At 59.8% G+C, this 451,408-nt stretch carries 414 protein-coding genes, 15 tRNA genes, 2 other RNA genes, 5 pseudogenes and 1 riboswitch (2 of these 437 only partly in view); of the genes and pseudogenes, 254 read left to right on the top strand and 182 right to left on the bottom strand.

The window, feature by feature from the left end:
* Both ACMGGW_RS16305 and eutC read left to right on the top strand, forming a co-directional pair.
* On the top strand, positions 1-436 hold the 3' portion of the coding sequence (locus ACMGGW_RS16305) for an ethanolamine ammonia-lyase subunit EutB (RefSeq protein WP_197781061.1). Its footprint begins 950 nt before the window's first position; the window shows 436 of its 1,386 coding nt (coding positions 951-1,386); the start codon falls outside the window, past its left edge; it ends in the stop codon at positions 434-436.
* Positions 433-1,224, top strand: a complete 792-nt coding sequence (eutC, locus tag ACMGGW_RS16300; protein WP_043140316.1) for an ethanolamine ammonia-lyase subunit EutC — start codon at positions 433-435, stop codon at positions 1,222-1,224. Before ACMGGW_RS16305 ends, eutC begins: the two co-directional genes overlap by 4 nt.
* On the opposite strand, the gene ACMGGW_RS16295 is transcribed toward eutC, so the two are convergent.
* Positions 1,203-2,105, bottom strand: a complete 903-nt coding sequence (locus ACMGGW_RS16295) for a LysR family transcriptional regulator (RefSeq protein WP_060433800.1) — start codon at positions 2,103-2,105, stop codon at positions 1,203-1,205. The two genes, eutC and ACMGGW_RS16295, sit on opposite strands and share 22 nt — an antisense overlap.
* Before the next feature lie 450 nt (positions 2,106-2,555).
* Between ACMGGW_RS16295 and budA the strand changes: the two genes are divergently transcribed.
* The 3 genes from budA (at position 2,556) to ACMGGW_RS16280 (ending at position 6,783) form a co-directional block, all read left to right on the top strand.
* Positions 2,556-3,335, top strand: a complete 780-nt coding sequence (gene budA / locus ACMGGW_RS16290; RefSeq protein WP_049205414.1) for an acetolactate decarboxylase — start codon at positions 2,556-2,558, stop codon at positions 3,333-3,335.
* Between the two features lie 32 nt (positions 3,336-3,367).
* Positions 3,368-5,053 (top strand): acetolactate synthase AlsS, encoded by a 1,686-nt coding sequence (gene alsS, locus ACMGGW_RS16285; protein WP_167324494.1) that lies wholly within the window; start codon positions 3,368-3,370, stop codon positions 5,051-5,053.
* Between the two features lie 143 nt (positions 5,054-5,196).
* Positions 5,197-6,783 (top strand): ABC transporter substrate-binding protein, encoded by a 1,587-nt coding sequence (locus ACMGGW_RS16280; protein WP_016926798.1) that lies wholly within the window; start codon positions 5,197-5,199, stop codon positions 6,781-6,783.
* A 28-nt stretch (positions 6,784-6,811) separates the two neighbouring features.
* On the opposite strand, the gene ACMGGW_RS16275 is transcribed toward ACMGGW_RS16280, so the two are convergent.
* The 9 genes from ACMGGW_RS16275 to ACMGGW_RS16235 all read right to left on the bottom strand — a co-directional run bounded on the left by ACMGGW_RS16275 (position 6,812) and on the right by ACMGGW_RS16235 (position 11,734).
* Positions 6,812-7,618: an ABC transporter ATP-binding protein gene (locus tag ACMGGW_RS16275; RefSeq protein ID WP_004936408.1), complete on the bottom strand. Its 807-nt coding sequence runs from the start codon at positions 7,616-7,618 to the stop codon at positions 6,812-6,814.
* 17 nt (positions 7,619-7,635) lie between these two features.
* Complete coding sequence (gene fepG, locus ACMGGW_RS16270; protein ID WP_167324493.1) at positions 7,636-8,673, bottom strand: iron-enterobactin ABC transporter permease; 1,038 nt, start codon at positions 8,671-8,673, stop codon at positions 7,636-7,638.
* On the bottom strand, positions 8,673-9,728 hold the full coding sequence (gene fepD, locus ACMGGW_RS16265) for a Fe(3+)-siderophore ABC transporter permease (RefSeq protein ID WP_025303766.1): 1,056 nt from the start codon (positions 9,726-9,728) through the stop codon (positions 8,673-8,675). The genes fepG and fepD overlap by 1 nt, the downstream gene beginning before the upstream one ends.
* Before the next feature lie 214 nt (positions 9,729-9,942).
* Positions 9,943-10,950: a Fe2+-enterobactin ABC transporter substrate-binding protein gene (gene fepB / locus ACMGGW_RS16260; RefSeq protein ID WP_025303765.1), complete on the bottom strand. Its 1,008-nt coding sequence runs from the start codon at positions 10,948-10,950 to the stop codon at positions 9,943-9,945.
* Positions 10,951-11,157: 207 nt separating this feature from the next.
* Positions 11,158-11,282: non-coding RNA, RtT sRNA (locus ACMGGW_RS16255), on the bottom strand.
* A gap of 75 nt (positions 11,283-11,357) precedes the next feature.
* Positions 11,358-11,433 (bottom strand) — tRNA-Lys (locus ACMGGW_RS16250).
* Between the two features lie 7 nt (positions 11,434-11,440).
* A tRNA-Val gene (locus ACMGGW_RS16245) sits at positions 11,441-11,516 on the bottom strand.
* A gap of 38 nt (positions 11,517-11,554) precedes the next feature.
* Positions 11,555-11,630, bottom strand: a tRNA-Val gene (locus tag ACMGGW_RS16240).
* 28 nt (positions 11,631-11,658) lie between these two features.
* Positions 11,659-11,734: transfer RNA gene (locus tag ACMGGW_RS16235), tRNA-Val, on the bottom strand.
* A gap of 294 nt (positions 11,735-12,028) precedes the next feature.
* On the opposite strand from ACMGGW_RS16235, the gene gltX reads away from it, so the two are divergent.
* Positions 12,029-13,444 carry a glutamate--tRNA ligase gene (gene gltX / locus ACMGGW_RS16230; protein WP_025303764.1) on the top strand — a complete coding sequence of 472 codons (1,416 nt, stop codon included), beginning with the start codon at positions 12,029-12,031 and terminating at the stop codon, positions 13,442-13,444.
* Positions 13,445-13,511: 67 nt separating this feature from the next.
* On the opposite strand, the gene ACMGGW_RS16225 is transcribed toward gltX, so the two are convergent.
* On the bottom strand, positions 13,512-14,297 hold the full coding sequence (locus ACMGGW_RS16225; RefSeq protein WP_025303763.1) for a formate/nitrite transporter family protein: 786 nt from the start codon (positions 14,295-14,297) through the stop codon (positions 13,512-13,514).
* A gap of 308 nt (positions 14,298-14,605) precedes the next feature.
* Between ACMGGW_RS16225 and ACMGGW_RS16220 the strand changes: the two genes are divergently transcribed.
* Positions 14,606-14,681, top strand: a tRNA-Ala gene (locus ACMGGW_RS16220).
* A 60-nt stretch (positions 14,682-14,741) separates the two neighbouring features.
* Positions 14,742-14,817, top strand: a tRNA-Ala gene (locus ACMGGW_RS16215).
* Positions 14,818-14,935: 118 nt separating this feature from the next.
* Here the strand turns inward: ACMGGW_RS16215 and ACMGGW_RS16210 are convergent.
* Entirely contained in the window at positions 14,936-16,123 is a 1,188-nt protein-coding gene (locus ACMGGW_RS16210) for a NupC/NupG family nucleoside CNT transporter (RefSeq protein ID WP_004936373.1), read from the bottom strand.
* Positions 16,124-16,500: 377 nt separating this feature from the next.
* Between ACMGGW_RS16210 and ACMGGW_RS16205 the strand changes: the two genes are divergently transcribed.
* Positions 16,501-17,736, top strand: a complete 1,236-nt coding sequence (locus tag ACMGGW_RS16205; RefSeq protein WP_197832401.1) for an Nramp family divalent metal transporter — start codon at positions 16,501-16,503, stop codon at positions 17,734-17,736.
* Positions 17,737-17,777: 41 nt separating this feature from the next.
* Here ACMGGW_RS16205 and ACMGGW_RS16200 read toward each other — a convergent pair whose 3' ends face one another.
* The gene (locus ACMGGW_RS16200) at positions 17,778-18,188 is read right to left on the bottom strand and encodes a DUF2502 domain-containing protein (RefSeq protein WP_025303761.1); all 411 of its coding nucleotides are present in this window, start codon (positions 18,186-18,188) and stop codon (positions 17,778-17,780) included.
* Between the two features lie 223 nt (positions 18,189-18,411).
* A complete protein-coding gene (gene mgrA / locus ACMGGW_RS16195; protein ID WP_025303760.1) occupies positions 18,412-19,401 on the bottom strand; it encodes an L-glyceraldehyde 3-phosphate reductase in 990 nt (329 codons plus the stop codon).
* 188 nt (positions 19,402-19,589) lie between these two features.
* Here mgrA and ACMGGW_RS16190 point away from each other — a divergent pair, with 188 nt between their 5' ends.
* The gene (locus ACMGGW_RS16190) at positions 19,590-21,251 is read left to right on the top strand and encodes an alpha-keto acid decarboxylase family protein (RefSeq protein WP_197832400.1); all 1,662 of its coding nucleotides are present in this window, start codon (positions 19,590-19,592) and stop codon (positions 21,249-21,251) included.
* On the opposite strand, the gene ACMGGW_RS16185 is transcribed toward ACMGGW_RS16190, so the two are convergent.
* Entirely contained in the window at positions 21,248-22,117 is an 870-nt protein-coding gene (locus ACMGGW_RS16185; protein WP_099816969.1) for a LysR family transcriptional regulator, read from the bottom strand. The two genes, ACMGGW_RS16190 and ACMGGW_RS16185, sit on opposite strands and share 4 nt — an antisense overlap.
* Before the next feature lie 96 nt (positions 22,118-22,213).
* Here ACMGGW_RS16185 and ACMGGW_RS16180 point away from each other — a divergent pair, with 96 nt between their 5' ends.
* Both ACMGGW_RS16180 and ACMGGW_RS16175 read left to right on the top strand, forming a co-directional pair.
* Complete coding sequence (locus ACMGGW_RS16180; protein ID WP_025303757.1) at positions 22,214-22,666, top strand: multidrug/biocide efflux PACE transporter; 453 nt, start codon at positions 22,214-22,216, stop codon at positions 22,664-22,666.
* Between the two features lie 66 nt (positions 22,667-22,732).
* The gene (locus ACMGGW_RS16175; RefSeq protein ID WP_025303756.1) at positions 22,733-23,425 is read left to right on the top strand and encodes an aspartate/glutamate racemase family protein; all 693 of its coding nucleotides are present in this window, start codon (positions 22,733-22,735) and stop codon (positions 23,423-23,425) included.
* On the opposite strand, the gene ACMGGW_RS16170 is transcribed toward ACMGGW_RS16175, so the two are convergent.
* Positions 23,422-24,669 carry an ion channel protein gene (locus ACMGGW_RS16170; protein WP_025303755.1) on the bottom strand — a complete coding sequence of 416 codons (1,248 nt, stop codon included), beginning with the start codon at positions 24,667-24,669 and terminating at the stop codon, positions 23,422-23,424. The genes ACMGGW_RS16175 and ACMGGW_RS16170 overlap by 4 nt on opposite strands.
* Before the next feature lie 309 nt (positions 24,670-24,978).
* On the opposite strand from ACMGGW_RS16170, the gene glk reads away from it, so the two are divergent.
* Complete coding sequence (gene glk, locus ACMGGW_RS16165) at positions 24,979-25,941, top strand: glucokinase (RefSeq protein WP_142591483.1); 963 nt, start codon at positions 24,979-24,981, stop codon at positions 25,939-25,941.
* A 69-nt stretch (positions 25,942-26,010) separates the two neighbouring features.
* Here the strand turns inward: glk and ACMGGW_RS16160 are convergent, their stop codons facing one another.
* On the bottom strand, positions 26,011-27,240 hold the full coding sequence (locus ACMGGW_RS16160) for an OFA family MFS transporter (RefSeq protein ID WP_060433775.1): 1,230 nt from the start codon (positions 27,238-27,240) through the stop codon (positions 26,011-26,013).
* 397 nt (positions 27,241-27,637) lie between these two features.
* Here ACMGGW_RS16160 and ACMGGW_RS16155 point away from each other — a divergent pair, with 397 nt between their 5' ends.
* On the top strand, positions 27,638-27,970 hold the full coding sequence (locus tag ACMGGW_RS16155) for a DUF2502 domain-containing protein (RefSeq protein ID WP_025303752.1): 333 nt from the start codon (positions 27,638-27,640) through the stop codon (positions 27,968-27,970).
* Positions 27,971-27,974: 4 nt separating this feature from the next.
* Here ACMGGW_RS16155 and ACMGGW_RS16150 read toward each other — a convergent pair whose 3' ends face one another.
* From ACMGGW_RS16150 to ACMGGW_RS16140, 3 genes are all read right to left on the bottom strand, one after another.
* Positions 27,975-28,709, bottom strand: a complete 735-nt coding sequence (locus ACMGGW_RS16150; protein ID WP_025303751.1) for a LytR/AlgR family response regulator transcription factor — start codon at positions 28,707-28,709, stop codon at positions 27,975-27,977.
* The gene (locus ACMGGW_RS16145) at positions 28,706-30,397 is read right to left on the bottom strand and encodes a sensor histidine kinase (protein WP_025303750.1); all 1,692 of its coding nucleotides are present in this window, start codon (positions 30,395-30,397) and stop codon (positions 28,706-28,708) included. The genes ACMGGW_RS16150 and ACMGGW_RS16145 overlap by 4 nt, the downstream gene beginning before the upstream one ends.
* Before the next feature lie 99 nt (positions 30,398-30,496).
* Positions 30,497-31,741, bottom strand: a complete 1,245-nt coding sequence (locus ACMGGW_RS16140) for a DUF1479 domain-containing protein (RefSeq protein WP_049203742.1) — start codon at positions 31,739-31,741, stop codon at positions 30,497-30,499.
* A 168-nt stretch (positions 31,742-31,909) separates the two neighbouring features.
* On the opposite strand from ACMGGW_RS16140, the gene ACMGGW_RS16135 reads away from it, so the two are divergent.
* From ACMGGW_RS16135 to ACMGGW_RS16125, 3 genes are all read left to right on the top strand, one after another.
* Entirely contained in the window at positions 31,910-32,449 is a 540-nt protein-coding gene (locus tag ACMGGW_RS16135; protein WP_197832399.1) for a GNAT family N-acetyltransferase, read from the top strand.
* Positions 32,450-32,568: 119 nt separating this feature from the next.
* The gene (alaC, locus tag ACMGGW_RS16130) at positions 32,569-33,798 is read left to right on the top strand and encodes an alanine transaminase (RefSeq protein WP_016926818.1); all 1,230 of its coding nucleotides are present in this window, start codon (positions 32,569-32,571) and stop codon (positions 33,796-33,798) included.
* A gap of 110 nt (positions 33,799-33,908) precedes the next feature.
* Positions 33,909-34,433, top strand: coding sequence for a cytochrome b (locus ACMGGW_RS16125; protein WP_049203738.1), 525 nt, complete (start codon positions 33,909-33,911; stop codon positions 34,431-34,433).
* Positions 34,434-34,499: 66 nt separating this feature from the next.
* On the opposite strand, the gene ypdK is transcribed toward ACMGGW_RS16125, so the two are convergent.
* The 3 genes from ypdK to ACMGGW_RS16110 all read right to left on the bottom strand — a co-directional run bounded on the left by ypdK (position 34,500) and on the right by ACMGGW_RS16110 (position 36,101).
* On the bottom strand, positions 34,500-34,574 hold the full coding sequence (ypdK, locus tag ACMGGW_RS16120) for a membrane protein YpdK (RefSeq protein WP_099782600.1): 75 nt from the start codon (positions 34,572-34,574) through the stop codon (positions 34,500-34,502).
* Positions 34,575-35,130: 556 nt separating this feature from the next.
* A complete protein-coding gene (locus tag ACMGGW_RS16115; RefSeq protein ID WP_043140242.1) occupies positions 35,131-35,568 on the bottom strand; it encodes an antitoxin HicB in 438 nt (145 codons plus the stop codon).
* Positions 35,569-35,651: 83 nt separating this feature from the next.
* Positions 35,652-36,101, bottom strand: coding sequence for a DUF805 domain-containing protein (locus tag ACMGGW_RS16110; protein ID WP_025303745.1), 450 nt, complete (start codon positions 36,099-36,101; stop codon positions 35,652-35,654).
* Positions 36,102-36,384: 283 nt separating this feature from the next.
* Between ACMGGW_RS16110 and mltB the strand changes: the two genes are divergently transcribed.
* On the top strand, positions 36,385-37,473 hold the full coding sequence (gene mltB, locus ACMGGW_RS16105) for a lytic murein transglycosylase B (RefSeq protein WP_049203736.1): 1,089 nt from the start codon (positions 36,385-36,387) through the stop codon (positions 37,471-37,473).
* 58 nt (positions 37,474-37,531) lie between these two features.
* Here mltB and ACMGGW_RS16100 read toward each other — a convergent pair whose 3' ends face one another.
* Entirely contained in the window at positions 37,532-38,683 is a 1,152-nt protein-coding gene (locus ACMGGW_RS16100) for a porin (protein ID WP_025303743.1), read from the bottom strand.
* A gap of 396 nt (positions 38,684-39,079) precedes the next feature.
* On the opposite strand from ACMGGW_RS16100, the gene ACMGGW_RS16095 reads away from it, so the two are divergent.
* From ACMGGW_RS16095 to ACMGGW_RS16085, 3 genes are read left to right on the top strand one after another with little or no spacing between them, the layout of a single operon-like run.
* Complete coding sequence (locus ACMGGW_RS16095) at positions 39,080-39,370, top strand: hypothetical protein (RefSeq protein ID WP_049200124.1); 291 nt, start codon at positions 39,080-39,082, stop codon at positions 39,368-39,370.
* 46 nt (positions 39,371-39,416) lie between these two features.
* The gene (locus ACMGGW_RS16090) at positions 39,417-40,340 is read left to right on the top strand and encodes a DMT family transporter (protein WP_197832398.1); all 924 of its coding nucleotides are present in this window, start codon (positions 39,417-39,419) and stop codon (positions 40,338-40,340) included.
* 3 nt (positions 40,341-40,343) lie between these two features.
* Entirely contained in the window at positions 40,344-40,646 is a 303-nt protein-coding gene (locus tag ACMGGW_RS16085; RefSeq protein ID WP_141967486.1) for a hypothetical protein, read from the top strand.
* 11 nt (positions 40,647-40,657) lie between these two features.
* Here ACMGGW_RS16085 and dsdC read toward each other — a convergent pair whose 3' ends face one another.
* From dsdC to ACMGGW_RS16070, 3 genes are all read right to left on the bottom strand, one after another.
* A complete protein-coding gene (gene dsdC, locus ACMGGW_RS16080) occupies positions 40,658-41,587 on the bottom strand; it encodes a DNA-binding transcriptional regulator DsdC (RefSeq protein ID WP_025303739.1) in 930 nt (309 codons plus the stop codon).
* Positions 41,588-42,028: 441 nt separating this feature from the next.
* Entirely contained in the window at positions 42,029-42,280 is a 252-nt protein-coding gene (locus ACMGGW_RS16075; RefSeq protein WP_025303738.1) for a CsbD family protein, read from the bottom strand.
* Between the two features lie 134 nt (positions 42,281-42,414).
* Positions 42,415-43,911, bottom strand: a complete 1,497-nt coding sequence (locus ACMGGW_RS16070) for a helix-turn-helix transcriptional regulator (protein WP_025303737.1) — start codon at positions 43,909-43,911, stop codon at positions 42,415-42,417.
* 228 nt (positions 43,912-44,139) lie between these two features.
* On the opposite strand from ACMGGW_RS16070, the gene ACMGGW_RS16065 reads away from it, so the two are divergent.
* The 4 genes from ACMGGW_RS16065 (at position 44,140) to ACMGGW_RS16050 (ending at position 48,111) form a co-directional block, all read left to right on the top strand.
* A complete protein-coding gene (locus ACMGGW_RS16065; protein ID WP_043140216.1) occupies positions 44,140-45,111 on the top strand; it encodes a TIGR04086 family membrane protein in 972 nt (323 codons plus the stop codon).
* Position 45,112: 1 nt separating this feature from the next.
* A complete protein-coding gene (locus ACMGGW_RS16060; RefSeq protein WP_025303735.1) occupies positions 45,113-45,334 on the top strand; it encodes a hypothetical protein in 222 nt (73 codons plus the stop codon).
* 681 nt (positions 45,335-46,015) lie between these two features.
* Positions 46,016-46,816 carry a helix-turn-helix domain-containing protein gene (locus tag ACMGGW_RS16055; RefSeq protein WP_025303734.1) on the top strand — a complete coding sequence of 267 codons (801 nt, stop codon included), beginning with the start codon at positions 46,016-46,018 and terminating at the stop codon, positions 46,814-46,816.
* 20 nt (positions 46,817-46,836) lie between these two features.
* Positions 46,837-48,111 (top strand): lactonase family protein, encoded by a 1,275-nt coding sequence (locus tag ACMGGW_RS16050; RefSeq protein WP_346424138.1) that lies wholly within the window; start codon positions 46,837-46,839, stop codon positions 48,109-48,111.
* Between the two features lie 93 nt (positions 48,112-48,204).
* Here ACMGGW_RS16050 and ACMGGW_RS16045 read toward each other — a convergent pair.
* Both ACMGGW_RS16045 and ACMGGW_RS16040 read right to left on the bottom strand, forming a co-directional pair.
* A tRNA-Arg gene (locus tag ACMGGW_RS16045) sits at positions 48,205-48,279 on the bottom strand.
* A gap of 129 nt (positions 48,280-48,408) precedes the next feature.
* Complete coding sequence (locus tag ACMGGW_RS16040) at positions 48,409-49,335, bottom strand: formate/nitrite transporter family protein (RefSeq protein ID WP_049294898.1); 927 nt, start codon at positions 49,333-49,335, stop codon at positions 48,409-48,411.
* A 229-nt stretch (positions 49,336-49,564) separates the two neighbouring features.
* Between ACMGGW_RS16040 and ccmA the strand changes: the two genes are divergently transcribed.
* From ccmA to mlaA, 10 genes are all read left to right on the top strand, one after another.
* Positions 49,565-50,197 (top strand): cytochrome c biogenesis heme-transporting ATPase CcmA, encoded by a 633-nt coding sequence (ccmA, locus tag ACMGGW_RS16035; protein ID WP_015378626.1) that lies wholly within the window; start codon positions 49,565-49,567, stop codon positions 50,195-50,197.
* Positions 50,197-50,856: a heme exporter protein CcmB gene (gene ccmB / locus ACMGGW_RS16030; RefSeq protein WP_025303731.1), complete on the top strand. Its 660-nt coding sequence runs from the start codon at positions 50,197-50,199 to the stop codon at positions 50,854-50,856. The genes ccmA and ccmB overlap by 1 nt, the downstream gene beginning before the upstream one ends.
* A 120-nt stretch (positions 50,857-50,976) precedes the next feature.
* Positions 50,977-51,714 (top strand): heme ABC transporter permease, encoded by a 738-nt coding sequence (locus ACMGGW_RS16025; RefSeq protein ID WP_025303730.1) that lies wholly within the window; start codon positions 50,977-50,979, stop codon positions 51,712-51,714.
* Complete coding sequence (gene ccmD / locus ACMGGW_RS16020; protein ID WP_025303729.1) at positions 51,711-51,947, top strand: heme exporter protein CcmD; 237 nt, start codon at positions 51,711-51,713, stop codon at positions 51,945-51,947. The genes ACMGGW_RS16025 and ccmD overlap by 4 nt, the downstream gene beginning before the upstream one ends.
* Positions 51,944-52,438, top strand: coding sequence for a cytochrome c maturation protein CcmE (gene ccmE, locus ACMGGW_RS16015; RefSeq protein WP_004936264.1), 495 nt, complete (start codon positions 51,944-51,946; stop codon positions 52,436-52,438). The genes ccmD and ccmE overlap by 4 nt, the downstream gene beginning before the upstream one ends.
* A complete protein-coding gene (locus ACMGGW_RS16010) occupies positions 52,435-54,405 on the top strand; it encodes a heme lyase CcmF/NrfE family subunit (protein ID WP_025303728.1) in 1,971 nt (656 codons plus the stop codon). Before ccmE ends, ACMGGW_RS16010 begins: the two co-directional genes overlap by 4 nt.
* Positions 54,402-54,953: a DsbE family thiol:disulfide interchange protein gene (locus tag ACMGGW_RS16005; RefSeq protein ID WP_015378623.1), complete on the top strand. Its 552-nt coding sequence runs from the start codon at positions 54,402-54,404 to the stop codon at positions 54,951-54,953. The genes ACMGGW_RS16010 and ACMGGW_RS16005 overlap by 4 nt, the downstream gene beginning before the upstream one ends.
* Positions 54,950-55,417: a cytochrome c-type biogenesis protein CcmH gene (locus tag ACMGGW_RS16000; protein WP_197759450.1), complete on the top strand. Its 468-nt coding sequence runs from the start codon at positions 54,950-54,952 to the stop codon at positions 55,415-55,417. The genes ACMGGW_RS16005 and ACMGGW_RS16000 overlap by 4 nt, the downstream gene beginning before the upstream one ends.
* Positions 55,417-56,631, top strand: coding sequence for a c-type cytochrome biogenesis protein CcmI (gene ccmI / locus ACMGGW_RS15995; protein ID WP_043140192.1), 1,215 nt, complete (start codon positions 55,417-55,419; stop codon positions 56,629-56,631). The genes ACMGGW_RS16000 and ccmI overlap by 1 nt, the downstream gene beginning before the upstream one ends.
* A 28-nt stretch (positions 56,632-56,659) precedes the next feature.
* Positions 56,660-57,418: a phospholipid-binding lipoprotein MlaA gene (gene mlaA / locus ACMGGW_RS15990; RefSeq protein WP_148123628.1), complete on the top strand. Its 759-nt coding sequence runs from the start codon at positions 56,660-56,662 to the stop codon at positions 57,416-57,418.
* A 116-nt stretch (positions 57,419-57,534) separates the two neighbouring features.
* Here mlaA and fadL read toward each other — a convergent pair whose 3' ends face one another.
* Positions 57,535-58,875 (bottom strand): long-chain fatty acid transporter FadL, encoded by a 1,341-nt coding sequence (fadL, locus tag ACMGGW_RS15985; protein WP_197832397.1) that lies wholly within the window; start codon positions 58,873-58,875, stop codon positions 57,535-57,537.
* Positions 58,876-59,280: 405 nt separating this feature from the next.
* Between fadL and ACMGGW_RS15980 the strand changes: the two genes are divergently transcribed.
* The 4 genes from ACMGGW_RS15980 to sixA all read left to right on the top strand — a co-directional run bounded on the left by ACMGGW_RS15980 (position 59,281) and on the right by sixA (position 64,119).
* Positions 59,281-59,577 carry a YfcZ/YiiS family protein gene (locus ACMGGW_RS15980; RefSeq protein WP_072145088.1) on the top strand — a complete coding sequence of 99 codons (297 nt, stop codon included), beginning with the start codon at positions 59,281-59,283 and terminating at the stop codon, positions 59,575-59,577.
* 195 nt (positions 59,578-59,772) lie between these two features.
* Entirely contained in the window at positions 59,773-61,083 is a 1,311-nt protein-coding gene (gene fadI, locus ACMGGW_RS15975) for an acetyl-CoA C-acyltransferase FadI (protein ID WP_141998597.1), read from the top strand.
* Positions 61,083-63,248 carry a fatty acid oxidation complex subunit alpha FadJ gene (fadJ, locus tag ACMGGW_RS15970; protein ID WP_025303721.1) on the top strand — a complete coding sequence of 722 codons (2,166 nt, stop codon included), beginning with the start codon at positions 61,083-61,085 and terminating at the stop codon, positions 63,246-63,248. The genes fadI and fadJ overlap by 1 nt, the downstream gene beginning before the upstream one ends.
* A 388-nt stretch (positions 63,249-63,636) precedes the next feature.
* Positions 63,637-64,119 carry a phosphohistidine phosphatase SixA gene (gene sixA / locus ACMGGW_RS15965; protein ID WP_004936230.1) on the top strand — a complete coding sequence of 161 codons (483 nt, stop codon included), beginning with the start codon at positions 63,637-63,639 and terminating at the stop codon, positions 64,117-64,119.
* A gap of 69 nt (positions 64,120-64,188) precedes the next feature.
* Here the strand turns inward: sixA and smrB are convergent, their stop codons facing one another.
* Positions 64,189-64,719 carry an endonuclease SmrB gene (gene smrB, locus ACMGGW_RS15960; protein WP_025303720.1) on the bottom strand — a complete coding sequence of 177 codons (531 nt, stop codon included), beginning with the start codon at positions 64,717-64,719 and terminating at the stop codon, positions 64,189-64,191.
* A 170-nt stretch (positions 64,720-64,889) separates the two neighbouring features.
* Here smrB and prmB point away from each other — a divergent pair, with 170 nt between their 5' ends.
* From prmB to ACMGGW_RS15930, 6 genes are all read left to right on the top strand, one after another.
* A complete protein-coding gene (prmB, locus tag ACMGGW_RS15955) occupies positions 64,890-65,822 on the top strand; it encodes a 50S ribosomal protein L3 N(5)-glutamine methyltransferase (RefSeq protein ID WP_025160157.1) in 933 nt (310 codons plus the stop codon).
* A 65-nt stretch (positions 65,823-65,887) separates the two neighbouring features.
* On the top strand, positions 65,888-66,973 hold the full coding sequence (aroC, locus tag ACMGGW_RS15950; RefSeq protein ID WP_004936219.1) for a chorismate synthase: 1,086 nt from the start codon (positions 65,888-65,890) through the stop codon (positions 66,971-66,973).
* A gap of 5 nt (positions 66,974-66,978) precedes the next feature.
* The gene (mepA, locus tag ACMGGW_RS15945; protein ID WP_025303719.1) at positions 66,979-67,806 is read left to right on the top strand and encodes a penicillin-insensitive murein endopeptidase; all 828 of its coding nucleotides are present in this window, start codon (positions 66,979-66,981) and stop codon (positions 67,804-67,806) included.
* Positions 67,807-67,809: 3 nt separating this feature from the next.
* Positions 67,810-68,616 (top strand): sulfite exporter TauE/SafE family protein, encoded by an 807-nt coding sequence (locus ACMGGW_RS15940; RefSeq protein WP_025303718.1) that lies wholly within the window; start codon positions 67,810-67,812, stop codon positions 68,614-68,616.
* A gap of 80 nt (positions 68,617-68,696) precedes the next feature.
* Complete coding sequence (locus ACMGGW_RS15935; protein WP_043140178.1) at positions 68,697-69,254, top strand: elongation factor P hydroxylase; 558 nt, start codon at positions 68,697-68,699, stop codon at positions 69,252-69,254.
* A gap of 32 nt (positions 69,255-69,286) precedes the next feature.
* Positions 69,287-69,568 (top strand): YfcL family protein, encoded by a 282-nt coding sequence (locus ACMGGW_RS15930; RefSeq protein WP_016926855.1) that lies wholly within the window; start codon positions 69,287-69,289, stop codon positions 69,566-69,568.
* A gap of 41 nt (positions 69,569-69,609) precedes the next feature.
* Here the strand turns inward: ACMGGW_RS15930 and mnmC are convergent, their stop codons facing one another.
* Positions 69,610-71,631, bottom strand: coding sequence for a bifunctional tRNA (5-methylaminomethyl-2-thiouridine)(34)-methyltransferase MnmD/FAD-dependent 5-carboxymethylaminomethyl-2-thiouridine(34) oxidoreductase MnmC (gene mnmC, locus ACMGGW_RS15925; protein ID WP_025303716.1), 2,022 nt, complete (start codon positions 71,629-71,631; stop codon positions 69,610-69,612).
* 170 nt (positions 71,632-71,801) lie between these two features.
* Here mnmC and fabB point away from each other — a divergent pair, with 170 nt between their 5' ends.
* Both fabB and ACMGGW_RS15915 read left to right on the top strand, forming a co-directional pair.
* Positions 71,802-73,022, top strand: a complete 1,221-nt coding sequence (gene fabB / locus ACMGGW_RS15920; RefSeq protein WP_016926857.1) for a beta-ketoacyl-ACP synthase I — start codon at positions 71,802-71,804, stop codon at positions 73,020-73,022.
* A 212-nt stretch (positions 73,023-73,234) separates the two neighbouring features.
* Positions 73,235-73,456: a hypothetical protein gene (locus ACMGGW_RS15915; protein WP_004936201.1), complete on the top strand. Its 222-nt coding sequence runs from the start codon at positions 73,235-73,237 to the stop codon at positions 73,454-73,456.
* Positions 73,457-73,507: 51 nt separating this feature from the next.
* On the opposite strand, the gene apbE is transcribed toward ACMGGW_RS15915, so the two are convergent.
* Positions 73,508-74,539 (bottom strand): FAD:protein FMN transferase ApbE, encoded by a 1,032-nt coding sequence (gene apbE / locus ACMGGW_RS15910; RefSeq protein WP_151428821.1) that lies wholly within the window; start codon positions 74,537-74,539, stop codon positions 73,508-73,510.
* A gap of 154 nt (positions 74,540-74,693) precedes the next feature.
* Here apbE and ACMGGW_RS15905 point away from each other — a divergent pair, with 154 nt between their 5' ends.
* The gene (locus tag ACMGGW_RS15905) at positions 74,694-75,806 is read left to right on the top strand and encodes an SLC13 family permease (RefSeq protein WP_049203718.1); all 1,113 of its coding nucleotides are present in this window, start codon (positions 74,694-74,696) and stop codon (positions 75,804-75,806) included.
* Here the strand turns inward: ACMGGW_RS15905 and pepT are convergent.
* Positions 75,803-77,050 carry a peptidase T gene (gene pepT, locus ACMGGW_RS15900; RefSeq protein WP_197832395.1) on the bottom strand — a complete coding sequence of 416 codons (1,248 nt, stop codon included), beginning with the start codon at positions 77,048-77,050 and terminating at the stop codon, positions 75,803-75,805. The genes ACMGGW_RS15905 and pepT overlap by 4 nt on opposite strands.
* 217 nt (positions 77,051-77,267) lie before the next feature.
* Between pepT and ACMGGW_RS15895 the strand changes: the two genes are divergently transcribed.
* The gene (locus ACMGGW_RS15895; RefSeq protein ID WP_197832394.1) at positions 77,268-78,164 is read left to right on the top strand and encodes an endonuclease/exonuclease/phosphatase family protein; all 897 of its coding nucleotides are present in this window, start codon (positions 77,268-77,270) and stop codon (positions 78,162-78,164) included.
* Between the two features lie 27 nt (positions 78,165-78,191).
* On the opposite strand, the gene ACMGGW_RS15890 is transcribed toward ACMGGW_RS15895, so the two are convergent.
* Positions 78,192-79,625, bottom strand: a complete 1,434-nt coding sequence (locus tag ACMGGW_RS15890; RefSeq protein ID WP_193389590.1) for a PLP-dependent aminotransferase family protein — start codon at positions 79,623-79,625, stop codon at positions 78,192-78,194.
* Positions 79,626-79,718: 93 nt separating this feature from the next.
* Here ACMGGW_RS15890 and ACMGGW_RS15885 point away from each other — a divergent pair, with 93 nt between their 5' ends.
* Positions 79,719-80,174, top strand: coding sequence for a rhodanese-like domain-containing protein (locus ACMGGW_RS15885; RefSeq protein WP_043140156.1), 456 nt, complete (start codon positions 79,719-79,721; stop codon positions 80,172-80,174).
* A gap of 4 nt (positions 80,175-80,178) precedes the next feature.
* On the opposite strand, the gene flk is transcribed toward ACMGGW_RS15885, so the two are convergent.
* Positions 80,179-81,207, bottom strand: coding sequence for a flagella biosynthesis regulator Flk (gene flk / locus ACMGGW_RS15880; protein ID WP_060447957.1), 1,029 nt, complete (start codon positions 81,205-81,207; stop codon positions 80,179-80,181).
* Positions 81,208-81,412: 205 nt separating this feature from the next.
* On the opposite strand from flk, the gene ACMGGW_RS15875 reads away from it, so the two are divergent.
* Genes ACMGGW_RS15875 through ACMGGW_RS15860 form a run of 4 tightly spaced genes read left to right on the top strand, consistent with a single transcriptional unit; the run spans position 81,413 to position 85,067 of the window.
* A complete protein-coding gene (locus tag ACMGGW_RS15875; protein ID WP_025303708.1) occupies positions 81,413-81,775 on the top strand; it encodes a hypothetical protein in 363 nt (120 codons plus the stop codon).
* 49 nt (positions 81,776-81,824) lie between these two features.
* The gene (locus tag ACMGGW_RS15870; protein WP_197832393.1) at positions 81,825-83,861 is read left to right on the top strand and encodes a protein-disulfide reductase DsbD family protein; all 2,037 of its coding nucleotides are present in this window, start codon (positions 81,825-81,827) and stop codon (positions 83,859-83,861) included.
* A complete protein-coding gene (locus ACMGGW_RS15865) occupies positions 83,858-84,574 on the top strand; it encodes a DsbA family protein (RefSeq protein WP_025303706.1) in 717 nt (238 codons plus the stop codon). Before ACMGGW_RS15870 ends, ACMGGW_RS15865 begins: the two co-directional genes overlap by 4 nt.
* Complete coding sequence (locus ACMGGW_RS15860) at positions 84,567-85,067, top strand: redoxin domain-containing protein (protein ID WP_197832392.1); 501 nt, start codon at positions 84,567-84,569, stop codon at positions 85,065-85,067. Before ACMGGW_RS15865 ends, ACMGGW_RS15860 begins: the two co-directional genes overlap by 8 nt.
* On the opposite strand, the gene ACMGGW_RS15855 is transcribed toward ACMGGW_RS15860, so the two are convergent.
* Positions 85,064-86,530 carry a PLP-dependent aminotransferase family protein gene (locus ACMGGW_RS15855; protein WP_089181156.1) on the bottom strand — a complete coding sequence of 489 codons (1,467 nt, stop codon included), beginning with the start codon at positions 86,528-86,530 and terminating at the stop codon, positions 85,064-85,066. The genes ACMGGW_RS15860 and ACMGGW_RS15855 overlap by 4 nt on opposite strands.
* Before the next feature lie 172 nt (positions 86,531-86,702).
* Between ACMGGW_RS15855 and ACMGGW_RS15850 the strand changes: the two genes are divergently transcribed.
* Complete coding sequence (locus ACMGGW_RS15850; RefSeq protein ID WP_043140143.1) at positions 86,703-87,698, top strand: DMT family transporter; 996 nt, start codon at positions 86,703-86,705, stop codon at positions 87,696-87,698.
* A 156-nt stretch (positions 87,699-87,854) separates the two neighbouring features.
* The gene (locus tag ACMGGW_RS15845) at positions 87,855-88,487 is read left to right on the top strand and encodes a CatB-related O-acetyltransferase (RefSeq protein ID WP_197832391.1); all 633 of its coding nucleotides are present in this window, start codon (positions 87,855-87,857) and stop codon (positions 88,485-88,487) included.
* 112 nt (positions 88,488-88,599) lie between these two features.
* Here the strand turns inward: ACMGGW_RS15845 and ACMGGW_RS15840 are convergent, their stop codons facing one another.
* The 4 genes from ACMGGW_RS15840 to ACMGGW_RS15825 form a co-directional block, all read right to left on the bottom strand.
* Positions 88,600-89,397, bottom strand: coding sequence for a hypothetical protein (locus ACMGGW_RS15840; protein WP_127146845.1), 798 nt, complete (start codon positions 89,395-89,397; stop codon positions 88,600-88,602).
* A gap of 515 nt (positions 89,398-89,912) precedes the next feature.
* Complete coding sequence (locus ACMGGW_RS15835) at positions 89,913-91,430, bottom strand: tripartite tricarboxylate transporter permease (RefSeq protein ID WP_043140139.1); 1,518 nt, start codon at positions 91,428-91,430, stop codon at positions 89,913-89,915.
* An 11-nt stretch (positions 91,431-91,441) separates the two neighbouring features.
* Positions 91,442-91,873: a tripartite tricarboxylate transporter TctB family protein gene (locus tag ACMGGW_RS15830; RefSeq protein ID WP_025303701.1), complete on the bottom strand. Its 432-nt coding sequence runs from the start codon at positions 91,871-91,873 to the stop codon at positions 91,442-91,444.
* A gap of 15 nt (positions 91,874-91,888) precedes the next feature.
* Positions 91,889-92,869: a Bug family tripartite tricarboxylate transporter substrate binding protein gene (locus ACMGGW_RS15825; protein ID WP_025303700.1), complete on the bottom strand. Its 981-nt coding sequence runs from the start codon at positions 92,867-92,869 to the stop codon at positions 91,889-91,891.
* 275 nt (positions 92,870-93,144) lie between these two features.
* On the opposite strand from ACMGGW_RS15825, the gene ACMGGW_RS15820 reads away from it, so the two are divergent.
* The 3 genes from ACMGGW_RS15820 (at position 93,145) to ACMGGW_RS15810 (ending at position 95,721) form a co-directional block, all read left to right on the top strand.
* Positions 93,145-93,474 carry a hypothetical protein gene (locus ACMGGW_RS15820; RefSeq protein WP_025303699.1) on the top strand — a complete coding sequence of 110 codons (330 nt, stop codon included), beginning with the start codon at positions 93,145-93,147 and terminating at the stop codon, positions 93,472-93,474.
* A gap of 167 nt (positions 93,475-93,641) precedes the next feature.
* Positions 93,642-94,316, top strand: a complete 675-nt coding sequence (gene tctD, locus ACMGGW_RS15815; protein ID WP_025303698.1) for a transcriptional regulator TctD — start codon at positions 93,642-93,644, stop codon at positions 94,314-94,316.
* Complete coding sequence (locus tag ACMGGW_RS15810) at positions 94,303-95,721, top strand: sensor histidine kinase (RefSeq protein WP_043140131.1); 1,419 nt, start codon at positions 94,303-94,305, stop codon at positions 95,719-95,721. The genes tctD and ACMGGW_RS15810 overlap by 14 nt, the downstream gene beginning before the upstream one ends.
* Here ACMGGW_RS15810 and ACMGGW_RS15805 read toward each other — a convergent pair.
* Entirely contained in the window at positions 95,718-96,638 is a 921-nt protein-coding gene (locus tag ACMGGW_RS15805) for a DMT family transporter (RefSeq protein WP_019453750.1), read from the bottom strand. The genes ACMGGW_RS15810 and ACMGGW_RS15805 overlap by 4 nt on opposite strands.
* 117 nt (positions 96,639-96,755) lie before the next feature.
* Between ACMGGW_RS15805 and ACMGGW_RS15800 the strand changes: the two genes are divergently transcribed.
* The 15 genes from ACMGGW_RS15800 (at position 96,756) to hisP (ending at position 111,052) form a co-directional block, all read left to right on the top strand.
* Entirely contained in the window at positions 96,756-97,529 is a 774-nt protein-coding gene (locus ACMGGW_RS15800; protein WP_025303695.1) for an AraC family transcriptional regulator, read from the top strand.
* A gap of 53 nt (positions 97,530-97,582) precedes the next feature.
* Positions 97,583-98,704 carry a 4-phosphoerythronate dehydrogenase PdxB gene (pdxB, locus tag ACMGGW_RS15795; RefSeq protein WP_043140127.1) on the top strand — a complete coding sequence of 374 codons (1,122 nt, stop codon included), beginning with the start codon at positions 97,583-97,585 and terminating at the stop codon, positions 98,702-98,704.
* A gap of 110 nt (positions 98,705-98,814) precedes the next feature.
* Entirely contained in the window at positions 98,815-99,825 is a 1,011-nt protein-coding gene (locus ACMGGW_RS15790; protein ID WP_197832390.1) for an aspartate-semialdehyde dehydrogenase, read from the top strand.
* Positions 99,825-100,646 carry a tRNA pseudouridine(38-40) synthase TruA gene (gene truA, locus ACMGGW_RS15785; RefSeq protein ID WP_025303692.1) on the top strand — a complete coding sequence of 274 codons (822 nt, stop codon included), beginning with the start codon at positions 99,825-99,827 and terminating at the stop codon, positions 100,644-100,646. The genes ACMGGW_RS15790 and truA overlap by 1 nt, the downstream gene beginning before the upstream one ends.
* 78 nt (positions 100,647-100,724) lie before the next feature.
* Positions 100,725-101,387, top strand: coding sequence for a DedA family protein (locus tag ACMGGW_RS15780; RefSeq protein ID WP_004936130.1), 663 nt, complete (start codon positions 100,725-100,727; stop codon positions 101,385-101,387).
* Between the two features lie 232 nt (positions 101,388-101,619).
* Positions 101,620-102,528, top strand: a complete 909-nt coding sequence (gene accD / locus ACMGGW_RS15775) for an acetyl-CoA carboxylase, carboxyltransferase subunit beta (protein WP_025303691.1) — start codon at positions 101,620-101,622, stop codon at positions 102,526-102,528.
* Positions 102,529-102,719: 191 nt separating this feature from the next.
* On the top strand, positions 102,720-103,985 hold the full coding sequence (folC, locus tag ACMGGW_RS15770) for a bifunctional tetrahydrofolate synthase/dihydrofolate synthase (RefSeq protein WP_060433725.1): 1,266 nt from the start codon (positions 102,720-102,722) through the stop codon (positions 103,983-103,985).
* Positions 103,986-104,723, top strand: a complete 738-nt coding sequence (gene dedD / locus ACMGGW_RS15765) for a cell division protein DedD (protein WP_089196117.1) — start codon at positions 103,986-103,988, stop codon at positions 104,721-104,723. It begins immediately after the preceding gene.
* Between the two features lie 234 nt (positions 104,724-104,957).
* Complete coding sequence (cvpA, locus tag ACMGGW_RS15760; RefSeq protein WP_004936119.1) at positions 104,958-105,458, top strand: colicin V production protein; 501 nt, start codon at positions 104,958-104,960, stop codon at positions 105,456-105,458.
* A gap of 21 nt (positions 105,459-105,479) precedes the next feature.
* Entirely contained in the window at positions 105,480-106,997 is a 1,518-nt protein-coding gene (gene purF / locus ACMGGW_RS15755) for an amidophosphoribosyltransferase (protein ID WP_025303688.1), read from the top strand.
* Between the two features lie 131 nt (positions 106,998-107,128).
* Positions 107,129-107,701, top strand: coding sequence for a UbiX family flavin prenyltransferase (locus ACMGGW_RS15750; protein ID WP_019453741.1), 573 nt, complete (start codon positions 107,129-107,131; stop codon positions 107,699-107,701).
* Between the two features lie 303 nt (positions 107,702-108,004).
* Positions 108,005-108,787 carry a histidine ABC transporter substrate-binding protein HisJ gene (hisJ, locus tag ACMGGW_RS15745; protein WP_004936109.1) on the top strand — a complete coding sequence of 261 codons (783 nt, stop codon included), beginning with the start codon at positions 108,005-108,007 and terminating at the stop codon, positions 108,785-108,787.
* Positions 108,788-108,869: 82 nt separating this feature from the next.
* Positions 108,870-109,556, top strand: a complete 687-nt coding sequence (locus tag ACMGGW_RS15740; protein WP_025303686.1) for a histidine ABC transporter permease HisQ — start codon at positions 108,870-108,872, stop codon at positions 109,554-109,556.
* A complete protein-coding gene (locus tag ACMGGW_RS15735; RefSeq protein ID WP_025303685.1) occupies positions 109,553-110,257 on the top strand; it encodes an ABC transporter permease in 705 nt (234 codons plus the stop codon). The genes ACMGGW_RS15740 and ACMGGW_RS15735 overlap by 4 nt, the downstream gene beginning before the upstream one ends.
* 21 nt (positions 110,258-110,278) lie before the next feature.
* Entirely contained in the window at positions 110,279-111,052 is a 774-nt protein-coding gene (gene hisP / locus ACMGGW_RS15730; protein WP_004936098.1) for a histidine ABC transporter ATP-binding protein HisP, read from the top strand.
* A gap of 7 nt (positions 111,053-111,059) precedes the next feature.
* Here the strand turns inward: hisP and ACMGGW_RS15725 are convergent, their stop codons facing one another.
* The 3 genes from ACMGGW_RS15725 to yfcG form a co-directional block, all read right to left on the bottom strand.
* Positions 111,060-111,974 carry a TIGR01777 family oxidoreductase gene (locus ACMGGW_RS15725; RefSeq protein ID WP_025303683.1) on the bottom strand — a complete coding sequence of 305 codons (915 nt, stop codon included), beginning with the start codon at positions 111,972-111,974 and terminating at the stop codon, positions 111,060-111,062.
* Positions 111,975-111,990: 16 nt separating this feature from the next.
* Positions 111,991-112,362 carry a dihydroneopterin triphosphate 2'-epimerase gene (gene folX, locus ACMGGW_RS15720; RefSeq protein ID WP_025303682.1) on the bottom strand — a complete coding sequence of 124 codons (372 nt, stop codon included), beginning with the start codon at positions 112,360-112,362 and terminating at the stop codon, positions 111,991-111,993.
* A gap of 111 nt (positions 112,363-112,473) precedes the next feature.
* Complete coding sequence (yfcG, locus tag ACMGGW_RS15715) at positions 112,474-113,103, bottom strand: GSH-dependent disulfide bond oxidoreductase (protein ID WP_167324476.1); 630 nt, start codon at positions 113,101-113,103, stop codon at positions 112,474-112,476.
* 233 nt (positions 113,104-113,336) lie between these two features.
* Between yfcG and yfcE the strand changes: the two genes are divergently transcribed.
* Together yfcE and yfcD are read left to right on the top strand one after the other, a co-directional pair.
* The gene (gene yfcE, locus ACMGGW_RS15710; RefSeq protein WP_025303680.1) at positions 113,337-113,888 is read left to right on the top strand and encodes a phosphodiesterase; all 552 of its coding nucleotides are present in this window, start codon (positions 113,337-113,339) and stop codon (positions 113,886-113,888) included.
* 99 nt (positions 113,889-113,987) lie between these two features.
* Complete coding sequence (gene yfcD / locus ACMGGW_RS15705; RefSeq protein WP_025303679.1) at positions 113,988-114,533, top strand: NUDIX hydrolase YfcD; 546 nt, start codon at positions 113,988-113,990, stop codon at positions 114,531-114,533.
* 54 nt (positions 114,534-114,587) lie between these two features.
* Here the strand turns inward: yfcD and ACMGGW_RS15700 are convergent, their stop codons facing one another.
* Positions 114,588-115,607, bottom strand: coding sequence for a LacI family DNA-binding transcriptional regulator (locus ACMGGW_RS15700; protein WP_025303678.1), 1,020 nt, complete (start codon positions 115,605-115,607; stop codon positions 114,588-114,590).
* Positions 115,608-115,917: 310 nt separating this feature from the next.
* Here ACMGGW_RS15700 and ACMGGW_RS15695 point away from each other — a divergent pair, with 310 nt between their 5' ends.
* The 5 genes from ACMGGW_RS15695 (at position 115,918) to ACMGGW_RS15675 (ending at position 119,955) form a co-directional block, all read left to right on the top strand.
* Complete coding sequence (locus tag ACMGGW_RS15695; protein WP_049207320.1) at positions 115,918-116,361, top strand: PTS sugar transporter subunit IIA; 444 nt, start codon at positions 115,918-115,920, stop codon at positions 116,359-116,361.
* A 92-nt stretch (positions 116,362-116,453) separates the two neighbouring features.
* On the top strand, positions 116,454-116,735 hold the full coding sequence (locus ACMGGW_RS15690) for a PTS sugar transporter subunit IIB (protein WP_025303676.1): 282 nt from the start codon (positions 116,454-116,456) through the stop codon (positions 116,733-116,735).
* 23 nt (positions 116,736-116,758) lie between these two features.
* Complete coding sequence (locus ACMGGW_RS15685) at positions 116,759-118,138, top strand: PTS ascorbate transporter subunit IIC (protein ID WP_043140091.1); 1,380 nt, start codon at positions 116,759-116,761, stop codon at positions 118,136-118,138.
* A gap of 13 nt (positions 118,139-118,151) precedes the next feature.
* Complete coding sequence (locus tag ACMGGW_RS15680; RefSeq protein WP_099816994.1) at positions 118,152-119,003, top strand: transketolase; 852 nt, start codon at positions 118,152-118,154, stop codon at positions 119,001-119,003.
* A complete protein-coding gene (locus tag ACMGGW_RS15675; RefSeq protein WP_043140084.1) occupies positions 118,996-119,955 on the top strand; it encodes a transketolase family protein in 960 nt (319 codons plus the stop codon). The genes ACMGGW_RS15680 and ACMGGW_RS15675 overlap by 8 nt, the downstream gene beginning before the upstream one ends.
* 63 nt (positions 119,956-120,018) lie before the next feature.
* Here ACMGGW_RS15675 and pta read toward each other — a convergent pair whose 3' ends face one another.
* Positions 120,019-122,181, bottom strand: a complete 2,163-nt coding sequence (gene pta / locus ACMGGW_RS15670) for a phosphate acetyltransferase (RefSeq protein ID WP_043140081.1) — start codon at positions 122,179-122,181, stop codon at positions 120,019-120,021.
* Positions 122,182-122,255: 74 nt separating this feature from the next.
* Positions 122,256-123,458 carry an acetate kinase gene (ackA, locus tag ACMGGW_RS15665; RefSeq protein ID WP_025303669.1) on the bottom strand — a complete coding sequence of 401 codons (1,203 nt, stop codon included), beginning with the start codon at positions 123,456-123,458 and terminating at the stop codon, positions 122,256-122,258.
* A 358-nt stretch (positions 123,459-123,816) separates the two neighbouring features.
* Here ackA and yfbV point away from each other — a divergent pair, with 358 nt between their 5' ends.
* The 4 genes from yfbV (at position 123,817) to ACMGGW_RS15645 (ending at position 127,514) form a co-directional block, all read left to right on the top strand.
* Positions 123,817-124,272: a terminus macrodomain insulation protein YfbV gene (gene yfbV / locus ACMGGW_RS15660; RefSeq protein ID WP_004936061.1), complete on the top strand. Its 456-nt coding sequence runs from the start codon at positions 123,817-123,819 to the stop codon at positions 124,270-124,272.
* Between the two features lie 143 nt (positions 124,273-124,415).
* On the top strand, positions 124,416-124,910 hold the full coding sequence (locus ACMGGW_RS15655) for a YfbU family protein (RefSeq protein ID WP_016926898.1): 495 nt from the start codon (positions 124,416-124,418) through the stop codon (positions 124,908-124,910).
* A gap of 17 nt (positions 124,911-124,927) precedes the next feature.
* Positions 124,928-125,584, top strand: a complete 657-nt coding sequence (locus tag ACMGGW_RS15650) for a sugar phosphatase (RefSeq protein ID WP_049207312.1) — start codon at positions 124,928-124,930, stop codon at positions 125,582-125,584.
* A 79-nt stretch (positions 125,585-125,663) separates the two neighbouring features.
* Complete coding sequence (locus ACMGGW_RS15645) at positions 125,664-127,514, top strand: SLC13 family permease (RefSeq protein ID WP_072008257.1); 1,851 nt, start codon at positions 125,664-125,666, stop codon at positions 127,512-127,514.
* 27 nt (positions 127,515-127,541) lie between these two features.
* On the opposite strand, the gene yfbR is transcribed toward ACMGGW_RS15645, so the two are convergent.
* Both yfbR and ACMGGW_RS15635 read right to left on the bottom strand, forming a co-directional pair.
* On the bottom strand, positions 127,542-128,141 hold the full coding sequence (yfbR, locus tag ACMGGW_RS15640) for a 5'-deoxynucleotidase (RefSeq protein ID WP_025303666.1): 600 nt from the start codon (positions 128,139-128,141) through the stop codon (positions 127,542-127,544).
* Between the two features lie 107 nt (positions 128,142-128,248).
* Positions 128,249-129,463 carry a pyridoxal phosphate-dependent aminotransferase gene (locus ACMGGW_RS15635; protein WP_025303665.1) on the bottom strand — a complete coding sequence of 405 codons (1,215 nt, stop codon included), beginning with the start codon at positions 129,461-129,463 and terminating at the stop codon, positions 128,249-128,251.
* Between the two features lie 856 nt (positions 129,464-130,319).
* On the opposite strand from ACMGGW_RS15635, the gene lrhA reads away from it, so the two are divergent.
* The 14 genes from lrhA (at position 130,320) to nuoN (ending at position 147,040) form a co-directional block, all read left to right on the top strand.
* Positions 130,320-131,264: a transcriptional regulator LrhA gene (lrhA, locus tag ACMGGW_RS15630; RefSeq protein ID WP_025303664.1), complete on the top strand. Its 945-nt coding sequence runs from the start codon at positions 130,320-130,322 to the stop codon at positions 131,262-131,264.
* 708 nt (positions 131,265-131,972) lie between these two features.
* Entirely contained in the window at positions 131,973-132,410 is a 438-nt protein-coding gene (gene nuoA, locus ACMGGW_RS15625; RefSeq protein ID WP_025303663.1) for an NADH-quinone oxidoreductase subunit NuoA, read from the top strand.
* A 15-nt stretch (positions 132,411-132,425) separates the two neighbouring features.
* On the top strand, positions 132,426-133,100 hold the full coding sequence (locus ACMGGW_RS15620) for a NuoB/complex I 20 kDa subunit family protein (protein WP_004936039.1): 675 nt from the start codon (positions 132,426-132,428) through the stop codon (positions 133,098-133,100).
* A gap of 96 nt (positions 133,101-133,196) precedes the next feature.
* On the top strand, positions 133,197-134,993 hold the full coding sequence (gene nuoC, locus ACMGGW_RS15615) for an NADH-quinone oxidoreductase subunit C/D (protein WP_025303662.1): 1,797 nt from the start codon (positions 133,197-133,199) through the stop codon (positions 134,991-134,993).
* Between the two features lie 2 nt (positions 134,994-134,995).
* Positions 134,996-135,547, top strand: a complete 552-nt coding sequence (nuoE, locus tag ACMGGW_RS15610) for an NADH-quinone oxidoreductase subunit NuoE (RefSeq protein WP_004936034.1) — start codon at positions 134,996-134,998, stop codon at positions 135,545-135,547.
* Positions 135,544-136,890: an NADH-quinone oxidoreductase subunit NuoF gene (gene nuoF, locus ACMGGW_RS15605; RefSeq protein WP_015378579.1), complete on the top strand. Its 1,347-nt coding sequence runs from the start codon at positions 135,544-135,546 to the stop codon at positions 136,888-136,890. The genes nuoE and nuoF overlap by 4 nt, the downstream gene beginning before the upstream one ends.
* 77 nt (positions 136,891-136,967) lie before the next feature.
* Positions 136,968-139,706 carry an NADH-quinone oxidoreductase subunit NuoG gene (nuoG, locus tag ACMGGW_RS15600; RefSeq protein WP_060447996.1) on the top strand — a complete coding sequence of 913 codons (2,739 nt, stop codon included), beginning with the start codon at positions 136,968-136,970 and terminating at the stop codon, positions 139,704-139,706.
* On the top strand, positions 139,703-140,680 hold the full coding sequence (gene nuoH / locus ACMGGW_RS15595) for an NADH-quinone oxidoreductase subunit NuoH (protein WP_025303661.1): 978 nt from the start codon (positions 139,703-139,705) through the stop codon (positions 140,678-140,680). Before nuoG ends, nuoH begins: the two co-directional genes overlap by 4 nt.
* Positions 140,681-140,694: 14 nt before the next feature.
* Positions 140,695-141,237, top strand: a complete 543-nt coding sequence (nuoI, locus tag ACMGGW_RS15590) for an NADH-quinone oxidoreductase subunit NuoI (protein ID WP_025160170.1) — start codon at positions 140,695-140,697, stop codon at positions 141,235-141,237.
* Between the two features lie 13 nt (positions 141,238-141,250).
* On the top strand, positions 141,251-141,808 hold the full coding sequence (gene nuoJ, locus ACMGGW_RS15585) for an NADH-quinone oxidoreductase subunit J (protein ID WP_019453717.1): 558 nt from the start codon (positions 141,251-141,253) through the stop codon (positions 141,806-141,808).
* Positions 141,805-142,107 (top strand): NADH-quinone oxidoreductase subunit NuoK, encoded by a 303-nt coding sequence (nuoK, locus tag ACMGGW_RS15580; protein WP_004936014.1) that lies wholly within the window; start codon positions 141,805-141,807, stop codon positions 142,105-142,107. The genes nuoJ and nuoK overlap by 4 nt, the downstream gene beginning before the upstream one ends.
* Complete coding sequence (gene nuoL / locus ACMGGW_RS15575) at positions 142,104-143,951, top strand: NADH-quinone oxidoreductase subunit L (protein WP_015378577.1); 1,848 nt, start codon at positions 142,104-142,106, stop codon at positions 143,949-143,951. Before nuoK ends, nuoL begins: the two co-directional genes overlap by 4 nt.
* A 95-nt stretch (positions 143,952-144,046) precedes the next feature.
* The gene (nuoM, locus tag ACMGGW_RS15570) at positions 144,047-145,576 is read left to right on the top strand and encodes an NADH-quinone oxidoreductase subunit M (protein ID WP_025303660.1); all 1,530 of its coding nucleotides are present in this window, start codon (positions 144,047-144,049) and stop codon (positions 145,574-145,576) included.
* A 6-nt stretch (positions 145,577-145,582) separates the two neighbouring features.
* Positions 145,583-147,040, top strand: coding sequence for an NADH-quinone oxidoreductase subunit NuoN (gene nuoN / locus ACMGGW_RS15565; RefSeq protein ID WP_025303659.1), 1,458 nt, complete (start codon positions 145,583-145,585; stop codon positions 147,038-147,040).
* Between the two features lie 59 nt (positions 147,041-147,099).
* Here nuoN and ACMGGW_RS15560 read toward each other — a convergent pair whose 3' ends face one another.
* Positions 147,100-147,975, bottom strand: coding sequence for a LysR family transcriptional regulator (locus tag ACMGGW_RS15560; protein WP_025303658.1), 876 nt, complete (start codon positions 147,973-147,975; stop codon positions 147,100-147,102).
* Between the two features lie 288 nt (positions 147,976-148,263).
* Here ACMGGW_RS15560 and ACMGGW_RS15555 point away from each other — a divergent pair, with 288 nt between their 5' ends.
* The 10 genes from ACMGGW_RS15555 (at position 148,264) to menE (ending at position 158,639) form a co-directional block, all read left to right on the top strand.
* Positions 148,264-149,499 carry an MFS transporter gene (locus ACMGGW_RS15555; protein WP_025303657.1) on the top strand — a complete coding sequence of 412 codons (1,236 nt, stop codon included), beginning with the start codon at positions 148,264-148,266 and terminating at the stop codon, positions 149,497-149,499.
* A gap of 130 nt (positions 149,500-149,629) precedes the next feature.
* Positions 149,630-150,139, top strand: a complete 510-nt coding sequence (locus ACMGGW_RS15550) for a DUF1097 domain-containing protein (protein ID WP_025303656.1) — start codon at positions 149,630-149,632, stop codon at positions 150,137-150,139.
* A 239-nt stretch (positions 150,140-150,378) separates the two neighbouring features.
* A complete protein-coding gene (gene idnO / locus ACMGGW_RS15545; protein ID WP_025303655.1) occupies positions 150,379-151,143 on the top strand; it encodes a gluconate 5-dehydrogenase in 765 nt (254 codons plus the stop codon).
* Positions 151,144-151,165: 22 nt separating this feature from the next.
* Entirely contained in the window at positions 151,166-152,197 is a 1,032-nt protein-coding gene (gene idnD, locus ACMGGW_RS15540; protein WP_099817464.1) for an L-idonate 5-dehydrogenase, read from the top strand.
* A gap of 81 nt (positions 152,198-152,278) precedes the next feature.
* On the top strand, positions 152,279-152,590 hold the full coding sequence (gene elaB / locus ACMGGW_RS15535) for a stress response protein ElaB (protein WP_025303653.1): 312 nt from the start codon (positions 152,279-152,281) through the stop codon (positions 152,588-152,590).
* Between the two features lie 380 nt (positions 152,591-152,970).
* A complete protein-coding gene (gene menD, locus ACMGGW_RS15530) occupies positions 152,971-154,647 on the top strand; it encodes a 2-succinyl-5-enolpyruvyl-6-hydroxy-3-cyclohexene-1-carboxylic-acid synthase (protein ID WP_197832387.1) in 1,677 nt (558 codons plus the stop codon).
* Entirely contained in the window at positions 154,644-155,414 is a 771-nt protein-coding gene (menH, locus tag ACMGGW_RS15525) for a 2-succinyl-6-hydroxy-2,4-cyclohexadiene-1-carboxylate synthase (protein ID WP_197832386.1), read from the top strand. Before menD ends, menH begins: the two co-directional genes overlap by 4 nt.
* Before the next feature lie 11 nt (positions 155,415-155,425).
* Complete coding sequence (menB, locus tag ACMGGW_RS15520; protein ID WP_043136531.1) at positions 155,426-156,283, top strand: 1,4-dihydroxy-2-naphthoyl-CoA synthase; 858 nt, start codon at positions 155,426-155,428, stop codon at positions 156,281-156,283.
* Entirely contained in the window at positions 156,283-157,266 is a 984-nt protein-coding gene (menC, locus tag ACMGGW_RS15515) for an o-succinylbenzoate synthase (RefSeq protein ID WP_197832385.1), read from the top strand. The genes menB and menC overlap by 1 nt, the downstream gene beginning before the upstream one ends.
* Positions 157,254-158,639 (top strand): o-succinylbenzoate--CoA ligase, encoded by a 1,386-nt coding sequence (menE, locus tag ACMGGW_RS15510; protein WP_197832384.1) that lies wholly within the window; start codon positions 157,254-157,256, stop codon positions 158,637-158,639. The genes menC and menE overlap by 13 nt, the downstream gene beginning before the upstream one ends.
* Positions 158,640-158,682: 43 nt before the next feature.
* Here the strand turns inward: menE and katA are convergent, their stop codons facing one another.
* Positions 158,683-160,119, bottom strand: coding sequence for a catalase KatA (gene katA, locus ACMGGW_RS15505; RefSeq protein ID WP_033651930.1), 1,437 nt, complete (start codon positions 160,117-160,119; stop codon positions 158,683-158,685).
* Positions 160,120-160,457: 338 nt separating this feature from the next.
* On the opposite strand from katA, the gene ACMGGW_RS15500 reads away from it, so the two are divergent.
* Entirely contained in the window at positions 160,458-160,997 is a 540-nt protein-coding gene (locus ACMGGW_RS15500; RefSeq protein ID WP_038876374.1) for a YfaZ family outer membrane protein, read from the top strand.
* A 61-nt stretch (positions 160,998-161,058) separates the two neighbouring features.
* Here the strand turns inward: ACMGGW_RS15500 and tyrP are convergent, their stop codons facing one another.
* Positions 161,059-162,267, bottom strand: coding sequence for a tyrosine transporter TyrP (gene tyrP / locus ACMGGW_RS15495; RefSeq protein WP_004935940.1), 1,209 nt, complete (start codon positions 162,265-162,267; stop codon positions 161,059-161,061).
* Positions 162,268-162,512: 245 nt separating this feature from the next.
* On the opposite strand from tyrP, the gene ACMGGW_RS15490 reads away from it, so the two are divergent.
* A complete protein-coding gene (locus ACMGGW_RS15490; RefSeq protein ID WP_148123612.1) occupies positions 162,513-163,709 on the top strand; it encodes a nicotinamide mononucleotide deamidase-related protein YfaY in 1,197 nt (398 codons plus the stop codon).
* A gap of 3 nt (positions 163,710-163,712) precedes the next feature.
* Here ACMGGW_RS15490 and ACMGGW_RS15485 read toward each other — a convergent pair whose 3' ends face one another.
* Positions 163,713-164,921: an FAD-dependent oxidoreductase gene (locus ACMGGW_RS15485; protein WP_239532916.1), complete on the bottom strand. Its 1,209-nt coding sequence runs from the start codon at positions 164,919-164,921 to the stop codon at positions 163,713-163,715.
* A 116-nt stretch (positions 164,922-165,037) separates the two neighbouring features.
* Between ACMGGW_RS15485 and ACMGGW_RS15480 the strand changes: the two genes are divergently transcribed.
* Both ACMGGW_RS15480 and ACMGGW_RS15475 read left to right on the top strand, forming a co-directional pair.
* Positions 165,038-165,859 (top strand): AraC family transcriptional regulator, encoded by an 822-nt coding sequence (locus ACMGGW_RS15480; protein ID WP_197825185.1) that lies wholly within the window; start codon positions 165,038-165,040, stop codon positions 165,857-165,859.
* Between the two features lie 230 nt (positions 165,860-166,089).
* Positions 166,090-166,242 carry a Hok/Gef family protein gene (locus ACMGGW_RS15475; RefSeq protein ID WP_004935921.1) on the top strand — a complete coding sequence of 51 codons (153 nt, stop codon included), beginning with the start codon at positions 166,090-166,092 and terminating at the stop codon, positions 166,240-166,242.
* Between the two features lie 59 nt (positions 166,243-166,301).
* On the opposite strand, the gene yfaE is transcribed toward ACMGGW_RS15475, so the two are convergent.
* From yfaE to ubiG, 4 genes are all read right to left on the bottom strand, one after another.
* Complete coding sequence (gene yfaE / locus ACMGGW_RS15470) at positions 166,302-166,562, bottom strand: class I ribonucleotide reductase maintenance protein YfaE (protein WP_025303642.1); 261 nt, start codon at positions 166,560-166,562, stop codon at positions 166,302-166,304.
* 3 nt (positions 166,563-166,565) lie between these two features.
* On the bottom strand, positions 166,566-167,696 hold the full coding sequence (gene nrdB / locus ACMGGW_RS15465) for a class Ia ribonucleoside-diphosphate reductase subunit beta (protein ID WP_019453694.1): 1,131 nt from the start codon (positions 167,694-167,696) through the stop codon (positions 166,566-166,568).
* 67 nt (positions 167,697-167,763) lie between these two features.
* The gene (gene nrdA, locus ACMGGW_RS15460) at positions 167,764-170,052 is read right to left on the bottom strand and encodes a class 1a ribonucleoside-diphosphate reductase subunit alpha (RefSeq protein ID WP_025303641.1); all 2,289 of its coding nucleotides are present in this window, start codon (positions 170,050-170,052) and stop codon (positions 167,764-167,766) included.
* Between the two features lie 438 nt (positions 170,053-170,490).
* Complete coding sequence (gene ubiG, locus ACMGGW_RS15455) at positions 170,491-171,216, bottom strand: bifunctional 2-polyprenyl-6-hydroxyphenol methylase/3-demethylubiquinol 3-O-methyltransferase UbiG (RefSeq protein WP_025303640.1); 726 nt, start codon at positions 171,214-171,216, stop codon at positions 170,491-170,493.
* Positions 171,217-171,428: 212 nt separating this feature from the next.
* Between ubiG and gyrA the strand changes: the two genes are divergently transcribed.
* Together gyrA and rcsC are read left to right on the top strand one after the other, a co-directional pair.
* Complete coding sequence (gyrA, locus tag ACMGGW_RS15450) at positions 171,429-174,071, top strand: DNA topoisomerase (ATP-hydrolyzing) subunit A (RefSeq protein ID WP_025303639.1); 2,643 nt, start codon at positions 171,429-171,431, stop codon at positions 174,069-174,071.
* A gap of 167 nt (positions 174,072-174,238) precedes the next feature.
* Positions 174,239-177,100, top strand: a complete 2,862-nt coding sequence (rcsC, locus tag ACMGGW_RS15445; protein ID WP_197832383.1) for a two-component system sensor histidine kinase RcsC — start codon at positions 174,239-174,241, stop codon at positions 177,098-177,100.
* A 61-nt stretch (positions 177,101-177,161) separates the two neighbouring features.
* Here the strand turns inward: rcsC and rcsB are convergent, their stop codons facing one another.
* From rcsB to ACMGGW_RS15425, 4 genes are read right to left on the bottom strand one after another with little or no spacing between them, the layout of a single operon-like run.
* On the bottom strand, positions 177,162-177,812 hold the full coding sequence (gene rcsB, locus ACMGGW_RS15440) for a response regulator transcription factor RcsB (protein WP_004935900.1): 651 nt from the start codon (positions 177,810-177,812) through the stop codon (positions 177,162-177,164).
* Positions 177,805-180,507, bottom strand: a complete 2,703-nt coding sequence (gene rcsD / locus ACMGGW_RS15435; RefSeq protein WP_164063925.1) for a phosphotransferase RcsD — start codon at positions 180,505-180,507, stop codon at positions 177,805-177,807. The genes rcsB and rcsD overlap by 8 nt, the downstream gene beginning before the upstream one ends.
* A gap of 20 nt (positions 180,508-180,527) precedes the next feature.
* Complete coding sequence (locus ACMGGW_RS15430) at positions 180,528-181,682, bottom strand: MFS transporter (protein WP_049294881.1); 1,155 nt, start codon at positions 181,680-181,682, stop codon at positions 180,528-180,530.
* Positions 181,683-181,736: 54 nt separating this feature from the next.
* Positions 181,737-182,144 carry a DUF4186 domain-containing protein gene (locus tag ACMGGW_RS15425; protein ID WP_062826730.1) on the bottom strand — a complete coding sequence of 136 codons (408 nt, stop codon included), beginning with the start codon at positions 182,142-182,144 and terminating at the stop codon, positions 181,737-181,739.
* A 702-nt stretch (positions 182,145-182,846) separates the two neighbouring features.
* On the opposite strand from ACMGGW_RS15425, the gene ompC reads away from it, so the two are divergent.
* Both ompC and ACMGGW_RS15415 read left to right on the top strand, forming a co-directional pair.
* Entirely contained in the window at positions 182,847-183,977 is a 1,131-nt protein-coding gene (ompC, locus tag ACMGGW_RS15420) for a porin OmpC (RefSeq protein ID WP_025303634.1), read from the top strand.
* 158 nt (positions 183,978-184,135) lie between these two features.
* On the top strand, positions 184,136-184,552 hold the full coding sequence (locus tag ACMGGW_RS15415) for a VOC family protein (RefSeq protein ID WP_025303633.1): 417 nt from the start codon (positions 184,136-184,138) through the stop codon (positions 184,550-184,552).
* Here the strand turns inward: ACMGGW_RS15415 and ACMGGW_RS15410 are convergent.
* Complete coding sequence (locus tag ACMGGW_RS15410; RefSeq protein ID WP_049203662.1) at positions 184,546-185,124, bottom strand: TetR/AcrR family transcriptional regulator; 579 nt, start codon at positions 185,122-185,124, stop codon at positions 184,546-184,548. The two genes, ACMGGW_RS15415 and ACMGGW_RS15410, sit on opposite strands and share 7 nt — an antisense overlap.
* A 107-nt stretch (positions 185,125-185,231) precedes the next feature.
* Here ACMGGW_RS15410 and ACMGGW_RS15405 point away from each other — a divergent pair, with 107 nt between their 5' ends.
* The 4 genes from ACMGGW_RS15405 (at position 185,232) to ACMGGW_RS15390 (ending at position 186,483) form a co-directional block, all read left to right on the top strand.
* Positions 185,232-185,699: a DUF1348 family protein gene (locus ACMGGW_RS15405; RefSeq protein ID WP_164063929.1), complete on the top strand. Its 468-nt coding sequence runs from the start codon at positions 185,232-185,234 to the stop codon at positions 185,697-185,699.
* Between the two features lie 127 nt (positions 185,700-185,826).
* On the top strand, positions 185,827-186,156 hold the full coding sequence (osmE, locus tag ACMGGW_RS15400) for an osmotically-inducible lipoprotein OsmE (protein ID WP_025303630.1): 330 nt from the start codon (positions 185,827-185,829) through the stop codon (positions 186,154-186,156).
* Between the two features lie 157 nt (positions 186,157-186,313).
* Positions 186,314-186,401, top strand: a tRNA-Ser gene (locus tag ACMGGW_RS15395).
* 6 nt (positions 186,402-186,407) lie between these two features.
* Positions 186,408-186,483: transfer RNA gene (locus ACMGGW_RS15390), tRNA-Thr, on the top strand.
* Between the two features lie 225 nt (positions 186,484-186,708).
* Here ACMGGW_RS15390 and ACMGGW_RS15385 read toward each other — a convergent pair.
* Positions 186,709-186,951 (bottom strand): DinI family protein, encoded by a 243-nt coding sequence (locus ACMGGW_RS15385; RefSeq protein ID WP_025303629.1) that lies wholly within the window; start codon positions 186,949-186,951, stop codon positions 186,709-186,711.
* Between the two features lie 871 nt (positions 186,952-187,822).
* Here ACMGGW_RS15385 and ACMGGW_RS15380 point away from each other — a divergent pair.
* Entirely contained in the window at positions 187,823-188,476 is a 654-nt protein-coding gene (locus tag ACMGGW_RS15380; RefSeq protein ID WP_025303628.1) for a helix-turn-helix domain-containing protein, read from the top strand.
* On the top strand, positions 188,477-188,965 hold the full coding sequence (locus ACMGGW_RS15375; protein WP_141998566.1) for a hypothetical protein: 489 nt from the start codon (positions 188,477-188,479) through the stop codon (positions 188,963-188,965).
* Here ACMGGW_RS15375 and ACMGGW_RS15370 read toward each other — a convergent pair.
* The 4 genes from ACMGGW_RS15370 to ttrS all read right to left on the bottom strand — a co-directional run bounded on the left by ACMGGW_RS15370 (position 188,958) and on the right by ttrS (position 193,002).
* Entirely contained in the window at positions 188,958-189,689 is a 732-nt protein-coding gene (locus tag ACMGGW_RS15370) for a metallophosphoesterase family protein (protein ID WP_043136485.1), read from the bottom strand. The two genes, ACMGGW_RS15375 and ACMGGW_RS15370, sit on opposite strands and share 8 nt — an antisense overlap.
* Positions 189,690-189,706: 17 nt before the next feature.
* Complete coding sequence (locus ACMGGW_RS15365) at positions 189,707-190,369, bottom strand: VUT family protein (protein WP_025303625.1); 663 nt, start codon at positions 190,367-190,369, stop codon at positions 189,707-189,709.
* Between the two features lie 340 nt (positions 190,370-190,709).
* Positions 190,710-191,309 carry a tetrathionate respiration response regulator TtrR gene (gene ttrR / locus ACMGGW_RS15360; protein ID WP_141998564.1) on the bottom strand — a complete coding sequence of 200 codons (600 nt, stop codon included), beginning with the start codon at positions 191,307-191,309 and terminating at the stop codon, positions 190,710-190,712.
* On the bottom strand, positions 191,281-193,002 hold the full coding sequence (gene ttrS, locus ACMGGW_RS15355; protein ID WP_337660845.1) for a tetrathionate respiration histidine kinase TtrS: 1,722 nt from the start codon (positions 193,000-193,002) through the stop codon (positions 191,281-191,283). Before ttrS ends, ttrR begins: the two co-directional genes overlap by 29 nt.
* 228 nt (positions 193,003-193,230) lie before the next feature.
* Between ttrS and ttrB the strand changes: the two genes are divergently transcribed.
* The 3 genes from ttrB to ttrA are packed head-to-tail and all read left to right on the top strand — an operon-like array spanning position 193,231 to position 198,054.
* Complete coding sequence (ttrB, locus tag ACMGGW_RS15350) at positions 193,231-193,968, top strand: tetrathionate reductase subunit TtrB (protein ID WP_049208488.1); 738 nt, start codon at positions 193,231-193,233, stop codon at positions 193,966-193,968.
* Positions 193,965-194,990 carry a tetrathionate reductase subunit TtrC gene (gene ttrC, locus ACMGGW_RS15345; RefSeq protein WP_197832382.1) on the top strand — a complete coding sequence of 342 codons (1,026 nt, stop codon included), beginning with the start codon at positions 193,965-193,967 and terminating at the stop codon, positions 194,988-194,990. The genes ttrB and ttrC overlap by 4 nt, the downstream gene beginning before the upstream one ends.
* Positions 194,983-198,054 carry a tetrathionate reductase subunit TtrA gene (ttrA, locus tag ACMGGW_RS15340; RefSeq protein ID WP_197833475.1) on the top strand — a complete coding sequence of 1,024 codons (3,072 nt, stop codon included), beginning with the start codon at positions 194,983-194,985 and terminating at the stop codon, positions 198,052-198,054. Before ttrC ends, ttrA begins: the two co-directional genes overlap by 8 nt.
* 38 nt (positions 198,055-198,092) lie before the next feature.
* Here the strand turns inward: ttrA and ACMGGW_RS15335 are convergent, their stop codons facing one another.
* Entirely contained in the window at positions 198,093-199,001 is a 909-nt protein-coding gene (locus ACMGGW_RS15335; RefSeq protein WP_043136460.1) for a LysR family transcriptional regulator, read from the bottom strand.
* Positions 199,002-199,126: 125 nt separating this feature from the next.
* On the opposite strand from ACMGGW_RS15335, the gene ACMGGW_RS15330 reads away from it, so the two are divergent.
* Genes ACMGGW_RS15330 through ACMGGW_RS15310 form a run of 5 tightly spaced genes read left to right on the top strand, consistent with a single transcriptional unit; the run spans position 199,127 to position 204,126 of the window.
* Complete coding sequence (locus tag ACMGGW_RS15330; protein WP_197770535.1) at positions 199,127-200,476, top strand: MFS transporter; 1,350 nt, start codon at positions 199,127-199,129, stop codon at positions 200,474-200,476.
* Between the two features lie 18 nt (positions 200,477-200,494).
* The gene (gtdA, locus tag ACMGGW_RS15325) at positions 200,495-201,532 is read left to right on the top strand and encodes a gentisate 1,2-dioxygenase (RefSeq protein WP_420279520.1); all 1,038 of its coding nucleotides are present in this window, start codon (positions 200,495-200,497) and stop codon (positions 201,530-201,532) included.
* A 15-nt stretch (positions 201,533-201,547) separates the two neighbouring features.
* Entirely contained in the window at positions 201,548-202,249 is a 702-nt protein-coding gene (locus ACMGGW_RS15320) for a fumarylacetoacetate hydrolase family protein (protein ID WP_025303616.1), read from the top strand.
* Between the two features lie 19 nt (positions 202,250-202,268).
* Complete coding sequence (gene maiA / locus ACMGGW_RS15315) at positions 202,269-202,913, top strand: maleylacetoacetate isomerase (RefSeq protein ID WP_142591668.1); 645 nt, start codon at positions 202,269-202,271, stop codon at positions 202,911-202,913.
* 19 nt (positions 202,914-202,932) lie between these two features.
* Positions 202,933-204,126, top strand: coding sequence for a 3-hydroxybenzoate 6-monooxygenase (locus ACMGGW_RS15310; RefSeq protein ID WP_197759340.1), 1,194 nt, complete (start codon positions 202,933-202,935; stop codon positions 204,124-204,126).
* A 112-nt stretch (positions 204,127-204,238) separates the two neighbouring features.
* Here the strand turns inward: ACMGGW_RS15310 and ACMGGW_RS15305 are convergent.
* The 4 genes from ACMGGW_RS15305 to ACMGGW_RS15290 all read right to left on the bottom strand — a co-directional run bounded on the left by ACMGGW_RS15305 (position 204,239) and on the right by ACMGGW_RS15290 (position 206,576).
* A non-coding RNA gene (locus ACMGGW_RS15305) (RtT sRNA) lies at positions 204,239-204,368 on the bottom strand.
* 34 nt (positions 204,369-204,402) lie between these two features.
* Positions 204,403-204,479, bottom strand: a tRNA-Pro gene (locus tag ACMGGW_RS15300).
* Positions 204,480-204,557: 78 nt separating this feature from the next.
* The gene (gene yejM / locus ACMGGW_RS15295; RefSeq protein WP_025303564.1) at positions 204,558-206,339 is read right to left on the bottom strand and encodes an LPS biosynthesis-modulating metalloenzyme YejM; all 1,782 of its coding nucleotides are present in this window, start codon (positions 206,337-206,339) and stop codon (positions 204,558-204,560) included.
* A 9-nt stretch (positions 206,340-206,348) separates the two neighbouring features.
* Complete coding sequence (locus ACMGGW_RS15290) at positions 206,349-206,576, bottom strand: YejL family protein (protein WP_004935782.1); 228 nt, start codon at positions 206,574-206,576, stop codon at positions 206,349-206,351.
* 210 nt (positions 206,577-206,786) lie between these two features.
* Between ACMGGW_RS15290 and yejK the strand changes: the two genes are divergently transcribed.
* On the top strand, positions 206,787-207,794 hold the full coding sequence (yejK, locus tag ACMGGW_RS15285) for a nucleoid-associated protein YejK (RefSeq protein WP_025303563.1): 1,008 nt from the start codon (positions 206,787-206,789) through the stop codon (positions 207,792-207,794).
* Between the two features lie 84 nt (positions 207,795-207,878).
* Here the strand turns inward: yejK and rplY are convergent, their stop codons facing one another.
* Together rplY and ACMGGW_RS15275 are read right to left on the bottom strand one after the other, a co-directional pair.
* Positions 207,879-208,163: a 50S ribosomal protein L25 gene (gene rplY / locus ACMGGW_RS15280; protein ID WP_019453645.1), complete on the bottom strand. Its 285-nt coding sequence runs from the start codon at positions 208,161-208,163 to the stop codon at positions 207,879-207,881.
* 162 nt (positions 208,164-208,325) lie between these two features.
* Positions 208,326-210,083 (bottom strand): DEAD/DEAH box helicase, encoded by a 1,758-nt coding sequence (locus ACMGGW_RS15275; protein ID WP_099817470.1) that lies wholly within the window; start codon positions 210,081-210,083, stop codon positions 208,326-208,328.
* Between the two features lie 318 nt (positions 210,084-210,401).
* On the opposite strand from ACMGGW_RS15275, the gene rsuA reads away from it, so the two are divergent.
* The 3 genes from rsuA (at position 210,402) to ACMGGW_RS15260 (ending at position 213,292) form a co-directional block, all read left to right on the top strand.
* Positions 210,402-211,115, top strand: a complete 714-nt coding sequence (gene rsuA, locus ACMGGW_RS15270) for a 16S rRNA pseudouridine(516) synthase RsuA (protein ID WP_025303560.1) — start codon at positions 210,402-210,404, stop codon at positions 211,113-211,115.
* Between the two features lie 41 nt (positions 211,116-211,156).
* Positions 211,157-212,353 (top strand): Bcr/CflA family multidrug efflux MFS transporter, encoded by a 1,197-nt coding sequence (locus ACMGGW_RS15265; RefSeq protein ID WP_025303559.1) that lies wholly within the window; start codon positions 211,157-211,159, stop codon positions 212,351-212,353.
* Positions 212,354-212,947: 594 nt separating this feature from the next.
* A complete protein-coding gene (locus ACMGGW_RS15260) occupies positions 212,948-213,292 on the top strand; it encodes a YejG family protein (protein ID WP_004935763.1) in 345 nt (114 codons plus the stop codon).
* An 8-nt stretch (positions 213,293-213,300) separates the two neighbouring features.
* On the opposite strand, the gene yejF is transcribed toward ACMGGW_RS15260, so the two are convergent.
* From yejF to ACMGGW_RS15220, 8 genes and pseudogenes are all read right to left on the bottom strand, one after another.
* On the bottom strand, positions 213,301-214,911 hold the full coding sequence (yejF, locus tag ACMGGW_RS15255; RefSeq protein ID WP_197832380.1) for a microcin C ABC transporter ATP-binding protein YejF: 1,611 nt from the start codon (positions 214,909-214,911) through the stop codon (positions 213,301-213,303).
* Position 214,912: 1 nt separating this feature from the next.
* Positions 214,913-215,938 (bottom strand): ABC transporter permease, encoded by a 1,026-nt coding sequence (locus ACMGGW_RS15250; protein WP_025303557.1) that lies wholly within the window; start codon positions 215,936-215,938, stop codon positions 214,913-214,915.
* Positions 215,935-217,025: pseudogene (locus ACMGGW_RS15245) on the bottom strand (microcin C ABC transporter permease YejB). Before ACMGGW_RS15245 ends, ACMGGW_RS15250 begins: the two are co-directional and overlap by 4 nt.
* Positions 217,026-217,034: 9 nt before the next feature.
* Positions 217,035-218,843 carry an ABC transporter substrate-binding protein gene (locus ACMGGW_RS15240; RefSeq protein WP_197832378.1) on the bottom strand — a complete coding sequence of 603 codons (1,809 nt, stop codon included), beginning with the start codon at positions 218,841-218,843 and terminating at the stop codon, positions 217,035-217,037.
* An 89-nt stretch (positions 218,844-218,932) separates the two neighbouring features.
* Positions 218,933-220,519 (bottom strand): cyclic di-GMP phosphodiesterase, encoded by a 1,587-nt coding sequence (locus ACMGGW_RS15235; RefSeq protein WP_089196094.1) that lies wholly within the window; start codon positions 220,517-220,519, stop codon positions 218,933-218,935.
* Between the two features lie 412 nt (positions 220,520-220,931).
* Positions 220,932-221,507: a bifunctional murein DD-endopeptidase/murein LD-carboxypeptidase gene (gene mepS / locus ACMGGW_RS15230; RefSeq protein WP_025303553.1), complete on the bottom strand. Its 576-nt coding sequence runs from the start codon at positions 221,505-221,507 to the stop codon at positions 220,932-220,934.
* Positions 221,508-221,917: 410 nt separating this feature from the next.
* Positions 221,918-222,628 carry a phosphatase PAP2 family protein gene (locus tag ACMGGW_RS15225; RefSeq protein WP_025303552.1) on the bottom strand — a complete coding sequence of 237 codons (711 nt, stop codon included), beginning with the start codon at positions 222,626-222,628 and terminating at the stop codon, positions 221,918-221,920.
* 78 nt (positions 222,629-222,706) lie between these two features.
* Positions 222,707-223,681 carry a CobW family GTP-binding protein gene (locus ACMGGW_RS15220; protein WP_025303551.1) on the bottom strand — a complete coding sequence of 325 codons (975 nt, stop codon included), beginning with the start codon at positions 223,679-223,681 and terminating at the stop codon, positions 222,707-222,709.
* A gap of 318 nt (positions 223,682-223,999) precedes the next feature.
* On the opposite strand from ACMGGW_RS15220, the gene ACMGGW_RS15215 reads away from it, so the two are divergent.
* The gene (locus ACMGGW_RS15215; RefSeq protein WP_004935734.1) at positions 224,000-224,308 is read left to right on the top strand and encodes a type 1 fimbrial protein; all 309 of its coding nucleotides are present in this window, start codon (positions 224,000-224,002) and stop codon (positions 224,306-224,308) included.
* 61 nt (positions 224,309-224,369) lie between these two features.
* On the opposite strand, the gene ACMGGW_RS15210 is transcribed toward ACMGGW_RS15215, so the two are convergent.
* Positions 224,370-225,842: a fructuronate reductase gene (locus ACMGGW_RS15210; RefSeq protein ID WP_197832377.1), complete on the bottom strand. Its 1,473-nt coding sequence runs from the start codon at positions 225,840-225,842 to the stop codon at positions 224,370-224,372.
* Between the two features lie 293 nt (positions 225,843-226,135).
* Here ACMGGW_RS15210 and uxuA point away from each other — a divergent pair, with 293 nt between their 5' ends.
* Entirely contained in the window at positions 226,136-227,326 is a 1,191-nt protein-coding gene (uxuA, locus tag ACMGGW_RS15205) for a mannonate dehydratase (protein ID WP_197832376.1), read from the top strand.
* Between the two features lie 43 nt (positions 227,327-227,369).
* Here the strand turns inward: uxuA and yeiP are convergent, their stop codons facing one another.
* Positions 227,370-227,942 (bottom strand): elongation factor P-like protein YeiP, encoded by a 573-nt coding sequence (gene yeiP, locus ACMGGW_RS15200; RefSeq protein ID WP_004935725.1) that lies wholly within the window; start codon positions 227,940-227,942, stop codon positions 227,370-227,372.
* Between the two features lie 126 nt (positions 227,943-228,068).
* A complete protein-coding gene (gene mtr, locus ACMGGW_RS15195; RefSeq protein ID WP_089181135.1) occupies positions 228,069-229,313 on the bottom strand; it encodes a tryptophan permease in 1,245 nt (414 codons plus the stop codon).
* A 271-nt stretch (positions 229,314-229,584) separates the two neighbouring features.
* Between mtr and ACMGGW_RS15190 the strand changes: the two genes are divergently transcribed.
* A complete protein-coding gene (locus tag ACMGGW_RS15190) occupies positions 229,585-229,839 on the top strand; it encodes a YkgJ family cysteine cluster protein (protein WP_019453627.1) in 255 nt (84 codons plus the stop codon).
* Here the strand turns inward: ACMGGW_RS15190 and ACMGGW_RS15185 are convergent.
* From ACMGGW_RS15185 to ACMGGW_RS15170, 4 genes are all read right to left on the bottom strand, one after another.
* The gene (locus tag ACMGGW_RS15185) at positions 229,836-231,011 is read right to left on the bottom strand and encodes a sugar efflux transporter (RefSeq protein WP_043136428.1); all 1,176 of its coding nucleotides are present in this window, start codon (positions 231,009-231,011) and stop codon (positions 229,836-229,838) included. The genes ACMGGW_RS15190 and ACMGGW_RS15185 overlap by 4 nt on opposite strands.
* Positions 231,012-231,164: 153 nt before the next feature.
* Positions 231,165-233,639, bottom strand: a complete 2,475-nt coding sequence (torA, locus tag ACMGGW_RS15180) for a trimethylamine-N-oxide reductase TorA (RefSeq protein WP_025303546.1) — start codon at positions 233,637-233,639, stop codon at positions 231,165-231,167.
* A 12-nt stretch (positions 233,640-233,651) separates the two neighbouring features.
* Complete coding sequence (locus ACMGGW_RS15175; RefSeq protein WP_025303545.1) at positions 233,652-234,812, bottom strand: NapC/NirT family cytochrome c; 1,161 nt, start codon at positions 234,810-234,812, stop codon at positions 233,652-233,654.
* Positions 234,813-235,027: 215 nt separating this feature from the next.
* Positions 235,028-235,450, bottom strand: coding sequence for a nucleotide triphosphate diphosphatase NUDT15 (locus ACMGGW_RS15170; protein WP_043136420.1), 423 nt, complete (start codon positions 235,448-235,450; stop codon positions 235,028-235,030).
* Between the two features lie 247 nt (positions 235,451-235,697).
* Between ACMGGW_RS15170 and fruB the strand changes: the two genes are divergently transcribed.
* From fruB to ACMGGW_RS15150, 4 genes are all read left to right on the top strand, one after another.
* A complete protein-coding gene (gene fruB, locus ACMGGW_RS15165; protein WP_025303543.1) occupies positions 235,698-236,831 on the top strand; it encodes a fused PTS fructose transporter subunit IIA/HPr protein in 1,134 nt (377 codons plus the stop codon).
* Positions 236,828-237,769, top strand: coding sequence for a 1-phosphofructokinase (gene fruK, locus ACMGGW_RS15160; protein ID WP_043136417.1), 942 nt, complete (start codon positions 236,828-236,830; stop codon positions 237,767-237,769). The genes fruB and fruK overlap by 4 nt, the downstream gene beginning before the upstream one ends.
* A gap of 11 nt (positions 237,770-237,780) precedes the next feature.
* Positions 237,781-239,466, top strand: coding sequence for a PTS fructose transporter subunit IIBC (fruA, locus tag ACMGGW_RS15155; RefSeq protein WP_060433639.1), 1,686 nt, complete (start codon positions 237,781-237,783; stop codon positions 239,464-239,466).
* A gap of 160 nt (positions 239,467-239,626) precedes the next feature.
* The gene (locus ACMGGW_RS15150) at positions 239,627-240,220 is read left to right on the top strand and encodes a DJ-1/PfpI family protein (RefSeq protein ID WP_025303540.1); all 594 of its coding nucleotides are present in this window, start codon (positions 239,627-239,629) and stop codon (positions 240,218-240,220) included.
* A 19-nt stretch (positions 240,221-240,239) separates the two neighbouring features.
* Here ACMGGW_RS15150 and nfo read toward each other — a convergent pair whose 3' ends face one another.
* Together nfo and ACMGGW_RS15140 are read right to left on the bottom strand one after the other, a co-directional pair.
* Complete coding sequence (gene nfo / locus ACMGGW_RS15145) at positions 240,240-241,079, bottom strand: deoxyribonuclease IV (RefSeq protein ID WP_025303539.1); 840 nt, start codon at positions 241,077-241,079, stop codon at positions 240,240-240,242.
* A gap of 98 nt (positions 241,080-241,177) precedes the next feature.
* Positions 241,178-242,251 (bottom strand): YeiH family protein, encoded by a 1,074-nt coding sequence (locus tag ACMGGW_RS15140; protein ID WP_025303538.1) that lies wholly within the window; start codon positions 242,249-242,251, stop codon positions 241,178-241,180.
* Positions 242,252-242,444: 193 nt separating this feature from the next.
* Between ACMGGW_RS15140 and ACMGGW_RS15135 the strand changes: the two genes are divergently transcribed.
* From ACMGGW_RS15135 to ACMGGW_RS15125, 3 genes are all read left to right on the top strand, one after another.
* A complete protein-coding gene (locus tag ACMGGW_RS15135; RefSeq protein ID WP_025303537.1) occupies positions 242,445-242,642 on the top strand; it encodes a hypothetical protein in 198 nt (65 codons plus the stop codon).
* A gap of 95 nt (positions 242,643-242,737) precedes the next feature.
* Positions 242,738-243,604, top strand: coding sequence for a DNA-binding transcriptional regulator YeiE (yieE, locus tag ACMGGW_RS15130; protein ID WP_025303536.1), 867 nt, complete (start codon positions 242,738-242,740; stop codon positions 243,602-243,604).
* A gap of 218 nt (positions 243,605-243,822) precedes the next feature.
* On the top strand, positions 243,823-245,301 hold the full coding sequence (locus tag ACMGGW_RS15125; protein WP_025303535.1) for an amino acid permease: 1,479 nt from the start codon (positions 243,823-243,825) through the stop codon (positions 245,299-245,301).
* 45 nt (positions 245,302-245,346) lie between these two features.
* Here ACMGGW_RS15125 and ACMGGW_RS15120 read toward each other — a convergent pair whose 3' ends face one another.
* Positions 245,347-246,447, bottom strand: coding sequence for a GGDEF domain-containing protein (locus tag ACMGGW_RS15120; RefSeq protein WP_049208517.1), 1,101 nt, complete (start codon positions 246,445-246,447; stop codon positions 245,347-245,349).
* A 364-nt stretch (positions 246,448-246,811) separates the two neighbouring features.
* Between ACMGGW_RS15120 and ACMGGW_RS15115 the strand changes: the two genes are divergently transcribed.
* Positions 246,812-247,894 carry a FecCD family ABC transporter permease gene (locus ACMGGW_RS15115; RefSeq protein WP_049205273.1) on the top strand — a complete coding sequence of 361 codons (1,083 nt, stop codon included), beginning with the start codon at positions 246,812-246,814 and terminating at the stop codon, positions 247,892-247,894.
* Positions 247,891-248,679 (top strand): ABC transporter ATP-binding protein, encoded by a 789-nt coding sequence (locus ACMGGW_RS15110; protein ID WP_004935663.1) that lies wholly within the window; start codon positions 247,891-247,893, stop codon positions 248,677-248,679. Before ACMGGW_RS15115 ends, ACMGGW_RS15110 begins: the two co-directional genes overlap by 4 nt.
* Before the next feature lie 33 nt (positions 248,680-248,712).
* On the opposite strand, the gene ACMGGW_RS15105 is transcribed toward ACMGGW_RS15110, so the two are convergent.
* The 5 genes from ACMGGW_RS15105 to puuR form a co-directional block, all read right to left on the bottom strand.
* Entirely contained in the window at positions 248,713-249,642 is a 930-nt protein-coding gene (locus ACMGGW_RS15105) for a siderophore ABC transporter substrate-binding protein (RefSeq protein ID WP_420279519.1), read from the bottom strand.
* A 78-nt stretch (positions 249,643-249,720) separates the two neighbouring features.
* Entirely contained in the window at positions 249,721-251,709 is a 1,989-nt protein-coding gene (locus ACMGGW_RS15100; RefSeq protein WP_049205277.1) for a ligand-gated channel protein, read from the bottom strand.
* A gap of 244 nt (positions 251,710-251,953) precedes the next feature.
* A complete protein-coding gene (locus ACMGGW_RS15095) occupies positions 251,954-252,949 on the bottom strand; it encodes an ABC transporter permease (RefSeq protein WP_016926998.1) in 996 nt (331 codons plus the stop codon).
* Positions 252,946-254,457 (bottom strand): sugar ABC transporter ATP-binding protein, encoded by a 1,512-nt coding sequence (locus ACMGGW_RS15090; RefSeq protein ID WP_197832523.1) that lies wholly within the window; start codon positions 254,455-254,457, stop codon positions 252,946-252,948. The genes ACMGGW_RS15095 and ACMGGW_RS15090 overlap by 4 nt, the downstream gene beginning before the upstream one ends.
* A gap of 155 nt (positions 254,458-254,612) precedes the next feature.
* A complete protein-coding gene (gene puuR, locus ACMGGW_RS15085; RefSeq protein WP_025303528.1) occupies positions 254,613-255,170 on the bottom strand; it encodes an HTH-type transcriptional regulator PuuR in 558 nt (185 codons plus the stop codon).
* 395 nt (positions 255,171-255,565) lie between these two features.
* Here puuR and ACMGGW_RS15080 point away from each other — a divergent pair, with 395 nt between their 5' ends.
* Together ACMGGW_RS15080 and ACMGGW_RS15075 are read left to right on the top strand one after the other, a co-directional pair.
* The gene (locus tag ACMGGW_RS15080; protein WP_025303527.1) at positions 255,566-256,984 is read left to right on the top strand and encodes a glutamine synthetase family protein; all 1,419 of its coding nucleotides are present in this window, start codon (positions 255,566-255,568) and stop codon (positions 256,982-256,984) included.
* Positions 256,985-257,519: 535 nt separating this feature from the next.
* On the top strand, positions 257,520-258,887 hold the full coding sequence (locus tag ACMGGW_RS15075; protein WP_025303526.1) for an APC family permease: 1,368 nt from the start codon (positions 257,520-257,522) through the stop codon (positions 258,885-258,887).
* 70 nt (positions 258,888-258,957) lie between these two features.
* Here the strand turns inward: ACMGGW_RS15075 and sbcB are convergent, their stop codons facing one another.
* The 3 genes from sbcB to ACMGGW_RS15060 form a co-directional block, all read right to left on the bottom strand.
* Positions 258,958-260,385 (bottom strand): exodeoxyribonuclease I, encoded by a 1,428-nt coding sequence (gene sbcB, locus ACMGGW_RS15070; RefSeq protein ID WP_025303525.1) that lies wholly within the window; start codon positions 260,383-260,385, stop codon positions 258,958-258,960.
* Between the two features lie 90 nt (positions 260,386-260,475).
* Entirely contained in the window at positions 260,476-260,664 is a 189-nt protein-coding gene (locus ACMGGW_RS15065; protein ID WP_025303524.1) for a DNA polymerase III subunit theta, read from the bottom strand.
* A 54-nt stretch (positions 260,665-260,718) separates the two neighbouring features.
* A complete protein-coding gene (locus ACMGGW_RS15060; protein WP_025303523.1) occupies positions 260,719-260,925 on the bottom strand; it encodes a hypothetical protein in 207 nt (68 codons plus the stop codon).
* A gap of 258 nt (positions 260,926-261,183) precedes the next feature.
* Between ACMGGW_RS15060 and ACMGGW_RS15055 the strand changes: the two genes are divergently transcribed.
* Positions 261,184-262,293 (top strand): SDR family oxidoreductase, encoded by a 1,110-nt coding sequence (locus ACMGGW_RS15055; protein ID WP_025303522.1) that lies wholly within the window; start codon positions 261,184-261,186, stop codon positions 262,291-262,293.
* Between the two features lie 34 nt (positions 262,294-262,327).
* Here ACMGGW_RS15055 and ACMGGW_RS15050 read toward each other — a convergent pair whose 3' ends face one another.
* Positions 262,328-263,074 (bottom strand): S24 family peptidase, encoded by a 747-nt coding sequence (locus ACMGGW_RS15050; RefSeq protein WP_033643785.1) that lies wholly within the window; start codon positions 263,072-263,074, stop codon positions 262,328-262,330.
* A gap of 176 nt (positions 263,075-263,250) precedes the next feature.
* Here ACMGGW_RS15050 and ACMGGW_RS15045 point away from each other — a divergent pair, with 176 nt between their 5' ends.
* From ACMGGW_RS15045 to araD, 10 genes are all read left to right on the top strand, one after another.
* Entirely contained in the window at positions 263,251-264,018 is a 768-nt protein-coding gene (locus ACMGGW_RS15045) for an N-acetylmuramoyl-L-alanine amidase (protein ID WP_025303521.1), read from the top strand.
* Positions 264,019-264,112: 94 nt separating this feature from the next.
* On the top strand, positions 264,113-265,180 hold the full coding sequence (locus ACMGGW_RS15040; protein ID WP_089181126.1) for an FUSC family protein: 1,068 nt from the start codon (positions 264,113-264,115) through the stop codon (positions 265,178-265,180).
* A 160-nt stretch (positions 265,181-265,340) separates the two neighbouring features.
* A complete protein-coding gene (gene tmaR, locus ACMGGW_RS15035) occupies positions 265,341-265,658 on the top strand; it encodes a PTS system regulator TmaR (protein WP_004935612.1) in 318 nt (105 codons plus the stop codon).
* Positions 265,659-266,012: 354 nt separating this feature from the next.
* The gene (locus ACMGGW_RS15030; protein ID WP_016927009.1) at positions 266,013-267,080 is read left to right on the top strand and encodes an erythritol/L-threitol dehydrogenase; all 1,068 of its coding nucleotides are present in this window, start codon (positions 266,013-266,015) and stop codon (positions 267,078-267,080) included.
* A gap of 135 nt (positions 267,081-267,215) precedes the next feature.
* Entirely contained in the window at positions 267,216-268,133 is a 918-nt protein-coding gene (locus tag ACMGGW_RS15025; RefSeq protein ID WP_015378502.1) for an ABC transporter substrate-binding protein, read from the top strand.
* A gap of 54 nt (positions 268,134-268,187) precedes the next feature.
* Positions 268,188-269,678: a sugar ABC transporter ATP-binding protein gene (locus tag ACMGGW_RS15020; RefSeq protein ID WP_049209281.1), complete on the top strand. Its 1,491-nt coding sequence runs from the start codon at positions 268,188-268,190 to the stop codon at positions 269,676-269,678.
* Entirely contained in the window at positions 269,675-270,664 is a 990-nt protein-coding gene (locus ACMGGW_RS15015; protein WP_038877882.1) for an ABC transporter permease, read from the top strand. The genes ACMGGW_RS15020 and ACMGGW_RS15015 overlap by 4 nt, the downstream gene beginning before the upstream one ends.
* A gap of 8 nt (positions 270,665-270,672) precedes the next feature.
* Positions 270,673-272,160, top strand: a complete 1,488-nt coding sequence (locus ACMGGW_RS15010) for an FGGY-family carbohydrate kinase (RefSeq protein WP_197832524.1) — start codon at positions 270,673-270,675, stop codon at positions 272,158-272,160.
* Entirely contained in the window at positions 272,147-273,016 is an 870-nt protein-coding gene (locus ACMGGW_RS15005; protein WP_060447920.1) for an L-ribulose-5-phosphate 3-epimerase, read from the top strand. Before ACMGGW_RS15010 ends, ACMGGW_RS15005 begins: the two co-directional genes overlap by 14 nt.
* The gene (gene araD / locus ACMGGW_RS15000; RefSeq protein WP_049209277.1) at positions 273,010-273,702 is read left to right on the top strand and encodes an L-ribulose-5-phosphate 4-epimerase; all 693 of its coding nucleotides are present in this window, start codon (positions 273,010-273,012) and stop codon (positions 273,700-273,702) included. Before ACMGGW_RS15005 ends, araD begins: the two co-directional genes overlap by 7 nt.
* Positions 273,703-273,708: 6 nt before the next feature.
* Here araD and ACMGGW_RS14995 read toward each other — a convergent pair whose 3' ends face one another.
* From ACMGGW_RS14995 to ACMGGW_RS14985, 3 genes are all read right to left on the bottom strand, one after another.
* Positions 273,709-274,713: a LacI family DNA-binding transcriptional regulator gene (locus ACMGGW_RS14995; protein ID WP_043136352.1), complete on the bottom strand. Its 1,005-nt coding sequence runs from the start codon at positions 274,711-274,713 to the stop codon at positions 273,709-273,711.
* A gap of 410 nt (positions 274,714-275,123) precedes the next feature.
* A complete protein-coding gene (locus ACMGGW_RS14990) occupies positions 275,124-275,981 on the bottom strand; it encodes a DUF4365 domain-containing protein (RefSeq protein ID WP_197832525.1) in 858 nt (285 codons plus the stop codon).
* 378 nt (positions 275,982-276,359) lie between these two features.
* Positions 276,360-277,253 (bottom strand): LysR family transcriptional regulator, encoded by an 894-nt coding sequence (locus tag ACMGGW_RS14985; protein WP_197832526.1) that lies wholly within the window; start codon positions 277,251-277,253, stop codon positions 276,360-276,362.
* A gap of 107 nt (positions 277,254-277,360) precedes the next feature.
* Here ACMGGW_RS14985 and ACMGGW_RS14980 point away from each other — a divergent pair, with 107 nt between their 5' ends.
* Positions 277,361-278,668 carry a serine hydrolase domain-containing protein gene (locus ACMGGW_RS14980; RefSeq protein ID WP_197832527.1) on the top strand — a complete coding sequence of 436 codons (1,308 nt, stop codon included), beginning with the start codon at positions 277,361-277,363 and terminating at the stop codon, positions 278,666-278,668.
* A gap of 209 nt (positions 278,669-278,877) precedes the next feature.
* Positions 278,878-279,099, top strand: coding sequence for a DUF6434 domain-containing protein (locus ACMGGW_RS14975; RefSeq protein WP_049209284.1), 222 nt, complete (start codon positions 278,878-278,880; stop codon positions 279,097-279,099).
* Between the two features lie 296 nt (positions 279,100-279,395).
* Here the strand turns inward: ACMGGW_RS14975 and ACMGGW_RS14970 are convergent, their stop codons facing one another.
* From ACMGGW_RS14970 to ACMGGW_RS14920, 11 genes are all read right to left on the bottom strand, one after another.
* Positions 279,396-280,154: an ankyrin repeat domain-containing protein gene (locus ACMGGW_RS14970; protein ID WP_060447915.1), complete on the bottom strand. Its 759-nt coding sequence runs from the start codon at positions 280,152-280,154 to the stop codon at positions 279,396-279,398.
* Positions 280,151-280,702: a hypothetical protein gene (locus tag ACMGGW_RS14965; protein WP_264383653.1), complete on the bottom strand. Its 552-nt coding sequence runs from the start codon at positions 280,700-280,702 to the stop codon at positions 280,151-280,153. Before ACMGGW_RS14965 ends, ACMGGW_RS14970 begins: the two co-directional genes overlap by 4 nt.
* Entirely contained in the window at positions 280,699-281,652 is a 954-nt protein-coding gene (locus ACMGGW_RS14960; protein WP_264383652.1) for a hypothetical protein, read from the bottom strand. Before ACMGGW_RS14960 ends, ACMGGW_RS14965 begins: the two co-directional genes overlap by 4 nt.
* A gap of 305 nt (positions 281,653-281,957) precedes the next feature.
* Positions 281,958-282,707 (bottom strand): glycosyltransferase family 2 protein, encoded by a 750-nt coding sequence (locus ACMGGW_RS14955; protein ID WP_043143064.1) that lies wholly within the window; start codon positions 282,705-282,707, stop codon positions 281,958-281,960.
* A 103-nt stretch (positions 282,708-282,810) separates the two neighbouring features.
* Complete coding sequence (gene lptG, locus ACMGGW_RS14950; protein WP_197832528.1) at positions 282,811-283,890, bottom strand: LPS export ABC transporter permease LptG; 1,080 nt, start codon at positions 283,888-283,890, stop codon at positions 282,811-282,813.
* A complete protein-coding gene (gene lptF, locus ACMGGW_RS14945; RefSeq protein WP_089181118.1) occupies positions 283,887-284,957 on the bottom strand; it encodes an LPS export ABC transporter permease LptF in 1,071 nt (356 codons plus the stop codon). Before lptF ends, lptG begins: the two co-directional genes overlap by 4 nt.
* Before the next feature lie 28 nt (positions 284,958-284,985).
* Positions 284,986-285,552, bottom strand: a complete 567-nt coding sequence (locus ACMGGW_RS14940; RefSeq protein WP_197832529.1) for a YtfJ family protein — start codon at positions 285,550-285,552, stop codon at positions 284,986-284,988.
* A 20-nt stretch (positions 285,553-285,572) separates the two neighbouring features.
* The gene (locus tag ACMGGW_RS14935) at positions 285,573-286,442 is read right to left on the bottom strand and encodes a hypothetical protein (RefSeq protein ID WP_197819200.1); all 870 of its coding nucleotides are present in this window, start codon (positions 286,440-286,442) and stop codon (positions 285,573-285,575) included.
* Positions 286,439-287,776, bottom strand: coding sequence for a lipopolysaccharide biosynthesis protein (locus tag ACMGGW_RS14930; protein ID WP_004935553.1), 1,338 nt, complete (start codon positions 287,774-287,776; stop codon positions 286,439-286,441). The genes ACMGGW_RS14935 and ACMGGW_RS14930 overlap by 4 nt, the downstream gene beginning before the upstream one ends.
* A gap of 72 nt (positions 287,777-287,848) precedes the next feature.
* Positions 287,849-288,643 carry a hypothetical protein gene (locus tag ACMGGW_RS14925; RefSeq protein WP_148123586.1) on the bottom strand — a complete coding sequence of 265 codons (795 nt, stop codon included), beginning with the start codon at positions 288,641-288,643 and terminating at the stop codon, positions 287,849-287,851.
* A 30-nt stretch (positions 288,644-288,673) separates the two neighbouring features.
* Positions 288,674-289,399, bottom strand: coding sequence for a lipoprotein (locus tag ACMGGW_RS14920; protein WP_038629668.1), 726 nt, complete (start codon positions 289,397-289,399; stop codon positions 288,674-288,676).
* 371 nt (positions 289,400-289,770) lie between these two features.
* Between ACMGGW_RS14920 and ACMGGW_RS14915 the strand changes: the two genes are divergently transcribed.
* Positions 289,771-290,502 (top strand): ATP-binding protein, encoded by a 732-nt coding sequence (locus tag ACMGGW_RS14915; protein WP_025303502.1) that lies wholly within the window; start codon positions 289,771-289,773, stop codon positions 290,500-290,502.
* Positions 290,503-290,570: 68 nt separating this feature from the next.
* On the opposite strand, the gene spt is transcribed toward ACMGGW_RS14915, so the two are convergent.
* The 4 genes from spt to ACMGGW_RS14895 are packed head-to-tail and all read right to left on the bottom strand — an operon-like array spanning position 290,571 to position 294,672.
* A complete protein-coding gene (gene spt / locus ACMGGW_RS14910; RefSeq protein WP_164067456.1) occupies positions 290,571-291,743 on the bottom strand; it encodes a serine palmitoyltransferase in 1,173 nt (390 codons plus the stop codon).
* A complete protein-coding gene (locus tag ACMGGW_RS14905) occupies positions 291,730-291,990 on the bottom strand; it encodes an acyl carrier protein (RefSeq protein ID WP_015378483.1) in 261 nt (86 codons plus the stop codon). The genes spt and ACMGGW_RS14905 overlap by 14 nt, the downstream gene beginning before the upstream one ends.
* Positions 291,991-292,021: 31 nt before the next feature.
* Entirely contained in the window at positions 292,022-292,936 is a 915-nt protein-coding gene (locus ACMGGW_RS14900) for an NAD-dependent epimerase/dehydratase family protein (RefSeq protein WP_043143080.1), read from the bottom strand.
* Entirely contained in the window at positions 292,933-294,672 is a 1,740-nt protein-coding gene (locus ACMGGW_RS14895; protein WP_038629655.1) for a fatty acyl-AMP ligase, read from the bottom strand. Before ACMGGW_RS14895 ends, ACMGGW_RS14900 begins: the two co-directional genes overlap by 4 nt.
* A 738-nt stretch (positions 294,673-295,410) precedes the next feature.
* Here ACMGGW_RS14895 and ACMGGW_RS14890 point away from each other — a divergent pair.
* From ACMGGW_RS14890 to ACMGGW_RS14880, 3 genes are all read left to right on the top strand, one after another.
* The gene (locus ACMGGW_RS14890) at positions 295,411-296,535 is read left to right on the top strand and encodes a hypothetical protein (RefSeq protein WP_043143083.1); all 1,125 of its coding nucleotides are present in this window, start codon (positions 295,411-295,413) and stop codon (positions 296,533-296,535) included.
* Positions 296,536-296,754: 219 nt separating this feature from the next.
* Positions 296,755-297,120: a diacylglycerol kinase gene (locus ACMGGW_RS14885; protein ID WP_004935528.1), complete on the top strand. Its 366-nt coding sequence runs from the start codon at positions 296,755-296,757 to the stop codon at positions 297,118-297,120.
* 103 nt (positions 297,121-297,223) lie between these two features.
* A complete protein-coding gene (locus ACMGGW_RS14880) occupies positions 297,224-298,123 on the top strand; it encodes a LysR family transcriptional regulator (protein ID WP_025303496.1) in 900 nt (299 codons plus the stop codon).
* On the opposite strand, the gene ACMGGW_RS14875 is transcribed toward ACMGGW_RS14880, so the two are convergent.
* Both ACMGGW_RS14875 and ACMGGW_RS14870 read right to left on the bottom strand, forming a co-directional pair.
* On the bottom strand, positions 298,098-298,904 hold the full coding sequence (locus ACMGGW_RS14875; RefSeq protein ID WP_127146097.1) for a substrate-binding domain-containing protein: 807 nt from the start codon (positions 298,902-298,904) through the stop codon (positions 298,098-298,100). The genes ACMGGW_RS14880 and ACMGGW_RS14875 overlap by 26 nt on opposite strands.
* Before the next feature lie 26 nt (positions 298,905-298,930).
* Positions 298,931-300,226 (bottom strand): MFS transporter, encoded by a 1,296-nt coding sequence (locus tag ACMGGW_RS14870; RefSeq protein ID WP_043143090.1) that lies wholly within the window; start codon positions 300,224-300,226, stop codon positions 298,931-298,933.
* Positions 300,227-300,664: 438 nt separating this feature from the next.
* On the opposite strand from ACMGGW_RS14870, the gene ACMGGW_RS14865 reads away from it, so the two are divergent.
* The 3 genes from ACMGGW_RS14865 to ACMGGW_RS14855 all read left to right on the top strand — a co-directional run bounded on the left by ACMGGW_RS14865 (position 300,665) and on the right by ACMGGW_RS14855 (position 302,957).
* Complete coding sequence (locus tag ACMGGW_RS14865; protein ID WP_025303493.1) at positions 300,665-301,018, top strand: type II toxin-antitoxin system RelE/ParE family toxin; 354 nt, start codon at positions 300,665-300,667, stop codon at positions 301,016-301,018.
* 4 nt (positions 301,019-301,022) lie between these two features.
* Positions 301,023-301,325 (top strand): XRE family transcriptional regulator, encoded by a 303-nt coding sequence (locus tag ACMGGW_RS14860; protein ID WP_016927038.1) that lies wholly within the window; start codon positions 301,023-301,025, stop codon positions 301,323-301,325.
* Between the two features lie 423 nt (positions 301,326-301,748).
* Positions 301,749-302,957, top strand: a complete 1,209-nt coding sequence (locus ACMGGW_RS14855) for a DUF4432 family protein (RefSeq protein WP_197832530.1) — start codon at positions 301,749-301,751, stop codon at positions 302,955-302,957.
* 390 nt (positions 302,958-303,347) lie between these two features.
* Here the strand turns inward: ACMGGW_RS14855 and ACMGGW_RS14850 are convergent, their stop codons facing one another.
* Complete coding sequence (locus ACMGGW_RS14850) at positions 303,348-304,202, bottom strand: hypothetical protein (RefSeq protein ID WP_197832531.1); 855 nt, start codon at positions 304,200-304,202, stop codon at positions 303,348-303,350.
* Positions 304,203-305,903, bottom strand: coding sequence for a zinc ribbon domain-containing protein (locus ACMGGW_RS14845; RefSeq protein ID WP_197832532.1), 1,701 nt, complete (start codon positions 305,901-305,903; stop codon positions 304,203-304,205).
* A gap of 77 nt (positions 305,904-305,980) precedes the next feature.
* On the opposite strand from ACMGGW_RS14845, the gene ACMGGW_RS14840 reads away from it, so the two are divergent.
* On the top strand, positions 305,981-307,117 hold the full coding sequence (locus ACMGGW_RS14840) for an N-6 DNA methylase (RefSeq protein WP_197832533.1): 1,137 nt from the start codon (positions 305,981-305,983) through the stop codon (positions 307,115-307,117).
* A 49-nt stretch (positions 307,118-307,166) separates the two neighbouring features.
* Here the strand turns inward: ACMGGW_RS14840 and ACMGGW_RS14835 are convergent, their stop codons facing one another.
* From ACMGGW_RS14835 to ACMGGW_RS14825, 3 genes are read right to left on the bottom strand one after another with little or no spacing between them, the layout of a single operon-like run.
* The gene (locus ACMGGW_RS14835; RefSeq protein ID WP_197832534.1) at positions 307,167-308,081 is read right to left on the bottom strand and encodes a hypothetical protein; all 915 of its coding nucleotides are present in this window, start codon (positions 308,079-308,081) and stop codon (positions 307,167-307,169) included.
* The gene (locus tag ACMGGW_RS14830) at positions 308,078-310,081 is read right to left on the bottom strand and encodes a hypothetical protein (RefSeq protein WP_197832535.1); all 2,004 of its coding nucleotides are present in this window, start codon (positions 310,079-310,081) and stop codon (positions 308,078-308,080) included. Before ACMGGW_RS14830 ends, ACMGGW_RS14835 begins: the two co-directional genes overlap by 4 nt.
* Before the next feature lie 2 nt (positions 310,082-310,083).
* Positions 310,084-310,989, bottom strand: coding sequence for a hypothetical protein (locus tag ACMGGW_RS14825; protein ID WP_124988805.1), 906 nt, complete (start codon positions 310,987-310,989; stop codon positions 310,084-310,086).
* A 470-nt stretch (positions 310,990-311,459) separates the two neighbouring features.
* Here ACMGGW_RS14825 and ACMGGW_RS14820 point away from each other — a divergent pair.
* A pseudogene (locus tag ACMGGW_RS14820) lies at positions 311,460-312,245 on the top strand (ArdC family protein); the annotation flags it as partial.
* 8 nt (positions 312,246-312,253) lie between these two features.
* Here ACMGGW_RS14820 and ACMGGW_RS14815 read toward each other — a convergent pair.
* From ACMGGW_RS14815 to ACMGGW_RS14805, 3 genes and pseudogenes are all read right to left on the bottom strand, one after another.
* Positions 312,254-313,431 (bottom strand): IS3 family transposase gene (locus ACMGGW_RS14815; RefSeq protein ID WP_197832536.1). Its coding sequence is split into 2 segments (ribosomal slippage): positions 312,254-313,173 and positions 313,173-313,431, totalling 1,179 coding nucleotides; the frame shifts between segments, so codons are not numbered across the junction.
* A 72-nt stretch (positions 313,432-313,503) separates the two neighbouring features.
* Positions 313,504-314,193 (bottom strand): annotated as a pseudogene (locus ACMGGW_RS14810) (tyrosine-type recombinase/integrase); the annotation flags it as partial.
* Between the two features lie 161 nt (positions 314,194-314,354).
* Positions 314,355-314,430, bottom strand: a tRNA-Asn gene (locus ACMGGW_RS14805).
* A gap of 456 nt (positions 314,431-314,886) precedes the next feature.
* On the opposite strand from ACMGGW_RS14805, the gene ACMGGW_RS14800 reads away from it, so the two are divergent.
* The 5 genes from ACMGGW_RS14800 (at position 314,887) to ACMGGW_RS14780 (ending at position 319,927) form a co-directional block, all read left to right on the top strand.
* Complete coding sequence (locus ACMGGW_RS14800) at positions 314,887-316,005, top strand: branched-chain amino acid ABC transporter substrate-binding protein (RefSeq protein WP_016927040.1); 1,119 nt, start codon at positions 314,887-314,889, stop codon at positions 316,003-316,005.
* A gap of 125 nt (positions 316,006-316,130) precedes the next feature.
* Positions 316,131-317,045, top strand: coding sequence for an ABC transporter permease subunit (locus ACMGGW_RS14795; protein ID WP_004928592.1), 915 nt, complete (start codon positions 316,131-316,133; stop codon positions 317,043-317,045).
* A gap of 10 nt (positions 317,046-317,055) precedes the next feature.
* Positions 317,056-318,342, top strand: coding sequence for a high-affinity branched-chain amino acid ABC transporter permease LivM (livM, locus tag ACMGGW_RS14790; RefSeq protein ID WP_049209259.1), 1,287 nt, complete (start codon positions 317,056-317,058; stop codon positions 318,340-318,342).
* Positions 318,339-319,214, top strand: a complete 876-nt coding sequence (locus ACMGGW_RS14785; RefSeq protein ID WP_025303490.1) for an ABC transporter ATP-binding protein — start codon at positions 318,339-318,341, stop codon at positions 319,212-319,214. Before livM ends, ACMGGW_RS14785 begins: the two co-directional genes overlap by 4 nt.
* Positions 319,211-319,927: an ABC transporter ATP-binding protein gene (locus ACMGGW_RS14780; RefSeq protein WP_025303489.1), complete on the top strand. Its 717-nt coding sequence runs from the start codon at positions 319,211-319,213 to the stop codon at positions 319,925-319,927. The genes ACMGGW_RS14785 and ACMGGW_RS14780 overlap by 4 nt, the downstream gene beginning before the upstream one ends.
* Before the next feature lie 30 nt (positions 319,928-319,957).
* On the opposite strand, the gene ACMGGW_RS14775 is transcribed toward ACMGGW_RS14780, so the two are convergent.
* Positions 319,958-320,380: a winged helix-turn-helix transcriptional regulator gene (locus ACMGGW_RS14775; RefSeq protein WP_049209257.1), complete on the bottom strand. Its 423-nt coding sequence runs from the start codon at positions 320,378-320,380 to the stop codon at positions 319,958-319,960.
* An 86-nt stretch (positions 320,381-320,466) separates the two neighbouring features.
* On the opposite strand from ACMGGW_RS14775, the gene ACMGGW_RS14770 reads away from it, so the two are divergent.
* The gene (locus ACMGGW_RS14770; RefSeq protein ID WP_060447905.1) at positions 320,467-321,414 is read left to right on the top strand and encodes an aromatic alcohol reductase; all 948 of its coding nucleotides are present in this window, start codon (positions 320,467-320,469) and stop codon (positions 321,412-321,414) included.
* A gap of 17 nt (positions 321,415-321,431) precedes the next feature.
* Here ACMGGW_RS14770 and ACMGGW_RS14765 read toward each other — a convergent pair whose 3' ends face one another.
* A complete protein-coding gene (locus tag ACMGGW_RS14765; protein ID WP_025303486.1) occupies positions 321,432-322,118 on the bottom strand; it encodes an aspartyl/asparaginyl beta-hydroxylase domain-containing protein in 687 nt (228 codons plus the stop codon).
* 268 nt (positions 322,119-322,386) lie between these two features.
* Between ACMGGW_RS14765 and ACMGGW_RS14760 the strand changes: the two genes are divergently transcribed.
* From ACMGGW_RS14760 to ACMGGW_RS14735, 6 genes are all read left to right on the top strand, one after another.
* Positions 322,387-323,577, top strand: coding sequence for a sugar transporter (locus ACMGGW_RS14760; protein WP_025303485.1), 1,191 nt, complete (start codon positions 322,387-322,389; stop codon positions 323,575-323,577).
* A 174-nt stretch (positions 323,578-323,751) separates the two neighbouring features.
* The gene (locus ACMGGW_RS14755) at positions 323,752-325,146 is read left to right on the top strand and encodes an MFS transporter (protein ID WP_187181963.1); all 1,395 of its coding nucleotides are present in this window, start codon (positions 323,752-323,754) and stop codon (positions 325,144-325,146) included.
* Between the two features lie 142 nt (positions 325,147-325,288).
* Positions 325,289-326,119 carry an alpha/beta fold hydrolase gene (locus tag ACMGGW_RS14750; RefSeq protein WP_043143107.1) on the top strand — a complete coding sequence of 277 codons (831 nt, stop codon included), beginning with the start codon at positions 325,289-325,291 and terminating at the stop codon, positions 326,117-326,119.
* A 9-nt stretch (positions 326,120-326,128) separates the two neighbouring features.
* The gene (locus ACMGGW_RS14745; protein WP_043143109.1) at positions 326,129-326,554 is read left to right on the top strand and encodes a DoxX family protein; all 426 of its coding nucleotides are present in this window, start codon (positions 326,129-326,131) and stop codon (positions 326,552-326,554) included.
* A complete protein-coding gene (locus ACMGGW_RS14740) occupies positions 326,547-328,157 on the top strand; it encodes an MFS transporter (protein ID WP_197832537.1) in 1,611 nt (536 codons plus the stop codon). The genes ACMGGW_RS14745 and ACMGGW_RS14740 overlap by 8 nt, the downstream gene beginning before the upstream one ends.
* A gap of 96 nt (positions 328,158-328,253) precedes the next feature.
* A complete protein-coding gene (locus ACMGGW_RS14735) occupies positions 328,254-329,306 on the top strand; it encodes an NAD(P)H-dependent flavin oxidoreductase (RefSeq protein WP_043143113.1) in 1,053 nt (350 codons plus the stop codon).
* 107 nt (positions 329,307-329,413) lie between these two features.
* Here ACMGGW_RS14735 and ACMGGW_RS14730 read toward each other — a convergent pair whose 3' ends face one another.
* The 5 genes from ACMGGW_RS14730 to ACMGGW_RS14710 form a co-directional block, all read right to left on the bottom strand.
* Positions 329,414-330,796, bottom strand: coding sequence for a serralysin family metalloprotease (locus ACMGGW_RS14730; protein WP_151429222.1), 1,383 nt, complete (start codon positions 330,794-330,796; stop codon positions 329,414-329,416).
* Between the two features lie 502 nt (positions 330,797-331,298).
* Positions 331,299-332,588 (bottom strand): alginate export family protein, encoded by a 1,290-nt coding sequence (locus ACMGGW_RS14725; RefSeq protein WP_089181108.1) that lies wholly within the window; start codon positions 332,586-332,588, stop codon positions 331,299-331,301.
* Between the two features lie 41 nt (positions 332,589-332,629).
* Complete coding sequence (locus tag ACMGGW_RS14720) at positions 332,630-333,427, bottom strand: glyoxalase (RefSeq protein ID WP_197832539.1); 798 nt, start codon at positions 333,425-333,427, stop codon at positions 332,630-332,632.
* Positions 333,428-334,057: 630 nt separating this feature from the next.
* The gene (gene katG, locus ACMGGW_RS14715; RefSeq protein ID WP_049203308.1) at positions 334,058-336,253 is read right to left on the bottom strand and encodes a catalase/peroxidase HPI; all 2,196 of its coding nucleotides are present in this window, start codon (positions 336,251-336,253) and stop codon (positions 334,058-334,060) included.
* Positions 336,254-336,512: 259 nt separating this feature from the next.
* Positions 336,513-337,937, bottom strand: coding sequence for a coniferyl aldehyde dehydrogenase (locus tag ACMGGW_RS14710; protein ID WP_239536978.1), 1,425 nt, complete (start codon positions 337,935-337,937; stop codon positions 336,513-336,515).
* A 204-nt stretch (positions 337,938-338,141) separates the two neighbouring features.
* Here ACMGGW_RS14710 and ACMGGW_RS14705 point away from each other — a divergent pair, with 204 nt between their 5' ends.
* Positions 338,142-338,972, top strand: coding sequence for an alpha/beta fold hydrolase (locus tag ACMGGW_RS14705; RefSeq protein ID WP_025303474.1), 831 nt, complete (start codon positions 338,142-338,144; stop codon positions 338,970-338,972).
* A gap of 67 nt (positions 338,973-339,039) precedes the next feature.
* Positions 339,040-339,984, top strand: a complete 945-nt coding sequence (locus tag ACMGGW_RS14700; RefSeq protein ID WP_197832540.1) for an NAD-dependent epimerase/dehydratase family protein — start codon at positions 339,040-339,042, stop codon at positions 339,982-339,984.
* Positions 339,985-340,104: 120 nt separating this feature from the next.
* On the opposite strand, the gene ACMGGW_RS14695 is transcribed toward ACMGGW_RS14700, so the two are convergent.
* Positions 340,105-341,157, bottom strand: a complete 1,053-nt coding sequence (locus ACMGGW_RS14695) for a porin (protein WP_197832541.1) — start codon at positions 341,155-341,157, stop codon at positions 340,105-340,107.
* Between the two features lie 54 nt (positions 341,158-341,211).
* Entirely contained in the window at positions 341,212-342,054 is an 843-nt protein-coding gene (gene amiA / locus ACMGGW_RS14690) for an N-acetylmuramoyl-L-alanine amidase AmiA (protein ID WP_049209241.1), read from the bottom strand.
* 334 nt (positions 342,055-342,388) lie between these two features.
* On the opposite strand from amiA, the gene ACMGGW_RS14685 reads away from it, so the two are divergent.
* From ACMGGW_RS14685 to ACMGGW_RS14655, 7 genes are all read left to right on the top strand, one after another.
* Complete coding sequence (locus tag ACMGGW_RS14685; RefSeq protein WP_197832542.1) at positions 342,389-343,759, top strand: MFS transporter; 1,371 nt, start codon at positions 342,389-342,391, stop codon at positions 343,757-343,759.
* Positions 343,760-343,775: 16 nt separating this feature from the next.
* The gene (locus tag ACMGGW_RS14680; protein WP_025303469.1) at positions 343,776-344,174 is read left to right on the top strand and encodes a hypothetical protein; all 399 of its coding nucleotides are present in this window, start codon (positions 343,776-343,778) and stop codon (positions 344,172-344,174) included.
* Positions 344,175-344,220: 46 nt separating this feature from the next.
* Positions 344,221-345,297, top strand: coding sequence for an ABC transporter substrate-binding protein (locus tag ACMGGW_RS14675; RefSeq protein WP_025303468.1), 1,077 nt, complete (start codon positions 344,221-344,223; stop codon positions 345,295-345,297).
* A gap of 42 nt (positions 345,298-345,339) precedes the next feature.
* Complete coding sequence (locus ACMGGW_RS14670; protein WP_049209236.1) at positions 345,340-346,350, top strand: FecCD family ABC transporter permease; 1,011 nt, start codon at positions 345,340-345,342, stop codon at positions 346,348-346,350.
* Positions 346,337-347,104, top strand: a complete 768-nt coding sequence (locus tag ACMGGW_RS14665) for an ABC transporter ATP-binding protein (RefSeq protein WP_197832543.1) — start codon at positions 346,337-346,339, stop codon at positions 347,102-347,104. Before ACMGGW_RS14670 ends, ACMGGW_RS14665 begins: the two co-directional genes overlap by 14 nt.
* A gap of 102 nt (positions 347,105-347,206) precedes the next feature.
* Positions 347,207-348,082, top strand: a complete 876-nt coding sequence (gene hchA, locus ACMGGW_RS14660; RefSeq protein WP_197832544.1) for a glyoxalase III HchA — start codon at positions 347,207-347,209, stop codon at positions 348,080-348,082.
* Positions 348,079-348,807 carry a PA1136 family autoinducer-binding transcriptional regulator gene (locus tag ACMGGW_RS14655; protein WP_089181100.1) on the top strand — a complete coding sequence of 243 codons (729 nt, stop codon included), beginning with the start codon at positions 348,079-348,081 and terminating at the stop codon, positions 348,805-348,807. Before hchA ends, ACMGGW_RS14655 begins: the two co-directional genes overlap by 4 nt.
* On the opposite strand, the gene ACMGGW_RS14650 is transcribed toward ACMGGW_RS14655, so the two are convergent.
* Positions 348,804-349,694: a LysR substrate-binding domain-containing protein gene (locus tag ACMGGW_RS14650; RefSeq protein WP_089181099.1), complete on the bottom strand. Its 891-nt coding sequence runs from the start codon at positions 349,692-349,694 to the stop codon at positions 348,804-348,806. The genes ACMGGW_RS14655 and ACMGGW_RS14650 overlap by 4 nt on opposite strands.
* 129 nt (positions 349,695-349,823) lie before the next feature.
* Here ACMGGW_RS14650 and ACMGGW_RS14645 point away from each other — a divergent pair, with 129 nt between their 5' ends.
* Both ACMGGW_RS14645 and ACMGGW_RS14640 read left to right on the top strand, forming a co-directional pair.
* A complete protein-coding gene (locus ACMGGW_RS14645; RefSeq protein ID WP_049203295.1) occupies positions 349,824-350,396 on the top strand; it encodes a hypothetical protein in 573 nt (190 codons plus the stop codon).
* A gap of 249 nt (positions 350,397-350,645) precedes the next feature.
* Positions 350,646-351,383 (top strand): annotated as a pseudogene (locus tag ACMGGW_RS14640) (SDR family oxidoreductase).
* A gap of 87 nt (positions 351,384-351,470) precedes the next feature.
* On the opposite strand, the gene ACMGGW_RS14635 reads toward ACMGGW_RS14640, so the two are convergent.
* Positions 351,471-352,391 carry an AraC family transcriptional regulator N-terminal domain-containing protein gene (locus ACMGGW_RS14635; protein ID WP_197832545.1) on the bottom strand — a complete coding sequence of 307 codons (921 nt, stop codon included), beginning with the start codon at positions 352,389-352,391 and terminating at the stop codon, positions 351,471-351,473.
* Between the two features lie 105 nt (positions 352,392-352,496).
* On the opposite strand from ACMGGW_RS14635, the gene ACMGGW_RS14630 reads away from it, so the two are divergent.
* Positions 352,497-353,330: an oxidoreductase gene (locus ACMGGW_RS14630; protein WP_197832562.1), complete on the top strand. Its 834-nt coding sequence runs from the start codon at positions 352,497-352,499 to the stop codon at positions 353,328-353,330.
* A gap of 97 nt (positions 353,331-353,427) precedes the next feature.
* Here ACMGGW_RS14630 and ACMGGW_RS14625 read toward each other — a convergent pair.
* The 3 genes from ACMGGW_RS14625 to dpiA all read right to left on the bottom strand — a co-directional run bounded on the left by ACMGGW_RS14625 (position 353,428) and on the right by dpiA (position 357,496).
* Positions 353,428-353,503 (bottom strand) — tRNA-Asn (locus ACMGGW_RS14625).
* A gap of 114 nt (positions 353,504-353,617) precedes the next feature.
* On the bottom strand, positions 353,618-356,707 hold the full coding sequence (locus tag ACMGGW_RS14620; protein WP_197832546.1) for a beta-galactosidase: 3,090 nt from the start codon (positions 356,705-356,707) through the stop codon (positions 353,618-353,620).
* A gap of 102 nt (positions 356,708-356,809) precedes the next feature.
* A complete protein-coding gene (dpiA, locus tag ACMGGW_RS14615) occupies positions 356,810-357,496 on the bottom strand; it encodes a two-component response regulator DpiA (protein WP_089196040.1) in 687 nt (228 codons plus the stop codon).
* 313 nt (positions 357,497-357,809) lie between these two features.
* On the opposite strand from dpiA, the gene citC reads away from it, so the two are divergent.
* The 13 genes from citC (at position 357,810) to dhbA (ending at position 369,626) form a co-directional block, all read left to right on the top strand.
* Complete coding sequence (citC, locus tag ACMGGW_RS14610) at positions 357,810-358,880, top strand: [citrate (pro-3S)-lyase] ligase (RefSeq protein WP_004940809.1); 1,071 nt, start codon at positions 357,810-357,812, stop codon at positions 358,878-358,880.
* Positions 358,880-359,188 (top strand): citrate lyase acyl carrier protein, encoded by a 309-nt coding sequence (citD, locus tag ACMGGW_RS14605; RefSeq protein ID WP_004940811.1) that lies wholly within the window; start codon positions 358,880-358,882, stop codon positions 359,186-359,188. The genes citC and citD overlap by 1 nt, the downstream gene beginning before the upstream one ends.
* Positions 359,172-360,092 (top strand): citrate (pro-3S)-lyase subunit beta, encoded by a 921-nt coding sequence (citE, locus tag ACMGGW_RS14600; protein WP_016927085.1) that lies wholly within the window; start codon positions 359,172-359,174, stop codon positions 360,090-360,092. Before citD ends, citE begins: the two co-directional genes overlap by 17 nt.
* Complete coding sequence (gene citF, locus ACMGGW_RS14595; protein ID WP_028130661.1) at positions 360,092-361,597, top strand: citrate lyase subunit alpha; 1,506 nt, start codon at positions 360,092-360,094, stop codon at positions 361,595-361,597. Before citE ends, citF begins: the two co-directional genes overlap by 1 nt.
* Positions 361,598-361,600: 3 nt before the next feature.
* Positions 361,601-362,149 (top strand): citrate lyase holo-[acyl-carrier protein] synthase, encoded by a 549-nt coding sequence (gene citX / locus ACMGGW_RS14590; RefSeq protein ID WP_049204979.1) that lies wholly within the window; start codon positions 361,601-361,603, stop codon positions 362,147-362,149.
* On the top strand, positions 362,130-363,014 hold the full coding sequence (citG, locus tag ACMGGW_RS14585) for a triphosphoribosyl-dephospho-CoA synthase CitG (RefSeq protein ID WP_060433535.1): 885 nt from the start codon (positions 362,130-362,132) through the stop codon (positions 363,012-363,014). The genes citX and citG overlap by 20 nt, the downstream gene beginning before the upstream one ends.
* Before the next feature lie 25 nt (positions 363,015-363,039).
* Entirely contained in the window at positions 363,040-364,503 is a 1,464-nt protein-coding gene (locus ACMGGW_RS14580; protein ID WP_004940821.1) for an anion permease, read from the top strand.
* A 146-nt stretch (positions 364,504-364,649) separates the two neighbouring features.
* Positions 364,650-365,879: a bifunctional glucose-1-phosphatase/inositol phosphatase gene (agp, locus tag ACMGGW_RS14575; protein ID WP_099817420.1), complete on the top strand. Its 1,230-nt coding sequence runs from the start codon at positions 364,650-364,652 to the stop codon at positions 365,877-365,879.
* Between the two features lie 119 nt (positions 365,880-365,998).
* Positions 365,999-366,289 (top strand): nucleotidyltransferase family protein, encoded by a 291-nt coding sequence (locus ACMGGW_RS14570; RefSeq protein ID WP_049204986.1) that lies wholly within the window; start codon positions 365,999-366,001, stop codon positions 366,287-366,289.
* Positions 366,286-366,657: a DUF86 domain-containing protein gene (locus ACMGGW_RS14565; RefSeq protein WP_043143151.1), complete on the top strand. Its 372-nt coding sequence runs from the start codon at positions 366,286-366,288 to the stop codon at positions 366,655-366,657. Before ACMGGW_RS14570 ends, ACMGGW_RS14565 begins: the two co-directional genes overlap by 4 nt.
* 7 nt (positions 366,658-366,664) lie before the next feature.
* Positions 366,665-367,384 carry a 4'-phosphopantetheinyl transferase family protein gene (locus ACMGGW_RS14560; protein ID WP_313246235.1) on the top strand — a complete coding sequence of 240 codons (720 nt, stop codon included), beginning with the start codon at positions 366,665-366,667 and terminating at the stop codon, positions 367,382-367,384.
* Positions 367,385-367,574: 190 nt separating this feature from the next.
* Entirely contained in the window at positions 367,575-368,765 is a 1,191-nt protein-coding gene (locus ACMGGW_RS14555) for an isochorismate synthase (protein ID WP_197832549.1), read from the top strand.
* Between the two features lie 102 nt (positions 368,766-368,867).
* Positions 368,868-369,626: a 2,3-dihydro-2,3-dihydroxybenzoate dehydrogenase gene (dhbA, locus tag ACMGGW_RS14550; RefSeq protein ID WP_025303452.1), complete on the top strand. Its 759-nt coding sequence runs from the start codon at positions 368,868-368,870 to the stop codon at positions 369,624-369,626.
* A 1-nt stretch (position 369,627) separates the two neighbouring features.
* Here the strand turns inward: dhbA and rarD are convergent, their stop codons facing one another.
* Entirely contained in the window at positions 369,628-370,506 is an 879-nt protein-coding gene (rarD, locus tag ACMGGW_RS14545) for an EamA family transporter RarD (RefSeq protein WP_060447888.1), read from the bottom strand.
* 139 nt (positions 370,507-370,645) lie between these two features.
* Here rarD and alkB point away from each other — a divergent pair, with 139 nt between their 5' ends.
* Positions 370,646-371,293: a DNA oxidative demethylase AlkB gene (gene alkB / locus ACMGGW_RS14540; RefSeq protein ID WP_089194933.1), complete on the top strand. Its 648-nt coding sequence runs from the start codon at positions 370,646-370,648 to the stop codon at positions 371,291-371,293.
* Here the strand turns inward: alkB and ACMGGW_RS14535 are convergent.
* Positions 371,276-372,211, bottom strand: a complete 936-nt coding sequence (locus ACMGGW_RS14535) for a LysR family transcriptional regulator (RefSeq protein ID WP_142590235.1) — start codon at positions 372,209-372,211, stop codon at positions 371,276-371,278. The two genes, alkB and ACMGGW_RS14535, sit on opposite strands and share 18 nt — an antisense overlap.
* An 85-nt stretch (positions 372,212-372,296) precedes the next feature.
* On the opposite strand from ACMGGW_RS14535, the gene ACMGGW_RS14530 reads away from it, so the two are divergent.
* Positions 372,297-372,926 (top strand): alanyl-tRNA editing protein, encoded by a 630-nt coding sequence (locus tag ACMGGW_RS14530; RefSeq protein WP_197832563.1) that lies wholly within the window; start codon positions 372,297-372,299, stop codon positions 372,924-372,926.
* Positions 372,927-372,941: 15 nt separating this feature from the next.
* Here ACMGGW_RS14530 and ACMGGW_RS14525 read toward each other — a convergent pair whose 3' ends face one another.
* Positions 372,942-373,184 (bottom strand): hypothetical protein, encoded by a 243-nt coding sequence (locus ACMGGW_RS14525; RefSeq protein ID WP_025303447.1) that lies wholly within the window; start codon positions 373,182-373,184, stop codon positions 372,942-372,944.
* Positions 373,185-373,425: 241 nt separating this feature from the next.
* Here ACMGGW_RS14525 and ACMGGW_RS14520 point away from each other — a divergent pair, with 241 nt between their 5' ends.
* The 8 genes and pseudogenes from ACMGGW_RS14520 to ACMGGW_RS14485 all read left to right on the top strand — a co-directional run bounded on the left by ACMGGW_RS14520 (position 373,426) and on the right by ACMGGW_RS14485 (position 383,039).
* Positions 373,426-374,985: a TIGR04028 family ABC transporter substrate-binding protein gene (locus tag ACMGGW_RS14520; protein WP_342102338.1), complete on the top strand. Its 1,560-nt coding sequence runs from the start codon at positions 373,426-373,428 to the stop codon at positions 374,983-374,985.
* Between the two features lie 9 nt (positions 374,986-374,994).
* Entirely contained in the window at positions 374,995-375,939 is a 945-nt protein-coding gene (locus ACMGGW_RS14515) for an ABC transporter permease (RefSeq protein WP_127146064.1), read from the top strand.
* Entirely contained in the window at positions 375,936-376,826 is an 891-nt protein-coding gene (locus tag ACMGGW_RS14510) for an ABC transporter permease (protein WP_089196033.1), read from the top strand. The genes ACMGGW_RS14515 and ACMGGW_RS14510 overlap by 4 nt, the downstream gene beginning before the upstream one ends.
* Positions 376,823-378,481 (top strand): dipeptide ABC transporter ATP-binding protein, encoded by a 1,659-nt coding sequence (locus ACMGGW_RS14505; RefSeq protein WP_197832551.1) that lies wholly within the window; start codon positions 376,823-376,825, stop codon positions 378,479-378,481. Before ACMGGW_RS14510 ends, ACMGGW_RS14505 begins: the two co-directional genes overlap by 4 nt.
* Positions 378,478-379,520: pseudogene (locus tag ACMGGW_RS14500) on the top strand (putative FMN-dependent luciferase-like monooxygenase). The gene ACMGGW_RS14505 and the pseudogene ACMGGW_RS14500 overlap by 4 nt, the downstream one beginning before the upstream one ends.
* Positions 379,517-380,638 (top strand): alkylhydroperoxidase domain protein, encoded by a 1,122-nt coding sequence (locus ACMGGW_RS14495; protein WP_197833486.1) that lies wholly within the window; start codon positions 379,517-379,519, stop codon positions 380,636-380,638. Before ACMGGW_RS14500 ends, ACMGGW_RS14495 begins: the two are co-directional and overlap by 4 nt.
* Positions 380,639-380,929: 291 nt before the next feature.
* Positions 380,930-381,838 carry a sugar glycosyltransferase gene (locus tag ACMGGW_RS14490; RefSeq protein WP_025303440.1) on the top strand — a complete coding sequence of 303 codons (909 nt, stop codon included), beginning with the start codon at positions 380,930-380,932 and terminating at the stop codon, positions 381,836-381,838.
* Complete coding sequence (locus ACMGGW_RS14485) at positions 381,816-383,039, top strand: O-antigen ligase family protein (protein WP_060447885.1); 1,224 nt, start codon at positions 381,816-381,818, stop codon at positions 383,037-383,039. Before ACMGGW_RS14490 ends, ACMGGW_RS14485 begins: the two co-directional genes overlap by 23 nt.
* Here ACMGGW_RS14485 and ACMGGW_RS14480 read toward each other — a convergent pair.
* The 9 genes from ACMGGW_RS14480 to ACMGGW_RS14440 form a co-directional block, all read right to left on the bottom strand.
* Positions 382,978-384,078, bottom strand: coding sequence for a glycosyltransferase family 9 protein (locus tag ACMGGW_RS14480; RefSeq protein WP_197832553.1), 1,101 nt, complete (start codon positions 384,076-384,078; stop codon positions 382,978-382,980). The genes ACMGGW_RS14485 and ACMGGW_RS14480 overlap by 62 nt on opposite strands.
* A gap of 144 nt (positions 384,079-384,222) precedes the next feature.
* Positions 384,223-385,416, bottom strand: a complete 1,194-nt coding sequence (locus ACMGGW_RS14475; protein ID WP_025303437.1) for an ABC transporter substrate-binding protein — start codon at positions 385,414-385,416, stop codon at positions 384,223-384,225.
* 29 nt (positions 385,417-385,445) lie between these two features.
* A complete protein-coding gene (locus tag ACMGGW_RS14470) occupies positions 385,446-386,474 on the bottom strand; it encodes a CobW family GTP-binding protein (RefSeq protein WP_164067420.1) in 1,029 nt (342 codons plus the stop codon).
* Positions 386,471-386,728: a hypothetical protein gene (locus tag ACMGGW_RS14465; protein ID WP_225735623.1), complete on the bottom strand. Its 258-nt coding sequence runs from the start codon at positions 386,726-386,728 to the stop codon at positions 386,471-386,473. The genes ACMGGW_RS14470 and ACMGGW_RS14465 overlap by 4 nt, the downstream gene beginning before the upstream one ends.
* Before the next feature lie 68 nt (positions 386,729-386,796).
* Entirely contained in the window at positions 386,797-387,543 is a 747-nt protein-coding gene (locus ACMGGW_RS14460; protein WP_025303434.1) for an SDR family NAD(P)-dependent oxidoreductase, read from the bottom strand.
* A 14-nt stretch (positions 387,544-387,557) separates the two neighbouring features.
* Positions 387,558-388,337, bottom strand: a complete 780-nt coding sequence (locus tag ACMGGW_RS14455; protein ID WP_089181685.1) for an SDR family NAD(P)-dependent oxidoreductase — start codon at positions 388,335-388,337, stop codon at positions 387,558-387,560.
* A gap of 42 nt (positions 388,338-388,379) precedes the next feature.
* Positions 388,380-389,720, bottom strand: coding sequence for an MFS transporter (locus ACMGGW_RS14450; protein ID WP_060447883.1), 1,341 nt, complete (start codon positions 389,718-389,720; stop codon positions 388,380-388,382).
* 35 nt (positions 389,721-389,755) lie between these two features.
* Entirely contained in the window at positions 389,756-390,637 is an 882-nt protein-coding gene (locus ACMGGW_RS14445; protein ID WP_025303429.1) for a polysaccharide deacetylase family protein, read from the bottom strand.
* Positions 390,638-390,702: 65 nt separating this feature from the next.
* Complete coding sequence (locus ACMGGW_RS14440) at positions 390,703-392,070, bottom strand: amidase (RefSeq protein WP_089181073.1); 1,368 nt, start codon at positions 392,068-392,070, stop codon at positions 390,703-390,705.
* A 346-nt stretch (positions 392,071-392,416) separates the two neighbouring features.
* On the opposite strand from ACMGGW_RS14440, the gene ACMGGW_RS14435 reads away from it, so the two are divergent.
* The gene (locus ACMGGW_RS14435; protein ID WP_025303427.1) at positions 392,417-393,427 is read left to right on the top strand and encodes a GntR family transcriptional regulator; all 1,011 of its coding nucleotides are present in this window, start codon (positions 392,417-392,419) and stop codon (positions 393,425-393,427) included.
* Positions 393,428-393,506: 79 nt separating this feature from the next.
* Here the strand turns inward: ACMGGW_RS14435 and ACMGGW_RS14430 are convergent, their stop codons facing one another.
* Positions 393,507-395,420, bottom strand: a complete 1,914-nt coding sequence (locus tag ACMGGW_RS14430) for an aliphatic sulfonate ABC transporter substrate-binding protein (RefSeq protein WP_197832554.1) — start codon at positions 395,418-395,420, stop codon at positions 393,507-393,509.
* A 277-nt stretch (positions 395,421-395,697) separates the two neighbouring features.
* Between ACMGGW_RS14430 and ssuD the strand changes: the two genes are divergently transcribed.
* From ssuD to ACMGGW_RS14390, 8 genes are all read left to right on the top strand, one after another.
* On the top strand, positions 395,698-396,870 hold the full coding sequence (gene ssuD, locus ACMGGW_RS14425) for an FMNH2-dependent alkanesulfonate monooxygenase (RefSeq protein WP_043143175.1): 1,173 nt from the start codon (positions 395,698-395,700) through the stop codon (positions 396,868-396,870).
* Entirely contained in the window at positions 396,870-398,249 is a 1,380-nt protein-coding gene (locus ACMGGW_RS14420) for an FAD-dependent oxidoreductase (RefSeq protein ID WP_197832555.1), read from the top strand. The genes ssuD and ACMGGW_RS14420 overlap by 1 nt, the downstream gene beginning before the upstream one ends.
* A gap of 84 nt (positions 398,250-398,333) precedes the next feature.
* On the top strand, positions 398,334-399,740 hold the full coding sequence (locus ACMGGW_RS14415) for an LLM class flavin-dependent oxidoreductase (RefSeq protein WP_025303423.1): 1,407 nt from the start codon (positions 398,334-398,336) through the stop codon (positions 399,738-399,740).
* 7 nt (positions 399,741-399,747) lie between these two features.
* A complete protein-coding gene (locus ACMGGW_RS14410; protein WP_197832556.1) occupies positions 399,748-400,767 on the top strand; it encodes an ATP-binding cassette domain-containing protein in 1,020 nt (339 codons plus the stop codon).
* Positions 400,764-401,468 (top strand): methionine ABC transporter permease, encoded by a 705-nt coding sequence (locus ACMGGW_RS14405; RefSeq protein ID WP_016927110.1) that lies wholly within the window; start codon positions 400,764-400,766, stop codon positions 401,466-401,468. Before ACMGGW_RS14410 ends, ACMGGW_RS14405 begins: the two co-directional genes overlap by 4 nt.
* Positions 401,469-401,470: 2 nt before the next feature.
* Positions 401,471-402,346, top strand: coding sequence for a MetQ/NlpA family ABC transporter substrate-binding protein (locus tag ACMGGW_RS14400; RefSeq protein ID WP_197832557.1), 876 nt, complete (start codon positions 401,471-401,473; stop codon positions 402,344-402,346).
* Between the two features lie 183 nt (positions 402,347-402,529).
* The gene (locus ACMGGW_RS14395; RefSeq protein ID WP_016927112.1) at positions 402,530-403,963 is read left to right on the top strand and encodes an MFS transporter; all 1,434 of its coding nucleotides are present in this window, start codon (positions 402,530-402,532) and stop codon (positions 403,961-403,963) included.
* Between the two features lie 17 nt (positions 403,964-403,980).
* Positions 403,981-405,198 carry an acyl-CoA dehydrogenase family protein gene (locus tag ACMGGW_RS14390; protein WP_015378415.1) on the top strand — a complete coding sequence of 406 codons (1,218 nt, stop codon included), beginning with the start codon at positions 403,981-403,983 and terminating at the stop codon, positions 405,196-405,198.
* An 8-nt stretch (positions 405,199-405,206) separates the two neighbouring features.
* On the opposite strand, the gene ACMGGW_RS14385 is transcribed toward ACMGGW_RS14390, so the two are convergent.
* Positions 405,207-405,842 (bottom strand): flavodoxin family protein, encoded by a 636-nt coding sequence (locus ACMGGW_RS14385; RefSeq protein WP_015378414.1) that lies wholly within the window; start codon positions 405,840-405,842, stop codon positions 405,207-405,209.
* A gap of 115 nt (positions 405,843-405,957) precedes the next feature.
* On the opposite strand from ACMGGW_RS14385, the gene ACMGGW_RS14380 reads away from it, so the two are divergent.
* The 3 genes from ACMGGW_RS14380 (at position 405,958) to ACMGGW_RS14370 (ending at position 407,937) form a co-directional block, all read left to right on the top strand.
* The gene (locus tag ACMGGW_RS14380; RefSeq protein ID WP_043143182.1) at positions 405,958-406,854 is read left to right on the top strand and encodes a LysR substrate-binding domain-containing protein; all 897 of its coding nucleotides are present in this window, start codon (positions 405,958-405,960) and stop codon (positions 406,852-406,854) included.
* A 69-nt stretch (positions 406,855-406,923) separates the two neighbouring features.
* On the top strand, positions 406,924-407,511 hold the full coding sequence (locus ACMGGW_RS14375) for a nitroreductase family protein (RefSeq protein WP_043143183.1): 588 nt from the start codon (positions 406,924-406,926) through the stop codon (positions 407,509-407,511).
* Positions 407,512-407,643: 132 nt separating this feature from the next.
* Positions 407,644-407,937: a DUF2623 family protein gene (locus ACMGGW_RS14370; RefSeq protein WP_147823978.1), complete on the top strand. Its 294-nt coding sequence runs from the start codon at positions 407,644-407,646 to the stop codon at positions 407,935-407,937.
* A gap of 13 nt (positions 407,938-407,950) precedes the next feature.
* Here the strand turns inward: ACMGGW_RS14370 and ACMGGW_RS14365 are convergent, their stop codons facing one another.
* The gene (locus tag ACMGGW_RS14365) at positions 407,951-408,520 is read right to left on the bottom strand and encodes a helix-turn-helix domain-containing protein (protein WP_148123571.1); all 570 of its coding nucleotides are present in this window, start codon (positions 408,518-408,520) and stop codon (positions 407,951-407,953) included.
* Between the two features lie 38 nt (positions 408,521-408,558).
* On the opposite strand from ACMGGW_RS14365, the gene ACMGGW_RS14360 reads away from it, so the two are divergent.
* Positions 408,559-409,077 (top strand): GNAT family N-acetyltransferase, encoded by a 519-nt coding sequence (locus ACMGGW_RS14360; RefSeq protein WP_148123570.1) that lies wholly within the window; start codon positions 408,559-408,561, stop codon positions 409,075-409,077.
* A 23-nt stretch (positions 409,078-409,100) separates the two neighbouring features.
* A complete protein-coding gene (locus tag ACMGGW_RS14355; RefSeq protein WP_148123875.1) occupies positions 409,101-409,541 on the top strand; it encodes a DMT family transporter in 441 nt (146 codons plus the stop codon).
* Positions 409,542-409,598: 57 nt separating this feature from the next.
* Here ACMGGW_RS14355 and ACMGGW_RS14350 read toward each other — a convergent pair.
* Positions 409,599-409,674, bottom strand: a tRNA-Asn gene (locus ACMGGW_RS14350).
* Between the two features lie 62 nt (positions 409,675-409,736).
* Between ACMGGW_RS14350 and ACMGGW_RS14345 the strand changes: the two genes are divergently transcribed.
* Entirely contained in the window at positions 409,737-409,961 is a 225-nt protein-coding gene (locus tag ACMGGW_RS14345; protein WP_164067409.1) for a hypothetical protein, read from the top strand.
* Positions 409,962-410,012: 51 nt separating this feature from the next.
* Entirely contained in the window at positions 410,013-410,936 is a 924-nt protein-coding gene (gene nac, locus ACMGGW_RS14340; protein ID WP_043139985.1) for a nitrogen assimilation transcriptional regulator NAC, read from the top strand.
* 36 nt (positions 410,937-410,972) lie between these two features.
* Here the strand turns inward: nac and ACMGGW_RS14335 are convergent, their stop codons facing one another.
* Together ACMGGW_RS14335 and opgB are read right to left on the bottom strand one after the other, a co-directional pair.
* Positions 410,973-412,436, bottom strand: coding sequence for an AMP nucleosidase (locus ACMGGW_RS14335; protein ID WP_127146046.1), 1,464 nt, complete (start codon positions 412,434-412,436; stop codon positions 410,973-410,975).
* Positions 412,437-412,575: 139 nt separating this feature from the next.
* Positions 412,576-414,879, bottom strand: a complete 2,304-nt coding sequence (opgB, locus tag ACMGGW_RS14330; RefSeq protein ID WP_049205537.1) for a phosphatidylglycerol--membrane-oligosaccharide glycerophosphotransferase — start codon at positions 414,877-414,879, stop codon at positions 412,576-412,578.
* A gap of 283 nt (positions 414,880-415,162) precedes the next feature.
* On the opposite strand from opgB, the gene ACMGGW_RS14325 reads away from it, so the two are divergent.
* On the top strand, positions 415,163-415,903 hold the full coding sequence (locus tag ACMGGW_RS14325; protein ID WP_033651824.1) for a transporter substrate-binding domain-containing protein: 741 nt from the start codon (positions 415,163-415,165) through the stop codon (positions 415,901-415,903).
* On the opposite strand, the gene ACMGGW_RS14320 is transcribed toward ACMGGW_RS14325, so the two are convergent.
* The 4 genes from ACMGGW_RS14320 to ACMGGW_RS14305 are packed head-to-tail and all read right to left on the bottom strand — an operon-like array spanning position 415,904 to position 419,059.
* Positions 415,904-416,839 carry an ABC transporter substrate-binding protein gene (locus tag ACMGGW_RS14320; RefSeq protein WP_197832307.1) on the bottom strand — a complete coding sequence of 312 codons (936 nt, stop codon included), beginning with the start codon at positions 416,837-416,839 and terminating at the stop codon, positions 415,904-415,906. It lies immediately after the preceding gene.
* Positions 416,840-416,874: 35 nt separating this feature from the next.
* On the bottom strand, positions 416,875-417,642 hold the full coding sequence (locus tag ACMGGW_RS14315) for an ABC transporter permease (RefSeq protein ID WP_049209462.1): 768 nt from the start codon (positions 417,640-417,642) through the stop codon (positions 416,875-416,877).
* Entirely contained in the window at positions 417,639-418,379 is a 741-nt protein-coding gene (locus ACMGGW_RS14310; protein WP_025303401.1) for an ABC transporter ATP-binding protein, read from the bottom strand. The genes ACMGGW_RS14315 and ACMGGW_RS14310 overlap by 4 nt, the downstream gene beginning before the upstream one ends.
* Positions 418,376-419,059, bottom strand: coding sequence for a TenA family protein (locus ACMGGW_RS14305; RefSeq protein WP_043140011.1), 684 nt, complete (start codon positions 419,057-419,059; stop codon positions 418,376-418,378). The genes ACMGGW_RS14310 and ACMGGW_RS14305 overlap by 4 nt, the downstream gene beginning before the upstream one ends.
* A 62-nt stretch (positions 419,060-419,121) precedes the next feature.
* Positions 419,122-419,224: riboswitch (TPP riboswitch) on the bottom strand.
* A 149-nt stretch (positions 419,225-419,373) separates the two neighbouring features.
* Between ACMGGW_RS14305 and ACMGGW_RS14300 the strand changes: the two genes are divergently transcribed.
* The 4 genes from ACMGGW_RS14300 to gap all read left to right on the top strand — a co-directional run bounded on the left by ACMGGW_RS14300 (position 419,374) and on the right by gap (position 423,333).
* The gene (locus ACMGGW_RS14300; RefSeq protein WP_025303399.1) at positions 419,374-420,396 is read left to right on the top strand and encodes an LLM class flavin-dependent oxidoreductase; all 1,023 of its coding nucleotides are present in this window, start codon (positions 419,374-419,376) and stop codon (positions 420,394-420,396) included.
* Between the two features lie 13 nt (positions 420,397-420,409).
* Positions 420,410-421,144, top strand: coding sequence for an SDR family NAD(P)-dependent oxidoreductase (locus ACMGGW_RS14295; RefSeq protein ID WP_164099733.1), 735 nt, complete (start codon positions 420,410-420,412; stop codon positions 421,142-421,144).
* A gap of 126 nt (positions 421,145-421,270) precedes the next feature.
* Positions 421,271-422,245, top strand: coding sequence for a GlxA family transcriptional regulator (locus tag ACMGGW_RS14290; protein ID WP_197832306.1), 975 nt, complete (start codon positions 421,271-421,273; stop codon positions 422,243-422,245).
* Between the two features lie 77 nt (positions 422,246-422,322).
* Positions 422,323-423,333 carry a type I glyceraldehyde-3-phosphate dehydrogenase gene (gene gap, locus ACMGGW_RS14285; protein WP_025303396.1) on the top strand — a complete coding sequence of 337 codons (1,011 nt, stop codon included), beginning with the start codon at positions 422,323-422,325 and terminating at the stop codon, positions 423,331-423,333.
* Between the two features lie 54 nt (positions 423,334-423,387).
* Here the strand turns inward: gap and ACMGGW_RS14280 are convergent.
* Together ACMGGW_RS14280 and mtfA are read right to left on the bottom strand one after the other, a co-directional pair.
* Positions 423,388-423,463 (bottom strand) — tRNA-Asn (locus tag ACMGGW_RS14280).
* 99 nt (positions 423,464-423,562) lie between these two features.
* Positions 423,563-424,363, bottom strand: coding sequence for a DgsA anti-repressor MtfA (mtfA, locus tag ACMGGW_RS14275; protein WP_025303395.1), 801 nt, complete (start codon positions 424,361-424,363; stop codon positions 423,563-423,565).
* A 92-nt stretch (positions 424,364-424,455) separates the two neighbouring features.
* Here mtfA and ACMGGW_RS14270 point away from each other — a divergent pair.
* From ACMGGW_RS14270 to ACMGGW_RS14255, 4 genes are all read left to right on the top strand, one after another.
* Positions 424,456-424,545: transfer RNA gene (locus tag ACMGGW_RS14270), tRNA-Ser, on the top strand.
* Positions 424,546-425,015: 470 nt separating this feature from the next.
* A complete protein-coding gene (locus ACMGGW_RS14265) occupies positions 425,016-426,503 on the top strand; it encodes a UbiD family decarboxylase (protein WP_049203987.1) in 1,488 nt (495 codons plus the stop codon).
* Positions 426,493-426,963 carry a MarR family transcriptional regulator gene (locus ACMGGW_RS14260; RefSeq protein WP_197832305.1) on the top strand — a complete coding sequence of 157 codons (471 nt, stop codon included), beginning with the start codon at positions 426,493-426,495 and terminating at the stop codon, positions 426,961-426,963. Before ACMGGW_RS14265 ends, ACMGGW_RS14260 begins: the two co-directional genes overlap by 11 nt.
* Positions 426,964-427,118: 155 nt before the next feature.
* Complete coding sequence (locus tag ACMGGW_RS14255) at positions 427,119-427,751, top strand: helix-turn-helix domain-containing protein (protein ID WP_025303392.1); 633 nt, start codon at positions 427,119-427,121, stop codon at positions 427,749-427,751.
* Between the two features lie 194 nt (positions 427,752-427,945).
* On the opposite strand, the gene ACMGGW_RS14250 is transcribed toward ACMGGW_RS14255, so the two are convergent.
* Positions 427,946-428,995, bottom strand: a complete 1,050-nt coding sequence (locus ACMGGW_RS14250) for a hypothetical protein (protein ID WP_197832304.1) — start codon at positions 428,993-428,995, stop codon at positions 427,946-427,948.
* A gap of 35 nt (positions 428,996-429,030) precedes the next feature.
* Entirely contained in the window at positions 429,031-429,363 is a 333-nt protein-coding gene (locus ACMGGW_RS14245) for an NIPSNAP family protein (protein ID WP_060447869.1), read from the bottom strand.
* Positions 429,364-429,546: 183 nt separating this feature from the next.
* On the opposite strand from ACMGGW_RS14245, the gene ACMGGW_RS14240 reads away from it, so the two are divergent.
* The 3 genes from ACMGGW_RS14240 to ACMGGW_RS14230 all read left to right on the top strand — a co-directional run bounded on the left by ACMGGW_RS14240 (position 429,547) and on the right by ACMGGW_RS14230 (position 431,769).
* Complete coding sequence (locus ACMGGW_RS14240) at positions 429,547-429,747, top strand: hypothetical protein (RefSeq protein WP_016927170.1); 201 nt, start codon at positions 429,547-429,549, stop codon at positions 429,745-429,747.
* A gap of 76 nt (positions 429,748-429,823) precedes the next feature.
* Positions 429,824-430,222 carry a type II secretion system pilot lipoprotein GspS gene (gene gspS / locus ACMGGW_RS14235; protein ID WP_025303389.1) on the top strand — a complete coding sequence of 133 codons (399 nt, stop codon included), beginning with the start codon at positions 429,824-429,826 and terminating at the stop codon, positions 430,220-430,222.
* 113 nt (positions 430,223-430,335) lie between these two features.
* A complete protein-coding gene (locus ACMGGW_RS14230; RefSeq protein WP_025303388.1) occupies positions 430,336-431,769 on the top strand; it encodes an EmmdR/YeeO family multidrug/toxin efflux MATE transporter in 1,434 nt (477 codons plus the stop codon).
* A 30-nt stretch (positions 431,770-431,799) separates the two neighbouring features.
* Here ACMGGW_RS14230 and ACMGGW_RS14225 read toward each other — a convergent pair whose 3' ends face one another.
* The 3 genes from ACMGGW_RS14225 to pqqU all read right to left on the bottom strand — a co-directional run bounded on the left by ACMGGW_RS14225 (position 431,800) and on the right by pqqU (position 437,047).
* Positions 431,800-431,979, bottom strand: coding sequence for a hypothetical protein (locus tag ACMGGW_RS14225; RefSeq protein WP_019453466.1), 180 nt, complete (start codon positions 431,977-431,979; stop codon positions 431,800-431,802).
* Positions 431,980-432,388: 409 nt separating this feature from the next.
* On the bottom strand, positions 432,389-434,761 hold the full coding sequence (locus ACMGGW_RS14220; protein ID WP_025303386.1) for a glucose/quinate/shikimate family membrane-bound PQQ-dependent dehydrogenase: 2,373 nt from the start codon (positions 434,759-434,761) through the stop codon (positions 432,389-432,391).
* 147 nt (positions 434,762-434,908) lie between these two features.
* The gene (gene pqqU, locus ACMGGW_RS14215) at positions 434,909-437,047 is read right to left on the bottom strand and encodes a TonB-dependent receptor PqqU (RefSeq protein WP_025303385.1); all 2,139 of its coding nucleotides are present in this window, start codon (positions 437,045-437,047) and stop codon (positions 434,909-434,911) included.
* 305 nt (positions 437,048-437,352) lie between these two features.
* Between pqqU and ACMGGW_RS14210 the strand changes: the two genes are divergently transcribed.
* Positions 437,353-438,342, top strand: coding sequence for an aldo/keto reductase (locus ACMGGW_RS14210; protein WP_164063029.1), 990 nt, complete (start codon positions 437,353-437,355; stop codon positions 438,340-438,342).
* On the opposite strand, the gene ACMGGW_RS14205 is transcribed toward ACMGGW_RS14210, so the two are convergent.
* Positions 438,339-439,232 carry a LysR family transcriptional regulator gene (locus ACMGGW_RS14205; RefSeq protein WP_043140030.1) on the bottom strand — a complete coding sequence of 298 codons (894 nt, stop codon included), beginning with the start codon at positions 439,230-439,232 and terminating at the stop codon, positions 438,339-438,341. The two genes, ACMGGW_RS14210 and ACMGGW_RS14205, sit on opposite strands and share 4 nt — an antisense overlap.
* Before the next feature lie 172 nt (positions 439,233-439,404).
* On the opposite strand from ACMGGW_RS14205, the gene ACMGGW_RS14200 reads away from it, so the two are divergent.
* On the top strand, positions 439,405-439,800 hold the full coding sequence (locus ACMGGW_RS14200) for a cupin domain-containing protein (RefSeq protein WP_089181061.1): 396 nt from the start codon (positions 439,405-439,407) through the stop codon (positions 439,798-439,800).
* Positions 439,801-439,806: 6 nt separating this feature from the next.
* Here the strand turns inward: ACMGGW_RS14200 and ACMGGW_RS14195 are convergent, their stop codons facing one another.
* From ACMGGW_RS14195 to gabD, 3 genes are all read right to left on the bottom strand, one after another.
* On the bottom strand, positions 439,807-440,175 hold the full coding sequence (locus tag ACMGGW_RS14195; RefSeq protein WP_197832309.1) for a glyoxalase superfamily protein: 369 nt from the start codon (positions 440,173-440,175) through the stop codon (positions 439,807-439,809).
* A gap of 22 nt (positions 440,176-440,197) precedes the next feature.
* On the bottom strand, positions 440,198-440,611 hold the full coding sequence (locus ACMGGW_RS14190) for a GyrI-like domain-containing protein (protein WP_025303380.1): 414 nt from the start codon (positions 440,609-440,611) through the stop codon (positions 440,198-440,200).
* 98 nt (positions 440,612-440,709) lie between these two features.
* Positions 440,710-442,185, bottom strand: coding sequence for an NADP-dependent succinate-semialdehyde dehydrogenase (gene gabD / locus ACMGGW_RS14185; RefSeq protein WP_420279518.1), 1,476 nt, complete (start codon positions 442,183-442,185; stop codon positions 440,710-440,712).
* 214 nt (positions 442,186-442,399) lie between these two features.
* Between gabD and ACMGGW_RS14180 the strand changes: the two genes are divergently transcribed.
* Entirely contained in the window at positions 442,400-442,615 is a 216-nt protein-coding gene (locus tag ACMGGW_RS14180; RefSeq protein ID WP_004935234.1) for a glycogen synthase, read from the top strand.
* A gap of 37 nt (positions 442,616-442,652) precedes the next feature.
* On the opposite strand, the gene ACMGGW_RS14175 is transcribed toward ACMGGW_RS14180, so the two are convergent.
* Both ACMGGW_RS14175 and ACMGGW_RS14170 read right to left on the bottom strand, forming a co-directional pair.
* Positions 442,653-443,567: a pyridoxamine 5'-phosphate oxidase family protein gene (locus tag ACMGGW_RS14175; protein WP_025303378.1), complete on the bottom strand. Its 915-nt coding sequence runs from the start codon at positions 443,565-443,567 to the stop codon at positions 442,653-442,655.
* 4 nt (positions 443,568-443,571) lie between these two features.
* On the bottom strand, positions 443,572-444,189 hold the full coding sequence (locus ACMGGW_RS14170; protein ID WP_025303377.1) for a glutathione S-transferase family protein: 618 nt from the start codon (positions 444,187-444,189) through the stop codon (positions 443,572-443,574).
* A gap of 98 nt (positions 444,190-444,287) precedes the next feature.
* Between ACMGGW_RS14170 and ACMGGW_RS14165 the strand changes: the two genes are divergently transcribed.
* The 5 genes from ACMGGW_RS14165 to ACMGGW_RS14145 all read left to right on the top strand — a co-directional run bounded on the left by ACMGGW_RS14165 (position 444,288) and on the right by ACMGGW_RS14145 (position 449,181).
* Positions 444,288-445,199 carry a LysR family transcriptional regulator gene (locus ACMGGW_RS14165; RefSeq protein WP_197832302.1) on the top strand — a complete coding sequence of 304 codons (912 nt, stop codon included), beginning with the start codon at positions 444,288-444,290 and terminating at the stop codon, positions 445,197-445,199.
* Positions 445,200-445,346: 147 nt separating this feature from the next.
* Positions 445,347-446,144 (top strand): alpha/beta hydrolase, encoded by a 798-nt coding sequence (locus tag ACMGGW_RS14160; protein WP_049209452.1) that lies wholly within the window; start codon positions 445,347-445,349, stop codon positions 446,142-446,144.
* A gap of 1 nt (position 446,145) precedes the next feature.
* Positions 446,146-446,517 (top strand): RidA family protein, encoded by a 372-nt coding sequence (locus ACMGGW_RS14155; protein ID WP_025303374.1) that lies wholly within the window; start codon positions 446,146-446,148, stop codon positions 446,515-446,517.
* A gap of 58 nt (positions 446,518-446,575) precedes the next feature.
* Complete coding sequence (locus tag ACMGGW_RS14150) at positions 446,576-447,763, top strand: aromatic amino acid transaminase (protein WP_049209451.1); 1,188 nt, start codon at positions 446,576-446,578, stop codon at positions 447,761-447,763.
* Between the two features lie 20 nt (positions 447,764-447,783).
* The gene (locus ACMGGW_RS14145; protein ID WP_025303372.1) at positions 447,784-449,181 is read left to right on the top strand and encodes an amino acid permease; all 1,398 of its coding nucleotides are present in this window, start codon (positions 447,784-447,786) and stop codon (positions 449,179-449,181) included.
* 50 nt (positions 449,182-449,231) lie between these two features.
* Here the strand turns inward: ACMGGW_RS14145 and paaY are convergent, their stop codons facing one another.
* The 3 genes from paaY to paaK form a co-directional block, all read right to left on the bottom strand.
* The gene (gene paaY, locus ACMGGW_RS14140; RefSeq protein WP_021505794.1) at positions 449,232-449,828 is read right to left on the bottom strand and encodes a phenylacetic acid degradation protein PaaY; all 597 of its coding nucleotides are present in this window, start codon (positions 449,826-449,828) and stop codon (positions 449,232-449,234) included.
* A gap of 12 nt (positions 449,829-449,840) precedes the next feature.
* Positions 449,841-450,779 carry a phenylacetic acid degradation operon negative regulatory protein PaaX gene (gene paaX / locus ACMGGW_RS14135; protein ID WP_025303371.1) on the bottom strand — a complete coding sequence of 313 codons (939 nt, stop codon included), beginning with the start codon at positions 450,777-450,779 and terminating at the stop codon, positions 449,841-449,843.
* Positions 450,780-450,858: 79 nt separating this feature from the next.
* A protein-coding gene (paaK, locus tag ACMGGW_RS14130; protein ID WP_016927188.1) for a phenylacetate--CoA ligase PaaK crosses the window boundary here: on the bottom strand, positions 450,859-451,408 show its 3' portion. It continues 758 nt past the right edge of the window; 550 of the gene's 1,308 nt are visible here — the last part of the coding sequence; the start codon falls outside the window, past its right edge; its stop codon occupies positions 450,859-450,861.

Genomic DNA, 451,408 nt, shown 5'->3' with positions numbered 1-451,408 from the left:
TTTCTCACCGCTGCTGATCAACACCGTGGTGGGGTTTATCGGCCCCGAATACCTGTATGACGGCAAACAAATTATCCGCGCCGGGCTGGAGGACCACTTCTGCGGCAAGCTGCTCGGCCTGCCGCTGGGTTGCGACGTCTGCTACACCAACCATGCCGAAGCCGATCAGGACGACATGGACACGCTGCTGACGCTATTGGCCGCCGCCGGGTTGACGTTCCTGATCGGCGTACCGGGCGCGGATGACATCATGCTCAACTACCAAAGCACCTCGTTCCACGACGCGCTCTATATCCGAGAGCTGCTGGGGCTGAAGCACGCGCCGGAGTTCGCCGCCTGGCTGGCGGCGATGAACATCACCGACGAACGCGGGCGGCTGCGCGACGCCGCCGCCAATCACCCGCTGTTGCTGGCGCTGCAGGGAGAACGGACATGAGCAAACCGGTTCACGTCAACAGTTGGGATGCGCTGCGCGCCTTTACCGACGCGCGCATCGCGCTGGGGCGCACCGGCGCCAGTCTGCCGACCGACGAGCTGCTGCGCTTCGGCCTGGCCCATGCCCAGGCGCGCGACGCGGTGCATCAGCCTTTCGACAGCGAGCGGCTGGCGGCGGATCTGCACGATGCCGGTTGGCCCACGCTGGCGGTGCACAGCCAGGCTGGCGACCGCGCCGCCTACCTGCGCCGTCCGGATCTGGGGCGGCGATTGGCGCCGGATAGCCGCAGCCTGCTGCTTGGTTTACCGCCGCGCCGCGTCGATCTGCTGCTGGCGGTGGCGGACGGCCTCTCCTCCAAGGCGGTGCACCGCCAGGCGCTGCCGTTGCTGCAAGCGCTGCGGCCCTATCTCGATACGCTGGGGCTGACCGTGGCACCGGTGGTGCTGGCGCATCAGGCGCGGGTGGCGCTGGGGGATGAGATCGGTGAATGCCTGCAGGCTCGGGCGGTGGCGATGCTGATCGGCGAACGGCCGGGGCTGTCGTCGCCGGACAGTCTGGGCATCTATTTGACCTGGGGACCGAGCGCGCGCAGAACGGACGCCGAGCGCAACTGTATTTCCAACGTACGGCCCGAGGGGCTGGATTACCCGCAGGCGGCGTTCCGCCTGGCCTGGCTGCTGGAGCAGGCGTTCCAGCGGCGGCTGAGCGGCATCGAGCTGAAGGACGAGAGCGACAACCCGGCCCTGCATGGACGAGTGACGCCGCTTTACCCCCAGCTGGGCGGCTGACCGATGGTTTGCTGCAGCAGGGCGGTGAAGGCCGCCAGCCGGGCGGACACCTTCGCCATCGGGCGCAGCAGATAGATGCCTTGCTGCTCATGGCGCGGATCTTCCAGCATCTGCACTAGCTGCCCGTGCTGCACGTCCGGCCCCACTACCCAGTTGGGCAGAAAGGCGATGCCGAGCCCGAGCAGCGCGGCCTGACGCTGCGCGGTGAAGTCGTCGCAGCGCAGCGCCATGGTGCAGCGGCTCATCAGCGCCGCGTCGAGGATTTGCGCCCAGCAGGCCGGCTGCTGCTTGTGGTAGCGGGCGATCAGCCGATGCTGTGGCAGCGCTTCCAGATCGGCCGGCAGGCCATAGCGGGCGACGTAGGCGGGGCTGGCGCACATTACCCAGCGTTGGGTGGCGATGCGGCTGGCGTACAGCGCGCTGTCCTTCTGCTCGCCGATGCGGATGGCGGCGTCGAGCCGTTCCTGCGTCGGATCGGTCAGGCGTTCGGTCAGATCGAGGTCGACCCACAGCTGCGGGTAGCGTTCCGCCAGCGTCGGCAGCAGCGGCAGCACATAGGTTTTGCCGAACGTTGGCAGGCAGCTGATGCGCAGCGTGCCCTGCGGCGTTTCGTTCAGCGCGCTCAGCTCGGCGCGAAGGCCGGTAATGTCCGTCATCAGCGCGGTGGCGCGCGTCAGCAGCAGCTCGCCGGCGTCGGTCAGCAGCAGGCCACGGGTGGAGCGCACGAACAGTGCGGCGCCGAGCGCGCTTTCCAAGGCGTCGATGTGGCGCACCAGCGAGGAGGGCACCATGCCCAGCCGGCGCGCGGCGGCGGAAAAGCTGCCCAGGCGGGCCACGTCGAGAAAAATTGGCAGATGTTCTACATAGCGGGCGTCATTCATTTTTGCATTATATGCAAAAGCGTTTCTTATGAATACCCGCTTCTCTGCCGGCGGCGCGGCGGCTACTCTGGCTGCGGGTTGACGACGGGCTTCAACGCCGCCTTATCCCGGCCGTATAGAGAGAAAACGCATAAACCTCGCGGCGCTTAGCACTAAATAACAGATGTTTTTCCCAGGCTGCGCGAGCCGCCTGCGGAGTTGATAGTCGCTCCAACACCAGATTAACCGTTCAATTTGATATCCGATCCAGCATTAATGATTAGTGAGCCTTTACTTTCACTCATCATGCTGTTGACTCTGGATATCGGCCGGCCAGCCGTGCCGGTTTTTTTGTCGCCTCAGGCTGAATCGTTCCAACTGATGAACGCGCCTGAGAGGCATCTTGGCCCGCCGTCGGTGGGTCTTTTGAACGCGCGGAACCGCGATCCCGCGCTGGTGGAGGAGTTAGTCATGAACGAAAAACACGGGTGTTCCTGTGCGCGCCATTTGGCGCAGGGTTTTGCCAGGCAGTCGATCAACGCCGGGGAGGGCGAAATCTATCAAATCTCGCTGATGAGCGCGCTCATCGACGGGGTCTACGAGGGCGAAACCACCATTGCCGAGTTGCTCAAACACGGCAACTTCGGCCTCGGCACCTTCAATCATCTGGACGGTGAACTGATCGCTTTCGATCGGGAAATACACCAGCTGCGCGCCGACGGCAGCGCCCGGCCGGCCGGCCTGCAACAGAAAACCCCCTTCGCCGTCGTCACCTTTTTCCAGCCCAGCGTCAGCCAGCAATTCGACCGGCCGATCACCAAGGCACAGCTGCACCAGTGCATCGACGAACAGGTCGCCTCGCCGAACCTGTTCTGCGCGGTGCGGGTGGACGGTGAGTTCAGCCATGTCGAAACCCGCACCGTACCGCGTCAGGAACGGCCTTACCGCCCAATGCTGGAAGCGATAGAAGAGCAGCCGACCTTCTCGTTCCATCAGCGGCGCGGCACGCTGGTCGGCTTCCGCTCGCCGGATTACATGCAGGGCATCGGCGTGGCCGGCTATCACGAACACTTCGTTACCGACGACCGCAGCGGCGGCGGCCACGTACTGGACTACCAGCTCGATCATGGCCGTTTGCAGTTCGGCGTCATCACGCGTCTCAATCTTCAGTTGCCGCATGATGCGGATTTCTTGCGCGCCAACCTCTGCCCAGAGGATTTGGACCGCGCGATTCGTTCCGCCGAGGGCTAACCCCGGCGATTGTTTTCTTAGGAGGTGGAACCATGGCACAGGAAAAAACAGGCAATGACTGGCAATGCGGCGCCGATTTGGTGGTGAAAAACCTGGAGGCGCAGGGCGTCAAACACGTTTTCGGCATTCCGGGCGCCAAGATCGACCGAGTGTTCGACTCGCTGGAGGACGCGCCATCGATCGAAACGGTGGTGGTGCGGCATGAGGCCAACGCGGCCTTTATGGCGGCGGCGGTCGGCCGCCTGACCGGCAAGGCCGGGGTGGCGCTGGTCACCTCCGGGCCGGGCAGCTCCAACCTGATCACCGGGCTGGCTACCGCCACCTCGGAAGGGGACGCGGTGGTGGCCTTCGGCGGGGCGGTGAAGCGCGCCGACAGCCTGAAGCAGACGCACCAGAGCATGGATACCGTCAGCATGTTCCGGCCGGTCACCAAGTATTGCGCCGAAGTGCATGCCGGTTCGGCGATTTCCGAGGTGATCGCCAACGCCTTCCGCCGCGCCGAGTTCGGCCGGCCGGGGGCATCGTTCGTCAGCCTGCCGATGGATATCGTCAATGAACCGGTCAGCGCGCCGGTACTGGCGGGCTGCCGCTTGCCGCGCATGGGGGCCGCCGCGGCAGACGACATTCAGGCGGCGGTGAAACTGATCCGCCAGGCCAAATGCCCGGTGCTGCTGCTGGGCTTGCAGGCCAGCCGGCCGGAGAACAGCGAGGCGGTGCGCCATCTGCTGTACCGCACCCATATGCCGGTGGTCGGCACCTATCAGGCGGCGGGGGTGATCGACGTCAACCACTTCGCCCGTTTCGCCGGCCGCGTCGGCCTGTTCAACAACCAGCCGGCCGATCAGCTGCTGCAGAAGGCCGATCTGGTGGTGAGCGTCGGTTATGATCCGATCGAATACGATCCCTGCATGTGGAACAGCCACGGGCGGCTGAAGCTGGTGCATATCGACGTGCTGCCGGCGGATATCGATACCTGCTATCGGCCGGACGTCGAGCTGGTGGGCAACATCAGCGCTACGCTGAACATGATGACCGAAGCGTTCACTGAGGCGGTCTGCGTGCCGCCAGAAGTGGAGCTGATCCTCACCGATCTTGGCCGCCAGCGTACTGAACTGGCGGAGCGCGCCGCGCGCCGCGGCGGCATGCCGATCCACCCGCTGCGCATCGTCAAGGAGCTGCAGGACATCGTCAGCGACGACGTGACGCTGTGTGTGGACATGGGCAGTTTCCACATCTGGATCGCCCGTTATCTTTACAGCTTCCGTGCCCGTCAGCTGTTGATCTCCAACGGCCAGCAAACCATGGGGGTGGCATTGCCGTGGGCCATCGGTGCGGCGCTGGTGCGCCCCGGCGACAAGGTGGTGTCTATATCCGGTGACGGCGGCTTCATGCAGTCGAGCATGGAGCTGGAGACCGCGGTGCGGCTGAAAAACAACATCGTGCACGTGATCTGGGTCGATAACGCCTACAACATGGTGGAAATGCAGGAAGTGAACAAATACCAGCGCAAGTCCGGCGTGGAGTTCGGGCCGATTGACTTCAAGGCCTACGCGGAATCCTGCGGCGCGGTCGGTTTCGCCGTGCAGTCGGTGGAAGATCTGCGGCCGATGCTGCGCAAGGCGATGGCGATCCAGGGGCCGGTAGTGGTGGCCATCCCGGTCGACTATGCCGACAACTATAAGCTGATGGCGCAGATGAACTTCAGCCAGATGATTTAATTTCATCATCCTCGCGCCGTTTCACCGGGGCAGGCCGCTTGCGCGCCTGCCCGTTTTTATGCGCGGAATTTGTCCTTTACTTCGCTAACTGCATGATTTATTGCTATCCGTTGGGCTGTTTTTTCACCACTGGGGATAGCGCAATGAAAAGAAAAGCAATAACGATCGGGCTGCTGGCGTTGGCGATTGCCGGCGGCGCGCGAGCCAATACGCTGGTCTACTGTTCCGAAGGATCGCCGGAAGGCTTCAACCCGCAGCTGTTCACCTCCGGCACCACGGTGGACGCCAGTTCGGCGGCGATCTACAACCGGCTGGTGGATTTCAAACCCGGCACCGTCGAGCTGCAACCCAGCCTGGCGGAGAGCTGGGAAGTGAGCGAAGACGGCAAGCGCTATACCTTCCACCTGCGCAAGGGCGTGGCATTCCAGAGCAATAAATATTTCACGCCCACCCGCGATTTCAACGCCGATGACGTCATCTTCTCGTTTATGCGCCAGAAGGACGCCAACAACCCGTATCACAAGGTCTCCAACGGCGCCTACACCAACTTCGAGTCGATGGAGTTCGGCACGCTGATTGACCGGATCGTCAAGGTGGATGACCACACCGTGCGCTTTGAGCTCTCCCGCGCCGAGGCGCCGTTCGTCGCCGATCTGGGCATGTATTTCGCCACCCTATTATCGGCGGAATATGCCGACGCGATGCTGAAGGCCGGCACGCCGCAGCGGGTGGACAACGATCCGATCGGCACCGGGCCGTTCCAGCTGGTGCAGTACCAGAAAGACGCGAAAATCCTCTACAAGGCGTTCGACCGCTACTGGGAAGGTAAGCCGAAGATCGATCGGCTGGTGTTTTCGATCACGCCGGATGCGACGGTGCGTTACGCCAAGCTGCAAAAGAACGAGTGCCAGGTGATGCCGTTCCCTAATCCGGCGGATCTGGCGCGCATGCGGCAGGACGGCAACCTTCAGGTAATGGAAAAATCCGGCTTGAATATCGGCTTCCTGGCGTTCAACACCCAGAAGAAACCGTTGGATAACGTTAAGGTGCGCCAGGCGTTGGCGCTGGCGGTCAACAAGCCGGCGATCATCGACGCGGTGTTCCACGGCGCCGGCCAGCCGGCCAAAAATCTGCTGCCGCCGACCCAGTGGGGCAGCAACGCGCAGCTTGAAGACTACCCGTATTCGCCGGAGCGGGCGAAGCAGCTGTTGCAGGAGGCCGGGTTGGGGCAGGGCTTCGATATCGATCTATGGGCGATGCCGGTGCAGCGGCCCTATAACCCCAACGCCAAGCGTATGGCGGAGATGATCCAGGCCGACTGGGCTAAAATCGGCGTGCGCGCCAAAATCGTCACCTTCGAGTGGGGCGAATATTTGCAGCGGATTAAAAACGGCGAACACCAGACCGCGCTGATGGGCTGGACCACCGCCAACGGCGATCCAGACAACTTCTTCGGCCCGCTGTTCACCTGCGCTTCGCTCGGCGGCTCCAACTCGGCGAAATGGTGCTACAAGCCGTTCGACCAGCTGATCCTGCAGGCGCGTGAAGAGAACGATCATGCCAAGCGGGTGGCGATGTACCAGCAGGCGCAGGTGATGATGCACGATCAGATGCCGGCGCTGATGATCGCGCACTCGACCATCTTCGAACCGGTGCGCAAGGAAGTGAAAGGCTACGAAATAGACCCGTTCGGCAAACACATCTTCAAGCAGGTGTCGCTGGAGAAATAAGGCACAGGCCGGGTTAACCCGGCCTTTTTCATGCCTGCGGCGCGTCGCAGTGGTAGCGGCCGCGCGGGATCACCAGCGGCGTGTGGGACAGTGGATCGTCGATGATCATGCATGGCATGCCGAACACCCGTTCCACCAGCTCGGCGGTAATGATCTCCGCCGGTTTCCCCTCAGCCACGATCTTGCCGTCGCGCATGGCGATGATGTGATCGGCATAGCGGCAGGCGTGGTTGAGATCGTGCAGCACCGCGATGAGGGTTTGGCCGCGCTCGCGGTTGAGCTGGCGGAACAGATCCAGCAGCTCTATTTGGTGCGCGATGTCGAGGTAGGTGGTCGGTTCATCCAGCAGCAGCAGCGGCGTTTGCTGCGCCAACGCCATCGCCACCCAGACGCGCTGTCGCTGTCCGCCGGACAGCTCGTCGACGCTGCGATCCGCCAGCTGGCTGACGTTGGTGGCCGCCATGGCGGCTTCCACCGCCTGTTTGTCGGCCTGCGTCCACTGTTTCAGCAGGCTCTGGTGCGGATAGCGGCCGCGCGACACCAGGTCCGCCACGGTAATGCTGTCCGGTGCGATCGAGGTTTGCGGCAGCAGCCCAAGCTCGCGCGCCAGCGCCTTGGTGGCGAAGCTGCTGATGTTTTTGCCGTCCAGCATCACCTCGCCGGCGCTGGGTTTCAGCAGGCGGCACAGGGCGCGCAGCAGCGTCGATTTGCCACAGGCGTTCGGCCCGACGATCACCGTGAAGGCGCCATCGGGGATCGCCACGCTCAAATCGTCAGCGATGATTTTATTGTCGTAGCCCAGCTTCAGGTGCGAGGCGTGCAGGCGGTGGCTCATGGCATTATCACTCTTCATTATCTGCGGGCCTCACGGATGAGCAGCCAAATCAGGTACAGGCCGCCGATGCAGACGGTCACAACCCCGACCGGCAGTTGGATCGGCGCGAAAAGATGTTGGGACACCACGTCGGCGCTGAGCAGCAGCGCTGCGCCCATCAGCGCCGATGACGTCAGGGTGACCGAGGATTGTCCGGCCAGGCGGCGGGCGATCTGCGGCGCCGCCAGCGCGATAAAGGAAATCGGCCCGGCGGTGGCGGTGACGGCGGCGGTGAGGGTAACGCCGAACAGCATCAGCCACAGCCGGCTGCCTTCGGCGTTCACGCCCAGCGCGCGCGCCGTGTCGTCGCCCATTTCCAATAGCTGCAGCCGTTTGCCCATCAGCAGCGCGGCCGCGGCCGCCAGCAGGATGAACGCCGTGGCGGGCTGGGCTTTCTGCCAGGTCATGCCGTTGAGCGAACCGGCCTGCCACATGGCGGCGTCCATGGCGCGCTCCAGCGAAGCGGTGATGATCAGCCAGGTATTGGTGGAGACTAGCACCGCGCTGATGGCGATACCGACGATGATCAGCCGGAAGCCGGCGATGCCTTGCCGCCAGGCCAGCAGGTAGATGGCCAGCGCGGCGAGAATGCCGCCGGCCAGCGCGCCGCCGGCGATGTAGTAATAGCCGCCGTTGAACAGGGTGATGGCGATCAGCGCGCCGGTGTAAGCCCCCATGTTAAAGCCAATCACGTCCGGGCTGCCGAGCGGGTTGCGGATAATCGACTGGAAGATGGCGCCGCTCATGCCGAGCGCGGCGCCTAACAGCAGCGCCATGGCGATGCGCGGCAAGCGCCATTGGGTGACCACGGTGACCAGGTTTTTCGGCGCCTCGCCGGTCAGCGCGGCAAAAACCTGCTCCAGCGAAAGTTGCAGCGTGCCGTAGCACAGGGCGGCGACGGCCATCGCCAGACACAGCGCCAACAGTGAAAGGTTGACCAGCAGCAGGCGCAGCGGCAGGCGCCCGTTGATGACGCCGTCCGGGCGGCCGATATGCAACGTGTGCGGCAGACTCATCACAGACCCCCCAGCGTTTTCTTGCGGCGCACCAGCCAGATCAGCACCGGCGCGCCGATGAAGGCCGCCACGATGGAAACCCGCAGTTCACCGGCCGCCAGCAAGCGGCCGACCACGTCGGCGCACAGCAGTAAAATCGGCGCCAGCAGCATGGAGTAGGGCAGGATCCAGCGCTGGTCGGGGCCGACCCACCAGCGGGCGATATGCGGCACCATCAGGCCGATGAAACTGATTGGGCCGACGGTGGCGGTCGCCGCGCCGCACAGCAGCGTGATGGCGATCACCGCGACAATCTGAGTCAGTACTACGCGCGCGCCGAGCGCGATAGCCAAATCCTCCCCCATACCGATGGTATTCAGCGGCCGGGCGATGAGCAGCGTCAGCAGGCAGCCGAGCAAAATGGCGGGGGCGGTGACCGGCAGCGTGGACAGCGTGCGGATATCCAGCGTGCCGGCCTGCCAGAAGCGCAGTTGGTCAAAGGTTTGCGGATCGATCAGCGACAGCCCGGTGGTGATGCCGAGCAACACCGCGCCGATCGCCACGCCGGCCAGCGTCAGCCGCACCGGGTTGATGCGCCCGCCCGCCAGCGTGCCGATCAGGTAGACTAGCAGGGTGGTGAGGGCAGCGCCGACGAAGGCATAGGCCATATAGCTTTCAGTGGTGGCGGCGCCGAAAAACATGATGCCGATGACCACGGCGAAGCTGGCGCCGGCGTTGATGCCGAGCACGCCGGGATCGGCCAGCGGATTGCGCGTCAACGCCTGAATCAGCGCGCCGGCGGCGCCGAGCGCCATGCCGGCTAAAATGCCCGCCAGCGTACGGGGCACCCGGGCGTTGAGAATGATGGTGCTGTCGGAACCGCTCGCGGCGCCCTGCAGGCTGAGCCAGACGGTATGGAAGGGGATGGCCTTGGAACCCAGCATCAGGCTGGCAATGATGCACAGCAGCAACAGCACCAAACCGATACCGAACCCGGCGATGCGTTTGAAGCCACTGGCGTAAGCTGCGTGCGGTGCGGACGAAAGCGTCCGCTCAGTCGGAGTGGGTACGTTCACACCGGTAACTCCTGTATGATTTTTATTCTCATTGTTATTTGCGTTCATGCGGGCGCTAATAGTAGCACGAGTTTACGCCCGCATGCACCCGCCGGTTGGTGGCAAAGGTGCGTTGACGATGTTAATAACTATTGATATTTCAATTGATTGAATGTGAACGGTCGCCCCGCTTGTTGAAAGCGTCGGCAGGAGCCTGACCTGCCGACGGCGTGGCTCAGGGCTTTTTGAACAGCCGTTCGATTTGGTTCAGCATGTTGGTGGCACTGTAATAATCGAGGCGGAAGGTGTCGTTGCCGACGGCGTAGACGTGCCGCTGTTCCACCGGCTCCAGATGTTTAAGGAACGGGTTGGTCAGCACCTCTTGCACTTTGCGCTCATTGGTGGCGAACAGGATCAGGGTTTTGCCGTTCAGGCCTTCGGCCATTTTTTCGCCGGAGATCTGGATGATGTCATGGCGTTTACCCATGCTGGCGTTGCCTTTGGCGCTTTCCGGCGGGGTGGCCAATTGGAAGCCAAGCTGGGTCAGCAGCTTGCCCTGGGCGGAGCCCGGTGTCCACAGCATGGCCTCGCGGCCGTTGTCGGCATACACCAGCGGCGTGGTCGGCTGTGGCGGCAGGGTGATCGCCTGCTTCACTTGCTCCACACGCTGTTCGAAACGATCTTCCGCCTGTTTGGCGCCGGCTTCGTGACCGGTGATCTCACCGAGCTCGCTGGCCAGCTGTTGCCAGCTTTTGTCGCCATAATCGAGTACTAACGTCGGCGCAATGGCGGACAGCTGATCGTACAGCTTCAGCGCTGAATCCCCGCCGGTGGCGGCGACGACGATCAAATCCGGCGCGGCGGCGGCGACGGCTTCGGCATTGGGCTCCACCTGATACAGCCGTTCGACGTGGCGCTGTTTGGCCACCTCGCTCCACTGGGTAAAGAAGCCTTGTTTATCGGCCACCAGGGGATTTGGGCTGGTGGCGGCGCTGGCGACCACCGGGGCGTCGATCGCCAGCAGCGTACCGGTGATGGTGACGCTGGTGGACACGATGCGCAGCGGCGGTTTTTCCAGCGTGAATTTCCCTTTGGCGCTGTCGATGGTGCGCGGCCAACTGCTGTCGGCAGCAGGGGCGGACGGTTTTTGCTCGTCGCTCTTGTCGTCCGGGCCGCAGCCGCTGAGCAACAGGCTGGAAGTGGCGATAAATACAATGAACAGCTGGCGTAAGGATAGGGTCATGAGCGGGCTCTTTCTTTCCTTGAACTAAGGCGTATCAATCCGGCGGCGGATTGGCTGCGTGGTGGATGCCCGCTAATTTACCATTCAAGCCGGCAAAATGATAACCATTCGTATCTCAGCGCGTGGTGAATAAAGAAAGAATACGAAGAAAAGGGAAGTGGGTGAGACAGAAACGGAAAAAGCGCCAAAAGGCGCTTTTTTCTGAATTGGTGGGTCGTGCAGGATTGATTCGGCCTGTGGCCTCACCCTACGGGCAACGCTGCGCGTTGTCGTATCGCTGCGCGATGCTCGAACCTGAACGCAGGATCTCACCCGCACGACTCAGTGGGCCATGTCAGTAAGAAGATAAAGGCAGAGTCAGGTGGCGCAGAAACGAAAAAAGCGCCAAAAGGCGCTTTTTTCTGAATTGGTGGGTCGTGCAGGATTCGAACCTGCGACCAATTGATTAAAAGTCAACTGCTCTACCAACTGAGCTAACGACCCGCAGAAGTGGTGGGTGATGACGGGCTCGAACCGCCGACCCCCTCCGTGTAAAGGAGATGCTCTACCAACTGAGCTAATCACCCACTTCAGGACTTCCAGGTACTGCTAAACGAGAGAATGATGGTGGGTGATGACGGGCTCGAACCGCCGACCCCCTCCGTGTAAAGGAGATGCTCTACCAACTGAGCTAATCACCCTCATTCGTTCTCATTTTTCTCAACAAGATGGTGGGCGATGACGGGCTCGAACCGCCGACCCCCTCCGTGTAAAGGAGATGCTCTACCAACTGAGCTAATCGCCCCGTCTTGTTGGAGTCGCATTATAGGGATAGTTCAAAGTGAGTCAACGCTTTTTAAAATGATTTCAATCGTTCGCCGCAAATTTAGGCAGGGCGCGATAATTATCGCCAGCAGCGCTGATTCTTTGCGCAACGCTATGCGAAACTCGCCGCAAAACGCGCGAAATCGACCGGCGCAATATCGTGTCGGCGTTGAGGAATTAGCGCGTGGTGATACAATGTCGTCCACTCTTTTTTCAATTCCGAGCAATCGTCGGCCATCGCCGACACGCGTTGCGTAATAAGGCAGTGAACCCAATGAAAATCAAAACCCGTTTTGCACCGAGCCCGACCGGCTATCTCCACGTCGGCGGCGCGCGTACCGCACTTTACTCCTGGTTGTTCAGCCGCCATGCGGGCGGTGAGTTCGTTCTGCGTATCGAAGATACCGATCTGGAACGTTCGACCCAGGACGCGATCGACGCAATTATGGATGGCATGAACTGGTTGAACCTGGATTGGGATGAAGGCCCGTATTTCCAGACCAAGCGTTTCGATCGCTACAACGCGGTCATCGACGAGATGCTGGAGCAGGGCACGGCCTATAAATGCTATTGCTCCAAGGAACGTCTGGAAGCGCTGCGCGAGAAGCAGATGGAAAACGGCGAGAAGCCGCGTTACGACGGCCACTGCCGCGACAGCCAGTGCAGCCACACCGACGACGAGCCGCACGTGGTGCGTTTCCGCAATCCGCAGGAAGGGTCGGTGATCTTCGACGACAAAATTCGCGGCCCGATCGAATTCAGCAACCAGGAGCTGGACGATCTGATCATCCGCCGCACCGACGGTTCGCCAACCTATAACTTCTGCGTCGTCGTCGATGACTGGGATATGGAAATCACCCATGTGATCCGCGGTGAAGACCACATCAACAACACCCCACGCCAGATCAACATTCTCAAAGCGCTGGGTGCGCCGGTGCCGGAATATGCGCACGTGTCGATGATCCTCGGCGACGACGGTAAAAAATTGTCCAAGCGCCACGGCGCCGTGGGTGTTATGCAATACCGCGACGACGGCTATCTGCCGCAGGCGCTGCTGAACTACCTGGTGCGCCTGGGTTGGTCCCATGGCGATCAGGAGATCTTCTCCATCGATGAGATGAAAGAGTTCTTCACGCTGGAAGCGATCAACAAATCCGCCAGCGCCTTCAACACCGAGAAGCTGCAGTGGCTGAACCACCACTACATCAACCATATGCCGGCGGAAGAAGTGGCGGTGCATCTGGCATGGCACGTTGAGCAACTGGGCATTGAAACCCGCAACGGTCCGGAACTGAAAGACCTTGTCAAGCTGCTGGGCGAGCGTTGCAAGACGCTGAAAGAGATGGCGGAGTCTTGCCGTTACTTCTACGAAGACTTCAGCGAGTTCGACGCCGACGCCGCCAAGAAGCACCTGCGCCCGGTCGCGCGTCAGCCGCTGGAAGCGGTGCGTGCCAAGCTGGCCGCCATCACCGTCTGGACGCCGGAAAATGTGCACGACGCCATTCAGGGCACGGCGGATGAGCTGGGTGTCGGCATGGGCAAAGTCGGCATGCCGCTGCGCGTCGCGGTGACCGGCGCCGGCCAGTCGCCGGGCATGGACGTGACCGTGCATGCGATCGGCCAGAAGCGCTCGCTGCAGCGTATCGATATGGCGCTGGCTTACATCGCCGAGCGTGAAGCCCAGGCCTGATTAGGCTGATACGCCGTAAATGAAAAAGCCCCGTGGAGCGATCCCGGGGCTTTTTTATTGCTTGCTGTCAGGCTTGTTCGCCGGCCGGCAAACCCGGACGGTAGGCGATGAAATACATCAGCCCGACAAAGCCGGCGCCGCCCAGCGCATTGCCGAGAAATACCGCGACGAAATTAGGCAGATACTGTTCCCAACCCATGCCGCCGGCAAAGATGGCCGCCGGGATGATGAACATATTCGCCACCACGTGCTGGAAGCCGATGGCGACAAAAGCCATGACAGGGAACCACATGCCGATCACTTTGCCCGGCACATCTTTGCTGGCGAAGGCTAACCACACCGCCAGGCACACCAGCCAGTTGCAGCCGACGCCGGAAATGAAGGCGTGCAGGAAGTCCGCATCCACTTTGGCCTGCGCGATCGCCAGCGTCTTATGCAAGAACGCGCCTTCGGTCAGGCCCAGCAAATGGCCGAAGAAGTACGCGACGGCCACGCTGCCGGCCAGGTTGGCCAGAGTGACCCAAAACCAGTTGCGCAGCACGGCGATGGCGGGGATTTCGCGGGCAAACCAGGCCATCGGCAAGGTCATCATGTTGCCGGTCAGCAGTTCGCCGCCGGCCAGAATGGTCAGGATCAAACCGATAGGGAAGACCGCGGCGCCCAACAGGGCGCCGAAAGAGCCCCATTCAGCCGGCAGAGTGCCGATGACGTGAATATCCAGCAGGAAGCCGGTGGCGATAAAGGCGCCGGCGAGAAAGCCCAGAATCAACAGATTAGCGAGAGGGGCGCTGCTTTTGTTTACCCCGGCCTGAACGGCGAGGGCGGCGATTTCTTTTGGTGAATGCAAAGACATGACGGACTCGGTTTATAGTAATAAAGTTTATGGCGCGGGCAGTCTATGCCGCTCGGGAGCCCGACTCAAGCGCATTTCGCTAACATTCCGTTAATTAAAAATCAACGTGATATGCAGGGTCTTTTGCTATTTTGAGATGTAGCGCGCAAAATGGATGAACTCTGCACAAACTGATGATTTTTTGGCGCCAAACATGCTGATTTGGCGGCTTTTTCAACGCTTGATTCAGTAATTCAATTTAGCCGTTGACAGCTTTGAATGGGTTTCATATTATGCGCCCCGTTCACAGCACAAAGTGATTGTGGAACGGGGCTATAGCTCAGCTGGGAGAGCGCTTGCATGGCATGCAAGAGGTCGACGGTTCGATCCCGTCTAGCTCCACCAACCTTCTCCTCAGAGAGGTTGGGGAATACCGTAAAGCCGGTCAACGCGTACCACTTTTGTGGGGCTATAGCTCAGCTGGGAGAGCGCTTGCATGGCATGCAAGAGGTCGACGGTTCGATCCCGTCTAGCTCCACCACCATTTAAAAAGCCGACCCTAGGGTCGGCTTTTTGCTTTTCGTCATTTATCCTTCGCCGAATGCCAAGCAATAAAAAAGGCGCCCGCAGGCGCCTTGTTATCGTCGTCGGTTCGAGGCTTAGCCCAGCACCAGACCCGCGATGGAAGCGGACAGGATGCTGACCAGCGTAGAGCCGTACACCAGCTTCAGACCAAAGCGCGACACCACGTTGCCCTGGTGTTCGTTCAGGCCCTTGATCGCACCGGCCACGATGCCGATGGAAGAGAAGTTGGCGAAGGACACCAGGAACACCGACAGGATCCCCAGGCTGCGCGGCGACAGCTCGGCAGAGACTTTCTGCAGCTCCATCATGGCCACGAATTCGTTGGAAACCAGCTTGGTCGCCATGATGCTGCCGACCTGCAGGGCTTCGTGTTTTGGAATGCCCATGATCCAGGCGAACGGATAGAAGAAGTAACCGAGGATTTCCTGGAAGCTCAGGCCGAAGATAGCGCTGAATACGCCATTGAGCGCGGCGATCAGGGCGATGAAGCCAATCAGCATCGCGGCGACGATAATCGCTACTTTGAAGCCGGCCAGGATGTATTCACCCAGCATTTCGAAGAAGCTCTGGCCTTCGTGCAGATTGCCCAGATGCAGCTCTTCTTCTTTATTGGTGTCGTACGGGTTGACCAGCGACAGCACGATAAAGGTGCTGAACATGTTCAATACCAGTGCCGCCACCACGAACTTGGCGTCCAGCATGGTCATGTAGGCGCCGACGATAGACATGGACACCGTAGACATCGCGGTTGCCGCCATGGTGTACATGCGCTTTTCCGACATCTTGCCCAGGATATCCTTGTAGGCGATGAAGTTTTCGGATTGGCCCAGGATCAGCGAGCTGACGGCGTTGAACGACTCCAGCTTGCCCATGCCGTTCACTTTCGACAGCACGGTACCGATAATGCGGATGATGAAAGGCAGCACTTTGATGTACTGCAGAATACCGATCAGCGCCGAAATGAAGACGATCGGGCACAGCACCTTCAGGAAGAAGAACGCCAGGCCTTTGTCGCCCATGCCGCCGAACACGAAATCAGTCCCTTGTCCCGCAAACCCGAGCAGTTTGTCAAACAGCGCGGCGAATCCTTTTACGAAGCCCAAACCCGCTTCCGAATGCAGGAAAAAGTAGGCCAGCAGTACTTCGATAACCAGTAATTGAATAACATAGCGAATGCGGATGCTTTTACGATCGCGGCACACCAACAGGGCCAGGATCGCCACCACTACTATCGCCAACGCAAAGTGCGCAATATGGGACATGTTTGCTCCAAATTTGAGGCAGGCTGAATTTCGGCTGTCATTTTATGTAACGCTACGTTTAAAAACGAGACTTCTATTGCAAATATGGAAAATCATAGCGGGAATTCTCCTAAAGTGTTGCGCAAAAGCATAAAAAATCAAGATGTTAACGCAGAGATAGGAAATTCGTATTCTTGTGCTAACCTGTCTTTCAGGGGTATTGCAGCTAAAATCCCATCCCAAAAGCACGGAAATCGGCATGCTTGGTGTCGGACCCTTCGATAAAACCATTAATGTTGGCTATTACAGAGATAATTTTTACCGCTCTAAATGCGCTTGATAATTATTATCATTTATATAGAGTGGAGATAAACGTAATTTCAGTAAGGGTTCAACATATGCTGAACAGTCGCGTGGTTGAAACCACCCCCGGTCGCTCTGCCAGAAAAATCAAACTCTCGCTGATGGGGCCCGCCTTCATCGCCGCTATCGGCTATATCGATCCCGGTAACTTCGCCACCAACATCCAGGCCGGCGCCTCGTTCGGCTACAGCCTGCTGTGGGTGGTGGTCTGGGCCAACGTGATGGCGATGCTGATCCAACTGTTGTCCGCCAAGCTGGGCATCGCCACCGGGAAAAACCTGGCCGAGCATATTCGCGATCGCTTTCCGCGGCCGGCGGTGTGGGCCTATTGGGTGCAGGCGGAGATCATCGCCATGGCGACCGATCTGGCCGAGTTTATCGGCGCGGCGATCGGCTTCAAGCTGCTGCTCGGGATTTCCCTGTTGCAGGGCGCGGTGCTGACCGGCATCGCCACCTTTTTAATTCTGATGCTGCAAAAACGCGGGCAAAAGCCGCTGGAACGGGTGATTGGCGGCCTGCTGCTGTTCGTCGCCGCCGCTTACATCGTCGAGCTGGCATTCTCTCAGCCGCAGTTTGCGCCGTTGCTGAAGGGGATGGCGCTGCCCGATCTGCCTAACGGCGATGCGGTATTTCTGGCCGCCGGGGTATTGGGTGCCACCATCATGCCGCACGTGATCTATCTGCATTCGTCGCTTACCCAAGTCGGCGGTGAGCATGACAAGGCGGAGCGCTATGCCGCCACCAAAGTCGACGTCGCCGTCGCCATGACCATCGCCGGTTTCGTCAACCTGGCGATGATGGCCACTGCCGCCGCCGCGTTTCATTTCAGCGGCCACAGCGGCATCGCCGATCTCGACGTGGCTTACCTGACGCTGCAGCCGCTGCTCGGGCAAGCCGCCGCCATCGTGTTTGGCCTGAGCCTGGTGGCCGCCGGTCTCTCCTCTACCGTGGTGGGCACGCTGGCGGGGCAGGTGGTGATGCAGGGGTTTGTGCATTTCCATATCCCGCTGTGGCTGCGTCGCGCGGTGACCATGCTGCCGTCGTTTATCGTTATCATGCTGGGAATGGACGCCACGCGCATTCTGGTGCTGAGCCAGGTGCTGCTCAGCTTCGGCATTGCGCTGGCGCTGGTGCCGCTGCTGGCTTTCACCGGTAATCGGGCGCTGATGGGGGAAATGGTCAACGGCCCGCTGGTGCAAAACCTGGGCAAGCTGATCGTACTGGTGGTGGTGGGATTGAACGGCTACCTGCTGATCGGCAGCGTGCTGTAGGCAAAAAAAACGCGGGCCGGCATTACGCCGGCCCGTCGTCGTTAATCGCGGTCGTCATCGCCGTGGCGGCGCCAGCGATCGCGGTCATGATCGTGGTGGTGCTTTTTCTCTTTCTTCCAATGGTGCTTATCGTAATGCTTGTCGTATTTACGATAGCGTCCTTCATGATAGTAATAGTGTTTGCGCCAGTAGTCGCGGTCGCGCCAGCGATAGCCGTCCCAGTAGTAACCGCGACGGCTGCGGTCGCCGAGATAGCGCCCCTGATGGCCTTGCCACCAGTCGCGATCGCGCCAGTCGTAACCGTCCCAGTAACGGCCGCGATTGTCCTGATCGCCGATGCGCAGTGAAACGCCCGGCATCAGATCGATGCTGATCCCTTCGGCGTGTGCTTGCTGTGCGGCGGGCAGTACCGTCGCCGCCAAGATGGCGGCCAAGAGCAGAGGTTTAAACATGGCTTCTCCTTCCCGCTTGCGCGGCTTGGCCGTTTGTCACTTTATGAAGCGCGTTCATCAGTTTAAAAAAGCGGCCTTATCGTTATTTTGCTGCAATATCGGCATCATAGCGCCAGCGCATAGGGTTGAATCTGAGAGCCACTCTGAAAACGGTGCGGGAGTTCAAGATTTGAGATTTTTCTGGAGTCTCGCCGCTCGATTGAGCGGCGGAATTTGTAAGCGATTACAATAAGATTTTCTCGATCTGCGCGAGCTCTTCTTCACTGAAGTGACGATTGGCCAGCATGCCCACCGCGTCTTCTATCTGCGCATTCTTACTGGCGCCGATCAGCACCGAGGTAACGCGATCGCCGCGCAGCACCCAGGCCAGCGCCATCTGCGACAGCTTCTGCCCGCGTTGCCGCGCCAGCGCATCGAGGCGGCGCACCTTGTCCAGCCGCTCGTCGGTCAACTGCTCCGGCTGCAGGAAGCGGCTGCCGCTGGCGGCGCGGGAATCTTGCGGGACGCCGTGCAGGTAGCGGTCGGTCAGCAGGCCGCCCGCCAGCGGCGAGAAGGCGATCGCGCCGACGCCATGCTCCGCCAGCGTATCCAGCAATTCCGCCTCCGGCGTGCGTTCCAACATCGAATACTTGGGCTGGTGGATCACGCACGGCGTACCGAGCCGCTGCAGAATGTCGAACGCCTGCCGCGCGCGCTCGGCCGGGTAGTTGGACAGGCCGACATACAGCGCTTTGCCCTGGCGCACCAACAAATCCAGCGCCGCCATGGTTTCTTCCAGCGGCGTGTCCGGATCCGGCCGGTGGTGGTAAAAGATATCCACATACTCCAATCCCATGCGCTTCAGGCTCTGATCGAGGCTGGCGACCAGGTACTTTTTCGAGCCCCAATCGCCGTAGGGGCCGGGCCACATGGTGTAACCGGCTTTGGATGAGACGATCAGCTCATCGCGCCAGGCCCGCAGATCGGCGTTGAGAATGCGGCCAAAGTTCTCCTCGGCGGCGCCGGGCGGCGGGCCGTAGTTATTGGCCAGATCGAAATGGGTAATGCCGCGATCGAAGGCGCAGCGGATCAGGCCGCGGGCGTTGTCATACAGCGTGGCGTCGCCGAAGTTGTGCCACAGCCCGAGCGAGACGGCGGGCAGCTTCAGCCCGCTGCGGCCACAGCGCCGGTATTCCATATCTTGATAACGCGTAGGGGAGGCTTGGTAGGACATAGTTATCCTTGTCGGCGAGAGGTGAAGTGCTTTGAGTGTATACGTTTCCACACCACGCTGCCGGGGGAGCGATCACAGCGCCGGCATGTAACGCCAGGTTGCCGTTCGATGCCGGAGCGTTTGTTCGAAATTTGAACGGCATCTTCGATAATTAAGATAATCGCTCCAGCTGCAGACAGGTGATGATCATGACTCAGACCTATACGGTGGCCGATTATCTTCTCGATCGTCTGGCCCAAATCGGCATCCGTCATTTCTTCGGCGTGCCGGGGGATTACAACCTGCAATTTCTTGATCATGTTCTCGCTCATCCGCAAATCACCTGGGTAGGCTGCGCCAACGAATTGAACGCCGCCTACGCCGCCGATGGCTACGCGCGCTGCAAACCGGCGGCCGCGCTGCTCACCACGTTTGGCGTCGGCGAGCTAAGCGCGTTGAACGGGGTGGCCGGCAGCTACGCCGAATACCTGCCGGTGATCCACGTGGTCGGCACCCCGGCGCAGCGCGCCCAGCGCGCCGGTGATTTGTTGCATCATTCGCTGGGGGATGGCGACTTCACCCACTTCGCCCGGATCGCCAAAGAGGTGACCGTCGCGCAGGCCAATCTGACCGCCGATAACGCCGCGATGGAGATAGACCGCCTGATCGGCGTCGCCTTGCTGGAACATCGCCCGGTTTATCTGATGTTGCCCAGCGACGTCGCGCAGGCGCCGCTGCCGAGTAAACCGGCGCCGCTGATGCTGCGCCAGGCCAAACTGTCGCAGAGCGCATTGCAGGCATTTATCGCCGCGGCGCGCGAAAAGCTGCTGTCGGCGCGGCGGGTGTCATTGTTGGCGGATTTCCTGGCCGATCGCTTCGGCGCCGAAGGGGTGCTGGACGAGTGGCTGCAGGAGGTCGACATTCCGCACGCTACGCTGCTGCTCGGCAAGGGCGTGCTGGATGAGAACCGCGCCGGTTTTGTCGGTACCTACTGCGGTGGCGCCAGCGATCCGGCGGTGAAACAGCTTATCGAAAACGCCGATGTGGTGATCAACGTCGGGGTGCGTTTGACCGACACCATTACCGCCGGTTTCACGCATCATCTGCCGGTGGAAAAATGCATCGATATTCAGCCGTTCGAAGCCTGGGTTGGGCGGCGGTGTTTTAGCCGCATCCCGATGCGCGAGGCGGTACAGGCGCTGCATCGCCTGAGTCTGTCGCTGGCGTCGCGTTGGCCGTTGCCGCCGATCGTCCGCCCGGCCCTGCCGGAAGGCAATGGGGAAGGGTTGGATCAGCACGCCTTCTGGCGGCAGATACAGGATTTCCTGCTGCCGGGGGATATCGTGCTGGCCGATCAGGGCACCGCCTGTTTCGGCGCGGCGGCGCTGACATTGCCGCGCGGCTGCCGGCTGATCGTGCAGTCGCTCTGGGGATCGATCGGCTATACCCTGCCGGCGACGTTCGGCGTGCAGACCGCCGAACCGCAGCGCCGGGCAGTATTGCTGATCGGCGACGGCGCCGCGCAGCTGACCGTGCAGGAACTGGGATCGATGCTGCGCGACGGGCTTAAACCGGTGATCTTCGTGCTGAACAATCAGGGGTATACCGTTGAACGCGCGATCCACGGGCCGGAGCAACGTTATAACGACATCGCGCGCTGGAACTGGACGCAGCTGCCGTCGGCGTTGGCCGGTGAGCGGCCCGTGAAGGCGTTGCGGGTCAGCGATCCGGACGGATTGCGTCAGGCGCTGCGCGAGGTAGCGGACGACGAACGGCTGGCCTTCATCGAAGTGATGCTGCCGAAGATGGACATTCCGGAACTTCTCGATACCGTCTCCCGCGCCATTCAGGCGCGCAACGCCGCCGCTTAGGGCAGGGTATCGCCCAGTAGGCGCTCCAGCATCCAGAACCCCGCCGGGCCCGGCGGGGTCAGTTTGGACCATACCGCATCCACCGAAATCAGTTTTGGCCAGCCGCGCGGCCGCAGCTGGGTGAGCCTGCCGTGGCCGTATTGCTGCACCAGCCAGTGCGGCAACACCGCCCAACCGAATCCTTGTTCCGCCATTTCCAGCAACAGCAGATAGCTGGGCGCCGACCAGACCAGGCCACCCTGTCTGGCCGCCTCGGCGCCGGTGTAGGTATTGAGGATCAGTTGGCGGGTGCTGGACAATTGCTCTGGCGTCGGCGCGGCGACCTGCGCCAGCGGATGCTGATGGGCGACGAACAGCCCCATTTCGGTCTGCTCAGGCAGCCGGGAGAAGGCGATATCCGGCGGATAACGTTTTTGCACTTCTACCATGCCCAAATGCGCGCGGCCGCTTTGCAGCAGATCGATAACGTCGTCTTCCTCGGCGATCATCCATTCCAGTTCAATCTCCGGGTAGCGCTGTTCGAACAGCTGCATCAACCGATCGTGATGCTTGGGCTGGTAGGTATCGGAAAACACCATGCTCAGGCGCGGTTCAACCTCGCCCGCCAGCTGAATGCTCAGGGCGTCGAGCCGTTCGCTGGCCGCGAGGATCGCCTGTACGTGCCCCAGCACTTTGCGGCCGGCGGCGGTGAGCACCGGCTGGCGCGCGCTGCGATCGAACAGCGTCAATGCCAGGTCGGCCTCCAGATTGGCGATGGCGGTACTGACGGTGGATTGGCTTTTACGCAGCTTGCGCGCGGCGGCGGAAAATGAGCCGAGGGCGGCGGCTTCTACGAACGCCTGTAACGCTTCCGGTGAATAGTGCATATATCTACTTTATCGATGGAACCTATTTTTAATCTACCCAAAAAAGCGATGATAATCACCTGGCTTTCGCAACAACTGTTGAAAAAAAGGTGATGTATGCAACTGCAAAACAAGTCTCTCATTGAACGTATCGTCCACGCCGTCGGTTTCGAGGCCATCGCCGTGATGGTTTGCGCCCCGCTGGGCGCGTGGCTGCTGAACCGCTCAATGGTGCAGGTCGGTGCGTTGGCGGTGATGCTCTCCACCGTCGCGATGCTGTGGAACATGGTTTACAACACGGTGTTCGACCGTCTGTGGCCGGCCAGCCGGGTGGTGCGTAACCTGAAGGTGCGTGCGCTGCACGCCGTCGGCTTTGAAGCCGGTTTTATCCTGATCGGCGTGCCGATCGCCGCCTGGATGCTGAGTATCTCCTGGGCGCAGGCGTTTATGCTGGAAATCGGTTTCTTCCTGTTCTTCCTGCCGTACACCATGGCCTATAACTGGCTGTACGACACGCTGCGCCAGCGCTGGTTCGAAGCGCGCCAGCCGATCAATTCCGGCGTCAAATAAGGCGTCGTCAGCCCGGCGATTCTCAGGTAAGGTCAGAGGATCGTCGGAAATGCTGAGGAACGAAGGATGAAAGTGTTGGGTCTGCTGGGCGGCATGAGTTGGGAATCCACCATTCCGTATTACCGCACCATCAACGAGCAGGTAAAGGCGCGCCTCGGCGGGCTGCATTCGGCCAAAATCGTGCTCTACAGCGTCGATTTTCAGGAAATTGAACGCTTGCAGCATCAGGGCGATTGGGATGGTGCCGGCCGGCTGCTGGCCGAGGCCGCCGTGGCTTTGCGCGCCGCCGGCGCCGAAGCCATCGTGATCTGCACCAACACCATGCACAAGGTGGCGGAGGCGGTCGAGCAGGCCAGCGGCCTGCCGCTGATTCACATCGCCGACGCCACGGCGCTGCAGGTGCGGGAAAAAAACATTCGCCGCGTCGGGCTGCTGGGCACGCGTTTTACCATGGAGCAGACCTTCTACCGCGGCCGCCTGCAGGAATTGCACGGCATTGATGTGGTGACGCCGGTCAGCGCCGATCGTGACATCGTGCACCGCATCATCTATGACGAGCTGTGCCTCGGTAACATTCGCGACGCCTCGCGCGATGAGTATCGCCGGATCATCAGCGACCTGGAGCAACAGGGCGCGCAGGGGATTATTTTCGGCTGCACCGAGATAGGGTTGCTGGTGAGCGAGCGGGATGCGTCGGTGCCGGTGTTCGACACCACCGCGATCCACGCCCGCGCCGCCGCGGCGTTCGCGCTGGACTAATCGTCGTGCGGCGGTTGCCGGCGGTTCACCAGCATCAGCGGTTTGCCTGCCAGCGTCAGCCAGGCGGGCAGCATCACGATGCATAAGACGGGCAGCAGGTGCAGATCCGGCACCACCGCCACCGCCATGAACAGGCTGAGCCAGCCGTCGCGCGTGACCACCAGCACCAGCCCCATAATGGCGCAGGAGACGGTGATCGCCGCCGGCACCGCCGGAACGTGCTGGTGCAGCATCAGCCCCAGCGCCACCCCGACGAACACCGCCGGGAAGATGCGCCCGCCGCGAAAGCCGCTGGCGGCGGCGATCACCAGCGCCGCCAGCTTGGTCAGGGTAACGGTCAACAGCGCCGGCACCGAATAGTTGCCGTCTGCCGCGAGGCGCTTCATTTCATCCAGCCCTTTGAACAGGGTAATCTCTCCGCCCACCAGCGCCAGCAGGCCCAGCACAAAGCCACCCAGTCCTAACATCAACACCGGATTCTTCATCGAATGGAACAGGCGGTGAACGTGTGGGAAGCACCACAGCGCCACCATGCCGAGCGCGATGGCGATCAGCGCTACGATGGCGCCGCTGAAGATGTCCGGCAGTCGCGTTACGTCGTAGGCGTCGAGCTGCAGGGCGAAATTGGGTACGAAGAACATCTGGGTGGTGACCGCGCCGGCGGCGGCGGCCACCAGCGGGGCGAACAGCCGATCCCACAGCGGCGTTTCGTTATTGCCCGCCAGGGTTTGCGAGAAGATCAGTGCGGCGGCGACCGGCGTGCCGAACATCGCGCCGATGGTGCCCGCGGCCGCCAGGATGATCCAGTCCATGCGCGGCACCTTCGGCAGCAGGCGCGCCCCCGCCGCCGCCACCAGCGCGATATTGATGGCGGTGATCGGGTTTTCCGGCCCCAGGCTGACGCCGCCGGCCAGGCCGACGATCAGCGCCAATCCCAGCCCCGGCAGGGCGGAGAGCGGCAGCGGCATGCCGATCAGCGATTCCGTCGCCGGATCCGGCCCGGCGTGGCCCGGCATGTAGCGCACGATCAGGCCGACCGCCACGCCGGTCAGCGTCAGCATGCCGAGCGGCCACCAGGGTGCCTGGGCATCCAGGCTCAGCGCGTCGGGCAGCGTCACCCACAGCCATTGCTGCAGCGTAGCGGCGACTTTCATCATCAATAGCAGCACCAGACTGGAGGCGGAACCGATAATCAGCGCAGGCAAAGCAAAGGCCAACATGGCATTGGCGCGCGGATGCAGCATGGATAATCCCTTGTCGATGCCTCCATGCAGGGCAGGGAGAGCGGGTGGTTGGCAGTGGCCACAGCTTGCCAGACTATCGGCGAGCAGGCACGCATTGATATTGCCCGGCGTCGATGACGGTTAACAGTCGCGGCGGCGCGTTTTTTGCCGCAATTTGTTTCAAATCGCGGCATCACGGGCAAGCTGAAACGTTTTTTGTGATCCGGATCGCTATTGGGGCGCAGATCCGAGGCGGGTGATTGTTGTTTTCGCAGCAGGATTTTACAGTGTGGGCAGCTTTTTATTTTTCATTTTGCGGAGACGAAATCAATGACCTATGCCCTCGTGGGTGATGTTGGCGGCACCAATGCCCGCCTGGCGTTGTGCACTGTTGCGACGGGTGAGATTACCCAGGCGAAAACCTATTCCGGCCTGGAGTTCGACAGCCTGGAGGCGGTGATCCGCCACTACCTGAAAGCGTGCGATATCGAGGTGCAGGATGCCTGTATCGCGATCGCCTGCCCGGTGACGGAAGACTGGGTGGCGATGACCAACCACAGCTGGGCGTTCTCTATCAAAGAAATGAAGGCCAGCCTGGGGCTGAGTCATCTGGAAGTGATCAACGATTTCACCGCCGTCTCGATGGCGATCCCGATGCTCTCGCCGGACGACGTGCTGCAGTTTGGCGGCGGCGATGCGCAGCCGGGCAAACCGATCGCGGTGTACGGTGCCGGCACCGGGCTGGGCGTTGCCCACCTGGTGCAGGTCGATCGCCGCTGGGTCAGCCTGCCGGGCGAGGGCGGCCATGTCGATTTCGCGCCGAACAGCGAAGAAGAAGACATTATTCTGGAGGTGCTGCGTGGTGAAGTGGGGCACGTTTCCGCCGAGCGCGTGCTGTCCGGGCCGGGCCTGGTCAACCTGTATCGCGCCATCGTCAAGGCGGACAACCGCCTGCCGGAAAAATGGGAGCCGAAAGACATCACCGAGCGGGCGCTGGCTGACAGCTGCATCGATTGCCGCCGCGCGCTGTCGCTGTTTTGCGTGATCATGGGGCGCTTCGGCGGCAACCTGGCGCTGAATCTGGGCACCTTTGGCGGCGTGTACATTGCCGGCGGCATCGTGCCGCGCTTTATGGAATTCTTCAAGGCCTCGGGCTTCCGCGCCGCTTTCGAAGACAAGGGGCGCTTCCGCGACTATGTGCGAGACATTCCGGTGTTCATGATAACCCATGGCCAACCGGGCCTGCTGGGGGCCGGCGCGCATCTGCGCCAGACGCTGGGCATGCAGCTGTAAGCAACGCGGCGGCACGATAAAAAAGGGGCGCAACCCACAGGTTGCGCCCCTTGTCGTTTTCGTGGGGTATCAGGCTTTGGCCAGCTCCGCCGTTTGGGCGGTTTCTGCCGTTTCCGCTGCCACCGCCTTCGGCGCTTTGATGAACAGCGTAATCAGCAGAGAAGCGGCGGACAGGACGCCAATCACCATAAAGGTGGCGTGGAAGCCGCCGAAGTATTTGGCGACGAACGAACCGGCCAGCGCGCCCAGGCCGAAACCCTGGTAGATGATGCCGTAGTTTTTGCTGTGGTTTTTCAGGCCGAAGAAGTCGCCGACAATTGCCGGGAACACGGTGATGTTGCCGCCGAAGCAGAAGGCCACCGCGCCGACGCAGATGAAGAACAGCGTGTGGTTCAGGGTCATGAAGCTCAGGGCGACAATCGCCAGCACGGTAACCAGCATGGTGAAGCTGATGACGCGCATGCGGCCCACTTTATCGGACAGCGTACCCAGGATGATGCGGCCGGCGGTGTTGAAGATGGCGACGGCGGACACGGTGTTGGCGGCAGTGGCCAAATCCATCCCGGCCAGCTGAACGCCCATGTCTTTCACGATGCCAATCAGATACAGACCGCTCATGCAGGCAGCGAAGAAGATGGTGAACAGCAGGTAGGCTTCTTTGGTGGCCAGCATCTGACGCACGCTGTAGTCGTTACCCAGACCGTTGGCGCCTGGCTGTGCGGCGTTGGTCGCCAGCACCGGCTCTTTCAGCAGCAGGGAGCCGACGACGATCAGGCCCATCACGATGGCACCCCAGTAGAAGAAGGCACCGGAAACGCCGACGTCGGCGATCAGGGCGGCGTTGACGTATTTGAACAGCAGGCTACCGCTGCCGAAGGCGCCGACGGAGATGCCGGAAATCAGGCCTTTGTTGGCGGGGAACCACTTAATCAGGTTGGACAGAGTGGAGATGTAGGCGATACCGACCGCAAAGCCCACCACCACGCCGGCCAGCAGGTAAATCATGTCAAGCGAGCTGACGTGGGCGCTGGCGATGAGACCCAGGCCGACCAGGATGCCGGAACACAGCGTCAGATTGCGGATGCCGAAGCGTTCTTGCAGCTTGCCGGCGAACAGCGTGGCGAAGGCCAGGAAGAAGCTGGTGATGGAGAAGGTGGTGGCAACGTCCGCCAGCCCCCAGTGGAACTTGTCGACCAGCGGCTGGTTGAACAGGCTCCAGGTGTAGATGGTGCCCAGACCCATCTGGCAGATGATGGTGCCGAGAACGATTAAGCTGCGATTTGCCGGTTTGGTGTTCATGGCCGGTCTCCTTCCTGTGTGTGCGTTGCCGGGCGTGAGCCGCTGGCTGAAATTTGCGGGGTGAATCTGTGTTCCCGCGGTATGGGCTTATTATATGGCCGGCACCCCCGGCGGGCGGCGGATCGGGAATGAGTTGCACGACGGAAGGAATGAAATGCATGTTATGCGGCGTGAGTTGCCGTTTTTGCGCCGAAAAGTGCGTGAAATGCCGGGGGTGACACGTGATCTACATCAAAGATATCAACGATTTATTGTTAATCGGCGGTGAACGATTGTGGTGAGATTGTGAAGGATGCGTCTGAAAGGCGTAAATCGGCATTGCGCCTATAGAGCGGCGATGAGCGCGGGACTATGTTATCTGCGATCGGACGAGGTCCGCTCTGCAGGAGTCCATGAAATGAAAAAAACGCTGTTGTTACTGGCCGCGCTGCTGGCGCTGCCGCTGGCGAGCCAGGCCGACGTGTCCATCGGCGTGAACGTGCCGGGCCTGTCGTTGCATATCGGCGATCGCGACAATCGCGGCCACTACTGGGACGGCTATCGCTGGCGCGATCCGCGTTGGTGGGCCGATCATCACCGGTATGAACGCCCGCGCGGGTACTATTACGGCCCGCCGCCACGGGTGATTTACTACGGGCCACCGCGGCGCGACTGGCGAGATCGGCCGCATTACCGCATGCCGCCACCGCCGCCGCCCGGCTATTACTACCGTCCGGGCCCGCGCTGGTAAGCGCTTACAGGCGCATCAGCTTGCGGAACTCTTTCACCTTGCTGCGGCTGACCGGCACTTCAAACTCGAGATCGCTCAGCCGCAGAATGTAGGTATTGTTGAACCAGGGGACGATCTCGCGGATCTTCGCCAGGTTAACGCAGTAAGAGCGATGGCAGCGGAAGAAATGTTCTTCCGGGAGCCGGCCGTAAAACTCGGTGATGTTCATCGGCATCACGAACTCTTCCCGGCGGGTATAGACCCGCGTCACCTTTTCATCGGCGGCGGCGTAATAGATGTCGTTGATGTCGGTAACGATGATCCGCTCGTCTTTGATCAGGTTGATGCTGTGGCTGCCGCGGCTCGGCGCGCTGGCCGGCTCCGTCGCGCCGGCGGGGCGATGATGCAGCGCCTCCAGCTTTTGCAGCATGGTGACGATGCGCGCCTCGTGATAGGGCTTGAGGATATAGTCGAACGCTTCGATCTCGAACGCTTCCACCGCGTGCTCTTTATAGGCGGTGATGAACACGATCGACGGGCGATGCGCGAATTTACTGATGTTTTGCGCCAGCAACACGCCGTCCAGCGACGGGATGTTGATATCGAGGAAAATGGCGTCGACCTGGTGAGTCTGCAGGTATTTGAGGACGTCGAGGCCATCCTCGAAGGTGGCGACGATATCGATATTGCTGTGTTTCTTGATCAGGTAGCTGAGTTCTTCCTGCGCGAGGAATTCGTCTTCCACGATGATGGCTTTCATGAGGCCTCCCCGACCGGCGGCGCGCTCGGCTCCTGATGCAGCTTGCCGCCGTTTTTGCTGATGTAGAACGCGATTTCGGTGCCCGGCTCCAGGCGGCGGATATGCAATCCCTCGCCGTACAGCAGCGACACGCGGTGATGCACGTTAAGCAGGCCGATATTGTGGCCCGGCATTTCGTTGCGCGCCACCCGGTCGATGGTTTCCTGGTTGATGCCGTGGCCGGTATCCTTCACCGAAATCTTCACCCGGTCGCCCTGATCTTTCACCGCGATCACCACCACCCCTTTCCCCTTGCAGGGTTGGATGCCGTGCACGATGGCGTTCTCCACCAGCGGTTGGATCAGCAGGCTCGGAATACGCACCGAGACGTCGTCGTCGATGTCGTAAATTACCGTCAGCTTGGCGCCGAAACGCGCCTGTTCGATGGCGATGTAATCCTGGATCTGATGCAGCTCCTTGCGGATATCGATCAGTTCATCGTTCAGCTCCAGGTTGTAGCGCAGGTAGCGCGACAGGTTGATGATCAGCTGGCGCGCGGTGTCCGGATTCAGGCGAATGGAGGAAGAGATGGCGTTCAGCGCGTTGAACAGGAAGTGCGGGTTAATCTTGCTCTGCAGTGCGCGCATTTCGGCTTTATCCGCCATCTGGCGCAGGTGTTCGATGCGCGAAACCTCCATCTGCGTGGAGATGATCTGCGACAGCCCGACCGCCATCACCTTCAGTGTGTTGGTGATCTGGTGGGCGTGGCAGTAGTAGATTTTCAGCGCGCCGGTCACTTCGCCTTTTTCCCACAGCGGTACCACCAGCTGCGAATGGATCTGCGGCGCGGCCGGGTTTTCCAGGTTGTTCTTGATGATGATTTTGCCGTGGCGAATGCTTTCGCGGGTGACGCGGCTCAGCCCTTCGCGGCCGATCGGGTAGGCTTCACGCCCTACGCCGACGTAGGCCAGCACCTGGTGGGTATCGGTGATCGCCACCGCGTCGGCGCGGATGTCCTGGCGAATGATATCGCAGATGGTGGCCAGCGATTCGCTGTTGATGTTGCGGAAATAGGGCAGCGTCTTGTGGGCAATATCCAGCGCCAGTTTGGCCTGGCGCGCGGCGATCACTTCTTTCTCATCCTCGACGCTCTGTACCAGCAGCACGATCAGGCCGATGCACACCGTACCGAGGATCATCGGCAGGGCGATCTGCGACACGATGTCCAGCCCAAGCTCGGTCGGCTTGGCCCATAGCACGATCAGCAGCATGGTGAGGGATTCGCACAGCATGCCGCCGACGATGCCGGCACGCCAGCGCTGCTCTTTTTTCACCTTGAGGTTGATGTAACCGGCGCTGATGCCGGCGATGATGCTGGTGATAAGACAAGGCACCGAGGTGATGCCGCCGATGTCGATCAGATAACGGTGCACGCCGGCGATGATGCCGGTGACGATCCCCACCCAGGGGCCGAACAGGATGCCGCCGGCCATGATGGCGATGACGCGCACGTTAACCAGCGATCCTTCGACGTTGATGCCGGAGTAGGTGCTGAACAGCGCGAACAGCGAGAAGATCGCCGTGACGATGCCGAGCTCGAGCGGCGTATGGTCTTCTTTTTGCAGCAGTTGGCGGAACAGCCGGGTGCGGGTCAGGAAAAACAGACAGATCAACATCAGCGCGGCGCGATCAAACACCGCCAACAGCATTTCAAAAAAAGGGTGCACGACGGGTTCTCGCTGCGGCTTACGGATGGCGGCAGTATACCACAGCGAAAGGGGCCCGTGGCGTGCGCCACGGGCGGGGGATCAGCCCATGCCGAGCTGCGCTTTGCCCAGTGGCGTCAGCAGGTCGACGGTGGCGCGGCCGTCGAAATCCACCTCGAAGTCGTCAGGGGCGAAGTCTGGCGGCGTTCTGCCGTCGATAAAGCTCGGCAGCTGGCGCTGCAGATAGGCGTCGTTTTTCTCGCAGCCCGGCGCGGCAGCGATGTACATCACGTTGCTGTCGAACTCGCCGTTATGCTCGTTCTCCACCGCGTGGATCACATCGCAGTGCCAAAAGACCGTGTCGCCCGGCTCCAGATCGGGAATGGGGGAAATCCCACTTAATAAAAGGGGATGCCACTTTTCCGAGATCGACAGCGCGCGGCCCGGTGCCGCATCGCACAGATCGTCGTCGGCGACGTCGTCCTGCAGCGCGCGCAGCAACACATAGGCCATGGCGTTGGCGATCGGCACCAGGTTCAGCGTGCCGGCGTTGGTGCGCTGCGGCGTCAGCGCCGTCCAACCCTGGAAGGTGCGGAACATCGAGCAGACCGCCGGGGAGGCTATTTCGCGCACCTCGGTGCGGCCGTCGGCGGCGAAGGGATCGTACTGCTGCCAGTCGCCGGAGAAAACGTGGCGATATACATAGCGGAAGTTTTCGTCCAGCCAGCGCTCAATGGTGCCGCTGTCGACGTGCGGTGACAGGCCCAGCGACGAGGAGTTCGGCGGGCGGCGGCGGGTGCGATCGGCGTAGGTGGCGACGCGGGTCGGATCGAAATGCTGTTTGCCGTTGCTCTCGGTGGCCCACAGGCTGTTGAGGAACACCTGCACCGCATGCATGCGCGCATCCTGCCGCGCTTCAACCTGCGGTTTTGACCAATAGATGCCGTAAATCTGCGGCTTGCTGGCGGCCAACTTGCCGAAATAGTTGTCTTCGGCGGCGTTTTTCAACCGTTCGACGAAGTTGTTGCGCTCAAGGTAGTCGCCGATTTCCCGGTTCCAGCCTTCGGCCTTGGCGCGGGGGAACACGCCGCGAATGGCGCAGGCGCCGCGCTGTTTGATCAGCGCTATTTGCTGCTCGCTGACGCGCTGCTGCAGGATATCTTCTGCGTCGATCTGCGGCACCGGATTATGGCCGGCGGCCAGCTCGCGGCGGATCTGTTCGACCTGGCCGCGGATGTTCTCTTCCAGCGCTAGAAAGACGTCGCGGTAGTTCGGCAATGCCTGGCGCAGCTGGCGCTTGACGTTAACGATCGTCTGCGGAATATCGTCGATGACTAAAGAGGCCATGGTGTTCTCCTGGTGCCGCGTGGATAACGGCGGCGGGCAGTTGTAGGGAATCGGGCAAGACGTTAAGGTTTTGTGGTTTTAACGTGAATGATTATCGGCAACCAATCGGGGAAAATAAAGAGATATCTTTCATTCGTAAGTTCCTCTTTTTCGTTTTTCGGAGATTTTATGAAGCTGGTCACTGAACGTCTGCACTTACAGTCGATAACCGCCGAGGATTGGCCGCTGTTTCTGCGCCTGTACCAAGATCCCGAGGTGATCCGTTACATCTCCGATCCGCGCAGCGAAGCGGAGATCCGCGCACGGTTCGAAGAGCGGCTGCCGGCCTGGGACAAACACGGCGAGCAGTGGTTGTGTCTGGTGATGCGTGAGAAGCACAGCGGAGAGGCGGTGGGCATTACCGGCTTTCGCCCGCACTGGGCGCCGTATCGGCAGGCGGAAGTGGGATACGGGAGTTTGCCTTCCGGGCAGGGCAAGGGCTATGGCAAGGAGTCGCTACGGGCAGTGCTGGATTTTGCGGTGAACGCCTGCGGTTTTCACAAATTGACCGCCACCGTGACCGCGGGCAATCTCGCCTCGCGTGGCCTGCTGGAGTCGTGCGGTTTTCAGCTGGAAGGCACGCTGCGCGACAACTACCGTCTGGCGGATCAGTGGTGCGACGACTGGCTGTTCGGGCTGTTGGCGACGGAGTTTCAGGGCGGCAAATAAAAATATCGCGCCAGGTATCGACAAGCTCGTCGGCGCTGCGCTATGTTCGATATTCGGTCAGTTCGCTGGCCAGCGTCGCTCGGACGGTCCGGGCGCTAACGTCTATCGAGGAATCCCCTATGGCTGATAACAGTCCACAGCGCCGTTTCACGCGCATTGAACGCCTTCCCCCTTACGTATTCAACATCACCGCCGAACTGAAGATGGCCGCACGCCGTCGCGGTGAGGATATTATCGATTTCAGCATGGGGAACCCCGACGGCCCGACGCCGCCGCACATCGTGGAAAAACTGTGCGCCGTCGCCCAGCGCGACGATACCCACGGTTACTCTACCTCGCGCGGCATTCCACGCCTGCGCCGCGCCATTTCGCGCTGGTATGCCGATCGTTATCAGGTGGATATCGATCCGGAAAGCGAAGCCATCGTCACTATCGGTTCGAAAGAGGGGCTGGCGCACCTGATGCTGGCGACCCTCGATCATGGCGATACGGTACTGGTGCCGAACCCCAGCTACCCGATCCACATTTACGGCGCGGTGATCGCCGGCGCCCAGGTGCGCTCGGTGCCGCTGGTGGACGGTGTGGATTTCTTCGGTGAGCTGGAGCGCGCCATTCGGGAAACCATTCCGCGCCCGAAAATGATGATCCTCGGCTTCCCGTCCAACCCGACCGCGCAGTGCGTGGAGCTGGATTTCTTCGAGCGGGTGGTGGCGCTGGCCAAACAGTACAACGTGCTGGTGATCCACGATCTGGCCTATGCCGATATCGTTTATGACGGCTGGAAAGCGCCGTCGATCATGCAGGTGCCGGGGGCGAAAGACATCGCGGTGGAGTTCTTCACCCTGTCGAAAAGCTATAACATGGCCGGCTGGCGCATCGGGTTCATGGTCGGCAATCCCGAACTGGTCAGCGCGCTGGCGCGCATCAAGAGCTATCACGACTACGGGACCTTTACGCCGCTGCAGGTGGCGGCCATCGCCGCGCTGGAAGGCGATCAGCAGTGCGTGCGCGATATCGCCGAGCAGTATCGGCAGCGCCGCAACGTGTTGGTGAAGGGGCTGCATGAGGCGGGCTGGATGGTGGAAAACCCGAAGGCGTCGATGTACGTGTGGGCGAAAATTCCCGAGCCTTATGCCCACCTCGGTTCGCTGGAATTTGCCAAACGCCTGCTGGCGGAAGCCAAGGTCTGCGTCTCGCCGGGCATCGGCTTCGGCGACTACGGCGATACCCACGTGCGTTTCGCGCTGATCGAGAACCAGGACCGAATCCGCCAGGCGGTGCGCGGTATCAAGGCGATGTTCCGCGCGGACGGGCTGCTGAAGCCGGGCAAAGCCGGCAGCGCCAAATAATCCTGTCAGGCCGGGCGTTCGCCCGGCCTTATTTTTTCCGTCCCAAGGTTTTCTTCATTATTTCCCCATTATGCTCAACTACGCTGAATTTTATTTTTTGGATAGAGTGTATGAGCAACCGCTACGCGCGATCGCAAATCGTTTTACATTGGCTGACTTTGCTGATGGTGATCCTCACCTATGCGGCGATGTTGCTGAAGGATTCGGTGCCGGAGGCGTGGGCGCCGCTGGTCAAAACTCTGCACTTTAACTTTGGGGTATCGGTTTTTGCCCTGATGCTGATTCGGTTGGCCATGCGCGCTTTCCACGCTGCGCCGCCGACCACGCCGCCGCTGGAGGAATGGCAGGAAGTGGGTGCCAAGATCTTCCATTGGCTGCTGTACGTGGTCTTCCTGATGTTGCCGCTGCTGGGCGTGTTAACCCTGGCCTACGGCGGGAAATCGTGGACTTTACTGGGGTGGCCGGTACCGCAATGGGTGACACCGGATCCGGTGATGCGCAGGCTGGTCAAAACGGTTCATGAGACGCTGGCGAATATCGGCTACTTTATCATTGGCGCACATGCGTTGGCGGCGCTGTTTCATCACTACCTGCGTAAGGACGACACCTTGCGCCGCATGATGCCGGGCAAATGATCGTTAACAGAAACGACAAAGGGACGCTTGCGCGTCCCTTTGGCTGTGTTCCTGGTCTGGCTACCGTCAGGCAACCATCAACATGAAGGTGCCAACCCAGGCAACCAGCATGAATGACACGCCCATCAAAAAATATTTCACTGAACAACTCCTGTCTGGAGTCCTCGCCAGCAATGATCCCGATTGTTGTGCTGAGTATTTTATGGGCAGCCTGCTTGTCGGGCGGATTCTTCCAAGCGAAAGAACAACGTCCTCGAGCGCGGGCTGTCCGGTTGTCGCGCCTCATGCTCCGTGAGGTAAAATCCGAACCGCGACAGGATCGGCGCTAATGTACTCTCAATACTGGTCTGATTTCAATACTGTGTTTTTGATCACAATTTTCGGCTGTTTTTTGCACAGCGCGGACTGTTTTATAACGCTTTTTATGGGCAAGCGACAGGAAGTAGCCTGCCGCTGCGGGGTTTTAAAATCGGGGTATTCAATGTGGTGCAGGCGCTCAGGCGACGGCGTTGATGCCGGTCGCCAGAATGCCCCAAAAAACGAGACAAGACAGCAGAATAACGGCCCAAATATGACGGCGACTCCACTCCATTTTTAGCCTTCGTTGTTGCGACAAGTGATTAGGTAACGATCACATCGGCGCGAATGGAGGAAAATTTAGCCCCTGCGGATAATATTTTGCTTACCTGTTGCTAACCTATTGGCAAACTTCGTTTATTGTCACGCGCACTTCGTAGCCCAGCAGATACAACGCCTGCTCCAGCGCTTCAACCTTCGAGGCGTAGCCGATATCCAGCAACCGCTCCATTTGCCCGCCGTTGAATCCCAGCTTGCGCGCCAGCGCCGCTTTGCCGGTGTTTTTGCGTAGCATGGCATTGTGCAGTTCGATCTTCAGCGCCACCAGCGCCGGCAGGTGTACTTTCAAGTCATCGGTTTGCGCAGGAGAAGGGGCGGGCAGAGGCAGACCTTCATCCATCGCGGCGGCGATGGCGGCCAGCAGGCTTTCCTGCGCTTCCAGCTCGATGTCTTCGCGTTTATAGCAGGCAGATTGCCACTCGGGGAAGTCGTGGAAACCGATCTGCCAGGCGTCGCTGTCGCTATCGAAGGTGTAATGGGCGGGGTAGTGGCTGTACATGGCAATCCCTGATTGAAACCTGAATGAGGCGCTATTGTGACGGCGCGGCCGGCGGATAGCCATAGCCTTGAGCGGAATGGCGCTCAATCGGCATGTTCACGCGGCTTGCGACGCCCGTCGGGCGGCAACAGCAGGGCGCAGATCATGACGGCCAGACTGAACAGCGGCAGCCAGCGCGCCACCGGGCCGGGGGAGTAGTTGTTGAGCACCGAGCAAACGTAGCATGTGACGGCCAGCACCCAACCGGGCAGGCCGATATCATTAAGGCGAAACGCGGTTTTGGCCATAAACCACGCCACCAGGCCAAAACAGAACAGCGCCCACACCATGATGCACAGCAGATACAGCAGCACCGAGACGAATTCCTCGGTGTCGCCGTGCGCATGGGCGCGAAAATGGTTTTTATCCAGATAGGTCGACAGAAACGACAGCAGCACGATGCCAACGGCGAAGATCGCCAGCGAGAAAACAAAGGGTTTGCGCGAGATGCGCCCGCGGTAAAGGTCTTTGGTGAGTTGTCCGAGAGATTCCATCACAGTCCGTTGTCGTCATCATTGGCCGCCCGGCGGAGGCCGGATGGCAAGCAGCCGGGCATTCTAGCGGGGTAAACGGGGGCGTCAAGGTGATAATTTTTCTCATTTAGTCGCGGTTGAGATTCCACGCGGCCGCACAGGGCGTCCTTTCACCGAGCAAAACGTCACAATTTGGCACGTTTGGCTACCTGACGCGGTCATTGGCGGCATAATCCTGTTTGTTCGCGTTGAACAATGCATTAACATAACTCCCACTTATCTCTTGCATGGCTATGGATATCCGATGCGTCACCTGGTTGCGCTTTTACCGCTGATTACCTTGCTTGCTGCCTGTAGCAGCACGCCGAAACCCAGTACCACTGCTACGCCGCAGAGCACCCCGGTAAAGGGCGGCTTTTTGCTGAGCCCGGCGCACAGCGGCGCGCCGCTGGGAGGGGATTTCGCCAATAACCCGAATACCGCGCGCTTTATCGATAAGATGGTGCAGGAACACGGGTTTGACCGGCAGCAGCTGCACGACGTGCTGGCGCAGGCTCGGCGATTGGACTCGGTGCTGCGGCTGATGGACAGACAGGCGCCGACGCCGTCTACTCAGGGGCCAACCGGACCGAACGGTTCCTGGCTGCGCTACCGCAACAAGTTCATCACCCCGGATAACGTGCAAAACGGCGTGGTGTTCTGGAATCAATATCAGGATGCGCTGCAGCGCGCCTGGCAGGTGTACGGCGTGCCGCCGGAGATCATCGTGGGGATTATTGGCGTGGAGACCCGCTGGGGCCGCGTAATGGGTAAAACCCGCATTATCGACGCGCTGGCGACGCTGGCCTTCAACTACCCGCGCCGCGCCGATTACTTCGCCGGTGAGTTGGAAACCTTCCTGCTGATGTCGCGCACCGAAGGTGACGATCCGCTCGAGCTGCGCGGCTCCTTCGCCGGCGCGATGGGCTATGGGCAGTTCATGCCTTCTTCCTTCAAAAGCTACGCGGTTGACTTCAACGGCGATGGGCATATCAACCTGTGGGATCCGGTCGATGCCATCGGCAGCGTGGCCAATTACTTCAAGGCGCACGGCTGGTCCAAGGGCGAGCCGGTCGCCATTCAGGCCAACGGCCAGGCGCCGGGGTTGGAAAACGGCTTCAAGACCCGCTACTCGGTCGCCGCACTGGCTGAAGCCGGCCTGAGCCCGCAGGGTTCGCTCGGCGATAATCAGGAAGCCAGCCTGCTGCGGCTGGACGTCGGCACCGGCTACCAGTATTGGTACGGTCTGCCGAACTTCTACACTATCACCCGCTATAACCACAGCACCCATTACGCCATGGCGGTATGGCAACTGGGCGAAGCGGTAGGGCGCTCGGCGCGCGGCGGCTTCTGACCGCTGCTTCAAACAACGAAAAAGGCCGCTTGCGCGGCCTTTTTTACGTTCTGAGCAATCAGAAATCGTAGCGCAGACGGACCACGGTCATATCGCCGAGGTTGTCGGTGCTCGATGTCAGCACGTGCTCTACGTCAACGCGGAAACCGTAGTCAAACTGTACGGTAACCCCGAGGCCGTTGTCGATGCGCTGGTAGTTGCGGCCGCTGATGTATTCCAGGCGGTCGCCCATGAAGTACGGCATCACCGATTTCACCGCGTACTGGCCCACCGGCACGGTATAACCGGCCAGGTATTCGATACCCCACGCATCGCCGGCGAAGTAATTGTTGACGTCGGCTTTCTTGGTGGTCAGGAAGTCGTTGTAGTAACCGCCGCCGAAGGTGAGCGTCCAGTTGTCCGGTTTCCAGCTGATGGCGGTACCGAAAATGTTCTGGTCATAACTCTTGCTGCCGCTGGTGGACGGGTTGCGCATTTCGGCGCGGGTGTAGTTCCAGGCGGTACCCCAGGTCAGATCCTGTGTAATGTGGTAATCCACACCCAGTGAGCCGCCGCCTTTGCGCTTATAACGCAGGCCGTTGCCCGGCAGGTAGTCGCTGTCGCTGAACAGGTACGAGGCGTAAACGTCCGCATCGCCGAAGCGGTTCTTGTACTTCAGCATTTTGCGTGAACGGTAAGAGCCGTCGTAGTCGCCGTTGATGCCGTTGCCCGGTGCCTGGGCCAGCATGTCGTAGTCCCAGATATCGGTCTTGGCGCCAACCACGTCATAGTAAACGCTGTTTTGCTGACCGAAGGTCATCTGGCCCCAGGTGTTGCTTTTCAGGCCGGTATACAGCATACGGCGGCTGGTGTTTCTCGCGCCGTCGGCATAGTGGTGATCCCAGTCAAACAGCGCCGGAATGTTCACACCCAGCTCGTAGTAGCTGATCCAGCTGATATCGTCGAACAGGTAGTAGTCCGCTGCGAAACGGAAACGGGTGCCGCCATCGAAGCCGTTACGCTTATACGAGCCCTTGTCACCGTCGCCCGTCATGTTGTTGAACTGCGGACGGATGCTGCCGCCAACGGTAAAGTTCAGGCGGCTGAGCGGATCGCCGGCCTGTGGATCTTGCTTCAGCAGAGTGATTTCTGCCTGAGCGGCGAACGACGCGCTGCCGATCGCCAGACCCAGCGCCACCGCTTGAGTCACTACGCGCAATTTCATTGCCATGTGTTATCCCTGTTTTATGTATGACCGCCCCATCAGCGCCGCCATGCCGATGTTTTGCGCAGAACGCTGCGTTTTCACGCATTTTGACGGTTTTTTTGGTGTTTTAGCGGCGGGCGGCATTTGTAACATAAACGGTGAGATAAATAATTACTTTTCTTGCTAATTATTGGCCGGTTTTTGACCATTTCGTGCGGTGAAAAGCGCCATTATTTATGTCTCTCGATTCGGATGAATTCATCTAACGCCAAGGTTTATATTTTTCATTTGTCAGTCATCGGCGTCAGCCTGTAATTTTAGTCGTGCAAGAGATAATTAATTTCAGCCTGTCACCGCCGTATTAACGTTTGCCTTCTTCTGCGTAATCGGTCGGCAGGAATAAGCGATTGGGAGGTCGCCATGAGAAATCTGTTAATGTTGTTGGTGGGGCTGTTTTCATTACCGGCGATGGCGGCGGAGTCGCACGTTTGCCATTCTCAAGCTTATGATTATGCAGAGGTTAGCAAGCTCAGGTTATCTGACGATACCCTGTTTACCTGCCGCGGCGTGGGGCGCCTGACGATCCCGGAATTGGCGCGTAAAGGATGGCGGGTGATTCATTTAGCGCAGCAAACTGAATATACAGACTCCGTCGACAGCGATGGTGAGGTTATTAAACTTTATCAGGAAATCGTGGTGTATAAAGAATAATTCTACGGTGGCCTGTGATTATTTCAACGGTGGCGAGAATTCTATTATGAATGCAAGAGTCGGTATTGACGGCAGGGCCGCCGCCGCCATGGTGCTGCTTTGCGCCATCTGGGGGATGCAGCAGGTGGCGATCAAGGCCGCCGAGCAGGATGTGTCGGCGGTGCTGCAAATTGCCATTCGCTCGGGCCTCGCCGCGCTGGGGGTATACCTGTTGGCGCGTTGCCGCGGCGAGTGTTTCACCTGGGATCGCGCCACGCTGAGCGCCGGTTTGAGCGTAGGGGCATTGTTCGCGCTGGAGTTCTTTTTTGTCTCCGAAGGGCTGCGCTACACCAGCGCCTCGCATATGGCGGTGTTTTTGTACACCGCGCCGCTATTTTCCGCCCTCGGTCTGCATTTTCTCCTTCCTCAGGAGCGTCTGTCGCCGGTGCAGTGGCTGGGCATGCTCATCGCCTTTGGCGGCGTGGTGCTGGCCATATCGGGCATGGCTGACGGAAGTGGCGGAGCCGATCGGCTGAAAGGCGATTTCTATGGCCTGCTGGCGGGGATCGCCTGGGGCGGTTCTACCCTGGTGATCCGTACCACGCGTCTGGCGGAGTGCCCGGCCAAACAGACGCTGCTATTCCAGTTGATGGGCGCCAGTGTACTGCTGTCGCTGTTGGCGATAGCGACGGACAATTTGCACGTCGTCCTGAGCCCGGTGGCCTGGAGCAGCCTGCTGTTCCAAACGGTGATCGTGTCGTTTTTCAGCTACCTGATCTGGTTTTCACTGCTGCGCCGTTATCAGGCTTCCTCGCTGGGCATTCTCACCTTTATGACGCCGGTATTCGGCATCCTGGCGGGGGTCGTCATTCTCGGCGAACCGCTGCAAATTGAGTTTGTATTGGGTGCTGTACTGATCGTGCTGGGGTTAATCGTGGTGAGTTGTTCATATCTTATTTATTTTGACCGAAGGGTGGCACCAAAAATATAAATTATGGATGTTGATGTACAGAACTACCAAATAAGCTGCGAAAGCCAATTCATTATTCAGTTGCAAATATCCCGCTATGCCTGGGGCGTGCCGCTGATTACGCTCAGCGATAACGGTGATTTTACCGTGATAAGAAGCCGAGGCTGGTCGAGGTTGGCGAATGGGATGCAATTGGAGGTTTATTATTTTGCCAATAACTCCCTGCTGGCTTGGGATAAAAGCCGCAAATACATCTCTTATTCAAAGGCTGGCCGGCTCTACGCCTGCGCGCTGCATTTTTCTTATTCCCCCAAAGTAGAGCGCTAACCCTCTGGCCATCAGACCAGAGGGGAGATTTTCATGATCCACTGCTTAAACGCGAGGATCTTGGGCCACTGCCGTTCGGAAATGGTCGAGGTAAAATAGCAGTGCTCACAGGGCACGGTCATGTTGGTGAACGGAATGATCAGTTCGCCGCTTTTTATCCAGTCCTGCACCAGATTAAGCCGCCCCATGGCGACGCCAAGGTGCCGTGTGGCGGCCAGTACCGCGAGATCGGAACGGTCGAACTCCATGCTTTTACTGTCGGTATCCAGCCCCAACGCAAAGTGTTGTGACCAGGTTTGCCACTCATCTTCGCCGGAGTTGTAGCGATCGTGCAGCAGCGTACAGTGAGCCAGGTTTTCCGGCGCATCGTACAGGTTATGTGCAGCGGCGTACTGCGGCGTGCAAATCGGCACCATCGATTCCTGCATAAAGGCCTCGTCCAGATGCCGCCCCGAGGGCAGTTTGCCGAAGTACATCGCCAGGTCCACGCCGCGGTTGGCCAGGTTGATGATTTCCTGCCCGGTCAAAATGTTGAGGTGAATGGTGGGGTGCTGGGCGATAAAGTCGCCGATGCGCGGCAGCAGCAGACATTGCACCAGAGACGGGTGTGAGTAGAGGGTCAATGTTCCCGTCAACTCGCGATTTTTAATGTCCAGAATTTCCTGATTCAAGGTGTTGAAGGAACTGTCCAGCGCCCATTGCATGCGCTCGCCCTCCGGCGTCAGGGTAATTCTGCGATGAAAGCGCTGAAACAGCAGAAAGCCCAATTCCTTTTCGAGCAAATTAATGCGGTGGCTTACGGCGCTGGGGGTGATCGACAATTCTTGCGCCGCCAGCGCAAAAGATAAATGGCGGGCGACGCATTCAAAAGTATGCAGCCGGGAAAATTGATAGCTGGTCAGCGGGGTCGCCCGCTGTGAATGTTTTTTACTGGGGAACATGCTATTTCTCCGTGCACACAATCTGGCAATATTAACATTTAATGGCGCGGAGGATAAACCCAGCCTGATTGATCTATTCGGTTTTTATGCCGAGGGATTTCGATATGTTGAAGAGAATTGCATAACAACCGGAAATAACAGACGGTGGGGGCGATGATAATCAGCAATAGGACGAATATAATAAAAAGAGGTGCCGTTAAGCAGCGAGTAAAGGCGGTGTACCGCAGCCTGAACGATAAAAGCTCATATTCCCTGCGGGATATAACGGTTTCGCCATAATCATCCGTCGCATGGCGACGTTGAGTACGCGTTAAGCCCGGATGCCAACGAGATGGAGGTAGCAATCGATAACGCTGAGCCCCGCCTGGCCAGAGAACCGTGCCCAGTGGTTACCCACCGGGCACAACATTCAGGGAAAAGCAGGTTGATCGTCGGCGCTAATCAACGGCGACGCAGCAGCAGGCCGGCCAACAAACCTGCGCCGGCAACGAGTGCCAACGCGGCGAGGGGGTTTTTCTTCATCATACTGCCGGCGCAGCTCAGGGCGTCGCCGTATTTTTCTTGCAGCGCGCCCACTGCCTGGCGCGTGACGCCTTCGGCCTGCCAACGTTCGTTACCGCTGACGTCGCCTGCGATTTCCTGCGCTTTGCCCGCCACTTTGTCCATCATGCCATTGGCTTTTTCGCTGTTCATTATGATGTGCTCCTAAGGTTCGATCCGTTTGGCGTTCGCACAGAGCGAAAGCCTGCATTTGCACCGCCATGTTATGCACTTCACTCTGCGCTCATAAGGGGCGTTTGCATCGGTGCGGGTAGTGCATTTGCAGGCTACTTGCCATTCCTGGAGGCCGCTCCGCCGGTAAACAGCCCGCGCTCTCTGGCCCAGACGATGGCTTCGCTGCGGCTGTGCACGCCGAGTTTGGAATAGACCGTCGCGACATGATTGCGGATGGTGTTGAGCGCCAGATTGAGACGCGCCGCGATTTTCTTGTCCGGCAGCCCCTCGCAAATCAATTCCAGCACATCGCGCTCGCGCGGCGTGAGGTCGCTGGTGGTGAATCCAGCCTGGTCGGGCCGGTTGATGCTTTTTACGTTGGCCAGTTTTTCGATCAAAGTTTGGCTGAACCACGAGGCATCCTGCATCACTTCTTCGATGGCATTCACCAGCTCCAGCTCCGATCGTTTACGCTCAGTAATGTCCATGAGCACCAACAGGTAGCAGGGCGCATTATGGATACTGACGGCATCCGCCGAGGCCACGCAGTCGATTAGCTCGCTCCCTTTCTTTCGCACCTGGATATCCAGCCCTTCGACGTTGCCGCTTTTTTCCAGTGCGGCAAACAAACGGCGGTTCGCCTCGGGATCGTCAATAAACTGGATCTCATCGACCGTTTTGCCGATCAACGCTTCGGCGTCGTACTCGGTGGTGCGGGTGAACGCTTCGTTGACGTCCAGCACGCGCCTCTCGTCTGCGGTACACACCAACGTCGGCACCGGGCTCAGGCGAAATGCCTTGGCGAACCGCTCTTCACTTTCTCGCAGCGCCGATTCCGCCAGGCGCCGGGGTTCGAGATCGGTAAACGTGAACAGCATGCAGTCGTCTTCATTGATATCCAGCGGTTGACCGGCAACCACCACCAGCTTGCTTCCTCCGCCGGGCAGTTTCAGCTCGGCCTCCATCTGCGGAATGGTGGCGCCTTCCCCCAGGCGCTGAACCGCCAGCTCTTTGTGCTCTGCCTGTTCCAAGACGTCGAGTTCATAAACCGAACGCCCCATGACCTGTTCACGCTGGTAACCGGTCATATCGAGGAACCCCTGGTTGACCTTGACGTAACGCAGGTCGCTTAGCCGACAAATGACCGCCGGCGCCGGATTGGCGTTGAAGGTTTTTTCAAAGCGCTGTTCGGCGCTGGCCCACTCCGTTGCGTCGCTCAGGATCAGCGCCAGCAGCTCCGGCTGCCCCTGCGCATCGGTGATGATCAGGCTCCGCAGGCGGTGCACCCAGAAGCTCTCAGGATCGTCGACCTGCCGAACCTCCACCACCACATCGGTGAAGGTTTCGCCATCGGCAACCCGGCTCAGCGGGTACTGTTCCAGCGCCAGCGGGTGGTTGTTGCGATAACGCAGTGCAAAACGCGCCGCGTACTCGCCGGCATCAGCCCCCAGGGCTTTCTGGTGGCTCACGCCGTGCATGGCCAACGCGGCTTCGTTAGCCCAGAGAAGCGTTTGATCGGTATCCGTCAGGATCACGCCGTCGGACAAGCCGGAGATGATTTGCTGCAGGTGGCCGCGGTGGGTTTCGCTGGCCAGAACGGATGGGTTCATGTGCTCTCCGCTAGACAGAAGGGGAGCGGCCTCTGATCGGGGCCGCGGGTTACGCTACTCGCTGAGCAGCTTAGTGCATAACGTGCGTATTCGCAGGGTGTGAATGCACTAGGCATTCTGGCGCAAATGAACTGGGACGGCCGACGCCACCGCGCGGCAGACTGAATTTGTCTGCGCGGTTATCCACCGTGCGTGCAATCACTTGTCCAGAAAATATAAGGAACAACGATGACCACTGTCTATGAATCAAATCGCTTTGCGTTTCAGGTGTCATGGGGCTCGATATTGGCCGGGAGTGCCGTGGCGCTGGTGACTTATCTTATCTTCAGCGTGCTGGGTACGGCTATCGGTGCCCAGGCCGTGGATATGATGCAAAAGGGCAATCCGCTGAGCGGTTTTGGCACCGGCACCGGGATCTGGCTGCTGGTTTCCACGCTGGCATCGCTGGCCGCCGGTGCGTTCGTCGCCGGACGCACTGCGCCGAACCGCGGCGGTTTGCATGGCCTGCTGAGCTGGGCGATCACCACCTTGCTGACCACCTGGCTGATGGTTTCATTAGCAAGCGGCGTGGTGGGGCTGGCGGGCAGCGCGGTGGGTAAAGGGCTCTCGCTGGCGGGCAGCGGCCTGGCGGCGGCAGCGCCAAACGTGGGTGAAGGCCTCAAGCAACAGCTGGATAAAAAGGGTATCAGCCTGGACTGGGGAAGCCTGGAGAATCAGTTGAACGCCACGCTCAAGCAGACCGGCAAGCCGGAATTGGATCCGGCTCGGTTGGAACAGAAGGCCGATAGGGCGACCGCCGACGGCAAGCAATCAGCCATGGACGCGGCTGCCGATCCGGCGCAGGCCGCTACCGAGCTTAAGCAGTGGTTCGAACGCGTCAAGCAGTCCGGTGAGCCGACGTTGAGTGCGGCCGACAAGGATGCGTTGGTGAATATCGTTGCGGCACGCACCGGCAAGAGCCGTGATGAAGCGAGCCAAATCGTCGATAACTACGCCCAGGCTTATCAGCAGGCGGTGCAGAAGGTGGAAAAACTCAAGGCCGAAGCCGAGCAGAAAGCGCGTGAAGCGGCTGATGAAGCGGCCAAACAACTGTCTCGCGCCGCATGGGGCTCACTGCTGATACTGCTGTTGGGCGCTGCGCTGAGCGCCGGCGTGGGGCGGATTGCCGAATCAACCCGCCGTACCGTCGCGGTAAGTTGAGATGAGGAAAAACCTGTCGTGCATCTCGCTGAACTATCGAAAAGTGGCGGGAGCGTCCGCGCCCGTGCTCGTCATCGATTTTTGCAACGAGAACAACGAGCGCTACACCTTGCGCTACAACCTGCCGCCGGATACCCCGGAACGCACCGAGCGGCGGGTATCTTTGCTGCTGAATCTGCTACGCAAGCACCGATCGGCAGAGATCGACAACCTGGCTGATTAATCAGTCCGTTAATGAAAAGCCCGGCCTGGCGAGCCGGGCTTTTTGCCGTGCTGTGGCAACAAAGCACGGGTATGCAGACACGGCACTGTTACGAGGGAAGAGCGAGGCATAAATGGCGCCCCAATTGGCGTGGAAGGTAAAGTAGGGCATCGAACAAGGTTTGTTGAAACATCGATTCTGCTTTGTTGGGAAAAGATAAAAAAGAAACGCGCTATGAAGCTCTGCGATTATCTGGCCCGAGGTTAAGGCCTTGCGTTTATCCACCGCATCCTTCCTCGACATTGTTCCTACTTCTTCATATTAGGTTCAATAATTTTATCAACCGACCAAACAATAAATCACGATTTGATTTGTGATGATGAAATTCCTATTCGGCCATGCCAGTGGAGTGTAAAAAAACACGTTAAGATAAAACAATTGGCAAAAAGTGTGATTCTCCCTGGAGATGTAAATGCATCTTTGACGGGAGCACTTTATGTGGGTTGTTTTTGTTTTGCCGTTTTTTTGCGGGTGGATTTATATAACATGATCATTTTCAGTTATTTAAGTAATGACTTTTCCTATGCCGCAAAAATGGCGCTGCCAAGGTGGTTTTTTTTAGGATTAATCTTAATGACTTGGTTTGGTTGGTTAACGATTTTAATGAAAAGGACACGATTTTTATAAAGGCAAGGAGCGCACATGGACTATCGGAAAGATATTCTTTTACAGGTATTAGAGTATATGGAGAAGAATATTATAGAGGGGCTTTCCGTCGAGAAAGTGTCTATTATCTCAGGGTATTCTAAATGGCATTTGCAACGGCTGTTTAAACATTATTTTGGTATGACGCTCGGAACTTATATCAGGCACAGAAAGCTGAGCCGATCCGCAATTTTGCTTAAACAACATCAAGGGAACATACTGGATGTCGCCTTGGCATCGGGCTTTGCCTCTCAGCAATGTTACACGCGGGCATTCAAACGTTTCTTTGGCGAAACGCCCAACAGCTTTAGAAACAGCCGGGGATGGGATTTCTCCATCCAGATCCCACCGTATGGCAATGACAATAAGCCCTATTTTTATCACACGGTCATGCCGGATGATATTGAGTTGTTAAAGCAGTACAAAGCATTGATTTTCCATTCCATAAGGAAATACAGAGATGCCAGTGACATTACGCAGACTAATGAAAAATGGTTAAGCAAGAATGGAAAAGCTTATGGTGTGGAAAAAACCAGAGCGGGTAAATGGCATTCAAATAGTAAGGAACAAGAGGTTTTTCACTCTATTTTTAACTTCTACATACCCAGAGGGAAATATATTGTTATTCCCTTTATGGGAGCGTTGCCTGAGTACATTGATTTTTTTGAAAGCATCTATGACGCTTACCTGCCGGCCATTAATGTCAAAATGAGGGAAAGCTTTTTTATCGAGCTATATAGAAACGAGCATTTAAACAGCGAAGTTGTTAATGTCGATATACTGATTCCTGTGGTGTAGCGTTGAGAAAAGGAGACATCATGAGTGTAGAGAAATCCCCCGGTTCAATGAATAAACACCATTACGCTTTCGGTATGCTACCTTTAACGTTGTCTGTGTCTGGCTGGGTGAACGTTGCCGGTTTAGGCTGGCAGGTCATTCAATTAATGCTGGCATTAACCCTCTTCATGTTTTCAGGAAATGCGATGGCCAATAATCGGGAGCCTCAACAAATAGCGTTAGTCGGTACCTGGACCCATATTCCGGATGCGCCTGCGGTGCAGAAACCGGCGTTCCCCAGTGAAGGGCTCTATCGTCTGAGGGTAAATGTCGACGGCACGTTAACGCTGCTCAATGTCATCAAGATGAAAAGCCCGTCATGGATCGCAAAATCTCGCGATGGTCGTTTCGCCTATGTCACCAATGAAGAGGATGCGGGAACGGTGACCGCCTTGGCAATAGACGACGCTGGCAGCGTGCGGGTGCTGAATACGGTGAGCAGTGCGGGCCAGCAGCCGACGCATGCCACACTCAGCCCGGACGGCAAGTTTCTGTTTGTCGCCAACTACTCCGTCGCCAATGGCGGCGCGGGGGTGACGGTATTGCCGATTCGCAGCGACGGCACACTGGGTGAACGCGTGCAGCATTACCCGTTTATACCCGGCTCCGGCATCGTGCAGGGGCGCCAGGAAGGCGGGCATGCGCACTCCACCACCTTCAGCCGTGATGGCCAATACCTGTACGCGGCGGATCTCGGCGGCGATAAGTTGCACGCCTATCGCTATCGCCCGGATAACGCGCAGCCGCTGCAGGCGGATACGTCGCGCGATGTCGGCTTTGCGCCCGGCGCCGGTCCACGGCACATGGTGTTCTCGCCGAAAGGTGAATACGCCTATGTCATCACTGAAATGGCGGGCGAGATCGAGGCGTTTGCCGTCAGCGATCATCGATTGACGCGGCAAGGGAAAGTGAAACTGAACGGCGGCCTCGATTCGGCGGAGGAGAAAAGCGGCGGGGCTATTATCCTGAGCCCGAGCGGCAGATATCTTATTGCCACCCATCGCGGTACCGATAACCACCTGCTGGTATTTAAAATAGGCAGGGACGGTCTGCCAGGCGTGCCGACGCGCTATGAGGCCGGCGGCATTGAACCGCGGGCGCTCGCTTTTGATGCCGACGGCAACCGCCTCTATGTCACGAATGTGTTCACCAATAGCGTTACGCTGTTCGATTTCGATGATGAGACGGGCGAGTTGCAGGCCAGAGGTGAGGCGGCGACGATCTCAACGCCGACGGATATCAAGTTTTTCAACTAATGCCCATCATAACGCTTGGAGGAATCCGGGACTGAACAAGGGAAAAGGGGGATTGCGGGTACAGATGATGGGGGACGGTTTGATGAGAAAGAATGGTGTCCCCGACTGGAATCGAACCAGTAACTAGCCCTTAGGAGGGGCTTGTTATATCCGTTTAACTACGGGGACGCTGCGGACCGGCAACCGAAGCTGCCGGGGCATTATACCTTTTTTTACCCGCAGAATAAGCGCTTAGCGGCGCGTTTGCTCAATACCTCGCCAGTTCGCGCCGAAATTTCCTCGGCTAACCGACGGCGATCACGGTTTTTCCCCGTCGTGGCGCCGTTTTTCCTCTTGCAGGCGCGCCGCCTTATTTTTGGCGCTCAAATCGTTGCGGATTTGCGCGTGGCTGATCAGCGCAAAGATAAAGGTGCCGCCGATGATGTTGCCCGCCAGCGTCGGCAGGGCGAACGGATAAACGAATGCTTGCCAGCCAATCGCGCCGTTGAACACCAGATACAGGATCTCCACCGAGCCGACCACGATATGCGTCAAATCGCAAATCGCCACCAGGTAGGTCATCAACACGATCACCCAGATTTTCGCCGCGCCGGCGGCCGGGAACATCCATACCATGGTGGCGATGATCCAGCCGGCCAGGATGCCGTTGGCGAACATTTCTCCCGGCGTATGGCGCATCACCTCTTCGCCCAGGCTGATGAAGGCGCGGCGCGTTTCGGCGTCGAACAGCGGCATATGGGTAAACGCCAGCGCCGCCAGCGCGGTGCCGATCAGATTGCCGAGCAGCACCACGCCCCACAGGCGCAGCAGGATAAGCAGGTTGCGCGGCGTGGGTTTATGCATAATGGGCAGCACCGCCGTGACGGTGTTTTCGGTAAACAGCTGCTGGCGCGCCATGATGACAATGATAAAACCGAAGGTGTAGCCGAGGTTCTCAATGAAAAAGCGGCTGGGATCGTCCGGCAAGCGGGCGTGGAAAATGCCTTTCGCCGCCAGCGAGGCGCCCATCGACAGCCCGGCGGCAATCGCCGACCACAGCAGCGCCAGCCCGTCGCGCTCCAGCTCTTTTTCGCCTTCCATTCGGATCTGTTCATGCACCGCCGCCGCGCGTGACGGCAGATTCTCTTCCCTGACTTCGATTTCGCGTTTGCCCTGTTCCTGCTCTTCGCTCTCTACCTGCATTGTCTCATCCGGCTCGTGCTGCTGGCGTTGCTGGTCGTTCATGCTGTCGCTCCTGCTCAATAAGGGTGAGGTCACGTCATTAAGCGTAGTTGCCCGGTCAAAATGCGGCGAAATACAGAAAAAGGTAACAAGAGTTAAAATCCGCCGATTTTTTCCACGCATTCTTGATCCTGCTCGCCATATTGGCCCCTCGGCGCGCCCGCCGCAGGCTGCGTGTGGGGAAAGGCTTATGCTATGATTCGCTATCCCAAAGAAAAATATGAGTTCCCTGATGCTGGAAGCCAAAAGTCTGAGTTGCGTGCGCGATGAGCGCATCCTGTTTAGCGAGCTAAGCTTTTCAGTTCAGCCGGGCGATATCATTCAGGTAGAAGGGCCGAACGGCGCGGGCAAGACCAGTTTGCTGCGCATCCTCGCCGGTTTGGCGCGGCCGGACGGCGGTGAGGTGTGCTGGCGCGGGCGCAACACGCTGCGCGATCGCGCGGCGTATCAGCAAGATTTGCTGTTTATCGGCCATCAACCTGGCATCAAAGCCGTATTGACACCCTTCGAAAATCTGCAGTTTTATCAGGCGGTGCGCGGCGCGGCCGAGCATCAGGCCATCTGGCGCGCGCTGGAGCAGGTCGGGTTGGTGGGGTACGAGGATCTGCCGGTGGCGCAGCTTTCGGCCGGGCAGCAGCGGCGGGTGGCGCTGGCGCGATTGTGGCTCAGCGCGGCGCCGCTGTGGATCCTCGATGAACCCTTGACGGCGATCGATAAACAGGGCGTGGCCGAGTTGATTAGCCTTTTTGAACAACATGCGCAGCGGGGCGGCATGGTATTGTTGACCACGCATCAGGATTTGGCCGGCGTCAGCCAAACGGTGGGCAAAATTCGTTTGGCGGAACACGACGCGGGGAGTTTGTGATGTTTTTGACTCTGGTGCGTCGCGAATTGAAGATCGCCTGCCGTAAAGGGTCGGAGATCGTCAACCCGCTGTGGTTTTTCCTGATTGTGATCACGCTGTTCCCGCTGGGGATTGGCCCTGAACCGCAGCTGCTGGCGCGCATTGCGCCGGGCATCGTGTGGGTGGCGGCGCTGCTGGCCTCGCTGCTGTCGCTGGAGCGGCTGTTTCGCGACGACTTTCTCGACGGATCGCTGGAGCAGCTGTTGCTGCTGCCGACGCCGCTGCCGATGACGGTGCTGGGCAAAGTGTGTGCTCACTGGGTCGTGACGGGATTGCCGCTGCTGATCCTGTCGCCGCTGGTGGCGCTGCTGTTGTCGCTCGATATGCAAACCTGGCTGGCGGTGGCGGGTACGCTGCTGCTCGGCACGCCGACGCTGAGCCTGATCGGCGCTATCGGCGTGGGGTTGACCGTCGGCTTGCGCAAAGGGGGCGTGCTGCTCAGCCTGCTGGTGCTGCCGCTGTATATCCCGGTGCTGATCTTCGCCACCGGCGCGATCGACGCCGCCTCGATGGGCATGCCGATTGACGGTTACCTGGCGATACTCGGTGCGATGCTGGCGGGCAGCGTGACATTGGCACCGTTTGCCACCGCAGCGGCGCTGCGAGTGAGCGTGCACTAGCTAACGTATTGAATGAACAGACGGGGCAAGGCCGACAAGAGCGTACCCTGCAGAAGATTTTCGCCGTTTCGATCGCTCGGGGCGGCCGACGCATAAAAATTACCGTGAGCACTGACGACAATGTGGAAATGGTTACATCAACTGGCGCGGCCTGAACGGCTGTATCACGTCTGCGGCCGCTTTACCCCCTGGCTGGGGCTGGCGGCGGCGGCCTGCCTGCTGCTTGGCTGGGCATGGGGCTTTGGTTTCGCGCCGAAGGATTATCAGCAGGGCGACAGCTTCCGCATCATTTATATTCACGTGCCGGCGGCCATGTGGTCGATGGGCATCTATGCCTCGATGGCGGTGGCGGCGTTTATCGGCCTGGTGTGGCAGATGAAAATGTCCGATACCGTGGTGGCGGCGATGGCGCCGATCGGCGCGGTGTTCACCTTTATCGCGCTGGTGACCGGCTCCGCCTGGGGCAAGCCGATGTGGGGCACCTGGTGGGTGTGGGACGCGCGGCTGACCTCCGAGCTGGTGCTGCTGTTCCTTTATATGGGCGTCATCGCGCTGTATAACGCTTTCGAAGACCGCCGCCTGGCGGGCCGCGCCGCCGGCATTCTGGTGCTGGTGGGCGTGGTGAACATTCCGATCATCCATTTCTCCGTCGAATGGTGGAATACGCTGCATCAGGGCTCGACCAACATGCAGCAATCCATCGCGCCAAGTATGCGCACCCCGCTGCGCTGGGCGATCCTCGGCTACCTGCTGTTGTTCGTTACGTTGACGCTGATGCGTCTGCGCAATTTGATTCTGTTCCAGGAGCGCCAGCGCCCGTGGGTTGCCGGGCTGGTGAATAAGGAGCGTCAGTCATGAATGCCGCATTCGATTCCTGGCCGGCGTTTTTCGCCATGGGCGGTTATGCCTTCTATGTCTGGCTGGCGGTCGCCGTCACGCTGATTTCGCTGTTGGGGCTGGTGGCACACACCGTCTGGCAGCGGCGGCAGTTGCTCGCCGAGATCGGCCGCCGTCAGGCGCGCGAGCGGCGCATTCGCCATGCGCAACAATCAAAACAAAAATCCGCCGCACCGCGGGAGAAATCATTGTGAATCCACGTCGTAAAAGCCGCCTTTATCTGGCGATCGTTGTGCTGATCGGCATTGCGCTGACCGCAACCCTGATGCTGTACGCGCTGCGCTCCAACATCGATCTGTTCTATACCCCGGGTGAAATCCTGCAGGGCAAGGGCGAAAATCATGAGAAGCCCGAGGTCGGCCAGCGGCTGCGTATCGGCGGCATGGTGATGCCCGGCTCGGTGAAACGCGATCCCAATACGCTGCAGGTCAGCTTCAAGATTTACGACGCGCGCGGCGCGATCGGCGTGACCTACACTGGCATTCTGCCGGACCTGTTCCGCGAAGGACAGGGCGTGGTGGCGCAGGGCGTGCTGGGCGAGGGCAACGTGGTCAACGCGCGCGAAGTGCTGGCCAAGCACGACGAGAAATACACGCCGCCAGAAGTGGCCGACGCGATGAAAGAGAATCACAAAGGGCCGGCGGAAGCGTATAACGCGCCGCAGGCGGAGGGTGCCAAGTCATGATGCCGGAACTGGGCAGTTTTCTGCTGTGCCTGGCGCTGGCGATCGCGCTGTTGCTGAGCATCTACCCGCAGTGGGGCGCGGCGCGGCAGGACAGCCGCATGATGGCGGTGGCCCGGCCGCTGACCTATGGCATGTTCGCGGCGATTGCGCTGGCGTTCCTGTGCCTGGTGCATGCCTTCGTGGTCAACGACTTTACCGTCGCCTACGTGGCCACCAACTCCAATACCCAACTGCCGGTGTATTACCGCATCGCCGCCACCTGGGGGGCGCACGAAGGTTCGCTGCTGCTGTGGGTGCTGCTGCTGAGTTGCTGGTCGCTGGCGGTGGCGTTGTGCAGCCGGGCGATGCCGCAGGACGCGGTGGCGCGGGTGCTGTCGGTGATGGGCATGATCACCGCCGGTTTCCTGCTGTTCATCATCATGACCTCCAACCCGTTCACCCGCACGCTGCCGAACTTCCCGATCGACGGCAGCGATCTCAACCCGCTGCTGCAGGATATCGGCCTGATTTTCCACCCGCCGCTGCTGTACATGGGCTATGTCGGCTTCTCGGTCGCCTTCGCGTTCGCCATCGCCTCGTTGATGGCCGGCCGGCTCGACACCGCCTGGGCGCGCTGGTCACGCCCGTGGACTACCGCCGCCTGGGTGTTCCTCACGCTGGGCATCGTGCTCGGATCGGCCTGGGCCTACTATGAGTTGGGCTGGGGCGGTTGGTGGTTCTGGGATCCGGTGGAGAACGCCTCCTTTATGCCGTGGCTGGCCGGCACCGCGCTGATGCATTCGCTGGCGGTGACCGAGAAACGCGGCACGTTCAAAGCCTGGACGGTGCTGCTGGCGATCACCGCCTTCTCGCTGTGCCTGCTGGGCACCTTCCTGGTGCGCTCCGGCGTGCTGGTCTCGGTGCACTCCTTCGCCTCCGACCCGGCGCGCGGCATGTTTATTCTCGCCTATCTGGTGATCGTCATCGGCGGTTCGCTGCTGCTGTACGCGGTCAAGGGCGGCCAGGTGCGTAGCCGTGTACAGCACGAGACCTTCTCGCGCGAGACCTTCCTGCTGGGCAATAACGTGCTGCTGATCGCCGCCATGCTGGTGGTGCTGTTGGGCACGCTGCTGCCGCTGGTGCACAAACAGCTGGGGCTGGGCAGCATTTCGATCGGCGAGCCGTTCTTCAATACCATGTTCACCTGGCTGATGGCGCCGCTGGCGCTGCTGTTGGGCATTGGGCCGCTGGTGCGCTGGCGCCGCGATGAGCCGCGCAAGCTGTGGCGGCGCCTCGGCGTAGCGCTGCTGGCGACGCTGGTGCTGTCGATTCTGCTGCCGTGGTTGTTGCAGGACAGCATCGCCGGCATGACGGTGGTGGGCCTGATCATGGCACTGTGGGTGATCATCCTGACGCTGATGGAGCTGCATGAGCGCGCCACCCATCGTCACGGTTTCTGGCGCGGCCTGCGGCAGCTGTCCCGCAGCCACTGGGGCATGGTGCTCGGCCACCTCGGCGTGGCTGTGACGGTGATCGGCATCGCCTTCAGCCAGAATTACAGCGTGGAGCGCGACGTGCGGATGAAGGCCGGCGACAGCGTGGATATCCACAATTATCATTTCGTGTTCCGCGACGTGCACGACATCCGCGGCCCGAACTACAGCGGCGGCGTCGGTATCATCGACGTGACGCGCAACGGCAAGCCGGAGGCGACGCTGCATGCGGAGAAACGCTACTACAGCGTGGCGCGCAGCATGATGACCGAGGCGGCGATCGACGGCGGGTTCAGCCGCGATCTGTACGCGGCGCTGGGTGAGGAGCTGGAAGACGGCTCCTGGGCGGTGCGCCTGTATTATAAACCCTTCGTGCGCTGGATCTGGTTCGGTGGCGTCTTTATGGCGATCGGCGGCCTGCTGTGCATTCTCGACCCGCGTTATCGCATGAGCAAAAAGCTCAAGCGTGAAGGCAAGCTGGAGGCGCAATCATGAAGCGTAAGCTGCTGTTTATCCCGTTGGTGCTCTTCCTGCTGCTGGTGGCGGCCCTGATGGTGCAACTGACGCGCAACGCCGGCGGCGAAGATCCGACCATGCTGGAGTCGGCGCTGATCGGCAAACCGGTGCCGACCTTCAGGCTGGAATCGCTGGATCAGCCCGGCAAAACCTACGATCAGGCGGTGCTGCGCGACGGCAAGCCGATATTGCTCAACGTCTGGGCCACCTGGTGCCCGACCTGCCGCGCGGAGCACCAGTATCTCAATACGCTGGCGGCGCGCGGCGTGCGGGTGGTCGGCCTGAACTATAAAGACGATCGTGCCAAGGCGGTGACCTGGCTGAATTCCCTCGGCAATCCCTATGCGCTCAGCCTGTACGACGGCGACGGCATGCTGGGGTTGGATCTCGGGGTGTACGGCGCGCCTGAGACCTTCCTTATCGACGGCCAGGGGATCATTCGCTATCGCCACGCCGGCGACATGAACGAGCGCGTCTGGCAGCAGGAAGTGCTGCCGCTGTATAAAAAGTACGGGGGTGAGGCATGAGGCTGATTGTTCTGCTGTGTGCCGCACTGCTGAGCTGGAGCGCCGCCGCGGCGATCGATACCTATCGCTTCAACTCCGTCGAGCAAGAGCAGCAGTATCGCGAGTTGACCGAACAGCTGCGCTGCCCGAAATGTCAAAACAACAGCATTGCCGATTCCAACGCCATCATCGCCGCCGACATGCGCACCAAGGTGTACGAACTGATGATGCAGGGGCAAAACAAGCAGCAGATCATCGATTACATGGTGGCGCGTTATGGCAACTTCGTCACCTACGAGCCGCCGGTAACGCCGGCGACGCTGATCTTGTGGATCGGCCCGCTGCTGTTCGTATTGATCGGCGGGGCGGTGGTGCTCCTGCGCACCCGTCGGCGGCCCGATGCGGCGGCGGATGATGCATTCTCCGAACGGGAACGGCAGCGCCTGGCGGCGCTGTTGCAAGAGACTGACAGGAAGAAACCCTAATGGCTTTTTGGCTGATTATTTGCGTGTTGTTGGCCGGCGCCGCCGCGTTGCTGGTGGTGCCGGCGATGCGCCACGGCAAGCAGAGCGCCGCCACGCGCGATGCGTTGAACAAGGCGTTTTATCAGGATCGCCTCAGCGAGCTGGAGCAGGATGAGCAGCAGGGCGTGGTGGCCGAGCGCCCGGAGCTGGTCAAAGAGCTGCAACAGAACCTGTTGAACGACATCCCGGCCGAGCAGATGGTGCAGGCGAAGCCGATCAACCGCTGGGCGCTGGTGCCGGGCGTGGTGTTACTGCTGGCGGTGACCGTTGGCTTTTATCTGAAAACCGGCGGGTTGGCGCAGGTGCTGGACTGGCGTCTGGTGCAGGCGCAAATGCCGGAATTGCGCGAGCGCGTCGCCAACGAGCGCGCCAAACCGCTGAGCATGGAAGAGATTGCCCGTCTCGGACTGGGGCTGCGCACCGCGCTGCAGCAGGACGATCGCAATATCAACGACTGGATGATGCTGGGGCGCGTCGGCATGGCGTTGAACAATGCCACTACCGCCACGCAGGCCTTTGCTCATGCTTATCAATTGGATCCGAATAGTCTGGAAGTGCGGCTCGGCTATGCCGAGGTCTTGACGCGCTCCAACGATCCGGAGGATAACAAGCAGGCGACGCAGCTGTTGCGGCGCATGATCGCGGAAAACCACAGCGATCCGCGGGTGCTCAGCCTGCTGGCGTTCAATGCCTTCGAACAGGGCGATTTCAAACAGGCGATTGGCGCCTGGCAAGTGATGCTGCAGCTGCTGCCGGCCAACGATCCGCGCGCGGAAGTGATAAAGCGCAGTATTGCACAAGCAAAAGCCCAGGCCGGCGGAGAAACTGTTAAACTGAATGTGACCGTTGCGCTGTCACCGCAGGCGGCGAAAGCCATGCCGCCGCAGGGGACGCTGGTTATCTCGGTGACCGACGGCGTCAGCCCGGTGCCGGTCGCAGTAAAACAATTGCCGTTGAGCCGTTTTCCGCTGTCTTTCTCACTGGATGACAGCAACGCCATGATGCCCGAGCGTCTGCTCTCGGCGCAGCATCAGGTGCAGGTGCGTGTGCGCCTCTCACAGGACGGATTGGCCACGCCGCAACCGGGGGACTGGTTCGGCGAAAGCTCGCTGCAGACATTCAGCGGTAAAGAGCAGGTTAGCGTTCAGATAAACAAGCAGGTCCCTGAAAAATAAGACCGAACGTGTTTTTATGGAGAAAAATATGAACTTTCGCCTGACTGGGGTGGCATTCGCAGCGGCATTACTGGTGGGCTGTGCCAGCACGCCAGACAATGAGCCGCAAGGGCGTTCTGATCCTCTGGAAGGATTTAACCGGACGATGTTCGACTTCAACTACAACGTCCTGGATCCTTATATCTTGCGTCCGGTCGCGGTGGCCTGGCGTGACTACGTGCCGATGCCGGCGCGTAACGGCATCAGCAACTTCACCTCCAACCTGGAAGAGCCGGCCAGCATGGTCAACGCCTTCCTGAAGGGCGATCCTTACCGCGGGATGATCCACTTCAACCGTTTCTTCCTGAACACCCTGCTCGGGATGGGCGGCCTGATCGACGTGGCCGGCATGGCCAACCCGAAACTGGCGCGCGAAGAGCCGAATCGCTTCGGCAGCACGTTGGGGCATTACGATGTGGGTTACGGCCCGTACGTGATGTTGCCGGGCTATGGCAGCTTTACCCTGCGTGACGAAGGTGGCGACTTTGCGGATACGCTGTATCCGATGCTGAGCTACCTGACCTTCTGGATGTCGGCGGGCAAATGGGTGGTCGAGGGTATCGAAACCCGCGCTCAACTGCTGGATTCCGACGGTCTGCTGCGCAATTCCTCCGATCCTTACATCATGGTGCGCGAAGCTTACTTCCAGCGCCACGATTTCATCGCCAACGGCGGTTCGCTCAAGCCGGAAGAGAACCCGAACGCCAAGGCGATTCAGGGCGAACTGGACGAGATCGACTCGCAGTAATCCCGGGCATTATGCCAATGAAAACCCGCCGTCAGGCGGGTTTTTTTATGCCCGCGCGAGCGACAGGCAAAGAAAAAGCGCCCCAGGGGGCGCTTTGGCATCCATCTCAAGTGAGATTAGAAGCGGTAGTTGAAGTTGGCGCCGTACAGCCAGGCCTTGCCTTCGGAGGTGAAGGTATAAGGACCTTCGTTGATGGTGACTTTCTGGCCGTGCATGTAGGACACGCCGACGTCGACCGAGGCGTCTTTGTTGAACGCATAGGTAGTACCGGCACTCAGCCAGAAACGGTCCTGATCGGGAATGGAGATCGAACGGTTTTGGGCAGGCACCGGGCTGTCATCGAAGGCGATACCGGTACGGAAGGTCCAGTTATCGTCGTAGAAGTAGGTGGTACCCAGCGCGATGCGGTAAGCGTCTTTGAAGCCTTCATGCTTCTCGAACAGCGTCTGACCGTTGTTGCCGGTGGCTCTCAGCTCCTGGAACTGGCTCCAGCTGGTATAGGCCAGGCTGTAGTGAATGGCCCACTGCGGCGCCACTTTGTTGTAGCCGGACAGCTCCCACATTTCCGGCAGATTCAGATCCAGAGAACCCGGGATGGTGCTGCCGCTGGTGCCCCAAGGCAAGCCTAAGCCCAGAGATTGAGTCAGAGGGTTGAATTGTGCTGGCAGGCTGCTCTTGTAATCGCCATCGAACTTGATTTTGACTTCAGAGCGATAGGTGAAGCCGTAACGGTTGTTTTCATCCACTTCGTACAGGATGCCGGCGTTCCAGCCGTAACCCCATTTATCGCCTTTCAGGTGAGAAATCTGGGTATCGCCAGGGATTTGAGCGATCATTCCGGCTTGCTGAGGCGTTAATCTACCGGTTTGCAGGCCTTGACCTGCAAGCAGTTTCGGCAATTCACCGGCGTAGCGTTCCAGTTTGGCTTTGGCGTACACCGCATCGAAGCCCAGGCCGAAGCTGAAGTGTTGATTCAGACGGTAGGCGCCGCTCAGGTTGAGGTTAACGGTAGTCAAATCGGTCTTGCCGCCGTAGGCGCCGGCGGTATAACCGTCGTTGAATTCGGTCGCCAAACCGAAGTTGCTGGTGACCGAGCCGCCTACGGCGAACTGATCGTTAATCGGGTGAACATAATGCAGGTTCGGCACCCAGGCGACAGGGGCGATATTTTTGGAGTCCAGGCTGGCACCGGAAGGCGATTTGCCGGTGATGTCAACGTCCGGGTCGATGAAGACTGCGCCGATGGACAGCTCGGGACGGGTATACATCATCAGCAATGCCGGGTTGCGGCTTGCGGAGGCCGCCGTATCCGCCATGGCGCCTTCGCCAGAATACGAACGTCCTAAACCAGCTGATGAGAACTCATTCAGCTGGAATCCTGCGGCAGACACGTTTGAAGAAATAATTGCCACTGCAGCTGCGAGAGCTGATTTAGTCAATAGGTTTTTCTGGCTCATGACCAAAACCTCATTATGTGTTTATTATTTAAACTATTGTTACACGAAGTAACAAGGAGCGCGGGATTGTAGGGTCCGTTATCGTTCAGACAAATCAGACCAGTGGCTGAAGTATAGGTCTGACCTGTGAAATTGTTGCAAGTTTGTTTTTGAAATATTTCCAACCTGATATCAAAAAAGAGATCTGCTTAACAAAAAGCCAGCGGTAAATAACAAAATTCTTACCGTTCCTTAGCAGATGCTCATTTTTATTTGTGATTTCCATCACTTAAAACACCCAGTAAAAGTAAGTGCTAGTGATTGCCGGCGTGGAAGCGTAAAATACCCGCAGAATTTTGTGGCTTTGTGCCGGTGAGTGAAACGGCAATTTGGGCTGATAACCGAGGCCCTTGAGGAGAACCAATCATGTCAGATGCAATTAATAAATGCAGCGCCCAGGAAACCGCCGCGTGTTGCTGCGTGGATGTCGGTACCGTGATGGATAACACCGATTGCACCGCGTCCTACAGCCAGGTGTTCAGTAATCAACAAGATGCGGAAGCGATGCTGGCCGCCCTGAGCGAAAAGGCGCGCGCGGTTGAATCCGATCCTTGTGACATCAGCAGTAGCATTAAACCGGTTGACGGCGGCGTGCAGTTGGAGGCCGATTTCACCTTCGCCTGCCAGGCAGAAACCCTGATCTTCCAGCTCGGCCTGCGTTAATCCCCGCTTTACCCCCGGCGCCGCCTGCTGCGCGCCGGGGATTTCCTTCCCCGTGCCGCCCCGATAGAAAGTGCGCCTGCTCGCAGTTTTGATCTCTGCCGGTTTGCCAAATGTAACCGTTTGGTTAACAATGACCTCATCAGGTCAGACCTCTTTCTGCCCATTGCGCTGACGTTATTTTCTTCAGGAGCATTTATGAGTAAGGCACTGCCGTTGGTGACCCGTCATGGTGACCGCATTGCGATTGTGAATGGACTGCGTACCCCCTTTGCCAAACAGGCAACTGCCTATCACGGCATTCCGGCGGTGGATTTAGGGAAAACGGCGGTGAGCGAGCTGTTGGCGCGTAGCGGCATCGATCCGCAGCTGATCGAACAGCTGGTGTTCGGCCAGGTGGTGCAAATGCCCGAGGCGCCGAACATCGCGCGTGAAATCGTGCTCGGTACCGGTATGAGCGTTCATACCGACGCTTACAGCGTGTCGCGTGCCTGCGCCACCAGCTTCCAGGCGATCGCCAACGTGGCGGAGAGCATCATGGCCGGCAGCATCAGCGTCGGTATCGCCGGCGGGGCGGACTCTTCTTCCGTCTTGCCGATCGGCGTCAGCAAGGCGTTGGCGCGCACGCTGGTGGACGTCAACAAGGCGCGCACGCTGTCGCAGCGTCTCAAACTGTTCAGCCGGCTGAAATTCCGCGATCTGATGCCGGTGCCGCCGGCGGTGGCGGAGTATTCCACCGGTCTGCGCATGGGCGATACCGCTGAGCAAATGGCGAAAAGCCACGGCATCACCCGCGAAGCGCAGGATGCGCTGGCGCACCGTTCCCATGAACTGGCGGCCAGGGCCTGGCGTGAGGGGTGGCTGCGCGATGAGGTGATGACGGCCTACGTGCCGCCTTACCGCGCGCAGCTTTCTGAAGACAACAATATCCGCAAAGACTCCAGCCTGGCTTCCTACGCCAAGCTGAAACCGGCGTTCGATCGCAAACACGGCAGCGTCACTGCGGCCAACAGCACGCCGTTGACCGACGGCGCGGCGGCGGTACTGATGATGAGCGAATCGCGCGCCAAAGAGCTGGAGCTGCAGCCGCTCGGCTATCTACGCAGTTTCGCCTTCGCCGCCATCGACGTGTGGGAAGACATGCTGCTGGGGCCTTCCTACGCTACGCCGCTGGCGCTGGATCGCGCCGGCATCGGTCTGGCCGATCTGACGCTCATCGACATGCATGAAGCCTTCGCTGCGCAAACGCTGGCCAACCTGAAGATGTTTGCCAGCGAAGCGTTCGCCCGCGAGAAGCTTGGCCGCAGCCAGGCGATCGGTGAGGTGGACATGGACAAATTCAACGTCTTGGGTGGTTCCATCGCCTATGGCCACCCATTCGCCGCCACCGGCGCGCGCATGATCACCCAGACGTTGCGCGAGCTGAAACGCCGCGGCGGCGGGCTGGGCCTGACCACCGCCTGCGCCGCCGGCGGGTTAGGGGCCGCGATGATCGTGGAGGTGGAATGATGAGTGCCGAAAACGCATTGCACGAACAGCGGGCCAAACCGTCGGCCTTTCAGCTGACGATTCGCCCCGACAACATCGGCGTGATCACCATCGACGTGCCGGGCGATAAGGTCAATACGCTCAAGGCCGAGTTCGTCGAACAGGTGAACGACGTGCTGATCCGGGCGCAGCAGCATACCGCGCTGGAAGGATTGGTGATCGTTTCCGGCAAGCCGGACTCGTTTATCGCCGGCGCCGACATCACCATGATTGCCGCCTGCACCAGCGCCAAAGAGGCGGAAACGCTGGCCAAGAAAGGGCAGAGCACGCTAGCGCAGATCGCCGCCTTCCCGGTGCCGGTGGTGGCCGCCATTCATGGCGCCTGCCTGGGCGGCGGCCTGGAATTGGCACTGGCCTGCCACGGCCGCGTCTGTTCGTTGGATGACAAAACCGCGCTCGGTCTGCCGGAAGTGCAGCTGGGCCTGCTGCCGGGCTCCGGCGGCACTCAGCGCCTGCCGCGCTTGGTTGGCGCCGCCAAGGCGCTGGACATGATCCTGACCGGCAAGCACATTCGCGCCCGCCAGGCGCTGCGCATGGGGCTGGTGGACGACGCCGTGCCGCAGTCGATCCTGTTGCAGACCGCCATCGAGCGGGTGAAACAGGGCTGGAAGCATCAGCGCGAGCTGCCGTGGCAGGATCGCCTGCTCAATGGCCCGCTGGGCAGAAATCTGCTGTTCAGCATTGTGCGCAAAAAAACGTTGGCGAAAACCCACGGCAACTACCCGGCGGCGGAACGCATCATTCAGGTAGTGCGCACCGGGCTGGATCACGGCAGCGCCAGCGGCTATGAAGCCGAAGCGCGCGCCTTTGGCGAACTGGCGATGACGCCGCAGTCGGCGGCGCTGCGCAGCCTGTTCTTCGCCTCCACTGCGCTGAAAAAAGAGCGGGGCGGCAATGCCAAGCCGCATGCCCTGCATCGCGTCGGCATTCTCGGCGGCGGCCTGATGGGCGGCGGCATCGCCTGCGTCACCGCCACGCGCGGCGGTTTGCCGGTTCGTATCAAAGACATTAATGAAACCGGCATCAATCACGCGCTGAAATACAGCTGGGACGTGCTTGGCAAACGGGTACGCAGCAAGCGCATGCGCCCGGCGGAACGGCAAAAACAGATGATGCTGATCTCCGGCTCTACCGATTACACCGGCTTTGAGCAGGTGGATATCGTGGTCGAGGCGGTGTTTGAGGATCTGGCGCTGAAGCAGAAGATGGTGGCCGAGGTCGAAGCGAACTGTGCGCCGCATACCGTGTTTGCCTCCAATACTTCCTCGTTGCCTATCGGCCACATCGCCGAAAAAGCCCAGCGGCCGCAGCAGGTGATCGGTCTGCACTACTTTAGCCCGGTGGACAAAATGCCGCTGGTGGAAGTGATCCCGCACGCCGGCACCAGCGAAGAGACTATCGCGACCACCGTGGCGCTGGCGCACAAGCAGGGCAAGACCGCTATCGTGGTGGGCGACAGCGCGGGTTTTTATGTCAACCGCATCCTGGCGCCGTACATCAACGAAGCGGCCCGTTGCCTGCTGGAAGGCGAGCCGATGGAGTCGCTGGACAAGGCGCTGGTGGACTTCGGTTTCCCGGTCGGCCCGATCACCCTGTTGGACGAAGTGGGCATCGACGTCGGCACCAAGATCATTCCGGTGCTGGTCGAGGCGCTGGGGCCGCGCTTCGCCGCGCCGGCTGCGTTCGATGCGGTGCTGAAGGACGGGCGTAAAGGGCGCAAGAACGGCCGCGGCTTCTATCTTTACCCGAGCGAAGGGCAGCAGCGGCAGCGGCGTAAACGTGCGGATACCTCATTGTATACGTTGCTCGGCGTCACGCCGAAGGCGCACATGCTGCCGGCGACCGTCGCCCAGCGCTGCGTGATGATGATGCTGAACGAAGCGGCGCGCTGCCTGGATGAAGGCGTGATCCGCAGCGCGCGCGACGGCGACATCGGCGCGGTGTTCGGCATCGGCTTCCCGCCGTTCCTCGGCGGCCCGTTCCGCTATATGGACGAGCTCGGCGCCGAAAAAGTGGTGAAAACGTTGGAATACCTGCGCCAGCAGCACGGCGAGCACTTCGCGCCGTGCGAACGCTTGCAGCGCATGGCGCAGCAGGGCGAGCGTTTTTACCCGCTGGGGAGCTGAACGCAGGGCGGCCCGATTTGCACTATAGTTGCAACAGGGCCGCGTTGTGATCGCCATCACTCCTTGTAACAGCGTCAGCCGGTGAGGCTGTACAGCAAGGCGTAGGCAGCGGTAAGTTAGCTTGACCGTCATCAATAAATTTCATGGCGGTAAGGTTAAAATTTAACCCGTTGAATTGATTGTTCTGTGAGCAATCGAGGTTTGCCAGGGGAAGGTTGCTGTAAAAAACAGCATTTTCTTTAGGCAAACTTTCAGGCAAAATGCCCGGCCGCCATAAAGAGACGGCGCGTTATCGTTTTAAAGCTTTGGCTTTGGGTTGTAAAACTCGGCGGTACAGCACGCACGGCGTTTCTGTATAGCGTTACTTTGTCAACAACAGCGGTGCAATATGCAAGTTTTGATTATGCGTCACGGAGAGGCGGCGCTCGAGGCAGCCAGCGATGCGGTAAGGCCCCTTACCCTGTGCGGCCGCGACGAGTCCCGTCAGATGGCGGCCTGGTTGAACACCAAGTCTGTGGATATTGAACGCGTGCTGGTCAGCCCCTATCTGCGGGCCGAACAGACGCTGGCGACGGTGCGTGAAGCCTTGACGCTGCCGGAGGGCGAAGAAGTGCTGCCCGAGCTGACGCCGGGCGGCAACGCCGAACAGGTCGGCAGCTATCTGCAGGCGCTGGCGATGCAAGGGGTGAGCTCGGTGCTGATCGTGTCGCACCTGCCGCTGGTGGGCTACCTGGTGGCTGAACTGTGCCCGGGCGAGTGCCCGCCGATGTTCGCGACCTCGGCGATCGCTAACGTCGATCTGCCGGCGGACGGCAGCTACGGCAAATTTGAATGGCAGGTCAGCCCGTCGCAGGTGATGGCCAAAGTGTGAGCCGCGGATGCGGTGCGGAATAAACTCAGGGCGATGTCTGACATCGCCCTGAGTCGTTTCTGCGGGGGGCTATTCTGCCAGCTCCACCAACAGCAGGACGGCGGCGTTGCCGCCCCATTCCTTCGGCGCCTGATGGAACGCCAGCACGTCGGGATGCTGCGCAAGCCACAGCGGCGTTTGCTGTTTGAGAATGTGTTTGCCGTGCCCGTGCATCACGCAGGCGCAGTGCACGTGCTCGCGTTTGCAGGCGGCGATCAACGCCCCCAGCTCCTGCTTGGCCTGCAGCTGGGTCAGGCCGTGCAAATCGAGAAACAGCTCCGGCGAATAATCGCCGCGTCGCAGCTTCTTCAGCTCATACGGGCTGCTGCCGGGGCGCACGTAGCGCGTCGGGCCTTCCTCTTCCAGCTGCGGCTGATATTCATCTGAAAAATAATAGCTGGCATCGACCTGCTCCTGCAGCAGCCGCTGCGGCGCAACCTGTTTGACCTTGAGCTTCGGCGGGCGGTGGACGATGGTGTCCTGGCGCAGCTTTTTTGCGCCCGCCACCGACTCTCTGAAGAGCTGTTGTTCGTCTTTGCTCAGAGGGGGCTTGTTCTTCATGCTTCATTCACCGGAAATCGTTTATTTCGCTAGTTTACCTTGTGAATGAGCGCTGTCGACGCAAAACTCGGGCCAGAGTGAAAAGCGCGAGGGGCGCGCGTGATTTGTCGCGGGCTTCATGGCAAACTATGCGGCTAAATCATGAAACACAGCGCCTGCCGGAGGGCAAATTGGACAAAATTTTCGTCGACGAAGCAGTGAACGAACTGCACACCATTCAAGATATGCTGCGCTGGACGGTAAGCCGCTTCAACGCCGCCAATATCTATTATGGTCACGGAACCGACAATCCGTGGGACGAAGCGGTGCAATTGGTGCTGCCAAGCCTGTTCCTGCCGTTGGACATTCCGGAGGACATGCACACCGCCCGTCTGACCTCCAGCGAGCGCCATCGCATCGTTGAGCGCGTGATCCGCCGCGTCAACGAACGCATCCCGGTCGCTTACCTGACCAACAAGGCCTGGTTCTGCGGCATGGAATTCTACGTCGACGAACGCGTGTTGGTGCCGCGCTCGCCGATCGGTGAGCTGATCAACGATCGTTTCAGCGCGCTGATCCCGCACCCGCCACGCCATATTCTCGACATGTGCACCGGCAGCGGCTGCATCGCCATCGCCTGTGGCTACGCTTTCCCGGAAGCGGAAGTGGACGCGGTGGACATCTCCAGCGAAGTGCTGGCGGTGACCGAGCGCAATATTCAGGCGCACGGCGTCGAACATCAGGTGATCCCGATCCGTTCCGATCTGTTCCGCGACGTTCCCGCGATCCAGTACGATCTGATCGTCACCAACCCGCCGTACGTCGATGCGGAAGACATGTCCGATCTGCCGCAGGAGTTCCGCTTTGAGCCGGAACTGGGCCTGGCGGCGGGCAGCGACGGCCTGAAGCTGGTGCGCCGCATCCTGGCCTGCGCGCCGGACTACCTGACCGACGACGGCGTGCTGATTTGTGAAGTGGGCAACAGCATGGTACATCTGATGGAACAATATCCGGACATCCCGTTCACCTGGCTGGAATTCGAAAATGGCGGCGACGGCGTGTTCATGCTGACCAAACAGCAGCTGGTGGATTGCAAGGATCACTTCAGCCTCTATCGCAGCTAAACCGCATTTCCAGGGCCCGCACGGCGGGCCTCATAACGATAAAAGACTAACGGTAAGGAGCCGTGATGGCAGGAAACAGTATTGGGCAGATTTTCCGCGTCACCACCTTCGGTGAATCTCACGGGGTGGCGCTGGGTTGTATCGTCGATGGCGTACCGCCCGGCATTCCGCTCACCGAAGCCGATTTGCAACACGATCTGGATCGTCGTCGTCCGGGCACCTCGCGTTACACTACCCAGCGTCGCGAACCGGATCAGGTGCGCATTCTCTCCGGCGTATTCGAAGGCGTGACCACCGGCACCAGCATCGGTCTGATCATTGAAAACACCGATCAGCGCTCGCAAGACTACAGCGCCATCAAAGACGTGTTCCGTCCGGGGCATGCCGACTACACCTACGAACAGAAATACGGTCTGCGCGACTATCGCGGCGGTGGCCGCTCTTCGGCGCGCGAAACCGCCATGCGCGTTGCGGCGGGCGCCATCGCCAAGAAATACCTGCAGCAGAAGTTCGGCGTGCAGGTGCGCGGCTATCTGGCGCAGATCGGCGATGTGACCTGTGAGCTGAAAGACTGGGATCAGGTCGAACAGAACCCGTTCTTCTGCCCGGATCCGGACAAGCTGGAAGCGCTGGACGAACTGATGCGCGCGCTGAAAAAAGAGGGTGACTCCATCGGCGCCAAGGTCAGCGTGATTGCGGAAAACGTGCCGGTTGGCCTGGGCGAGCCGGTGTTTGACCGCCTCGATGCCGATCTGGCGCACGCGCTGATGAGCATCAACGCGGTGAAAGGCGTGGAGATCGGTGACGGATTTGCTGTCGTGACCAAACGCGGCAGCGAAAACCGCGATGAAATCACCCCGGAAGGCTTCCAGAGCAACCATGCCGGCGGCATTCTCGGCGGCATCAGCAGCGGCCAACCGGTGATCGCGCATCTGGCGCTGAAGCCGACCTCCAGCATCATGGTACCGGGCCGCACCATCAATCGCCAGGGCGAAGCGGTGGAAATGGTGACCCGCGGTCGCCACGATCCGTGCGTGGGCATCCGCGCCGTGCCGATCGCCGAAGCGATGATGGCAATCGTGTTGATGGATCACCTGCTGCGCCAGCGTGCGCAAAACGGTGATGTGGTTTCCGACGTGCCTCGCTGGTAATCGCCATGAAAAACTGGATGTTGGGCCTGGTGGCCTTGACGGCCTCCGCTTCCGCCATGGCGCTGACGCCGTGGCAGAAAATCGACCATCCGGTGGCCGGCGCGCCGCAGGCGGTGGGCGGTTTCGCCAACGGCTGCATCATCGGCGCGCAGCCGTTGCCGCTGAATTCACCGGACTATCAGGTGATGCGTACCGACCAGCGCCGCTATTTCGGCCATCCGGATCTGCTGGCGTTCATACAGCGCCTCAGCAGCAAAGCGAACCAGAAAGCGCTGGGCACGGTGCTGATCGGCGACATGGCGATGCCGGCCGGCGGGCGCTTCAGCAGCGGCCACGCCAGCCACCAGTCTGGGCTCGACGTCGACATCTGGCTGCAGCTGCCGCGCCAACGCTGGAGCGCGCAGCAATTGCTCAAGCCGCAGCCGATCGACCTGGTGTCAGGGGATGGCAAGCAGGTGGTGGCGAGCCAATGGCAGCCGCAAATTGAGTCGCTGATCAAACTGGCGGCGCAGGACGCGGACGTGACGCGCATCTTCGTCAACCCGGCGATCAAGCAGCGTCTGTGCCTGGACGCCGGCGCCGATCGCGCCTGGCTGCACAAGGTGCGGCCGTGGTTCGGCCACCGTGCGCACATGCACGTGCGTCTGCGTTGTCCGGCCGGCAGCCTGGAGTGCCAGGAGCAGGATACGCCGCCGCCGGGCGATGGCTGCGGCGCCGAACTGGCGAGCTGGTTCGTGCCGCATCAGCCGAACGCGAAGCCGGGCAAACCCGTGCCGCCGCCGTTACCGCCTACCTGTCAGGCATTGCTGGATCACCATTTCTCAGCGGAATAACACATGGACTGGTTCGTCATTGGCCCCGAAATGCTCGGGGTGTTGTTTGCGGTAGCGCTGCTGGCGGGGTTTATCGACTCCATCGCCGGCGGCGGCGGATTACTGACGGTGCCGGCCTTGCTGGCGGTGGGGGTTCCTCCGGCGCAGGCGCTGGCGACCAATAAGTTGCAGTCGGTCGGCGGCTCCTTCTCCGCCAGTCTGTACTTCATTCGTCGGCGAGCGGTGAATCTCAACGACCAGAAGCTGACGATTTTTCTGACGCTGATCGGCTCGATCGCCGGCGCCATTTTGGTGCAGCATATGCGCGCCGATTTGCTGCGGCAGATGTTGCCGCTGCTGGTGATCGGCATCGGTCTCTATTTCTTGTTGATGCCGCGACTGGGTGAGGAAGATCGTCAACGCCGTCTCGGGGCCTTGCCGTTCGGGCTGGTGGCCGGCGGTTGCGTCGGGTTTTACGACGGTTTCTTCGGCCCCGGCGCCGGGTCATTCTACGCGCTGGCCTACGTGACGCTGTGCGGTTTCAACCTCGCCAAGTCCACGGCGCACGCCAAGGTGCTGAACTTTACCTCCAACGTCGGCGGGCTGGCGCTGTTCATCATCGGCGGCAAGGTGGTGTGGAGCATTGGTCTGGTGATGTTGGTGGGGCAGGTGCTGGGGGCGCGTTTGGGCGCGCACATGGTGCTGACCCGCGGCCAGAAATTGATTCGGCCGATGATCGTGATCGTCTCGCTGGTGATGAGCCTCAAGCTGCTGTACGACAATCACGGCGCGGAAATTCAGCAGTGGTTGACCGCCTTGGTGCACGGTTAAAGATGAAGAGGGGGCGTTGCTTACGCGCCCTGTCTTATCAGGTATAATGGCCTCTTTATTTTTGTGGTTATAGAGTTTTTATGTCAGACATGCAGACCCGCCATCACTATGAGCAGTTGATCGAGATCTTCAATCGGTGCTTCAGCGATGACTACAACACCCGCCTGGTGAAGGGCGACGACGAACCTATCTACCTGCCGGCCGACGACGAATTGCCGTATCACCGCATCGTGTTCGCCCACGGCTTCTACGCCAGCGGCCTGCATGAAATCTCGCACTGGTGCATCGCCGGTGAAGCGCGCCGCCAACTGGTGGACTTCGGTTACTGGTATTGCCCGGACGGGCGCGACGCGCAAACCCAGAGTGAATTCGAAGCGGTGGAGATCAAACCGCAGGCGCTGGAATGGATGTTCTGCGTGGCGGCCGGTTTCCCGTTCAACGTCAGCTGCGACAACCTGAACGGCGACTGCGAGCCGGATCGCATCGCGTTCCAGCGCAAGGTGCGCGCCCGGGTATTGATGCTACTGGAGCAGGGAATACCCACACGGCCTGCGCGCTTTATTCAGGCGTTGCAATCGTTCTACAATACGCCACCGCTGGCGGCCGAGCATTTTCCGTATCCGGAAGATCTCAACTGACGCCACAGCCCGTTATTTAATGAGGAAATTTGATGATCGCAGAATTTGAAGCGCGCATTTTGGCGCTGATTGATGACATGGTAGAGCACGCCAGCGATGATGAACTGTTTGCCGGTGGCTACCTGCGCGGTCATCTGACGCTGGCGGTGGCCGAAGCGGAAGAACAGGGCGAGCATACTGCCGAAGCGCTGAAAGCGCGGGTGGAAGAGAGCCTGCACAAGGCGATCGCCGCTGGGGAACTCTCGCCGCCGGATCAGATTTTGGTGCGCGGCATGTGGGAAAACCTCTATCAGGCTGCCACCCCTGCCGCCTGACCGCCATGCCGGGGCGCGTCGCCGCGCCCCTCATCCATGAATTAAACCGCACGTCCTTTCAGTAACTTTCGCACCCACATTCGATTCGGATTCAACGCCGCCAGCAGGCGCGCGTCGCCCGGTAACGGTTCGCCGAACAGCTGCGCCGCCAGAATTTCCGCCGCCAGCGGCGCCGAACACAGCCCGCGCGATCCCAACCCACCGATAGCGAACAGGCCGGGATAGACCGGCGCATCGGCGACGGTTTCGCCGCGCTGGTTCTGCCGCTGCAAATCCTGATACTGCGTCAACGTGGCCTGATAGTCCGGCAGCGCGCCGACCATCGGCAAATGATCGCGGGTGGCGCTGCGCACGCCGCAGCGCGCCTGATGAGCGCTGACGTCCACCTGCTGCGGCCAGGCCTGCTCCGGCAGGCAGCGCAGCAGGCGTTCACGGTTTTCCTGTTGCTCCTGCTCGCGGTAGTCGGTGGTGATGTCGCCGCGCTGGTAGCTGGCGCCAATGCAGTGGTGGCCGTTGTTGGCATTAACCGGCGTCAGGTAGCCGTCGTAACACAAGACCTGTTTCAATTGACCGAGGGCCGGCGAGCTTGGGATATGCGACACCTGTCCGCGTACCGAATACAGCGGCAGGGCTTCCGTCGGCGCCAGTTCGGCCAGCCGATGGCCATTGGCCAGGATCACCGTCGCATGGCTGCGGCTTTCGCCGTGGGCGAAGTCGATGTGCCAGCCGTTTTCTTCCTGCGTCAGCCTCTGTGCATCGTGCCGGTAGTGGCAGACCAAGCCCTGGCGCTGCGCCAGCGCGAGAGCGCCGCGCGTCAGCTCGGCCGGACAGAGCCAACCGCCTTGGGGGTAGGTGATGCCGCCGAAGCCGGTATCGACGCCGCACAGTCCGCTGAGCGTCTCGCGGTCGGCCGCCATCGCCAAGGCCTGCGGCCAGTCGGTTTTCAGCATATTGGCGATCTTGGCGCCGCTCTTGTCGTCATAGGCCAACTGGCTGACGCCGCACCACTGATGATCAAAGGCGACGCCTTGTTGCAACAGCGCGTCGTACTGGCGGCGGGCGAAGGGAAACGCGGCGCTGAAGAAACTCTCCAGCGCGTCGCCGCTGCCGTTCAGCAGAGGATAAATCGCGCCCTGGCGGTTGCCGGATGCGCCCTCCGCAGCCTGCTCATCGGCGCAGTACAGCGTGACGGTGGCGCCGCGCCGCAGCAAGGCCAGCGCGGTGAGCGCGCTGGCGACGCCGCCGCCGATCAGGGCGATGTCGGCGGTGTTGTCCGCCGCCGGGCGCCGATACCAGGGCGCTGGATGAGGGGTGGGCTGCGCATCGGCCGGGAGCTCGCCGGCGAGCATCTCACGCTTTTGGCCGAAGCCTTTGCAGCGGTTGACCTGAAAACCGGCCTGTTGCAAGCCACGGCGCACAAAGCCGGCGGCGGTAAAGGTGGCGAAGCTGCCTCCCGGCCGGGCAAAACGCGCCATGGCGGCGAACAGTTGCTCGGTCCACATGTCGGGATTTTTTGCCGGCGCAAAACCGTCGAGGAACCAGGCATCCACCTGGTTATTCATGCTGGCGTCAAACTGCGGCAGCAGATCGTTGACGTCGCCGAACCACAGATCGAGCGTAATGCGGCCTTCGGCCAGCAGCAGACGATGGCAGCCCGGTAGCGGCAGCGGCCATTGGGCGCGCAGCTCGTCGGCATAAGGCGCCAGCTCCGGCCAGCGCGCATGCGCCGCCGCCAGGTCAGCCTGCTGCAGGGGGAATTTTTCGAAGCTGATAAAGTGCAGGCGTTGCAGCGCGGCGTCCGGCTCGGCCTGGCGGAAGCCGGCGAAGGCCTGCCACAGCGTGAGGAAATTGAGCCCGGTGCCGAACCCGGTTTCCGCCACCACCAACAACGGACGCGGGTGGGTGGCGAAACGTTGCGGCAGCCGATTGCCGTGCAGGAAGACGTAGCGGGTTTCTTCCAGCCCATCCTGATTGGAAAAATAGACGTCATCAAACTGTTTCGAAACAGGTGTACCCTGTTCGTTCCAGGTTAGCGTTGCGGTTTGGATGGGGGCGTGGTTCACGGTCAATGGCTCGAAATTCAAGGGATGCCGCGAATTCTAACGGCGCTGGCGCCCCGGCGCAAACTGGACAACAATAAAGCTGAAAAACGCTGATCGGACTTGTTCGGCTTACATCTGTACGCTAAAGTGCGATGCAAAATCCCGTAGGTAAATAGTGGAAGAGGTATTGAATGAAACGTGCAGTGATTACTGGCCTGGGAGTTGTCTCCAGCATTGGTAATAACCAGCAGGAGGTCCTGGCAAGCCTGCAGGAAGGACGTTCTGGGATCACTTTCTCCCAGGAGCTGAAAGATTCCGGCATGCGTAGTCACGTATGGGGGCAAGTTAAGCTCGACACGACCGGCCTGATCGACCGCAAGGCAGTGCGTTTCATGAGCGATGCTTCCATTTATGCCTTCCTGGCGATGCAAGAAGCGATCGCGTCTTCCGGCCTGAAGGAAGAAGAGTATCAAAACAACCCGCGTGTAGGCCTGATTGCCGGTTCCGGCGGCGGTTCTCCGCGCTTCCAGGTGTTCGGCGCCGATGCGATGCGCAGCCCGCGCGGCCTGAAAGCGGTTGGCCCGTACGTGGTGACCAAAGCCATGGCTTCCGGCGTTTCCGCCTGCCTGGCAACGCCGTTCAAAATCCATGGCGTGAACTACTCCATCAGCTCCGCTTGCGCGACCTCCGCGCACTGCATCGGCAACGCGGTTGAGCAAATTCAGTTGGGCAAACAGGACATCGTGTTCGCCGGCGGCGGTGAAGAGCTGTGCTGGGAAATGGCCTGCGAGTTCGACGCGATGGGCGCGCTGTCCACTAAGTACAACGACACGCCGGAAAAAGCCTCCCGCACCTACGACGCCGATCGTGACGGTTTCGTCATCGCCGGCGGCGGTGGCATGGTGGTGGTTGAAGAACTGGAGCACGCGCTGGCGCGCGGTGCGCACATCTACGCAGAAATCGTTGGCTACGGCGCGACTTCCGACGGTGCCGACATGGTTGCCCCTTCGGGCGAAGGCGCAGTGCGCTGCATGAAGATGGCGATGCAGGATCTGGATGCGCCGATCGACTACATCAACGTGCACGGCACCTCTACGCCGGTAGGCGACGTGAAAGAGCTGGGCGCTATTCGTGAAGTGTTCGGTGACAATACCCCGGCCATCTCCTCCACCAAGGCGATGACCGGTCACTCGCTGGGCGCCGCGGGCGTGCAGGAAGCGATTTACAGCCTGCTGATGCTGGAGCACGGCTTTATCGCGCCGAGCATTAACATCGAAACCCTGGATGAGCAGGCGGCCGGCATGAACATCGTGACTCAGCCGACTCAGCGCGAGCTGACCACCGTGATGTCCAACAGCTTCGGCTTCGGCGGCACCAACGCCACCCTGGTGATGCGCAAACTGGCGAAATAATTCCGCCTGAGCTTCATTTCGCCATCAAGCCCGCGTTTTCGCGGGCTTTTTACTGCTCAAAGCCCGCCGGGCGAGCGCTCGGAGTTTTCCCAAATCACATCCCCTGACACATCATTACCTCGCCATTACACGCGTTGGGCATACAATAGCCTGGTAGCGTGATTATCGCTCGGCGTAGCTTTCTAAAGTGATCGAACATTGAGGCAAGAAGTATGAAAAAGTTAATTGCGGTTGGGTTACTGTCGGCCGTGTTGGCCGGATGCGCCACCGATTCTCCCTGCGTGCCGGTCTACGATGACCAGGGGCGTCTGGTGCACACCAACACCTGTATGAAGGGCACCACTCAGGATAACTGGGAAACCGCGGGCGCGATCGCCGGCGGTGCGGCGGCGGTTGCCGGTCTGACCCTCGGTATCATCGCGCTGACCAAGTGATCGGCGCGGAACAGGAATAAGCCCGGCCATGGCGCGCCGGGCTTTTTTATCTCACTGCACCAAAAACGCTTTGAATTGCGGCGTCATCACGGCGCTGAAACCGTCGTCGGTTTTGCTGATCAGGTAGACCGCCAGCCCTTTCTCTTCTGCGAGCTGCAACGCTTTCTCCGGGCCCAGCACCATCAAGCCGGTATCCCAGCCGTCGGCCTCGAGCGCAGTGGGGGCGATCACCGTGGCGGAAACCAGCCGGTGGTTGATCGGCCTGCCGGTGGTCGGATCGATGACATGGGAGTAGCGCTGGCCGTTTTGTTCAAAGTAGTTGCGGTAGCTGCCGGCGGTGCTGATGCCGTAACCGTGCAGATCCACCAGCGCCTGCACCGCATTTTCACGATCGGTCGGCTTTTGGATCGCTACCCGCCAGGGTTTGCCCTGGCCGTTGACGCCGCGTGAAGAGACCGCGCCACCGACCGATACCAGGTAGTTGGTAATGCCGTGACGGTTCATCAGGCGCACCAACTCATCCGCGCCATAGCCTTCGCCCAGCGTCGAGAGATCGACATACATGCCCGGCAGATCTTTTTGCAGCCACTCCCCGCGACTGTCGCTGATCAGCTTCAGGTGTTGCAGGCCGATGTTCTGCTTCGCCGCGTCGATCTGTGCCTGTTCCGGCACCTTGACCGGATGCTTGTCTGGGCCGAACCCCCACAGGTTCACCAGCGGGCCGACGGTGATGTCCATGGCGCCGCCGGTATCGCGGCCGATACGCTGGGCCATCAACACGATGTCCGCCATGCCGCGCGGGATAGGCTGCGGTTCGAGGCTGGCGCTGTGGTTAAACCTCGACAGTACCGAATCGGCGCGGTAGGTCGAGATGTCGTCGTTGGCCCGTTCGAGCACCGTGTCGATCTGCCGCTGCAGCTCTTGTTTGCCGATCGCGACGTCACCGCTGACCTTAACGCTGTAGAAGGTGCCCATGGTCTTGCCGTCGATATCGATTTGCGGGCGGGAGGCGGCATCGTCGCAGGCGGCGAGCAGGGCGCATAAGGCGCTGAGCAACGCCCCTTTGGCGAACAGGGAAGCCATAACATGTCCTTTGAAACCGTGAAAGCCGCTACAAATAAAGTAAAGCGCGGCAAATGAAAAGCGGATAAAGGTAAAATAGCATTTTGCTGGCGCTGAAGCCGCGCCTGAGCTAACGTCTCGCTCATGCTTTTCGCTGAGGTTTCAAGCTGCCACCATGAGTGCAACCGCCATTTCCCGGATTATCCATCCCTTTGTCAAAGATCGCTTCTTGCATGTATTGCTGCTGGCCGGCGTGGCGATGTTCGTCTTTCATCCGCAGCCATTGGCGGCGTTGGGCGGCTTTATCGACGGCCGCACCCTCATCACCCTGCTGGGGCTGATGCTGCTGACCAAAGGCGTTGAGGTTAGCGGCTACTTCGACTTCGTTGGCCGTAAGATTATCAACCGGTTGCACAGCGAACGACGGCTAGCGCTGTTCCTGGTGTTTTCAGCCGCGCTGCTGTCGTCGTTTCTGACCAACGACGTGGCGCTGTTTATCGTCATTCCGCTCACCATCACGCTAAAAAAGCTGTCGGCGCTGCCGGTTGGCCGCTTGATCATCTTCCAGGCGCTGGCGGTGAACGCCGGTTCGTTGCTGACGCCGATCGGCAACCCGCAAAATATCCTACTGTGGAGCCGATCCGGCCTCTCTTTCCTCGATTTTATCGGCCAGATGGCGCCGTTTGGCGCCGCAATGATGTTGAGCCTGCTGGCGCTGACCTGGTTCAGCTTCCCGGCGCGCGACATCGTGAAAACGCCGAATACCGAGGGGTATCCCTACCAGCGGCCGCTGTTGCTGAGCTGTGTAGGGCTGTATGCAGTTTTCCTGCTGTGTCTCGATTTCGATCTGCCGTTGTACGGGCTGCTGGCGGTGTTCGCCGGTTTCTTGCTGCTGGCGCGCCGAGTGCTGTTGCAGATCGACTGGAGTCTGATTTTCGTGTTCGCCGCCATGTTCATCGATGTCGGCCTGTTTACCCGCTTGCCGCCGCTTCAGCCGGCGTTCGCCGCCATCGCCGGGCTGAGCGAGGGGAGCGTGTATGCGTTGGGCGTCGGGCTGTCGCAGATCGTCAGCAACGTGCCGGCCACCATACTGTTGCTCAACTACGTGCCCTCCAGCGCTCAGCTGGCCTATGCGGTCAACGCCGGCGGCTTCGGGTTGGCGATCGGATCGCTCGCCAACCTGATTGCGCTGCGCATGGCGGGGGAGCGCAAGATCTGGTTGCGCTTCCACTATTATTCGCTGCCGCTGTTGGTATGGGCCGCGTTGCTCGGCTGGGTGATGAGCTAAGCCGGTTGGCCGCTTTGCCGCGCGGCCAGCAGGCAAATGCTGCGGGTCACCTGATAGGATTTCACGAAGGCGTTGACGGGCAAAAACTCGAAGCGCGAGTGGAAGTTATGCGCGCCGGTGAAGTAATTGGGCGTCAGGATACCGCGGCTGGAGAGCGCTGCGCCGTCGGTGCCGCCGCGCATCGGGATCACCTTCGGCGGGATGCCGTGGGCGGCAAGGGCGCCGAAGATCAGATCGATAGCGCGCCGATCTTCGCCGATGGCATTGCTGATGTTGCTGTAGATGTCGCTGACGTTGCAGCTGACGTTGGCGCGCGGATAGTTGGCCGCCACCTGGCGCACCGTCTCCTCAAGGCGGGCTTTGCGCGCCTCGAAGGTTGCGCGATCGAAGTCGCGAATCGAGACCTTCAGCGTCGCCTGATTGGCGTTGGCGGCCAGATCGGTGAACCAGAAATACCCCTCGCGCCCTTCGGTGTGTTCCGGGGTATCCTGCACGTCGAATCGGTTAATGATGTCGTTGGCGATGCGTATCGGGTTGATTAACACGTTTTTCGCCGACATCGGGTGGGCGGTCACCCCCTCGATGCGGATCTCCGCCGCTGCCGCGTTGAAATTCTCGTACACCACTTCACCCAGTTCGCAGCAGTCGATGGTGTAGGCGAAATCGACGGGGAAACGCTGCAGATCCAGCGCTTTGGCGCCGCGCAGGCCGATCTCTTCATCCGGCACGAACGCCACCACGATATCGCCGTGGCGATCGGTGGCGCTCAGGTTGGCCAGCAGCGTCATCACCACGGTGACCGCCGCCTTATTGTCGGCGCCCAGCACGCTGGTGCCGTCGCTGAACAGGATCTCTTCGTTCCGGTAGGGCAGGATCTCCGGATGCTCGGCGACCCGCAGCCAGATGTCTTGCTCGGCGTTCAGGCATAAATCCTCGCCGGTGAAGCGCAGGCGCTGCGGATGAATCTCGGGCGACAGGCCGACGTCCACGGTGTCGATATGCGTGATGAAGCCGATGCGCGGCGCGCCGGGTTGGGTGCCGGGCTTGCGGGCGGTCACGGTGGCGTGCTCGTCGATCTGCACGTCGGCCAGGCCGAGCCGGCGCAGCTCGTCCGCCAACAGTTGCGCCATCTCATGCTGCCCCGGCGTGCTGGGCAGGGCGGTTGCGGCGGCGTCGCTCTGGCTGGTCACCGCCAGATAGCGGAAGAAACGTTCGGTAAGCTGTTCGGCAATCGGGCTGGTCATCGGAACTCCTCGCGGTTGGCAATCTACCGGTTTTAAAACGAAATCAGCCGATTGTCCAACGGCGCAATGCGTAAACCGCCAGAATGCGAAGCATCGCGCAGAAACGAAAAATAGCGGTGCAACTAGGAAATAGTCGCAGGTTTCTGCGGCAAAATCGGTGTTAGCTGTGGGCCGGGAAGCGCCTACATAACACTTATCTGTCCCTCAAGGAGAATTCATGCACACCGGTCACGCTCTGCTTATCACTTTACTGTCCCTGGGTATCTCTCACAGCGCCTGGGCGTCCGCCGATACCGGGCATGCCAACAGCAACGCCAACAGCCGCGAAGTGGCCAGCGCGTTGGGCGGCCTGAAGAACAAAACCTACGAGCTGGAGCAGGCGCCGAAGATCCGCGTCGCCAGCTTCAATATCGCCGCCGGCAAGGTCAGCGACATGACCGCCATCGCCAAGGCGATTCGCGCGATGAACGTCGACGTGGTGGCGCTGCAGGAGGTGGATAAACTCACCGCCCGCAGCGGGCGGGTCGATCAGGCGGCGGAACTGGCGAAGCTGACCGGCATGCAGGCGGTGTTCGGCCGGGCGATCGATTTCGACGGCGGTGAATACGGCCTGGCGTTTCTCTCGAAGTATCCGCTGCACGACGCCGTAATCTATCCGTTGCTGTCCGGCCAGCGCGAGCAGCGCATCGCCTTCAGCGCCAAGGTCGATGTGCCGGAGTTCCCGACGCCGATCACCCTGTTCAACACCCATCTCGATACCAAGGAAGATCCGACGATGCGTCTGGATCAGGTGCGGGAGCTGAACGATCGCACTATCGAAGTGCGCGGCATCAAACTGCTGTTCGGCGACATGAACGACGTGCCGGGCAGCGTCACCTGGCTGGAGCTGAGCCGCTATTGGAACGACATCATGCCCAACGGGCAGGACGGTCGCAGCTGGCCGGCGGAAAACGCCGAGATCAAGGTGGATTATATCTTCACCGGCAATGCGCAGCGTTGGCATCTGGACAGCCTGACGGTGCCGAACGCCAGCGGCGATTGGAATGGCGTGCACTGGCCGGCGGTGAGCGATCACCTGCCGCTGGTGGCGGAGATGCGCCTGACCGAGCAATAAGCCGGCCGGCGTCTTTCCAGGGCAGGGCTAAGCCACAACGATCCGCGCCAGCCGCTCGACGGCGCTGCGGATCTCGCCCGGTGTCAGGGCCGAAAAGCCCAGCAGCCATCCGTCGCGCTGGGCCTGAACCGTTTGGTATTGCGCAGTTAACCCGGGCGTAAGGACGCCGAGCCGCCGCGCCTGTTGGCTGAGTGCCGCCTCCCGGCCGGGCTGCAGCCAAACGCTGAGCTGCAGACCGCCGGCGGCAGGGGCGGGTGTGGCGAAGTGGCCGAGTTTTTCGCGTACTTCCGTCAGCAGCACATCGCGCCGGCTGTGGTAGAGCTGGCGCATATAGCGAATATGCGCGGCGAAGTGCCCCTGACGGATGAATTCGGCGGTGATCGCCTGCATCAGCTGCGCGCTATGGCCGTCATAGACCGTGCGCGCGGTGACGAACGGTTCGACCAGCGCGGGTGGCACGATCAGGTACGCCAGCCGCAGCGAAGGGAACAGCGATTTGGAGAAGGTGCCGAGGTATAACACCCGGCCACGGCGATCCAGGCCCTGCATCGCCGGTATCGGCAGGCCGTCGTAATGAAACTCGCTGTCGTAATCGTCTTCGATGATCCAGGCCTGCTGCCTTTCCGCCAGCGCCAGCAACGCTAACCGGCGCGCCAGGCTGAGCGCAGCGCCGGTCGGGTACTGGTGCGAGGGCGTCAGATAAATCAAACGCGGATCGGGCAAGGAAGGTTCTGCTCGCAGGCCGTCGGCGTCTACCGCTACCGGCGTCAGCGCGGCGCCGGCGCTGATGAAGGCATTTCTCGCCCCGGCGTAACCCGGCTCTTCCATCCAGACGCTGTCGCCGCTGTCCAGCAGTAACGTGGCAATCAGTTGCAGCGCCTGCTGCGAACTGGTCAGCACGATAACCTGGTTTGCATCGCAGATTACGCCGCGCGTTTGGTTGACGTGGGCGGCAATCGCTTCACGCAGCGGCAAATAGCCCTGCGGGTCGCCGTAGCGCAGCAGGCTTTCTCCCTGTAGCCGCAGGCGCTGCGCGGTCAGCTGCTTCCATAAGGCCAGCGGAAACGCGCGCAGGTCCGGCGAGCCGGCAGCGAAGGCCTGAGGATACTGCGGATCGCGGCAGCCGCCGGTTTGCACGATCTGTTGGCCGCGCTGTGAAAGACGTGGCATGCCGGAGCCGGTCGCCGGTGGTGGCGACTTGGCGATACGGATCGCCACAAATGTGCCCTGGCCGACGCGGCGCTGCAAATACCCCTCCGCCTCCAACTGGCCGTACGCCGCTTCTACGGTCACCCGCGAGAGGCTCAGATCGCGGGCCAACACCCTGCTGGAAGGCAGGCGTTGCCCAACGTTTAATGCGCCGTGGTGGATGGCCTGCCGCAATGCCGCACACAGACGATCGCGCAGCGTGCCGGCGGCGTGAGGCGATTGCTGAAACAGCGTGATCAGCGTGTGCCGCATAATGGGTCTTATCATGAGTAAAAAATGGGTATCAATCATAAGACCAAAATCGGGCACTATTGTCATCTGTCTTGATCAACGGGAGTGAGTGATATGCCGAAAGAATCCTTGGTGCTGGCTTTTCCGCCAGCGGCGCCGGAAGAGAGCCTGGCCTATCTGGCGGCCAAACTGAGCCGCTATGCGGATGCCTGGGACGTGGCGGAAGATTTGCGCAATGGCGTGGACGGGATGGTGGTGATCGATACCCGTGCGGAGGCGCTGTACGCCGCCGGGCATATCCCCGGCGCGTTCAGCTTGCCGCATCGCCTGATGGATGAAGCCGGCACGGCGCACCTGGATCGCCAAAAGGTGTATGTGACCTACTGCGACGGCATTGGCTGCAACGGTTCCACCAAAGGCGCCTACAAGCTGGCGACGTTGGGGTTCAGGGTGAAGGAGTTGATTGGCGGGCTGGATTTCTGGCTGCGCGACGGCCATCCGTTGGCCATCGGCGAACAGCCGGGATCGCTGCGCGATCGGGCGGCTGTTGCGGACTGCGGCTGCGCCTGAGGCGTTAAAATACTAGCGCCAGCACCACGGCCAGCACCAACAGCAGCAGGATCAGCGCCACGGCCGGCTTGCTGAGCGCTTTTTGCAGTGGCAGAGGCAGGGCGGCGATCAGCGGGTTGAGCAGCGGCTGTGGCTCGACAGGGTGGCTGGCGATCGGCTGCGCCTGGCCGGCCTTTTCCAGACGGCGGGCAAACAGTTGATGAATGGCGTCGCTCATTTGCGGGTGCGTCAGCGGCGCATTGGCGCCGCAGTTGAAGCGCGCCTGGCAATAGTCGTTCATCTGCTGCAGTTCTTGCTCGTCCGCCGGCTGTTTGAGCGCCGCCAGCAGGTTGTTCAGCGTCGGTGCGCTCTGCGGGCTGAGCGCCACTTTCACCTGTAAAAACTGGTTCAGCAGCTGGAAGTGGCGCGCCGGCAGCGGATCGTTGGTTTTCACACCCGCCAGATCGAACAGCGTTTGCCAGATTTTAGCCGGCGCTTCGCCGGTGGCGGCACTGAGTTTGGTGATCTGCTGCTGCAGGCTTTGATGCTCTGCGGGCAGCAGCGGGCGATCGCTGGTGGCGGTTTGCTGCGGCTGGGGAATGGTCAGGCCGCCGGTCTGCAACAGATTCAGCACTTGCTGCAGCTGCGGCGGGCTCAACTGGCTCAGCACCGTATGGCCGAACTGCTGGCGAATAAAGTCGCTGACCGCCTGGCGGTTGTTGCCCAGGGGCAGTAATTCGGCCAGCTGTTGCAACAGCTGGCGCCCGGCGTGGTTTTGCTGCGCCTGCGTCAGGCGCGTTTGCAGCAGCTGTTCCGCCGGTTGAAAATGGCGCGCCAGCAGTTCGCCGCCGTTGTCGGCGCCAAGATCGTGACGCAGAGACGCCCAGATCTCCGCCGACTTTGCCGGGCTGAGCGTCATGATTTTCACGATCAGTTTTTCCAGCGTCGTGCGCTGCGCCGGAGAGAGGGGTTGATCGTCAGTGGCCGCCGTTTTGCCCGGGGAGGGAGGGCGCTCGCCGGCGATTGGGGTGCCCGGCCCACTCAAAGGTTGCATATCACCAGTCCTTCGCTGTGTATCCCCGCAGTGTGCCTGGAGGAGAGAATCGTCATCGTACCCGGCGAAAAGCGCAGGCTTACCCTCTATGATACCTGTAATTCGCCGCCATCAATACCGCCGCTCAGACATTTCTTTACCGACAAAACGTTGCTAATCGCGTCTGCGCCGCTAAGATAACCCCAGATCTGAACATGAGGATGGCATGGTTAAACGGCAGCGGATTGCAAAATGGTTTTTATGCCTGGCTTGCCTGGTGGTGCTGACGTGCATGACCCAGCGTATGGCGGGCCTGCATGCGCTGCAGCAAACGCTGGGGATCCCGGCGGCCACTGCCGTTCAGCCCAGCGACGCCGCCGCCGAAGCGCAGCCGACGCCCTGTGAGCTGAGCGCCAAATCATTGCTGGCCGCGCCGCCGGTAATGTTCGAAACCGTGCTGTTCGGGCTGGGGCTGCTGCTGGCGCTGTTGGCGCCGACCATGGCCGCGCGCCTGCGCATTCCTCCTCCCCGCGTCATCTCACCGCCCACCCTCAGGGTGCACCTTCGATTATGCGTCTTCCGTGAATGAGTTAATCGCCCGTTTTTCGCGGTGAATTAATCATTTATGGAGAATTAACATGTTGAAAATTATCAGGCTGGCCTGCGCTTGCCTGTTTATGCTGTGGCTGCCTGCCTTGCAGGCGGCGGACAGCGGCTGGCTGCAGAACCCGGCCAACGATCATGCCAAGGTGCGGCTGCGCGCCGACACGTCACAGCCGGGAGAGACCCGTCTGCTGCTGTCGGTCGAGCTGCAAAAAGGCTGGAAAACCTACTGGCGCTCTCCAGGCGAAGGCGGCATCGCGCCGGCTATCGTCTGGCAGGGCAACCCGCCGCCCGCAACCTGGCACTGGCCGACGCCGCAGCGTTTCGAGGTGGCCGGCATTTCCACCCAGGGCTATCACGATCGGGTCACGCTGCCGATCGTGATGCCAGGCCAGGTGTCCGGCCCGCTGGCGGGCACCCTGACGCTGTCCACTTGCAGCAATGTCTGCATTCTGACCGACTACCCGTTCAGCCTGGATCTGACCATGCCGAACGATCCGCTGTTTAACCACGATTTCGCGCAGGCGATGGGGCAGGTGCCGATCGCCGCCGGGTTGGCGGAAAGCGTCAAGGCCGGTTACCGCAGCGGCGAGCTGCAGATTTCCGCCGAACGCGCCGCCGGTTGGCAGCAACCCGCGCTGTTCTTCGATACGCTAGCGGATGCCGATCTCGGCAAGCCGCAGGTCGAGACCGACGGTGCTCAGCTGTTGGCGCGAGTGCCGGTCAGCGACGGTTGGGGCGATGCGGCGCCGGATCTGCGCGGCAAAACGCTGACGTTGGTGATTGACGACGGCGGCATGGCGCAGCAGATTACGCTGCCGATTGGCGATCCGCTGGCCGCGCCTGCCGGTGCGGCGTTCCCGTTATGGCAAGCGGTATTGATGGCGCTGGCGGGTGGGTTAATCCTCAACCTGATGCCGTGCGTGCTGCCAGTGCTGGGCATCAAGCTCGGTTCTATCCTGCAGGTGGAGCATCGCGATCGGCACAGCGTTCGTTTGCAGTTCCTGGCGTCGTCGCTGGGTATCGTCGCCTCGTTTATGGCGTTGGCCTTGCTGATGACGCTGCTGAGACTCGGCAACCACGCGCTTGGCTGGGGTATTCAGTTCCAGAATCCGTGGTTTATCGGCTTTATGGTGCTGGTGACGCTGCTGTTCAGCGCCAACCTGTTTGGCCTGTTCCATCTGCGCCTCTCATCCGATCTGAATACCTCACTGGCCACCCATAACGGGCACGGTCTGAGCGGCCATTTCTGGCAGGGCGCGTTCGCTACGCTACTGGCGACGCCGTGCTCGGCGCCGTTTCTCGGCACGGCGGTGGCCTTCGCGCTGGCGGCGTCGCTGCCGGTGCTGTGGGGCATGTTCATCGCACTCGGCATCGGCATGAGCCTGCCGTGGCTGCTGATCGCCGCCTGGCCTTCGCTGGCGCTGCGCTTGCCGCGCCCCGGCCGCTGGATGAATACCGTCAAGCTGGCGATGGGGTTGTTGATGCTGGCGTCGTCGCTGTGGCTGCTGAGCCTGCTGAGCAATCATATCGGCGTGCAGGCCACGCTGTGGCTGGGGGCGCTGGCGCTGCTGGCGTTGCTGCTGGCAGTATGGCGTCAGCAGGGAGCACGGTTAGCGGCCGAGCTGGCGGCGGGCACGTTGGTGCTGGCTGGCGTGGCCTTGTTGGCCGGCTCGCTGACCGCCGGCCTGTGGCGCCAACCGTTGCAGGATCGGGTGCAGTGGCAACCGCTGAGCGAACAGGCGATTGCCGAGGCGCTGGCCCAGCATAAGCGGGTGTTCGTCGACGTGACCGCCGACTGGTGCGTGACCTGTAAAGCCAACAAATTCAATGTGCTGCTGCGCGATGACGTACAGCGCGCGCTGAGCGCCGACGATGTGGTCGCGCTGCGCGGCGACTGGAGCCGCCCGTCGGCCGACATCAGCGCCTTCCTGCAAAAGCGCGGCAGCGTCGCCGTGCCTTTCAACCAAATCTATGGCCCCGGCAGCCCGGACGGCGAGGTGTTATCCCCGCTGTTGACCCGTGACGCCGTGCTGCAAACGCTCTCCCATGCCAAAGGAACCGAACAATGAAAAAGCTACTGATTTTACTGATGATCATCGCCGCCCCGGCGTGGGCCGCCGAGCCTTTCACCCCGGCGCAAGAGGCGCGCATTAAAGAGATGATCCGCGAAACGCTGGTGTCCAACCCGGACATTCTGGCGCAGGCGGTGGACGCCTGGCAGCAGCAGACCGCAGGCCAGCAAATCAGCCAGGCTATCAAGCAGAATGCCAAAACGCTGTATCAGGATCCGGCCAGCCCGCGCCTGGGCGCCGCCAACGCCAAACTGACGCTGGTGACCTTTACCGACTATAACTGCCCGTACTGCAAGCGGTTTGATCCGATGCTGGAGAAGATCGTCAAGCAATACCCGGATGTGGCGCTGGTGGTGAAGCTATTGCCGTTCAAGGGCGAAAGCTCGGTCAGCTCGGCGCGCGTGGCGCTCACCACCTGGCAGCAGCATCCGGATCAATTCTGGGCTTTGCACCAGCGGCTGATGGCGAAAAAGGGCTTCCACGACAAGGCCAGCATCGCCGCCGCGCAAGAAAAAACCGGCGTCAAGGCGGTGGCTCCGAGCGAACAAAGCATGACCACGCTGCGCACCAATATGGAATTGGCGGAACAATTGGGCGTACAAGGGACGCCGGCGACGCTGATTGGCGATCAAATGCTGCCGGGGGCGGTGTCCTATGAAGAGCTGGAAACGATGGTGAAGCAGCAGCTGGCGAAGGCCAACCATGGCTAAGCTCAAGCGCTGGGGGCGCGAGTTGCTGCTGCTGGCGCTGATCGTACTGGCGGTGGTCACGGTAATGGATTGGCTGAACGCGCCGCAGGCGCCGTCGGCCTTCGATGCCCAGACGCTGACCACGTTGGACGGTGAGCGTGTATCGTTGGCGCAGCTCAGCCATGAACGGCCGCTGCTGGTTTACTTCTGGGGCAGTTGGTGCGGCGTCTGCCGTTTCACCACGCCGGACGTCGCCCGTTTGCAGGCGACGGGCGGCAACGTGCTGACCGTCGCGCTGCGCTCGGGCGACGATACCCAGGTGAAACAGTGGCTGGCACGCAAACGGCTGGCGCTGCCGGTGGTCAACGATCCGGCCGGTACGCTGTCGGCGCAGTGGCAGATTGGTGTGACGCCGACCTTCGTGGTGATCTCGCAGGGCAAAGTGGTGCAGAGCACCACCGGCTGGACCAGTTACTGGGGGATGAAGCTGCGGCTGTGGTGGGCCGCCGTCTAACCGGCGTTTTTCTCTGTTATCACTTCCTCAATCGCCCGGCCTAGCCGGGCGATACCTTCTTCAATCTGCGGCGGCGAGTTGGCGGCAAAGTTTAGCCGCAGACTGTGCGCGCCCAGCTGTTCCTGGGCATAAAAGCATTCGCCGCGCGCGAAAGTGACGCCGTGTCGCCAGGCCACCGGCATCAGTTCGGTGGTGGTTACCGTCGCGGGCAGCGTCAGCCAGATAAACAAGCCGCCTTGCGGCGTTTCGAAACGGCACCCCGGCGGCAACCGCCGTTGCAACGCGTCGATCATCACTTCCAGATGGCGGCGGTAGACGCGCCCGGCGCGCCGCAGCTGCTTGTCGTAACGGCCGACGGTGACGAACGCGTCCAGTGCCCGCTGGATCAGACTGGAGCTGGTGAAGCTGTCGACGTGTTTCAGCCTGGCGAAACGCTGATAGTGTTCGCTGTCCGCCACCAGATAGCCGATGCGCATGCTGGGCAGCAGCATCTTGGAGAAAGTGCTGACGTAGATCACCGCGCCCGGCTGCGCCAGCGCGCGCAGCGACGGCAGCTGCTTGCCCTGGTAACGCAGATCGCCGACGAAATCGTCCTCCAGGATCACCACGCCGGCCTGTTGGGCGATCGCCAGTAGGCGTCGCCGACGCACCTCGCTCAGGCAGCGGCCGGTCGGGTTGTGGAAATTGGGGATGGTGTAGATCAGTTTAGGGCGGTGGCGTTCCAGCAACTCGGGCAATCGTTCGACCAGCATGCCGTGGCGATCGCCGGGCACGGTGACGATATTGATGCGGTGCTGGCGCAGCAGGCCCAGCGCTTCGGCGTAGGTCGGCTCTTCGACGATCACCGTATCACCCGGCGCCAGCAGGCTTTGCACCACCAGACTGATGGCATGCTGCGAGCCGTTGGTGATCAGCACCTGTTCCGCCTGCGTGGGGATACCCTGTGCGCTGAGGATGCGGCTCAGCGTATCGCGCAGCGGGTAGTAGCCGCAGTACTCCCCGTAGCTGAAGGCTTCTTCCGCATGGCGGCTGAGCACCGACAGCAGCACTTTGCGAAACGCCTCCAGCGGAAACACCTTAGGGCTGCCGACGCCGGCGGCGAAGTTGATCAGCCCCTCGGGCAGCGGGGCGTCGGCATAGCCGTCCAGCCGCGAGGTGAGGGTGGTGAAGCTTTCCAGCGGGAAGGGGGTATCGCTGCTCGGCCGGGCTGGGCGCGCCTGCGTCTGCGGGTGCGCAACATAGGCGCCGCTGCCGCGCCGCTGATGCAAAAAGCCCTTGGCCGCCAGCTCGGCGTAGGCGTTATCCACCGTTAAACGGCTGACCGCCAGCTCGGCCGCCAGCGTGCGCGTCGAGGGCAGCTTGTCGCCATCGACGAACACGCCGGTAAGGATGGCGCGCCGCAGCGCTTCTTCGATCTGTAAATAGAGCGGAACGTCCTGCTCGCGATCTAACGGGATGTGCATGCAAAATTGGCCCGGTTAGGGAGAGATATTTTCACTATACCCCATGTCATCAGGGCTTCAAGCGCAGAAAAGTGGCCTGTATGACAACGCCGTAAAGTGGCTATAGTGAGAAAAAATGGCCGAGTTACACTCTGTGCCTGAGTATTTATGTCGCCATTTCTCCGAGGATCTCATGTCATTACCGTCAGGCGTTTCCGCCCGGCCTTTGCTGCCCGGCGCGCGTCTCTTTCAGGGCAGCCGCCAGGGTTACGTCATCGCCATTATCAGCGCCATGCTGCTGGCCTTTACCGCCATCATCATTCGAGCGCTGACCGAGTACTATCACCTGCCGACTTTCGTGCTGGCGTTCTGGCGCGCGGCGCTGGTGGCGCTGGTGCTGTTGCCGCTGCTGTTGGTGGTGAAACCGCAGTGGGCGCGCCTGCGCCGTGAACAGGTATTGTTCTACGCGCTTTACGGGCTGCTGCTGGCGCTGTTCAACAGCCTGTGGACGCTGTCGGTGGCGCTGAACGGCGCATCGGTGGCGACCATTCTGACCTACTGCTCGGTGGGCTTTACCGTGTTCCTCGGCTGGGTGATGTACAGCGAACGCCTGACGCTGCGCCAACTGCTGGTGATCGCCATCAGCCTGGGCGGTTGTTTCTTGGTCAGCAACGGCGACAGCATGGGCAACCAGCACTTCGACTTGTTGGGGCTGCTGGTGGGGATGCTGTCGGGCATCGGCTATACCCTGTATACCCTCGGCGGGCGGGTGGCCAGCGAACGGGGCTATCCGGTGTGGAACACCATTTTGTACGTTTTCGGTTTTTCGGCACTGTATCAGCTGGTGTTCAACGCGGCGCTGACGGCGTTCCCGCTGGCGGCGTTCCACGGCATGGCCGGCTCTCTGTGGTTCCTGTCGCACGGCGCGCAGGGCATTCAGTGGAGCGGCTGGCTGTTGCTGCTGGCGCTGGCCGCCGGGCCGACGCTGTTGGGCTTCGGGTTGTATAACATCAGCCTGAAAACGCTGCCGCTGGCCGTAGCCAACCTGATCCTGTCGTTGGAGCTGGTTTTCACCGCGGCGATCGCCTATTTCCTGCTGGGGGAAAACATGAATCAGCTGCAGCTGCTGGGCAGCGCGCTGGTGATGGGCGGGGTGCTGCTGTTGAAAAGCAAGACCGCCGAGGCGTGATCGGCTACCATTACGCCTCGCAAGAGAGGCGGTAATGATGAATAACCCGAGATTGAAACGAGCGCTTATCGCTTGAATGGCCGTGTTGAGTGAACGACAACACGGCCACAGACATTCCGTTCCGTGGCTTTTATTCCCGTAACAAGAGAATACGCCATGTCCGAAAAACACTGGTCCAACACCGAACTGCTGCATCAGACGGTGACCAACCCGAATATCATCGTCAAAGGCACCCACAGCTACTACAGCGACTGTTGGGATAACGGCTTCGAACGCTCGGTAGTGCGCTATCTGCACGGCGACGCGGTCAGCCGGCAATGGCAGCCGCTGGGTGACATAGATCGCTTGCTGATCGGCGATTATGTGTGCATCGCGGCCGAAGCGGTGATCCTGATGGGGGGTAATCACACCCACCGTATCGACTGGTTGAGCCTGTACCCCTTTATGGAAACCATCAAACGGGCGTACCGCCCCAAAGGCGACACCCGGCTGGGGGACGGTTGCTGGATTGGCATGCGGGCGATGTTGATGCCAGGGGTATCGATAGGCGAAGGGGCGATCGTCGCCGCTGGCAGCGTGGTGGCCGGCGATGTTGAGCCTTATGCCATCGTCGGCGGTAACCCGGCGAGGTTTATCCGTTGGCGATTCGCGCCGGAAGTTATCGCGCGGTTGCTTGCGTTGCGCCTCTATGACTTGTCCGAGGCGGACTTTGCGGTGGTACAGCCTTTGCTGGTCGACAATGATATTGCGGCCGTAGAGCGGGCGATATGCAACATTAAGCGTTATTAAATGAAAAGGACGGGGTAATGACCCCGTCCGAGAGTGACTGAGATAATCGGGCCAAGTGTACCAGAAACTCTCCGACTGTTAATCCTCGCTCCACGGCAGCCGTATAACTGCATTATAGAAATGCAATGTATATAATAGCATTGCCTGAGAAAGGTCCTGGGTCTACGGTATTATTGGCTGTCAGTTTTGCTTTTAGATTGATATTTTTCTGTTGGCCGCCAGTCAAAGAATAATCCACGCCTGTCCATGCGGAATTTCCATCTAAAAAAAGCGTCGAATAAAAATTTTTGGTGTTTCTGAAATAAATATTTCCATCGCCTAATGTAGATTGGGCATATATTTTTACCGTGCCTGACTGAGTGCATCCGATTGTTCCATAAATCGTTCTCTCCATCCCGGAAATCTCGTCCTGCGAAAGCGTACCAAAATCTATCACAGGAGGGAGATTCACATCACAAGATTGGTTTTGGGGAGGCAATTTGCCGCAAACAGAATTAGGCCATAAAAACGCCCCCCCGGCTAGTGATGGCGTATGTACATAAAAAAGCCCAACGCAACTGGCATCCCTACCGTTCACCAGGTAGGGTCGCGAGGTCCATGGAATGCCAAAGGAGTTTTTCCAGGCGATCTCTATTTCTTTTGCGGTTCTATATTTTTCAATTCGAAGACAATTTTTAGAGTCTATACATGAGCCATGTAGCCCAGGATTTCGGGTACTGTATTTGACATCAGGGCCAATAAAACAAGACGACCATCCATAACAAGGATTGAGATCAGAAGGGTTCTCATCCCACGCAACCAACGATTGAACAACCGTTAGGTTAACAAAAGATACGGGAAGCATATATGCGCCAGCTATAGCTTGTTGAGATAATAAAAATGTGCAGCAAAAAATAAATATTCTAAACATTATAACTCCTGATTTTATATTTATCTTCCCTATTGATTGTCATCTATAATGCCGCCCATGTTTTGGTGGATTTATAGAGAATATCGGCATCACATTATCATGTGTCTGAGTGAACAGCAATAATGTAGGTTCTCGAATTAGCTGGTTGATTTAGTCTGGGTTTTTATTTTTATGATTAAATAAAAAGTATAATTAATGACAATGTAATAGCTCAGGTTACTTTCTTCACTCTCTCCGTCAATAACGATATAAAAGGGTCACGTAGAGTGTGTGTGGGGGGAGGAGGAGGGGCCAAATGTAGTGGCAAAAATTGATAGCCGTTATCAGGTTAAAAAACGGTATCAAAAAGGTAACGGACATCTGTAATGGATCAATCGCGGACAACAAAAGTTTTTGCGTGTTTAGACATGAAAAATCCAGAGTCAAAAGTCTGGCTCTGGATTTTTTCTCTGGTCGGCTTATTCAAGCTCTCTCAAACGATCGGCATCAGAGATCATAACACCGCCCGTTTCGCATTACTCGGCCTTGGCCTCGGCCACCGGTTGGCGGCGTTTACGCATCAGGCGCAGCAGCGGCGGCAGCGCCAGTACCGCGACCGCCAGCACCAGCAGCGTTTGCGCGATGCTGCTGCTCCACAGGATGCCGAATTCGCCGTTGCTGATCGACAGCGCGCGGCGCAGGTTCTGCTCCAGCATCTCACCCAGAACAAAGCCCAGAATCAGCGGCGACATCGGGAAGTGCATTTTCCGCAGGATATAGCCGAACACGCCCAACCCCACCATCAACAGCAGGTCGAAGGTGGTGCTGTGCACCGCATAAACCCCCACCGCGGAAACTGCGGCGATCGCCGGCACCAGGAACCACAGCGGAATGGTCAGCATGCGGGTGAACAGGCCGACCAGCGGCAGGTTCATGATCAGCAGAATGACGTTAGCGATCAGCAGCGCGGCGATCAGCCCCCAGACGATATCCGGCTGTTCGGTGAACATCGCCGGGCCGGGGGTGATGTTGTACAGCGTCAGCGCGCCCATCATCACCGCCGTGGTGCCGGAACCCGGCACCCCCAGCGTCAGCATCGGAATGAATGAGCCGCAGGCCGAGGCGTTGTTGGCCGCTTCCGGCGCCGCTACGCCGCGGATGTCGCCCTTGCCGAAGGTGTCGCTGTTACCGCTGATTTTCTTCTCGGTCATGTAGGTCAACGCGCTGGCGATGGTGGCGCCGGCGCCCGGCAGAATGCCGACGAAGAAACCGATCACCGACGAGCGCAGGGTCGGGCCGGCGCACTGCGCCGCCTCTTTGCGGTTGAACAGCAACCGGCCGGTTTTACGCACCAGCTTTTGCCCGGCGCTGGTGCTTTCCAGCATCAGCAGGATTTCGCTGACCGAGAACAGGCCGATCACCACCACGATAAACTGCACGCCGTCGGAGAGGTGCACGCTGTCGAAGGTAAAGCGGTAAACGCCGGTGTTGGCGTCGACGCCCACCGTCGCCAGCCCCAGGCCGATCAGCGCCGCCAGCAGCGATTTCAGCGGGTTTTGGCTCATCATGCTGCCGAGGCAGGCGATGGCGAACACCATCAGGGCGAAATACTCCGCCGGGCCGAAGGCCAGCGACCAGCGGGCCAGCAGCGGCGCGAACAGGATGATGCCGCCGATGGCGATCATCGATCCGACGAACGAACTGACCGCCGAGATGGACAGCGCCACGCCGGCGCGCCCCTGCTGCGCCATCGGGTAGCCGTCCAGCGCGGTCATGATCGCCGCCGCGTCGCCCGGCACGTTGAGCAGAATCGACGAGATGCGGCCGCCGTACTCGCAGCCGATATACACCGTCGCCAGCAGGATTAGCGCCGATTCGGCCGGCAGCTTGAGGGCAAATGCCAGCGGCAGCAGGATCGCCACGCCGTTGATCGGCCCGAGGCCCGGCAGCAGGCCGACGATGGTGCCGACGAAGCAGCCGATCAGGGCGATAATCAGGTTCTGCGGCACCAGCGCCACTTCGAACCCTTGGGTCAAATACATCCAGGTATCCATCATCGCTCCCGTTAGCTCAGCCAGATGCCGAGCGGCAGTGTGACATCGAGAAGTTGGTCAAAGGCGTAGTACAGCGCTGCGCCCATGACGACGCCGGAGAGGGCCGCCGCCGGCAGGCTGGCCTGAAACAGCAGGCCGATGCTGAACGTCAGCAGCGCGGTCGCCAGCGGAAAGCCCAGCCATTCAAAGCCCCAGGCATACAGCACCAGGGTGATCACCAGCACCAGCAGCCGCTGCAGCACCTTGTGGTGCGGCCAGTCCACCGCCTGTGGGCGGCGCAGCAGCAACAGGGCCGCGCACAGCGCCATCAGGCTGAGGATCGCCAGCGGGAAAGGGCGCGGCCCCAGCGGTTCATAGCTGTATTCGCTTTGAATGCCCCAGCCGATGAACAGCCCGCCGATACACAGCAGCAGCCAAAAGCCGGCAAAAATACGATCGCTCATGGTTTTCCCCTGCGGTTATTTGGCCAGGCCGAACACTTTCGCCTGCTCACGGTATTGGGCAACCTGATTCTTCACGTAGGCGTCCAGCTCTTTGCCGGTCATGTTGAATTCGAACAGGCCGCGCAGATCGCGTTGCTGCTTGAATTCATCGGTCGCCATCATTTTCTGGAAGGTGTCGATCCACCACTGATACTCTTCATCGCTGACTTTCGGCCCGACGTAGAAGCCGCGAATGATCGGCCACACCAGGCTGTACCCCTGTTCTTTGGCGGTCGGAATGTCGGCCAACTGGCCAGGCAAACGTTGCTCGGCATACACCGCCAGCACGCGGATTTTGTCGCCCTGCAGGTAAGGCACCATCTCGCTCAGATCACCGGAAACTGCCTGAATATGATTGCCCAACAGCGCGGTGACCGGCTCGCCGCCGCCTTCGAACGCCACGTAGCGCATCTTGCGCGGATCCACGCCGACTTCGCGCGCCAGCAGCGCAGTTTTCATCCAGTCCTGGCTGCCGATGGAGGCGCCGGCGCCGAACACCACGCTGTTGGGATCTTTTTGGAAGGCGTCCATCAGGTCTTTCAGAGTCTTGTAAGGCGAGTCGGCGCGCACCGCGATCATGCCGTAGTCGGTTCCGACCGCCGCCAGCCATTTCACGTCGTCCACGTTGTAGCGGCCGAACTTGCCCTGGGCCAGATTGAGCAGCGAGCCGCCGGAGAAGGCCACCACGGTGCCGAACTCCGCCGGTCGCTGCGCGACGATGGCGTTGTAGGCCACCGCGCCGACGCCGCCGGGCATATAGGTGACGCGCATCGGTTTATCGATCGCCTTGGTGTCCTGCAACGACACCTGAATCAGCTTGCAGGTCAGATCGAAACCGCCGCCGGGCTTGGCCGGCGCAATACATTCGGTGCGTTTGGGCGCTTCCACGGCAAAGGCCTGAGAGGCTGCCAGCAACAGTGCGGCGGCGGTAAAGGTACGGGTCATTATTTTTTTCATTGTGGCTTGCCCTCGGTATTGTTCTGGTTGTGAATCCCGCAGAGCGCGGTTGCAGGATTGTTAAAACAACAACCTTTCATTTACCTTTCAGTGGCCGGAAAAGTTTCCAGTCTGTGATTAGGGTCTCTTGTCGCCAGTGAATCACGGGTGCGCTACCATAGAAATGCGGGCAGGAACAGGGCGCAAAACCGGCCAAAATCCTGCGTAATATCAGGTTTGCCGTTCTGCTTTCGCGATAAAATCATGATCAGTGAAATGAATAGAGACGCAGTGATATGTTTTCGTTAGGGAAATTATTTGGTGGTAGGGACAGCGCCAAAGTATGCGCGATTAAACGGTTGCCTGAGGTCTATGCGGAGATGGTCGGTGAAACCGGGCAGTGCCGTTTGAAGCGACTGCGTGCCGACGTTGGCGTGTTTGAGCTGCATTTCGTCAACGCCGACGGTGAAAAGTATGCCTGCCAGATGACCGCCTGCGTGACCGGCATCGATCTGGTATTTGCCGTCAACAATCGCTCCGTGCTGGTTTCTTCGCCGTTTACCGCCGACAAGCTGCGCCCGGTACTGGACATTGCCGTGGCCGATAGCCCCATTCCGCTGATTTGACATCGTCCTGCGATCGCGCTCTATACGCATAATTGTGTGCCAGCTCCCAAAACTGGCGGCGCGGCGCTCTTTTATCCCCTTATTTTCCATGCCATTCTCTGTTATCGACCTGTTAACAAGCGCGATATTGGCGCCAGGTTGTTCAGATAAATCAATGGAATGGGAACATGCGACTGTTATTGGTTGAAGATCACCCCGAGCTGTCTCACTGGTTGCAAAAGGCGCTGACCGGCGCCGGCTTTGCCGTCGACGTCGCCCCGGACGGCGTGGCAGCGGATCACCTGCTGCTCAACGAACGCTATGCGCTCGCGGTGCTGGATGTGGCGCTGCCGCGTATGAACGGTCTGGATTTGCTGGCGCGCCTGCGCAAGCGCGGGCAGGATCTGCCGGTGCTGCTGCTGACGGCGCGCACCGACGTGGCCGACCGGGTAAAAGGCCTGAATCTGGGGGCGGACGATTACCTCACCAAGCCGTTCGAACTGGACGAGCTGGAAGCGCGTATTCGGGCGCTGCTGCGCCGCAGCGTCGGCGCCCCGCAGCCGGCGTTGCAGTACGGCGCGTTGACCTATCACGACGAAGGCTATTTTCTGCTGGAGAGCAAACCGCTGGCGCTGACGCCGCGTGAGCTGGCGGTGTTGACCGCGTTGATGCACCGGCGCGGCCGCCCGGTGGCCAAGCAACAGCTGTTCGAGCAGGTATTTACGTTGTCCGACGAGGCCAATCCGGAGAGCATCGAGCTTTACGTACACCGCCTGCGGAAAAAGCTGCAGGGCAGCGACGTGGCGATCGTCACGCTGCGTGGCCTGGGTTACAGCCTGGAGCTGTGCGATGCGGTGGTTTAACGCGCCGCGTTCGCTGTTCTATCAACTGCTATTGTTTTTTGGCCTGCCGCTGCTGGCGTTGGGCGGCATCTCTATCTACACCCACTATTTCAGCGCCATGAGCGCCGCCACCCTGGCTTACGATCGCACGCTGCTGGCGTCGGCGCGCACCGTAGCGGAGCGACTGGTGGTGCGCGAAGGCAAGCTGGCGGTTGATGTGCCCTATGTGGTGCTCGACAGCTTCGAGCGCAACATGAACGATCAGCTGTATTACGAGGTGATCTCGCCGCAGGGGAAAAGCATCTCGGGCTATGACGATTTGCCGCCTTTGCCGCCCCATATCCCGCGTTCCACGCTCTACCCGGCGCTGGTGCATTTTTATGATGCGGAATACCTCGGCAGGCCGATCCGCGTGGCGGCGCTGTTTCAACCGGTCAACGAGTCGGGCGTGAGCGGCATGGCGACCATTCTGGTGGCGGAAACCCTGGAGTCGCGCCGTTACCTGGCGCGGCAGATGATGATCGCGGCGCTGCTGAGCCAGGGCACGGTGGTGGCGTTAACCCTGATCCTGGCGTTCGCATTGCTCAAGCGGGTGTTGAAGCCGATGCGTAAGCTCTCCGGTATCATGCTGCGGCGCGATCCGGGCGAGCTGACGCCCTTGCCGCGGGTATTGCCATGGTCGGAGATGCAGCCGCTGCTGGTGGCGTTTAATCGTTACATCGAACGGCTGCGGCTGATGGTGGCACGTCAGGAGCGCTTCAGCGCCGACGCTTCGCACCAACTGCGCACGCCGCTGGCGGTGTTGAAGACTCAGGTTGGGGTAGCGCTGGCCAGTGACCGGCCGCAGCAGTGGCGCGAAAGCCTGCAGGCGATGAGCGCGACGCTGGATAATACCGTGTCGCTGACCGACCGCCTGCTGCATCTTTCACGCCTGAAGGCCAGCGAGCACCAGGCCGATCGTAAGTTGCAACCGGTCAACCTGGCGCAGGTGCTGCGCGACGCCTGCTTTTCCCGCTTGCCGCAGGCGCGCAGTAAACAGATCGATCTCGGGTTCGAAGGCGAGGCGGCGTGTCAAGTGGCGGGGGAGCCGCTGCTGTTGGCCGAGCTGTGCGCCAACCTGCTGGACAACGCGCTGAAATATACACCGCGTCAGGGCGTGGTGACCGCTCGCCTCACGCAGGATAAGGCGGCAGGGGAAGGCGTGCTGGAGATAGAAGACAGCGGCCCCGGCATCGCCTTGCAGGACAAGGCGCTGGCGCTGCAGCCGTTTCACCGGCTGGACAACGTGGGCGATCAGCCGGGCGCCGGATTGGGACTGGCGTTGGTGAAAGACATCACCGCGTATCACGGCACCCGCCCGGAGCTGTTGAGCTCTGCCGCGCTGGGCGGCCTGTTGGTGCGGGTGCGTTTCAGGCTGCTGCCTTAAGCCTGTTCTTTGCAGGACTCTGCGTTGGCCGCCGGGGCTTTGGCTTTACGCGTCAGCGGCGTGCGCAGCCGCTGCGACAGGATAACGCCCAGCAGGGTAATGCCGCCGCCGATCAGGTGGTAACCGTGCAACTGCTCATGCAGGAACAGCACGGCGATAGCGGCGGTAAACACCGGTGCCAGGTTCATGAAGATCGAGGCGGTGTTGGCGCCCAGGCGCATCACGCCCTGGATCCACAGGAACGGGGCGATGATCGAAGCCGGAATGCCGGCGAACAGCACCAGCGGCAGGTTATGGCCGTTCAAGCCGACATCCTGCGCCATCAGGAAATTAGGCAGTAACAACAGCACGCCGAACAGGATCTGCACGTACAACGATTGCCAGTTCGGCAGCGCGATGGCCCAGCGTTTGGTCAACACGCCATACAGCGCGTACGAGGCGGTGGCGAGCAGCATCATCAATTCCCCTTTGCCGATACCGTGCTGCAACAGCACGCCGGGCTGACCGCCGCTGACCAGCCAGATCAGGCCGCAGAAGGAGAGTATGCTGCCGAGCAGCACGCCGACGGTTGGCGCAATGCGCAGCAGAACGATGCTGATCAGGATGGTCAGCAGCGGGATCAGCGACACGATGATGCCCATAAACAGCGCGCTGACGCTGTGCGCGGCGTAATAGGCCAGGCTTTGGTACAGCACCATGCCCAGCAGGCCGAGGATCATCAGCTTCCACCAGTTGGCGCGCACCTGCGCCCAGTTGCGCAGCACGCCCGGCAGCACGAACGGCGTGAGGGCAATCAGCGCCAGCAGCCAGCGGTAGAGCGAGATGGCCGCCGGATCGATGGCGGTGGCGGAGAGTTTGCTGACGACGGCATTAATCGACCAAATCAGCACGGCCAACAGCGGGAAGAGCATATTCATGATAATTATTCTCAATAACGTCCAACATGCTGGCTAGTCTACGCGTGTCCGGTTTATCATATATAGTGATATCCAGACAAAAATCGGCGTAAACAAGACAAATCACGGGACGAAACCATGCCAGAAATCCGCCATTTCCCCGAGTCGTTGATCCCGGCGCCCAACCCGGTACAGTTCCGCTGCGAGGAGTTCAACGCGCGCACCGAATTCCAGCCGCACAGCCACACCTGGGGTCAGTTGATGTGGGTTAAAGCCGGGGTGATGGTGCTGCGCATCGGCGGGCAGCGCTTTCTGGCGCCGCCGGAGTTCGTGCTGTGGGCGCCGGCCGGCATCGAACACTCCTGCTATAACCAGCGGCTGGCGCAGTGCCGCATGGTGGACATCACGCCGGCGCTGTGCACCGGCATGCCGGCCGACCCCTGTCTGGTGAGCGTAACGCCGATATTCCGCGCCATCGCCGAGGATTTCTATGCGCGCAAGCAGTACATTCCGCAGGCGGAGGCGGATTTGCGTCTCTGCCAGGTGCTGATCGATCAGCTGCGCCTGTCGCCGCGCCAGCAAACCTATCTGCCGTCGTCGGACGACAAGTTCTTGGCGCCGGTGCTGGAAGCGTTGGAGCATTGTCCGGCGGACAACACCTCGCTGGCGGCGTGGGCGGCTCGGGTCTACACCACCGAGCGCACGCTGTCGCGACGCTGCCAACAGGATCTGGGCATGTCGTTCAGCGAATGGCGCCAGCGCCTGCGGTTCCTGCATGCCGTCTCCCTGCTCGAGCAGGGCAAGACCGTGCAGGACGTGGCGTTGGACGTCGGCTACAGCTCCGCGTCGGCCTTTATCGTCATGTTCCAGCAGATCGCCGGCACTACCCCTGAGCGCTTTCGCCGTGCCTGATTCAGTGGCACACTATTTCGCAGACAAATAGCCGTAAACCGTCGGAGAACGCAGTGAAAATTCTGGTTGATGAAAATATGCCGTACGCGGCCGAGCTGTTCAGCCGCCTGGGCGAGGTGCAGGCGGTACCGGGCCGCCCGATCCCGCTCGAGGCGCTGGCGGATGCCGATGCGCTGATGGTGCGTTCGGTCACCAAGGTCAATGAAGCCTTGTTGGCCGGCAGCCATATCGACTTTGTCGGCACCGCCACCGCCGGCACCGATCACGTCGATGAAGCCTGGCTGCAACGTCAGGGCATCGGCTTTTCCGCCGCGCCGGGCTGCAACGCTATCGCGGTGGTCGAGTATGTGTTCTCTGCCTTGATGCTGCTGGCCGAACGCGACGGCTTCCACCTGCGGGATAAAACCGTCGGCATCGTCGGCGTGGGCAACGTTGGTTCCCGTCTGGATGCTCGCCTCAAAGCGCTGGGCGTGCGCACGCTGCTGTGCGATCCGCCGCGTGCCGATCGCGGCGACGCCGGGGAATTCTGGCCGTTGGAGAAGCTGGTGGCCGAGGCCGACGTGCTGACCTTCCATACGCCGCTGAATAAATCCGGCCCATACCATTCGCTGCATCTGGCGGACGCCGAGCTGTTGGCGGCCCTGCCGGACAACCGCATTCTGATCAACGCCTGCCGCGGGCCGGTGGTGGATAACGCCGCCTTGCTGCAGGCGCTGGAAAAGGGCAAAAAGCTGAGCACGGTGCTGGACGTGTGGGAACCGGAGCCGGATCTCGCCTTACCGCTGCTGGCGCGGGTGGATATCGGTACCGCGCACATCGCTGGGTACACGCTGGAAGGCAAGGCGCGCGGCACCACCCAGGTGTTCGAGGCGTTCAGCCGCCATCTGGGGCAGCCGCAACAGGTGGCGCTGGCCTCGCTGTTGCCGGTGCCGGAGTTCAGCCAGATCCGCCTCAATGGGCCGCTGGATGAAGCGCGGTTAAAACGATTGATGCACTTGGTGTATGATGTGCGCCGCGATGATGCGCCGCTGCGCAAAGTCGCTGGGCAACCGGGCGAATTCGATCGCCTGCGCAAGCACTACCAGGAGCGCCGCGAGTGGTCTTCGCTGGCCGTGCAATGCGATGACAGCGCCAGCGCCGAGCTGCTCGGCAAGCTGGGCTTTAGCCTGGCGTAGCGCGTAAGGTTGTCTTAAGCCAACGCCGCTACAGTGAGCGGTAAAGATTATCGGGCGGTGATTGCACTGCCCGTCTGCTTTTATGAATGAAATACTCTGGAGAAAACCCGATGTCTGACGGCTGGAATATCGCGCTGCTCGGCGCCACTGGCGCGGTAGGTGAAGCGTTGCTGGAATTGTTGCAGGAACGCCAGTTCCCGGTGGGTGAGCTCTATCCTCTGGCAAGCGAACGCAGCGCGGGCGCCAATGTGCGCTTCAACGGCAAGTCTCTTCTGGTGCAGAACGCCGAAGAGTTCGACTGGTCGCAGGCCCAACTGGCCTTCTTCGTTGCCGGCAGCGACGCTTCCGCTCGCTATGCCGAAGAGGCCGGCAACATGGGCTGCCTGGTGATCGACACCAGCGGTCTGTTCGCCATGGAGCCGGATGTGCCGCTGGTGGTACCGGGTGTTAACCCGCAGGTGCTGGCGGATTACCGCAACCGCAATATCGTCGCGGTGGCCGACAGCATGGTCAGCCAGCTGCTGACGGCGATCAAACCGCTGACCGAACAGGCGGGGCTCTCGCGTCTGCACGTTACCACGCTGATGTCGGTATCCTCGCGCGGCAAGGCCGCGGTGGACGCTCTGGCCGGCCAGAGCGCGCGCCTGCTGAACGGCATTCCTGCCGAGGAAGGCGTCTTCGCTAAACAGCTGGCGTTTAACCTGCTGCCGCTCGTTGCCGACGAGCAGGGCAGCGTGCGCGAAGAGCGTCTGATCGTCGATCAGGTGCGCAAGGTGCTGCAGGACGAAGGATTGCCGATTTCGGTGAGCTGCGTTCAGTCGCCGGTGTTTTACGGCCATGCGCAGGTGGTGCACCTGGAAGCGCTGCGCCCGCTGTCCGCCGAAGAGGCGCGCAGCGAGCTTGAAGAAGTCGAGGACATTCAGCTGAGCGAAGAGGACGATTACCCGACTCAGGTGACCGAAGCCTCCGGCAGCGATGCGCTCAGCATCGGTTGCCTGCGTAACGATTACGGCATCCCCGAGCTGCTGCAGTTCTGGACGGTGGCGGACAACGTGCGCTTCGGCGGCGCGTTAATGGCGATCGAAACCGCCGAGCGTCTGGTGCAGGAGCAGATGTACTGATGTCAGAGGTGGTCTCGCCCGCTCAGCCGACGCTGAAGGTAGCGCTGGGCATCGAATATGACGGCAGCCGGTACTACGGCTGGCAGCGGCAGCAAGAAGTGGCCAGCGTGCAGGAGCGCCTTGAGCAGGCGTTGAGCAAGGTGGCGGATGCGCCGATCAACGTGCTGTGCGCCGGGCGCACCGACGCCGGGGTGCACGCCACCGGGCAGGTGGTGCATTTCGAAACCACCGCGCGTCGCAAGGACGCCGCCTGGACGATGGGCGTGAACACCCATTTGCCGCCGGACATCGCGGTGCGCTGGGTGAGCCCCGTCGCCGACGATTTTCACGCGCGTTTCAGCGCTACCGCGCGCCGTTACCGCTATATTATTTTCAACCATCGCTACCGGCCGGCGGTGTTGCAACAGGGGGTGACGCACTTTTATCACCCGCTGGATGCCGATCGCATGCACCGGGCGGCGCAGGCGCTGCTGGGCGAGAATGACTTCACCTCGTTCCGCGCGGTGCAGTGTCAGTCGCGCACCCCGTGGCGCTGCGTAAAACACGTTAAGGTTACGCGCTACGGCGAATATATTGTGGTAGATATCAAGGCGAATGCCTTTGTGCATCACATGGTTCGCAATATCGTCGGCAGCCTGATGGAGATCGGCTGCGGCAATCAGGATGAGAACTGGATGGCCGAGTTGCTGGCGCTGAAGGATCGCAATCTGGCGGCGGCGACGGCGCGAGCCGAGGGGCTGTATCTGGTTGCCGTGGACTATCCCGATCATTTTGGTCTACCGCGGCCGCCGATGGGGCCGCTGTTTTTGCCCGACGATTAAACGCCGGCACGCCTGAAAGCGTCGCTCCCTTGTGCTTCTGCCGGGTGATTGAAACACCCGGTATCAATGAGAGAATTTATGGACATCATCAAGTTTATTATTGATTTCATTTTGCATATTGATGTGCACCTGGCCGAGCTGGTCGCACAATACGGCATGTGGGTCTACGCTATTCTGTTCCTGATCTTGTTTTGCGAAACCGGCCTGGTGGTGACGCCGTTCCTGCCGGGGGATTCTTTGCTGTTTGTCGCCGGCGCGCTGGCGGCGTTGCCGACCAACGATCTCAACGTGCACACCATGGTGGCGTTGATGGCCGTAGCGGCGATCATTGGCGATGCGGTGAACTACACTATCGGGCGGTTGTTCGGCGAGAAGCTGTTCAGCAACCCGAACTCGAAAATTTTCCGCCGTAGCTACCTGGACAAAACGCATCAGTTCTATGAGAAGCACGGTGGGAAAACGATTATTCTGGCGCGATTCGTGCCGATCGTGCGTACTTTTGCGCCGTTCGTCGCCGGCATGGGGCATATGTCCTATCGCCACTTCGCCGCCTACAACGTGATTGGCGCACTGGTTTGGGTGCTGCTCTTCACTTATGCTGGCTACCTGTTCGGCGATCTGCCGGTGGTGCAGGAGAACCTGAAACTGTTGATCGTCGGGATCATCATCGTTTCGATTCTGCCGGGCGTGATTGAAATTTGGCGTCACAAGCGCGCGGCCGCCCGCCAGCAAAAACAGTAAAAACATCGCTTAACCTGTCGGTTCGACCAGTTTTTTGTCCACAGCGCCGGGCCGATATGGTTTAATGAGCGACATTATGGTCTGTTCCTGCGAACAACCCTGAAGCCGATGCCTCAGTCGCCGCGCTTGCCGCGCCGCGAACGGGCATTTTTTCATTGGGGTGTTTTCGGGGGGATTGTTAAAGCATGAACAGCGGACTGGCGTGTGCCAGGTTCAAACAGAAAGGTCATCGATGAGCTGGATTGAACGAATTCTTAACAAGAGCAATATCACACAAACCCGTAAGGCGAGCATTCCTGAAGGGGTCTGGACCAAATGCGACAGCTGCGGCCAGGTTCTCTACCGCGCCGAGCTGGAGCGTAATCTGGAAGTGTGTCCGAAGTGCGACCACCACATGCGTATGGGCGCGCGCGCGCGTCTGCATACCCTGCTGGACGAAGGCAGTGAAGTGGAGCTGGGCAGCGATCTGGAGCCGAAGGACGTTCTGAAATTCAAGGATTCCAAGCGCTATAAAGATCGTCTGGTCGCCGCACAGAAAGCGACCGGCGAGAAAGATGCGCTGGTGGTGATGAAGGGCACGCTGTACGGCATGCCGATCGTCGCCGCATCCTTCGAATTCGCTTTCATCGGCGGCTCAATGTCTTCCGTGGTCGGCGCGCGTTTCGTGCGTGCGGTTGAGCAGGCGCTGGAGGACAACTGTCCGCTGGTGTGCTTCTCCGCCAGCGGCGGCGCGCGCATGCAGGAAGCGCTGATGTCGCTGATGCAGATGGCGAAAACCAGCGCGGCGTTGGCTAAGATGCAGGAGCGCGGCTTGCCGTACATCTCCGTGCTGACCGACCCGACCATGGGCGGCGTCTCCGCCAGCCTGGCGATGCTGGGCGACATCAATATCGCCGAGCCGAAAGCGCTGATCGGCTTTGCCGGCCCGCGCGTCATCGAGCAGACCGTGCGCGAGAAACTGCCGCCTGGCTTCCAGCGCAGCGAGTTCCTGATCGAAAAAGGCGCGATCGACATGATTGTTCGCCGTCCGGAGATGCGCCAAACGTTGGCGAGCATTCTGTCCAAGCTGACCAACCAACCGCAGCCGCATTTCGATGAGGCCGCGCCGGTCATTGAGCCGGAGCCGCAGGCCGACGCCTGAGGCAAAGACAGATCCCGCCCGGGTTCAGCCGCCACTTTGTGGCTAAGTGACGGCTGATGCCCGTTCCCTGCCGGCCGTGGTCTATCGCGCCATGGTTTGCGGGTTGGCGGCGGTTACGAAGCGCATCGCCTTTACCGCGGTGAGGGTGGTGCCCTGATGGATTAATGAACCCAAGTTCAGTGACGGGACTCATGCAAAACCACCAAATTCCCCAAGCCACGTCGCCATTGAGCTCGTGGCTTTACTATCTGGAACGTCTGCACAGCCAGGCGATCGAACTCGGTCTTGAGCGCGTACAGCGCGTCGCGGCGCATCTGGATTTACTGACCCCCGCTCCTACGGTGTTCACCGTTGCCGGCACCAACGGCAAAGGCACGACCTGTCGTACCCTCGAAGCCATTCTGCTGGCCGCCGGCCTGCGCGTCGGCGTCTACAGTTCGCCGCATCTGGTGCGCTATACCGAACGCGTGCGCATTCAGGGGGAAGAGCTGAGCGAAGCGGAGCATAGCCGCTCGTTCGCCGCCATTGAAGCCGGCCGCGGCGAAACGTCGCTGACCTATTTCGAATTCGGCACCCTGTCGGCGCTGCAGCTGTTCAAACAGGCGCGGCTCGACGTGGTGATCCTGGAAGTGGGCCTGGGCGGGCGTCTCGACGCCACTAACATCGTCGATCCGAGCGTGGCGGTGATCACCAGCATCGCGCTCGATCACACCGACTGGCTGGGCAACGATCGCGAAAGCATCGGCCGTGAAAAAGCCGGTATTTTCCGCAGCGGCAAGCCGGCGGTGGTGGGCGAGCCCGACATGCCGGACAGCATTCGCCAGGTCGCCGAAACGCTGGGCGCGCCGCTGTATCGCCGCGGTGAAGCCTGGAGCTTCAGCGAGCAGGGCGATCGCTGGCAGTGGCAGGGCGGCGACACGCAGCTGACCGATCTGCCAATGCCGAACGTACCGCTGGCGAACGCCGCTACCGCGCTGGCGGCACTGAACTGCTCCCCGCTGGAAATCGACGAACGCGCGATCTTCACAGGGCTGCAGCAGGCGACGCTGCCGGGGCGTTTCCAGATCGTGCGGCGGGAGCCGATGCTGATCCTCGACGTAGCGCACAACCCACACGCCGCCGGCTATCTGGCCGGGCGTCTGGCCAAGCTGCCGCGCGACGGCGGCAAGGTGCGCGCGGTGGTGGGCATGCTGTCCGACAAGGATATCGCCGGCACGCTGGCCTGCCTCAGCGAGCAGGTGGATGAATGGTACTGCGCACCGCTCGACGGGCCGCGCGGTGCCAGCGTCGAACAGCTGGCGCAGCATCTGACGGAACCGCGCCGCTTTAATGATGTCGAAACTGCCTGGCGGCAGGCTATGCAGGATGCTGATAAACAGGATATTGTGATCGTCTGTGGATCGTTCCACACCGTGGCGCAGGTGATGGCGGCGTTAGACGAGATGCGGGGAGTGTGAGTGGCGAGTAAATTTCAGAACCGACTGGTTGGAACCGTGATTCTGGTGGCGCTGGGGGTAATCATCCTGCCAGGGTTGCTGGACGGCAAAAAGAAGCATTACGAGGATGAGTTCGCGGCCATTCCATTGGTGCCGAAGGCGGGCGACGTCGAAGAGAACGACGTGCTGCCGCCGGTGACGCAGCCGTTGCCGGCGCAGCCGCCGGAAGGGGCGGGCGCGCTGGTCGAGCAGCAGGCGGCCAACGAAGCGGCGGCGCAACAGGCGGTGCGGCAGAGCGCTCAGCAACCGACGCAGGTGGCGCCGCCGCCGGTCGAGACGCGTCCTCAGCCGGTGCAGCAGCCTAAGCCGAAGCCGGTGGAAACCAAACCGGTGGAAGTGAAACCAAAACCGGTACCGCAGCCGAAGCCGGTGGAGGTGAAACCGGTGCCGAAGCCGGAACCGACGCCGAAACCAGAACCGGCGCCGCAGCCAAAACCGGCGGAAGAAAAAGCGCCGGCCGGGCAAGCTTATGTCGTGCAGCTCGGGGCGCTGAAGAACGCCGCCAAGGCGAACGAGATTGTCGCTTCGCTGCGTCTCTCGGGCTATCGCGCCTTTACCGTGCCGTCAACGCCGGTGCAAGGGCAGATCACCCGCATCTACGTTGGCCCGGACGCTTCCAAGCAGAAGCTGCAGGCGGCGCTGCCGTCGCTGAACTCGATCAGCGGGCTGAGCGGGCAGGTGAAGCCGTACGGCCGTTAAACCCCGCGGGGGCGCAGCAGGATGCGCCCCTGAATTCAGGAGTGGTGGAGAGAAAGCGAGAGAAACCGCGCCTTTTACAGGCGAAATCACCTATGTAGGCGCGGCGATTGGGAATTTTTTAATCGCCGCTTTTTATTTGTAACGTGGTAGGAAATCCCCTACGCAAACGTTTTCTTTTTCTGTTAGAATTCGCCGCGAATTGGATGCAGGGGCGATTCATCATTGGAATAGTTCATGGTCTGGATTGATTACGTCATTATAGCGGTGATTGGATTTTCGGCTCTGGTGAGCCTGATCCGAGGGTTTGTTCGCGAAGCATTGTCACTTGTGACATGGGGATGTGCGTTTTTTGTTGCCAGCCATTTCTACTCTTACCTTGCGGTCTATTTCACTCGTTTTGAAGATGAACTGGTGCGAAACGGCATCGCGATCGCGATTTTGTTCATCGCGACCCTGATCGTAGGGGCTATTGTTAACTATGTGATTAGCTCACTGGTAGAGAAAACCGGGTTGTCAGGCACCGACCGGGTGCTGGGCATCTGCTTCGGCGCACTGCGCGGCGTGTTGATTGTCGCGGCGATCCTGTTCTTCCTGGATACCTTTACCGGCTTTTCACAAAGTGCCGACTGGAAACAGTCGCAGCTGATCCCCCAGTTCAGTTACGTCATCAGGTGGTTCTTTGACTACCTGCAGAGCACGTCGAGTTTCTTGCCGACCCAATTGCCGGGGCGGTAGCGCTGATGAGGAAAAGACAACATGTGCGGTATTGTCGGTATCGCCGGTTTCATGCCGGTAAACCAGTCGATTTATGATGCGCTGACGGTGCTTCAGCACCGTGGCCAGGATGCCGCAGGCATCGTCACCATTGACGCCCACAACGGGTTCCGTTTGCGTAAAGCCAACGGCCTGGTGAAGGATGTGTTTGAGGCGCGCCATATGCAACGCTTGCAGGGCAACATGGGCATTGGCCATGTGCGTTACCCGACGGCCGGCAGCTCGAGCGCCTCTGAGGCCCAGCCTTTCTACGTCAACTCGCCGTTCGGCATTACGCTGGCCCACAACGGCAACCTGACCAACGCCCATGAGCTGCGCCAAAAGCTGTTCGAAAGCGGCCGCCGCCATGTCAACACCACCTCCGACTCGGAAATCCTGCTGAACGTGCTGGCCAGCGAGCTGGATCGCTTCCCGCACTATCCGCTGGAAGCCGACAACATCTTTACCGCGGTCGCCGCTATGCATCAGCAACTGCGCGGCGCTTACGCCTGCGTGGCGATGATCATCGGTCATGGCCTGCTGGCGTTCCGCGATCCTAACGGCATTCGTCCGCTGGTGATCGGCAAGCGCACGCTGGAGGATGGCCGCAGCGAGTACATGGTGGCTTCCGAGAGCGTGGCGCTGGATACCCTGGGCTTTGAGTTCCTGCGCGACGTGGCGCCGGGCGAAGCGGTGTACATCACCACCAAGGGCCAGCTGTTCACCCGCCAGTGCGCAGAGAACCCGAAAACCAACCCGTGCCTGTTCGAATATGTTTATTTTGCGCGCCCAGACTCCTTTATGGACAAGATCTCGGTCTACAGCGCCCGCGTGCGCATGGGCCAGAAGCTGGGTGAGAAGATCGCCCGTGAGTGGGAAGATCTGGATATCGACGTGGTGATCCCGATTCCTGAAACGTCCTGCGATATCGCGCTGGAGATCGCGCGTATTCTCGAGAAGCCCTACCGCCAGGGCTTCGTGAAAAACCGCTACGTTGGCCGCACCTTTATCATGCCGGGCCAGCAGGCGCGTCGCCAGTCGGTACGCCGCAAGCTGAACGCCAACCGTGCCGAGTTCCGCGACAAGAACGTGCTGCTGGTGGATGACTCCATCGTGCGCGGCACGACCTCTGAGCAAATCGTCGAGATGGCGCGCGAAGCGGGCGCCAAGCGCGTGTATCTGGCTTCCGCCGCGCCGGAAGTGCGTTTCCCTAACGTCTACGGCATCGACATGCCGAGCGCCAACGAACTGATCGCCCACGGGCGTGAAGTGGATGAAATCCGTCAGATTATCGGCGCCGACGGGCTGATCTTCCAGGACCTCGACGATCTGATCGAAGCGGTGCGCGAAGAGAACCCGGACATCATCCAGTTCGAATGCTCGGTCTTCAATGGTATCTACGTGACCAAAGACGTCGACCAAAGCTATCTGGAATACCTGGAGTCGCTGCGCAGCGACGATGCCAAGGCGATGCGGGTGCAAACCGAAGCGGAAAATCTGGAACTGCACAACGAAGGCTAACGGTCTGCGTTGATCCCTCAAGGTGCATCGCCGCGTCTGCGGCGGTGCACCTTGTTCCTCTGACTTGCTTATCCCTCGCCATTGCGGCAAAGTCTGCCTGATCTTACTTTTTACGGCAGAGGCCATTCTTCATGAAACGACTCATCATCGGCATTTCCGGCGCCAGCGGCGCGATCTACGGCGTGCGCCTGTTACAGGTTTTGCGCGACGTCGCAGAGGTGGAAACCCATCTGGTGATGAGTAATGCTGCAAGACAGACGCTGGCGCTGGAAACGCCGTACAGCCTACGGGAAGTGCAGGCGCTGGCCGACGTGGTGCACGATGCGCGCGACATCGCCGCCGGCATCTCCTCGGGCTCTTTCAAAACCCTGGGTATGGCGATCCTGCCATGCTCAATCAAAACCCTGTCCGGCATCGTCAACAGCTACAGCGACGGGCTGCTGACCCGCGCCGCCGACGTGGTGCTCAAAGAGCGCCGCCGTTTGGTCTTGTGCGTGCGGGAAACGCCGTTGCATCTTGGCCATTTACGGCTGATGACGCAGGCGGCGGAGATGGGCGCGGTGATCATGCCGCCGGTGCCGGCGTTTTACCACCAGCCGAAAAGCGTGGAAGACATCATCGATCAAACCGTCAATCGGGTGATCGACCAGTTTGATATCGAATTGCCGACCGATCTGTTCACCCGCTGGCAGGGTGCTAATTAACATTTTTATCCCTAAATTGGTACATTTGTGCAACACCGCACTGAATTGGGGCGGAGTATGCACCATAATGATCCCACTTCATCACGCTCACTGTTTCATGGTGCCGCCTTATTGCGGTTGCCAGTGGCGCGGCCCCAACCGGCCGATTTAATTTTGCGGTTATCGTCCCAGGAAACAGTATTGTGAAGGTCGGAGCCGTTCCCTCCGCCCGTAGCACCTAATGTGGCACGATTACTGCAAATTGATTTGGTGGGGAAAGTAATGCCCGTAGTGGCATCAAAAAAATCAATTTGAGGGTAATTTATGAAAAAGCGGGTTTTGATTTTGCCGTTAGTTCTGGCTTTGAGCGCCGCCAGCAGCGCCTTTGCCGCCATTCCTTCCACGCTGAAGATTGGCACCGATCCGACTTACGCACCGTTTGAATCCAAAAACGCCAAAGGCGAATTGGTTGGCTTTGACATTGATTTGGCCAAAGAGCTGTGCAAACGCATCAATACCCAATGCACCTTCGTGGAGAGCGACTTCGACGCGCTGATCCCCTCCCTCAAGGCGAAGAAAATCGACGCCATCATCTCTTCGCTGTCCATCACTGAGAAACGCCAGCAGGAAATCGCCTTTACCGACAAGCTGTATGCCGCCAACGCGCGTCTGATCGCGCCGAAAGGGTCCAAGCTGTTGCCTACCGTGGACGCTCTGAAAGGCAAGAGCGTGGGCGTGCTGCAGGGCACCACCCAGGAAGCCTACGCCAACGCCATGTGGCAGCCGAAGGGCATCACCGTCGTGCCTTACCAGAACCAGGATCTGGTTTACGCCGATCTGGCTTCCGGCCGTATTGACGCCGCCTTCCAGGATGAAGTGGCGGGCAGCGACGGCTTCCTGAAACAGCCGCCGGGCAAAGACTATGCGTTCGCCGGCGAATCGGTGAAGGATGACAAGTTCTTCGGCGTCGGCACCGGCATGGGGCTGCGCAAGACCGATACCGAGCTGAAAGCGGCGCTGGACAAAGCCTTCGCCGAGATGCGCAAAGACGGCACCTACGACAAATACGCGAAAAAGTACTTCGACTTTGACGTCTACGGCGGGTAATCCGCTTACCGTTCCATGCTGTGACTGCGGGGCCGGCGTGCCGGCCCCGATGGTTCGGATCCTAGACCACAGGGTGAAGTAGATGCTGCAAGGCTATTCCCAACTGATTTTCGAGGGGGCTCTGGTGACGTTGGAGCTGGCCCTCAGTTCCGTGTTGCTGGCGGTGGTGATCGGCCTGATCGGCGCCGGTGGCAAACTGTCTCATAACCCCTTTATCTCCGGTCTGTTCGGCGCCTATACCACGCTGATCCGCGGCGTGCCCGATCTGGTACTGATGCTGCTGATCTTTTACGGCCTGCAAATCGCGCTGAACAACATCACCACGCTGCTCGGCTTCTCGCAGATCGATATCGATCCGCTCGGCGCCGGTATCATTACCCTCGGCTTTATCTACGGTGCTTACTTCACTGAGACCTTCCGCGGCGCCTATCTGGCGGTGCCGAAAGGGCAGATCGAAGCGGCGACGGCCTACGGCTTCAGCGGCGCGCAGATCTTTCGGCGCATTCTGTTCCCGGCGATGATGCGTTTCGCTTTGCCGGGCATCGGCAACAACTGGCAGGTGATCCTGAAGGCGACGGCGCTGGTGTCGATCCTCGGCCTGAACGACGTGGTGAAAGCCACGCAGCTGGCGGGGAAAGGCACCTATCAGCCGTTCTTCTTCGCCATCGTGGCCGGCGTGGTGTACCTGATCTTCACTACCGTTTCCAACGGCGTGCTGCTGTGGCTTGAACGGCGTTACTCACTGGGCGTCAAGAGGGCCGAGCTATGATCGAGATTTTGCAACAGTATTGGCAGTCGCTGCTGTGGAGCGACGGCTACCGTTTCACCGGCGTGGCAGTCACGCTGTGGCTGCTGATCGCCTCGGTGGTGATGGGTGGGCTGCTGGCGATCCCGATGGCGGTGGCGCGCGTCTCTTCCCTTCGCTGGGTGCGTTTCCCGGTGTGGCTTTACACCTATGTGTTTCGCGGTACGCCGCTGTACGTGCAGCTGCTGGTGTTCTACTCCGGCATGTACAGCCTCGAGATCGTGCGCGGCACCGAGTTTCTTAATGCGTTTTTCCGCAGCGGGCTTAACTGCACCATCCTGGCGCTGACGCTCAATACCTGCGCCTATACCACCGAGATCTTCGCCGGGGCGATCCGCGCGGTGCCGCACGGTGAAATCGAGGCCGCCAACGCCTACGGTTTCTCGCGCTTCAAGATGTATCGCTGCATCATTTTGCCTTCGGCACTGCGCACCGCGTTGCCGGCTTACAGCAACGAAGTGATCCTGATGCTGCACTCCACCGCGCTGGCGTTTACCGCCACCGTGCCGGATCTGCTGAAGATCGCGCGCGACATCAACGCCGCGACTTACCAGCCGTTCTACGCTTTCGGCATCGCGGCGGTGCTGTACCTGATCATCTCCTACGTGTTAATCAGCCTATTCCGCAAAGCTGAAAAACGCTGGATGGCACACGTTAGTCACTGATAAATGACGGGAAGAAAAACCATGTCTGAGAATAAATTAGCCGTCACGGAACTGCACAAACGCTATGGCGACCACGAAGTGCTGAAAGGCGTCTCGCTGGCGGCCAACGCCGGGGATGTGATCAGCATCATCGGCTCCTCTGGCTCCGGCAAAAGCACCTTTCTGCGCTGCATCAACTTCCTCGAGAAGCCGAGCGAAGGCTCGATCAGCCTGAACAACGAAGATATTCGCATGGTGCGCGACAAGGACGGCCAGCTGAAAGTGTTCGACAAGAAGCAGCTGCAGCTGCTGCGCACCCGCCTGACCATGGTGTTCCAGCACTTTAACCTGTGGAGCCATATGACGGTGCTGGAGAACGTGATGGAGGCGCCGGTGCAGGTGCTGGGGCTGAGCAAGGCCGACGCGCATGAGCGCGCGGTGCGTTACCTGGATAAAGTGGGCATCGACGAGCGGGCGCGCGGCAAGTACCCGGTGCACCTGTCGGGTGGCCAGCAGCAGCGCGTCTCCATTGCTCGCGCATTGGCGATGGAGCCGGAGGTGCTGCTGTTTGACGAACCGACGTCGGCGCTGGATCCCGAGCTGGTGGGCGAGGTGCTGCGCATCATGCAGAAGCTGGCGGAGGAGGGAAAAACCATGGTGGTGGTGACGCACGAAATGGAATTTGCGCGCCACGTTTCCAACCACGTGATCTTCCTGCACAAAGGGTTGATCGAAGAGCAGGGGCCGCCGGCCGAGCTGTTCGGCAACCCCAAAAGCCCGCGCCTGCAGCAGTTCCTGTCCGGCGCGTTGAAGTAACCTCAGATCAGCGGGCTTCGGCCCGCTGATTAATCACGTCATCCAATGCCTGTTCCAATTCCAGATAGCGGAAGTGGAAGCCGGCCTCTTCCAGGCGCTTCGGCACCGCCCGCTGGCCGCCGAGCACCAGCACCGCCGCTTCCCCCATCAACAGCCGCATGGCGAACGCCGGCACCCGCAGAAACGCCGGGCGATCGAGCACGTTGGCCAATTGGGCGGCGAACTGCTCGTTGTGCACCGGGTAGGGCGCGACCATGTTAAACGGGCCGCTCAGCGTGGCGTGATCCAGTAGATAAATAATGCCGTTGACCATGTCGTCGAGATGGATCCACGGCAGATATTGGCGACCGTCGCCGATCGGGCCGCCCAGCCCGAAGCGGAACGGCGGCAGCATTTTGGCCAGCGCGCCGCCCTGTGGCGCCAGCACCACGCCGGTGCGCAGCAGGCAGACGCGGGTGGCATCGCTTTGCGCCTGCAGCGCCAGCGTTTCCCAGCGTTGACACAGTTGGTGGGTGAATTCGTCGTGCGGTGGCTCCTCTTCGGTCACCACCGCCTGCCCCTGATCGCCGTAGTAGCCGACGGCGGAACCGGAAATCAACACACCGGGCGGCGTGCTGCCGGCCTTGATAAGCTGCGCCAATCGTTCGGTCAGATCCCAACGGCTGCGGCACAGGCGCTCTTTCTGCTGTGCGCTCCAGCGCTTGTCGGCGATAGGTTCGCCGGCCAGGTTGATCACCGCGTCGAATTCATCCAGCGACTGCCGGTCGTCCAGCGTTTGCCAATAGCTCGGCCGATCGCCCAGCCGGGCTCGGGCTCGCCGCTCGTCTCGGGTCAACACCGTAATGTGGTGAGAAAGCGCCAGCAGCCTGGCCGTCAGACTGCTGCCTATCAATCCCGTTGCGCCGGTGATCAGGATCCGCATGGTCGACCTCCCTGAGTTAGTCCCGGCGGTAGCTCATGGTCATGGAAACCGAATCGGCGTAGCGCAGGGCCAGAAGTTTATCTATCTCCACTTCAGCATAGGTTACCCAGGCGTGTTCTTTTACGATGTCGAGCACATCCTGCGTTAATTTTTCCAGCAACGCGAAACGGTTATCTTCCACATGGCGGATGATCGCTTTGGTGATGGTGCGGTAGTTGAGTGCATCGGCGATGTCTTCGCTGTTGCGCGCTTTGTCCGCCGGGTAGTGGATCACCACGTTGATCAGGACGTCCTGTCGGTTGTTGATTTCCTCTTCCTTGATACCGATGAACGTGCGCAGCCGCAGATTTTTAATGCGAATAACGGCGTCGGGTTGACTGAAAGACATCAGAGATTCTCCATAGGTCTGATTATTAGCGTTCAGAATACACGGAAAGTAAGGAAAAGATAACGAGGGGACGATGTGACTCCCCGGCCGACGGGGAGTCGGGGAAGGCGCTTAGCCTTGTTCGGCCAGTTTGTAGGCGCGCTCGGTCGCCGGGCGGTTGCTGATGCGCTCGAACCAGTTGCGCACCGCTGGGTAATCTGCCAGATCGATGCGTTGACGCGGATGCGATACGACCCACGGATAGGTGGCGATATCGGCGATGCTGTAGTTGTCGCCGCCCAGGTACGGGTGTTTTTGCAGTTCAGCTTCCAGCACGCCGTACAGCCGCTTGGTCTCCAGATGGTAACGCTCGATGGCGTAAGGCACCGGCTGCGGCGCGTAGTGATTAAAGTGGTGATTCTGCCCGAGCATCGGCCCGAACCCCGCCACCTGCCAGAACAACCACTGTAGGGTCGCGGCGCGTTCGCGCAGGCCGGTGCTCAGCAGCTTGCCGGTCTTCTCCGCCAGATACAGCAGGATTTCCCCGGATTCGAACAGACTGATTGGCGCGCCGCCGTCCACCGGTTGCTGATCGACGATCGCCGGGATTTTGTTGTTGGGAGAAATGCTCAGAAAGTCCGGTTTGAACTGGTCGCCGGCGCTGATGTTTACGCGATGGATACAGTAGGGTAAGCCGACCTCTTCCAAAAACAAGGTGATCTTGTGACCATTGGGAGTAGGCGCGTAATACAGGTCAATCATGTTGCCTCCTGCGGTAAGGTGATCTGTAATTCATTACACGTTGCTGCGGTCTTCGCCGCGCACAAAGGTATATCAGAGATCCAACAATAGCAGCTAAGGATAGCAGGCTATGTGGGATTCGTCCGATGCTATCTGCGCAGTTGGATCACAATTCTCCACCGGGGCGGGTGGTGGTTTGCCGTACGGCGTCGGCGCGGTAAAATGGCGCTTATTTCCCTCTATAGGACAAGGTTATGAAGCTGATGTTCGCCTCGGATATCCACGGATCGCTGCCGGCCACCGAACGCGTGCTGGAATTATTCGCACAACACGGCGCTGACTGGCTGATTCTTCTGGGTGATTTGCTGAATCACGGCCCGCGCAACGCGCTGCCGGCCGGCTATCAGCCCGCTCAGGTTGCCGAACGATTGAATCGCTATAGCGACAAGATCATCGCCGTTCGCGGCAATTGTGACAGCGAGGTCGATCAGATGCTGCTGACGTTTCCTATCGAGGCGCCGTGGCAACAGGTTCTACTGCAAAAAAGACGATTGTTTTTGACCCACGGTCACCTTTATCATCCTTCGGCACTGCCGCCGTTATCCCGCGGTGACGTCCTGGCCTACGGCCATACGCATCTGCCGCAGGCGGAGCGGCAGGGTGAGATCTATTGCTTCAATCCGGGCTCGGTCAGCATCCCGAAAGGGGGCTTCCCGGCTAGCTACGGCATGTTGGATCGGGGCACTTTGCGCGTGCTGACGCTCGACGACGGCAAGGTCGTCGCGGAGGTGGCGTTAACACGCTAAACGCACTAATTTATACACACACAATAAAAATCTTTGAAAAACACTCATTGATTAACCAGCGCGCGGGATGCATCGCGCCAAAATAGAAGGTTTTAGAGGATGGCGGAACAGGGTCAGGCTGCAGATACCGAATGGGTTGATATCGTCGACGAGCAAAACGAGGTGATTGCGCAATCCAGTCGTCAACAGATGCGGGCGGAGCGGCTGCGTCATCGTGCGACCTATATTGTGGTGCATGATGGGATGGGAAAAATTCTGGTGCAGCGTCGCACTGAGATTAAAGACTTCTACCCGGGCTGGTTGGACGCGACGGCGGGTGGCGTAGTGCAAAGCGGTGAAAACGTGCTGGATTCGGCGCGCCGCGAGGCGGAAGAAGAGCTGGGCATCGCCGGCGTGCCTTTCGCCGAGCACGGTCTGTTCTACTTCGAAGAAGATCAGTGCCGGGTGTGGGGCGCGCTGTTCAGCTGCGTGTCGCACGGCCCGTTCGCGCTGCAGGAAGAGGAAGTGGCCGAGGTGTGCTGGCTGACGCCGGAAGAGATCACCGCTCGCTGCGACGAGTTTACCCCGGATTCGCTGAAGGCGCTGTCGCTGTGGCTGACGCGCAACAACGAACAGGATTACGGTAAGCCGCTCGACAACCACTGAGGCGCCAACGCGTGAGAAAGCCGGTCATCGACCGGCTTTTTTTACGGTTCGGATTCAGCAGCTGTCGCGGCGGCACAGCGTGGCAGGCAGGGAGCCTGCCTGCTGCCAGGGCTGCTCGTTCAGCCGTGCCAGCAGCGCCTGGCCGGCCTGAATGCCGATATCGCGATGCGGAATGGTCATGGTGGTCAGCGGCGGCTGGCACACCCGGCCGAACTCGCTGTTGCCGAACCCCACCACCGCCAGATTGTCCGGCACCTTGATGCGCCGCCGCTGGCATTCGTACAGTGCGCCGCCGGCCAGTTCGTCCGAGGCGCACACCAGCGCGTCCAGTTCCGGCCAGGCCAGCAAGAATTCCGGCAGCTGCTGCGCACCGGTGCTGAAGCTGGCGGGCTGCGCGGCGTTGATCACCCGATGCGGCGACATATGGTTGCGCAGCAGCGCCTTGTGCCAGCCCTGTAGGTGCTGCTGGAAAATCCACTGTTCCTGATTGGCGCACAGCAGCCCGATATTCTGATAGCCGCTGGCGATCACCGTTTGCGTCAGCTGATACATGGCCGCCACATAGTCGATGCCGATGCTCATATCGATCGGATCGGCGCGCACGGCGCCGATCTCCACCACCGGAATGTTGGCGGCGATCAACGCGTTGCGGGCGTTTTGCGAATGCTCGACGCTGAGCAGCACCGCCGCCGCGAGGTTGTAAGAGAGCAGCGTCTCCAGCAGCTTTTCTTCGCGCTCCAGGTGGTGCTGCGACTCCGCCAGCATGATGTGATAGCCGGCCGGCTGCAGCACTTTCTGCAGGCCGGCGAACATCTCGGCGCAGCCAGATTCGGACAGGCTGGGCACCACCATGGCGATGGTGTAGGACGAGGCCGACGCCAGCGAACTGGCGGCCAGATTGGGCAGGTAGCCCAGTTCGCTCACCGCGGCTTCAATCTTCTCGCGCAGTTTGTCTGAAACCTGCTCCGGCGTGCGCAGCGCGCGCGACACCGTCATGGTGCCGACGCCCGCCAGCTGCGCTACGTCAGCCAACGTCACCCTGCCTGTGCTGCGTCGTTTTTTACCGATCGACATGCCTAATCCCGACTGAAATGCGCGAGCGGCGCATAAAAATGGTGAGGGTGGGAAGCCGACGGCGCGGCTTCGACGATCCCCGTATGCGGCACATTCTACCCCGTTACCCGAAAGAGCGAGAAAAAATTGTGGTTAACGCCATGCCGCCACGCGGTGTTTTGATAGCGCTATCACAGATTCGCATGATAGCGCTTTGGTAGCGCTATCTTTGTGATATCCATCACTGTGTCGCCGAGAGGGGTTGATTAAAGTTTTACCGTCGTCGGTGAATTAATCACCGGCCGAAACCATCAACATTTGGGAGGGTAATGTGCTGAAAGAGTGGCTGACCGCCGATCATATACAGCTGTGCGAACGGGTGGAGGACTGGCGCCAGGCGGTCACGCTGAGCGCGCAGCCCCTGCTGCAAGGCGGTGTGATTACGCCGAATTACCTAACGGCTATCTTTCATCAGCAGGAGAAGCTCGGCCCTTACTTTGTCCTGGCGCCGGGCATCGCCATGCCGCACGCCAGGCCGGAGGAGGGCGCCAACGCGCTGGGGCTGTCGCTGTTGAAGATCCATCAGGGCGTGAATTTCCATTCCGCGGATAACGATCCGGTTCAGGTGGTGGTGATGCTTTCGGCGCCCGACGGCAACAGCCACATTGAAATGATTTCGCAGTTGGCGGAATTATTTTCCGATAACTCGGCGATGGAGGCTTTATTTCACGCCACAGATAAACGGCAAATTGAGGAAATTATCGCCCGCTATTAACGTTTAATCACCAGGAACACGATTAATGCTAACAACGCCGGGAATATGACCGGCGGCGCTACCCTACACGCTAAATTCAACAGGTGGATATTATGAAAATCATGGCGATTTGCGGTTCCGGTCTCGGCAGCAGTTTTATGGTGGAAATGAACATTAAAAAGGTGCTGAAAAAGATGGGGGTGGAGGCCGAAGTCGAACACTCCGATCTGTCGTCCGCTACCCCCGGTGCCGCCGACGTGTTCGTGATGGCGAAAGACATCGCCGACAGCGCCAGCGTACCGGCCGAGCAGCTGGTGGTGATCAGCAACATCATCGACATTAATGAGCTGGAAGCCAAGCTGCGCGCTTACTTCGAAGCCCACTCAATCATCTAAATAAAACGATTGGCGAGGTGGATATGTTTATCCAGGAAACGCTTAAGTTTGTGGTGGATATATTAAAGGTGCCTTCGGTGCTGGTCGGGCTTATTGCACTGATCGGTTTGCTGGCGCAAAAGAAATCGTTTTCCGACGTGGTGAAAGGCACGGTAAAAACTATTCTCGGCTTTATCGTTTTGGGCGGCGGTGCCACGGTATTGGTCGGATCGCTCAATCCGCTGGGCGGCATGTTCGAACATGCGTTCAATATTCAGGGCATCATTCCGAACAATGAAGCGATCGTCTCCATCGCGCTGGAGAAATACGGCGCCTCCACCGCGTTGATCATGGCGTTCGGCATGGTGGCGAACATCGTGGTGGCACGGTTCACCCGGCTGAAATACATCTTCCTGACCGGCCACCACACCTTCTACATGGCCTGCATGATCGGCATCATCCTGACGGTGGCGGGCTTCGAGGGCGTGCAGTTGGTGTTTACCGGTGCGCTGACCCTGGGGCTGGTGATGGCGTTCTTCCCGGCGATCGCCCAGCGCTATATGCGCCGCATTACCGGCAACGACGATATCGCTTTCGGCCACTTCGGCACCCTGGGCTATGTGTTGTCCGGCTGGATCGGCTCGAAGGTGGGCAAAAACTCGCGCTCGACCGAGGAGATGAACCTGCCGAAAAACCTCAGTTTCTTGCGTGACAGTTCCATTTCGATCTCGATGACCATGATTGTTATCTACCTGATCCTGGCGATCTGCGCCGGGCGGGCCTATGTGGAAAGCGAGCTCAGCGGCGGCCAGAACTACCTGGTGTATTCGATTATCCAGGCCATCACCTTCGCCGCCGGGGTATTCATCATTCTGCAAGGCGTGCGCTTGATTCTGGCGGAGATCGTGCCGGCGTTCACCGGTTTCTCGGAAAAGCTGGTGCCTAACGCGCGGCCGGCGCTGGATTGCCCGGTGGTCTATCCCTATGCCCCCAACGCGGTGCTGATCGGCTTCCTGTTCAGCTTCCTTGGCGGGTTGGCCGGGCTGTTCCTGCTGGGGCAGCTGAAAATGGTGCTGATCCTGCCTGGCGTGGTGCCGCATTTCTTCACCGGCGCTACCGCCGGGGTGTTCGGCAACGCCACCGGCGGGCGGCGCGGCGCGATGCTGGGCGCCTTCGCCAACGGGCTGCTGATCACCTTCCTGCCGGTGCTGCTGCTGCCGGTGCTGGGGGCGCTGGGCTTTGCCAACACCACCTTCTCCGACGCCGACTTCGGCGTGATCGGCATCCTGCTGGGCAACATGGCGCGCTTTATGTCGAAGGAGATGATCATGCTGGCGATCGTCGCCGTGTTCGCGCTGCTGGTGGCGCATAACTTCCTGGGAAAACGCAAAGGCGCGCCGGCCGCTGACCGCGTCGAGAAATAACGAGGGCAGACTGATGAACGACACAACGAGCGAAACGGAAATTGAAGAGCTGCAGATCCTGGCGCGCGCGATCCGCCTGGAAACATTGAAGGCGTTGACCGGGCTGGGCTTCGGCCACTACGGCGGCTGCATGTCGGTGGTGGAGACGCTGGCGGTACTGTACGGCAGCGTGATGCGTATCGATCCGGCGGATCCGGACTGGCCGGAGCGCGATGACTTCGTGCTGTCGAAAGGGCACGCCGGCCCGGCGCTGTACAGCACGCTGGCGATCAAGGGCTACTTCCCGCTGGCGGAGCTGAAGACCCTCAACCAGAACGGCACGCGCCTGCCTAGCCACCCGGACCGATTGCGCACGCGCGGCGTGGACGCCACCACCGGTTCACTGGGGCAGGGCGTGTCGATCGCCGCCGGCATGGCGTTATCCCATCGGCTGGCGGGGCGTCGTAACCGGGTGTTCAGCATCCTCGGCGACGGTGAGCTGAACGAAGGGCAGTGCTGGGAGGCGTTCCAGTTTATCGCCCACCACAACCTGAACAACCTGACGCTGTTCATCGATTACAACAAGCAACAGCTAGACGGTGCGCTGGACGAGGTGATCCAACCGTTCGATCTGGCCGCCAAGTTCCGCGCTTTCGGTTTTGAGGTGCAGACCATCAAGGGCGACGACATCGCGGCGCTGCTGGCGGCGGTGGCGCCGGCGCGCGGCGGTGAACAGCGGCCGCTGGCGATCGTGCTCGACAGCATCAAGGGACAGGGGGTGACCTATCTGGAAAACCTGTCGAACTCACACCACCTGCGCCTGACGCCGGACGTGCAGCTGGAAATCGAAAAAGCCATTGCCGAACTGGAGGCCGCCCATGTTTAACGTAGTGACGCAGTTGGAAAACGACGCCGTCGAAATGCGCAAAGTCTATGCCGGCGCGGTGCGTCGGCAGATTGAAGCGGGCGCGCCGATCATCGCGCTGGAGGCGGATCTGATGAGCTCCATGGCGATGGACGGCGTGCATAAGGATCACCCGCAGCACGTGATTAACTGCGGCATCATGGAGGCTAACGTGATCGGCGTCGCCGCCGGGCTGTCGCTGACCGGCCGGGTGCCGTTCGTGCACACCTTTACCGCCTTCGCCAGCCGCCGCTGTTTCGATCAGCTGTTCATGTCGCTGGATTATCAGCGCAACAACGTCAAGGTGATCGCTTCCGACGCCGGGGTGAGCGCCTGCCACAACGGCGGCACCCACATGTCGTTCGAGGACATGGGCATCGTACGCGGGCTGGCGCATTCGGTGGTGCTGGAAGTGACCGACGCTACCATGTTCGCCGACATTCTGCGCCAGCTGATGGATCTACGCGGCTTCTACTGGGTGCGCACCATCCGCAAGCAGGCGACGCGCATCTACCAGGAAGGCTCGCGCTTTACCATCGGCAAGGGCAACCTGCTGCGCGACGGCGACGACATTACGCTGATTGCCAATGGCATCATGGTGGCGGAGGCGCTGAAGGCGGCGCAGATGCTGGCGCGGCAGGGCGTCAGCGCGGCAGTGATCGATATGTTCACCCTCAAGCCTATTGACCGTGAACTGATCAAAACCTACGCGGCCAAGACCGGACGCATCGTCACCTGTGAAAACCACAGCATTCATAACGGGCTGGGGTCGGCGGTGGCGGAGGTATTGGCGGAGGAATGCCCGACGCCGATGCGGCGCGTGGGGGTGAAGGAGCGTTACGGCCAGGTGGGCACCCAGGCGTTTTTACAGCAGGAGTACGGCCTGACCGCCGAGCATATTCTGGAGGCTGCTGGGCAGTTGCTGGCGCGTTAGGGAACGCAAAAGAAAAGCGCCGGTCAATGACCGGCGCTTTTTTATCGCTCAACCTGAAGAATATCAGGCCTTGGCGGCGGCAGCGTCAGCCTGGGAAGACTGGATCGCCGTCAGCGCAACGGTGTAGACGATATCGTCAACCAGTGCGCCGCGCGACAGGTCGTTCACCGGCTTACGCATGCCTTGCAGCATAGGGCCGATGGAAACCAGGTCAGCGGAACGCTGTACCGCTTTGTAGGTGGTGTTGCCGGTGTTCAAATCCGGGAAGATGAACACGGTCGCCTGGCCGGCTACTGGTGAGTTCGGCGCCTTGGACTTGGCAACGTCGGCCATGATGGCGGCGTCGTACTGCAGCGGGCCGTCGATGATCAGATCCGGGCGTTTTTCCTGCGCCAGACGGGTCGCTTCGCGCACTTTCTCGACGTCGCTGCCCGCACCGGAGTTACCGGTGGAGTAGGAGATCATCGCTACGCGCGGCTCGATGCCGAAGGCCGCGGCGGAATCTGCAGACTGGATGGCGATTTCAGACAGCTGCTCGGCGGTCGGATCCGGGTTGATCGCGCAGTCGCCGTAGACCAGTACCTGGTCAGGCAGCAGCATGAAGAACACGGAGGACACCAGCGAGCTGCCCGGCGCGGTTTTGATCAGCTGCAACGGCGGACGAATGGTGTTGGCGGTGGTGTGAACCGCGCCGGAGACCAGACCGTCGACTTCGCCTTGTTCCAGCATCAGGGTGCCGAGCACCACGTTGTCTTCCAGTTGCTCGCGCGCGACCACTTCGGTCATGCCCTTGCTCTTGCGCAGCTCAACCAGACGCGGCACGTAGTTTTCACGTACGGCGACCGGATCGACGATTTCGATGCCTTTGCCCAGCTCAACGCCCTGCGCTGCCGCTACGCGCTGGATCTCGTCCGGGTTGCCGAGCAGCACGCATTCCGCGATGCCGCGTTCGGCACAGATGGCCGCCGCTTTTACGGTACGCGGCTCGTCACCTTCCGGCAGCACGATGCGCTTGCCGGCTTTACGCGCCAGCTCGGTCAGTTCGTAACGGAACGCCGGTGGAGACAGGCGGCGTGAACGCTCAGAGGTGGCGGTCAGCGAGTCGATCCACTCGGTGTTGATGTGGCTGGCCACGTAGTTCTGCACTTTCTCGATGCGCTGGTGGTCGTCCGCCGGCACTTCGAGGTTGAAGCTCTGCAGGCTCAGCGAGGTTTGCCAGGTGTTGGTGTCAACCATGAACACCGGCAGGCCGGTTTGGAAGGCGCGTTCGCACAGCTTCTTGATCGGCTCGTCGATGGCGTAGCCGCCGGTCAGCAGGATGGCGCCGATTTCCACGCCGTTCATCGCCGCCAGGCAGGCGGAGACCAGCACGTCAGGACGGTCTGCGGAGGTCACCAGCAGAGAGCCTGGGCGGAAGTGTTCCAGCATGTGCGGGATGCTGCGCGCACAGAAGGTCACGGACTTCACGCGGCGGGTCATGATGTCGCCTTCGTTGACCACGCGGGCCTTCAGGTGGCGAGCCATGTCGATGGCGCGGGTGGCGATCAGATCGAAGCTCCACGGCACGCAGCCCAGAACCGGCAGCGGGCTGTTGGCGAACAGCTGCGCAGGATCGACGTGGGCGATGCTGGCTTTGGTGGAGTCGTCGAAGATTTCGGACAGGTCAGGACGGGTACGGCCCTGATCGTCGACCGGTGCGTTCAGCTTGTTGATGATAACGCCGGTGATGTTTTTGTTCTTGCTGCCGCCGAAGCTGGTGCGCGCCAGTTCGATGCGCTCTTTCAGCTGCGCCGGGGAGTCGTTGCCCAGCGCCAGCACGAAGACGATCTCGGCGTTCAGGGTTTTGGCGATCTCGTAGTTCAGCGCGTTGGCGAACTGGTGTTTGCGAGTCGGCACCAGGCCTTCGATCAGCACCACTTCCGCGTCTTTGGTGTTCTCGTGGTAACGCGCCACGATCTCTTCCATTAGCACGTCTTGCTGGTTGGAGCTCAGCAGGCCCTCAACGTAGTCCATGCGTAGCGGTTCGGCCGCCGTAATGGTGGAGTTGCTGCTGCGGATGATGGTGGTGGTCTGGTCGAGCGCGTTGTCGCCGGTGCGCGGTTGAGCGATAGGCTTGAACACGCTCAGACGAACGCCTTTTTGCTCCATGGAGCGGATGACACCCAGGCTGACGCTGGTCAGGCCGACGCTGGTGCCGGTGGGGATCAACATAATAGTACGTGACACAGAATAGTCCTCTTCACGATTAACATGAGGCTAAAACAACACCGTCAGCCTGGGCTGACGGTGTTTTGAGAGCATTACGCGGTCAGGCGGGATGCGTCCTGCGCGATGACCAACTCTTCGTTGGTCGGGATCACCAGCGCCAGGCGGCTGCCGTCTTTGGTGATGGCGCCGGATTTGCCGAAGCGAGCGGCCATGTTGCGGTCGTGGTCGATTTCGAAGCCCAGCAGGCCCAGTTTGTTCAGGGTCAGCTCACGCACCATGCCGGCGTTCTCGCCGATGCCGCCGGTGAAGATCACCGCGTCCAGACGGCCTTCCATCAGCGCGCTGTAGGCGCCGACGTATTTGGCCAGACGGTGGCAGAACACGTCCATGGCGCGTTTGGCGTCGGCTTTGCTGTCGTAGTTGTCTTCAACGTAACGGCAGTCGCTGGTGACTTCAGTCAGGCCCAGCAGGCCGGATTCTTTGGTCAGCATCTTGTTGATCTGGTCAACGCTCATGCCCAGAGAATCGTGCAGGTGGAAGATGATAGCCGGATCGATGTCACCGCTGCGGGTGCCCATCACCAGGCCTTCCAGCGGGGTCAGACCCATGGAGGTGTCAACGCACTGGCCGTTGCGCACTGCGGTTACGGAGCCGCCGTTGCCCAGGTGGCAAGTGATCACGTTCACTTCTTCTACCGGCTTGTTCAGCATCTTCGCGGCTTCTTGAGTCACGTAGAAGTGGCTGGTGCCGTGCGCGCCGTAGCGGCGAACGCCGTGGTCGCGGTACAGGCTGTACGGCAGGGCGTACAGGTAAGATTCTTCCGGCATGGTCTGGTGGAACGCGGTGTCGAACACGGCAACGTTCTTGTCGGCCAGGTTAGGGAAGGATTTCAGCGCTTCCGCGATGCCGATCAGGTGAGCTGGGTTGTGCAGTGGTGCAAACGGCACGGAATCTTTGATACCCTGCAGAACTTCGTCGTTGATCACGGCAGAAGCGGTGAACTTCTCGCCGCCGTGCACGATGCGGTGGCCGATAGCGGTCAGCTGCGCGGAAAGCTCTGGTTTTTGTGCCAGAATAGTATTAACAATGAAGTTCAGCGCTTCGCTGTGTGCAGCGCCGGCCCCCAGGGCAGCTTCGTGTTTGGCGCCGTCCATTTTCCACTTGATGCGAGCTTCAGGCAGGTGGAAACACTCGGCCAAACCGGAGAGGAATTCGTCGCCGTTAACGGCATCGATGATGGCGAATTTCAGAGAAGAACTGCCGCAGTTAAGAACCAGTACTAGCTTACTCGACATGGAAGTACCTACTTAAATAGTCGTGTTGTTAAAAGAAAATCGAACACACGTGGTGAATTAATCGTCAATCAGACAACAAGCGTAGCGCATAGTGCCGATGACATTTATGATTAACATCATGTGAAGTGCACAAATCACAGGATGATGGAAAAACCGATGATTTCTCTGCGGTTTAAATAATCTTGATTTTTATAGGGCTAAAAGTTGACAAAATTTACGTCATCTTCTACCGGCCACAAGGCCGGCTTAGGATACCGATAGCCCGGTGCAAACACAAAATAAATTTAAAGCTTCAAATTTTTTAGTATGGTCTCTGGCAGCACGCTTTTAGTTTCTTTACGTGACGTTGAGGTACGCAATGACGAGCAAACCGTCCGGTTCCGTAAGCTGGTTTCAGGTCTTCCAGCGCGGGCAGCATTATATGAAAACCTGGCCGTCGGACAAACGTCTGGCACCGGTCTTTCCGGAGAATCGCGTTGCGCGTGCCACCCGTTTCGCTATCCGTTTCATGCCGCCGTTGGCGATTTTCACGCTGACCTGGCAGATCGCGCTGGGCGGCCAGCTGGGCCCGGCGATCGCCACCGCGCTGTTCGCCTGCAGCCTGCCGATGCAGGGCTTGTGGTGGCTGGGGCGCCGTTCGGTCACGCCGCTGCCGCCGACGCTGCTGCAATGGTTCCATGAGGTGCGCAACAAGCTGACGGAAGCCGGGCAGGCGGTGGCGCCGCTCGAAGGCACGCCGACCTATCAGACGTTGGCCGATCTGCTCAAGCGCGCCTTCAAGCAGCTGGACAAAACCTTCCTCGACGATCTGTAAATGAAAAAAGGCCGCGCTGATGCGGCCTTTCTCGTCAAAGCGGCAATAACCCCGGTTTAAATCAAAGAACGGTCGAGTTGTGATTTCCTGCGTTCTTGCGCTGTGCGATGCTCCCGCCATCACACAGAAATGAGGAAATCCTGATGGAAATGACCAACGCCCAGCGGCTGATCCTGTCGAACCAGTACAAGATGATGACCCTGCTCGATCCGGACAACGGCGACCGTTATCGCCGGTTGCAAACCATCGTCGAACGCGGCTTCGGTTTGCAAATGCGCGAACTGGATCGCGACTTCGGCGAACTGAGCGAAGAGGTGTGCCGCACCATCATCAACGTGATGGAGATGCACCATGCGCTGCAGGTTTCCTGGGGCAACCTGAAAGAGAAGCAGGATCTGGACGAGCGCCGCCTGGCGTTTCTCGGCTTCGACGCCGCTACCGAGGCGCGCTACCTGAGCTACGTGCGTTTCCTGGTCAGCACCGAGGGGCGTTATACTCACTTCGATTCCGGTAGCCACGGTTTTAACGCCCAGACCAAAATGTGGGAAAAGTACCAGCGTATGCTGGCGATCTGGCTGGCCTGTCCGCGCCAGTATCACTTGAGCGCCGTTGAGATAGCGCAAATCATCAATGCTTGATTAAGAAGAGGTTTTCTGTGGAGTGTAAGGGTTTTCTGTTCGATCTTGATGGCACCCTGGTGGATTCTCTGCCGGCGGTAGAGCGCGCCTGGACGCACTGGGCCGAGCGCCGCGGCGTCGATCCGCAAGCGGTGCTGGACTTCATTCACGGTAAACAGGCCATTACTTCTCTGCGCCACTTTATGCCGGACGAAAGCGAAGCGGAAATTCAGCGCGAGTTCCAACTGCTGGAGCAGGTGGAAGCGCAGGATACCGACGGCGTTCGCGCGCTGCCGGGCGCCATCGCGCTGCTGGAGCGCCTGAACGCGCTCGGCATCCCTTGGGCGATCGTCACCTCCGGTTCGGTGCCGGTGGCCGGCGCTCGCCGCCAGGCCGGCGGTTTGCCGCAGCCGGCGGTGTTCATCACCGCCGAGCAGGTTAAACACGGTAAGCCACAGCCCGATGCCTACCTGCTGGGCGCCGAGCGCCTGGGGCTGGCGCCGCACGAGTGCGTGGTGGTTGAAGACGCGCCGGCCGGCATTCTTTCGGGTCTGGCTGCGGGCTGTCAGGTGATTGCGGTCAACGCCCCGGCCGATGCGCCGAAGCTGGAGCAGGTCGACCTGCGGCTGGATTCGCTGGCGCAGATCGCCGTCGATAAAACGGCGCAGGGCGCGATCGTTCGCCGGCTGGCCTGAGTGGCATTATCTTCACCCTAATTGATTAGACCCCGCTTCGGCGGGGTTTTTTTATGCTATTTTTTAGACCCTTGGACATTTGCCGGATGAGGCCGTTTTGAACAGCGAATTACTGTGGGTGCTGAGTTTACTGCTGATTGCCATCGTGCTGTTTACCACCAACAAGCTGCGGATGGACGTGGTGGCGCTGTTGGTGATTATCGCCTTCGTGCTGAGCGGCACGCTCAGCCTGCAGGAAGCGACGGTCGGTTTCAGCGATCCCAACGTGATTTTGATCGCCGCGCTGTTCGTGATCGGCGAAGGGTTGGTGCGTACCGGCGTGGCCTATCAGGTGGGCGACTGGTTGGTGAAAGTGGCCGGCAGCAGCGAAACCAAAATGTTGATGCTGCTGATGGTGACGGTCGCCGGGCTGGGCGCGTTCATGAGCTCGACCGGCGTGGTGGCGATCTTTATCCCGGTGGTGCTCAGCGTGACGGCCAGAATGAAGATCGCGCCGGGGCGGCTGATGATGCCGCTCAGCTTCGCCGGGCTGATCAGCGGCATGATGACGCTGGTGGCCACGCCGCCCAACATGGTGGTCAACAGCGAACTGGTGCGGGAAGGCATCCATGGTTTCGGTTTCTTCAGCGTGACGCCCATTGGCCTGGTGGTGCTGGCGCTGGGCGTCGGCTACATGCTGATCGCCCGGCGTTGGCTGGGCAGCGGTGACACCGGCAAAGCCGGCGATGACTGGCAGCGTCGCACCTTCCGCGACCTGATCCGTGATTACAAGCTGACCGGCCGCGCGCGGCGGCTGGCTGTCCGCAGCGCTTCGCCGCTGATCGGACGTTCGCTGGATGAACTGCACCTGCGTGCGCGCTATGGTGCCAACGTGGTGGGCATCGAGCGCTGGAAACGCTTCCGGCGGGTGATGGTCAGCGCCTCCGGCAGCACCGAGCTGCGCGAGGGCGACGTCCTCTTGATCGACATGTCGGACAGCCAGGTCGATCTGCGCGAATTCTGCGGCGAGCAGCGGCTGGAGCCGATGGTGCTGCGCGGCGATTACTTCTCTGAACAGTCGCGCAACGTCGGCATGGCCGAAGTGTCGCTGATCCCGGACTCGGCGCTGCTGGGCAAAAGCCTGCGTGAAGCAGCGTTCCGCAGCCGCTACGATCTGAATGTGGTGGGCATCCGCCGCCACGGCGAGACTCTGAGCGGCAAGCTGGTGGACGAGCCGCTGGAGCTGGGCGACATTTTGCTGGTGATCGGCGACTGGAAGGCGATTCGTCAGCTGCAGGCCAAAACCCACGACTTTATCGTGCTCAACCTGCCGGCCGAAGTGGACGAAGTGGCGCCGGCCATCACCCAGGCGCCGCACGCGCTGTTTTGCCTGGCGTTGATGGTGGCGATGATGCTGACCGACGAAATCCCCAACCCGATCGCGGCGTTGATCGCCTGCCTGCTGATGGGCAAGTTCCGCTGTATCGACATGGAGAGCGCCTATAAATCGATCCATTGGCCGAGCATCATTTTGATCGTCGGCATGATGCCGTTCGCGCAGGCGCTGCAAAAGACCGGCGGCGTGGATCTGATCGTTCGCGGGCTGATGGACGTCGCCGGCGGCGCGGGGCCGCGCGTGATGCTGCTGTGCCTGTTCGTCTTGTGCGCCACCATTGGCCTGTTTATTTCCAATACCGCGACGGCGGTGCTGATGGCGCCGATCGCCATTGCCGCCGCGCGCGAAATGGGCGTCTCGCCATACCCGTTCGCGATGATTATCGCCATCGCCGCGTCCGCCGCCTTTATGACGCCGGTCTCTTCACCGGTCAACACGCTGGTGCTGGGGCCGGGCAATTACAAGTTCGGCGATTTCGTGCGTCTCGGCGTGCCGTTCACCCTGTTGGTGATGGCGGTCAGCGTGATTGTGGTGCCGTGGCTCTACGGTTTTTAACGGCGCAGCGAGGCTGCGCCGGTGGGGTTACAGCGAGCTGTCGAGGCTGATTTCGTCCAATGACAGGCTGAAACTGGGAATGAACACGTCCATAAAGTAGTCCATTTCCGGGCTGCGGCGCTGTTCCAGGGTTTTATCCAGCCGCGCCTTGGCCAGGGTGAATTCATTGTTGCCGGCAGAGAGTTCCTCCAGGCATTTCAGGTAGGCGCACAGCGCGTCTGCCTGCTTCACTACCTGCTTTTCATCTTCGCTGTAGTAGTGCTCATCGAGAATGGTGCGGAAATCGTTGCGCAGCTCAGCGGGGATCATGTCCAGCAGCTTTTGCTGGGCGATCTTTTCGATCTTCTTGTATTCATGGGCGATCTGCGGATTGTAGTACTTGATCGGCGTCGGCATGTCGCCGGTGATCACTTCGCTGGCGTCGTGATACATCGCTAACAGCGCAACGCGGTCGGCATTGAGGTTGCCGTTGAATTTGCGGTTCTTGATCACCGCCAACGCGTGGGCGACGAAAGCCACCTGCAGACTGTGTTCGGAGACGTTCTCGGTACGCACGTTGCGCATCAGTGGCCAGCGGTTGATCAGTTTCAGGCGGGACAGATGGGCGAAGAAATGGCTCTGGCTCATGGTGCTCTCTTTAACGGCAAGTGAGGGCCCCATTGTGAAGCAGTGACGGCGAATTTTGCAACCGGGCAATAAGAGAAGGGCGCAGCAAGGCGCTGCGCCCCAGGCGATTACTGGTGGTAACCTTCAAGGAAGCGGCCCAGCTTGCCGACCGCCATTTCCAGTTCGTCTACGCGCGGCAGGGTGACGATGCGCACGTGATCCGGGTAAGGCCAGTTGAACGCCGAACCTTGCACCAGCAGCACTTTTTCCTGTAGCAACAGATCCAGCACCAGCTTCTGGTCGTCGTGGATGTTGAAGCGTTTGGCATCGATGCGCGGGAACATGTACAACGCGCCCTGCGGCTTCACGCAAGAGACGCCCGGGATGTCGTTGAGCAATTCCCAGGTGCGGTTGCGTTGTTCGTACAGGCGGCCGCCGGGCTGAATGAATTCGCTGATGCTCTGATAACCGCCCAGCGCGGTCTGAATGGCGTGCTGCATCGGCACGTTGGCGCACAGGCGCATCGAAGCCAGCATCTCCAGCCCTTCGATATAGCCTTTGGCGTGCTTCTTCGGCCCGTTCAGCACCATCCAGCCCTGGCGGAAGCCCGCCACGCGGTAGGTTTTCGACAGGCCGTTGAAGGTCACGGTCAGCAGATCTGGCGCCAGTGCGGCGATCGAGTGGTGTTCGGCGTCGTCGTACAGGATCTTGTCGTAGATCTCGTCGGCGAAGATGATCAGGTTGTGTTGACGGGCGATCTCGACGATCTGCTCAAGCAGCGCTTTGCTGTAAACCGCGCCGGTCGGGTTGTTTGGGTTGATGATCACGATACCGCGGGTGCGCGGGGTGATCTTGCTGATGATATCGTCCAGATCCGGGAACCAGCCGGCCTGCTCATCGCACAGGTAGTGCACGGCCTTGCCGCCGGACAGCGATACCGCAGCGGTCCACAGCGGGTAGTCCGGCGCCGGTACCAGCATTTCGTCGCCGCTGTTGAGCAGCGCCTGCATGGATTGGACGATCAGCTCAGAGACGCCATTGCCAATGTAGATATCCTCAACGGTCACGTCACGCATGTTGCGCGCCTGATAGTGCTGCATGATCGCTTTACGCGCCGAGAAGAGGCCCTTGGAGTCGGAGTAGCCTTGCGCCGTGGGCAGATTGCGGATCACGTCGACCAGGATTTCGTCCGGGGCGTCGAAACCGAACGGGGCAGGGTTGCCGATGTTCAGTTTCAGGACTTTGTTGCCTTCTTCTTCAAGACGTTTAGCTTCTTTAAGCACCGGGCCGCGAATGTCATAGCAGACGTTGTCCAGTTTGCTGGATTTCTCAATGGGGGACATAAAAAGTTGAGCCTTTTGCTGGGATAGGGGCGCTCCTACCGTGGGACGCCGCAACCCGCCCAATGTACTCCTGGCGTAGTTGCTTTTGAAGGGTTTTGCACGCCTTTGGTGCAAATGCATGTCGTAACGGGGGATTTTAGTTATGATAAGCAAAGGTAAAGTTATTTTGTGGTTCATAATTTCATGAACTATAATTTTACTAGGGTTTTGTTCTGTTAAATCAAGCGTCGATAAACGAGACGTGCCGGCGATCGCGGCCGGCAGCAGTGAACTGATAAGCCGAAAGGGAGAATAGGCTTCAATAAACTGTAAAGGAACGATAATACCGGAGTAGTCTGATAGCGGGGTGTCGGTTCGCGCACCACACTAAGGAAAATGACATATTTACATTAGCTTTACTTTATATTTTACCTTAAGCATTGTTTATGTGGTTATAAGATTATTATTTAAAGCAAAAATCTTAATGATTGAATTTATTAAATTCATTGAGTAGTAACATGAAGTCGGTACCGTTAATTATTTATCTTTTTTGCTCTGGAATGCAGTCTGAAGGCCGGTTGATAAGGGTTCTCAGTAGCACGAATGGAGTGGAAATTAGGCAGTATGAATGAGTAAAATCTCAGGTTCGGTGGGGGTTTTCCCTTTTCACCGGTATTCAGTCCCCCGCGTTCTATAAGCACCATCGATAGATCGCATTTTAAAAAGCGATAGAGGTAACGAATCATAAGTAATTTTTTTGCCCTCCACTTATGAGTGGGGTACTGTCATAACAGGCGCCGTCCTTTTCAACGGCGTCTGAGAAACACACCAGGGTAGTAGTTCGTAAATTAGAATTTAAAAAAGTGAAGAATACACTATGACAACTGCAAATCGTCCGATACTTAATCTCGACCTCGATCTGCTAAGAACCTTTGTTGCGGTTGCTGATTTGAATACCTTCGCCGCGGCGGCTGTTGCCGTTTGCCGTACTCAATCAGCCGTCAGTCAACAAATGCAGCGATTAGAGCAACTGGTCGGCAAAGAACTGTTTGCCCGCCATGGGCGCAACAAACTCCTGACTGAGCATGGTATTCAGCTTCTCGGTTATGCCAGGAAGATCCTGCGCTTTAACGACGAAGCCTGTACCTCGCTGATGTACAACAATATAAAAGGTGTTCTGACCATCGGTGCTTCCGACGACACCGCCGATACCATTCTGCCTTTCCTGTTGAACCGCGTGACCGCCATCTATCCGAAGCTGGCCATTGACGTGCGCGTAAAGCGCAGTACGACGATGGTCGATCTGCTGGAAGAGGGCGAGATCGATCTGGCGGTGACCACGGCGGATCCGGCCGGGCACCCGCACATCGTGCTGCGCACGTCGCCGACGCTGTGGTATTGCGCCGCCGATTATCACTATCAGGCCGGCGAACCGATCCCGCTGGTGGTAATGGATGAGCCAAGCCCGTTCCGCGCGCTGGCGATTAAACAGTTGGACGAAGCCGGTATTCCGTGGCGTATCGCCTACGTCGCCTCCACGCTGTCCGCGGTGCGGGCGGCCTGTAAAGCCGGCCTGGGCGTGACCGCACGGCCGATCGAGATGATGAGCCCCGATCTGCGGGTGCTGGGCGCGGTGGAAGGTTTGCCGCCGCTGCCGGATACCCAGTATGCGCTGTGCAAAAACGCGCAGTGCAGCAACGAGCTGGCGATGGCCATCTTCAGCGCGATGCAGGGCGGCAATGACGGCTATGGCTTCAACGGTGCGGAAGGCGGTCTCCAGAGCGATCAGGATGACGCCAGCCTGGTGGACGAAGAAGAATAACGTCGCGGCGCGATATCTGATGAAAAACCTCTGCTTCGGCGGAGGTTTTTTTTGCCCTTTTTTTACCTAAAAATTTATTTATATGTATTTGGCTTGTATTTTCAATTGAGTTGGCTGTTTTGTTAACTTTTAAGCGTTAATGAAAAGAGAGTTTGGCCGGGTTTAATACGCTAAGTTCGTTTTTTGAGCAATAAGATTGAATGGGTTAAAGGCATGGTAATAGCAGGGGTATTTTGTTAGCTTATAGCGGCCGTTTTTGCGGCTCAATTTGAGGAAAATTGTTAAAGGGCCACACTTTTTTTGAGGATTTATGCTGAAAACGTGTCCTGGATCAAAAAAATACCCCTAGGTAGTGAGTGGAAGAACAGGGAATTCCTGAGACAATGGTATAGTAAAACTGAAATGTGCATGTTGGTTTATATCTATCTGTTTCTACACAAAAATTAACTGACACGATTTAGCCTGTCCCTGGCGCATCAAATGTTAATCAAATGATACGTATGTAAACTAGTGTGTAGATACTTTTGTCAAAGTTGACAAAAGGTTATAGAAAGGAGTAAAAAGCCCACAGAAAAACGCTGCCTAACTCGCTGTAAAAGCAGTTTGTTTGTGTGGTTATTTATCCTTCCCTTAAATCGATGTGGCGCACTAACTGCCGGTGACAAGAGCAGTGCGATCGACGCCACTTTTGATGAGTAAGCATAGAGTATGTCAACAACCACTGAAGTTATCGCTCATCACTGGGCGCTCGCCGTATTTCTCGTTGTGGCTATCGGGCTCTGCGGCTTAATGCTGCTGGGCGCGTTCTTCTTGGGCGGGAGAGCCCGGGCGCGCGCCAAACACACCCCGTTTGAATCAGGCATCGACTCGGTCGGCACGGCGCGCATGCGCTTGTCCGCCAAGTTCTACCTGGTGGCCATGTTCTTCGTTATTTTCGACGTTGAAGCCTTATACCTGTATGCCTGGTCGGTCTCGGTTCGCGAGAGCGGTTGGGTAGGCTTTATCGAAGCCGCCATTTTCATTTTGGTGCTATTGGCCGGTCTGGTTTATCTGGTGCGCATCGGCGCGTTGGATTGGACTCCGGCGCGTTCCCAACGCCGCAGCAAACCGAGCACGATCACTAACACCAACAGTCATCCGCAGTAACAGCGAGGCATTAAGATGGACTATACGCTCACCCGCATAGACCCGAACGGTGAGAACGACCGTTATCCCCTGCAAAAACAGGAGATCGTCGCCGATCCCCTGGAACAACAGGTCCACCGCACGGTTTACATGGGTAAACTCGAACATGCGCTGCATGACATGGTGAACTGGGGGCGTAAAAACTCTATTTGGCCGTATAACTTCGGCCTTTCGTGCTGTTACGTGGAGATGGTGACGTCGTTTACCGCCGTTCACGACGTGGCGCGTTTCGGTGCGGAAGTGTTGCGCGCCTCCCCGCGTCAGGCTGACCTGATGGTGGTGGCCGGTACCTGTTTCACCAAGATGGCCCCGGTCATCCAGCGCCTGTACGAGCAGATGCTGGAACCGAAGTGGGTGATCTCGATGGGCGCCTGCGCCAACTCCGGTGGTATGTACGACATCTATTCCGTGGTGCAGGGCGTGGACAAGTTCCTGCCGGTCGACGTGTACATTCCCGGCTGCCCACCGCGTCCGGAAGCCTACATGCAAGCGCTGATGCTGCTGCAGGAATCTATCGGCAAAGAACGTCGCCCGCTGTCGTGGGTTGTCGGCGATCAGGGCGTTTACCGCGCCAATATGCAGTCTGAAAGAGAGCGTAAACACGGCGAGCGCATCGCGGTGACCAACCTCCGGACGCCTGACGAGATTTAAGACGTTCATTTAACGTCCATCTTAGTGCGCTATTGGTTAACACAGCGAAAAGTGAAACTTGCGGCGAATAACCCTTTAGTGTGGTGAAAAAAAATTATGACAGATTTGACGACGCACGACGCCTTGCCTGCCTGGCAGACCCGAGATCACCTTGACGACCCGGTGATCGGCGAACTGCGCAACCGTTTTGGGCCGGAAGCCTTTACTGTTCAGGCCACCCGTACCGGCATGCCCGTGGTATGGGTTAAACCTGACCAGTTACTGGAAGTAATGACGTTCCTGAGAAAACAGCCGAAGCCGTATGTCATGCTGTTCGATCTGCATGGCGTGGACGAACGTCTTCGCACCCACCGCGACGGCCTGCCCGCTGCGGATTTCTCCGTTTTCTACCATCTGATTTCCATCGAGCGCAACCGCGACATCATGCTGAAGGTGGCGCTGTCTGAAAAAGACCTGCACGTGCCCACGGCGACCAAGGTATTCCCGAACGCCAACTGGTATGAGCGCGAAACCTGGGAAATGTTCGGCATCACCTTCGACGGCCACCCGCACCTGTCGCGCATCATGATGCCGCAGACCTGGGAAGGGCACCCGCTGCGCAAGGACTACCCGGCGCGCGCCACCGAATTCGATCCTTTCGTGCTGACCAAGCAGAAAGAAGATCTGGAGATGGAAGCGCTGACCTTCAAGCCGGAAGACTGGGGCATGAAGCGCGGCACCGAGAACGAAGACTTCATGTTCCTCAACCTCGGCCCGAACCACCCGTCTGCGCACGGTGCGTTCCGCATCATTCTGCAGCTGGACGGCGAAGAGATCGTCGACTGCGTGCCGGATATCGGTTATCACCACCGCGGCGCCGAGAAGATGGGCGAGCGTCAATCCTGGCACAGCTACATTCCGTACACCGACCGTATCGAGTACCTCGGCGGCTGCGTGAACGAAATGCCTTACGTGCTGGCGGTCGAGAAGCTGGCCGGCATTAAGGTGCCGGAGCGCGTTGACACCATTCGCGTGATGCTGTCCGAACTGTTCCGCATCAACAGCCACCTGCTGTACATCTCCACCTTTATTCAGGACGTCGGTGCGATGACCCCGGTGTTCTTCGCCTTTACCGACCGTCAGAAAATCTACGATCTGGTGGAAGCGATCACCGGCTTCCGTATGCACCCGGCCTGGTTCCGCATCGGCGGCGTCGCGCACGATCTGCCGCGTGGTTGGGATCGCCTGCTGCGTGAATTCCTCGACTGGATGCCGAAACGTCTGGATTCTTACGTTAAAGCGGCGCTGAAGAACAGCATCCTGAAAGGCCGTTCCATCGGCGTAGCGTCTTACAACGCCAAGGAAGCGCTGGAGTGGGGTGTGACCGGTGCCGGCCTGCGTGCTACCGGCGTTGAGTTCGACGTGCGTAAATGGCGTCCTTACTCCGGCTATGAGAACTTCGACTTCGAAGTGCCGGTGGGCGACGGCAACAGCGACTGCTACACCCGCGTGATGCTGAAGGTGGAAGAGCTGCGCCAGAGCCTGCGCATCCTCGAACAGTGCCTGAACAACATGCCGGAAGGCCCGTTCAAGGCCGATCACCCGCTGACCACGCCGCCGCCGAAAGAGCGCACGCTGCAGCACATTGAAACGCTGATCACCCACTTCCTGCAGGTTTCCTGGGGCCCGGTGATGCCAGCCAACGAATCATTCCAGATGATTGAAGCCACCAAAGGGATCAACAGCTACTACCTGACCAGCGACGGCAGCACCATGAGCTACCGCACCCGGGTACGTACGCCGAGCTTTGCGCACCTGCAGCAGATCCCATCGGTCATCCGAGGCAGCCTGGTTTCCGACCTGATCGTCTATCTGGGTAGTATCGATTTTGTAATGTCAGATGTGGACCGCTAACTATGCATGATCAAAAAGACAATCACGCAGTCAATGATGCGCTCGAGCCCATCAATGCAGCCGCTCCTCAGAGCGGCGTTGATGCATTTGTACTGAGCGCGGAAGAACGTGATGCGATCGAGCACGAAAAGCACCATTACGAGGATCCGCGCGCCGCTTCCATCGAAGCACTGAAAATTGTGCAGAAGCAGCGCGGCTGGGTTCCGGACGGTGCGATTTACGCCATCGCGGAAGTGCTGGGCATCCCCGCCAGCGACGTAGAAGGCGTGGCCACGTTCTACAGCCAGATTTTCCGTCAGCCAGTAGGACGTCACGTGATCCGTTATTGTGACAGCGTTGTTTGTCACATCACCGGTTACCAGGGCATTCAGGCCGCTATCGAGAAGAAGCTGAACATCAAGCCGGGTCAAACCACTTTTGATGGCCGCTTCACGCTGCTGCCGACCTGCTGTCTGGGCAACTGCGATAAAGGGCCGACCATGATGATTGATGAGGACACTCACAGTCAGTTGAAGCCTGAAGATATCGAGACGCTACTGGAGCAGTATCAATGACCAAGCACATTGTACGCACTCCCGAAACGCATCCGCTGACCTGGCGTCTGCGCGATGACAAGCAGCCGCTGTGGCTGGACGAATACCGCAGCAAAAACGGCTATGCCGGCGCAGAAAAGGCCCTCAAAGGCCTGGCCCCGGACGAGATCGTCGGCCTGGTGAAAGACTCCGGGCTGAAGGGCCGTGGCGGCGCGGGCTTCTCCACCGGTTTGAAGTGGAGCCTGATGCCGAAAGACGAATCCATGAACATCCGTTACCTGCTGTGTAACGCCGATGAGATGGAGCCGGGCACCTATAAAGACCGTCTGCTGATGGAGCAGCTGCCGCACCTGCTGGTGGAAGGCATGCTGATCTCCGCGTTCGCGCTGAAAGCCTACCGCGGTTACATCTTCCTGCGCGGCGAATATATCGAAGCAGCGGCGCATCTGCGTCGCGCCATCGCGGAAGCCACCGAAGCCGGCTATCTGGGCAAGAACATTCTCGGCACCGGATTTGATTTCGAGCTGATCGTGCACACCGGCGCCGGCCGTTACATCTGCGGCGAAGAAACTGCGCTGATCAACTCGCTGGAAGGCCGCCGCGCCAACCCGCGTTCCAAGCCGCCATTCCCGGCCAGTGCCGGCGTCTGGGGCAAGCCGACCTGTGTCAACAACGTCGAAACGCTGTGCAACGTACCGGCCATTTTGGCGAACGGCGTGGAGTGGTACACCGGCATCTCCGGCAGTGAAGACAAAGGCACCAAGCTGATGGGCTTCTCCGGCCGGGTGAAAAATCCGGGCGTCTGGGAGCTGCCGTTCGGCACTACCGCGCGCGAGATCCTGGAAGACTACGCCGGCGGCATGCGCGACGGTCTGCGTTTCAAAGCCTGGCAGCCGGGCGGCGCGGGCACCGACTTCCTGACCGCCGATCACCTCGACCTGCCGATGGAATACGGCGCGATCGGCAAAGCCGGCAGCCGTCTCGGCACCGCGCTGGCGATGGCGGTAGACCACGAGATCGGCATGGTGCCGCTGGTGCGTAACCTGGAAGAGTTCTTCGCCCGCGAGTCCTGCGGCTGGTGTACGCCATGCCGCGACGGCCTGCCGTGGAGCGTGAAGATCCTGCGTGCGTTGGAAAACGGCGAAGGGCAGCCGGGGGATATCGAAACCCTCGAACAGCTGTGCCGCTCCCTCGGCCCGGGCAAAACCTTCTGCGCCCACGCGCCAGGTGCCGTAGAGCCACTGCAAAGCGCGATTAAATATTTCCGTGAAGAGTTCGAGGCGGGTATCGCCGTGCAGCACTTCGGCAACGCCCATGCGATTGGCGGCATTCAGCCGAACAATCTGCTGAAGCAGCGCTGGTAAGCCGAACTCGCCCGAACACGGCCAGAATTTTTGATTAACGCCTGCCGCAAGGCAGGCCACTTGGAAGCATGCTGACTATGGCTACGATTCATGTAGACGGCAAAGAGTATGAGGTAGACGGGGCGGACAACCTGCTGCAGGCTTGTCTTTCCCTCGGCCTTGATATTCCTTACTTTTGCTGGCATCCGGCGCTGGGAAGCGTCGGCGCTTGCCGCCAATGTGCGGTAAAGCAATACCAAAACGCGGAAGATACGCGCGGCCGTTTGGTGATGTCCTGTATGACCCCGGCATCCGATGGCACCTTCATCTCCATCGATGACGGCGAAGCGAAGCAGTTCCGTGAAAGCGTGGTCGAGTGGTTGATGACCAACCACCCGCACGATTGCCCGGTCTGTGAAGAAGGCGGTAACTGTCACCTGCAGGATATGACGGTAATGACCGGCCACAGCTTCCGCCGCTACCGCTTCACCAAGCGTACCCACAACAACCAGGAGCTGGGGCCGTTTATCTCGCACGAGATGAACCGCTGCATCGCCTGCTACCGCTGCGTGCGTTACTACAAAGACTATGCGGACGGCACCGACTTCGGCGTGTACGGCGCGCACGACAACGTCTACTTCGGTCGCCCGGAAAGCGGCACGCTGGAAAGCGAGTTCTCCGGCAACCTGGTGGAAGTGTGCCCGACCGGCGTATTCACCGACAAAACGCACTCCGAACGCTACAACCGTAAATGGGACATGCAGTTCGCGCCGAGCATTTGCCAGCAGTGCAGCATCGGCTGTAACACCAGCCCGGGCGAACGCTATGGCGAGCTGCGCCGTATCGAAAACCGTTACAACGGCAGCGTGAACCACTACTTCCTGTGCGACCGCGGTCGTTTCGGTTACGGCTACGTCAACCAGAAAGATCGTCCGCGTCAACCGCAGCAGCTGCGCGGCGATGACTGGATCACCCTGAACGCCGAGCAGGCGATGCAGGGCGCGGCGGACATCCTGCGTCAGGCGAAGAAAACCATCGGCATCGGCTCCCCGCGCGCCAGCCTGGAAAGCAACTTCGCACTGCGCGAGCTGGTCGGCGCCGAGAACTACTACACCGGGATCGCTCAGGCGGAGCAATCACGCCTGGCGCTGATGCTGAACGTGCTGAAAAACGGCGGCGTCCATACGCCGGCGCTGCGTGAGATCGAAGATTACGACGCGGTGCTGGTGCTGGGCGAAGACCTGACGCAAACCGGTGCGCGTATCGCGCTGTCCGTGCGCCAGGCCGTCAAGGGGAAAGCTCGCGCGATGGCGGCGGCGCAACGTGTTGCCGACTGGCAGATCGCGGCGGTGCAGAACATCGGTCAGCACGCCAAGTACCCGCTGTTCACCACTAACATCGACAACACCCGCCTGGACGACATTGCCGCCTGGAACTACCGCGCGCCGGTGGACGAGCAGGCACGCTTCGGCTTCGCCATCGCGCACGCGCTGGATAGCGCAGCGCCGGCGGTGAACGATCTGGCCGACGGCCTGAACAAGAAAGTCGATATCATCGTGCAGGCGCTGACCGGCGCACGCAAACCGCTTATCGTGACCGGCAGCAACGCCGGCAGCGAAGCCATCATCGAAGCGGCGGCCAACATCGCCAAAGCGTTGAAGGGCCGCGGTTCCGATGTCGGCATCACCTTCGTGGCGGGCGCTGCCAACAGCATGGGCCTGGCGATGATCGGCGGCGGTTCGCTCGATCAAGCGCTGGAACAGCTGGCGAGTGGCGCAGCCGACACCGCCATCGTGATGGAAAACGATCTCTATCGTCATGCGCCGGCGGCGCAGGTGGACGCAGCGTTGGCCAAGGTCAACAACCTGATCGTCGCCGACCACCAGCGCACCGCGATCATGGACAAAGCCAACCTGATCCTCTCCTCGGCCAGCTTCGCCGAGAGCGACGGTACGCTGATCAACCAGGAAGGCCGCGCGCAGCGCTTCTTCCAGGTATACGATCCGGCTTACTATGACGACGCCAAGAAAAATCAGTTCACCGTGATGCTGGAAAGCTGGCGCTGGATGCACTCGCTGCACTCCACCTACACCAGCCGCCACGTGGACTGGACCCAGCTCGATGACGTGATCGCCGCTTGCGTCGCCGCATTGCCGCAGCTGCAGGGCATCGTCGATGCCGCGCCGGACGCGACGTTCCGCATTCGCGGTCAGAAGCTGGCGCGTTCGCCGCACCGTTCCAGCGGCCGTACCGCCATGCGCGCCAACATCAGCGTGCACGAGCCGCGTCAGCCGCAGGATAAAGACACCATGTTCGCCTTCTCGATGGAAGGGAATAACAGCCCGCTGGCCGATCGTCAGCAGATCCCGTTCGCCTGGGCGCCAGGCTGGAACTCACCGCAGGCATGGAACAAGTTCCAGGCCGAAGTGGGCGGCAAACTGCGCCACGGCGATCCGGGCGTGCGCCTGATCGAAGCGGGGGAGGGCAGCCTCGGTTACTTCGACCGCGTGCCAGCCGCCTTCAATCCGAACGACGGCTGGCGTGTCGCGCCTTACTACCACCTGTTCGGCAGCGATGAAATGTCGCAGCGCTCTCACGTGATCCAGCAGCGCATGCCGGAAGCTTACGTGATGGTCAACCCGGCCGACGCGGCGACCCTTGGCGTCAACGCGGGCAGCCTGGTGGAGTTCAGCTGTGCGGGCCAGACCTTGCGTCTGCCGGTACGTCTGAGTGAAACCCTGACCCAGGGCCAGGTTGGTTTGCCGCTCGGCTTGCCAGGGATCCCGCCGATTTTGGTGGGTGCTAAGGTAGACAATCTGCGGGAGGCAGCACGATGAGCTGGTTTACCCCTGAGGTGATCGACATTCTGATCGCCGTTCTTAAAGCGGTCGTGATCCTGTTGGTGGTCGTGGCGTGCGGGGCGTTCATGAGCTTCGGCGAACGCCGCCTGCTCGGCCTGTTCCAGAACCGTTACGGACCGAACCGCGTAGGCTGGGGCGGCTCGCTGCAGCTGGTCGCCGACATGATCAAAATGTTCTTCAAGGAAGACTGGGTACCGAGATTCTCCGACCGGGTGATCTTCACCCTGGCGCCGATGATCGCCTTTACTTCCCTGTTGCTGGCATTTGCCATCGTTCCGGTCAGCCCGACCTGGGCGGTGTCCGATCTCAACATCGGCATTCTGTTCTTCCTGATGATGGCCGGCCTGGCGGTGTACGCCGTGCTGTTCGCCGGATGGTCGAGCAACAACAAATACTCGCTGTTGGGCGCGATGCGTGCCTCCGCGCAAACCCTGAGCTACGAAGTGTTCATCGGCCTGTCGCTGATGGGCGTGGTGATGCAGGCGGATTCGTTCAACATGCAGGCCATCGTTGAATCCCAGGCGCACGTCTGGAACGTCATTCCGCAGTTCTTCGGCTTCGTGACCTTTGCGATCGCCGGCGTGGCGGTGTGTCACCGCCACCCGTTTGACCAGCCGGAAGCCGAGCAGGAACTGGCTGACGGTTACCACATCGAATATTCCGGCATGAAGTTCGGTCTGTTCTTCGTGGGGGAATACATCGGTATCGTCACCGTGTCCGCCCTGATTGTGACGTTGTTCTTCGGCGGCTGGCAGGGTCCGTTCCTGCCGCCATTCATCTGGTTCGCGTTGAAAACGGCCTTCTTCATGATGATGTTCATCCTGATCCGTGCCGCGTTGCCGCGTCCGCGTTATGACCAGGTGATGTCCTTCGGCTGGAAAGTGTGCCTGCCGCTGACGCTGCTGAACCTGCTGGCAACCGCCGCGGTCATTTTGTACAACGCTCAATAAGGGGTGAATAAACCATGACATTGAAAGAGTTAGTGGTTGGTTTCGGCACCCAGGTGCGCAGCATTTGGATGATTGGCATGCATGCCTTCGCCAAGCGCGAAACCCAGATGTATCCGGAAGAACCGGTTTACCTGCCGCCGCGCTACCGCGGCCGCATCGTGCTGACGCGCGATCCGGACGGCGAAGAGCGCTGCGTCGCCTGTAACCTGTGTGCGGTTGCCTGCCCGGTCGGCTGTATCTCGCTGCAAAAAGCGGAACAGAAAGACGGCCGTTGGTATCCGGAGTTCTTCCGCATCAACTTCTCGCGCTGCATTTTCTGTGGCCTGTGCGAAGAGGCTTGCCCGACTACCGCTATCCAGCTGACGCCGGATTTCGAACTGGGTGAGTACAAGCGTCAGGATCTGGTGTACGAAAAAGAAGATCTGTTGATCTCGGGGCCGGGTAAATATCCGGAATATAACTTCTACCGGATGGCCGGTATGGCGATTGACGGCAAAGCCAAAGGCGAAGCCGAAAACGAAGCCAAACCGATCGACGTCAAAGGTCTGTTGCCCTAAGGAGCCAGCAAGCATGGAAATTGCATTTTATCTGGCAGGTTTGATTGCGGTGGCCGCGACGATTCGCGTGATCACCCATACCAACCCTGTGCATGCGCTGCTGTATCTGATCGTCTCGTTACTGGCGATCTCGGCAGTCTTCTTCTCTCTCGGCGCCTACTTTGCCGCCGCGTTGGAAATCATCGTCTATGCGGGCGCCATCATGGTGCTGTTCGTGTTCGTGGTGATGATGCTGAACCTCGGCAACGTGCAGCAGCAAGAGCGCGACTGGATGAAGCCGACGGTGTGGATCGGGCCTGGCCTGCTGTCGCTGGCGCTGCTGGTGGTATTGATCGTCGCGATCCGCAGCGTATCCGATCAGGGTATCAGCGGTGAGATGGTCGACGCGAAGGCGGTGGGTATCAGCCTGTTCGGGCCTTACGTACTGGCGGTTGAGCTGGCTTCAATGCTGCTGTTGGCGGGTCTGGTTGTCGCCTTCCATATCGGCCGCGAGCACAAGCCTGGCGAGGTGCTGAGCAACGCGCCGGCGAGTGGCGAAATGGCGAGAAGAAAATCGGAGGAGCAAGCATGATCCCTCTTCAACATGGCCTGATCCTGGCGGCTATCCTGTTTGTGCTCGGGCTGACCGGGCTGCTGGTGCGCCGCAACCTGCTGTTTATGCTGATCAGCCTGGAAGTGATGATCAACGCTGCGGCGTTGGCGTTTATCGTGGCGGGAAGCTACTGGGGCCAGGCGGACGGGCAGGTGATGTACATCCTGGCGATCAGCCTGGCGGCAGCCGAGGCCAGTATCGGCCTGGCGCTGCTGCTGCAGCTCTACCGTCGTCGTCATACCCTGAATATTGATACTGTCAGTGAGATGCGCGGATGAACCTATTATATTTAACAATTCTGCTACCGCTGATCGGGTTCCTGCTGTTGGCATTTTCCCGCGGTCGTTGGTCTGAAAACACGGCGGCCACCGTCGGCGTGGGTTCTATCGGCCTGGCTGCGCTGGTCACGGTGTATGTGGCGATGGATTTCTTCGCCCAGAAAGCCGCCGGCGTGCAGCTGTTCGAGCAAAGCCTGTGGACCTGGATGGCCGTCGGTAACTTCAATATCGGCGTGACCCTGGTGCTGGACGGCCTGTCGCTGACCATGCTGTCGGTGGTCACCGGCGTCGGCTTCTTCATCCACATGTTCGCTTCCTGGTACATGCGCGGTGAAGAGGGCTATTCGCGCTTCTTCGCTTACACCAACCTGTTTATCGCCAGCATGGTGGTATTGGTGCTGGCGGACAACCTGCTGCTGATGTATCTGGGTTGGGAAGGCGTGGGCCTGTGCAGCTACCTGTTGATCGGTTTCTACTATAAAGATCCGGCCAACGGCGCGGCGGCGATGAAAGCCTTTATCGTCACCCGCGTGGGCGACGTGTTCCTGGCGTTCGCGCTGTTCATCCTCTACAACGAGCTGGGCACGCTGAACATCCGCGAGCTGATGATCCTGGCGCCGCAGAAACTGGCGGTGGGCGATACGGCCATCACCTGGGCGACCCTGATGCTGCTGGGCGGCGCGGTCGGTAAATCGGCGCAGCTGCCGTTGCAAACCTGGTTGGCGGACGCGATGGCGGGCCCAACCCCGGTTTCCGCACTGATCCACGCGGCGACCATGGTGACCGCGGGCGTCTATCTGATCGCCCGTACGCACGGCCTGTTCCTGATGGCGCCGGAAGTGCTGCACCTGGTGGGCATCGTCGGTGCGGTCACTCTGCTGCTGGCCGGCTTCGCCGCGCTGGTGCAGACCGACATCAAGCGCGTGCTCGCTTACTCCACCATGAGCCAGATCGGTTACATGTTCCTGGCGCTGGGCGTGCAGGCATGGGACGCGGCGATCTTCCACCTGATGACCCACGCGTTCTTCAAGGCGCTGCTGTTCCTGTCGTCCGGTTCGGTGATCCTGGCTTGCCACCACGAGCAAAACATCTTCAAGATGGGCGGCCTGCGCAAGAGCATCCCGCTGGTGTACGTCTGCTTCCTGGTGGGCGGCGCGGCGCTGTCTGCGTTGCCGCTGGTCACGGCCGGCTTCTTCAGTAAGGACGAGATCCTGGCGGGCGCGATGGCCAACGGCCACATCAACCTGATGGTTGCCGGCTTGGTTGGTGCGTTCATGACCTCGCTGTACACCTTCCGTATGATTTTCATCGTGTTCCATGGCGAAGAGAAAATCAAAGCGCATGCCGGTAAAGGCATCACTCACCACCTGCCACTGCTGGTTCTGCTGGTGCTGTCCACCTTCGTCGGCGCGATGATCGTGCCGCCGTTGCAGGGCGTGCTGCCGGAGACCACCGAACTGGCGCACGGCAGCGTGCTGACGCTGGAAATCACCTCTGGCGTGGTGGCTATCGTCGGCATTCTGCTGGCGGCCGCGCTGTGGCTGGGCAAACGCAGCCTGGTCAACAGCATCGCCAACAGCGCGCCGGGTCGTTTCTTCTCGACCTGGTGGTTCCATGCCTGGGGCTTCGACTGGCTGTATGACAAAGTGTTCGTCAAGCCGTACCTGGGTATTGCGAAGCTGCTGCAGCGCGATCCGCTGAACTCGCTGATGAACCTGCCGGCCGTCTTCTCCCGCTGGGGGAACCGCGGTCTGACGGTGAGCGAGAACGGTCAGGTGCGTTGGTATATAGCGTCTATGGGTGTGGGTGCAGTGGTCGTATTGGCTCTGTTGATTTTGGTTTAATTGAATAATTTAAACAGACGCATTTTTCGGGCGTAGCGCCGGGTAGGCGCTACGTACAAAGTTTGAAATTATTCGTATAAGGGACACAAAACGCCATGCTATTACCTTGGCTAATTCTTATCCCCTTTATCGGCGGTCTGCTGTGCTGGCAGCTTGAGCGCTTCGGTACTAAGGTGCCGCGCTGGATAGCGCTGATCGCAATGGGGCTGACGTTGGCGCTCTCTCTGCAGTTGTGGATGCAGGGCGGCTATACCTTGACCACGCCGAAAGGCATTCCGCAGTGGCAGAGCGAATTCCTGCTGCCGTGGATCCCGCGCTTCGGCATCTCCATCCACCTGGCGCTGGACGGTCTGTCGCTGCTGATGGTGGTGTTGACCGGTCTGCTGGGCGTGCTGGCGATCCTCTGTTCCTGGCGTGAAATCCAGAAGTATCAGGGCTTCTTCCACCTCAACCTGCTGTGGATCCTGGGCGGCGTTATCGGTGTGTTCCTCGCCATCGACATGTTCCTGTTCTTCTTCTTCTGGGAAATGATGTTGGTGCCGATGTACTTCCTGATCGCGCTGTGGGGGCACAAAGCGTCGGACGGTAAAACCCGTATCACCGCGGCGACCAAGTTCTTCATCTACACCCAGGCCAGCGGTCTGGTGATGCTGATTGCGATCCTGGGCCTGGTGTTCGTGCATTACAACGCCACCGGCGTGTGGACCTTCGATTACGAAGACCTGCTGCAAACGCCGATGTCCCACAACGTGCAATATCTGCTGATGCTGGGCTTCTTCATCGCCTTCGCGGTGAAAATGCCGGTGGTGCCGCTGCACGGCTGGTTGCCGGACGCGCACAGCCAGGCACCGACCGCAGGTTCCGTCGACCTGGCGGGCATCTTGCTGAAAACCGCGGCCTACGGCCTGCTGCGTTTCAGCCTGCCGCTGTTCCCTGAGGCTTCGCACGAGTTCGCGCCAATCGCCATGTGGCTGGGCGTGATCGGCATCTTCTACGGCGCCTGGATGGCGTTCGCGCAGACCGACATCAAGCGTCTTATCGCCTACACCTCGGTATCGCACATGGGCTTCGTGTTGATTGCCATCTACACCGGCAGCCAGCTGGCTTACCAGGGCGCCGTGATCCAGATGATCGCGCACGGTCTGTCCGCCGCCGGTATGTTTATTATCTGCGGCCAGCTGTATGAGCGTCTGCATACCCGCGACATGCGTCAGATGGGCGGCCTGTGGGGGCGTATCAAGTTCATCCCTGCGCTGTCGCTGTTCTTCGCCGTGGCTACGCTGGGGATGCCGGGTACCGGTAACTTCGTCGGTGAATTCATGATTCTGTTCGGCAGCTACCAGGTGGTGCCGGTGATCACTGTGATCTCTACCTTCGGTCTGGTGTTCGCTTCGGTTTACTCGCTGATCATGATGCAGCGCGCTTACTACGGTGCGCCTAAATCCGACCAGCCGCTGCAGGGCATGACCGCGCGCGAACTGTTCATCATTCTGCTGCTGGTGGTGTTGCTGGTTCTGCTGGGGGTTTACCCGCAGCCGATTCTGGATACTTCCAACGCGGCGATGAGCAACGTGCAACACTGGTTTGGTTCGTCAGTTTCAGCAATTTCAACAACAAGGCCGTAATTCGCCATGACAATAACTCCTCAACAACTGATCGCACTGCTGCCGCTGTTGATCGTCGGATTGACGGTGGTGGTTGTGATGCTAGGCATTGCGTGGCGACGCGACCACTTTATCAACGCCACCCTGACCGTGATCGGTCTCAACCTGGCGCTGCTTTCGCTGTACTTTGTCGGCCAGGCAGGCCCAATGGACGTCACCCCGCTGCTGCGGGTTGACGGTTACTCGATGTTCTACACCGGGCTGGTGCTGCTGGCGAGTCTGGCGACCTGCACCTTCGCCTATCCGTGGCTGGTCGGCTATCCGGATAACCGCGAAGAGTTCTACTTGCTGGTGCTGATCGCCGCCATGGGCGGCATCCTGCTGGCGAGCGCCAACCATCTGGCTTCGCTGTTCATCGGTATCGAGCTGATCTCGCTGCCGCTGTTCGGCCTGGTGGGCTACGCCTATCGTCAGAAGCGCCCGCTGGAAGCTGCCATCAAGTACATGCTGCTGTCCGCCGCCGCGTCGTCGTTCCTGCTGTTCGGCATGGCGCTGCTGTACGCTGAATCCGGCGATCTGTCGCTGGCCGGCCTCGGCAAGAGCCTCCAGGAAAACATGATGCACCAGCCACTGATCCTGGCCGGTATGGGCATGATGATCGTCGGTCTGGGCTTCAAGCTGTCGCTGGTGCCGTTCCAACTGTGGACGCCGGACGTGTATCAGGGCGCGCCTGCGCCGGTCTCGACCTTCCTGGCAACCGCCAGCAAGATTGCGATCTTCGCGGTCGTGATGCGTCTGTTCCTGTATGCCCCGGCCGCCGACAACGAAGCGCTGCGTCTGGTGCTGTCGATCATCGCGTTCTGCTCTATCTTGTTCGGTAACCTGATGGCCATCAGCCAGACCAACATCAAGCGTCTGCTGGGCTACTCGTCGATCGCTCACCTGGGCTACCTGCTGGTGGCGCTGATTGCGGTGCAAACCCATCAGCTGTCGCTGGAAACCGCCGGCGTTTACCTGGCCGGTTACCTGTTCAGCAGCCTGGGCGCCTTCGGCGTGGTCAGCCTGATGTCCAGCCCGTACCGCGGCCCGGATGCGGATTCGCTGTTCTCTTACCGTGGTCTGTTCTGGCATAAGCCAATCTTGTCCGCGGTAATGACGGTGATGATGCTGTCGCTGGCCGGTATCCCGATGACGCTGGGCTTTATCGGTAAGTTCTTCGTGATCGCGATGGGCGTCAGCGCACACCTGTGGTGGCTGACCGGCGCAGTCGTGGTAGGCAGCGCCATTGGCCTGTACTACTACCTGCGCGTGACCGTCAGCCTGTTCCTCAGCGCGCCGGAATCGCTGCAGCGCGACACCCCGAACAACTGGGCGTTGACTGCCGGTGGCGTCGTGGTGCTGATCTCAGCCGCGCTGGTGCTGCTGTTGGGGGTTTATCCTCAGCCGCTGATTTCGCTGGTGCAGATGGCGCAGCCGACGTTCTGATAACGCTTCAGACGGTAAAAAGGTCGCTTCGGCGGCCTTTTTTTATGGAGAAACGGCACTTAGCCGTAATGGGCGCTAAACGACGTTTCCAGCGCCTGCACCACCGCGCGCACGCGGGCGGCACGCTGCAAATCGGGATGCAGCACCAGCCAGATATCCACCCAGTCTTTATTCTCTGGCAACAGGCGCACCAGCTCCGGGTCTTTATCCGCCAGAAACGCGGAGAGCAGGCCGATGCCTAGCCCGCTGCGAGTGGCGGAGCGCAGCAGCAGCTGTGAATTGCATTGCAGCACGACGTTGGGCTCGTGCAGGGCTTCGCCGCAGAAATTGTTCCAGTGGCGCGGCACCAGCTCGCGCGGGAACATCAGCAGATCGTGACCGCGCAGCTGCTCGCCTTTGACCGGCATACCTCGCCGAGCCAGATAGTGCGGGCTGGCGTACAGGCCCATCTCGATGGTGGCCAGCCGCTTGATGATCAGTTCATCGTCATCGGGGCGTGCACCGCGGATCGCCAGATCCGCGCCGTGATAAGAGATATCGGCGATGTTCAGTGCCGTCAACAGCGTGACGGTGATGGCCGGATAGCGTTCCCGCAGATCTTGCAGCGCGGGTATCACGAAGGCTTCGGCCAGGGTATCGGTGGTGGCGATGCTCACGTGGCCGTGCAGGCTGTCATCGCCGCTGGCGGCTTTGCGGTTGATCGCCTGCACCGCATTCTCCATCTTCATCACGTCCGCCAGCATTTCTTCCCCCAACGGGCTGAGGGCGAAGGATTTCGGCGTGCGGATAAACAGCTTGGAACCGAGAGCGTCTTCGAAAGCGGAGAGCCGTCGACCGACGGTCGCCTGATCGACATGCAGCTGGTTGGCGGCTTTGCGTAGCGTGCCACAGCGTGCGACGGCCAAAAAGAAGCGCGCGTCGTCCCAATTCATCATGCCATTTCCTCTCTGCAGATTTGTCGGCGCCGTGGGGCACAGGCCGAGCCAGGCGAACAATAACGGTTTCTATCATAAAGCGTTGTTCTGCCCGGGGGGAGAGAAAGACGGTTAGCGGGCTGCACATCGGCGGTTATTTCTCTGGTGATGCAAGAATGCATCAGGGTGATTCATTCTTGACGATACTTCGCCCGTCGCCGGAACGCTATGATAAGCGCCGTTCCCGGCAGGCCGGGTGAGGAAAATGTCGACGGCAGGCCGCTGTCTGCCGTCTTTGGGAGTTGAAACATGTCAGAAAATACCGCCAGCCAGATTGCGGCGCCGCAAAATGCTCAGGCGTCGGGCAGGACAATTTTATTGTTCCTGGCGCTGGCTTTGATGTCGGCATTGCTGAACAGCAGCGCGCCGACGCCGCTTTATCCGCTGTATCAGCAGCAGCTTACGCTAAGCTCGGTCAGTCTGACCGTCATCTACGGCGCCTATGCCGCCGGCGTGCTGATCTCTTTGTTCGGCGTCGGCAATCTGGCCGGCAAAGTAAAGGATTTACGCAGCATGATCGTGCCGGCATTGCTGGTGGTGTTGAGCGGCGCCCTGCTGTTCGCGCAGGCTGATACCTTTGCCATGATGCTGATGGCGCGGCTGTTGGCCGGGGTGGGCACCGGGGCGCTAACCGGCGCGGCGAACATCGCGTTGGTGCGGTTTGGGCCGCGCGACGGCGGCAAAAATGCGGCGTTGATCGCGACGCTGTCATTCACCACCGGATTGGCGCTGGGCCCGATCTTCAGCGGCATCGCCTTGCAGACCGGTTTCCATCCCACGACGCTGCCATTTGTTTTCATCATGGTCATGGCCGCCGTGGCTGCGTTGGGCGTGATGTTCTCGTGGCCGCGTGGCGTGGTTACGGCGCCGAGCCATGTTACGTCGGCCGAGACAGAAAAAAGCTCGCTGCTCGATGGCTTGCGCGCCACCGGCGGTAAATTCTTTGTGTGTGCAGGGGCTTTATTTATCTGTTGGGCGCTGGCCGCCAGTATTTTGGCAATCGGCCCCGGCGTGGCGGAAACGCTGTTAGGCTTGCACGCTCGTGGCGTCTTTGGCTATGCGATTGCGGTGTATCTGCTGATCGCCGGTATCAGCCAGATCCTGAGCCGCCGCGTTAACGCCCGTCATTCGCTGTTGTTCGGTTGCCTGGCGCAGGTGCTGGCGGCAGTGGTGTTCACCATGGCGATCCAGTGGCATTCTCTTGGGCTGGCGGCGGTGGGGCTGGTGGTGGCCGGCTATGCTTATGGCGCCATTTTCGTCGGCAGCGCGACCCTAGTGAACCTGATTTCGCCGCCGACCAGCCATGCGCGTTTGCTTTCGCTGTTTTACGTTATCGCTTATATCGCCAACTGGGTGCCGATCTTGCTGGGCGTGGTGGTCGATCGCGTCGATCTGAATCAGGCAACCCATTTGCTGTTCCTGGGCAGCACCGTGGTGTGCCTGTTGTTGGCATGGAAGACGTCCCGGGTGGGGTTCCCTCGCTAATTACTTTGTGATGAATATCTATTTTTTATAATTAATGATTCTTTAATTACATTTATAGTGTGATTTTCATTGCATAAATTGGCCTGTTTTCGGGTAAACTGCGCGCTTTCTTTTTGCTGCAGGTCACTTTATGAACGTTCTTTTCGCCATTGCCGTCACCACCGGGATCCTGTCCGGCGTTTGGGGATGGGTTGCCGTCAGTTTGGGCCTGATCGGTTGGGCCGGCTTTCTCGGCTGCACGGCGTATTTCGCCTGCCCGCAGGGCGGACTGAAAGGGCTGTTGATCGGCGCGTTGACCTGCTGCAGCGGCGTCTTCTGGGCAATGGCGATCATCCACGGCAGCGAACTGGCGCCGCAGTGGAATCTGCTGGGGTATCTGCTGACCGGCATCGTGGCGTTCCTTATGTGCATTCAGGCTAAACAGCAGTGGCTGGGATTCGTACCCGGCACCTTTATCGGCGCCTGTGCGACCTTCGCCGGCGGCGGCGATTGGCCGCTGGTGACGCTTTCCCTGCTGGTGGGCCTGCTGTTCGGCTATGCGATGAAAAACAGCGGTCTGTGGTGGGCGGCACGCAGCGATAAAGCCCGCGCTACGCCGCCGATGGACCCGAATGCCGGCTCAAACGGTGCCGCCGAGTGAGTTGCTGCCGCGCCGCTGTGCGGCAGTATCTCCTGATAACCAGGACGGTAACGCTGTTGAAAATTGTCTATTTTAAAAGGGATAGGTATTGACTCTTCCTGTAGGGATTGCGTGAGATCACGTTAAAAGTAACAGGGTTTCGTAACATTATTTTCAGTGATTCCCATCACGTTTTTACCGGTAACAATCGGCTGAGATAGAGGTCTGTCCGATTGGAGGCCTGAAGGCCGGGAATCACCATGCACAACCTGTTTTCTCTGGATAACAAAACCGTCTTAATCACTGGTGCCTCGCGCGGCATTGGTTTTCTGCTGGCGCGCGGCCTGGCACAGCAAGGCGCGCATATTCTGATCAATGCCACCACCGAAGAACATGCCCGGCACGCCGCCGATCGCCTGCGTGAAGAGGGGCTGCGCGCCGATGCGGCGGCGTTCGACGTCACCGACTCCCAGGCGGTGCATGCCGCCATCGACCGTATCGAAGCGGACATCGGCGCGATAGACGTCTTGATCAACAACGCCGGTATCCAGCGCCGCCACCCGTTCACCGAATTTCCGGAGCAAGACTGGGACGACATCATCGCCGTCAACCAGAAGGCGGTCTTCATCGTGTCGCAGACCGTAGCGCGTTATATGGTGCCGCGCCGGCGCGGCAAGATAATCAATATCGGTTCGATGCAAAGCGAGCTGGGGCGGGACACCATTACCCCTTATGCGGCATCCAAGGGCGCGGTGAAAATGCTGACGCGCGGCATGTGCGTGGAGCTGGCGCGCTACAACATTCAGGTCAACGGCATCGCCCCCGGCTACTTCAAAACCGAGATGACGCAGGCGCTGGCCGACGATCCGGCATTCACCGCCTGGCTGACCCAACGCACGCCTGCCGCGCGCTGGGGCGATCCTCAGGAGTTGATCGGCGCGGCGGTGTTCCTGGCCGCCGACGCCTCCGCCTTCGTCAACGGGCAGTTGCTGTTTGTCGATGGCGGCATGTCTGCGGCGGTGTAATCTTTTTTCGTGGAGTCTGGAGATGAAAATTCAAACCCAGTCCTGCGTGGTCAATGGCAAGCGAGACGTGGCGGTGATCGCGCAAGAAGTGGATTATCGGGGGCAGGGAACGCTGGTAAAAATCAGCCGCGGCGGCATCTGCGGCTCGGATCTGCATTACTTCCAGGAAGGCAAGGTCGGCAATTTTCAGGTGCGTCAGCCGATGGTGCTGGGCCATGAGGTGATCGGTGAGGTGGTCGCCAGCGATTCGCCGCAGCTGCCGGTCGGGCAGAAGGTGGCGCTCAATCCCAGCAAACCCTGCGGGCAGTGCAAATACTGTCTGGCGCAGCAAAGCAATCAATGCGTCGAGATGCGCTTTTTCGGCAGCGCGATGTATTTTCCGCACGTCGACGGCGCTTTTACCCAATACAAAGTGGTGGATAGCGCGCAGTGCATTCCTTACGCTGCCGATCGCGACGACAGGGTAATGGTGTTCGCCGAACCGCTGGCGGTGGCTGTCCACGCGGCGAAGCAGCCCGGCGATGTGACGGGGAAAAAGATTTTCGTGTCCGGCGTTGGCCCGATCGGCTGCCTGCTGGTGGCGGCGCTGAAAGCGCTGGGCGCCGCCGAGATTGTCTGCGCCGATCTCAGTCCGCGCTGCCTGGCGATCGCGAGGCAAATGGGGGCCGATCGGTGCCTGCATGCCGCGGACGACGATTTTAGCGGTTATCTGCAGGACAAGGGGTATTTTGACGTCGCCTTCGAAGTGGCGGGGCACCCGCAGTCGCTGCAGCGCTGTCTGGAGATCACCCGCGCCAAAGGCACTGTGGTGCAGGTGGGCATGGGCGGCAGCTTCCCCGATTTTCCGCTGATGTTGTTGATTGCCAAGGAACTGAATCTGCTTGGATCGTTCCGCTTCGTGGCGGAGTTCACGTTGGCGGTGGCCTGGCTGGCCGACGGCGTGATCGATCCGCTGCCGTTGCTGTCGGCGGAATTCGCCAGCGGGCAGTTGGCGCAGGCGCTGACGTTTGCCGGCGATAAACGCCAGGCTGCCAAGGTGCAATTGGTGTTTTAGGGTAAAAGTCCGATGGCCGCAGGCGGCGATCCTTGTCTATAGTGTAGGAACGCTTAATTTTTCAACCACGGAGATCTCACGATGGCAAGACATACGGATGCTGAGCAAACTACGCTGGATGACGATCTGAGAATGCTGACCGAGACGCTGGAAGAAGTGCTGCAATACACCGGCGACCGCGCGGATCAGGCCTACATCGACATCAAGTCGCACGCCGAGCAGGCGCTGAGTGAGGTCAAGGCGCGCTGGGCGAACACCGGCGAATCTTACTATGCGCGCGCCAAAGAAGCGGTGCACCGCACCGACGACTACGTGCGGGACAAACCCTGGCACAGCGTGGGCATCGGCGCCACCGTCGGGCTGGTGCTGGGATTGTTGCTGGCTCGCAAATAAACCATGCCATCGGGGCGGCGCAGGCCGCCCCGTGTTTTTCTTCAGACTGTGTTGTTCATTCCGCCGTTTTACCGAAAGCTTTTCCTTATCCCGCCTATACTTCCCGCTAGCCGCCGTTGGAGCACCCCTATTTCCCTTGTTTTTATATGGACGGATTGAGCCGACGCCGCCGCAAGTGTAAAGTGTTTGTGTATTTATTGTTTGTTTTTTGTTCTAAATCAAATAATTATCTGGTGTAAACACCCAGGGATATACGGCGTTCTTGCGCTGGCGCAAAAGCCGTGAAAATAACACCTCATATAATACAGAGCGTAACTACAGGCGCGGCGTCTGTCGGCTGCGTCGGAGACGATCTCTGCTAACTGACTTGTGAGCGAACTATGTCGACAAGTGTTTTTAATCGCCGGTGGGCGGCTGTGCTGCTCGAGGCGCTGGCCCGCCATGGGGTGCGGCATGTTTGTATCGCTCCGGGATCGCGCTCCACGCCGCTGACGCTGGCCGCCGCGGCCAACCGATCGTTTATCTGCCATACCCATTTTGATGAGCGCGGGCTCGGTCATCTGGCACTCGGGCTGGCGAAGGCGGCGCGTGAGCCGGTGGCGGTGATCGTCACGTCCGGCACCGCGGCGGCGAACCTTTACCCGGCTTTAATCGAAGCCGGCCTGACCGGTGAACGGCTGGTGTTTCTCACCGCCGATCGGCCGCCGGAACTGATCGACTGCGGCGCCAATCAGGCGATCCGTCAAAACGGCCTCTACAGCAGCCACCCGACGCTGGCGATCGATCTGCCGCGTCCTACGCCGGATATTCCGGCCGCGTGGTTGGCCTCCAGCGTCGACAGCGCGATGGCGCGCTTGCAGCATGGCGCTTTGCATATCAACTGCCCGTTCGCCGAACCGCTGTACGGCGGCGATGAGCGTCACTATGCCGATTGGTCCGCCGCGCTGGGCGACTGGTGGCAGAGCGATCGGCCTTGGCTGCAGGAAAGCGAGACGCATGCAGTGCCATTGCCGCAGCCGGACTGGTTTTTCTGGCGACAAAAGCGCGGCGTGGTGCTCGCCGGCCGCATGAACACACAAGAGGGCGCACAGGTGGCGGAATGGGCCGAAACGCTGGGTTGGCCACTGATCGGCGATGTACTGTCGCAGACCGGGCAACCGCTGCCCTGTGCCGATTTGTGGCTCGCGCATCCGCAGGCGCAGCGCCTGTTGCAAGACGCGCAGCTGGTGGTGCAGTTCGGCGGCAGCTTGACCGGCAAACGCCTGCTGCAGTGGCAGGCGCAGTGCCGGCCGGAAGAGTATTGGGTCATCGACGAGCTGCCGGGGCGGCTCGATCCGGCCCAGCACCGGGGGCGGCGCCTGCGCGCCGGCGTGGCGCAGTGGTTGGCGCAGCATCCGGCGCAACCGCGTGCGCCGTGGGCCGCCGGGCTGGCTGCGCTGGCGGATAAGGCGCTGACGGCGGCGTCCACGCATCTGTACGATAACTTTGGCGAAGCGCAGCTGGCGCACCGCCTGCCGGAACTGTTGCCGGAGAACGGCCAGCTGTTTCTCGGCAACAGCCTGGTGGTGCGACTGATCGACGCGTTAACGCCATTGCCCGTCGCTTACCCGGTATTCAGCAACCGTGGCGCCAGCGGTATCGACGGTCTGATTTCCACCGCCGCCGGCGTACAACGTGCCACCGCCAGGCCAACGTTGGCGGTGGTGGGCGACCTTTCCGCACTGTATGACCTCAATGCGCTGGCGCTGCTGCGCCACTGCTCGGCACCGACGGTGCTGATCGTCGTCAATAACAACGGCGGCCAAATTTTCTCGCTGCTGCCGACGCCCGAAGAAGATCGTCAGCGCTTTTACTGCATGCCGCAGAACGTCGAGTTCAGCCATGCGGCGGCGATGTTCCAGCTTGACTACGCGCGGCCGGAGAACTGGAGCCAGCTGCAACAAGCGGTTGAGCAAGGCTGGCGGCGCGGCGGCGCCACGCTGATAGAACTGCAGGTGTCGCCGAGTGAAGGGGCCGAAAGCCTGCAATACCTGGTACAACAGATGGCGGTGCAATGATGCTGGCGACGCGAATTTTGCAACAGGGCGAAGCGGGCCGCCCGTGGCTGGTGTGGCTGCACGGCCTGCTCGGCAACAACAATGAATGGCGGGTGATCGCCGCGCGCTGCCCGGAATGGCCGTCGCTGGCCATCGATCTGCCCGGCCACGGCGATTCCGTGGCGGTGGGCTGCCGCGGCTTCGACGACATCAGCGCGCAAATCGCCGCGACCCTGCAACTGCGCAATATTGAACGTTATTGGCTGGTGGGCTACTCGCTCGGCGGGCGCATCGCCATGTATCACGCTTGCCACGGCCGCCATGACGGCCTGCAAGGGGTGATCGTCGAGGGTGGCAATCCGGGGCTGGAGGACGAACAACAGCGCCGCGATCGTTGCGAGCAGGATGCACGATGGGCGACGCGTTTTCGCAGTGAGCTGATTGCCGAAGTCCTGGCGGACTGGTATCAGCAGCCGGTGTTCAAAGAGCTTAGCCATGTGCACCGCCAGGCGCTGATCGCCGCGCGTTCGGTCAACAGCGGCCCGGCGATTGCCGACATGCTCGAAGCCACCTCGCTCGGGCGGCAGCCTTATCTGGCGCCGCAGCTGCGCCAACTGACCGTGCCGCTGCGGGTGCTGTGCGGTGAGAACGATCCCAAATTTCAACGGCTGGCGCGCGACGCCGGGTTGCCGTTGCGCATCGTGCCGCAGGCCGGCCACAACGCGCATCTGGCCAATCCGCAGGATTTCGTCGCCGAGCTGCAGACATTTCTCGTTAACCCTGGTTAAAGGAACCGAACATGCTTTATCCGAATGAAGAACACCTGTATGCCGCTATCGCCTGGCAGGATTGCACCGGCGATTTCGAAGACATCCTGTATCACAAATCCGCCGACGGCATCGCCAAAATCACCATTAACCGGCCGCAGGTGCGCAACGCGTTCCGCCCGCAAACGGTCAAAGAGATGATCGACGCGCTGGCCAACGCCCGTTACGACGACGGCATCGGCGTCATTATTCTGACCGGCGCCGGCGATAAGGCCTTCTGCTCCGGCGGCGATCAGAAAGTGCGCGGCGACTACGGCGGCTATCGCGACGACAGCGGCGTACACCACCTCAACGTGCTGGACTTCCAACGCCAGATCCGTACCTGCCCGAAGCCGGTGGTGGCGATGGTGGCCGGCTATTCGATCGGCGGCGGCCACGTGCTGCACATGATGTGCGATCTGACCATCGCGGCGGATAACGCCATCTTCGGCCAGACCGGTCCGAAAGTGGGCTCGTTCGACGGCGGCTGGGGCGCGTCTTACATGGCGCGCATCGTCGGTCAGAAGAAGGCGCGCGAAATCTGGTTCCTGTGCCGCCAATACGATGCCGCCGCCGCGCTAGACATGGGCCTGGTCAATACCGTGGTGCCGCTGGCCGAACTGGAAAAAGAGACGGTGCGCTGGTGCCGCGAAATGCTGCAGAACAGCCCGATGGCACTGCGCTGTCTGAAGGCGGCGCTGAATGCCGACTGCGACGGCCAGGCCGGTTTGCAGGAGCTGGCGGGCAACGCCACCATGCTGTTCTACATGACCGACGAAGGGCAGGAAGGGCGCAACGCGTTCAACGAGAAGCGCCAACCGGACTTCAGCAAATTCAAGCGTAACCCGTAATGAGCGGAGCAAACCGCAGCGCGGCGCTATACCGTTACAGCCTGCCGATGGAGGCGGGCGTGGTGCTGCGCAATCAACGGTTGAAAACGCGTGACGGATGGGTGGTGCAGCTGTGTCAGGGCGAGCGTGAAGGTTGGGGAGAAATCGCGCCGCTGCCGGAATTCAGCCGGGAAACGCCGGCGCAGGCCGAACAGGCCGCGTTGGGCTGGCTGCAGGCCTGGTTGGCGGGCAACGAACCGGAGCACAGCGCGCTGCCCTCGGTGGCCTTTGGGCTCAGCTGTGCGCAGGCCGAGCTGGAGCAGCGTTTGCCGATGCAGGCGGATTTTCGCAAGGCGCCGCTGTGCACCGGCGATCCGGATGAGCTGTTCGAGACATTGAGCGCTTTGCCGGGCGAGAAAGTCGCCAAGGTGAAGGTGGGGCTGTATGAGGCGGTGCGGGACGGCATGATCGTCAACGTGTTGCTGGAGGCGTTGCCGGATCTGCGGCTGCGGCTGGACGCCAACCGCAGCTGGACCCGCGCCAAGGCCGACGGCTTCGCCAGGTATGTTAACCCGGCATGGCGCGATCGTATCTCTTTCCTGGAAGAGCCCTGCAAGACCCGTGATGAATCGCGCGACTTCGCCCGGGCGACCGGTATCGCCATCGCCTGGGATGAGAGCGTGCGGGAGGCGGACTTTGTGGTGCAGGCCGAGCCGGGCGTGGCGGCCATCGTGATCAAGCCGACGCTGGTCGGCAGCCTGGCGCGTTGCCAGACGCTGGTGGCGCAGGCGCACGCGGCGGGCCTGACGGCGGTGATCAGCTCCAGCCTCGAATCCAGCCTGGGGTTGACCCAACTGGCGCGCATCGCCCATTGGCTGACGCCGGACACCGTGCCGGGGCTGGATACGCTGGGGTTGATGCAGGCGCAGGTGCTGCGCCCGTGGCCGGGCAGCGCGTTGCCGCTGCTGGATGTCTCGGCGTTGGAGTGCCTATGGCGCCGTTGAACGATTGGCCGTGGCGACACTGGGCCCGCACTCAGCCGCAGGCGACGGCGCTGATGCTCGGCGAACAACCGCTGAGCTGGCTGGCGTTGCAGAGCCAGGTGGATGAGCTGGCGGCGGATTTCCAGCATCAGGGCCTTGAACCGGGCTGCGGCGTGGCGCTGTGCGGTAAAAACAGCTATCCGCTGCTGCTGGCCTATCTGGCGCTGTTGCAGTGCGGCGCACGCCTATTGCCGCTCAATCCCGCCTTGCCGACGCCGCTGCTGGCGCAGCTGTTGCCGGAATTGGATATGACCTTTGTCTTCGGTCCGGACTCGTTGCCGGCGCTGCCGGAAGACGTGATTCGATTGACCCCGCCTTCGACCGAGCCGCGTTGGCCAGACCTGCCGACGTGGGATGCGCAGCGTCTGGCGACGCTGACATTGACCTCGGGCTCCAGCGGCATGCCGAAAGCGGCCGCGCACAGCTATGCCAACCATCTGGCCTGCGCCGCCGGGGTGTTGGGGCTGATGGCGTTTCAGCGCGAAGATTGCTGGCTGCTGTCATTGCCGCTGTTTCACGTCTCCGGACAGGGCATTGTCTGGCGCTGGCTGGCGGCGGGCGCCCGGTTGGCGGTGCGCGAGATGCACCCGCTGAACGAGGCGTTGGCGGGATGCACGCATGCCTCGTTGGTGCCGACCCAGCTATGGCGGCTGCTGGCGCAACCGCTGGCGGACATGACGCTGAAGGCGGTGCTGCTCGGCGGCGCGATGATCCCGGTGGAACTGACCGAGCGGGCGGAGGCGGCGGGGATCCGTTGCTGGTGCGGCTACGGGCTGACCGAACTGGCCTCCACGGTGTGCGCCAAGCGCGCCGATGCGCGGCCGGGTGTCGGCCTGCCGCTCGGCGGCCGCGAGGTAAAACTGGTGGATGAAGAGGTCTGGATCCGCGCCGACAGCCTGGCGCTTGGCTACTGGCGTCATGGCCATCTGCAGCCGTTGGCCGATGAACAGGGCTGGTTCCCGACCCGCGATCGCGGCGCGATGATCGAGGGGGAACTGCGAATTCTCGGCCGGCTGGACAACCTGTTTTTCAGCGGTGGCGAAGGGGTGCAGCCGGAAGATATCGAACGCGTGCTGGCGGCGCACCCGCAGATATCGCAGGCGTTTGTGGTGCCGGTGGCGGACGCCGAGTTCGGCCAGCGGCCGGTGGCGGTAATCGATGGCGATCCGTCGCTGTCGTTGGCGGCGTTGCTTGCCTGGTCGCAGGATAAGCTGGCCAATTTCCAACGCCCGGCGGCGTTGCTCCCGCTGCCTGACGAGCTGAAAAACGGTGGCATCAAGATTTCACGCCGCCAGTTGCAGCGGTGGGTGGCGCAGCGTCTCTCTGAGGCATAAAAAAGCCGCCCGTAAGGGCGGCTGAGTGAATGATGCAGGGGGATTATTTCAGCCCCAACGCCTTGGCGACGCCGGCGCCGTAGTCGGGGTGCACCTTGGTGAACAGCTCGACCTGACGGCGCTGGATGTGTTCCGGCACCTGCGACAGTTCGCCGGCGATGCGGGTGAACATGCGCTGGTGCTCTTCGGCGCTCAGCAGGTTGAACAGCGCGCGCGGCTGGCTGTAGTAATCGTCGTCTTCACGATGATTCCAGTGGTCGGCCGCGCCCTCAATGCTCAGCGGCGGCTCGCTGAAGTCCGGCTGCTCCTGGAACAGGCCGAAGCTGTTCGGTTCGTAGGTGGCGCCGTTGCCGCTGTTGCCGTCCACGCGCATCGCACCGTCGCGATGGTAGTTGTGGAACGGGCATTTGGCGCCGTTCACCGGGATCTGGTGGTGGTTGACGCCCAGGCGGTAGCGGTGCGCATCGCCATAGGAGAACAGGCGGCCCTGCAGCATTTTATCCGGCGAGAAACTGATGCCCGGCACCACGTTGGCGGGGTTCATCGCCACCTGCTCAACCTCTGAGAAGTAGTTGTCGGGGTTGCGGTTCAGCTCGAAAAAGCCGACGTCGATCAGCGGGTAGTCGCCGTGCGGCCACACCTTGGTTAGGTCGAACGGGTTGTATGGCGTCTGCGAGGCCTCATGCTCCGGCATGATCTGAATTTGCAGCTTCCAGCGCGGGAAGTCGCCGCGTTTGATCGCATCGAACAGATCGCGCTGTGAGCTTTCGCGATCCTTGGCGATGATCGCTTCCGCTTCTTCATCCATCAGGTTTTCAATGCCTTGCTCGCAGCGGAAGTGGAATTTCACCCAGAAACGTTCGTTGGCGGCATTGATAAAGCTGAAGGTGTGGCTGCCGAAACCGTGCATGTGACGGTAGGATTTCGGAATGCCGCGATCGCTGAAGTCGATGGTCAGCTGGTGCAGCGACTCCGGCAGGTGGGAGAAGAAGTCCCACTTGTAGACTGGGTTGCGCAGGTTGGTATGCGGATCGCGTTTCACCACGTGGTTGAGATCGGGGAATTTCAGCGGATCGCGCAGATAGAACACCGGCGTATCGTTACCCACCAAATCCCAGTTGCCTTCTTCGGTATAGAACTTCATGGCGAAACCGCGAATGTCGCGCTCGGCGTCGGCGGCGCCGCGCTCACCGGCGACGGTGGAGAAGCGGATAAACATGTCGGTCTGCTTACCGATTTCGGAGAAGATCTTGGCGCGCGTGTAGCGGGTGATGTCGTGGGTAACGGTAAAGGTGCCGTAGGCGCCGGAACCCTTGGCGTGCATGCGACGCTCGGGGATGACTTCACGGTCGAAGTGGGCCAGTTTTTCCAGGAACCACACGTCCTGCAACAGCATCGGGCCGCGTTTGCCTGCGGTGATCACGTTATTGTTATCGACAACCGGGGCGCCGGCTGCGGTGGTCAGTCCTTTCTTGCTCATCACTTGCTCCTTATCGTAGTGCAGTTAAGTAAAGACTCGGGCGGTTTAAGCGTTCATCAGCATAGTCCTTTGGCGGGGCTTCTTCCCCTGACCTTGGTCAAAGCCACTACTAGTTGTAGCCCTATTGCCGAGCGACGGCAAATAGGTCTCGGTTATCGTTGGCATCGCCTTGACGAATATGGATTTTTGTTTGCAAATTTTTACATTTATTTGATTATTGAAGAATTTTTTCGCTTTTATCCCTTAAATACTCATTGCGCTTTGGTATAGACTCATGACGTTATTATTATGCGTTGATTCGATCATTCGGTACGGATGACAAACCAGAGGGAAAGATGATGAAAAAGACTTGGGTCGCGTGCGCGGCAGGATTGCTGTTTGTGACCGGTGCGGCGAACGCCATCAGCGTGTCGGGCGAAGCCGGGCAACACTACACCAACCTGGGCGTTGGCATGAGCACCGGCTCTTCAGGTCTGGGCTTGACCGGCAACTGGGCGCGCAGCGACCACGACGGCAACGTCGGCAGCGTGGGGTTGAACTTCGGTGTGCCGCTGGGGCCGTTGACGGCGACCGTAGGCGCCAAAGCGCTGTACCTCAGCCCGAAAGACGGGAAGAGCGGCGGGGCGGTCGCGCTGGGCGGCGGCCTGGAGTGGGAGATCAACCGCTACTTCAGCCTGCACGGCGAAGGTTACTTTGCGCCTGACTCTTTCACCAGCGGCGTGAAGGCCTATAACGAAGCCAGCGGCGGCCTGCGCTGGAAGTTCCGTCCGCTGAGCGTGGACGTGGGCTACCGTTACATGCAGATGGAAGGCAAAGACGGGCGTCGCGACAACACCCTGGCCGATGGCCCTTATGTCGGTGTCGGCCTGAGCTTCTAAGGCTGCGAAAAAAGGGGCCATTGCGGCCCCTTTCTCTCTATCATTTCTTGTCTTTCGGCGCTTACCCGACCGCCGGCAGCATGCCGCTGGCGATGCCCAGTTGAATGGCGATCACCGTTACCCCACAGACAAACACCAGCGCCAGCGCAGGGGTGCCGCCCCAGACGCGGTACTGCGCCTGATGCTTTTGGCGAGTTTTCCACACCAGCAGCGAAGGCAGCAGCAGCGCCAGCACCGACAGGGCGATGGCGGCGAAACCCAACGCCAGCACGAAACCACGCGGATAAAACAGCGCGAAGGCCAGCGGCGGCAGGAAGGTGATGGCGCCGGTTTGCAGGCGGCCACGCACGTTATCTTGCCGCTTGAACAGGTCGGCCAGGAAATCGAACAGCCCAAGCGCAACGCCGAGGAACGAGGTCGCCAGCGCCAGATCGGCGAACAGGTGCACCGCCAGTTCAACGTGCGGCGAAGCTACTGCATCACGCACCGCCTGCAACAGGCCATTCAGCCCGGCCTGCTGAGCCAGGATGCCGACGAAGGTGTCGGAGCTGATGCTGCCCAACGTCGCCAGCTGCCAGAAGATATAGGCGATCAGTGGGATCGCGCTGCCGATGATAAACACCCAACGCAGTTTGCGAATGTTGCCGCCCATGTAGTTGACGATGCTCGGCACGCTGCCGTGGAAGCCGAAAGAGGTGAAGATCACTGGAATGGCCGACAGCGCCAGGCCTTGCTCCAGCGGCAACGTCATCAGATTGGTCTGGTGGATATTCGGCAACATCAGGCCGAGCATCACCACCAGGAACACCACTTTCGCGCTGAACAGGATGCGGTTGAACAAGTCGACCGAGTGGGTGCCGATGCACACCACGCCGCCGGCCACCAGGGTGAACAGCAGGACGCCGAGCGACACCGGGAAGTCCTGCGACGTCCATTGGCTGATGCTGGTGGCGAGCAGTTCGCCGGCGCCGCTGATATAGGCGGCGGTGAGGGCGTACATCAGGAACATCATGCTAAAGCTGGTCAGCCACTGGCCGCCGCCGCCGAGATAACGTTTGGCGAGCGTGCCCAGACCGGTATCCGCCTGCTCATGCTGGTAAACCTCCACCAGTAACAGCGCGGTGTAACACATCAACAGCCACAGCCCGACCAGTAAGGCCAGCGTGACGCCGAAACCGACGCCGGCCGCCGCCAGCGGCATCGCCAGCATCCCGGCGCCAATGGTGGTGCCCGCCACGATAAAAACACTGCCAAGAGTGCGATTCTTCACGTTTTTTCTCTACCAGCCGAAAGATTTTGAAAATTATAGGTAACGATTTATGAGGATGGCAGGATAGTGGAAGCCCTAATTTGTGTCAAACCGACGTTACGCATGATGTACATTAATGTTTACATCTCGCAAGCCTGCATCGCACATGAGAAACGGACCCATGGCTGAAATTATCCGCAGGCGGCTAGTGAAAAGTTATTTACGGGCTTCTATAGTGGAATGACCAAAAAATGTGGGAGAGATCAATGTTAAGGGTGGAGATGCTCAGCACCGGCGATGAGGTGCTGCACGGGCAAATTATTGATACCAACGCCGCCTGGCTGGCGGACTACCTGTTCCAGCAGGGGCTGCCGATGAGCGGACGTGAAACGGTCGGGGACAGCCTCTCTGCGTTGATCGAGATCCTGCAGGAACGAAGCCATATCGCCGATGTGCTGATCGTCAACGGCGGCCTGGGGCCGACCAGCGACGATCTCAGCGCGCTGGCCGCGGCGAAAGCCTGTGGCGTAGAGCTGGTCGAACGGGCCGACTGGCTGGCGCGCATGGAAGCCTATTTCACCGAGCGTGGGCGGCCGATGGCTCCTTCCAATCGCAAGCAGGCGCAGATCCCGGCCAACGCGGAAATGCTGGATAATCCGGTGGGCACCGCCTGCGGTTTCGCATTGCAGCTGAACCAATGCCTGATGTTCTTCACTCCCGGTGTACCGTCGGAATTCAAAGTGATGGTCGAACAGCAGATCGTGCCGCGCCTGCGCCAGCGCTTCACCTTACCGGCGCCGCCGCTATGCCTGCGCCTGACGACGTTCGGCACTTCCGAGAGCGATCTGGCCGCCGAGCTGGATGGCATGCCGCTGCCGCCGGAAGTGGTGCTGGGTTACCGCTCATCCAGCCCGATTATCGAACTGAAGCTGACCGGGCCGGAAAGCCGGCGTGCGGAAATGGAGCAGGCATGGCGGCGCGTGCGCGAAGTGGCGGGGGACAACTGCATTTTTGAAGGCACCGTCGGGTTGCCGGCGTTGTTGACGCAGCGGCTGAGTCAGCAAGGGCTGAAGCTGGCGTTGAGCGAGCAATTCAGCGGCGGGTTGATCAATCTGCAGCTGCAGAGCGAAGGGGCGCCGCTGGCGGGTGGCGAGCTGCTGCCGGCGCACTGCATCGAAACGCTGGAAACGACGCTGGCCCGCGCCCGCTCGCTGGCGGAATTGACCGGTGCGCCGTTGGTGTTGGCGGTCAGCGCCATGCGCGATGAGCAGGTGAGCATTGCACTGCACACGCCGCGCGGCGGCATTGGGCAGACCGTGCGTTATCGCGCGTCGCGCCACGGTCTGCGGCTGCGTCAGGAGTCGGTGGCGATGCTGGCGCTGGATATGCTGCGCCGTTGGCTGAATGGGGGCCAGGCGTGCGGTAAAAACGCCTGGCTGGAAGTGGTGGATATTATCGAGTGACGGTCATGGCGCCGAGTTGCCGGCGTCACGGCTTTGCTGCAGCCGTTCGGACGCCAGCCGTGACAGGCGTATCGCCGCGGCACCCCGCACGTGCAGTTCCAGACCGTAGTCCCTGAGCGCCTGCGCGGCGCTGCCGGCTTGCGCCAGATGCGTCGCCAGGCTGGCGGCGTCCGCCAGCGCGGTGTTGGCGCCAAGCCCGCCCGCTGGGCTCATGGCGTGCACGGCGTCCCCGAGAAAGGCGATGCGTTCGCTGTGCCACACCGGCATCGCCTTCGTGACCTGCACCGTCCGCACGCTGAGCGACAGGGGATCCGCCAACGCTAACGCCGTTTGCAAGGCGGGCGCCCATCCCTGCGAGATATGCCGTACACGCGCCTGCAGCGTTGCGCTTCCCTTCGCCCGTGTCGGCCCGCCGAGCCGTTCAGCCGATCCGATACAGGCCCAATAGAGATAATCGTCGACCGGCGTGAGGCGGCAATCGGGCGCGTAGTCGGCCGCCAGCTGCGCCATGGGCGCCTGAAAGCGCATCGGTTCAATCACCAGCGATACGCCGTCGGCGAAGATCACCGATACGCCGTTCAGCAGCTCAGGGGCCAATTGGGCCCGGGTTGCCGCATCGAGCGGTGTTTTGCCGTAGAGGGTGACCGCGCCGCTGTCTTCGGGCCCCGCCTCGGGCAGGCAGCGCCGCCGCACCAGCGAGTTGACGCCGTCGGCGGCGATCAGCACATCGACTCGCACTTGCTCGCCGTTGGCGAACTGTAGCTCCACGCCCTGCGGCGTTTGTGCAAATTCACGCAAGGTATGGCCGAAACGCACCCGGTCTTGCAGGCCGGCAAGCAGGATCTCGCGCAGCGTTTGGCGATGAATGCCGAGATCGCCGCTCGGTTCTTGCGTTTGGCGCTGGCTGGACGGCAACCAGTGCTCGGGGCGCCGGCCGGTGAGCGGGGCAAGCTGCGGATCCCATAGATTGCTCTCGCCGCTGTTTTGCGCGCTGCCGGCGCAGAGCAACCGGTAGTGCGCCGGCGGCAGGCAGGCGGCCAGCGCCTGCTGGCCAGACGGATCGATGCGCAGCCGGTAGCCCTGATCGCGCGCTTGCGGCGTGGTGTCGCGTTCAAACACCGTGGCGTGGATGCCGAAGCGGCTCAGCCCCTGAGCCAGACACAGACCGCCGGGCCCGGCGCCGATAATGCCAATGCTGGGTGTTGTCATCATGTTCCCTCGTGAGTCAGTGGCCACAAACGGGAGCGGCCGGAAGCATTTCATTATGTCGGCGCAGGAAAAGGTTGATATAACGGTATCTGGACTAAAAATAGTGATAAGTGGCCAATGTGAACGATAACCCTCACTTCACTGACGCTGACTGCAGCGAATGGCGGGCGGGCCCCTGGCTGATCGCCCTTGGCGGCCGCGACGCGGCAGGCCGGGAGTATCGGTTGGGCACGCGCGAATACGACTGGCATCAGCATGTGCGCGGGCAGTTGCTGTGCGTCGAAAGCGGCTTGTTGCATGTACGCACGGCGCAGGGCGATTGGGTGCTTCCGCCTCAGCGGGCGGGTTGGATCCCACCGGCGACGGAGCACCGGGTGCAGGTCTGCGGCGCACTGAGCGGCTGGAGTTTGCTGCTGGCGCCGGAGGCCTGCCACGATCTGTCGAATGTACCCTGCGTCATCGGCATTAGCGCCGTGCTGCAGGCGCTGGCTCAGCGAGCAGAAGGCTGGGACAAGCGCAGCGCGCTCACCCTGGAGCAGGATCGCATGGCGCTGGTGATGCGGGACGAGATACGTTTGGCGCCGACGGAACCACTGCATTTGCCGATGTCGTCCCATCCGCGCCTGGCCGGCGTTCTACAGGCCTTGCTGGCGCAGCCGGGGAGCGAGCGTTCGCTGGAGGCGTGGGCTGAATGGGGGGCGATGTCGCCGCGTACCCTGCGGCGGCTGATGATCGGCGAGACGGGGTTGAGTTTTGCACAGTGGCGCCAGCAGGCCCGGTTGTCGTATGCGTTAGCGAAGCTGGCCGAAGGCGAGACGGTGCTGCAGATAGCGGAAACGCTGGGGTATGCCTCGCCGAGCAATTTTATCGCCATGTTTCGTAAAGCTTTCGGCGATTCCCCGGCGCGTTATTTTTCCACATCGTCGGGAAAGGGGCGCTAAGCGAAATACTTTGAGGATAGTTATATATCCCTAATTAATCATAAGGTTATAGGGGATATTCGCGGCGAGAGAATGCTGTTACTCTCTTGACGGGTGCTTGAGACTGTTCGTCTTGGGCATTGTGTGACAAGGCGGATAGATGAAAGCCCCAAACTGACTCTCAATCAGAATGGGGCTGCCCTAACGCCTAGACACCGTTATGGTAGCCCCTTCACAGCAAGGAGGCAAGCATGCGCTTAAGGCATGTGTTTCACTCACTAACCGTTGTATGTATTACGGTTTTGTTATTTATCTGGATGATAAGAGACTCGCTGTGCGAGCTGAAAATCTACCAGGAAAATATCACTATCCTGATCAGGTTGGCGTGTGAGGTGAAGCGGTAATCATAGGGCGGGGGCAACCCCGCCTTCTGGTCTCCAGGCGCGGTTTCCGGCACCCGACTTTACATTTCCAGCTCGATATCCGTCAGCGGCATGCAGCAGCAGGGCAGGATCTCGCCGGCGTTGATAAACGCCAGCGGCTGCTGGCGGTAGGTCACTTCACCTTTCACCAGCTTCAGGCGGCAGGCACCGCAATAGCCGGATCGGCACTGATACTCCACCTGCACGTCGTGCAGTTCCAGCACGTCGAGCAGACAGTTTTCACTGTTGGGGCAGGAGAGCTGCGTGCCGGCGGCGCGCAGCGTTACGATTGGCGTCGCCATCGCTTACAGTTCGAAGTCGCTCAGGTCGTCGGCGTTGATCTCCGAGTCGATCTGGCCAACCAGGTAGGAGCTCACTTCCACTTCCTGCGGCGCTACCTGCACGTTGTCGGACACCAACCAGGCATTGATCCATGGGATCGGGTTGGAGCGGGTTTCGAACGGCAGACCAAGGCCGACCGCCTGCATGCGGATATTGGTGATGTATTCCACATACTGGCACAGGATGTCTTTGTTCAGGCCAATCATCGAGCCGTCGCGGAACAGGTATTCCGCCCACTCTTTCTCCTGCTGGGCGGCCAGCACGAACAGATCGTAGCACTGCTGTTGACATTCCTCGGCGATCTCCGCCATTTCCGGATCGTCGGCGCCGGAACGCATCAGGTTCAGCATGTGCTGGGTGCCGGTCAGGTGCAGCGCTTCGTCGCGGGCGATCAGCTTGATGATCTTGGCGTTGCCTTCCATCAGTTCGCGCTCGGCGAACGCGAAGGAGCAGGCAAAGCTGACGTAGAAGCGGATCGCTTCCAGCGCGTTCACGCTCATCAGGCACAGGTACAGCTGCTTCTTCAGCGCGCGCAGATTGACGGTGACGGTTTTACCGTTCACCTGGTGGGTGCCTTCACCCAGCAGGTGATAGTAGCTGGTCATCTCGATCAGATCGTCGTAGTAGCCGGAAATGTCTTTCGCGCGCTTCTTGATCTCTTCGTTGGTGACGATATCGTCGAACACCAGCGCCGGATCGTTGACGATGTTGCGGATGATGTGAGTGTAGGAACGGGAGTGGATGGTCTCGGAGAACGACCAGGTTTCCACCCAGGTTTCCAACTCAGGGATCGAGATCAGCGGCAGCAGGGCGACGTTCGGGCTGCGGCCCTGGATGGAGTCCAGCAGCGTCTGATATTTCAGGTTGCTGATGAAGATGTGCTTCTCGTGCTCCGGCAGCGCCTGGTAATCGATACGGTCGCGGGAAACGTCAACTTCTTCCGGGCGCCAGAAGAAGGAGAGCTGTTTTTCGATCAGCTTTTCGAAGATTTCATGCTTTTGCTGGTCGAAACGCGCAACGTTTACCGACTGGCCGAAGAACATCGGCTCTTGCAGCTGGTCGTTTTTGGTCTGAGAAAAAGTGGTGTAAGCCATAAGCCTGAATCCATCGTAACGTGGCTAAATGAAGGGGCCGGAAAATTCCGGCCCGCTAGGTCAAACTTTAGATCTTGCAGGCGCCGCTTTCGCAGTCGTCATCGCCGGCCTTGGCAGGCTGCAAATCTTCCTGGGCGTCTTCCGCACCGTCGCGGGTGTTTTGGTAGTACAGCGTTTTCACGCCGAACTTGTAGGTGGTGAGCAGGTCTTTCAACAGCTGCTTCATCGGCACCTTGCCGCCCGGGAAGCGGGTCGGATCGTAGTTGGTGTTGGCCGAGATCGATTGGTCGATGAATTTCTGCATCAGCCCAACCAGCTGCAGATAGCCGTCGTTGCTCGGCATTTCCCACAGCAGCTCGTAGTTGTCTTTCAGACGCTCATACTCCGGCACCACCTGGCGCAGGATGCCGTCTTTCGACGCCTTGATGCTGATGTGGCCGCGCGGCGGCTCGATGCCGTTGGTGGCGTTGGAAATCTGCGAAGAGGTTTCCGATGGCATCAGGGCGGACAGCGTCGAGTTGCGCAGGCCGGTTTCCTGGATCTCTTTACGCAGGGTTTCCCAGTCGTAGTGCAGCGGCTCGCTGCAGATCGCATCCAGGTCTTTCTTGTAGGTGTCGATCGGCAGGATGCCCTGCGAATAAGTGGTTTCGTTGAACCACGGGCAAGCGCCTTGTTCCTGAGCCAGACGGTTGGAGGCTTTCAGCAGGTAGTACTGAATGGCTTCGAACGTTTTGTGGGTCAGGTTGTTGGCGCTGCCGTCGGAATAGCGTACGCCGTTCTTCGCCAGGTAATAAGCGAAGTTGATGACGCCGATGCCCAGGGTGCGGCGACCCATCGCGCCACGGTGCGCAGCCTTGATCGGGTAATCCTGATAATCCAGCAGAGCGTCGAGTGAACGCACCGCCAGGGTCGCCAGCTCTTCCAGGTCGTCCAGGCTGTCGATCGCGCCCAGGTTGAAGGCAGACAGGGTACACAGCGCGATCTCGCCGTTTTCATCGTTGACGTCTTCCAGCGGCTTGGTCGGCAGGGCGATTTCCAAGCACAGGTTGGACTGACGCACCGGCGCGATCTGCGGATCGAACGGGCTGTGGGTGTTGCAGTGGTCGACGTTCTGGATGTAGATACGGCCGGTAGAGGCACGTTCTTGCATCATCAGCGAGAACAGCTCAACCGCTTTCACGCGTTTCTGGCGAATGCTGTCATCTTTCTCGTACTGGGTGTACAGGCGCTCGAATTCGTCCTGATCGGCGAAGAACGCGTCGTACAGCCCCGGCACGTCGGACGGGCTGAACAGGGTGATGTCTTCGCCCTTGATCAGACGCTGGTACATCAGGCGGTTCAACTGCACGCCGTAGTCCATGTGACGCACGCGGTTGCCTTCAACGCCACGGTTGTTTTTCAACACCAGCAGGCTTTCTACTTCCAGGTGCCACATCGGGTAGAACAGCGTTGCCGCGCCACCGCGCACGCCGCCCTGTGAGCAGGATTTGACGGCGGTCTGGAAGTGTTTGTAGAACGGAATGCAGCCAGTATGGAAGGCTTCACCGCCACGGATCGGGCTGCCCAGCGCGCGGATGCGGCCGGCGTTGATGCCGATGCCGGCGCGCTGCGAAACGTATTTCACAATGGCGCTGGAGGTGGCGTTGATGGAGTCCAGGCTGTCGCCGCACTCGATCAGCACGCAGGAGCTGAACTGGCGGGTTGGGGTGCGCACGCCGGACATGATCGGCGTAGGCAGCGAAATCTTGAAGGTGGAAATCGCATCGTAGAAACGTTTGACGTAGTCCAGACGGGTTTCACGCGGGTAGTTGGAGAACAGGCACGCAGACACCAGCAAATACAGGAACTGGGCGCTTTCGTAGATTTCGCCGCTGACGCGGTTCTGCACCAGGTATTTGCCTTCCAGCTGCTTGACGGCGGCATAAGAGAAGTTCATGTCGCGCCAATGATCGATAAAGGAATCCATCTGCTCGAACTCTTCAGCGCTGTAGTCTTCCAGCAGATGCTTATCGTATTTGCCCATCTCGACCATGCGAGTGACGTGGGCGTGCAGCTTCGGTGGCTCAAACTGGCCGTAAGCCTTTTTACGCAGGTGGAAGATCGCCAGGCGAGCGGCCAGGTACTGATAGTCCGGCGCATCGCGGGAGATCAGGTCAGCTGCGGCCTTGATGATGGTTTCGTGAATGTCGGCGGTTTTGATGCCGTCATAAAACTGAATGTGTGAACGCAACTCTACTTGAGAAACCGAGACGTTGTGTAATCCCTCAGCGGCCCAATCGATGACCCGGTGGATTTTGTCGAGATTGATGCGCTCTTTACGGCCATCGCGTTTAGTTACAAGCAGACTTTGGTTCATGTGGTGTTTTACCTGTCCGTATGGTGCCCCTAAGCAGAAGTGTAGTCGCTCTGCTCAGTATGTAAACACTATATATAGGGGTTGTATGTCGGTGAGGTAACAAGATAGTGAGAAAAAACGGCGTTTGCAAGTGAACAAAACCGGCCTAATTTGTGGATAACTTGGGGGTGAAATGCCACTTGCCGTTCGCAGTGCGCGCCGTGACTGGCGCGACAAGCTTGTCAATAAGCACGATCAGATTTTACTGAAAAACTGAAAAAACCGATCGTTTGGCGCTTTATTAAACGTTAGAAAAAAACGGCATATTGATCTGATTTAATATTCTAAAAAACTGTCTACAACCGCTATTTTGATCGAAGTCGCGGAAATTAGGTATTTTTCCTAATACCGCGTTGGCGCCGCCCCCCGGTAATGCAGGGCCGGCGCGGTTTACCGTGCTTAACCTTCGTGCTGGGTGTGCACCATGTAGTTCACGTCAACGTTGCGCCCAAGCTTGAAATGATCGGTGATCGGGTTGTAATGCAGGCCGATCATGTGCTTTTCGCGCAGCGGCGTGCCGTCGACCCAGCCGATCAGTTCGGACGGGCGAATAAACTTCTTATGATCGTGGGTGCCCTGCGGCACCATCTTCAGTACGTACTCGGCGCCGATCACCGCCATCAGCCAGGCTTTGGTATTGCGGTTAATCGTTGAAAAGAACACGTGACCGCCCGGTTTCACCAGATGGGCGCAGGCGCGCACCACCGAGGCCGGATCGGGCACGTGCTCCAGCATCTCCATACAGGTGACCACGTCGTAGCGCTGCGGATTGGCCTGAGCGTGGCTTTCTACGGTCTCCTGCACATAGGTGACGTCCATGCCGCTTTCCAACGCGTGCAGCCGGGCGACCTGCAGCGGCTCTGCGCCCATGTCCAGGCCGGTCACTTTGGCGCCTTCGCGCGCCATGCTTTCCGCCAGAATGCCCCCGCCGCAGCCCACGTCGAGCACCTGCTTGTCAAAGATGCCGCCGGCGCGCTGCATGATGTAGTTCAGGCGCAGCGGGTTGATGCGGTGCAGCGGTTTGAACTCGCCTTCCAGATCCCACCAGCGGGAGGCGACAGCCTCGAACTTGGCGATTTCCTGATGGTCAACGTTTTGCACTCGGCTGGATGATTCTGCGTTCATGGGCGGGTCTGGCTCCTTGTTCTCGTTGCGCGGATTATACATGTTCCGGCGCGGCATCGTCTGCGCCGATGCGTTTTTAGCGCACTTATCTGCACAATTTCCGTGAAACAGCGGCGGTTATTTTCCCGTAAAGCGTGCTTTGTGATATAGTTTTACACCTTTGCCACTATGGCAGCGGGCAGATGAATCATTAGTAGAGGGATAGCAGCTCCATGAGCGACCTTGCCAGAGAAATCACACCGGTAAACATCGAAGACGAGTTGAAAAACTCGTATCTGGACTATGCGATGTCCGTTATTGTCGGACGTGCGCTGCCAGATGTTCGTGATGGACTGAAGCCGGTTCACCGCCGCGTTCTGTACGCGATGAGCGTATTGGGTAACGACTGGAATAAACCATACAAGAAATCGGCCCGTGTCGTCGGGGACGTGATCGGTAAATATCACCCGCACGGTGACAGCGCGGTTTATGACACTATCGTGCGTATGGCTCAGCCGTTTTCACTGCGCTACATGCTGGTGGACGGTCAGGGTAACTTCGGTTCCGTCGACGGCGACTCCGCCGCGGCGATGCGTTATACCGAAGTGCGCATGTCCAAAATTGCTCACGAACTGTTGGCGGATCTGGAAAAAGAAACCGTCGACTTCGTGCCTAACTATGATGGCACCGAGCAGATCCCGGCCGTCATGCCGACCAAGATCCCGAACCTGCTGGTCAACGGCTCATCGGGCATCGCCGTGGGCATGGCCACCAATATCCCGCCGCACAACCTGGCGGAAGTCGTCAACGGCTGCCTGGCCTATATCGACGATGAAAACATCAGCATTGAAGGGCTGATGGAACACATTCCGGGGCCAGACTTCCCGACGGCGGCGATCATCAACGGCCGCCGCGGTATTGAAGAGGCCTACCGCACCGGGCGCGGCAAAATCTACCTGCGCGCGCGCGCGGAAGTGGAAGCCGACGCCAAGACCGGGCGCGAAACCATCATCGTTCACGAGATCCCGTATCAGGTGAACAAGGCGCGTCTGATCGAGAAGATCGCCGAGCTGGTCAAAGAAAAACGCGTGGAAGGCATCAGCGCGCTGCGTGACGAGTCCGATAAAGACGGCATGCGCATCGTCATCGAAGTCAAACGCGATGCGGTCGGCGAAGTGGTGCTGAATAACCTGTATGCGCTGACGCAACTGCAGGTCACCTTCGGCATCAACATGGTTGCGCTGCATCAGGGGCAGCCTAAACTGCTGAACCTGAAAGACATCCTCGAAGCCTTCGTGCGCCACCGCCGCGAAGTGGTCACCCGTCGCACCATCTTCGAACTGCGCAAAGCCCGCGATCGCGCCCATATCCTGGAAGCGCTGGCTATCGCGCTCGCCAACATCGATCCGATCATCGAGCTGATTCGCCGTGCGCCGACCCCGGCGGAAGCGAAAGTCGCACTGGTAGCTCAGCCGTGGGATCTGGGCAACGTCAGCGCCATGTTGGAACGCGCCGGTGACGACGCCGCCCGCCCTGAGTGGCTGGAGCCGGAGTTCGGCATCCGCGACGGCAAGTACTACCTGACCGAGCAGCAGGCTCAGGCGATTCTGGATCTGCGTCTGCAGAAACTGACCGGCCTGGAGCACGAAAAGCTGCTGGAAGAATATAAAGAGCTGCTCAACTTCATCGCCGAGCTGATCTTTATTCTGGAAAGCCCAGAGCGCCTGATGGAAGTGATCCGCGAAGAGCTGGTGGCGGTCAAAGAGCTGTACAACGACGGCCGTCGCACCGAGATCACCGCCAATACTTCCGACATCAACATCGAAGACCTGATCAACCAGGAAGACGTGGTGGTGACCCTGTCTCACCAGGGCTACGTGAAGTATCAGCCGCTGTCCGACTATGAAGCCCAGCGCCGCGGCGGCAAAGGCAAGTCCGCCGCGCGTATTAAAGAAGAAGACTTTATCGATCGCCTGCTGGTGGCCAACACCCACGATACGATCCTGTGCTTCTCCAGCCGTGGCCGCCTGTACTGGATGAAGGTGTACCAACTGCCTGAAGCCAGCCGTGGCGCGCGCGGTCGTCCAATCGTCAACCTGCTGCCGCTGGAAGCCGATGAGCGTATCACCGCCATCCTGCCGGTACGCGAGTATGAAGAAGGGCGCCACGTGTTCATGGCCACCGCCAGCGGTACCGTGAAGAAAACCGCGCTGACCGAGTTCAGCCGTCCGCGCAGCGCCGGCATCATCGCCGTCAACCTCAACGAGGGCGACGAGCTGATTGGTGTCGATCTGACCGACGGCAGCAACGAAGTGATGCTGTTCTCCGCCAACGGTAAAGTGGTGCGCTTCCCGGAAGCGCAGGTGCGTTCGATGGGCCGTACCGCGACCGGCGTACGTGGCATCAACCTCGGCGAAGGTGACAGCGTGATCTCACTGATCGTGCCGCGCGGCGAAGGCGACATTCTGACCGTCACGCAAAACGGCTTCGGTAAACGTACCGCCGTGACCGAGTATCCGACCAAGTCACGTGCCACCCAGGGGGTTATCTCCATCAAGGTGAGCGAGCGTAATGGCCAGGTGGTTGGCGCCGTGCAGGTGGAAACCAGCGACCAGATCATGATGATCACCGATGCAGGCACGCTGGTGCGCACCCGCGTTTCGGAAGTCAGCGTGGTGGGCCGTAACACCCAGGGCGTGACGCTGATCCGCACGGCGGAAGACGAAAACGTCGTCGGTCTGCAGCGCGTGGCCGAACCGGTGGAAGACGAAGAGCTGGATAGCCTGGAACCGGGCGCGGAAGCGGTGGAAGAAGACACCACGCCGCTGGACGATGGCGACGACGCGGCTGAGCCGATGGACGACGACAACGTTTAAAGCAAGGTGAGGGCGTCGGCATGCCGACACCGTAATGCACTGAGACAAAAGGGCCTGGCAGCGATGCTAGGCCCTTTTTCAGTTATATGGTTTAATTGGCGCACCGAGCCGCCGGCCGCCGTGCCGGCGATAGCGTGCGCCGCCACTGACTTTCGTATGGTATCCGATTGAAATACTTAGCCTCTTTTCGAACTACGCTGAAGATATCCCGCTATCTGTTCCGGGTGCTGGCGATTTTGCTGTGGTCGTTGGGAACGCTGCTCACCACCTTTTATATTCTGAATATCCTGCATCAGAAAGAATCGGACATCCGGCAGGAGTACAACCTCAATTTCGACCAGGCACAGGGCTATATCCGCCATTCCGCCGACATCATCCGCGACATCAAGTATATGGCGGAGAACCGCCTCAACGGGTCAGTCAGCAGCCTGGACATGTTCAGCGGCGTGTTTCCCGGCAAGGGCAGCCCGCCGCAATTCTTTCCGCTGTACCCGGAGTCCAACTGTGCGCTGAGCACCACCTACCGCAGTTCGCTCGATTCACTGAGCGGCCTGATCCAGTATTGGAAAGAGAACTTCGTAGCGGCCTACGATCTCAACCGGGTGTTCTTCATCGGCGGCGATAGCCTGTGTATGGCAGAATTCGGCGGCGGCAATGCGAGTGCCAATCGGGAAAATGTGCTGAAGTCACTGCACGAGCGCATTCTGAAATACCGCAACGCCAAGAATCAGGACAAAGACAACAACCTGTATTGGATCAGCCCCAGCGCGCAGCGGCCGGACGTCGGTTATCTGTATGTACTGACGCCGATCTATATCGGCAACAAGCTGGAGGCGTTGTTGGGCATCGAACAAACCGTTCGGTTGGAGGATTTCGTTACCGCCGGCAACCTGCCGATCGGCGTCACGCTGCTGGATGAGAACAACGAGCCGGTGCTGCGTCTGGCGGACGGCGATCGTTATGCCGCCTCACTTAACAGCTATCCCGTAGAGCACGCGTACTTCGGCTATGTCGACAATTACCGCGACCTGATTCTGAAGAAAGCGCTGCCACCTTCTTCGCTGAGCATCGTCTATGCACTGCCGGTGAAAAGCGTGGTGGAACGCTTCAAAATGCTGATCCTCAACGCGCTGTTGCTGAACCTGTTGTCAGCCATCGTGCTGTTCACGCTGGCGTGGCTGTTTGAGCGCAAGATGTTCCTGCCGGCGGAGGACAACGCGTTTCGCCTGGAAGAGCACGAGCAGTTCAACCGCAAGATCGTCGCCTCGGCGCCGGTGGGTATCTGTATCCTGCGCATCAGCGACGGTACCAATATCCTGAGTAACGAACTGGCGCATAACTACATCAACCTGTTGACCCACGAAGATCGCGATCGCATTACGCGTATCATTTGCGAACAGCAGGCGAATTTCGTCGATGTGATGACCAGCAACAACAACAACCTGCAGATCAGCTTTGTTCACTCGCGCTACCGTAACGAAGAGGTGGCGATTTGCGTGCTGGTGGACGTCAGCGCGCGCGTGAAGATGGAAGAGTCGTTGCAGGAGATGGCGGCGGCGGCGGAGCAGGCCAGCCAGTCCAAATCGATGTTCCTGGCTACCGTCAGCCATGAGCTGCGCACGCCGCTGTACGGCATTATCGGCAACCTCGATCTGCTGCAAACCAAGGCGTTGCCGCAAGGGGTCGATCGGCTGGTCAATGCGATGAACAACTCTTCCGGCCTGCTGCTGAAAATCATCAGCGATATTCTCGACTTCTCCAAAATCGAGTCCGAGCAGCTGAAGATCGAACCGCGCGAGTTCTCCTGCCTGGAGGTGATCACCCATATCGCCGGCAACTATTTGCCGCTGGTGGTCAAGAAACGTCTGGGGCTGTACTGCTTTATCGAACAGAACGTGCCGGAGCGCATCTTCGGCGATCCGGTGCGGTTACAGCAGGTGCTCTCCAATTTGGTGAACAACGCCATCAAGTTCACCGATACCGGCTGTATCGTGCTGCAGGTCTGCACCCGCGGCAGCTACCTGGAGTTCAGCGTGCGCGATACCGGCGTCGGTATTCCGGAGAAAGAGGTCTCGCGCCTGTTCGACCCGTTCTTCCAGGTGGGGACCGGTGTTCAGCGCCACTTCCAGGGAACCGGTTTGGGGCTGGCGATCTGCGAAAAATTGGTCAACCTGATGGACGGCGATGTCTCTGTCGAGTCCGAACCGGGGTTGGGCAGCTTGTTCAGCATTCGCATTCCGCTGTTCAACGCCCAGTTCCCGATCCCGCAGGCCAGCGATACCTGGCAGGGCCGGCTGCTGTGGCTGGATATCCGCAATCAGCGGCTGGAAAGCTACCTGATGGCGATCCTGGGCGGTTACGGCGCCGATATCCAACGCTATGACGGGCAGGAGACCGCTGCCGGTGAGGTGCTGCTCAGCGATTACCCGCTGATGCTGGACACGCCGCTGCTGGCTCAGATCCAATTCTCCACCGAGCATATCGGCCCGTCGCAGGAAACCCGGCCAGGCTATTGGATGCACAGCACCTCCACGCCGCGTGAAACGTTGACCTTGCTCAACCGGTTGTTTGGCGTCGGCGGCGGCGCGGCAGAGGGGCTGGTGCAGCTGCCGGTGCCCGCCAAGGCCAGCGCGGCGGACAACGGCGATATTCATCTGCTGGTGGTCGACGATCATCCGATCAACCGTCGCCTGTTGTCCGATCAGCTGGGGTCGCTGGGGTATCAGGTGGTGACCGCCAACGACGGCGTCGACGCGCTCGGCGTACTGAAACAGCATCACGTCGATATTGTGCTGACCGACGTCAATATGCCGAACATGGACGGTTATCGCCTGACGCAGGAACTGCGACAGATGCAGTTCAGCGCGCCGGTAATCGGCGTGACGGCGAACGCGCTGGCGGAAGAGAAGCAGCGCTGTCTCGAGGCGGGCATGGATAATTGCCTGTCGAAACCGGTTACGCTGGAGACGCTGGAACAGACGCTGGCTTACTACAGTCAACAGGTGCGCTACAGCCGCAGCGAGGCCTGAAAAGCAAACAGGCACGGCGGATGCCGTGCCTGTTTGGCGTTCACCTGCCGTGAGGCGGGTTTTAGTCTTTGTCCAACGGCGTCATGCTGACGGACGAGAGATAGTTGAGCAGGGCGATGTCGTTCTCGACGCCCAGCTTCATCATCGCCGATTTTTTCTGGCTGCTGATGGTTTTGATGCTGCGGTTGAGCTTCTTGGCAATTTCGGTCACCAGGAAACCTTCGGCGAACAGACGCAGCACTTCGCTTTCTTTCGGCGACAGGCGTTTGTCGCCATAGCCGCTGGCGCTGATTTTTTCCAGCAGTTTAGAGACGCTTTCCGGCGTGAACTTCTTGCCTTTCTGCAGGGCGGCCAGCGCCTTCGGCAGATCGGTCGGCGCGCCTTGTTTCAGCACGATGCCTTCGATATCCAGATCCAATACCGCGCTCAGGATCGCCGGGTTGTTGTTCATGGTCAGCACGATGATCGACAACTGCGGATAGTGACGCTTGATGTACTTAATCAGCGTGATGCCGTCGCCATACTTGTCACCCGGCATCGACAGATCGGTGATCAGCACGTTGGCGTCCAGCTTGGACAGATTGTTGATCAGTGCGGTTGAGTCTTCGAACTCCCCAACGACATTCACCCATTCAATTTGCTCAAGTGACTTCCGGATGCCAAACAGTACGATAGGATGGTCATCAGCAATAATTACGTTCAGGTTATTCATGTTGTTGGCTACCTTGCTTCAGCAGTCTGCTGACGAAAAAATCAATCTGACTGATGTTATTCTCGATCTCGGGCGCATCACCTTCTGCGATGCGCTGTTCTAACGATTCGCACAGCTGCTTGCCGGGAAGCAGATTTAACATGGCAAACACGCCTTTCAGGCGGTGTGCGGTTTGTGACAGCGCATTGAAATCACTGCTGCCCGCCTCAGTATACAGTTTTTTGACATCGTCGGGTACTGTATCGACAAACAGCCCATAGTAATCACTTGATTTCAATTGTTTTTCATAGAGTTGGATATCTTCTGAACTCAATGAAAGCGGGCTTTCTTCCTGTTCCAGCGCGGCCATTTGCTGTTCGATCAACATCAGCACAGCGTCGATTAATGCGCCGTTCAGGTTGTAGTTCACCCTAATGTAGCGTTTATCCAGCGCTTGCCAACCCGGCTCATCGGTCGCCAGCAGCAGGGTGTAGTCATCGGCCCGCTGCGGGTTATCCGTCAGCAGCACGTCATAATCGCGATTGACCGCGCGATCTTCGGCGACGAGACAGTCGGCGCCGTAGGCCTGCAACAGGCGGGTCACGATGCCGCGCACTTCATCCGACGTGACGTCCAGCAGGGCGGTGACGCCGTCGAGCAGCTTTTCCTGCTCCTGCGGTTCTTTTTTCTCCATCTCCATGGCGACGCGAATGGTGTAGCGAGTGCCGATATCCACCTTGCTGTGAATGTCCAACTGGCCGTTAAGCTTCTTGCACAGCTGATTGCACAGGAAGAAGGTGAGGCCGGAACCGTGGTTGAAGCGGTCCACCAGCGTCTGGCTGAGGAACGGATAGTTGAGGTTGCTGATCTCTTCGTTGGAGATGCCGGAGCCGGTGTCGTTGATTTGGAAAATCAGGCGGTCAGGGTGCTCGGGCTCATGGTCGATGACCAGAGAAATCTTGCCGCAGGCGGTAGTGATAATGGCGTAATGCACCAGCAACGAGATCACCTTGCGCAGCGCGTTGGCGTCGCCGATATAGTTCTGCTCGACGTCCAATTGGAAATGCTTGAACAGCGCCAGCCCCTTTTGATTGAGGGCAGGCAGGGCCTCCAGCAGTAACTCGTCGATCAGCGCCGTTGGGTTGAACGGCTCGCGTGTGGGTTGCCAGTCCTGGGTTTCCAGCCGGGTCAGCAGGGTGATGTTATCGATCAACTCCAGTACCGAAGCCGACGCCGTCGTCAGCTGGCCCAGCAGCGCCTGCTGTTGTTCCTCATCCGGCCGGTTGTGCAGGCGGTCGACCAGATCGTGCATCTGACGTACCGGCTGATTCAGCTCGATGCCCAGATTGTGCAGCATCAGTTTGCGCGCCTGAACGTTTTTGTCGTATTCGCGCCGCGCCTGCTGCAGCCGCTTGTTCACCATCACCTCTTTATCCTGATCGTTCATCAGGAACAGGTAGGTGTCCGGTGAGAGCTGGCTGCGGAAAATGCGAATTTCATACACCTCGTTGTTGACCGTCGCCTGGATCACTCCGTGATGCTGTTCGGCCATATGGGCGATCTTTTGCAGGCTGAGATGCGGCAGCAGGTGCTCGGCGATTTTGTTGCTGGCGATCACCGTATTGTTGGCGAAGCTGTAGACCAGCAGGCCGGAGGGCAGGCTGGAGACGATCTCCCGATTCAGCGCGCGCTCGGCCTCCAGTTCCACTGCCATGTTTTCGCTCGGGCGAATGTACTGGCGGCGGATAAAGTAGATGCTCAGCATCGACAGCGCCAGCAGCAGCAAGTTGACTGCGATCAGCCAGATGTTGTTGCGCAGCAGATCGATGGCCAGATTGATAGCCGAAACGCGATACACCACCTTCAGCGGCGCATTGGGCAGGGCGGCGCTGAACTCCACCCAGCCCCCGCTCATCGTTGCATGGGTACCGAGGACGGTTTCCGACGGGATGGTGCTGTCGTCGAGATCGACATCATCCGGCAGCAGCAGGAAATTGGCGCGGGCCAGATTGGCCGGAATGATGTCGTTGATCGGCAAATCAAAGGCGATCACCGTCGCCAGATGCCCCGGCTGATTAAAGGTGGTGCGAATCGAAAACGAATAGGCGTTCTGGAAGCGTTGCTTGCGCAGATCGGAAAAGCTCTCGCGTTCGTCGAGCATATTGGCCTGCTGCAGCATCTCGGCGCGGCGTTCGTCCGCCGAGGTGGTCAGGTAGCTTTCCCGAAAGCGCGAAGCCAGCTCTTTGAGCGGCTGGGTAGTGATCAGGCTGAGGCTGTTGTCCTGACCATTGAGGTAATACATGGCGTAGTTCTCGGTCTTGGCGCCCCAGCGGGTATCCAGGTAGTCCGAGATGTTGGCGATCATCGCCAGCGTGTTCTCGTCATGGCTGCCGAAGATCACCGCGTCGGTTTTCTTGTGCGGTTTCTCGACATAATAGACGTCGGGCCGCAGGCGGGTTTCCTGCAAACCAGGATCGACATTCTGCGCCGGCGCATTGCCGAATTTGTCATAGACCTGATAGGTCATATAGCGGTAGGTATCGATACGCTTTTGCAGCGAACCGGCGATGCTATTGAGCGTGTACTTCTTTTCCGCCAGCCAGGCATTGGTGTAGTTGTAGCCATACAGACCGATGCCGATCGTCAGCAGCACGATAAACAGCAGGAAGCAGCGGGTAATGTTGCTGGAGCTTATGGTCAGTTGTTTATTTTGCATAGTGGCTGCGCATTCCTGAATCAGCGAGTGACGGCCCTGGCGCTGGCGGTCACCGCCAACAGCAGAGCGGCTACGCAGGCGAAGGCCACCGTCAGGTTGGAAAACTGAGCGATGAAGCCGATCAGCGCCGGGCCGGCCAGAATACCGGCATAGCCGACGGTGGTGACGGAAGCGATCGCCAAATTGGCCGGCATGTCGCGCTGGTTGCCTGCGGCGCTGAACAGGATCGGCACGACGTTCGAGGCGCCCAGGCCGACCAACATGAAACCGGCCAGCGAAACGGTGGCGTGATTGAAGGCGATGGCCAGACCCAGGCCGAAAGCGGCACACAGGCTGCCCAGCAGCAGCACCCGGTAGCGGCCCAGCGAGTTCACCACCCGATCGCCATTGAGGCGGCCGAGCGTCATGGTGATGGAAAACAGCGCATAGCCCAGACCGGCCTGGCTGTGTTCGACACCGCGCAACGTGGTGAGGAACAGCGCGCTCCAGTCGAGCATCGATCCTTCCGCCAGAAACATGATAAAGCACAGAATGCCGATGAACATCACCCAACCGCGCGGCAAGACGAACATCGGCCCGCCGTCGTCGGCGCCGCTCTCACGCAGCAGATGGCGGCTGGCAAGCGCCAGCAGGACTATCACCGCCAGCACGGTGAGCAGGGTGGATTGCAGCGGTGTCAGCCCCAACCACAGCAACGCGCTGACGCCGCCGGCGCCGGCAATGCCGCCGATGCTGAAGAAACCGTGAAAGCCGGACATCATCGCCTTGCCGCTGGCGCGTTCGACGATCACCGCCTGAACGTTCATCGCTACGTCGATCATGCCGATTGCCGCACCGAATAGCAGCAGCGCCACGGCCATGCCGCCGAGGGAATCCATCAGTGCCAACAGCGGCAGATCAATACACAATCCCAGACCCGCCATCAGGATCACCGCGCGGCAGCCCAGTTTGCCGGTCAGGAAACCGGTCAGCGGCATCGCCAACAAGGAGCCGGCGCCGATACAGAGCAGCAACAGGCCGAGCGAACCGTCATCGATACCGATGCGCGCTTTGGCGAAGGGGACCAGCGGCGCCCAGGCGGCCATGCCGAGACCGGCGACGAAAAAGGCCAGACGGGTGGCGATCTGTTGAGGAATGCCGGGCGTTTGCTGTTCATTGCACAAGGTAGCTGTCATGTAAGCGTCAGGATCTTGGGTCAAAAGAATGGTGAAAGTTACTGACAGTTTTTATCACAATCCGCGATCCGGATCGAAAATATTCGCGCCTGACATCTCCCTGGCACCGCCTCTGCGCACCAGCCACAGCGCGATAGCTTGGACAATATACTCCTTTTGCTGCTCGTTCAGTGCGACGCCTTGCGGTATGCCGTGCCACTTTTCCAGACAGCTGCGGCAGCAGGTAGCGGTGGCATGCTGGGCGACGAACACCGGGTGGCCGCGCATCGGTGTTTGCTTGCCGTCATTCTTAGGATGGGCGGCGGCCAGGCGGCGGTCGATAAAATCGCGGGCATGGCTGAGTATCAGCGGCAATCCCTTGCCGTCGAGATAAGTCTGGTCTTTGGCATTTAAACGGAAGCGAGCGCGGAAGGGGGAGGTTTGTAGCCGCCGCCACAGCACGTCGGGTTGAAAGGGCATCATGAATTTTACTCGCTGGAGGTGCACTTTTTTCAGGTTATCAGAATTGAAACTCTGCGGCTAATTGTGCCTGTGGCGGGAAATAATCGGTGGGATAAAGCACGAAATGAAAAGTAATTTCAATTTGTAGACTAAAATAAGGGAAAAGATTAGCAATTAGTGCGAAAGTAAATTAATGAAACTATATCATTAGGTTATTTATTTGCGTGCTATTTGTACGAGTCGGAATTGTGAGGAGAGTATGGAGAAAAATAAAAAACCGGCCAGAAGCCGGTTAAAGGAGTGCAGAAATTATCCTCGGATCTCGGATAATGAAGGTAATAATGAAAATAATGATGATAGCGAGGTGATTATAGCGGCTGCGTGCGGACGGCGTTTTGGCACAATGTGCTTATTGTCTGGCTCAATTGTATGGTTGGCTTTTTTTTCTTAAAGATATGTATAACTACATGATTTTTTATCAATTAATCTATTCTTTGTCTTTAAGTGCTTTATTTTGTTTGTCTGTAATGTTTTGTGAAAGTTCGCGCGTATTTACATTTGGAAACCTTTATTAATTACACTGAAACACTATCGGATACTTGGTATCATTTTCTTTCTGGATTAATATAACCCTTGTTACCAGAATGGTAATGCACAGTCGTGCTAATAATGCTCGAAAAGGGCAGTGGCCGTAGCTCGACATAATTAACGAGGATAATAACGATGAAACTTCGAGTACTCTCTCTGATGGTACCCGCACTGCTGGTTGCAGGCACAGCAGGCGCGGCGGAAATCTACAACAAAGACGGTAATAAACTGGATTTGTACGGTAAAGTCGACGGTCTTCACTATTTCTCCAGCAACAACGGCGTGGACGGCGATCAGTCTTATATGCGTTTTGGCCTGCGCGGCGAAACGCAAATCAGCGATCAGCTGACCGGTTACGGCCAGTGGGAATATCAGGCGAACCTGAATCACGCTGAAAGCCAGGACAACAAGAACTTCACCCGTTACGGCTTCGCCGGTCTGAAATTCGGCGACTATGGCTCCTTCGACTACGGCCGTAACACCGGCGTGCTGTACGACGTCGCGGCGTATACCGACTTGCAGCCTGAGTTCGACGGTATGACCTACGGCGCCGACCAGTTCATGTTCCAGCGCTCCAGCGGCCTGGCGACCTACCGTAACAACGACTTCTTCGGTCTGGTTGACGGCCTGAACTTCGCCCTGCAGTACCAGGGTAAAAACGGCAACGGCGAAGAGACCAACAACGGTCGTGACGTTCTGGGTCAAAACGGCGAAGGCTACGGTATGTCCATGAGCTATGACATGGGCTACGGCATCAGCGCCGCAGGTGCCTTCTTCAACTCGCGTCGTACCAGCGAGCAGAACGGCGGTAACGGTCATCAGAACATCATGGGTCGCGGCGACAAGGCCGAAGGGTACTCCGGCGGTCTGAAATATGACGCCAACGACGTCTACCTGGCGGTGATGTTCACCCAGTCCTACAATGCGGCGCGTTTCGGTAGTTCTGACAGCAGCGTTTATGGCTACGCCAACAAGGCGCAGAGCTTCGAAGCCTACGCGCACTACCAGTTCGACTTCGGTCTGCGTCCGTTCGTGGGTTATAACCAGACCAAAGGTAAAGACTTGGGCCGCGCCGGCAACGGCAAGGACTACGGCGATCAAGATCTGGTCAAATTCGTCGACCTGGGTGCGACCTACTTCTTCAACAAAAACATGTCCACCTATGTTGATTACAAAATCAACCTGGTGGACAACAACGACTTCACCGACGCTGCCGGTATCAACACCGACAACGTGGTTGCCGTGGGCCTGGTTTACCAGTTCTAAGCACCTCAGTGTGAACGTCATCGCGCGGCCTTCGGGCCGCGTTTTTTTTGCCTGTAAGCCGGTAAAAAAGCACGGATTGATCCGCTATCGGCACGGGAAGCACCGTGGTTTTCCTCCTCTAAGCCTACGCTGTCAGTACAGAAAAAGAGGGGGATGATATGGAACTCAAGATCGACAAGGTGATCGAAACGGTGCTCTACGTCAGCGATATTGAACGCGCGGACGCTTTTTACCGGGAGGTGCTGAAACTGCCGGCGATGGTCGCTAACGAACGGTTTCGCGCCTATAACGTCGGCGATCGAAGCGTACTGTTGCTGTTTATCGAGGGCGACTCGCTGCGCGGGGCGCACTATCCTACCGGGTTTATTCCTGCGCACGATGGCGTGGGGCCGGCGCATATCGGGCTGGCGGTGGCGAAAGCGCAACTGCCACACTGGGAACGGCATCTGACGGCCAACGGCGTGGAGATTGAGGGGCGGATGCGCTGGGAACACGGCGGGGAGAGTATTTATTTTCGCGATCCCGACGCCCACCTGTTAGAACTGGTGACGCCGGGCATCTGGGCCAATTACTGATCGAACCCGCCTTGTGCCAGCAACGCCAGAGCGGCATTCAGCACCTGCAGCGCCGCCTGCGGTTGCCGCTCTATCTGCACTCTGACGATGGCGCCGTCGATCAGCATCGCCAGCATTGCTGCCTGCTGTTCCTGCTGTGGGCCGGCGGGCAGGTGACGTGCCAGTTCCTCCGCCATTTGCCGCTTATGCCGGCTGGCGATGTGCAGGCTTTCCGGCAGCAGATCGGCGATTTCCACCGCTGTATTGATAAATGCGCAGCCGCGAAAGCGCGGTTCGTCGAACCACTCCGCCAGGCAGGGCGCCAACGCCGGCAGCAGCCCACCGGTTTGCGCCACATGATGGGCCAGCGATGTGCTGAACCAGGTGAGCCACTGCTGATGGCGATAGGTCAAAAACGCCGTAATTAAATCATTCTTGCTGGGAAAGTGGCGATAGAAGGTCACCTTGGTCACGCCCGATTCTTTGATGATGCGATCGATGCCGGTGGCGCGGATCCCTTCTTGATAAAACAGATCGTGCGCCGTCAGCAGGATGCGCTGGCGGGCGGGTAAGGCGTTGAGATCGGCGGTCATCATTTTCTCCCTGGGTATTTCCGAGTGATTGTAGACAACTCTGTCTACATGCGCTAGCGTAATGATGTAGACAGAGTTGTCTACACGCCTTCACTTAGGAGATAAACATGAGCATTAAACCCCCATTGCCGCCTTTTACCCACGAATCCGCTATCGAGAAGGTGCGGCTGGCGGAGGATGCCTGGAATAGCCGCGATCCCGAACGCGTATCGCAGGTGTATTCCCTCGATACCCACTGGCGTAACCGCGCGGAATTTGTCGATGGGCGCGCGGCGGTGGTCGGCTTTTTGCAACGCAAGTGGGCGAAAGAACTGGAGTATCGGCTGATTAAGGAGCTGTGGGCGTTTGACGGCGCGCGCATCGCGGTGCGTTTTGCCTATGAATGGCGCGACGATTCCGGCAACTGGTATCGCAGCTTCGGCAATGAGAACTGGGAGTTCAATCAGGAGGGGCTGATGATCAACCGTCACGCCTGCATCAACGACATGCCGATCCGCGAACAGGATCGGCGTTTTCATTGGCCGCTCGGCCGGCGCCCGGACGATGTCCCAGCCCTGAGCGATTTCGGTTTTTGAATCTGATGGGATGCTGGCGATGGCCTTTTGAGAGCAAAAGCGCACCGATCGACAAAGGGGAATTTGTAGAAAATCCTTCCCGCTTCTAGACTTAGGGAACAACAAATGCACTCCAAGAGGACAAGCTATGACGAAGAAGTTGGTTTTGGCCGTCGGCACTGCGGCGGTATTTTCCATTCTTGCCGGTTGTACCACCTATGATCGCGCAGCCAGCTATGTCAATGAGCCGGTGGTCAGCGATGTCAAAGTAGGGATGACCAAGCAGCAGGTGCGGGCTATCGCGGGTCCACCGTCGACCACTGCCACACTGGTTCATGCGCAGGGCACCTGCGACACCTATGCGGTGGCGCCGCGCGACGGCAAGGTGCAAACCTACTTTGTCAGCTACAACGACACGGGCCATGTCATGAACAAGGGCTATCAAACCTGTTCAGACTACGATTCTCAGCCGAAATAATCGCGTTTCGGCCGACCAAAAAAGCCTCGCTTGCGCGGGGCTTTTCATTTTTTAAGCGTTTAAGGCCTGAAGTTTAGGCAACTGCACCGGTTGTGCCATTTTTTTGCATCAAAACGATAGACATTTCATAACGGTATCGCTAATATCAGCGCCCATTGGAAGGATGGCCGAGTGGTTTAAGGCAACGGTCTTGAAAACCGTCGAGTGTAACAGCTCCCAGAGTTCGAATCTCTGTCCTTCCGCCAAATTCAGCCGGCTTAGCTCAGTAGGTAGAGCAACTGACTTGTAATCAGTAGGTCACTAGTTCGATTCCGGTAGCCGGCACCATGACAGAGGCCCCAGCAGCGATGCTGGGGCTTTTTGTTATGGTATTGGTGCGCTAGAAAAGTGCACACTGCAGCAGTGCGCGCTTCGAATAGCATCGATATTAACATTAACCAACCGATAACCGGATGGGGGAGGCACCGCGTCAATCCCATTAGCCAAGGGCTGAACGTTTGCATATACTGGCGGAAATATAGCCGGTGGGCGAGCCCGGCTATCAGACAGGGTTCAAATATCAGTGACCAGCCACTGATCCGCTTCTTCGAACATCTCTTCCAACATTCGGTTCAGCTTCTCACGATCGCTTTTGCTGGCGTCGGAGTTCAGGCCGTTGGCCTGCATCGGCTTCACGCGCACCTCCGCCTCCGGGAACAGCACATGCACGCGTTTTTCCAGCTCGTTGCGAATAATCTCGGCGGCGTTGGGTAGCCCAGCGACGTTGCGCTTGTCGTACACTAATTCTACAAACATGACTCACCTGTAAACACTGATTTAATGTACAGTATTCTGGCCTGAGGAAGGTGGGTTGGCAAGAGGGGGGCGCAATTTTGCATAAGGCGTTTATTCTTACTTGCGCAGCGGGCTGCCAAGCCTGCCACTGAATCTTTTCTTTACGTCTGGTCAGTGGTCTGCATTTTCCTCGCTCACTTCGTGCGTGAATATTCAAAGGGCACGATTATCCTCCGCAACCTACATTTTTCTCCCTTACTAATCAGTACGTAAGGCGGTGGCGTCGGGCTGGGGGCTCCCTGGTGTTGGGGGCCCGACGCCACCTTTCTGGTCGCCGTTCTTGGCATAATATCGATCAACGCAGGTATGCGCCGGAACTCGGCGCTACGGGCGCTGACGCAGCTTCTTCGCGTTCTGACAGAGAAAAAATCCCGAGTGTTGGCCAATGGTCGCTCGAAGAGCGATGAATAAAGCACTCATCTCATTTCCTTTAAAATTATCGAACCGGGATGCGGTTTGCTCTCCAGGTTGGCTTCTGTGCGTTAAATTGCTGCGGGGTTAATGTTTAGCATTTTGGGTTTCTCCCGCGTCGGCTATGGCGTGAATGCGATGAAGATATCCCGGGCGTTGTAAAGCGCCTCTGATGTTTGATGAACGGGCATATGAGTTAGCCTGTGCAGACAGCATTTTTATAAGTAAATTGAATCATTTAAAAGGCAGCCAGTCATGTTCGGCAAGACCGGTGATTTACAATAAAATTATTATATTACAATGTATTGTATTTATATTTCGTATACCAAAGGCCCCGAGTCATTGTCATAGCCACCCTAGAAGTGGTTTAATGTTTTTAATTCACTTTAATGACACTAAAGTATAGGTTTAAAACATTATAATGCAACCAAACAACATTAAAATATCAGAAGAAAATGGTATGTCATTGAAAATGATAGGTGAAAACCTTACTTACCTCATGCGCATGCACGGGATTGACGCCAGTCGGTTGAGCAGCGAAACAGGGATAGGTATTGCCACGATCAATAATCTGAGGAAAGGCGTGGGGAATCCCACGATCTCTACGCTTGCGTCCATTGGTGAATTTTTCAGCGTAAAAGTAGGGGAGCTGACTGACAAGGATTTAAGCGTCACGGGAGAGGCCAAACACAATGTGAGATCGCTTCCACTCATTAGCTACAGCGATGTAGAACGTTTTCTGGCCAACACGATCAGAACGGCAGATACCTATACGACAGAAGTCGATGACATGATGGACGATTCGCTGTTTGTGGTAGAGATAACGAATAATTCACTGTCGCCTGAATTAGACCGTGGAACGTATTGTGTGATCTCGCTCAAGGAGCCATTTTGCGATGGCGATATCGTCCTGGTTAAGCTGAAAAATTACCCAATATGCTTAAGGCGAGTTTTTGTTTCCGACGGCGACTTGTTGTTTACAAACATCTCATTAGATTCAGATAGCAGTGTGAAGTCCTATAGCGATTATGCGATCGTCGGTGTTCTATTGAAAACGATAAAGAGGCTGAAATAAATGGACTTATTTAACATAATGAGAAGGTTAAGAAAAATATACTCTCCCAGTTACCTCTATACGTTAGATCGTAGTGTGATCCGAACGGCGGATGGATATTGGCTTTTCAAAGAGTTTGGCACCCATACTTTCGTGAAAAAAAACTGGGGGCAACTCATCGAGGGCGATTTTCTCAGGCATGTTAACCCGAAAGATATCGCTTTTATCGCCGAGACCGAATCTAAAATAAAAATCGCCTCGGCCAAACTGTCGATTCATGAAGAGAAACGAAACTGTATGTGGACGTTGAAAAACGATGTTGACTCGATATCAATATCAGGGGCGGATTTTCTAAGGGATCGCGATCTTGTCGACAAAACCGAGTCCTTGGATGCGACGAAAATAGCCTTTTATGCCGGGGTAAAGGAAGGCAGAGCACTCTCTGCCTCATTGAAAAATGCTAAGAAAAGCGACAGGTCTAAAGAAACAATACTGACGTTGATTAAATAAACCAGGGTTCGACGTGAATATGCTCATCGAACGTAATCACGCTGAAAGCCGAATTGTCTATGCTACTGACAGCGCTTGTGCCGTTCTTCCATTGCGAACAAATCGCCGGGGAAACAGAGACTAAGGTTTCCCCCAGCTTTCTTTGGAATAGCGTATGTGCATGGCCTGAGCCGATAAACTTAACGTTTAATCGTTGGCAGAGGCTCAAAAACTCCTCGGCATTGTTTAACATACAGCTATCAACAATCGGGGTGCCTACCGGAATAGGGTGATGATGCAAGAAGACGGCGACCTTTTTATTGTCACTTGCGACGATGGCTTTTTCAAGCGTGTCGAGCGCATGCGTCGAGACCCTGCCGAAATCTTCGTTATCGACCACCGAGTCGATGCTGAGCATGCGCCATTCGTCATCTTCAAACGAGTTTATATCGTAGCTGCCGCCCTGTTTACGGGCTGTATCGTCCAGGTTCTTTTTGTTGTCGTGGTTGCCTGGGAAAAAATAGAAAGGTAAGGAAGTACGGTTCATTATCTTAAAGAAGCGCTCATAAGAGGGGATATCGCCATCATGAGAGATGTCACCCGTCACAATGATTAAGTCGGCATTGATTTTATCGGCATTGGCATTAATGAAGTCAATGGCCCTGTCGAAATTAGCAAGATGCTTCGAAGCCAGCGCGCTTTCATTAGGCATAATATGTATGTCGCTAATCTGAATTACTTTCATGCGAGACCCTGTTGATATTACTTAAATGGATTGTATGAGGTGCCCCAATCATAATGATCGGTGTTTTCTATCTTCTTAACCCACTCGACTAAGGCGATGGCGAGCGGCAGTAATACAATAGAGACGACAACTTTATAAGACCACGTCGTGCTTATGATATTAACCAACTCCATGAAGGTGTATTTTCCTGAAAGACTGATCGGATAGGCTGTCAGCAACAGGGCGGCCTGTGTAGACATGGAGCCCACAATATATCGGATAAAGAAGTATTTGCCGGAGAAGATAATCTTCATCTTTGAAATAATAAAACCATTGACGAAATAAGCGACCGGAACGGACACCCAGGTGCCTATCATGACTCGCCAGAATTCATGGTATAAAGAATAATAGTGTGTGGCGATATCGTTATTTTCTGGCTGAATAACGGCTGAGAGATTAAGTATTATGACATATAAGCTTTGGCAGAACACCATGATCCATATTGCTCTTACCGACAATTTATAGCCATAAACCTCAGTCAGCAATGTGGATATCAAGAAACACAAGGAGAATACAATGCCGCTTGCCGTTATTTTAAAACCATAGATATCAAAGACCTTATAAACCAACGTGTCGCAGGTGATCATAATGGTCACCGTCAGGCCAACAAAAAGGCCATAGAGCTTGAGATTTCCTTGCATTTTTATTCCTTATTTAGTCCGTGTTCTTCTGTTATTCATAATCCATACTTATTTAAAACGTCAACCGGGCGGTCAGATAGTGGCGTAATGATGCTCGAGCCATGTCACATGGACATCATCTCTCTTTATTCAAAACAACGCCTCTCCTTTCCCTCACGGGGTTCCTGAAGGCGAGAGCGCTACGCTGGGTTTTGCGGAGAATGCTGATAGCCTGTTGGTTGAGAAAAGATGATCTCACCGTAATTCATTAATATTTCTAATAAATATATTGCCTGGATCGCGCTGTGTCAATCAAGGAAAGAGGAATACGGGACGTTAGCTTGATGAGGGCTTTATGCATTCACTCCCGGGGCGTGGGCGGCAGAGCCTGCAGCTGAATCACCAATTCCGCCAGGCTGGCGGCCTGCATTTTCTCCATCACTTTCGCCCGGTGAACCTCTACGGTGCGCAGCGCGATATTCAGCCGCTCCGCCATTTCCCGATTCATCATGCCCCGCACCACCAGCTGCGCGATGTCGCGTTCTTTCGGCGTGAGCGTGCGGTAGCGGCCGCAAGTTTCATGGCGCTGCTGGGCTTTGGCCGAGACCTGCTGTGCCCGTTCGAGGGCGGCGATCAGCGGTTCTGCGGCGATCGGTTTTTGCAGGAAATCCACCGCGCCGTACTTCATCTGCTCCACCGCCATCGGCACGTCGCTATGGCCGGACAGGAACACCACCGCCAGCGTACTACCGCGGCGGCGCAGCTCAGCGTAGGCCTGATGCCCATCGAGTTTCGGCATCCGCATGTCCAGCAAGACGATCCCGGTCTGAAACAGGTCGGCCCGCGCTAAAAAGTCGGCGCTGTCATTCCAGCACTGCACGTCGTGGCCGAGGCTGGTCAGCAAAAAATGGCAGGCGTCGGTGACGGCGGCGTCATCGTCCACCAGATGAATTAGCGACATGGTTTTCCTCATCGTTCAATATGAAATGCAGCGTTATGCACAGCCCATTGCGGCTGTCGGGGGCGGGGCGGTTCGCCAGGCGGATTTCGCCGCCGCCGTAGCGGGCCAGGCGCCGGCAAATGGCTAACCCCAGCCCCATGCCGCCGGCTTTGGTGGTGTTGAAGGGGCGAAAAGCCTGTTCCAGCCCGGCCGTTGTCATGCCGCCCGCGTTGTCCTGCAGATGCAACTCGATTGCCCGTTCGCTCTGGACGGCGGAAAGCCAGACGGCGTTGGCTCCGGCCTGCGCCGCATTCAGCAGCAGGTTTGCCAGCAGCTGTTCCAGCAGCGCCGGCGGCAGGGTTAGCGTCAGCGAAGGCGCCACGTTGTTGAACAGTTTCAGGTCGGGATAGCGCTGCGTCAGGCGCAGCAGCGTCCACACCCGCTCGGCGGTTTCGCTTACCGCCGCGGGTCGCCAGCGTGTTTGGTCTATCGCCTCAGCGGTGGGCTGCACCCACTGGCGCAGGTTATGAATCGTCTCGCCGCCGCGCTGCGCCTGTCGGTCGATATTTTCCAACGGACCCAACAGCGGATGCCCGGCGTTCGTTTTGCGCAGTTGGATCAGGCATCCCTGCGCATAAAGGCGAATAGCCGCCAACGGTTGATTGAGCTCGTGCGCGAAGCCGGAGGCCATTTCCCCCAGCACGTTCAGCTGCCTGGCGTTCTCCAGCGCCTGCTCCTGCCGCCGCAGTTGCTCTCCGGCATGGAGCAACTGCCGCCCGCGCCGGCGTACCAGCAGCGCGATCCAGATATGGTTGACGATCAACAGCGCCAGCACCGCCAGCGACAGGCCGGCGGCCGTCTGATGCTGGATCAGCCAGCTCTTGATATCCAGCCACAGCCGCCGCTGTTCCGGGTGTTGATTGACGGCGCGCAGCAAGGCTTCCACCTCGCTGGTCGAGACCGGTGCGCCCCATTGAAAGGGAGACTGCGGAGGTGCGGTCAGCAAAGCTCTTGCCACCGCATCCACCAGTGAGTTATCCAGGCCGGGCAGGGCGGCGAACGACCAGTTGGGGTAAAGCGGCGTGCTGCTGACGCAGGGAACCGATGTGGGCCGTTGCAACAGCGGGCGAAAATCCGCCGGGTTGATCAGGCCTTCTCGATTCATTTTCTCCAGCAGGCAGACGGGGACGATGGCGGCCTGAATGGCGCGCTCGCGCAACAGATAGAGCAGGGCATCGGCAGGGAAACCGGTAAAGCGCAGGTGGAAATCGCGATCGGGCCGCATACCGGCATCGCTGAGCGCCTTATAGCCGGTCAGATAGCCGCCGAAGGCCTGCGGATCGATGGCGCCCACCGTTTTGCCCATCAGCGCCTGCGGCGTCGTGATGCCGCTGTCGCGCCGCACTAGAATCACGCTGCCGATGATGTTGCCCGTTGCCCGATCGCCGTTGGCGGCGCGCAACGATGCCAGCCAGCGCAGATGATAGCGGCTGTTCAACTGCACGAACTGCGCCGGATTAGTGACCACGAACTGCACGCTGCCCCGATTGACCGCTTCGCGCATCTGCGCCAGATCGAGCGGCTGCAGGCGGAAGCGCTCACCGCCGACACTGCCGTTGAGGCTGTCGATCAGCGGCTGCCAGTCACGCGCGGTCGCCGCATCGCCGCGCATCGCCAGCACGCCGATCGACCACTCTCCCGCCTGTGCCGCCATCCCCCAACCGAGACTGAACAGCAGTAATAACACGACCCTCACAGCCCCTCCTGATGGGCAATTTGCCTGCAGCCACTTGTTTTAGATCAACGTTGGGGCCGGTATGTGGTTAACCACAATAGAGCGCCATCGATGCCATTTTTACACTGTAAATCATCGACATTGTTTATTCATCTAACGGGCATCAATAGCGTGATCGGGGTGATGCCCAGGGCGTGGGAGAGGCGCATGGACTTCAGTAAACGGCAGTTTTTGCAGCAGCTGGGCGTGTTGACGGCGGGGGCTTCGCTGATCCCCGTGGCGGAGGCCGGGCTGACGTTAGCGCCGACGCGGCGCGAGGGGGATGCGAGCCGCCGCTACGCGATGCTGATCGATCTGCGGCGTTGCGTCGGGTGCCAGGCCTGTACCGTGAGCTGCGCCATTGAAAACCAGACGCCGCACGGCGAGTTTCGCACCACGGTAAACCAGTACCAGGTCAGCCTCGAAGGTGAAGCGGTGGCGACCAACGTGCTGCTGCCCAGGCTGTGCAACCACTGCGACAACCCACCCTGCGTGCCGGTGTGCCCGGTACAGGCCACTTTCCAGCGTGAGGACGGGATCGTGGTGATCGACAACACGCGCTGCGTGGGGTGTGCCTATTGCGTGCAGGCCTGCCCCTACGATGCCCGCTTTATCAATCACGCCACCCAAACGGCGGACAAATGCACCTTCTGCGTACACCGGCTGGAGGCGGGATTGTTGCCGGCGTGCGTGGAGTCGTGCGTGGGCGGGGCGCGGATCATTGGTGACATGCGCGATCCGCACAGCACGCTGAGCAAAATGCTGCGGCGCCATGAGGCCGAGATCAACGTCCTCAAGCCGGAGAACCAAACCGCGCCCCATGTGTTCTATCTGGGGCTGGATGACGCCTTCGTCACGCCGCTGCCGGGGCGGGCGCAGGTCGCCTTATGGGGGGAGGGACGATGAGTCGCCAACTGATGATCGCAGAAGTGCTGAGCCAACCGCAGGCGGTGAGCTGGCTGCCGTGGGCCGTGCAATATTTCTTCTTTATCGGCATCGCCGCCTGCGCCGCGCTGCTGGCCTGCGTGTGGCGCTGGCGCGGTGGAGATAACGCCGCGCATCTGGAGCGCATGGCGCTGTTTATCGGGCTGACGTGCGCCATCACCGCACCGCTGGCGCTGACCGCCGACCTGCATCAAACCGCCCGCTTCTGGCATTTCTACGCCTACCCGACGCCCTGGTCGTGGATGCCGTGGGGCGCGCTGTTCTTGCCGCTCTTTACCCTGCTGATCGGCCTGTGGTTTCTCGCTCTCGAATTTGCGCGGCTGACGGGCAGGCCGGTTGCGCTGCTGCGTGGGATTGCGCCCGCCTGCGCGCTGGTGGCTATCGGCCTGCTGTTGTACACCGGGCGTGAGGTTTCCGTCGTGCGTGCCCGCCCCATTTGGTTCAGCTACGGATTTCCGATCGTGATGTTCCTCAGCGCGCTGCAGGCGCTCTTGGCCTTGCTGCTGCTGACATTGCGCGAACGGCCCGGTCTGCAGACGCCGCTGGCGCGCGGGATGCTGCTGACGTTACTGCTGCTCGGCGGGGCGATCCTGCTGTGGGCATGCGGCGATACGTTATCCGGCGCGGCGGTACGCCACTGGCTGCAGACGCAGGCGATGGCGCGCCGGTATGCCGTGGGATGGATTGCGCTGTGGGGGCTGACGCTGGCGTGCGCCGCTTGGGCCGGTTCTCGGCGCTTGCCGCGCGGCGGTACGACGCTGCTGGTGGCCGGCGCACTGGGGCTGAGTTGGCTGATGCGCTGGACGCTGTTGATCGAGGTGCAAACCATCCAGAAATACAACGCGACGTATTCCCCTTATAGCCTGCCGCTCGGCACCGATGGCTTGCTGGCGATCGTCGGCACTTTCGGGTTGTGGCTGGCGTTAATGATCATGGTGCGTGAAGCACAGGCGTTTTTACTGCGGAGAAAACAACATGGCTAAACTCACCCGGCGTCAGTGGTTGAAAGTGGGCCTGGCCTTCGGCGGATTGTCCGCCTTTGGCCTGAGCTATCGCGAGGTCGCCAAACGGGCGATCGACGGCTTGATTCACGGCACTTCAGGGCGGGTGACCCTGGATCGCATCAACGGCAACTCCCTGCCGCCCGAAGGGCGGGCAAGGCCGGAATGGCAAGGCAATCCGCAGCAGGCCATCTCGATGACCCAGTGTTTCGGCTGCTGGACGCAATGCGGCGTGCGGGTGCGGGTGGACAGGCAGACCGACCGGGTATTGCGCATTGCCGGCAACCCGTATCATCCGCTGTCTCAGGAACGGCACGTCGACTCGGCCTTGCCGCTGCAGGACGCGTTGGCGCAGCTGGGCGGCGAAAGCGGCCTCGACGCCCGCTCCACCGCCTGCGCGCGCGGCGCCACGCTGCTGGAAGGGCTTTACAGCCCGCTGCGCGTGCTGGAGCCGATGAAGCGCGTCGGCAAACGCGGCGAGGGCAAGTGGCAGCGCATCAGCTTCGAGCAGTTGATCGCTGAAGTGGTGGAGGGCGGCGATCTGTTCGGCGAGGGGTATGTGGACGGCCTGCGGGCGATCCGCGATCTGGAGACGCCGATCGATGCCCGACAGCCGGGGCTGGGGCCGAAAGCCAATCAGCTGCTGGTGACCAACGCCGGTGACGACGGGCGCGACAGCTTCCTGCGGCGTTTCGCCCAGAACAGTTTCGGCAGCAAAAACTTCGGCGCGCACGGCGCTTACTGCGGGCTGGCCTACCGTGCTGGTTCCGGTGCGTTGATGAACGATCTGGACAAAAATCCGCATGTAAAGCCCGACTGGGAACAGGTCGAGTTCGCGCTGTTTATGGGGACCTCGCCCGCGCAGTCCGGCAACCCATTCAAGCGGCAGGCTCGGCAACTGGCCAGCGCCAGATTGCGCAGCGAGTTCCGTTATGCGGTAGTGGCGCCGGCGCTGCCGCTGACCACCACATTGGCGGACGATCATGGCCATTGGATCCCGATATTGCCGGGCACCGACTCGGCGCTGGCGATGGCAATGATCCGTTGGATCCTCGACCACCGGCGTTATCAGGCCGATTATCTCGCCATCCCGTCGGAGGCCGCCATGCAACGCGCCGGCGAGAAGAGCTGGACCAACGCCACGCATTTGGTGATCGCCGAGAGCGAGCATCCGCGGGCGGGGCAGCATCTGACGCTGGCCGATCTGAATGGCGCCGGGTCGGCGTCGCCGTTGGTGGTCAACGGCGCGGGGGAACTGGTGGCGGCCGAGGCGTGCGACAGCGCTGAGCTGTGGGTAAGCCGTACGGTGACGCTGCACGACGGCGTGCAGGTGGGGGTGAAAAGCGGCTTCCAGTGTTTTAAAGAGGCCGCCGACAAGCTGTCGCCGGAGGCGTACAGCCGGCAATGCGGCGTGCCGGTGGCACGCATCGCGGCACTGGCCGAGGCCTTTACCGCCCACGGGCGCAAGGCGGCGGTGATCGCCCATGGCGGGATGATGGCGGCAAACGGGTTTTACAATACCTGGTCGGTGATGATGCTTAACGTGCTGATCGGCAACCTGAGCCTGGCGGGAGGCGTGTTCGTCGGCGGCGGAAAATTCAACGGCTTCGCTGAGGGGCCGCGCTATAACCTGGTCGAGTTTCCCGGCCTGGTAAAACCGAAGGGCCTGAATATCGCGCGCAGCAAGGCCGCCTATGAAACCTCCGACGAATACCGCGAAAAAGTGGCGGCGGGCGTTTCCCCCTGGCCGGCCAGGGCGCCCTGGTATCCGTTCGTCGCCGGGCAACTGACCGAGCTGCTGACATCGGCGTTGGCAGGGTATCCGTACGGGCTGAAAGCCTGGATCTCGAACATGACCAACCCCTTGTACGGTATCGCCGGGTTACGTAGCGTGGCGGAGGAACGATTGAAAGATCCGGCGCGTTTGCCGCTGTTTATCGCTATCGATGCGTTTATCAACGAAACGACGGCGCTGGCCGACTATATCGTCCCGGACACCCATAACTTTGAGAGCTGGGGGTTCAGCGCCCCCTGGGGCGGCGTCGCCAGCAAGGCCACTACCGCGCGCTGGCCGATAGTGACGCCGGCGACCGCGAAAACGGCGCAAGGGCAGCCGATTTCCATGGAGGCGTTTTGCATCGCCGTCGCTAAACGCCTGGCGCTGCCGGGGTTCGGCGATCGCGCTATCGGCGACGGCCAGGGCGAGCTGCTGCCGCTCAACTGCGCCGAGGATTATTATCTGCGCGCCGCCGCCAACGTGGCGTTTGCCGGCAAGGCGCCGGTGCCGGCCGCGAGGGCGGACGAACTGACGCTGAGCGGTGTCGATCGCTTGTTGCCGCAGCTTGCGCAGACGCTGCGCGCCGATGAAATCGACCGCGTGGCGTTTATTTACAGCCGCGGCGGCCGGTTCGCCGTTCACGACAGCGGCCGCCGCGACGGCAGCGTGGGCAACCGCTGGGAGAAACCGCTGCAGATCTGGAATGCGGAAGTGGCGAAGCACCGGCATGCGATCACCGGTGAGCGTTTCAGCGGCTGCCCCACCTGCTATCCGGCGCGTTTGTCGGACGGCCGCGCGGTGGAAGCGCTCTACCCTGAGCAGCAGTGGCCACTGCGCCTGATGTCCTTCAAATCCAACGTGATGAGCAGCTCCACCGCGGTGATCCGGCGCCTGCACGACGTGAAACCGGTGAACCTGGTGGCGCTGAATCCGGCAGACGGGGCTCGTTTCGGCATTCAACACGGCGACCGGGTACGTATCAGCACGCCGGGCGGCAGTCGAGAGGTGCGGATCAGTTTACTGGCAGGCGTGATGCCCGGCGTGATCGCGGTGGAACACGGCTACGGCCACCGGGAGATGGGGGCCAGTCAGCACTACCTGGACGGTGAACCGCTGGCGATGGATGAGCGCATTGCCGCCGGCATCAACCTCAACGATTTGGGCTTTGCCGATCCGACGCGTGAAGTGCCGAATACCTGGCTGGATTGGGTGACCGGAGCGGCGGTGCGTCAGGGGATCCCTGCGACCATCGTCAAGCTTTCCGCGTAGGCGCAGCCGTAAATCTGCTGTGGCTGCAGGTGGGGGTGTTAAGCCTGCGTCAGCAGCTGCAAAAAGCGGCTCAGCGCGGTAAAAGGCGGTTCGCTGTTGCGCCAGAAGACGCCCACGCTGCCTTTCTGCTCTATCTTCGGCAGATTCAGGATCGCCAGCTGCCCCTGGCTGGCATAACGCTGCGCCAGCCGTAGGGAAAGAATGGAGATCATATCGCTGCTTTGCAGCAGGTTGGTACTGACGTTCATGGATGCCGATTCAACCGTGTTTTCGGGCAGCATCACGCCGTTATCCGCCAGCGCATTATCAATGCTGAGGCGGATGGGCGTGCCGGTCGGCCAGACAATCCAGCGCCAGTGGGTGAGATCGCGCCAGGTGAGGGAGGCGGATTCCGCCAGCGGATGGTGAGGGCGGGCAACAAAGCATACCGGTTCGGTGTAGAGCACTTGATAGTTGAGCGGCAGTTGCAGCGCCCGCCCGCCAACGCGGCCCACGACGACGTCCACCGCGCCCGCGATCAGATCGTGCAGCAGCGGGGTCATCACCTTTTCCTCAATATTGAGATGCAGCGTCGGCATTTCCTGCAGCAGGCTCAATATGGCCTGCGAAACGCAGTCGGTGGCGACCGGCGAACAGCCGATTTTCAGGCTTCCCACCAGCCCGCCTTGCTTAAAGCGGGCGATTTCAGACTGCGAACGCTCGAGATCGTTGACCAAGCGCTGCGCATGCTGAAGCAGCAGTTTCCCCCCCTCGGAGGGGCGCAGCCCTTTGCTATGCCGCTCAAACAGCGTGATCCCAATCTCATCTTCGAGCTGTGACAACCATTTTGACAGAGCGGGTTGGGAGATGTTCATCATCCGGGCAACGTGGGTCAGATTTCCCTGCTCACCCAACGCCACCAACATTTGCAGATGGTGAAGTTTCATTTTCTGCGCCCAGTTCGCCATTTGCTATAACCCTCCGGTTATGTCTCTGCCTGAAAAGCCATTGTACATTTTATCGCTAAGGATACAAATTCGTAACATACCTAAAACAAGACAGACATCCCCCTACCTGCACCGAGGCGCTCACTATGACTCAACGGCGTGATTTACAAGCACTGATCGATGCTGCTCCCATCGGTAAGACGCAGTGGCGCGTTATCATCTGCTGTTTTTTGGTGGTGATGTTCGATGGTTTTGACACCGCCGCCATTGGTTTCATCGCACCCGACATCCGTACCCAATGGCAACTGACCGCCGGCGAACTGGCGCCGCTGTTTGGCGCGGGGTTGTTGGGATTGACGGCGGGCGCACTGCTTTGCGGCCCGCTTTCTGACCGCTTTGGCCGCAAGCGCGTCATCGAACTTTGCGTGGCGCTGTTTGGCGCGCTGAGCCTGATTTCGGCCTTCTCCCCTGATATGCCAACGCTGGTCATTTTACGTTTTCTCACCGGCCTGGGGTTGGGGGGCGCGATGCCGAACACCATCACGATGACCTCTGAATATCTGCCTGCTCGCCGCCGTGGTGCGCTGGTCACGCTGATGTTCTGCGGTTTCACGCTCGGTTCAGCCCTGGGCGGGATCGTCAGCGCCCAACTGGTGCCGGTGATGGGGTGGCACGGCATTTTGGTGCTCGGAGGCGTTTTGCCGCTGATGCTCTTTGTGGTGCTGCTGTTTGCCCTGCCGGAATCCCCGCGCTGGCAGGTCCGCCGCCAACTGCCGCGCAAGGTGATTGCCAAAACGGTCAGCGGCATCACCCGAGAGTGCGATGAAGAGACCCATTTTTACCTCAACGAAGCCGCTACGGCGGCCAAAGGGAGCATCAGCCCGCTGTTTGCCGGCCGCCAGCTGCGCATTACTCTCATGCTCTGGGCGGTTTTTTTTATGAGCCTGTTGATTATCTATCTGCTCTCCAGTTGGATGCCGACGCTGCTTAACCATCGCGGTATAGATCTGCAGCATGCCTCTTGGGTGACCGCCGCTTTCCAGATGGGCGGAACGTTGGGGGCGCTGGGGCTGGGCGCGTTGATGGACAAATACAATCCCTTCCGGGTGTTGGCGGCGAGCTACGCCCTGGGCGCCGCGTGTATCGTCATGATTGGTCTGAGCGAGAACGGCCTGTGGCTGATGGCGCTGGCCATCTTCGGCACCGGCATCGGCATCAGCGGTTCGCAGGTTGGGCTGAATGCCTTGACCGCCACGCTCTATCCGACACAAAGCCGGGCGACCGGCGTCAGCTGGTCCAATGCCATTGGCCGCTGCGGCGCGATTGTCGGCTCGCTTGCCGGCGGCGTGATGATGGCGATGAATTTCTCATTCGATACGCTATTTTTCATTATTGCCGTGCCGGCGGCGATCAGTACGGTGATGTTAATGCTGCTGACGGCTGTTGTTCGCCAGTCTGCTCCAGCCCCTGATACGTTGCCTCGCGCAGCGTCGTGAATGAAAAGGAGAATCCCTATGCCTGAACGCAATCAGGATGTTAATCCCAGCCGCCAGCAGTTCTACCGGCATATTTCCGGGCAGAACCTGACCCCATTGTGGGAGTCGCTGCACCATTTGGTGCCGCAAACGCCGAATGCAAACTGCGCTCCGGCTTACTGGAACTATCAGGCGATTCGCCCGCACCTGCTGGCCAGCGGCGAGTTGATTGGCGCCAAAGAGGCGGTTCGCCGCGTGCTGGTGCTGGAAAACCCGATGCTGCGCGGACAGTCCTCCATCACCCCGACGCTGTATGCCGGATTGCAGTTGATCATGCCGGGCGAAGTCGCGCCGAGCCATCGCCATAATCAGTCGGCATTGCGTTTTATCGTCGAGGGGAAAGGGGCATTTACCGCCGTTGACGGTGAACGTACGCAAATGCATGAAGGCGACTTCATTTTGACGCCGCAGTGGCGCTGGCACGATCACGGTAATCCCGGCGAGGAGCCGGTGGTATGGCTGGACGGGCTGGATCTGCCGCTGGTGAACCTGCTGGGTTGCGGTTTCGCGGAAGACTATCCGCAAGAGCAGCAGCCCGTGACGCGCCAGGAGGGGGATTATTTACCGCGCTATGTAGCCAATATGCTGCCGCTGCGCCATCAGAAAGGCAACTCATCGCCCATTTTCAACTACCGCTACGATCGCAGCCGGGAAGCGCTGCACGACCTCACCCGCATGGGGGACGCCGACGAGTGGGACGGCTACAAGATGCGCTACGCCAACCCGGTGACCGGCGGCTATCCCATGCCCTCGATGGGCGCCTTCCTGCAGCTGCTGCCGAAAGGCTTTTCCTCACGGAAGGCGCGCACCACGGACAGCACCATTTACCACGTGGTGGAAGGGCGCGGCCAGGTCAGCATCGGCAGCGAAACCCTTCACTTTTCGGCAAAAGATATCTTCGTGGCGCCGACCTGGTTCGACGTGTCGTTTCAGGCGGACGAAGACACCGTGTTATTCAGTTTCTCGGACAGGCCGGTTCAGGAAGCCCTGGGACTGTTCCGCGAAGCACGTTATTAATTTGGGAGAGACAAAATGACGCAATACGTATTTGCACCGCAAGCCCCTGTGACGGTTCCTGTTGTGGGGAGTGATAAACAGTTTCCCGTGCGCCGTGTCTACTGCGTCGGGCGTAACTATGCTGCGCATGCCCGCGAAATGGGCTTTGACCCGGATCGTGAGCCACCGTTTTTCTTCTGCAAGCCTGCCGATGCGGTGGTGCCGGTGGCGGCCGGCGAAACGCTGGCGTTGCCGTATCCGTCGCAAACCGACAACTATCACTACGAAATCGAACTGGTGGTGGCGATTGGCAAACGGGGGAGCGATATTCCGCTGGAAAAGGCGCATGAATACATTTGGGGATATGCCACAGGCCTGGACATGACCCGCCGCGATCGGCAGATGGACATGCGTCAGATGGGGCGCCCATGGGAAATCGGCAAGTCGTTCGATCTTTCTGCGCCCATCGCGCCATTGCATAAAGCCGGCGACAGCGCCGACGTGAACAACGCGCCTATCTGGCTGCAGGTCAACGGCAGCGATCGCCAGCGCAGCGACATCCGCCATCTGATCTGGTCGGTGAATGAAACCATCAGCTATCTGTCCGGCTTTTTTGAGCTGCAGCCCGGCGATCTGATTTTTACCGGGACGCCGGAAGGGGTGGGCGCGGTGGTGAAAGGCGATGTGATTACCGGCAATGTAGAGGGGCTAACCCCAATCGCCGTGAAGATTGTCTGAGCCGATTCAGAGGTGAATGATGAAGCTGTACAGTTTCTTTAATAGCTCAGCGTCCTACCGCGTGCGCATTGCGCTGGCGCTGAAAGGCATCCATTACCAGACGGTGGGGGTCAATATTCGCATCGGGCAGCAGAATGAGCTGGCATATCGGCGAATGAACCCGGTCGGACTGGTGCCGACGCTGCTCACGGACGACGGTGAGTCTCTCAGCCAGTCGCTGGCGATTATTGACTGGCTGGATCGCCATTTTCCTCAGTCGCCGCTGTTACCGACGGCCGATCCGGCGCGCAGCCGGATACTGGAAATCGTTTATGTTATTGCCTGCGATATTCATCCGGTAAATAACCTGCGGGTTTTACGCTACCTGAGTGAAGAGCTGAAGGTGAGTGAGGAAGAGAAAAAACGCTGGTATGCGCACTGGATCCGACAAGGGCTGAGCGCCGTAGAACAGCTGTTGCTCCAGAGGCCGCCAGGACCCTTCTGCGTTGGCGATACCCCGACGTTGGCGGATTGCTGCCTGATCCCTCAGTGGGCGAATGCCCTGCGGATGGGGTGCGATCTGAGCGGGTACCCGCGCTGTAAAGCGGTTTACGACGCCTGTACTCGTCTCCCGGCGTTCATCGCCGCGGCGCCCGAAAACCAACAAGACAAAATCTCAGCCTGAGCCCGAAAGGAGGAAAACAATGGCTAAAGTGATGCGCGCAATTATCGTCGGGGGAGGCATTGGCGGCGCAGCGACTGCGCTCTCGCTGGCTCGCCAGGGCATTAAAGTGATGTTGTTGGAAAAGGCGCACGAGATTGGTGAGATTGGGGCGGGTATTCAGCTCGGCCCCAACGCCTTTTCCGCGCTGGATAGCCTGGGTGTGGGCGGCGTAGCGCGTCAGCGCGCCGTCTTTACCGATCACATTACCCTGATGGATGCGGTCAATGCCCAGGAGGTGGTGCATATTGAGACCGGGCAAGCATTTCGCGATCACTTTGGCGGTCCCTATGCGGTTATCCATCGGGCGGATATCCACACCTCTGTTTGGGAAGCGGTATTGACCCATCCGGATGTGGAATACCGTACCTCAACGCAGGTGGCGGGTATCAGCCAAACGGTGGACGATGTGACGGTATTTGATGAGCAGGGCAATCGCTGGACGGCGGATATTCTGATCGGCTGCGATGGCGTGAGGTCGGTGGTGCGGCAGTACCTGCTGGGCGATGCGCCGCGGGTGACCGGACATGTGGTTTACCGCGCCGTGATTAATTGCGATGAGATGCCGGAGGATTTACGCATTAACGCGCCGGTACTGTGGGCGGGGCCGCATTGCCATCTGGTGCATTACCCGCTGCGCGGCGGGAAGCAGTATAACCTGGTGGTGACGTTCCATAGCCGTCAGCAGGAGGAATGGGGTGTGAAGGAGGGCAGTAAAGAGGAGGTACTTTCCTATTTTTCCGGTATTCACCCGCGTCCGCGCCAGATGCTGGATAAGCCGACCTCATGGCGCCGCTGGTCAACCGCCGATCGTGAACCGGTGGAGAAATGGGGCAACGACCGTATCACGCTGGTGGGAGACGCAGCGCACCCGGTGGCACAGTATATGGCACAGGGAGCTTGCATGGCGCTGGAGGATGCGGTAACGCTGGGTAAAGCGCTGGAAGAGCATGGAGGGGATGCGGCAAAAGCGCTTGCCCTGTACGAGTCGGTACGTATTCCACGCACGGCGCGCATCGTCTGGTCAACCCGTGAGATGGGCCGTGTTTATCACGCCGCAGGCGTTGAGCGCCAGGTGCGTAATCTGTTATGGAAAGGCAAATCTCAGGCGGAATTTTATCGCGGAATGGAATGGCTGTACGGCTGGAAAGAAGAAAACTGCCTGCAGCCGCGCTGAGAGAGAGGCCCTGCCCAGGCCTCCGCTAGCGCATGGGCCAAACCGGTGCGGCCTAATCCTCTCAATATGCAGACGAAAAAAAACCTGCTGTAACAGCAGGTTTTCTTAAATTTGGTCGGCATGAGAGGATTATGCGCATCTTCGATGCTTGCCCTGCGGGCCGTTGCTAAAGCAACGTGGTCTCACTACGTTCGGCTCAAACCTCCTTCGGAGATTCTCATCCTCTCGACGTATAGATGAAAAAAAACCTGCTGTAACAGCAGGTTTTCTTAAATTTGGTCGGCATGAGAGGATTCGAACCTCCGACCCCCGACACCCCATGACGGTGCGCTACCAGGCTGCGCTACATGCCGACGCTATGAAAAATCATACTACCGATTCCCGATGTTAATGCAAGCGCCTCGCCACTTGATTGCTTTAGTTTTAAGCAGTTAGTTGGCGATAAAGCGTTTTACATCGGTCAGCACCTGCAGCAGCAGAGCAAGCTGCGGTTTCTCGTCTTTTATTTCTTCGCCGTTCTGATCGTAGACGCGATAGTTGCCGCTGTTGTCCAGCATCAGCGTCTGCGTCGGCGTAGTGATCACCAGCTGATTGCCATCGCCGGTGGCGATCCAGTCGTTGCGGCGCTGGGCGGTGAACAGATCTTCGCCCTGCGAATAGTCTTTCGGCGCGGTTTTCACGTGCAGCAACCGTTGCATCAAGGTGCGCATCACGTCGTTATGGCCGGTCAGCTTGCTGATGGTCTGCGCTGGGGTGCCCGGCCAGTGGATCACCAACGGCACCTGCAGTTGCGCCTGGTTGAAGGCAGTGCCGGCGCCCCATTGGCCTTTGCCGCTGTCGTTGAATTCGACGCCGTGTTCGGCGGTGATCACCACCACGGTTTTGTCCAGCAGACCGCGCTGTTTTAGGGTATCCAGCACCTGGGCTATCTGGGCATCCACGTCTTGCGCGCCGGTGCGATAGCGTTGGATAAAATCGGCCGGCGCCGGGGTTTTGTCGCCTTCGGCCGGCTCGGCGCCGCTGAAGTTGATATAGGAGAACCACGGCTCTTTGCCGCCTTGATCCGTCAGCCAGCGCTGCCATTGCTGCGTGGTTTGCGCGTCGCTTTGCGGCGCCGGCGTCGGCAGCGAGAAGTCGGTCAACAGGGCCTGGCGGTACAGGCTGGCGTTGAAACCGTCGGAAGAGAACAGCCCCAGTTGGTAGCCCTGATCGCCGAGCGCGTTGAGCAGCGCCGACGGCTTGCGGCCGGCGAGCACGCTGTCCAGATAGGTCGGAGAAATGCCGTAGAACAGGCCGAACAGCCCGGTGTCGGCATGATTACCCGAGCTGTAGTGATCGCTGAAGCGCACGTTTTCCTGGGCGAAGCGCGTCAGCGCCGGCATGTCCTGCGCCACGTCTTTGGCGCGAATGCCGTCCACCACGATCATCAGCAGGTTATAGCCGCTGCCTTTATCGCCGTAGCTGAGATCGCTGAGCGGATACTCCACCGCCACCGCTTCCGGGTTGCCCTGTTGCATCAGGCGGCGCTCATACTCTTGCTGGTCGAGCAGGCCGTGTTTTTCGAGGAACTTGCGCGCGGTCATCGGGTACGAGAGCGGCAGATTGGCTCGCTGCATGGTGATCGGGCGATAGAAGTTGGCGTCAGCCCAAATGTAAATCAGGTGCGACGCGAAAAAGGCGCTGATAAACAGCGCCGCCAGCGGTTTGCCGAAGCGGCGGCGGTTCAGGCTGCGCAGCTTCTGCCAGCTCCAAGTGCCGAACAACATCTCCACCAGGAAGATCACGGGCACGCAGATAAACATCAGCTGCCAGTCGCGCGACAGCTCACTCTGGTCCGGGTTGACCACCAGATCCCACACCACCGGATTGAGGTGCAGGTGGAAATGGGAGAACACTTCGCTGTCGACCAGCAACAGCGTGAGCCCGATGGTGGCCAGCGCGGCGGAAATAAATCGCAGCAGCCGCTGCGACATCACCACGAAGGTGAGCGGGAAGATCACCAGCAAATAGCCGGCGAACACGATAAAGCTGAAATGCCCCAGCAGGCTGACAAAGGCATAGACCCGGCCCAGCAGGGATGCGGGCCAGTCGGTAACAAACAGGTAGCGGCTGCCCAGCCCAAGGGCGAGCAGGATGTTGAATAAGGCGAACCAGTGCCCCCAGCTGATCATCTGGGAGACTTTTTCACGATAACGCTGACGGTTTGTCACCATAAGTCAATATTAATGTGCTTTGTCTTCACGGACAGAAGCCTGCAGGGCTTCCGCGAACGATCTTGCCAGGGTTTTCCGCTGCGCGGGGGCAACGCTGGTGTTGATCAAATTAGTGACCATGTTGCCCAGCACCATCAGGGAAAGATCGGTGGGGGTATGGTGTTTTTCCAGAACATTGACCAGCTCTGAGAGCAGTTGTTCAACGTGTTCGTCACTGTAACGGGATGATTGTGGCATAAAATTGCGCTTAGTAATCTGCAAAGTGCCCTATCTTACCGTATAGGGCAGTGATTTTCCGCTCTTTTATCACTTCCTGTCATTTGGGGAAGGGGGCGCCCGTGGCGGGGCTGCTCCTCGCAGCGCCTTTCCGGTTTGCCGCGGTTTTTAGTATTGCAGGTCGGGGCCTTCAGTGTTTGAATACGCGCCTAAAGAACAGGAGGATTTACCATGAGTCTGGATATCGACCAGATCGCTTTGCATCAGTTGGTGAAACGCGACGAGCAAACGCTGGACGTGGTGCTGCGCGATTCCTTGCTTCCTACCAACGCGGCGGTGGAAGAAATGATGACGGAACTGCATCGCGTCTACAGCGCCAAGAGCAAGGCCTTAGGCCTGTTCAACGAAGGTAGCGAGCTGGCGGAAGCGCTGCGCACCTGCCGCAAGGACGATAAGGACTTTCTGGCCTTCAGCCGCGCGGCGACCGGCCGCCTGCGCGACGAACTGGCGAAGTATCCGTTTGCCGAAGGCGGCGTGGTGCTGTTCGGCCAATACCGTTATCTGGCGGTGGAGTACCTGCTGATCGCGGTGCTGAACAGCCGTAACAGCATGCGCGTCAACGAAGAGCTGGATATCAACACCACGCACTATCTGGACATCAACAACGCCGATATCGTCGCGCGCATCGATCTGACCGAATGGGAAACCAACCCGGAATCGACCCGCTATCTGACCTTCCTGCGCGGGCGCGTAGGCCGTAAGGTCGCCGACTTCTTCATGGATTTCCTGGCGGCGTCCGAAGGGTTGGACACCAAGGCGCAAAACCGCGGGCTGCTGCAGGCGGTAGACGACTACTGCGCCGATGCGCAGCTGGACAAGAACGAGCGCCAGTCGGTGCGCCAGCAGGTGTACAGCTACTGCAACGAACAGCTGCAGGCCGGCGAAGAGATTGAACTGCAGGCCTTGTCGCAGGAGCTGTCGCCGCTCGGCGAGAAAGACTTCATGCAGTTCTCCAGCGAGCAAGGGTATGAGCTGGAAGAGAGCTTCCCGGCGGATCGCGGCACGCTGCGCCAACTGACCAAATTTGCCGGCAGCGGCGGCGGCATCAGCCTGAACTTCGACGCCATGCTGCTGGGCGAACGCATTTTCTGGGATGCGGCCACTGACACGCTGACCATCAGAGGCACGCCGCCGAACCTGCGCGATCAGCTGCAGCGCCGGACCGGCAGCGGCAAGTAAGCGTGCCGAATCGCAGACAATAAAAAACGCCGCAATTGCGGCGTTCTTTATTTCGGCGTCCCGAAAGGTTCGAAAACGTAGCGATTAAACGCGAACGAAGTCGATGTGAGCCAGTTTTGGCTTGAACGGGTGACGCTGTACAGCCTGAACCTTAACTTTGGTTTCTTTACCGTCGATAACCAGAGTTACTGCTTCGCTGTAGAATTCTGGTTTAGCTTCCATGTTCTTAACAGAATCATGGTCCAATTCGATGGAAACTGCAGCTTCTTTGCCACCGTAAACGATAGCTGGGAATTTGTTTGCTGCACGCAGGCGGCGGCTCGCACCTTTACCCTGGTCTTTACGTACTTCTACATTGATAGTGAACATTGTTTTTTCTCTTAAAAGAAAATTTACCCTGCTACAGGCGACCCAAGTAGCAAGTTCGGAAACCCGCTTTAACGCTGGGCAGGCCCAGGTAAAGCGCGCGGCATTTTAACGGAAAGCCGCCCGCAGGGCAACGAAAACCTGCCCAGGTTGGGGACAGTTCGCTCAGGCCAACTGATTGGCGCGGCGGAAACGGCCTTGATAATCGAACACTTTCTCACGCACCTGCCAAAACTGCCCGCGCTTGCGCGCCACCACGAAATCCGGATGGCGCAGCGCCTGCTGTTGCGCCAGCACGTCGGCGGCGGTGTGCCAGGCGAACGGCACGCCCGGCGCGCGCTGATGCGGGCGCAGGAACAGCATCTCGAACGCTTTGCGCTGCGCCGGCGTCTGCAGGCGGAAGCGCTCGCTGGTGCTGGTGCCGTCCTCGTCGTAATAGGTGGCCTTCAGCCATTCGCCCTTGTCGTCGCGGCCGCTCTGCAGTTCCATGCCGCCGCAGCGCAGCACCAGCGCGTCTTTCAGCTTCAGCGCCGCCTTCAGCATGTCATCGGGATCGACCAACACTTCCTGACATTGATGGCAGCGGCGTGCGGCGATATCGTTCTCCGCGCCGCAGTGCGGGCAACTCTTGAACCGGAAGCGGTAATCGCACTGCTCGCGGTGGCCGTCGTCGTCCTCCAGCCAGCCCTGGCAGCGGCGGCCGTAGTGCTCGATGATATCGCCGTTCTCGGTGCACTTGCCCCAGAACAGGTTGGCGAAGCCGCAGGCCGGGCAGAATACCTGCACCGGCTGGCTGTCGCCGTGCGGCTTGCTGACGCCGACTTCCGGCGTGAACAGATCGTGCGGGTTGCCGGCGTAGTCGAGGATCAGGCAATCCTTTTTGTCGGGCGCCAAACGCAGCCCGCGCCCGACGATCTGCTGGTACAGGCTGACGGACTCGGTGGGGCGCAGGATCGCGATCAGATCGACGTGCGGCGCGTCGAAACCGGTGGTCAATACCGCGACGTTGACCAGATAGCGCAGCCGCTGCTGTTTGAACGCGTCGATCAGCGCATCGCGCTCGGCGGGCGGCGTTTCGGCGCTGACCAGCGCGGCTTCGCCGTTCGGCAACAGGCCGTGGATCTCGCGGGCGTGTTCGACGGTGGCGGCGAAGATCATCACGCCTTTGCGATCCTCTGCGTACTCCACGATCTGGCTGATGATGTGCGGCGTGACGCGGTTTTGCCGCTTCAGCTCGCGGTTCAGATCCGCTTCGCTGAACAGGCCGTTGCTCCTGGCCTCCAGCCGGCTGAAGTCATATTGCACGATCGGCATATCCAGCCGCTCAGGCGGCACCAGGAAGCCGTTCTTAATCATGTAGCGCAGCGGCAGCTCGTAGATGCAGTCGCGAAACAGACTGGCGCCGTCGCCGCGGGTGAAGCCATGGTAGTGATACTGGTAAATCCAGCCCTTGCCCAGTCGGTAAGGCGTGGCGGTCAGCCCCAGCAGCCGCAGCTGCGGGTTGGTTTTCTGTAAATGCTGGATGATTTGCTGGTACTGGCTGTCGTCGTCGTCGCTGATGCGGTGGCATTCATCGACGATCAGCAGCGAAAAGGCGCCGTCGAACAGCGGCAGGTTGCGCGCGACGGACTGTACGCTGCCGAACACCACCTTGCCGGCGCTCTCTTTCTGCTGCAGGCCGGCGGCGAAGATATCCGCTTCCAGGCCGTAGGCGCAGTATTTGGCGTGGTTTTGCGCCACCAGTTCCTTGACGTGCGCCAGCACCAACACCCGCCCGCGGGCGCGCTTCGCCAGCTCGGCGATCACCAGGCTTTTGCCGGCACCGGTCGGCAGCACGATCAGCGCCGGTTCGGGGTGCCGCCGGAAATGGTTGATGGTGGCTTCGACCGCTTCCAGTTGGTAGGGGCGTAGGGTAAAGGCCATAAATGAACGCCGTAGGTTGGAATGGGCCGCCGGGAACCGGTTTTGTCACCTCTGTTCCCACAGAAACCGTGACATTTTACGTGCCGGGCGGCCGAAAAATTTCTATTATTATGCCTTCTGCGCGCGCGCGGTGCGAGAAGCGTGAAAATTACCCCTGTCGGGCAACGCGTTGTACCGCTATACTCGTGTGACAGCAATCGCTGTTCCCCCACGCGATTTCCCCCCTGAACCTGCCATTTGCACCCGGTGCAACGGCGGGCGTCATATTTTGGCAATACGATCAATGCGATCATAACAACGACAGGCAAAGCAGATCCCATGCGATTGGACAAGTTTTTATCTCAGCAGTTAGGCATTAGCCGTGCGCTGGTTGCGCGCGAACTTCGGGCTAAACGCGTCACCGTGGACGGTGAGGTGGTGAAGAGCGGGGCTGTCAAACTGACCCCGGAGCAAGAAGTGGCGTTCGACGGCAATCCGCTGCAGCAGCAGAACGGCCCGCGCTATTTCATGCTCAACAAACCGCAGGGTTACGTCTGTTCCACCGACGATCCCGATCATCCGACGGTGCTGTACTTCCTCGATGAGCCAGTCGCGTACAAGCTGCACGCCGCCGGGCGGTTGGATATCGACACCACCGGGCTGGTGCTGATGACCGACGACGGCCAGTGGTCGCACCGCGTCACGTCGCCACGCCACCACTGTGAGAAAACCTATTTGGTGACGCTGGAGCACCCGCTGGCGGAAGACACCGCGCAGCGTTTCGCCGAAGGGGTGCAACTGCACAACGAGAAAGATCTGACGCGGCCGGCGACGCTGGAGCAGGTCGACGAGCACGTGGTGCGCCTGACCCTCAGCGAAGGGCGCTACCACCAGGTGAAGCGGATGTTCGCTGCCGTCGGCAATCGGGTGATCGAGTTGCACCGCGAGCGCATCGGCGCCATCGTGCTGGATGACGATCTGGCGCCGGGCGAATACCGCCCACTGACCGAAGAAGAGATCGCCAGCGTGGGCGCGCCGCACCTGCAGGACTGATAACCGATCATCGATTGCGGCCGATTAAGGAGTCGTGGAACGTGCAACAGAACCGAACCTCTCATCTCGGTTTGATTTTCATTCTGGGCCTGTTGTCCATGTTGATGCCGTTGGCCATCGACATGTACCTGCCCAGTATGCCGGTGATCGCCGCCCAGTTTGGCGTCGAGTCCGGCAGCGTGCAGATGACGCTCAGCGCCTATATGCTCGGCTTTGCCTTCGGGCAGCTGTTCTATGGGCCGATGTCGGACAGCATCGGCCGCAAGCCGGTGATCCTGTGGGGTACGCTGATCTTCGCCATCGCCGGCTGCGCCTGCGCCATGGCGCAATCGATCGATCAGCTGATCGGGCTGCGTTTCCTGCACGGTTTGGCCGCCGCCGCCGCCAGCGTAGTGATCAACGCCTTGATGCGCGACATGTTCACCAAGGACGAGTTCTCGCGCATGATGTCGTTCGTCATTCTGGTGATGACCATCGCGCCGCTGCTGGCGCCGATGATCGGCGGGGCGCTGCTGCTGTGGTTCAGTTGGCACGCCATCTTCTGGACCATGGGCGCCGCGGCGTTGATCGGTTCACTGCTGGTGGCCCTGTTCATCAAGGAGACGCTGCCGAAAGAACGGCGACAGCGGTTCCACCTGCGCACCACGCTGGGCAACTTCGGTTCGTTGTTCCGCCACAAACGGGTGCTGAGCTACATGCTGGCCAGCGCCTTCTCGTTCGCCGGCATGTTCTCGTTCCTCAGCGCCGGGCCGTTCGTCTACATCGAACTGAACCACGTTTCGCCGCAACACTTCGGCTACTATTTTGCGCTGAACATCGTGTTCCTGTTCCTGACGACGCTGATTAACAGCCGCAACGTGCGGCGGTTCGGCGCGGTCAAGATGTTCAAGCTGGGGCTGCTGGTACAGCTGGCGATGGGGCTGTGGCTGCTGGCGGTGAGCGCTGTCGGTCTGGGTTTCTGGGCGCTGGTGATCGGCGTTGCGGTCTATCTGGGGTGCATCGCGATGATCTCCTCCAACGCCATGGCGGTGATCCTGGATGATTTCCCGCATATGGCGGGCACGGCTTCTTCCTTGGCCGGTACGTTGCGCTTCAGCATCGGTGCGCTGGTGGGAGCGGTGCTGTCGATGGCGCCGGGCAAAAGCGCCTGGCCCATGGTCACCTCGATGGCGCTGTGCAGCATCGTGGCGGTGCTGTTCTATGTTTACGCCAGCCGGCCGCGCGATCGCGCAGCCTGACGTTCTCCCGATTCGGGGCGTTTTGCCCCGCATCGCCTTAGGGTTGCGCCTTGCCATTTCAGGGTGCAACTGGCAATGAAAAATTTGTTGCTAAATATACGCAAGCTAATTAATTGGCCGTTTTCCCCTCTGTGTGTTTTTTGTTAAAAAATTCCACCGCCGCATCGCCTAATATTCCTCGGGAGGCGCAGCGTTCTGCCGGCTGAGTGCTGCGGATGGTTTGTATTAGGATTGATGTAAATCAAGGCATTAGCAGGGGAGGCTGCGCCAACGTGGCGGGCTAAATGTTTCTTCATTGTAAAAATATGGCGTCTGAAAAGTAGTCGCATTGCAAGAAAAAAGAGTTGAGATCGCTGCGGGAAAGGGTTACATATAACGCAAAAATGCGAGCTGAGTCGCAAAATGCCGTGAAATAACACCGCACGGCGCGCCAAAAAATGGCACGGCATCGGCAAGCACGGGGTCAGGTTAATGGCTAGCGGCAAAATTTACATTTAAATAACATTTGTGCGCGGCAGAGTCGGGAGTCAGCGGCTATAACTTAGTAACCCTGTCAGGTAAAAGTGTTTCACCTTTTCAATCTAGGGATTTCATGTGGAGAGTATCCAACTTTCGGTAGTGCATCGCTTGCCGCAAAGTTATCGTTGGCTATCTGGTTTCACCGGCGTGAAGGTCGAACCGATTCCGTTTAACGGAATAGACGAAGATAACAACCTGATTGGTCTGAAGTTACTCAGCCATGAAGGGGCCGAGGCCTGGCAGGTCATGCAACAGCTCAATCTGTCGCTGCAGGAGATTCAGGTCGACTGCGCGATTGTTGAATGGGAAGGGGAACCTTGCCTGTTCGTGCAGCGCAGCGACGAGAGCGCCACCATGTGCCGCCTGAAAAACGTCGGCGCCGCGATCGCCGAACCGCTCAGCGCGCAATACCCTTTCTAAATTCGCCGCTAGTCCGCCAACTGCAGCAGTTGACGGGTATAGTCGGCGGCGGGCGCCGCGAAAATCGCCCGGCAGTCTCCCTGTTCAACCACTTCTCCCTGTCGCAACACGATGACCTGGTGACATAGCGAACGCACCACCTGCAGGTCATGGCTGATGAAAAGATAAGCCAGCCGGTGGCGTTGCTGCAGCGATTTCAGCAGCGTCAGGATCTGCGCCTGCACCGATTTATCCAGCGAAGAGGTCGGCTCGTCGAGGATCAGCAACTGTGGCTGCAGGATCAGTGCGCGCGCGATGGCGATACGCTGGCGCTGGCCGCCGGAGAACTCGGTGGGATAGCGGTGGCGCAGCTGCGGATCCAGCCCGACCTCCTGCAACACCGCGATCACGCGCTGTTCCCGCTGCTCGGCGGTAAGCCGCTGGTGCACTTCCAGCCCTTCGGCGATGATCTGCTGTACGTTCAGGCGCGGGTTCAGGGCGGAATAGGGATCCTGGAAGACGATTTGCATTCGGCTGCGGTAGGGCAGCATCTGCTTCATCGTGAGCGGGTGCAGCGGTTCGCCGTCGAACCAGATGGCGCCCTGAGAGGCCAGCAGGCGCAGCAGCGCCAGCCCGGTGGTGCTTTTGCCCGAGCCGGATTCTCCCACCAGCCCCACGCTTTCCCCGGCGCGCAGCTCGAAACTCAATGACTTCAACGCATAGTGATAATCCACCGTGCGGCGCAGCAGGCCGCGTCGAATAGGGAAGCGCACCTGCAGATCTTCCACCTTGAGCAGCGGCCGCTCGTCGCCGGGGCGCGCTTTGGCCGCGGCAGGCAACGGCAGCGGCTCACCGACGTCTTCGGCCGCCAGCAGCTGCTGCGTGTAGGGATGTTGCGGGCGGCTGAACAGCTGCGCGCGGGCGTTTTGCTCCACGCAGCGCCCCTGACGCATTACCGCCACGTTGTCCGCCAGGCGGCGCACGATATTCAGATTATGGGTGATAAACAGCAACCCCATGCCCATCTCCTGCTTCAGTTCTTGCAGCAGCGTCAGGATCTGCGCCTGGATAGTGACGTCGAGCGCGGTGGTGGGTTCGTCGGCGATCAGCAGTTTTGGGCGGGTCAACACCGCCATGGCGATCATCACGCGTTGGCGCTCACCGCCGGACAGCTGATGCGGGTAATCCTGCAGCCGGCTCTTGGCCTGACGGATGCCGACGCGTTCCAGGCACTCGACGATCTCTGCGCGCGCGGCTTCGCGCCGCAGGCCGCGGTGCAGCATCAACACTTCCGCCAGCTGTTTTTCGATGGTGTGCAGTGGGTTAAGCGACACCATCGGCTCCTGAAAGATCATCGCGATCTGATTGCCGCGCACCTTGCGCAGCGCCGCTTCCGGCGCATGCAGCAACGAGTCGCCGTTGAACAGGATATCGCCGGCAGGGTAAACCACCGGCGATGCGGGCAGCAAGCGCAGTATCGACAGGGCGGTGACGCTTTTGCCGGAGCCGGATTCCCCTACCAGCGCCAGCGTTTCCGCCGGCGCGATTTGCAGCGAGAGTTCGTTGACCACCGGCGTGACGGTGTCGCCCTGGCGGAAGGCGATGCTGAGATCTTGAATTGCGAGCAAAGGAGTGGCCATATCAATGCGCCTTGCTGGGGTCAAAGGCGTCGCGCACCGCTTCGCCGATAAAGATTAATAACGACAGCAGCACTGCCAATACCAAGAAGGCGGTGATACCGAGCCACGGCGCCTGCAGATTGTTTTTGCCTTGCAGCAGCAATTCGCCGAGCGACGGCGAGCCTATCGGCAGCCCGAAGCCGAGGAAATCGAGCGACGTCAGGGTGGTGATCGAGCCGCAAAGGATAAACGGCAGGAAGGTCAGCGTCGCCACCGTGGCGTTAGGCAGCATATGGCGGGACATGATCACGCGATCCGGCACGCCCATGGCGCGCGCGGCGCGGATGTAGTCAAAGTTGCGGGTGCGCAAGAATTCGGCGCGCACTACGCCCACCAGGCTCATCCAGCCGAACAGGATGGTGATGCCGAGCAGCCACCAGAAATTGGGCTGGACGATGCTCGACAACAGGATGATCAGAAACAGCGTCGGCATGCCCGACCACACTTCGATAAATCGCTGCCCCCACAGGTCGAAACGCCCGCCGTAATACCCCTGCGTCGCGCCGACGCACACGCCGATCAGGCTGGAAAACAGCGTCAACGCCAGGCCGAACAGCATCGAGATGCGAAAACCGTACAGCACCCGAGCCAGCACATCGCCGCCGTTGCTGTCGGTGCCCAGCAGGTTATGGCGCGAAGGCGGCGAAGGGAAGGGCACCTCGGTGGCGAAGTTGATGGTGTCGTAGCTGAAACGGATCGGCGCCCAGACCGCCCAGCCGTGCCGTTCGATCTGCCGCTGGACAAACGGATCCTGATAGTCGGCCTCGGTGTTCAGCTCGCCGCCGAAGGCGGTTTCGCTGTAGCTAATCATAAACGGCAGGTATAACCGGCCTTCATAACGCACCAACAGCGGTTTGTCGTTGGCGATCAGATCGGCGGCCAGACTCAGGGTGAACAGCACCAGAAAGATCCACAGCGACCAGTAGCCGCGGCGGTTGCGGCGAAAGCGCGCCCAGCGCGCCTGGTTGATTGGGCTAAGGCGGCTCATTGGCGGGCCTCGAAGTCAATGCGCGGATCGACCAGGGTGTAGGTGACATCGCTGAGGATGTTCAACAGCAGGCCGATCAAGGTGAAGATATACAGCGTGCCGAACATCACCGGGTAGTCGCGCTGCAGCGTGGCGTCGTAGCCCAGCAGCCCTAGGCCGTTGAGCGAGAACATCACCTCAATCAGCAGCGAGCCGGTAAAGAACATGCTGATAAAGGTGGCCGGAAAACCGGCGATCACCAGCAGCATGGCGTTGCGGAACACGTGGCGGTACAGGATCTTTTTTTGTCCAACCCTTTGGCGCGGGCGGTGGTGACGTACTGTTTGCGGATCTCATCGAGGAACGCGTTTTTGGTCAGCATGGTCAGGGTGGCGAAGCCGCCGATCACCGTCGCCAGCACCGGCAATGTGATGTGCCAGAGGTAGTCGGCGATCTTCGCCGGCCACGAGAGGGTGTCGAAGTTGCTGGACACCAGGCCGCGCAGCGGGAACCAGTCGAGGTAACTGCCGCCGGCGAACAGCACGATCATCAGGATAGCGAACAGGAAAGCCGGAATGGCGTAGCCGATGATGATCAGCGTGCTGCTCCAGGTATCGAATGCGCTGCCGTTGTGGACGGCCTTGCGGATGCCGAGCGGGATCGACACCAGATAAATGATCAGCGTGCTCCAAAGGCCCAGCGTGATGGAGACCGGCAGGCTCTGGCTAATCAGTTGCATCACCGAAGCGCCGCGAAACAGGCTGTCGCCGAAGTCGAAGCGCATATAGTTCCACAGCATGGTGAAGTAGCGTTCGTGCAGCGGTTTGTCGAAGCCGTACCGTTGGGTGATCTCGGCGATCACCTCCGGATCCAGGCCGCGCGAACCGCGATATTGGCCGTCGCCTGCCGCGATGCCCGTCCGGGCATGGCCCAGGCCTTCGCCGACACCGCCGCTGCCAAAACCGCTGCCGTGCCCCAGCTCGATGGCGGCGATGGCCTGATCCACCGGGCCACCGGGCGCGATTTGCACGATAAAAAAGTTGATGGTGATGATCGCCCACAGCGTGGGGATCACCAATAACAGTCTGCGTATCAGATAGGCCGCCATTCCGACTCCTTATTGCCGCTGAGCCGGTAAGCGCGCCGCCTTGTTGACGTCGTACCACCAGTTGTCGAAGCCAATCGCATAGGCCGGGCGGATCGACGGCGTGGAGAATTTGTCCCAATAGGCATAGCGATCGTGGTTGGAGTACCACATCGGCAGCATGTAGTTGTTCCAGGTCAGCACCCGGTCCAGCGCGCGGCCGAGCGGCAACAGGGCTTTTTCATCGCCCTGATGGGCGGCGATTTGCCTGACCAGGCTGTCAACCGCCGGGTCCTTGACGCCGGCCTTGTTGTAGCTGGAATCGATGTACTGTGAATCCCACAGAATTTGCAGATCGGCGCTGGGGAACGGCATCGCCATGTACACCGTCGACATCATGTCGAAATCGCGCTCGCGCATGCGGCGCGTATATTGCGAGGCGTCGACCTCGCGGATTTGCATCTCGATGCCCAACCGCTGCAGGTTGTGGCGAAACGGCAACACGTACTGGAAGTTGCTGCCGCTCAGCAGCATCAATTCAAAGGTGAACGGCTGGCCGGTTTTCGCGTTGACTAACTTTTGATTTTTGACCACCCAACCGGCTTCTTTCAGCAGTTGGGTCGCCTTCAGCAGGTTTTGCCGATCGTTGCCGCTGCCGTCGGAGGAGGGCGGTTGGTAGATGCTGGTAAACACCTCTGGCGGTATCTGGCCTTTGAGCGGCGCCAGCAAGGCCAGTTCAGCGGCGTCCGGGTAGCCGCGGGCGGCGTAGGCGGTGTTTTGGAAATAGCTGTCGGCGCGCTGATAGGCGTTGTAATACAGCGCTTTGTTCATCCAGTTGAAGTCGAAAGCCAGGCCGATCGCTTCCCGTACCCGACGATCGGCGAACAGCGGTTTTTGCAGGTTAAACGCCAGCCAGCGGGTATTCTGTGCCGCCTGATTGGTTTCGTCCTGTTTGATGATGTAGTTGCGCGCGAAATTACCACCCTGATACTGGGTGGCCCAGCTCTTGGGCGACGGCTCGATGCGGAAATCATAAGCGCCGGCCTTGAAGGCTTCCAGCGCCACTTTATCGTCCAGGTAATAATCGTAGCGAATGCTGTCGAAGTTATAGCGGCCGCGATTCACCGGCAGGTTGGCGGCCCAGTAGTCGCGCACCCGCTGATAGGTGATGTACTGGCCGAGGCGGTAATCGCCGATTTTGTACGGGCCGCTGGCGAGCGGCGGGGTGCTGAGCGGTTCGTTGAGCTTATGGTTTTTCCAGAAGCTTTCCGGCAATACACGCAGGCTGAGCAGGCTGAGGATTTGATCGCGATTTGCCTTAGGCAGCTCGATGCGCACCGTCAGCCGGGAAATGGCCTTGACCGTGACGCCTTTGTAAAAGGAGCGAAACTGCGGTACGCCTTCGGTCATGAATTTATTGAAAGTAAAGGCCACGTCGGCGGCGGTGATCGGGCTGCCGTCCTGGAAGCGGGCGCGGGCGTTGATATCCAATTCCATCCAGCGCATGTCGGCCGGGAAACGGGCCGATTCGGCAATCAACGGGTAATAGCTGCCGGGTTCGTCGTCGGAGTTGGTGAACAGCGTATCGTACAGCTCCATCGTGCGCTCGCCGGGTACGCCGCGGGTAGCGAAACGGTTGAAGTTGTCGTAGGTGCCGATGGCCGCCAGCCGTACGTCGCCGCCTTTGGGCGCCGCCGGGTTGACGTAGTCGAAATGGCTGAAGTCGGTGGCGTATTTCGGTTCACCGAGCAGGGCGAAAGCGTAGCTTTCGTTGAGGGCTTCGGCCTGCAGACCGAAACTCAGTGCCGAGAGCACCAGAGCAGCGAAAATGCGCACGGACATCGGACGGTAAGCTCCTGCTGTGGAATAAGGTACAACCTGCGCCCAGCATAACATTCTTCGGGTGGGCGCAGGGTAAAGTTGCCTAAAGATTAACTATTTTTTTCCTGATAATCAAAGACCTGATTAGCATTGCAGTAAGCGACGAAATCATCGATGCTCAGCGGCTTGCTGAAGTAGTAGCCCTGCATGAAGTTGACGCCGTGTTCTTGCAGGAACTGCATCTGCTCGGCGGTTTCCACGCCCTCGGCCACCGTCAGCATTTTCAGCTTTTTCGCCAGCGAGATCACCGCATCCAGCACCGGCGCGGTGACCGTATCCTGGCCGATGGTGTTGACGAAGCCGCGATCGATCTTCAGGTAATCCATGGTGAAGCGCTCAAGATAGATCAACGCGCTGTGCCCGGTGCCGAAATCGTCCACCGCGATCTCGATACCCTGTTTGTGCAGCCAGTCGAACTCCGCCAGCGCGCTCTCTTCTTCCACCATGCCGCGTTCGGTGATTTCAAACACCAGCGTAAAGTAATCGCCCGGCAGCTGCGTCAGTAGTTCATACACGTCCTGATGGAACGACGGCGCGCTAAGGTGGGCGGGGGAAATATTGAGACCGACTTTGCCTCCCCGTGGCAGCGCTTTGGCGAGCTGCGGCGCATCTTCGGCGATTAGCCTGAACAGATGGCGGGTAAGCGGCACGATCAGCCCGTTGCTTTCGGCGTAGGGGATAAAGACATCGGGCGGGATGCGGCCCTCGAGCGGATGCTGCCAGCGGATCAGCGCTTCCAGCCCACCAATGCTGTTGCTGTCGGTATGGAACACCGGCTGGTATTCGATAAAGAACTCGTTGCGCTTGATGCCGCGCAGCAGCGCGCGCTCCGGGCTTTGCCGCAACAGCAGCATATAGTAGCAGAGCACGCCAATCATCAGTGACAGCACCAGGCTGCCCAGCAGCGTCAGGCGAATGTCATTGGGCGTCAGTTTCTCGTTGTAGAAAAGGATGGTCAGCGGCAGATTGGGCAGCGTCAGGGTATCCGCCTTGCCTTTCGGCAGTTGATCGACCGGCATCAGGTTCGGGCTGAAGGTGGTCAGGGCGCGGTTGCCCATCACGATGGCGATGCCCGGCGCCTGTTCGTCATGCGAGGTGAACAGTAAATAGGGCATCAGATCGATGTCCAGCGTAGCGAGGATGCCGGTGGCCTTTTCGCCGGGATGCCGCAGCCAAACCGCAACCGCCGGTTTGTTCGGTACGATCGGCGTGCCCTGCTGCAGCTTCAGATCCAAAGGCAGATCCCAGTCGATTTCCTGGTAGAGATTTTTCATCGGCAACATCATGTCACCGGTGGCGGAAGAGCAATAGGCGTAGCCGCCTTTTACCAACAGGAAGGTGCGCACGCCGCTGGTAAAGGCCGCTTGGTAGGTAATATCCGACTGGCTGGAGAGGCAAGGCTTGTCCAGTAGCGGCATCATTTGCTGCATCACTGCCGTCAGGTGCGAGATATAACCCAGCGTGAATTTTTGCGTACGCGCTTCGACCTTGTGTTGATATTGCGTGCGCTGGTGGTTGATCAAAGAAAGCGTGACCGCAGTGAAGAGCGTAAAAAATACCAGGGCAGCGACACCGCTTTTAGCCAGGCTGCGCTGTCGGTGAGACACGCTGCGGGCAAAAGCTCTTTTCAAGCCCATAACCGAGTCCTCTGCAACCGGGCGTCAGGGGTGTCGCACAGCCAGTTAATGGATTGTGCCAACGGCTTTTTTTTCATTTTTGACTTTTTATCCCGAACCAACCGGCGGCGCCGTTTAAATACGCGGCGTCGCCGACAGAAATATAATGCGCCTATTTTAAGCGGAAACGTTTTAAATAACGCCGGGGCGCCGTTGCCGTCATCTGACGATAATAGGCGAGTTTTTCCTCGATGGCGCGATTTCCTGCCAACAGTTTATCAAAATAACGACGTGCGGCAGTGTTAAGTGGGGAACGGTGACGATAAGGCAGGGATCAATCTTGATGATACCCATTCGACAGCCAAAAAAAACGCCGCCCGTAGGCGGCGCTTATCGCTCGTTTGGTATTCAGGATCTTCAGGGCGTTGCGCCGTCAGCCGTTGGTCAACACTCGGCGTGCTTCTCGATAACGTTTATTCCAATAGTTATCGGTCAGCTTGGAAATCATGACGCCACTGCTGGTAGAAGCGTGAACGAACTGATCGTTACCTAAATAGATGCCGACATGGCGCCCGGTAGAACCGGCGCGGAACAGCACTAAATCGCCGGCGCGCAGCTTGGTGCGCTGGATTTTCTTGCCGAGATCTTCCTGTTCATAGGTAGAACGCGGTAAATCCATACCGAACTGTTCGCGGAAGGTGCGCTGTACAAACGCCGAGCAATCGATGCCGCGCTTGGTGTCACCGCCTAAGCGGTAGCGAACACCTTTCCAGTCCGCGTACTGATCCATAATCTTTGACTTGACGTCAACGTTGCGGACCATCGCTTCGAATTCATCCTGAGAGGCTTGCAGTAAAAGACCGTCTTTGTCATTAACTGCACGCATCTCAGTTTGTGCGTTATTCAAGTTCGAAGTGTGAGTCGAGCTGCACGCTGACAGCATAACCGCAGCGGCAATTGCAGGGACTACCCGCAAAAAATATCTCAGAAACGGTTGAGATTTGACCATTGTTGTTGTTTTCCCTTGAAGTCCTTAACGACGAAAGTCGCTACCTGAAAAATGCCAAACGGAACGAGCCTAGTCCGCACCTGTTGCATCGACAACCAGTTACCGTTGAAAACGTGCGAGAACGCACATTTTTATCGGATTCCATACTGATTCGACTTAAACCAGGCACAAACGCATCTGAGATTACCGGAACAAATAGGGGATTGCGAGCCTTTTTCCCGTCTTTTTTATATGAATTTGTGATGTAACATAATGTAAATCTTCATATAAAAAACGCCAATTGTCCGATGTATGAATCTGGCGTGAAATCAGGTTGAAAAAGCGTTAACGACTGGTGGCGACATTTTGCGCTCGGCGAAGGGGGAAAGGCCGGGAGGCGGGCACCTCCCGGTATGAGTCATAAATGCATATTATGGTTGGCTGGGACGGTGCTTGCCGGGCAACAGGCGGTTCAACCGATCGACGATCCAGTCGCTGCAAGGCGTCATCAGCACCCAGCTGGCACCAACCAGCACCACGGACAGCGAGCCGACGGCGATATCGGTAAACCAGTGGGCGCCAATCATCACGCGTGGCAATGAGAAGACCAGCGTAATCAGCAGGGCGATGGCAAAGGCGCCGCGGCCGAAATAGCGCAGCATAAAGCAGGAAAAAATAATCAGCATCATGCCGTGATCGCCGGGGAAGCTGTCGCCGGAAGCGTCCTTAGTGGGGATGCCGGTCAGTTCGCTGACGCGATTGATATTGTCAAAGGTCAGGGTGGGGCTCGGATGCTTCACCGGCAGCAGATGGCCAAGCTGGTTCAGCACCACGGCGGTCAGCAGCATCACCACGCCGGTGATCACCAGACGGCGGCGGCCGGCGGCGTCCTGCTTCAGATAAAAGTACAGATACAGCAGCCCCATGGCGAGCAGCGAGATCGCGTCGAACGCGCGGTTGTTGGTGATGGCGACCAGGTGCAAAAACGCCGGGTCGGTGGCCAGATGGCGGTTAAAGAAGAAGAAGATCGCCGAATCCAGGGTAAACCAGCCGCCGTGATTGGCCGGCAGGAACCAGGACAGAAACAGCGCAACGCCCAGTAAATTGAAGAAGAGAATGAAGGGTAAATTGCGGCGTGTCATGACATAAACCTGTTGGAAAAATGAAAACGAAACAAAACCCGGTTGCCCTGCGACAACCGGGGGGCAACGGTACGGGGTTTAACTTAAACGAATCTTAAACAAGGCGGATTGCAGGGCGTTCCAATCGGCATTTTCGCTGTGGATCAGTTCAATTCGGCTGTCGAGCGGTGCGAGCGGGCGGGTTTCGATGTTGAGATCCTGCCCCTGGCGATTGATCAGCAATGTGCCTTCGGGGATGCGCACCACGCCTTTGATTCGTTCGACCGGCGCCAGCCGCACCCACTCCATGAAACCGACGGTATCGAACCGGGTGTCGCCGTCAAAAATCCAGCCGCAGCTGGTGAAGCCTTGCCCTTCGTTCAGCGCTCGCCGCCAACGGGCGTGTTCCGGCAGCCGCAGCGCCGCCAGCCCCTGCTTTTTCGCCTGACCATGATGATGCTGCGCGTCCGGCAATTCTGTACGATTTGTGCGAGGAAGTGACAACAGCGCGACATCTGCTTCGCCTTGCGCGATGGCGTAGCAGGGCCGCTGCAGCGAATCTTGCGCCCTCCAGGCTTCCAGCGCCAGTCTGTCTTGCGGTTGATAGGTGTCGTTTTTGCTGGCCAGAATAACGTCGGCCGCGGCCAGCTGATCGCGGAAATTTTCGTTGTCGCGGTAGCGGGGTTGGCTAAGCTGGCGGGCATCCAGCAGGCACAGCGTGGCCTGCAGATCGATCCAGCCGGCATAGCTCTCCTGGGTCAGCAGTGACAGGATTTGCTTCGGGTGTCCTAGCCCGGTCGGCTCGATCAGCAGCCGGTCCGGTTTGGCCTGTTGCAACAGCATATTCAAGCCCACCTGCATCGGTAGGCCGTTGACGCAGCACATGCAACCGCCGGGGATCTCTTTGAGCACCGCGCCGCTGTCCGCCAGCAGCGCGCCGTCGATGCCGATCTCGCCGAATTCATTGACCAATACCGCCCAGCGTTCATGTTCGGGTTTATGAGCCAGCAAATGGCGGATAGTGGTGGTTTTACCGCTGCCGAGGAAACCGGTAATCAAATTGGTTTTGGTCATTAATCATTCCTGGCGCAAAAATTAACCTGCTTAATAAATGAGTTACGCAGCCGTATCGGTGAAACGACCGCGATTTAATTTGTGCTCTATCTCGCAAATTTTGCACGTCACCCTGCGCTTTTCAACCGATAAAATCCACCTTTCTTTGCAAGAAAATTCTTAGATAAAACCCTGTATTAGATACGGTTAACTTTTGTTAGTAGCTTGTTTTTACATTGTTAATGACGCGATTAACGATCAAATCCTGTCCCTTTCCTTGCGATTATTCCTAACAAGATCCTCTATGGTTAAATTGGCTTAACTAAAAATGAGGTTGCCATGAATACCTTTCGGTTATTTTTGATCGTAGGAATGTTGTTTTCATGGACGGCAGTGAGTCAGGCAGGAGTGGCCGGCGGGGTAATTCGCTTCGTCGGCTCTATCGTTGAAAGTCCTTGCACGGTCAAGATTGCAGATTCTAAGGCGAATACGCAATGTTACCGTAACGGCCAGCATTATCAGGCCCAGCAAGCGTTGTCAGGTTTTGATACTACACGCAAAGAACTTCCGCTGAATCTTGGCACAACCGAAATGAAGTGGGTAGACCAACAGAAGAAACTTGCTGTTATGACGGTCGTTTATCGTTAAGTCGTTCCGCCATGCCGGCGTAACGTTACGTCGGCATGGTTATTCTCAGCCTGCAGGCTCCTCACCGCATCACCCAATGCTTTACCGTTTCACGCGCACCGCGATCGCGCAGTGACAAATAGGCTTGCGTCACTGCGTCGGTAAACCCCCCATGCGTCGCCAGCGCTTCGCCGAACACCGGTTTGAGCGCCAGCAGCGCCGTTACGCGCCGCCGATCGTCCGGCGTGGCGGCGACAGTCTGTTGCAGCACGTCTGCCAGCGGATCGCGAATGTCGATCGGCTGTCCGGCGTCATCGACGCCGCCGATGTAACGCATCCAGCCCGCCACGCCCAGCGCCAGCCCGCTATAGTCGCCGCCGTGCCGCAGATGCCAGCGCACGGCGTCCAGCAGACGCTGCGGTAGCTTCTGCGAACCGTCCATGGCGATCTGCCAGGTGAGGTGTTGCAGCGCCGGATTGCTGAAGCGCGCGATAAGCTGTGCGGCGTAGTCGGCCAGACTGATGCCGGTGACGCTCAGCGTCGGGGCCTGTTCGTCCAGCATCAATCGCAGGGCGGCGCGACGGTAGTGCTCATCCGCCATGCACTCGTTGATATAGCGGTAGTCGCCCAGGTAGCCGAGATAAGCCAGGAACGAGTGGCTGCCGTTCAGCATGCGCAGCTTCATGTGTTCAAACGGCAGCACATCGCTGACCAACTGGGCGCCGGCCAGCTCCCACGCCGGGCGTCCGGCGACGAAGTGGTCTTCCACCACCCATTGAATGAAGGGCTCGCAGGCGATGGCGCATTCGTCGCGCACGCCGCCCAGCGCGGCGGCGATCTCATCCAGCGTGGTCGGCGTGGCGGCCGGCACGATGCGGTCCACCATGGTGCAGGGGAAGGTGGCGGCGGTGGCGATCCAATCGGCGAGCGACGGATCCCGCGCCTGCGCCAGATCGAGCACCGCCCGACGCAGCACGTGGCCGTTCTCCGGAATATTGTCGCAGGAGAGCAGGGAAAAGGCGGGCAGGCCGCGTTCGCGCCGCAGCCGCAGCGCCTCTACCACAATGCCGGGCACGGTCTGCGGCTGATGCGGCGCCGCCAGATCGGCGACGATCCCCGGATGCTGCCAATCCAGTTGCCCGTTGCCGGGCTCGATGCAGTAGCCTTTTTCGGTGATGGTCATCGAGACGATTGCCACCTGCGGCTCTGCCAGCTTCTTCAGCACCGCGGCGATGCCCTCCAGCTTGCGGTGCAGGCTTTCATGCACCGCGCCGATCACAATGGCCTGATGGCCGTCCGCGCCTTTCTCCAGCACGCTGTACAGATGATCCTGCTGCCGCAGCGCCTCAAACAGCGGCACGCCGCCAGACAGGCTGATTTCGCAAATGCCCCAGTCGCCGCCCTGGGCGTTCAATACCCGATCCGTCAGCAGCGCTTGATGTGCGCGGTGAAACGCGCCGAAACCCAGGTGCACGATACGGCTGCGCAGGGCACGGCGATCATAGTTCGGTTGCCGGACGGTGCCCGGTAGCGGGGTGTTGGCGATCGTTTTCATCTCATCTCCAAAGCGTGTAGGACAGCTTGCGGGCCACTTGCATCAAGTTAGCGGACCAGTTTGCCGCCGTATGGGCAGGGTGGCGCCGGCGATAAAAAACTGCGACCAGTGTAGGTCTGTCGACAGGTTAAAGGAATTGGTCAGTCCAAAATAAGCCAAAATCGTGAAGTGGATCAACCAATGCGCGGTTCACTTTTGACAGCGCGTTGCGAAAGAGTACCTTAAAGGTAACTGACATCTACGTTAAACTGGTATAACAGCATCGCGATGCGAGACAGGCATAAGGACAAAACATGGAACAAACATGGCGTTGGTATGGCCCGAACGATCCGGTCTCTTTGGATGATGTGCGTCAGGCCGGGGCGACCGGAGTCGTGACGGCGCTGCATCATATCGCGAACGGCGAAGTCTGGCCGATTGATGAGATCCGCGCGCGCCAGACGTTACTGGCGGAAAAAGGACTGGTGTGGTCGGTGGTGGAGAGCGTGCCGGTGCATGAGGAAATCAAAACTCACAGCGGTGACTGGCAGCGGCATATCGCCCATTACCAGCAGACGCTGCGCAACCTGGCGGCCTGCGGCATCGATACCGTCTGCTATAACTTCATGCCGATCCTCGACTGGACGCGCACCGATCTGGCCTATTCGCTGCCGGACGGCGCCAAAGCGCTGCGTTTCGATCAGATCGCCTTCGCCGCGTTCGAGCTGCATATCCTGCAGCGCGTCGGCGCCGAGGCGGACTATACGCCGCAAGAGCGCAGTCAGGCTGCAGCCTATTTCGCCGCCATGAGCGAGGAGGAGAAAGCCACGCTGACCGGCAATATCATCGCCGGCCTGCCGGGAGCGGAAGAAGGCTATACGCTGGATCAGTTCCGCCGCCGCCTGGCGGAATACGACGGCATCGACAAGGCGCAATTGCGCGAAAACATGGCGGTCTTTCTGCGCGCCATCGTGCCGGTGGCGAAAGAGGCCGGCATCCGGCTGGCGGTGCATCCCGACGATCCGCCTCGGCCGATCCTCGGCCTGCCGCGCATCGTCTCCACGATTGAAGACATGCAGTGGCTGAAGCAGACCGTCGACAGCCTTCATAACGGTTTCACCCTGTGCACTGGTTCCTACGGCGTGCGCGCCGACAACGATCTGGTGCGGATGATTGAAACCTTCGGCGATCGCATTCACTTCACCCATCTGCGCGCCACCTGCCGCGAGGAGAACCCGAAAAGCTTCCACGAGGGGGCGCACCTGCAGGGCGATGTGGACATGGTGGCGGTGATCGAAGCGATCCTGACCGAAGAGCTGCGTCGGCAACGGGCCGGCGATCGGCGGCCGATCCCGATGCGCCCCGATCATGGGCATCAGATGCTGGACGATTTGAAAAAGAAAACCAATCCGGGCTATTCGGCCATCGGGCGGTTGAAAGGGCTGGCGGAGTTGCGCGGCGTCGAGCTGGCGCTCAAGCGGCGTTTTTTCCCGGAGTTGCCGTAGCGGAAAATGAAACGGGGCCAAGACTCGGCCCCGTTGGCACCGACTAGTCGGCGCGGCTCATGTAGCGGCGTTCGGCGATATGAATGCGAATTTTGTCGCCGGCGCTGAGGTATTCCGGCACGTGGATCACCAGACCGGTCGCCATGGTGGCCGGTTTGTTGCGGGCGCTGGCGGAAGCGCCTTTGATGCCCGGCGCGGTCTCGACGATTTCCATATCCACGGTCTGCGGCAGCTCCAGCGCCAGCACCTGGCCATCCAGCGTCAGCACCTGCATGCCCGGCAGGCCGCCTTCCGGAATGAACAGCAGCTCGTCTTCGATCTGGTCTTTCTTGAAGATGTACGGCGTGTAATCTTCGTCATCCATAAACACGTATTCTTCGCCATCGATATAGGAGAAGTTCACCTTGCGGCGCGACAGGGAAATGGTGTCCAGGATATCGTCGCCCTTGAAGCGTTCTTCCACTTTCAGGCCGGTGCGCACGTCGGAGAAGCGCATTTTGTACAGGGTGCTGGCGCCGCGGGCGCTCGGGCTCTGCACGTCGATATCTTTTACCAGCAGCAGCTTGCCGTTGTAGCTGATCGCCATGCCGCGTTTAATTTCGTTAGCTCTTGCCATTTCAATTCATCCGCAATGAAGAGTATTAGAGAAGTTGCGACAAGGTACTCGCGCCACCGATTTCAGGCAATAGCCCGGCGCAAAAACAGTGCGGGAAAGGGAGGGCGGCCGCCCTCCCGTCGGGGATTAGTGGAAGACCGGCAGCAGGCCGAAAAGCGACAGAATATGCGCGGCGGCGTTGATCAAGCCGAACAGGATGACGAACAGGATCACGCCGTTACCGCCCGGTGCGCGGTAACCCGCCTGCGGATAGCGGCGGCGGCTGGCGCGCGCCATCAGCGCCGGCACGATCACCGCCCAGATGGTGGCCGCCAGCCCGGCAAAGCCGATGGCGTACAGAAAACCGTTCGGGAACAGCAGCGCGGCCAGGGTCGGCGGCACAAAGGTCACCAGCGCGGTCTTGCTGCGCCCGACGGCGTCATCCTTGAACTTGCAGAAGTCTGCCAGGTAGTCGAACAGGCCCAGCGACACGCCGAGGAACGAGCTGGCCAGCGCCATATAAGAGAAGGCGTTCAACAGTTGGCTGACGGTCTGGCTGCTGGAGACGTTGCCCATTTGCTTGAGCAGGCTGCCGATATTGCCGCCTTCGGCGATCACCTGCTTAAAGGCGTCGCGCGCGATATTGCCCTGAATCACATACTGCCACAGGATGTAGATAGCCAATGCCAGCAGGGTGCCGTACACCAGGCTGCGCACCACGGAGCCGCTGTCCTTGTGGTAGTACTTCACCAGCCCGGGAATGTTGCCGTGGTAGCCGAACGAGGTCAGCAGGTAAGGCAACGCCGCCAGGGCGTAAGGCAGATAGCTGGCCTGGCTATCGCCGGTATTGAACAGCACCGCAGGCTGCACGTGGGTGAACATGTCGCCCACCGACATCACGAAGGTGATCACCATGCCGCCGATCAGAATGGTGCTCAGGCGGTCGACCGCGCGGGTGGAGAGCCAGACGATAAACGCCACGACCAGCGCGAACACCAAACCGGCGGTGGTCTGGCCGACGCCGACGATGCCCTCCAGCGTATGCGCGATGATCGAACCGCCCGCGGAGATATAGGCGTAGGTCAGGATGTACAGCACGAACGCCACCGACAGGCCGTTCACGGCGTTCCAGCCTTTGCCCAGCAGATCCTTGACCATGGTGTTGAAGCTGGCGCCGCTCGGGTAGTGCAGCGTGGCTTCGAGGATCATCAGGCCGGAAAGCAACATGCAGGCCCAGGTATACACCAGCAGCGCGACGGAGCCGCTGAACCAGACACCGGAAGTGACGATCGGAATGGAAAACATGCCGGCGCCAACGGCGGTTCCGGCAATGATCATCGCGCCGCCGAGGACGGAAGGGCGGGCCAGCTTCTGGATGGTGTCCGTAGACATGCGTGCTCCTGATGGAAGAAGTTCTTTTGTACTAGCTCAATGGTACATTGGTGCATGGCGCATGTAAAGCGGGGGGATTGCACGTTTCACGCGTTTTTGTCTTTAAATTGCGGCTTTTTGGGCGTTTACTCGCCAGGCGGCGAATCAGGCGGGGTAAGACGGTTGCGGGACGAGTGTAAAGATCGCAGGGGCGCAGGGATTCTGCTGGCGGCCACCGCGCGCGGCTGCTATTGTCGCGCTTCTTTTCCCCAGCCCACCAGGAGTAGCGCTGATGGACTGTCGCAGCGACTGCGGCGCCTGCTGTATCGCGCCGTCAATATCCAGCCCGATCCCCGGCATGCCGAACGGCAAGCCCGCCAATACCCGCTGCATTCATCTGGATGAACAGCTGCGCTGCGGCCTGTTTCATTCGCCGCTGCGGCCGAAAGTGTGCGGCAGCCTGCAGCCGAGCCGCGATATGTGCCACGATCACCGCGATCAGGCGCTGATCTACCTCGCCAGGCTGGAAGCGGACACCGCGCCCTAAACTTCCCTCAGCTTCCACAGACACAGCGTCGCACCTGCCGCCATCGCCAGCGCGGCGTAAAATACCGCATGGTAGTTCCAGATTTCCGCCACCGCACCGGCGATGGCGCCGGCAATTACCCAGCCGACCCGAATGGTGTTGGTGAACAGCGTGGTGGCCGTGCCGGCCTGGCCGGGCATCAAATCCTGGAAGTAGAGCATGCCGATCCCCGCCAGCACGCCGATAAACGCCGCATTCAGCAGCTGCAGGGCGATGAGTTGCCAACTGCCGGTGATAAACAGCAGGCTGCAATAGAACAATACGCCGGCGACGGCGGCGCCGCGCATCAAACAACGCTTGCCGCAGCGTTTCGCCACCAGACCGGCGATCAGCATGATCGGGATTTCCAGCCCGGCGGCGGTGCCCATCAGCACGCCGACCAGCCGCTCCGGCAGCCGCAGTTCGTGCACCATATACAGCGGCATGTTGATCAGGTACATGCTGTTGGCGGTCCACATCAAAGTGCTGGCGCCAAACAGCAGTAGCGCATCGCGGCGATGCTGGCGCGGTGCGGCCAGGGGCGCACTCGCCGCGGCAGTTTTCGGCATGGAAGGCAGCCGTTTCCACACCAGCAGGCCGCACAGCACAAAGGCCGCCGCGCCCGCCAGATACATGGCCTTGAAGCCGAAGCCCAGCGCCAGCGCGAAGGCGATCGGCGGGCCAATGACCCAGGCGAGCGAGACCTGGGCGCGCATGATGGAGGTGAACATGACCGCCTCGCGGCCGGTGCGATCGGCGTGTTCGCGCGCCAGAGCGAACATTTGCGGGTTAGCGGTGGAGCCGAAGCTGGTGAGCAGTACGCCGACGAGCAGCAGCAGGTAATAGTTGCGGCTCCAGGCGAACAGCGTGAACCCCAGCGCACCCAGCATGCAACAGAGAAAAATCAGTGATTTGCGGTCGCCTTTTTTATCCGAGCGGCCGGCGAGAAACTGGCTGACCAGAATGCCGATCACCGCGCTGCCGGTAAAGAACAGCCCGACCAGCGCCGGCCGCACCTTGACCTCGGTTTCCAGAAACAGGCTCAGCGTCGGGGTTTGCAGGGCGCCGGCGATGCCGGTAAGAAACGCCACCGCCAAAAAGGCCAGCGAAGTGAGATCGGGCGCGCGTCGCGTTACTGCGGATGAAGTCGGCATGGTGGTTGAGAATTCGTCGAAAAAGGAAGGTCGCGCGCATCATACGCCCGTTGAAATGAAACGCAAACCGCTCCTTTGCGGCGAAGGGTAAACGGATATGTCGCGCGGCGACGAGAAAAAGGGGCGCGTTGCGCCCCCTTGCTTGCCGGTAAATCAGGCGCCTTGCGGCACCGCGTGCGCGGTATTTTTCAGCGCCGGCCCCTGATATTTCTCGATCTGCAGCTGCGCCATCTGCCCGCAGTTGCCCTGCGCCAGGCTGGAAGAGCCGATGTCGAAGGTCAGGCAGTTGACGTTACCGTTCTTGCACAGCGAGCCGGGCTGCGCCGGATCGGCCGGATCGAACCAGGCGCCTTCGCTGATGCGCACCACGCCGGGCCGCACGTCTTCGCTGACCACCGCGCCCACCAGGATCTGGCCGCGATCGTTGTACGCCCGTACCAGATCGCCGCCAGTGATGCCGCGCGGCTGCGCGTCCTGCGGGTGGATCAGGATCGCTTCACGATCCGCTACCGCGTATTTCTCGCGCAGCGGCGTGTTGTCGAGCTGAGAGTGCAGCCGGTTGGTCGGGTGCGCGGTATTGAGCGACAGCGGATACTTGGCCGCTTCCGGCCCGCGATACCACTCGTGCGGCGGCATCCAGGTCGGGATGCCGGGGCAATCCGCATAATGCATTTTGGCGATCGCGTCGGAGTAGATCTCGATCTTGCCCGACGGCGTGCCCAGCGGGTTCAGCAGCGGGTTGTCACGATAATCGGCGAAGCGCACCCACTGCTTATTGGCCTCGGGCACCGGGAAACGCACGTAGTTATTGGATTGCCAGAACATGTCGAACGGCGGCAGCGCCACCCGCGCGGCGCGCGCCTGGTTTTTCATGTCGTCATACATGCCTTTCAGCCACTGGGTTTCATCCTTGCCCTCGGTAAAGGCCTCCTGCACGCCCAGCCTGGCCGCCATCGCCGAGAAGATGTCGAAGTCACTGCGCGATTCGTGCTGCGGCGGCACGCATTGATGCATCGGGAACACATAGAGCTGCGAATAGTCACCCCCCATCTCCAGATCGTTGCGCTCGTAGCTGGTGGTGGCCGGCAGCACGATATCGGCATGCTTGGCGGTGGCGGTCCAATAAGGTTCGTTGACCACGATGGTGTCCGGCCGCTGCCAGGCTTTGACCAGGTTATTGGTGTCCTGATGCTGGTGGAAGGTGTTACCGCCCGCCACATACACCATTTTCACCTCGGGGTAGGTGACCTTGGCGCCGTTGAAGTCGATGGTTTTGCCCGGGTTGCTCAGGCATTCGGCGATGCGCGCCACCGGGATCGGCGCCGGCGAGTTTTTTGGCGCATTGCCGGCGGAGATGCCGGCGATGATGCCACCCTTGGCGGTTGGGCTGCCGCCGGACGAATAGTGGTAGCTGAAGCCGAAGCCGCCGCCCGGCAGGCCGATTTGGCCGAGCATCGCCGCCACCGTCACCAGCAGCCAGTGCTGCTGTTCGCCGTGGTGCTGGCGCTGAATGCCCCAGCCGCCCATGATCATGGTGCGGCTCTTCGCCATCTCGCGCGCCAGCGCGCGCAGCGTGTCGGCATCGACGCCGCTGATGTCGGCCGCCCATTCGGCGGTTTTCGCCACGCCGTCGCTCTCGCCCAGCAGGTAGGCCTGGAACTTGTCGAAGCCGACGGTGTAGGTTTTCAGGAAGTCCGGGTTATGCAGCTTCTCGGTCAGCAGCGTGTGGGCGATGCCGATCAGCATGGCGCCGTCGGTGTAAGGGCGCGGGGCGATCCACTGCGCATTGACGAACTTGGCGCTGTCGTTGTGCACCGGATCGATGCTGATCACCCGGGTGCCTTTTTTCTTCAGCGCTTCGAAACCGGTCTGGCCGACGTGATCCGGCACGTTCCAGCTGTTTTTCAGCGTGACCATCGGGTTGCAGCCCCACAGGATCACCAGCTCGCTGTTTTCGATCACGTTCGGCCAGGCGGTCTGCTGTTCGTAGACCTCCATCGAGCCGACCACGTGCGACATGATCACCTGCGCCGCGCCGGTGGAGTAGTCGCCGGCGTAGCCGAGGAAGCCGCCGGTCAGGTTCATCAGGCGCTGCAGCAGCGTGCGGCTGTTGTGCAGCATGCCGACGCTTTTCCAGCCGTAGGAACCGGCGTAGATCGACTGCGGGCCGTGATCTTTCTGCAGGCGGGTGATCTCATTGCACACCAGCTCGGTCGCTTTGTCCCAGCTGACGCGCACCCACTCGTCGCGGCCGCGCAGCTCGGTACGGCTGCCGGGGCCGCCTTCCAGCCAGCTTTTACGCACCATCGGGTATTTGATGCGGTTCTCGGCGTGCACCTGATAAGGCGCCATGGTGATCAGCTCATTGGGATACGGATCGTCCTGCACCGGCTGCACGCCGACCATCTTGCCGTCCTGCACGATGGCCTCAAACGCGCCCCAGTGGGCGCCGGTCAGGATGCCTTTTTGCGCCTGACGCAAGACGATGAACTGCGGCAGCGCTTCGCTGATGGCCTGCGCCAGTGCCGCTTTGGGCCATAAGCCCGCCAGCAGCGGGGCGGCGGTCAGCGCGGCGGCGCCGGTCAGAAAGCGGCGGCGGCTCATGGTTAACGGTTGTTGGTTGCTCATTGCGCTTCTCCCTTAAAGCTTGGCCGGTGCGGCAGGTGGCATGTCGCTGGCGTGTTTTTGTACGTATTGTGTCAGCACGCGCAGCTGTTCCTGCGTCAGCGAGGTGCGCGGTGCCATGCCTTTGATGACGCCGATCCATTGGTTGGCGTTGAAGCGATCGAGCGCGGTCAGCCCGTGACAGCCGGTGCAGTTGGCCGACATCATGTCCGCGGCGTAACGCCAGATTTTTTGCTGATCGTCGATCAACTGTTTACGCGGCAGCCACACCTGCAGAGAGACCTGATGCCAGACCAGGCCGGTTTCCGCATCGGTCTGGGTGGACGCGGTCTTCAGCTGTTTGCGCGCGTCTTCGCCCAACAGCACGCTGAGGATGCGTTTGCCCTGCGCCGCGTAGAACACTTCGCTGACGCCGTCTTGCTGCCAGCCGCTCACGGTGGCCTGCACCTTGTCGCCCTCCTGTTTCACCACCTGCACTTCGGTGGACGGCATCAGGTTGCCGGCGTTATGGCTGTCGTCCGCGCCGAGGAAGAACGGTTCGGTGGCGATGGTGTAGAGGGTGGTGGCGCCCGGTGCGGTCAGCGCCGCGGCCTTGGCCAGCTCGGCGGCACCGGCCTGGGTTTCGCCGCTCATGTCCGGCAGAATGTGGGCCACGCCTTTATGGCAGTCGATGCAGGTTTCGCCCTGTTTGATCGCCACCGGGTGCTGCAGGCGCGCCTCAGGGCGCTGGGCGGTGATGTCCATGGCGTCGTAGCTGTGGCAGGAACGGCAGGTGGCCGAATCGTTTTCTTTCAGCGTCTTCCAGACCGACTGCGCCATCGCCAGCTTGTGCGCTTCGTATTTTTCCGGCGTATCGATGGTACCGACCATCTCGCCGTAGATGTCTTTTACCGCGCGGATCTTGGTCCACAGGTAATCGATCGGCTGATGGGGGACGTGGCAGTCGGCGCACTCGGCGCGGATGCCCTTGGTGTTTTGGAAGTGGACGCTGCCCTGATATTCGGCCAGCGGTTGTTGCATGGTGTGGCAGGAAACGCAGAAGGCGGTATCGCTGGTTTTATGGAATACGGTGGCAGTCCCGGCCAACAGCGCCGCGCCGAGGATAATCCCCAGCAGCAAAAGCCATAACCATCCCCACCGGCGCTTTTTTTCAAAGCCAGTCAGTTTTTTGCTCATGGTAAACCCGCTTATAATTATGAATTTAAAATAAAATCTTGCCAAAAGGCCACCGACCGGAGGTCAGAATGCCACGTCGATTGCAGGGGTAATAATAGAAGAGGGTTAACCCCATGGGGTTATCCGTAGTCAAAAAAATGGTTTATATCGCAAAAAATAGCGTTATATTCTAATTTATATAGCGGTGGGGCGGCGCAGCACGCGCTCGCGATGGGTCAGGCCGTGGGCAGATAGGCCTGGCCGCTCAGCCACAGGCGGATCGCTGTGCGGCTGGCTTCGAAATGGGGTTCCGGCAGAGAGTCTGGCGCGCACCAACGCCATTCGGCGCATTTTTCGGGTTCTTTCAGCTCGGCTTCGCCGCCGGGGTGATCCACCTGCAGGCAGATAGACACGGTGTGTTTGCCTTCGGCGTGCCAGGTTTGCAGATTGTTGCTGACGCCAACGAAGCGCGGCGGATCGATGATCAACCCGGTTTCTTCGGCGATTTCGCGCTGGGCGCACTGCTCGAAGGTTTCACCGGCATCCAGATGTCCGCCGGGGATCGACCAAAAGGGCGCGTGGGAGCCGCAGCGTTTGCCCAACAAAATCTCACCTTGTGGGTTGACGATGATCACCCCGACGCCCGTCACTACGTTCATGCTTTTCTCCGTCAGCAAAGTTTCAGCACAGTATGTCATTTTGCCCCGGCGCTGACCAATGCGCCGATGAAAGTGTGCGTAAGCTCAAAAATCTGCAATGGCGAAAGGGAGAAAGCTTGCTTTCATCTTGCGCTGCTTACACACTCCTTGAAACGTTTCAGCGTTATCCGACCGCTTGTGGGCAGCGGGTAACGCTCCTTTTTCTCAATAAAGCTGAAACGATTCAATTCAGCAGGAGAGGAGAATCATGTTCCAGTTGTCACCGCAAGACATTCATCTGGGCGCCGCTGCCGCCGATAAGCAGGGGGCCATCCGTCAGGTGGCCGCCGCGCTGACCGAAGCCGGCTGCGTCAGCGCCGGTTACGTGGACGGCATGCTGCAGCGCGAACTGCAGACGTCCACCTACCTGGGCAACGGCATCGCCATTCCGCACGGCACCACCGATACCCGCGATCTGGTGTTGAAAACCGGCGTGCAGGTGTTCCAGTTCCCGCAGGGCATCGCGTGGGGGGAAGGCCAGACCGCTTATGTGGCGATCGGCATCGCCGCCCGTTCCGACGAGCATTTGGCACTGCTGCGTCAGCTCACCCACGTGCTGAGTGATGACAGCGTGGCGGAGCGGCTGGCGAAAACCACCTCCGCGGAAGAGCTGCGCAGCCTGTTGATGGGCGAACAGCAGAGCGCTGAATTCCAGTTCGACGTTTCGCTGATTGCGCTCGACGTCGCGGCCGACAGCCTGATGACGCTGCAGGCGCTGAACGCCGGCCGTCTGCAAAAAATTGGGGCGGTCAACGCGCAGTTCGTCAGCGATGTCATCACCCGCAGGCCGCTGAATCTGGGGCAGGGCATTTGGCTGAGCGACAGCGTTGAAGGCAACCTGGCCAGCGCGGCCACCGTCAGCCGCCCGGCGCAGGCTTTCGTGGAAGACGGCGAGCCGGTGGCGCTGCTGCTGACGGTGTCGGTCGCCGACGCGCAGCCGCTGGCGGTGCTCAACTACCTCAGCGATCTGCTGCTGGCCAACAAAGCTGAACGCTTGCTGAAGGCGGATGCCGCCGGGGTGCTGGCGCTGCTGACCAGCGACGTGGCGGAAGAGAGCAGCGTGCTGAGCGCCGAATTCGTGATCCGCAACGAGCATGGCCTGCACGCGCGGCCGGGCACGGCGCTGGTCAACGTGATCAAAAGTTTCAACAGTGACATCACCGTCACCAACCTGGACGGCAGCGGCAAGCCGGCCAACGGGCGCAGCCTGATGAAGGTGGTGGCGTTGGGCGTGAAGAAAGGGCATCACCTGCGCTTTACCGCCAATGGAGAAGATGCTGAAGCCGCGCTGAAGGCGATTGGCGAAGCGATTAATGAAGGACTGGGCGAGGGCGCAGCATGAGCAGAAGAGTAGCAACAATCACCCTGAACCCGGCGTACGATCTGGTGGGTTTCTGCCCGCAGATCGAGCGCGGGGAAGTCAACCGGGTAAAAACCGCCGGCCTGCACGCCGCCGGTAAGGGCATTAACGTCGCCAAAGTGTTGAAGGATTTAGGCATCGACGTCACCGTCGGCGGCTTCCTGGGCAAAGACAATCAGGACGGTTTCCAACTGCTGTTCAGCGATCTGGGGATCGCCAATCGCTTTCAGGTGGTGCCGGGCCGCACCCGCATCAACGTCAAGCTGACGGAAAAAGACGGCGAGGTGACCGATTTCAACTTCTCCGGCTTTGAAGTGACATCACAGGACTGGGATCGCTTCGTCAGCGACTCGCTGAGCTGGCTGGGCCAGTTCGACATGGTGGCGGTGAGCGGCAGTCTGCCGGCCGGTGTCGATCCCGACGCCTTTACCGACTGGATGACCCAGCTGCGCGCCAAGTGCCCGTGCATCATTTTCGACAGCAGCCGCGAAGCGCTGGTCGCCGGGCTGAAGGCCTCGCCGTGGCTGGTGAAGCCGAACCGCCGCGAGCTGGAAATCTGGGCCGGTCGCCCGCTGCCGACGCTGGCGGACGTGGTCGAGGCCGCGCATGCGCTGCGTGAACAGGGCATCGCCCACGTGGTCATCTCCCTCGGCGCGGAAGGCGCGCTGTGGGTTAACGCCTCCGGCGCCTGGATCGCCAAACCGCCGTCCTGTGAGGTGGTCAGCACCGTGGGCGCCGGCGATTCGATGGTCGGCGGCCTGATTTACGGCCTGCTGATGCGCGAATCCAGCGAACACACTCTGCGTCTGGCCACGGCGGTAGCGGCGCTGGCGGTCAGCCAAAGCAACGTCGGCGTGACCGATCGTCCCCAGTTGGCCGCGATGATGGCGCGCGTCGATCTGAAACCTTTCAATCAATAGCAGGAGGCAGAATGAAAACGCTGCTGATGGTAGACAGTTCGCTGGGGCAGGCCCGTGGCCACCTGGCGAAACGCATGCTGGAGGCCGCCGCGGCCAAAACTGGCCTGACGCTGGTCGAGTCACTGCAGGACGCCGAACTGGTGGTGGTGGCGGGGCAGGCTGCTCCTGCTGACGCCGGGCTGAACGGCAAATTGGTGTATGTGGGCGATGTCGAACAGGCGGTGCGGGAACCGGATGCTTTTCTGGCGCGTGCCAAGGCCGAAGCTGAAACCTATCAGGTGCCGCAGGCGGCGGCACCGGTGAAAGCCAATGGGCAAAAACGCATCGTGGCGATCACCGCTTGCCCAACCGGCGTGGCGCATACCTTTATGGCGGCCGAAGCCATTGAAAGTGAAGCCAAGAAACGCGGCTGGTGGGTGAAGGTGGAAACGCGCGGTTCCGTCGGCGCCGGCAACGCCATCACCCCGGAAGAAGTGGCGGCGGCGGATCTGGTGATCGTCGCGGCGGACATCGAAGTGGATCTGGACAAGTTTGCCGGTAAGCCGATGTATCGTACTTCCACCGGTCTGGCGCTGAAGAAAACCGCGCAGGAACTGGACAAGGCGCAGGCCGAGGCGGAGGTGTTCCAGCCGCAGCAGCGCGGTAGCGCGGCGCCGGCGGCGAAAAAGAAAGAGGGCAGCGGCCCGTATCGCCACCTGCTGACCGGCGTGTCCTACATGCTGCCGATGGTGGTGGCCGGCGGTCTGTGCATCGCGCTGTCGTTCGTGTTCGGCATCAAGGCGTTTGAAGTCAAAGGCACGTTGGCGGCGGCGCTGATGCAGATCGGCGGCGGCTCCGCCTTTGCGCTGATGGTGCCGGTGTTGGCCGGTTTTATCGCCTTCTCCATCGCGGATCGTCCGGGCCTGACGCCGGGCCTGATCGGCGGCATGCTGGCGGTGAGCACCGGCGCCGGGTTCCTCGGCGGCATCATCGCCGGCTTCCTGGCGGGTTATGTCGCTAAGGCGATCAGCAGCAAGCTGCGCCTGCCGCAAAGTATGGAAGCGCTGAAGCCCATCTTGATCATTCCGCTGGTCGCCAGCCTGATCACCGGCCTCATCATGATTTACGTGGTCGGCACGCCGGTGGCGAAAATCATGGAAGGTCTGACCCATTGGCTGCAATCGCTGGGCACCGCCAACGCCGTACTGCTGGGGGCAATCCTCGGCGGCATGATGTGTACCGACATGGGCGGCCCGGTGAACAAAGCGGCCTATGCGTTTGGCGTGGCGCTGCTCAGCTCTTCGGTGTATGCGCCGATGGCGGCGATCATGGCGGCGGGCATGGTGCCACCGCTGGCGATGGGTCTGGCGACACTGCTGGCGCGCCGCAAGTTCCCGAAATCCGAACAGGAAGGCGGCAAGGCGGCGTTGGTGCTGGGGCTGTGCTTCATCACCGAAGGGGCGATTCCGTTCGCCGCCCGCGACCCGATGCGCGTGTTGCCGTGCTGCATCGCCGGCGGGGCGCTGACCGGCGCGCTGTCGATGGCCTTCGGCGCCAAACTGATGGCACCGCACGGCGGGCTGTTCGTGCTGCTGATCCCGGGCGCGATTTCGCCGGTGTTGCTGTACCTGGTGGCGATCGCCGCCGGTACGCTGCTGGCGGGCGTAGCTTATGCCCTGCTGAAACGTGCTGAAGTACCGGTTACCGCCGCGGCGTAAGCCTCGCGATACCGCAAAACGCGCAGCCCCGAGCTGCGCGTTTTTGTTTGTGCCTTAGGCAGTTAGCACGATTTACCCCTGGTCAGAAACCACAACGCTTTCTAAGCTGATAGCGCGACTTTGTTCCTGCGAACAAGCAATGACTCAAGGAGATTCATCCGTGGCTAAAAAAGTGGCGATCGTACTCACACCCGGTTTCGCCGATTGGGAATACGCGCTGATTGCCGGCGTTGGCGGCCCGTTTTATGGGCTGGAGGTGGCGTTTTTTGCGCCGCAGGCCGGAACGCTTCGCTCACAGGGCGGGCTGACGGTCGAGGTTGAAAAAAGCGTGGCCGAACTGGCGGATTGGCGCCCCGAGGTGCTGGTGGTGGTCGGCGGCACCCTGTGGGAAACCGAACGGGCGCCGGATATCCGCGCGTTGCTCAACGAGCAGTCTCAACGCGGCGCGACTCTGGCGGGCATTTGCGGCGGGACGTTGGCGTTGGCGCGGGCTGGCCTGTTGAACGGCAGGGCGCATACCTCCAACGCTGCCGAGTTCTTGACGGGCAATGTTGAGGGCTACAGCGGGCAGCGCCATTACGTTGCGAGCGCCGCCGCCGTCGTGGATGACCGTGTCATTACGGCACCGGGCTCGGCGCCGGTCAGCTTTACCACCGCGGTGTTTAGGGCGGCGGGCCTGGATGAAGAGACGCTGCGCCAGTTCAGCGCCATGCTGGCGGCGGAGCACACGGTGGGGGAAACCGCTCGCGCATAGGCGAGCGGCCAAGGGAGGGTTACTGCTGTGCTTTCAGCCAGGCGATCTCTTCCGCCCAGATATCCGGGTTTACCGTTTCCAGAATCAGCGGAATATTGTCGAAGCGCGGATCGCGCATGATGTAGCTGAACACCGTTTTGCCGATGTTGCCTTCCCCCAGGCTGTGGTGGCGGTCGACGCGGCTGTTGAACTCGCTCTTGGCGTCATTCAGGTGCATGCCGCGCAGGTAGTTGAAGCCGACGATGTCGCCCAACTGCTTGAAAGTGCGCTCGCAGTCTTCTTCGGTACGCAGATCGTACCCGGCGGCGAAGGCGTGGCAGGTGTCGATGCAAACGCCGACGCGGCTCTTATCTTCCACGCCGTCGATGATCGCCGCCAGGTGTTCGAATTTGAAGCCCAGGTTGCTGCCCTGGCCGGCGGTGTTCTCGATCACCGCCGTCACGCCGGCGGTTTTATCCAGCGCGATGTTGATCGATTCGGCGATGCGCGCCAGGCACTTGTCTTCATCGATTTGCAGCAGGTGGCTGCCGGGATGGAAGTTCAGCAGCGTCAGCCCCAGCTGTTCGCAGCGCTGCAGCTCGTCGATAAACGCCTCGCGTGATTTTTCCAACGCTTCGGCCACCGGGTGGCCCAGATTGATCAGGTAGCTGTCGTGCGGCAGGATCTGCCCCGGCCCGAAGCCGTACTGGGCACATGCGCTCTTGAACTTATCGATCACGTCGGCGGCCAGCGGTGCGGCCTTCCATTGACGCTGATTTTTGGTGAACAGGGCGAACGCGGTCGCCTCCAATTCGTGCGCGCGGATAACCGCCTGATCCACGCCGCCTGACGCGCTGACATGTGCACCGACAAACTTCATCTTCATTCTCCTGTGTTATCGGTGACATTATGGCATTGATGGCGGGCGGATTGAATGGCGAAAAGCGGCGGCCCGCCGAAGCGGGCCGCCGAGGGGGATTACAGCAGGTGTTGCACCAGTTGGTTTATCGCGCCGCCGCCGACCAGCAGCCAGACGAACAGCAGCGTGGCCAACAGAATCGGTTTCATCCCGGCCTGGCGCACGGCGCTGATGTGGGTGGTCAGCCCCAGTGCCGCCATCGCCATCGCCAGCATCCAGGTGTCGGCGGTGATCAGATGGCGCACCAGCGTGGCCGGCAGCAGGTTGAAAGAGTTCAGCCCGGCGACGGCGATAAACAGCACGGCAAACCACGGAATGGTGATGGCAGATTTTTCCGCCTTGCCTGCGCTGCCGCGGCTGATGTAGCCCGACAGCAGCAGCAGGAACGGCGCCAGCATCATCACGCGGATCATCTTGGCGATCACTGCCGCATTTTCGGCGTCAGGCCCGATGGCGTGCCCGGCGGCGACCACCTGAGCCACTTCGTGGATGGTGGAGCCGGCGTAGATGCCGAAGGTTTCCTGGCTGAACGGCAGCCACTGGAAGTGTTCATTCAACTGATACAGCCAGGGGTAAACGAAGATAGCCAGGGTGCCGAATACCACCACGGTCGAGACCGCTACCGCCACTTTGCTGGAATCGGCCTTGAGCACCGGCTCGGTGGCCATTACCGCTGCCGCGCCGCAAATGCTGCTGCCGGCGCCGATCAGTATCGCGGTCTGGCTGTCGATGCCGAACACTTTCTTGCCGAGCCAACAGGCCAGCAGGAAGGTGGTGATCAGGGTCAGCGCGTCGATGATGATGCCGCTGGCGCCCACGTCGGCGATCTGCTGAAAGGTCAGCCGGAAGCCGTAAAGGATAATCCCCAAACGCAGCAGGCGCTGTTTGGCTAACTGCACGCCGCTGTGACAAACGGTTTGCCAGCGGGGGTACAGCGTGTTGCCCACCAGAATGCCGAGCAGGATCGCCAGCGTCAGCGCTCCCAGCCCCAGCTCCGCCACCCAGGGAATGTCGCCGGCCCAGACGGCCAGCGCAGTGAGCGCGCCGGTCAGTACCAGCCCCGGCACCAGGCGCGGCAGGCCGAACAGCGGAAAGCGTCGCTCGGGATAAGTGTGAGTGGTATCAGTCGCCATAAAAGTCAGTCCTTCAGTCTGTTTCTTGCTGCTAAGAGTACGTTTGGGCTGAATAAAAGAGAAATTGATTATATATTTATAACCTATCTGAATAAGTGGTATTGAGCCAGGCATTGGCATAAAGCCGCATTGCGGCTAGGGTGAGGAGGAGCGGCAAGCCGCCGTCAACTTTCCAACTGAACAGGAGCAGGCGATGGATACCGACGATCAACGCAGAGAGCAGATAGATCAAGAAGTGGGGCGTGCGGTGCGGCGTTTGATTGAAGAAAACAAGGCGGTCGATCGCGATCACCTGGTGGCGATGCTGCAATTAATACAGCGGGACGAAACCGGCACGCCGCGCGAGGCGGTGCTGGCCGCGGCGGCGCAGCTGGTCGCCTTGGGCAGGTAGCGCGCCGAATTGGCCGCAAACAGGGTAGCCTCGCCGGGCTACCCACTTCATTTTGTGGTTCTCTTGCAGAACCCTTTTTCAATACCGGGACGGCTATGCATATCACGTTGCGTCAACTGGAAGTCTTCACCGAAGTGCTGAAAAGCGGTTCGACCACTCAGGCCTCGGTGGTGCTGGCGCTGTCGCAGTCGGCGGTCAGCGCGGCGCTGGCGGATCTGGAGGGGCAGCTGGGCGTGCAGCTGTTTGATCGCGTCGGCAAACGGCTGGTGATCAACGAGCACGGCCGGTTGCTGTATCCCAAGGCGCTGGCGCTGTTGGAACAGGCGGGGGAGATAGAGCAGCTGTTCCGCCATGACGGCGGGGCGCTGCGCATCGCCGCCAGCAGCACCATCGGCAACTACATGCTGCCGGAGATGATCGCCCGTTACCGTCGGGATTTTCCGGCCACGCCGCTGGAGCTGAACGTTGGCAACAGCCAGGACGTGATCGTAGCGGTGGCGGATTTTCGCGTCGATTTGGGGCTGATCGAAGGGCCTTGCCATATGCCGGAGCTGGTGACGCAGCCGTGGCTGGAGGACGAGCTGGTGGTGTTTGCCGCGCCGGACAATCCCTTGACCCACCAACCGCCGACGCTGGAGGCGCTGGCCAATGCGCCTTGGATCCTGCGCGAGCGTGGTTCGGGCACCCGCGAGGTTCTGGATCATCTGCTGTTGGCGCACCTGCCGCACTTCCAGCTGGTGATGGAACTCGGCAACTCGGAGGCGATCAAGCACGCGGTGCGGCACGGTATCGGCATCAGCTGCCTGTCGCGGCGCGTGGTGGCAGAACAGCTGGCCAGCGGCGCACTGGTAGAACTGCCGGTGCCGCTGCCGCCGCTGCGGCGCACCCTGTACCTGATCCGCCATCGGCAAAAGCACATTTCCAACGCCTTGCAGCGTTTTCTCAGCTATTGCGCGCTGTAATCGACAGCGCGTCACGTCCTCTGCTGCTGCGCAGGCCGAAGAAAGCATAAAAACCTGCGCGCGCTCACATTAATGAGAGTAAGTAAGGCCATAAGGGCCGCGGCTAATAATTGCCTCTGAATTATGAAGCTATCTTATATCAGTGCAATGTTGCTAGTTCACCGGCGGGTATTTGTTACAATCCGCCCTCATTTTTTCAAAGAGCAGATAGGGTACGAATGGCTCAGCAGGATATAAAAACATCGGGGCAGCAAGCACCCGGATTGCGCCGCGAGCTGAAAGCCCGGCATTTGACCATGATCGCCATCGGCGGCTCCATCGGCACCGGCCTGTTCGTGGCCTCGGGGGCCACGGTTTCTCAGGCAGGCCCCGGCGGGGCGCTGCTGTCTTACGCTCTGATCGGTTTGATGGTGTACTTCCTGATGACCAGCCTGGGCGAACTGGCGGCCTTTATGCCGGTCTCCGGTTCATTCTCCACTTACGGCGCCAAATACGTGGAAGAAGGCTTCGGCTTCGCGCTGGGCTGGAACTATTGGTACAACTGGGCGGTGACCATCGCCGTTGACCTGGTGGCCTCGCAGTTGGTAATGAACTACTGGTTCCCGGACACCCCTGGTTGGATCTGGAGCGCCCTGTTCCTCGGCCTGATGTTCCTGCTGAACTACATTTCGGTGAAAGGGTTCGGCGAGGCGGAATACTGGTTCGCGTTAATCAAGGTCAGCACGGTGATTATCTTCATCGCCGTCGGTGTGCTGATGATCGTCGGCATCCTGAAGGGCGGCGAGCATGCCGGTTGGCAGAACTGGACGGTAGGAGACGCGCCGTTTGCCGGCGGCTTCTCGGCGATGATCGGCGTGGCCATGATCGTCGGCTTCTCGTTCCAGGGCACCGAGCTCATCGGTATCGCGGCCGGCGAATCGGAGAATCCGGGTAAAAACATCCCGCGCGCGGTGCGTCAGGTGTTCTGGCGTATCCTGCTGTTCTATATCTTCGCCATTCTGATCATCAGCCTGATCATTCCGTACACCGATCCGAGCCTGCTGCGCAACGACGTGAAAGACATCAGCGTCAGCCCGTTCACCCTGGTGTTCCAGCATGCCGGCCTGTTGTCGGCGGCGGCGGTGATGAACGCGGTGATCCTGACGGCGGTGCTGTCGGCCGGTAACTCGGGCATGTACGCATCGACCCGCATGCTGTACACCCTGGCATCGGAAGGCAAGGCGCCGCGCATTTTCGCCAAGCTGTCGAAAGGCGGCGTGCCGCGTAACGCGCTGTATGCGACCTGCGTGGTGGCCGGCCTGTGCTTCCTGACGTCAATGTTCGGCAACCAGTCGGTTTACCTGTGGCTGCTGAATACCTCGGGCATGACCGGTTTCATCGCCTGGTTGGGCATCGCCATCAGCCACTACCGTTTCCGTCGCGGTTACATGCTGCAGGGGCGCGATCTGAACGATTTGCCGTACCGTTCCGGGTTCTTCCCACTGGGGCCGATCTTCGCCTTCGTGCTGTGCCTGATCATTACCCTGGGGCAGAACTACCAGGCCTTCCTGCAAGATAAGATCGACTGGTACGGCGTGACCGCGACCTACATCGGCATTCCGCTGTTCCTGCTGATCTGGTTCGGTTACAAGCTGTCGCAAGGCACCCGTGTCGTGAAGTACAGCGAAATGGAATTCCCGAAGATGGACGTGAAGTAATTTTCGGTGAGTGATACGCGGCGGGGGTTCCCGCCGCGTTTGGTTTTACTTTTTCCCGCCTTTGGCTTCCGCCAGCGCCCGCTGCGCCGAACTCATCAAATCTTCCACCGTCGCATAATGCTGCGTCAGCGCCACAATGCCGGCGTTAAGCTGCATGTTCACCTCGCCGAACGCGCCAAAATCGTAGGGCGCCTCCAGCGGCGGCACGATGCGCGCCAGGAATTCGCTTTCCGCGCCGTAGGGCAGATCGTGCACCAGAATCAAAAACAGGCCGCCGGTATAGCGGCAGACGTAGTCGCTCGGGCGGATCAGCGTCTTGAGACGCTCGCCGACGGTGCGCAGTACGTCGTCGCCGATCTGGACGCCGTGGCTTTGGTAGAGCGCCGCCAGCGGACCGAACTCAAGAATGAACAGGTGGGAGATCGTCTGTGCCGCTGCGGGGCGGCAGATGCTGCGCATCACCACCTCGCCGCCCGCGCGGTTGAGGAAGCCGGTCAGGCGATCGCGGTGCGACGCCTGCTGTTTCTCCCAGGCCAGCGTGACGTGCTGCACCAGTTGGCGGTGGTAGCGTGCGATCATGCCATGGGCCAGCACCAGCCACAGCGGCGCGAGGTCCGCCAGGACAAACAGATTTTGCACGCGCGACAGCGGTGCCGCCAGCAGGTAAGGCAGCGTCAGCGCGATCACCTCAAGCAGCGCGAAGCGTGGCGCGGCGGCGTGGCGCTGCATCAGCCAGCAGGCCAGAGCGGTGATGGTGAGGCCGGCGAAAAGTATTAAAACGAAGCGGCCCGACAGCATCGCCAGCGCGGCGCTGGCGCCGACCAGCAGCGTCCACAGCAACACTGTCACCAGCATGGCGTCCGGCCAGGCGGGTTGACGCCGGCGCGCCAGCCAGGCTCGCCCGGAGGTCAACAGCAGCAACAGCAGCAGCAGGCCGATACCGACCAGCGGTCGGTTCAGCCAGGCGTACCCCACCAACAGCGCGACCGGCCCTGCGGCATTCAGCCAGGGAGTGAGAGGAGAGGGCGTCAGCGTGAGACGCAGCTGGCGTTGAAACGGCTCGTCATCGGCCTGCAGCGGGCTGTATAACAGCCAGTTCAGCAGCGCCGGGCGTTTGGGCGTTGTCGCCGGAGATGGACTTCTCATTACAGCCTCGTCAATAAGGCCGCTCTTGCGGCGGCCTGAAGGTTTTTTGCACGCGCGGTGCTGTGGCTTTGGATTCTATGTGGTTTTGCCGTTATTTGTCAGAGTCTGGTCGGATCAGGGATCACTTTCAGAATAATGAACCTACTGGCCGCTGGCGGGGGTAAGCGTGGTGGTTTGAAAAATGGCGTGTAAAAACAAATTGTTACATTTCGATAACGCTGTTTTCACCGATTGATATGATTGATAAGTATTATCGTTTGCTTTATTGTGGACGGCTGCGCGCAGGCTGCTGCCGCACACTTTCCGGTTCACGGCGGACGCCTTCGCGCCGCTGTCATGATGGTTGTAACAGGTATCTTAACGAATGAGCGTATCCACCGATCCCATGACTGACGCCAAGGGGCAACCCAACGCCGGCGTGATGGGGCGTTATCAGCATATTCTTCGCCATCGCCTGATGATGATGGGCGTGTTGGCACTGGCGATCCTGGGCTCGCTGCTGCTGGATTTCACCATGGGGCCGTCCGGCCTGTCGCTGTCGTCCTTATGGCAGACGCTGCTTGACCCCGCCGCGGCCGATGCCGGCACGAGGGTGATCGTCTGGGACATCCGATTGCCTTACGCGCTGATGGCGGTGGTGGTGGGCTTTGCGCTCGGCCTGGCCGGGGCGGAGATGCAGACCATCCTGAATAACCCGCTGGCCAGCCCCTTTACCCTCGGGGTCTCTTCCGCCGCGGCCTTTGGCGCCGCGTTGGCGATCGTGCTTGGCATCGGCATTCCGGGGATTCCCGACCAGTGGTTCATCTCCGCCAACGCCTTTATCTTCGCGCTGTTCGCTGCGCTGATGCTCGACGGCATCACGCGCTGGACGCGGGTCGCCACCTCCGGCGTGGTGCTGTTCGGCATCGCGCTGGTGTTTACCTTCAACGCGCTGGTCTCGATGATGCAATTCATCGCCAGCGAGGACACGCTGCAGGGGCTGGTGTTCTGGACCATGGGCAGCCTGGCGCGCGCCTCGTGGGACAAACTGGGCATTCTGTTCGGGGTGTTCGCCGTGCTGCTGCCGCTGTCGATGATGAGCTCGTGGAAACTGACCGCGCTGCGTCTGGGTGAAGACCGGGCGGTGAGCTTCGGCATCGACGTGCGTCGGCTGCGTTTGACCACGCTGCTGCGCATCAGCATGCTCTCGGCGCTGGCGGTGGCGTTCGTCGGGCCGATCGGCTTTATCGGTCTGGTGGCGCCGCACATCGCCCGCATGATCTTCGGCGAAGATCACCGTTTCTACCTGCCGGCCAGTGCGCTGATTGGCGCGCTGGTGTTGTCGATGGCCTCGGTGGCGTCGAAAAACCTGGTGCCTGGGGTAATCATCCCGGTGGGGATCGTCACGTCGCTGGTCGGGGTGCCGTTCTTCCTGAGCATTATTCTGCGCCACCGGGGGAACGTATGAGCCAGGGTTTACGGATAGAAAACTTCTCGGCGGGTTACCCGAAACGCCAGGTGATCGACAATCTCTCGGTGCCGATGCTGCCGCGCGGGCAAATCACCGTGCTGCTGGGGCCGAATGGCAGCGGCAAATCGACGCTGCTGCGCTCGCTGGCCGGGCTGAACCCGGCGCAGGGCAAGCTGTGGCTGGACGACGGCGATCTGATGCAGATGCCGTTCGCCCGTCGGGCGGAGAAAGTGGTGTACCTGCCGCAGTCGCTGCCCGCCGGAGTGCATCTGCACGTGCTGGAGTCGATCATCGTGGCGCAGCGCGCCTCGGGCGGCCGCAGCAACGCCGGCAGCGAAGCGGAAGTGATGGCTTTGCTGGAACAGCTGGGCATCGCCCACCTGGCGCTGAGCTATCTCGATCAGCTGTCCGGCGGCCAGAAACAGCTGGTGGGGTTGGCGCAGTCGCTGATCCGTCAGCCGTCGCTGCTGCTGCTGGATGAGCCGCTGAGCGCGCTCGATCTCAACTACCAGTTCCACGTGATGGATTTGGTGCGCCGCGAAACCCGCAAGCGCAATATCGTGACGGTGGTGGTGGTGCATGACATCAACATCGCGCTGCGTCACGGCGACCACGTGCTGATGCTGCAGGATGGCGATCTGATCGCCGATGGCGCGCCGGATCAGGTGATTACGCCGCAGAGCCTGGCGCGGGTCTACGGCGTGCGCGGGCGCATCGAGCGTTGCTCGCAGGGCACGCCGCAGGTGCTGATAGACGGTCTGGTGAACCAGCCGACGATTTAACCCAAGAAAAAGCCCGGCATCGCCGGGCTTTCTTTATCGCGCAGCGTGGTTCAGGGCCTCGCTCACGCGTTCGACGACGTGCTGGGCGGTAACGATGCCGCCGGACAGATACACCTCGGCTGCCGGCAGGTAGACCACCTGGCCTTTTTTCACCGCCGTGGTTTTCTTCAGCGCGGTGCCGGTGAGGATTTTCTGCGGTGCCACCGCGTTCGGCCGCCCGGTCGCGGCGTCTCTGTCGATGACGAACAGCCAGTCCGGATTCAGTTTGGCGACCTGCTCAGGCGTCAGCTTGTTGCCGCGCACGTCTTTTTCGTCGGACTGCAGCGCGGACGAGAAGCCGAGGGCGTCATAGACGAAGCTGAAACGGCTCTTGGGCGCGTAAGCGCTGATCTTGCCGCCGGAGAACAGCACCACCAGCCCTCGCCCGGCCTGGGTGGCCTGTGGTTTGACTGCGGCGATCTGCGCATCCAGCTTATCGATCGCCGCCTGCGCCTGTTGCTGCTTATCGAACAGCTCGCCCAGCTGCAGGGTGCGCTGTTTCAGGCTGCCCAACTGATCCTGCTGATCGACGGACATGTTCAACGTCGGTGCCAGCGCGTTCAGCTCGTCATAGGCTTTGGACGCCCGGCCGGCGATCAGGATCAGGTCCGGCTTGGCGGCGCGCAGCACGGCCATATCCGGTTCGAACAGGGTGCCGGCATTGAGGTATTTGTCATCCTGATAGCGCTTCAGGCTATCCGGCAAGTTCTTGCGGTTGCCGGGCAGCGCCAGCGGTTCGACGCCCAGCAGCTGCAGCGTTTCCAGAGACGCGTAATCCAGCACCACGATGCGCTGCGGGTGCTTCTTCACCTCGGTGCTGCCGTTCAGGTGCTGGACGTTGACGGTGGCCGGAGTAGCGGCTATCGGCGTATCGGTTTTGCTGTGGCAACCCGCCAGCGCCATCGCGGCCAGCAGGGCGATCATCAGGGGGAGCGGCGTAATCTCATGGAGCTTCCTCACGGTGATGGAATGAAAAGGGCGCGCAGCGCGCGCCCAGGGGCATCAGAAGTTGTAGGTCATGCCGACGGTGTAACGGCGGCCGTCCAGCGTGGTGCGGTAGTGATCGTAATCCACGGTTTTGTCGAGGATGTTGTAAACCCCGCCGGTCAACTGCAGGTTTTTCGCCGCCTGATAGCTCAGGCCCGCATCGACAAAGGTGTAGGACGGCGTGCTGGTCTCCATCGACGTGCGGCTCAGGTAGTCTGAGGTGCGGCTGCGGAAGTTAACGCGCGACCACAGGCTGAGGTCCTGCGTGGCCTGCCAGTCCAGCACGGTGTTGAGCATATGCTTCGGCATCTGGTTGAGCGCCTTGCCCTGGAACTCGCCGCTCTTCTGCTCGGAAGCGGTGTAGGTGTAGTTGGTGTTCCACTTCCAGTCTTTGTTGATCTGCCAGCCGAAGGTGGCTTCTACGCCGCGCATATTGGCTTTGTCGACGTTGACGCGATCGCTGATAAAGTCATAGACCTCGTTGCCGATCTTGCAGTCCGGCGTGTCTTCGCAGCGGCGGACTTCGGTGATCTTGTTCTTGAAATCGGTGTTGAAGACGGTCACGCCGGCGTTGACGCCTTTCAGGCTATCCCACATCAGGCCGATCTCTTCGCTCAGGCTCTTCTCCGGCTGCAGATCCGGGTTGCCGACGATGATGCCGTTACGCACGCCGCCACCGGTGACCTGGCCCCAGCTGGCGGAGGATTGGCGCAGATCCGGCGAACGGTAGCCGGCGGAGACGCCGCCTTTCATCGTCCACTGCTCGGTCAGGTGCCAGACGCCGTACATGCGCGGCGACCAGTGGCTGCCGAAGTTCTGATCGCGGTCCATACGGATGCCGCTGGTCAGGCTGAAGTCGTTGGTCAGCGCCCATTCGTCTTCGGCGAACAGCGCCCAGCTCCAGCGCGTCAGCTGGTTGACGTCTTTCGCCGAGCTCAGCTGGTTGCCGCTGTCGCCCAGTTTCTCATAGCGGTATTGGCCGCCGAGGTTCAGCATGTGGGAACCCAGCTCGAACTGGTTCTGGGTGTTGAAGATGGTGTTGTACATCTTCATCTTACGGCCCGGGTTGTTGGTCTCTTCCCGCTGAACGTAGCTGGTTGAGTTACCGAAGTCGTAATAACCGTTGTGGGTCAGCGAGTAGTTGGTGCGGGTGTAGAGATCTTCGCTGCGAGAGGTAGGTTTGCACTTGCCTTTGCTGCAGCGCTCCGCCACCACCGATTTGCCCGGCGTGCTGTTACGATCCTGCAGCGAGCGGCCGATTTCGAAGTCGAATTCGTTCTTCTCGTCCGGTGTCAGAGTGAACACCGCGGTGCCGCTGCGCATGCGCTGTTCGTTGTAACCGTTGGCGATTTTATCTTCGGCGCGGCGCGACAGCAGGCCGTTGACCCGCACGCCGAGCAGGCCTTCAATCAGCGGGCCGGAGGCGTAGGCGTTGGTCTGGAACAGATCGCCGGAATCGCGGTTTTCCTGAAGGGTGGCGTCGCCGTGTAGCGAGCCTTTCCACTCGGTGCGGGAAGTCTTGCGGGTGATGACGTTGATCACGCCGCCCATGGCGTCGGAACCGTACAGCGAAGACATCGGGCCGCGCACCACTTCGATGCGCTCGATGGCTTCCATCGGCGGCAGCCAGCCCTGTTCGATGCCGGCGTTGTCGCTGTTCGGACGGGTTCCGCGGGTGTCAACGCGCTTGCCGTCCACCAGGATCAGCGTGTACTTGGAGGACATGCCGCGGATGCTGATGTCGCTGCTGCTGGCGCCGCCGGTGACCACCACGCCAGGCACGTCTTTCAGCGCGTCGGTCACGTCGCGATAGGCCTTGTCTTCGATCTGCTGGCGCGGGATCACCGAGATGGACGCGGCGGAGTCCTGAATTTTTTGCTGGAAGCCGGAGGCGGTGACGACCATGGTGTCCTGGGTGTCGTCCTGCGGCGCGGCCAGTGCGGCGGTGGCGCTGAGTGAGGCAATCACCAGAGCGGCGAGCTTGCTGTAACGTGGCGTTTCCATGAGGTGAACCTTTCCTGGATTGAAGTGAAAGTAATTAACCAATTGAATTTCTAATGAAATTATTCATCGTTCGCTGAGAAATACTTCGCTTCGTCAGCGTTGCGTGAGGGTATTGTAAGGATTTTTTACTGAATGTAAACGCTAATGATAATTCATATCATTTGTATGCTTGTTCTACTGACGGGAAAGGGTAACCGGATGAATTAAAGGGAAAAGCGGCGCAGCGGGCGTGCGCCGGGGAGGATCAGCGTTTCTGGATGTAGGTGATGGCCAGCGCCAGCGCCAGCACCAGGCCTTTGATAATATCCATGGCGTAGTAGGGCACCGACAGCATCACCAGGCCGTTTTGCAGCACGCCGAGGATCACTGCGCCGATCAGGGTGCCGAGCGCATTGGGTTTGCCGGAGCCCGCCAGCGAGAAACCGATATAGGCCGCCGCCACCGCGTCCATCAGATAGCCGCCGCCGGCATTGACCTGCGAAGAGCCGATACGTGACGCCAGCAAGATGCCGCCAAGCGCCGCCAGCCAGGAAGAAATGACGTAAGCGGCAACCCTGTAACGTACGGTGCGGATACCCGACAGACGCGCAGCCTCGGGGTTGCCGCCGATGGCGTACATCCGGCGGCCGTGCTTGGTCAACGAGAGGAACAGCTGTACCGCCACGGTGACCGCCAACATGATCAGCACGATCACCGGCACCTGGCCGAGGGCGGAAAACACCTCTGGGATCAGGCCTTCCGCCATGTCGCCATTCGGCAGCACCATGTTTTGGGTGATGGAGCCGCCGTAGCTGTAGGTCATCGCTACGCCCTGGATCACGAACAGGCTGGCCAGCGTCGCCAGCATGTCGGGAATTCTGAACACCACGATCAGCAGGGCGTTGAACAGGCCGACCAGCGTGCACAGCAGCAGCGTCACCACGATGGCGCCGGTGGTGCCGAACCCGTGCCAGACGAACAGTGAAATCACCAGCGCGTTGGCCAGCGAGGCGGTCGAGCCGACCGACAGATCGAAACCGCCGACCGACAGCGAGATAGAGACGCCGATGGCGATCACCGTCACGATGGCGATCGAACGCAGGATATTGATGATGTTATTGGCATCGAGAAAGTTGTCCGACGCCAGGCCAAACAGGGCGATCAGCGCCGCGACGGTCAGCAGCATGCCCCACTTGTAGAGGAAATCAAACAGCTGTTGGCGCCAGGGCAGCGCAGGCCGCAAGGCAAATTCTTTACTCACGCAGGGGTTCCTCCGGTGGAATAGAGCAATAAGGTTTCTTCGTCGATGTCGGCGGCGTTCAACTCCGCCACGATGCGGCCGTCCCACAGCACGCAGATGCGATCGCACAGGCCAATCAGCTCGGCGAACTCGCCGGAGGCGTAAATCACGCCTTTGCCGGCGTGAGCCAGGCCGTCGATCAGGCTGAACAGCTCCTGCTTGGCCTTGATGTCCACGCCCTTGGTCGGCTCATCGAAGATCAGCACCTCGGCGTTGCCGCGCAGCCACTTGCCGATCGCCACTTTTTGCTGATTGCCGCCGGACAGGCGCGCCAGCCGCTGTTGCGGGCCGGAGGCGCGAATGTTCAGACTCTGCATGATCTCGCGCGCCCAGCGCAGCTCTTGCCGCCGGCTGAACAGGCTCCAGCGCGAGAAGCTGTCGTCGGCGCTGACGCTCAGGTTCATCGGGATCGCCTCATCGATAAAAATGCCTTCTTTGCGGCGCTCTTCCGGCACCAGCGCCAATCCTTGTTCGACCGACAGGTGCGGCGCGCGTGGCGCCCAGGGCTGCCCGCGCAGTTCGCCGCGCTCGAGCTGCACGGTGCTGGCGCCGAACAATGCCTTGCACAGTTCGGTTTTGCCCGCTCCGGCCAGCCCGGCGATGCCGAGGATCTCTCCTTCATGCAGCCGCAGCGAAACGTCGCGCAGCTTATGGCGATCGCGCAAGCCCTCCACCTGCAGCAGCTTACGCCCAGCGTGCGGCGGGCGCGGCGGCGGGAAAATGTCGTCCAGCCGGTGGCCGAGCATTTTCTCGACGATCTGTTCGCCGCTCAGCCCGCGCATGGCGTCTTCGCTGACGCGCCGCCCGTCGCGCAGCACCGTCAGCCGATCGCAAATGTCGCTCAGTTCGTGGATGCGGTGAGAAATGAACACGATGCCGATGCCTTCGGATTGCAGGCGGCGCACCACGTTGAACAGGCGCTCGCTCTCGGCGCGATCGAGCGGCGCGGTCGGTTCATCGAGCACCAAAAAACGGCAGCGGTGCGACAGCGCGCGCGCCAGCAGCACCTGCTGTTTTTCCGCCAGCGTGCAGTCCGCCAGGCGTCTGCGCGGGTTGAGCGGCAGCGCCCATTGCTGCAGCAGCTGCGCGGCGCGGCGGTGCAGTTCCGCCCAGTTCAGCCAGTGGCCCGGTTCGTTCAGCCAGTCCAGCATGATGTTTTCCGCCACCGACAGCGTGGGGATCAGCGCGACGTCGACCTCTTGCTGTACCACGTGGATGCCGTGGCGGCGCGCCTGCAGCGGGGAATGAATTTCCACTGCCCGGCCGTCGATCAGGATCTCGCCGCGGTAGTGATCGTGGGCGCCGGAGAGGATCGCCATCAGTGTCGACTTGCCCGCGCCATTGGCGCCGACCAGCGCATGGATTGAACCGCCCTGCAGCGTGAAGTCCACGTCCTGCAGCGCGTTGAAGCCGGCGAAGGCGATCGAGATATTGCGCATCTCGAGGCGTGAAGGCGTTGCGGTTGACATAGGGTAGTAAGGCCGTTTAGATGTTTAGATGGCTGTTTTGCTCTGTTGTAACACAGATTGCGCCGTTGGCAACCAACAAAATGGCATAACGACGATGAAAAACGTCGAGAGGCAGGGGGCGCAACCCTGTCAGGCTGCGCCGGAGCGATAAGCGGTCAGAAGGTGGTGGGGGTATGTGCGCTGACGATGCGGCAGATGCGCGCCGAAGTATTGCTGAAGCTGTGCGGGATGCCGGTGTTGATGGCGTAACTCTGGCCGGCGGTCAGGCAGTAGCTCTGGCCGTTGATGGTCAGCACGATCTCGCCCTCCAGCAGGGTGCCTATCTCTTCGCCCTGGTGCTTGATCTTTTCACCGGTGGTGGTGCCGGGCTGGTAGGTTTCCAGCATCATCGCCAGGTTGCGCGTCGGGCTGCCGTTGTGCACCAGCTTCATCGACACCCCCTGACTGCCGATCTCAATCAGATCTTCGGCGTCGATCACCACGCGCGGTTCGTCGGCGGCTTCCGGTTCGGCAAAGAATTCAGACAGCGACAGGCCATACACCTTCAGCAGCTTTTGCAGCGTGCTGATGGCCGGGCTGACCTTGTCCTGTTCGATGGTGCTGATCGCACTGTGGGTTAACCCGGACAGTTCGGCGACCCGGCGCTGTGACAAACCCAATTGCTGACGGATCTGCGACAGGCGTTTGCCCGGTGCCAAGCTGACTTCGCTCATAGCGGTACTTCCTTCTGGTAAGGGCGACAGGCAGAAATGAAGATCGCTATCGGGTGCCTGTCTGGTCGATAACGATACTGCATGATATCGGTAGTTAGGGTGGGTTTGGAAAATATATTGCCCATGTTCACTCTTGGTGCGTTGGACAAAATAGTTGACGTGAAAATGGCAGTAAGGCCTTTTCGGTCAATATTTTATCAATTTAGCAGCCGCTGGCGAATAATCAAACAGGATTGTAACATTTGCAAACCCATTCTGTTAATACTATGTTTCATATTGTGGATGTTATTTTGAGCGCCCGGCAGCGGCGCGGCCTGACGAGAAATCCAATCATGTGTTGAATCGAACGGTGGACGGGCGCCAACGCGCCTTCAGAGCATAATGGCGGGTGACGTATGCAAACCAATAGCGCAGCAGTTGAACATTTTGCACAGCATCATGAAGAGAGGCGAAGTAGCGCGTTCCAAAATGAGGTTGCTCATTATTTGGAACGCCATCCCGCCACGCAGTATGTCGATATCCTTCTCACCGATCTTAATGGTTCCTTCCGCGGCAAACGCATACCCGTCTCTGGGTTAAAAAAACTGGAAAAAGGCAGCTACTTCCCCGCGTCGGTGTTCGCCATGGACATCCTTGGCAACGTGGTGGAGGAGACCGGCCTTGGGCAGGAGCTCGGCGAACCGGACCGCATTTGCCTGCCGGTGCCCGGTTCGCTGACGCCGTCGGCCGCCGATCCGGAGCACATCGGCCAGGTGCTGCTCACCATGCTGGATGAAGATGGCACTCCCTTTGACGTTGAACCCCGCAATGTGCTGAACCGCGTGTGGCAGGCGCTGCGCCAGCGCGGTTTGTTTCCGGTGGCAGCGGTAGAGCTGGAGTTTTATCTCATCGATAGGCTGCGCGACGCGGAAGGCGATCTGCAGCCGCCGTGTGCGCCCGGCACTCAGGAACGCAACACCCAAAGCCAGGTGTATTCCGTCGATAACCTGAACCATTTCGCCGAGGTGCTGAACGATATCGACGCGCTGGCGAAGCTGCAGGGGCTGCCGGCGGACGGCGCGGTGGCGGAGGCGTCGCCGGGGCAGTTCGAGGTCAACCTGCGTCATACCGACGACATCCTGCTGGCCTGCGACCACGCGCTGGCGCTGAAGCGGCTGGTGCGGCTGGTCGCCGAGAACCACGACATGCACGCCACCTTTATGGCCAAACCCTATGAGGATTACGCCGGCAGCGGCATGCACGTGCATGTCAGCATGCAGGATAGTGCGGGCAACAACCTGTTTGCCGACGCCGAAGGCGAGGATTCGCCGCTCTTGAAACAGGCATTGGCCGGGATGATCACCCTGATGCCGGCGTCGATGGCGCTGCTGGCGCCGAACGTCAACGCCTACCGGCGCTTCCAGCCGGGGATGTATGTGCCGATCCAGGCCGCCTGGGGCCACAACAACCGCACCGTGGCGCTGCGCATTCCCTGCGGCGAACCGGAGAACCACCGGGTGGAGTACCGCGTGGCCGGCGCCGATGCCAATCCTTATCTGGTGATGGCGGCGATCCTGGCCGGCATGCTGTACGGGCTGGACAACCTACTGCCGTTGCCTGAGCCGGTGACCGGCAACGGGCTGGAGCAGGAAGGGCTGCCGCTGCCGATCCGCCAGAGCGACGCGCTGTACGAGTTTGAACATCAGCACGCGCTGACGCACTATCTGGGCGAGCGTTTCACCCAGGTGTATCACGCCTGCAAGACCGACGAACTGCTGCAGTTTGAACGGCGGGTGACGGAAACCGAGATCGACTGGATGTTGAAAAATGCCTGAATGGGCGTATAAAGTAAGAGGTATGTGCGGGTGACTGGCCTGCCGGCAGCGGATTAATTCGCCTGCCGGGCTGGTTTTCCGTGCGATCGACAAAAAGAATTTGTATTTGAGGGTTTCCGGATCTTGTCATTCGGAGGCATTCTGGTGCAAAATATCTCAAATGCAGATAGCCGACGTTTTGAAAGCGTCGGTTATTTTTTTTGCATTATGTTTTACCAACGTAGCGTTTCATACACCAAGCGAGGCCGGACACCGATCCGGATAGATAAATAGTTTCGTGCACGATCAAACAAAACTTTATGGTCGTGACTCATGAGGATTAGAAAGATGGGGCAATTTTTCACTTTAGCGCCGGTGCCCGCCGGTTTCCGCTGTGGCCGCAGCGACTATGGAGCAGCCGAGGTTACCTCGACCCGTTATCCAGCTTACAACCCCCTTCTTTTAGAATTAAGTCGCTCGTTGCGAAGTTTCCCCGCAACCTTAAGTCTTGGCGTGTCCGCCATCCGCAAGGCTCAAGGTAAGGGGGGGCTGAACAATGTCCGATAACACCATCAACGCCGCTCCGGCTCAGCGCACTCAGCTGCGTAAAACCCTGACATTAGTTCCGGTAGTGATGATGGGCTTGGCTTACCTGCAGCCAATGACCATTTTCGATACCTTCGGCATCGTATCCGGCTTGACCGATGGTCACGTCGCGACCGCGTACGCCTTCGCTCTGCTGGCGATCCTGTTTACCGCCCTGAGCTATGGCAAGCTGGTGAAGAAATTCCCTTCCGCCGGTTCCGCCTACACCTACGCCCAGAAAGCCATCAGCCCGCACGTCGGCTTTATGGTGGGCTGGTCATCGCTGCTGGACTACCTGTTCATGCCGATGATCAACATTTTGCTGGCCAAGATTTACCTGGAAGCGATCTTCCCGGGCGTACCGTCCTGGATCTTCGTGGCGGTGCTGGTCGGCTTGATGACGATTTTCAACCTGCGCGGCATCAAGCTGGTGGCTAACCTGAACTCCATCATCGTGGTGGTGCAGGTGGCGATCATGATCGTGTTCCTCGGCCTGGTGATCAACGGTATTTACCACGGCGAAGGCGCCGGTACGCTGGTCAGCAGCCGCCCGTTCTGGTCCGATAACGCCCACGTGGTGCCGATGATTACCGGCGCGACCATCCTGTGCTTCTCGTTCCTGGGCTTCGACGGCATCAGCTCGCTGTCCGAAGAGACCAAAGACGCGGAAAAAGTGATCCCGAAAGCCATCTTCCTGACGGCGCTGATCGGCGGCATCATCTTTATCGTGGTGTCTTACTTCGTGCAGCTGTACTTCCCGGACATCTCGCGCTTCAAGGATCCGGACGCCTCACAGCCTGAAATCATGCTGTACGTGGCGGGCAAGTTCTTCCAGTCGGTGATCCTGGTGTTCTCCTGCGTGACGGTATTGGCGTCGGGCATGGCGGCGCACGCGGGCGTTTCGCGTCTGATGTACGTGATGGGCCGCGACGGCGTGTTCCCGACTCGCTTCTTCGGCTATGTGCATCCGAAGTGGCGTACCCCGGCGCTGAACGTGCTGCTTGTAGGCGCCATCGCGTTGTCCGCGGTGTCGTTTGACCTGGTGACCGCGACCGCGCTGATCAACTTCGGTGCGCTGGTGGCCTTCACCTTCGTTAACCTGTCGGTGATCTCGCAGTTCTATATTCGCGACAAGATGAACCGCACCGTGAAGGACACATTTAACTACCTGATCCTGCCGGTGATGGGCGCACTGACCGTCGGCGCGCTGTGGATCAACCTGGAAGCCAGCTCGATGACGCTGGGCCTGGTTTGGGCGGCCATCGGTTTGATCTACCTGGCCTTCGTCACCCGCAGCTTCCGTCTGCCGGTGCCGCAAGCGAGCGAAGACGCCGCCTAAGCGCGAGCCGTCTCCTCAGCCACAAAAAAGGCCGCTTTCGCGGCCTTTTCCTTTTCTGCTGCGGCGGGGTTTATCCCACCAACTCTTTGCCGTAATCGAACAGCGCTTTCAACAGGGCGGTTTTCTCTTTGTCGCCTTCGTGCAGGTTATACAGCGATTCGAGCTGCAGCAGGTAACTCTGCACGCGCTCTGCGCTCAGCGCTTCCTGGCGGTGTTGCAGCCAGCGACGCTGCTCGGCGTCGTCCAGCGTATTCGGGTAGTTGCGCGCGCGGAAGCGGAACAGCAGCTCTTTCATGCGGCCGTCGCTGAAGGCCAGATCCAGCGCCGGCAGGTTCTGCGGTTTGGTCTGCTGGATAATCCTCATCGCCGCCTTGTCGGCGTCGCTGAAGAAACCGTCGTACAAGCGGGCGTCGACGTCGTCGGCGCCTTTGAACGGCTCGGCTTCGGCGAACAGCGCGACCACTTTCTCGCGCACTTCCGGATGCTGTTTCAGCAGCTGCAGATTTTGCAGACACGCCTGACGATCGATGCCCAGCCGCTCGGCATTCTCCGGCAGCAGGGTTTTGGCCGGCGCCAGCACCGGGCATTTGTTGATGTGCACCAGCTTGATCGGCACCGGTGCCTGATCCGGCGCCAGATCGTCACGGCGGGTATACAGCCGTTCACGCAGCTGCTCGGCGCTCAGCGTCAACAGCGGCGTCATGTCGCCGGCCAGATCGCACATGATCACCGCGTTCTTGTTGTCCGGGTGCCAGGCCAGCGGCGACACCCAGCTGGTATTGCCGCGCGCCGCGCCGAACATGCCGGAGACGTGCACCAGCGGCGTCATGTCGGCGACGTCGATCAGGGCGTTCAGCTTGTGCTTGTTGCGGTGCTGCAGCAGGAAATCGAACAGCCGCGGCTGTGCCTGTTTGACCAGCTTGGCCATGGCGATAGTGGCGTAAACGTCCGACATCGCGTCGTGAGCCTGCGTGTGCTCGACGCCGTTGGCGCGCGTCAGATGTTCCAGGCGGAAGCTGGGGAAACCGTCTTCGTTTTCCGGCCAAACGATGCCGTCCGGGCGCAGAGCGTAGCAGGCGCGCATCACATCCAGCAGATCCCAGCGCGAGTTGCCGTTTTGCCAGCTGTAGGCGTAGGGATCGTAGAAGTTGCGATAGAAGATATTGCGGCTCACTTCGTCATCGAAGCGGATGTTGTTGTAACCGAGAATGCAGGTGCCGGCCACGCTGAAGGCCTGATGGATTTGGCGGGTGAACTCGGCCTCGTTAACCCCTTTGGCACGCGCCACCTGCGGCGTGATGCCGGTGATCATCACCGCCTCGGGTTCCGGCAGGTAGTCATCGGCCGGGGCGCAGTAGATGACCAGCGGCTCTTCGATAATGTTGAAATCCATATCGGTGCGCACGCCGGCGAACTGCGCCGGGCGGTCCAGCGACGGGCTCTTGCCGAAGGTCTCGTAATCGTGGATATAAAATGTGGCCGGTGCCTTGCTGCTCAAAATCGCGTCTCTTCAGTGGCGGATACAATATGCCTCTATTGTAACGGCGTAGGGAGCGATGCCAAGCGGCGGTTAGCGAAATGCGCGCAATTACGCACGGCGATAGAAATCCAGCCGCTGGTGAAAGTAGGGGAGCAGGTGGTCGGGGATCTGTCGTTCTGTTTCCGCCTGGGTCGAAGCGATGCCGTAGCGCTCGTTGTAGATCACGCTGATGGCCAGCAAATCGGCTTCTATTTTCTCGCGTTGCGCCTGCGGTAAGCTATCCAGCTTTCGAACCATCGTTATCTCCCTGTTAACCTTAGGGTATAATAGGATCGTTAGCGGGTCTTGTCCCTACCCATTCCGAGGGGAGGTGGACGCCTGCGCGCTTTGCTGCGAGCTGGGGGCCAGACTGTGGCGCGCGGCGAACTCGTTCTGCGCCTGGTGCGCATTGAGGCGATCTGCCCGGTTATACAGCGAACAGGCGCCGCTTATCACCGCCCCCCAAAACAGGGCGCACAGCAGTAAAACCCCCAACCAGATTTTTTGGTTATAGGTCATAGGTCCTCCACGGACGAGAAGAGAAATAACATTGACCGTTAAATTAAATCAGGCACTACATCAATGGTATTTAAACGGCAGAGATTAATCATCCAATCTACGCGCTTCTTTTGTTACTAAAGCCACGATGGATGTTTCAAAAGATTCCTTAAGATAATATTAAGAAAAGTGATTCTGGGCGCCGTAATTCTATTTAATATTTGTTTAAATACCCGCAGATACAATCTCCCACATTCAATACCAATGTGGGTGACAATGATGAAAACGCTACTGTTAACCGGCGCTACCGGCTTTCTCGGTGGTGCAGTTCTTGAAAAATTATTGATTGAAAATCAGTCTATTAATTATCTTTTACTGGTGCGCGCCGATGATGCGCAGCAAGGATTGGCTCGTATTCGCACGAATATGGAAAAGTTTAATATCGACGCGAATCTGCTGTCTAAAATTACGATAGAAAATATATTGTTGGGCGACCTTTCCGAGCCGGCCGAATTTTTAACTGACGCACGTATTAACAATGTCACGCACGTTATTAACTGTGCGGCCGTTGCTTCATTTGGTAATAACCCGCTCATTTGGAAGGTAAACGTAGAAGGCACCCTGGCCTTTGCCGAAAGAATGGCGCAGGTGCCGGGATTAAAACGCTTTCTGCATGTCGGTACCGCCATGTCCTGTTCCCCGGAACCGGGTTCGCTGGTGGCGGAGAGCGGCGAATTTGAGGAAGATGCCGAGCATCTGGTGGAATATACGCGTTCCAAATCCACCATCGAACAGCTGATGCGCCAACGCTGCCCGCAAATGCCGCTGACCATCGCTCGTCCGTCGATTGTCGTGGGCCACACCCGCCTGGGCTGCCAGCCTTCCAGCAGCATTTTCTGGGTGTTTGGCATGGCGCTGATGCTGCGCAAGTTTATGTGCTCGCTGCAGGACAATATCGACGTGATCCCGGTGGACTACTGTGCGGATGCGCTGGTGATGCTGATGAACAGCGAAACGCTGGAGAACGACGTTTATCACATCTCCGCCGGTGAAGAGCGCAGCGTCAGCTTTGCCGAAATCGACCGCGCCATGGCGGCAGCGCTGGAAAAAGCGCCGGTGGGCGATGAGTATGCGCAGGTGACGTATGACGCGTTGGTGAAAATGCGCCGTCAGCTGAAAGACATTTTCGGCCCGTGCAACGAGCGGCTGATGCTGAAGGCGATGCGCCTGTACGGCTCGTTCGCCATGCTCAACGTGCGTTTCAGCAACGAGAAGATCCTCAAGCTGGGCATGCCGAAACCGCCGCGCTTCACCGACTACATCGCCGGTTGCGTGCAGTCGACTCGCGGGTTGTCTATCCAGCAGCAGATGGTGGTGGACTTCAAATAACCGCCGGGCGCAGCGGGCGCCCGAGGTTGCTCTGCTACCAGGACGAAGAGGACCAGAAGACGCGGCCGAGCACCACCAGTTGCTCCTTGCGCTGCTGATAGCTGAGATGCTCGTCCTGGTACTCTTCACGGTTGAGGGAGCGGATGATGACGCCGCCGTCCGGTTGCTCGATCAGCACCTTCACCCGCAGCAAATTGCCGTGGCGGATGGCGTAGGTCTTGCCCTCGCGGATGCGCGTGTCGTCGGTGTTGATGCCGACCACGTCGCCATCCTGCAGACGCGGTTCCATGCTGGAGCCGGAGATGCGGATAATGCGCGCGGCGTTGACCGCCACCCCCATCTTGTGCAGATAGTAACGGCGGAAGATCAGCGAAAATTCCTCGCGATCGACGATTTCGTAGCAGCCGTCGCCGGCGGAAAAATCAATATCCAGCAGCGGGATCTCCACAAACTCTTCCTTGTCCTGTTCGGTATCTTCCCATACCACCGGTTTTAAACGGGCGGGCTGGAAGTCCGACTCCGCCGCCACGTTGTCAAACGGGCGCACCAGCTGCTTTTCATGAAACACGTCGAACCAGCCCTTGGGCAAATTCAGCTTGGCCTCGATCCGCCTGGCCAGATTGTCGCCAAGATTGCGGGAGGATTTCTCCCCGATGATTTGGCTCAGCGTCGGCGCGGAAGACTCAACCAGCGTGGCGAATTCATTCTGGTTGACGCCTTGCCGGGCGTAGCGGGCCATCAATTCGCGCAGATTGTTGCGCCTGATTTCTTTAGTTTCCATCGTGCAATGATCGCACTCTTTAGCAAAAAGGTAAATAACGATTTTGCTAAAAAATACTTGCGCATGATTTAGCAATTAGCTAAAACAAAAAGAGTGAGCCAAAGGTTCACCCGTGCGGGGCGGCCTGTCATGATGAGGGGCCGCTCAGTGAAATCAAACGAGAGAGGGACTTTACGATGTACAAGATTGATTACAATAGCTACCGATCGGTCGCCAGCTTCGGCCACCGCGTGCGCTTTCTGGTGCTGCACTACACGGCGCAAAACTTCGCCGACTCGGTGAAGTCGTTGACCGGAAAATCGGTCAGCGCGCACTATCTGGTGCCGGATCCGACCGAGGCCACCTATCAGGCCGCCGGCTTCAGCGGCGTGCGCATTTTCAACCTGGTGGACGAGAACGAGCGCGCCTGGCATGCCGGCACCAGCCAGTGGGGCACCCGCAGCAATATCAACGACACCTCGATCGGCATCGAGATCGTTAACCTGGCGAGCGGCGACGGTGGAAACATCACCTTCCCGCCGTTCAATCCGCAGCAGATCGAGGCGGTCACCCAGCTGGCGCAGAACATCCTGCAGCGTTATCCGGACATCTCGCCGGTGAACGTGGTGGCGCACTCCGATATCGCGCCGGGCCGCAAGAGCGATCCGGGCCCGCAGTTCCCGTGGCAGCAGCTGTATCAGGCCGGCGTCGGCGCCTGGTATGACGAAGCGACCAAGCAGCAGCGCCAGCAGGAATACTGCAGCCAGGGCCTGCCGGCGCAGGCCGATTTGCTGAAACTGTTCGCCCAATATGGCTACGACACCTCGGCGGCGAACACCGCAGAAGGCTATCGCCAGCTGGTGCGCGCGTTCCAGCTGCACTTCCGTCAGCAGAAGTATGACGGCGTGATGGATGTTGAAACCGCCGCCGTTCTGCGCGCGCTGGTCGACAAGTACGCCGCCTGAGCCTGACCGCGAATGGGGGACGCCTCATTCGCCTTTTCCTCGCCGGGCTTCCTCCGCTAAAATAGCGGCCTGGCTGGTCTTTATCGGAGGCATTGTGCGCCTCGATCGAAAAATCTCTTCCCTTGAACTGCTGACCTATCGCCACTACCGCATCGTACACGGCGTGCGCATCGGGCTGGCGTTTATTCTGACCTTTCTGCTGATCCGCCTGCTGGCGGTGCCCGAAGGCACCTGGCCGCTGATCACCCTGGTGGTGGTGATGGGGCCGATCTCGTTTTGGGGCAACGTGCTGCAGCGGGCGCTGCAACGCATTGCCGGCACGGTGTTCGGCGCCGCGTCCGGCCTGATCGCCCTGTATCTGGAACTCTATTCGCTGCCGCTGATGCTGGCTTGGTGCGGCGTGGTGATGTTCGTCTGCGGTTACCTGACGCTCGGCAAACGGCCGTATATGGCGCTGCTGGTGGGGATCACGCTGGCGGTGGTATGCGGCGCGGGCGCCGGTGACATGCACACCGCGCTGTGGCGCAGCGGCGACGTGATCTTCGGTTCGCTGCTGGCGCTGCTGTTCACCAGCATCTACCCACAGCGCGCCTACATTCTGTGGCGCATGCAAATGGCGGACTGCCTGCAAACCGCCGCCCGCCTCTACGGCGCGTATTTTTCGCCGAACGTTATCGAGCGGCCGCGGCTGGAGCCGCAGCTCAAGGATCTGTTGAATCAGGTGGTGAAGCTGCGCAGCCTGATCGTGCCCGCCAGCAAGGAAACCCGCATCCCCAAAGCGGTGTTCGAGGCGGTGCAAACCCTCAGCCGCAATTTGGTGTGTACACTGGAGCTGATGGCCGACGCCTACTGGGCCTCGCGCGAAACGCACTTCATCATGTTGAACGCCCGCACGCTGCGCAGTACCCAACTGCTGACGCTGAGCTCGCTGGAATCGCTGGCGGTGCTGATGCGCGAAGGGCCGCAGGCGCAGCGGCAGGCGGTGGCGGGGCAGTTGGCGGAGATCGCCGGCGAGCTGAAAACGCTGATGCAGGAGGTCAGCCTCGGCCAGCACGGCGAAGCGCCGATTTACGGCTACGTTTGGCTCAGCATGGAGCTGGCGCAGCAGCTGGAAGAGTTGGGGGATCTGCTCCAGGTTTGTACCGCCGCCGAGCGTGAATAGGGGGTCAGATCATGAAGGCGGCGCTTTGGGTTTTGGCCGCCGGGGCAAAGTGGGTAAGATAAGGCAATCACTGTTGTGCCGGACCGCCACAAACCTGTATCTTGGTGCCATGTGGCCGTAAGCAAATGAATCTGTGTATTACTAAAGCAAGGGTATAAAGATGGATAATGCAAATAAGCCGAGTTTCCAGGACGTGCTGGAGTTTGTGCGTATGTTCCGCCGCAAAAACAAACTGCAACGCGAGATCGTCGACAACGAAAAGAAAATTCGTGATAACCAGAAGCGCGTGCTGCTGCTCGACAACCTGAGCGAGTACATCAAGCCCGGCATGAGCATTGAAGACATTCAGGGCATCATCGCCAACATGCGCAGCGACTACGAAGATCGCGTTGATGACTACATCATCAAAAATGCCGATCTGTCCAAAGAGCGCCGCGAGCTGTCCAAAAAGCTGAAAGCGATGGGCGAAGTGAAGTAACCCGCTTTATCGGGCCGGGTGCGATGCCTGGCCCGCATTCCTGCCAATCATCTTCTTCCCGCCGTTTCGATCATCTCCCGATCCTCATCGATCCTTTAAATGGGATCGCGATCCGCATTTGTAGCATTTTTAGCCGCAATGTTAACGAACTGTGATTTTGCTCAAACAATTATTTTTGCAGCTTTGGTTATATGTCGATCAATGTTCACGTTGTCATTTTGAGTTTCTGGGATGTGTGATGATTAATTCATTGAAATTTATCATGTTGTTTCGTTACTTGTTTTTTGTTGGATAAAAATGACAACGTCAACATTAAGAAAATTCAAGCGTTTAACGAGTGTATTGGAGGAAGAGATGAGCCAGTTGCCGGAAAAAATGCGCGCGGTCGTTTGCCACGGCCCGCAGGATTATCGTTTCGAACAGGTGCCTACGCCGCTGCCGAAGGCGCGCGAGCTGGTGATCAAGGTGGAAGGCTGCGGCATCTGCGCCGGCGACTGCAAATGCAAGAACGGCGCGCAGATGTTTTGGGGGGAGAACCCGTGGGTCAAACCGCCGGTGGTGCCGGGGCATGAGTTCTACGGCCGCATCGCCGCGCTGGGCGAGGGCGCGGAAGGCAAATACCGGATCGGCGAGCGGGTGATCGCCGAGCAGATCGTGCCGTGCTGGGAGTGCCGCTACTGCAAATCCGGCAGCTACTGGATGTGTGAGACGCATAACATTTACGGCTTCCAGAAAGACGTGGCGGAGGGCGGCATGGCGGAATACATGCGTTTTTCCGAGAACGCCATCGTGCACAAGATCCCGGAAAGCCTGAGCCATGAAGACGCGGTACTGATTGAGCCGATGGCCTGCGCCATCCACACCGTGGCGCGCGGCGACATCCAGCTGGACGACGTAGTGGTGTTGGCCGGCGCCGGGCCGCTCGGGTTGTGCATGGTGCAGGTGGCGCGCCTGAAAACGCCGAAGAAACTGATCGTGATCGATGCCATCGACGAGCGGCTGGCGCTGGCGAAGGAGTTCGGCGCCGACGTGGTGATCAACCCGCTGAAGGAAGATGCCGACCAGATCGTCAAATCGCTGACCGGCGGCTATGGCTGCGACGTGTACATCGAGGCCACCGGCGCGCCGATCGGCGTCACCCAGGGGCTGCAGATGATCCGCAAGCTGGGCCGCTTCGTGGAGTTCAGCGTGTTCGGTAAGGAAACCACCGTCGATTGGTCCATCATCGGCGATCGCAAGGAGCTGGACATTCGCGGCGCGCACCTGGCGCCCTACAGCTATGAAATCGCCATCGATCTGTTCGAGCGCGGGCTGGTGACTTCCAACGGCGTGGTTACCCACAGCTATTCATTGAACGACTGGGATGAAGCCTTCGCCCTGGCGGACTCGACCGACTCTATCAAGGTGATCCTGGTTCCCTGACCCTCCCGCCGTACCGCTGTTGCAGTCACGATCGCCGGCCCATCCGCAATGGGGAGCCGGCCGGTCGGCCAAACGTAAAGACATGCTGTTGCTCTGATAACCACAACAAGAAGCTTCCCTACAGGAGAATTGGCTATGTTTTCATTATTCAAAAAGACCCTGCCTTTTATCGTCGCCGGTGGAATGTTGGCGGCCAGCCATGGGGCGCTGGCCAAGCAAATCACTATCGGTATGTCGTTCCAGGAAATGAACAACGACTACTTCGTCACCATGAAGCAGGCGCTGGATCAGGCGGCGGCGGATATCGGCGCCAAGGTGTACGTGGCCGATGCGCGCCATGACGTCGCCAAACAGATCGGCGACGTGGAAGACATGCTGCAGAAGAAGGTGGATATCCTGCTGATCAACCCGACCGATTCGGTGGGGGTGCAGTCGGCGGTGATCTCCGCCCATAAGGCCGGCGCGGTGGTGGTAGCGATCGACGCCCAGGCGGAAGGGCCGCTGGATTCGTTCGTCGGCTCGGAAAACTACGACGCCGGCTTCCAGGCGGGCGAGTACCTGGCGAAAGCGCTGGGCGGCAAAGGCAAGGTGGCGATCCTCGACGGCATCCCGGTGGTGCCGATCCTGGAGCGCGTGCGCGGCTTTGAAGCGGCGATGAAAAAATACCCCGACATCAAGATTGTCACCAAGCAAAACGGCAAGCAGGAGCGCGACACCGCGCTGACCGTGACCGAAAACATGCTGCAGTCGGCGCCTGATCTGGCGGGCATCTTCAGCGTCAACGACGTCGGCGCGCTCGGCGCCCTGGCGGCGATCGAAAGCAACGGCGCCAAGGTCAAGCTGGTGAGCGTCGACGGCCAGCCGGAAGCCATCAAAGAGATCCTCAAGCCGAATTCGCCGTTCATCGCCACCTCAGCGCAGTTCCCGCGCGACCAGCTGCGCATCGCGCTCGGCATTGCGCTGGCCCGCTACTGGGGCGCCACGGTGCCGAAAACCGTGCCGGTCAAAGTGAAGCTGATCGACCGCAGCAATGCGGCCGGCTTTAGCTGGTAACAGCAGCCGGGTTCGCCCCGCTGCGGCGGGGCGTTCGGTGCGGAGGGCAATGCGGTGACACCTTTACTGGAACTGAAGCGAATAAAAAAGAGCTTTCCCGGCGTGAAGGCGCTGGATGGCATCGATCTGGCCATTCAACGCGGCGAAGTGCACGCCCTGCTGGGCGAAAACGGCGCCGGCAAATCGACGCTGGTGAAAATCATGTGTGGCATCTATCAGCCGGACGAGGGCGATATTTTTATCGACGGCGAGCAGCGCCGCTTTAACAACTATCGCCAGGCGATCGAGGCCGGGGTCGGCATTATTTTTCAGGAATTCTCGTTGATTCCCTACATGAGCGCCATCGACAACATCTTCCTCAACCGGGAGATCAGGAACCGCTGGGGCCTGCTGGATCGGCGGGCGATGCGGCGCAAGGCCGAGGCGATCTTCAAGCGGCTGACGGTGGCTATCGATCTCGATTGCCCGGTGGAGCAGCTGAGCGTGGCGCAGCAGCAGTTCGTTGAGATCGCCAAGGCGCTGTCGCTGGAGGCGCGGGTGCTGGTGCTGGATGAGCCGACCGCCACGCTGACGCCAGGCGAGGCCGAGCACCTGTTCAGCGTGATGAACGATCTGCGGCTGCTGGGCGTCGGCATGGTGTTTATCTCGCACCACCTGGACGAGATTTTCACCATCTGCGATCGCATCACTGTGCTGCGCGACGGCGCCTACATCGAAACGCTGGCCACCGGCGACACCAACGTGGAAGAGCTGGTGCGGCTGATGGTCGGGCGCAAAATCGAGAACGCCTTCCCGGTGAAACAGCACCCGGTCGATACCGCGACGGTGCTGCTGGAGGCGGAGATCCAGCGCGAGAAGCACGGCGCGACCGACCGTTTTCACCTGCACAAGGGCGAGATCCTCGGCTTTGCCGGGCTGGTGGGCTCCGGGCGCACCGAGACCGTCTCTGCGCTGATCGGCGCCAGCCGCTGCCACCGCAAACGCGTCAGCCTCGGCGGCCAACCGGCGGCGCTGCGCTCCCCAGCGCAGGCGCTGGCGCAGGGCATCGGCCTGCTGCCGGAGAGCCGCAAAACCGAGGGCCTGGTGCTGCCGTTCTCGGTGGCGCAGAACGTCACCCTCAACCGGCACCACCGGCGCGGCAAGATCTTCGTCAGCGCCCGCAAGGATCGCGACGTGGTGCAGCGGCTGATCCGCGCCGTGGGGGTGAAAACTCCGGACGCCGAGACCGCCGTCAGCACCCTGAGCGGCGGCAACCAGCAGAAGGTGGTGATCGCCCGCTGGCTCAACAACGACTGCAACATCCTGATCTTCGACGAGCCGACGCGCGGCATCGACGTGGGCGCCAAGGCCGAGATCTACCAGCTGATGCAGCAACTGACCCAGCAGGGCATCTCCATCATCATGATTTCTTCCGAACTGCCGGAGATCATCGGCGTGTGCGACCGCGTGCTGGTGTTTCGCGGCGGCCACATCGTCGCCGAGCTGACCGGCGATGACATCGAATCCAACCACATCATGCTTCACGCGACCGGGAGTGCCTTATGATCGGAATTGAACAACCCGCCGTGGCGCGCCGCGCCGCCGGCCCCAGTCTCGGCAAGCGCTGGGAAAAACTGCTGCATCACCCGGCGGTCTTGCCGTTTATCGGCTTCGCTGTCCTGTTCGTGCTGATGAGCCTGCTGAACGACAGCTTCCTCAGCGTCAACAATCTGACCAACGTGGCGCGCCAGGTGTCGATCAACGCCATCATCGCGGTGGGCATGACCTGCGCCATTCTGACCGGCGGCATCGATCTCTCGGTGGGGCCGGTAATGGCGCTGGCCGGCTCCGTCGCCGCCGGGCTGATGCTGGCGGCGGTGCCGATTCCGCTGGCGATGGTGGCGGCGCTGGCGGTCGGCGCGCTGTTCGGCCTGGCCAACGGCGCCTGCATCGCCTACCTGCGCATGCCGCCGATCATCGTCACCCTGGCGTCGATGGGCATCGCCCGTGGCCTGGCGCTGCTCTATACCGGCGGCTACCCAATCTCCGGCCTGCCCGACGTCTTCTCCTTCTTTGGCCGCGGCACGGTGCTGGGCATTCAGGTGCCGATCCTGATCATGCTCGGTGTGTACGTGCTGGCCTGGCTGATGCTCAACCAGCTGCCGTTCGGCCGCTACGTCTACGCGATGGGTGGCAACGAAGAGGCGGCGCGCCTGAGCGGCATCCGCGTGCCGCGCTACAAGATGCTGGTGTACGTGATCAGCGGACTGACCGCCGCGCTGGCCGGGCTGGTGCTGACCTCGCGCCTGATGAGCGGGCAGCCTAACGCCGGCGAAGGCTTCGAGCTGGACGCTATCGCCGCCGTAGTGCTGGGCGGTGCGGCGATCTCCGGCGGGCGCGGCGCCATCGTCGGCACGCTGGTGGGGGCGATGATGCTCGGGGTGCTCAACAACGGCCTCAATCTGATGAACGTGTCGCCATATATCCAGAACGTGGTGAAGGGCGGCATCATCCTGGCCGCCATCTACCTCAGCTCCGTGCGGCGCAAATAGGAGGCGCGATGTCAGTCTTTCTTGGCATAGACGTCGGCGGCACGGTGATCAAGGCCGGGCTGTACCGGGCAAGCGGTGAAGAGCTGGCGATCGCCGAGCGCGACGGCGCGGCGATTGCCGCACAGCCGGGCTTCAGCGAACGCAATATGGACGCGCTGTGGGATGATGTTTGCGCGGCGATCCGCCAGACGCTGCACGCGGCGGGGCTGGAGGCCGGGCAGGTGCGCGGCGTCAGTTTCTCGGCGCACGGCAAAGGGCTGTACGCCATCGACCGCCACGGCAAACCGGTCGGCAACGGCATCCTCTCTTCGGACAACCGCGCGGCGGCCACGGCGGCTGAGCTGCGCCGCACCGGCGTGGACGCGCAGACCTACCCGCGCAGCCTGCAGCCGCTGTGGCCCAGCCACCCGGCGCTGCTGCTGCGCTGGCTGAAGCAGCAGCAACCGGCGCAGTACGCCGCTGTCGATCGCATCCTGATGGCGCACGACTACCTGCGCTTTCGCCTCACCGGCGAGGCGGCGGCCGAGGTGACCAACATCTCCGGCAGCAACCTGTTTAACCAGCACAGCGGCGCTTACGATCCGGCGCTGATGGCGGCCTTCGGCATCGAAGAGGCGCAGGAGAAGACCGCGCCAACGATCGGCTCGGCGCAGCTGGCCGGGCGGGTGACGGCCTCTGCGGCGGCGCAGTGCGGCCTGCGAACGGGCACTGCGGTGTACGGCGGCCTGTTCGACGTGGTGGGCGCGGCGCTCAGCTCCGGCGTGGCCGACGATCGCACGCTCAGCGCGGTGGCGGGCACCTGGTCGATCGCCACCTGCGTGACCGAGCGCATCATTCCCGCCGATTACCCCTATGCCTGGGGGCGCTACTGCATCGACGGCCGCTATTTCGTGCACGAAGGCAGCCCGACCTCGGCCGGCAACCTGGCCTGGTTCCTGCGCCAGTTCTGCGCCGACGACCGGCAGCGCTACACCCAGTTCAACGCCTGGGTGGCCGAGCGCCGCGAGCAGCCGAGCGGGCTGCTGTTCCTGCCTTATCTGTACGGCTCCAACCTCGGCGGCAACACGCCGGGCGGGCTGATCGGCCTGAGCGCCCACCACGAGATGGCGGACGTGGTGCAGGCGATCTACCAGGGCATCGTGTTCTCGCACCTGATCCATCAGGAGCGCATGGTGCAGCTGAATCCGCGCATCGAGCGGGTGCGCATGACCGGCGGGCCGACGCAGTCCGAGGTCTGGATGCAGATGTACGCCGACGCCGGCAACCTGCCGCTTGAGGTGGTGGAAACCCGCCAAGGAGGCTGCCGCGCCGCCGCCCTGTGCGCCGCCGTCGGCGCCGGGGAGTACGCCGGGTTCACAGAGGCGATCGCTGCCGCGCCGCCCAAACTGCGCTGTTATTATCCCGCGACCGCCGCCCACCGGCGCCTGCGCGCCCAGCAGGCGCGCTATCTGGCGGTCGCTCAGGCTTTGAGTGAGGTGACTGATGCAAACGACTAACGCCGCCTGTCTGGGGCTGTATGAAAAGGCGCTGCCCGCCGATCTGAGCTGGCCGCAGCGGCTGGCCACCGCCGCCGAGCTGGGCTTTGAATTTGTGGAGATGTCGATCGACGAACAGCCGGCGCGCCAGCAACGGCTGGACTGGGATCGCCGCCAGCGGCTGGCGTTTATCCAGGCGCGGCTCGACAGCGGGGTGACGGTGCCGAGCCTGTGCCTGTCGGCGCACCGGCGCGACCCGTTCGGCAGCGCCGACGCCGCCACCCGCGAACGGGCGCGGGTGCTGATGAGCAAGGCGCTGGAACTGGCGACGGATCTCAGCATCCGCAACATCCAGCTGGCGGGCTACGACGTCTATTACGAACCCGCCGATCGCCACAGCCGCGAGCGCTTTATCGAGGGCATGCAGTGGGCGGCGGCGCAGGCCGCCAGGGCGCAGGTGATGCTGTCGGTGGAGGTGATGGACACGCCGTTCATCAACAGCATCAGCAAATGGCGCGACATCGCGCGCCACGTCAACAGCCCGTGGTTCACGGTGTATCCCGATCTCGGCAACCTCAGCGCCTGGGGCAACGACGTCGCCGCCGAGCTGGCGCTGGGCATCGGCAGCATCACCGCCGTGCACCTCAAAGACACCGTCGCGGTGGGGCCGGGCAGCGCCGGGCAGTTCCGCGACGTGCCGTTCGGCGAGGGCTGCGTGGACTTCGCCCACGCCTTTTCCGTGCTCAACGCGCTCGGCTATCGCGGCCCCTACCTGCTGGAGATGTGGGCGCGCGAAGACGGGCAGGACAAGCAACGCATCGCCCAGGCCAAGGCCTGGATCGAACAACAGATGAATGGGGGAGGCATCGCATGCTGAACGAACTCAAACTGCAGGTGCTGGCCGCCAACCTCAGCCTGCCGGCATACGGGCTGGTGACCTTTACCTGGGGCAACGTCTCGGCGATCGATCGCCAAAGCGGGCTGGTGGTGATCAAACCTTCGGGCATCGCCTACGAGGCGATGACGCTGGAGGATCTGGTGGTGGTGGATCTGGAGGGCAAGGTGCGCGAAGGGCACCGCAAACCCTCATCCGACACCGCCACCCACCTGGCGCTGTACCGCGCCTTCGCCGATATCGGCGGCGTGGTGCACACCCACAGCCGCAACGCTACCATCTGGGCGCAGGCCGGGCAGCCGATCCCGGCGCTGGGCACCACCCACGCCGACTACTTTTACGGCGACATTCCCTGTACCCGGCCGATGAGCGAGGCGGAGATCGCCGGCGATTACGAAGGGGAAACCGGCAAGGTGATCATCGAGACCTTCAATCAGGCGGGGCGCGATCCGCAGCAGGTGCCGGGAGTGTTGGTTTACTCCCACGGCCCGTTCGCCTGGGGCAAGGACGCGGCGGATGCGGTGCACAACGCGGTGGTGCTGGAAGAGGTGGCGATCATGGCGATGGCGACGCGCCAGCTGGCGCCGGCCATCGCCCCGATGCAGCCGGAGCTATTGGATAAACATTTCCTGCGCAAGCACGGCAAACACGCCTACTACGGGCAATAGCGCCCGTCAGCGATTCAACAGCGAGCCGGTGAAGAACTCTCTGCGCACCGGCAATTCGCCGCGCGGGCTGTGAATGGCGCTGAACAGCAGCTCCGCGGCGATCTCCCCCAGTTTCTGCGTATCGTGATACACCCCCGGAATGTGCAGGCCGTAAGCGCCGGCGCGCGGCGGCTCGTCGATCGAGAAGAATTTCACTTGCTCATAAAGCCCCATCTCGTGGCAGATGGCGATGGCGCCCAGCGTGATGATGCCATTCAGGCCGATGATGTAATCCGGGCGATTCTCCGGCTGCGCCAGATAGGCGCGCACCTCGCTCTCTTGCGAGGTGAAATCATAATCGCCGTTGATGATATGAATCTCACGCCCGCTGCCCTGCAAGGCCGCGACGATGCCGGCGGTGCGCGTTAGCGTAATTTCCGAATCCGCCGGGCCGCCGATAATCAGCAGCTTCTGCTCCGGCTGCTCCGCCAGATAACGCCCGGCCAGCACGCCGATCTCGCGGTTATCGAGGAACACGCCGCTCAGCTGCTGATCGTAAAGATCGCGGTCGATAAGGATCAGCGGCACGCCGTACACCTCGGCCAGCTCGAGATAGGCGGGGCGGTAGCGCTTGTCGTCGCGCACCGCCGACAGCAGGATGCCGCGCGCCTTGTAGCCGAATAGCGCCTGAATGGCGCGCATTTCCGCCTCTTCGCTGCCGTCGGTGTCGAACAGCATGATCTGGTAGCCCTGCTGACGCGCAATGCGCGACACGGTCTTGATCAGGCCGGAATAGAACGGGTTGTACATGCTGCTAGTGACGATGCCGATAATCTGGCTGCTGCTGCTTTTCAGCCCCTGCGCGAACGCGTTGGGTACATAGTTCAGCTCTTTGGCGATGGCGTGAATGCGCTCGCGGGTTTCCGGCTTGACCAGCTCGGGCTTATTGAAGGCGCGGGAAACGGTGATATTGGTCACCCTGGCGCGGCGGGCGATATCCACGATAGTGGCATTGGGATTGGCTTTCGACACCGTCTTTCCTTGCGTTATGCCTCAACAGATCCCTTATTGTAGGGAAAGGGCGGGGGCGGTGCTAGGGGGGAGTTGGGGGGAGGGGAGTGGCGGGAAGGGAAATAATAGAATGAAATCAGGGGTAATAATGTTGCTGGTTTATTAATTGTGGGCTTAATCATTTCATGTGGCTATATTTTATTGATGGAGAGTTTGGTAAGGTGTGTTTTATGTTCGAGGTTAGGTATCAATGGCTGTTTTGTGCCAGGAACAGACGTTACTTACCTCGCGATATATTAATTTATGGTGAGCTGGTCACATGTTTGGTAAACATGTGTCAAATATTTAGTGGTGTAAGTGAATATCGACATCAGATTGCTGAAATAATGATGCAGAACGCGGCCTAATTAATTAGGGCGCAACTGCGCCCTTTAATAACCCGTCATGTGATAAACCCAATCTTTTGTCTGCCGTCTAATTTCACGACTCAATGTTTGGGGCAGTATTTCATTTGGAGTTCGGTCGCCCTTAATCCAATTAAAAGCATGATTGAACATATAAAGCAATATCGCCTCGTTATTCTCAAAGTAATCGATAGCTTCTTCTATAAGGGGAGCTCTTAGCACCAGCCTTCTATCATGAGATACAGCATCTTTCAGCTTTTCATAATCGATGAAATGATGGTTGAATATGTCAATTTCGCTATTAAAAGTTATATAGTCCTTGTGTTCATCTTGGAGGTAATAGTCTTCCTCTACAAAATTATCTAAGTCATGTTGTTCTAAATCATCTAATAATGATTTGGCGAGCCTTATCAGATCTTTGTCGGATTCTGAAAGCATTGCCATCCTCCAGGAATTTTTGGATTCAACACATAATTTATCTGAATCTGTGAAGGTGACTTTTTTGGACTGGTGTCCTTTTGAGGTTATTTCTTGAACTATTTCATCCAGACATTGTTTTGAAAATGGCTTCCAGAACATCTCAGGATCATTATGGCTATCCGCCATTACGATGGAGACCAAAACAACTTGAGTTTCCAACTGTTGCCAGTACATAAAGTCAGATAGATCGATCTGTATATCAGGGGTGTTTCCAACCGTTGATTTAATTTGAACCGCAAAAAAGTCCCCAGTTGATATTTCATCTTCAAAAATTTCAACTTGAGCATCTATGCCAACATCAATATCAAGCAATCGGCAAGGCCAATTAAAATAGCGAACTATCCAATAAGCAAAATATAGCTCACCTGCTCTTCCTGTTACTCCGGTGCTTTTGTATTTTTTCATAGCTTAGCTCATAGCTCTTCCTTTTCTCTGAGTTAGACAGGTTACACCCTAGCTAATTGTCTGCCAACTGAATGGTTAATATGAATTGCAACTGTTCCTGTAGTCACTTTCGTGAGAGCAGACCACAAAAGTGACTACTTCCGCTCTTCGCTCAAAGCTGTCGCTCTAAATGCCATCAGTCAAAGCACTCAACTAGCGCTAACAGCGATGGAGCAAAGGTGGGGAAGGGGTCACTGGGGGAAAACAACGAGCTCCGCTTAAGAACGAAAAAACAACATAGGTGATGAGCTCTACGCTCGACTACCGTAACAACACCGCTAATTTGCCAGTGATTTTCCACCGCCAATCCAAACACACCGCTAATCTAGCTGCGACTTTTCACCCACCAACCCCCCGCCACAATCCCGGCAACAGCGCCAACGTCTCATCAATCAGCGCCCGTCGGTCACTGCCCGGCTTCCAGATGGTGACCATGGTTTGGCTGATCCCCTGGCTGCCGACTTCGGTGCGCAGCGTGTTGACGTTTTTCCACCGTTCGGCATGCATGTGCGTCGGCAAGAATCCCCAGCCGCAGCCTTGTTCAAGCAGGGCGCGCAGCATCTCCAGTTCGTTGGTGAAAATGGTATGCCCCGAAATTTGCAGGCGGCGCGCCACCGGCTCGTCAGAGTCCGGGTGCATGATCACCTGCGGCGTGAGCGAGAGCTCCAGCAGCGAAAGCGGCTGTTCCGCGCCGGGGAAAAGCGTTTCGGCGGCGTAGAAATCCATCTCTATAGCCCCTAAGGCGCGCCACTCCATGGTGTCGCCCACGCTGCGGTTGCGCGCCTGGCAGATGCCCAGATCGGCCTGGCCGCTTGCCAGCAGGCTTTCCGCTTCGTCGCGCGAGGCGTTAATCAGGCTCAGCCGCGTGTGGCGCTGGGCCATAGCGGCAATCAACGCCTGCAGTAATGTGCGGGGCGTAAAGGGATCGTAGACCAGCGAGATTTCCTGCGCCGCGCTCTTCGGCACGTCTTTGGCAAATGCCTCAAACGCCTTCACCTGGCGCATCAGCAGGTGCGCCTGGCGCTGCAGCTGTTCGCCTTCCGGTGTCAGGTGCAGGCTGCGCCCCTCGCGCAGGAACAGCGCATAGCCCAAGCCATCCTCGAGAAAATCAATCAAATCGCGCAGCGTCGTGCGGTCTTTGCCCAGTTTGAGCGCGGCCTTAGCCAGGCTGCCGTGCTCGGCCACGGCGGTGAAGGCTTCCAGTTGGGCAAAGGAATAAATCAGGCTCGGCACGCGGTTCCCCCGTCGATTTTGCGGGGGATTTTCCCCCATTAGGCGTTTTTTATTATAGGCCGCGTTTTTTTAAGCTGAACGCCTTCCTGAGCTAAGCGAGAAAAAATATGAAAAGCAAAGTGTTTAACCGCAGCCTGCTGGCGGGCGTTGTCATCAGTCTCTGCAGCGGTCTGTTGGCGCCCGCCGCGCTGGCCGCCTGTGCGGGCACCGAACTCAGCGCCTGTCCGGCGCCTTTCGATGCGCAATTGCCGGACACGCACAAGATGCTCACCTGGAGCCAGAGTGATCGGGTGATCGGTTTTCGTAACGACTACCGCAACTATGCCGGGGATGTGTTTCATCACGGCAATGCCGCACCGCTGCCGGCTGCCGCTAAACCGTTAAAGGACGCCAGTTATCGGGTGAATGGCAAAACCTACAGCCTGCAGGACTATCTGCAGCGCCAGAACGTCAGCGGCATGCTGGTATTGAAAGACGGCAAAATCGCCTGGAAATATCTTGGGGAGGGCAATACCGACGCCACGCTGTGGACGTCGCGCTCGGTGGGCAAATCCGTGGTCGCCACGCTGGTGGGCGTGGCGATTAAACAGGGCAAAATCCGCTCGCTCGACGATCTCATCACGCAATACGAACCCGATCTGAAAGGCACCGCGTGGGACGGCGTGACCCTCAGGCAGCTGATCACCCACACCTCCGGCGTGGCGTGGAATGAGGATTACACCAACCCGAAATCGGACTTCGCGCAGCTGACCGAGTGTGAAGCCAGGCCCGGCACCTACGCCTGCGTGCGCAAGCTGGTGGCCGGCTTGCAGCGTGCGCACCCTGCCGGGCAGAACTGGTCTTACTCCTCCGGCGGCGCGTGGCTGCTGGGCGACGTGCTGGAGCGCGCCACCGGCATGCCGCTGGCGGCCTATCTGCAGCAAAGCATCTGGCAGCCGTACGGCATGGCGAGCGACGGCGTGTGGCATGCCTACGCCAAAGGCCAGCACGACGTGGGCGCGCACGGCTTTAACGCCACGCTGGAAGACTGGGGGCGTTTCGGTGAGTTCATTCTGCATAACGGGACGTTGCCGAACGGCAAACAGATCTTGCCGGCTGATTGGGTAGCCCAGTCGGCCAACTGGACGCGGGCGGCGGGTTCGGTGTCGGCGGCGCACCCCAACGGCATTTACGGCTACCAGTGGTGGAACAACGAAGTGCCGGTGAATGCGACCAACGTGGAGCCTGTTCCACAGGCCTCCCTCAAGCATTCCCTGTGGGCGCTGGGGATCTTCGGCCAGATGATCATGGTCAATCAGGCGGAGAATCTGGTGATCGTCCAGTGGTCCACCTGGCCGCAGGCGGAGCCTTCTTTCAGCGCGCAACCGCTGGAGGCGTCGCTGATGTTTAGCGCGATAGCGAAGGAACTGCGTTAACTCTACGTAGCAAGCAGGGGCGGTTGCCATTTCGCCCCTGTTCGAAGGCGATGGCATAAATGCGCTCGTGCATATAACAGCGCGGAAATGGCGATCTGGGCTATGCTTTTCACCACACTACTTTGCGCCGAAACGGGCGTGACAAAAGTGCGACTTGTCAGGCTAGGTTGAAGTTCTTTATCGAACGGCTCTTCACAGGAGTGGTTAAATTGAAAATCGATTGGCATAGCGCATTGCTAACACGCGCTACGATCGTGGATAAAAGCTACAAAAATACGCAAAACGTCCGTCGTTTCATGGTTGAGGCGTGCGGAGAAGATTTTCGCTTCGATCGTGAGTTTATGGCATGGATACGCAATGACATGCCAAAGACGTTAGGTGATGTGGTCGATGAGTGGCGGCGTAGGCGCTCCCTCAACCTTAGCGGATAGGGTGCAACTTGCGGGCCTCTTGGTACTCTTCTTTTCTCGCAAACCTTGCCAAGATCGCCTTTGCACCAGCGCCAGGATCAGTAGCGGCGGGGTGAGCAGCCATTCAGCACCTGCTCAAAGATGTGGAATACATAGTTAGGTTCTTTGGCGATCGCGGGAAAGTGCTCTTGTTGTGAGCGGGTGCCAATGGAAACGTTACTTGGTGAAACATACATCTGGGCTGAGAAAATTTAGCCAGATGCCATCTGACAGCCCCATATAAATAACAGGCAGCTGTCAGATCTGCGTTGATGAAATTACTGCGCTTCCTTTGCCCCTTTCAAAAGCATGAGCTCGAGTATTTTCTTACACTGTTCATTGTATTCTGAGCCATCTTGGCTGTCTTTTATTTGCCGGTTTACTGCTGTTAACAGCGAAAGATTATTTATATTTACCGGATTAGGATTCGCACCCCGATTGAGCAGTAGGGCCATGTGTTCAAAGGCTGAGCTAAAAAAAGCATCCATTAATAAGGTTTGTTGCAAGGAGTCTCTGATATTAATGTCCGCTCCGTAATCCAGCATCACCTTTAACGTTTCAGTGTTTTTGGCTTTGATTGTTTGGAATACAATGGGCTCATTGAATACCTTATCTTTTGCGTTTGGCGGTAAACCGCCGTCGAGCATGGCTTTGACCCAAATCCCCTTGTCGGCTTTCATGACGAACTCCGCTGGGCTGCTTCCCCCTTCTGGTCTGGGCTGCAGCGGGTCTGCGCCAGCTTTTACCAGGTCGGTTATTATTTTCAGCCTTTCCGGCGTGTTTTTATCGTAGATTGAGTTCAACACCGACCAAAACAGCAGGGTCATGTCCGCCTTAACCTGTCGGTTCAGTTCTTCCTTGCTGACAGAGGGAAGTTTCTCTTTCAGTTTCACTTCATCGCCATCATAAATCAGCTGTGCGATGTCCAGTTGACGGCCTTCAAAAAAATCCTGTGGCTCATATTCCATGTTTTTTTTGCATCCTTGCATCATGAGAACAGTAAACAGTAACGCCATGGCCATTATCAACTTGCTCATATTCTCCCCCTGATAGTGGCGACGTCCTCGTCTTTCTGATCTTCAATCAACGTTATTGTCTGGTCAATACCGTGTTTATCGAGCAGGGTTCCTGTCCCACCGGCAAGCGTGTGCGGTATGCCAACGGCATCAGGCACCACCAGCGATGACCACTCTTTCAAGGTGAAAGGCAATGCTACGCCCCAGGGTTTTTGCAAAGCATCGGGTAGGGCATTTTTTAAAAGCTCATAATCACTTTCGTTATTAACCTCCTGTAACGTGGTTAACAGTTCTCCCTCAACTCGATAGGCCTGTATGTTCTTGGCTGAACCAATCATCTCAGCTCCGTATTTCCCTACAGTTCCATGATGGAGTCCGGCTGCATTAAACGTCCAGGCGGGTTTCCCACTGGTCATTGATGCAGCTGAGGCCATTCCCCCGCCCAATGAATGACCAGAAATATCGACGCCGGAGGAGTTCTTTACTTGTAATCCTATTTTAACCGCCTGTTTATAATAATCAGAGCTCGCCCCCATCCCCTGAGCACCATTATTTATCCAGTCATTCACATTTTTAATTCCTGACAAATCGCCCTAAGGGCCTTTTTGGCGGCGCTGCCGATTCCCTCCGGGAACTCTGGCGCTCTTGATCCTCTGAACACGACCGTTGGGTTCATCTCTTTACCAAAAACGGTGCTATCAGGTTGATATACCCTTGCCAAAAAATCCGGAGATTCATCTCTGTCGAAGAGCATATTTCTATTTAACCCAATTTTACTCAGGGCCGCATTATCGTTACTGATATCTTTCCAGCCTTCAGGAACGCCGGGTGTATCCTTTAGTGGATTCGTGGTCTTGTAGATATTCTCCGCCAGCTTTGCCTTCTCGACGGCGACATTGTTTGCCGCCAGGCGTTCCGAGGCGATTCGGGCGTCCGGATAGATACTCCGTTGCCCGCGGCCAATGAGGTATTTTCGCTCCTGCCAACGCTGCGCCTTGGTCAAGGGCTCAGACACGACCTGCTGTGAAACTCTTCCGCCCTGCACCGGGATATCCGGGCGAAGAGCCGGTTTGGCCCGCGTGACTTGTGCGGGGAAGACGGACGGGCGCGCCCGGCGGCCACCGTAAGACTTCACGGCCTCCTCGTACTGCCTCACTATCCTGTCCACCGGGTAGTTGGGCTCTTGTCTCCCCTGCGGTATCAGGTAGCCGTCGATGTCGGCGTAAAATGGTCCCATCGTCGCCAACACACCGGGCCGGGTTTCGACCGCTACGACAACGCCGCTCATCAGGTCGCTCTGCACTCTTGCGCGCAAGTTAGAGCTTATTCCGTTTTGCGTAACGCCAACTTCACGGCGGATCCGTTCACCACCGCGAAAACCAGAGAAAAGCGACAGAATGTCTTTGTCCGGCATGTATGAAAGGCCGTGACAGGCGCGGGAAGGGCTGACTATACGGGGGAATTCATCAGGTGAAATAATATCATCGGCGATATACAGCAGTTTCAAACGGGAAAACATAGTGTGTCTCTTCCTTTGCTTGCTGCGTCTTGGCCAATTCAGGCGGGCGCTCGCACTCCTTGCACTCGATGGCGCCCTGAGGGGGCATGTTATCGAACGGCAGTCAGCAGTAGCTAACGGCGCATAGGACACCAGATAAGGGATGATAACGGCTCAGGCCAATTTGTAAAGCCGGCCAATTATTAACCGGAAAGTTCTTGTTTTCCGAAGGCTGCCAGAGGGGGGAACTCCGCCGCTCAAATCGATAAACCAACGCCAGGATCAGTAGCGGCCGGGATGTGTGTCTCTATCTGTCCTTAACGCTATCAATCTTTGCCATACCAGGATTTAAAATACTTTAGGAAACTGTAGGCCACGGCATAAAACCCAGTAACGGCGCCGACTTTGCCTTCCTTCCATGCGCCGCTCAGTACGTACCATTTGAAAAACGCGCCGATCGCGCTTACGACGCCACGAAATATCGAGGGCCTGATGTCTCGGTATTTGACTACCCTTGTCGTATAGCTATTGAGCTTATTGAGTATTTCATGGAGAGAATAAAAAGTATCGTGCTTAACATTGCCGGGAATGACCGACGTGTGAATATAGCCTTCAGCGGCATCATCTACCGGAGCATCATTGAACCTGACCTGTGTTCTATTGAACAGTCGAACGGGGTAGTCCGGTGAGGAGATGGGATAAATCGTTCTGACTGGCTGCCCGAGTACAAACCAATTCCTTTTTATTCTATAGGCTTGCTGTGGTGGCGGGTTTGCCTGCGATTTGAATGTTAAAATGGACGCTATGGTTTCGGCATCAAGGATTTCGTCGCTGTCCAGGCACAGTACCCAATCATGGTGAGATTGAGAAATCGCAAAGTTCATTTGTCGTCCATGCGTTTCGAAACGATGGTAAATAGGGCTTATTCCAAAGCTTTGGCAAATAGACAGCGTTTTATCCGTACTGCCGGAGTCCACCACAATCCACTCATCCGCAATGCCCATGAGTGGAGAAAGCACCTCGTGTAATAAACGAGAGGAGTTAAAAGTCAGTATACAAACAGCTATCTTTGCCATTAACTAACATCCTTAAAAATCGCTGAGCAGGTGAGCGCGTAATGTTTTCTCTGGAATGGAAATTGCGATTCTCTTCTTATCCCTTATCAACCTCGGAAAATGCCTAACCCCGCCGATCAAACCGATAAACCAGCGCCAGCGACAATGCCAGGAGTAAAAGCGGCGGGGCGAGGGCGGTGAAGGGCGCGTTGAGGGCGAACAGCAACCCCAGATTGAGGACGATCTGGTAAGCGATGTAGGTCAGCAGCCCGATGATGACGCCGAGCGCTAATCGGCTGCCCATGCCGGGCGCGCGCGGGGCGGTGAAGGTAAACGGGATGGCCAGCAAAATCATCGCCAGCACCAGCAGGGGCTGGCCGAGTTTTTTCCACAGCGCCAGGCGGTATTCGGTGCTGGGCTGCCCCGAGCCCTGCAGGTAATCGATATAGCGATCCAGCTGTTGGAGCGAGAAGCTGCCGGCCGGCAGGGTCAGCTCTTTCAGGCTCGGCACGGCGAACAGCGAGCGCCAGAGCAGGCTGTCTTGCCGCTGAATCGTCTCCTTTCTGCCTTGCCAGCTTTTTTGCATCACGTTGTGCAGCAGCCAGTTGCCGTCGGCGGCGGTGCTGGCGCTGTCGGCGTAAATGTAAGATTCCAGCGCGTGGTTGGCCTGATAGCGGAAGATCTCAATGCCGTGGGGCTGGTCGTTCTCATCGACGGTTTTGACCGTCACAAACTCATTGCCGCGCCGCGCCCACAGCGGGTTAACGGTGACGTCGTTATCGTTCGACTGCGCCAGCGCGTTGTTCTTTATCTGCAGCGCGCGTTGCTGCAGCGGCGAAGCGGCCCATTCATCGAGGGCGCCGAGCGAGAGGTTCATCAGCAGCCCGGCGGCGAGCATCACCAGCGCGATGCGGAATATCGACATCCCGGCGGAGCGGATCGCCGTCAGCTCCAGGGTTTTAGACAGCTGCCCCAGCCCGACGATGCCGCCGAGCAGCGCGATAAACGGCCCCAGATCGACCAGGCTGCGCGGCAGGGTCATCACGGTCACCAGCAGCGCCTGCTGCCAGCGGTAGCCGCCCGGAGTGACGTCCTCCAGCTCGTTGATCAGCGTAAAGGTGGTGAACAGCGGGATGAGCAACCCGGCCGCGGCGGCGAAGCCGATGAACACGTTGCGCATTAGGTAGCGGCTAAAAATGGTCATCGGGAGGGTTTCCGCAGCAGTGATAAGTCGCGCGCCAGCAGCAGGGCGATGCCGACAGCCATTGCTATCGGCACCAGCCAAACGCCGGGGATCGGTGGCAGAGAGCCGTTGGCCACCAGCGTGCGGCAAATGTTGCCGCCATAGAAAATCACGGTAAACAGCACCGTCAGGGGCAACAGCGCGGCGTAGCGCCCCTGTCGCGGCTTGATGCGGCTAAAGGGGATCGCTAGCAGCACCATCAGTACGGTGGTCAGCCCGCGGCTCTCGCGCCATTGCAGTTCGGCGGCGTCGCCCGGATCGGCGGAACGCGCCAGCTCCGCCGGCGAGGCCGACTTGTGCCGGCTTTCGGCGCTGGGCACGAACGGTTTAAGCGCGATATCAAAGTTGTCGTAGTTCTGCCCGTTGTCGTCGGCGCCCTCACGATCAAGCACATAGGCGGTGCCGGTTTTCAGCCGCACGGCGGGGCTGGCGGGGGAGGCGTCGAGCACCTCCACCGACTGCGCGCGATACAGGTTGGTGTGATGGCCGCCGCGCACATAAATCAGGGCGTCCGTCAGGTGGTTGGCCGTTTTGTCGACGTGATTGGCGAGGATCATGCGGCCGTTGCCGCTGACGTTGAATTTGTCGGCCTGCAGGTGGCTCACGTCCAGCACCGATTGCGACTGTTGCTGCAGCTGATAAATATTGGCGTACGCCCAGGGCCTGCCATACAGCGACAGCAGCGTGACCGCGATCGCCAGCGGTACGGCGAGCAGCAGCACCGCCTTGTACAGCCGCAGCGGGCTGGCGCCGGCGGCCAGCATGGCGGTGATCTCCGCATCGCTGTACAGCTGGCTCAGCGCTACCGCCACCGAGACATACAGCGCGACGGGCAATATCATCTCCAGCGCGATCAGCGATTTATAGAAAACCACGTCGGCCACCACCCGCAGCGCCAGCGTGCCGTTGGCTGCGTCGGTCAGGTAGCGCTGGGCGGAGTAGCTGGCGAACATGAAGATCAGAAACCCGGCGATCATCATCACCAGGCGGCGGATCTCAACCGTGATATAGCGTTCAATCAAAGACATGCGTCATCGGCTCCCGGCGGCGTGCGCTTCATGGCGTTTCCTGCGCGATCAGGGTGCGCAGCAGGGCGATCACCTGGTCAACTTCCTGCGGGGTGAGTGCGCCGTCCTTCGCCCACTGCACGCGCCCGGCCTTATCCAGCACCACGATGGTGGAGCTCTCCTCCGGCAGCCGCCAGGCCATGCGCCCCAGCCCGTCGCTGTCGACGACGAACTGCGCCCAGGGGTAATGGCGTTTGTTTTTCTCGATCTTGCCGCGCACGAAGAAGCCGGAACCCGGTATCGCGTCGTCGGTGTTAACGATGGTGGTCGGCTGGAAGCGATCGCCCGGCAGGTTCGCGTCCTTAACGGCGTTGATCAGCAGCGAGTTCTTCTTTTTGGCTGAGGTGCGCCCGGCGATGTACTGGATCACCCGCACCTTGCCCGCCAGTTTTGCGCTGTCCCACGGCCGGTAGCTGAAATCGCCGTTGCGCAGCAGCAGCTCGCCGCGATCGGCGATGGCGATCGGCGCCACCGGCCGGCCATGCACGAAGTTATGCGCAGATGCCGCCAACGGCGACAGCAGCAGCGCAAGGGCCAGCAAGCGAGGTAACGTCATCATGGCTCCGTACAACCCGCTTATCTGCCCGCCGCGATGGCCGGCTGGGAAAACGACAGCGGAAAGCGCGCCAGCAGCAGCTCCAGGCGCTGGCGGATGTCGATATCCAGGATCGCCGGCCGATCATAGATATCGCCGCCGGCCAGCTTGTCCGCCACCATCACGTCATGCCGGTCACCCATCAGGCCGTTAATCGCCGCCAGGAAGCGCGAGATCTGCCGGGCCTCGCGGTTGTCCGGATCGATCGATCTCAGCGTGTCGTAAAACGAGACCTGGCGGCTGACGATTTTGCGCACGTCGTGGAACTGATGCCCGGTCAGCGCCGGGCCGGCGATCAGCGTCTGCAGCTGGCGCATCTGCTCCTGGCGGTAGGCGATAAAGCCCTGTGCGCTTTCCAGGCGGGTGTGGCGCAGCGCATAGCGCACGTAAGACCATACCGGCTTGCTGAGCAGCAGCCGCAGCAGGTTGCCGTACAGCGTGAGGTTCTTCTGGTTGCCGTTGCGAAACGCGTCCTGAAAATGGCCGAGCACCACGGTGGTGGTGTGGAACAGGCGGTTGGCGCGGTGGGGCGCACCGTACAGCTGCTGAGCGAAGCGCAGGTGCTTGTAGCGGGCGCGGATATATTTGTAGCGCATGCGGGTAGCCGCCGCCAACTGCGGGTCTTGCAGGAAACCGTTCACCAATTGCAGCAGCTCGCGGCGGGAAAAACCGTCTTCCCAAAACTGCAGGCACAGCGCGTAGTTGTCCCGAATGCTCTCGGGGGAGCATTCCAGATCGATCTGCTGCGGCAGGCTGATATTCGCCTCGACCAGGTCATCCTCTTCCACCGCGACAAACAGCGCCTGGGTGGTTTCGGCGGAGAACTTCTTCCAATTCGTGATAGCGGTCATTGATTACTCTCTTTGGGCACATTCAGCCCCAACATAAAGCGATTGCGGTAGGCGCCGATCGTCGGTATCAGGGATAACAGCACGTCTAAACATTGCCCCAGTAAATAAGCGAAGGCGGCGCCCTGCACGCCGAAGGCATACGCCATCGACACCAGCAGCGCAATGTAGGCCGCCGAGGCCGTCGCCTGCGCGATCAGGAAAGCGCGCTGCTTGCCTGCCATAAACAGTAAGGATTCCTGCGGGAAGCCCATCATGGAGACGATGATCGCGCCCAGCATGATTTGAATCAGGTCATAGGCTTCCAGGTATTGCTGCCCGAAGACGGCGGAAATGAGCGGTTTGCCCACCAGCAACATCAACACCGCGACGGCCAGGCCGATGCCGCCGGCCAGCAGCGAGGAGCGCAGGCCCAACAGCCACGGGGTCTTGGTGCGCGGATCCAGGCGCATGATCTCGGGATAGAAGCTTTTTTCCAGCAGCTTGGCCGGGGTGCCCGTCGCATCGAAGAAGGTCATGGCGATCTTGAACAGCCCGGCGGCGGCCGGCCCGAGCACCACGCCCACCAGCACGGTGGTGCAGGAGTTGCGCGCGGCCCAGATGGTATGGGCGATGTTGGTGGTCCAGACGAAGTTCCAGGCGCCCTCGATGCGGCGCGCGACGTTGAACAGGCGTGGCCTCAGCGCGCCGTGGATATCGCGGCGGCGCAGTTCGCGCGCGGTGAACCACCAAAACAGCGTGCCGCCGATCAGGTTAGAGGCGTACCAGGTGACGATAAAGCCGGGGAACCCCAGATCGAAATAATAGGAGATGACGCTGCCCACTGCCTGCAGGAACGGCTTGATCGCCTGCTGGATGGCGATGAGATCGAAGCGGTTGAAGGCGCGCAGCACGCCGGTCGGCGTGGACGAGGTCATCGACGGGATCAGGGTGCAGTACAGCATGGCGAGCCAGAAGCTTTCGCTGTCCAGCCCCAGGGCGTGAGACAAGAACGGCAGCATGATCATGCCGCCCAGCACGGCGATGACGCCGCTGGCGATATCCAGGCCAAAGGAGAAGGCGACGACGTCGCGGAAGCGCCCGGTATTTTGATGCTCCAGCGCCGGGGTGCCGAATTGCACCACAAACTGCCAGGTCTGGAATTTGATGAAATCGCTGACCGCTTTGGTGTAGGCCTGGATCACCACCAGCACGCCGAACATTTCAGGCGACATGCCTTTCCCGGCGCAGGAGAGCGCCAGCAGGCCGAGCAGCGCGCTGGCAACGCTGCCGGAGCCTAAATAGGCGGCATTACGTAAAATGGAGCGAAACGCGCCATCGGAAAACCACCGTTTCATAACCAAAACCAGCCGTTATCGTTGTTTTGCTGCATTTTTTGTTCCGCCGTCATGCGCTTGCCCTGTATGCGTTTAATAAACCTGAGTTTCTTCGCCGGCGTTTTCGCCGGGTTGCCCGATATCGCTCTGTGGGTGCTTCGCGGGATTCACTACGGCGGAAATGGCGTTGAGCGCGTTGCTCAGCACCTCGTCGTAAGGGGCTCTGGCGTCCAGCTCGATGATGCGCGCACCGTTGTACTGCAGGCGCACCATGGCGGCGATCTTGTCTTTCAGCTCTTCATAGCTGTGATCGGGCTTACGGGAAAATGCCGTATCGACGTCGATATCAAGGCGAATGATCAGCGCCGGCCGATAGACGGCCATGCGTTGATATAAACGGCGTTCGCGCGCCGCCAAGCGGCTCAATAGCCAGCCTTTTGCGCGTTCCACGCCGATGCCGGGCCCATCGTAGTAAAAACCTGAAATTTCCGCCTGCGGGTAGCGATCGCTGACCACCAGCACGCCGCTCTGCGCCAGCCGTCGCACCTTGCGCAGGTTGGCGGCGCGCCACAGCGAAAAGCCGTACATGATCAGCGCCGCCCACAGCGCCGGCGGCCTGTTGCTCATGCGCTGAGTTTTATCGGATTTGGCCGCGAGGCGCCGTTCCAACCACACGCCGATGAACGGCAACTTCTTGATTTTGTCGCCGTCTTCGCCGGAGATCAGCCCCAAATAGCGGCGCTCCGTGGGGCGATGTTGCTGCAGGTTTTTCACCAGATCGGCGGTCAGCGTGGACTTGCCCGTGCCGTCGCTGCCCACCACGGCAATCAGCCCGGTGATGCAGGTGGGAGAGGTATCCTGTTCGGCGGTGAGTTTATTTTTTTTCATCTGTTTCGGTACGAAAAGGTTATTTGGCGGCTAGGCATTGGCGGCCCTCAGCGATATTTTAACGGCGCGCAGTGAGGCATCGAAAATACGGTTAGCCGGCTCGCGGCCGTCTAAATCCAATATGTTAGCGCCATTAAACGTCAGGTGCGGGATGACGGCGATCTTTTCACGCAACGCCGCCAGCGAGTGATCGGGTTTACGTGAATAGGCCGTTTGTTCGTCAATATCCAGCCGAATTAATAATAAGGGCTGATAAGACGCCATCCATTGGTACAGCTTTTGTTCGCGCTTTCTCAGCCCGCGGATCCAGCGATTGCCGCCGGCGGTTTTCGCCAGCTGCGGGCCATCGAAACGAAACCCTGCCACTTCGGCCTGCGGATAACGATCGGTGATCAGCAATGCGCCGCTGCGACTTTTCTTCAGCATGCGACGGAATTTATAAACGCGCCAATAGGAGAGTAAAAAAATTACCAGCGCCGTGGCATTATCCGGCGGTGTGGAAGGGCGCTCATGCACGCGTTCCGATTTCTTCAGCAAATAACGCCCGAAGGGCGCGCCAATAATCGGCAGCGAACTGATCCATTCGCCGATGCGCCCGGAAGACTGGCCGAGATACAGCAGTTCGGCAGGTTCTTGTGCCGATAAGGCGTTGACCAGGCTGGCAGCTAACGTGGATTTTCCCGAGCCGTCACAGCCGGTTATCGCTATTACGCGCACGGGCGAGCGATCAGATGAAGGTCTTATCTGCTGACTCACAATAATTGATCCAATGCGAAAAAAACTATTGTATTCCAATACGCCTTGGGTTCAAGATATTTATTGTGCTTTGCTGCGATAAAATAATGAGATTGGTATTCTTGTTCGCTATTTGAATTGATATTTATGGCGTTCGTTCTTGTTATTTTGTGCTAATTGTTCGTGCGTGCGCCGGTTTCGCTTTTTATGTTAATTTCCGGCAGGGCTCACGGTGAAAAAAGAGCAGAGGTTTTCCATTTTCGCTTAATATTTTGTGCTTTTTGGCGCCGCGCTACGGTAAATTTTTTCACGTAGCCGCCACGGCAATGATAAGCGATAGGTCGCTTCAAATATGGCACGCCGTTTCTGGTGTATTGAAAGAGAGTCTTATTATGAGTGCAAAATTTCCGCCGCTGATTGCGGTTATCGGCAGCGACGGATCGGGTAAGTCCACCGTTTGTGAACATCTGATCGCGTATATGAAACATTATGGCCCGGCGGTGCAAGTGCATCTGGGCAAACAGGCGGGCAACGTCGGCCGCGCGGCGGCGAAATTGCCGCTGCTCGGGCGCTCGGTGGGCAAGGCTATCGAGAGTAATACCAAAAAAGTCAAAACGAAAAAATCCCGCATCGGCCTGTTGCCGTCGGCGGTGATCATCGCTTTCGTGGGGCGGCGGCTGCTGCGTTTCCGCCGCATGCTGGCGTACCGTCGGCAAGGGTTCATCGTGTTGACCGACCGTTTTCCGCAGGCGCAAATCCCCGGCGCTTACGACGGTACGGTTTTTCCCGTCGACGTGGAAGGGAGCCGTTTTGTCCGTTGGCTGGCGGCGCGCGAGCGGGCGGCGTTCCAATGGATGGCGGGGCAAAAACCGGATCTGGTACTCAAGCTGAATGTCAGTCTGGACGTGGCCTGCGCGCGTAAACCCGATCACCGCAAAGCGGCGTTGGAGAAGAAGATCGCCGTCACGCCGTTATTGACGTTCGAAGGCGCCGACATCGTGGATCTCGATGCCGATCGGCCGATCGAGGAGGTGCTTTCGGCGGCGGAAAAAGCCATCGGGGAATTTATGGCGGCGCAGGGTTATCGCTATTCGGCTGATGGGGTATCAACGGCTGCGCACTGAGGTGCGCAGCGATTCGGCAGGGCGGCGATACCATTTTGGCACCGCCGCCGCGGCCGAGAGGGAAGGCTTTATTTTTTCAGCGCCGCAAAGGCGCGCACGATGGCGTCTATCTCTTCATCGCTGTGCGCGGCATTGACGCTGCAGCGCAACAGGGTGATGCCCGCCGGCGCGGCCGGTGGCAGCACCAGGTTTACATACACCCCGTGGGCGATCAGCTCGCGCCAGAAACGCAATCCTTCTTCTTTTGAACCGATCATCACCGGCACCACCGGGCTGATGCGCGGCCCCAGGGTATACCCCAGTTCGGCGAGGCCGTGGTACAGACGGTGCGCGTTGCTCCACAGCTTTTCCCGCAGCTCGGGATGGCGCGCGATTTTTTGCAGCGCCGTGCGCACCGATGCGATGCTGGACGGCGACGGCGAAGCGGTAAAGATATACGGCCGGCTGCTGTAGCGCAGCACGTCCATCCCTTTGCCGCCGACGGCGAAACCGCCGATTGAAGCCAGGCTTTTGCTGAAGGTGCCCAGGATAATATCCACGTCTTGCTCGACGCCGAGCGCTTCGGCCAGGCCGCGGCCGTGCTCGCCCATCACGCCGAAGGAGTGCGCTTCGTCGACCAGCAGATAGCCGCCGAGCCGCCGCTTGATATCGACGATTTCCACCAGCGGGGCGACGTCACCCAGCATGCTGTAGATGCCTTCCACGATAATGATCGCCTCGCGGGCCCGCTCGCCCAGGCGCACCATGCGGCGCTCCAGATCGGCGGCGTCATTGTGGCGGAAGCGAATAATCTCCGCGCCGCCGAGGGCGCAGGCGTCGTAAATGCTCGCGTGGCTGTCTGCGTCGATCAACACCACGGCGCCCGGCCCCGCCAGGGTGCTGATGACGCCCAGGTTGGCGGTATAGCCGGTGGAGAAAACGATGGCGCTTGGGCGATCGAAGAACTCCGCCAGCTCCCGTTCCAGCGTCAGGTGCGATCCGTAACTGCCGTTCGCCATGCGCGAGCCGGTGGTGCCGGTGCCGAGCGCGGCCAGGGCCGCTTGGCCGGCGGCGATCGCCTGCGCATCGAACGTCAGGCCAAGGTAATTATTGGTGCCGGCGAGGACAATCTTTTGATCGCCGATGCGTCCCTGGGTGGCGGAATAGACTTCGTCGATGCAGGTGCCGAACGGATTCAGACCGGACGTTTGAAATTGCTCACGGTCATTGGCGAGCCGCGCAAACTTATCATACAGTCCCATGGTTTTTCTCCAGATAAGGGCGCAGCGCGTCAAGCAGTTGCTCAGGCGTTCTGACATCAAGCAATATATTGATAGGAATGGAGATATCTAATTCATCTTCCAGCATCATCAGCAGATCCAAGACCCTGATGGATTCCAGGCCAAGATCATTGACGAGATCGCTATCAGGTTTTATTTCCACTCCGCCTTCGACGATACCTTGCAAACACGTCAGGATATAATCCATTACAGCATCGCGATTTAGCATAAGAACGTTGACACACCTCTAATTGGAATAATTAAAACAGCCCTTCGCGCAGTGCGCGCTCCAAACTTACCTGTGGAAACCAATTAATCTGTTGCGACAGCGCGTGATTACTGGCGGACCAGTCGTGATGCGTTAATTCGCGTATTTTGCTGCGCGTCAGCATCGGCTCTTGTTTGACCAGGCGGTTCCACACCACGCTGATATCCGCCAGGGCTTTCAGCAGCGGCAGCGGAATGCCCACCAGACGCACCGGCCCGTGACGCACGGCGGCGCCGATGTCGCGCAGGCGCAGCCAGTTATAGCCTTCGGCCACGCCGTCGCACAGTTCGTAAATATTCGGCTGCGCGGGTTCGGCCTGCACCCATTGGCTGACCGCCTTTGCCAAATCGCTCACGTGCAGAAAAGTGAGCTTGGCCTCAGGCGCGCCCAGCCGGGGCAGTACGCCGCGCAGCAGGCCGTTGAACAGCGGTTTCAGCTCTTTATCGCCCGGCCCGTAAACCGCCGTTGGGCGGAAAATCCCCAGCGCGATATCGCCGGAGGCGGCGATGAGTTGCTGCTCGGCGGCCTGTTTTGAATGGGCGTACCAGGACAGCGCCGGATGGCGGGCCGCCAGCGACGACATGAACAAGAAACGATTGCAGCGGCCGTTTTGCCTGGCCGCCTGCATCAGGTTCAGGCTGCCGGTGACGTTGCAGCGGGTGAACACCGCTTCCGCATGCCCGCGCACCTGGCCCGCACAATGCACGACGTATTCTGCGCCGCGCACCAGCTCGGTGAGCGAGGGCCGATCTTCCAGCGCGCCGGGGATCCACTGCAGGTTGTCCGCAGCGGCTTTTCCGGCTTGCCGCGTCAGGGCGCGCACGTTAAACCCTTGCGCCAGCAGTTCCTGGACGATATGCCGGCCGATAAAGCCGGTCGCGCCCGTCACTGCGACGGTGCCGCTCATTGCGCGAAACCGGCCAGCTGCGGCATTTGCGGATAGAGCGAAGCGCTCAGCCAGCGTTTTTTGGCCTCCGCACGGGCGGGTTTGCCCGATGACGTGCGGGGAATGCTGTGCGGCGGCAGCAGCTCGATGTCCACCGCAATGCCGAACTCGCTTTGAATGCGCGCGCTCAGCGAATGCACGATTTGTTCCCGGCGTTCTTCCGAACTGACTCGGCACTGGATTTGCAAAATGATCCTGGCCGCTTCGTCGTGTTCTTCAGTCACGAAGGCAATCGCATCGCCGGAACGGATTTCCGGTTCGGATTCCGCGACGTACTCGATATCCTGTGGCCAGATATTGCGGCCGCGAATGATGATCAAGTCCTTCTTGCGGCCGGTGACGTACAGATAGCCGTCCAGCAGGTAGCCCAGATCGCCGGTATCCATCCAGCCGGTCACCTGAATTTGCTTCTGAGATTCATCGTCGCAGAAATAGCCGTTCATCAGGCTGGGGCCGGAAATCGTGATATGGCCGACCTGGCGCTCCGGCAGCGGTTGCCCGGTTTCGCTGCGGATCTCGATGCGGTGGCCGGGCAGCGCACGGCCGCAGTTGACGAAGGTCGAGACGGCGCGGGTTTTTTTGCCCGGCGCGACCGCTTTACCCTCGTACTCCAAAATATCGCGGTCGACCGCGTTGGTTTGCGGGCCGGAGCAAGGATCGGAAAAGCTCACCGCCAGGGTGTTCTCGGCCAGGCCGTAACACGGCATGAAGGCTTTGCTGTCGAAGTTGATGCTGCTGAAGTGTTCGCCAAACTGGCCGAGCAGCTCGGCCGGGATCGGCTCGGCGCCTACGCCGGCAACCCGCCAGCTGGAAAGATCCAGATCGGCCAGCTCTTTGGCGTTGCTGCGGCGTAGACACAGATCGTAGCCGAACGGCGGGGCGACGGACACCGTGCCGCGATTCTTGGCGATCAGTTTCAGCCACTGCATCGGGCGCATGGCGAAATCTTGCGTGCGCAGATAATCGACGGACAGCTGGGTCGCCACCGGCGTCAGCAGGAAACCGACCAGGCCCATGTCGTGATAGAAGGGCAGCCATGAAACGCAGCGATCGCCCGCACGCAGCTTGATCCCGTCGCGGCTGATCGCGTTCAGGTTCGCCATGGCCGCCCGCTGGGTAATGATCACGCCGCGCGGGAAGCGGGTGCTGCCCGAGGTGTATTGGAGGTAGGCGATATCGTCGGGCGAAGGCGCGGGCAACGCGATCTCCGGCTCCGGCAAGGCGTTAAAATCCTCGTCGCTGAGGATGTGCATCGCCGACGTGTTTTCCGTGGCTGACGCGATGAGCGGTGTCCACTCTTCGCTGCTGATGATCGCCGCCGGGTTGCAGCTGGCGATCAGCCCTTTCAGTTTGGCGGTGTAGGAGTCGCGCTGGCCCACGCCCATCGGGATCGCCAACGGTACCGCCACCAGGCCGGCATATTGGCACGCAAAAAAGGCTTCGACGAATCCCGCGCTGGTTTCGGCGATAAGCGCCACGCGATCGCCTTTCTTGAGCTTCAGGGACAATAAGCGCCGCGCGCCCGAGATCGCTTTTTGCTGCAGCGTGCGATATTCGAGAACGGTCACGAGTTGATTGCGACGGTCGTAAAAATTCATTCCCGTATTGCCCAGCGCCGCGTAATCCAACGCGTCCACTAAAGTGGGGAAGTCCGCATAGCGCATAGGAAGAGAATGAACGGAACTTGTTTCAGACATAGACAAACTTAGCCATAGATTAAAAATCACCAAAAGAGAAAAATCACTCTTGGCGAGGTAATTGATGTTTTACTATGAATAGGTTTTTGAATAAGTTTGTTATTCAACCATCTTCATTCCGCGAACAGCGTATATTGCCGTGCTTGAGCGGCACGCCGGTTATTAACCGGTCAGAGCGCGAGTAGCCCGTGCTATCAGCCTGAACGGCACCCCGGCGATATACGAGAGGCTATTGTAATATCCGGGTTTCGCCGTTCTTTAGTCTGCATCTGTCGGGCAGGAAATAACTGTCGGCTCATAGGTTATGACCTCATGCATGGCTATCTTGGAACTTAAACACTTCCTAAACAGTATGCCGCAAGAAATCCAAAAGTGAACGATTCATTTAAGGCTAATCTTAAAAAGAGCATTAAGTGGTAAAGATGGCGGCACACCTCCTGATTAAAGTCGGTACACTAAAAACGGCGAGTTTCTTTTGCCATAACAGCACGAAATAATAAAAGAGCACCATTAGCGTAGCCTGGCTGCGCCGCTTTCTGTTTCCTTTTTTTATCAATTATGGACATCACAGGGTGAATGTAGAGCCAATAATGCGCTGATTCACAGGGGGTAATATTCGGTTTTTCTTATCATTGAACCGGAGGCAATACACAATCCAATAAAAGAGAACAGCATAAAAAATGCTAAAGGCGTTGTCGCGCGCTCATTTAATTATTTTATTAAAACGTAAGGCTATTTATGATCCGTATTGAGAAAGTTCTGGATAAACGCGAACTTAAAGAATTTATTGCTTTCCCCTCGCAACTGTTTCGCGATGATCCGAACTGGATTGAGCCGCTGCATATCGAGCGCGAAGAGCACCTGTCAAAGAAGAATCCCGGCACCGACCATATTGAATGGCAGGCATGGGTGGCCAAAAAACATGGCAAAGTCGTTGGGCGCATCACGGCGCAAATCGATTCTCTGCACCGGGAGCTGCATGGCGAGGATACCGGCCACTTCGGCATGATTGACGCCGTTGACGATCCCGCCGTTTTCAGCACCTTATTCACGGTCGCGGAAGAGTGGCTGAGATCGAAAGGCGCGCGTAAAATCACCGGGCCATTCAGCCTCAATATCAATCAGGAAAGCGGCCTGTTGGTCGAAGGGTTCGATACCCCGCCTTCCGCCCTGATGACGCACGCGAAACCCTACTACGCGGCCCAGATAGCGCAACAGGGCTACAGCGAAGGGATTGATTTGCTTGCCTATTGGATGAAAAGAACCGATCTGCATTTTTCGCCGTCGCTGACCCGGATGATGGATCAGGTGCGCAAAAAGGTGACCGTGCGCCGCCTCAATCGCAAGCGCTTTCGCGAGGAGATGCAGGTGCTGCGCGAGGTGTTCAACTCCGGGTGGCAGCATAACTGGGGGTTTGTCCCGTTCACCGAGCATGAGTTCGCCACCATGGGGGATCAGCTGAAGTTTCTGGTGCCCGACGATATGATCCATATCGCCGAGGTGGATGGTGCCCCCTGTGCCTTTATTGTCGGCCTGCCAAACATCAACGAAGCGATTGCCGATCTGCAGGGGCGGTTATTGCCGTTCGGTTGGGCGAAGCTCTTGTGGCGGCTGAAAGTCAGCGGCGTGCGCACCGCGCGCGTGCCGTTGATGGGCGTGCGTCAGGAATATCAATTCAGCCGCATCGGGCCGATTATTGCGCTGTTGCTTATTGAGGCGCTGCGCGAGCCTTTCGCGAAGCGCAATATCGACGCGCTGGAAATGTCGTGGATCCTGGAAACCAATACCGGCATGCGGACGATTTTAGAACGCATCGGCGCAGTTCCCTATAAGCGCTACCGCTTGTTCGAGAAAACGCTTTAACCGGCTGATAACGCATCGCCTTTTCACGTTCTCAGAATAATAACCGCGGCAGGGTATTTTCGGGCGGTGCCGTTTCAGGGGCAGGGTGACGGCGCGTGAGGGAATGCATCGCCTCCTGGAAGAGAACAGTTAAGGTCCTTAATTAATAAACTCGTGATAAATTCACGCCGCGTTATTTATTCGCGAGTGATTGTCGCAGTCTTGACGAGAGCAGATTGTATGCCTGTGGAAAAGAAAAAAGGAATAAGCCGATTAACCTACAGCATAAGGAATTCCTGGGCCGGGTTTATTGACGCCGTGCTTACCGAAGATGCGTTCCGCCAATTATTGGTTATTAACGCCATTTTACTGGTTGTTACATTTGGTTTAGATATTACAAATATAGAGCGGCTGTTATTAATCACCTGCAGTTTTCTGCTATTGGTGGTTGAACTGCTTAATACGGCGATTGAAACCGTGGTCGATCGCATTTCGCTGGAATTACATCCGTTATCCAAACGCGCCAAAGATTTGGGCGGCGCAGCGCAGCTGGTGGCCGTGGTGATGACTATCATTATTTGGGGAATGGTGCTGCTGGGGCGATAGGGGCTTTGGTGGCTCAACCAGCAAGCCGGTTGCCGTGGCGATATAAGCGGTTATCATCGTTGTTTTGCGTCCTCTGCCATTTCAGCAAGGAGAGTTGGCCGTTATGCCCGTGAATTTTGATCTCAACGATCTTTATGCGTTTCGCGCGCTGGTGGAGTACGGCAATTTTCGGCTGGCCGCAGAGTCCATCTGCCTGTCGCAGTCGGCATTGAGCCGCAGGATTGAGAAGCTGGAAAACGCGCTGGGCATCAAATTGTTCGACCGCACCACCCGGCGCGTGACCTTGACGCTGTACGGGCAGGCCTTCGCCGAACGTTCGGAGCAGTTACTGATGAACGTCGAAGCGGTGATGGCCGATATCGATAAGGTCAGCCAGGAGCGGGTGGGGCTGGTCACCGTCGCCACGGTGCCATCGGCGGCCTACTATTTCATGCCCGACGTGATACGCCGTTTCCGGCTTCGCTATCCGCGCGTGCGCGTTAAGCTGATCGACGGCAGCGCAGGCAATGTCATCGAGGCGGTCACCGGCGGCCAGGCCGATTTCGGCATCTGCTTCGCCGGGCGGCTGCAGCCTAATCTTGAGTTTGTGCCGTTGGTGGGGGACGTCTACGTGGCCGCCTGCCGGCGTGACCATTCGCTCGCCGGTAAAAAGACTCTCACCTGGCGGGAGTTTTATCAGCAGGATTACGTGTCGCTGGATAAAACCTCCGGCAATCGCAATCTGCTCGATCAGCGCCTGGAACACCTCGTGCCGGAACGCCCCAGCGTGTGTGAAACTCGCCATGTGACGACCATGCTGGGCATGGTTGAGGCGGGCATCGGCATTGCCGCCGTGCCCGCCATGTCGATGCCCGCTTCAGAGCATTCGGTGTTGACGTCGGTACCGCTGGTCGATCCGGTGGTGAAACGCACCGTAGGCCTCATCAGACGCGGCGGCCGCATGCAGTCTTTCGTCGCCGCCGAGTTGGAAAAGCTGATTACTGAACAGTATCACTCTGCCTGACCGGCTGCGGCGCCGGCACGGTTCGCATGCCGGTCGCACGAATGGTCGGCTGCGCCTGAGAGGAGGTGAGGAAGTCCAGCAGCGCTTTGCCTTCGCGGCGGTGCTCCGCCTTGGCGGTCACCGCGCCCGCGAAGCGGGTGATGTACTGCACGTTTTCCGGCAGCTCGCCGATAAAGGTCACGCCCGCCACGGGCAGCAATTCGCTGACCTGCTGGAAACCCAGCGCGTATTTCCCCTGCGCCACTTCAGAGGCCACCGGGATGCGCTCAACCTTATGCGCCTTTCCTTTCACCTGTTCCTCGATACCCAGCTTTTTAAACAGTTGGCCGCTGACATAGCGGCCGCTGGCGCTGTCGGAATAGGCGAAAGAGTCCGCCTGCAGCAGGACATTGCGCAGGTCGGCATCCGTTTTTACCACCGGCTTGGGCGCGCCCTGTTTGACCACCATGCCGATCGGCGAATCGGCCAGCTCCACGCGCGAACCCGGCTGGGTCCAGCGCTCTTTTTCCAGTTGGGTGAGCGCGTCGCCCACCATGATCAGCACATCGGCTTGCTCTCCGCGCGCTAACCGCGCGGGGATCGCCTGCGGCGTTTTGCCCATCGAGGGGCCGGACACCAGAATGATTTTATCGCCGCTTTGGGCTTCATACTCCGGGGCCAGCTTCTCCAGCGCGGCTTTGAAGCCGCCGGAGATCATCACGGTCACGTCTTTGGCCAGCGCCGCCGTACTGCAGGAGGCGCACACCAGCGCGGCGAGGATCGAACGAGTGAGTTTTAGCATGACATCATTCCTTTTGAGATGGCGGCTTAGCGCGCGGTTTGCAGCGGCATGGCGATGCGGCGATACATATACAGCGTCGCCAGCAGGGCGCACAGCGCGGCGAAGCTCATCCAGTAGCCCGGTGAAGCCTTGTCGCCGGTGTATTCGATCAACGCAGTGGAGACTACCGGCGTAAAGCCGCCGAACACCGCCGTCGCCAGGCTGTAGGCCAGCGAGAACCCGGCCACCCGCACTTCCGTTGGCATGATCTCCGTCAAGGCCGGGATCATCGCGCCGTTGTAGAGGCCGTAAATGAAGGACAGCCACAGCAGCACGGCCAGCATCATGCTGAAGCTGGGGGCGGCGGCGAGCAGGCTCAGCGCCGGGTAGGCGGTGGCCAACGTCAGCAACGTCATGGCGACCAGAACCGGTTTGCGGCCGAAGCGATCCGACAGCGCGCCGCCGATGGGCAGCCAGATGAAGTTGGAGATCGCCACCAGCAGGGTGACCAGCAAGCTGTCTGAAGCGCTGAGCAGCAGCACCTTTTTGCCGAAGGTCGGCGCATAGACGGTGATGAGGTAAAACGCGGTGGTGGTCATGGCGACCATCAGCATGCCGGCGATCACCACCGGCCAGTTTTTCAGCAGGGTTTTAAACACGTCGCGCATCGCCAGGTGGTGACGGCGAGCGGTAAATTCCTGCGTCTCTTCCAGCTTGCGGCGCAGGAAGAAGATGAAGGGAACGATCAGGCAGCCAAACAGGAAAGGCAGGCGCCAGCCCCATTCGCGAATGGCGCTTTCTTCCAGCGCCGCATTGAGCGCGAAGCCCATGGCTGCCGCCACCATGATAGCCACCTGCTGGCTGCCGGACTGCCAGCTGGTGTAGAAGCCTTTACGGCCCGGCGTGGCGATTTCAGCCAGATAGACGGACACGCCGCCCAGCTCCGCGCCCGCCGAAAAGCCTTGCAACAGACGCCCGCACAGCACCAGCAGCGGCGCCCAAAGCCCGATGCTTTGGTAAGAGGGGATCAGCACGATCAGGAAGGTGCCTGCGGCCATGATCGACAGGGTCACGATCAACCCTTTGCGGCGGCCGACTTTATCGATGTAAGCACCTAGCACGACAGCGCCGATCGGGCGCATCAGAAAACCTGCGCCGAATACCGCGAAGGTCATCATCAGCGAGGCGAACTCGCTGCTGGCCGGGAAAAAGGTGTGTGCGATGTAGGTAGCGTAAAAGCCGAACAGGAAAAAATCGAACTGCTCTAAAAAGTTGCCGGAGGTGACGCGCAGTATCGCGCCGGTTCTGGCCCGGGTGGTCATGGGTGAGGTAGAGGAATGCATCTTTATCTCCAGTTTGTTATTGGCGCTTGACGCCGCGCCTGTTGCTGAAGACTCGCTCAGGAAAATAAAGTAAATAAGCGCAATAAACGCATGGCGCGATGCGTTTGACGCATCAATCGGCGTTAACAATGTTGCCTAACCCGATGTAACGTGGCGTTAACAAGTTTGTCGCTCATTGCCCGCTGCGCAGAACGCCGAAAACGTTATGCGCTTTTTGTGGCAGGGTTCATAAAGGGGCGGCGGGGAAGCGCCCCGTGCCTCTGAACGATTGTTCGATACCGTACGTAAAAAGATGAATACCTCGCACTGCGTTTGCAAAATACGTGGATGTACGTTCAGCCTTGCAGTATCCACGTATGCCTTTGCATGTTATCCCTGCGCCTCTCTGCTATAGCTTTACATCTATATAGTTACTGATCTATATTTTAGGGAGGTCCCGTGTGGGAAATTAAAACAACGGATGCATTTGATCATTGGTACAGATCGCTCAGCGATGCCGATCGGGCCGGCGTACTTGCCGCATTGATGGTCCTGCGGGAAAAGGGGCCGGGGCTGCCCAGACCCTATGCCGATACGGTTAAAGGCTCACGTTACAGCAATATGAAAGAGTTGCGCATTCAGTGCCGAGGCGAACCGTTGCGGGCATTCTTCGCTTTCGATCCGTACCGTATTGGCATTGTGCTTTGCGCGGGCAATAAAGCCGGTAATGAAAAGCGTTTTTACGATCGGATGATCCAGGTTGCCGATCGGGAATTCACGAACTGGCTGAACACATTAAACGAGAAGGAGTGACGCGATGGGCAGAACGTTGGAACAGCTTATTGCGGATGAAAAGCCCGAGGTCGTGGCCAAAGCGCAGGCGCTGGCGGCGGACATCATGCTGAACATTCACCTTGCCGAGCTGCGTGAAAAAGTACAGAAAACGCAGGTTGAAATGGCGCAGGCGCTGGGGATCAGGCAGCCGACCGTTGCCGTGATGGAAAAACCGGGCCGCGATCTGAAACTGTCTTCGCTTAAACGCTATGTTGAGGCGGCCGGCGGCAAACTGCGCCTGGACATCGAACTGCCGGACGGTTCGCACTACGAATTTGTGCTGTAAGCGCTAACGGCAGAAAAGCAAAAGCCCGCTCAGGTTTCCCCGAGCGGGCTTTGCGTACCTGGGATGCTTTGAAACAACCAGGCGGCCGTGAAAGCAAAGAGGCGCAAGACGGGCAGGCTGTCTGAGCGCTTTCGTTTGGGCCGGATAGCGTTAAACAAGCCACCCACACTCCCTTCGCGATGTCTTGCTTGCCCGTAACTGTCTCCTTGCTCCTTAGCTGAAACGATACAAATTATATTGATAAGTAGCTCGTTTCATGTGCAAAAAGTCAACGTCTTTCATTAAAACTGCGATGAAATTCGTATTTTTATCGCGCTATTTCGTCAAATACTCACCCGGTGAAGCTCATCACATTTCTTTAACCTGCTTAACAGTAGATTTTCCTTGTTTATAAAAAATCGATTCAGCTAAAGGGGAAGGGAAATGAAAAAGACATGGGTGATGGCGGTGTTTTCGGCCCTGATTTCAGGGCAGGCGGCGGCGCAGAGTTGGGTGCTGACCAGCGCTGAAGATGGCGTGGAGAAAGGAAACTGGAAGATTTCGAGCGAGGCGCTGAAGATTAAGGATAAAACGTTCAGCATTGAGCAGAAGGTGTTGCACGGCGGCAAGCAAGAAGGCAGCAAAGTCGTCATTATCCGCAGCGAGGATGGCCTGACCATCACGCTGAGCCCCACCCGCGGCATGAACCTCCTGCGGGCAGAAGGCTTTGGCGCGAAAATGGGATGGGATTCCCCGGTCAAAGAGGTGGTCAACCCCGCCTTTATCAACCTGGAAAGCCGCAATGGGCTCGGCTGGCTGGAAGGTTTCAATGAGATGATGGTGCGTTGTGGCTATGAGTGGACCGGGCATCCGGTGACCGACGCAGGGCAAATTTACACGTTGCACGGCAAAGCGGGCAATACGCCGGCCTCGCGGGTTGAGGTTGAGGTAGCGGATACGGCGCCGTATGAAATTCGTATTCGCGGCCTGATCAAAGAGAGCACATTCAAAAAAGCCGATCTGCAAACCCTGACCGAATTGCGCTATGTGCCTGGCAGCAACAGTTTCAGCCTGCATGATGTGTTAACCAATCGGGCGGATTATCCCCATGACTACCAGATTATTTATCACAGCAATTTCGGCGCGCCGATTCTGGAAAATGGCGCCCGCTTCCTGGCGCCGATGGCCAGCATCAGCCCGTTTAACGACTATGCCAAAGCCGGGCTGAAGACCTGGGGAACCTATGCCGGCCGAACCAAAGGGTTCGATGAAATGGTCTTTAACATTAAGCCATTATCGGATCCGAATCATCAAACGCTGGCGGCGCTGGTCAATAACGCGGGCGACAAAGGGGTGGCGATTCAGTTCGATACCCGCCAATTACCCGTCCTGACGCTGTGGAAGAATACCGATACGTTAAAACAGGGGTATGTGACGGGGATTGAGCCGGGCACCAGCTATGCCTACCCGGTCACTATTGAGCGTGAACAAAAACGCGTTAAGCAGCTGCAGCCTGGCGCCAGTGCGCAGTTTGATCTGACCTATACCTTGCTGCACAGCAAAGCGCAGGTGGCGGATCTGGAGAAGAAGATTGCGGATATTCAGGGCAAGGTAAAAATTGAAGAGAATGACGCGCCGATAGCCAAAGAGTAACGCTGCCTGTCGATGCATTTAGCGTTAAAGCAAAAAGCCCGCTTAAGTTTCCTTAAGCGGGCTTCTCTAAATATGGCTCCTCTGACTGGGATCGCCTTTGCCAGTAACTGGCTAAAAAGTAAGCTAAACCTGAATTACCTTTCTGTCAAGACCACCAGAATGACCACCATAAATGTACATGGATGCGTACATATGAATAACATAAAGATTGCTGGTAATAGTAAGCACCTAAAGTTATCAACTCTCAATACTACCGACACCATCCTATACATACGAAAAAATTAATGACTAATCTTGAAGGTTGCTCATAAATAGCCTTAGCATATTAGTGTTAAACATTTTCTCAACTCACCCCTCTTTTATGTTTTGGCATATAGATGGACGGAATGTCTAAAAACCATAATGGCTGCAAAAAGAGCGATAACATTTTTTTAATTCAGCAGATTTATTAGCATTCGCGCTTGAAGAATAAAAAACATCAAAATATTTTGAGAATGTTTTTTTATCTTTTCTAAGATCTCCAGTCCATTCAAATTGTTGAGCAATCCCATCAAGAAGGAGGTTGAAAATTTCATCATTTAATTCTTTTACAACATTATCACATACTGAAATAATAGACTGTATTGCATCATAACTAATAATAATTGGTTTTTCTAAAAAAGTATAATGTTGTTCAAGGCCAAGTTTTAAAGCATTCTTTGTACCTAATAAACCTGAACGATGAACTATACAATGCCGTAGTTGGCATACTTGTTCATACTTCTGCAAAGCAGATATTACAGATGGTGATTTTTGTCTATCTATACGTAATCCGGTAAATATCTTAATGGTGTCAAGTATATTTGATTCAGAGATGAATGTGGCATCTTCTAATAAAGCTTCTGGTAGAATACTTTTTTCATGATAAACAGCTGCAGCATAGCTTACGTTATTTTTGAAACTGAATGACCTTGCTTGTTTATCAACAATCAATACTCTGCGTATAATACAACGGCAATAGCTTTCAACTAATGATATAAATCCCAGCATGATGAGGTTTACAAGCAATTTCCATTCATCTGATTCGCTTGGTTCACCTAGTAATCTGATATGAATGTTTTTTTTGCTATTGTAAATATCTATAGCAGAAAACTGAGGTTCTTGATAACTTTGATCAAAAAAATTTATTGTATTAATGTTTGGCGTGATTTTTTGCCCAGATATATTATATGAAAATTTATTATTATTCATGATTTTTTCTGCCATTTAAGCTAAAAACTCGTTAACCCATGAGCGAACTTTAAATTCTAATGCTGCAGCTCTTTTCTGCGCGACCTGTCTAACTTTCATAAATTCTGTCGCAGTGTTTTTAGATGAAATAACATCCTCAACTGTTTTGAAATTAGTTTGTTGGATTACTGCCTTTTGGAATTTTGTTAAAGGTAGTTCAAGTAAGTTTTTCTTCATACACAAACGAAAAGATGATTCATCGATAAGTTCTTTACCGCAGTTATGACAGAATTTCTGATTGTCCGATAACCGTTTTTCACCACAATTAGAGCAGTTTGGTAATGTTAACGATATTTTTTCAAAATGTTCCTTAGACAATAACGAAAAAACAGACCTTCGCAAGGGATGTTTTTCAGAACGAGATGTTAATATTTCAACCAGTCTCGTTGCACTAAATCCTCGGCTAATTGAAAACGTTTTTTCCTTTATAAGGAAAGCATAATGTGGTGTAAAGCGGCGTAATTTTCTCTCGCGGCCATGCGAGGTGCTAGTATATTCATAAAGGAGACCTGCTTCGATTAAGAAACTAATTATTCTTTCTATTTTGTCAGAATCCATATCTTCAATACCGACTGAAACTGTTTTTTTATAATTAGCCTTATCCTTTTGTATGTTTTCATAATTTATTGTTTTTAAATCCATCAATATTTTATTGAAAAGTTCCCATCCAGATTTAATATATTCACCATATTGAGGTAATTTATCAATAATTGAAATATACTCGTCATAGGTGTACTTGCATCTGTCTTCAATAACATGATTGAATTTTGCTTGTTTAGTTTTAGATTTTGACTCAGAATAAGCTCTTATCAAATTAATATAAGCTCTTGGGATTCCGAATGATGCATAAATAAGAAGGGTGTTTATATCTTTATCTTCAACGACTTGGTTGTTAAATCTTTCCTTGACGAGCGCATACATAAAATCTATGTATTCACTTTGTTCAACGTCTTGCCATATTAATACAGGTTCAGCATCTTGACCTAAATGAAATCTTGGACCATATTGTGTCGTGCCTGGATATACTGATGCCTTAGGTGATATTCTTGAAGTCTTAATGCTCCTGAAAATATCAAAAAACTCAACCATATATTCTTTTGTTAAGGTAAGTGCAGCATCATCAAAGAACAGAACGGATCTTTTTCTGTTTTGTGAATTTGCACAGGTATCAATTATTGATTGAACAATATCAATATTTAGTGATGTAATTATATTGTTATGCTCTGGCAAATAATTCTGCTTCTCAATATCTATAATGAAGTTTTTAATATCATCTATAGAAATATCATCAAAAGGGAAAATATCATAATCCTCATGACATGCATTTATTATCTTGGCGAGGACCCATGTGTGAAAAATCTCGATAGCATTTGAAGTTTCATGAATGTATGTTTCTAGACGTAGATAATGATTAAACGACACATATAGTGGAAGAGGGAGTGATTTATTTTTCCTGCATTCAAGATAAGCGTGTCGCATATAATGAGTTTTACCAGAGCCTCTCGGTCCCACCAAGAGTTTTGCTCCAACTTGCGTTAGTTTTTTTTGTACTGAGTAAAAATGGCTATTATTTGGAGACCAACGTACAAGGACATCGTCCGGAAGGTAGTCGGCTCTTTCCTCAAACTCAAAGCTGTCAAGATCGTCTGGGAGATTTTCGATATGGTTTGTAGTCATAAACAATCTCTTTGATTGTAAACAGGAATTTAGTTAAGATAACACAAGGATTTAATAAACAGTAGAATTATAAATAAGTGGTTGAATTTAAACAGTTTTATACAGAGAGCAACGTCAGTGAGATGCTTGCATCCATGATTGAGCAGTCGTACCCACAAAGTTGCCTAGAGTTAAGTGCAGGAGAGGGGGCTCTAATCGATGCATTGGTGAAACGTTTTCCAGATATTAAAATAACGGCTGCAGATATTGATGCAAAGAATGTAGAGTTTCTCAATAATAAACATCCTGATGCTGTTTGTTATTATATCGATTCGACCACTCCAGAGCTATTTGCTCTTGTGCCATGTGAATCATTTGATGTTGCTGTATGCAATCCACCATTTAAATTCATAGAAGTTAATGATTATTTATTGTCCTTAATCACAAAGATGACATCGAAGGTTATTAATGCAAAAAAAATTAGGGCGGAAATAGTTTTTTTAATCTTAAATATTATGAAGATAAAGAAAGGAGGTGAATTAGCTATAATTCTTCCGGATATGTTTTTCTCTTCAAAGTCTTTTGTTTGGCTAAGGTCGTTTTTAATTTCGAATTTCGAAATTAAAAAAATTATCGAATGCAATCATAAGTCATTTAAAAAAACAGAAGCTAAAACACATATCTACCACATTAAGAAAAATGTACCTTCAAAATCACAAAGATTAGTTTTAGTGAGGAATTGTACTACAATTTCATTAAGTTATAAGGAGTTTATAAATGAAAAAATAATTCCTCAGAATGATAGTATTGATAATTATTTCCATCTTTTTAGAGGAAAGAAAACGGGTAAAGAATGTCGGGCGTCTAAAAAATCATTCTTCCACACTTCATCATATAGCAATCCATCAGAGTATCAAAGAGGGGAGCCGCCAGTAAACGAATGCTTGGTTAAATCTGGAGATATTTTGATCGCTAGAGTAGGAAGTAGAGTTCTCGGGAGAACCATTTTGTATGCAGGCACAGATGCGATATTAAGTGATTGCGTGTTTTGTTTGAGGATAAATGACTCGGCTCTAAGAGATTATATTTTCCAAGCATGGGAAAAAGATAAGGCTCAATGGTTAGATTATTATGCAACAGGAACGTGTGCTAAGCATATTAGTCTGGAAAATTTCAAAAGCTATATTAGAATTAAATTGAGAAAATATTTTTCATCAGATATGAAATTCGGTTAGAAAAAAGAAGCAAAGAATGACTAATACTCTGCTTCTTTTTCTAATCTAGCTAATTATATATTTCTAATTCATATGAGTAAATTTGCCCAATTCCTTTACTTCGATTAGCTGATTTTTCGGGGAAGTCGTAAATTGCGCCTATTTGATTATCCACGTTATTTTTTGATATGTTATTTATTAGAAAAACACAAATTCCGATAGCAGTAGGTTTTGTTCCTAAAGATGTTATAACAATTTTGTTATGTTCAGATATAATATCATTAAGAAGTTCATTAACTGCATAGGGATTAGAGCCTGGGTATGTTATTAATTCTGAGTTCAACATATTAAAATATTTCATATGCCGTTTTAATGAAATGTTTTCCCATCCTGCTTTATAAGCGGGAATAGCAAGGTGAGCCAATAGTTGTTTATAACTGGCACCATCATCATGCTCTAAAATGTGACCTAACCTAGAATTTTCAAATCCCAGAAAAGATACTAGAGTTGCTTTATCATCCGAATTAGATTGATTATCTAGAGCAAAAGCCGGTAATGCAATAAATGGATAACGTTTGTCACTCAGTACAAATTCGTCATCACCTTCTTTAGATACTTCTTTTGCATATTCTTTCGGCTCTACATATATTATAGTGCAATATAAATGTTTTCCTGACTTATTCATGGAATCCAATAGGTATAGAAGTTCAGGGAATCCTAGTGAAGTTGAATCAATTAAAACTCTACTGATATCGGATGAAATGAAGAATTCTTGTAATCTGAATATTTTATATTGCGTTGAACCTATCGTTATTGAATAGTTTGTCTTATCAAACGTAATCGCATAATTTGGGGTAACTTTTATTTGATTTAAAACAGTATTTGTTCGTTCATCAATTGCTTTACCACAAAAGAAAACATCATATTCTTCAGTACAACATGAATCTATAGTTGGGTTTTGTCTTATTCTATTTATTGTGATCATAAAAGCCCCAGTTGTTTTACCACATCATTTGTATTTTCTAAAGGCTCTTCATCTAAATCCCACTTGGTAATAAAGCTTTTTAATAATCTATTGAATTTATTATCATCAGCAGTAAATATTATAGTTAAACTTTCTTTGTTTAATTTTAATTTTTTCTTCTTCCTGTAGCTTATCCCAAAATGTGCGGATAATACAGGGTGAAGTACATAATCCTTAACTTCTAAAGATTCTGAGTTTTTTTGTTTAGTACTATGTTCTTCGATAAGGACAGACCAGATTATTGCTTCATTAAGTAACGTGCGAGTATCTTCGTTTAGTTCTGTTTCATCAGATAGATCCAGAGAGAAATGATTAATTTCTACTTCACTTTGACTTTTTCTAGTTTGGCTATATGAATATATTCTCCCCAATCTAGTTGCTATTTTTTTTAAATGAGAACCATGTGAACCTAAATCAGATATTTTTTCTAATTCTAGTCCGCTTGTTTTTTTTGTTGCCCTAGATTGAATATTTACGGGGATTTTGTCAAGCCTTCTCGAGGAAGTCTTGGCATTAAATTGCTCATTCAACAATACAGATTGATGACATAACTCCAGAAAATGTCTTATGTTACCTCTTGAGAGTAAAACGTATTGTTTGTAACCGGAATAAAAAGGACAATCTTTTGAAGGTGATTTTTTATATATTAAAAGAATTACACCTACCAAATAATTATGAATCCACTGTTGATATTTATTTGAAGTTCCTCCTTTGTATTCCTCGAATTGTTCTAGCAAAACATGAGGTAATGTATTGCTTCTATTTAATATGGCAGCATTAACTAAACTGGCCTCAGGAAATTTTATGTCAATAAATTGTTCTGCATTTAATACTTTTGATTTTTTATGCAAAACCAGCCCATCGGCTATAATTGCTAATAACTTATCATAAAGTGAATTATCGCTGAAAATATTTTGAGCCATTTCACTATATGTTAAGCTTGGCAAAAATCTTTCAGCTAAATTCCTTATTTCTTTCAAATAATCATGAGTTTGTCTGTATTCTAGGTTTTCTTCTTTACGAACAAAAAGATTAAGTTGCTTCTGATCAAAAAATTCCTCCAGTCTTAAAGCCAATACTTCTCCAGCAAATACATCAAAATTATTATTATAATGTTTTTCCAAATCAATTGTTCTATAATCATTCCTTTCAACAATTTTTTCATTGCCTAAAGTATCATGAGATATTATGGCATTTTTCTTATGAGCTATGCTGAAAATTAACTGTTTTTCCCCATGTTTCATTAATGTATTAATTATTATTTGCTGCGATTCTGTAAGATTTTCAAATTCGTCAATGAATATATGATATGTTATGTTTTCAAGTTCACTAACAGCTGTATTTAGCTCATTAGCAATAAGTGACAAAGTTCCTTTTGTGTTTAACGAAAAAGGAGGTGTTTCTGTGAATGGAGAATTGATCCAGTTGCATAATGTGAATAATGAATTTTGTAATATTTTCTTTGCTTCAAATAAATAAATCTTATCACTTTTAACAGATAATTGGTTTGTTATGCTTTCGGGAATTTCGATATTTTTTATCGATATTTTAGAATTTTCTGATAATTGATTATGATTAATCAACGTCTGGAGTAACTTATTATATTCTATTAATATAGACAACGTCATATAGCTGTTAAATGCACTTGACCAATATTGTCCAAGCCAATTTTGTGATATATGTTGTGTAAATGATGTATCAGGTCTCCAATAAAGCCCTAGGTTCTTCAAATTTTTTAAATCAATATCAGATCTATTTGAACTCAAAATTGTTGGAAAGCAATAGTATTTTAAATACATCGTCTTTCCCGACCCTCTCCCTCCTACGATCACGCAGGCCTTTGAGGCATCACTAATATCAATTTCATGATTATTTATAGGAAGAACATACTTTGAATATACGTCATCAGGAAACTCTTCTGTACGATTTTTGGCAAATACGGAGCTTAACATGTTAGCCATTTTTACCTCTTAAATAATTCGTTCCAGTTTTCATCTTTATGTACTATCATGGAAATATTGTTATTGGGTGTTGATTTTGAAAATAAATAGGTTAACTCAAAACCGCCATATCCAAGATTTCCATTAATACTTATACCTTTGCTTTTGCACACATGAAGATAGAATTTTTTGAAGTCTTCCTCTGTAAGTCCTTCAACTGCTCCTAGCATTTTATTTTCCTTAGTAAAAAAACTATGTGATTCGTCTATTATTTCTACTGGCTTAATTACTAGGTTATCAAATTTACCTTCAAGATCTTGATATGTTTTATTTACGGCTGAGAATGGTATGTAAATAAATTTAATATCACTTTCATGAAATTTTCTTTTGGTGAAGAAATTTTCGAGTTGTGATCCCGTTCCGATTATATCGTCAAACAAAATGATAGCTTTTATATTGTTATTTTGATTTTGTGTGACACTATGTGAGTTGATTCCTAGAGTGCTATCAAAAAACAATTTTTGTAATGTATTCAGGATGATGCTACTACTTTTAACTGCTTTGTTATCCACATCATCAATGGCTGTAAATCTAATTGGAATACTTCTACAATTGCGACCATTCAAGAGTTTCATCCAGTCTTTTATATTGCTTACTTTATATATTCCTTCTTGCTCGAGCAGTTGAGGCAACATGATTTGAAATATATCAGCGCCTATAGACTTAATTGACTCTTCATTTCTGAATATCAAGGAGTTTAAAATGGCCGCGCTTAAGTATTTTTCGTCTCGACTTTGAAAATTATCAATCCATTTATTTAATGTTCGAATGTTTATATTGTCTATGTATTTGTATTTAATCATGCCTCTGGCATTTTCAAAGGACTTTTCAATTAAGAAATCATATCGCTCATCAATATTTAAATTCATTGTTTTTCCAATGTGTTAATCTAAGTTACTTGGATAAATAGAGGATTAACGATAATTCTGGTTATTAAAGATAATTAGCTGAGATGATTTTGGCTATAGCTACCGCAATCAATGCACATTTTCTTCATGATAAGAGATTAAAAGAAAGAAATCAATATGTTAATAATGTATTAATCTTGTGCTAGTCAAGAGAAGTTAAAGTCCCGCCTATCTAAATCTCCAACTGATGACTGCAAGAACATTTCCCCCTACGGAGGAAGGGGCGCTACACCCGGCTATGCAGGGGCAAGTTTTTTCTCCCGTGTGATTTCCGTTCCCGTATCGGCTTCCGGTTAATCGTTTCCCAACACAACCCGTCCTGCAAGGGTAAATGGCACGCATTCTGCGCCCTTGCAAGACAGAACGCTGCCGGGAAAGCGAACCGTCAGGCGATACGAAGACGAAAATCACACACTGACGGAGAGAAAACCATGACGATTTCCCTGCATACCCAGACTAGCGCCCCTAACACCGCAGCGGCAACCAGCGTATCCCCGCTGGACCCGTCAGGCTCCTCAAAAACGAAATTTTCTAAAACCAGAGCCGACATTTATCAGACCGTTACCGACAACATCATTGCAGCACTTGAAGGCGGTGTAAAACCGTGGTCCTGCCCGTGGCAGCGTGTAGATGGCATGTCTGGTCTGCCTTCCAATTACGCCACTGGTGCGGCTTATAGTGGCATGAATATCATGTTGCTGTGGTGCAGCGCATCTAAACAGGGTTTCAGCGATTCCCGCTGGATGACTTACAAACAGGCACAGGCAGCAGGTGGACAGGTTCGCAAGGGTGAGCATGGCACAACAGCCATTTTCTACACTACGCTGGAGAAGGAAAACGCCGCCGGAGACGTTGAACAAATCCCGATGCTGAAAACTTTCACCGTGTTTAACGTTCAGCAAATCGACGGTTTGCCCCTGACTACGGAAACCGTAAGCCCGGAAGCAACCTTTAACCCGTTGCCGCAGGCTGAGAACCTGTTACGGAAGAGTGGCGCAAACATCATCGAGAAAGGACAAAACGCCTTTTTCAGCCCATCAACTGATGAAGTCTGGTTACCGGAGCGCCATCTGTTTTCGGATGCAGCTAACTTCTACGCTACCGGTCTGCATGAGCTGGTTCACTGGAGCGGGGGTAAAAAACGCCTGAACCGTGAAATGAAAGGGAAGTTTGGCAGTGCGGATTATGCAGAGGAAGAACTGGTGGCGGAGTTGGGATGTAGTGGTCAAGTAATATTGGCCACGGTTTTACAGTAAGAACGGTACCTGTTCTCTGATTCTTCCGGCGTCAGCCCTCCGTTATAGTGGTGTGGTCTGACGCTATTGTAGTAATTCAATATATAGCGATTGATTTGCCGCCGGGCTTCGTCTTTGCCCACGTAGCCATTCGCTGGTACCCATTCTGTTTTCAGGCTGCGGAAGAAGCGTTCCATCGGGCTGTTATCCCAGCAGTTTCCCCGCCGACTGACGCTTTGCTTTATTCTGTAACGCCAGAGAAGTTGCTGATATTTCAGGCCTGTATACTGGCTTCCCTGATCGCTATGGAACATGACATCACGCGGTTGGCTACGCGTCTCATATGCCATCCGCAGAGCGTTGCTTATCAATGCTGTATCGGCATTCGCTGACAGACTCCAGCCGATAACTCTGCGGGCAAAAAGATCCATTACGACCGCCAGATAGCACCAGCGATTTCCTGCCCAGATATAAGTAATATCTCCGCACCATACCCGGTCTGGCTCCGGTACAGCGAACTGGCGCTCGAGCAGATTCGGCAGGCATGTATGCTCCTGACGGGCATTTTTGTACTGATATTTTCCGGGCTGACAACTGCTCAGGTTCAGGGATTTCATCAGACGCCCGGCACGGTAACGGCTCATCGGAATGCCGTTTTGGATCAGCATTTCAGCCAGAGTGCGCGCGCCAGCAGAGCCACGGCTCTGGTTCCATGCCCGACGTATCTCGCTGTACAACCTGACTCGCGCCGGATTAATAGTATCGCATCGTTTCTGCCAGTACCGGTAACTGCTACGGTGTACTCCCAGAGCGGAACAAAGTCTGACTACCGTGTGGCTGTCACTCAGCCTGGCAATTATCGTGAACCGTTCAGTGAGTCGGACATCAAGAGCGCGGTAGCCTTTTTTAATATCGTATTCTGTTCCTCCAGGCGGCGAACCTGCTTTTCCAGCTCGCGGATACGCTGCTGCTCTGGGGTAATGGGGGTGGCAGAAGGCGTAATACCCTGACGCTCTCGTCTGAGCTGGCGTACCCAAGATTCAAGCGTGGTAGAACCAACATTAACCGCTTCACTGGCTTGTCGATATGAGTAACCCTTATCAACAATCAGCTGTGCACATTCCAGCCTGAACTCAGGGGTAAAAGTACGCTTAGTTCTCTTGTTCATTAAGTCACCTATTTTATGTTGAGGTGAGAATATCACCTTTAATCAGGTGGCCAAATTCACTGTGCCACTACAAACAGCCAGCCGGGTTAATTCCCATCCCTGACGATAACCATCAATTCGACTCAATAGTTCGGGTAGTCGTTCAAGGGGAAGGGCTGGGTAGTGTCGTTTAACCGGTGCTGTGATGATACCTTCGAGATTCGACGCCGGATTGCTCTCAATCATTCCCTGATGCACGGCATGACGCATGATGTTGCACATATGCTGCCGGGTACGTGCTGCGACTTCCAGCAGACCTTTTTGCTCAATGCCTTTCAGCAGGTCGATAAAGTGACGAGGTTTCAGTTCAGCTACTGGCAAGTGTCCTATCACAGGAAATATATGATTGTTCATGTTGGCAAGCAGACGGGAGGCGTGGTTCTCTGACCATGTTCTGTTGCTTTTATGCCAGCTCAATGCAACGTGCTTAAATGTTTTTTCCGGTGAGCGGGCTGCTTTCTCTGCGATACGTTGCTGTGATGGATTGATATTCTGCGTCAGCAGCTTGCGTATGCCATCACGTTGCTGACGAGCATAAGCCAGAGAAACATCGGGATAGGCACCTAAGCCGAGGCGGGATTCTTTACCATTGATACGATATTTGAGATACCAGAGACGTGAACCGCCTGGATTGACTAAAAGGTACAGTCCATGAGAATCGGAAACTTTGAAAGGTTTAGCGGATGGTTTTAAGCTACGGATTTTAGTGTCGTTCAGAGACATATGGTGGTCACTCCATAATCGAACTGAAATGACCCCAAATCAGACCACCAATCTTGCCCGATGCGGAGGGGGAAATGAAAATGCATCGGGAAGACTTTTCACGCTAACCTGTTGAATCTAAATCGTATAAAGATTCGTGAAGATGCATGAAAACAAGAATTTGGCTCCTCTGACTGGACTCGAACCAGTGACATACGGATTAACAGTCCGCCGTTCTACCGACTGAACTACAGAGGAATCGTGTGAACGGGGCGAATAATAGCGGGGCGCCTGGGGTTTGTCAAAGCGCTAAACTGCAAAAAAAGTGCGTTTGCTGAGGGAATGAGCACCTTGCGCTGTTTTTCGGCATTTTCCATCGCTATGCGTTGATTTTTGCATCCCAAATCGTTTTGACGCCGCTTGCACACGCCTTTGCACGGCGATGGTGCAGGGCCGTTCTCCCTCCCATACTTCCTCTCGCGTTAGCCGTATTGCCCAGTCCCCGGCTAACGCCGCCACACGCCGCGCCGCAACTGATATGTAGGATGAATAAGCAAACAATATGTATTCGTCGTCACAATGGCTGGATTTTTGCTTACCCATTTTTGGGGAATGCGACTGCGCTCTCAAGAAAATTATTTTCCCCGTCTACACATAAAGTGACTGATCCGCGCCCCAGGGCGTTTCGCTACAACAGTGCTGAGGAAGATAACAATGTCATCGAAATTGATAAAAAGTCCGCTCGCTGCTTTGCTCATCGGTTGTTTAGGTACGGCGTTTTCCGCGCAGGCCGATATTGTCATCGGCGTCGCCGGGCCGTTCTCCGGGCCGAACGCCACATACGGCGATCAGTATTGGCGCGGGGCTTCGCAGGCAGCGGCGGATATCAACGCCGCCGGCGGCATCAAAGGGGAAAAAATCAAACTGGTGCAGGGGGATGACGCCTGCGAACCGAAGCAGGCGGTCGCGGTCGCCAACCGGCTGGTGGATCAGGACAAGGTCTCGGCGGTGGTCGGCCACTTCTGCTCCTCTTCCACCATGCCCGCCTCCGAGGTGTATGACGAGGCCGGCATCATCGCCATTACCCCCGGCTCCACCAACCCGCAGATCACCGAGCGCGGCATGAAGACGATGTTCCGCATGTGCGGGCGCGACGATCAGCAGGGGGTGATCGCCACCAACTACATGCTGGATACCCTGAAGGCCAAACGCATCGCGGTGATCCACGATAAAGACACCTACGGCCAGGGGCTGGCGGACGCAGCGAAGGCGGCAATGAACAAGCGCGGGGTCAAGGAAGTGCTGTATGAGGGGCTGTCGCGCGGTGAGAAAGATTTCAACGCGCTGGTGACCAAGATCGCCTCGGTCAAGCCGGACGTGGTCTACTTCGGCGGCTGCCATCCGGAAGCCGGGCCGCTGGTGCGCCAGATGCGCGAGCAGGGCGTGACCGCCAAGTTCTTCTCCGGCGACTGCGTGGTGACCGAAGAGCTGGTGACCGCCGCCGGCGGGCCGCAGTACACCAACGGCGTGCTGATGACCTTCGGCAACGATCCGCGTCAGATCGCGGAAGGCAAGGCGGTGATCGCCAAGTTCCGCGCCAGCGGTTTTGAACCGGAAGGGTACACCCTCTACTCCTATGCCTCGATCCAGGCGATCGCCGCCGCCTTCAACGCCACCGGCGGCAAAGACAGCGCCAAGGCCGCCGAATGGCTGAAGTCGCACGATGTCGACACCGTGATGGGCAAAAAAGCCTGGGATCAGAAGGGCGACCTGAAGGTCTCGGACTACGTGGTCTATCAGTGGGATGACAAGGGCAAATATCACCAGCTTTGAACAACCCAATACTGACGTTGTGACTCTATGACAGACGGGCTCGCCGCCCTGGCGAGCCCGTTCCGCGATGACCTTTGGGCCGCGTCGGACGGCGTTGGCGGCCTTACCAGGCGAGACTGCTCATTATGGATGTATTCTTTCTGCAACAGCTGATCAACGGCCTGACCCTCGGTGCGGTGTATGGCCTGATCGCCATTGGCTACACCATGGTTTACGGCATTATCGGTATGATCAACTTCGCTCACGGCGAGGTGTACATGATCTCCGCCTACCTGTGCGCCATCGGTTTGGCGCTGCTGTCGTTCTTCGGGCTGCACTCGTTCCCGTTGCTGATCCTCGGCACGCTGGTGTTCACCATCGTCATCACCGGGGTGTACGGCTGGGTGATCGAGCGCATCGCCTACAAGCCGCTGCGCAACTCCACCCGCCTGGCGCCGCTGATCTCCGCCATCGGCATGTCGTTAATCCTGCAAAACTACGCGCAGATAAGCCAGGGGCCGCGCCAGCAGGGCATCCCGACGCTGCTGAGCGGCGTGTTCCGCCTGGAGTTCGACGGCGGCGTGGTGCAGATCACCTACACCAAGGTGTTCATTCTGGTGGCGTCACTGCTCGGCATGGCGATCCTCACCTACATCATTCAGCGTACCCGGCTAGGGCGCATCTGCCGCGCCACCCAGCAGGATCGCAAAATGGCCTCGATTCTCGGCATCAATACCGATCGGGTGATCTCGCTGGTGTTTGTGATCGGTGCTGCCATGGCCGGGCTGGCCGGGGTGCTGATCACCATGAACTACGGCACCTTCGATTTTTACGTCGGCTTTATCATCGGTATCAAGGCCTTCACCGCCGCGGTGCTGGGCGGCATCGGCTCGCTGCCGGGCGCGATGCTGGGCGGGCTGCTGCTCGGGGTGGCGGAGGCGCAGTTCGCCGGCATGGTGAACTCGGATTACAAGGACGTGTTCTCCTTCGGGTTGCTGGTGGCGATCCTGATCTTCCGTCCGCAGGGGCTGCTCGGCCGGCCGCTGATCGCCAAGGTTTAAGGAGAACGCCATGTCGCAATCCGTGATCAACGGCGGGCTGGACGTTAAACGCAGCCTGCTGGACGCCGTCTTGGCCGGGCTGATCGCCCTGATCGTGTTCGGGCCGATCGTCGGCATCGTGCTGAACGGCTACAGCTTCAACTTCGAACCGCACCGGCTGGTGTGGATTATCGTCGCGGTGATGGTCGGGCGGCTGCTGCTGAGCCTGTTCCTGCAAACCGCGCCGGGGCGCAGAGTGCTGGCGCGCTTCGACGGCGGCAACGACGGCGTCTACGTACGGCCGCTGGGCGATAAATCCAACCTGCGCTGGTTCCTGCCGCTGATGGCGGCGATCGCGCTGCTGTTCCCGTTCGTCGCCACCAAATACCTGCTGACGGTGGCGATCCTCGGCCTGATCTACGTGCTGCTCGGGCTGGGGCTGAACATCGTGGTCGGGTTGGCGGGGCTGCTCGATCTGGGGTACGTGGCGTTTTACGCCATCGGCGCCTACGGGTTGGCGTTGGGCTACCAGTATCTCGGGCTGGGGTTTTGGGCGATGCTGCCGCTGGGGGCGCTGATGGCGGCGTTGGCGGGCGCGCTGCTGGGTTTCCCGGTGCTGCGCATGCACGGCGACTACCTGGCGATCGTCACGCTCGGGTTCGGCGAGATCATCCGGCTGGTGCTGAACAACTGGATGTCGCTCACCGGCGGGCCGAACGGCATTTCGGTGCCGGCGCCGACGGTGTTCGGCCTGGAATTCGGCCGGCGCGCCAAAGACGGCGGCGTGCCGATCCACGAGTTTCTCGGCATCGATTACAACCCGAATCTCAAGTTCATTTTCATCTACGCGGTGCTGTTTTTGGTGGTGCTGCTGGTGCTGTACATCAAGCACCGGCTGACGCGCATGCCGATCGGCCGCGCCTGGGAGGCGCTGCGCGAAGATGAGATCGCCTGCCGCTCTCTCGGGCTGAACCACGTGCTGGTGAAGCTGTCGGCGTTTATGCTGGGCGCCTCCACCGCCGGGCTGGCGGGGGTGTTTTTCGCCACCTATCAGGGCTTTGTCAATCCGACCTCGTTCACCTTCTTCGAGTCGGCGCTGATCCTGGCGATCGTGGTATTGGGCGGCATGGGGTCTACCCTTGGCGTGGTGCTGGCGGCCTTCGTGCTGACGGTGGCGCCGGAGCTGCTGCGCAGCTTTGCCGAATACCGGGTGCTGTTGTTCGGCGTGCTGATGGTGGCGATGATGATCTGGCGGCCGCGCGGGCTGGTGCGCATCAGCCGCGCCAGCTTTGCGGAACGCAAGGGGGTGGCGCCATGAGCGACGCCATTTTGCGGGTGGAACACCTGATGATGCGCTTTGGCGGCATCAAGGCGCTGAACGACGTCAATCTGGAGGTGGAGCGCGGCTCCATCACCGCCCTGATCGGCCCCAACGGCGCCGGCAAGACCACGGTGTTCAACTGCCTGACCGGTTTTTACCGCGCCACCGGCGGCGCGATCCTGCTCAATACCCACAAGCGGCCAACCGATGTGATCCAGGTGCTGGGGCAGAAGTTTCGCGCCGGTGATTGGATACGCCCGAAGCGGCTCGGTTCGCGCCTCTATTACAAGATGTTCGGCGGCACCCACCTGGTCAACCGCGCCGGGCTGGCGCGCACCTTCCAGAATATCCGCCTGTTCCGCGAAATGTCGGTGGTGGAGAACCTGCTGGTGGCGCAGCACATGCAGAGCAACCGCAACCTGATCGCCGGGGTGCTGAATACGCCGGGCTACCGCCGGGCGGAAAGCGCCGCGCTCGATCACGCCTTCTACTGGCTGGAGGTGGTAGATCTGGTGGACTGCGCCAACCGGCTGGCGGGGGAGATGTCCTACGGCCAGCAGCGGCGGCTGGAGATCGCGCGCGCCATGTGCACCGCGCCGGAGATGATCTGCCTCGACGAGCCTGCCGCCGGGCTGAACCCGGTGGAGACGGCCACGCTGAGCCGCATTATCCGCTTCCTGCGCCAGCATCACGGCATCACGGTGCTGCTGATCGAGCATGATATGGGCATGGTGATGGAGATCTCCGATCGGGTGATCGTGCTCGATCACGGCGACGTGATCGCCCGCGGCACGCCGCAGGAGATCCAGCACAACGAGGCGGTGATCGCCGCCTACCTGGGCGCGGACGAAGAGGAGCTGGCGGGATGAGCGAGGCGATGCTGGAATTTCGCGAAGTGGACGTGTTTTACGGGCCGATCCAGGCGCTGCGCAAGGTGTCGCTGCAGGTTAACGCCGGGGAGACGGTGGCGCTGATCGGCGCCAACGGCGCGGGCAAATCCACGCTGTTGATGTCGATCTTCGGCCAGCCGCGCATCGCCGGCGGGCAGATCCTGTTTGGCGGCGAGGACATCAGCCGCCGCTCCACGCACTTTGTTGCCAGCAGCGGCATCGCGCAGGCGCCGGAAGGGCGGCGCATCTTTCCGGACATGAGCGTAGAGGAGAACCTGCTGATGGGCACCATCACCGTCGGCAATCGCTACCTGGAGGAGGATTTGCCGCGCATGTTCGAGCTGTTTCCGCGCCTGAAAGAGCGGCGCAACCAGCGGGCGATGACCATGTCCGGCGGTGAGCAGCAGATGTTGGCGATCGCCCGCGCGCTGATGAGCCGGCCGAAGCTACTGCTGTTGGACGAGCCGAGCCTGGGGCTGGCGCCGATCGTGGTGCGGCAGATCTTCGGCGTGCTGCGCGAGCTGACCCGCAGCGGCATGACGCTGTTTCTGGTGGAACAGAACGCCAACCACGCGCTGAAGCTGTCCGATCGCGGTTATGTGATGGTCAACGGCCAGATCCGCCTCACCGGCAGCGGCCAGGAGCTGTTGAACGATCCGGAGGTGAGAAAGGCCTATCTGGGCGGCGGCTGAGCGCCGCCCCACGGGCAGGGATGCCCGCGTTCATCCCTCGATGGCGCTTCGTTCTTGATCATCGTAGCGCGAGCGGGCCGCTCTGAAGGCGTCGGCGGAGGCGATAATCCACGACCAGAGCGGCAGCATGTTGAGCAGCATCTCTTCCCCCGCGTCGGTGATGGTGTAAACCACGCGGGGCAGTTTTTCCTGATAATCGCAGCGCGATATCAACCCGTCCCGCTCGAGATGGCGCAGCGTCCGCGTCAGCATTCTCTGCGTCACGCCCGCTAATTGGCGGCTTATCTCGCCGTGGCGCAGCGGCCCGTGAGTGCCCAGGATATGCAATACCCCCAGCGACCAACGGTTGCCCGCATGCGCGAGGATCTCACGCTTCAATCCTTCATCGTCGTTGCTCAGTTCTTCACAGAACGCCTGCGAAAATTGCAGCAGCGCTTCCCGATCGCTCGTCATATTCCTCTCCGGTATCACGCGTGTACCTAATTGAACCCGTTTTTGTCAGCTGTCAGGATGGCGCAGTGTCAAGACAGGAGGCAAGAATGAAATCCACAAATCCATCTATCAATACCGTGCTCATACTCGGCGCCGGTGAACTGGGGCTGCCGGTATTGCGTGCGATGAGCCGGCAGGCTCGGTTATCTCCATCTTTAAAAATCAGCGTGCTGCTCCGGCCGGAGGCTGCACGCGCCGTCAGCGGCCCGCTCCGGGCGCGGCGGGATGCGCTGGCGCGGCTCGGCATCGCCGTGGTGGAAGGCGATCTGCAGCAAAACGGCGTGGAGGCGCTGAGCGCGCTATTCCGTTCCTTCGACGCGGTGATCAACTGCAGCGGCTTTGTCGGCGGGGCGGGCACGCAGATAAAGATCACCCAGGCCGTCTTGCTGGCGGGCGTGGCGCGCTACTTCCCGTGGCAGTTCGGCGTGGACTACGATGTCGTGGGTAAAGGCAGCGGGCAACAGGTGTGGGATGAACAGCTTGAGGTGCGCCACCTGCTGCGTGCGCAGAAGGCGACGGAGTGGGTGATTGTTTCCACGGGCATTTTCACCAGCTACCTGTTTGACCCCGGCTTTGGCGTGGTGGACGCGGCAAGCAAAACGGTGCGCGCGCTGGGCGACTGGCGCTACGCGGTGACGCTGACCACCCCTGAGGACATTGGCCGGCTGACGGCCGCGATTTTTTTCCATCGGCCCGCGTTTCGCAACCAGGTAGTCTATATCGCTGGGGACACGCTGACCTACCGCGAGCTTGCCGATGTCATGCAGGCGCACTGGGGCGTTGAGGTCAACAGAGTCTTGTTGGACAAAGAGCGGCTGCAGGAGGAGGTGCGGAACCATCCGCGCGACGTCGGCGCCAAATACCGGCTGGCTTTCGCCCGCCCCGACGGCGTGGCCTGGGATAAGGCGAAAACCTTCAATGCGCGCCAGGGCATAGCCACCACCACCGCCGAGCAGTGGCTGGCGCAGCAATGGCCGATCTCTCAGGACGGTTAGTCGCCTGAGCGCCGGAATCAGAACTGGCGCTGCATCCAGCGCACGTTCAGCCGCACCAGGGCGATGATGGCGCTGGAGAGCAGCCGCAGCCCGCCGGGCATGTCGCGGCGGCGGATGTCCAGCAGCAGCACGGTGCGCACCTGCGGGCTGTCGTTCCACACCTCGTGTTCGAAGGTATCGTCCCACAGCATGAACTCCCCTTCGTGCAGCCGGTATTCGCGGCCGTCCACTTTCAGCACCGCCGCGGGTACGCCGTCGGCGCGTTTGGGCATGTCCAGCACCAGATAGCCGCGCAGAATGCCGCGAAACGGCCCGCGGTGGGGCGGCACCTGCTTGCCGGGCGCGAGGAAGGAGAGCGAGGCGGACAGTACGTCCGGCGACGAAGCGATCAGCGCCGCCAGCGTCGGGCAACGCGCCAGGTTGCGGTCAATCGGCTGGCCGTAGGCCTTCATGATGAACATGCGCCAGTCGCGCGCGTCGTTGGCGGAGATCGATTCCTGCTGGATCATGATCTCGTGAAAACGGGGAATATTGTGCAGATCGTGGGCGACGGTCAGCGCCTCTTCGCGGATCTGCCTCCATTGAGCGGTGAAACGTTCGGCGTCGGGGAACAGCGCGGCGCTGTCGAGCACCGGCTTGCCCTGAATGCGGCGATCGTAAACATTGCGCAATGCGAGCACGGACCAATCATAAATCGCAGACATAATGACCTCGCCTCAGAAAACGCCAAAGGGACACTGCGCGCGGTTCTTCGGCGCGGCGCGTCGTGTGTGGCGGCCGGAGGGGAAGAGCGGCAGGAAAAATTGGTACGCTTCAAGAGATTAGCACAGCATTTGTGCAACCGTGTGTCTGCGAATGTGTCGAAATGCGGCGAAAAAAACCACACAATTAAAGTGTGACGCGTATCGCATTTAGCGGGCCGGTTGGTTAAAATATCGCTACTTGCCCGCACCTGTCCGGATTTTGTTTACCATGGAACACGCTCCCGTTTCGCGCTCAACCGCCTGGTTGCGCGTGGTTATCCTCGCCGTCTCGGCCTTTATCTTCAACACCACCGAATTTATCCCGGTCGGTCTGCTGAGCGATATCGCCGCCAGCTTCTCGATGCAAACCGAACAGGTCGGCCTGATCATTACCATTTATGCCTGGATCGTCGCCGCCGCCTCGTTGGCGTGCATGCTGCTGACCAGCAAAATTGAGCGCCGCAAGCTGCTGATCGGCGTGTTCATGCTGTTTATCGCCAGCCACGTGCTGACCGCCGTGGCCTGGGACTTCACCACGCTGGTTATCTCGCGCGCCGGCGTGGCGTTGGCGCACTCGGTGTTCTGGTCGATCACCGCCTCGCTGGCGATCCGCGTGGCGCCGCCGGGCAAGAAAGCCCAGGCGCTGAGCCTGCTGGCGGGGGGCACCGCGCTGGCGATGGTGCTCGGCCTACCGCTCGGGCGGGTGGTGGGGCAGTTGCTCGGTTGGCGCATGACCTTTATCGGCATCGCGGTGTGCGCCACCCTGGCGCTGGTGCTGCTGTGGCGCCTGCTGCCGGTACTGAAAAGCGAACATTCCGGCTCGCTGGCCAGCGTGCCGCTGCTGTTCAAACGCCCGGCGCTGGTGGCGCTGTACATGCTGACTATCATCGTGGTGACGGCGCACTTCACCGCCTACAGCTACATCGAGCCGTTTATCCAGACCGTGGCCGGGCTGTCGGAGAATTTCACCACGCTGATGCTGCTGCTGTTCGGCGCCGCCGGCATCGTCGGCAGCCTGCTGTTCAGCCGCTACAGCGAGCGTTTTCCTTCCGGCTTCTTTATCGGCGCCATCGTGCTGTTGGCCTTGAGCCTGCTGCTGCTGTTGCCGGCCGCCGGCAGCGAAAGCCACCTGACGGTGCTGTGCATCTTCTGGGGCATGGCGATCATGGCCATCGGCCTGTCGATGCAGGCCAAAGTGCTGAGCCTGGCGCCGGACGCCACCGACGTGGCGATGGCGATCTTCTCTGGCCTGTACAACTTCGGCATCGGCAGCGGCGCGCTGCTGGGCAACCAGGTGAGCCTGCATCTGGGCATGGGCAACATCGGCTTCGTCGCCGCGCCGTTGGCGCTGATCGCTCTCGGCTGGTGCCTGCTGAGCGTCTATCGCAGCGAACGGCTGCAGCAGCACCACAGTCGTTAATCCACCGCTTCGGGATGCCGCTGCGGCATCCCGCGCTGCATTTTCCTGCTATAAAACAGGCTGCTGCAGCGTTTTATGCTTAACTTTTTTTCATAGTCTGCTAATTAAAAATTTAACTCCGACGCCGCTTCGCTAGCATAGAAAGTCATCAAAAATGTTAATGCGAGGTTAACGGTGAGTGAATCTGTAGCGGCGTCGCCGATCCATGCGCGGGATTTGGCGGCCAGAATCGACGCCTTGCCCGCGTCGGCCGGCCTGTGGCGCTTTATCATTCTGCTGTCGCTGGGCGGTTTTTTCGAACTTTACGATCTGTTCCAGACCGGCTATATCAGCACCGGCCTTATCGCCGACGGCATTTTCCACACCGGCGCGCAGGGCGTCTTCGGCGTATCGGATCAGGCGGCCTTTGCCTCCGCCACCTTTCTCGGCCTGTTCGTCGGCGCCAGCCTGCTGAGCCCGTACGCCGATCGCTTCGGCCGGCGCGCCACCTTTATGTTCGCCCTGATCTGGTATGGCGCTTTCTCGCTGCTGCTGGCGTTTCAACAGCAGGCGGAATGGGTGATCTTTCTGCGTTTTCTGGTGGGCGTTGGGCTCGGTATCGAGCTGGTGACCATCGACACTTACCTGACGGAATGGGTCCCCGCGCACCTGCGTACCCGGGCTTTCGCCTTCGCGTTCTTCGTGCAGTTTCTGTCGGTGCCGGCGGTGGCGCTGATGTCCTGGTGGCTGGTGCCGCAGACGATTTGGGGCCTGAGCGGCTGGCGCTACGTGGTGATCGCCGGCGCGCTGGCTTCGCTGGTGATCTGGCTGGTGCGCAAGGGGCTGCCGGAGTCGCCGCGTTGGCTGGTGCAGCAGCGGCGCTATGCGCAGGCCCGGCAGGTGATGCGGGACATGGAACGGCGCTGCGGCGTGGCGGTCACGGATTTTCCGTCGCGCCCGGTGGACGATGCCGAGGGGGCGCCGCTGCGCGGCCGCTTTCGCGACATCTGGGCGCCGCAGTATCGCGATCGCACGCTGATGCTGGTGGTGATGAACTTCTTTCAGGCCATCGGCTTCTTCGGCTTCGGCAACTGGCTACCGGCGCTGCTGTCGGGCAAGGGTGCTTCGGTCACCCACAGCCTGCTGTACGCTTTCTTCATCACGCTGGCTTACCCGCTGGGCTCGCTGCTGTGCAGCTTCTACGCCGACAAGATGGAGAACAAGTGGCAGATCGTGTTGTCCTGCCTGGTGACGGTGATCTTCGGCTCGCTGTTCGCACTGCAGAACAACCCGCTGTGGCTGATCCTGTGCGGTTTCTTCATCACCTGGTCCAACGCCTGGCTGACCTACAGCTACCACTCTTACCAGTCCGAGATTTTCCCGACCCATATCCGCGCCCGCGCCGTCGGCTTCTGCTACTCCTTCAGCCGGCTGTCGACGGTGTTCAGCAGCATCATCATCGGCATTATCTTGCAGTACGGCGGTTCGTTGGGGGTGATCGCGTTTATCGTCGCCAGCATGCTGATCGTGATGCTGGTGATCGGGCTGTTCGGCCCGAAAACGCGCGGCATCGATCTGGAAAACATCTGACGTTTTGCGCCGGCGGTGACGCCGGCTGCTTCAGCAAAAAAATTCGCGATCATGCGAAAATTATTCCGTTATCACTGCCTTTGCGCCTGCCGTACTGTTAACCCGTACAAAATCCAATTCGATACCGAGCGGGGAACACGTCATGAGCACCCTTACCGCGCCCGATGGCGCACGCATTTTCTATAAGGATTGGGGCCGCGGCCAGCCGATCCTGTTCTCCCACGGTTGGCCGCTGTCCGCCGACGCCTGGGACAACCAGCTGCTGTTTTTCGGCCAGAGCGGATTCCGCGTGATTGCCCACGATCGCCGCGGCCACGGCCGTTCCGATCAAACCTGGCACGGCAACGACATCAATCAATACGCTGACGATCTGGCCCTGCTGATCGAAACGCTGGATCTGCGCGATCTGATCCTGGTCGGCCATTCCACCGGCGGCGGCGAAGTGGCGCGCTACATCGGCCGTCACGGCAGCGATCGGGTGGCGAAGGTGGTGCTGGTCGGCGCCGTGCCGCCGCTGATGCTGCAAACGCCGGTCAACCCAGAGGGTACGCCGATGGCGGCCTTCGACGGCATTCGCAGCGGCGTGGCGGGCAACCGCTCGCAGTTCTTCAAAGATTTGGCGGTGCCGTTCTATGGCCTCCACTGCGACGAGGTGGAGAGCAATGCGGGGCTGATCGACCACTTCTGGCTGATGAGCATGCAGGGCGGCGTGAAAGGGCAGTACGAGTGTGTGCGCGCGTTCTCCGAAGTGGATTACACCGCCGATCTGCTGGCGATCGACAAGCCGACGCTGCTGGTGCACGGTGACGCCGATCAGATCGTGCCGATCGGTGCCTCGGCGCTGAAAGCCGCTAAGCTTATGCAACAGGCGGAGCTGAATGTTTACGCCGGCGGTTCTCACGGTTTGGCGCAGGTCGATCCCGATCGCTTCAACGCCGATCTGCTGGCCTTCATCCAGAATTCGCCGTTTTAAGGGGGCGCGATGAACCTGACTGCTATCGCCGCCCGCTGCGTACAGCGGCTGCATGCGCCCGCGGTGCGCTGGCTGCTGCTGCTCGCGATTTGTACCGCCTATATTCAGGGCGGATTGGTCAAGGCGTTGAACGTTGAGGGCGCCATCGCCGAAATGACCCACTTCGGCCTGCAGCCGGCGGCGCTGTTCGCCGTGCTGGTGACGCTGCTCGAACTGGCCGCGTCGGCGCTGATCCTGAGCGGCTTTTATCGCTGGCTCGGCGCGTTGGCGCTGGCCGGTTTTACCCTGATGGCGACGCTGATGGCCAATCCGTTCTGGCAGTTCGACGGGGCGGAGCGCGGCCAGATGATGAACGGATTTTTTGAACACCTCGGGCTGGCCGGCGCGCTGTTGCTGGTGGCATTTAACGATTTGAAGGAGCGAACGGATGGCTGAACAGACGGAAAACAAGGCGGCGGCGGGCGGCTTCGCGCCGCTGAAAATCCCATTATTTGCGGTGCTGTGGGGCGCCACGGTGCTCGGCAACGTCGGCAGCTTTATGCGCGACGTCGCCAGCTCGTGGCTGATCACCGACCTGTCGAGCAACCCTTCGGCGGTGGCGCTGATGCAGACCGCCGCTACGCTACCGGTGTTCCTGCTGGCGATCCCGGCCGGGGTATTGTCGGACATCCTCGATCGGCGGCGCTTTCTGATCTTCGTGCAAATTCTGCTGGCCTGCGTCAGCGGCAGCCTGTTGCTGCTGTCGCAGACCGGCGCGCTGACGGTGGAATACCTGCTGGCGCTGACCTTCGTCGGCGGTATCGGCGCGGCGCTGATGGGGCCGACCTGGCAGGCGATCGTGCCGGAGCTGGTGCCGCGCGCCGAGCTGAAAAACGCCGTGGCGCTGAACTCGCTGGGCATCAACATCGCCCGCTCCATCGGCCCGGCGGCCGGCGGTTTGCTGCTGGCCAGCTTCGGCGCCGGCGCGGCCTACGGCGCGGACGTGATGAGCTATGTGCTGGTGATCGCGGCGCTGCTGTGGTGGAAGCGGCCGAAGGTTGAGGACAGCGGCCTGTCGGAACACTTCTTCGGCGCCTTCCGCGCCGGGCTGCGCTATGCCCGTTCCAGCCGCGAGCTGCACGTGGTGCTGCTGCGGGCGGCGGTGTTCTTCGCCTTCTCCAGCTCGGTCTGGGCGCTGTTGCCGCTGGTGGCGCGCCGCATGCTGGGCGGCAGCGCCGGTTTTTACGGCGTTCTGCTGGGGGCGGTGGGCGCCGGGGCGATCCTCGGGGCTATTGTGCTGCCGCGCCTGCGCCAGCGGCTGAATGCCGACGGGCTGGTGTTGCTGGCGGCGGTGCTGACGGCGGCGGTAATGGCGGCCCTGTCGCTGGCGCCGCCGCAGTGGCTGGCGGTGGTGCTGCTGTTGGTGCTGGGCGCCGGCTGGATCATTGCGCTGACCACGCTCAACGGCGCGGCGCAGGGCGTGCTGCCTAACTGGGTGCGCGGCCGCGGCCTGGCCATCTATCTGATGGTGTTCAACGGCGCGATGGCGGCGGGTAGCCTGTTGTGGGGGCTGGTGGCGCAGGAGCTGGGCGTGGCCGCCACGCTGCTGGTCGGCGGCGTCGGCCTGTTGGCGGCGGGGCTGCTGTTCCACCGCCTGCGTCTGCCGACCGGTGAAGCCGATCTGCAGCCGTCGAACCATTGGCCGGAGCCGTTGGTCAACACGCCGGTTGAAAACGATCGCGGCCCGGTGATGATTCAGGTGGAGTACCGCATCCGCGAACAGGATCGGCCGCAGTTCTTGCGCACGCTGCTGATGCTGGAGCGCGCGCGTCGCCGCGATGGCGCTTACGCCTGGGGCATCACCGAGCACACCGGCGATCCGGAATGCATCATGGAGTGGTTCCTGGTGGAATCCTGGGCGGAGCACCTGCGGCAGCATCAGCGGGTGTCGCACGCCGACGCCGATCTGCAGCAGGAGGCGCTGCGCTTCCACATTGGCTCTGAGAAACCGGTGGTGCATCACTTCCTGTCGCTCGACCGGCATCAGGTGAAGCATTAACTGCACGGCCAGGCGGCGAGAAGGTGCTATGCTTTTGGTCGGTTCGGCGGCGCGGCCGCCGTAAGACGAATGTAGTCAGCACAGGGAGACACATTGATGACGGCACCTTCTGCTTTTGCCCGCGAGCTTGGGCTGCGCTATCCGATCGTTCAGGGGCCGATGAACGGCGCGTCGCCGCCGGCGTTGGCGGTGGCGGTGAGCAACGCCGGTGCGCTGGGCTCGTGCGCGGCGGCGCTGTTTTCACCGGCGGTGATCCTCGAGCGCGTGCAGCAGATCCGCGCGCAGACCGCCGCGCCGTTCAACATCAATCTGTTTCTGCTCGATGAGCAGCACCCGGATCTCGCCGAGCTCAAGCGCGCCCAGCACCTGCTGCGGCCGTTCCGCGAAGCGCTGGGGCTGAGCGAGCCGCCGATCCCCACCCAATTCGCCGAAAACAACCGCGACCAGATCGCGGCCTTGCTGGAGGCGGCGCCGCCGGTGGCCAGCTTCACCTTCGGCGTGCTGCCGCGCGCCACGGTCACGCAGTTCAAGAAGGCCGGCTCGCGGGTGATCGGCACCGCCACCACGGTGGCGGAAGCCCGCGCCTGGGAAGAGGCGGGCGCCGACTTCGTTTGCGTCTCGGGCTCGGAGGCGGGCGGCCACCGCCCGACCTTCCTCGGCGACATTGAGCAATCCTGCGTCGGCCTGATGGCTCTGCTGCCGCAGGTGGTGGCGGCGGTGAAGATCCCAGCGATCGCCGCAGGCGGCATCATGAACGGGCGCGGCATCGCAGCGGCGCAATTGCTGGGCGCGCAGGCGGCGCAGCTGGGCACCGCGTTCCTGTGCAGCCCGGAGTCGGGCATCGCCGAAGCCTGGCGGGCGGCGCTGAGCAACGCCGGCGATGACAGCACGCGCCTGACGCGGGCCTTCAGCGGCCGCCCGGCGCGCGGCATCGTCAATGATTTTATGCGGCAGATGCGCGCGGAAGAGGCGCAGATCCTGCCTTATCCGGTGCAGAACGCGCTCACCGGCGATATCCGCCAGGCGGCGGCCAAGGCCGGGCGCGCGGAGTTTATGTCGCTGTGGGCCGGGCAAGGCGTGGGCCTGGCGCGGCCGATGCCGGCGGCGGAGCTGGTCGCCACCCTGGCGGCGGAGCTGGAAGCGGTGTGAGCTCGTCTGCGCGATTTATTGCTATGGCAATGTAAAAAGACGCCGGGGTGAGGCCTGAGAAGAGATGAACAGTCCGGCGTAAAGGCCGGACTGCGGGTTTGCCTTGGCTAGACGAGAATATCGGCGGAAGCGTCGACATGCCCAACGATTTTAACCAGGAAATCAGGCAGGTGATTGCCGGAGAGATTGATGGCCAGATCGGTGACATTCTGCTGCGCGTCATAATTCAGCGCCGCTTCATACAACGAGCCGCTTAAACTATCCACGAAGTGCAGCTCGCTCCCGTCGGCCTTAGCCGTCTGGTTGAGCCACGACAGATCGATTTTATCCACCGCCGTCTGGAAATCGCGGATCCAATCCGGCGCGGCGGCTTGGCTGTCGCCGGCTTCGCGGAAGACGAAGGTGTCCGCGCCTGCATTGCCCCAGAGCTGATCGGCGCCGCCGGCACCGTAAATGATGTCGTTGCCTGCACCGCCTTTTAGCGTATTGTTCAGCGCGTTGCCCACTAAAATGTCTGCGCCGCTGCCGCCGATGATATTTTCAATCTGCGCGCCGTAGGCGATGGCGATATTTGCCTTCAAGCCGCCCACATCAGAGAATGCGCCTTCGTTAATGTTGATGCGCTGATCCTGGCTGTAGCCTGAAAAATCCAGCGTGTCATTGCCGCCGGCATCCCAGATAGCCGCCACGATTTTGTCCGTGGACGCCTTAACGCTCAGAAAGTCTCTGTCCGTATTCGAGTTGAAACCATAGGTGGTATCGCCGGTGCGCGTGGTGGTATTCGCGCCGTAAAGCTTCTGTATGGCGGTAATATCATCCAGCTGCGGCCCTGATGGCCAAACGCCTTTATAGTCAGCGCTGGTGTATTGTTCGTTAAAATAGCTCATCAAAGAATATTGATGGTCGTCTTCATAATACTTCGCCGAGTTGGCGTAGGTGGGGTAGGTGGCATTTGACGCATCATAATTGCCGGGATGAGAAAGCCCCAACGCATGCCCTATTTCATGAGTCAGCGTATCCCTGGCGTAGTTATTGGTTTGCGGATTGGAGGCGTCGTAGCCGTTATTGCCGCTGATCCAAATGGTGCTTTTGAGATTGCTCTGCGTACTTTCATACGAGGTGTAATTGCCCCCGCTGGCCGCCTTATAAAAACCAAACTTTATATCTGCATTTTTCGCGTCGTTGCCTTTAACCTCGGTGAACGTGATGTTGGCCACATCCGACCAGGATTGCAATGAAAGCTTGGTTTGGGCTTGCTGGGCGGCGGTAAGCTGCGCGGCGCCCGTCTTGTCGCTGTCGGTATAGACGGGGAAAGAGTAGGTCAAGGTAGCCGCATGGTCGGTCACGCCTTTGCCATTGGCGGAATAATGGCTCCTCAGCAGCAGATCTGAAACCTCTTGCGTGGTATATGACGGTTTACTGCTCCCCGCGTGATCGCCTCTTTCATAACGGGTTAAATAATCGGAAATCTTATCGGTCGCTAATGACATATCAAACTCCTTTGGACGTTGACAATATTGCAGCTAACGCTCTATATGCTCGTACACAGGTTTGAAAATCAGGGGTAATTAATGTGATATCATTGGTTTGCCTCCTTGGTCTGGCTTGAATATTGCGTTCAAGCGGAATATATCCTTATCATTAATCACGGTGAGGAATTAATTGTGCACTGTGATTGAGTTAAAGCAGTATAAACACAATTATTTCATTAATGAGTTATTCTTATATGAATCTTTTACATAAGATATGCGTAAAAGGCGTGCTTAAATAACCAGGTGGAATTAAATGTTTATTTAATATTACACTGTAATTGGCTCGCGGAGTTTACGTGATTGATTTATCTTTTTGCTTTTATTTAGCTTTTATCTGTGAATGGCGGCGAGTAGCCGCCATTGCCGCAATGCATATGGGCGGCTACTCGCCGGCGCTCGGCATTAATTGAGTACGGGATTATTAAGGGCGTCCGCGTACACCGATTAACTTACCTGATACTTAAAAACTGTAGGTGCCCTGCGCCAGCACGAAGTTCATGTTTTTCAGCCCGGCATGTTGCTGCAGGCTGTTGCTGACGTCGAAGTAGACATAGGCCACCTTGAACTGAAGATCGCTGCGCGGTGTCCAGGTCGTTTCAACCTGATACTGGTTGCCGATAAAGCGCGAGCCCTGCGCGCTGCCCTTCACCGGGCGCATTGGCCCGAGGTAGAAGGCATCCTCGCGGCGTTGCCGCCACAACGCGTCCCAGCTGAAGTCGATGGCCAGGGTTTGCCACGGCATAATCGTGACCGAAGGATGGATGGCGATCAGGTTAGCCGGCGCCACCAGCCCGTTCTCGGTCAGGTAGGGCAGCTTGGGGTACATGGCGTTAAAGGTGTTGAGCTGCCCATCGTGACCGTTTTTATCGCCGCTGGCGATGCCAATCTTGCCGCCGAAGCGCGGTTGCCAGCGCCAGTCGTTGACCGTATAGCCGGCGTGCGCCGACGCCGACCAGGCGCGGATGTCACGCTGTTCTGCGCTGCCGAACTGCCAGGCGGCTTCATTATCCCAGTCGAACCCCTGTGCCGCGCCGAAAATGCGCGCGCCGACGGTATAGCGCCGCTCTTGCCCGCTGAGCTGCGCGTAGTGGACGTCGTTATCCTCAAAGCCGAAGGTGTAGAGATCGAGCGAGGAGGCCAGCGCTGCCAGCGGCGTGGTGCCGTACAGCCCCCAGACCTTTTGGCTGTTGTCAGTATCGTCGTCGAAACTGCCGGTTTTGAGGGTGACGGGATGGCCGATAAAGGCGTCGAGGCGGTTTTTATCCTTGGCCCAGCTGGCGCGGATAGCATCGAAGGAACGGCGCACGTTGGGGCCGTCGCGGGTGCCCAGCAGGTGCAGCGAGCCCAGCGCAATCTCCTGGCGGCCGATCCGCAGGGTGCCGAGGCCGTAGGCGGTGGGCAGTTTTAAGTCCACATAGCCCTGGCCGAGGTAGGCATGATCTTCGTCAGTCGGCTTGCGCCCGCGGTCGCGCGGGGTGGCCAGCGACGATCCCACCTGCACATAGGCGCCGAAATAGTCGCCGTAGTCGAGGCGCGCGCCAACCAGCAAGCGCTGCATGAAAGTGTCGTCGCGTCCGCCGTTCAGATCCCGCTGATCCGTCCATTCATAGCGCTCGCGCAGTGAACCGTCGAAAGACAACGTGGCCGCATCGCCCAACGGGATGTTTTTCCAGGGGGAAGCGGCGGGCTCCGCCGCCAGCGCGGGGAGCGTGGAGAACAGCAACAGTGCGGGTAGCGTGCGTTTCATCATGAATATCCGAAGAAAAAAGCGCGCCGCAGCGCGCCTTGGGTTTATTTAGCCGTCTGGTGAATTTCGGCGATATAGCCGCCGGGGAAACGCACCAGCGCCGAGGCGCGGCGTTCCGCCGCCGTCGAATGCCACAGCACCTGCGCGCCGCTGGCCGTCGCTTTGGCCAGCGTGGCCGACAGATCGTCGACGCCATAGCCGGTGCGCTCATGGCCGAACGGATAAGGCAGATGTCCGTCGGTGACGAAAATGCGCGTTTTGCCGAAGCGGGAGTCCAGTTCGATCTGGCGGATCTTGCCGTTGCCGTTACGGCCGATCGCCGTGTCGCTGACCTGTTCGTCGCTCACGACCTTGCCGTGTGAGAACGCCTGGTAGCTTTTCAGGAAATCGTCGACGCGGTAGGCGGAGAGATACAGGCGGTTTTCCGGCACGCTCAGCAGCGGCTTGTAGTCAGGCGCCTTGGTGTGCCAATAGAGCTGCATGTTGACGCCGCCGGGCCACTGGATCACCGCGTCGCGGCCGATCGGATCGTCGAAAGGCGCAACCTGCACATCGGCGCCGGCGTCCCTGGCTTGCCGGATGGCGGCGTCCATATCCCTGACCAGAAAACCGTTGCGCTCGGCGCCGAACGGGTACGGGATCGGCGTTTTGAAATCGAACACCGAGAAGCTGCCGGCCGGCGTCAGTATCAGCTGGGAGTAAGTTTCGCTGGGGGTGGGCGTGACGTTGACCAGCACGCGTTCGGTACTGGTGCCGCCGAAGGTTTTCAGGATGCTGTCGACAAAGGCGTCCATCTTGCCGCGTTCGACGTAGACATGGGTGGTGTCATATTGCGGCCCCACGGCAAGAGGCGCCGTATCGGCCGCCCATGATACGGCAGGGAGCAGTAGCGCAAGGGCCGATATCCTCAGCCGACGAGAAGAAATGCCGATAATATGTTGCATGATGACCTCCAGGTAGCGGTTATTTTCCTGAGTGAAGCGTAATTCCCTATGAGCTTTCCCGTCGGCTGAAAAATAAAAACGAAAAACGCAATGTGCGTCGTGAAACATTAAATAAGGGCGATGTTCTGGCGCCTAAGCGAATATCGCGCAGGTGCAAAATATCTCTTTTTATGGGCGTGGAACGGTGGGGCGCCTTTGCCGGCTCAGCCCGCTATCGCTAAGGAATGGCGGTGGTCATGAGGCCCGCTTCGCCGCGTGTTGAGGTGAATCGAGGATAATCCATAACGGTGTTCTCCTAGATGGGATATATCGCATGAGCCAGCTGAGTTTACGGTCTTCATTGCCGTCTAAATATAAATACAGCATTAAAAGAATTGCCGCCCATCAAATTTTTATATGACTTGTTGAGTAAATACGAATAAGCGGGGAAAGAGAATATCGCGGCGCCTGACAGGGCTGACGTGGAGCAGAGGTGGTGCTGATCTCAGGGGAAAAAACGGCCTGCCAAAGCAGGCCGTTGGGGGGACGTTACGCCAGATCGAAACGATCGAGGTTCATCACTTTGTTCCAGGCGGCGACGAAGTCGTGGGCGAACTTCTCCTGCGCGTCGGCGCTGCCGTAGACTTCGGCCAGCGCCCGCAGCTGCGCGTGCGAACCGAACACCAGATCGACGCGGGTGCCGGTCCACTTGACCGCGCCGCTGCGGCGATCGCGGCCTTCGAACAGGCCGTCTTCACCGATCGGGTGCCAGGTGGTGCCCATGTCGAGCAGGTTGACGAAGAAGTCGTTGGTCAGCGCCTGCGGCCGCTGGGTGAACACGCCGTGCTGCGTGCCGCCAACGTTGGCGCCGAGCACGCGCAGCCCGCCGACCAGCACCGTCATTTCCGGCGCGGTCAGGGTCAGCAGCTGCGCCTTGTCGACCAGCAGCGTTTCGGCCGGCACGCGGTATTTACCCTTCAGGAAGTTGCGGAATCCGTCGGCGAGCGGCTCCATCGCCTCGAAGGAGTCCACGTCGGTCTGTTCCTGCGAGGCGTCCATGCGGCCCGGGGCGAACGGCACCGTCAGGGTGAAACCGGCGTTCTTCGCCGCCTGTTCCACGCCCGCCGCGCCGGCCAGCACGATCAGATCCGCCAGCGAGACGCGCTTGCCGCCGGTCTGCGCGTCGTTGAAGGCGCGTTGGATGCTCTCCAGCTTGGCCAGCGTCGCGGCGAGCTGCGCAGGTTGGTTGACCGCCCAGTCCTTTTGCGGCGCCAGGCGAATGCGCGCGCCGTTGGCGCCGCCGCGTTTGTCGGAACCGCGGAAGCTGGAAGCGGAAGCCCAGGCGGTGGAGACCAGCACCGACACCGGCAGGCCGGAAGCCAGCACGGCGTTTTTCAGCGCGGCGATGTCCTGCTCGTCGATCAGCGGATGATCGACCGCCGGGATCGGATCCTGCCAAATCAGCTCTTCCTGCGGCACTTCCGGGCCGAGGTAGCGCGCGCGCGGCCCCATATCGCGGTGGGTCAGCTTGAACCAGGCGCGGGCGAAGGCGTCGGCCAACTCTTCCGGATGCTCATAGAAACGGCGCGAAATCTTCTCGTAGGCCGGATCGAAGCGCAGCGACAGGTCGGTGGTCAGCATGGTCGGGCGGCGTTTCTTGTTGGGATCGAAGGCGTCGGGAATGGTTTCGCCGATGTCTTTCGCCACCCACTGGTGCGCGCCGGCCGGGCTTTGGGTCAGCTCCCATTCGTATTCGAACAGGTGGCGGAAGAAGTCGTGGTTCCACTGGGTCGGGGTAGTGGTCCAGGTGACTTCCAGGCCGCTGGTGATGGCGTCTTTGCCAACGCCGGTGCCGAAGGTGCTGTGCCAGCCGAGGCCCTGCGACTCCAGCCCGGCGGCTTCCGGATCGGCGCCGACGTTAGACGCCGGGCCGGCGCCGTGGGTCTTGCCGAAGGTGTGGCCGCCGGCGATCAGCGCCACGGTTTCTTCGTCGTTCATCGCCATGCGGGCGAAGGTTTCACGGATGTCGCGTGCGGCGGCCACCGGATCGGGATTGCCGTCCGGGCCTTCCGGGTTGACGTAGATCAGGCCCATCTGCACTGCCGCCAGCGGGTCCTCCAGATCGCGGTCTCCCGAGTAACGGCTGTTTGGCCCGCCGCTCAGCTCCAGCCAGATCTTCTCAGAACCCCAGTAGACGTCGTCCGGCTCCCAGGTGTCGGCGCGGCCGCCGGCATAGCCGAAGGTTTTGAAGCCCATCGATTCCAGCGCCACGTTGCCGGTCAAGATAATCAGGTCTGCCCAGGAGAGGTTGCGGCCGTATTTCTGTTTGATTGGCCACAGCAGGCGGCGCGCCTTGTCGAGGCTGACGTTGTCCGGCCAGCTGTTGAGCGGGGCGAAGCGCTGCTGGCCTTCGCCCGCGCCGCCGCGGCCGTCGCCGATGCGATAGGTGCCGGCGCTGTGCCAGGCCATGCGGATGAACAGGCCGCCGTAGTGGCCGAAGTCTGCCGGCCACCATTCCTGCGAGTCGGTCATCAGGGCGTGCAGATCCTGTTTGACCGCCGCCAGATCGAGACTGTTGAAGGCATCGGCGTAGTTGAAGTCTTTATCCATCGGATCGGACAGGGGGGAATGTTGGTGCAGCGGTTTCAGGCTGAGCTGATTAGGCCACCAATCCTGATTGGTGGGGCCGTTCTGCGGTGCGGGCTGCTTGCCGCCCGAAAACGGGCATTTGCTTTCAGTTGTCATAATGCGCTCTCTGCTTCCATAAAGGTGCTCCAGCCGCCGGGCGTGGAGCGGTTAACAAGGCATGCGGGTAAGGCTTGCGTCGGGTGTTGCGCTAAATAACTGAACTCAATGGATTCGCATCGCCCCGGCCGCTAACGGGCAAAAGGCGACTCATGGCTAAGCTTAGTCAGCGGTGGCGGAGAGATAAAATAGGAATGAGTGAATATTGTGATAGCTTGCGGCGATTTATGGGTGTGCTATTGATAGTCAACACGCCGTGTTATCGGCGCCGCAGCATAACCTTGAGCACCGCGTCCGCCAGCTTGCCGAACGGCGCGCGCAGGAGGTCGGTAAAACGCCAGCGGCTCTGGATAAAGACGCCTTTGGCGTGGCTCAGCGCCCGAAATCCTTCGATGCCGTGACAGGCCCCCATGCCGCTGGGGCCGATGCCGCCGAACGGCAGATCGTCCTGGGCGAAATGCAGTAGGGTGGCGTTAACGCTGACGTTGCCGGAGGTGGTGCGCGCCAGCAGCCGGTCCCGATCCTCGCCCGGCGGACCGAAGTAGTAGAGCGCAAGCGGGCGCGGCCCGGCGTTGATAACGTCGATCGTTTCATCAAAGGCGGCGTAGGTGCACACCGGCAGCAGCGGCCCGAAGATCTCCTCTTGCATGATCCGGCTGTCGTCGGGGGCGCCGACGATAAGCGTAGGGGCCAGCGTGTTCGGCCGTTCAGACGCCGAGTCCGGGCGGTGGCCGACCGGATGGATTTGCGCGCCGCGCTCCTGTGCGTCGGCAAGCAGCGCTTGCAAGCGGTGGTAGTGCCTGTCGTTGATGATGGCGCCGTAGTCGTCGCCGGTTGGCCCGTCGGGATAAAAGCTTTTAACCGCCGCGTCATAGAGCGCCATGAAGCTTGCCAGATCGTCCTGATGAACCAGCAGGTAATCGGGCGCGATACAGGTTTGGCCCGCGTTTGACAGCTTGCCGAACGCCACGCTCTTGACGTTTCTGGCATTAACCGCGCCGCGCGCCATGACGGCGGGGCTTTTGCCGCCCAGTTCAAGCGTTAACGGCACCAGATGTTTGCCGGCCGCCTGCATGACCTGACGGCCGATCGCCGTGCTGCCGGTGAACACCAGATGGTCGAACGCCAGCTCGCTGAATCTGGCCCCGACGTCCGGCCCGCCGGTCACGACGGCGACCTCATCGACAGGAAACAGCGCCGCCAGCATCGTTTCGATGAGGCGGCTGGTATGTGGCGTGAGCTCCGAAGGTTTCAGCATCACGCGGTTGCCGGCGGCCAGCGCGGTGGCCAGCGGGATGAAGGTCAACGAGAAGGGATAGTTCCACGGCGCCATGATGCCAATCACGCCCTTGGGCTGATATTGCACATAGGCGCGTGCGGCCTGATACGGCAGGGCGACGTGGCGGCGCTCCGGCTTCATGAAGCGTTTCAGGTTGCGCAGCAGGTAATCGATCGCCTGAACGGTAACCAGAATCTCCAGAATGTCGGTTTCGTAAGGCGAACGGTGGCCGAAGTCCGCGCTGACGGCCGCCGCCAGCGCGGCGCGCTGGGCCAGAATGGCGCTTCGCAAGCGGCGCAGGGCGGCCTTGCGCTGTTGCATCGTCGGCGCGCCGTCGCGCAGGAAGGCGTGGCGCTGGGCGGCAAGCCACGGCTCCATCGTCGTGGCGGTGTCATCTCCTTGCACTTGAATACTCCTGATGCCGATCGCGTTACTGAGGGAAATACCGCTTGCCGGGCCACTATTGACCTTAAAGTGAACTTTAAACCTATACTCGTTAAACGATCAACGCAAGATCGTCGGCCAACCGGGATGAGGGAGCCAGAGATCCCGGCGCCGCGCGCAGTATAAACCTTCTTTTTTAACCATAGTGTAAATGGGAGAAACGACATGGGTTATGTAACGACCAGCGATGGCGTCGAGATTTTCTACAAGGATTGGGGCCCAAAAAACGGCAAGGTTATCTACTTCCACCACGGTTGGCCGCTGTCCAGCGATGACTGGGATGCCCAGATGCTGTTCTTCGTGAACAAAGGGTTCCGCGTGGTTGCGCACGATCGCCGCGGCCACGGCCGCTCCAGCCAGGTGTGGGAAGGGCACGACATGGATCATTACGCCGATGACGTCGCCGCGGTGGTAAAACACCTGGGCGTGCAGGGCGCCATGCACGTAGGCCACTCGACCGGCGGTGGCGAGGTGGTGCGCTATATCGTGCGCCACGGCGAGGACAAGGTGTCCAAAGCGGTGCTGATCAGCGCGGTGCCGCCGCTGATGGTGAAAACCGACGCCAATCCGCAGGGCACCCCAAAATCGGTATTCGATGATTTCCAGGCGCAGCTGGCCGCCAACCGGGCGCAGTTCTATTACGACGTGCCCGCAGGCCCGTTCTATGGCTATAACCGCCCGGGTGCCAAACCGTCGGAGGCCATTATCTGGAACTGGTGGCGGCAGGGCATGATGGGGGGCGCCAAGGCGCACTATGACGGCATCGTCGCCTTCTCGCAGACCGATTTCACCGAAGATCTCAAGAAGATTGCCATTCCGGTGCTGGTGATCCACGGCGATGACGACCAGGTGGTGCCTTATCAGGATTCCGGCGTGCTCTCGGCCAAGCTGGTGCAAAACGGCACGCTCCATACCTATAAGGGCGCGCCGCACGGCATCCCGACCACCCATGCCGATCAGGTCAACGCCGATCTGCTGGCGTTCGTGAACAGTTAAGCGCGAACAAGCACTTTTGCTCCGCCCTGAGTGGGCGGAGTTTTTTTGATTGCGATGAGGAACGCCAATGCAAACGATCCTGGGCGCCAGTGGCCAGATCGCCCAAGAGCTGGCGCGTGAACTGAAGCGCGCGTACACCGATGATTTAAGATTGGTCAGCCGCAACCCGAGGAAGGTCAACGACAGCGATACGCTGGTCGCGGCCGACCTGCTCGATGCACAGCAGACCCTGGCGGCGGTGAAGAGCAGCGACGTGGTGTATTTCGCCGCCGGCCTGCCGCCGGATTCGGCGCTGTGGGAGCGGCAATTTCCGACCATGCTGCAGAATGCGCTGGACGCCAGCCGTACCGCAGGCGTGCCCTTCGTCTATTTCGACAATACTTACATGTATCCGCAGAACGGCGAACTGCAGACGGAATCGACGCCGTTCGCGCCTCGGGGGCGCAAGGGACGGGTGCGTGCCCTGATGACCGAGAAGGTGCTCAACGAGATGGAGCGCAAGCAGATCCCCGTGCTGATCGGCCGTGCGCCCGAGTTTTATGGGCCGGGAAAAACGCAGAGCTTCACCAATGCGCTGATCGTCGACAGGCTGAAAGCGGGGGAAAAACCGCGCGTGCCGGTTCGCGACGACAGGCTGCGCACGCTGATCTGGACGCCCGACGCCAGCCGCGGGTTAGCCCGGCTCGGCAATACGCCCGACGCGTTCGGCCAGACGTGGCATCTCCCGTGCTGCGACGAACGGCTCACCTATGCGCAGTTCGCCGCCTTGGCCTGCGAGGTGTTTGGGAAGGACATTTCATATTCCGTCATCGGCAAATGGGCGTTGATCGCCGCAGGGCTGGTTTCGTCCGGGGCGCGTGAGATGCGCGAGCTGCTGCCGCGCTACGAGTACGACAACCTGTTCGACTCGACCAAGTTCAAGCAGCGCTTTCCCGACTTCGCCGTCACGACGTATCGCGCCGGGCTGGAAACGATTTGGCGGGAGTGGAAGAACGCGCAAGCGCCGCGTTAAGATGCCCGCCGCGCCAGGGCTAGCCATAGCGCGCTACGCTGGGCTGCCGGCCCACTCGAGCCATTAAGCGAGCCTCGCCCCTCACCGGGCGGGGCTTTTTATTGGCTGCGCGAAAGCGGATCACCAGTGATAGCTGATGCCCATATCGAGCTTGTCCGACGCATCGACGCCGGCCGCGTGCTGCGAAAGGTTATTGAATTCATAGTTAATAAACACCTGCATGTTGCTATTGAGCAACCAAGTCACCCCCAACTCTTCGTAGTTCAATAAGTCGGTGTTGCGGCCTGCCCGGGCCTGTATTAAACGGGTATAGCCGATGTTGGGCTGAATATGGTCCGTCAGCCGGTATTTGACGAGCGCTTCATAACTTGACGCCGAGCCGCGGTTAGCGGTTTGTTGCGGGCTGATGGCGTTGTCGCTTTGGGTGAACACGGCCGCAAGATAGATTTTTTTCGACGCATAGAGAACCCCTTCGGCCAGCGTATCGATGCGTCGGCGATAGCCGGCGGCGTGTTGCTGCCGCTGCGTGGTTTGAGACGCCGAGGCGGCGGCGATGAGGCTGAGCGTCGGCGTCAGCGCATAACGGAACGAGGCGCCGAAGCCGTTGCCGTTTTGTTTGCCCGGCGCTTGCCGATCGTCGCCGTCTTTGAACTGATATTGCAACGCGAGGGCGGCGCGCCGCTGAAACAGGCTGAAAGTTTGGCGGTAGGTGAGCAGGTTATGCGCCCGGCCGCGCATAAAGTTATCGATGTAGTTGTACGCCATTTCCCTAAACAGCGGGGAGCGATCGGTCAGGGCGGTCACATCATAAAGCACGCCCCAGTTACGGCCGATATCGAGGCTGCCCAGGGTGGCGTTTTGCACGCCGATATAGGCGAGCCGGGTGCTGTTTCGGCTCGCGTCGGCGAAGCTGACGGTATATTCCCAGTGGGCGTAGGCCTGCCAGCGCGGCGCGATCTTTTTTTTGCCTATCAGGCCGAAATAGAGGTAGCTGCGGTCGCCGTCGTCGCGTTCGTTTTGGCCGCTGTAGCGTCTGGCGATAATCGTGCCGTAGAAATTCAGGCTGTTTTGCTGCGATCCCGTCAACGACAAGGCGAAGGCGCCGCGCGGCAACAGGGCCAGCAGGGGGAACAGCATGCCCACCGAAAAATAACGAGGATTGCGTTTTATCATGATGGCACCGTCCCTGTGCGCGGCAAGCCCGTGTGCTTGCCGCCCTGGCGAAGCTTAAGCGTGCGTTTCGCGTTTAAAGTAACTGACGATCCCCTGAGCGATCGCCGTGGCAATTTTATTTTGGAAGGCGGGGGTGCCGAGCAGCCTTTCTTCCTCAGGGTTGGTGATGAAAGAGGTTTCCACCAAGACGGAAGGAATATACGGGGACTTTAAGACCACGAAGGCCGCCTGTTCGGTATTTTTGGCATGCAAATGATGGATGGGCGCAATATGCTGAATCAGGTGCGAGCCCAGCGCCAGGCTCTCTTTGATTGTTTCCGTCTGCTCCAAATCAAACAGTATCTTCTGCAAATAGCGATCTTTCTTGATGACGTTGGGGCCGGCGAGATCGTCCGCCGCGTTTTCACTGTTCGATAAGTATTTCGCCATCGCGCTGCTGGCGCCTTTATTGGAAAGCGCAAAAACCGACGCGCCGCAGGCACTGGGGCAGGTAAAGCCGTCGGCGTGGATGGACATGAAAAGATCGGCGCCATGCCGGTGCGCGATCTCCACCCGATCGTACAGCGGAATAAAAACGTCGCTGTCGCGCGTCAGGCGGGCATCGATGCCGTGTCGATCAAGCTGTGCACGCACATTTCTGGCGATCTCCAGAACGACATGTTTTTCCAGCGAACCGGTGTGGCCAATGGCGCCGGAGTCGATGCCGCCATGACCGGGATCCAACATGACCAGGAATCTTTTTCGCGCCCCCTGAGGGCCGTTCTGCTTTTTGGGACGTGGCAGGCCGTGGGCGTGAGCCAGCGGGGAAACGGCGCCGTTCAGCGCCAGGGCCGCCAACCCTGCCAACATCATTCTGCGGCGAGATAACCGGGTGTTCAAAAGGTCCGTCTTAGCCATAAGGTTAACCAGCATAAAAGGAAAGGGTGTTTTTGTTATAACATAACAATTTCACGCGCCGGCGGGGTTGTCTGTTAGCGGCTGTTACTTTTAATGTCATTCCTTAAATTCACTGGTTTTTTATACTGCATTTATTTTGTTTATTGAATGTTTATATTGATATAAATTTGTTTTGCATTTGTTAATTCTTATTTTGACACACTATTTAATCTAATATTTCAAATGAGATTTATTCTCCTCTTTAATTGATATGTTATAACGTAAACATTAAAACGGATAAAAAACGGGGTCTTTGCCGCCGGCATGAAGCTACTCACGTTTTTGGAGCGTTAACATGACTTTTAAACACCAGGAAAAAGAGACACTAAATATATTCGCCGTTCTCGCGGTCTCGTTAAGCACGGTCATCGCCATGCTCGACAGTACCATCGCCAACGTGGCATTGCCGGTTATCGCCAAAGATTTCGGCGTTTCCGAATCGGCCTCCATCATGATTATTAATGCCTACCAGTTTGCCGTTGTCGCCTCTTTGATGCCCTTCGCGGCGCTGGGCCGCGCGGTGGGCAATAAAAAGATCTTTATAGCCGGGGTGGTGCTGTTCGCTTTTTCATCCTTGGGCTGCGCGCTGTCCACGACGCTGTCGATGCTGACGGCATTCAGGGTGATACAGGGCTTCGGTGCGGCGGCGGTGCTCAGCGTCAATGCGGCGCTGATCAAGGAGATATACCCGGAAAGGCTGCTGGGGCGCGGTCTGGGGATTAATGTGATGGTGGTGTCGGTTTCCGCCGCCGCCGGGCCGTCCATCGCCTCGGCGATACTTTCTCAGACGAGCTGGAACTGGCTGTTTACCATCAATGTTCCCATCGCCTGCCTGTCGCTGCTGCTGAGCCTGATCTTCCTGCCCCCCCGCGAGCGGCGCAGCGGTGGATTCGACAGCGGCGGGGCTCTGTTGGTGTTTGTGCTGTTCATCGCTTTCTCGCTCAGCACGATGAGTATGACCACCCACCATCTGCCGGCGGCGGCGCTCAGCTTTGCGGTATTCGCCGGGCTGGCCGGGTGGCTGTACATCAATCAGAAAAGAAAGGCCAACGCCGCGCTGATCCCGGTCGCGATGCTGCATAACCCGACGCTGTCATTGTCTTTGCTGATGTCGATGCTGTCTTACAGCACCCAGCTTTTGGCTTTTGTATCGCTGCCTTTCTATTTCCACAATGTCCTGCAAAGAAACGTGGTGGACATCGGTCTGCTGCTGACCGCCTGGCCGCTGGCCACCATGGCGTCTTCGCTGATTTCCGGTGATTTGGCCAAGAAATACGATTCCAATCTTGTTGCCCTCTCGGGCCTCGCCTGTCTGCTGGCAGGCATGCTGCTGATGGCCAATTTGCCCAGCGATCCGTCGAATGGGGCGATCGTATGGCGCGTGGCGCTGTGCGGCATCGGTTTCGGCCTGTTTCAATCACCGAACAACCTGCTGATCATGACCTCTGTGTCCCATGAAAACAGCAGCATCGCCAGCGGCCTGTTGGGCAGCTCCCGATTGATCGGGCAAATCGTCGGTTCGGCGTTAGTGGCGATTTTCTTCAATATGCGCGGCGCGCAAGCGACGAATATCAGTTTAATGGCGGGGGCGGCATTCTCGTTCCTTTCTCTGGTCGTGAGCTATATGCGCTTCAAGTCCGCCGTTACGTTAAAAACCAGCAAATAGAAGCACGAGGTTTCCCATGCGATTTATCCCATTAGTGCCGTTGGTTATCGGGATGGCGGCGTTTTCCCTTGCCGGCTGTACGACCTACCACGACGTGGCATTGCAACAAAAAGAGGCGGGGCTCAATAGCCCGTATTACCTGCTGCAGCCGCCGGTCTATGTCGGCGACCAGTTGAAATATGGCCTGAAGGACGGCAGCGGCGGCGAGCTGACGGTGGCGAAGGTTGAACCTAAAGACATCGTCGCCGACAGTGGAAAAATCATTCCCCTGGCAGAGCTTTCTTTCCTGCAACGAAAAGACCTTTCCACGGGAAAAACCGCCGCGTTGGTTGGCGGCGGCGCGGTAGCCACCACGGCAATCGTCTTTGTGGCCGGGATAACCATTATGGCAGCAGGCATCGCCGCGTCGGCCTAATACAGCCCATCGACGCGCGCCGCCGAGCGTGCGCGCAGGAGGCACCATGTGCGTAACAGTGAAATTTATCGCCACCGCGCTGCTGGCCCTATTTGCCTTGCCGACGGTGCCTTGCGCCGGCGCCAGCCTGCCGGCGGCGGCCGAGCCGTTGCAAAGCGCGGCGACGCAAACGCTGCCCGGCAGCTACCCGCGGATCGTCATCACCGGCAACTGCCCCTTCGGCGTGATCCTGGCGAACGAGGCGGCCTATCGGCATGTCGTCGGCGTGGGGCCCTGGGCGTTCATGCATGCCGATAGGCATGTGTTGAAGGACATGAAGCCGGATATCGGCAGGATCACGTCCGATTTCATCAATAAGGACTATCGGGTCAACATGGAGTCGTTAATGAATCTGCGGCCCGACATCATTTATTACTACGGCAAAAGCCAGGACGATCGGCTGGAAAGGGCGGGCGTGATGACGGTCGATCTGGACGCCGGCGGGAAGACCAAATACCAGCCGATGGTTACCCAGGTGTATTGGGAAAATACCTTCGCCGACACCCTCGGCCTGCCGCGTACGCATAAATTCAAAGACGCCTGGGAAAAGACCCTGAAACAGATCCGCCCCTATGCCGCCGCCATCCGCGCGCAGCACGTCAGGGCGTTATATCTGGAAGAAAGCGACGGCAGGCAGCTGAAGGTGAGCGGCCCACACACCTACGGCGACACCTATCTGAAAATGGCCGGCATGGACAACGTCGCCGGGGATTTGCCGGTAAAAGGGGATGCCGGCAGGTACATCAACGTTTCGATGGAGCAAATCATGGCCTGGGACCCGGATGTGATTTTCGTGGTGTTCGGCAGCGCCAAAGCGCTGCTGCACGGGGGGATCCCCGGCCAGGCGTGGGAGACGCTCAGGGCGGTGAAAAACGGCAAGGTTTTCTCGACGCCGGTGGGCATTCACAACTGGGGGGGCCTGTCGGCGGAAACGTCACTGCTGCCGCTGTTTATGATCAACCGGTATGCCCCTGAAGACATTAGCGACAAAACGCTGCGGGAGGAGACGCGTCGCTATTATCAGACGATGTTCTCTTATGCGATCCCGGACCGGTTGCTGGATGAGGTGCTGGCGCAACGCTAGTGCCACGGTTGAATAGCGTGAGTTCGTTGGAGGAGCTTGGGGATGCCGGGCAGAGGAAAATATGTGGCGATCATGGCGGGATTGTTTATTTCGCTCTGTGTGGTCGCCTTCGCATCGCTGTTTGCCGGCCGCTACGCCTTGTCGGCCCATGACGTGGTGCAGATTTTATGGCAGGGGAACATGCCGGGGGAAAACCAGGCCCGCTATTCGGTGATTTTTAACCTGCGCGCGCCGCGGGTGGTGGCGGTGATGCTGGTGGGCGGCGGGTTGGCGGTCGCCGGCGCGACCTTTCAGGCGGTGCTGAAAAACGCGCTGGCCAGCCCGGACGTGCTGGGCACCTCTTCCGCCTCCGCCTTTGGCGCTGCGCTGGGCATTTTGTTGAGTTTGCCTTTTGCCCTGAGTTCCCTGCTGTCGTTTCTTTTCGGCGTGGTGAGCTTGCTGCTGGTGCTGGGCATCTGCCGCCTCAAACGCCGGCAGGATGCACTCACCACGATTTTGTCCGGCATGATTATCGCGTCGCTGTTTATCGCGTTTGTCTCGGTCATAAAATATGTCGCCGATCCGCAGGATACCTTGCCGGCGATCGTCTTCTGGCTGATGGGCAGCTTCGCTTCGGTAGCGAAAGCGCAGGTTTATTGGCTGATCCCGCTGTTTGCGGCGTGTTACCTGACTATCTACCGGCTCAGGTGGAACATGAACATTCTCTCGCTGGGAGACGACGAGGCGCGCATCGCCGGCCTGAATCCGCCTCGGCTGAAGATCCTGCTGCTGATCGCCGCCTCCCTGCTGGTTTCCGCCTCGGTGAGCTTGGCCGGCGTGGTGGGGTGGGTCGGCTTGGTGATCCCGCATTTGGTGAGAAGCGTGTTGGGGTATAACCACGGCCGCCTGATCCCCGCTTCGGCGCTGAGCGGGGCGCTGTTTTTGCTGGTGATCGACAATATCGCCAGAGGTGCCACCTATGCTGAAATCCCGATCGGCATCCTGACCGCGCTGATCGGCGCGCCACTTTTCGCTCTCCTTTTTGTTATGAGCAGCAAACATGATCACAGTTAACCAGCTGACCCTGGGTTTCAAGGGGCGAGAACCCCTTCTCGACAACGTCAGTTTTAATCTGGCGCGGGGCGAGATCCTCAGCGTGCTCGGGCCGAACGGCGCCGGTAAAACCACGTTGCTGAGACACATCGCGGGCCTGTGCCGGCCCCTGTCTGGCGGGTGCAAGATCGGCCGCATCGACAATCGGCCCGCCCGGTTGGCCTATGTGCCGCAGGCGAAAACGCCGCATTTCGCTTATGGGGTGCTCGATTTTGTCACTTTCGGCTGTGCTCGCCAGGCGGGGTGGTTCGCCAGGCCGCGGCGGCAAGATGTCGCCAGGGCGCAGGCGGTGTTGCATGCGCTGGAGATCGCGCCGCTGGCGCAGAAAAATATCAACCAGATCAGCGGCGGGGAACTGCAGATGTGTTATTTCGCCAAGGCGCTGGCGGCGGACCCCGACGTCATGATCCTCGACGAACCGGAGTCGAACCTGGATTTTTACAATCAGGCTAAAATGATCGAGATGCTCTGGCGCCTCGCCAAAGAGCGGCAGATGACGATCGTGCTGAATACGCATTTTCTGCATTATGCCGACCGCATCTCCGACAAGTGCCTGCTGATGAATAAGCGACAGTGCATGTTTGGCGATAAAAACGCCTTGCTGCAAGAGGATATCCTGGAGCGTTACTTCCAGGTACCGGTGAGAAAGTGCCGGTACGAATATGCCGGCGTCAGCGAAGAAACGTTCATTGTCGCGCTACCGCACCCCGCTTGAGCGCCGCCAGCGCGAGGGTGATTAAGGGATATCCCTCATTGCGGCCCCGCCGGCGGTTATTTAAGCTGAAAGAGAAATGCAACGGTGAATATGGAGATAATCATGACTGATTCAGTATCCAACGATCGTAATCCCACCCCGGATGTGGCGGAAGACAACGCGTTCTTCCCATCCCCTTACTCCCTCAGCCAGTACACCTCGTCCAAAACCGACTTCACGGGCGCCAGCTACCCGAACGCCTATCGCGGCGGCAAGTGGAAGGTGCTGATGATCGCCTCGCAGGAGCGTTACCTGCTGATGCAAAACGGCAAGTTCTTCTCCACCGGCAACCACCCGGTCGAGATGCTGCTGCCGATGTATCACCTGGATCTGGCCGGTTTCGAGATCGACATCGCCACGCCGTCCGGCGATCCGGTGAAGCTGGAGATGTGGGCGTTCCCGCATGAAGATAAAGCAGTCAAGGCCACCTACGAGAAGTACCGCAGCCAGCTCAAGCAGCCGAAAAAGTTGACGGAAGTGGTGAAGGATCTGGATGGCGGCAACTACCTCGGCGTTTTCATTCCCGGCGGCCACGGCGTGCTCAATGATATCCCGTTCAGCGAAGAGGTGAAAAAGACCCTGCACTGGGCGCATGACAACGATCGCTACGTGATTTCGCTGTGCCACGGGCCGGCCGGTTTGCTGGCGGCGGGCATCGGCGAGAACAAAGAGGATTTCCTCTATCGTGGCTATGAGATGTGCGTGTTCCCGGACTCGCTCGATACCGGCGCCAACATCGACATCGGCTATATTCCCGGTCCGATGCCCTGGCTGGTGGGCGAACGCCTGCGCGAGCGGGGCGTTAAGATCGTCAACGCCGACATCACCGGCAAGGTGCATAAAGATCGGCGCCTGCTGACCGGCGACAGCCCGCTGGCTTCCAACAACCTCGGCAAACTGGCGGCAGAGACGCTGCTGGCCGACGTCGCCACGCGATGAGCGACGAGATCGCGCAGCGCGCTTTCCAGACGGCGCTGGCGATGGACCACGAGCGAACCCTGTCCGCCATTCAGGGGCGGGTTCGCGCCTTCGCCGCGCCGTTCGGCTTCGATCGCTTTGTGCTGTTTTCCGCTTCCGCCACGGCGGAGGCGGGGATCGAGCATATCTACTGGGTCGAGGGCGACTGGTTCGGCGACGGCGAGGCCGTCGATGCGTTGACCTACGTGCGGCACTGCCCGGTGACCCGGCACATGCTGCGGGCCAGCGAGCCGTTCTTCTGGACTAAAACCCGGGCGCAGCAGGGCGAGCGCTATCGGATTGTGCGCACGCCGCGCGGCGCCGGCCTGCACGGCGTGCAGATCCCGGTGTTTGGCCCGGCCGGTTTGGAGGGGGCCGTCAGCCTGGGGGGCGAGCGCATCGATGCCTCGCCGCCGGTGCGGCTGGCGCTGTCGCTGGTGGGTACGGCGGCCTTTCAGGCGGCACGGCGGCTGTTCGCACCGGCGGCCGGCGAGGGAGAGGGCCGACTGTCGGCGCGTGAGCGCGAAGTGCTGAGCTGGACCGCCATCGGCCGGCGGCAGGCGGATATCGCTGCGATGCTCGGCCTGTCTGAACGCACGGTGGAAAACCACCTGCGGCGTATTCGCCAACGCCTCGGCGCCGCCACCACCGCGCAGGCGATCGGCGTGGCGATCCGCCTGGGGGAGATCGCCCCCGAGCGCCGTTAGCCCGTCGCCATTTGCCGCAGCAACCATTCGCGCAGCGCAATGATATCGGGGCGCTGCGCAGTTTCTTCAGTGGCCACCAGATAGTAGTTGGCGCCGGGTAACGACATCTCGAACGGCGCGGCCAGCACGCCGCGCTGCAACAAATCGCGCGCCAGCAGCCGGCTGGCGATCACCACCCCCTGGCCGGCCACCGCCGCCTGCAGCGCATGGGTTTCGTCGCTGAAGGTCAGCCCGGCTTCCACGTTCAACCCTTCCGGCCCGTAGCGCCGTCGCCAGTTTTCCCAGGTCGGCGCGTCGGCGGGCACCTGCCGATGTTCCACGTGAAACAGCGTCACCCGCTGCAAATCTTCGATGCGCTCCAGCGCCAGCGCCGGGCTGGCCACCACGATAAAACGATCCTCATGCAGCAAGGTGCAGTGCAGATCGCTTTCCGGTGTTTCGCGGTAGCGGATGGCGACGTCCACGGTGCGCTGGCTGAGATCGACCCGCTCGACGCTGGTGTGCAGGCGCAGATCGATGGCGGGAAACTCCGCCTTGAAATCGGCCAGGCGCGGCACCAGCCAGTGGGTGAGAAAATTGGAGGTGGTGGTGACGGTCAGCGCCGGCGGCTGCTGGGCGCGGGTGATTTGGGCGACGGACTGCTCCAGTGCGGCGAAGGCGCGCTGGGTGCCGGCATACAGGATCTCGCCGGTCTCGGTCAGGCTGACGCCCTGTGCGCTGCGCTCGCACACCCGGCATTCCAGCACCGACTCCAGCAGCTTGATCTGGTGGCTGACTGCCGTCGCGCTGACGCCCAGCGCCTCGGCGGCCAGCTTGAAGCTGCGGCAGCCGGCCACGGCGTGGAAGGCGCGCAGCGCGCCCAGCGGCGGCAAACGGGTTTTTCTCATGGCTGAATTATTCTCATCCAAGGCTGAAAACTATGAGTTTGTCTGAGCGATTATACAAGAGATAGGCTACTGACATGTGAACAGGGAAATGAATTTATTTCATCATTTCCATCATGTCGGGAGTGAACGATGAGCCTTTATATCAACAACGGTGCCCTGGGCGCCATGGCACACACGGGAGCGGCGGCGAGCGCCCTGGCGCTCAGCGTGCCGGCCGCGGCAGGCGCCTTGCTGCTGAAGACCGAAAATCTGCTGGGCATCGGCGCGACCCTGATGCTGCTAACGGCATTGGCGCTGGCGTTTCTCGGCGGCGCCGCACTGGCCCGTCTACGGCCGCTGCGGAACCGGCCTGCGCTGGCGATTCTCCGCTACGGCTTTTTACTGGCAGCGGTGGGGTGGCTATTGACGCTGCTGATGCTGTTCGGCGGCCATGATTGGCCGGCCCTGCTGGCGGGCATCGTCCTCGGCGGTCTGGGGCAGGGCGTCGCCTACCGCACGGCAGTGGGGGAGAAAGCGGCGTTCGCCGTGGCGTGCAGGCTGACGACGGTGGTGACTATCGTGGCCGTAGTGATTGCCGCTTCGCTGGTGCAAACCTATGCCGCGCCGGGGATAAAGGGAGCCTGTTTCGCGCTGGCGTTGCTTGTCGACCTGGCGCTGCTGGGGGCATTGATGGCGCGGGTTGCGGAGCGGGATGGGGCCTGAGACATTGCGGAGGACCAAAGGCCTGCCTGGGGGACAGGGTGGGTCTTTTGGTGTTTGTGGGGAATTGTTATCTGACGGTCGGCTTTGTACCAGAAGCGGACGTTGTCTTCCCCCTGGTTCGCTATTAAACAGATTGCAGTGCAGCTTATTCTTCCCTCTTATGTAAAAATGGCACTAACTGAAAGATGGCAATCCACCTCCTCATGTATATCTACCTCCACACATAGTCATTAATAAGGATGGATGAAGATGCTGAGAGGCAAAAGAGCTGTGATTACCGGTGGCGGCGGTGGATTTGGTCAGGCGCTGTGCGTGTGGTTGGCGCGAGAAGGCGTCGAGGTGGATTTTTGCGCGAGGCGTGCTGATGATATTAAAAAAACCTGTAACATCATCACGGCTGAAGGCGGGATTGCAAAAGGGTATGTCTGCGATTTAACCCAGCCTGATGCCATTTCTCAGTTTTCTTCACAGTTATTAACTTCAGACAAATCCATAGACATTTTGATTCTCAATGCTGCTCAGTGGCTGTCAGGATCGTTAGACGATCAACCAGACACAGAAATCATCAGTACTATAAGTTCAGGACTGACAGGTTCGATTTTACTGACTCAGGCATTACTGCCTGGGTTAAGGCGTTCAGAAAGCGCGGATATTGTCTCAATTATATCTTCCTGAGGGATTCCAAATTTTACGGATTCAATTGCGCATCCCGCTTTTTTTGCAAGTAAACACGGGCTTAGCGGGTTTACAAATAAACTTTCTCACCTGCTGTCCGAAGAGAATATACGTGTGACCGGGTTGTACCCCCCGGATTTCGAACTGACAGGGTTAGATATGTTTATCGATAGCCAATCCAAAATGGGGGAACGTTTAATGAATGGGCGCTCGATCTGGGAAACCATTCGTTTTGTGTTAGGTCAACCGCGTAGTTGCCATATAAGTAGCATCTACTTTGAAGGTCCCACTCGCGAAAAACTGGGAGATTAAGGCTCAATTTGGCGACGTTGAGCAGAGTGCTCAACGTCCGTTCCTCGCCCCATACCTCAAGGTAGAGTGTGCCATACCGAATAAGCCTCAGTGCGATGAAACAAATGCCGAGGCAGGCTGCGCGGGCGGAATGGCGAAGTGATGCTGCATACGCTTTATCTCCTCTGCCGGTGGCAGGCCAAACAGACGCTTGAATTCGCGGTTAAATTGCGATGGGCTTTCATAGCCAACGGCGTAACTCGCGGCGGCGGCGGTGATTTGTTGGCGCACCATCAGCATTCGTGCCTGGTGCAGGCGTACCGATTTCACATACTGCATTGGCGGAATCTGCGTTATCGCTTTGAAATGGCTATGAAAGGTCGGCACGCTCATGCCGGCCATCATCGCCAGCTGCGTCAGCGTTAACGGCTCCGCGTAAGCGGCATGGATGTGCTGCAACGCTTTACCGATTTTGCCAAATTGCCCCTGCAAGGCCAGCGCGGCACGCATTGCGTTGCCCTGTGCGCCTGTCAGCACGCGAAAATAAAGCTCACGCACCCGCGCCGGGCCGAGGATCGCCGCCTCAAGTGGGTTAGCCAGGACTTCAAGTAAGCGAAGTACGGCCATTTTTACCGCGCTGTCCATGGGGCTCGACATCATGCTTTGCGGCGTGACGGGAGGATGCGGGGCGCCATGCTGTTCAATCTGCAACATCAGTTCCGCGGCAAGCTGAAAATCCAGATGCATATAAATCGCCAGCAGCGGATGTGCTGCCGACGCGTCGGTTTCCATCACAAACGGCACCGGCACCGAAACCGCCAGGTAGTGCTGCTCATCATATAAATAGGTCTGTTGACCGAAATAGCCGCGTTTGCTGCCCTGGCAGACGATCACGATCCCCGGATCGTACAGCACCGGCGTTCTGGCAAGCGGGCGATCGGAACGCAAAATTCGCACATCAGGTAGGGCAGTGAGGTTGTATCCCTCTTGCACCGCAAGTCTATTCATCAGGGCAATCATGTCGGACATCCCACCACCTCATAAAATCAGGCAAGAAAAAGAGAAAATACGGCCTAAAAATGCGGCAGAACAGAGAATACCATGCAACCTTCTTGGTTCATGGGAGTTCTTTTTATGGCATCTGCAAAAACGATTTTAATCACCGGCGTCAGCAGTGGCTTTGGTCAGGCGCTGGCGCGGGAAGCCCTCGCCGTAGGGCATCGGGTTGTAGGGACGGTGCGCAACAGCGGAGCGCTGCAGGCTTTCGCCGCGCTCGATACGCAGCGGGCTTTTGGCTATCTGCTTGATGTCACGGACGATGAACGTATTGATGAGGTGGTTGGAGAGATAGAGTCCGCCGTCGGTCCGATAGATGTGCTGGTGAACAATGCCGGTTACGGCCACGAAGGCATTCTGGAAGAATCCCCGCTTGCAGAGCTGCGCCGCCAGTTTGACGTCAATGTGTTTGGCGCGGTGGCGATGATCAAAGCCGTGCTACCGGGCATGCGCCAGCGCCGTCGGGGCCACATTATCAATATCACCTCAATGGGCAGTTTCATTACCTTGCCCGGTATCAGCTATTACTGCGGCAGCAAATTTGCACTGGAAGGAATATCAGAAACCTTAAGTAAAGAGCTTGCCCCGTTCAACCTACACGTGACCGCCGTGGCGCCCGGCTCGTTTCGAACGGACTGGGCCGGGCGTTCAATGGTACGTAGCCCTCGCCGTCTCCCTGACTATGACGCGTTATTTGAACCTGTTCGTCAGGCGCGTCAGGAAAAAAGCGGCAAGCAACTCGGCGATCCGGTTAAGGCGGCTCACGCCATGCTGGCATTGATCGAGAGTGGGAACCCACCCACGCATCTGTTGTTAGGCAGTGACGCATTAAGTTTGGTGCGGCAAAAGCTCGAGGCGTTAGGTCAGGAAATTGAACAATGGGAGAAGCTCACCCGTTCAACGGATGGCTGAACGGTTTGGGGTAGCGAGAGTTCAGGGGATCACCGATTATGATCCGCCCAACAGCAAAAAGCCCGCTCAGGTTTCCCTGAGCGGGCTTCTCTAAATATGGCTCCTCTGACTGGACTCGAACCAGTGACATACGGATTAACAGTCCGCCGTTCTACCGACTGAACTACAGAGGAATCGTGTGAACGGGGCGAATAATAGCGAGGCGCCGTCGGCATGTCAAAGGCGGATTACACATTCTGTGACTGTTTGCTTACAGAATGCGCAACCCGTTGAGTTTTTTGGCAGATTTAGCCCTCGGGCGCCCGCTGCAGGCGCAGCTGATAGCGGTAAACGCCGGCGGTGAGCAGGTAATCCCGGTGCACGCTCGGGCTCCAGGAGTCGTCGCCGCCCACCCCCATGTGGAAGCCGTCCAGATGCAGCCAGGTGCCTGCTTCCGGCTGCAGCAGATGCTGGTGGCTGCAGGCCATCAGCTGTTGTAGGCCGTAGCGGCTGAGCGAGAAGTGGAAGCGGCCGTCGATGCGCCAGCCGCCGTAGCGCAGGCTGCGGGTATCGCAGCGCAGGCCGTTCTCGCCGGGGAAAATATACGGCGTGTGCAGATCCGCCAGCGGCAGGCGCCAGCGCCCGTGCTGCGCGGCCAGGCATCGATCCGGGTAGTTCTCGTGCGGGCCCAGGCCCAGCCATTCCGCCTGCGGCTGCACCGTCGCCAGTTGGCAGTGCAGGCCGATGCGCGCCGGCGGCGGCAGGGCGTCGGCCACCTCGACCTCCACGTTCACGCTCACCGCGCCCAGCGCGTCGAACAGCCACTGTTTGCGGCTGATCAGTAAAATCTGCCCGTCCACGCCGAACTGGTGTTCGCTCACCACCTGCACGCCGTTTTGCAGCGCATCGGCCTGCAGCCGCGTGCAGCGTTCCTCCAGCCGGTACAGGCCCGCCAGCTTCCAGCGTTCGACCCAGGCGTTGGGATCGATATGATCCGCTTCGCTGACGCCGATGTCGTTATCGATCGGCGCGCGCGCAAAGCCGTCGCGCAGCGGCGTCAGCAGCTGCGGCTGCTCATTCTGCCACCACTGCGTCAGGTGGCCGCTGCTGCGCTCGAAGCGCCAGCGCTGGTCGCCGTGGGTGAGCGTCAGCCCCTGATCGTCTTCAGCCAGCGTGGGCGGCACGCCCTGCGCCGGCGGCGGTGCGGGATGCAGCGCGCGCGGCACCCGCCACTGATCCCAGGCGCAGCGGTGGTGCGCTTCGGACCAGTCGGTGGCCTGCGGCTGCACCACCTCCACGTTCAGCCACAGCTCGCCGGGCTGATGCAGCATCGGCAGGCGATCGAGCAGGGTGAAGCGAGTGCTGCCCTGCGGCGGCAGCGCCAGATCGAAGCTGCCGCTGGCGCGCTCCACGCCGTCCAGCTCCAGCCGCCAGTTGAGCTGCTCGTTGTCGGTGTGGCGGAACAGGTAATCGCTGGTGACGGTCAGCGTCAGCGAGGCGGCGTCGAAGGTGAAGCGGAACAGCTGCTGCGCCCGCTGCGCTTCGAACAGCGCCGGGTGAGGGGTGCGATCCGCGAACACCAGCCCGTTCAGGCAGAACTGGCGATCGTTGGGGGTGTCGCCGAAGTCGCCGCCGTAGGCCCAGAACTCTTGGCCGTGCTCGTCGCGTTTGATCAGCGCCTGATCGACCCAGTCCCAGACAAAGCCGCCCTGCAGGCGCGGGTAATGGTGGAACGCGCGCCAGTAGCGCTCAAAGCCGCCGAAGCTGTTGCCCATCGCATGGGCGTATTCGCACAGGATCAGCGGCCGCTGTTCCTCCGGCAGGCCGATCCACTTGCCGATCGCCCATTTGGGCACCGCCGGGAACGGCTGATCCTGATCCACTCGCGCATACATCGGGCAGATGATGTCGGTAGCGGCGGTGTCGGCGCCGCCGCCTTCATATTGCACCGGGCGGGTCGGATCCTGGCTTTTCACCCAGCGGTACAGCGCGTCGTGGTTTACGCCGTGGCCGGACTCGTTGCCCAGCGACCAGATAATGATGCAAGGGTGGTTGCGATCGCGTTGCACCATGCGGGTGACGCGCTCGCTCATCGCCGGCAGCCACAGCGGATCGTCAGCCAACCGGTTCATCGGCTGCATGCCGTGGGTCTCGATATTGGCTTCGTCCACCACGTACAGCCCGTAACGGTCGCACAGCCGGTACCACAGCGGGTGATTGGGGTAATGCGAGCAGCGCACCGCGTTGAAGTTGTGCTGCTTCATCAGCAGGATGTCGTGGCGCATCGTCGCCTCGTCCATCACCTGGCCGTGGCGCGGATGATGCTCGTGGCGGTTAACGCCGCGGATCAGCAGCGGCTGTCCGTTGAGCTTCAGCAACCCGCCGCTGATTTCTACCTGACGGAAGCCGACGTCATAGGCCTCCACCTCGATAATCTCCCCCTCGGGCGAGAGCAGGGCGACGGTGGCGCGATACAGCGCGGGCGTTTCGGCGCTCCACAGCGCCGGGCGTTCCACCGGCAGGCGCAGCGTGGCGCGATCGTCATAGGCGCCGCGCTCGTCCACGATCTCGCTGCCGAGCGGCTGGGTGCGTTCGGCCACCCGCGTGCCGTCGCGCCACAGCTGAACCTGCACCTGCAGCGGGCCGGGCCGGTTGGCGCGCGCCGTCACCACCAGTTCGCCGCGGGTAAAGCTGTCATGCAGCGGCGTGGTGATGCGCACATCGCTCAGGTGCGCGGCGGGTTTGTGCAGCAGGCTGACGTCGCGGAAGATGCCGCTCATGCGCCACATGTCCTGATCTTCCAGATAGCTGCCGTCGCACCAGCGCAGCACCATCACCGCCAGCCGGTTTTCACCCGGCCGCAGCCACGGGCTGAGATCGAACTCCGCCGGCAGGCGGCTGTCCTGCGAATAGCCGACCCAGTGGCCGTTGCACCATAAATAGAACGCCGAGTTGACGCCGTCGAAGATAACGCGCGTCTGGCCGGCGGCCAGCCAGGCCGGATCGACGCTGAAGGTGCGCGAGTAGCAGCCGGTCGGGTTGTCTTCCGGCACGCGCGGCGGATCGACCGGGAACGGGTAGCGCACGTTGGTGTAGATCGGCGCATCGTAGCCGGCGAGCTGCCAGTTGCCCGGCACTGCCAGCGGGGCGGCGTCCGGCAGATCCTGCTGCAGCCAGCCTTCCGGTGCCGCCTCTGGGCGCGGGAAATAGCTGAAGCGCCACTCGCCGTTCAGCGACCGGCGGCTGGCGCTGGGGGCATCGTCGCGCGCGTCTTCCACCGTGCGCCAGCTGGCGAACGGCGGGTGAGCGTCCAGCCGGCGGTAGTGGGGGCAGGCCGGGTTTTGCCAGTCACGGCGGGCGAGGATTTCGGTCAGGGAAGCAAGGGGCGCAGCGGGCATCGGCGATCGTCCTGTCGGCTAGGTGATGCTCACCAAGATGCTGACCGGCGCATAAAAAGTAAAGCGGTTACACGCAACCTTGCAAGGGCGATCAAATAACCGTTAATGCGGTTCGCCGGCGCGGTAGATCCGCTGTGGGCGGCCGACCTTGCCGTAAATGATCTCGGCGCGCAGCTGCTGTGCGGCGGTACAAAACTCCAGATAACGGCGCGCGGTGGTGCGGCTGAGCCCCATTTTTTGCGCAACGCTTTCAGCGGTGTGGCGCGCGGCGGGTTCGGCGAACAGCGCGCGGATCTTGCCCAGCGTCAGCTCGTCGATGCCGGCGGGCAGCGTCGCCTGCTGTTCGCCGCGGGCGTAGGTGTTGAACATCTCGTCGATGCGGCGCTGGTTGAGGCGCGCTTTGTCCTTCAGCGCTTCGCGGCGTTGGCTGAAGCGCTGCAGGGTCTGGCTCAGCCGGTCATAGGCCAGCGGTTTGATCAGGTAGTCGAACACGCCGTAACGCAACGCCTCGGCCACGGTGGCCATGTCGCTGGCGGCGGTGATGAACACGATGCCGCCGCGATACCCGCTCAGCGTCAGTTCGCGCAGCAGGGTGATGCCCTGGCCGTCCGGCAGAAAGTTGTCCAGCAGAATCAGGTCCGGCTTGAAGCGCTCGGTCATGGCGCGCGCCTGCGCCAGGGTGCCGGCCAGCCAAATCTGGCGGCAGCCGCCGTTCTGGCGGATAAACTCCGCGTGCATTTCCGCCAGCGGCGTTTCGTCTTCAACGATCAGGATGTTCAGCCATTCCATAATGAAACCTACTATTGCAATCAAGATGCTAAATGAATGTAAGTAAATTGCGGCGCCAAATAAAGATTATCTCAATAATAAACACCATAAGATTAATTAAGTAAATAAAGAACATTAAATAACTTATTAACCGGAATCGGTTTGTGAAATAGGTCAATAATCGGCGTTTTTTTTCTGTTTACCATTGATTTATCGAACGCGAGATGGCGTTTATCTCCATGGTTTTTAAGGTTTTAATTATTCTTGTTGATGTTAATTAAAATGCTTTTTTGTATTTAATTTGTTGTTTGTCAGTTAACCCAGAGAGCGTGTTATGTTAGGCGATGCCGTATTTAATCGGGTAAAGCGATCGGATCATAAAGCGATTTCGGAAATAAGCGCCTTCTTGCGCAGTAACGATCTGAATATCGACACCACGGTTGAAATATTTATTACCGTTACCCAGCACGACAAATTGGTCGCCTGCGGCGGTATCGCCGACAATATTATCAAATGCGTCGCCATCAGTCCGCTGATGCGTGGCGAAGGGTTGGCGCTGGCGCTGGCGACCGAGCTGGTGAACCTGGCCTACGAGCGCCATCACACCCAGCTGTTTATCTACACCAAGGTGCAGAACGAGCCGCTGTTCCGCCAGTGCGGTTTCTACCCGATCGCCACCGTGCCGGGCATCGTGGTGCTGATGGAAAATAGCCCGTGCCGCCTGAAGCGCTACGCCGCCCAACTGGCGAGCCAGCGCCGGCCGGGCGACACCATCGGCAGCATCGTGATGAACGCCAACCCCTTCACCCGTGGGCATCAGTATCTGGTGCGTCAGGCGGCCAAACGCTGCGACTGGCTGCACCTGTTTCTGGTAAAGGAAAACACCTCGCGCTTCAGCTATGAAGACCGGCGCCGGCTGGTGCTGGCCGGCACCGCCGATATCCCCAACCTCACGGTACACGAAGGCTCGCAGTACGTGATCTCGCGCGCCACCTTCCCCTGTTACTTCATCAAGGATCAGGGCGTGGCCGACGACTGTTACACCGAAATCGATCTGAAGATCTTCCGCCAGTATCTGGCGCCCGCGCTGGGCATCACCCACCGCTTCGTCGGCAACGAGCCGTTCTGCGCGGTGACCGCGAAATACAACCGCGACATGCGTTACTGGCTGGAAACGCCGGCGCTGCCCAGCCCGCCGATCGCGCTGGTGGAAATCGAGCGTTTGCAATATCAGGGCACGGCGATCTCCGCCTCCTGGGTGCGCAAGCTGCTGGCGGCGGGGGACTTCCACGCCGCCGCGCCGCTGGTGCCGCCGGACACCCTGTACTACCTGCAGGATCTGCAAACGCAGCGCCGGGCCAAGGCGGCCCCGCATCCTTTTGAGTCCGCACAATCAGGTGAATGATGAAAATTATCCGAGAAGCAATGGCCGGCACGCTGGAATCCAGCGATGTCATGGTGCGCATCGCGCCCGCCGAGGGGCCGCAGCACGATCTGTTGATCGCCAGCAGCGTGGAAAAACAGTTCGGCGCGGCGATCCGTCGCACCCTGCTGGAGGTGCTGCAGCGCTATGAGGTGGAGCCGGTGCAGGTGATCGTCGACGACAAGGGGGCGCTGGACTGCGTGCTGCGCGCCCGGCTGGAAACCGCGCTGATGCGCGCCTGCGAGGGCGGCCAACTGCCGTGGGAGGCGAAAGATGAAAACGCTGAATAAAACCCGGCTGCGCCGCAGCATGCTGTTCGTTCCCGGCGCCAACGCGGCGATGGTCAGCAACGCCTTTATCTACCAGGCCGATGCGCTGATGTTCGATCTGGAAGACTCGGTGATCCTGCGTGAAAAAGACGCGGCGCGCCGGCTGGTGTACCACGCGCTACAGCATCCGCTGTACCAGGAGGTGGAAACCATCGTGCGCGTCAATGCGCTCGACTCCGCCTACGGCCTGGCGGACTTGCAGGCCGTGGTGCGCGGCGGCGCGGACATTGTGCGCCTGCCGAAGACCGACAGCGCGCAGGACGTTGTCGACATGGAGCGCGAGATTGCCGCCATCGAAGCAGCCTGCGGGCGGCCGGTCGGCAGCACCGGGCTGCTGGCAGCGATCGAATCGGCGCAGGGCATCACCAACGCGGTGGCGATCGCGCACGCTTCGCCGCGGCTTATCGGCATCGCGCTGGGGGCGGAAGACTATGTGCGCAACCTGCGCACCGAACGCTCGCCGGAGGGCATTGAGCTGCTGTTCGCCCGCTGCTCGCTGCTGCAGGCGGCGCGCGCCGCCGGCATTCAGGCGTTCGACACCGTGTATTCCGACGCCAACAACGAGGCCGGCTTCCTGCAGGAAGCGGCGCTGATCAAACAGCTCGGCTTCGACGGCAAATCGCTGATCAACCCGCGCCAGATTGAGCTGCTGCACAACCTGTACGCGCCGACCGCTAAAGAGGTGGCGCACGCGCAGCGGGTGGTGGACGCCGCTGAAGCAGCGGAGCGGGAAGGGCGCGGCGTGGTGTCGCTCAACGGAAAAATGGTCGACAGCCCGGTGATTGAACGCGCCCGGCTGGTGCTGGAGCGCGCCGCGCTGTCCGGCTTGCGGGAAGAACCGGCGCAGCACGGGGAGGAAGCATGATGAACCGCCAACAACGATTGATGACCTTCGCCAACCCGGCGGATCTGCCGGGCTATCAGGACGTGTCCAAAGCCAACCTGCAGGCGCGCAAACCGCGCGATCTCAAGCTGTGCGATTCCTTGCAGGAAGCGGTGCGCCGCAGCGGGCTGCAAGACGGCATGACCATCTCCTTCCACCATGCGTTTCGCGGCGGCGATCTGGCGCTCAATCAGGTGATGGAGACGCTGGCGGCGATGGGGTTCCGCAACCTGACGCTGGCCTCCAGCTCGCTGACCGACTGCCATGCGCCGCTGGTTGAGCATATCCGCCACGGCGTGGTGAGCCGCATTTACACCTCCGGGCTGCGCGGCCCGCTGGCGGACGCCGTATCGCGCGGGCTGCTGGCGGAGCCGGTGCAAATTCACTCGCACGGCGGCCGGGTCAACCTGATCGAATCCGGCGAGCTGAAGATAGACGTGGCCTTCCTCGGCGTGCCGGCCTGCGATGAGTTCGGCAACGCCAACGGCTACAGCGGTGAAGCCTGCTGCGGCTCGCTCGGCTATGCGCGGGTGGACGCCGAGGCGGCGGGCACCGTGGTGCTGCTGACCGAGCAGCTGGTGCCGTATCCGCATCATCCCGCCAGCCTGGCGCAGGATCGGGTGGATCTGATCGTGCAGCTGGAGCGGGTGGGCGATGCCGACAAGATCGGCGCCGACGCCACGCGCATGACTTCGAACCCGCGCGAGCTGCTGATCGCCCGCCGCGCCGCCGAGGTGATCGCCGGTTCCGGCTACTTCACCGAAGGGTTCTCGCTGCAAACCGGCACCGGCGGCGCCTCGCTGGCGGTGACCCGGTTCCTGGAGGATAAGATGCGCGCCCGCGGCATTCGCGCCGCGTTCGCCCTCGGCGGCATCACCTCGACCATGGTGGATCTGCACGAGAAAGGGTTGATCGGCAAGCTGCTGGACGTGCAGAGCTTCGATCGGGCGGCGGCGACCTCGCTGGCGCGCAACCCGCGCCATATCGAAATCAGCGCCAACCAGTACGCCAACTTCAGCTCCAAGGGCGCGTCGGTCGATCGGCTCGACGTGGTGGTGCTGAGCGCGCTGGAAATCGACACCGGCTTCAACGTTAACGTGCTGACCGGCTCCGACGGCGTGCTGCGCGGCGCGTCCGGCGGCCACTGCGACACCGCCGCCGCCGCGCGGCTGGCGATCATCGTCGCGCCGCTGGTGCGCGGGCGCATCCCGACGCTGGTGGAGCAGGTGACCACCTGCGTCACGCCGGGTTCCAGCATCGACATTCTGGTGACCGACCATGGCATCGCCGTCAACCCGGCGCGGCCGGAGCTGGCGCAGCGCCTGCGGGAGGCCGGGCTCGAGGTGGTGAGCATCGACTGGCTGCGCGCCCGCGCGCTGCAGCTGACCGGCGAACCGCAGCCGATCGCCTTTACCGACAAGGTGGTGGCGGTGGTGCGCTACCGCGACGGTTCGGTGATCGACGTGGTGCATCAGGTGGCGGAGTAAGCGATGGCCGCCGTCGATCCCCAACTGGCCGCCGAACGCGCGGTCAGCCTGCCGGCGCTGCTCACCAGCCGCGAATGCCGCCAAGCGCGCCAGCAGGCGTGGCTGGCGCAGCACGAGTGCACGCTGCTGGTGCTGACGCTGGTGGTGCCCGGCCCGGTGAAGGACAGCGCGTTGACGCGCGGCATCTTCAACCTGGGGTGGGCGGCGCTGCTGCGGCTGTGCGCCGAACAGGGTTGGCCCAGCCCGCAGGCCGAGGCGCTGGCGCTCGCCACCGGTTGCGAAGGGTTTGTGGCGCTGCGCGCCGATGCCCAGCGGGTGAAAGACTGCGCCATGCAGCTGGAGGTGAGCCGCCCGATCGGCCGACTGTGGGATATCGACGTGCTGGATACGCAGGGGCGCATTTTGTCGCGCCGCGACATCGGCCTGCCGGAACGGCGCTGCCTGTTGTGCGGCCAACCGGCCAAGATCTGCGCCCGCCAACGGAGGCATAGCAGCGAGCAGCTGCTGCATGAAATGGAAAGGATGTTCAACGATGCGATCTCTGCCGATTAATCTGCCTGCCCGCCGCATCGAGCCGGCCTGCGGCTTCGCCCGCGCCGCTTTCCGCGCGCTGCTGGTGGAGGTCAACCTCACGCCCAAACCGGGGCTGGTGGATCGCCATAATACCGGCGCCCACCGCGACATGGATCTCGGGCACTTCTACCGCAGCGCCCGCGCCATCGGCGTGTGGCTGCCGCGCTTTATCCAACGCGGACGGGAAGACGCGGCTTTGCCGGCAGAGCAGCAGCTGGCGCGGCTGCGGCCGCTTGGCCTGGCCTGCGAAAACCAGATGTTTCGCGCCACCGGCGGCATTAACACCCACAAGGGCAGCGTGTTCTCACTCGGGTTGCTGTGTACCGCCTTCGGCCGCCTGCAGCAGCAGGGCCGCGCCATCGGCGCAGAAGCGCTGTGCGCCGAGGTGGCGGCGATGTGTCGGGGGCTGGTGGAGCGTGAGCTGCGGCGCAACAACGCCGGGCAGACCGCCGGCCAGCGGCTGTTCGCCGCGCACGGGCTGAGCGGCGCACGCGGCGAGGCGGAGTCCGGTTTTCGGTTGGTGCTTGACGGCGCGCTGCCGCTGTATCGGCAACGGCTGGCCGCCGGTGGCGACGAACAGCGGGCGCTGCTGGACAGCCTGCTGTGGCTGATGGCCCACAACGACGACACCAACGTCGCCTCGCGCGGCGGCCTGCACGGGCTGCGCTGGCTGCGGCGCCGGGCGGCCTTGCTGCTGGCGCAGGGCGGCTCGGCGGGGGAAGCGGGCCTGGCGCGCCTGCGGCGCTTCGATGCTGACTGCATCGCCCGCAACCTCAGCCCCGGCGGCAGCGCCGACCTGTTGATAGTGACCTGGCTGCTGGCGCAGCTGGGTGCCCAAGAATAATAACCAAGCCTTCAGGAGAGTCCCTATGTCCCAAACCCAGGAAAAGATCTGGAAAGCGATAGCGCCGCTGGCGGTGCTCGCGATCCTGTTATTGATACCGGTGCCCGACGGCATGCCGCCGCAGGCGTGGCACTACTTCGCCATCTTTGTGGCGATGATCGTCGGCATGATTCTGGAGCCGATCCCGGCCACCGCCATCAGCTTTATCGCGGTAACCGTCAGCGTGCTCAGCGCCAACTGGGTGCTGTTCGGCGCGCAGGAGCTGGCGGAGCCGGGCTTCAAGGCCGGTAAAGAGGCGCTGAAATGGGGGCTGGCGGGCTTCTCCAGCACCACCGTCTGGCTGGTGTTCGGCGCCTTTATCTTCGCGCTGGGCTACGAGGCCACCGGGCTGGGGCGGCGCATCGCGCTGTTCCTGGTGAAGTTCATGGGCAAGCGCACGCTGACGCTGGGCTATGCGGTGGTGATCATCGATATCCTGCTGGCGCCGTTCACGCCGTCCAACACCGCGCGCACCGGCGGCACGGTGTTCCCGGTGGTGAAAAACCTGCCGCCGCTGTTCGATTCTTTCCCTAACGATCCCTCCTCGCGCCGCATCGGCGGTTACCTGATGTGGATGATGGTGGTCGGCACCAGCATCAGCTCCTCGATGTTCGTCACCGGCGCCGCGCCGAACGTGCTGGGCATCGAGTTCGTCGGCAAGATTGCCGGGGTGCACATCAGCTGGATGCAGTGGTTCCTGGCGTTCCTGCCGGTCGGCCTGCTGCTGCTGATCATCGCGCCGCTGATCTCCTACTACCTGTACAAACCGGGCGTGACCCACAGCAGCGAAGTGGCCGCCTGGGCGGATACCGCGCTGGGGGAAATGGGCAAGCTGACGCGCAAGGAGTACACCCTGATCGGCCTGGTGCTGCTCAGCCTGTGTCTGTGGGTGTTCGGCGGCAAAATGCTGGACGCCACCGCGGTATGCCTGCTGGCGGTGTCGCTGATGCTGGCGCTGCACGTGGTGTCGTGGAAAGAGATCACCAAATACTCCAGCGCCTGGAACACGCTGGTTAACCTGGCGACGCTGGTGGTGATGGCCAACGGCCTAACGCGCTCCGGCTTTATCGACTGGTTCGCCCAGACCATGAGCACCCACCTGGACGGCTTCTCGCCGAACATGACGGTGGTGGCGCTGGTGCTGGTGTTCTACTTCGCCCACTATCTGTTCGCCAGCCTGTCGGCGCATACCGCCACCATGCTGCCGGTGATCCTGGCGGTCGGCAAAGGGCTGCCGGGCGTGCCGATGGAACAGCTGTCGATGCTGCTGGTGCTGTCGATCGGTATCATGGGCGTGCTGACGCCGTACGCCACCGGGCCGGGGGTGATCATCTACGGCTGTGGTTACGTGAAATCGAAAGACTACTGGCGCCTGGGCGGCATTCTCGGCGTGGTGTACATCGCCGCGCTGCTGCTGATCGGCTGGCCGATCATGAGCCTGTGGTACTGAGTTGAAGCCACGCGGCCACCGCCCGGTGGCCGCGGTTACGATCCTTTCCCGTGAACCCTGTCACACACTTGTCACACTAACCCCGCCATCATACGCAGGCAAACGCTAACACCTTAAAAATAATCATTTTCCGGGAGCCTCTGCGGATGAGAAAAAAAACGTTATTGCTGTGCCTGCCTTTGTTATTCACCGGGAATGCGCTGGCGGACGCCGGCGGTTATCAACTGGAGCAGGTGCTGGTGATGAGCCGCCATAACCTGCGCGCGCCGCTGGCCAACAACGGCAGCGTGTTGGCGCAGTCCACGCCGAAGGCTTGGCCGGCCTGGGAAACGCCGGGCGGCCAGCTGACCACCAAGGGCGGGGTGCTGGAAGTGTATATGGGGCACTACTTCAACGCCTGGCTGAAGCAGACCGGCCTGTTGCCGCAAGAGGGCTGCCCGACCGCCGGCAGCGTGTACGTCTACGCCAACAGCCTGCAGCGCACGGTGGCCACCGCGCAGTTCTTCAGCAACGGTGCGTTCCCTGGCTGCGACGTCAGCGTGCACCATCAGGACAAGATGGGCGAGATGGATCCGACCTTCAACCCGATCATCACTGACACCAGCGAAGCCTTCAACCAGCAGGCGCTGGCGGCGATGAACGCCGCGCTGGGATCGCTGAAGCTGGACGCCTCTTACCAACAGCTGGCGAAGATCATCGACTACAAGGATTCCGCCGCCTGCAAGACCGACAAACACTGTGACCTGACCAAAGAAGCCAGCGTGATGAGCGCGGTGCCGGGCAAAGAGCCGGGCGTCTCCGGCCCGCTGCGGGTGGGCAACTCGCTGGTGGACGCCTTTATGCTGCAGTATTACGAAGGTTTCCCGATGAAAGAGGTGGCCTGGGGCAAAATCGCCACCCCGCATCAGTGGAAGCAGCTGGCGCAGTTGAAAGACGGCTATCAGGATTCGCTGTTCACCTCGCCGGTGGTGGCGCAAAACGTCGCCAAACCGCTGCTGACCTACATCAACAACGCGCTGCTGGGCGAGCGCAAACCGGACGCGCCGAAGTTGACGGTGCTGGTCGGCCACGACTCCAATATCGCCTCGCTGCTGTCGGCCATGCAGTTCCAGCCGTATCAGCTGCCGCAGCAGTACGAGAAAACGCCGATCGGCGGCAAACTGGTGTTCCAGCGCTGGCGCGACGCGCAGAGCGACCGTGAATTGCTGAAGATTGAGTACGTCTATCAGTCCACCGAACAGCTGCGCAAGGCGACGCCGCTGACGCTGCAAACCCCGCCGCAGCGCGTGACGCTGGCGCTGAAAGGCTGCCCGATCGACAAAGACGGCTTCTGTGCCTGGAGCGATTTCGAAAAGACCATGAAAGGCATCTTGTAATGCCCGGCCTCTCTTCCGATCGCGGGGGAGAGGCATAGGCGCGGCTGCCGGGGGATTGTGCTTGAATCCCCTCAACCGATCACCTAGCATTTCGTTAGGTGTAACGGGGAGAGAAAACCATGCGACCATCCATTGTTCTTGCAGAACATCGCCAGGCGATCCGAAAAACGGTTGGGCTGTTCCCTGCGGCCAATCCGCGGATTTTCGGCTCGGTGCTGCATGGCACCGATCGGGAGGGCAGTGATTTGGATCTGTTGGTCGATGCGTTGCCGGGTGCCACGTTGTTTGATCTGGGAGGGCTGCAGTCGGAACTGGAAGCGCTGCTGGGCATTCAGGTGGATCTGCTGACGCCGCTCGATTTGCCGCCGACCTTTCGTCAGCAGGTTTTGGCGGAGGCCCAACCGGTATGAAAGATGCGCGGTTGGTCGATTATCTGAGCCACATGCAACAGGCGGCGCAGGATGCCTGTGATTTCGTTGATGGCTTGGCGGCGGCAGATTTTATCGAAGATAAACGCACTCAGCAGGCGGTCATTATGAGCCTGATTATTATCGGTGAAGCCGTGACGAAAATCATGGATGGCAGCCCCGCGTTTACGCAACGCCATCCTGAAATCCCCTGGCGAAACATGCGCGGCATGCGTAATCGCATTGCGCACGGTTATTTTGATATCAACCTTGAAGTGGTCTGGGCGACGGTGCAAACGGCGTTGCCGGAACTGCTTACACAGCTGTTGGCGGTACGCCAGGATGCTGAGAAGTTAAACGACGGTGATTAAGCTTTCTTTGGACAGTGACTCTGGTTCCTGCCGGAGCCCCACTTTTATCCGCAATATCGAATTTTTCACGCCGGACGGCTATCCGGGCCAGGTGGCGTGCTGCCATTTTGCACTGGCGGAGTATCGCGACGAGCGTTTTCCCGAGGCGGGCTTTGCGCTGCCGGATCATCTGGCGCGCGCGGTGCCGAAGCGCCGTGCGGAGTATCTGGCCGGGCGTGTTCTGGCGCGGCAACTGTTGGCGCCGCTCGGTTTTGCCGATTTCACCCTGGCGCGCGGCGAAGATCGCGCGCCGCAGTGGCCGCCGGGTATCGCCGGGGCGCTGAGCCATAATTCGGATACCGCGTTGTGCGCCGTACACCGCGAGAGCGGGCTGGGTGGCGTTGGGTTGGATGTGGAGACGCTGCTCTCCGACGTGCGGGCGGAGGAGCTGTGGGGGGCGATCGTTTCGGCGGGGGAGCGCGAGGCGTTACTGCGCGAGGCGCTGGCGTTCAACGAACTGCTGACGCTGACGTTTTCCGCCAAAGAGAGCCTGTTCAAGGCGCTTTATCCGCAGGTGCGCTGTTACTTCGATTTTCTCGATGCGCGCATGGTCGCCGTGGATACGCAGCGGCAGACGTTTGTATTAGCGTTGCTTAAGACCTTGACGCCAAATTGCCCCGCCGGCCGCCGGTTTAACGGGCGTTTTTGGCGTGAAGGTGACGATGTCACGACTTTTATTTTTTGCTAAAACATAATAATAACAGTGTGTTATTTCTTGCGGCACCGTAACGCGGATGTGCCGCGGCGGGCGGAAAGATTCATTCATCGGAGATTGACCCACGGTGGGGTTCCGGTGTAGTTTATTCTCCTTTTTATAGCTAATGATAATTATTCGCATAAACATTATCATTGGTAAGGCGCAACAAAGGAGTGGTCTTGTGGCGACACTGACGACAGAAAACCAAACCTTCCCCGGGTTTGTGTACGCCGAACAATCGACCTTTTTGTACCGGTCCGAATTCCGGTCCCTCTCCGCCGACGGTGTGTTTGAGCGTATCGAAACGCCGGCGTTCGGCGGCGAGCAGGAAGGCAGCGCGCTGACGCAGCATATTCGCCAGGCGCTGACGCGCGCCAAAGCCGCCGGCCAAGAGACGCCGGTGGTGGTGGGCGCCATTCCGTTCGATACGCGCCGGCCTTCCTGCCTGTACGTGCCTGAAAACTGCCAGTTTGTCGCCAACGACAGCTTTACCCGCGCCGCGCGCCCGATGCTGCAACAGCCGCATCGCCTGGCCGCCTGCACCAGCATTCCGGACGAACCGCGCTTCAAGCATGCGGTGGCGGAAGCGGTCAGCCGCTTTAAACAGGGCAAGCTGGACAAGGCGGTGCTGTCGCGCATCCTCGACATCGAGCTGGAGCAGCCGGTGGCGGGCCACCAGATCCTCAATAACCTGATGGTGCAGAACCCGACCGGTTACCACTTTTCCCTGCCGCTGGCCGATGGCGGCGTGCTGATCGGCGCCAGCCCGGAGCTGCTGATCCGCAAGCAGGGCGGCGAGATCCACACCAACCCGCTGGCGGGCTCGGCGCGCCGTCAGGACGATCCGCAACAGGATCGCCTCGGCAGCGAGCGCCTGATGCGCTCGACCAAAGACAAATACGAACACAAGCTGGTGATCGACGACATCCGTCGGCACCTGGCACCGCTGTGCGCCAGCCTGAGCGTGCCCAGCGGCCCGTCGCTGCTCAGTACCGGCACCATGTGGCATTTGTCCACCCGCATTCGCGGCGAGCTGCTGAACCCGAATCTCAACGTGATGCAGTTGGCCTGTCTGCTGCATCCGACGCCGGCGCTGTGCGGCTTCCCGACCGAGAGCGCCCGCCAACTGATCGCCGATCTGGAACCGTACGATCGCGGCCTGTTCAGCGGCATCGTCGGCTGGTGCGACGCCAACGGCGACGGCGAGTGGGCGATCGTCATCCGCAGCGGCCTGCTGCGCGGCAACCGGGTGCGGCTGTTCGCCGGCGCGGGTATCGTCGCCGCCTCGACGCCGCAGTCCGAGTGGCTGGAAACCGCCGCCAAACTGGGCACCATGCTTAACGCTTTCGGCCTGAACAGCGGCGCGCTGTAGGGCCACTTTGCGGCGCAGCGCGCGCCGCATCCTATCCTTTTCGCAGGAGACAACGATGAACAACAACATGACCCGGCTGTGCGCCCGGATGGCGGTGTGCGCATGAGCATTCAGATGGATTTCACCGGCAAACGCGTGTGGGTGACCGGCGCGGCGCGCGGCATCGGCGAGCAGATCGCCCGGCATTTTTTAACGCAGGGTGCCGAGGTGGTGGGGTTTGACCGCGAGTTCGCCAACCCGGACTTGCCTTACCCTTGCGTGACGCTGGACATCAGCCGGCCGGAGCAGGTGGAGGCGGTGTGCCGCCAACAGCTGGCGGAGAACCCGCAACTGGACGTGTTGGTCAACGCCGCCGGCATTCTGCGCATGGGCAATACCGAAGATCTGAGCGTGGATGACTGGCACCAGTGCATCAACGTCAATGCCTCGGGGGCGTTTTACCTGTTCCGCGCCGTGCTGCCGCACTTTAAGGCGCAGCGCAGCGGGGCGATCGTCAGCATCGGCTCCAACGCCGCGCACGTACCGCGCGCGCAGATGGCGGCCTACTGCGCCTCCAAGGCGGCGCTGACCAGCCTGAACCACTGCGTGGGGCTGGAAATGGCGCCGTTCGGCGTGCGGTGCAATCTGGTGTCGCCGGGCTCGACCGACACGCCGATGCAGCGCGGCATGTGGCAGACCGACGATGCGCAGCAACGCACCATCGCCGGCTTCCCCGAGATGTTCAAGCTGGGGATCCCGCTGGGCAAAATCGCCCGTCCGGACGAGATCGCCAACGCGGTGTTGTTCCTGGCCTCCGACCTGGCCAGCCACATCACCATGCAGGACATCGTGATCGACGGCGGCGCGACGCTGGCCGCCTGAGTCAGACCCGCTGGCGGCGCAGCAGGTGCTGCGCGCCTTCCGCCGCCAGCAGCAGCACCGCCAGCCAGATCGCCAGATAGGTTGGCCATTCGCTTTGGCTGATGCTCTCGCCGAGCAGCAGCGCGACGATCACCAGCAGCACCGGTTCCACATAGCTCAGCAGGCCGAACAGGCTGAACGGCAGCAGGCGGCTGGCGAGGATATAACACACCAATGCCACGGCGCTGATGACGCCGAGTAGCGGAATGCGCCAATACAGCTCGGCATTGATCGACAGTGCCGCCGCGCCGCCGTCGCCGAAGGCGAACCAGGCCGCCGCCGGCAGCATCAGCGCCAGCTCGCACCACAGCCCGCCGAGATTATCGGTGCCGAAACGCCGCCGCAAAATAAAGTAGAGCGGATAGCCCAGCGCCACCACCAGCGTCGGCCATGATACGCCGCCCGCCTGATACAGCTCATTGCCCACCCCCACCATGGCGCACGCCACCGCCAGCTTTTGCAGCAGCGACAGCCGATCGCGGTAGATCAAACGGCCCGCCAGCACCATGGTCAGCGGCAGCAGAAAATAGCCGAGCGATACGTCGAGCGCCTTGCCGTGCAGCGGCGCCCACAGGAACAGCCACAGCTGCACCCCCAGCAGCGCCGAGGTGAGCAGCAGCCCCAGCAGGCGCTGCGGCCGTTGGCCGATCCAGGCCAGCGTGTCGCCCACTTTGCGCCAATCGCCGGACAGCGCCATGAACAGTGTCAGGAACGGCAGCGTCAGCAGCGTGCGCCAGCCGTAGACCTGTTCGCCGTTCAGCGGGGTGAGGGTAGAGGTGAAGTAATACATCGCGCCGAACAAGATGGAGGCGACGACCGAAAGAGTGATGCCCTTAATCACACGCATTCCTGGTGAGTGATTGATTTTATGGCGGCTACTGTAGAGAAATTTGCCGCCAACGACAATGGCGTTGCCGGGCGCTGGACAATCGGCGGCGGCGGGTTACAATGAATACTGTGTATTCATACAGGTTGTGGCGATGACAATCGATCTTTTTGAAGACGCGCTGCCGCCGCCGTGGCGCGAAGAGATCGCCCCCGGCGCGGTGGTGATGCACGGTTTTGTGCGCGATCACGGGCCGGAGCTGCTGGCGGCGGTGCAGGGCGTGGTGGCCCAGGTGCCGTGGCGGCATTTGACCACGCCCGGCGGGCACGTGATGTCGGTGGCGATGAGCTGGTGCGGCAACGGCTGGACCAGCGACAGCCGCGGCTACCGCTATTCGGAACGCGATGCACGCAGCGGCAAACGCTGGCCGCCGATCCCGCCGATCCTGATGGCGCTGGCGGACGAAGCCGCGCAGCAGGCGGGCTTTGGCCCCTTCGTGCCGGATTCCTGTTTGATGAACCGTTACGATCCGGGCAGCAAGCTGTCGCTGCATCAGGATAAAGACGAACACGACTTCGGTGCGCCGATCGTCTCGGTGTCGCTCGGGCTGCCGGCGGTATTTCAGTTCGGCGGGCTGCAACGCAGCGACCGGGCGCGGCGCATCCCATTGGCGCACGGCGACGTGGTGGTGTGGGGCGGCCCATCGCGGCTCTGTTTTCACGGCATTTTGCCGGTCAAAGAAGGCTACCACTCGCTGGTGGGGCCGCACCGCATCAACATCACGCTACGCAAGGCGCTTTAACGGCGGCTCCTGCGCCAGGCAGGCGACGAGATAGTCGATAAACACCCGCAGTTTGGGCGGCAGATACTGGTTGGGCGCGTAAAGCAACCACAGGCCGCCGTGATAGCTGCTGAGGAAATCCCATTCCGGCAACACCTGCACGGTCTCGCCGTCGTCGAGCGCCTGGCGGGCGGTAAAGTACGGCAGGCTGCCGATGCCGATATGCCGTTTCACCGCGTCCAGCCGCACGCCGGTGTGGTTGGCGGCGTAGCGGCCGCGCACGTTGACCGTCACCGTTTTGCCGCTGCGGCGGAACTTCCATTGCGCATCGCTCGGCGTCTCTCCCAGATAGATGCAGCTGTGCGCCGCCAGATCGTGCGGGTGCTGCGGCGTGCCGTGCTGCGCCAGGTAGTGCGGCGTGGCGCACAGCAGATGGTCTATTCTCATCAACTGGCGGCCGATCAACCCGGGCGACGGGCGATCGGTAATGCGCAGCGCCAGATCGACCCGATCGTCGATCAAATCCATGTAGCGATCTTCCAGCCGCAGCCTCACGTCCACCTTTGGGTAGCGGCGCAGGAACTCCGGCATGTGCGGATGCAGCACGAAGCGGCCCACCGCTTTGGGTACGCTGACGCTGACCAGCCCTTCGGGCTCCACGGCGCCGCGCCCGCCGATCGCCATGACCGCGTCGGCCGCCGCCAGCAGGGTGCGGCAGTGCGCAAACGCCTCTTCGCCGCTTTCGCTCAGCCGCAGTTTGCGGGTGGTGCGGTGCAGCAGCTGCAGCGCCAGCGCCTGCTCGAGCTTCGCCACGCTGCGGCTGACGGCGGAAGGCGAAGTGCCCAGCTTGCGGGCGGCGGCGGAAAAACTGCCGCTCTCTACCACCTGAACGAAAATGGCCATTTCGGGCAACAGCGCGTAAGAAAGATTTGTGCTCATGACGCAAAGGTCCATTGTGATGGCGGCGGATTATGCTCCGATTATGACATGAATATAATGGCTCTTCGAACCGAGGAGAAAAATGATGACCGAACGACGTTATTACTACAGCGACGATTTACAGGGCCAGGCACGGGTGTTGAGCTGCGCGCCGGCCGAGGCGGGCGCTTACGCCGTGGAGCTGGACGCCACGCTGTTCCACCCGCAGGGCGGCGGCCAGCCGTCCGATGTGGGAGCGTTAGACGGCGTCGCCGTGCTGCGAGTGCAACAGCAGGGGGATTCCGTGGTGCACTTTACCGCCGCGCCGCTGCCGATCGGGCCGGTCACGATGCAAATCGATGAAGCGCAGCGTCGGCTGCACGCCCGTTGGCACTCCGGCGGGCATCTGATCGGCTGGCTGGGGGAAACCCGGGGGTGGCGGCCGGTCAAGGCGCATCATTGGCCGGGGGAAGGGCGCATCACTTTCGCGCCGGGACCGGATGCACAGACGATAGAAGCGGACTTTTTGCAGGCGGAGCTGGCGCGCTTGATTGCTGCCGATTTACCGCGCCGCCAACAGGCGGTGGCCGGTTTGCGCCAGATCGGTTTCGGCGAGCTGCCCGCCTACGGCTGTGGCGGCACCCATGTCGCCGCGCTGGGCGAGGTGGGCGCGATCGCGATCACCGGCATAAAGATGAAGAAAGGGCAGTTGAATGTGCAGTATGAGCTGGGTTGAATAAGGGAGAGCGGCTCAACGCCCGGCCTGCCGCAGCTGGGTGCAGAATGCGCATTGACATCCCGCTACCGGCACTGCCGCGCAGCTGCCGATGTTCACCGGCTGGGCGTCCATGGCGTGAAAGCCGTAAAACAGATTTTCGATGTTTTGTTCCGCCGCGCGCGCCTGTTCCGGGCGCGGTTCGGGCACTTTTGACTGAAACGCCGCGGCCTTGCCGGCCAACAGGCTGAGAAACAGCAGCGACAGCTGGATTTTCATCGTCGTCTTCCTTTGGCTGAGATTTTGATACTTTATAACAAAATGCATTCGTCGCCAAGCGACGCGTCTTGTGCGATTTACACCATTGGTTAGCGAAATTAGTTCGTTCAATTCCCCGCCGATTTGGTTTGTTATCTAACCCATAACTTTCAGAAATAATATGGGTGCGGCGCGAATGTTTAAGTTTTCTTTCAAGGTATTAACCGGTGGAATAGCGGTGGCGTTAGGAGGGGCGGCGGCGATGAGCCCGGCGTTGGCGGCGGTGCAGGGCGGCACGCTGATCTACCTCGAACAGCAGGCGCACACCAATCTTTATCCGCCTTCCGGTGGGTTTTACCCCAACGGCGGTATTCTCAATCAGATCACCGATAAGCTGACTTACCAGAACCCCAAGACGCTGGAAATTGAACCCTGGATCGCCGAGTCCTGGAGCAGCAACGCCGACAAAACCGAATATACCTTCAAGCTGCGCCCCGGCGTGACTTTCTCCGACGGCACGCCACTGGACGCCAACGCGGTGGCGAAGAACTTCGACACTTACGGGCTGGGCAACAAGGAGAAACGCCTGCCGGTTTCCGAGGTAATCAATAACTACCAGCGCAGCGAAGTGGTGGATCCGCTGACGGTTAAATTCTACTTCACGCGGTCGTCGCCGGGTTTCCTGCAGGGCACCGCCACTATTGGCTCCGGGCTGGTATCGCTCGGCACGTTGAACCGCAGCTACGACGAACTGGGCGATGCGCGCCATATCATCGGTTCCGGTCCGTTTGTGGTCAGCGGCGAAACGCTGGGGCGTGAGGTCGAGCTCAGCGCCCGCAAGGATTATGACTGGGGGCCGGCCAAATCGCCCCAACAAGGGCGAGCTAATCTGGACGGCATCAAGGTGATCGTCACCGGTGAGGACAGCGTGCGCATCGGTGCGCTGCAGGCCGGGCAGGCAGATTTTATCCGCCAGATCCAGGCCTATGACGAGAAGCAAACGCAGGATCAGGGCTTTATCATTTATGCCGCACCGACGCGCGGCGTCAACGACAGCATCGCTTTCCGGCCGGATAACCCGCTGGTGGCCGATCTGCGCGTGCGTCAGGCGCTGCTGCATGCCACCGACAGCAAACAGATCGTCGATACGCTGTTTTCCGTCAACTACCCGCAGGCCAAATCGGTGATCGCCTCCTCGGCCGCCAGCTTTGTCGATCTGTCCGACAAGCTGAAATTTGACCCGCAGCAGGCTAACCGGCTGTTGGATGAAGCGGGTTGGAAAAAGGGCGGCGACGGGCTGCGGGAAAAGGACGGCAAGAAGCTGGTGCTGACGGTGTATGAATCGTTGCCGCAGCCGCAGAACAAGGCGGTGTTGCAGCTGGTTTCTCAGCAGTGGGGGAAGGTCGGCGCGCGGCTGAACATTCTGGCGGGCGACGCCGGCAGCCGGGTGGCGGATAATCTCGACCCACAGAAAACCCCGGCGACGGTGGTGGAGGTGGGGCGCGCCGATCCGGACGTGATCAAAAGTCAGTTTTATCCAACCAATCGCGATGGGCTGCTGCAGAAGGGCGGTACCAGCAGCAACAGCAATTTTAGCGATGACAAGCTGAACGCCCTGCTGCTCGGCATTGCCTCCGAGGTTGACGCGCAAAAGCGCCTGCAGACAGCCGGTGAGGCGCAAAACTACCTGATTGACCAGGCCTACGTGATCCCGTTTTTTGAGGAGCCGCAGGTGTTCGCCGGCGCGCCTTATTTGAAGGGGGTGAGCTTCGAAGCGGTCGGCCGCCCGAGCTTCTACGGCGCCTGGTTAGAGAAACATTAAGGGGGCGCAATGAAGCGATATCTGGCGGGGCGCATCGGGCAGGCGGCATTGGTGCTGTGGGCGGCCTTTACCCTGTCGTTCCTCCTGCTGCAGGTGCTGCCGGGCGATGCGATCCTGATCAAATTCCAGAACCCGGACATGGGGCTGAGCCCGGCGCAGATCGCTGACATGCGCGCGGCCTATGGCGCGGATGTCCCCTTGTGGCGGCAGTATCTGCATACCCTGGGCAGCGTGCTGCATGGCGATTTGGGCTTCTCAATGCAGGCCGGGGTGCCGGTTACCGCGCTGCTGGCGGCTAATCTGCCCGCCACGCTGCAGTTGGCGGTACTGGGCTTTGCGGTGGCGTTGCTGCTGGCGCTGATTATCGCTTTTGCTTCCAACCTGACCGGCTTCGGCTGGCTGCGTTCGGCGCTGCAGATGCTGCCGTCGCTGTTCGTTTCAGTGCCCACCTTTTGGCTGGGCATTGTGCTGATTCAGCTCTTTTCGTTCCGCCTGAAGCTGATCCCGATCATTAACCCCGGCGAGTGGCAGGGGGTGATTTTGCCGATCGCGACGCTGGCGCTGCCGATCTCTGCGCCGTTGGCGCAAATTCTGATCCGCAGCATCGATGCGGTGCAAACCCAGCCGTTCGTCGCGGTGGCGCGGGCCAAGGGCGCCAGCCGCAGCGGGGTGCTATGGCGGCATGTGGCGCGCAACGCCATGCTGCCGGCGCTGACCATCGCCGGCATGCTGTTCGGCGAACTGATCGCCGGGGCGCTGATCACCGAAACCGTGTTTGGCCGCAGCGGCCTGGGGCAATTGACCCAGCAAGCGGTGGTCAACCAGGATGTGGCGGTGCTGCAGGCGATAGTGCTGATCTCGGCCACCGCTTTCGTCATCATCAATTTGCTGGTGGATCTGCTGTTCCCACTGCTGGATCCGCGGCTGAAAACCCAGGCAGGAGCATCCCTATGAGCAGTATCTCCTTTGAAAAAGCCACGGTTCCTGAGCGCGATCTGTCCGGCGCTGAAAGTGAAGGCGCGCTGCCCGCCAGTCGTCCAAGCCGCCGCCGTGTCCCCCTGACGCTTTTGCTGGCCTGGGCGGTCATTGCGCTGGTGGTGCTGTGGGCGTTGGCGCCGCAGCTGTTTACCGCCTACAGCGGCACCGAAGGCATTGCCGGCGCGCAGCGGCTGGCGCCCGGCGGTGACCATTGGCTTGGCACCGATCAGCTGGGACGCGACCTGTATGCGCGCATGGTGTACGGCGCGTCGCAAACCCTGACCGGCGCGGTAGTGGCGGTGGCGCTGGGGTTGGTGTTCGGCACCGCGCTCGGCCTGATCGCCGGTGCGTTGGGCGGCGTGGCGGACGACGCGGTGATGCGCGTCGTCGATGTGCTGTTGTCGATCCCCGGCCTGCTGCTGTCGCTGAGCATTATCATCCTGCTTGGTTTCGGTACGGTCAACGCCGCCATCGCGGTGGGTGTCACTTCAGTTGCCAACTTTGCCCGTCTGGCACGGGCGGAAGTGGTGCGAGTGCGGCACAGCGATTACGTTGAAGCGGCCTACGGCAGCGGCGGTAGCTTTTGGACGGTGCTGTGGCGGCATATCCTGCCGAACTCGCTGACTTCGGTGATCGCCTTCTCGGCGCTGCAGTTCGGCAGCGCGATCCTGGCGATCGCCACCCTGAGTTTCCTCGGTTACGGCACTCCGCCGCCAACCCCGGAATGGGGGCTGCTGATCGCCGAAGGGCGCAACTACATTTCCACCGCCTGGTGGCTGACCACCTTCCCGGGCATTGTGGTGGTGGCGGTAGTGTTGGCGGCTAACCACATCAGCCGTTCGCTGGGAGGAAAAGCGCGATGAGCATGCAAGCGGCATGGCAACGGGCGGCGCGGCCGCCGGTACTGGCGCTGGACAAGGTTTCCATCGCTTATGAGGGCAACGAAGGCAGGCGAAGGGTGGTGCATGAGGTGTCGTTCACGATTGAGCCGGGCGAGGTGGTGGCGCTGGTTGGCGAATCCGGTTCCGGCAAAACCACCACGGCGCAGGCGATCATCGGCTTGCTGGCCGACAACGGCCACCTTGAACAGGGCACCATCCGGCTGCACGGTACCGATATCGCCGGCTGGTCATCGCGGCGTCTGGATGCGGTGAGAGGGGCGCAAATCAGCCTGATCCCGCAAGATCCCGCCAGCTCGCTCAACCCGGTAAAAACCATCGGCGAGCAGGTGGCGGAGATCGTCAATATTCACCGCCGGTTGCCGCGCGCGCAGGTACAACAGCGGGTGACGGAACTGTTGACTCGCGTCGGGCTGACGCACCCGGAACTGCGGGCGCGCCAGTTTCCGCATCAACTTTCCGGCGGCATGAAGCAGCGGGTATTGATCGCCATCGCTATTGCGCTGCAGCCGGTGTTGATCATTGCCGACGAACCGAGCAGCGCGCTGGACGTGACGGTGCAAAAACGCATTCTCGATCTGATCGACGAGCTGCGGCGCGAATTTGGCACTGCAGTGTTGCTGGTGACGCACGATTTGGGCGTGGCGGCGGAACGCGCCGATCGACTGCTGGTGTTCCGCCACGGCCGGGTGCAGGAACAGGGGGCTACCGCCGAGGTGCTGCGCGCGCCTGCCAGCGCATACACCCGCAAACTGTTTGCCGATGTGCCTTCATTGAGCGGCGCCGTTGCGCCGCCGCCGAAACGCAGCGGGCAGCCGCCGGCGATCGTGGTTCAGGCGCTGGTGAAGGATTTTCGGCTGTCCGGCGGCCAGGGGTTCCGCGCGCTGGATAGTGTGTCGTTTAGCGTGCCGCGCGGCACCACCCATGCGTTGGTAGGAGAGTCCGGGTCGGGCAAAAGCACGCTGGCGCGTTGCCTGCTGGGCTTCGAGCGGCCGGATGCCGGGCAGATCCTGATCGACGGCGTCAACGTTATCGGTCTCAGGGGCGAAGCGCTGCGTCAGTTTCGGCAGCGCATTCAGCTGGTTTATCAGAATCCGTTCAGCTCGCTCGATCCCAAACAGACTCTCTATCGGGTGATTGAAGAACCGCTGCTGAATTTCGCGCCGATCGGCAAACCGGAGCGCGATCGGCGGGTGCGTGAGCTGTTCGAACGGGTTGCGCTGCCGCCCGATTTGCTGAACCGCAGGCCGCACGAGTTGTCCGGCGGCCAGCGTCAGCGGGTGGCGATTGCCCGCGCGCTGGTGCTGCAACCGCGAATATTGGTATTGGATGAGGCCACGTCGGCGCTCGACGTCACGGTGCAGGCGCAGATCCTGCATTTGTTGCAAGAGTTGCAGCAGGAGCGGGACCTGACCTACCTGTTTATTTCTCACGATCTGGCGACGGTGCGGCGGATTTCGCACAGCGTTTCGGTATTGCACCGCGGTGAACGGGTGGACGGCGGCGCCACCGCCGAGCTGTTCGCCATGCCGGGGAGCGATTACACCCGTCAATTGATCGCCGCCATTCCCGGCCGCGCATCGCATGCCGGACAGCCAAAATTTGAGGAGGCGATATGAGCGGAAAAAGACTCGGTTTCTTCACCCGATTGCTGGATCAGGGCAGCGCGCAGGAGCGCTACCGGCTGGCGATCGAACAGATCGTGCACGCCGAACGAGCCGGGTTCGACACCGCTTGGGTGGCGCAGCACCACTTTCATGCTGATGAGGGTGGTCTGCCATCACCGCTGGTGTTTTTGGCGCAGGCGGCGGCACGCACCCGCCGTATCCGGCTGGGCACCGGGGTGATCACGTTGCCGATGGAGTCGGCGCTGCGGGTGGCGGAAGACACTGCGGTGCTGGATCTGTTGTCCGACGGCAGACTGGAGGTGGGCGTGGCCGGCGGCGGCACGCCGTCTTCTTTCGCCGCTTTCGGTCTCGACGCCGGTCAGCGCAACACGGCATTCGCCGAGAATTTGCGCACGTTGCTGAGTGCCTGGCGCGCAGAGGCGTTGGGCGGCGAAGACAACCGGCTGTACCCGGCGGCGCCGCAGCTGGCGCAACGTGTCTGGCAGGCCACGTTCTCGGTGGAGGGGGGGAACGGGCCGGCCGCGCCGGTGACGGCCTGATGCTGTCGCGCACGCAGCCGCGCCCCGCGGACGCGCCTGACCTGCCGCTGGACGAACTGCAGAATCCGATCATTGACGCTTATCTGGCGGCGCTGCCGCCAGGGGTGGCACCGCGCATCATGGGGTCGCGCACCGCGTTTGTCAGCGAGAACGGCCAGCAGGCGCGCGACTTCGCCACGGCCGGGTTGAGCCGTGGGCTGGAGCGTATGCGCGCCAGCGGCCACCGGTTGGCCGATACGTCGCTCGACGGCCTGATCCGCGCTTTCGACGTGCACTTGGGCACGCCAGATCAGGTGATAGCCTCGTTACAACGGGACAGCGCGCTGGCGCGCGTCACCGATCTGGCGTTTCAGGTGCACTCTATCGATCCACCGCACGCCCATATTCTGCGTTCTATCGATCTTATCGCCCGCCACGTGGCCCCTGAACTGGGCTGGCGGCGCGGCACGCCTGCCGCTGCTTATGAATATCACGTTGAGGAAAAGCTATGACGACATTATCGCACCAGGTCGATCTGCTGGCCGAACTGGCCGAACTGGCCGAGATTGCGCTGGATTCCACGCTGGCGCAGGCCAGAGCCACCCGTCAGGCGGCGACCGATGCCGTTCAGTCCAGCTATCTGGCGCTGTTTGCGCCTGCGGACGCCGGCGATTTTCCGCTGGCGCAGCGGCTGCGCTTGGCTCAGCGCATCAGTGAATGGCACGGCGAGCCGCGCTTGGCCGCGCACTACGCTGCTCTGCTGGAACGTCAGGGCGACGCGCCGGAAGACGAGCGGCTGCCGGTGGCGTTGGCGCATGCAGAACGTTTGGCGTTTCAACCGGCCAACGCCAACGCCCAGCACTTGCAGGCGCTGCGGCAGGCCGGCTGGTCGCTGGACGCCATCGTCACATTGTCGCAGTTAATCGCCTTTGTCAGTTTCCAAAGCCGCTTGCTGCGGGGCTACCGGCTGTTGGGCGGCAAGACGGACGACGCTGCGGCGCATCAGCCGGTAACGGCCGGCCGCTGGCGTACGGAGCGCACGACGCGAGGCGGCCGTCACGCGCCGCCGGCGTTTACCCGGCAAGAACTGGGGTGGGAGCCGTGGATCGCCGCCAAACCGTTGGCGGAATTCGATGACGCCGGCCGGGCGTTGCTAGAGCGGTTTGGCCACGCCGATTCCGATTACTTCCGCCTGTTGGCGCGCAACCATCCGGTGCTGGAACAACGCACGCTGGCGGACCGGGCGATTTTTTATACCTCCGGCGGGTTGGCGCGGCAGGATCGCGAGCTGGTGGCAACGGTCGCCAGCAAGGTGAACGGCTGCATCTACTGCGCCTCGGTGCATGCGCGCAAGGCGGCGCAGCTGTCGAAGCGCGAAGCCGAGATAGATCGGTTGCTGGCGGTGGCGCCGGGCGGCGCGTTGAGCCAGGGGCAGGATGACGCCTGGCAAGCGCAGATAACCTTTGCCGCCGCACTATCCGCAACGCCGCCGCAGGCCGACGCCGGGCAGCTGGCGGCGTTGCGCGCTCAGGGCCTGGATGAGCTGGCGCTGTTGGATTTGGTGCAGGCGACGGCGTTTTTTGCCTGGGCCAACCGGTTGATGTTGACGCTGGGCGAACCTTATCTCTGATCCTCTTAACCGTTCAGGCGGCAGCGCCGTTGGCTGCCGCCTGAACGCGCTCGGGTATTGCCATTGACGTTATTGTTACGCGCTGTAACAGTTTCTCACCCGATTAACATTTTGACGCATCTTTTGCCGATACGCAGACAGATAATTCAAATTACAAAAATTGCCCGACTAAACGAATATTTAGATACTCGCTGGGCAGCCTGGCCAGTGCTGACACGTTTTTAAATTCTGAGCATACAGAAAGATGCCTCTGTAGGTATCGTCACGCACTCTGGACAGGACATCGCCACCATGGGCTCTTTTTTTAAGCAGATCTACCGCTATTCCCACGCGCGCCCTTATCGGCATAACGAAAACCTCTGGCCCTACGTGAAGATCGCGCGCGGCGAAGGCGGTGAAATCGCCGCCTTATGGTACAAGCACCGGGCGGTGCCGATCGTCCCGCTGAGCGAACTGCGCAGCAGTTGCCGGGGAGAGGTGCTGCTGACGGCTACCGGCCCGTCGGTGAAGGCGCTGCGCTTCGAAAATATTCCCGCCATGCCCGCCATCGGGGTCAACGGCGCCTATTTTCTGCATCGGCAGGTGGATTTTCGCTTCTACGTCATCGTGGACATGGGGTTTATCGACAGCCGCCCAGAGATCGTGCGCGACGTCATTCAACGGCCTGAGCTGACGCTGTTCACCACCGTGCACGGCGTGGCGCGCATTCTCGATCGCTTTGGCCCGGCGGCGATCGGTTGCCGATTGGCGATCGTCGAAGACGCGGCCTGCAAGATTTACCGCCCCCGGATCGACAGCGGCGCGCTGTGGGATCACTACTGCCGGGAAAACGGCGTGGTCTTTGCCGCCGAGAGCCGCATGCTCGGCTTTAGCCAGGATATCCGCTGCGGCATTTTCGATGCCGGCACCGTGGCCTATTGGGCGCTGCAAATCATCGCCTATCTCGGCTTCAGGCAGCTGTTTATCGCCGGACTGGACATGAACAACTTCCACCAGCCGCGCTTTTACGAAACCGAGCAGGATCGCTTGCCGACGTTTCTGGCGGACAAGGTGGCGTCGCTGGTGATCCCCGCTTTTCGACACGCCGGCGCGATCATGAAAAAGCAGCAGATCGCGATTAAAAACCTCTCCCTGCACAGCGCTATCGGCAGCGATATCTTCGAGAAGGTGGACGGCAATGTTTACTTTCAGCAAGCCTGAGCGGTGTTATCGCTTCGGCAGCGCGCTGTTTTTAGCCTTCGCGTTTTTCAGCGCGATCTTTTGCGGGCAGACCCGCGTCAACAACCTGTTTCATTTGGCGGCGCTGCTGTGGCTGGCCGCCGTGTTCACCTGGCCGCCGCTGCGGCGGCAGCTGTGGGCCAATCGTCAGGCGCGCTGGGGCGGCGGGCTGGCGCTGATGTTTTTGCTTTATTATTCCCTCAGTGCGCTGTGGGGCGAGACGCCGGGCGACATGCCGTCGGCCCTGACCCACAGCGCCTATATTCTGCTCTATCTCGCCTGGCTGGTGACGCTGCTCGACGGTGAGCGGCGTCATCAACTGCTGTGGGCGATGCTGGCCGGCATGACGGCGCTGTGCCTGTATCTGACGCTGGTAGACGCCCCGTCGATTTATCATCTGCGGGAAACCACCGCCCGCAATCCGGGGCCGAGCAACGTGATCGATCTGGCCGGTTACGCCGCCATCGCCATTTTGTTGAGCCTGATGATTTTCCGCGATACCGGGCAAAAAGCGGCGCTGTGCTTTATCCCGCCGCTGCTGGCATTCATGGTGCTGACGCAAAGCCGCGGCCCGCTGATCGCACTGGCGCTCGCGGTGGTAGTGGCGATGCCTTATCGACACCGGCCGGGACGGTGGCTGTGGTTTCTGTTGCCCGGTGTGCTGGCTGTGGTTCTTGTCGTCGTTTACAGCGCGATCGGCGAAATGTTGCTGACGCGTTTTGGCGAGCTGTATCAACAGAGCTTTGTTCGCATCAGCATCTGGCGCCACAGCCTGGCGCTGATCGGACAGGCGCCGTTCTTCGGCTACGGCTTTGATAAGCAGCTTAACTTTCTCAATTACACCGGCGAGCTGAACCACACCACGCACAGCCTGTACCTCGGCGCGTTGCTGAAGGGCGGCTGCGTGGGTTTCCTGTTGCTGCTGGCGCTGCTGGGATATGGCGCGCGGCTCGCCATCGCGCACTGGCGCGCAGGGCGGCGTTGGGAAGCGGCCATGTTTCTGTTTATGCTGGTGTTCTACAGTTCGCAGGGCATGTTTGTGATCGCCAATCCGGCGGAGTTTTGGTACCTGTTTTGGCTGCCGCTGGCGATGCTGCTGTCGCAGCCTAAGCGGTTGCCGATCAGGGGTGTACCGGCGGTAACGCCGCCAGGGTCTTCTCCAGCACCTGTTCCGCCGCGATGAGGCTGAGCGGTTGGCTGCGCTGGGCCGTATCCAGCGCGGCGCTATCAACCGGCACGTGCATCACCTGATGCCGCTCGCTGTCCTGATAGGGGCCGGTATGCCGCGGGTTAGCGGTGACGAACAGGCTGACGGTGGCGGTTTTCAACGCCACGGCGAGGTGAAGCGGGCCGGTATCGCCGGTCACCAGCACCTGCAGATTGGCGATGGTCGCCAGCAGTTGCGGTAACGTGGTCGCGCCGATATGGCTTACCACCCGCTGTTGCTGTTCCTCACTCAAACCCGCCATAAATTCCCGCTCGAGGCTGCGCTCCGCCTTGCTGCCAATCAACTCGATCTGGCAGTCGGGGGAGTGCGCCAGCAGCCGTTGCGCCAGCTGAACAAAGCGTTCGACCGGCCAACGACGCAGCGTTTCGGAGGCGCCCATCTGAAAACCGATCGGGATCTTGCCCGTCGGTTTCGCCAGTGCGGGTAGGGCGACCGGGATGAACATGTCAGGATTGTCGGTACGGCATCCCAATTGCCCCACCATATCCAGCTTGCGCTGAATCAAATGGCCGCCGGTGCTGCGGCTGACGCCGGTCAGCCAGCGTTCCATGCCGCTCGGTTTGTTGCCATAAATGTCTTTGAACAGGTATTGGCAGCCGGCGGTGATGGCGACCAGCACGTCATAAGGCGCCTTCGAGTGCAGGATGACCGCCAGCTGCGGCCGGTTTTTTCGCAGGCGCCGGATAACGCCCAACATGTCTTTAGCCTTGTGATCCCAGTAAATTACGTCATGAAAGCAGGAGCTGCCTTCGACCAGCTGCCGGTTTTTGTGGCTGGAGACCAACGTGATTTGCGCGCCGGGATAGCGCTCACACAGTGCGCGGATGGCGGGCGTATTGAACATCAGATCGCCGAGGGCACTGGTGGAGAAAATCACGATGCGTTCAAAGGATTGCTGCGGATCGAAGCTCGCTGCGGGCCGGAAATTGCCCGCGATGCGGGTATAGAGACGCAAACCGGCGTTGGCCGCCGCTATTTTCCACTGTTTAGACATTGCCGTTCGCTTCCGCTTGAGTTCGGTGGCCATCATCTGGCGCCGCGTCGTATCATACAAGCGCGGCCACGGCAGGCCAATGGCCCGCAACAGATTGCGACAGATGCTAACGTTATGCTTGCAATTGCCTTCGGGCGCCGCCGGTCAGGCGCGAAGAAAATCCTGCCAGCGTCGTACCAGATAGTTATGTTCATCCATCACGGAATTCCAGACGGCAATGTGACTCATGCGCTGCTCATAGCTGCCGCCATCGCGGATTTCCCCCTTAGCGATGAGCGGGTTGCCGTAAGCGTCCGGCAAATCTTCACTGGCGGCTTTGCCTGCATACCAGTAATCCCATTCGGCGGCAGACAGGTAAGGCCGGCTGCGCTGAGGATTGGAAATATAGTATCCCTGCCTGGCCATCACTGCGCCCGGCCATCCGGATTGCCACCAGTTAAGGTAAGCATAGGCGGCGTCGAGTGTTTTACCGGTGGCGCAGCGTGAAAGCGACAGACCGCCATACCAGGCGCGGTAGCCTTCACGCGGCGTCGCCAGCCGGTAATCTTTTTGCCGCGAGTGATGACGAAAATACGTTGGCGCCCACAGGCTTTGGATATTGACGCGCGGATCGTCAATCAATCGGCAGGCTTCGTCCTGGCTGGTCCAGAATGCGGCGAAGTGCCCCTGGCGATGCAGCAGGGACAGCGCGTCGGTCAGGCTGTCTATCTCCTCCAGACTGAGGTTGCCAACGTTGGCGAAACGCGCGAGCCCTGCGCCTTGCGCAGCCAGAGCCGCATCCAGTCCGCCCATCGCCGCATCGTCCTGCAGCGCCGACTGGCCGGAAAATGCCGGGTGCAGCAACCATCCCCAGCTTTCTTCTTCTTCGTGCAGCGCGGGCGGCAAGCGAGCTTCATGATAGGCGAAGCTGTCGGCGTTATGCGTCAGCGGCAGCATGCTGATGTGATCGGTGGGCCGGCTGTTCAGACTACGGTCATGTTGCACATACAGGCGGTTTACCGGCACGCTGCCGTCACCCAACCGCCCACCGGGAAACAGGGCGCCGAGTTTAGGTAAATCGTTAATCTCGTCCCAGTAAGCCAACCTCTTAATCTCCAACGGCTGGATGGCTCGCGCCGGCCAGACAAAATCCACGTTGTGAAACCATTGGTCGTAGAGATCGTAACGCTCCGGGTGCATAACGGCGATACGCTGGGCGTCTTGCACATCGTGAATGTGATATTCGATATGCAATCCCAGATCCTGCTCTGCCCGTTGACGCAACAGTTCGAGCAAGGTCACCGAAGTACCCAATACCCGTAACGTGGGGCGACCGCGGGGTGAAGGTGTCGAGGTCATGAGGTGGCAGCTCCGTCAAAGGGGAGCCATCAGAAGGATGGCTGCGTAAAAGGGTGTAGAAAACGTTGAAAAGCGTTCTGCAGCCGCTTGGGGTCAAGGCCGCGCAGAATGAAGACCAACTGCGTGCGCCGCCGGCCGTCCGGCCAGGCGGCAAGATGTTCCGGGGGATGCAGACTGTGCTGCACGCCGTGGATCACCACCGGCGTATCGCTTTCCAGCACGTTCAGCATGCCTTTTATCCGCAGTATAGATTGTCCGTGGCAATGCAGCAGCATCGACAGCCAGACGGTGAAAGCCGACCAGTTTATCTGTTGCTCGAAGGTGATGATACAGGTCTCGGTGGTAGGGTGCGTCTGCTGCCCAGGCTTGCTGTAAGGTGCTGCCCCCTGTTTGGCCGGAACGGCCGGCCAACGCCGAAAACGCGTAGGCACCTGAGGCGAGCATGGGGTATCGAACAGGCTGAGATCGCCATTGGCCAATTGATGACTCATGGCGGTTTGCGCGAGCGGATTCAATTGCTGCAGGTACGCCAGTAACGCAGGCCCTTCGCCGGCCGGCACACGATCGGTCTTACTCAGCACCAGCCAGTCGGCGGCGCTGACCTGGGCCAACCATTCGGGATGATGGTTGGCTTGCTGCCAGGCATGTTCGCTGTCGATCAGCGTGACCATGGTACCGGGGGTGAAATGGTACTGTAGCTGCCGGTCTTGCAGCAATGTGGCAAATATCGGTGCCGGATCCGCCAGGCCGGTGGTTTCCAGGATCACTTTGCTGAATGGCGGCACCTCGCCACGTTGACGGCGTTCATACAGCGCCAACAGCGCCTGTTTCAACTCGCCGCGGATCGCGCAGCAGACGCATCCTCCGGGCAACAGCACGGTGTCCGGTGCGATCTCCCCCAGCAGCAAATGGTCGATGCCGACCTCACCGAATTCGTTGACCAGCAGAGCGACATCATCCAGGTTCTGCCCTGCCAGCAAACGTTGAAGCAAGGTGGTTTTGCCGCTGCCCAAGAAACCGCTCAACACGTGTACCGGCAGTTTATCTTCTGGGCTCATGGTGCCTCCGCAGAGATGAGGGCGGTGAGATAGCGTTCATCGAGCGGGTCAATCGGCCGTTTCAGCAGCCGTTCGGCCTCTTGCCAAAGCTGATCCAGGCGGGTAACGATCGCCTGCTGTCCGGTAGCGCCGGCCAGTAGCCAACTGCTGCCGTGGATATCGCTTAGCGTCAGCTTTAAGGGGGCCAGAGCGCGATTCAGTATCGCCAGCTGTTGCAGCCGACGCTGGCGCATGGGCAGGTCAGAATGTCGCAACGGATCGCTCCATTGCGGCGTGTCGTTCAATAGTCCGCAGAGTCCGCACATCGTTCGGGGTTCTCCTATCAGGGCATCACATCGCCGGCGTTGGGCCCCAGCGTTTGGCCGACAAACAGGTTGCCGCCCGGCTCACTGGCCAGCAGCAGCGCCACCGGCGCGATTTCCTCGACCAGGCCGAATCGTCCCAGCGGCAGCTCATTTGCTTTGGCCTCTTTCCAGGCATCGCTGATGCCGGCCACCAACGGGGTCTTGATCGGGCCGGGTGCAATGGCGTTTACCAGCACATTGTCGCAGGCGACTTCAAGCGCCAGCGACTTGGTGAAGCCGATCACCCCGGCCTTGGCGGCGGCATAGTGGCTCAGTTCGGCGCCGCCTTTAATGCCCAATTGCGACGCGATATTGATGATGCGGCCCCAGCGTTGTCGGCGCATATAAGGCAGTGCGTGCTGCGAAGCGAGGAAAACGCTGCGCAGATCGACCGCCATCATCTCGTCCCACATCTCCAGCGTCAGTTCGCTGCAGGGCGCCTGGGTAAGCATGCCGGCGTTATTAACCAGAATGTCGATACCGCCTAACCGTTGCAGGCAGGCCTCCACGCCCCGTCGGGCGCCGTCCGGTTTGCCGACGTCGGCGACGGTGCCATGGCAGGTTGCGCCCTCAGCCCGACAGCGTTCGACGATAACGTTCAGCCCGGTGCCGTCGCGGTCGCTCAGCATCAGCGCTGCCCCCTCCCTGGCAAACAACAGGGCAATCGCGGCGCCTATGCCGCTGGCGGCGCCGGTGATCGTTGCGCGGCGGTGTTTCAGCATCATATTTTCCTCCCCGCTCACTCTGGCCAGCGAACCGTCAGGCCGCCGTCGATAATCAGGCTTTGTCCGGTGATGTACGAGGCCTCGTCGCTGGTCAAGAAACGTATCAGGGCGGCGACCTCCTGCGGCCGTCCTACGCGTCCCAGCGGAATGCCTCGTGCGGCTTTGGCCAGGCCCGCCGGCCCCAGCGAGTGGGTTTCATCCAGCGACTGCGGCGTTTCAATCAAACCGGGGATCACCGCGTTGCAGCGAATGCCGCGTGGGGCCAATTCCACCGCCAGTGAACGACAGATGCCGGGGATGCCGGCTTTAGCGGCGGCGTAGTGAGCATGATCTTGCCAGCCGTAGACCCCACCGGCGATGGAAGATACCGCCACCAGGCTGCCGCCGCCGCGCATCTGGCCGATCGCCGCGCGAAACAGTCGCATCACGCCGCTGAGATCAACATTGAGCATTTCATGCCACTGTTGGTCGCTCATCTCTTCCAGCGGTGAGCGGCGCAGCAGGCCGGCGTTGGCCACCGCATAATCGACGCGGCCGAAGTGTTCTGCCGCGCGCAGGGCAAAGGCCTCCACCGAGGCGGTGGAGGCCACGTCCAATTCCAGCCACAAGGCATCACCGCCGGCGTTGGCGACGCGCTCGGCCGCTTGCCGATAGTCGTGCGGATCCTGGGGAAAATAGCCGGCGGCGATCCTGACGCCACGGCGGGCATACTCTTCCGCCAGGGCCAATCCTATGCCACTGGCCGCACCGCTGATCAGCGCCACCGGTTGAGATGAAGATAATTTTTCAGTCATAAACGATTCCTCGAACATGAGGGGGCTCCCCCCCTCGAGCACTTAGTGCACGCTGTGCGGCGCCACATGGCGGGCGAACAGCATGATGACGCCGGAAGCGAAGCAGGGTACGGCGCCGAACCACAGCGCGGCGGTTTGCCAGTGGCCGCCGTCGCTGAGTACGGTGGTGGTACCGATGCCGGCGATAATGGCGCCGATCGGCCCCATCGCGCCGATCAGCGCACCGGCCGTGGCGCGGATGGCGGTAGGGAAGCTTTCGCTGATGAAAAACAGCGCCGCCGCATAGGGGCCGATCAGAAAGAACAAACCGATGCTGTACAGCGCGACGATCGTCGGGAGGTTGCTGGGGCAGAAAAGCATCACGGCGAATGACACCCCGCCGATCATCCAGCCGACGGCGATGGTATTGCGGCGACCGAAACGATCGCCCAACCAGCCGTGCGTCAGGTAGCCGCAATAGCCCACCAGGTTGGACAGCACCAGAATCAGCAGCGAGTTGGCGAAGGAGACGCTGTGCACTTTAGTAAGAACCGTAGTGCCGAGCACGCTGAAGATTTGGATAGCGAACCAGTTGATCAGCACGGCACCGCCCAGCACCAATGTGGCGCGCAGCGAAGCGCCGCGGAATGCGGCTGACAGCCCGGCCTGCTGATGAGCGTCATAATCGACCTGGTAATCGCGAGCGACCTGCCGAGCTTGCTCGATATCACCGAGATGGCGCAGTTGATGAATGTGCTGGTGGATTTGAAACTGCGGAGTCTCTTTCAGTTTCAACGCCAGCAACGCGATGATAAACGACGGCAGCGCGGCGAAAATAAAACTGCCTTGCCAGCCTATGATCGGCATCAGCAATGCCGTCAGCGCCGAAGCGACCAGCGCGCCGACCGGCCAGCCGCCCTGGACCAGACTGTAGATGAATCCCTTGCGGCGATTGAGGGCCGGATCGTCGAGAGCGGCGTAGATCTCGGTGAGGTAGGTGGCGTTAACGGTTTGTTCCGCGTAACCGAGCCCGGCGACGGAACGGATGCCGATCAGCGCGCCTTTCCCCCAGGCACCGCCGATCGCAGTCAGCAGCGAGCAAACGGCGGCTCCACCGACGGTAACGACGATGCCCAGCCGCCGGCCGAGTTTGTCGACCAACGGGCCGATAGCCAGCGCGATGATCGCGCCGCCTACCGCCACCCAGGTGGCCAGTTCGGCCTGTTCTACTTCGCTCCAGCCAAAGTGATCGCCGATTTCCGGCAGCAATGTGCCGAAAAGAATGAAATCATAGACGGCGAAGACCCAGGCGAAGAAAGCGATCCATGTTGCGAATTTGGCGTCCCTGATGGTTAATTGCTGGGGTTGCCAGCCGTTGACCGTTGTCTTTTTATAGAGGCTCATGTTTGCTGTCACTCATGCGGTGGAAAGCGGCAGTTTCAGACTTTGCGCGGCATGCGGCGCAGGTAGTCGTCGGCGATTTCATCAAAGGTCACGAAGCGAACCCCTTGATGGCTCTGGATGTGTTTGATCAAGCGTTCCAACATCAACAGCACCTGCGGGCGGCCGGAGACGTCGGGGTGGATGGTCATGGTGAAGACGGCGTAGTCGTGCTCGCGGTAGACCCAGTCGAACTGATCGCGCCACATCTCTTCGAGATGGCGAGGGTTGACGAAGCCGTGGCTGTTGGGGGATTTTTTGATGAACATCATGGGCGGCAAATCGTCCAGATACCAGTTGGCTGGGATCTCCACCAAATCGGTCTCTTCACCGCGCACCAGCGGTTTCATCCAGCTGTCGGGATGCTGGCTGTAGTTGATGCGGGTCCAGCTGTCGCCGACGCGGACATAATAAGGGTGGAAGTCGTTGTGCATCAGGCTGTGGTCATACTTGATGCCTTTCTTCAACAACAGTTCGTTAGTGACGTTGCTGAACTCCCACCAGGGCGCGACATAGCCGGTAGGGCGCTTGCCGGATAATTGTGTCACCAGCTCAATACAGCGATCGAGGATTGCCTCTTCTTGCGCCGGGGTCATGGCGATCGGGTTTTCGTGGCTGTAGCCATGCACGCCGATTTCATGCCCGGCATCCGCGACCGCTTTCATCTGTGCCGGGAAGGTTTCGATGGAGTGGCCGGGAATAAACCAGGTAGTGCGCAGGTTGTGATCGGCGAACAGCTTAAGCAAGCGCGGCGCACCTACCTCACCGGCAAACATACCGCGTGAAATATCGTCGGGTGAATCTTCGCCGCCGTAAGACCCCAGCCAACCGGCAACGGCGTCCACATCGACGCCGAATGCGCAAAGTATTTCTTTAGCCATGTTGTTATCTCCTGAGTGTGCGAACAATCGCGAGAGCCGGCCGCAACAGCAGCGGCCTGCGTGGGTTAATTCTGTTGCGTCAACCGATATTCGATACTGAGAGCCATCCGGAGCAGACGCTCATCGTCGCCGGCCGGCAGCGACAGCAGTACGCTGGTCGCCAGACCATCGCCATCATGGCCGGTAGGCATGGCAATCCCCGGCATGTCCAGCAGGCTGCCGGGCATGGTGAGCCGCAACGTGGCCAGATTGGCTTGGGCAAACAGCGCAGCGTCGTTTTCCAGTGCGGCCAGCGGAGGGGCAACGTGGGCGACGGTCGGCGTTATCAGCAGCGCACCGGCCAATTCATCGTGCATTTGCTGCTGCCAGCCGGCGCGCTGGCGCAAAAACTGCGCCAGCAGATCGGCGGGGAGCGTTTCCGCCGCCAGTAAGCGGCTGCGCACGCGCGGATCCATACTCTCGGCCAAGGGGCTGTGCAGACGTTCCCGATGCTGTTCCAGCGCTTCTGCGGCGCCCGGCCACCCTCGTTCGGCTACCCAGATGAGCGCCTGACGCAGCATGGCGACCGGGCGCTCGTCAATATGTGCGCCGGCCGCGCTCAGGCGCGCCAGAGCAGCCTGCAAATTTTGACGGACTGCAGGTTGTACGTGCGGATCGTGCAAGACATCGGGATCGACCCGCAGCGTCATGCCCGTGAGCGGATAGGGCGACAGCGGATGGGACGCGGGTACCAGCACCCGATCGAAAGCGATCGCGTCGCGAACGCTGCGGCAGAGGGGGCCGAGGGTATCCAGGCTGGGGGATAACGGAAAAACGCCGCGTCGACTATAGCGTTGGCTACTGCTGCGGTAGCCAATCAGTCCGTGAAAGGCGGCGGGTATGCGAACGGAACCGGCGGTATCGGTCGCCATGGCTATGGGGACGATACCGCGTGCGACCGCGCTGGCCGAACCGCTGGACGATCCGCCTGGTGCGCGAGCCGTGCCGTGGCGATCCAAGAGCGCAGGGGTGCCAAAATGTGGGTTGAGGCCAAGACCGGAATAGGCGAACTCGCTGAGATTGGTTTTGCCGATGCTGACCAGCCCGGCCTTCTGAAGCTGCGCGATCGTCGCCGCATCGTGTGTCGCCGGCGGGGCGGTGGCTAGGGTCGCGGAACCGGCGCTGGTTTGCGTTGCGGCCATATCGAGCAGATCTTTCACGGCCATGGGAATCCCGTCCAGCTCGCTGAGCGGCGCATTGCTGCGCCAACGCCGGGTCGCTTCAGCCGCTTCGCGACGGGCGCGATCCGGGGTCAGGCAGATGAAAACCGTTGGCGCTTCGGCGGCTGATGACAAAGCGTGTTCCACGAGTTCGCTCGGTGTCAGCGTTCCTTCGCGAAACGCGCTCGTCAGTTGGATGGCATCAGGGAAGGCATGCCCAGGGGTGTGATTCATAGGATGACCTTAAAATGTATCTTTTATTAAAATATACATTTTAAGGTAGCAAGCTGGATGCCAGGTTGTCATTACCCTTGGTTAAAATTCGTGCTGAGTTGTGATGGAAATGATAAATAACGTGTTATTTAAGCTGAAAATGGTGATGTGGGGCACGTTTTTCGTTGGTCTAGCACGGTATTGAAAATGTATTTTTATTTAAATTAGCCGTTATGGTGCATACCGGGGGGCAATTGCCCTTAGAAAGGGCAATGACGGGATAAGAACGAGTGAGCGCCAATTTGGTGGGGGGAGTGTGCCATAATGCCAGTCACTCCATGGGGAACGGTGGTTGAGTGACGAGCTAATGGAAAAAACGAGAGTGGAGAAAAGCAGCGGTGAAACACGCGCCGGCGCGCGTTATGAAATGATCCGACAAACCCTGGATGAGGCCATTCGTGCGGGGTCGGTGCCCGCAGGGTTGGTATTGCTTGAAGGGCCGCTGGCGGACATGTTCGGTACCAGCAGGGTGCCGGTTCGCAAAGCGTTGGGGCTGCTCCATCAAGAGGGGCTGATAGCGCGTTTCGAAGGCCGAGGTTTCATCGTGACGCCTGAAGGGGGTGAAGTAGAGCCGCAGCGTTTGCCGCTTAACCGAGCCGTGTTGGGATTGTGCCCGCAGGAAGAATTGGTGGATACCCGTAGCACGAGTGAGAAGGTATTCAGCGATTTGCAGGAGGCGTTGTCTACCTGCATGGTGTTTGGTCACTACCAGGTCAATGAAGCCAGCGCGGCGGAATTTTATAATGTCAGCCGCAGCGCCATTCGCGAAGCGTTGATGAGACTGCGCGATCAAGGGCTGGTAGAGAAAGAGCCCTATGCGCAATGGCTGGCCGGGCCACTCACCGCCCGAGAAATCACCGATCATTATGAAATTCGGGCCTGTCTGGAGCCCGCCGCCTTGCTCAAGGCGGCACCCCATCTCTCGCGCCAGCATGTGTTAGACAGCCTGGAACGCCTGACTCAGCTGGAACAAGGCACATTTTCCCTGGCGAGCCTGGAGCGGGTAGAGGAAGACTTGCATATTCATTGTCTGGCGCCGGCGGGGAATAAAACCCTGCTGGGGGTGTTGCGTCAAAGCCAGTCGCCGCTCATCGTCACGCGTATTTTCTACGATATGCTGGGGATTAAGATTGAGGAAGCGATGTTGAATGAACACCGCCTGGTGTTGCAGATGTTGTTGCAGGGCGCTAACGACGCGGCTGCGCTGGGGTTGCAGGAGCATCTGCGCCGCGCACAGATGCGTACCTTGCAACGGCTGAAGGTCATTTCGGTATTGCCGGAACCCGCCTTGCCGCCTTACCTGTTGCGGCTAAGCTAGGTCTACGGTCGCGTTTATTCCGCCCGGGCCTGCGCGGGGCGGCCGATCTCGCCGCGCCGGAGCCTCCGGCGAGAGGGAGTCACATCAGCCAAACCGCCTCGCGCACGGCGATCGCTCTGGGCAGCAGCCCGAGGGCGTAGAAGCGGTCGGCGATGCTTTGCTGCTGGCGGATCACCTGTAAATCCATGGCGCGAACCTCGTGGCTGCGGCGCGACAGCGCGAGTTCCAGTGAGGCGCTCGCCAGCCCCAGTTCGTTGGAAAGGTGACGAGCGGCTTCTCTCGGCTGCGCGGCGATGTAGCGGCCGGTGTGCTGCAGCGCCTGCATCAGCGGCCGCAACAGATCGTCCGAACGCTCGGCGAAGCCGCGGCGCGCCAGGTAGAATTGCTGATTGAGCACCCGCTGGGTGCCGTCGGCGATCACGCGCAGTTCCCCGTTGCGCTGCGCGTCGCTGAGCAGCGGATCCCACATCATCCAGGCGTCTACCGCCTGCAGGTCGGTCGCCGACAGCGGATACTTCGGCGGCGCGTAGACGATACGCACGTCGTTCAACGTCAATCCCTGTTCGTCCAGCATCTGCAACAATAAATAGTGCACGTTGGAGCCTTTGTTGAGCGCGATGCGTTTGCCGCGCAGATCGGCGGCGCTGCGTATTGGGCTGTCTTGCGGCACCACCATCGCCACGCTCTGCGGCGCAGGCGGCTCAAAACCGACGTACACCAGCGCATTGCCCTGTGCCTGGGCGAAGATCGGCGGCACTTCGCCGGTGGTGCCGAAGTCTATCTCATCGCCGTCGAGCGCGTGCAGCAGCTGCGGCCCGGCGGGAAACTCGCTCCACAACACGCTGATGCGCTGTGTGGCGAAGAGCTGTTCCAGGCTTTGCCGCGCCTTGAGCACCCCGAGGTTGCCGAACTTTTGATAGCCGATGCGCAGTTCGCGTTCGGGCAGAGACGCTGCGGCGATGGCCGGTGAATGTGCGGGTGCGCCGGCGCTGCGACGGCGCGGTTTGATCAGACCAAGATGTGCCAAATGGGTGCGCAGGGTATTGCGGCTGACGCCAAGCAACGACGCCGCTTGCAGCTGGTTGCCGCCGCTGCTTTCGAAGGCGTTGCGCACCAGCGCATCCAGCACCCGTTGGTAAAGCTGTGCGCTGTCGCCTTGCAACTGCCGCTGCACAAAGCGGTCGATGGCGTCGTCGCTGCCGCCGTCGTTATCCGTCAGGCGATGGGTGAGCTGCAGTTGCTGCGGTGCGATCGCCCCCTCCTGGCTCAGCAAGACCGCATTATGCAGCGTGTTCTCCAGCTCGCGCACGTTGCCAGGCCAAGGGTAGTCCAGCAGCGCCTGCTGCGCTTCCGCCGTCAACCGCGGCAGTGGCCGTTCCAGACGGCGGGCGTACAGCGCAAGAAAATGTCTGGCCAGCACCGGAATATCCTCCGGCCGCTGGCGCAAGGGCGGTAAAGTCACCGCCGCCACGTTCAGGCGGTAATAGAGATCTTCACGGAACCGCCGTTGGCGAATCGCGCCGGCCAGATCGACGTGGGTGGCGGCGATGACCCGCACATCGATCTTCAGCGGTTTGCGCGAACCGACGCGGGTGATCTCCCGTTCCTGCAGCACGCGCAGCAGCTTGACCTGCAGCGACAGGTTCAACTCGCCGATCTCGTCCAGCAGCAGGGTGCCGCCTTCCGCCGCTTCGAACCAGCCCTGATGAGTGCCGACGGCGCCGGTGAAGGCGCCTTTCTCATGGCCGAACAGTTCGGCTTCCGCCAGGCTTTCCGTCAGCGCGCCGCAGTTGACCGCCAGGAAAGGTTGATGGCGGCGCGCGCTGTGGTGGTGCAGATAGCGCGCCACCACTTCTTTGCCGGTGCCGGTTTCACCGACGATCAGCACGGTGGCGTCGGTGGGAGCCAGCCGATCGAGCACGCTTTGCAGAGCGAGCGACGCCGGATCGATCAGCACCGGCTTGTCGGCGGCGAACGGTTGGGGATCGTACATGGGCGTCTCCTGTCTACGACGATGGGAAAAAAATCTTATCCCAGCCAATGGGCAGCCGCGAGAGGATAAAAGGCGCACGGTGCTGCATTGGCAACAGCTTTCCGCCGCTGCCTGCTGCCAATGCAGCAGTGTTTTGATGTCGATATTTCATCAATATATTGATATTTATTGGTTTTTTAAAATCTGCAATGTGGCATGCATCCTGCTTTTCTTTTTATAACCAAGCAAAGTTTTTCTATCGATAAATACTGAAAATAGTTATATAGGAAAGGCATAAATGACTGAGTCAGTGAAAGAGCGCATCAACGTTTTCTGGTTTCTGCCGACCCACGGCGACGGCCGCTATCTGGGCACGGCGCAGGGCGGGCGCCCGGTGGACCTGCCTTATTTGCAGCAGGTGGCGCTGGCTGCCGACAACCTCGGCTATTACGGCGTGCTGATCCCAACCGGTAAAAGCTGCGAGGATTCCTGGCTGGTGGCGGCGGCGCTGGCGCCGATCACCCGCCGGTTGCGCTACCTGGTGGCGGTGCGCCCCGGCCTGCAGCCGCCGAGCCTGGCGGCGCGCATGGCGGCGACGCTGGATCGGCTGTCGGACGGACGCCTGCTGATCAACGTGGTGACCGGCGGCGATCCGGTGGAAAACAAAGGGGATGGCATCTTCCTCAGCCATGCCGAACGTTACGAAGTGACACAGGAATTTCTCACGGTGTATCAACGGCTGCTGCAAGGGGAGAAGGTGGATTTCAGCGGTAAACATATTCGCGTCGAAGGCGCCGAATTGCTGTTCCCGCCGGTGCAGGAAAACGGCCCGCCGCTCTATTTCGGCGGCTCATCGCCGGAAGCGATCGACATCGCCGCTGGGCAGATCGACACCTACCTGACCTGGGGCGAACCGCTGGCTCAGGTGGCGGAAAAGCTGGCGGCGGTGCGCCAGCGCGCCGAGCGGCAGGGGCGTAAACTCAGCTATGGCATTCGCCTACACGTTATCGTGCGCGAAACTGAAGACGAAGCCTGGGCGGCGGCCGAGCGACTGATCGCGCATCTGGATGACGACACCATCGCGGCGGCGCAGCAGATCTTTGCGCGCATGGACTCCACCGGCCAGCGCCGCATGAGCGAGCTGCACGGCGGCTCGCGCGAGAGTCTGCGCATCGGCCCCAACCTGTGGGCCGGCGTCGGCCTGGTGCGCGGTGGCGCCGGCACCGCATTGGTGGGCAATCCGCAGCAGGTGGCGGCGCGCATACGCGAGTATCAGGCGCTGGGCATCGACAATTTCATCCTTTCCGGCTATCCGCATCTGGAAGAGGCTCACCGCTTCGCCGAGCTGGTGATGCCGCTGCTGCCGCTGGCGCAGTCGGCTCATCAGACGGCTCGCACGATCAATACCGGCCCGTTTGGCGAAACCATCGGCGGCGATCGTCGTCCCGGCCCGGCGCAGCGGGAGGGCTGATGGCGAAGCGTGCCCATATTATCGTTATCGGCGGTGGTTTCACCGGCGCGGCGCTGGCGATCCAGCTGGCGCGCGGAGCGGTGGATGTCACGGTGATCGAACCGCGCGCCGCGCCGGGCTATGGCGTGGCGTATTCGACCACCGAGCCGACCCACCGCATCAACGTCCCGGCCAATAGGATGCAGCTGGCGGATGAGCCCGCGGGGGATTTTGACCGCTGGTTCCGTCAGGGCGGCGGGCTGACGGCCGATCCGCAGGCGCTATGGCGCGACGGTAAGGCCTATCCGCAGCGCGGCGCCTTCGGCCGTTATGTCGAGGAGCGTTTTCATCAGGCGGCGCAGTCGGGCCAGGCCCGCTTGCGGCACCTGCGCGATCGGGCGCAGTACCTGCAGCCGCAGGCACAGGGCGCGTCCGTCATCACCGCCGGCGGCGAACGGCTGTGGGGCGATTATGTGGTGTTGGCGACCAGCCATCCGCCGCCCGCGCTGCCGCGGCAGATCGCCCCGGAACTGGCGCGCGACGCGCGGTTAATCGCCAATCCCTGGGCGGAGGGGGCGCTGGATGAGATTGAACCCGATGAATCGTTGGCGATCGTCGGCAGCGGGCTGACGATGGCCGATGCGGTGGCGGCGTTGCACCGCCGCGGGCATCGTGGGCCGATTACCGCGTTCTCTCGTCATGGCTTGTTGCCGCGTGCCAATGCCGAAGGGGAGTACCCGACGTGGTCGTTTACCCCGCCATCCGGACTGCGTGACGGGGTGCGGCAGGTGCGCCTTGAGGTGGCGCGCGCCGCTGGGCAACGGGTGCCGTGGCAGGCGGTGTTGGACGAGGTGCGCGCCCAGGGCCAGCGTCTGTGGCAAGCATTGACGCCGACCGAACAGCAGCGCTTTCTGCGGCATCTGCGCGCCTATTGGGACGTGCACCGCTATCGCATTGCGCCGCAGGTGAGCACGTTGCTGGCGGAGCAACAGGCGGCGGGCACGCTGCAGGTATTGGCCGCTCGTTTGCGGCGGGCAGAACCCACGCCGCAGGGCGTGCGTTTGACGATTCTGCCGCGCCAGGGCGCAGAGCGGGCGCTGCAGGCGCAGCGGCTGCTGATCGCTACGGGTCCGGCCCATGCTGGCCTGATCGCCGCCAGCCCGTTGCTCAGCTCGCTGGCGGAGCAGGGGGCGCTGCGCGCCGATCCGCTGGGATTGGGGCTGTGGGTCAATGCCGACAGCCAGGCGATCGGCGGCGACGGCCTTGCCAACCCGCGCCTGCTGGTGGCCGGCCCGGCGGCGCGCGGCCGCTTCGGCGAACTGATGGGGCTGCCGCAGGTGGCGGAACACGCCCAAAGCGTCGCGCAATATCTGCTGGCGCGATGTCCGGCTGCAAACTGATCGTCCATTCCCGTTTTTAACACCCTAAGACCCCCCATCCGGCCCGGCTCCGCCCGTGGCCGGCAGATAATTGTGGAGCTCGCTATGTCATCGCAACGTGAAATTCGTCTTAACGCTTTTGATATGAACTGCGTCGGCCATCAGTCGCCGGGGCTGTGGGCGCACCCGCGCGACCGTTCCTGGCAGTATAAGGATCTCGAATATTGGACCGATCTGGCGCGCCTGCTGGAACGCGGCAAGTTCGATGGATTGTTTATCGCCGACGTGCTGGGGATTTACGACGTGCTTAACGGCAGCGGCGACGCGGCGATCCGCCAGGCGACGCAGGTGCCGGTTAACGATCCGCTGGCGCTGGTGACGCCGATGGCGCTGGTTACCGAACATCTCGGCTTCGGGTTGACCGCCTCGCTGTCATTTGAGCACCCTTATCCTTTCGCCCGCAGATTGTCGACGCTTGATCACCTGACCAAGGGGCGTATCGGTTGGAATATCGTCACTTCTTACCTGGAGAGCGGCGCGCGCAATATTGGCCACCGGGCGCAGACCGATCACGATGCGCGCTACGACTACGCCGATGAATACCTACAGGTGGTTTACAAGCTGCTGGAGGGCAGTTGGGAAGACGGCGCGATTTTGCGCGATCGTCAGCGGCGCATCTTCAGCGATCCGGCGAAAATTCATCCGATCAACCACAAAGGCGAGTTCTTCCAGGTGCCGGGCATTCACCTGAGCGAGCCTTCGCCGCAGCGCACGCCAGTGTTGTATCAGGCCGGCGCTTCCAGCCGTGGCAAGCAATTTGCCGCGGAGCACGCCGAATGCGTGTTTGTCGCCTCTCCTTCGAAAACCTTGCTGAAAAAAACCGTGGCCGATATCCGCCGCCGCGCCGCCGAGGCCGGGCGCGACCCGCGCAGCATCCTGATCTTCAACCTGCAGACGGTGATCGTCGGTGAAACTGACCGGCAGGCGCAGGAAAAATGGCGGGAATACAAATCCTATACCAGCTACGAAGGCGCGCTGGCGCTGGTGTCCGGCTGGACCGGCATCGATTTCGGTCAGTATCAGCCGGATCAGGTGCTGAAGCATCTGCACACCAATGCCATTCAGTCGGCGGTGGAAACTTTCTCCAGCGCCGATCCCAGCCGTGAATGGACCGTACAGGGCATCGCCGAATGGGTCGGCATCGGCGGTTTCGGCCCGCTGTTGGTGGGCGGCCCGCAAACCGTGGCCGACGAACTGCAGGCGTGGGTGGAGGAAACGGATGTTGACGGTTTCAATTTGGCCTACGCCGTTACCCATGAAACCTTCACCGACGTGGTGGAACTGCTTATCCCCGAGCTGCAAAAACGCGGAGTGTACAAGCGCGACTACACAGCGGGCACTCTGCGAGAAAAATTGTTCAATCAGGGGCCGCGCCTGGCAGAGCCGCACCCGGCGGTGGGCTACCGCTGGCCGGCCGGCGCGCTCTTGGCCGATGCACTGAGCGTCAAGTGAGGATGCGATGATAGAGATTGAAGGATTGCACAAGGCTTACCGCGCGCCGGACGGGCGACGGATTGAGGTGCTGAAGGGCGTTTCGCTGCAGGTGCCGGCCGGATCGATTACCGCCGTGGTCGGCCCCAGCGGGGCGGGCAAATCGACGCTGGCGAAATGCATCAGCCTGCTGGAGCGGCCGAGCAGCGGCAGTATCCGGGTGAACGGCCAGGACTTGTCGCGGCTTGCGGGCGAGGCGCTGCGCAGGGAGCGGCGGGCGATAGGCACGGTGTTCCAGTCTTCCGCGCTGCTGCAGCGTAAAACCGCCTGGCAGAATGTGGCGCTGCCGTTGACCTATCTGGGCGTGGTGCCGCGCGATATCGACAAGCGGGTAAAGAGCCTGCTGGCAGCGGTAGGGTTGGCGGACAAGGCGGCGTTTTACCCGACTCAGCTGTCCGGCGGCCAGCGCCAAAGGGTCGGCATCGCCCGCGCGCTGGCGCTGAATCCGTCGGTGCTGCTGGCGGATGAGGCCACCTCCGGGCTGGATCCGGACGCCACCGGGGCCATTCTCAGCCTGCTTAAACAGCTGCGCGATCGGTATGGCCTGTCGATCATCCTGATCACCCACGAGATGGATGCGGTGCGCGACGCCGCCGACGCGGTGGCCGAGATCCGCGACGGCGTGATTGTGCAGCAAGGGCCGGTGCGCGAGCTGTTGGCGGCGCCCGATTCCTCGCTGGGCCGCCAGCTGTTCCCGCTGAAGACGCTGGCGTCTGACGCCGCGTTGCGGCTGCAGGTGACCTATTCCGCCCGTCAGCCGGCGGCCACCGACTGGATCAGCCGCATCAGCCGCCAACTCGACCTACAGATCGATCTGCTGGGCGGCCACGTTGAAGTGGTGGGCGGCAGCCTGGCCGGGCGGTTGGAGATTGCGGTGCGTTTTGGCGGCGGTTCGCATTCGGTGGCTGAACTGCAGGGCGAGCTGCGGCGGTTGGGCATTCTCGCCGAGGTGCTGGAACAGCCGGCGGTCTTGCAGGAGGCGGTATGAAAAATCTGTCTGACAGCGTGATGAGCCAGGACACACCCTGGCGCGAGATCCATCGGTTGATGCTGCCGGCCTACGGCGAAACCTGGCTGATGGTCGGCATCGTGATGCTGTTTGTGGTGGCGATCGGCGGCGCCGTCGGCGTGGTGTTGTTCAACACCTCATCGCGCGGCTTGTTTCCGCGCCCGGCGCTGAATCGCGCGCTGAGCTGGTTGGTGAACATGGGCCGTTCGCTGCCGTTTCTGGTGCTGATGGCGGCGATTATTCCGTTCACCTTCTGGTTGACCGGCACCACCATCGGCATTCCGGCGGCGGTGATCCCGATGATCGTCGCCGGCATTCCGTTCTTCGGCCGGCTGGTGGAGAACGCGCTGCGCGAACTGCCGCCGGAGGTGACGGCGGTGGGGCTGGTGTCCGGCGGTTCGATCTGGCAGATAGTCACCCGCGCGCAGCTCAGCGAGGCGCTGCCGGCGATCGTCGCCGCCATCACGCTGAACGTCATCTCGATGATCGAGTATTCGGCCATCGCCGGCACCATTGGCGCGGGCGGCATCGGCTATCTGGCGGTGGTGTACGGCTACCAGCGTTTCGACAATCACATCATGATCGCCACCATTGTGGTGCTGATCGCCACGATTCAACTGATTCAGTTTATTGGTGACCGCCTGGTCGCCGCGTTGCGTCATCATCAGGAAACCTTTTAATCATGCCTAATCACGATTTTGAGATAGTGAAGAAGAAACGCTGGCCGTGGCCGGTGGGTATCGCGGCGGTGGCAATTATCGCCGCCGCGGTTTGGCACTTTAGCGCCGGCCAGCAGCAGACGGTGCAGTTCGGCAGCACGCTGAAAGTGCACTTTGAGCCGGCGATGGCCGGAGAGCAGCGGGTGATCGAGTACGTCGGCAACCATATCGCGCCGGATTACGGCCTTAGGCTGGAGGCGGTTGGCCTGCAGGATCCGGTGCAGGCCGATCGTGCGGTGGCGCAGGGGCAGTACGCCGCCACGATCTACCAGCACCAATGGTGGCTAAAGCAGGTGGTAGATGCCAATGGTTTTAAGCTGACCCCGACGCTGCCGGTGTTTCAGTGGGCGTTTGGCATTTATTCCGACCGCTATACGTCGATCGCGGAGTTGCCGGACGGCGCGGAGATCGTGGTGCCCAACGACGGCGCCAATCAGGGGCAGGCGTTGTGGCTGCTGCAGCGCATTGGACTGATCGGGCTGGATCCGGCGATTGAGGCGCGCACCGCCAGGCTGAAAGACATTCGCGAGAACAAACGCCATTTTAACTTCAAGGAGTTGGATTTGCTGACCATGCCGCGCGCGCTGAATTCGGTAGATGCGGCCATTGGCTATGTGTCGCAGTTCGACGCCGGCAAGGTGCCGCGTGAGAAGGGCATCTTGTTCCCACCGGCGCCAAAGACCTTCGCCTCGCAGCTGGTGATTGGCACGCCCTATCTGCAGGACGAAAATATTCGCAAGCTGCAGCGGGCGTTTGCCGATCCCAGGTTGCAGGCGTGGCTGAAAAGCACCGACGACCCGCTGGTGAAAGGCGTGCTGGTGCCGGTATCGGCAGAATAATCCCCGCCCGAAATGACCGTGATAAAGACCGGATTAACGCGCGTTAATTCGGCGTTTTTGTTACGCTGCAACCATGTTTAATTTATTGATATTAATGATATTTATAGAAGAAATTGTTGTTTGTCGGCGTAATTTTTTCACCCTATAAACGAGGTGTCACCTGCCAATTACAACGAGGAAGCTATGAGTACCTTAAATATCGATACCGCGCCGCCGTTATCTGCGCCCATCGGCTCGGCCAGCGATGTGGCGCGTTTGATTAACCAGCGCAGCGAGAAAAATACCCATGCGCGCATGATCGTGCTGTTGGCGCTGGGCGGTGTTTTTCTCGATGCCTATGACCTGACCACGCTGTCTTACGGCATCGATGACGTGGTGCGTGAATTCAGCCTCAGCCCGCTGCTGACCGGGGTGGTAACTTCTTCGATCATGGTAGGGACCATTCTCGGCAACCTGGTCGGCGGCTGGTTGACCGATAAGTACGGCCGCTATCAGGTGTTTATGGCCGATATGCTGTTTTTTGTGGTTTCCGCCATCGCCGCCGGGCTGGCGCCCAACGTCTGGGTGCTGATCGGCGCGCGCTTTTTGATGGGGATCGGCGTCGGCATTGATTTGCCGGTGGCGATGGCCTATCTGGCCGAATTCTCCAAATTCACCGGCAAGGCCAACAAGGCGTCGCGCCTGGCGGCCTGGTGCCCGATGTGGTACGCCGCTTCGTCGGTGTGTTTTCTGATCATCTTTGCGCTCTATTTTCTATTGCCGGCCGAATATGCGAACTGGCTGTGGCGCGCCTCGTTGATTTTCGGCGCCGTGCCGGCGTTGCTGATCATCATGGTGCGCAGCAAGTTTATGAACGAGTCGCCGCTGTGGGCCGCTAACCAGGGCGATCTGAAAGAGGCGGCGCGCATCCTGCGCGAGTCATACGGCATTGCCGCCCATGAGGCGGAACCTGACGCCGCCCAACCGGCGGCGCCGCCGAAGGTCAGCTTCCGCGTGCTGTTCCGCAAGCCGTACCGCGAGCGCACGCTGGTCGCCAGCGTGATGAACGTTTGCATTTCCTTTGAATACACCGCCATCGCCTTCTTTCTGCCGTCGATTCTGGCGCAGTTTCTCGGCGCCGGGGTGTTTGAAACTATCTCCGCTTCGCTCGGGCTGAACGTGCTGTTCGCTTTTACCGGTGGCCTGCTCGGCATGCGTCTGGCATGGAAGTATCCGTCGCGCCACGTGGCGATCGCCGGATTTGCGCTGCAGTTTATCGCGCTGATTGCCCTGGCGTTGATCGGGCATCCGCAGGCGGCGTTCGGCGTTGGGCTGGCGATCCTGATGTTGGGCCTATGGCTGTTCGCCGAAGGCTTCGGCCCCGGCGCGCAGATGATGATTTACCCGGCGCTCTCTTACCCGACGGCGATCCGCGCCACCGGCGTCGGTTTCGGCCGTTCGCTGTCCGGTATCGGCAGCGCGCTGGCGCTGTTTATTCTGCCGATTTTGCAGGCGCGCTTCGGCACCGACATGTTTTGGATTGTTTCACTGGCGGCGGCGATCCCCATCGTCTTCCTGCTGATCATTCGCTTCGAACCGACGGCGCGCGATATCGACGATCTGGCCGATCGCGCTTAACCACAGAGGACACTGACATGACGCAACACCTGTTATCCACCGGAGCAGACTACGCACAGCTGGCCGCGCGTTTTCGGCCGATCTTCGCCGAAATCGCCGCCGGGGCGGTGGAGCGCGAGCTGTCGCGCACGCTGCCGCATGAACCGATCCGTTGGCTGAAAGAGGCGGGGTTCGGCAGGGTGCGCATCCCGCGTGAAAAGGGCGGCGACGGCGCTTCGTTGCCGCAGCTGTTCGAACTGCTGGCCGAACTGGCGGAGGCGGACTCTAACCTGCCGCAGGCGCTGCGGGCGCATTTCGCCTTCGTGGAAGATCGGCTGAACGCGCCGGACGGCCCGGAGCGCGATCGCTGGTTCGAACGCTTTCTCGACGGCGAGCTGGTCGGCAGCGGTTGGACCGAGATCGGCGGCGTGAAGCTGGGGCAGGTCAATACCCGGGTAACGCCGCAGGCCGACGGCTGGTCGCTCAACGGCGAGAAATTTTACAGCACCGGCAGTCTGTTTGCCGATTGGATCGACGTGTATGCCGAGCGCAGCGACAGCGGCGGCCCGGTGATCGCTTTGGTTAACGTCGCCCAGCCGGGCGTAGAGCGCGACGACGACTGGGACGGATTTGGCCAACGCACTACCGGCAGCGGCACCACGCGTTTTATTGATGCGCAGGTCGAGCAGGCGCACGTCTATGACTTTGCCGAGCGCTTCCGCTACCAAACTGCGTTCTATCAGCATGTGTTGCTGGCGACGCTGGCGGGGATCGGCCGCGCGGTGCTGCGAGACGTCGGCGAGGGCGTGAGGCAACGTAAAAGGATCTATAGCCACGGCAACGCCGGTTGGGTGAAGGACGACGTGCAGATCCAGCAGGTGGTGGGGCAAATCAGCGCCTGGGCCTATGCGGTCGAGGCGACGGTGCTAAAAGCGACTTCCTCGCTGCAGCAGGCTTATGAGGCGCATCGATCCGGCGATGAAGCGCTGCTGCAGGCGCTTAACGTGACGGCGGAGCTGGACGCCGCCAGGGCGCAGGTCATCGCCGGGGAGTGGGTGCAGCGCGCCGCCGGTGAATTGTTCAATGCGCTCGGCGCTTCAGATACCCGTACCGGCAAGGCGTTGGATCGCCACTGGCGCAATGCGCGCACGCTCTCTTCACATAATCCGGTGATCTACAAGGCGCGCAATATCGGTGACTGGGAAATTAACCGCCATACGCCGACCTTTATCTGGCAAATCGGCAGTGGCGGTTGAGGCCGTGGCTATTCCGTCCAAACCTGCGTGCTGCGCGGGCTGTCCATCTGATAATCCGAGTAGGGGCGGGTGAAGAACTCGCGCCCCAACTCGCGGGCGGCCCGCAGCGGGTTGCGCGGATCGCGGGCGATCTCGCCGCGCTGGTTGCCGGCGCCGTGCACCAGTCCGACGAAGGCGGAATGGGTGTAGCGGCTGAACTCCTGGATCTGATGCACGATGCCCAGCGCCGCGCCGGGATAAGTTTCTTCCGACGCCACCGCCAACCCGATGCGTTTGCCGCTCATGCGTTGGTGCACCTGTTCCGCCTGAGGGTAGGCGTTGGAATAGAAGCTGAACGAGCGATCGAAAAAGGCCTTGGTTTGCGCCGACATGCCGTACCAGTAAATCGGCGTGCAAAATACCGCGCCGTCGGCCGGCAGGAAGTGCTCCAGGAACAGCTCGGCGTAGCGATCGGCCGGCGGCGGCGTATGGCGTTCATCGCTCAGGAAACCGCTCAGGTAATCGTCGAGAAAATGCAGGCTGGCGGACGTGCCGGCTTCGGCGGCGCCCGCCATGATCGCCTGCGCCAGCGTGGCGCTGTTGCCGTCGCGGCGCGGGCTGCCGATCAGCACCACCAGGCGCTTGGATTGATGAGCTGTATTCATGTCATACTCCTTGGTGTGAAGTGAACTCAGCCTTAATCTAGAAGCGAACGTCTGCAGGCGACAAATGACGGTTTTTCTGCCAGGATGAACTCAACTCATCCCAAGAGGCTTCACCATGTTCGCTACGCTGCCCGTCAACGCGTTACGCACCTTTGAATCCGCCGCTCGCCTGCGCAGCTTCAAGCTGGCGGCGGCCGAGCTGGCGGTGACGCCGACGGCGATTTCGCACCAGATCAAGGCGCTGGAACAGCAGCTGGGTTTTGCGCTGTTCGAGCGGGTGCCGCGCGGCGTGCGGCTGACGGCGAAGGGAGAAACGCTGTTCGCCGGGGTGCACGGCGCGCTGCTGGACATCGCCGCCACGCTCGAAGGCCTGCGGCCGCAGCCCAGCAGCGGCTCGCTATGCGTCTCGGTGACGCACTCGTTCGCGGCGCTGTGGTTGGTGCCGCGCCTGGGGCGTTTCTACCAGGCGTACCCGCACTATCTGGTGCGCCTGGAGGCCTGCGCCGAGGTGATCGATCTGCAGCAGGACGCCAGCGTGGATGTGGCGGTGCGTTACAGTCGCGCACACTATCCCTCGCTGCATCAGACGGCGCGGCTGGAGGAGAGCTTTGGCGTTTACGCCGCGCCGGGGCTGGCTGCCGCCGAACCGGAAAATCCGGTGCTGATCACCGTGAAGTGGGGGGATTCTGCGCTGTACGACAGCGGTTGGCATGACTGGTGCCGGGCCGCCGGCGTGGACTGGTGGCAGCGCCATGCGGCGATGCGCAGCTATCACGAGGAACATTACGCCCTGCAGGCGGCGGTGGCCGGGCAGGGGTTGGTGCTCGCCAGCTCGGTGATGGTGTCCGAGATGGTGGACAACGGTCTGCTGGTGGCGTACCGGCCGGAGGTGCGCGTTCCGGGTGCCGCGTACAGCGTGTTGTGCGCGCCGGGACGCGAGCGGCACCCGCCGGTCAGGGCGTTTCTCGCCTGGCTGCAGCAGGAACTGCCGCAAGGCAATGGCACGAAATAAAAGTTTTACCGTCCTAAGCTGTGGGAATATCAGCGAACTTTTGTTTTTACTTCACTGCGAGAACCTATCATGAGCCAGCCAAGAACCTCCGATTACCCGATTGACGCGCAATTTATCGAGCGCTGGTCGCCGCGCGCGATGACCAACGACGCCATCGACGATCAAACGCTGCTGAGCTTCTTTGAAGCGGCGCGCTGGTCGCCTTCGGCCTACAACATTCAGCCGTGGCGCTTTGCCTACAGCAAGCACGGCTCCGACAGCTGGGAGAACTACCTGGAGTTCCTGATCGACTTCAACCGCGGCTGGGCGCAGCACGCCTCGGCGCTGGTGGTGATCGTCTCCAAAACCACCAGCCTGAACGGCGAGCGGCTGGTGGACAACCCGACCCACGCGTTCGACACCGGCGCAGCCTGGGCCAACCTGGCGCATCAGGCGCACCTGAAAGGCTGGCTGACCCACTGCATGAGCGGCATTCACCACGACAAGATCAAAGCGGCGTTGCAGCTGCCGGACGACTATGCGGTGCACGCCATGGTGGCGATCGGCAAACCGGGCGACAAAGCCCGCCTGCCGGATTTCCTGCAGGAAAAAGAGGCGCCGTCGGGCCGCCTGCCGCTGGGCAAGACCGTCAGCGAAGGGCTGAATTTCACGCTGTGATTGCCCGCGTTCTCGCCGAGGCCCGCTTTGCGGGCCTTTTTTATGCGGCGAGTAAAACTTTGGGAGTATGTTCGCGTTCGCTTATTCGCTGTATATTTTGTTATATAGCGATTGCGTAATGAGGAGGAACCCGTGGGAGATCATTTTGGCAAAGGGCTGTTGGCGGGGCTAAAGGCAGAGAGCCTGAAGCCGGAGACGGAGCTGTCGCGCTTTTGCTCCGACTACAAGCGCGGCTTTGTGCTCGGTTATGCGCACCATTTGGCGCAGCGCTGCGGCGACGAAAACCGGGCGGCGTTCGAGGCCGGGCAGCTGAGCCGCGCCTATGGCCTCGGCAGTGAGCCGATGAGCGAGTTCTTTTCCGGCGGCGACAGCCGGCTGGCGGCGAAGTTTTTCCGCGCCGGCTATAACCGGCCGACGCAGGGCTAGCGCGGGCGGGGTGTCAGGCGGCGCTCAGCACCGCCACCATATACACGCACGGTTGGTCGCTCTGGTTTTCAAAGCGGCAGTCCGCCGGCGGGCCGAGCTCCAGGCAGTCTCCCTCGGCCATGTCATGGCGCGCGTCACCTTCCACAAAGACCAACTCACCGGATAAGACCCAGATCAGCTGGCGCTTGAAGGCATACACCGAAGCCGGCATCGGGATCGTCGCGCCGGCCGGCAGTTCAATGCGCACCAGATCGAGCGGCAGATCGGTGCGCGGCGACACGTGGCGCCGCACGTAGCCGCTCTCCGGATCGACCCAGACCGGTTGATCTTCCCGGCGCAGCAGCCGGCCTTCCTGCGTTTCCGCCCGGGCGATCAGCTTGGACATGCTGAGGCCGAACGCCCCCGCCAGCCTGCCCAACAGCATCGCCGTCGGGCTGCTCTCGCCGCGCTCGATCTTATGAACCATCGCCCGTGAGACGCCCGCCCGTTCGGCCAGATCGGACAGCGACCAGTGGCGCGCCTCGCGCTCAATGCGAATGCGTGCGCCGATCAGCTGATTTAGATTGTCTAATTTAATATTCATATCGTAGTATTATAGTGGACAATTGGCCGGGGTAAACCATGATTATACGAAATGCGACGCTCAACGATAGCGCGGCGATTGCCGCTATCTATAACGACGCGGTGTTGAACAGCACCGCCATCTGGAATGAACAAACCGTGGATGCGGCCAACCGCGCGGCGTGGATCGGCGAGCGGCAGGCGGCAGGTTACCCGGTGCTGGTGGCGGTGAACGGCGCGGACAAGGCGATCGGCTACGCGTCGTTCGGCGATTGGCGCGCCTGGGACGGCTATCGCCATACCGTAGAGCACTCGGTGTATGTCCATCAGGCGCATCGCGGCGCCGGGATTGGCAAGGCGCTGTTGATCGCCTTGATTGCACGGGCGCGGGAGATCGGCAAGCATGTGATGGTGGCCGGCATCGAATCCGGCAATCAGGCGTCGATTAAGCTGCATCTGGCGCTGGGGTTCCGCGACGTGGGGCGCATGGAACAAGTGGGCGCCAAATTCGGCCAATGGCTGGATCTGACGTTCCTGCAGCTGACGCTTGACGAGCGGGCGGCACCGCCGACGCGCTGACCCCGGGAGGCAGGGCGATGAATATGCTGTTACTGCTACTGCTGATCGCGGCCGGGATGGGGCTGGTGGTGCAGAATCTGTTGATGGTGCGTATTACCGAAAGCGTTTCGACCATCCTTATCACGCTGGTGATCAACTCCAGCGTCGGTTTGTTGCTGCTGGTGGGGTTGCTGCTGGCCAAAAACGGCCTCGGCGCGGTGGCGGAAGTGACCGGCGCCGCCAGGTGGTGGATGCTGTTACCGGGGCTGCTGGGATCGCTGTTCGTGTTCGCCGGCATCCTGGGCTACCAAAAACTGGGCGCGGCGGCCACCATCTCGATCTTGGTCGCCAGCCAGCTGTGCATGGGGCTGCTGGTGGACGTCTACCGCGCCGGCCCGGCGGCGCTGCGCGAGAATCTGCCGGCGCTGTTGGGCGCCCTGCTGCTGGTGGCGGGCGCTTATCTGGTGGCGAAACGCAGCTTTTGAGGGCGGCTGACATGCAAAAAGCCCGCTCAGGTTTCCCTGAGCGGGCTTCTCTAAATATGGCTCCTCTGACTGGACTCGAACCAGTGACATACGGATTAACAGTCCGCCGTTCTACCGACTGAACTACAGAGGAATCGTGTGAACGGGGCGAATAATAGCGGGGCGGTTGCGGCTTGTAAAGCGCGAAAATGCCCGATGCGTCCGTTTGCTGCAAGATTACCCAACCTGCTGCTTTTTCTCGCTTTTATTGCTTATCCCGCGCGCAGCGCCGCCGGGTTGCCCGTTGTTTGGCGCATTTGCCTGCCGATGGTGCAACGCCTGCCCTGCGCGGTGGCGCGCGCCGCCCGGCGAACGGCCATTTACCGCTTTGTACCCCGCTTCCACGGCCGTTTACCGACTCTGGCCTGGATCTTGCTGTGATTGCATGACCGGATTTCGGCATTCTCAATTTAGCGGCTCGCTGGAGGCACTATGAATTTCAGACGTCTGAAGTACTTCGTGAAAATCGTCGATATTGGCAGCCTGACCCAGGCGGCGGAAGTGTTGCACATCGCCCAGCCGGCGCTCAGCCAGCAGCTGGCGACGCTGGAAGGGGAACTGAAGCAACAGCTGCTGATCCGCACCAAGCGCGGCGTGCAGCCGACCGAGGCCGGCAACATTTTGTATGCCCATGCGCAGACCATTCTGCGCCAGTGCGAGCAGGCGCAGAGCGCGGTCAACAGCGCCGGACAGGCGATGAGCGGCCAGGTGTCGCTCGGGCTGGCGTCGGGTAGCACCGCGGCGCAGCTGGCGCTGCCGTTGCTGCAGACTCTGCGCGATCAGCAGCCGGGCATCCTGCTCAGCCTGCATGAAAACGGCGGCACGACGCTCACCGGGCAGGTGGCTAACCAGACGCTGGACATGGCGATGGTCTACGGCGCCAAAATGCCCGCCGGGCTGCACGCCATCGCGTTGATGCGGGAAGATCTCTATCTGGTGGCGACGCGCGCGGTGCCGCATCCCGGCAACAGCGTCGAGCTGCTGGACGTGGCGCGGCTGAACCTGTTCCTGCCGCGCGAGGGCGATGCGGTGCGCAACCAGCTGGAGGAGGCGATGGCGCTGCGCAAGCTGGCTGCCAACGTGGTGGGGGAGATCGAATCCTCGGGTGCGTTGAGCGCCGCGATCGCCAGCGGGCTGGGGGCGACCGTGCTGCCGGAATCGGTGGCGCGCGCGATGATCGGCCCGGCCAAGGCCTGGATGGCGCGCATCAATGCGCCGACGATGTCGGTGCCGCTGGCGCTGTGCATGTCGGGTCAACAGGCGCTGTCCGCCCCGGCGCTGCTGGTCAAAGACCTGCTGCTGTCGATCGCCGGCGGCCGCAGCCAGGAAAAACGCGCACTGGCACTGGTGCGTTGAGGAAAAAAAGGCCCGCCGCAGCGGGCCTGAGCACCGTTACCGGAACGGCGGTTCGTTGAAGGTGCGCAGCTTGCGCGAGTGCAGACGATCGCCCTCGGCGCGCAGCAGATCGATGGCGCAGATGCCAATCTGCAGGTGCTCGGAGATCGCTCCTTCGTAGAAGCGGTTGGCCTGGCCCGGCAGTTTTATTTCACCGTGCAGCGGTTTGTCGGAGACGCACAGCAGCGTGCCGTACGGCACCCGGAAGCGGTAACCCTGGGCGGCGATGGTGGCGCTCTCCATGTCGACCGCCACCGCGCGGCTGAGGTTGAAGCGCCGCGCCGAAGCGGAGTAGCGCAGCTCCCAGTTGCGATCGTCGGTGGTGACCACGGTGCCGGTGCGCAAACGCTGTTTGACCTCTTCACCGGGCATGCCGCTGACCATCTTGGTGGCGTCGTACAGGGCGCGCTGCACCTCGGCGATGCTCGGGATCGGGATATCCGGCGGCAGCACCGCATCCAGCACGTGATCGTCGCGCAGATAGGCGTGGGCCAGCACGTAATCGCCGATCTTCTGGCTTTCGCGCAGGCCGCCGCAGTGGCCGATCATCAGCCAGGCACTCGGGCGCAGCACCGCCAGGTGATCGCAGATGGTTTTGGCGTTGGACGGCCCGACGCCGATGTTGATCAGCGTGATGCCCTGACCGGTGCGTGAAATCAGGTGATAGGCCGGCATCTGGTGGTTTTTCCACGCCAGATCGGACACCGCCTGCTCGGGCGCGCTGGTTTCCGGCGTGATGTAGGTACCGCCGGCGCTGGAGAGCGCGATGTACGGGCTAGCCGGATCGGCGATCTGCGCGCAGGCCCAGCGCACGAACTCGTCCACATAGCGGGTGTAGTTGGTGAACAGCACGAACGGCTGGAAATGCTCCACCGGGGTGCCGGTGTAGTGCCGCAGACGCGCCAGCGAGAAATCCGCGCGCAGCGCATCGAAATGCGACAGCGGGAAATGGTTGTCGGTGGTGTGATACAGACCGTCGGCGGTCTCGTCACCGATCTGCGCCAGCTCGGTGGTGGGGAAATGCTGCGCGATACCGGCGCTCATTGAGCGATCGAGCGCCAGGCTGGACCCGTCGATCACATAAGGGAACGGGATCTCCTGCTGCGACGGCGCCACTTCAATATGGGCGGCGTAGTCGTGTTCCAGCATCGCCAGCTGTTCGGCCAGATAGTGGCGGAACAGCTGCGGCCGGGTCACGGTGGTGCTGTAGCTGCCGGGATGGGTAAAGCGGCCGAAGGCGCGGGTTTTGTTCGGGCCGGACTGCTGCCCGTCCCAGCTGACGCGCAGCTCGGGATACACGAACAGCCCGGCGGTGCGCGCCTGCGGGTCCGGCAGGGTGCCGTGGCTGATAAAGTCACTGACCGCCTGCCGCAGCGCGTCTACCGCGGCGTCATACAGGGCTTCCAGTTGATCGAGTGCCTGATCGGCGCTGAGGCCGCTGCGAGGTGGGGCATAGCTCATACTTTCTCCTTCGATGTCCCGGCTCTGGGGCGGGATTGGCGGCATTTCACCGTCACAGGTTAGCCGAAGCAGGGCGTAAAAGCTTGGTCGAAATGACGGGCACGGCAAAGAAATTACCGCGCCCGTGAAGGCGGGGGGATCAGGAGGCGGGCGCGGCCGCTTCGACCTTCAGCGATACCAGGCCGATGCCCAGCTTCTTCGGCGTGAAGCCGCCGCTGGCGCTCTCTTTCGGCTCGGTCGGTGCCGGCGGGGTAATGCTGATCTTCTGCGCGCCGCGCGGGTTGTCGAAGCGCAGGGTGACGGTGCTGTCCTGCTCGCCGAGCGACACGAAGCGCTCTTCGTCGCCGACGCGCACCGAAATTGGTTCGCCGACGTTGTTGCCGTAGGCGCGGGCGCGCAGCACCAGATCAAAGGTCTTCGGCAGCGGGTCGACGTAATCGATGTCGACCGCCGGCGCCAGGTTGGCGTCGGACCAGCGGCCCCACTCCTCGACGGCGGAAACGCCGGTAATGGCCTTCACCTGCTCCGGCAGGCCGGGCAGCATGAACTCGATGGCGTCCGCCCGGTATTTCACCGCCGCATCGTCCACCTGCAGGCGAGCGACGGCGTTTTGGTAATCGGCGACGCTGTCCGTCGCCGGGCCGGTGAAGTTCACCTTGCCGTTGAAGCGTTCGCCGCTGGCCTGCGCGATCTGCGGCGGCGAGGCCAGGGTGCCGGAGGCCACGCAGATGTCGGTGCTCAGCGCCAGCTGCGGCGCCCAGACCCGGCCGATCTCGTAGCATTTATCGACCCAGACGAATTTCTCCCCCGCGCCCAGCCCGGCCAGCTGTTTGCGCAGCGGGGTGGAGAGGTAGACGTTGAACATCGGTTCGATGCGGTTGTCGCCCACCCGCAGGATGAACGGCACCTTGTAAGTGACGCCGGAGAAGCTGAAGCTGCGTTGGCGCGTGTCCACGCTGTAGTCGCTGATGCGGTTCGGCAGGCCCCACTGGTTGATCACCGCCGGTTTCCAGCCGTTAATTTTCTCTTCGATATTCAGGAACACCGTAGACAGCGACGGCGCCGACAGGCTGCTGCGGCCGAGGCCGATGTAGTTGTCGCCGCCCATCACGTCCAGCACCGTGGCGCCGTTGTCCAGCGTGCTGCGCTTCTCGTTGCGCTGCTCCGCCTGCGGCCGGGTGCCGTCGATGATGAAGAACAGGTTGCGGCGCTTCTGTTTGGTCAGGATGTCGTAGGCGGTGTTGTTCATCGCCAGATGATCGGAGGAGACCACGATCACGGTGTTGCTGAAATAGGGCGAGCGTTTGATTTTGTCGATCAGCGCGGCGATGTGTTGCTGGCTGCAGGCCACCGCGCTCAGCGAGCGGTTTTCCTTGTTCTGCCAGGCGTAGCTTTTCTTGCTGCAGCCGGCGGAGATAAAGCCGTCCGGGTGATGGGTATCGACGGTCAGGGTAAACAGCGAGAACGGTTGGCGCTGTTTGGACAGCTCGACGAACTTGCCGTACACCACGTCCAGCACGCTGTCGTCGTACCAGCCCCAGTCGTTTTTGTAGCTCGGATCGGCGACCTGTTCGCGCAGCTCTTTGAAGCCGTAAACGTGGTCGAAGCCGTGGGATTTCAGGAAGGTGTCTTTACCGGCGAACGCCAGCTCGGCGCCCTGATAGAAATAGTTGCTGTAGCCGGCGGCCTTCAGCACGTCGCCCAGGCAGACGTTCTCCGGGTAGAAGGTGGAGACCGCGCTGGAGGCGTTGCCGTCGAAGGGCGCGAACAGCGGAATGCCGCACTGTGAGGCGACCATGCCGGCGATGGTGTAACCGGTGCCCGGCAGCTGTTGGGTGTTGCTGAAATCGATGCTGTCCGCGCGCAGGGCGTTCAGCTCGTCGGCCAGGCCGGGAAACAGCTCGGTATCGAAGTAGGTGCGCTCCAGGCTCTCGGCATAGATGTACACCAGGTTCGGCCGCTTGCCCTGCACGGTCTTTTTCGGCGCCTTGTAGTAGGTGGTGAAATCGGCGGTATCGCCGACGATCTGGCTCTTGACCAGCAGCGAGATGTCCTGAAATGCCGGGGTGGTGCCGACCGAAAACAGCGCCAGCAGCACGGCGACGAGGCTGTAGGCCACGCTGCTGCCTTTGGCTTTGCGGCGCAGCAGGCTGCGGGCCAGCACCGCGAAGATAAGCCCCAACGCCGCCAGCAGGCCGATGAACGGCAGCACGTATTTGCTGATGCCCGCGCCTTTGAGGCTGCTGGTGACGGTGTAAATCACCGCGTCGGTGATGCCGTCGCCGGTAAAGTAGTTGCTGGCGATCAGAATAACGTTCAGCACCAGATAGCTGCCGAGCAGCGTCAGCAAAATGGCGAACCACCAGCGGTTGGCGGCGGCCCGGGTGCGATAAATCAAAATCGACGCCAAGAAGAGAACAAAAGAAACGACTGCTAAAACCATCCGCCAAACCCTGTCTGATTGAAAAAACGTTGCTGCCCTGGTCTGCGCCGCTGACCGTGCCGCGGCGCGAAAAGTGAAGGGTATAGCCTATTGCCGGCGGCGGAACAACGCGCGATCTCCCGCTACGGCCGACGAACGGCGGCTATTGTACATTTTTATGACAATAGTGTGACGTTAATCACGCCGACGGCGGCCTCGGCGGCGAAAGCTTGCTGGTCGGAGGTTTCGCTCTACGCTTAATGAGCGCCACGACGGCGCGTCCATCAGCCATTCAGGAGGAAGTATGCAGACGATTTCCGCAGCGGTACTCGACGATCTGGCCCCGCAAGGCGTGTTGCGCGCGGCGATCAATCTCGGCAATCCGGTGCTGGCGCAGGCCGGGCCCGGCGGTAAACCGCAAGGCGCTTCGGTGGAGCTGGCCGCCGCGCTGGCTCGCGAACTGGACGTGGCGCTCGAACTGGTCACCTATGACGCGGCCGGCAAGGTGTTCGCCGACCTGGACAGCGGCGCCTGGAACCTGGCGTTTATGGCTATCGAGCCGGTACGTGCGGCGCAAATCGCCTTCAGCGAACCCTACGTGATCATTGAGGGGACTTACCTGGTGGCGAACGACGCGCCTTACTTTGAGGTGGCGCAGCTCGACAGGCCGGAGGTGCGCATTGCGGTCGGCCAGGGTGCCGCGTACGATCTGTTTTTGTCGCGTACGCTGCAGCAGGCGCAGCTGGTGCGGGCGGCAACTTCCGCCGAGGCGATCGCGCTGTTTTTCGAACGCGGGCTGGAGGCGGCGGCCGGCGTGCGTCAACCGCTGCTGGCCGCCGCGGCCGCCCATCCCGGCTACCGAGTGCTGGATGGGCATTTCACCGCCATTCGCCAGGCGATGGCGGTGCCGCGGCAAAAAACGCAGGGCGCTGCCTACGTGAACGCGTTTATCGAACGCTGCAAGGCCAACGGGCTGGTGAAGGCGGCCCTGCAGCGCAGCGGCCAGGGCGAGGTGACGGTGGCGCCGCCGGCCGCCTCGGCGTGATCAGTCGAGCTCCACCGCATACTGGTCTACCGGGGTGATTTTCTTGATCAGCTTGTTGTCGAACAGGAACTGTTCGTAAGCCTGGTAGCGGGCCCGATCCAACTTGGCCGGATCGCGCGCGAACAGCGGCAGGCTGGCTTGCCACGCCTGTTTGTTCAGCTCGGTATTCAGCTCCGGGTGCGCCTTGGCGAACGCCAGCCAGGTGTCCTGCGGGTGGGCGTGCAGGTAGTCACTGCCTTGCTTCAGCGCGGCGAGAAATTTGCGGATTTTCGGCTCGTTCACCGCATCGCGGTTGGCGACGATGATCAGCTCGTCATAGGCCGGCACGCCGTAGTCTTCGACGTTGAACACCACCGGTTCTTTACCCTGTAGCTTCAGCTCCAGCGCTTCGATGTTGCGGTAGCCGCCGATCACCGCATCGACCTGGCCCGCCAGCAGGGCGCTGGTCAGCTGGAAGTTGACGTTGATAAGCTTGATGTCCTGCGGCTTGAGGTGCTCGTGTTCGACCATGGTGGCCAGCGTCGCCTGTTCGATGCCGCTGACCGAGTAACCCACCGTTTTGCCCTTGAGATCCGCCGGCGACGTAATGTTTTTGTCCAGCGCGATCACCGTATTCAGCGGCGTGTTGATCAGGGTGCCGACGCGCATCAGTGGCAGGCCCTGATCGGCGAAGAAGTGCAGCTGCGGCTGATAGGTGATGGCGAGGTCGGCCTGTTTGGCGGCCACCAGCCGCGGCGGCAGCGCCGGATCGGACGGCGGCACGATCTTGACGTCCAACCCTGCGGCCTTGAAGGCGCCGATCTGCTCGGCCACCATAATTGGCGCGTGATCGGGGTTGATGTACCAGTCGAGCACCAGCGTCAGCTTGTCGGCCGCGCCGGCCTGGCCGGTGAGGGCGGCGCCGAGCAGCAGCCCGCAAACGGTTTGTTTGATCATGGTCGTTCCTTTATCCCTGGTTATGGTTGCAATCATCAGTCGTTTTCCGGCGCCCAGGCGATCAGACGCCGCAGCAGCGCATCCACCGCGGCCCACAGCAGCACGGTCATCAGCACCAAAATAAACAGCGCGGCGAAGCAGACGTCGGTCTGCATGCGCGCGTTGGCGTTCAGCATCACGTAGCCCAGCCCTTCGGCCGAGCCGACCCATTCGCCGATGATGGCGCCGATCGGCGCGACGGCGGCGGCCATGCGCAGGCCGGAGCCGAAGGCCGGCAGCGCCGCCATCAGCCGCACGTGCCGCAGCTGCGCCCAACGCGAAGCGCGCATCGTGCGCGCCAGATCGAGATAGTCGTTGTTGACCCGGCGCAGCCCGTCGAAAAAGGCCGACACTACCGGGAAGAAAATCACCAGCACCGCCATCGCCACCTTGGCGCTCATGCCGAAGCCGAACCACAGCACCAGCAGTGGCGCCAGGGCGAACACCGGTATCGCCTGGCTGGTGAGCACCAGTGGCATCAGCCAGCGCTGCAGCCGCGGCGAGAAGATCATGCACAGCGCCAGCGCCGCGCCGAGCAGCACGCCCAGCACCAGCCCGCTGACGATCTCCGAAGCCGTGACCAGCGTGTGCCAGGCGAGATAGCCGCGCCCGTCCCACAGCGCCTGCGCCACCGCGCCCGGCGTGGGCAGCAGAAAGGCCGGAATGCCGCTTTGCGCCGCCAGCCACCACAGCAGCAGCAGGCCGGCAAACACCGTCAGCCCACGCCGCAGGCGGGTGAGGCCATGCTCTTCGGCAATCTTCATTGCGCGGCCCTCACCAGCTGTTGCAGCAGCTCGGCCTGGCTTTTCAGCAGGTCGGCGTCATCCGGCGCGCGCGGCGGTTGCCCGCTGATACGGTGGGTATCGTCGAGGCCCAGCGGCCAGGGCGACAGTACCAGCAGCCGGTGGCTCAGGCGGCAGGCCTCCATCGGATCGTGGGTGATCAGCAGTACGGTATTTTGCGCCAGCAGCTCGGCGGCCAGGCTTTGGATCTCGGCGCGGGTAATGGCGTCCAATGCGGAGAAGGGTTCGTCCATCAGCACGATCGGCTGGCGTTCGTAGAGCGTGCGGGCGATGGCGGCGCGCTGGCGCATGCCGCCGGACAGCGCGGCGGGCAGGCTGCGGCCATGCGCGGCCAGGCCTACGCGTTCGAGCAGATGCGCCACCCACGCCCGATCCGCCACTTCGCCGCGCAGCCGCGAGCCGAGGGCGACGTTCTCTTCGACGGTCAGCCACGGGTAGAGCAGGTCTTTTTGCCCCATGTAGGCGATGCGCCCGGCGATCGGCAAACCGTCGCTGCCGGTCACCGTACCCGAACTGGCCTGCGCCAGGCCGGCGATGATCTTCAGCAGGCTGGTTTTGCCGGCGCCGCTGGCGCCGAGCAGGGCGACGAAGCTGCCGCCGGCGATGTCGAAGCTCAGCCGGTCGAAGACGATTTGCTGACCGAAACGCAGGCTGAGATCCCGCACCTGGATGCCGGGTGGGAGAAGCGGGGAGGTCATGAGGCGTTCAGCCCCATCTGCCAAAATGCCGATTCCAGCTGGGTGGCGGTGGTGAAAATCTGCGCCAGCTCGGTGAAGCGGCCTTGTGCGCCGCGCTGGTGGCCGACGGTTTCCAGCAGTTCGATGGCGGCACGCACGCCGGCCAGATAGCCCTCGTCGCCGTAGTTGCGGATCCAGGAGGCGTAAGGATTGCCCTCCATCTGAGTGGCGGGATCGTGCAGCAGCCGCAGGCCGATTTCGGCATAGCCGGCCACGCAGGGCAGCAGGCCGGCCAGCAGATCGAGGGCGTCGCCGGCATGGCCGATATCCAGCACGTAGCGGGTGTAGTTCATGGTTTCCGCCGCTTCCGGCTGGGCGGCGATCTGCGCTTCGCTCAGCCCCCATTCGGCGCAGTAGGCCACGTGCAACGGCAGTTCGGCGACGATGCCGTTGAGCGAGGCGGTGGCGGCGCGCATCTCCGGCAGGGTGCGTAGCTTGCTGACCAGCAGCGCGTAGGCGCGGGCGAAGTGCAGCAGAAACAGATAGTCCTGGGTCAGGTAGCGGCGAAAAGCGCGTTCAGGCAAGGTGCCGGCGGCCAGCTGCTGCAGAAATGGATGATCGACATAATCTTGCCAGTGGCTGCCGGCATGGTGGCGCAGCCGGCCGTAAAGACCGCTTTCGAACAGGGTGGTGATGGACATGGGACCTCCTTGAGTCAGTGGAGATCCGGGCACGCTGGGGCATGAACAGGCAACGGGTGAGAGCGTTGTTGCCTAACCGTCCCTTCGCTGGCATGACCCAGATCAGGTTCAAAGGGTTCGGCTTGCGCCATCTCAGCCCGTAACAGGACACCCCTCGGAGCTGCTTGTTATACGACATTTGTTTTTTGATTACAATCGCCGGGCGGTGCGGCGGCAATCGGTTCGTTTAGTGCGATCGAGGGTGATTTTGCTGGCGCAAGGCGCGCGGTTTTTGTCACTGTAGGCCCATGTTTTGCCTCTGAGGATGATGCCCGATGAAAAAGATTGGTTTTCTCTCGTTTGGCCACTGGTCGCCTTCCGCCCAGTCCGGCACCCGTTCCGCGGCGGATGCGCTGCTGCAGTCCATCGATCTGGCGGTCGCCGCCGAAGATCTGGGGGCGGACGGCGCCTATTTTCGCGTGCACCACTTCGCGCGCCAGCTGGGATCGCCGTTCCCGCTGTTGGCCGCCATCGGCGCCAAAACCCAACGCATCGAGATCGGCACCGGCGTGATCGACATGCGCTATGAAAATCCGCTGTACATGGTGGAGGACGCTGGCGCGGCGGATCTGATCGCCGGCGGGCGGCTGCAGCTCGGCATCAGCCGCGGCTCGCCGGAGCAGGTGATCGACGGCTGGCGCTATTTCGGCTATGCCCCGGCCGACGGCGAAACCGATGCGGACATGGCCCGCCGCCATACCGAAGTGTTCCTGGAAGCGCTGCGCGGCGAAGGGTTCGCCGAGCCCAATCCGCAGCCGATGTTCCCGAATCCGCCCGGGCTGCTGCGGCCGGAACCGTTTTCCGCCGGGCTGCGCGACCGCATCTGGTGGGGCGCCGGCTCCAATGCCACCGCCGTCTGGGCGGCGAAGCTCGGCATGCACCTGCAAAGCTCGACGCTCAAGAACGACGAGACCGGCGAACCCTTCCACATCCAGCAAGCCAAGCAGATCCGCGCCTACCGCGCCGCCTGGCAAGAGGCCGGCCACACGCATGAGCCGCGGGTTTCCGTGAGCCGTAGCATCTTCGCGCTGGTGGATCAGCGGGATCGCAACTACTTCGGCGGCAGCGGTAAGGAAGGCGACCAACTGGGGTATATCGATGCGCAAACCCGGGCGATCTTTGGCCGCAGTTACGCCGCAGAACCTGACGCGCTGATCGAACAGCTGGCGCAGGACGAGGCCATCGCCGAAGCGGATACCTTGCTGCTGACCGTGCCTAACCAGCTGGGCGTGGATTACAACGCCCACGTTATCGAATCGATTTTAACCCATGTCGCGCCGGCGCTCGGCTGGCGCTAAACGGAGGAGCTGCATGTCACGCATTTTCATTACCGGCTCGGTGGACGGGCTGGGCCGCGCCGCCGCGCAAACGCTGTTGGACGAAGGACATCAGGTGATTCTGCATGCGCGTGAGCCCGGCCGTCTGGACGCGGTGCGCGATCTGCTGGATCGCGGTGCACAGGCGACGATCGGCGATCTGTCCGATGTGCAGCAGATCCGGCAGCTCGCCGAGCAGGTCAATCGCCTCGGTCGCCCGGACGCGGTGATCCACAATGCCGGTATGTTTACCGGACCGCAGGTGATGCCGGTGAACGTCATAGCGCCCTACCTGCTGACGGCCCTGATCGAACGCCCCAAGCGTATCGTCTATCTGAGCAGCAGTATGCACTTTGACGGCGTGGCGGAACTGAACGGCGTGGATTGGCTTGGCGGCGCCGCAGGCTCTTATTCGGACAGCAAACTGTTCGTCACCGCGCTGGCCGCCGCCGTGGCGCGCCTGTGGCCTGACGTGATCAGCAGCGCGGTCGATCCCGGTTGGGTGCCGACAAAAATGGGCGGCGCGGACGCGCCCGACGATCTGGCGCTGGGGCATGTGACGCAGGCGTGGCTGGTGAGCAGCGATGAACCGCAGGCCCTGGCGTCCGGCGGATATTGGCACCATCAGCAGCGCCTCGAACCCCACGCGGCGGTACACGACGAGGTGTTTCAAACGGCGCTGTTGGCGCAATTGGCGCGCGCTGGCGGGGTGAGCTTGCCGCAGGTTTGAATGGTTATTCCTTCCAGGCCCGTCGAGGTTATCGGCGGGCTTTTTTATGCCCGCAGGGTGAACCCGTGGCGCTTTTCTTATACAGTGGTTGTCTGGCCTGTTTTGCTCTTTCTTGTAATTATCGCCATGCATACATTCCTGATTATCGTCCCTGAAGGGGGCATGCTGTTCGAAGCGGCGGGCATCGCCGATATCCTGATGCAGGCTAATCGCCTGAGTTCCGCCGAGACGCCGCTGTATCAGATCGCGGTCGCCACTACGCAATCTCACCGGGTGGTGCACGGCCTGTCCGGGCTGAGCCTGTTGGCTGACCATCGCCTGGCGGATCTCGATCCGGCCCAGCCGCGCGATACCGTCATTGTTGCCGGCAAGGGGGTAACCGAAGAAGAGGGCGCCCTGGTGGCGGATTGGCTGCGCCGCGCGGCGCCGCAGACGCGCCGTATCGCCTCGGTTTGCGGCGGGGCTCTGCTGCTGGCCGAAGCCGGATTGCTGGACGGGCGGCGGGCGACTACCCACTGGCGGCTGGCGGAAACGCTGCAGGCGCGCTTCCCGCGGGTGCAGGTTGAAAACGGCCCGATCTACGTGCAGGACGGGCCGATTTGGACCTCCGGCGGCGTCAGTTCCGGCTTCGATCTGACGCTGGCGCTGGTGGAGGATGATTACGGCTTCGTGCAGGCGCGCGAAGTGGCGCAGGATCTGGTGATGTTTCTGCGCCGCCCCGGCGGGCAGGCGCAGTTCAGCCGCTACCCGCTCAACCAGGCCAAATCGCCGGGCCCGATCCGCGACCTGCAGTCCTGGATCCTGGAAAACCTCGCCGACGATCTCAGCGTCGATCGGTTGGCCGAACGCGTGGCGATGAGCCCGCGCAACTTTACCCGCGTATTCACCCGCGAGACGGGCATTTCTCCCGCCAAATTCGTCGAAGAAGGCCGGTTGCATACCGCCAGGCAGCGCCTGGAGCAGAGTGCGCAAGGCATCGAGCAGATCGCCCTGGCCACCGGCTTTGGCAACGGCCTTAACCTACGGCGGGTGTTTGAGCGCAAACTGCAGCTGACCCCGAGCGAATACCGCGAACGCTTCCATGCGCGCAATTTGGCGTAAATTGATCGGTAAACGTCATTTACGCCGCCTCGGGGCAGGGCTAGAGTCGAGGCAAAGCCCAAAACGAGGAGTGCATCATGGTGAGAGTAGGCATTAATGGATTTGGCAGGATCGGACGCAACGTGCTGCGCGCGGCGCTGGGGCGCAGCGATTTTGAAGTGGTGGCGATCAACGATCTGACGGACAGCAAAACGCTGGCGCACCTGCTGAAATACGACACGCTTTCCGGCACGCTGGCGGCCAGGGTGGAAGCCGGCGACAACCAACTGCTGCTGGACGGCCGGCCGATTCAGGTGTTTTCGCAGCGCGACCCCGCCGAGATCCCCTGGAGCAGCGTGGGCGTTGACGTGGTGATCGAAGCGACGGGCTTCTTTACCGACAAGGCCAAGGCGGAAGTGCACATCACGCACGGCGGCGCCAAGCGGGTGATTATCTCGGCGCCGGCCAAGAACGACGACATCACCATCGTCATGGGGGTTAACGACCAGCTCTACGATCCGGCGCTGCATAAAGTGGTCAGCAACGGCAGCTGCACCACTAACGGGCTGGCGCCCGCCGCGCAGGTGCTGCATCAGGCGTTCGGCATCGAATACGGGCTGATGAACACTACTCACGCCTATACCAATAGCCAGGCGCTGCACGATCAGCCGGAAAAAGATCTGCGCGGCGCGCGGGCGGCGGCGGAATCGATCGTGCCTTATTCCAGCGGCGCGGCCAAGGCGCTCGGCAAGGTGATCCCGGATCTCGACGGCAGGTTGACCGGTTACTCGCTGCGGGTGCCGGTGCCGGTCGTCTCGATCGTCGATCTGACGGTGACGCTGAAACGCCCGGCGACGGTGGAAGAGATTAACGCCGCTTTCCGCGCGGCGGCGGCATCCGGCCCGCTGAAAGGGATCCTGGGCTACAGCGATGAACCGCTGGTGTCGAGCGACTACCGGGGTGATGCGCGTTCGTCGATCATCGACGGGCTGTCCACGCTGGTGATCGGCGGCAATCTGGTGAAAGTGCTCGCCTGGTATGACAACGAATGGGGCTTCTCCAATCGGTTGGTCGATCTGGCGCTGCTGATGGAAAAACGCGGGCTGTAAACGCCCCATAGCAAAAAGCCCGCTTAAGTTTCCTTAAGCGGGCTTCTCTAAATATGGCTCCTCTGACTGGACTCGAACCAGTGACATACGGATTAACAGTCCGCCGTTCTACCGACTGAACTACAGAGGAATCGTGTGAACGGGGCGCATGATATCCAGCGGCCCCGGGTGTGTCAACGCTAAATTGCCCCAGGCGGTGCGACTGCTCGGTATCTGAGCAATAAGCCCGTCAATCAGCCCATTGCGCGTCGTTTTCCACCTGGCCGCGCAACAGGCGCGCCAGCGGATCCTGGCGGTAGAAGCGGCAAAAGTGCTGATACAGCGCCGGGAAGCGTTCGGCCAGCAGCTCGGGAGCGCTGAAGAAATACTCCGACAGCACGGCGAAGCACTCGGCCGCATCGGTGGCGGCATAGGCATCCATGCTGGCGGCCTCTTCACCGACCATGTCGATCTCGTCCTGCAGGCTTTCCATCGCGGCGTGCAGATCGTGCTCCCAGGCGGCCACCTCGCGCAGTGGGATCGGCGGTACGCCGGTGGCGACGCCGCCGTTGCGCATATCCAGCTTGTGCACCGCTTCGTGGATCACCAGATTGAAACCAGAGAGATCGAAAGAGTCCTGCACGTCTTGCCAGTTGAGCACGATCGGCCCCTGTTCCCAGCTTTGGCCAGACTGCACCACTGGCCCCGAGTGCACCAGGCCGATCTCGTCCTGCCATTCGTCTTCCACCACGAACGGGGTGGGGTAGAGCAGAATTTCGTTGAAGCCGTCGAGGCACTCCGCGCCGAGTTCCAGCACCGGCAAGGCGAACAGCAGGGCGATGCGCGCCTGCATTTGCGAGGTGAGCTGCAGCCCCTGCAGCGGCACGATGCGCTTTTGCTGCAAGATCTGCCCGGCAACGGCCACCAGCCGCTGCTGCTCCTGCTCATTCAGCGGCGAGAGCAGCGGGATCGCCAGCGCGTCCTGCCACTGGGCCTGAGTGTCTGCCTGGGGTTGAGAGGGTTGAGTCGCTTTCCACGGCCATTTAATCATCAGGTTGCTCGTAAAGTCGTCACTTGAACGTTCAGCGGTGTGCTAATGCTGTAAAAATGCCGTAAAAGCGGGCATGATAGCAAGCGTTGTTAGGAGAGATGCCGGAGCGGCTGAACGGACCAGTCTCGAAAACTGGAGTAGGGGCAACTCTACCGGGGGTTCAAATCCCCCTCTCTCCGCCACTTTACCCCTCGTTGTTCCCTATCGAATCAAAATCCTTTTCTTTCGCTAATGCTTGTAAACCGTTCGATCTGAAACCGGTTTGCGTTGGCCGAGATCCTTTTCCGCATTATAACCCGTGCAATATCAACGAATAGCATTTTGCGATTATGTTCTTCATTTTGTGAGCCATGTTGCGCTTAAACCCGGTGCGGCGCTTGTGGTAAGCCCAGTGCTAGGCGCAGGCCAATCATGCTGAAGGTGTGAAACCGCCACGATGATAATGCCTGCCGGCAGGGGCGTGCATGGCCTGACTCCGCTATCCCTTGAAGCGTTTGCCAGACTGACAACATGCCCCACATCTCCAGGGTAGCGTGTATTTACACGCGATTTTTCGTGCACTAATATGTGTGCACATGCACATAAAAACGGTCTCCTCTCCGCCGCGATGGGAATAGAAGGGACTGAACGCCCGGAAACTGGAGGATTTGCCATGAGTTTGCTCGATTGCGCACTGGATTTTCGTCACTTCATTGAGGAGTTGCGTCGCAGAAACGATTTGGTCGACGTGCATCAGCAAGTTTCCGCCGACCTGGAGATAGCGGCTGTCTGCCGCCGGGTCTATGAGCAACGGCTTTCGGCTCCGCTATTTCATCATGTGGCGGGCGCGATGCCGGGGGCTCGCATTCTCGGCGCGCCGGCCGGCATGCTCGCTTCTGCGGAACATGCCTATTCTCGCCTCGCCCTCCATTTTGGCCTACCGCCAGAGAGCTCCCCGCGAGATATCGTGGCGGCGATTCGCCGGGCGGTGAAGGCGGAACCGCTTGCCCCCGATTATTGTTCGACCGGCCCGGTGAAAGAGAATATTTGGCGAGGTGACGAGGTTGATCTGGCACGCTTCCCGGTGCCTCTGCTGCATGAACGGGATGGCGGGCGCTATTTTGGCACCTACGGGTTCCATGTCGTGCAATCCCCGGACGGGAAGTGGCACAGCTGGGGCATCGGCAGGCTCATGATGCTCGATCGCAATCGTCTCACCGGCCCGGCAATCCCCACCCAGCACATCGGCATGATCCGTGAAATGTGGCGTCGGGAAGGGAAACCTACGCCGTGGGCGATGGTGCTCGGGGCGCCGCCTGCCGCGGTGGCGGTCGCGGGGATGCCGTTGCCGGCCGGCGTCAGTGAGCCTGACTATGTCGGCGCGTTGCTCGGTAAAAGTGTCACGCTCACCCAAGCGGAAACCAACGATCTCTGGGTGCCGGCCAATGCGGAAATTGTGCTGGAAGGTGAAATCAGCCTGACGGAGACGGCGCTGGAAGGGCCGATGGGGGAGTATCACGGCTATCAACACCAGCAGGGCCATGAACAGCCGGTGTTCCATGTGCACGCGATGACGTTTCGCGATGACCCCATTTTGCCGATTTGCGTCGCCGGCACGCCGCCGGAAGAAAATCATACGATCTGGGGCACCATGATATCGGCCCAACTGCTGGAAACCCTGCAGAGCGCGGCATTGCCCGTCGACTTTGTCTGGTGTTCCTATGAGGCGGCAACCTGTTGGGCGGTGGTGTCCGTCGATATTGAAAAACTGGCCGACATGAGGACCAACGCGGCGGATTTTGCCGGTAAGGTGGCGGAAGTAGTCTTCGGTTCGCATGCGGGCTACCTGATCCCCAAACTGATTCTGGTCGGCAATGACATTGATATTGTCGATATCAATCAGGTGGTTTGGGCGTTGGCTACGCGCTCACATCCGGCGCGCGATCATTTTATTTTCCCGGACGTACGCGAGTTCCCGATGGTGCCGTACCTGTCGGAAGAAGACAAGGCGCGCGGCAGCGGCGGCAAAGCCATCATCAACTGCCTGTTCCCCGAGCAGTTCAGCGGCGTAACACGTGCGGGTACCGCCTCTTTCAGGCACTCGTATCCGGAACAGGTCAGGGTAAAAGTCGAGGCTAATTGGAAACAGTATGGGTTCTGAAAAAAAAGACAGGCATAGCGGCCGACGGGGAATGGGATTGCCCGACGGTGCGCTTTACAGGATGACGGAGGTGGTGCGTCACCGCGAAAAACGGCTGTCTGCGTTACTCGCATTGCAAGGGCTCAGCCTCCATGAGTGGCGCGCGTTGCGTATTCTCTACAGTTTTCCGGGCGACGTGGCCATGAGCGAGGTGATAGCGCATTCGCAGACCGATCGCACCGCGCTAGGCCGTACGATCACCCAACTGGTTAATCGGGGGTGGGTCGCGCGCTTCCCCGATCCGGAAGATAAGCGCGCGGTATATCTGCGCGTCATGCCGGCGTCTCGCCCCATTTTTGACCAGGCGAGGCAATGGGTGGCGGATTATGACGCCCAACTGATGGCCTGCCTGGATGACGCGGGGCTCAGTGCCCTGGATGACGCTTTGCAACGCATGATGTTGTTTATCGATACCCCTTAGCTATTCCGGTCCCAGTTGCGGAGAAAACGCTCGGTGGCGGGGGCGCCGTTTTATCCCGCTTGACCGCATTCTGCTGCACGATGCGGTGTTGTACTGTTGACCGCAGGTAAGGTAATTTGCTGATGGCAATGATGACTGACGCGGGGGCAACGGACATGAACGAAAGAATCGACTACCACATCGAGAAATACCATTTCGCGCCGCTGGATGAAGCCCCGCGGCTCGCGCACCAGTGGAGCGAGGTGTTGAACGAGTGCCGCGAGACGCAGGCCGGGGCGGAAGAGCGTCTGCGCATTGCGCTGCTCAATGTGGACTACGTGACCAGTTTTGAATTGCCATTTCGCTTATTGCTGGTGCGGGCACCGCAGCTGATTGCCGGCCTGCGTGATGAGTTGTCGATCAGTCAAAAAAATGTGGTGTTCAACGGCAAGCGCTTTGGCTGTGTCTACAGCCTGAAAAGCGATTTGAGCGGCGTGCCGGAGGCTTTCCAATACGGCCTGTCGACCCGTATTCACCGAACATCTGCGTCGGGCGTGGATGCGCTGCCTTACCGGGAAATTGCCAAAGCGCTCAAGGCGCCGCGTGAGCGGCTTAAGCTGGCGCTGGAGCAAGGGTTGCCGGTGACGGCGCTGGATGGCTTGTTTTGGTTCGGCATCCAGCGCATTGCTGCCGAGGTGCGCAGGCTAAGAAAAACTGGCATGGCGATCGTGACGGCGGAAACGGAGATCTTCGACACCCTGACCGGCACGACGCGCAAGGTCCCAGTGTACCGCCTGGCCGAGAGTTGATGACTGGTTGGTTACTTGTTCAGAAGTTAAATACTTTATTTCGCATTTATTTATGCGAAGCAAAGCCAATAAGCTTGGCGATAAAAATATCAAAGCTGATGTTGTAGCCGTTATTTAACTACATGTGGTTGGTGGCTGGTTAATAATTTATTTGGGTTTTTTTACGTTTTGTTTAAACACCTTTTATTCTATTTTTATATAAATCTATTCAACGTTTTAAGTGCGGATTTATCAAAGAGTATGCATTGGTGAGTATATTTTCTCAATTCTGGTATGGGTTTTTTATTCAAGGGGAATGGACATAATAAACGTTTGCTGCCAAAACTATATAGACTAAACGCTATAATTCGATAGCTGTTTTTATTGATGTTGTCAATATTCCATTCTACTTTGTCAAGGTTGGAGGTGTTATAGCTACTTTGAGATACTTGATAATATCTGGGTTGAAGGTCAATTAACCGGGCAATGCTCATAGCCCTATGAGAAACATGATTAATTAATGATGGCGCGAATAAAATGATCAACATTGTGACGGTGCTTATACCAAGAGAGATTCGTTTCATTTTAATGGCAGTGCTATTGCTTTCGGAATAAAGATAGATCAGTCCAGGTGTAAGAGACAGGAACATAATGGAAAGCCACAGTAATATCAGTAAGAAGGGGGCGCTATCTTGATTGTCGGCATATATCAGTAGTAATGAAGACGTAGAACAGGCGGCTGATATAAATAAAGAACTTCCCGTGATAAACAAGCTTGTCCAAAATCCAGTGGTGAGATAAGGATTTTTTTTCAATAACAACCAAGTTAAAAGTAACGATGATATGGCACCTGGAGCTAGCCAGAGCGCAGAGTTATTTGATGTCCAGGAGTTTAACAAAGATAGGGCGAGTAAAATCATATTTACTACTGTAATAGCTAAAATATACCAGACTGATTTTTTTCTGTTATTATTGCTTATGACCAATCCTAATCTGCCTTGTACAAGAAAGATAGAGGGGGCGAAAATCAAGAAAGTAAAAGCCATCAAAGAGAGTGTTGCAGTGAAAAGTATTAATATCGTTTGTGGGGTTGCCTCAATAGATTCATCAAATATATCAGGTCTGCCAATGTACCGGGTGTAAGTCCACAAGGTTAGGAAGCATAGTAGAATTGATATCGGTGACAAGATACCTATAATCCATCCATAGTTTTTCTTTATTATGTTAATTAGTTTTTCGAATGAATTCTCTGGGCCTGTCTCCATCAGACTATCTCCTATATTTAGTGGGTAAAGTGACTCTATTGATCGGCTCGTAATTGGTTGATAACTCTATCTTCCCACTCCATCACTGATTTAACACTGACGACAATCAATTCGATGATGGATTCTCGCGGACCATTTCTCCACTCAGAACTATTATAGAACTCTTCTTGGGCGGATTTGAGATGCTCCAAACTGTCATAAGCGCGTATTAAATAATAAGAATCAGTAGCGTGTAGGGAATTCCCATAATCGATGACATCTATTCCGTAGCGTATGTGTAGCGGTATACTAATATCTTTCATGATGTTATGAAATCGTAATCCACTATTAGGTTTTAAAGTATATAAAATTATCTCAATAATCTTCATATTCCCTCCTTGGGTTTTAAATAATAATGCCATACTGAGTACTGTATTTACAAACAGTATTTTCGCTGTACAGGTACAGATGCTTAGGTGTCATGGTAGTTTTAGCTGCTGTCCCCGCGACCCAAATCGGGGTAAAATGCAGCAGTTCACCTTATCGCACGTCATCAGGCCGTCGTACTCGCTATGAAAATGCGCAAACCCCGTCGTCCGCCCGGGCGGTGGATTTATTACATCCTGCATGAAGACATGCTGTGGCCCTGCCCGGTCAAATGGGAGTGGGAGAGCGGCTATAACGCCTGGCTGCCGTTTTATTATTCCCCTACGCTGGAATTCGTCGCCGGCAACCCCGCTCGCGCCACCAAGGTCAGCAGCGGCCGGCGCTAAGCGCGCTGCCCGCCTTGCCGCCCGGCATCCGCTCACCTAAGATCATTGCATCACCCACAGGTTTCCGGGAGCGCCCATGTCTACTCTGTTTCGCACGTTTCTTTGCGGCGCGGTGGCGTTGCTGCTGCTTGCGGGTTGTCAGCAGACGGCGCATCGACCGGCGCCGCCGCTGCAGGCGCAATTGGATCACATCGCTCTGATGCTGGCCGGCGGGCATTTCCTGCGCGTGGACTGCGGGCGCAGCGACGTGCCGGACGACGTGAAATTGCAACGCACCGCGATGCGTGCGGCGCAGCATCGCGGCTGGGATACGCATGCGGTAGGGTATCGACAGTTGCCGACGCTCACCCAGGCGCGTTACCTGACTCTGCAGCAGGACAATCAGCTGCTGACGGACAAATGCGCCACGCTCAGCCGCAGTACCGCGCGTTTTATCGCGGCGGCGCAGGCCGATCAGGAAGACTACATGGAGTAGCGTTGGGTAAGCCTGTCGGGCGCTCGTTACGGGCGCCTAAAAATTCTTTGCAGGATAACGATTTATCGATCATCATTTGAAATGATGTTTCACTTTTATCCATCGAGCCCACCTTGAATCTGTATGCCGCACTGCGTCAGCGCGTGGAAAATACGCCCTGGTACGCCAAACGGAAAAGCTACCGCGTGCTGTTCTGGCGCGAAATCACGCCGCTGGCGGTGCCGATCTTTCTGGAGAATGCCTGCGTTTTGCTGATGGGGGTGCTGAGCACCTTTCTGGTGAGCTGGCTCGGCAAAGAGGCGATGGCCGGGGTGGGGCTGGCGGACAGCTTCAACATGGTGATCATTGCCTTTTTTGCCGCGGTGGATCTCGGCACCACCGTGGTGGTGGCCTTCAGCCTCGGCAAGCGCGATCGCCGGCGTGCGCGGGCGGCGGCGCGTCAGTCGCTGGTCTTGATGACCGGCGTGGCGGTGCTGTTGGCGGCGGGCATTCACCTGGCGGGCGAATCGATCATCGATGTGATCGCCGGCGCGGCGTCGCCGGAGGTGAAAGCGCTGGCGCTCTCTTACCTGCAGACCACGGTGTGGAGCTACCCGGCGGCGGCGATTGCGCTGATCGGCAGCGGCGCGTTGCGCGGCGCGGGTAATACCAAGATCCCGCTGCTGATCAATGGTGGTATGAATATCCTCAATATCATCATCAGCAGCATCCTGATTTACGGCATGCTCGGCTGGCACGGGCTGGGCTTTGTCGGCGCCGGGCTGGGGCTGACGATTTCCCGCTATATCGGCGCCATCGCCATCCTCTATGTGCTGGCGATCGGCTTTAATCCGGCGCTGCACATTACGCTGAAAAGTTATTTCACGCCGCTCAAGATGAGCATCCTGTGGGAAGTGTTGGGGATCGGCATTCCCGCCAGCGTCGAATCGGTGCTGTTCAACGGCGGCAAGCTGTTGACGCAGATGTTTGTCGCCGGCATGGGCACCAACGTTATCGCCGGCAACTTCATCGCCTTCTCCATCGCTTCGTTGATTAACTTGCCGGGCAACGCATTGGGATCGGCCTCGACCATCATCGTCGGTCGGCGGCTCGGCAAGGGCGAGATCGGTCAGGCGGAGCGGCAACTGCGCCATATTTTCTGGCTATCGACCCTTGGGCTGACCGCCATCGCCTGGGGCACGGCACCGCTGGCCGGGGTATTCGCCGCGTTTTATACCTCGCAGGATGATGTGAAAACGGTGGTGAAAACCCTGATTTGGCTCAACGCCGCCTTTATGCCGATCTGGGCCGCTTCATGGGTGTTGCCTGCCGGGCTGAAAGGCGCGCGCGACGCCCGCTTTGCCATGTGGGTGACGATGCTCGGCATGTGGGGCTGCCGCGTGGTGGCTGGCTATGTGCTAGGTATCGAACTGGGCATGGGCGTGGTGGGCGTCTGGTTGGGGATGTTCTTCGATTGGGCGGTGCGCGGCGCCTTGTTCTACTGGCGCATGATCAGCGGGCGCTGGCTGTGGAAATATCCGCGGGCCAAACGCCGGGAGGCCGAGTAACGTCGGCCGCGGGGCACCGGCGAGATGGCCTCAGTATAAAAGCGTCATCGCGCTGAAGAACAACAGCGTCAACGCGATAATGATGACGTTTTGCGTGGCTTTGCGCACCAGTCTGCTGGCGCTCAGTCGGCTGTCGATGACGTAGAGCAGCGGCACCATCAGCAGCACGTAGGCGAACATCAGCATGGCGGTAAAGGGTTGCAGGTTCATTTATGCTTCTCCTGTACGTCATCATGGCCGACTAGGTGCACCAGCACCGCCTCCGTCTGATGGGCTAAGCCAATAAAGGGCGGGGCGACAGGGGGATCCGCTGCGAACGGCAGGCCGGCGCGCCGCGTGTTCACCGCCGCTTGCAGAATTTTCTTTCTATGCTTCCGAGTATGGTCGACCATGCGCCTCCGAATAAGGCCGCCCGCAGGCGGCTGATCGTAGTATTACCATTAAGCTGGAGTAGGATTGCAGGCCGCTGCCGGGGCCATGCATTCATAATATTGCGAATGATAACCATTATCAATAATGAAAGTGAAAAAATTAAGGGTATTGCGAGAGGGGTGTCAGCGGGGAGGGAAAAGAAAAAGCACGCCTTGCGGCGTGCTTTGCGAGGTACTAACGGCGGTGGTTACTTCTGATCGGGCAGGGCGTAAGCGATCACATAGTCGCCCAGCTTGGTGCCGAAGGAACCGTGGCCGCCGGCGTAGATCAGCACGTACTGCTTGCCATTGACCTCATAGGTCATCGGCGTCGCCTGGCCGCCGGCCGGCAAGCGCGCTTCCCACAGTTTTTCACCGTTGGTCACGCTGAAGGCGCGCAGGTAGTTGTCTGCGGTGGCGCCGATGAAGAACACGTTACCGGCGGTGGTTACCGGGCCGCCCAGCATCGGCATGCCCATTTTGAACGGCAGTGGCAGCGGTGAGCTGTCGCGCACGGTGCCGATGCGTTTTTTCCACACGATGTCGTTGGTTTTCAGATCCACGGCGGAAATGTAACCCCAGGCCGGCTGTTTGCACGGCAGGCCGAATGGTGACAGGAACGGGTTCAGGGTAACGCCGAACGGCACGCCATATTGCGGCTGTACGCCGGACTCGGTGCCGCTGCCGCCTTTGTCGCCTTCCGGCGGCTCAATCGGGTTGCCTGGGCCGCGCGGGATCAGTTTGGAGACGAACGGCAGCGCGATCGGGTTGGCGATGGCGATTTCGCGATCGGTATCGACGGCCAGGCCGCCCCATTCGAACATGCCCAGGTTACCCGGGAACACCAGCGTGCCCTGCTCGGAAGGCGGGGTGAAGGTGCCTTCATAACGCAGGCTGTGGAACATCACGCGGCAGACCAGTTGGTCATAGATGGTCGCGCCCCACATGTCCGCACCGGTCAGCTTCTTCTCAGGACGGAAGGTCAGCTCGGAGAACGGCTGGGTCGGTGACAGGCGGTCGCCTTTGGCCGGGCCCTGAGGTACCGGTTTCTCCGGCGCCGGCACCACCAGCTCGCCGTTGGTGCGGTTCAGCACGAAGATGTTGCCGGTTTTGGTCGGCACATAGATGACCGGCACTTTTTTACCGCTCTTGTCGGTAATGTCGGCCAAGGTCGGCTGCGCCGGCACGTCCATATCCCACAGGTCGTGGTGGACCGTCTGATAGAACCAGGCCAGTTTGCCGGTGGAGGCGTTCAGCGCCAGCAGGCCGCTGGCGTAGCGCTCCATTTCCGGGGTGCGGTTGCCGCCCCAGATGTCTGGCGTGGCGACGCCCATCGGCAGATAGACGATATCCAGCTTGGCGTCATAGGCGGCCGGCGCCCAAGAGTTCGGCGAGTTCGGCACGAAGTGGTGCTCGTCCGCCGGGATGGCGTTCGGATCTTTCGCGCCCGGATCGAAGGCCCACAGCAGCTTGCCGCTGTTGATGTCGAAGCCGCGGATCACGCCGGAAGGCTCACGGTTGGAGTAGTTGTCGGTCACGGCACCGGCAACGACGATCACGTTATCGGTGATCACCGGCGGCGAGGTCGGCTCGTAGTGGCCCGGCGTCGCATACGGCATGTTGCTCTGCAGGTTCAGCTCGCCGTTGTTGGCGAAGTCCGGGCACGGTTTGCCGGTTTCGGCGTCCAGCGCGAACAGGCGGCCGTCGTTGACCGGCAGAATGATGCGGCGTGCGCACATCGCCGGTGCGGCATCGCCGGCGGCGCCCGCGGCTGCAGCGGTTTCGTGGTAAGACACGCCGCGGCAGGTGATGTGCTGGAAGGTCGGGTTGTACTTCAGCTGCGGATCAAATTTCCACTTTTCTTTACCGGTGGCGGCATCCAGCGCGAACAGCTTCTGGTGCGGCGTACACATGTAAAGGGTATCGCGGATCTTGATCGGCGTGACTTCGTTGGTGATCTCACCCGGATCGTTGGCGGTCTTCAGATCGCCGGTCTGGAAACGCCAGGCTTCTTGCAGCTGGCCAACGTTTTTGTCGTTGATCTGGCTCAGCGGCGAGTAACGGGTGCCTTCCTGGGTGCGGCCATAGGCCGGCCAGTCGGCGCCGGTGGCGTCTTTCGGCTGGACCTGCGCGGCGTCAAGGGTGCCGTTGATCTCTTGCGGATCGTTGAATACGGCATAGGCCAGTGCGATGACGGTGATCGCCAGCGCCGCGCTCAGCGCACCGTAGGCGAATTTGCCGTTGGCGACCAGCTTACGGTAGATAAACGGCAGCACCAGCCACAGGCCGAAGAAGAAGGTGACGTCCAGGCGCGGCGTCAGCGCCCAGAAGTCCGGGCCGACTTCCCACAGGGCCCAAATAGTGGTGCCCAGCAGGAACACCGCGTACAGCAGCAGCGCGGTGGCGCGGCGGCGGAACAGCAGCCAGGAGGTCGCCAGCAGCACCAGCCCGGCGATGATGTAATACAGCGAACCGCCCAACTTGGCCAGCCAGATGCCGCCGCCGAGCAGATAAAGCCCGCTCAGCGCGGCAAACAGCGCCGTTATGACGATAAGCGGCGATAGTGACGCTTTATTTTGCATAGCAATACCCTTACCAAAAATGAAAGTCCCCGATTTAGAGATTAAGCCAAATCGGAAAAAACACGCGGTTTCTCCCTATTATTTCAGCGGGAAGCCGCTAGGGTGACGTAAAACCCATCCCGTCTTTTAACCTTAAGGTGCTTTGCCTTATTCAAAGCGGTAAGACAAGGTGGCGCCGCCACCCCAGTTGCGACCCGGCGCCGGCTCGAAATAGCGGCCATTGCCTTCGTTGACGATCACCGAACCGACGTAACGGCGGTCGAAAATATTGTCCACCCGGCTGAACACGTCCAGCGCCCAGCGGTTCCAGGTAAAGCGATAACCGGCGTTTACGCCGGCCACGGTGTAAGAGGGGGCCTGCGCGCTGTTGGCGTCGTTGGCCTGAATGTCGCTCATGTAGCGCAGCTCCGCGCCGGCGTGCCAGCCTTCCGGCGGTGCAAAGGCCAGCGAGGCGTAGCCCATGTTGCGGGCGATGCCTGGCAGGTGATTGCCGGCGGGGGTACAGCCGGATTTACCGCACATTTCGCTGCGGTAGGTGGCGTCCAGCAGCGTCCAGGCCATATGCAGGCGCCAGTCCAGTGCGAACTCTTGATCCAGCGCCAGCTCCAGGCCGCGCCGCCGGGTTTTGCCGGCGTTGGCGTAGCTGGTGCGTCCGCCGCTGCTTTCCGCCACCACCAGCTCGTTGTCGGTATCGGTCTGGAACAGCGCAGCGCTCACCAGGCCGTTGCCGAGGCGCAGCTTGCTGCCCAGTTCGACGGTATCGCTGGTGGACGGCTGCAGGCCGATATTGAGGCCCGTCTGGCCGTCGGGGCGGTAGGAGAGTTCGTTGATGGTCGGGGTTTCAAAGCCGCGGCCGGCGGAGAGATAAACGTTCCACGCCGGGTTGATCTTGTAGTTGAGCGAGCCCATCGGCAGCCACTGGTGGTAGCGTTTGCTGCCGCTGTCGTCGCCGTTGCGCGGCGTGATGTAATAGTCGGTCGAGTCGAAGCTGACGGTGCTGTAGCGCAGGCCGGCGTCCAGCGTCCAGCGCGGCGTCAGTTGCCAGGAGGTTTGCAGGTAAGGATCCAGGTTCCAGATACGGTTCTTCTCGTTGCGCCGCTGGTCGCCTTTCTCGCCGTAGTCCACAGTGCCGTCTCGCAGAATAAAGTTTTCGAACCCCTGGCGGCGTTCGGTCATGGTTTCATAATCCAGACCGCCGATCAGTGTTACCGGTAACGATGCGAGAGTATCCTCATGCTTCCAGCGAGTGTCAATGCCCTGATATTTTCTTTCCAGCACGATCACCCCGCCGGCGTGGGTGGGGTTGAGCTGCGGCCCCATCGGGATGGACTGGTACTGCGTGGTGTGGCGCTCGCCGTGGTAGGCAGTCAGCGTCAGTTCGTCGCGCTCGCTCATCTGGCGCTGATAGCGCAGGCCGGCCTGGGTCTGATCGAGCGACTTGCGGGTGTTAAATTGATCCGCGCGCGGCGCCTGGCGCGGGTTTTCCTTCCACTCTGCCTCGGTCAGGCCGCCCGGATCGCCGGCATCGATTGAGACGCTGTTGAACATCAGCGTCAGGGTGCTGACGTCGTCCAGCCGCACACCGAGCTTGCCGTTGCCGAGGTTTTTCCGCGCGGCGCTGTGATCGCGGTAGCCCTGAGTGGTGAAGCGGGTGCCCGAGATGGCGTAGTTGACGTCGCCGGCCTGGGTACCGTCGCCGGTGGCGCCGGTCGCTTTCACCCCATAGCGCCAGGTATTGTCGCTGCCGAAATAGCCGCCGGCCTCCAGCGTTGGCGGCTGGGTGCCGGTCTGGGTGTCAACGTTGATCACCCCGCCCGAAGCGTTGCCGTACAGCGCGGAATAGGGGCCGCGCAGCACCTCGATGCGCTCGACGGAGTTGATGTCGATGTTGGAGGTTTGTCCCTGGCCGTCGGGCATGGTGGCGGGAATGCCGTCGACGTACATGCGCACCCCGCGCACGCCGAACATCGATCGGCTGCCGAATCCGCGTATCGACAGCTGCAGATCCTGCGCATAGTTTTGCCGGTTTTGGAGCTGCAGGCCCGGCACGCTGCCGAGGTTTTCCGACAGGTTAATCTGCGGTGCGGCGTTGCGCAGGTCCTGGCCGTCGATCACGCTGACGGACACCGGCGATCCCAGCTCGGTCAATCCGGTGGGTTGCGCCATCACCACCAGGGTGTCGCTTTTCTCTTCATTATTTTCTGCCGCCAGTGCCTGACTGGCAAACATGGGATGTAGCAATAGCATTGCAGCCGGGGTAAGCACGGCGCTTTTCTTATTGGTCATGGAATAAATCTGCCACTGGTATTGAAAGGGAATTGCAAGTCGATTCAGAGTTAGCCATCTGTCGCTCCATCTACATGACGCTAAACGAAAAGGGTAAGGCATCCTGATATCAGTATAGAGTATCTCGGGCAGGAACGTTCCCGCAAAAACTCCGGTCCCAGCGACGGTTAACGGATTCATGAGCCTGGCTCATAAGCTCAAGCGTATTTCGCCCCATAGTCATGGCGGCAGTCGCGTTTTACAGTCACCACACCGGAACGGCTCCGCGTCACGCGGGGCCGGTATCAATCAGTGGGAGAGTGAAGATGCAAACACGCAAATTGGGGCGCGAAGGGCTGGAAGTCTCGGCGTTGGGGTTGGGCTGTATGGGACTGAGCTTTGGCTACGGCCCGGCCACCGACAGACGGCAGGCGGTCGATCTGATCCGTGCCGCGGTTGACGAGGGCGTGACGTTCTTCGATACCGCCGAGATTTATGGTCCGTTCACCAACGAGGAATTGTTGGGCGAAGCGCTGGCGCCGGTGCGCGACCGGGTCGTCATCGCCACCAAGTTCGGTTTCGATCTGCCGCAGCCGGCGGGGCAACAGGTGTTGAACAGCCGTCCGGAGCATATTCGCCAGGCGGTGGAAGGCTCGTTGAAGCGCCTGCGGATAGAGACGATCGATTTGCTGTATCAGCACCGTGTCGATCCTGAGGTGCCTATCGAGGAGGTGGCCGGTACGGTGCAGCAACTGATTCGCGAAGGGAAAGTGAAGTATTTCGGCCTGTCGGAAGCCGGCGCGCAAACCATTCGGCGAGCTCACGCGGTGCAGCCGGTCACGGCGCTGCAAAGCGAATATTCGCTGTGGTGGCGCGAGCCGGAGCGTGAAATCTTGCCGACGCTGGCAGAGCTGGGTATCGGTCTGGTGCCGTTCAGCCCGCTCGGCAAAGGCTTTCTCACCGGCGCCATTACCGAGGACACCACCTTTGACAGCGGCGATTTTCGCAACCTGGTGCCGCGCTTCAGCGCCGAAGCGCGCCGGGCCAATCAGGCGCTGGTGAGCGTGCTGGGGCAGATAGCGCAGCGCAAAGGCGTGACGCCGGCGCAGATCGCCCTGGCCTGGCTGCTGGCGCAACAGCCGTGGATCGTGCCGATCCCGGGAACCACCAAACGCCATCGGCTGCAAGAAAACCTTGCGGCGGCGTCGGTGGTGTTGGCGGCGGACGAACTGGGCGCGATCGAGCGTGCGCTCTCCGCTATCGACGTGATCGGCGATCGTTACCCGGCGCATCTGCAGAAGAACGTCGGGCGTTAAGCCCCGCGCCGCAGCGCCTCAATCAGCAGCGCAAAGGCGGTAGTGTGTTGCCTGCGGCTTGGATAATAGAGGTAATAACCGGGAAACGGCGGGCACCAGTCGTCCAGCGCCATCAGCAACCGACCGTCGGCCAGCGGCTCGGCGACGGTATCTTCCGGCACAAAGGCGATGCCGAGGCCGAGCTGCGCGGCGTCGATTCGCTGGCGCAGGCTGTTGAAGGTCAGTTGCCCCTCCACCCGCACTTTAATCTCCCGGCCATCGCGGGCAAATTCCCAGGCGTACAGCCCGCCGAGGGTGGGCAGGCGCATGTTGATGCAGCGATGGTTTTGCAGCGCTTGCGGCGTAGCGGGGAGGCCGTAACGGGCGAAATAGTCAGGGGAGGCGACGGGCACCATGCGCATGTCCGGCCCGATGCGCACCGCGACCATGTCCTTCGCCACCTGTTCCCCCAGCCGGATTCCGGCGTCGAATCGCCCGGCGACGATGTCGGTCAGGCTGTTGTCGACGGTGATTTCCACGTTGATATCCGGGTAATCGACGAGAAAAGTGCGCAGCACCGGCCACAGTACTGCATCCACCGCGTGTTCGCCGGCGGTGATGCGGATGTTGCCGGCGGGCCGATCGCGCATTTCACCCAGCGCGTTCAGCTCGCTTTCAATCTCCGCCAAGCGCGGGCCAATGCTGTTGAGCAGCCGCTCACCGGCCTCGGTGGGGGCGACGCTGCGAGTGGTGCGCGTGAGCAAGCGCAGCGCCAGGCGTTCTTCCAGGCCGCGAATAGCGTGGCTGAGTGCCGATTGGGAAACCCCAAGCTGCGCCGCCGCTTTGGTGAAGCTGCGCTCCCTGGCCACCATCAGGAAAGCGATCAGATCGTTAAAGTTTTCTTTCAACATACCGGCACCGGAGAGCAAAGTTGGGGCGCTGCCGCGCGTAGATTTATGAATTGAGCTCATAGCTCCTTGCGCATTTTACCCGCTAGTCACCGGAAAAGCATGGCGCTATCTTGGCATCGCTGACTTATAACTATCAGCGTCGGTTGGAAAGCCGACGTGGAGGACACGACAGATGAAAATACAACGCAGCGGTTCTATCCCATCACAGTGCGGTTCGGCGGATTACTTTACCGGGCAGGTACGCATCGATGCCCCCTTCGCCGGTGACGCGCCGGCCAGGGTGGGCGGCGCGACCGTCACCTTCGAACCCGGCGCCCGCACGGCCTGGCATACGCATCCGCTCGGCCAGACGCTGATCGTCACTCAGGGGCGCGGGTGGATCCAGATGTGGGGCGAGAAGACGCAGGAGATGCATCCCGGCGATATCGTTTGGATACCGGCCGACGTCAAACACTGGCACGGTGCGACATCGGACACCGCCATGACCCATATCGCCATCGCCGAAGCGGTGGACGGCAGCCCGGTGACCTGGCTTGAGCCGGTCAGCGAGGCGGAATATCGGCCATAACGCCGATCAGGCCGAGGGGCTCTGTTCGCAAAACCGCAGCCGGTTGCCGAACGGATCGGTGAGGTTCAGCTCTTTGCCCCAGTCGACAATCTCCAGGCCCGGCCGGGCATAGCGATAGTTTTTGGCCGTGAGCTCCCGGTGCAGCGCGTCGATATCGTGCACCGGGATGAAAATGGCGGTGCCGGGCGTGCTGTCGCCGTAGTGTTCGCTCAGGTGCAGCGTCAGCCCGGTGCGGGTCACCTGCATGTACAGCGGTAGGTCTTCGCTGAAGCGGTGCTCCCACGCCAGCGTGAAACCGAGAAAATCCAGATAAAACTCTTTGGCCTTGTCGACGGAAAAGATACGCAGGATCGGAATGGCGGGGGAGAGCGTCATCATTGTTGACCTCACTGTCGCGTTAGCGGCAGCCGATATGGATATCGACCGCGTCGGGGCCGGTATAGGCTTCGAAGTCGGTCAGGAAGCGACGTTCGATTTCCGGGTGTTGCTCGAAGTAGGCCCAGATGGCTTGCCAGCCTTCGATGACCGCCGCCGGCATGGCGCCTCGGGCCTGGAACACCAGATAGCGGCCAGGTTGGATGTGCAAACCGCTCTGTGCCTCACTGCCGGCGGTGACATCAAACGGCCCGCTGGCGTCGGAGGCGTAGTTGGAGTAGACCCCGTAAACCGGCATGGCGGGCGAGGTGGCGAAAAAGTCTGACCACAGCGCGGGGATTTTAGCCGTCTCGGGCTGGGTTTCGTCCTGATTGGTGGTTCTGATTGTCTGGCCGGCGACGTAAAAATCGGGCAGGTGTACCGAGAGGGGCTGCATAGAGGCAATTCCTTTTAACCGCTGAAAAGATGCCTAAAGGTAGCAAAGGCTCCCCAAAACCGCCAGACAGGGCCCCCGCAGGCGCGGGGGCCCTCACATCAGGCGCCCAAACCGCCGAGGCACAGGTATTTGATCTCGAGATAGTCTTCGATGCCGTATTTTGAGCTTTCACGGCCCAAACCGGAGTGTTTCATGCCGCCGAACGGCGCCACTTCGGTGGAGATCAGCCCTTCGTTGATGCCGACAATGCCGTACTCCAGCGCTTCGGCCACGCGCATCACCCGGCCGATGTCGCGGCTGTAGAAGTAAGCGGCCAGGCCGAACGGCGTGTCGTTGGCCAGTTCGACGGCGTCGGCCTCCTGGCTGAAGCGGATCAAGGGCGCCACCGGGCCGAACGTCTCCTCACGGAAGATTTTCGCCGTGCGCGGCACATCGGTCAGGATAGTCGGGGTGAAGAAATTGCCGCCCAGCGCGTCAGGCTTGCCGCCCAACAGCACCGAGGCGCCGTGCTCGACGGCGTCGGCGATATGCTCGCGCACTTTCTCCACCGCGTCCGAGTTAATCAACGGGCCGATGGTGACGCCATCATCCAGGCCGTTGCCGACTTTCAGCTTGGCGACGGCGGCTTTCAGCTTGGCGGCGAACGCATCATATACGCCGTCCTGCACCAGAAAACGGTTGGTACAGACGCAGGTCTGGCCGGCGTTGCGGTATTTTGAGGCGACCGCGCCGGCCACGGCGGCGTCCAGATCGGCGTCATCAAACACGATAAACGGCGCGTTGCCGCCCAGCTCCATACTGGTTTTCTTGATGGTGGGCGCACACTGGGCCAGCAGCTGCGCGCCGACTTCGGTGCTGCCGGTGAAGGAGAGTTTGCGTACGTCCGGGTTGGCGGTGAGTTCGCCGCCGATGCCTTTGCTGGGGCCTGTTATCACGTTGCATACCCCGGCTGGCAGCCCGGCGCGCTCCGCCAGCACGGCGATCGCCAGCGCCGAGAACGGGGTCTGGCTGGCGGGGCGGATCACCCCGGTGCAGCCGGCGGCCCAGCCGGGGCCGGCTTTGCGGGTGATCATCGCCGCCGGGAAGTTCCACGGGGTGATGGCCGCGAACACGCCGATCGGCTCTTTTTGCACGATGATGCGGCGACCGGCCTGCGGCTGCGGAATGGTGTCGCCATATACCCGTTTGCCTTCTTCGGCGAACCATTCGATAAAGGAGGCGGCATAGGCGATTTCACCGCGGCTTTCGGCCAGCGGTTTGCCCTGTTCCGCCGTCATGATGCGCGCCAGATCTTCCTGATTTTCCATCATCAATTCAAACAGCCGCCGCAGCTTGCCGGCGCGCTCTTTGGCGGTCAGCGCGCGCCAGGCGGGCAGCGCTTTTCTGGCGGCGGCGATGGCGCGAGCGGTTTCTTCGGCGCCGAAGGCCGGTACGTGGCCGACCCGTTCTCCGTTGGCGGGGTTATGAATGGCGATCGAACGGCCTTCCTGGGCCGGCAACCATTGCCCGTCGATGTAGTTGGCCTCGCGGAACAGCGTGGGATCCTTGAGGGTAGCGCAGATGCTGGTGCTCATGAGTCTCTTCCTTCTTTCCTGAGTTCAACAGAGTGGTCTATCCCATACGGCTACCCTTTACCCTAGCAAATTTTGCCGCCGCCGTTTGCCCGCGCGGCAACAAGATGGTCGTTTTCTTTATGCGCACCTTCTGTACAAAAAATATCCTCCGTCGGGCCGATACTGAAAGAGCAGGCATATGACCCTTTTCGATGTAATTAAAAGGAGTGTGCGAATGATGAAATCAGTGGACAGACATCTCGCGGCCTACGGCAGCGAAATGGATTTTTTGGCGTCGAGCATCGCTCTGATGGAATGGCAAGGGCGGCAGATTGACGCCGGGCAGGTGGCCGGCAATATGTCGGAGCAGCAAAGCCGCCTGTTCTTTGCGCGGTTGAATTATTTTCGTCAGCTTTATCAGGCCGCATCGGCGGCCGAACACAGCCTGTAATTTCCGATCCAGCCCCGCCGCAGCGGGGCTTTTCATTTCAGCGGTGCCACACCCCGGTCGCCAGCGTTGCCGGCGAATACTCCAGATTTCGTCCCCGCCACGGCAGCGCTGCCGCAAAACGCCAGGTGCGGCGCACGTCAAACCGCCAATAGCGTTCTGCGCCTTCAACGGCGGGATGCCCCTCCGTTTGCCAGAGGATCTGCGTTTCCCCCTGCAGATGCAGCACGTCGCCGCGTTCAAAATCGATGAACAGCAGCGCCGCCCGCGGTTCGGCCAGCAGATTGCCCAGCGTGTTCATGTAGCGGTTGCCGCGAAAATCCGGCATCCACAGCGTGTCGCCTTCCAGATGGATAAAGCCGGGGCGGCCGCCGCGATGGGAAATATCCACGCCGCCCTGCGCCAGTGCCAGGTGCGCGCCGCTGGCGACGAAGCAGGTGTCCGCGGCGCGGATCAGCGCCTGCGCCGCCGCATCCAGCGAGGCTAAATGCTCAACCGGCTGCGGCCGGCTGTCCACCGGGTAGAGTTCTCGGCGCTGAATGTACTGCGGGCAGTTGCCGAAGCTTTGCTGAACGAGGATTTCCACCCGGTTTTTGTCGGTGCGGCTGACGGCGCCGTTGGCGCGGTTGCGCCGCCGGTTGCTGAAATCCAGCCCCAGCGCGCCGACCGGCTTGCCGGGCAGCAACAGCGCCTGGGCGGGATCGTCGCTGCGGCGCGGCGCGCTGATGCGTAAATGCGTGTCGTCCGGCGTGCGTAAAAATCCGGGCGGGCCGGTAAACAGGGTGGCGATGGGCCAGCCTTGTTCATCCAGCGTGGCGACGAACAGGTAGGGCAGCGCGGCGAAAAACGCGCGGTGCTGATCCGGCATCGCGGGGTAGATGCCGCCGCCTACGCCGCCAAACCCGGCCAGCGTCTGTGCGCGCAGCTCATCCGGATGGAACAGTTGCGGGATCATGGCGTCAGCTCGCCGCCGGTTCCGGCAGGGCCGGCATGGCAAAGAAGCCGGGCAGTGCAACGATGCGCGCCGCCCAGCGCCGTATCGCAGGGTAAGGCGCCAACGAAATGCCGCCTTCGGCCGCGACCGCTACGTAGCTGTGGCAGGCCAGATCGGCGATGGTGGGCTGTTCGGTGGCCAGGTAGTCCCGCTCGCTCAGATGCTGTTCCATCTGCGGCAGAAAACGATCGCTGACCGCCCGCGCCGCCTGATAATCCTCCGGCACCGCGAATTGGGCGATCAGTCGGCAAGAGGCCGGGCCGTAGCGAACTTCACCGGCGGCTTTGGAAAGCCAGGCCTGCACCCGCGCGGCCGCCGCCGGCTGTTCCGGCAGCCAGTGGCTGTCCGGCGCATAGCGCTTCACCAGATAGACCAGAATGGCGTTGCTGTCGGCCAGCGTCAGATCGCCATCCTGTAAGACCGGGATCTGGCCGAACGGATTGAGCTGGCGGAAGGCTGCGCTCTGCCGTACGTCCGCCGAGGCTTCGACCCATGCATAGGGCAGCGCCAGCATACGCAGCAGCAACGCCACGCGATGAACGTGGCCGGAAAGCGGGGTGCCGTAGAGTGTGATGGTGGACATGGCGTTTCTCCTCAGTGCTTTTTGTCAGCATACTCTTGCGTTGAACGAGCGAAATCCGGCAATGTGGAAATTGATAATTTCACTTTTCGGAAGAATCTATGGATCGGTTAGACGAGTTGGCGATCTTCGTGGCGGTGGTGCAGCAAGGCAGCCTGGCGGCGGCCGGGCGCAAACTGCGGCGTTCGGCGCCGGCGATCACCCGGGCGATCGCCGCGCTGGAACAGCGTTTCGGTACCCGATTGGTGGAGCGAACGACCCGGCGGCTGGCGCCCACCGAAGCGGGTATGCGGCTGTTGGAACGCGCGCAACAGCTGCTGCAGGATTATCAGGCGGTGGTGCAGGATACCGCCGAAGCGCAGCTGAGCGGCTTGCTGCGCGTCACTTCGCCGGTGCAGTTCGGCCGCCGCTATGTGGCGCCGGTGGTGATGGCGTTTCTCGATGATTACCCGCAGATGCAGATCGAAATGGTATTGAACGATCGCAATCTCGATCTGATTGACGAAGGATTGGATATCGCGGTGCGCATCGGTCATCTGCAGGACTCTTCGCGCGTGGCGCGGCGGCTGGGGCAGGTCAGCCGGGTGACGGTCGCCAGCCCGGATTACCTGGCGCGTTGGGGGAAACCGAGCTCACCGGCGCAGCTGGCGGAACATGCCACTATCGTCGGCACCCAGCGGCCGTCGCTGCGCGAATGGCGCTTCGGCCCGCAGGAAAACGGCGAGCGGGTGCGATTGGCTCCCCGGCTGTTGCTCAACGACGTGGAAGCGCAACTGCTGGCGGTGCGCGCCGGCAAGGGCGTCGCCCGGTTGCTCTCGTATCAGGTGGCGGACGATTTGGCCGCCGGTACGCTGGTGCGGCTGTTGACGGATCACGAGCCGTTGCCTATGCCGGTACAGCTGGTGGCGCAGCAGGCGCAGCACATGCCGCTGAAGGTGCGCGCCTTTTGGGATTATGCATTTGAACGGCTCAGCGCCTTGCCGCAAATTCATCCGGGTGGGCGGGGGAAATAAGCGCAAAAAGTTTCATGGGTTAAACTTTTTCATTATTCATCAGGTTTTATTTTACCGGGCGCGCATTGCTGATGCGCCCGTCTTGACAATAATGTTGCCGGTGCTAATAGTTAATTCACATCTTAAATAATAAACGAAGTTTAATATATGAAACCACTTGCGGGGAGTTATGACAACGGCGCCACGGTGGATAATGAAGCGGCTATTTTGACTTCATTTCAAACCCGCAGTGCGGCTGTTTATAAACAGACGCGCCATGAAAACAATATTGCTTATGGCAACGGCGAACGCGAAACATTGGATTGGCTCTATTCTGCAAAGCAGCATCAGGGGACGTTAATTTTTATTCACGGCGGCTATTGGCAATTCTGCGATAAGGCAGATTTCGCCTTTATCGCCGCCGGGCCGTTGGCGTTGGGTTTTGACGTGGTGTTGGTGGAATATGCGCTCGCGCCGGCGGTGGATCTCGACGAAATATGCCGGCAGATCGGTATGGCGTTGAATGCCATTCAGCGCCGCCTGCCGCCGCACTATGCCTATCCGGTGCATCTGTGTGGCCATTCCGCCGGCGGCCATCTGGCGGCGTTTTGGCAGCAGCATGCGTTGGTGGATGCGGTCTTTCCCATCAGCGGCCTGTTCGAGCTGGCGCCGCTGCAACAAAGCTATGTCAATCGGGCGCTGCAGCTGACTGCGCGGCAAATTGAAACGCTCAGCCCGGCGCGCCACCTGCCGACGCGCGGCAAGCCGCTTACGCTGTATTACGGCGCATTGGAGCTGCCGGAACTGAGAGGCCAGTCGCAACACTATCATGCGGCGCTGCGCCAACGCGGGTTGTCGGCAGAACTGGTCGTGGTGCCCGGCGCCAATCATTTCACCATTCTGGATGCGTTGTTCGCCGCCGACGGCGCGCTGCTTCGCCAACTTAACCACCACGGGAACCACTGACATGCGCGAGATCGTAGATACCGGGCTGCCGGAGATCGGCCAGCCTTTTTCCTGGGCCACCCGGGGCGGCGGCATGCTGTTTACCGCTCACGGCCCGGTGCGGGCGGACGGCAGCATCGACACCGGCGCGCCGGAGCGACAGATTACGCTGACCTTCGATAATCTGGCGCAGACGCTGAAGGCGGCGGGCAGCCACAGCGATAAGGTTCTGCAGGTGATCGTGTATCTCACCGACGTCAACGACGTTAAATGTCTCGATGATATTTACCGGAAATACTTTAATTATCCTTATCCCAATCGCTCCACGGTCATTGTCGAAAAATTGGTGGTGCCGGGAATGAAAATAGAAATTACCGTCAGCGCCATCGCCTGATTTAATTTCTTCTTAAGTTCGCCTTTATATTAATTCAATAACGAGTTAAGGATGTGTCATGTTTAAACAGATTGCACCTTCCGCGGCCGATCCTATTATGTCGCTGATGGAAGCCTATTTGCAGGACCCCAATCCGCAAAAAGTGAATTTAGGCATTGGGCTGTATTACGACCGACAGGGGAATATTCCGCTGATGCAGGCGGTTGAGGCCGCCGAGCAGCGGTTGCTGGCGCTGCGCCGCCCGCACGGCTACCCGCCGATCGAAGGTTCGCCGCAGTTCGCCCGCCAGGTGCAGGCGCTGCTGTTCGGTGAGCAACAGGCGGCCGAGATCGCCACGGTGCAGACCGTCGGCGGCTCCGGCGCGTTGAAGCTGGCGGCGGATTTTTTGCGCCACTTTCTAACGCGCGGCGAAATCTGGGTGTCCGATCCCACCTGGGCCAATCACTGGGCGATTTTCGAAGGCGCCGGGCTGCGGGTGAATACCTATCCCTACTTTGATGAAGCGGCGGGCGGCCTGCGTTTCGCCGCCATGCTCGACGCGTTGGACAGCCTGCCGCCCGGCAGCGTGGTCTTGCTGCACCCGTGTTGCCATAACCCGACCGGCACCGATCTGACGGCGGAGCAGTGGCGCGCCACGCTCGCCGTGCTGCAGCGGCGTAACCTGCTGCCGCTGTTCGATATCGCCTATCAGGGCTTCGGCGACGGGCTGGAGGAGGACTGCTTTGCGTTGCGCGAAGCGCTGAAAACCGATCTGCCGTTTTTGGTCTGCAATTCGTTTTCCAAAAACGTCGCGCTGTACGGCCAGCGTCTGGGCGCGCTGTCGGTGCGCTGCGCCGACGCGGAAAATGCCGCCAACGTCAAAGGGGCGTTAAAAACGCTGATCCGCCGCAGCTACTCCTGCCCGCCGACGCACGGCAGCCAGATCGTGGAAACCCTGCTCGGCGACGCCGAACTTGGCGAGCTTTGGCGCAATGAGCTGGCAGAAATGCGCTCGCGCATCAAGCAAATGCGTGAACAGCTGGCCGCCGGGCTGGCGCAGGGTGGCTCTTCGCTGGATCACCGGCGTATTCGCGATCAGCGCGGCATGTTCAGCTATACCGGCCTGAACGAAGCGCAGCTGCAGACCCTGCGGCAGCGCTATGCCATCTATCTGGTCTCGCCCGGCCGCATGTGCCTGCCGGGGCTCAATCCCGGCAACATTGACTATGTGACCGCCGCCATTCTCGACGTCACCCGTACCGCCTAACTCCGCTCGGGAACCCAGCCATGCCACAGATGAATGATTTTGAGCATATCGCCCGCCGTCAGGGCGGGTTGAACAAGCATCTTACCGCCGGGCAGATGTCGATGCTGGCGATCGGCGGCGCCATCGGCACCGGGCTGTTTCTCGGCAGCGCCTACGCCATTCAGATGGCGGGGCCGTCGGTATTGTTGAGCTACCTGATCGGCGGCGTCATTGCGCTGCTGCTGATGGGCAGCCTGGCGGAGATGACCTCCGAACACCCGACGCCCGGCTCGTTCGGCGACTACGCCGAATTCTATCTCGGCCCGCTGTTCGGTTTTCTGGTGCGTTATTCTTACTGGTCCTGTGTGGTGCTGGCGGTGGGTACCGAAGTCACCGCCATCGGCATGTACATGCAGTTCTGGTTCCCGGCGACGCCGACCTGGCCGTGGGTGCTGCTGTTCTCGGCGGCGGTGATCGTCGTCAACGTGATCGGGGTGAAGTCGTTCGGCCAGGTGGAATACGCGCTGTCCACCGTCAAAGTGACGGCGATCGTGGCGTTTATTCTGATCGGCATCGGCATTCTGGCATTCTCGGGCAACCCGGCCTACGGCCTGCGCAACCTGACCGCCGGCGGCTTCATGCCGTTTGGCGTCAAGGGCATGTGGTTCGCGGTGATCGTGTCCATCTTCAGCTACCTGAGCATTGAAATGATTGCGGTGGCCGCCGGCGAGGCGAAAAATCCGGTGATTGCGGTGAAGGCGGCGTTCAAGGGCACCATCGTGCGGCTGTTCATCTTCTACATGCTGTCGATCGCCCTGATGCTGGCCATCGTGCCCTGGCGCCAGTCCGGCACCGGCGAAAGCCCGTTCCTGATGGCGATGAACGTGATCCATCTGCCCGCCGCCGCCGGTATTTTCAACTTTATCGTGCTGGTGGCAGCGCTGTCGGCAATGAACAGCCAGCTGTACATCACCACCCGCATGATGTTCTCGCTGTCGCGTGCCGGGCAGGCGCCGGCGGCATTGGGGCGCGTCAGCCGGCGCGGCATTCCGGTCAATGCGTTGGCGATGTCGTGCATCGGTATCGTGGTGTCCATCGTGCTGAGCCTGGTGGCGCCGGAAACCTCGTTCGCCGCCATGATGTCTATCTCGGTGTATGGCGCCTGCTTTACCTGGCTGATGATTTTCGTCACCCACCTGTTCTTCCGCCGCCGGCATCGGCAGACCCACCTGAAGTTCCGCATGTGGGGCTTTCCCTATACCACCTTGCTCGGCGCCGGGCTGATGGCGGCGCTGATGATCTCGACGGCGTTTACCGAATTCTTCCGCATGACGCTGTGGTTCGGCATTCCGTTCACCTTGCTGCTGGTGGTGGCTTATCACTTCCAGAGCCGCCGCGCGGCTACACCGTCGCCGTTCAAGGCGCCGGAGGTGGAGTAATGAGGTGGAGTAATAAGGGGAGGGGCTGAGGCGCATCTCAGCCCCGGGGATTAAAGCTGGCTTTTCGGGATCAGGTGGTCGCCGAAGCTCAGGCGTTGGCGGCCCGGTTCGATTTCGGTCAGCGGCGCCACTTCGTGCAGCGAGGATTTGCAGCGCTGTACCAGATCCTGATACTCGCGGGTGCCGGCGATCTTCCAGGCCAGCTCCTGTTCGGTCAGATCGCGCAGCACGCGCGCCGGGCTGCCGACCACCAGCTTGTTGGCTTCGATCACCGCCGCGGCTTTGACGAACGCCATCGCGCCGACGATGGTGTTCTCGCCGATCTCCGCACCGTCCATCACCACCGCGTTCATGCCCACCATCGCGTTGCGGCGAATGCGGCAGCCGTGCAGGATGGCGCCGTGGCCGATATGGCCATCTTCTTCCACCACCGTGTCCTGCTGCGGGAAGCCGTGCATCACGCAGTTGTCCTGAATGTTGGCGCCGTCGCAGATTACCAGGCGGCCAAAATCGCCGCGCAGGCTGGCGTTCGGGCCGATATACACGTGTTTGCCGACGATCACGTCGCCGATCAGCACCGCCGTCGGGTGCACGTAACTGCTGGGGTCAACGACCGGCGTCAGGCCGTCAATCTGATACACAGGCATAGCGTGAGTTCCTTAATATGTAGGGTCGCGCGGCAGGCCGCCAAAGCGCCGATAGTAGCCGGCGGCCGGTGCGGGCAGGGCGCCGATGGTGGTCTCCGCCAGCGCGCTGACGTACTCCGTCGCGGCGCGATCGACCTGCTGATAAAGGTTGATGCACAGGTTGCGGGCGATCTGGCCCTCCCACTGCGCGGGCAGCAGCGCGTCCGGCAGCAGCGGATCTTTCAACACCACGCGACGGAAGAAGTGAATCAATAATAGCTTAATCTGGAAACCGCGCAGCGGCGTCAGCGCCGCCGGGTCGACTTCGCGCAGCAGCGCCATCAGCGGCCGGAAGGAGACGATAAACTCGTGATAGCCGGCCGCCACATCGCTGAGCGACCAGCAGTCGGCCACCAGTTTCTGCAGCGTTTGCTCGGAGCGGTTGTAGGGGTAATCGGCGCGAAAGTAGATCACCTGCTCACTGGCGTTCAATTCGCCGAGCAGCGCCGTCACGTCGGTTTGCGCATGGGTGGGGGCGGCCATCAGATTGTTGGCGATCTGCCCGAACCCGAGCCAGCCCAGCTCTTTTTTCAGCCGCGCGCGCGCGTTTTTTTCGGCGCATTCCAGCAGCAACAGCTCCCACTTGCCGTCCCAGGCGGGCTGCTCGCGCAGATAGATTTTCGATTCGGCGTGGCGGAACTGGCGCATTCCCTGCTCGGTCACGCGGTAGAAGCTGCGGCGGCCGATTTTCTCCACCGCCAGCCAACCCTCTTTCTGCAGGCGGAACACCGAGGTGCGCACGAAGCGATCGCCGAAACCGAAGGCCTCCAGCAGCGCGCTCAGGCTGCCGAGCCACACTTCGCCGCCGCGGTGGCTGAGCGCGTCGCCGTACAGCGAAATGATCAGCGAGGTGCCGCTGATCGGCTGCGCGTCGACGGCATGGCGAATGAACTCATCCAGTTTATGTTCCATATTTTTCCATGGGTTAGCCTTCGATGAGCCATAACATTACGCCTAATTTGGGGCGGCGTCATCCGTGACGCCGTGCGCCTCAGCGCGGCCGCAGATCGACCACGCGCTGCGCCTTGCCTTCCGAGCGCGGAATATCGCCGCAGTTGGCGATGCTGACGTCGGTGCTGACGCCCACGATCGATTTGATGTGGTGGCGCAGCTGGTGGCAGATATCGCAACGCTGCTGGTGGCTGAGGCTGAGCGCCGACTCCTTGAGCTCGACGCGCACCGCCAGCGTGTCCAGATGCCCGCTGCGGCTGACCTGCAGCTGGTAGTGCGGCGACAGCTGCTCGAACTGCATGATCTGCTCTTCCACCTGCGACGGGAAGACGTTGACACCGCGAATGATCAGCATGTCGTCGGAGCGGCCGGTGATCTTGCCCATGCGGCGCATCTGGCGCGCGTCGCCCGGCAGCAGCCGAGTAAGATCGCGGGTGCGGTAGCGGATAACCGGCAGCGCCTCTTTAGTCAGGGTGGTGAACACCAGTTCGCCGTGCTCGCCGTCCGGCAGGGCAATGCCGGTTTCCGGGCAGATGATCTCCGGCAGGAAGTGGTCTTCCCAAATGGTCGGGCCACCGCCGCTCTCCAGA

Source organism: Serratia sp. BNK-4 (genome assembly GCF_048685115.1).
GTDB lineage: Bacteria > Pseudomonadota > Gammaproteobacteria > Enterobacterales > Enterobacteriaceae > Serratia > Serratia bockelmannii.
Note: the sequence above shows the minus strand (reverse complement) of the source record. Positions and strands in the feature narration are given on the sequence as shown.

What these genes read in the sequence shown, in the direction of transcription:
- eutC (WP_043140316.1), top strand. Translation starts at nt 433, where the DNA reads ATGAGCAAACCGGTTCACGTCAACAGTTGGGATGCGCTGCGCGCCTTT.
- ACMGGW_RS16295 (WP_060433800.1), bottom strand. Translation starts at nt 2,105, where the DNA reads ATGAATGACGCCCGCTATGTAGAACATCTGCCAATTTTTCTCGACGTG.
- budA (WP_049205414.1), top strand. Translation starts at nt 2,556, where the DNA reads ATGAACGAAAAACACGGGTGTTCCTGTGCGCGCCATTTGGCGCAGGGT.
- alsS (WP_167324494.1), top strand. Translation starts at nt 3,368, where the DNA reads ATGGCACAGGAAAAAACAGGCAATGACTGGCAATGCGGCGCCGATTTG.
- ACMGGW_RS16280 (WP_016926798.1), top strand. Translation starts at nt 5,197, where the DNA reads ATGAAAAGAAAAGCAATAACGATCGGGCTGCTGGCGTTGGCGATTGCC.
- ACMGGW_RS16275 (WP_004936408.1), bottom strand. Translation starts at nt 7,618, where the DNA reads ATGAGCCACCGCCTGCACGCCTCGCACCTGAAGCTGGGCTACGACAAT.
- fepG (WP_167324493.1), bottom strand. Translation starts at nt 8,673, where the DNA reads ATGAGTCTGCCGCACACGTTGCATATCGGCCGCCCGGACGGCGTCATC.
- fepB (WP_025303765.1), bottom strand. Translation starts at nt 10,950, where the DNA reads ATGACCCTATCCTTACGCCAGCTGTTCATTGTATTTATCGCCACTTCC.
- gltX (WP_025303764.1), top strand. Translation starts at nt 12,029, where the DNA reads ATGAAAATCAAAACCCGTTTTGCACCGAGCCCGACCGGCTATCTCCAC.
- ACMGGW_RS16225 (WP_025303763.1), bottom strand. Translation starts at nt 14,297, where the DNA reads ATGTCTTTGCATTCACCAAAAGAAATCGCCGCCCTCGCCGTTCAGGCC.
- ACMGGW_RS16210 (WP_004936373.1), bottom strand. Translation starts at nt 16,123, where the DNA reads ATGTCCCATATTGCGCACTTTGCGTTGGCGATAGTAGTGGTGGCGATC.
- ACMGGW_RS16205 (WP_197832401.1), top strand. Translation starts at nt 16,501, where the DNA reads ATGCTGAACAGTCGCGTGGTTGAAACCACCCCCGGTCGCTCTGCCAGA.
- ACMGGW_RS16200 (WP_025303761.1), bottom strand. Translation starts at nt 18,188, where the DNA reads ATGTTTAAACCTCTGCTCTTGGCCGCCATCTTGGCGGCGACGGTACTG.
- mgrA (WP_025303760.1), bottom strand. Translation starts at nt 19,401, where the DNA reads ATGTCCTACCAAGCCTCCCCTACGCGTTATCAAGATATGGAATACCGG.
- ACMGGW_RS16190 (WP_197832400.1), top strand. Translation starts at nt 19,590, where the DNA reads ATGACTCAGACCTATACGGTGGCCGATTATCTTCTCGATCGTCTGGCC.
- ACMGGW_RS16185 (WP_099816969.1), bottom strand. Translation starts at nt 22,117, where the DNA reads ATGCACTATTCACCGGAAGCGTTACAGGCGTTCGTAGAAGCCGCCGCC.
- ACMGGW_RS16180 (WP_025303757.1), top strand. Translation starts at nt 22,214, where the DNA reads ATGCAACTGCAAAACAAGTCTCTCATTGAACGTATCGTCCACGCCGTC.
- ACMGGW_RS16175 (WP_025303756.1), top strand. Translation starts at nt 22,733, where the DNA reads ATGAAAGTGTTGGGTCTGCTGGGCGGCATGAGTTGGGAATCCACCATT.
- ACMGGW_RS16170 (WP_025303755.1), bottom strand. Translation starts at nt 24,669, where the DNA reads ATGCTGCATCCGCGCGCCAATGCCATGTTGGCCTTTGCTTTGCCTGCG.
- glk (WP_142591483.1), top strand. Translation starts at nt 24,979, where the DNA reads ATGACCTATGCCCTCGTGGGTGATGTTGGCGGCACCAATGCCCGCCTG.
- ACMGGW_RS16160 (WP_060433775.1), bottom strand. Translation starts at nt 27,240, where the DNA reads ATGAACACCAAACCGGCAAATCGCAGCTTAATCGTTCTCGGCACCATC.
- ACMGGW_RS16155 (WP_025303752.1), top strand. Translation starts at nt 27,638, where the DNA reads ATGAAAAAAACGCTGTTGTTACTGGCCGCGCTGCTGGCGCTGCCGCTG.
- ACMGGW_RS16150 (WP_025303751.1), bottom strand. Translation starts at nt 28,709, where the DNA reads ATGAAAGCCATCATCGTGGAAGACGAATTCCTCGCGCAGGAAGAACTC.
- ACMGGW_RS16145 (WP_025303750.1), bottom strand. Translation starts at nt 30,397, where the DNA reads ATGCTGTTGGCGGTGTTTGATCGCGCCGCGCTGATGTTGATCTGTCTG.
- ACMGGW_RS16140 (WP_049203742.1), bottom strand. Translation starts at nt 31,741, where the DNA reads ATGGCCTCTTTAGTCATCGACGATATTCCGCAGACGATCGTTAACGTC.
- ACMGGW_RS16135 (WP_197832399.1), top strand. Translation starts at nt 31,910, where the DNA reads ATGAAGCTGGTCACTGAACGTCTGCACTTACAGTCGATAACCGCCGAG.
- alaC (WP_016926818.1), top strand. Translation starts at nt 32,569, where the DNA reads ATGGCTGATAACAGTCCACAGCGCCGTTTCACGCGCATTGAACGCCTT.
- ACMGGW_RS16125 (WP_049203738.1), top strand. Translation starts at nt 33,909, where the DNA reads ATGAGCAACCGCTACGCGCGATCGCAAATCGTTTTACATTGGCTGACT.
- ACMGGW_RS16115 (WP_043140242.1), bottom strand. Translation starts at nt 35,568, where the DNA reads ATGTACAGCCACTACCCCGCCCATTACACCTTCGATAGCGACAGCGAC.
- ACMGGW_RS16110 (WP_025303745.1), bottom strand. Translation starts at nt 36,101, where the DNA reads ATGGAATCTCTCGGACAACTCACCAAAGACCTTTACCGCGGGCGCATC.
- mltB (WP_049203736.1), top strand. Translation starts at nt 36,385, where the DNA reads ATGCGTCACCTGGTTGCGCTTTTACCGCTGATTACCTTGCTTGCTGCC.
- ACMGGW_RS16100 (WP_025303743.1), bottom strand. Translation starts at nt 38,683, where the DNA reads ATGGCAATGAAATTGCGCGTAGTGACTCAAGCGGTGGCGCTGGGTCTG.
- ACMGGW_RS16095 (WP_049200124.1), top strand. Translation starts at nt 39,080, where the DNA reads ATGAGAAATCTGTTAATGTTGTTGGTGGGGCTGTTTTCATTACCGGCG.
- ACMGGW_RS16090 (WP_197832398.1), top strand. Translation starts at nt 39,417, where the DNA reads ATGAATGCAAGAGTCGGTATTGACGGCAGGGCCGCCGCCGCCATGGTG.
- ACMGGW_RS16085 (WP_141967486.1), top strand. Translation starts at nt 40,344, where the DNA reads ATGGATGTTGATGTACAGAACTACCAAATAAGCTGCGAAAGCCAATTC.
- dsdC (WP_025303739.1), bottom strand. Translation starts at nt 41,587, where the DNA reads ATGTTCCCCAGTAAAAAACATTCACAGCGGGCGACCCCGCTGACCAGC.
- ACMGGW_RS16075 (WP_025303738.1), bottom strand. Translation starts at nt 42,280, where the DNA reads ATGAACAGCGAAAAAGCCAATGGCATGATGGACAAAGTGGCGGGCAAA.
- ACMGGW_RS16070 (WP_025303737.1), bottom strand. Translation starts at nt 43,911, where the DNA reads ATGAACCCATCCGTTCTGGCCAGCGAAACCCACCGCGGCCACCTGCAG.
- ACMGGW_RS16065 (WP_043140216.1), top strand. Translation starts at nt 44,140, where the DNA reads ATGACCACTGTCTATGAATCAAATCGCTTTGCGTTTCAGGTGTCATGG.
- ACMGGW_RS16060 (WP_025303735.1), top strand. Translation starts at nt 45,113, where the DNA reads ATGAGGAAAAACCTGTCGTGCATCTCGCTGAACTATCGAAAAGTGGCG.
- ACMGGW_RS16055 (WP_025303734.1), top strand. Translation starts at nt 46,016, where the DNA reads ATGGACTATCGGAAAGATATTCTTTTACAGGTATTAGAGTATATGGAG.
- ACMGGW_RS16050 (WP_346424138.1), top strand. Translation starts at nt 46,837, where the DNA reads ATGAGTGTAGAGAAATCCCCCGGTTCAATGAATAAACACCATTACGCT.
- ACMGGW_RS16040 (WP_049294898.1), bottom strand. Translation starts at nt 49,335, where the DNA reads ATGAACGACCAGCAACGCCAGCAGCACGAGCCGGATGAGACAATGCAG.
- ccmA (WP_015378626.1), top strand. Translation starts at nt 49,565, where the DNA reads ATGCTGGAAGCCAAAAGTCTGAGTTGCGTGCGCGATGAGCGCATCCTG.
- ccmB (WP_025303731.1), top strand. Translation starts at nt 50,197, where the DNA reads ATGTTTTTGACTCTGGTGCGTCGCGAATTGAAGATCGCCTGCCGTAAA.
- ACMGGW_RS16025 (WP_025303730.1), top strand. Translation starts at nt 50,977, where the DNA reads ATGTGGAAATGGTTACATCAACTGGCGCGGCCTGAACGGCTGTATCAC.
- ccmD (WP_025303729.1), top strand. Translation starts at nt 51,711, where the DNA reads ATGAATGCCGCATTCGATTCCTGGCCGGCGTTTTTCGCCATGGGCGGT.
- ACMGGW_RS16010 (WP_025303728.1), top strand. Translation starts at nt 52,435, where the DNA reads ATGATGCCGGAACTGGGCAGTTTTCTGCTGTGCCTGGCGCTGGCGATC.
- ACMGGW_RS16005 (WP_015378623.1), top strand. Translation starts at nt 54,402, where the DNA reads ATGAAGCGTAAGCTGCTGTTTATCCCGTTGGTGCTCTTCCTGCTGCTG.
- ACMGGW_RS16000 (WP_197759450.1), top strand. Translation starts at nt 54,950, where the DNA reads ATGAGGCTGATTGTTCTGCTGTGTGCCGCACTGCTGAGCTGGAGCGCC.
- ccmI (WP_043140192.1), top strand. Translation starts at nt 55,417, where the DNA reads ATGGCTTTTTGGCTGATTATTTGCGTGTTGTTGGCCGGCGCCGCCGCG.
- mlaA (WP_148123628.1), top strand. Translation starts at nt 56,660, where the DNA reads ATGAACTTTCGCCTGACTGGGGTGGCATTCGCAGCGGCATTACTGGTG.
- fadL (WP_197832397.1), bottom strand. Translation starts at nt 58,875, where the DNA reads ATGAGCCAGAAAAACCTATTGACTAAATCAGCTCTCGCAGCTGCAGTG.
- ACMGGW_RS15980 (WP_072145088.1), top strand. Translation starts at nt 59,281, where the DNA reads ATGTCAGATGCAATTAATAAATGCAGCGCCCAGGAAACCGCCGCGTGT.
- fadI (WP_141998597.1), top strand. Translation starts at nt 59,773, where the DNA reads ATGAGTAAGGCACTGCCGTTGGTGACCCGTCATGGTGACCGCATTGCG.
- fadJ (WP_025303721.1), top strand. Translation starts at nt 61,083, where the DNA reads ATGAGTGCCGAAAACGCATTGCACGAACAGCGGGCCAAACCGTCGGCC.
- sixA (WP_004936230.1), top strand. Translation starts at nt 63,637, where the DNA reads ATGCAAGTTTTGATTATGCGTCACGGAGAGGCGGCGCTCGAGGCAGCC.
- smrB (WP_025303720.1), bottom strand. Translation starts at nt 64,719, where the DNA reads ATGAAGAACAAGCCCCCTCTGAGCAAAGACGAACAACAGCTCTTCAGA.
- aroC (WP_004936219.1), top strand. Translation starts at nt 65,888, where the DNA reads ATGGCAGGAAACAGTATTGGGCAGATTTTCCGCGTCACCACCTTCGGT.
- mepA (WP_025303719.1), top strand. Translation starts at nt 66,979, where the DNA reads ATGAAAAACTGGATGTTGGGCCTGGTGGCCTTGACGGCCTCCGCTTCC.
- ACMGGW_RS15940 (WP_025303718.1), top strand. Translation starts at nt 67,810, where the DNA reads ATGGACTGGTTCGTCATTGGCCCCGAAATGCTCGGGGTGTTGTTTGCG.
- ACMGGW_RS15935 (WP_043140178.1), top strand. Translation starts at nt 68,697, where the DNA reads ATGTCAGACATGCAGACCCGCCATCACTATGAGCAGTTGATCGAGATC.
- ACMGGW_RS15930 (WP_016926855.1), top strand. Translation starts at nt 69,287, where the DNA reads ATGATCGCAGAATTTGAAGCGCGCATTTTGGCGCTGATTGATGACATG.
- fabB (WP_016926857.1), top strand. Translation starts at nt 71,802, where the DNA reads ATGAAACGTGCAGTGATTACTGGCCTGGGAGTTGTCTCCAGCATTGGT.
- ACMGGW_RS15915 (WP_004936201.1), top strand. Translation starts at nt 73,235, where the DNA reads ATGAAAAAGTTAATTGCGGTTGGGTTACTGTCGGCCGTGTTGGCCGGA.
- apbE (WP_151428821.1), bottom strand. Translation starts at nt 74,539, where the DNA reads ATGGCTTCCCTGTTCGCCAAAGGGGCGTTGCTCAGCGCCTTATGCGCC.
- ACMGGW_RS15905 (WP_049203718.1), top strand. Translation starts at nt 74,694, where the DNA reads ATGAGTGCAACCGCCATTTCCCGGATTATCCATCCCTTTGTCAAAGAT.
- pepT (WP_197832395.1), bottom strand. Translation starts at nt 77,050, where the DNA reads ATGACCAGCCCGATTGCCGAACAGCTTACCGAACGTTTCTTCCGCTAT.
- ACMGGW_RS15895 (WP_197832394.1), top strand. Translation starts at nt 77,268, where the DNA reads ATGCACACCGGTCACGCTCTGCTTATCACTTTACTGTCCCTGGGTATC.
- ACMGGW_RS15890 (WP_193389590.1), bottom strand. Translation starts at nt 79,625, where the DNA reads ATGCGGCACACGCTGATCACGCTGTTTCAGCAATCGCCTCACGCCGCC.
- ACMGGW_RS15885 (WP_043140156.1), top strand. Translation starts at nt 79,719, where the DNA reads ATGCCGAAAGAATCCTTGGTGCTGGCTTTTCCGCCAGCGGCGCCGGAA.
- flk (WP_060447957.1), bottom strand. Translation starts at nt 81,207, where the DNA reads ATGCAACCTTTGAGTGGGCCGGGCACCCCAATCGCCGGCGAGCGCCCT.
- ACMGGW_RS15875 (WP_025303708.1), top strand. Translation starts at nt 81,413, where the DNA reads ATGGTTAAACGGCAGCGGATTGCAAAATGGTTTTTATGCCTGGCTTGC.
- ACMGGW_RS15870 (WP_197832393.1), top strand. Translation starts at nt 81,825, where the DNA reads ATGTTGAAAATTATCAGGCTGGCCTGCGCTTGCCTGTTTATGCTGTGG.
- ACMGGW_RS15865 (WP_025303706.1), top strand. Translation starts at nt 83,858, where the DNA reads ATGAAAAAGCTACTGATTTTACTGATGATCATCGCCGCCCCGGCGTGG.
- ACMGGW_RS15860 (WP_197832392.1), top strand. Translation starts at nt 84,567, where the DNA reads ATGGCTAAGCTCAAGCGCTGGGGGCGCGAGTTGCTGCTGCTGGCGCTG.
- ACMGGW_RS15855 (WP_089181156.1), bottom strand. Translation starts at nt 86,530, where the DNA reads ATGCACATCCCGTTAGATCGCGAGCAGGACGTTCCGCTCTATTTACAG.
- ACMGGW_RS15850 (WP_043140143.1), top strand. Translation starts at nt 86,703, where the DNA reads ATGTCATTACCGTCAGGCGTTTCCGCCCGGCCTTTGCTGCCCGGCGCG.
- ACMGGW_RS15845 (WP_197832391.1), top strand. Translation starts at nt 87,855, where the DNA reads ATGTCCGAAAAACACTGGTCCAACACCGAACTGCTGCATCAGACGGTG.
- ACMGGW_RS15840 (WP_127146845.1), bottom strand. Translation starts at nt 89,397, where the DNA reads ATGTTTAGAATATTTATTTTTTGCTGCACATTTTTATTATCTCAACAA.
- ACMGGW_RS15835 (WP_043140139.1), bottom strand. Translation starts at nt 91,430, where the DNA reads ATGGATACCTGGATGTATTTGACCCAAGGGTTCGAAGTGGCGCTGGTG.
- ACMGGW_RS15830 (WP_025303701.1), bottom strand. Translation starts at nt 91,873, where the DNA reads ATGAGCGATCGTATTTTTGCCGGCTTTTGGCTGCTGCTGTGTATCGGC.
- ACMGGW_RS15825 (WP_025303700.1), bottom strand. Translation starts at nt 92,869, where the DNA reads ATGAAAAAAATAATGACCCGTACCTTTACCGCCGCCGCACTGTTGCTG.
- ACMGGW_RS15820 (WP_025303699.1), top strand. Translation starts at nt 93,145, where the DNA reads ATGTTTTCGTTAGGGAAATTATTTGGTGGTAGGGACAGCGCCAAAGTA.
- tctD (WP_025303698.1), top strand. Translation starts at nt 93,642, where the DNA reads ATGCGACTGTTATTGGTTGAAGATCACCCCGAGCTGTCTCACTGGTTG.
- ACMGGW_RS15810 (WP_043140131.1), top strand. Translation starts at nt 94,303, where the DNA reads ATGCGGTGGTTTAACGCGCCGCGTTCGCTGTTCTATCAACTGCTATTG.
- ACMGGW_RS15805 (WP_019453750.1), bottom strand. Translation starts at nt 96,638, where the DNA reads ATGAATATGCTCTTCCCGCTGTTGGCCGTGCTGATTTGGTCGATTAAT.
- ACMGGW_RS15800 (WP_025303695.1), top strand. Translation starts at nt 96,756, where the DNA reads ATGCCAGAAATCCGCCATTTCCCCGAGTCGTTGATCCCGGCGCCCAAC.
- ACMGGW_RS15790 (WP_197832390.1), top strand. Translation starts at nt 98,815, where the DNA reads ATGTCTGACGGCTGGAATATCGCGCTGCTCGGCGCCACTGGCGCGGTA.
- truA (WP_025303692.1), top strand. Translation starts at nt 99,825, where the DNA reads ATGTCAGAGGTGGTCTCGCCCGCTCAGCCGACGCTGAAGGTAGCGCTG.
- ACMGGW_RS15780 (WP_004936130.1), top strand. Translation starts at nt 100,725, where the DNA reads ATGGACATCATCAAGTTTATTATTGATTTCATTTTGCATATTGATGTG.
- accD (WP_025303691.1), top strand. Translation starts at nt 101,620, where the DNA reads ATGAGCTGGATTGAACGAATTCTTAACAAGAGCAATATCACACAAACC.
- folC (WP_060433725.1), top strand. Translation starts at nt 102,720, where the DNA reads ATGCAAAACCACCAAATTCCCCAAGCCACGTCGCCATTGAGCTCGTGG.
- cvpA (WP_004936119.1), top strand. Translation starts at nt 104,958, where the DNA reads ATGGTCTGGATTGATTACGTCATTATAGCGGTGATTGGATTTTCGGCT.
- purF (WP_025303688.1), top strand. Translation starts at nt 105,480, where the DNA reads ATGTGCGGTATTGTCGGTATCGCCGGTTTCATGCCGGTAAACCAGTCG.
- ACMGGW_RS15750 (WP_019453741.1), top strand. Translation starts at nt 107,129, where the DNA reads ATGAAACGACTCATCATCGGCATTTCCGGCGCCAGCGGCGCGATCTAC.
- hisJ (WP_004936109.1), top strand. Translation starts at nt 108,005, where the DNA reads ATGAAAAAGCGGGTTTTGATTTTGCCGTTAGTTCTGGCTTTGAGCGCC.
- ACMGGW_RS15740 (WP_025303686.1), top strand. Translation starts at nt 108,870, where the DNA reads ATGCTGCAAGGCTATTCCCAACTGATTTTCGAGGGGGCTCTGGTGACG.
- ACMGGW_RS15735 (WP_025303685.1), top strand. Translation starts at nt 109,553, where the DNA reads ATGATCGAGATTTTGCAACAGTATTGGCAGTCGCTGCTGTGGAGCGAC.
- hisP (WP_004936098.1), top strand. Translation starts at nt 110,279, where the DNA reads ATGTCTGAGAATAAATTAGCCGTCACGGAACTGCACAAACGCTATGGC.
- ACMGGW_RS15725 (WP_025303683.1), bottom strand. Translation starts at nt 111,974, where the DNA reads ATGCGGATCCTGATCACCGGCGCAACGGGATTGATAGGCAGCAGTCTG.
- folX (WP_025303682.1), bottom strand. Translation starts at nt 112,362, where the DNA reads ATGTCTTTCAGTCAACCCGACGCCGTTATTCGCATTAAAAATCTGCGG.
- yfcG (WP_167324476.1), bottom strand. Translation starts at nt 113,103, where the DNA reads ATGATTGACCTGTATTACGCGCCTACTCCCAATGGTCACAAGATCACC.
- yfcE (WP_025303680.1), top strand. Translation starts at nt 113,337, where the DNA reads ATGAAGCTGATGTTCGCCTCGGATATCCACGGATCGCTGCCGGCCACC.
- yfcD (WP_025303679.1), top strand. Translation starts at nt 113,988, where the DNA reads ATGGCGGAACAGGGTCAGGCTGCAGATACCGAATGGGTTGATATCGTC.
- ACMGGW_RS15700 (WP_025303678.1), bottom strand. Translation starts at nt 115,607, where the DNA reads ATGTCGATCGGTAAAAAACGACGCAGCACAGGCAGGGTGACGTTGGCT.
- ACMGGW_RS15690 (WP_025303676.1), top strand. Translation starts at nt 116,454, where the DNA reads ATGAAAATCATGGCGATTTGCGGTTCCGGTCTCGGCAGCAGTTTTATG.
- ACMGGW_RS15685 (WP_043140091.1), top strand. Translation starts at nt 116,759, where the DNA reads ATGTTTATCCAGGAAACGCTTAAGTTTGTGGTGGATATATTAAAGGTG.
- ACMGGW_RS15680 (WP_099816994.1), top strand. Translation starts at nt 118,152, where the DNA reads ATGAACGACACAACGAGCGAAACGGAAATTGAAGAGCTGCAGATCCTG.
- ACMGGW_RS15675 (WP_043140084.1), top strand. Translation starts at nt 118,996, where the DNA reads ATGTTTAACGTAGTGACGCAGTTGGAAAACGACGCCGTCGAAATGCGC.
- ackA (WP_025303669.1), bottom strand. Translation starts at nt 123,458, where the DNA reads ATGTCGAGTAAGCTAGTACTGGTTCTTAACTGCGGCAGTTCTTCTCTG.
- yfbV (WP_004936061.1), top strand. Translation starts at nt 123,817, where the DNA reads ATGACGAGCAAACCGTCCGGTTCCGTAAGCTGGTTTCAGGTCTTCCAG.
- ACMGGW_RS15655 (WP_016926898.1), top strand. Translation starts at nt 124,416, where the DNA reads ATGGAAATGACCAACGCCCAGCGGCTGATCCTGTCGAACCAGTACAAG.
- yfbR (WP_025303666.1), bottom strand. Translation starts at nt 128,141, where the DNA reads ATGAGCCAGAGCCATTTCTTCGCCCATCTGTCCCGCCTGAAACTGATC.
- ACMGGW_RS15635 (WP_025303665.1), bottom strand. Translation starts at nt 129,463, where the DNA reads ATGTCCCCCATTGAGAAATCCAGCAAACTGGACAACGTCTGCTATGAC.
- lrhA (WP_025303664.1), top strand. Translation starts at nt 130,320, where the DNA reads ATGACAACTGCAAATCGTCCGATACTTAATCTCGACCTCGATCTGCTA.
- nuoA (WP_025303663.1), top strand. Translation starts at nt 131,973, where the DNA reads ATGTCAACAACCACTGAAGTTATCGCTCATCACTGGGCGCTCGCCGTA.
- ACMGGW_RS15620 (WP_004936039.1), top strand. Translation starts at nt 132,426, where the DNA reads ATGGACTATACGCTCACCCGCATAGACCCGAACGGTGAGAACGACCGT.
- nuoC (WP_025303662.1), top strand. Translation starts at nt 133,197, where the DNA reads ATGACAGATTTGACGACGCACGACGCCTTGCCTGCCTGGCAGACCCGA.
- nuoE (WP_004936034.1), top strand. Translation starts at nt 134,996, where the DNA reads ATGCATGATCAAAAAGACAATCACGCAGTCAATGATGCGCTCGAGCCC.
- nuoF (WP_015378579.1), top strand. Translation starts at nt 135,544, where the DNA reads ATGACCAAGCACATTGTACGCACTCCCGAAACGCATCCGCTGACCTGG.
- nuoG (WP_060447996.1), top strand. Translation starts at nt 136,968, where the DNA reads ATGGCTACGATTCATGTAGACGGCAAAGAGTATGAGGTAGACGGGGCG.
- nuoH (WP_025303661.1), top strand. Translation starts at nt 139,703, where the DNA reads ATGAGCTGGTTTACCCCTGAGGTGATCGACATTCTGATCGCCGTTCTT.
- nuoI (WP_025160170.1), top strand. Translation starts at nt 140,695, where the DNA reads ATGACATTGAAAGAGTTAGTGGTTGGTTTCGGCACCCAGGTGCGCAGC.
- nuoJ (WP_019453717.1), top strand. Translation starts at nt 141,251, where the DNA reads ATGGAAATTGCATTTTATCTGGCAGGTTTGATTGCGGTGGCCGCGACG.
- nuoK (WP_004936014.1), top strand. Translation starts at nt 141,805, where the DNA reads ATGATCCCTCTTCAACATGGCCTGATCCTGGCGGCTATCCTGTTTGTG.
- nuoL (WP_015378577.1), top strand. Translation starts at nt 142,104, where the DNA reads ATGAACCTATTATATTTAACAATTCTGCTACCGCTGATCGGGTTCCTG.
- nuoM (WP_025303660.1), top strand. Translation starts at nt 144,047, where the DNA reads ATGCTATTACCTTGGCTAATTCTTATCCCCTTTATCGGCGGTCTGCTG.
- nuoN (WP_025303659.1), top strand. Translation starts at nt 145,583, where the DNA reads ATGACAATAACTCCTCAACAACTGATCGCACTGCTGCCGCTGTTGATC.
- ACMGGW_RS15560 (WP_025303658.1), bottom strand. Translation starts at nt 147,975, where the DNA reads ATGATGAATTGGGACGACGCGCGCTTCTTTTTGGCCGTCGCACGCTGT.
- ACMGGW_RS15555 (WP_025303657.1), top strand. Translation starts at nt 148,264, where the DNA reads ATGTCAGAAAATACCGCCAGCCAGATTGCGGCGCCGCAAAATGCTCAG.
- ACMGGW_RS15550 (WP_025303656.1), top strand. Translation starts at nt 149,630, where the DNA reads ATGAACGTTCTTTTCGCCATTGCCGTCACCACCGGGATCCTGTCCGGC.
- idnO (WP_025303655.1), top strand. Translation starts at nt 150,379, where the DNA reads ATGCACAACCTGTTTTCTCTGGATAACAAAACCGTCTTAATCACTGGT.
- idnD (WP_099817464.1), top strand. Translation starts at nt 151,166, where the DNA reads ATGAAAATTCAAACCCAGTCCTGCGTGGTCAATGGCAAGCGAGACGTG.
- elaB (WP_025303653.1), top strand. Translation starts at nt 152,279, where the DNA reads ATGGCAAGACATACGGATGCTGAGCAAACTACGCTGGATGACGATCTG.
- menD (WP_197832387.1), top strand. Translation starts at nt 152,971, where the DNA reads ATGTCGACAAGTGTTTTTAATCGCCGGTGGGCGGCTGTGCTGCTCGAG.
- menH (WP_197832386.1), top strand. Translation starts at nt 154,644, where the DNA reads ATGATGCTGGCGACGCGAATTTTGCAACAGGGCGAAGCGGGCCGCCCG.
- menB (WP_043136531.1), top strand. Translation starts at nt 155,426, where the DNA reads ATGCTTTATCCGAATGAAGAACACCTGTATGCCGCTATCGCCTGGCAG.
- menC (WP_197832385.1), top strand. Translation starts at nt 156,283, where the DNA reads ATGAGCGGAGCAAACCGCAGCGCGGCGCTATACCGTTACAGCCTGCCG.
- menE (WP_197832384.1), top strand. Translation starts at nt 157,254, where the DNA reads ATGGCGCCGTTGAACGATTGGCCGTGGCGACACTGGGCCCGCACTCAG.
- katA (WP_033651930.1), bottom strand. Translation starts at nt 160,119, where the DNA reads ATGAGCAAGAAAGGACTGACCACCGCAGCCGGCGCCCCGGTTGTCGAT.
- ACMGGW_RS15500 (WP_038876374.1), top strand. Translation starts at nt 160,458, where the DNA reads ATGAAAAAGACTTGGGTCGCGTGCGCGGCAGGATTGCTGTTTGTGACC.
- ACMGGW_RS15490 (WP_148123612.1), top strand. Translation starts at nt 162,513, where the DNA reads ATGTTAAGGGTGGAGATGCTCAGCACCGGCGATGAGGTGCTGCACGGG.
- ACMGGW_RS15485 (WP_239532916.1), bottom strand. Translation starts at nt 164,921, where the DNA reads ATGATGACAACACCCAGCATTGGCATTATCGGCGCCGGGCCCGGCGGT.
- ACMGGW_RS15475 (WP_004935921.1), top strand. Translation starts at nt 166,090, where the DNA reads ATGCGCTTAAGGCATGTGTTTCACTCACTAACCGTTGTATGTATTACG.
- yfaE (WP_025303642.1), bottom strand. Translation starts at nt 166,562, where the DNA reads ATGGCGACGCCAATCGTAACGCTGCGCGCCGCCGGCACGCAGCTCTCC.
- nrdB (WP_019453694.1), bottom strand. Translation starts at nt 167,696, where the DNA reads ATGGCTTACACCACTTTTTCTCAGACCAAAAACGACCAGCTGCAAGAG.
- nrdA (WP_025303641.1), bottom strand. Translation starts at nt 170,052, where the DNA reads ATGAACCAAAGTCTGCTTGTAACTAAACGCGATGGCCGTAAAGAGCGC.
- ubiG (WP_025303640.1), bottom strand. Translation starts at nt 171,216, where the DNA reads ATGAACGCAGAATCATCCAGCCGAGTGCAAAACGTTGACCATCAGGAA.
- gyrA (WP_025303639.1), top strand. Translation starts at nt 171,429, where the DNA reads ATGAGCGACCTTGCCAGAGAAATCACACCGGTAAACATCGAAGACGAG.
- rcsB (WP_004935900.1), bottom strand. Translation starts at nt 177,812, where the DNA reads ATGAATAACCTGAACGTAATTATTGCTGATGACCATCCTATCGTACTG.
- rcsD (WP_164063925.1), bottom strand. Translation starts at nt 180,507, where the DNA reads ATGCAAAATAAACAACTGACCATAAGCTCCAGCAACATTACCCGCTGC.
- ACMGGW_RS15430 (WP_049294881.1), bottom strand. Translation starts at nt 181,682, where the DNA reads ATGACAGCTACCTTGTGCAATGAACAGCAAACGCCCGGCATTCCTCAA.
- ACMGGW_RS15425 (WP_062826730.1), bottom strand. Translation starts at nt 182,144, where the DNA reads ATGATGCCCTTTCAACCCGACGTGCTGTGGCGGCGGCTACAAACCTCC.
- ompC (WP_025303634.1), top strand. Translation starts at nt 182,847, where the DNA reads ATGAAACTTCGAGTACTCTCTCTGATGGTACCCGCACTGCTGGTTGCA.
- ACMGGW_RS15415 (WP_025303633.1), top strand. Translation starts at nt 184,136, where the DNA reads ATGGAACTCAAGATCGACAAGGTGATCGAAACGGTGCTCTACGTCAGC.
- ACMGGW_RS15410 (WP_049203662.1), bottom strand. Translation starts at nt 185,124, where the DNA reads ATGACCGCCGATCTCAACGCCTTACCCGCCCGCCAGCGCATCCTGCTG.
- ACMGGW_RS15405 (WP_164063929.1), top strand. Translation starts at nt 185,232, where the DNA reads ATGAGCATTAAACCCCCATTGCCGCCTTTTACCCACGAATCCGCTATC.
- osmE (WP_025303630.1), top strand. Translation starts at nt 185,827, where the DNA reads ATGACGAAGAAGTTGGTTTTGGCCGTCGGCACTGCGGCGGTATTTTCC.
- ACMGGW_RS15385 (WP_025303629.1), bottom strand. Translation starts at nt 186,951, where the DNA reads ATGTTTGTAGAATTAGTGTACGACAAGCGCAACGTCGCTGGGCTACCC.
- ACMGGW_RS15380 (WP_025303628.1), top strand. Translation starts at nt 187,823, where the DNA reads ATGCAACCAAACAACATTAAAATATCAGAAGAAAATGGTATGTCATTG.
- ACMGGW_RS15375 (WP_141998566.1), top strand. Translation starts at nt 188,477, where the DNA reads ATGGACTTATTTAACATAATGAGAAGGTTAAGAAAAATATACTCTCCC.
- ACMGGW_RS15370 (WP_043136485.1), bottom strand. Translation starts at nt 189,689, where the DNA reads ATGAAAGTAATTCAGATTAGCGACATACATATTATGCCTAATGAAAGC.
- ACMGGW_RS15365 (WP_025303625.1), bottom strand. Translation starts at nt 190,369, where the DNA reads ATGCAAGGAAATCTCAAGCTCTATGGCCTTTTTGTTGGCCTGACGGTG.
- ttrR (WP_141998564.1), bottom strand. Translation starts at nt 191,309, where the DNA reads ATGTCGCTAATTCATCTGGTGGACGATGACGCCGCCGTCACCGACGCC.
- ttrS (WP_337660845.1), bottom strand. Translation starts at nt 193,002, where the DNA reads ATGGCGGCACAGGCGGGAGAGTGGTCGATCGGCGTGCTGGCGATGCGC.
- ttrB (WP_049208488.1), top strand. Translation starts at nt 193,231, where the DNA reads ATGGACTTCAGTAAACGGCAGTTTTTGCAGCAGCTGGGCGTGTTGACG.
- ttrC (WP_197832382.1), top strand. Translation starts at nt 193,965, where the DNA reads ATGAGTCGCCAACTGATGATCGCAGAAGTGCTGAGCCAACCGCAGGCG.
- ttrA (WP_197833475.1), top strand. Translation starts at nt 194,983, where the DNA reads ATGGCTAAACTCACCCGGCGTCAGTGGTTGAAAGTGGGCCTGGCCTTC.
- ACMGGW_RS15335 (WP_043136460.1), bottom strand. Translation starts at nt 199,001, where the DNA reads ATGGCGAACTGGGCGCAGAAAATGAAACTTCACCATCTGCAAATGTTG.
- ACMGGW_RS15330 (WP_197770535.1), top strand. Translation starts at nt 199,127, where the DNA reads ATGACTCAACGGCGTGATTTACAAGCACTGATCGATGCTGCTCCCATC.
- gtdA (WP_420279520.1), top strand. Translation starts at nt 200,495, where the DNA reads ATGCCTGAACGCAATCAGGATGTTAATCCCAGCCGCCAGCAGTTCTAC.
- ACMGGW_RS15320 (WP_025303616.1), top strand. Translation starts at nt 201,548, where the DNA reads ATGACGCAATACGTATTTGCACCGCAAGCCCCTGTGACGGTTCCTGTT.
- maiA (WP_142591668.1), top strand. Translation starts at nt 202,269, where the DNA reads ATGAAGCTGTACAGTTTCTTTAATAGCTCAGCGTCCTACCGCGTGCGC.
- ACMGGW_RS15310 (WP_197759340.1), top strand. Translation starts at nt 202,933, where the DNA reads ATGGCTAAAGTGATGCGCGCAATTATCGTCGGGGGAGGCATTGGCGGC.
- yejM (WP_025303564.1), bottom strand. Translation starts at nt 206,339, where the DNA reads ATGGTGACAAACCGTCAGCGTTATCGTGAAAAAGTCTCCCAGATGATC.
- ACMGGW_RS15290 (WP_004935782.1), bottom strand. Translation starts at nt 206,576, where the DNA reads ATGCCACAATCATCCCGTTACAGTGACGAACACGTTGAACAACTGCTC.
- yejK (WP_025303563.1), top strand. Translation starts at nt 206,787, where the DNA reads ATGAGTCTGGATATCGACCAGATCGCTTTGCATCAGTTGGTGAAACGC.
- rplY (WP_019453645.1), bottom strand. Translation starts at nt 208,163, where the DNA reads ATGTTCACTATCAATGTAGAAGTACGTAAAGACCAGGGTAAAGGTGCG.
- ACMGGW_RS15275 (WP_099817470.1), bottom strand. Translation starts at nt 210,083, where the DNA reads ATGGCCTTTACCCTACGCCCCTACCAACTGGAAGCGGTCGAAGCCACC.
- rsuA (WP_025303560.1), top strand. Translation starts at nt 210,402, where the DNA reads ATGCGATTGGACAAGTTTTTATCTCAGCAGTTAGGCATTAGCCGTGCG.
- yejF (WP_197832380.1), bottom strand. Translation starts at nt 214,911, where the DNA reads ATGGCCACTCCTTTGCTCGCAATTCAAGATCTCAGCATCGCCTTCCGC.
- ACMGGW_RS15250 (WP_025303557.1), bottom strand. Translation starts at nt 215,938, where the DNA reads ATGAGCCGCCTTAGCCCAATCAACCAGGCGCGCTGGGCGCGCTTTCGC.
- ACMGGW_RS15240 (WP_197832378.1), bottom strand. Translation starts at nt 218,843, where the DNA reads ATGTCCGTGCGCATTTTCGCTGCTCTGGTGCTCTCGGCACTGAGTTTC.
- ACMGGW_RS15235 (WP_089196094.1), bottom strand. Translation starts at nt 220,519, where the DNA reads ATGGGCTTGAAAAGAGCTTTTGCCCGCAGCGTGTCTCACCGACAGCGC.
- mepS (WP_025303553.1), bottom strand. Translation starts at nt 221,507, where the DNA reads ATGGTCAAATCTCAACCGTTTCTGAGATATTTTTTGCGGGTAGTCCCT.
- ACMGGW_RS15225 (WP_025303552.1), bottom strand. Translation starts at nt 222,628, where the DNA reads ATGACACGCCGCAATTTACCCTTCATTCTCTTCTTCAATTTACTGGGC.
- ACMGGW_RS15220 (WP_025303551.1), bottom strand. Translation starts at nt 223,681, where the DNA reads ATGACCAAAACCAATTTGATTACCGGTTTCCTCGGCAGCGGTAAAACC.
- ACMGGW_RS15215 (WP_004935734.1), top strand. Translation starts at nt 224,000, where the DNA reads ATGAATACCTTTCGGTTATTTTTGATCGTAGGAATGTTGTTTTCATGG.
- ACMGGW_RS15210 (WP_197832377.1), bottom strand. Translation starts at nt 225,842, where the DNA reads ATGAAAACGATCGCCAACACCCCGCTACCGGGCACCGTCCGGCAACCG.
- uxuA (WP_197832376.1), top strand. Translation starts at nt 226,136, where the DNA reads ATGGAACAAACATGGCGTTGGTATGGCCCGAACGATCCGGTCTCTTTG.
- yeiP (WP_004935725.1), bottom strand. Translation starts at nt 227,942, where the DNA reads ATGGCAAGAGCTAACGAAATTAAACGCGGCATGGCGATCAGCTACAAC.
- mtr (WP_089181135.1), bottom strand. Translation starts at nt 229,313, where the DNA reads ATGTCTACGGACACCATCCAGAAGCTGGCCCGCCCTTCCGTCCTCGGC.
- ACMGGW_RS15190 (WP_019453627.1), top strand. Translation starts at nt 229,585, where the DNA reads ATGGACTGTCGCAGCGACTGCGGCGCCTGCTGTATCGCGCCGTCAATA.
- ACMGGW_RS15185 (WP_043136428.1), bottom strand. Translation starts at nt 231,011, where the DNA reads ATGCCGACTTCATCCGCAGTAACGCGACGCGCGCCCGATCTCACTTCG.
- torA (WP_025303546.1), bottom strand. Translation starts at nt 233,639, where the DNA reads ATGAGCAACCAACAACCGTTAACCATGAGCCGCCGCCGCTTTCTGACC.
- ACMGGW_RS15175 (WP_025303545.1), bottom strand. Translation starts at nt 234,812, where the DNA reads ATGAGCAAAAAACTGACTGGCTTTGAAAAAAAGCGCCGGTGGGGATGG.
- ACMGGW_RS15170 (WP_043136420.1), bottom strand. Translation starts at nt 235,450, where the DNA reads ATGAACGTAGTGACGGGCGTCGGGGTGATCATCGTCAACCCACAAGGT.
- fruB (WP_025303543.1), top strand. Translation starts at nt 235,698, where the DNA reads ATGTTCCAGTTGTCACCGCAAGACATTCATCTGGGCGCCGCTGCCGCC.
- fruK (WP_043136417.1), top strand. Translation starts at nt 236,828, where the DNA reads ATGAGCAGAAGAGTAGCAACAATCACCCTGAACCCGGCGTACGATCTG.
- fruA (WP_060433639.1), top strand. Translation starts at nt 237,781, where the DNA reads ATGAAAACGCTGCTGATGGTAGACAGTTCGCTGGGGCAGGCCCGTGGC.
- nfo (WP_025303539.1), bottom strand. Translation starts at nt 241,079, where the DNA reads ATGAAGTTTGTCGGTGCACATGTCAGCGCGTCAGGCGGCGTGGATCAG.
- ACMGGW_RS15140 (WP_025303538.1), bottom strand. Translation starts at nt 242,251, where the DNA reads ATGGCGACTGATACCACTCACACTTATCCCGAGCGACGCTTTCCGCTG.
- ACMGGW_RS15135 (WP_025303537.1), top strand. Translation starts at nt 242,445, where the DNA reads ATGGATACCGACGATCAACGCAGAGAGCAGATAGATCAAGAAGTGGGG.
- yieE (WP_025303536.1), top strand. Translation starts at nt 242,738, where the DNA reads ATGCATATCACGTTGCGTCAACTGGAAGTCTTCACCGAAGTGCTGAAA.
- ACMGGW_RS15125 (WP_025303535.1), top strand. Translation starts at nt 243,823, where the DNA reads ATGGCTCAGCAGGATATAAAAACATCGGGGCAGCAAGCACCCGGATTG.
- ACMGGW_RS15120 (WP_049208517.1), bottom strand. Translation starts at nt 246,447, where the DNA reads ATGAGAAGTCCATCTCCGGCGACAACGCCCAAACGCCCGGCGCTGCTG.
- ACMGGW_RS15115 (WP_049205273.1), top strand. Translation starts at nt 246,812, where the DNA reads ATGAGCGTATCCACCGATCCCATGACTGACGCCAAGGGGCAACCCAAC.
- ACMGGW_RS15110 (WP_004935663.1), top strand. Translation starts at nt 247,891, where the DNA reads ATGAGCCAGGGTTTACGGATAGAAAACTTCTCGGCGGGTTACCCGAAA.
- ACMGGW_RS15105 (WP_420279519.1), bottom strand. Translation starts at nt 249,642, where the DNA reads ATGATCGCCCTGCTGGCCGCGATGGCGCTGGCGGGTTGCCACAGCAAA.
- ACMGGW_RS15100 (WP_049205277.1), bottom strand. Translation starts at nt 251,709, where the DNA reads ATGGAAACGCCACGTTACAGCAAGCTCGCCGCTCTGGTGATTGCCTCA.
- ACMGGW_RS15090 (WP_197832523.1), bottom strand. Translation starts at nt 254,457, where the DNA reads ATGTCAACCGCAACGCCTTCACGCCTCGAGATGCGCAATATCTCGATC.
- puuR (WP_025303528.1), bottom strand. Translation starts at nt 255,170, where the DNA reads ATGAGCGAAGTCAGCTTGGCACCGGGCAAACGCCTGTCGCAGATCCGT.
- ACMGGW_RS15080 (WP_025303527.1), top strand. Translation starts at nt 255,566, where the DNA reads ATGCAAACCAATAGCGCAGCAGTTGAACATTTTGCACAGCATCATGAA.
- ACMGGW_RS15075 (WP_025303526.1), top strand. Translation starts at nt 257,520, where the DNA reads ATGTCCGATAACACCATCAACGCCGCTCCGGCTCAGCGCACTCAGCTG.
- ACMGGW_RS15065 (WP_025303524.1), bottom strand. Translation starts at nt 260,664, where the DNA reads ATGGTTCGAAAGCTGGATAGCTTACCGCAGGCGCAACGCGAGAAAATA.
- ACMGGW_RS15060 (WP_025303523.1), bottom strand. Translation starts at nt 260,925, where the DNA reads ATGACCTATAACCAAAAAATCTGGTTGGGGGTTTTACTGCTGTGCGCC.
- ACMGGW_RS15055 (WP_025303522.1), top strand. Translation starts at nt 261,184, where the DNA reads ATGAAAACGCTACTGTTAACCGGCGCTACCGGCTTTCTCGGTGGTGCA.
- ACMGGW_RS15050 (WP_033643785.1), bottom strand. Translation starts at nt 263,074, where the DNA reads ATGGAAACTAAAGAAATCAGGCGCAACAATCTGCGCGAATTGATGGCC.
- ACMGGW_RS15045 (WP_025303521.1), top strand. Translation starts at nt 263,251, where the DNA reads ATGTACAAGATTGATTACAATAGCTACCGATCGGTCGCCAGCTTCGGC.
- tmaR (WP_004935612.1), top strand. Translation starts at nt 265,341, where the DNA reads ATGGATAATGCAAATAAGCCGAGTTTCCAGGACGTGCTGGAGTTTGTG.
- ACMGGW_RS15030 (WP_016927009.1), top strand. Translation starts at nt 266,013, where the DNA reads ATGAGCCAGTTGCCGGAAAAAATGCGCGCGGTCGTTTGCCACGGCCCG.
- ACMGGW_RS15025 (WP_015378502.1), top strand. Translation starts at nt 267,216, where the DNA reads ATGTTTTCATTATTCAAAAAGACCCTGCCTTTTATCGTCGCCGGTGGA.
- ACMGGW_RS15015 (WP_038877882.1), top strand. Translation starts at nt 269,675, where the DNA reads ATGATCGGAATTGAACAACCCGCCGTGGCGCGCCGCGCCGCCGGCCCC.
- ACMGGW_RS15010 (WP_197832524.1), top strand. Translation starts at nt 270,673, where the DNA reads ATGTCAGTCTTTCTTGGCATAGACGTCGGCGGCACGGTGATCAAGGCC.
- ACMGGW_RS15005 (WP_060447920.1), top strand. Translation starts at nt 272,147, where the DNA reads ATGCAAACGACTAACGCCGCCTGTCTGGGGCTGTATGAAAAGGCGCTG.
- araD (WP_049209277.1), top strand. Translation starts at nt 273,010, where the DNA reads ATGCTGAACGAACTCAAACTGCAGGTGCTGGCCGCCAACCTCAGCCTG.
- ACMGGW_RS14990 (WP_197832525.1), bottom strand. Translation starts at nt 275,981, where the DNA reads ATGAAAAAATACAAAAGCACCGGAGTAACAGGAAGAGCAGGTGAGCTA.
- ACMGGW_RS14980 (WP_197832527.1), top strand. Translation starts at nt 277,361, where the DNA reads ATGAAAAGCAAAGTGTTTAACCGCAGCCTGCTGGCGGGCGTTGTCATC.
- ACMGGW_RS14970 (WP_060447915.1), bottom strand. Translation starts at nt 280,154, where the DNA reads ATGAGCAAGTTGATAATGGCCATGGCGTTACTGTTTACTGTTCTCATG.
- ACMGGW_RS14960 (WP_264383652.1), bottom strand. Translation starts at nt 281,652, where the DNA reads ATGTTTTCCCGTTTGAAACTGCTGTATATCGCCGATGATATTATTTCA.
- ACMGGW_RS14955 (WP_043143064.1), bottom strand. Translation starts at nt 282,707, where the DNA reads ATGGCAAAGATAGCTGTTTGTATACTGACTTTTAACTCCTCTCGTTTA.
- lptG (WP_197832528.1), bottom strand. Translation starts at nt 283,890, where the DNA reads ATGACCATTTTTAGCCGCTACCTAATGCGCAACGTGTTCATCGGCTTC.
- lptF (WP_089181118.1), bottom strand. Translation starts at nt 284,957, where the DNA reads ATGTCTTTGATTGAACGCTATATCACGGTTGAGATCCGCCGCCTGGTG.
- ACMGGW_RS14940 (WP_197832529.1), bottom strand. Translation starts at nt 285,552, where the DNA reads ATGACGTTACCTCGCTTGCTGGCCCTTGCGCTGCTGCTGTCGCCGTTG.
- ACMGGW_RS14935 (WP_197819200.1), bottom strand. Translation starts at nt 286,442, where the DNA reads ATGACCGCTATCACGAATTGGAAGAAGTTCTCCGCCGAAACCACCCAG.
- ACMGGW_RS14930 (WP_004935553.1), bottom strand. Translation starts at nt 287,776, where the DNA reads ATGAAACGGTGGTTTTCCGATGGCGCGTTTCGCTCCATTTTACGTAAT.
- ACMGGW_RS14925 (WP_148123586.1), bottom strand. Translation starts at nt 288,643, where the DNA reads ATGAAAAAAAATAAACTCACCGCCGAACAGGATACCTCTCCCACCTGC.
- ACMGGW_RS14915 (WP_025303502.1), top strand. Translation starts at nt 289,771, where the DNA reads ATGAGTGCAAAATTTCCGCCGCTGATTGCGGTTATCGGCAGCGACGGA.
- spt (WP_164067456.1), bottom strand. Translation starts at nt 291,743, where the DNA reads ATGGGACTGTATGATAAGTTTGCGCGGCTCGCCAATGACCGTGAGCAA.
- ACMGGW_RS14905 (WP_015378483.1), bottom strand. Translation starts at nt 291,990, where the DNA reads ATGCTAAATCGCGATGCTGTAATGGATTATATCCTGACGTGTTTGCAA.
- ACMGGW_RS14900 (WP_043143080.1), bottom strand. Translation starts at nt 292,936, where the DNA reads ATGAGCGGCACCGTCGCAGTGACGGGCGCGACCGGCTTTATCGGCCGG.
- ACMGGW_RS14895 (WP_038629655.1), bottom strand. Translation starts at nt 294,672, where the DNA reads ATGTCTGAAACAAGTTCCGTTCATTCTCTTCCTATGCGCTATGCGGAC.
- ACMGGW_RS14890 (WP_043143083.1), top strand. Translation starts at nt 295,411, where the DNA reads ATGATCCGTATTGAGAAAGTTCTGGATAAACGCGAACTTAAAGAATTT.
- ACMGGW_RS14885 (WP_004935528.1), top strand. Translation starts at nt 296,755, where the DNA reads ATGCCTGTGGAAAAGAAAAAAGGAATAAGCCGATTAACCTACAGCATA.
- ACMGGW_RS14880 (WP_025303496.1), top strand. Translation starts at nt 297,224, where the DNA reads ATGCCCGTGAATTTTGATCTCAACGATCTTTATGCGTTTCGCGCGCTG.
- ACMGGW_RS14875 (WP_127146097.1), bottom strand. Translation starts at nt 298,904, where the DNA reads ATGCTAAAACTCACTCGTTCGATCCTCGCCGCGCTGGTGTGCGCCTCC.
- ACMGGW_RS14870 (WP_043143090.1), bottom strand. Translation starts at nt 300,226, where the DNA reads ATGCATTCCTCTACCTCACCCATGACCACCCGGGCCAGAACCGGCGCG.
- ACMGGW_RS14860 (WP_016927038.1), top strand. Translation starts at nt 301,023, where the DNA reads ATGGGCAGAACGTTGGAACAGCTTATTGCGGATGAAAAGCCCGAGGTC.
- ACMGGW_RS14855 (WP_197832530.1), top strand. Translation starts at nt 301,749, where the DNA reads ATGAAAAAGACATGGGTGATGGCGGTGTTTTCGGCCCTGATTTCAGGG.
- ACMGGW_RS14850 (WP_197832531.1), bottom strand. Translation starts at nt 304,202, where the DNA reads ATGGCAGAAAAAATCATGAATAATAATAAATTTTCATATAATATATCT.
- ACMGGW_RS14845 (WP_197832532.1), bottom strand. Translation starts at nt 305,903, where the DNA reads ATGACTACAAACCATATCGAAAATCTCCCAGACGATCTTGACAGCTTT.
- ACMGGW_RS14835 (WP_197832534.1), bottom strand. Translation starts at nt 308,081, where the DNA reads ATGATCACAATAAATAGAATAAGACAAAACCCAACTATAGATTCATGT.
- ACMGGW_RS14830 (WP_197832535.1), bottom strand. Translation starts at nt 310,081, where the DNA reads ATGGCTAACATGTTAAGCTCCGTATTTGCCAAAAATCGTACAGAAGAG.
- ACMGGW_RS14825 (WP_124988805.1), bottom strand. Translation starts at nt 310,989, where the DNA reads ATGAATTTAAATATTGATGAGCGATATGATTTCTTAATTGAAAAGTCC.
- ACMGGW_RS14800 (WP_016927040.1), top strand. Translation starts at nt 314,887, where the DNA reads ATGTCATCGAAATTGATAAAAAGTCCGCTCGCTGCTTTGCTCATCGGT.
- ACMGGW_RS14795 (WP_004928592.1), top strand. Translation starts at nt 316,131, where the DNA reads ATGGATGTATTCTTTCTGCAACAGCTGATCAACGGCCTGACCCTCGGT.
- livM (WP_049209259.1), top strand. Translation starts at nt 317,056, where the DNA reads ATGTCGCAATCCGTGATCAACGGCGGGCTGGACGTTAAACGCAGCCTG.
- ACMGGW_RS14785 (WP_025303490.1), top strand. Translation starts at nt 318,339, where the DNA reads ATGAGCGACGCCATTTTGCGGGTGGAACACCTGATGATGCGCTTTGGC.
- ACMGGW_RS14780 (WP_025303489.1), top strand. Translation starts at nt 319,211, where the DNA reads ATGAGCGAGGCGATGCTGGAATTTCGCGAAGTGGACGTGTTTTACGGG.
- ACMGGW_RS14775 (WP_049209257.1), bottom strand. Translation starts at nt 320,380, where the DNA reads ATGACGAGCGATCGGGAAGCGCTGCTGCAATTTTCGCAGGCGTTCTGT.
- ACMGGW_RS14770 (WP_060447905.1), top strand. Translation starts at nt 320,467, where the DNA reads ATGAAATCCACAAATCCATCTATCAATACCGTGCTCATACTCGGCGCC.
- ACMGGW_RS14765 (WP_025303486.1), bottom strand. Translation starts at nt 322,118, where the DNA reads ATGTCTGCGATTTATGATTGGTCCGTGCTCGCATTGCGCAATGTTTAC.
- ACMGGW_RS14760 (WP_025303485.1), top strand. Translation starts at nt 322,387, where the DNA reads ATGGAACACGCTCCCGTTTCGCGCTCAACCGCCTGGTTGCGCGTGGTT.
- ACMGGW_RS14750 (WP_043143107.1), top strand. Translation starts at nt 325,289, where the DNA reads ATGAGCACCCTTACCGCGCCCGATGGCGCACGCATTTTCTATAAGGAT.
- ACMGGW_RS14745 (WP_043143109.1), top strand. Translation starts at nt 326,129, where the DNA reads ATGAACCTGACTGCTATCGCCGCCCGCTGCGTACAGCGGCTGCATGCG.
- ACMGGW_RS14740 (WP_197832537.1), top strand. Translation starts at nt 326,547, where the DNA reads ATGGCTGAACAGACGGAAAACAAGGCGGCGGCGGGCGGCTTCGCGCCG.
- ACMGGW_RS14735 (WP_043143113.1), top strand. Translation starts at nt 328,254, where the DNA reads ATGACGGCACCTTCTGCTTTTGCCCGCGAGCTTGGGCTGCGCTATCCG.
- ACMGGW_RS14730 (WP_151429222.1), bottom strand. Translation starts at nt 330,796, where the DNA reads ATGTCATTAGCGACCGATAAGATTTCCGATTATTTAACCCGTTATGAA.
- ACMGGW_RS14725 (WP_089181108.1), bottom strand. Translation starts at nt 332,588, where the DNA reads ATGATGAAACGCACGCTACCCGCACTGTTGCTGTTCTCCACGCTCCCC.
- katG (WP_049203308.1), bottom strand. Translation starts at nt 336,253, where the DNA reads ATGACAACTGAAAGCAAATGCCCGTTTTCGGGCGGCAAGCAGCCCGCA.
- ACMGGW_RS14705 (WP_025303474.1), top strand. Translation starts at nt 338,142, where the DNA reads ATGGGTTATGTAACGACCAGCGATGGCGTCGAGATTTTCTACAAGGAT.
- ACMGGW_RS14700 (WP_197832540.1), top strand. Translation starts at nt 339,040, where the DNA reads ATGCAAACGATCCTGGGCGCCAGTGGCCAGATCGCCCAAGAGCTGGCG.
- ACMGGW_RS14695 (WP_197832541.1), bottom strand. Translation starts at nt 341,157, where the DNA reads ATGATAAAACGCAATCCTCGTTATTTTTCGGTGGGCATGCTGTTCCCC.
- amiA (WP_049209241.1), bottom strand. Translation starts at nt 342,054, where the DNA reads ATGGCTAAGACGGACCTTTTGAACACCCGGTTATCTCGCCGCAGAATG.
- ACMGGW_RS14685 (WP_197832542.1), top strand. Translation starts at nt 342,389, where the DNA reads ATGACTTTTAAACACCAGGAAAAAGAGACACTAAATATATTCGCCGTT.
- ACMGGW_RS14680 (WP_025303469.1), top strand. Translation starts at nt 343,776, where the DNA reads ATGCGATTTATCCCATTAGTGCCGTTGGTTATCGGGATGGCGGCGTTT.
- ACMGGW_RS14675 (WP_025303468.1), top strand. Translation starts at nt 344,221, where the DNA reads ATGTGCGTAACAGTGAAATTTATCGCCACCGCGCTGCTGGCCCTATTT.
- ACMGGW_RS14670 (WP_049209236.1), top strand. Translation starts at nt 345,340, where the DNA reads ATGCCGGGCAGAGGAAAATATGTGGCGATCATGGCGGGATTGTTTATT.
- ACMGGW_RS14665 (WP_197832543.1), top strand. Translation starts at nt 346,337, where the DNA reads ATGATCACAGTTAACCAGCTGACCCTGGGTTTCAAGGGGCGAGAACCC.
- hchA (WP_197832544.1), top strand. Translation starts at nt 347,207, where the DNA reads ATGACTGATTCAGTATCCAACGATCGTAATCCCACCCCGGATGTGGCG.
- ACMGGW_RS14655 (WP_089181100.1), top strand. Translation starts at nt 348,079, where the DNA reads ATGAGCGACGAGATCGCGCAGCGCGCTTTCCAGACGGCGCTGGCGATG.
- ACMGGW_RS14650 (WP_089181099.1), bottom strand. Translation starts at nt 349,694, where the DNA reads ATGAGAAAAACCCGTTTGCCGCCGCTGGGCGCGCTGCGCGCCTTCCAC.
- ACMGGW_RS14645 (WP_049203295.1), top strand. Translation starts at nt 349,824, where the DNA reads ATGAGCCTTTATATCAACAACGGTGCCCTGGGCGCCATGGCACACACG.
- ACMGGW_RS14635 (WP_197832545.1), bottom strand. Translation starts at nt 352,391, where the DNA reads ATGTCCGACATGATTGCCCTGATGAATAGACTTGCGGTGCAAGAGGGA.
- ACMGGW_RS14630 (WP_197832562.1), top strand. Translation starts at nt 352,497, where the DNA reads ATGGCATCTGCAAAAACGATTTTAATCACCGGCGTCAGCAGTGGCTTT.
- ACMGGW_RS14620 (WP_197832546.1), bottom strand. Translation starts at nt 356,707, where the DNA reads ATGCCCGCTGCGCCCCTTGCTTCCCTGACCGAAATCCTCGCCCGCCGT.
- dpiA (WP_089196040.1), bottom strand. Translation starts at nt 357,496, where the DNA reads ATGGAATGGCTGAACATCCTGATCGTTGAAGACGAAACGCCGCTGGCG.
- citC (WP_004940809.1), top strand. Translation starts at nt 357,810, where the DNA reads ATGTTAGGCGATGCCGTATTTAATCGGGTAAAGCGATCGGATCATAAA.
- citD (WP_004940811.1), top strand. Translation starts at nt 358,880, where the DNA reads ATGAAAATTATCCGAGAAGCAATGGCCGGCACGCTGGAATCCAGCGAT.
- citE (WP_016927085.1), top strand. Translation starts at nt 359,172, where the DNA reads ATGAAAACGCTGAATAAAACCCGGCTGCGCCGCAGCATGCTGTTCGTT.
- citF (WP_028130661.1), top strand. Translation starts at nt 360,092, where the DNA reads ATGAACCGCCAACAACGATTGATGACCTTCGCCAACCCGGCGGATCTG.
- citX (WP_049204979.1), top strand. Translation starts at nt 361,601, where the DNA reads ATGGCCGCCGTCGATCCCCAACTGGCCGCCGAACGCGCGGTCAGCCTG.
- citG (WP_060433535.1), top strand. Translation starts at nt 362,130, where the DNA reads ATGCGATCTCTGCCGATTAATCTGCCTGCCCGCCGCATCGAGCCGGCC.
- ACMGGW_RS14580 (WP_004940821.1), top strand. Translation starts at nt 363,040, where the DNA reads ATGTCCCAAACCCAGGAAAAGATCTGGAAAGCGATAGCGCCGCTGGCG.
- agp (WP_099817420.1), top strand. Translation starts at nt 364,650, where the DNA reads ATGAGAAAAAAAACGTTATTGCTGTGCCTGCCTTTGTTATTCACCGGG.
- ACMGGW_RS14570 (WP_049204986.1), top strand. Translation starts at nt 365,999, where the DNA reads ATGCGACCATCCATTGTTCTTGCAGAACATCGCCAGGCGATCCGAAAA.
- ACMGGW_RS14565 (WP_043143151.1), top strand. Translation starts at nt 366,286, where the DNA reads ATGAAAGATGCGCGGTTGGTCGATTATCTGAGCCACATGCAACAGGCG.
- dhbA (WP_025303452.1), top strand. Translation starts at nt 368,868, where the DNA reads ATGAGCATTCAGATGGATTTCACCGGCAAACGCGTGTGGGTGACCGGC.
- alkB (WP_089194933.1), top strand. Translation starts at nt 370,646, where the DNA reads ATGACAATCGATCTTTTTGAAGACGCGCTGCCGCCGCCGTGGCGCGAA.
- ACMGGW_RS14535 (WP_142590235.1), bottom strand. Translation starts at nt 372,211, where the DNA reads ATGAGCACAAATCTTTCTTACGCGCTGTTGCCCGAAATGGCCATTTTC.
- ACMGGW_RS14530 (WP_197832563.1), top strand. Translation starts at nt 372,297, where the DNA reads ATGACCGAACGACGTTATTACTACAGCGACGATTTACAGGGCCAGGCA.
- ACMGGW_RS14525 (WP_025303447.1), bottom strand. Translation starts at nt 373,184, where the DNA reads ATGAAAATCCAGCTGTCGCTGCTGTTTCTCAGCCTGTTGGCCGGCAAG.
- ACMGGW_RS14520 (WP_342102338.1), top strand. Translation starts at nt 373,426, where the DNA reads ATGAGCCCGGCGTTGGCGGCGGTGCAGGGCGGCACGCTGATCTACCTC.
- ACMGGW_RS14515 (WP_127146064.1), top strand. Translation starts at nt 374,995, where the DNA reads ATGAAGCGATATCTGGCGGGGCGCATCGGGCAGGCGGCATTGGTGCTG.
- ACMGGW_RS14510 (WP_089196033.1), top strand. Translation starts at nt 375,936, where the DNA reads ATGAGCAGTATCTCCTTTGAAAAAGCCACGGTTCCTGAGCGCGATCTG.
- ACMGGW_RS14505 (WP_197832551.1), top strand. Translation starts at nt 376,823, where the DNA reads ATGAGCATGCAAGCGGCATGGCAACGGGCGGCGCGGCCGCCGGTACTG.
- ACMGGW_RS14495 (WP_197833486.1), top strand. Translation starts at nt 379,517, where the DNA reads ATGACGACATTATCGCACCAGGTCGATCTGCTGGCCGAACTGGCCGAA.
- ACMGGW_RS14490 (WP_025303440.1), top strand. Translation starts at nt 380,930, where the DNA reads ATGGGCTCTTTTTTTAAGCAGATCTACCGCTATTCCCACGCGCGCCCT.
- ACMGGW_RS14485 (WP_060447885.1), top strand. Translation starts at nt 381,816, where the DNA reads ATGTTTACTTTCAGCAAGCCTGAGCGGTGTTATCGCTTCGGCAGCGCG.
- ACMGGW_RS14480 (WP_197832553.1), bottom strand. Translation starts at nt 384,078, where the DNA reads ATGTCTAAACAGTGGAAAATAGCGGCGGCCAACGCCGGTTTGCGTCTC.
- ACMGGW_RS14475 (WP_025303437.1), bottom strand. Translation starts at nt 385,416, where the DNA reads ATGACCTCGACACCTTCACCCCGCGGTCGCCCCACGTTACGGGTATTG.
- ACMGGW_RS14470 (WP_164067420.1), bottom strand. Translation starts at nt 386,474, where the DNA reads ATGAGCCCAGAAGATAAACTGCCGGTACACGTGTTGAGCGGTTTCTTG.
- ACMGGW_RS14460 (WP_025303434.1), bottom strand. Translation starts at nt 387,543, where the DNA reads ATGATGCTGAAACACCGCCGCGCAACGATCACCGGCGCCGCCAGCGGC.
- ACMGGW_RS14455 (WP_089181685.1), bottom strand. Translation starts at nt 388,337, where the DNA reads ATGACTGAAAAATTATCTTCATCTCAACCGGTGGCGCTGATCAGCGGT.
- ACMGGW_RS14450 (WP_060447883.1), bottom strand. Translation starts at nt 389,720, where the DNA reads ATGAGCCTCTATAAAAAGACAACGGTCAACGGCTGGCAACCCCAGCAA.
- ACMGGW_RS14445 (WP_025303429.1), bottom strand. Translation starts at nt 390,637, where the DNA reads ATGGCTAAAGAAATACTTTGCGCATTCGGCGTCGATGTGGACGCCGTT.
- ACMGGW_RS14440 (WP_089181073.1), bottom strand. Translation starts at nt 392,070, where the DNA reads ATGAATCACACCCCTGGGCATGCCTTCCCTGATGCCATCCAACTGACG.
- ACMGGW_RS14435 (WP_025303427.1), top strand. Translation starts at nt 392,417, where the DNA reads ATGGAAAAAACGAGAGTGGAGAAAAGCAGCGGTGAAACACGCGCCGGC.
- ACMGGW_RS14430 (WP_197832554.1), bottom strand. Translation starts at nt 395,420, where the DNA reads ATGTACGATCCCCAACCGTTCGCCGCCGACAAGCCGGTGCTGATCGAT.
- ssuD (WP_043143175.1), top strand. Translation starts at nt 395,698, where the DNA reads ATGACTGAGTCAGTGAAAGAGCGCATCAACGTTTTCTGGTTTCTGCCG.
- ACMGGW_RS14420 (WP_197832555.1), top strand. Translation starts at nt 396,870, where the DNA reads ATGGCGAAGCGTGCCCATATTATCGTTATCGGCGGTGGTTTCACCGGC.
- ACMGGW_RS14415 (WP_025303423.1), top strand. Translation starts at nt 398,334, where the DNA reads ATGTCATCGCAACGTGAAATTCGTCTTAACGCTTTTGATATGAACTGC.
- ACMGGW_RS14410 (WP_197832556.1), top strand. Translation starts at nt 399,748, where the DNA reads ATGATAGAGATTGAAGGATTGCACAAGGCTTACCGCGCGCCGGACGGG.
- ACMGGW_RS14405 (WP_016927110.1), top strand. Translation starts at nt 400,764, where the DNA reads ATGAAAAATCTGTCTGACAGCGTGATGAGCCAGGACACACCCTGGCGC.
- ACMGGW_RS14400 (WP_197832557.1), top strand. Translation starts at nt 401,471, where the DNA reads ATGCCTAATCACGATTTTGAGATAGTGAAGAAGAAACGCTGGCCGTGG.
- ACMGGW_RS14395 (WP_016927112.1), top strand. Translation starts at nt 402,530, where the DNA reads ATGAGTACCTTAAATATCGATACCGCGCCGCCGTTATCTGCGCCCATC.
- ACMGGW_RS14390 (WP_015378415.1), top strand. Translation starts at nt 403,981, where the DNA reads ATGACGCAACACCTGTTATCCACCGGAGCAGACTACGCACAGCTGGCC.
- ACMGGW_RS14385 (WP_015378414.1), bottom strand. Translation starts at nt 405,842, where the DNA reads ATGAATACAGCTCATCAATCCAAGCGCCTGGTGGTGCTGATCGGCAGC.
- ACMGGW_RS14380 (WP_043143182.1), top strand. Translation starts at nt 405,958, where the DNA reads ATGTTCGCTACGCTGCCCGTCAACGCGTTACGCACCTTTGAATCCGCC.
- ACMGGW_RS14375 (WP_043143183.1), top strand. Translation starts at nt 406,924, where the DNA reads ATGAGCCAGCCAAGAACCTCCGATTACCCGATTGACGCGCAATTTATC.
- ACMGGW_RS14365 (WP_148123571.1), bottom strand. Translation starts at nt 408,520, where the DNA reads ATGAATATTAAATTAGACAATCTAAATCAGCTGATCGGCGCACGCATT.
- ACMGGW_RS14360 (WP_148123570.1), top strand. Translation starts at nt 408,559, where the DNA reads ATGATTATACGAAATGCGACGCTCAACGATAGCGCGGCGATTGCCGCT.
- ACMGGW_RS14355 (WP_148123875.1), top strand. Translation starts at nt 409,101, where the DNA reads ATGCTGTTACTGCTACTGCTGATCGCGGCCGGGATGGGGCTGGTGGTG.
- ACMGGW_RS14345 (WP_164067409.1), top strand. Translation starts at nt 409,737, where the DNA reads ATGCGTCCGTTTGCTGCAAGATTACCCAACCTGCTGCTTTTTCTCGCT.
- nac (WP_043139985.1), top strand. Translation starts at nt 410,013, where the DNA reads ATGAATTTCAGACGTCTGAAGTACTTCGTGAAAATCGTCGATATTGGC.
- ACMGGW_RS14335 (WP_127146046.1), bottom strand. Translation starts at nt 412,436, where the DNA reads ATGAGCTATGCCCCACCTCGCAGCGGCCTCAGCGCCGATCAGGCACTC.
- opgB (WP_049205537.1), bottom strand. Translation starts at nt 414,879, where the DNA reads ATGGTTTTAGCAGTCGTTTCTTTTGTTCTCTTCTTGGCGTCGATTTTG.
- ACMGGW_RS14325 (WP_033651824.1), top strand. Translation starts at nt 415,163, where the DNA reads ATGCAGACGATTTCCGCAGCGGTACTCGACGATCTGGCCCCGCAAGGC.
- ACMGGW_RS14320 (WP_197832307.1), bottom strand. Translation starts at nt 416,839, where the DNA reads ATGATCAAACAAACCGTTTGCGGGCTGCTGCTCGGCGCCGCCCTCACC.
- ACMGGW_RS14315 (WP_049209462.1), bottom strand. Translation starts at nt 417,642, where the DNA reads ATGAAGATTGCCGAAGAGCATGGCCTCACCCGCCTGCGGCGTGGGCTG.
- ACMGGW_RS14310 (WP_025303401.1), bottom strand. Translation starts at nt 418,379, where the DNA reads ATGACCTCCCCGCTTCTCCCACCCGGCATCCAGGTGCGGGATCTCAGC.
- ACMGGW_RS14305 (WP_043140011.1), bottom strand. Translation starts at nt 419,059, where the DNA reads ATGTCCATCACCACCCTGTTCGAAAGCGGTCTTTACGGCCGGCTGCGC.
- ACMGGW_RS14300 (WP_025303399.1), top strand. Translation starts at nt 419,374, where the DNA reads ATGAAAAAGATTGGTTTTCTCTCGTTTGGCCACTGGTCGCCTTCCGCC.
- ACMGGW_RS14295 (WP_164099733.1), top strand. Translation starts at nt 420,410, where the DNA reads ATGTCACGCATTTTCATTACCGGCTCGGTGGACGGGCTGGGCCGCGCC.
- ACMGGW_RS14290 (WP_197832306.1), top strand. Translation starts at nt 421,271, where the DNA reads ATGCATACATTCCTGATTATCGTCCCTGAAGGGGGCATGCTGTTCGAA.
- gap (WP_025303396.1), top strand. Translation starts at nt 422,323, where the DNA reads ATGGTGAGAGTAGGCATTAATGGATTTGGCAGGATCGGACGCAACGTG.
- mtfA (WP_025303395.1), bottom strand. Translation starts at nt 424,363, where the DNA reads ATGATTAAATGGCCGTGGAAAGCGACTCAACCCTCTCAACCCCAGGCA.
- ACMGGW_RS14265 (WP_049203987.1), top strand. Translation starts at nt 425,016, where the DNA reads ATGAGTTTGCTCGATTGCGCACTGGATTTTCGTCACTTCATTGAGGAG.
- ACMGGW_RS14260 (WP_197832305.1), top strand. Translation starts at nt 426,493, where the DNA reads ATGGGTTCTGAAAAAAAAGACAGGCATAGCGGCCGACGGGGAATGGGA.
- ACMGGW_RS14255 (WP_025303392.1), top strand. Translation starts at nt 427,119, where the DNA reads ATGAACGAAAGAATCGACTACCACATCGAGAAATACCATTTCGCGCCG.
- ACMGGW_RS14250 (WP_197832304.1), bottom strand. Translation starts at nt 428,995, where the DNA reads ATGGAGACAGGCCCAGAGAATTCATTCGAAAAACTAATTAACATAATA.
- ACMGGW_RS14245 (WP_060447869.1), bottom strand. Translation starts at nt 429,363, where the DNA reads ATGAAGATTATTGAGATAATTTTATATACTTTAAAACCTAATAGTGGA.
- ACMGGW_RS14240 (WP_016927170.1), top strand. Translation starts at nt 429,547, where the DNA reads ATGAAAATGCGCAAACCCCGTCGTCCGCCCGGGCGGTGGATTTATTAC.
- gspS (WP_025303389.1), top strand. Translation starts at nt 429,824, where the DNA reads ATGTCTACTCTGTTTCGCACGTTTCTTTGCGGCGCGGTGGCGTTGCTG.
- ACMGGW_RS14225 (WP_019453466.1), bottom strand. Translation starts at nt 431,979, where the DNA reads ATGAACCTGCAACCCTTTACCGCCATGCTGATGTTCGCCTACGTGCTG.
- ACMGGW_RS14220 (WP_025303386.1), bottom strand. Translation starts at nt 434,761, where the DNA reads ATGCAAAATAAAGCGTCACTATCGCCGCTTATCGTCATAACGGCGCTG.
- pqqU (WP_025303385.1), bottom strand. Translation starts at nt 437,047, where the DNA reads ATGACCAATAAGAAAAGCGCCGTGCTTACCCCGGCTGCAATGCTATTG.
- ACMGGW_RS14210 (WP_164063029.1), top strand. Translation starts at nt 437,353, where the DNA reads ATGCAAACACGCAAATTGGGGCGCGAAGGGCTGGAAGTCTCGGCGTTG.
- ACMGGW_RS14205 (WP_043140030.1), bottom strand. Translation starts at nt 439,232, where the DNA reads ATGTTGAAAGAAAACTTTAACGATCTGATCGCTTTCCTGATGGTGGCC.
- ACMGGW_RS14200 (WP_089181061.1), top strand. Translation starts at nt 439,405, where the DNA reads ATGAAAATACAACGCAGCGGTTCTATCCCATCACAGTGCGGTTCGGCG.
- ACMGGW_RS14195 (WP_197832309.1), bottom strand. Translation starts at nt 440,175, where the DNA reads ATGACGCTCTCCCCCGCCATTCCGATCCTGCGTATCTTTTCCGTCGAC.
- ACMGGW_RS14190 (WP_025303380.1), bottom strand. Translation starts at nt 440,611, where the DNA reads ATGCAGCCCCTCTCGGTACACCTGCCCGATTTTTACGTCGCCGGCCAG.
- gabD (WP_420279518.1), bottom strand. Translation starts at nt 442,185, where the DNA reads ATGAGCACCAGCATCTGCGCTACCCTCAAGGATCCCACGCTGTTCCGC.
- ACMGGW_RS14180 (WP_004935234.1), top strand. Translation starts at nt 442,400, where the DNA reads ATGATGAAATCAGTGGACAGACATCTCGCGGCCTACGGCAGCGAAATG.
- ACMGGW_RS14175 (WP_025303378.1), bottom strand. Translation starts at nt 443,567, where the DNA reads ATGATCCCGCAACTGTTCCATCCGGATGAGCTGCGCGCACAGACGCTG.
- ACMGGW_RS14170 (WP_025303377.1), bottom strand. Translation starts at nt 444,189, where the DNA reads ATGTCCACCATCACACTCTACGGCACCCCGCTTTCCGGCCACGTTCAT.
- ACMGGW_RS14165 (WP_197832302.1), top strand. Translation starts at nt 444,288, where the DNA reads ATGGATCGGTTAGACGAGTTGGCGATCTTCGTGGCGGTGGTGCAGCAA.
- ACMGGW_RS14160 (WP_049209452.1), top strand. Translation starts at nt 445,347, where the DNA reads ATGAAACCACTTGCGGGGAGTTATGACAACGGCGCCACGGTGGATAAT.
- ACMGGW_RS14155 (WP_025303374.1), top strand. Translation starts at nt 446,146, where the DNA reads ATGCGCGAGATCGTAGATACCGGGCTGCCGGAGATCGGCCAGCCTTTT.
- ACMGGW_RS14150 (WP_049209451.1), top strand. Translation starts at nt 446,576, where the DNA reads ATGTTTAAACAGATTGCACCTTCCGCGGCCGATCCTATTATGTCGCTG.
- ACMGGW_RS14145 (WP_025303372.1), top strand. Translation starts at nt 447,784, where the DNA reads ATGCCACAGATGAATGATTTTGAGCATATCGCCCGCCGTCAGGGCGGG.
- paaY (WP_021505794.1), bottom strand. Translation starts at nt 449,828, where the DNA reads ATGCCTGTGTATCAGATTGACGGCCTGACGCCGGTCGTTGACCCCAGC.
- paaX (WP_025303371.1), bottom strand. Translation starts at nt 450,779, where the DNA reads ATGGAACATAAACTGGATGAGTTCATTCGCCATGCCGTCGACGCGCAG.